This window comes from Streptomyces sp. LS-MS-L19, from assembly GCF_058382285.1.
Genome location: NZ_JBYCLL010000001.1, coordinates 5571246 through 6023237 on the forward strand (window position 1 = coordinate 5571246; position 451992 = coordinate 6023237).

418 protein-coding genes, 5 tRNA genes, 3 rRNA genes, 5 pseudogenes and 1 riboswitch (2 of these 432 running past the window's edge) are annotated in these 451992 nt (G+C 70.2%); of the genes and pseudogenes, 283 read left to right on the plus strand and 148 right to left on the minus strand.

Going from position 1 to position 451992, the window contains the following annotated elements; all coding sequences use genetic code 11:
* Together bagB and bagA are read right to left on the minus strand one after the other, a co-directional pair.
* Window positions 1-652, minus strand: the 5' end (the start) of a protein-coding gene (gene bagB, locus AC2XR2_RS24865; RefSeq protein WP_381302739.1) for an ATPase BagB. It extends 674 nt beyond the left edge of the window; the window shows 652 of its 1326 coding nt (coding positions 1-652); the start codon lies at window positions 650-652; its stop codon lies off the left edge, out of view.
* Window positions 649-1626 carry an ATPase BagA gene (gene bagA / locus AC2XR2_RS24870; protein ID WP_381302740.1) on the minus strand — a complete coding sequence of 326 codons (978 nt, stop codon included), beginning with the start codon at window positions 1624-1626 and terminating at the stop codon, window positions 649-651. The genes bagB and bagA overlap by 4 nt, the downstream gene beginning before the upstream one ends.
* Window positions 1627-1744: 118 nt before the next feature.
* Here bagA and sp36 point away from each other — a divergent pair, with 118 nt between their 5' ends.
* The 4 genes from sp36 to AC2XR2_RS24890 all read left to right on the plus strand — a co-directional run bounded on the left by sp36 (window position 1745) and on the right by AC2XR2_RS24890 (window position 4547).
* A complete protein-coding gene (gene sp36 / locus AC2XR2_RS24875) occupies window positions 1745-1903 on the plus strand; it encodes a Sp36 family protein (RefSeq protein WP_003967454.1) in 159 nt (52 codons plus the stop codon).
* Window positions 1900-2370, plus strand: a complete 471-nt coding sequence (locus tag AC2XR2_RS24880; RefSeq protein ID WP_330265361.1) for a RidA family protein — start codon at window positions 1900-1902, stop codon at window positions 2368-2370. Before sp36 ends, AC2XR2_RS24880 begins: the two co-directional genes overlap by 4 nt.
* Before the next feature lie 480 nt (window positions 2371-2850).
* Window positions 2851-3720, plus strand: a complete 870-nt coding sequence (locus AC2XR2_RS24885; RefSeq protein WP_491516348.1) for an NUDIX hydrolase — start codon at window positions 2851-2853, stop codon at window positions 3718-3720.
* A complete protein-coding gene (locus AC2XR2_RS24890; RefSeq protein ID WP_491516349.1) occupies window positions 3717-4547 on the plus strand; it encodes an MBL fold metallo-hydrolase in 831 nt (276 codons plus the stop codon). The genes AC2XR2_RS24885 and AC2XR2_RS24890 overlap by 4 nt, the downstream gene beginning before the upstream one ends.
* A gap of 241 nt (window positions 4548-4788) precedes the next feature.
* On the opposite strand, the gene AC2XR2_RS24895 is transcribed toward AC2XR2_RS24890, so the two are convergent.
* Together AC2XR2_RS24895 and AC2XR2_RS24900 are read right to left on the minus strand one after the other, a co-directional pair.
* A complete protein-coding gene (locus AC2XR2_RS24895; protein WP_491516350.1) occupies window positions 4789-5616 on the minus strand; it encodes a nucleotidyltransferase in 828 nt (275 codons plus the stop codon).
* A 366-nt stretch (window positions 5617-5982) separates the two neighbouring features.
* On the minus strand, window positions 5983-6657 hold the full coding sequence (locus AC2XR2_RS24900; RefSeq protein ID WP_015658871.1) for a Crp/Fnr family transcriptional regulator: 675 nt from the start codon (window positions 6655-6657) through the stop codon (window positions 5983-5985).
* Window positions 6658-6993: 336 nt separating this feature from the next.
* On the opposite strand from AC2XR2_RS24900, the gene nth reads away from it, so the two are divergent.
* From nth to AC2XR2_RS24915, 3 genes are all read left to right on the plus strand, one after another.
* Window positions 6994-7932, plus strand: a complete 939-nt coding sequence (gene nth, locus AC2XR2_RS24905; RefSeq protein WP_491516351.1) for an endonuclease III — start codon at window positions 6994-6996, stop codon at window positions 7930-7932.
* A gap of 112 nt (window positions 7933-8044) precedes the next feature.
* Window positions 8045-8734 (plus strand): NUDIX hydrolase, encoded by a 690-nt coding sequence (locus AC2XR2_RS24910; RefSeq protein ID WP_330265356.1) that lies wholly within the window; start codon window positions 8045-8047, stop codon window positions 8732-8734.
* 13 nt (window positions 8735-8747) lie between these two features.
* Window positions 8748-9947, plus strand: a complete 1200-nt coding sequence (locus AC2XR2_RS24915) for a MarP family serine protease (protein WP_491516352.1) — start codon at window positions 8748-8750, stop codon at window positions 9945-9947.
* Window positions 9948-9969: 22 nt separating this feature from the next.
* Here the strand turns inward: AC2XR2_RS24915 and AC2XR2_RS24920 are convergent, their stop codons facing one another.
* From AC2XR2_RS24920 to acs, 5 genes are all read right to left on the minus strand, one after another.
* Complete coding sequence (locus AC2XR2_RS24920) at window positions 9970-10155, minus strand: hypothetical protein (protein WP_330265354.1); 186 nt, start codon at window positions 10153-10155, stop codon at window positions 9970-9972.
* 127 nt (window positions 10156-10282) lie between these two features.
* Window positions 10283-11224, minus strand: coding sequence for an alpha/beta fold hydrolase (locus AC2XR2_RS24925; protein ID WP_123762206.1), 942 nt, complete (start codon window positions 11222-11224; stop codon window positions 10283-10285).
* Window positions 11221-11727: a phage holin family protein gene (locus AC2XR2_RS24930; RefSeq protein WP_123765102.1), complete on the minus strand. Its 507-nt coding sequence runs from the start codon at window positions 11725-11727 to the stop codon at window positions 11221-11223. The genes AC2XR2_RS24925 and AC2XR2_RS24930 overlap by 4 nt, the downstream gene beginning before the upstream one ends.
* A gap of 62 nt (window positions 11728-11789) precedes the next feature.
* Window positions 11790-13208 (minus strand): Na+/H+ antiporter NhaA, encoded by a 1419-nt coding sequence (gene nhaA / locus AC2XR2_RS24935; protein WP_491516353.1) that lies wholly within the window; start codon window positions 13206-13208, stop codon window positions 11790-11792.
* A 146-nt stretch (window positions 13209-13354) separates the two neighbouring features.
* Complete coding sequence (gene acs / locus AC2XR2_RS24940) at window positions 13355-15313, minus strand: acetate--CoA ligase (RefSeq protein ID WP_491516354.1); 1959 nt, start codon at window positions 15311-15313, stop codon at window positions 13355-13357.
* A 247-nt stretch (window positions 15314-15560) separates the two neighbouring features.
* On the opposite strand from acs, the gene AC2XR2_RS24945 reads away from it, so the two are divergent.
* Both AC2XR2_RS24945 and AC2XR2_RS24950 read left to right on the plus strand, forming a co-directional pair.
* Window positions 15561-16166, plus strand: a complete 606-nt coding sequence (locus AC2XR2_RS24945; protein ID WP_491518491.1) for an RNA polymerase sigma factor — start codon at window positions 15561-15563, stop codon at window positions 16164-16166.
* The gene (locus tag AC2XR2_RS24950; RefSeq protein ID WP_491516355.1) at window positions 16163-16732 is read left to right on the plus strand and encodes a hypothetical protein; all 570 of its coding nucleotides are present in this window, start codon (window positions 16163-16165) and stop codon (window positions 16730-16732) included. The genes AC2XR2_RS24945 and AC2XR2_RS24950 overlap by 4 nt, the downstream gene beginning before the upstream one ends.
* A 58-nt stretch (window positions 16733-16790) precedes the next feature.
* Here the strand turns inward: AC2XR2_RS24950 and AC2XR2_RS24955 are convergent, their stop codons facing one another.
* Complete coding sequence (locus AC2XR2_RS24955; RefSeq protein WP_491516356.1) at window positions 16791-19478, minus strand: bifunctional SulP family inorganic anion transporter/carbonic anhydrase; 2688 nt, start codon at window positions 19476-19478, stop codon at window positions 16791-16793.
* Window positions 19479-19775: 297 nt separating this feature from the next.
* On the opposite strand from AC2XR2_RS24955, the gene AC2XR2_RS24960 reads away from it, so the two are divergent.
* On the plus strand, window positions 19776-21053 hold the full coding sequence (locus AC2XR2_RS24960; protein ID WP_381302750.1) for a polysaccharide deacetylase family protein: 1278 nt from the start codon (window positions 19776-19778) through the stop codon (window positions 21051-21053).
* 16 nt (window positions 21054-21069) lie between these two features.
* On the opposite strand, the gene AC2XR2_RS24965 is transcribed toward AC2XR2_RS24960, so the two are convergent.
* Entirely contained in the window at window positions 21070-22050 is a 981-nt protein-coding gene (locus tag AC2XR2_RS24965; protein WP_491516357.1) for an ATP-binding protein, read from the minus strand.
* A gap of 101 nt (window positions 22051-22151) precedes the next feature.
* On the opposite strand from AC2XR2_RS24965, the gene AC2XR2_RS24970 reads away from it, so the two are divergent.
* Window positions 22152-22976, plus strand: a complete 825-nt coding sequence (locus tag AC2XR2_RS24970) for a Fic family protein (RefSeq protein WP_491516358.1) — start codon at window positions 22152-22154, stop codon at window positions 22974-22976.
* 366 nt (window positions 22977-23342) lie between these two features.
* Here the strand turns inward: AC2XR2_RS24970 and AC2XR2_RS24975 are convergent, their stop codons facing one another.
* Window positions 23343-24176: an HAD family hydrolase gene (locus AC2XR2_RS24975; RefSeq protein ID WP_330265346.1), complete on the minus strand. Its 834-nt coding sequence runs from the start codon at window positions 24174-24176 to the stop codon at window positions 23343-23345.
* Between the two features lie 618 nt (window positions 24177-24794).
* Here AC2XR2_RS24975 and ssd point away from each other — a divergent pair.
* From ssd to AC2XR2_RS25010, 7 genes are all read left to right on the plus strand, one after another.
* Window positions 24795-25898, plus strand: a complete 1104-nt coding sequence (ssd, locus tag AC2XR2_RS24980; RefSeq protein ID WP_381302753.1) for a septum site-determining protein Ssd — start codon at window positions 24795-24797, stop codon at window positions 25896-25898.
* A gap of 152 nt (window positions 25899-26050) precedes the next feature.
* Complete coding sequence (locus AC2XR2_RS24985) at window positions 26051-27226, plus strand: TadA family conjugal transfer-associated ATPase (protein WP_491518492.1); 1176 nt, start codon at window positions 26051-26053, stop codon at window positions 27224-27226.
* A 105-nt stretch (window positions 27227-27331) separates the two neighbouring features.
* On the plus strand, window positions 27332-28354 hold the full coding sequence (locus tag AC2XR2_RS24990; protein WP_491518493.1) for a type II secretion system F family protein: 1023 nt from the start codon (window positions 27332-27334) through the stop codon (window positions 28352-28354).
* Window positions 28351-29139, plus strand: coding sequence for a type II secretion system F family protein (locus AC2XR2_RS24995; RefSeq protein WP_381308574.1), 789 nt, complete (start codon window positions 28351-28353; stop codon window positions 29137-29139). Before AC2XR2_RS24990 ends, AC2XR2_RS24995 begins: the two co-directional genes overlap by 4 nt.
* A 95-nt stretch (window positions 29140-29234) precedes the next feature.
* Entirely contained in the window at window positions 29235-29474 is a 240-nt protein-coding gene (locus tag AC2XR2_RS25000) for a DUF4244 domain-containing protein (RefSeq protein WP_330265288.1), read from the plus strand.
* Window positions 29461-29826: a TadE family type IV pilus minor pilin gene (locus AC2XR2_RS25005; protein WP_330265287.1), complete on the plus strand. Its 366-nt coding sequence runs from the start codon at window positions 29461-29463 to the stop codon at window positions 29824-29826. The genes AC2XR2_RS25000 and AC2XR2_RS25005 overlap by 14 nt, the downstream gene beginning before the upstream one ends.
* 80 nt (window positions 29827-29906) lie before the next feature.
* Window positions 29907-30404, plus strand: a complete 498-nt coding sequence (locus AC2XR2_RS25010) for an Rv3654c family TadE-like protein (protein WP_491518494.1) — start codon at window positions 29907-29909, stop codon at window positions 30402-30404.
* A gap of 23 nt (window positions 30405-30427) precedes the next feature.
* Here AC2XR2_RS25010 and AC2XR2_RS25015 read toward each other — a convergent pair whose 3' ends face one another.
* On the minus strand, window positions 30428-33031 hold the full coding sequence (locus AC2XR2_RS25015) for a DEAD/DEAH box helicase (RefSeq protein WP_491516359.1): 2604 nt from the start codon (window positions 33029-33031) through the stop codon (window positions 30428-30430).
* An 80-nt stretch (window positions 33032-33111) separates the two neighbouring features.
* Between AC2XR2_RS25015 and bldG the strand changes: the two genes are divergently transcribed.
* The 13 genes from bldG to AC2XR2_RS25080 all read left to right on the plus strand — a co-directional run bounded on the left by bldG (window position 33112) and on the right by AC2XR2_RS25080 (window position 52942).
* Window positions 33112-33453, plus strand: a complete 342-nt coding sequence (bldG, locus tag AC2XR2_RS25020) for an anti-sigma factor antagonist BldG (RefSeq protein WP_006132569.1) — start codon at window positions 33112-33114, stop codon at window positions 33451-33453.
* Between the two features lie 119 nt (window positions 33454-33572).
* Window positions 33573-34010 carry an ATP-binding protein gene (locus tag AC2XR2_RS25025; RefSeq protein ID WP_330265285.1) on the plus strand — a complete coding sequence of 146 codons (438 nt, stop codon included), beginning with the start codon at window positions 33573-33575 and terminating at the stop codon, window positions 34008-34010.
* A 270-nt stretch (window positions 34011-34280) separates the two neighbouring features.
* On the plus strand, window positions 34281-36689 hold the full coding sequence (locus AC2XR2_RS25030; RefSeq protein ID WP_381309210.1) for a sodium-translocating pyrophosphatase: 2409 nt from the start codon (window positions 34281-34283) through the stop codon (window positions 36687-36689).
* Window positions 36690-36886: 197 nt separating this feature from the next.
* Entirely contained in the window at window positions 36887-37507 is a 621-nt protein-coding gene (locus AC2XR2_RS25035) for a small secreted protein (protein WP_381307954.1), read from the plus strand.
* A gap of 78 nt (window positions 37508-37585) precedes the next feature.
* Window positions 37586-39118, plus strand: coding sequence for a DUF7059 domain-containing protein (locus tag AC2XR2_RS25040; protein WP_491516360.1), 1533 nt, complete (start codon window positions 37586-37588; stop codon window positions 39116-39118).
* Window positions 39119-39385: 267 nt separating this feature from the next.
* Window positions 39386-41857, plus strand: coding sequence for a serine/threonine-protein kinase (locus AC2XR2_RS25045; RefSeq protein ID WP_491516361.1), 2472 nt, complete (start codon window positions 39386-39388; stop codon window positions 41855-41857).
* Window positions 41858-42144: 287 nt separating this feature from the next.
* Window positions 42145-42342: a hypothetical protein gene (locus AC2XR2_RS25050; protein ID WP_330265280.1), complete on the plus strand. Its 198-nt coding sequence runs from the start codon at window positions 42145-42147 to the stop codon at window positions 42340-42342.
* A 247-nt stretch (window positions 42343-42589) separates the two neighbouring features.
* Window positions 42590-45418 (plus strand): type I DNA topoisomerase, encoded by a 2829-nt coding sequence (gene topA, locus AC2XR2_RS25055; RefSeq protein ID WP_491516362.1) that lies wholly within the window; start codon window positions 42590-42592, stop codon window positions 45416-45418.
* Between the two features lie 152 nt (window positions 45419-45570).
* A complete protein-coding gene (gene tmk, locus AC2XR2_RS25060; RefSeq protein WP_491516363.1) occupies window positions 45571-48792 on the plus strand; it encodes a dTMP kinase in 3222 nt (1073 codons plus the stop codon).
* A gap of 128 nt (window positions 48793-48920) precedes the next feature.
* Complete coding sequence (locus AC2XR2_RS25065; RefSeq protein WP_491516364.1) at window positions 48921-50126, plus strand: DNA polymerase III subunit delta'; 1206 nt, start codon at window positions 48921-48923, stop codon at window positions 50124-50126.
* Window positions 50127-50197: 71 nt separating this feature from the next.
* Window positions 50198-51781 (plus strand): alpha/beta hydrolase, encoded by a 1584-nt coding sequence (locus AC2XR2_RS25070; RefSeq protein WP_491516365.1) that lies wholly within the window; start codon window positions 50198-50200, stop codon window positions 51779-51781.
* A gap of 107 nt (window positions 51782-51888) precedes the next feature.
* Window positions 51889-51962, plus strand: a tRNA-Thr gene (locus tag AC2XR2_RS25075).
* Between the two features lie 170 nt (window positions 51963-52132).
* The gene (locus AC2XR2_RS25080; RefSeq protein WP_491516366.1) at window positions 52133-52942 is read left to right on the plus strand and encodes a hypothetical protein; all 810 of its coding nucleotides are present in this window, start codon (window positions 52133-52135) and stop codon (window positions 52940-52942) included.
* A 101-nt stretch (window positions 52943-53043) separates the two neighbouring features.
* Here the strand turns inward: AC2XR2_RS25080 and AC2XR2_RS25085 are convergent, their stop codons facing one another.
* The gene (locus AC2XR2_RS25085) at window positions 53044-56175 is read right to left on the minus strand and encodes a family 78 glycoside hydrolase catalytic domain (protein ID WP_491516367.1); all 3132 of its coding nucleotides are present in this window, start codon (window positions 56173-56175) and stop codon (window positions 53044-53046) included.
* Window positions 56176-57191: 1016 nt separating this feature from the next.
* Between AC2XR2_RS25085 and AC2XR2_RS25090 the strand changes: the two genes are divergently transcribed.
* The 3 genes from AC2XR2_RS25090 (at window position 57192) to AC2XR2_RS25100 (ending at window position 62714) form a co-directional block, all read left to right on the plus strand.
* On the plus strand, window positions 57192-57494 hold the full coding sequence (locus tag AC2XR2_RS25090) for a DUF3052 domain-containing protein (protein WP_491516368.1): 303 nt from the start codon (window positions 57192-57194) through the stop codon (window positions 57492-57494).
* A 434-nt stretch (window positions 57495-57928) separates the two neighbouring features.
* Window positions 57929-58822, plus strand: a complete 894-nt coding sequence (locus AC2XR2_RS25095; protein WP_449352508.1) for a glycosyltransferase family 2 protein — start codon at window positions 57929-57931, stop codon at window positions 58820-58822.
* Window positions 58823-59195: 373 nt separating this feature from the next.
* Window positions 59196-62714: an AfsR/SARP family transcriptional regulator gene (locus AC2XR2_RS25100; protein WP_491516369.1), complete on the plus strand. Its 3519-nt coding sequence runs from the start codon at window positions 59196-59198 to the stop codon at window positions 62712-62714.
* On the opposite strand, the gene AC2XR2_RS25105 is transcribed toward AC2XR2_RS25100, so the two are convergent.
* The 3 genes from AC2XR2_RS25105 to AC2XR2_RS25115 form a co-directional block, all read right to left on the minus strand.
* Entirely contained in the window at window positions 62715-64406 is a 1692-nt protein-coding gene (locus tag AC2XR2_RS25105) for a bifunctional 3'-5' exonuclease/DNA polymerase (RefSeq protein ID WP_491516370.1), read from the minus strand.
* Between the two features lie 48 nt (window positions 64407-64454).
* Window positions 64455-65201, minus strand: coding sequence for a Clp protease N-terminal domain-containing protein (locus tag AC2XR2_RS25110; protein WP_381297944.1), 747 nt, complete (start codon window positions 65199-65201; stop codon window positions 64455-64457).
* 78 nt (window positions 65202-65279) lie between these two features.
* Window positions 65280-65906, minus strand: coding sequence for a LysE family translocator (locus AC2XR2_RS25115; protein WP_381297946.1), 627 nt, complete (start codon window positions 65904-65906; stop codon window positions 65280-65282).
* Window positions 65907-66059: 153 nt separating this feature from the next.
* Here AC2XR2_RS25115 and AC2XR2_RS25120 point away from each other — a divergent pair, with 153 nt between their 5' ends.
* Window positions 66060-67250 (plus strand): DUF2786 domain-containing protein, encoded by a 1191-nt coding sequence (locus tag AC2XR2_RS25120; RefSeq protein ID WP_491518495.1) that lies wholly within the window; start codon window positions 66060-66062, stop codon window positions 67248-67250.
* A 167-nt stretch (window positions 67251-67417) separates the two neighbouring features.
* On the opposite strand, the gene AC2XR2_RS25125 is transcribed toward AC2XR2_RS25120, so the two are convergent.
* The 4 genes from AC2XR2_RS25125 to rpmB all read right to left on the minus strand — a co-directional run bounded on the left by AC2XR2_RS25125 (window position 67418) and on the right by rpmB (window position 69259).
* On the minus strand, window positions 67418-67954 hold the full coding sequence (locus AC2XR2_RS25125) for a DUF4232 domain-containing protein (protein ID WP_491516371.1): 537 nt from the start codon (window positions 67952-67954) through the stop codon (window positions 67418-67420).
* A gap of 192 nt (window positions 67955-68146) precedes the next feature.
* Entirely contained in the window at window positions 68147-68653 is a 507-nt protein-coding gene (locus tag AC2XR2_RS25130) for a hypothetical protein (RefSeq protein WP_381297950.1), read from the minus strand.
* A gap of 64 nt (window positions 68654-68717) precedes the next feature.
* Complete coding sequence (rpsN, locus tag AC2XR2_RS25135) at window positions 68718-69023, minus strand: 30S ribosomal protein S14 (RefSeq protein ID WP_381297952.1); 306 nt, start codon at window positions 69021-69023, stop codon at window positions 68718-68720.
* Entirely contained in the window at window positions 69023-69259 is a 237-nt protein-coding gene (gene rpmB / locus AC2XR2_RS25140; RefSeq protein ID WP_123762250.1) for a 50S ribosomal protein L28, read from the minus strand. The genes rpsN and rpmB overlap by 1 nt, the downstream gene beginning before the upstream one ends.
* A 62-nt stretch (window positions 69260-69321) precedes the next feature.
* Between rpmB and rpmG (AC2XR2_RS25145) the strand changes: the two genes are divergently transcribed.
* The 5 genes from rpmG (AC2XR2_RS25145) (at window position 69322) to AC2XR2_RS25165 (ending at window position 71842) form a co-directional block, all read left to right on the plus strand.
* Window positions 69322-69486 carry a 50S ribosomal protein L33 gene (gene rpmG, locus AC2XR2_RS25145; RefSeq protein WP_015658813.1) on the plus strand — a complete coding sequence of 55 codons (165 nt, stop codon included), beginning with the start codon at window positions 69322-69324 and terminating at the stop codon, window positions 69484-69486.
* Window positions 69487-69489: 3 nt separating this feature from the next.
* Window positions 69490-69738: a type B 50S ribosomal protein L31 gene (locus tag AC2XR2_RS25150; RefSeq protein ID WP_123762251.1), complete on the plus strand. Its 249-nt coding sequence runs from the start codon at window positions 69490-69492 to the stop codon at window positions 69736-69738.
* Window positions 69738-71024, plus strand: a complete 1287-nt coding sequence (locus AC2XR2_RS25155; RefSeq protein WP_381297954.1) for a GTP-binding protein — start codon at window positions 69738-69740, stop codon at window positions 71022-71024. Before AC2XR2_RS25150 ends, AC2XR2_RS25155 begins: the two co-directional genes overlap by 1 nt.
* A 6-nt stretch (window positions 71025-71030) precedes the next feature.
* On the plus strand, window positions 71031-71273 hold the full coding sequence (rpsR, locus tag AC2XR2_RS25160) for a 30S ribosomal protein S18 (RefSeq protein WP_330265263.1): 243 nt from the start codon (window positions 71031-71033) through the stop codon (window positions 71271-71273).
* Window positions 71274-71599: 326 nt separating this feature from the next.
* Window positions 71600-71842, plus strand: coding sequence for a DUF397 domain-containing protein (locus AC2XR2_RS25165; RefSeq protein WP_020141037.1), 243 nt, complete (start codon window positions 71600-71602; stop codon window positions 71840-71842).
* A 100-nt stretch (window positions 71843-71942) separates the two neighbouring features.
* On the opposite strand, the gene AC2XR2_RS25170 is transcribed toward AC2XR2_RS25165, so the two are convergent.
* Window positions 71943-72440: an ATP-binding protein gene (locus AC2XR2_RS25170; RefSeq protein WP_381297956.1), complete on the minus strand. Its 498-nt coding sequence runs from the start codon at window positions 72438-72440 to the stop codon at window positions 71943-71945.
* Between the two features lie 363 nt (window positions 72441-72803).
* On the opposite strand from AC2XR2_RS25170, the gene AC2XR2_RS25175 reads away from it, so the two are divergent.
* From AC2XR2_RS25175 to AC2XR2_RS25200, 6 genes are all read left to right on the plus strand, one after another.
* Window positions 72804-73640, plus strand: coding sequence for a Sco1979 family transcriptional regulator (locus tag AC2XR2_RS25175; protein WP_491518496.1), 837 nt, complete (start codon window positions 72804-72806; stop codon window positions 73638-73640).
* Between the two features lie 112 nt (window positions 73641-73752).
* On the plus strand, window positions 73753-75213 hold the full coding sequence (locus AC2XR2_RS25180; protein ID WP_491516372.1) for an aldehyde dehydrogenase family protein: 1461 nt from the start codon (window positions 73753-73755) through the stop codon (window positions 75211-75213).
* A gap of 122 nt (window positions 75214-75335) precedes the next feature.
* Window positions 75336-75872 carry a DinB family protein gene (locus tag AC2XR2_RS25185; protein WP_381297958.1) on the plus strand — a complete coding sequence of 179 codons (537 nt, stop codon included), beginning with the start codon at window positions 75336-75338 and terminating at the stop codon, window positions 75870-75872.
* A gap of 18 nt (window positions 75873-75890) precedes the next feature.
* Window positions 75891-76532, plus strand: a complete 642-nt coding sequence (locus tag AC2XR2_RS25190; protein ID WP_381297960.1) for a PadR family transcriptional regulator — start codon at window positions 75891-75893, stop codon at window positions 76530-76532.
* Between the two features lie 83 nt (window positions 76533-76615).
* Entirely contained in the window at window positions 76616-77569 is a 954-nt protein-coding gene (locus AC2XR2_RS25195) for an ATP-binding cassette domain-containing protein (protein WP_491516373.1), read from the plus strand.
* Window positions 77566-78327 (plus strand): ABC transporter permease, encoded by a 762-nt coding sequence (locus tag AC2XR2_RS25200; protein ID WP_491516374.1) that lies wholly within the window; start codon window positions 77566-77568, stop codon window positions 78325-78327. Before AC2XR2_RS25195 ends, AC2XR2_RS25200 begins: the two co-directional genes overlap by 4 nt.
* Before the next feature lie 26 nt (window positions 78328-78353).
* Here the strand turns inward: AC2XR2_RS25200 and gad are convergent, their stop codons facing one another.
* Window positions 78354-79760: a glutamate decarboxylase gene (gene gad / locus AC2XR2_RS25205; protein WP_491516375.1), complete on the minus strand. Its 1407-nt coding sequence runs from the start codon at window positions 79758-79760 to the stop codon at window positions 78354-78356.
* Between the two features lie 30 nt (window positions 79761-79790).
* Window positions 79791-81074 (minus strand): ion channel protein, encoded by a 1284-nt coding sequence (locus AC2XR2_RS25210; protein WP_491516376.1) that lies wholly within the window; start codon window positions 81072-81074, stop codon window positions 79791-79793.
* A gap of 117 nt (window positions 81075-81191) precedes the next feature.
* Here AC2XR2_RS25210 and AC2XR2_RS25215 point away from each other — a divergent pair, with 117 nt between their 5' ends.
* Complete coding sequence (locus AC2XR2_RS25215) at window positions 81192-81953, plus strand: MerR family transcriptional regulator (protein WP_491516377.1); 762 nt, start codon at window positions 81192-81194, stop codon at window positions 81951-81953.
* A 16-nt stretch (window positions 81954-81969) separates the two neighbouring features.
* Here the strand turns inward: AC2XR2_RS25215 and AC2XR2_RS25220 are convergent, their stop codons facing one another.
* The gene (locus AC2XR2_RS25220; RefSeq protein WP_123762264.1) at window positions 81970-82335 is read right to left on the minus strand and encodes a YbjQ family protein; all 366 of its coding nucleotides are present in this window, start codon (window positions 82333-82335) and stop codon (window positions 81970-81972) included.
* A 130-nt stretch (window positions 82336-82465) separates the two neighbouring features.
* Here AC2XR2_RS25220 and AC2XR2_RS25225 point away from each other — a divergent pair, with 130 nt between their 5' ends.
* Complete coding sequence (locus AC2XR2_RS25225; protein WP_491516378.1) at window positions 82466-83383, plus strand: DedA family protein; 918 nt, start codon at window positions 82466-82468, stop codon at window positions 83381-83383.
* A gap of 8 nt (window positions 83384-83391) precedes the next feature.
* Here AC2XR2_RS25225 and AC2XR2_RS25230 read toward each other — a convergent pair whose 3' ends face one another.
* Together AC2XR2_RS25230 and AC2XR2_RS25235 are read right to left on the minus strand one after the other, a co-directional pair.
* Window positions 83392-85059 (minus strand): threonine/serine exporter family protein, encoded by a 1668-nt coding sequence (locus AC2XR2_RS25230; protein ID WP_491516379.1) that lies wholly within the window; start codon window positions 85057-85059, stop codon window positions 83392-83394.
* A 101-nt stretch (window positions 85060-85160) separates the two neighbouring features.
* Window positions 85161-85652 (minus strand): inorganic diphosphatase, encoded by a 492-nt coding sequence (locus AC2XR2_RS25235; protein ID WP_007383738.1) that lies wholly within the window; start codon window positions 85650-85652, stop codon window positions 85161-85163.
* 79 nt (window positions 85653-85731) lie between these two features.
* Here AC2XR2_RS25235 and dacB point away from each other — a divergent pair, with 79 nt between their 5' ends.
* The 6 genes from dacB (at window position 85732) to folE (ending at window position 93361) form a co-directional block, all read left to right on the plus strand.
* Entirely contained in the window at window positions 85732-87369 is a 1638-nt protein-coding gene (dacB, locus tag AC2XR2_RS25240; RefSeq protein ID WP_491516380.1) for a D-alanyl-D-alanine carboxypeptidase/D-alanyl-D-alanine endopeptidase, read from the plus strand.
* Between the two features lie 66 nt (window positions 87370-87435).
* Window positions 87436-88563, plus strand: a complete 1128-nt coding sequence (locus AC2XR2_RS25245) for a zinc-dependent metalloprotease (protein ID WP_330265249.1) — start codon at window positions 87436-87438, stop codon at window positions 88561-88563.
* 193 nt (window positions 88564-88756) lie between these two features.
* Window positions 88757-89800: a tRNA lysidine(34) synthetase TilS gene (gene tilS / locus AC2XR2_RS25250; protein WP_330265248.1), complete on the plus strand. Its 1044-nt coding sequence runs from the start codon at window positions 88757-88759 to the stop codon at window positions 89798-89800.
* A 52-nt stretch (window positions 89801-89852) separates the two neighbouring features.
* Complete coding sequence (hpt, locus tag AC2XR2_RS25255; protein WP_037717579.1) at window positions 89853-90413, plus strand: hypoxanthine phosphoribosyltransferase; 561 nt, start codon at window positions 89853-89855, stop codon at window positions 90411-90413.
* 184 nt (window positions 90414-90597) lie between these two features.
* The gene (gene ftsH, locus AC2XR2_RS25260; RefSeq protein WP_449352497.1) at window positions 90598-92631 is read left to right on the plus strand and encodes an ATP-dependent zinc metalloprotease FtsH; all 2034 of its coding nucleotides are present in this window, start codon (window positions 90598-90600) and stop codon (window positions 92629-92631) included.
* A gap of 124 nt (window positions 92632-92755) precedes the next feature.
* Window positions 92756-93361: a GTP cyclohydrolase I FolE gene (gene folE / locus AC2XR2_RS25265; RefSeq protein ID WP_330265246.1), complete on the plus strand. Its 606-nt coding sequence runs from the start codon at window positions 92756-92758 to the stop codon at window positions 93359-93361.
* A gap of 28 nt (window positions 93362-93389) precedes the next feature.
* On the opposite strand, the gene AC2XR2_RS25270 is transcribed toward folE, so the two are convergent.
* From AC2XR2_RS25270 to AC2XR2_RS25295, 6 genes are all read right to left on the minus strand, one after another.
* Window positions 93390-93875 (minus strand): DUF3180 domain-containing protein, encoded by a 486-nt coding sequence (locus tag AC2XR2_RS25270; protein WP_330265245.1) that lies wholly within the window; start codon window positions 93873-93875, stop codon window positions 93390-93392.
* Between the two features lie 57 nt (window positions 93876-93932).
* Window positions 93933-94544 carry a 2-amino-4-hydroxy-6-hydroxymethyldihydropteridine diphosphokinase gene (gene folK, locus AC2XR2_RS25275; protein WP_381297979.1) on the minus strand — a complete coding sequence of 204 codons (612 nt, stop codon included), beginning with the start codon at window positions 94542-94544 and terminating at the stop codon, window positions 93933-93935.
* Window positions 94541-94900, minus strand: a complete 360-nt coding sequence (folB, locus tag AC2XR2_RS25280; protein WP_381297981.1) for a dihydroneopterin aldolase — start codon at window positions 94898-94900, stop codon at window positions 94541-94543. Before folB ends, folK begins: the two co-directional genes overlap by 4 nt.
* 258 nt (window positions 94901-95158) lie before the next feature.
* Window positions 95159-95662: a nuclear transport factor 2 family protein gene (locus AC2XR2_RS25285; RefSeq protein ID WP_491516381.1), complete on the minus strand. Its 504-nt coding sequence runs from the start codon at window positions 95660-95662 to the stop codon at window positions 95159-95161.
* The gene (folP, locus tag AC2XR2_RS25290) at window positions 95659-96579 is read right to left on the minus strand and encodes a dihydropteroate synthase (RefSeq protein ID WP_491516382.1); all 921 of its coding nucleotides are present in this window, start codon (window positions 96577-96579) and stop codon (window positions 95659-95661) included. The genes AC2XR2_RS25285 and folP overlap by 4 nt, the downstream gene beginning before the upstream one ends.
* Before the next feature lie 110 nt (window positions 96580-96689).
* Window positions 96690-98501: a phosphatidylglycerol lysyltransferase domain-containing protein gene (locus tag AC2XR2_RS25295; RefSeq protein WP_491516383.1), complete on the minus strand. Its 1812-nt coding sequence runs from the start codon at window positions 98499-98501 to the stop codon at window positions 96690-96692.
* 173 nt (window positions 98502-98674) lie between these two features.
* On the opposite strand from AC2XR2_RS25295, the gene AC2XR2_RS25300 reads away from it, so the two are divergent.
* Together AC2XR2_RS25300 and AC2XR2_RS25305 are read left to right on the plus strand one after the other, a co-directional pair.
* On the plus strand, window positions 98675-99802 hold the full coding sequence (locus AC2XR2_RS25300; RefSeq protein WP_491516384.1) for an alpha/beta hydrolase: 1128 nt from the start codon (window positions 98675-98677) through the stop codon (window positions 99800-99802).
* A gap of 111 nt (window positions 99803-99913) precedes the next feature.
* The gene (locus AC2XR2_RS25305) at window positions 99914-101338 is read left to right on the plus strand and encodes a hypothetical protein (RefSeq protein WP_491516385.1); all 1425 of its coding nucleotides are present in this window, start codon (window positions 99914-99916) and stop codon (window positions 101336-101338) included.
* A 53-nt stretch (window positions 101339-101391) separates the two neighbouring features.
* Here the strand turns inward: AC2XR2_RS25305 and AC2XR2_RS25310 are convergent, their stop codons facing one another.
* Window positions 101392-102726: a PH domain-containing protein gene (locus tag AC2XR2_RS25310; RefSeq protein ID WP_381297991.1), complete on the minus strand. Its 1335-nt coding sequence runs from the start codon at window positions 102724-102726 to the stop codon at window positions 101392-101394.
* Window positions 102723-103226: a PH domain-containing protein gene (locus tag AC2XR2_RS25315; protein ID WP_330265237.1), complete on the minus strand. Its 504-nt coding sequence runs from the start codon at window positions 103224-103226 to the stop codon at window positions 102723-102725. The genes AC2XR2_RS25310 and AC2XR2_RS25315 overlap by 4 nt, the downstream gene beginning before the upstream one ends.
* 31 nt (window positions 103227-103257) lie before the next feature.
* Between AC2XR2_RS25315 and AC2XR2_RS25320 the strand changes: the two genes are divergently transcribed.
* The gene (locus AC2XR2_RS25320) at window positions 103258-104409 is read left to right on the plus strand and encodes an NADH-quinone oxidoreductase subunit D (protein ID WP_381297993.1); all 1152 of its coding nucleotides are present in this window, start codon (window positions 103258-103260) and stop codon (window positions 104407-104409) included.
* On the opposite strand, the gene AC2XR2_RS25325 is transcribed toward AC2XR2_RS25320, so the two are convergent.
* Window positions 104374-105420 carry an SAM-dependent methyltransferase gene (locus tag AC2XR2_RS25325; protein WP_491516386.1) on the minus strand — a complete coding sequence of 349 codons (1047 nt, stop codon included), beginning with the start codon at window positions 105418-105420 and terminating at the stop codon, window positions 104374-104376. The genes AC2XR2_RS25320 and AC2XR2_RS25325 overlap by 36 nt on opposite strands.
* A 118-nt stretch (window positions 105421-105538) precedes the next feature.
* On the opposite strand from AC2XR2_RS25325, the gene AC2XR2_RS25330 reads away from it, so the two are divergent.
* Together AC2XR2_RS25330 and AC2XR2_RS25335 are read left to right on the plus strand one after the other, a co-directional pair.
* Window positions 105539-106741 (plus strand): sensor histidine kinase, encoded by a 1203-nt coding sequence (locus tag AC2XR2_RS25330; RefSeq protein ID WP_381297997.1) that lies wholly within the window; start codon window positions 105539-105541, stop codon window positions 106739-106741.
* A 103-nt stretch (window positions 106742-106844) separates the two neighbouring features.
* Window positions 106845-107519 (plus strand): response regulator transcription factor, encoded by a 675-nt coding sequence (locus AC2XR2_RS25335; protein WP_123762283.1) that lies wholly within the window; start codon window positions 106845-106847, stop codon window positions 107517-107519.
* A 12-nt stretch (window positions 107520-107531) separates the two neighbouring features.
* Here the strand turns inward: AC2XR2_RS25335 and AC2XR2_RS25340 are convergent, their stop codons facing one another.
* Window positions 107532-108761, minus strand: coding sequence for a threonine aldolase family protein (locus AC2XR2_RS25340; RefSeq protein WP_381298000.1), 1230 nt, complete (start codon window positions 108759-108761; stop codon window positions 107532-107534).
* A gap of 172 nt (window positions 108762-108933) precedes the next feature.
* On the opposite strand from AC2XR2_RS25340, the gene AC2XR2_RS25345 reads away from it, so the two are divergent.
* From AC2XR2_RS25345 to AC2XR2_RS25390, 10 genes are all read left to right on the plus strand, one after another.
* Window positions 108934-109872, plus strand: coding sequence for a Rossmann-like and DUF2520 domain-containing protein (locus AC2XR2_RS25345; RefSeq protein WP_491516387.1), 939 nt, complete (start codon window positions 108934-108936; stop codon window positions 109870-109872).
* Window positions 109869-110873: a pantoate--beta-alanine ligase gene (gene panC / locus AC2XR2_RS25350; RefSeq protein WP_491516388.1), complete on the plus strand. Its 1005-nt coding sequence runs from the start codon at window positions 109869-109871 to the stop codon at window positions 110871-110873. Before AC2XR2_RS25345 ends, panC begins: the two co-directional genes overlap by 4 nt.
* A complete protein-coding gene (locus tag AC2XR2_RS25355) occupies window positions 110870-112585 on the plus strand; it encodes an L-aspartate oxidase (RefSeq protein ID WP_449352489.1) in 1716 nt (571 codons plus the stop codon). The genes panC and AC2XR2_RS25355 overlap by 4 nt, the downstream gene beginning before the upstream one ends.
* A gap of 5 nt (window positions 112586-112590) precedes the next feature.
* Window positions 112591-113574: a carboxylating nicotinate-nucleotide diphosphorylase gene (gene nadC, locus AC2XR2_RS25360; protein ID WP_381298007.1), complete on the plus strand. Its 984-nt coding sequence runs from the start codon at window positions 112591-112593 to the stop codon at window positions 113572-113574.
* Between the two features lie 5 nt (window positions 113575-113579).
* Window positions 113580-114377, plus strand: coding sequence for a type III pantothenate kinase (locus AC2XR2_RS25365; RefSeq protein ID WP_330265229.1), 798 nt, complete (start codon window positions 113580-113582; stop codon window positions 114375-114377).
* A gap of 160 nt (window positions 114378-114537) precedes the next feature.
* The gene (locus AC2XR2_RS25370; protein ID WP_491518497.1) at window positions 114538-115230 is read left to right on the plus strand and encodes a hypothetical protein; all 693 of its coding nucleotides are present in this window, start codon (window positions 114538-114540) and stop codon (window positions 115228-115230) included.
* Between the two features lie 81 nt (window positions 115231-115311).
* Complete coding sequence (locus AC2XR2_RS25375) at window positions 115312-115476, plus strand: hypothetical protein (RefSeq protein ID WP_330265228.1); 165 nt, start codon at window positions 115312-115314, stop codon at window positions 115474-115476.
* A gap of 149 nt (window positions 115477-115625) precedes the next feature.
* On the plus strand, window positions 115626-116018 hold the full coding sequence (locus AC2XR2_RS25380; RefSeq protein WP_123762293.1) for a BlaI/MecI/CopY family transcriptional regulator: 393 nt from the start codon (window positions 115626-115628) through the stop codon (window positions 116016-116018).
* Between the two features lie 9 nt (window positions 116019-116027).
* A complete protein-coding gene (locus AC2XR2_RS25385) occupies window positions 116028-116576 on the plus strand; it encodes an amino-acid N-acetyltransferase (protein WP_020122548.1) in 549 nt (182 codons plus the stop codon).
* A gap of 222 nt (window positions 116577-116798) precedes the next feature.
* Window positions 116799-117134 carry a histone-like nucleoid-structuring protein Lsr2 gene (locus AC2XR2_RS25390; protein WP_037717519.1) on the plus strand — a complete coding sequence of 112 codons (336 nt, stop codon included), beginning with the start codon at window positions 116799-116801 and terminating at the stop codon, window positions 117132-117134.
* Between the two features lie 35 nt (window positions 117135-117169).
* On the opposite strand, the gene AC2XR2_RS25395 is transcribed toward AC2XR2_RS25390, so the two are convergent.
* Complete coding sequence (locus AC2XR2_RS25395) at window positions 117170-118075, minus strand: SCO3374 family protein (RefSeq protein WP_491516389.1); 906 nt, start codon at window positions 118073-118075, stop codon at window positions 117170-117172.
* Between the two features lie 432 nt (window positions 118076-118507).
* Between AC2XR2_RS25395 and AC2XR2_RS25400 the strand changes: the two genes are divergently transcribed.
* Window positions 118508-121033 (plus strand): ATP-dependent Clp protease ATP-binding subunit, encoded by a 2526-nt coding sequence (locus tag AC2XR2_RS25400; protein WP_053851123.1) that lies wholly within the window; start codon window positions 118508-118510, stop codon window positions 121031-121033.
* 91 nt (window positions 121034-121124) lie between these two features.
* On the opposite strand, the gene AC2XR2_RS25405 is transcribed toward AC2XR2_RS25400, so the two are convergent.
* The gene (locus AC2XR2_RS25405) at window positions 121125-124157 is read right to left on the minus strand and encodes an NACHT domain-containing protein (RefSeq protein WP_491516390.1); all 3033 of its coding nucleotides are present in this window, start codon (window positions 124155-124157) and stop codon (window positions 121125-121127) included.
* Window positions 124158-124212: 55 nt separating this feature from the next.
* Window positions 124213-124860 carry an HAD family acid phosphatase gene (locus tag AC2XR2_RS25410; RefSeq protein WP_491516391.1) on the minus strand — a complete coding sequence of 216 codons (648 nt, stop codon included), beginning with the start codon at window positions 124858-124860 and terminating at the stop codon, window positions 124213-124215.
* 332 nt (window positions 124861-125192) lie between these two features.
* On the opposite strand from AC2XR2_RS25410, the gene AC2XR2_RS25415 reads away from it, so the two are divergent.
* A complete protein-coding gene (locus AC2XR2_RS25415; protein WP_330265224.1) occupies window positions 125193-125738 on the plus strand; it encodes a M23 family metallopeptidase in 546 nt (181 codons plus the stop codon).
* A 127-nt stretch (window positions 125739-125865) separates the two neighbouring features.
* Here AC2XR2_RS25415 and AC2XR2_RS25420 read toward each other — a convergent pair whose 3' ends face one another.
* Window positions 125866-126462 (minus strand): TetR/AcrR family transcriptional regulator, encoded by a 597-nt coding sequence (locus AC2XR2_RS25420; RefSeq protein WP_381298018.1) that lies wholly within the window; start codon window positions 126460-126462, stop codon window positions 125866-125868.
* 144 nt (window positions 126463-126606) lie between these two features.
* Here AC2XR2_RS25420 and AC2XR2_RS25425 point away from each other — a divergent pair, with 144 nt between their 5' ends.
* The 4 genes from AC2XR2_RS25425 (at window position 126607) to AC2XR2_RS25440 (ending at window position 130310) form a co-directional block, all read left to right on the plus strand.
* The gene (locus tag AC2XR2_RS25425; protein WP_381298020.1) at window positions 126607-128172 is read left to right on the plus strand and encodes an MDR family MFS transporter; all 1566 of its coding nucleotides are present in this window, start codon (window positions 126607-126609) and stop codon (window positions 128170-128172) included.
* Window positions 128173-128530: 358 nt separating this feature from the next.
* Window positions 128531-129040, plus strand: a complete 510-nt coding sequence (locus tag AC2XR2_RS25430; protein ID WP_491516392.1) for a helix-turn-helix transcriptional regulator — start codon at window positions 128531-128533, stop codon at window positions 129038-129040.
* Window positions 129037-129471: a VOC family protein gene (locus AC2XR2_RS25435; RefSeq protein WP_381298025.1), complete on the plus strand. Its 435-nt coding sequence runs from the start codon at window positions 129037-129039 to the stop codon at window positions 129469-129471. Before AC2XR2_RS25430 ends, AC2XR2_RS25435 begins: the two co-directional genes overlap by 4 nt.
* Window positions 129462-130310 carry a class I SAM-dependent methyltransferase gene (locus AC2XR2_RS25440; RefSeq protein WP_491518498.1) on the plus strand — a complete coding sequence of 283 codons (849 nt, stop codon included), beginning with the start codon at window positions 129462-129464 and terminating at the stop codon, window positions 130308-130310. Before AC2XR2_RS25435 ends, AC2XR2_RS25440 begins: the two co-directional genes overlap by 10 nt.
* A 40-nt stretch (window positions 130311-130350) precedes the next feature.
* Here AC2XR2_RS25440 and cseC read toward each other — a convergent pair whose 3' ends face one another.
* From cseC to AC2XR2_RS25465, 5 genes are all read right to left on the minus strand, one after another.
* Window positions 130351-131685, minus strand: a complete 1335-nt coding sequence (cseC, locus tag AC2XR2_RS25445) for a two-component system sensor histidine kinase CseC (RefSeq protein WP_449352484.1) — start codon at window positions 131683-131685, stop codon at window positions 130351-130353.
* A gap of 15 nt (window positions 131686-131700) precedes the next feature.
* On the minus strand, window positions 131701-132405 hold the full coding sequence (cseB, locus tag AC2XR2_RS25450; protein ID WP_330265218.1) for a two-component system response regulator CseB: 705 nt from the start codon (window positions 132403-132405) through the stop codon (window positions 131701-131703).
* An 82-nt stretch (window positions 132406-132487) separates the two neighbouring features.
* A complete protein-coding gene (locus AC2XR2_RS25455) occupies window positions 132488-133165 on the minus strand; it encodes a hypothetical protein (protein ID WP_381298031.1) in 678 nt (225 codons plus the stop codon).
* The gene (locus tag AC2XR2_RS25460) at window positions 133150-133692 is read right to left on the minus strand and encodes a SigE family RNA polymerase sigma factor (RefSeq protein WP_123762307.1); all 543 of its coding nucleotides are present in this window, start codon (window positions 133690-133692) and stop codon (window positions 133150-133152) included. The genes AC2XR2_RS25455 and AC2XR2_RS25460 overlap by 16 nt, the downstream gene beginning before the upstream one ends.
* A gap of 221 nt (window positions 133693-133913) precedes the next feature.
* The gene (locus AC2XR2_RS25465) at window positions 133914-134861 is read right to left on the minus strand and encodes an HhH-GPD family protein (RefSeq protein ID WP_381298033.1); all 948 of its coding nucleotides are present in this window, start codon (window positions 134859-134861) and stop codon (window positions 133914-133916) included.
* 347 nt (window positions 134862-135208) lie between these two features.
* On the opposite strand from AC2XR2_RS25465, the gene AC2XR2_RS25470 reads away from it, so the two are divergent.
* A complete protein-coding gene (locus tag AC2XR2_RS25470) occupies window positions 135209-136066 on the plus strand; it encodes a hypothetical protein (RefSeq protein WP_491516393.1) in 858 nt (285 codons plus the stop codon).
* A gap of 43 nt (window positions 136067-136109) precedes the next feature.
* Here AC2XR2_RS25470 and AC2XR2_RS25475 read toward each other — a convergent pair whose 3' ends face one another.
* The 3 genes from AC2XR2_RS25475 to radA form a co-directional block, all read right to left on the minus strand.
* Complete coding sequence (locus AC2XR2_RS25475) at window positions 136110-137609, minus strand: FG-GAP and VCBS repeat-containing protein (RefSeq protein WP_491516394.1); 1500 nt, start codon at window positions 137607-137609, stop codon at window positions 136110-136112.
* A gap of 180 nt (window positions 137610-137789) precedes the next feature.
* Entirely contained in the window at window positions 137790-138914 is a 1125-nt protein-coding gene (gene disA, locus AC2XR2_RS25480; RefSeq protein WP_028810200.1) for a DNA integrity scanning diadenylate cyclase DisA, read from the minus strand.
* Between the two features lie 81 nt (window positions 138915-138995).
* Window positions 138996-140405: a DNA repair protein RadA gene (gene radA, locus AC2XR2_RS25485; RefSeq protein WP_053853352.1), complete on the minus strand. Its 1410-nt coding sequence runs from the start codon at window positions 140403-140405 to the stop codon at window positions 138996-138998.
* 206 nt (window positions 140406-140611) lie between these two features.
* On the opposite strand from radA, the gene AC2XR2_RS25490 reads away from it, so the two are divergent.
* Window positions 140612-142300 carry a BACON domain-containing protein gene (locus tag AC2XR2_RS25490; RefSeq protein ID WP_491516395.1) on the plus strand — a complete coding sequence of 563 codons (1689 nt, stop codon included), beginning with the start codon at window positions 140612-140614 and terminating at the stop codon, window positions 142298-142300.
* A gap of 102 nt (window positions 142301-142402) precedes the next feature.
* On the opposite strand, the gene AC2XR2_RS25495 is transcribed toward AC2XR2_RS25490, so the two are convergent.
* Entirely contained in the window at window positions 142403-143302 is a 900-nt protein-coding gene (locus AC2XR2_RS25495) for a DUF3109 family protein (RefSeq protein WP_491516396.1), read from the minus strand.
* Window positions 143303-143373: 71 nt separating this feature from the next.
* On the opposite strand from AC2XR2_RS25495, the gene AC2XR2_RS25500 reads away from it, so the two are divergent.
* The 4 genes from AC2XR2_RS25500 to ilvD all read left to right on the plus strand — a co-directional run bounded on the left by AC2XR2_RS25500 (window position 143374) and on the right by ilvD (window position 147843).
* A complete protein-coding gene (locus AC2XR2_RS25500; RefSeq protein ID WP_381298044.1) occupies window positions 143374-144315 on the plus strand; it encodes a Ppx/GppA family phosphatase in 942 nt (313 codons plus the stop codon).
* Between the two features lie 140 nt (window positions 144316-144455).
* Window positions 144456-145280: a sugar phosphate isomerase/epimerase family protein gene (locus AC2XR2_RS25505; protein ID WP_330265210.1), complete on the plus strand. Its 825-nt coding sequence runs from the start codon at window positions 144456-144458 to the stop codon at window positions 145278-145280.
* Complete coding sequence (locus AC2XR2_RS25510) at window positions 145277-145888, plus strand: TetR/AcrR family transcriptional regulator (RefSeq protein WP_391198114.1); 612 nt, start codon at window positions 145277-145279, stop codon at window positions 145886-145888. Before AC2XR2_RS25505 ends, AC2XR2_RS25510 begins: the two co-directional genes overlap by 4 nt.
* A 101-nt stretch (window positions 145889-145989) precedes the next feature.
* Entirely contained in the window at window positions 145990-147843 is a 1854-nt protein-coding gene (gene ilvD / locus AC2XR2_RS25515; protein WP_030323812.1) for a dihydroxy-acid dehydratase, read from the plus strand.
* A gap of 53 nt (window positions 147844-147896) precedes the next feature.
* Here the strand turns inward: ilvD and AC2XR2_RS25520 are convergent, their stop codons facing one another.
* Window positions 147897-150074, minus strand: a complete 2178-nt coding sequence (locus AC2XR2_RS25520; protein WP_491516397.1) for a serine/threonine-protein kinase — start codon at window positions 150072-150074, stop codon at window positions 147897-147899.
* A gap of 182 nt (window positions 150075-150256) precedes the next feature.
* Here AC2XR2_RS25520 and AC2XR2_RS25525 point away from each other — a divergent pair, with 182 nt between their 5' ends.
* From AC2XR2_RS25525 to proC, 6 genes are all read left to right on the plus strand, one after another.
* On the plus strand, window positions 150257-150580 hold the full coding sequence (locus AC2XR2_RS25525; RefSeq protein ID WP_381298051.1) for an SH3 domain-containing protein: 324 nt from the start codon (window positions 150257-150259) through the stop codon (window positions 150578-150580).
* A 68-nt stretch (window positions 150581-150648) separates the two neighbouring features.
* Complete coding sequence (locus AC2XR2_RS25530) at window positions 150649-151158, plus strand: EamA/RhaT family transporter (RefSeq protein WP_491516398.1); 510 nt, start codon at window positions 150649-150651, stop codon at window positions 151156-151158.
* A 213-nt stretch (window positions 151159-151371) separates the two neighbouring features.
* On the plus strand, window positions 151372-152148 hold the full coding sequence (locus AC2XR2_RS25535) for a class I SAM-dependent methyltransferase (RefSeq protein WP_491516399.1): 777 nt from the start codon (window positions 151372-151374) through the stop codon (window positions 152146-152148).
* Between the two features lie 291 nt (window positions 152149-152439).
* Window positions 152440-153252, plus strand: coding sequence for an ABC transporter ATP-binding protein (locus tag AC2XR2_RS25540; protein WP_381298057.1), 813 nt, complete (start codon window positions 152440-152442; stop codon window positions 153250-153252).
* The gene (locus AC2XR2_RS25545) at window positions 153249-154040 is read left to right on the plus strand and encodes an ABC transporter permease (protein WP_491516400.1); all 792 of its coding nucleotides are present in this window, start codon (window positions 153249-153251) and stop codon (window positions 154038-154040) included. Before AC2XR2_RS25540 ends, AC2XR2_RS25545 begins: the two co-directional genes overlap by 4 nt.
* Window positions 154041-154132: 92 nt before the next feature.
* Window positions 154133-154945, plus strand: coding sequence for a pyrroline-5-carboxylate reductase (gene proC, locus AC2XR2_RS25550; protein ID WP_330265201.1), 813 nt, complete (start codon window positions 154133-154135; stop codon window positions 154943-154945).
* A 63-nt stretch (window positions 154946-155008) separates the two neighbouring features.
* Here the strand turns inward: proC and trpS are convergent, their stop codons facing one another.
* A complete protein-coding gene (trpS, locus tag AC2XR2_RS25555; RefSeq protein ID WP_491516401.1) occupies window positions 155009-156037 on the minus strand; it encodes a tryptophan--tRNA ligase in 1029 nt (342 codons plus the stop codon).
* Window positions 156038-156875: 838 nt separating this feature from the next.
* Here trpS and AC2XR2_RS25560 point away from each other — a divergent pair.
* The 12 genes from AC2XR2_RS25560 (at window position 156876) to AC2XR2_RS25615 (ending at window position 169862) form a co-directional block, all read left to right on the plus strand.
* A 16S ribosomal RNA gene (locus AC2XR2_RS25560) occupies window positions 156876-158401 on the plus strand.
* Between the two features lie 309 nt (window positions 158402-158710).
* Window positions 158711-161833: ribosomal RNA gene (locus AC2XR2_RS25565) — 23S ribosomal RNA — on the plus strand.
* A gap of 70 nt (window positions 161834-161903) precedes the next feature.
* Window positions 161904-162020: ribosomal RNA gene (gene rrf / locus AC2XR2_RS25570) — 5S ribosomal RNA — on the plus strand.
* The 16S, 23S and 5S rRNA genes sit together here, the layout of an rRNA operon.
* 72 nt (window positions 162021-162092) lie before the next feature.
* Entirely contained in the window at window positions 162093-162737 is a 645-nt protein-coding gene (locus AC2XR2_RS25575; RefSeq protein ID WP_491516402.1) for an HAD family hydrolase, read from the plus strand.
* Window positions 162738-162806: 69 nt separating this feature from the next.
* Window positions 162807-163490, plus strand: coding sequence for a VC0807 family protein (locus AC2XR2_RS25580; RefSeq protein ID WP_449352478.1), 684 nt, complete (start codon window positions 162807-162809; stop codon window positions 163488-163490).
* Between the two features lie 66 nt (window positions 163491-163556).
* Window positions 163557-164777 (plus strand): MFS transporter, encoded by a 1221-nt coding sequence (locus tag AC2XR2_RS25585; protein ID WP_381308960.1) that lies wholly within the window; start codon window positions 163557-163559, stop codon window positions 164775-164777.
* On the plus strand, window positions 164728-165900 hold the full coding sequence (locus AC2XR2_RS25590) for an acetoin utilization protein AcuC (protein WP_491516403.1): 1173 nt from the start codon (window positions 164728-164730) through the stop codon (window positions 165898-165900). The genes AC2XR2_RS25585 and AC2XR2_RS25590 overlap by 50 nt, the downstream gene beginning before the upstream one ends.
* A 170-nt stretch (window positions 165901-166070) precedes the next feature.
* Window positions 166071-166886, plus strand: a complete 816-nt coding sequence (locus tag AC2XR2_RS25595; protein WP_491516404.1) for a phosphatase — start codon at window positions 166071-166073, stop codon at window positions 166884-166886.
* Window positions 166887-167015: 129 nt separating this feature from the next.
* Entirely contained in the window at window positions 167016-167225 is a 210-nt protein-coding gene (locus tag AC2XR2_RS25600) for a helix-turn-helix domain-containing protein (RefSeq protein ID WP_016437488.1), read from the plus strand.
* A gap of 176 nt (window positions 167226-167401) precedes the next feature.
* On the plus strand, window positions 167402-167500 hold the full coding sequence (locus AC2XR2_RS25605; protein ID WP_003948845.1) for a 30S ribosomal protein bS22: 99 nt from the start codon (window positions 167402-167404) through the stop codon (window positions 167498-167500).
* A gap of 233 nt (window positions 167501-167733) precedes the next feature.
* Window positions 167734-168795 carry an NAD-dependent epimerase/dehydratase family protein gene (locus tag AC2XR2_RS25610; RefSeq protein WP_330265194.1) on the plus strand — a complete coding sequence of 354 codons (1062 nt, stop codon included), beginning with the start codon at window positions 167734-167736 and terminating at the stop codon, window positions 168793-168795.
* A gap of 14 nt (window positions 168796-168809) precedes the next feature.
* On the plus strand, window positions 168810-169862 hold the full coding sequence (locus tag AC2XR2_RS25615) for a lysophospholipid acyltransferase family protein (protein ID WP_330265193.1): 1053 nt from the start codon (window positions 168810-168812) through the stop codon (window positions 169860-169862).
* A gap of 69 nt (window positions 169863-169931) precedes the next feature.
* Here AC2XR2_RS25615 and AC2XR2_RS25620 read toward each other — a convergent pair whose 3' ends face one another.
* From AC2XR2_RS25620 to AC2XR2_RS25630, 3 genes are all read right to left on the minus strand, one after another.
* Window positions 169932-171149, minus strand: coding sequence for a DUF5667 domain-containing protein (locus tag AC2XR2_RS25620; protein WP_491516405.1), 1218 nt, complete (start codon window positions 171147-171149; stop codon window positions 169932-169934).
* Window positions 171150-171394: 245 nt separating this feature from the next.
* Window positions 171395-172168, minus strand: coding sequence for an ECF subfamily RNA polymerase sigma factor, BldN family (locus tag AC2XR2_RS25625; RefSeq protein ID WP_028809350.1), 774 nt, complete (start codon window positions 172166-172168; stop codon window positions 171395-171397).
* 315 nt (window positions 172169-172483) lie between these two features.
* The gene (locus tag AC2XR2_RS25630) at window positions 172484-173386 is read right to left on the minus strand and encodes an HAD family hydrolase (protein ID WP_330265191.1); all 903 of its coding nucleotides are present in this window, start codon (window positions 173384-173386) and stop codon (window positions 172484-172486) included.
* Between the two features lie 94 nt (window positions 173387-173480).
* Here AC2XR2_RS25630 and AC2XR2_RS25635 point away from each other — a divergent pair, with 94 nt between their 5' ends.
* The 7 genes from AC2XR2_RS25635 (at window position 173481) to AC2XR2_RS25665 (ending at window position 181310) form a co-directional block, all read left to right on the plus strand.
* Window positions 173481-173768: a glutaredoxin family protein gene (locus tag AC2XR2_RS25635; protein WP_491516406.1), complete on the plus strand. Its 288-nt coding sequence runs from the start codon at window positions 173481-173483 to the stop codon at window positions 173766-173768.
* 236 nt (window positions 173769-174004) lie between these two features.
* On the plus strand, window positions 174005-174793 hold the full coding sequence (locus AC2XR2_RS25640) for a redox-sensing transcriptional repressor Rex (protein ID WP_330265189.1): 789 nt from the start codon (window positions 174005-174007) through the stop codon (window positions 174791-174793).
* A complete protein-coding gene (locus AC2XR2_RS25645) occupies window positions 174790-176538 on the plus strand; it encodes a glutamyl-tRNA reductase (RefSeq protein WP_491516407.1) in 1749 nt (582 codons plus the stop codon). Before AC2XR2_RS25640 ends, AC2XR2_RS25645 begins: the two co-directional genes overlap by 4 nt.
* Complete coding sequence (gene hemC / locus AC2XR2_RS25650; protein WP_330265187.1) at window positions 176535-177494, plus strand: hydroxymethylbilane synthase; 960 nt, start codon at window positions 176535-176537, stop codon at window positions 177492-177494. The genes AC2XR2_RS25645 and hemC overlap by 4 nt, the downstream gene beginning before the upstream one ends.
* The gene (locus AC2XR2_RS25655) at window positions 177491-179197 is read left to right on the plus strand and encodes a bifunctional uroporphyrinogen-III C-methyltransferase/uroporphyrinogen-III synthase (RefSeq protein WP_381305306.1); all 1707 of its coding nucleotides are present in this window, start codon (window positions 177491-177493) and stop codon (window positions 179195-179197) included. Before hemC ends, AC2XR2_RS25655 begins: the two co-directional genes overlap by 4 nt.
* A gap of 470 nt (window positions 179198-179667) precedes the next feature.
* Window positions 179668-180660, plus strand: a complete 993-nt coding sequence (hemB, locus tag AC2XR2_RS25660; RefSeq protein ID WP_449352473.1) for a porphobilinogen synthase — start codon at window positions 179668-179670, stop codon at window positions 180658-180660.
* 293 nt (window positions 180661-180953) lie between these two features.
* Window positions 180954-181310, plus strand: coding sequence for a DUF805 domain-containing protein (locus tag AC2XR2_RS25665; RefSeq protein WP_381305311.1), 357 nt, complete (start codon window positions 180954-180956; stop codon window positions 181308-181310).
* Between the two features lie 28 nt (window positions 181311-181338).
* Here the strand turns inward: AC2XR2_RS25665 and AC2XR2_RS25670 are convergent, their stop codons facing one another.
* Window positions 181339-181515: a hypothetical protein gene (locus tag AC2XR2_RS25670; protein WP_381305314.1), complete on the minus strand. Its 177-nt coding sequence runs from the start codon at window positions 181513-181515 to the stop codon at window positions 181339-181341.
* Window positions 181516-181746: 231 nt separating this feature from the next.
* Between AC2XR2_RS25670 and AC2XR2_RS25675 the strand changes: the two genes are divergently transcribed.
* Both AC2XR2_RS25675 and AC2XR2_RS25680 read left to right on the plus strand, forming a co-directional pair.
* A complete protein-coding gene (locus AC2XR2_RS25675; protein ID WP_381305317.1) occupies window positions 181747-182649 on the plus strand; it encodes an SAM-dependent methyltransferase in 903 nt (300 codons plus the stop codon).
* Window positions 182650-182753: 104 nt separating this feature from the next.
* A complete protein-coding gene (locus tag AC2XR2_RS25680) occupies window positions 182754-183974 on the plus strand; it encodes an aminotransferase-like domain-containing protein (RefSeq protein ID WP_381305319.1) in 1221 nt (406 codons plus the stop codon).
* On the opposite strand, the gene AC2XR2_RS25685 is transcribed toward AC2XR2_RS25680, so the two are convergent.
* From AC2XR2_RS25685 to argS, 5 genes are all read right to left on the minus strand, one after another.
* A complete protein-coding gene (locus tag AC2XR2_RS25685) occupies window positions 183971-184474 on the minus strand; it encodes a hypothetical protein (protein ID WP_491516408.1) in 504 nt (167 codons plus the stop codon). The genes AC2XR2_RS25680 and AC2XR2_RS25685 overlap by 4 nt on opposite strands.
* On the minus strand, window positions 184471-185718 hold the full coding sequence (locus AC2XR2_RS25690) for a putative T7SS-secreted protein (protein WP_381305325.1): 1248 nt from the start codon (window positions 185716-185718) through the stop codon (window positions 184471-184473). Before AC2XR2_RS25690 ends, AC2XR2_RS25685 begins: the two co-directional genes overlap by 4 nt.
* A complete protein-coding gene (locus AC2XR2_RS25695) occupies window positions 185718-186044 on the minus strand; it encodes a hypothetical protein (protein ID WP_381305328.1) in 327 nt (108 codons plus the stop codon). Before AC2XR2_RS25695 ends, AC2XR2_RS25690 begins: the two co-directional genes overlap by 1 nt.
* 153 nt (window positions 186045-186197) lie before the next feature.
* Window positions 186198-186992 (minus strand): DUF4253 domain-containing protein, encoded by a 795-nt coding sequence (locus tag AC2XR2_RS25700; RefSeq protein ID WP_381305331.1) that lies wholly within the window; start codon window positions 186990-186992, stop codon window positions 186198-186200.
* A gap of 52 nt (window positions 186993-187044) precedes the next feature.
* Window positions 187045-188802, minus strand: coding sequence for an arginine--tRNA ligase (gene argS, locus AC2XR2_RS25705; protein WP_449352471.1), 1758 nt, complete (start codon window positions 188800-188802; stop codon window positions 187045-187047).
* A gap of 224 nt (window positions 188803-189026) precedes the next feature.
* Between argS and lysS the strand changes: the two genes are divergently transcribed.
* Window positions 189027-190772 carry a lysine--tRNA ligase gene (gene lysS, locus AC2XR2_RS25710; protein WP_491516409.1) on the plus strand — a complete coding sequence of 582 codons (1746 nt, stop codon included), beginning with the start codon at window positions 189027-189029 and terminating at the stop codon, window positions 190770-190772.
* A 77-nt stretch (window positions 190773-190849) separates the two neighbouring features.
* Here the strand turns inward: lysS and AC2XR2_RS25715 are convergent, their stop codons facing one another.
* The 3 genes from AC2XR2_RS25715 to AC2XR2_RS25725 all read right to left on the minus strand — a co-directional run bounded on the left by AC2XR2_RS25715 (window position 190850) and on the right by AC2XR2_RS25725 (window position 194065).
* Window positions 190850-192097 carry a DUF2637 domain-containing protein gene (locus AC2XR2_RS25715; RefSeq protein ID WP_381305340.1) on the minus strand — a complete coding sequence of 416 codons (1248 nt, stop codon included), beginning with the start codon at window positions 192095-192097 and terminating at the stop codon, window positions 190850-190852.
* Between the two features lie 104 nt (window positions 192098-192201).
* Window positions 192202-193107 carry a DUF3558 domain-containing protein gene (locus AC2XR2_RS25720; RefSeq protein ID WP_381305343.1) on the minus strand — a complete coding sequence of 302 codons (906 nt, stop codon included), beginning with the start codon at window positions 193105-193107 and terminating at the stop codon, window positions 192202-192204.
* A gap of 133 nt (window positions 193108-193240) precedes the next feature.
* Window positions 193241-194065: a DUF3558 domain-containing protein gene (locus AC2XR2_RS25725; RefSeq protein ID WP_449351553.1), complete on the minus strand. Its 825-nt coding sequence runs from the start codon at window positions 194063-194065 to the stop codon at window positions 193241-193243.
* Window positions 194066-194270: 205 nt separating this feature from the next.
* Here AC2XR2_RS25725 and AC2XR2_RS25730 point away from each other — a divergent pair, with 205 nt between their 5' ends.
* On the plus strand, window positions 194271-195464 hold the full coding sequence (locus AC2XR2_RS25730) for an RtcB family protein (RefSeq protein ID WP_381305349.1): 1194 nt from the start codon (window positions 194271-194273) through the stop codon (window positions 195462-195464).
* Window positions 195465-195512: 48 nt separating this feature from the next.
* On the opposite strand, the gene AC2XR2_RS25735 is transcribed toward AC2XR2_RS25730, so the two are convergent.
* From AC2XR2_RS25735 to AC2XR2_RS25745, 3 genes are all read right to left on the minus strand, one after another.
* Window positions 195513-196307 (minus strand): hypothetical protein, encoded by a 795-nt coding sequence (locus AC2XR2_RS25735; RefSeq protein ID WP_491516410.1) that lies wholly within the window; start codon window positions 196305-196307, stop codon window positions 195513-195515.
* Window positions 196308-196496: 189 nt separating this feature from the next.
* A complete protein-coding gene (locus tag AC2XR2_RS25740) occupies window positions 196497-196631 on the minus strand; it encodes a hypothetical protein (protein WP_258318921.1) in 135 nt (44 codons plus the stop codon).
* Window positions 196628-197392: an SDR family NAD(P)-dependent oxidoreductase gene (locus AC2XR2_RS25745; protein WP_491516411.1), complete on the minus strand. Its 765-nt coding sequence runs from the start codon at window positions 197390-197392 to the stop codon at window positions 196628-196630. Before AC2XR2_RS25745 ends, AC2XR2_RS25740 begins: the two co-directional genes overlap by 4 nt.
* Window positions 197393-197529: 137 nt before the next feature.
* Here AC2XR2_RS25745 and AC2XR2_RS25750 point away from each other — a divergent pair, with 137 nt between their 5' ends.
* A complete protein-coding gene (locus AC2XR2_RS25750; RefSeq protein ID WP_381305358.1) occupies window positions 197530-197964 on the plus strand; it encodes an ester cyclase in 435 nt (144 codons plus the stop codon).
* A 10-nt stretch (window positions 197965-197974) separates the two neighbouring features.
* On the opposite strand, the gene AC2XR2_RS25755 is transcribed toward AC2XR2_RS25750, so the two are convergent.
* Window positions 197975-198310 carry a YnfA family protein gene (locus AC2XR2_RS25755; RefSeq protein WP_330265166.1) on the minus strand — a complete coding sequence of 112 codons (336 nt, stop codon included), beginning with the start codon at window positions 198308-198310 and terminating at the stop codon, window positions 197975-197977.
* Window positions 198311-198440: 130 nt separating this feature from the next.
* Between AC2XR2_RS25755 and AC2XR2_RS25760 the strand changes: the two genes are divergently transcribed.
* Window positions 198441-198920 carry a hypothetical protein gene (locus tag AC2XR2_RS25760; protein WP_491516412.1) on the plus strand — a complete coding sequence of 160 codons (480 nt, stop codon included), beginning with the start codon at window positions 198441-198443 and terminating at the stop codon, window positions 198918-198920.
* 43 nt (window positions 198921-198963) lie between these two features.
* On the opposite strand, the gene AC2XR2_RS25765 is transcribed toward AC2XR2_RS25760, so the two are convergent.
* Entirely contained in the window at window positions 198964-199365 is a 402-nt protein-coding gene (locus AC2XR2_RS25765) for a winged helix-turn-helix transcriptional regulator (protein WP_330265164.1), read from the minus strand.
* A 123-nt stretch (window positions 199366-199488) separates the two neighbouring features.
* Here AC2XR2_RS25765 and AC2XR2_RS25770 point away from each other — a divergent pair, with 123 nt between their 5' ends.
* The 5 genes from AC2XR2_RS25770 (at window position 199489) to AC2XR2_RS25790 (ending at window position 204580) form a co-directional block, all read left to right on the plus strand.
* Window positions 199489-200373 carry an NADP-dependent oxidoreductase gene (locus AC2XR2_RS25770; protein ID WP_491516413.1) on the plus strand — a complete coding sequence of 295 codons (885 nt, stop codon included), beginning with the start codon at window positions 199489-199491 and terminating at the stop codon, window positions 200371-200373.
* A gap of 282 nt (window positions 200374-200655) precedes the next feature.
* Window positions 200656-201747, plus strand: a complete 1092-nt coding sequence (locus AC2XR2_RS25775) for an LLM class flavin-dependent oxidoreductase (RefSeq protein WP_330265162.1) — start codon at window positions 200656-200658, stop codon at window positions 201745-201747.
* The gene (locus AC2XR2_RS25780; RefSeq protein WP_381305367.1) at window positions 201744-202355 is read left to right on the plus strand and encodes an FMN reductase; all 612 of its coding nucleotides are present in this window, start codon (window positions 201744-201746) and stop codon (window positions 202353-202355) included. The genes AC2XR2_RS25775 and AC2XR2_RS25780 overlap by 4 nt, the downstream gene beginning before the upstream one ends.
* Before the next feature lie 74 nt (window positions 202356-202429).
* Window positions 202430-203155: a response regulator transcription factor gene (locus tag AC2XR2_RS25785; RefSeq protein WP_381305370.1), complete on the plus strand. Its 726-nt coding sequence runs from the start codon at window positions 202430-202432 to the stop codon at window positions 203153-203155.
* Entirely contained in the window at window positions 203156-204580 is a 1425-nt protein-coding gene (locus tag AC2XR2_RS25790; RefSeq protein WP_449352466.1) for a sensor histidine kinase, read from the plus strand.
* Window positions 204581-204656: 76 nt separating this feature from the next.
* On the opposite strand, the gene AC2XR2_RS25795 is transcribed toward AC2XR2_RS25790, so the two are convergent.
* From AC2XR2_RS25795 to AC2XR2_RS25810, 4 genes are all read right to left on the minus strand, one after another.
* Window positions 204657-206006 carry a histidine-type phosphatase gene (locus AC2XR2_RS25795; RefSeq protein WP_491516414.1) on the minus strand — a complete coding sequence of 450 codons (1350 nt, stop codon included), beginning with the start codon at window positions 206004-206006 and terminating at the stop codon, window positions 204657-204659.
* 190 nt (window positions 206007-206196) lie between these two features.
* Entirely contained in the window at window positions 206197-207057 is an 861-nt protein-coding gene (locus AC2XR2_RS25800) for a PaaX family transcriptional regulator (RefSeq protein WP_381305379.1), read from the minus strand.
* A gap of 52 nt (window positions 207058-207109) precedes the next feature.
* Window positions 207110-208483 carry an alpha/beta hydrolase family protein gene (locus AC2XR2_RS25805; RefSeq protein ID WP_491516415.1) on the minus strand — a complete coding sequence of 458 codons (1374 nt, stop codon included), beginning with the start codon at window positions 208481-208483 and terminating at the stop codon, window positions 207110-207112.
* On the minus strand, window positions 208480-209823 hold the full coding sequence (locus AC2XR2_RS25810) for an MFS transporter (RefSeq protein WP_491516416.1): 1344 nt from the start codon (window positions 209821-209823) through the stop codon (window positions 208480-208482). The genes AC2XR2_RS25805 and AC2XR2_RS25810 overlap by 4 nt, the downstream gene beginning before the upstream one ends.
* A 149-nt stretch (window positions 209824-209972) precedes the next feature.
* On the opposite strand from AC2XR2_RS25810, the gene AC2XR2_RS25815 reads away from it, so the two are divergent.
* The 3 genes from AC2XR2_RS25815 to AC2XR2_RS25825 all read left to right on the plus strand — a co-directional run bounded on the left by AC2XR2_RS25815 (window position 209973) and on the right by AC2XR2_RS25825 (window position 212275).
* Window positions 209973-210611 (plus strand): RNA polymerase sigma factor, encoded by a 639-nt coding sequence (locus AC2XR2_RS25815; RefSeq protein WP_381305385.1) that lies wholly within the window; start codon window positions 209973-209975, stop codon window positions 210609-210611.
* Window positions 210608-211657 (plus strand): CU044_5270 family protein, encoded by a 1050-nt coding sequence (locus AC2XR2_RS25820; protein WP_491516417.1) that lies wholly within the window; start codon window positions 210608-210610, stop codon window positions 211655-211657. The genes AC2XR2_RS25815 and AC2XR2_RS25820 overlap by 4 nt, the downstream gene beginning before the upstream one ends.
* Before the next feature lie 111 nt (window positions 211658-211768).
* Window positions 211769-212275 (plus strand): hypothetical protein, encoded by a 507-nt coding sequence (locus AC2XR2_RS25825; protein WP_491516418.1) that lies wholly within the window; start codon window positions 211769-211771, stop codon window positions 212273-212275.
* A gap of 102 nt (window positions 212276-212377) precedes the next feature.
* Here the strand turns inward: AC2XR2_RS25825 and AC2XR2_RS25830 are convergent, their stop codons facing one another.
* Window positions 212378-212794 (minus strand): winged helix-turn-helix transcriptional regulator, encoded by a 417-nt coding sequence (locus AC2XR2_RS25830; protein ID WP_381305393.1) that lies wholly within the window; start codon window positions 212792-212794, stop codon window positions 212378-212380.
* A gap of 87 nt (window positions 212795-212881) precedes the next feature.
* On the opposite strand from AC2XR2_RS25830, the gene AC2XR2_RS25835 reads away from it, so the two are divergent.
* Window positions 212882-213901 carry a zinc-dependent alcohol dehydrogenase family protein gene (locus tag AC2XR2_RS25835; protein WP_491516419.1) on the plus strand — a complete coding sequence of 340 codons (1020 nt, stop codon included), beginning with the start codon at window positions 212882-212884 and terminating at the stop codon, window positions 213899-213901.
* 231 nt (window positions 213902-214132) lie between these two features.
* Here AC2XR2_RS25835 and AC2XR2_RS25840 read toward each other — a convergent pair whose 3' ends face one another.
* From AC2XR2_RS25840 to AC2XR2_RS25855, 4 genes are all read right to left on the minus strand, one after another.
* Window positions 214133-215260, minus strand: coding sequence for a three-Cys-motif partner protein TcmP (locus tag AC2XR2_RS25840; RefSeq protein WP_491516420.1), 1128 nt, complete (start codon window positions 215258-215260; stop codon window positions 214133-214135).
* A gap of 99 nt (window positions 215261-215359) precedes the next feature.
* Window positions 215360-216115, minus strand: a complete 756-nt coding sequence (locus AC2XR2_RS25845) for a DUF5131 family protein (RefSeq protein WP_491516421.1) — start codon at window positions 216113-216115, stop codon at window positions 215360-215362.
* 401 nt (window positions 216116-216516) lie between these two features.
* Entirely contained in the window at window positions 216517-217224 is a 708-nt protein-coding gene (locus AC2XR2_RS25850) for a hypothetical protein (RefSeq protein ID WP_491516422.1), read from the minus strand.
* A 665-nt stretch (window positions 217225-217889) separates the two neighbouring features.
* Window positions 217890-219779, minus strand: coding sequence for an ATP-dependent nuclease (locus tag AC2XR2_RS25855; RefSeq protein ID WP_491516423.1), 1890 nt, complete (start codon window positions 219777-219779; stop codon window positions 217890-217892).
* A 525-nt stretch (window positions 219780-220304) separates the two neighbouring features.
* Between AC2XR2_RS25855 and AC2XR2_RS25860 the strand changes: the two genes are divergently transcribed.
* A complete protein-coding gene (locus tag AC2XR2_RS25860; protein ID WP_491516424.1) occupies window positions 220305-220520 on the plus strand; it encodes a KTSC domain-containing protein in 216 nt (71 codons plus the stop codon).
* 55 nt (window positions 220521-220575) lie between these two features.
* Here the strand turns inward: AC2XR2_RS25860 and AC2XR2_RS25865 are convergent.
* From AC2XR2_RS25865 to AC2XR2_RS25885, 5 genes and pseudogenes are all read right to left on the minus strand, one after another.
* A pseudogene (locus tag AC2XR2_RS25865) lies at window positions 220576-220959 on the minus strand (serine hydrolase domain-containing protein); the annotation flags it as partial.
* Between the two features lie 419 nt (window positions 220960-221378).
* Window positions 221379-222428, minus strand: coding sequence for a YaaC family protein (locus tag AC2XR2_RS25870; RefSeq protein ID WP_491516425.1), 1050 nt, complete (start codon window positions 222426-222428; stop codon window positions 221379-221381).
* Window positions 222429-222495: 67 nt separating this feature from the next.
* Window positions 222496-223308, minus strand: coding sequence for a hypothetical protein (locus AC2XR2_RS25875; protein ID WP_079306796.1), 813 nt, complete (start codon window positions 223306-223308; stop codon window positions 222496-222498).
* Window positions 223309-223532: 224 nt separating this feature from the next.
* On the minus strand, window positions 223533-224501 hold the full coding sequence (gene trxB / locus AC2XR2_RS25880; RefSeq protein ID WP_491518499.1) for a thioredoxin-disulfide reductase: 969 nt from the start codon (window positions 224499-224501) through the stop codon (window positions 223533-223535).
* A 41-nt stretch (window positions 224502-224542) separates the two neighbouring features.
* Window positions 224543-224962 (minus strand): arsenate reductase ArsC, encoded by a 420-nt coding sequence (locus AC2XR2_RS25885; RefSeq protein ID WP_491516426.1) that lies wholly within the window; start codon window positions 224960-224962, stop codon window positions 224543-224545.
* A 131-nt stretch (window positions 224963-225093) separates the two neighbouring features.
* Here AC2XR2_RS25885 and AC2XR2_RS25890 point away from each other — a divergent pair, with 131 nt between their 5' ends.
* From AC2XR2_RS25890 to AC2XR2_RS25900, 3 genes are read left to right on the plus strand one after another with little or no spacing between them, the layout of a single operon-like run.
* The gene (locus AC2XR2_RS25890; RefSeq protein WP_491516427.1) at window positions 225094-225408 is read left to right on the plus strand and encodes an ArsR/SmtB family transcription factor; all 315 of its coding nucleotides are present in this window, start codon (window positions 225094-225096) and stop codon (window positions 225406-225408) included.
* Between the two features lie 38 nt (window positions 225409-225446).
* The gene (locus AC2XR2_RS25895; protein ID WP_491516428.1) at window positions 225447-226235 is read left to right on the plus strand and encodes an aquaporin; all 789 of its coding nucleotides are present in this window, start codon (window positions 225447-225449) and stop codon (window positions 226233-226235) included.
* 58 nt (window positions 226236-226293) lie between these two features.
* Window positions 226294-227601, plus strand: a complete 1308-nt coding sequence (locus AC2XR2_RS25900; protein WP_491516429.1) for a hypothetical protein — start codon at window positions 226294-226296, stop codon at window positions 227599-227601.
* Window positions 227602-227709: 108 nt separating this feature from the next.
* On the opposite strand, the gene AC2XR2_RS25905 is transcribed toward AC2XR2_RS25900, so the two are convergent.
* Window positions 227710-228084, minus strand: a complete 375-nt coding sequence (locus AC2XR2_RS25905; protein ID WP_491516430.1) for an ArsR/SmtB family transcription factor — start codon at window positions 228082-228084, stop codon at window positions 227710-227712.
* 137 nt (window positions 228085-228221) lie between these two features.
* On the opposite strand from AC2XR2_RS25905, the gene AC2XR2_RS25910 reads away from it, so the two are divergent.
* Genes AC2XR2_RS25910 through AC2XR2_RS25920 form a run of 3 tightly spaced genes read left to right on the plus strand, consistent with a single transcriptional unit; the run spans window position 228222 to window position 231289 of the window.
* On the plus strand, window positions 228222-229589 hold the full coding sequence (locus AC2XR2_RS25910) for an FAD-dependent oxidoreductase (RefSeq protein WP_491516431.1): 1368 nt from the start codon (window positions 228222-228224) through the stop codon (window positions 229587-229589).
* Window positions 229590-229617: 28 nt separating this feature from the next.
* Window positions 229618-230082: an ArsI/CadI family heavy metal resistance metalloenzyme gene (locus tag AC2XR2_RS25915; protein WP_491516432.1), complete on the plus strand. Its 465-nt coding sequence runs from the start codon at window positions 229618-229620 to the stop codon at window positions 230080-230082.
* Between the two features lie 7 nt (window positions 230083-230089).
* Window positions 230090-231289: an MFS transporter gene (locus AC2XR2_RS25920; protein ID WP_491516433.1), complete on the plus strand. Its 1200-nt coding sequence runs from the start codon at window positions 230090-230092 to the stop codon at window positions 231287-231289.
* A 60-nt stretch (window positions 231290-231349) separates the two neighbouring features.
* Here AC2XR2_RS25920 and AC2XR2_RS25925 read toward each other — a convergent pair whose 3' ends face one another.
* Genes AC2XR2_RS25925 through AC2XR2_RS25940 form a run of 4 tightly spaced genes read right to left on the minus strand, consistent with a single transcriptional unit; the run spans window position 231350 to window position 233687 of the window.
* Window positions 231350-231700: an ASCH domain-containing protein gene (locus tag AC2XR2_RS25925; protein ID WP_491516434.1), complete on the minus strand. Its 351-nt coding sequence runs from the start codon at window positions 231698-231700 to the stop codon at window positions 231350-231352.
* The gene (locus AC2XR2_RS25930; protein WP_491516435.1) at window positions 231697-232818 is read right to left on the minus strand and encodes a hypothetical protein; all 1122 of its coding nucleotides are present in this window, start codon (window positions 232816-232818) and stop codon (window positions 231697-231699) included. The genes AC2XR2_RS25925 and AC2XR2_RS25930 overlap by 4 nt, the downstream gene beginning before the upstream one ends.
* Window positions 232819-232851: 33 nt before the next feature.
* Window positions 232852-233283 (minus strand): hypothetical protein, encoded by a 432-nt coding sequence (locus AC2XR2_RS25935; RefSeq protein ID WP_491516436.1) that lies wholly within the window; start codon window positions 233281-233283, stop codon window positions 232852-232854.
* The gene (locus tag AC2XR2_RS25940; RefSeq protein WP_491516437.1) at window positions 233283-233687 is read right to left on the minus strand and encodes a hypothetical protein; all 405 of its coding nucleotides are present in this window, start codon (window positions 233685-233687) and stop codon (window positions 233283-233285) included. Before AC2XR2_RS25940 ends, AC2XR2_RS25935 begins: the two co-directional genes overlap by 1 nt.
* A gap of 120 nt (window positions 233688-233807) precedes the next feature.
* On the opposite strand from AC2XR2_RS25940, the gene AC2XR2_RS25945 reads away from it, so the two are divergent.
* Genes AC2XR2_RS25945 through AC2XR2_RS25955 form a run of 3 tightly spaced genes read left to right on the plus strand, consistent with a single transcriptional unit; the run spans window position 233808 to window position 236294 of the window.
* Window positions 233808-234851, plus strand: a complete 1044-nt coding sequence (locus tag AC2XR2_RS25945; RefSeq protein WP_491516438.1) for a helix-turn-helix domain-containing protein — start codon at window positions 233808-233810, stop codon at window positions 234849-234851.
* On the plus strand, window positions 234848-235537 hold the full coding sequence (locus AC2XR2_RS25950) for a YdcF family protein (RefSeq protein ID WP_491516439.1): 690 nt from the start codon (window positions 234848-234850) through the stop codon (window positions 235535-235537). Before AC2XR2_RS25945 ends, AC2XR2_RS25950 begins: the two co-directional genes overlap by 4 nt.
* Window positions 235538-235553: 16 nt before the next feature.
* Entirely contained in the window at window positions 235554-236294 is a 741-nt protein-coding gene (locus tag AC2XR2_RS25955; RefSeq protein ID WP_491516440.1) for a WbqC family protein, read from the plus strand.
* Between the two features lie 64 nt (window positions 236295-236358).
* On the opposite strand, the gene AC2XR2_RS25960 is transcribed toward AC2XR2_RS25955, so the two are convergent.
* Window positions 236359-238071, minus strand: coding sequence for a relaxase/mobilization nuclease domain-containing protein (locus AC2XR2_RS25960; protein WP_491516441.1), 1713 nt, complete (start codon window positions 238069-238071; stop codon window positions 236359-236361).
* A 715-nt stretch (window positions 238072-238786) separates the two neighbouring features.
* On the opposite strand from AC2XR2_RS25960, the gene AC2XR2_RS25965 reads away from it, so the two are divergent.
* Window positions 238787-238972 (plus strand): transcriptional regulator, encoded by a 186-nt coding sequence (locus AC2XR2_RS25965; RefSeq protein WP_491516442.1) that lies wholly within the window; start codon window positions 238787-238789, stop codon window positions 238970-238972.
* A gap of 1 nt (window position 238973) precedes the next feature.
* Entirely contained in the window at window positions 238974-240323 is a 1350-nt protein-coding gene (locus AC2XR2_RS25970; protein WP_491518500.1) for a tyrosine-type recombinase/integrase, read from the plus strand.
* A 76-nt stretch (window positions 240324-240399) separates the two neighbouring features.
* Here the strand turns inward: AC2XR2_RS25970 and AC2XR2_RS25975 are convergent, their stop codons facing one another.
* Window positions 240400-241044, minus strand: coding sequence for a hypothetical protein (locus AC2XR2_RS25975; RefSeq protein WP_330265148.1), 645 nt, complete (start codon window positions 241042-241044; stop codon window positions 240400-240402).
* A gap of 303 nt (window positions 241045-241347) precedes the next feature.
* Here AC2XR2_RS25975 and hemL point away from each other — a divergent pair, with 303 nt between their 5' ends.
* The 8 genes from hemL to AC2XR2_RS26015 all read left to right on the plus strand — a co-directional run bounded on the left by hemL (window position 241348) and on the right by AC2XR2_RS26015 (window position 249488).
* Window positions 241348-242667, plus strand: coding sequence for a glutamate-1-semialdehyde 2,1-aminomutase (gene hemL, locus AC2XR2_RS25980; RefSeq protein WP_491516443.1), 1320 nt, complete (start codon window positions 241348-241350; stop codon window positions 242665-242667).
* A complete protein-coding gene (locus tag AC2XR2_RS25985) occupies window positions 242664-243353 on the plus strand; it encodes a histidine phosphatase family protein (RefSeq protein WP_381302911.1) in 690 nt (229 codons plus the stop codon). The genes hemL and AC2XR2_RS25985 overlap by 4 nt, the downstream gene beginning before the upstream one ends.
* A gap of 176 nt (window positions 243354-243529) precedes the next feature.
* Window positions 243530-244822: a polysaccharide deacetylase family protein gene (locus AC2XR2_RS25990; RefSeq protein ID WP_491516444.1), complete on the plus strand. Its 1293-nt coding sequence runs from the start codon at window positions 243530-243532 to the stop codon at window positions 244820-244822.
* A gap of 66 nt (window positions 244823-244888) precedes the next feature.
* Window positions 244889-245497 (plus strand): TlpA family protein disulfide reductase, encoded by a 609-nt coding sequence (locus AC2XR2_RS25995; protein WP_381302913.1) that lies wholly within the window; start codon window positions 244889-244891, stop codon window positions 245495-245497.
* Between the two features lies 1 nt (window position 245498).
* Entirely contained in the window at window positions 245499-246272 is a 774-nt protein-coding gene (locus AC2XR2_RS26000; protein WP_330265143.1) for a cytochrome c biogenesis CcdA family protein, read from the plus strand.
* 3 nt (window positions 246273-246275) lie between these two features.
* The gene (gene resB, locus AC2XR2_RS26005; protein ID WP_491516445.1) at window positions 246276-247961 is read left to right on the plus strand and encodes a cytochrome c biogenesis protein ResB; all 1686 of its coding nucleotides are present in this window, start codon (window positions 246276-246278) and stop codon (window positions 247959-247961) included.
* Window positions 247958-249064, plus strand: coding sequence for a c-type cytochrome biogenesis protein CcsB (gene ccsB, locus AC2XR2_RS26010; protein WP_491516446.1), 1107 nt, complete (start codon window positions 247958-247960; stop codon window positions 249062-249064). Before resB ends, ccsB begins: the two co-directional genes overlap by 4 nt.
* Before the next feature lie 25 nt (window positions 249065-249089).
* On the plus strand, window positions 249090-249488 hold the full coding sequence (locus tag AC2XR2_RS26015) for an SRPBCC family protein (RefSeq protein WP_491516447.1): 399 nt from the start codon (window positions 249090-249092) through the stop codon (window positions 249486-249488).
* On the opposite strand, the gene AC2XR2_RS26020 is transcribed toward AC2XR2_RS26015, so the two are convergent.
* Genes AC2XR2_RS26020 through AC2XR2_RS26030 form a run of 3 tightly spaced genes read right to left on the minus strand, consistent with a single transcriptional unit; the run spans window position 249485 to window position 253566 of the window.
* Window positions 249485-249865 (minus strand): hypothetical protein, encoded by a 381-nt coding sequence (locus tag AC2XR2_RS26020; protein ID WP_449352456.1) that lies wholly within the window; start codon window positions 249863-249865, stop codon window positions 249485-249487. The two genes, AC2XR2_RS26015 and AC2XR2_RS26020, sit on opposite strands and share 4 nt — an antisense overlap.
* Window positions 249866-249922: 57 nt before the next feature.
* Window positions 249923-251485, minus strand: a complete 1563-nt coding sequence (locus tag AC2XR2_RS26025) for a type 1 periplasmic-binding domain-containing protein (RefSeq protein WP_449352455.1) — start codon at window positions 251483-251485, stop codon at window positions 249923-249925.
* Window positions 251485-253566, minus strand: a complete 2082-nt coding sequence (locus AC2XR2_RS26030; protein ID WP_491518501.1) for a hypothetical protein — start codon at window positions 253564-253566, stop codon at window positions 251485-251487. Before AC2XR2_RS26030 ends, AC2XR2_RS26025 begins: the two co-directional genes overlap by 1 nt.
* Window positions 253567-253754: 188 nt before the next feature.
* Between AC2XR2_RS26030 and AC2XR2_RS26035 the strand changes: the two genes are divergently transcribed.
* Window positions 253755-254678 carry a transglutaminase-like domain-containing protein gene (locus tag AC2XR2_RS26035; protein WP_491516448.1) on the plus strand — a complete coding sequence of 308 codons (924 nt, stop codon included), beginning with the start codon at window positions 253755-253757 and terminating at the stop codon, window positions 254676-254678.
* Here AC2XR2_RS26035 and AC2XR2_RS26040 read toward each other — a convergent pair.
* Window positions 254675-255964 carry a PucR family transcriptional regulator gene (locus AC2XR2_RS26040; RefSeq protein ID WP_491516449.1) on the minus strand — a complete coding sequence of 430 codons (1290 nt, stop codon included), beginning with the start codon at window positions 255962-255964 and terminating at the stop codon, window positions 254675-254677. The two genes, AC2XR2_RS26035 and AC2XR2_RS26040, sit on opposite strands and share 4 nt — an antisense overlap.
* A 93-nt stretch (window positions 255965-256057) precedes the next feature.
* On the opposite strand from AC2XR2_RS26040, the gene AC2XR2_RS26045 reads away from it, so the two are divergent.
* The 3 genes from AC2XR2_RS26045 to AC2XR2_RS26055 all read left to right on the plus strand — a co-directional run bounded on the left by AC2XR2_RS26045 (window position 256058) and on the right by AC2XR2_RS26055 (window position 258373).
* On the plus strand, window positions 256058-256516 hold the full coding sequence (locus AC2XR2_RS26045) for a nucleoside deaminase (RefSeq protein ID WP_330265136.1): 459 nt from the start codon (window positions 256058-256060) through the stop codon (window positions 256514-256516).
* On the plus strand, window positions 256509-257483 hold the full coding sequence (locus tag AC2XR2_RS26050) for an isopenicillin N synthase family dioxygenase (protein WP_491516450.1): 975 nt from the start codon (window positions 256509-256511) through the stop codon (window positions 257481-257483). The genes AC2XR2_RS26045 and AC2XR2_RS26050 overlap by 8 nt, the downstream gene beginning before the upstream one ends.
* Window positions 257484-257563: 80 nt before the next feature.
* Window positions 257564-258373: a hypothetical protein gene (locus tag AC2XR2_RS26055; RefSeq protein WP_491516451.1), complete on the plus strand. Its 810-nt coding sequence runs from the start codon at window positions 257564-257566 to the stop codon at window positions 258371-258373.
* 4 nt (window positions 258374-258377) lie between these two features.
* On the opposite strand, the gene AC2XR2_RS26060 is transcribed toward AC2XR2_RS26055, so the two are convergent.
* Window positions 258378-259769, minus strand: a complete 1392-nt coding sequence (locus AC2XR2_RS26060; RefSeq protein WP_491516452.1) for a purine-cytosine permease family protein — start codon at window positions 259767-259769, stop codon at window positions 258378-258380.
* A gap of 81 nt (window positions 259770-259850) precedes the next feature.
* Window positions 259851-260240, minus strand: a complete 390-nt coding sequence (locus tag AC2XR2_RS26065) for a PLD nuclease N-terminal domain-containing protein (RefSeq protein ID WP_330265132.1) — start codon at window positions 260238-260240, stop codon at window positions 259851-259853.
* Between the two features lie 87 nt (window positions 260241-260327).
* Between AC2XR2_RS26065 and AC2XR2_RS26070 the strand changes: the two genes are divergently transcribed.
* The 3 genes from AC2XR2_RS26070 to mqnP are packed head-to-tail and all read left to right on the plus strand — an operon-like array spanning window position 260328 to window position 263160.
* Complete coding sequence (locus AC2XR2_RS26070; protein WP_381302925.1) at window positions 260328-261779, plus strand: menaquinone biosynthesis decarboxylase; 1452 nt, start codon at window positions 260328-260330, stop codon at window positions 261777-261779.
* Entirely contained in the window at window positions 261776-262246 is a 471-nt protein-coding gene (locus AC2XR2_RS26075) for a hypothetical protein (protein ID WP_381302926.1), read from the plus strand. Before AC2XR2_RS26070 ends, AC2XR2_RS26075 begins: the two co-directional genes overlap by 4 nt.
* Window positions 262243-263160: a menaquinone biosynthesis prenyltransferase MqnP gene (gene mqnP / locus AC2XR2_RS26080; RefSeq protein ID WP_491516453.1), complete on the plus strand. Its 918-nt coding sequence runs from the start codon at window positions 262243-262245 to the stop codon at window positions 263158-263160. Before AC2XR2_RS26075 ends, mqnP begins: the two co-directional genes overlap by 4 nt.
* Window positions 263161-263227: 67 nt before the next feature.
* Here the strand turns inward: mqnP and AC2XR2_RS26085 are convergent, their stop codons facing one another.
* On the minus strand, window positions 263228-263821 hold the full coding sequence (locus tag AC2XR2_RS26085; protein WP_491516454.1) for a rhomboid family intramembrane serine protease: 594 nt from the start codon (window positions 263819-263821) through the stop codon (window positions 263228-263230).
* A gap of 79 nt (window positions 263822-263900) precedes the next feature.
* Between AC2XR2_RS26085 and AC2XR2_RS26090 the strand changes: the two genes are divergently transcribed.
* The 7 genes from AC2XR2_RS26090 to AC2XR2_RS26120 all read left to right on the plus strand — a co-directional run bounded on the left by AC2XR2_RS26090 (window position 263901) and on the right by AC2XR2_RS26120 (window position 268730).
* Complete coding sequence (locus tag AC2XR2_RS26090) at window positions 263901-264581, plus strand: UbiX family flavin prenyltransferase (protein WP_491516455.1); 681 nt, start codon at window positions 263901-263903, stop codon at window positions 264579-264581.
* A 107-nt stretch (window positions 264582-264688) separates the two neighbouring features.
* A complete protein-coding gene (locus tag AC2XR2_RS26095) occupies window positions 264689-265144 on the plus strand; it encodes an Lrp/AsnC family transcriptional regulator (RefSeq protein WP_123762393.1) in 456 nt (151 codons plus the stop codon).
* 38 nt (window positions 265145-265182) lie between these two features.
* Complete coding sequence (gene mqnE / locus AC2XR2_RS26100) at window positions 265183-266346, plus strand: aminofutalosine synthase MqnE (RefSeq protein WP_123762394.1); 1164 nt, start codon at window positions 265183-265185, stop codon at window positions 266344-266346.
* 75 nt (window positions 266347-266421) lie between these two features.
* Window positions 266422-267069: a UdgX family uracil-DNA binding protein gene (locus AC2XR2_RS26105; protein WP_491516456.1), complete on the plus strand. Its 648-nt coding sequence runs from the start codon at window positions 266422-266424 to the stop codon at window positions 267067-267069.
* A 16-nt stretch (window positions 267070-267085) separates the two neighbouring features.
* On the plus strand, window positions 267086-267610 hold the full coding sequence (locus AC2XR2_RS26110) for a GNAT family N-acetyltransferase (protein WP_491516457.1): 525 nt from the start codon (window positions 267086-267088) through the stop codon (window positions 267608-267610).
* A 75-nt stretch (window positions 267611-267685) separates the two neighbouring features.
* A complete protein-coding gene (locus AC2XR2_RS26115; RefSeq protein ID WP_330265124.1) occupies window positions 267686-267997 on the plus strand; it encodes a DUF4229 domain-containing protein in 312 nt (103 codons plus the stop codon).
* Window positions 267998-268043: 46 nt separating this feature from the next.
* Window positions 268044-268730: a TetR/AcrR family transcriptional regulator gene (locus tag AC2XR2_RS26120; protein WP_381302932.1), complete on the plus strand. Its 687-nt coding sequence runs from the start codon at window positions 268044-268046 to the stop codon at window positions 268728-268730.
* Here the strand turns inward: AC2XR2_RS26120 and AC2XR2_RS26125 are convergent.
* Together AC2XR2_RS26125 and AC2XR2_RS26130 are read right to left on the minus strand one after the other, a co-directional pair.
* Entirely contained in the window at window positions 268715-269590 is an 876-nt protein-coding gene (locus AC2XR2_RS26125; RefSeq protein WP_381302933.1) for a MaoC family dehydratase, read from the minus strand. The genes AC2XR2_RS26120 and AC2XR2_RS26125 overlap by 16 nt on opposite strands.
* A 101-nt stretch (window positions 269591-269691) precedes the next feature.
* Window positions 269692-270996, minus strand: coding sequence for a 3-oxoacyl-ACP reductase (locus AC2XR2_RS26130; protein ID WP_491516458.1), 1305 nt, complete (start codon window positions 270994-270996; stop codon window positions 269692-269694).
* An 88-nt stretch (window positions 270997-271084) separates the two neighbouring features.
* Between AC2XR2_RS26130 and AC2XR2_RS26135 the strand changes: the two genes are divergently transcribed.
* The 4 genes from AC2XR2_RS26135 to AC2XR2_RS26150 all read left to right on the plus strand — a co-directional run bounded on the left by AC2XR2_RS26135 (window position 271085) and on the right by AC2XR2_RS26150 (window position 278395).
* The gene (locus tag AC2XR2_RS26135) at window positions 271085-272371 is read left to right on the plus strand and encodes an acetyl-CoA C-acetyltransferase (protein WP_491516459.1); all 1287 of its coding nucleotides are present in this window, start codon (window positions 271085-271087) and stop codon (window positions 272369-272371) included.
* Window positions 272372-272590: 219 nt separating this feature from the next.
* Window positions 272591-274507 (plus strand): AMP-dependent synthetase/ligase, encoded by a 1917-nt coding sequence (locus AC2XR2_RS26140; protein ID WP_381302936.1) that lies wholly within the window; start codon window positions 272591-272593, stop codon window positions 274505-274507.
* Window positions 274508-274650: 143 nt separating this feature from the next.
* Complete coding sequence (locus AC2XR2_RS26145; protein ID WP_491516460.1) at window positions 274651-276939, plus strand: MFS transporter; 2289 nt, start codon at window positions 274651-274653, stop codon at window positions 276937-276939.
* Between the two features lie 88 nt (window positions 276940-277027).
* Window positions 277028-278395, plus strand: a complete 1368-nt coding sequence (locus AC2XR2_RS26150; RefSeq protein WP_491516461.1) for an FG-GAP and VCBS repeat-containing protein — start codon at window positions 277028-277030, stop codon at window positions 278393-278395.
* Here the strand turns inward: AC2XR2_RS26150 and AC2XR2_RS26155 are convergent.
* Window positions 278367-278564 carry a DUF397 domain-containing protein gene (locus tag AC2XR2_RS26155; RefSeq protein WP_330265118.1) on the minus strand — a complete coding sequence of 66 codons (198 nt, stop codon included), beginning with the start codon at window positions 278562-278564 and terminating at the stop codon, window positions 278367-278369. The two genes, AC2XR2_RS26150 and AC2XR2_RS26155, sit on opposite strands and share 29 nt — an antisense overlap.
* The gene (locus tag AC2XR2_RS26160; RefSeq protein ID WP_391191799.1) at window positions 278561-279415 is read right to left on the minus strand and encodes a helix-turn-helix domain-containing protein; all 855 of its coding nucleotides are present in this window, start codon (window positions 279413-279415) and stop codon (window positions 278561-278563) included. Before AC2XR2_RS26160 ends, AC2XR2_RS26155 begins: the two co-directional genes overlap by 4 nt.
* Before the next feature lie 117 nt (window positions 279416-279532).
* Between AC2XR2_RS26160 and AC2XR2_RS26165 the strand changes: the two genes are divergently transcribed.
* Together AC2XR2_RS26165 and AC2XR2_RS26170 are read left to right on the plus strand one after the other, a co-directional pair.
* Window positions 279533-279952 carry an ATP-binding protein gene (locus AC2XR2_RS26165; protein WP_381302941.1) on the plus strand — a complete coding sequence of 140 codons (420 nt, stop codon included), beginning with the start codon at window positions 279533-279535 and terminating at the stop codon, window positions 279950-279952.
* Window positions 279953-279991: 39 nt separating this feature from the next.
* The gene (locus AC2XR2_RS26170) at window positions 279992-280624 is read left to right on the plus strand and encodes a hypothetical protein (RefSeq protein ID WP_491516462.1); all 633 of its coding nucleotides are present in this window, start codon (window positions 279992-279994) and stop codon (window positions 280622-280624) included.
* 19 nt (window positions 280625-280643) lie between these two features.
* Here AC2XR2_RS26170 and AC2XR2_RS26175 read toward each other — a convergent pair whose 3' ends face one another.
* From AC2XR2_RS26175 to AC2XR2_RS26190, 4 genes are all read right to left on the minus strand, one after another.
* Complete coding sequence (locus tag AC2XR2_RS26175) at window positions 280644-285173, minus strand: Tat pathway signal protein (RefSeq protein WP_491516463.1); 4530 nt, start codon at window positions 285171-285173, stop codon at window positions 280644-280646.
* Complete coding sequence (locus tag AC2XR2_RS26180) at window positions 285170-286159, minus strand: hypothetical protein (RefSeq protein WP_491516464.1); 990 nt, start codon at window positions 286157-286159, stop codon at window positions 285170-285172. The genes AC2XR2_RS26175 and AC2XR2_RS26180 overlap by 4 nt, the downstream gene beginning before the upstream one ends.
* A gap of 29 nt (window positions 286160-286188) precedes the next feature.
* Complete coding sequence (locus AC2XR2_RS26185; RefSeq protein ID WP_449352439.1) at window positions 286189-286701, minus strand: hypothetical protein; 513 nt, start codon at window positions 286699-286701, stop codon at window positions 286189-286191.
* A gap of 292 nt (window positions 286702-286993) precedes the next feature.
* Complete coding sequence (locus AC2XR2_RS26190) at window positions 286994-287896, minus strand: LysR family transcriptional regulator (protein ID WP_381302946.1); 903 nt, start codon at window positions 287894-287896, stop codon at window positions 286994-286996.
* A gap of 162 nt (window positions 287897-288058) precedes the next feature.
* Between AC2XR2_RS26190 and AC2XR2_RS26195 the strand changes: the two are divergent.
* Window positions 288059-288355 (plus strand): annotated as a pseudogene (locus AC2XR2_RS26195) (DUF6817 domain-containing protein); the annotation flags it as partial.
* A gap of 5 nt (window positions 288356-288360) precedes the next feature.
* On the opposite strand, the gene AC2XR2_RS26200 reads toward AC2XR2_RS26195, so the two are convergent.
* Both AC2XR2_RS26200 and AC2XR2_RS26205 read right to left on the minus strand, forming a co-directional pair.
* The gene (locus AC2XR2_RS26200; protein WP_449352438.1) at window positions 288361-288984 is read right to left on the minus strand and encodes a LysE family translocator; all 624 of its coding nucleotides are present in this window, start codon (window positions 288982-288984) and stop codon (window positions 288361-288363) included.
* A gap of 31 nt (window positions 288985-289015) precedes the next feature.
* Window positions 289016-289591, minus strand: a complete 576-nt coding sequence (locus tag AC2XR2_RS26205; RefSeq protein ID WP_491516465.1) for a CGNR zinc finger domain-containing protein — start codon at window positions 289589-289591, stop codon at window positions 289016-289018.
* 170 nt (window positions 289592-289761) lie between these two features.
* Between AC2XR2_RS26205 and kstD the strand changes: the two genes are divergently transcribed.
* Window positions 289762-291513 (plus strand): 3-oxosteroid 1-dehydrogenase, encoded by a 1752-nt coding sequence (gene kstD / locus AC2XR2_RS26210; RefSeq protein WP_491516466.1) that lies wholly within the window; start codon window positions 289762-289764, stop codon window positions 291511-291513.
* A 297-nt stretch (window positions 291514-291810) separates the two neighbouring features.
* A complete protein-coding gene (locus tag AC2XR2_RS26215) occupies window positions 291811-295662 on the plus strand; it encodes a helix-turn-helix domain-containing protein (protein ID WP_491518502.1) in 3852 nt (1283 codons plus the stop codon).
* Here the strand turns inward: AC2XR2_RS26215 and AC2XR2_RS26220 are convergent.
* Together AC2XR2_RS26220 and AC2XR2_RS26225 are read right to left on the minus strand one after the other, a co-directional pair.
* Entirely contained in the window at window positions 295659-296294 is a 636-nt protein-coding gene (locus AC2XR2_RS26220) for a class I SAM-dependent methyltransferase (protein WP_491516467.1), read from the minus strand. The two genes, AC2XR2_RS26215 and AC2XR2_RS26220, sit on opposite strands and share 4 nt — an antisense overlap.
* Before the next feature lie 147 nt (window positions 296295-296441).
* The gene (locus AC2XR2_RS26225; protein WP_003992177.1) at window positions 296442-296645 is read right to left on the minus strand and encodes a cold-shock protein; all 204 of its coding nucleotides are present in this window, start codon (window positions 296643-296645) and stop codon (window positions 296442-296444) included.
* A 285-nt stretch (window positions 296646-296930) separates the two neighbouring features.
* Here AC2XR2_RS26225 and AC2XR2_RS26230 point away from each other — a divergent pair, with 285 nt between their 5' ends.
* From AC2XR2_RS26230 to AC2XR2_RS26250, 5 genes are all read left to right on the plus strand, one after another.
* Complete coding sequence (locus tag AC2XR2_RS26230; protein WP_381302096.1) at window positions 296931-297779, plus strand: menaquinone biosynthetic enzyme MqnA/MqnD family protein; 849 nt, start codon at window positions 296931-296933, stop codon at window positions 297777-297779.
* Between the two features lie 31 nt (window positions 297780-297810).
* Window positions 297811-299691 carry a serine/threonine-protein kinase gene (locus tag AC2XR2_RS26235; RefSeq protein ID WP_491516468.1) on the plus strand — a complete coding sequence of 627 codons (1881 nt, stop codon included), beginning with the start codon at window positions 297811-297813 and terminating at the stop codon, window positions 299689-299691.
* Window positions 299688-300482: a prepilin peptidase gene (locus tag AC2XR2_RS26240; RefSeq protein ID WP_491516469.1), complete on the plus strand. Its 795-nt coding sequence runs from the start codon at window positions 299688-299690 to the stop codon at window positions 300480-300482. The genes AC2XR2_RS26235 and AC2XR2_RS26240 overlap by 4 nt, the downstream gene beginning before the upstream one ends.
* A gap of 71 nt (window positions 300483-300553) precedes the next feature.
* A complete protein-coding gene (gene mqnC, locus AC2XR2_RS26245) occupies window positions 300554-301753 on the plus strand; it encodes a cyclic dehypoxanthinyl futalosine synthase (RefSeq protein ID WP_491516470.1) in 1200 nt (399 codons plus the stop codon).
* Window positions 301754-301760: 7 nt separating this feature from the next.
* Complete coding sequence (locus tag AC2XR2_RS26250) at window positions 301761-302300, plus strand: amidohydrolase family protein (protein WP_491516471.1); 540 nt, start codon at window positions 301761-301763, stop codon at window positions 302298-302300.
* 82 nt (window positions 302301-302382) lie between these two features.
* Here AC2XR2_RS26250 and AC2XR2_RS26255 read toward each other — a convergent pair whose 3' ends face one another.
* Window positions 302383-303399 (minus strand): chitinase, encoded by a 1017-nt coding sequence (locus AC2XR2_RS26255; RefSeq protein ID WP_491516472.1) that lies wholly within the window; start codon window positions 303397-303399, stop codon window positions 302383-302385.
* 341 nt (window positions 303400-303740) lie between these two features.
* On the opposite strand from AC2XR2_RS26255, the gene AC2XR2_RS26260 reads away from it, so the two are divergent.
* Genes AC2XR2_RS26260 through AC2XR2_RS26275 form a run of 4 tightly spaced genes read left to right on the plus strand, consistent with a single transcriptional unit; the run spans window position 303741 to window position 308218 of the window.
* A complete protein-coding gene (locus AC2XR2_RS26260) occupies window positions 303741-304070 on the plus strand; it encodes a hypothetical protein (protein ID WP_381302101.1) in 330 nt (109 codons plus the stop codon).
* Window positions 304071-304087: 17 nt separating this feature from the next.
* The gene (locus AC2XR2_RS26265; RefSeq protein WP_491516473.1) at window positions 304088-306370 is read left to right on the plus strand and encodes a bifunctional polysaccharide deacetylase/glycosyltransferase family 2 protein; all 2283 of its coding nucleotides are present in this window, start codon (window positions 304088-304090) and stop codon (window positions 306368-306370) included.
* A 1-nt stretch (window position 306371) separates the two neighbouring features.
* Window positions 306372-307526 (plus strand): acyltransferase family protein, encoded by a 1155-nt coding sequence (locus AC2XR2_RS26270; protein WP_491516474.1) that lies wholly within the window; start codon window positions 306372-306374, stop codon window positions 307524-307526.
* Entirely contained in the window at window positions 307523-308218 is a 696-nt protein-coding gene (locus AC2XR2_RS26275) for a demethylmenaquinone methyltransferase (RefSeq protein ID WP_381302106.1), read from the plus strand. Before AC2XR2_RS26270 ends, AC2XR2_RS26275 begins: the two co-directional genes overlap by 4 nt.
* A 59-nt stretch (window positions 308219-308277) precedes the next feature.
* Here the strand turns inward: AC2XR2_RS26275 and AC2XR2_RS26280 are convergent, their stop codons facing one another.
* Both AC2XR2_RS26280 and AC2XR2_RS26285 read right to left on the minus strand, forming a co-directional pair.
* A complete protein-coding gene (locus AC2XR2_RS26280; RefSeq protein WP_449352426.1) occupies window positions 308278-308598 on the minus strand; it encodes a PASTA domain-containing protein in 321 nt (106 codons plus the stop codon).
* 110 nt (window positions 308599-308708) lie between these two features.
* Window positions 308709-309233 carry a GNAT family N-acetyltransferase gene (locus AC2XR2_RS26285; protein WP_491516475.1) on the minus strand — a complete coding sequence of 175 codons (525 nt, stop codon included), beginning with the start codon at window positions 309231-309233 and terminating at the stop codon, window positions 308709-308711.
* 98 nt (window positions 309234-309331) lie between these two features.
* On the opposite strand from AC2XR2_RS26285, the gene AC2XR2_RS26290 reads away from it, so the two are divergent.
* Entirely contained in the window at window positions 309332-310618 is a 1287-nt protein-coding gene (locus tag AC2XR2_RS26290; protein WP_020135943.1) for a geranylgeranyl reductase family protein, read from the plus strand.
* A 105-nt stretch (window positions 310619-310723) separates the two neighbouring features.
* Here the strand turns inward: AC2XR2_RS26290 and def are convergent, their stop codons facing one another.
* Both def and AC2XR2_RS26300 read right to left on the minus strand, forming a co-directional pair.
* Window positions 310724-311401, minus strand: coding sequence for a peptide deformylase (gene def / locus AC2XR2_RS26295; protein ID WP_381302110.1), 678 nt, complete (start codon window positions 311399-311401; stop codon window positions 310724-310726).
* A gap of 137 nt (window positions 311402-311538) precedes the next feature.
* Window positions 311539-312345: a C40 family peptidase gene (locus tag AC2XR2_RS26300; protein ID WP_381302111.1), complete on the minus strand. Its 807-nt coding sequence runs from the start codon at window positions 312343-312345 to the stop codon at window positions 311539-311541.
* A 734-nt stretch (window positions 312346-313079) separates the two neighbouring features.
* On the opposite strand from AC2XR2_RS26300, the gene AC2XR2_RS26305 reads away from it, so the two are divergent.
* The 14 genes from AC2XR2_RS26305 to nuoN are packed head-to-tail and all read left to right on the plus strand — an operon-like array spanning window position 313080 to window position 329149.
* Window positions 313080-313439: an NADH-quinone oxidoreductase subunit A gene (locus tag AC2XR2_RS26305; protein ID WP_007383963.1), complete on the plus strand. Its 360-nt coding sequence runs from the start codon at window positions 313080-313082 to the stop codon at window positions 313437-313439.
* Window positions 313440-313453: 14 nt separating this feature from the next.
* Entirely contained in the window at window positions 313454-314008 is a 555-nt protein-coding gene (locus tag AC2XR2_RS26310; RefSeq protein WP_003998928.1) for a NuoB/complex I 20 kDa subunit family protein, read from the plus strand.
* Window positions 314005-314760 (plus strand): NADH-quinone oxidoreductase subunit C, encoded by a 756-nt coding sequence (locus AC2XR2_RS26315; RefSeq protein ID WP_381302113.1) that lies wholly within the window; start codon window positions 314005-314007, stop codon window positions 314758-314760. The genes AC2XR2_RS26310 and AC2XR2_RS26315 overlap by 4 nt, the downstream gene beginning before the upstream one ends.
* On the plus strand, window positions 314757-316079 hold the full coding sequence (locus tag AC2XR2_RS26320) for an NADH-quinone oxidoreductase subunit D (RefSeq protein ID WP_062232799.1): 1323 nt from the start codon (window positions 314757-314759) through the stop codon (window positions 316077-316079). The genes AC2XR2_RS26315 and AC2XR2_RS26320 overlap by 4 nt, the downstream gene beginning before the upstream one ends.
* Window positions 316076-316957 (plus strand): NADH-quinone oxidoreductase subunit NuoE, encoded by an 882-nt coding sequence (nuoE, locus tag AC2XR2_RS26325; protein ID WP_330265090.1) that lies wholly within the window; start codon window positions 316076-316078, stop codon window positions 316955-316957. The genes AC2XR2_RS26320 and nuoE overlap by 4 nt, the downstream gene beginning before the upstream one ends.
* A complete protein-coding gene (gene nuoF / locus AC2XR2_RS26330; protein WP_123762430.1) occupies window positions 316957-318306 on the plus strand; it encodes an NADH-quinone oxidoreductase subunit NuoF in 1350 nt (449 codons plus the stop codon). Before nuoE ends, nuoF begins: the two co-directional genes overlap by 1 nt.
* Entirely contained in the window at window positions 318303-320807 is a 2505-nt protein-coding gene (locus tag AC2XR2_RS26335) for an NADH-quinone oxidoreductase subunit G (protein WP_381302115.1), read from the plus strand. Before nuoF ends, AC2XR2_RS26335 begins: the two co-directional genes overlap by 4 nt.
* Window positions 320804-322171, plus strand: coding sequence for an NADH-quinone oxidoreductase subunit NuoH (gene nuoH, locus AC2XR2_RS26340; protein WP_381302116.1), 1368 nt, complete (start codon window positions 320804-320806; stop codon window positions 322169-322171). Before AC2XR2_RS26335 ends, nuoH begins: the two co-directional genes overlap by 4 nt.
* The gene (gene nuoI, locus AC2XR2_RS26345) at window positions 322164-322805 is read left to right on the plus strand and encodes an NADH-quinone oxidoreductase subunit NuoI (RefSeq protein ID WP_037720707.1); all 642 of its coding nucleotides are present in this window, start codon (window positions 322164-322166) and stop codon (window positions 322803-322805) included. Before nuoH ends, nuoI begins: the two co-directional genes overlap by 8 nt.
* A complete protein-coding gene (locus tag AC2XR2_RS26350; protein WP_381302118.1) occupies window positions 322802-323644 on the plus strand; it encodes an NADH-quinone oxidoreductase subunit J in 843 nt (280 codons plus the stop codon). Before nuoI ends, AC2XR2_RS26350 begins: the two co-directional genes overlap by 4 nt.
* Window positions 323641-323940 carry an NADH-quinone oxidoreductase subunit NuoK gene (gene nuoK / locus AC2XR2_RS26355; RefSeq protein ID WP_003974374.1) on the plus strand — a complete coding sequence of 100 codons (300 nt, stop codon included), beginning with the start codon at window positions 323641-323643 and terminating at the stop codon, window positions 323938-323940. The genes AC2XR2_RS26350 and nuoK (AC2XR2_RS26355) overlap by 4 nt, the downstream gene beginning before the upstream one ends.
* A 15-nt stretch (window positions 323941-323955) precedes the next feature.
* Window positions 323956-325926 carry an NADH-quinone oxidoreductase subunit L gene (gene nuoL / locus AC2XR2_RS26360; RefSeq protein ID WP_491516476.1) on the plus strand — a complete coding sequence of 657 codons (1971 nt, stop codon included), beginning with the start codon at window positions 323956-323958 and terminating at the stop codon, window positions 325924-325926.
* Window positions 325927-325931: 5 nt separating this feature from the next.
* The gene (locus AC2XR2_RS26365; RefSeq protein ID WP_330265086.1) at window positions 325932-327503 is read left to right on the plus strand and encodes an NADH-quinone oxidoreductase subunit M; all 1572 of its coding nucleotides are present in this window, start codon (window positions 325932-325934) and stop codon (window positions 327501-327503) included.
* The gene (gene nuoN / locus AC2XR2_RS26370; RefSeq protein WP_449352421.1) at window positions 327500-329149 is read left to right on the plus strand and encodes an NADH-quinone oxidoreductase subunit NuoN; all 1650 of its coding nucleotides are present in this window, start codon (window positions 327500-327502) and stop codon (window positions 329147-329149) included. Before AC2XR2_RS26365 ends, nuoN begins: the two co-directional genes overlap by 4 nt.
* Window positions 329150-329213: 64 nt before the next feature.
* Here nuoN and AC2XR2_RS26375 read toward each other — a convergent pair whose 3' ends face one another.
* Window positions 329214-329771 carry a hypothetical protein gene (locus AC2XR2_RS26375; RefSeq protein WP_381302121.1) on the minus strand — a complete coding sequence of 186 codons (558 nt, stop codon included), beginning with the start codon at window positions 329769-329771 and terminating at the stop codon, window positions 329214-329216.
* Window positions 329772-330028: 257 nt separating this feature from the next.
* Between AC2XR2_RS26375 and recQ the strand changes: the two genes are divergently transcribed.
* The gene (gene recQ / locus AC2XR2_RS26380) at window positions 330029-332074 is read left to right on the plus strand and encodes a DNA helicase RecQ (protein ID WP_491518503.1); all 2046 of its coding nucleotides are present in this window, start codon (window positions 330029-330031) and stop codon (window positions 332072-332074) included.
* A gap of 108 nt (window positions 332075-332182) precedes the next feature.
* Here recQ and AC2XR2_RS26385 read toward each other — a convergent pair whose 3' ends face one another.
* From AC2XR2_RS26385 to fahA, 8 genes are all read right to left on the minus strand, one after another.
* Window positions 332183-335059, minus strand: a complete 2877-nt coding sequence (locus tag AC2XR2_RS26385; protein WP_491516477.1) for a fumarate reductase/succinate dehydrogenase flavoprotein subunit — start codon at window positions 335057-335059, stop codon at window positions 332183-332185.
* Between the two features lie 12 nt (window positions 335060-335071).
* Entirely contained in the window at window positions 335072-335896 is an 825-nt protein-coding gene (locus AC2XR2_RS26390; protein ID WP_449352413.1) for an ABC transporter ATP-binding protein, read from the minus strand.
* A complete protein-coding gene (locus tag AC2XR2_RS26395) occupies window positions 335880-336878 on the minus strand; it encodes an ABC transporter permease (protein ID WP_491518504.1) in 999 nt (332 codons plus the stop codon). Before AC2XR2_RS26395 ends, AC2XR2_RS26390 begins: the two co-directional genes overlap by 17 nt.
* A 278-nt stretch (window positions 336879-337156) precedes the next feature.
* The gene (locus AC2XR2_RS26400; protein WP_491516478.1) at window positions 337157-338494 is read right to left on the minus strand and encodes an ABC transporter substrate-binding protein; all 1338 of its coding nucleotides are present in this window, start codon (window positions 338492-338494) and stop codon (window positions 337157-337159) included.
* 14 nt (window positions 338495-338508) lie between these two features.
* Window positions 338509-338736, minus strand: a complete 228-nt coding sequence (locus AC2XR2_RS26405) for a 4Fe-4S dicluster domain-containing protein (RefSeq protein ID WP_123762442.1) — start codon at window positions 338734-338736, stop codon at window positions 338509-338511.
* Window positions 338737-338767: 31 nt separating this feature from the next.
* A complete protein-coding gene (locus tag AC2XR2_RS26410) occupies window positions 338768-339553 on the minus strand; it encodes a GntR family transcriptional regulator (protein ID WP_449352412.1) in 786 nt (261 codons plus the stop codon).
* A gap of 212 nt (window positions 339554-339765) precedes the next feature.
* A complete protein-coding gene (locus tag AC2XR2_RS26415; RefSeq protein ID WP_491516479.1) occupies window positions 339766-340707 on the minus strand; it encodes a M56 family metallopeptidase in 942 nt (313 codons plus the stop codon).
* 176 nt (window positions 340708-340883) lie between these two features.
* Window positions 340884-342101 (minus strand): fumarylacetoacetase, encoded by a 1218-nt coding sequence (gene fahA, locus AC2XR2_RS26420; RefSeq protein WP_381302129.1) that lies wholly within the window; start codon window positions 342099-342101, stop codon window positions 340884-340886.
* Between the two features lie 267 nt (window positions 342102-342368).
* On the opposite strand from fahA, the gene AC2XR2_RS26425 reads away from it, so the two are divergent.
* Together AC2XR2_RS26425 and AC2XR2_RS26430 are read left to right on the plus strand one after the other, a co-directional pair.
* Window positions 342369-343607 (plus strand): carboxylate--amine ligase, encoded by a 1239-nt coding sequence (locus tag AC2XR2_RS26425; RefSeq protein WP_491516480.1) that lies wholly within the window; start codon window positions 342369-342371, stop codon window positions 343605-343607.
* A gap of 50 nt (window positions 343608-343657) precedes the next feature.
* Window positions 343658-344860 carry an FAD-dependent oxidoreductase gene (locus AC2XR2_RS26430; RefSeq protein ID WP_381302131.1) on the plus strand — a complete coding sequence of 401 codons (1203 nt, stop codon included), beginning with the start codon at window positions 343658-343660 and terminating at the stop codon, window positions 344858-344860.
* 2 nt (window positions 344861-344862) lie between these two features.
* On the opposite strand, the gene AC2XR2_RS26435 is transcribed toward AC2XR2_RS26430, so the two are convergent.
* Both AC2XR2_RS26435 and AC2XR2_RS26440 read right to left on the minus strand, forming a co-directional pair.
* Entirely contained in the window at window positions 344863-345267 is a 405-nt protein-coding gene (locus AC2XR2_RS26435; protein ID WP_491516481.1) for a hypothetical protein, read from the minus strand.
* A 399-nt stretch (window positions 345268-345666) separates the two neighbouring features.
* The gene (locus AC2XR2_RS26440; RefSeq protein WP_491516482.1) at window positions 345667-346851 is read right to left on the minus strand and encodes a glycoside hydrolase family 53 protein; all 1185 of its coding nucleotides are present in this window, start codon (window positions 346849-346851) and stop codon (window positions 345667-345669) included.
* Window positions 346852-347219: 368 nt separating this feature from the next.
* Here AC2XR2_RS26440 and AC2XR2_RS26445 point away from each other — a divergent pair, with 368 nt between their 5' ends.
* The 5 genes from AC2XR2_RS26445 (at window position 347220) to AC2XR2_RS26465 (ending at window position 352435) form a co-directional block, all read left to right on the plus strand.
* The gene (locus AC2XR2_RS26445; protein WP_449352409.1) at window positions 347220-348557 is read left to right on the plus strand and encodes an ABC transporter substrate-binding protein; all 1338 of its coding nucleotides are present in this window, start codon (window positions 347220-347222) and stop codon (window positions 348555-348557) included.
* On the plus strand, window positions 348554-349549 hold the full coding sequence (locus tag AC2XR2_RS26450) for a carbohydrate ABC transporter permease (RefSeq protein ID WP_449352408.1): 996 nt from the start codon (window positions 348554-348556) through the stop codon (window positions 349547-349549). Before AC2XR2_RS26445 ends, AC2XR2_RS26450 begins: the two co-directional genes overlap by 4 nt.
* Entirely contained in the window at window positions 349546-350415 is an 870-nt protein-coding gene (locus tag AC2XR2_RS26455) for a carbohydrate ABC transporter permease (RefSeq protein ID WP_491516483.1), read from the plus strand. Before AC2XR2_RS26450 ends, AC2XR2_RS26455 begins: the two co-directional genes overlap by 4 nt.
* A gap of 30 nt (window positions 350416-350445) precedes the next feature.
* Entirely contained in the window at window positions 350446-351474 is a 1029-nt protein-coding gene (locus AC2XR2_RS26460) for a LacI family DNA-binding transcriptional regulator (RefSeq protein ID WP_330265066.1), read from the plus strand.
* A 148-nt stretch (window positions 351475-351622) separates the two neighbouring features.
* Window positions 351623-352435, plus strand: coding sequence for an HAD family hydrolase (locus tag AC2XR2_RS26465; protein WP_491516484.1), 813 nt, complete (start codon window positions 351623-351625; stop codon window positions 352433-352435).
* Window positions 352436-352438: 3 nt separating this feature from the next.
* Here AC2XR2_RS26465 and AC2XR2_RS26470 read toward each other — a convergent pair whose 3' ends face one another.
* Together AC2XR2_RS26470 and AC2XR2_RS26475 are read right to left on the minus strand one after the other, a co-directional pair.
* Window positions 352439-352921, minus strand: a complete 483-nt coding sequence (locus tag AC2XR2_RS26470) for a transglycosylase SLT domain-containing protein (protein ID WP_330265064.1) — start codon at window positions 352919-352921, stop codon at window positions 352439-352441.
* 4 nt (window positions 352922-352925) lie between these two features.
* Window positions 352926-353099, minus strand: a riboswitch (cyclic di-AMP (ydaO/yuaA leader).
* Between the two features lie 267 nt (window positions 353100-353366).
* Entirely contained in the window at window positions 353367-355385 is a 2019-nt protein-coding gene (locus AC2XR2_RS26475) for a CocE/NonD family hydrolase (protein WP_491518505.1), read from the minus strand.
* A 201-nt stretch (window positions 355386-355586) separates the two neighbouring features.
* Between AC2XR2_RS26475 and AC2XR2_RS26480 the strand changes: the two genes are divergently transcribed.
* The 4 genes from AC2XR2_RS26480 (at window position 355587) to AC2XR2_RS26495 (ending at window position 360026) form a co-directional block, all read left to right on the plus strand.
* Window positions 355587-356597 carry a polyprenyl synthetase family protein gene (locus AC2XR2_RS26480; protein ID WP_381302139.1) on the plus strand — a complete coding sequence of 337 codons (1011 nt, stop codon included), beginning with the start codon at window positions 355587-355589 and terminating at the stop codon, window positions 356595-356597.
* Window positions 356598-356837: 240 nt separating this feature from the next.
* On the plus strand, window positions 356838-358082 hold the full coding sequence (locus AC2XR2_RS26485) for a LolA family protein (RefSeq protein ID WP_491516485.1): 1245 nt from the start codon (window positions 356838-356840) through the stop codon (window positions 358080-358082).
* 32 nt (window positions 358083-358114) lie between these two features.
* A complete protein-coding gene (locus AC2XR2_RS26490; protein WP_491516486.1) occupies window positions 358115-359119 on the plus strand; it encodes an ABC transporter ATP-binding protein in 1005 nt (334 codons plus the stop codon).
* Window positions 359106-360026, plus strand: a complete 921-nt coding sequence (locus tag AC2XR2_RS26495; protein ID WP_449352405.1) for an ABC transporter permease — start codon at window positions 359106-359108, stop codon at window positions 360024-360026. Before AC2XR2_RS26490 ends, AC2XR2_RS26495 begins: the two co-directional genes overlap by 14 nt.
* On the opposite strand, the gene AC2XR2_RS26500 is transcribed toward AC2XR2_RS26495, so the two are convergent.
* Together AC2XR2_RS26500 and AC2XR2_RS26505 are read right to left on the minus strand one after the other, a co-directional pair.
* Window positions 360016-360606, minus strand: a complete 591-nt coding sequence (locus AC2XR2_RS26500) for a flavodoxin family protein (RefSeq protein WP_491516487.1) — start codon at window positions 360604-360606, stop codon at window positions 360016-360018. The two genes, AC2XR2_RS26495 and AC2XR2_RS26500, sit on opposite strands and share 11 nt — an antisense overlap.
* Window positions 360607-360774: 168 nt before the next feature.
* Window positions 360775-361275: a DUF6668 family protein gene (locus AC2XR2_RS26505; protein WP_491516488.1), complete on the minus strand. Its 501-nt coding sequence runs from the start codon at window positions 361273-361275 to the stop codon at window positions 360775-360777.
* Window positions 361276-361404: 129 nt separating this feature from the next.
* Between AC2XR2_RS26505 and AC2XR2_RS26510 the strand changes: the two genes are divergently transcribed.
* Window positions 361405-363135, plus strand: coding sequence for a hypothetical protein (locus AC2XR2_RS26510; RefSeq protein ID WP_491516489.1), 1731 nt, complete (start codon window positions 361405-361407; stop codon window positions 363133-363135).
* A 14-nt stretch (window positions 363136-363149) separates the two neighbouring features.
* Here AC2XR2_RS26510 and AC2XR2_RS26515 read toward each other — a convergent pair whose 3' ends face one another.
* Window positions 363150-364100 carry a M28 family metallopeptidase gene (locus AC2XR2_RS26515; RefSeq protein WP_491516490.1) on the minus strand — a complete coding sequence of 317 codons (951 nt, stop codon included), beginning with the start codon at window positions 364098-364100 and terminating at the stop codon, window positions 363150-363152.
* A 204-nt stretch (window positions 364101-364304) separates the two neighbouring features.
* Window positions 364305-364772, minus strand: coding sequence for a VOC family protein (locus AC2XR2_RS26520; protein ID WP_491516491.1), 468 nt, complete (start codon window positions 364770-364772; stop codon window positions 364305-364307).
* A 154-nt stretch (window positions 364773-364926) separates the two neighbouring features.
* Between AC2XR2_RS26520 and AC2XR2_RS26525 the strand changes: the two are divergent.
* Window positions 364927-366129 (plus strand): annotated as a pseudogene (locus tag AC2XR2_RS26525) (MFS transporter); the annotation flags it as partial.
* A gap of 32 nt (window positions 366130-366161) precedes the next feature.
* On the opposite strand, the gene rarD reads toward AC2XR2_RS26525, so the two are convergent.
* On the minus strand, window positions 366162-367166 hold the full coding sequence (gene rarD, locus AC2XR2_RS26530; protein ID WP_381302152.1) for an EamA family transporter RarD: 1005 nt from the start codon (window positions 367164-367166) through the stop codon (window positions 366162-366164).
* Between the two features lie 129 nt (window positions 367167-367295).
* Complete coding sequence (locus AC2XR2_RS26535) at window positions 367296-368150, minus strand: SDR family oxidoreductase (protein ID WP_391191732.1); 855 nt, start codon at window positions 368148-368150, stop codon at window positions 367296-367298.
* A 91-nt stretch (window positions 368151-368241) separates the two neighbouring features.
* Here AC2XR2_RS26535 and AC2XR2_RS26540 point away from each other — a divergent pair, with 91 nt between their 5' ends.
* On the plus strand, window positions 368242-368640 hold the full coding sequence (locus tag AC2XR2_RS26540; RefSeq protein ID WP_449352400.1) for a winged helix-turn-helix transcriptional regulator: 399 nt from the start codon (window positions 368242-368244) through the stop codon (window positions 368638-368640).
* Between the two features lie 86 nt (window positions 368641-368726).
* Here AC2XR2_RS26540 and AC2XR2_RS26545 read toward each other — a convergent pair whose 3' ends face one another.
* From AC2XR2_RS26545 to AC2XR2_RS26565, 5 genes are all read right to left on the minus strand, one after another.
* Entirely contained in the window at window positions 368727-369806 is a 1080-nt protein-coding gene (locus AC2XR2_RS26545) for a 2-oxoacid:ferredoxin oxidoreductase subunit beta (protein WP_491516492.1), read from the minus strand.
* Window positions 369799-371727 (minus strand): 2-oxoacid:acceptor oxidoreductase subunit alpha, encoded by a 1929-nt coding sequence (locus AC2XR2_RS26550; RefSeq protein ID WP_449352399.1) that lies wholly within the window; start codon window positions 371725-371727, stop codon window positions 369799-369801. The genes AC2XR2_RS26545 and AC2XR2_RS26550 overlap by 8 nt, the downstream gene beginning before the upstream one ends.
* Before the next feature lie 233 nt (window positions 371728-371960).
* Window positions 371961-372620 carry a LuxR C-terminal-related transcriptional regulator gene (locus tag AC2XR2_RS26555; RefSeq protein WP_381302165.1) on the minus strand — a complete coding sequence of 220 codons (660 nt, stop codon included), beginning with the start codon at window positions 372618-372620 and terminating at the stop codon, window positions 371961-371963.
* 356 nt (window positions 372621-372976) lie between these two features.
* Complete coding sequence (locus AC2XR2_RS26560; RefSeq protein WP_381307745.1) at window positions 372977-374320, minus strand: sensor histidine kinase; 1344 nt, start codon at window positions 374318-374320, stop codon at window positions 372977-372979.
* Between the two features lie 150 nt (window positions 374321-374470).
* The gene (locus AC2XR2_RS26565; RefSeq protein ID WP_330265047.1) at window positions 374471-375688 is read right to left on the minus strand and encodes a sensor histidine kinase; all 1218 of its coding nucleotides are present in this window, start codon (window positions 375686-375688) and stop codon (window positions 374471-374473) included.
* 204 nt (window positions 375689-375892) lie between these two features.
* Here AC2XR2_RS26565 and AC2XR2_RS26570 point away from each other — a divergent pair, with 204 nt between their 5' ends.
* The 14 genes and pseudogenes from AC2XR2_RS26570 (at window position 375893) to AC2XR2_RS26635 (ending at window position 390503) form a co-directional block, all read left to right on the plus strand.
* Window positions 375893-376315 (plus strand): NADH-quinone oxidoreductase subunit A, encoded by a 423-nt coding sequence (locus AC2XR2_RS26570; RefSeq protein ID WP_330265046.1) that lies wholly within the window; start codon window positions 375893-375895, stop codon window positions 376313-376315.
* Complete coding sequence (locus AC2XR2_RS26575) at window positions 376306-377028, plus strand: NADH-quinone oxidoreductase subunit B (protein WP_491516493.1); 723 nt, start codon at window positions 376306-376308, stop codon at window positions 377026-377028. The genes AC2XR2_RS26570 and AC2XR2_RS26575 overlap by 10 nt, the downstream gene beginning before the upstream one ends.
* Window positions 377025-378056: pseudogene (locus tag AC2XR2_RS26580) on the plus strand (NADH-quinone oxidoreductase subunit C); the annotation flags it as partial. The gene AC2XR2_RS26575 and the pseudogene AC2XR2_RS26580, both read left to right, overlap by 4 nt.
* An 806-nt stretch (window positions 378057-378862) precedes the next feature.
* Window positions 378863-379831 carry a complex I subunit 1/NuoH family protein gene (locus tag AC2XR2_RS26585; RefSeq protein WP_491516494.1) on the plus strand — a complete coding sequence of 323 codons (969 nt, stop codon included), beginning with the start codon at window positions 378863-378865 and terminating at the stop codon, window positions 379829-379831.
* Between the two features lie 2 nt (window positions 379832-379833).
* Window positions 379834-380592: a NuoI/complex I 23 kDa subunit family protein gene (locus AC2XR2_RS26590; protein ID WP_491516495.1), complete on the plus strand. Its 759-nt coding sequence runs from the start codon at window positions 379834-379836 to the stop codon at window positions 380590-380592.
* Window positions 380589-381323, plus strand: a pseudogene (locus AC2XR2_RS26595) (NADH-quinone oxidoreductase subunit J family protein); the annotation flags it as partial. The gene AC2XR2_RS26590 and the pseudogene AC2XR2_RS26595, both read left to right, overlap by 4 nt.
* A gap of 170 nt (window positions 381324-381493) precedes the next feature.
* Complete coding sequence (gene nuoK / locus AC2XR2_RS26600; RefSeq protein ID WP_381307757.1) at window positions 381494-381901, plus strand: NADH-quinone oxidoreductase subunit NuoK; 408 nt, start codon at window positions 381494-381496, stop codon at window positions 381899-381901.
* Window positions 381898-383892, plus strand: a complete 1995-nt coding sequence (locus AC2XR2_RS26605) for an NADH-quinone oxidoreductase subunit 5 family protein (RefSeq protein WP_491516496.1) — start codon at window positions 381898-381900, stop codon at window positions 383890-383892. Before nuoK (AC2XR2_RS26600) ends, AC2XR2_RS26605 begins: the two co-directional genes overlap by 4 nt.
* Before the next feature lie 6 nt (window positions 383893-383898).
* A complete protein-coding gene (locus AC2XR2_RS26610; RefSeq protein WP_491516497.1) occupies window positions 383899-385473 on the plus strand; it encodes an NADH-quinone oxidoreductase subunit M in 1575 nt (524 codons plus the stop codon).
* 77 nt (window positions 385474-385550) lie between these two features.
* Entirely contained in the window at window positions 385551-387053 is a 1503-nt protein-coding gene (locus AC2XR2_RS26615; RefSeq protein WP_491518506.1) for an NADH-quinone oxidoreductase subunit N, read from the plus strand.
* 269 nt (window positions 387054-387322) lie between these two features.
* Complete coding sequence (htpX, locus tag AC2XR2_RS26620; protein WP_330265037.1) at window positions 387323-388186, plus strand: zinc metalloprotease HtpX; 864 nt, start codon at window positions 387323-387325, stop codon at window positions 388184-388186.
* Window positions 388183-388575, plus strand: coding sequence for a YccF domain-containing protein (locus tag AC2XR2_RS26625; RefSeq protein ID WP_330265036.1), 393 nt, complete (start codon window positions 388183-388185; stop codon window positions 388573-388575). The genes htpX and AC2XR2_RS26625 overlap by 4 nt, the downstream gene beginning before the upstream one ends.
* Before the next feature lie 16 nt (window positions 388576-388591).
* On the plus strand, window positions 388592-389752 hold the full coding sequence (locus AC2XR2_RS26630; protein ID WP_491516498.1) for a barstar family protein: 1161 nt from the start codon (window positions 388592-388594) through the stop codon (window positions 389750-389752).
* A gap of 181 nt (window positions 389753-389933) precedes the next feature.
* Window positions 389934-390503: an SMI1/KNR4 family protein gene (locus AC2XR2_RS26635; RefSeq protein ID WP_491516499.1), complete on the plus strand. Its 570-nt coding sequence runs from the start codon at window positions 389934-389936 to the stop codon at window positions 390501-390503.
* A gap of 127 nt (window positions 390504-390630) precedes the next feature.
* On the opposite strand, the gene AC2XR2_RS26640 is transcribed toward AC2XR2_RS26635, so the two are convergent.
* Entirely contained in the window at window positions 390631-391884 is a 1254-nt protein-coding gene (locus tag AC2XR2_RS26640) for an APC family permease (RefSeq protein WP_491516500.1), read from the minus strand.
* A gap of 240 nt (window positions 391885-392124) precedes the next feature.
* Here AC2XR2_RS26640 and AC2XR2_RS26645 point away from each other — a divergent pair, with 240 nt between their 5' ends.
* Window positions 392125-392391 (plus strand): GlsB/YeaQ/YmgE family stress response membrane protein, encoded by a 267-nt coding sequence (locus tag AC2XR2_RS26645; RefSeq protein ID WP_330265032.1) that lies wholly within the window; start codon window positions 392125-392127, stop codon window positions 392389-392391.
* An 84-nt stretch (window positions 392392-392475) separates the two neighbouring features.
* Here AC2XR2_RS26645 and AC2XR2_RS26650 read toward each other — a convergent pair whose 3' ends face one another.
* Window positions 392476-392964 (minus strand): YajQ family cyclic di-GMP-binding protein, encoded by a 489-nt coding sequence (locus tag AC2XR2_RS26650; RefSeq protein ID WP_007384029.1) that lies wholly within the window; start codon window positions 392962-392964, stop codon window positions 392476-392478.
* 234 nt (window positions 392965-393198) lie between these two features.
* Here AC2XR2_RS26650 and AC2XR2_RS26655 point away from each other — a divergent pair.
* Window positions 393199-393280 (plus strand) — tRNA-Tyr (locus AC2XR2_RS26655).
* Between the two features lie 88 nt (window positions 393281-393368).
* Here the strand turns inward: AC2XR2_RS26655 and AC2XR2_RS26660 are convergent.
* On the minus strand, window positions 393369-393839 hold the full coding sequence (locus AC2XR2_RS26660; protein ID WP_491516501.1) for a hypothetical protein: 471 nt from the start codon (window positions 393837-393839) through the stop codon (window positions 393369-393371).
* A gap of 258 nt (window positions 393840-394097) precedes the next feature.
* Between AC2XR2_RS26660 and AC2XR2_RS26665 the strand changes: the two genes are divergently transcribed.
* On the plus strand, window positions 394098-394310 hold the full coding sequence (locus tag AC2XR2_RS26665; protein WP_330265030.1) for a hypothetical protein: 213 nt from the start codon (window positions 394098-394100) through the stop codon (window positions 394308-394310).
* Window positions 394311-394459: 149 nt separating this feature from the next.
* Here AC2XR2_RS26665 and AC2XR2_RS26670 read toward each other — a convergent pair whose 3' ends face one another.
* The 3 genes from AC2XR2_RS26670 to AC2XR2_RS26680 all read right to left on the minus strand — a co-directional run bounded on the left by AC2XR2_RS26670 (window position 394460) and on the right by AC2XR2_RS26680 (window position 396962).
* Window positions 394460-394825: a nuclear transport factor 2 family protein gene (locus tag AC2XR2_RS26670; protein WP_491516502.1), complete on the minus strand. Its 366-nt coding sequence runs from the start codon at window positions 394823-394825 to the stop codon at window positions 394460-394462.
* Window positions 394826-394842: 17 nt separating this feature from the next.
* A complete protein-coding gene (locus AC2XR2_RS26675) occupies window positions 394843-395499 on the minus strand; it encodes an NAD(P)H-binding protein (protein ID WP_330265028.1) in 657 nt (218 codons plus the stop codon).
* Window positions 395500-395690: 191 nt separating this feature from the next.
* Complete coding sequence (locus AC2XR2_RS26680; protein WP_330265027.1) at window positions 395691-396962, minus strand: amidohydrolase family protein; 1272 nt, start codon at window positions 396960-396962, stop codon at window positions 395691-395693.
* Between the two features lie 262 nt (window positions 396963-397224).
* On the opposite strand from AC2XR2_RS26680, the gene AC2XR2_RS26685 reads away from it, so the two are divergent.
* The 9 genes from AC2XR2_RS26685 (at window position 397225) to AC2XR2_RS26725 (ending at window position 403271) form a co-directional block, all read left to right on the plus strand.
* Window positions 397225-397297: transfer RNA gene (locus AC2XR2_RS26685), tRNA-Thr, on the plus strand.
* A gap of 46 nt (window positions 397298-397343) precedes the next feature.
* Window positions 397344-397416 (plus strand) — tRNA-Met (locus AC2XR2_RS26690).
* Window positions 397417-397505: 89 nt separating this feature from the next.
* A complete protein-coding gene (rpmG, locus tag AC2XR2_RS26695; protein ID WP_003948671.1) occupies window positions 397506-397670 on the plus strand; it encodes a 50S ribosomal protein L33 in 165 nt (54 codons plus the stop codon).
* 102 nt (window positions 397671-397772) lie between these two features.
* Entirely contained in the window at window positions 397773-398225 is a 453-nt protein-coding gene (locus AC2XR2_RS26700) for a MaoC family dehydratase N-terminal domain-containing protein (RefSeq protein ID WP_330265026.1), read from the plus strand.
* Window positions 398226-398233: 8 nt separating this feature from the next.
* Window positions 398234-398662: a MaoC family dehydratase gene (locus AC2XR2_RS26705; RefSeq protein ID WP_381307781.1), complete on the plus strand. Its 429-nt coding sequence runs from the start codon at window positions 398234-398236 to the stop codon at window positions 398660-398662.
* A gap of 111 nt (window positions 398663-398773) precedes the next feature.
* Window positions 398774-399343 carry a TetR/AcrR family transcriptional regulator gene (locus AC2XR2_RS26710; RefSeq protein ID WP_491516503.1) on the plus strand — a complete coding sequence of 190 codons (570 nt, stop codon included), beginning with the start codon at window positions 398774-398776 and terminating at the stop codon, window positions 399341-399343.
* Window positions 399344-399422: 79 nt separating this feature from the next.
* Window positions 399423-400880 (plus strand): MFS transporter, encoded by a 1458-nt coding sequence (locus tag AC2XR2_RS26715; protein WP_491516504.1) that lies wholly within the window; start codon window positions 399423-399425, stop codon window positions 400878-400880.
* A gap of 562 nt (window positions 400881-401442) precedes the next feature.
* Complete coding sequence (locus AC2XR2_RS26720; RefSeq protein WP_491516505.1) at window positions 401443-402498, plus strand: UDP-N-acetylmuramate dehydrogenase; 1056 nt, start codon at window positions 401443-401445, stop codon at window positions 402496-402498.
* Window positions 402499-402602: 104 nt separating this feature from the next.
* Window positions 402603-403271: a hypothetical protein gene (locus AC2XR2_RS26725; RefSeq protein WP_449352384.1), complete on the plus strand. Its 669-nt coding sequence runs from the start codon at window positions 402603-402605 to the stop codon at window positions 403269-403271.
* On the opposite strand, the gene AC2XR2_RS26730 is transcribed toward AC2XR2_RS26725, so the two are convergent.
* Together AC2XR2_RS26730 and AC2XR2_RS26735 are read right to left on the minus strand one after the other, a co-directional pair.
* Entirely contained in the window at window positions 403252-404292 is a 1041-nt protein-coding gene (locus AC2XR2_RS26730) for an adenosine deaminase (protein WP_381309022.1), read from the minus strand. The genes AC2XR2_RS26725 and AC2XR2_RS26730 overlap by 20 nt on opposite strands.
* Before the next feature lie 113 nt (window positions 404293-404405).
* Complete coding sequence (locus AC2XR2_RS26735) at window positions 404406-405632, minus strand: pyridoxal phosphate-dependent aminotransferase (RefSeq protein ID WP_449352383.1); 1227 nt, start codon at window positions 405630-405632, stop codon at window positions 404406-404408.
* A 248-nt stretch (window positions 405633-405880) separates the two neighbouring features.
* On the opposite strand from AC2XR2_RS26735, the gene AC2XR2_RS26740 reads away from it, so the two are divergent.
* The 16 genes from AC2XR2_RS26740 to tuf all read left to right on the plus strand — a co-directional run bounded on the left by AC2XR2_RS26740 (window position 405881) and on the right by tuf (window position 425480).
* Window positions 405881-405953, plus strand: a tRNA-Trp gene (locus AC2XR2_RS26740).
* 108 nt (window positions 405954-406061) lie between these two features.
* A complete protein-coding gene (gene secE / locus AC2XR2_RS26745) occupies window positions 406062-406349 on the plus strand; it encodes a preprotein translocase subunit SecE (RefSeq protein ID WP_123762496.1) in 288 nt (95 codons plus the stop codon).
* A gap of 80 nt (window positions 406350-406429) precedes the next feature.
* Window positions 406430-407290, plus strand: coding sequence for a transcription termination/antitermination protein NusG (nusG, locus tag AC2XR2_RS26750; RefSeq protein WP_330265019.1), 861 nt, complete (start codon window positions 406430-406432; stop codon window positions 407288-407290).
* 166 nt (window positions 407291-407456) lie between these two features.
* A complete protein-coding gene (gene rplK / locus AC2XR2_RS26755) occupies window positions 407457-407891 on the plus strand; it encodes a 50S ribosomal protein L11 (RefSeq protein WP_030317334.1) in 435 nt (144 codons plus the stop codon).
* Window positions 407892-407974: 83 nt separating this feature from the next.
* Complete coding sequence (gene rplA / locus AC2XR2_RS26760) at window positions 407975-408700, plus strand: 50S ribosomal protein L1 (RefSeq protein WP_053846804.1); 726 nt, start codon at window positions 407975-407977, stop codon at window positions 408698-408700.
* A 113-nt stretch (window positions 408701-408813) separates the two neighbouring features.
* Window positions 408814-409659, plus strand: coding sequence for an SCO4651 family lipoprotein (locus tag AC2XR2_RS26765; protein ID WP_381308402.1), 846 nt, complete (start codon window positions 408814-408816; stop codon window positions 409657-409659).
* Between the two features lie 90 nt (window positions 409660-409749).
* On the plus strand, window positions 409750-410601 hold the full coding sequence (locus AC2XR2_RS26770) for an SCO4651 family lipoprotein (protein ID WP_381308405.1): 852 nt from the start codon (window positions 409750-409752) through the stop codon (window positions 410599-410601).
* Window positions 410602-410889: 288 nt separating this feature from the next.
* Window positions 410890-411420 carry a 50S ribosomal protein L10 gene (gene rplJ / locus AC2XR2_RS26775; RefSeq protein WP_123762500.1) on the plus strand — a complete coding sequence of 177 codons (531 nt, stop codon included), beginning with the start codon at window positions 410890-410892 and terminating at the stop codon, window positions 411418-411420.
* A 115-nt stretch (window positions 411421-411535) separates the two neighbouring features.
* Window positions 411536-411925 carry a 50S ribosomal protein L7/L12 gene (rplL, locus tag AC2XR2_RS26780; protein WP_062023368.1) on the plus strand — a complete coding sequence of 130 codons (390 nt, stop codon included), beginning with the start codon at window positions 411536-411538 and terminating at the stop codon, window positions 411923-411925.
* A 558-nt stretch (window positions 411926-412483) separates the two neighbouring features.
* Window positions 412484-415969 carry a DNA-directed RNA polymerase subunit beta gene (rpoB, locus tag AC2XR2_RS26785; protein WP_491516506.1) on the plus strand — a complete coding sequence of 1162 codons (3486 nt, stop codon included), beginning with the start codon at window positions 412484-412486 and terminating at the stop codon, window positions 415967-415969.
* A 100-nt stretch (window positions 415970-416069) separates the two neighbouring features.
* A complete protein-coding gene (locus AC2XR2_RS26790) occupies window positions 416070-419969 on the plus strand; it encodes a DNA-directed RNA polymerase subunit beta' (RefSeq protein ID WP_381308408.1) in 3900 nt (1299 codons plus the stop codon).
* 356 nt (window positions 419970-420325) lie between these two features.
* Window positions 420326-420790: a DUF1707 and DUF4190 domain-containing protein gene (locus AC2XR2_RS26795; RefSeq protein ID WP_330269637.1), complete on the plus strand. Its 465-nt coding sequence runs from the start codon at window positions 420326-420328 to the stop codon at window positions 420788-420790.
* 331 nt (window positions 420791-421121) lie between these two features.
* Entirely contained in the window at window positions 421122-421493 is a 372-nt protein-coding gene (gene rpsL / locus AC2XR2_RS26800) for a 30S ribosomal protein S12 (protein ID WP_003948652.1), read from the plus strand.
* 2 nt (window positions 421494-421495) lie between these two features.
* The gene (gene rpsG / locus AC2XR2_RS26805; RefSeq protein WP_009330725.1) at window positions 421496-421966 is read left to right on the plus strand and encodes a 30S ribosomal protein S7; all 471 of its coding nucleotides are present in this window, start codon (window positions 421496-421498) and stop codon (window positions 421964-421966) included.
* 39 nt (window positions 421967-422005) lie between these two features.
* Window positions 422006-424132 (plus strand): elongation factor G, encoded by a 2127-nt coding sequence (fusA, locus tag AC2XR2_RS26810; RefSeq protein ID WP_330265015.1) that lies wholly within the window; start codon window positions 422006-422008, stop codon window positions 424130-424132.
* Between the two features lie 154 nt (window positions 424133-424286).
* Window positions 424287-425480, plus strand: coding sequence for an elongation factor Tu (gene tuf / locus AC2XR2_RS26815; protein ID WP_007384061.1), 1194 nt, complete (start codon window positions 424287-424289; stop codon window positions 425478-425480).
* Window positions 425481-425588: 108 nt separating this feature from the next.
* Here tuf and AC2XR2_RS26820 read toward each other — a convergent pair whose 3' ends face one another.
* Window positions 425589-425807, minus strand: a complete 219-nt coding sequence (locus AC2XR2_RS26820; RefSeq protein ID WP_381303482.1) for a hypothetical protein — start codon at window positions 425805-425807, stop codon at window positions 425589-425591.
* Between the two features lie 126 nt (window positions 425808-425933).
* On the opposite strand from AC2XR2_RS26820, the gene AC2XR2_RS26825 reads away from it, so the two are divergent.
* The 35 genes from AC2XR2_RS26825 to truA all read left to right on the plus strand — a co-directional run bounded on the left by AC2XR2_RS26825 (window position 425934) and on the right by truA (window position 447793).
* Complete coding sequence (locus AC2XR2_RS26825) at window positions 425934-427142, plus strand: acyltransferase family protein (RefSeq protein ID WP_491516507.1); 1209 nt, start codon at window positions 425934-425936, stop codon at window positions 427140-427142.
* Window positions 427143-427218: 76 nt separating this feature from the next.
* On the plus strand, window positions 427219-427572 hold the full coding sequence (locus AC2XR2_RS26830) for a hypothetical protein (RefSeq protein WP_491516508.1): 354 nt from the start codon (window positions 427219-427221) through the stop codon (window positions 427570-427572).
* A gap of 72 nt (window positions 427573-427644) precedes the next feature.
* A complete protein-coding gene (locus tag AC2XR2_RS26835; protein ID WP_449352379.1) occupies window positions 427645-428472 on the plus strand; it encodes a hypothetical protein in 828 nt (275 codons plus the stop codon).
* 432 nt (window positions 428473-428904) lie between these two features.
* A complete protein-coding gene (gene rpsJ, locus AC2XR2_RS26840; RefSeq protein WP_003948644.1) occupies window positions 428905-429213 on the plus strand; it encodes a 30S ribosomal protein S10 in 309 nt (102 codons plus the stop codon).
* A 17-nt stretch (window positions 429214-429230) separates the two neighbouring features.
* On the plus strand, window positions 429231-429875 hold the full coding sequence (rplC, locus tag AC2XR2_RS26845; protein ID WP_123762508.1) for a 50S ribosomal protein L3: 645 nt from the start codon (window positions 429231-429233) through the stop codon (window positions 429873-429875).
* Window positions 429876-429879: 4 nt separating this feature from the next.
* The gene (gene rplD, locus AC2XR2_RS26850) at window positions 429880-430536 is read left to right on the plus strand and encodes a 50S ribosomal protein L4 (protein WP_123762509.1); all 657 of its coding nucleotides are present in this window, start codon (window positions 429880-429882) and stop codon (window positions 430534-430536) included.
* Window positions 430536-430955 (plus strand): 50S ribosomal protein L23, encoded by a 420-nt coding sequence (rplW, locus tag AC2XR2_RS26855; protein ID WP_053846787.1) that lies wholly within the window; start codon window positions 430536-430538, stop codon window positions 430953-430955. The genes rplD and rplW overlap by 1 nt, the downstream gene beginning before the upstream one ends.
* A gap of 38 nt (window positions 430956-430993) precedes the next feature.
* Window positions 430994-431830, plus strand: coding sequence for a 50S ribosomal protein L2 (gene rplB, locus AC2XR2_RS26860; protein ID WP_030039757.1), 837 nt, complete (start codon window positions 430994-430996; stop codon window positions 431828-431830).
* 12 nt (window positions 431831-431842) lie between these two features.
* The gene (rpsS, locus tag AC2XR2_RS26865) at window positions 431843-432124 is read left to right on the plus strand and encodes a 30S ribosomal protein S19 (protein ID WP_007384069.1); all 282 of its coding nucleotides are present in this window, start codon (window positions 431843-431845) and stop codon (window positions 432122-432124) included.
* 44 nt (window positions 432125-432168) lie between these two features.
* Window positions 432169-432516, plus strand: a complete 348-nt coding sequence (rplV, locus tag AC2XR2_RS26870) for a 50S ribosomal protein L22 (protein ID WP_003974262.1) — start codon at window positions 432169-432171, stop codon at window positions 432514-432516.
* Window positions 432516-433340, plus strand: coding sequence for a 30S ribosomal protein S3 (gene rpsC, locus AC2XR2_RS26875; protein ID WP_062023386.1), 825 nt, complete (start codon window positions 432516-432518; stop codon window positions 433338-433340). The genes rplV and rpsC overlap by 1 nt, the downstream gene beginning before the upstream one ends.
* Before the next feature lie 5 nt (window positions 433341-433345).
* Window positions 433346-433765: a 50S ribosomal protein L16 gene (gene rplP, locus AC2XR2_RS26880; RefSeq protein ID WP_004927269.1), complete on the plus strand. Its 420-nt coding sequence runs from the start codon at window positions 433346-433348 to the stop codon at window positions 433763-433765.
* Entirely contained in the window at window positions 433765-433989 is a 225-nt protein-coding gene (rpmC, locus tag AC2XR2_RS26885) for a 50S ribosomal protein L29 (protein WP_010036720.1), read from the plus strand. Before rplP ends, rpmC begins: the two co-directional genes overlap by 1 nt.
* On the plus strand, window positions 433989-434276 hold the full coding sequence (gene rpsQ, locus AC2XR2_RS26890) for a 30S ribosomal protein S17 (protein WP_007384073.1): 288 nt from the start codon (window positions 433989-433991) through the stop codon (window positions 434274-434276). The genes rpmC and rpsQ overlap by 1 nt, the downstream gene beginning before the upstream one ends.
* Window positions 434277-434386: 110 nt before the next feature.
* On the plus strand, window positions 434387-434755 hold the full coding sequence (rplN, locus tag AC2XR2_RS26895) for a 50S ribosomal protein L14 (RefSeq protein WP_003998823.1): 369 nt from the start codon (window positions 434387-434389) through the stop codon (window positions 434753-434755).
* Between the two features lie 2 nt (window positions 434756-434757).
* Entirely contained in the window at window positions 434758-435081 is a 324-nt protein-coding gene (gene rplX, locus AC2XR2_RS26900; RefSeq protein ID WP_003992365.1) for a 50S ribosomal protein L24, read from the plus strand.
* A complete protein-coding gene (gene rplE, locus AC2XR2_RS26905; RefSeq protein ID WP_020135807.1) occupies window positions 435081-435638 on the plus strand; it encodes a 50S ribosomal protein L5 in 558 nt (185 codons plus the stop codon). The genes rplX and rplE overlap by 1 nt, the downstream gene beginning before the upstream one ends.
* A 5-nt stretch (window positions 435639-435643) precedes the next feature.
* Window positions 435644-435829 (plus strand): type Z 30S ribosomal protein S14, encoded by a 186-nt coding sequence (locus AC2XR2_RS26910; protein ID WP_003956452.1) that lies wholly within the window; start codon window positions 435644-435646, stop codon window positions 435827-435829.
* 210 nt (window positions 435830-436039) lie between these two features.
* Window positions 436040-436438 (plus strand): 30S ribosomal protein S8, encoded by a 399-nt coding sequence (gene rpsH, locus AC2XR2_RS26915; protein ID WP_007384075.1) that lies wholly within the window; start codon window positions 436040-436042, stop codon window positions 436436-436438.
* A 25-nt stretch (window positions 436439-436463) separates the two neighbouring features.
* Window positions 436464-437003: a 50S ribosomal protein L6 gene (gene rplF / locus AC2XR2_RS26920; protein WP_037719144.1), complete on the plus strand. Its 540-nt coding sequence runs from the start codon at window positions 436464-436466 to the stop codon at window positions 437001-437003.
* 3 nt (window positions 437004-437006) lie between these two features.
* Window positions 437007-437390 (plus strand): 50S ribosomal protein L18, encoded by a 384-nt coding sequence (gene rplR / locus AC2XR2_RS26925; protein ID WP_030317315.1) that lies wholly within the window; start codon window positions 437007-437009, stop codon window positions 437388-437390.
* Window positions 437391-437429: 39 nt separating this feature from the next.
* Window positions 437430-438035 (plus strand): 30S ribosomal protein S5, encoded by a 606-nt coding sequence (gene rpsE / locus AC2XR2_RS26930; protein WP_009190144.1) that lies wholly within the window; start codon window positions 437430-437432, stop codon window positions 438033-438035.
* 2 nt (window positions 438036-438037) lie between these two features.
* Complete coding sequence (gene rpmD, locus AC2XR2_RS26935) at window positions 438038-438220, plus strand: 50S ribosomal protein L30 (protein WP_003974250.1); 183 nt, start codon at window positions 438038-438040, stop codon at window positions 438218-438220.
* Between the two features lie 2 nt (window positions 438221-438222).
* On the plus strand, window positions 438223-438678 hold the full coding sequence (rplO, locus tag AC2XR2_RS26940) for a 50S ribosomal protein L15 (RefSeq protein WP_003974249.1): 456 nt from the start codon (window positions 438223-438225) through the stop codon (window positions 438676-438678).
* A gap of 176 nt (window positions 438679-438854) precedes the next feature.
* The gene (secY, locus tag AC2XR2_RS26945) at window positions 438855-440168 is read left to right on the plus strand and encodes a preprotein translocase subunit SecY (RefSeq protein ID WP_123762511.1); all 1314 of its coding nucleotides are present in this window, start codon (window positions 438855-438857) and stop codon (window positions 440166-440168) included.
* A complete protein-coding gene (locus tag AC2XR2_RS26950) occupies window positions 440168-440830 on the plus strand; it encodes an adenylate kinase (protein ID WP_330265010.1) in 663 nt (220 codons plus the stop codon). The genes secY and AC2XR2_RS26950 overlap by 1 nt, the downstream gene beginning before the upstream one ends.
* Window positions 440831-440971: 141 nt before the next feature.
* Window positions 440972-441808: a type I methionyl aminopeptidase gene (map, locus tag AC2XR2_RS26955; RefSeq protein ID WP_356455845.1), complete on the plus strand. Its 837-nt coding sequence runs from the start codon at window positions 440972-440974 to the stop codon at window positions 441806-441808.
* Between the two features lie 208 nt (window positions 441809-442016).
* Window positions 442017-442238: a translation initiation factor IF-1 gene (infA, locus tag AC2XR2_RS26960; RefSeq protein ID WP_003948620.1), complete on the plus strand. Its 222-nt coding sequence runs from the start codon at window positions 442017-442019 to the stop codon at window positions 442236-442238.
* Between the two features lie 29 nt (window positions 442239-442267).
* Complete coding sequence (gene rpmJ, locus AC2XR2_RS26965) at window positions 442268-442381, plus strand: 50S ribosomal protein L36 (protein WP_003998809.1); 114 nt, start codon at window positions 442268-442270, stop codon at window positions 442379-442381.
* A 193-nt stretch (window positions 442382-442574) separates the two neighbouring features.
* Complete coding sequence (gene rpsM, locus AC2XR2_RS26970; RefSeq protein WP_330265008.1) at window positions 442575-442955, plus strand: 30S ribosomal protein S13; 381 nt, start codon at window positions 442575-442577, stop codon at window positions 442953-442955.
* Between the two features lie 70 nt (window positions 442956-443025).
* Window positions 443026-443430 carry a 30S ribosomal protein S11 gene (rpsK, locus tag AC2XR2_RS26975; RefSeq protein ID WP_003956432.1) on the plus strand — a complete coding sequence of 135 codons (405 nt, stop codon included), beginning with the start codon at window positions 443026-443028 and terminating at the stop codon, window positions 443428-443430.
* Window positions 443431-443576: 146 nt separating this feature from the next.
* Window positions 443577-444599, plus strand: a complete 1023-nt coding sequence (locus AC2XR2_RS26980) for a DNA-directed RNA polymerase subunit alpha (RefSeq protein WP_003966937.1) — start codon at window positions 443577-443579, stop codon at window positions 444597-444599.
* Between the two features lie 173 nt (window positions 444600-444772).
* Entirely contained in the window at window positions 444773-445288 is a 516-nt protein-coding gene (gene rplQ / locus AC2XR2_RS26985) for a 50S ribosomal protein L17 (RefSeq protein WP_330265007.1), read from the plus strand.
* 160 nt (window positions 445289-445448) lie between these two features.
* Window positions 445449-446870: a hypothetical protein gene (locus tag AC2XR2_RS26990; RefSeq protein WP_491516509.1), complete on the plus strand. Its 1422-nt coding sequence runs from the start codon at window positions 445449-445451 to the stop codon at window positions 446868-446870.
* A gap of 65 nt (window positions 446871-446935) precedes the next feature.
* Window positions 446936-447793, plus strand: coding sequence for a tRNA pseudouridine(38-40) synthase TruA (gene truA / locus AC2XR2_RS26995; RefSeq protein WP_491516510.1), 858 nt, complete (start codon window positions 446936-446938; stop codon window positions 447791-447793).
* A 26-nt stretch (window positions 447794-447819) separates the two neighbouring features.
* Here the strand turns inward: truA and AC2XR2_RS27000 are convergent, their stop codons facing one another.
* On the minus strand, window positions 447820-449028 hold the full coding sequence (locus AC2XR2_RS27000) for a right-handed parallel beta-helix repeat-containing protein (RefSeq protein ID WP_491516511.1): 1209 nt from the start codon (window positions 449026-449028) through the stop codon (window positions 447820-447822).
* A 387-nt stretch (window positions 449029-449415) separates the two neighbouring features.
* Between AC2XR2_RS27000 and AC2XR2_RS27005 the strand changes: the two genes are divergently transcribed.
* The 3 genes in view from AC2XR2_RS27005 to AC2XR2_RS27015 are tightly spaced (each overlapping or abutting the next) and all read left to right on the plus strand, a layout consistent with a single transcriptional unit that may run on beyond the window.
* Entirely contained in the window at window positions 449416-450948 is a 1533-nt protein-coding gene (locus AC2XR2_RS27005; RefSeq protein WP_491518507.1) for a glycosyltransferase family 2 protein, read from the plus strand.
* Window positions 450945-451952, plus strand: a complete 1008-nt coding sequence (locus tag AC2XR2_RS27010) for a glycoside hydrolase family 26 protein (protein ID WP_491516512.1) — start codon at window positions 450945-450947, stop codon at window positions 451950-451952. The genes AC2XR2_RS27005 and AC2XR2_RS27010 overlap by 4 nt, the downstream gene beginning before the upstream one ends.
* On the plus strand, window positions 451949-451992 hold the beginning of the coding sequence (locus AC2XR2_RS27015) for a hypothetical protein (RefSeq protein WP_491516513.1). The gene runs 1633 nt beyond the window's last position; 44 of the gene's 1677 nt are visible here — the first part of the coding sequence; it begins with the start codon at window positions 451949-451951; its stop codon lies off the right edge, out of view. The genes AC2XR2_RS27010 and AC2XR2_RS27015 overlap by 4 nt, the downstream gene beginning before the upstream one ends.

Here is a 451992-nt window from a genome sequence, read left to right on the forward strand (position 1 = left end):
CGGTCATCATCGACATCCCCACGTTCAGGAACTTCATCCCCGCGCGGCCGCCGAGCTTGGCCGGGGCGGTCAGCAGCCGGATCAGCCGGCCGTCGAGGAAGGAGCCGAGCCGCTTCGGCGCGTCCAGGAAGTCGAGGGCGGAACGCGAGGGGGGCGTGTCGACGACGATCAGGTCCCACTCGTCCCGGGACCGCAACTGCCCCAGCTTCTCCATCGCCATGTACTCCTGCGTGCCCGCGAAGCCCGCCGAGAGCGACTGGTAGAAGGGGTTGCTCAGGATGGCGGCCGCCCGGTCGGCGTCCGCGTGCGCCTCGACGATCTCGTCGAAGGTGCGCTTCATGTCCAGCATCATCGCGTGGAGTTCGCCGTCGCCGTCCACGTCCTTCACGCGGCGCGGAGTGTTGTCCAGCGAGTCGATGCCCATGGACTGGGCCAGACGCCGGGCCGGGTCGATGGTGAGCACGACGACCTTGCGGCCCCGCTCGGCGGCGCGCAGCCCGAGGGCCGCGGCGGTCGTGGTCTTGCCGACACCGCCGGAACCGCAGCAGACCACGATGCGGGTCTTCGGGTCGTCGATCAGCGGGTCCAGGTCGAGGACGGGGGCGGGGGAGAGACGGTGGTGCCGGTCGTGCGCGTGGGCGTCCGGGCTCATGACATCCCCTGCTTCCGCAGCTCGGTGGCCAGTTCGTACAGTCCCGCCAGGTCCATGCCCTCGCTCAGCAGGGGCAGTTCGTGCAGGGGCAGACCGAGATCGCCCAGGACCGAGCGCTGTTCGTGTTCCAGCTCGTACCGCACGGCGTACTCCTCGGCCTGCTGGACCAGCGGGTCGACCAGCTTGTCGGCGTTGCCCCCGCGACGGGCGCCGCCGAGTCCGGCCGAGGACAGCGCCTTCGCCACGGCCGAACGCCGGGTGGTCCGTACGAGTTCCAGGTCGTCGCCGTCCAACACCTCCGGGCGCACCATGTTCACGATGATCCGGCCGACGGGGAGGCGGGCGGCCCTCAGTTCGGCGATGCCGTCCGCGGTCTCCTGGACCGGCATCTCCTCCAGGAGGGTCACCAGGTGCACGGCCGTCTCCTTGGACTTCAGCACCCGCATCACGGCCTGCGCCTGATTGTGTATCGGGCCGATCTTGGCGAGCCCCGCGACCTCGTCGTTGACGTTCAGGAAGCGGGTGATACGGCCGGTGGGGGGCGCGTCCATCACGACGTAGTCGTAGGCGAAGCGGCCGGACCTGTCCTTGCGGCGGACCGCCTCGCACGCCTTGCCGGTCAGCAGGACGTCCCTGAGGCCGGGGGCGATGGTGGTGGCGAAGTCGATCGCGCCGAGCTTCTTGAGGGCTCTGCCGGCGCCGCCCAGCTTGTAGAACATCTGGAGGTAGTCCAGAAGGGCCAGTTCGGGGTCTATGGCCAGTGCGTACACCTCCCCGCCTCCCGGAGCGACGGCGATCTTCCGCTCCTCGTAGGGCAGCGCCTCCGTTTCGAAGAGCTGCGCGATTCCCTGGCGACCCTCGACCTCGACGAGAAGCGTCCGCTTCCCCTCGGTGGCGAGGGCCAGCGCGAGGGCTGCGGCGACCGTGGTCTTTCCGGTCCCGCCCTTGCCGCTGACGACCTGGAGCCTGCTCACGTATTCGAGCGTAACCAGTCGGCGGCGAACCTAAGCAGGAGGCTGTGGACAACGCGGGGGTGGGCTGTGGAGGAGCGGGGCTGAGGGGCGGGTCGGAGCAGCGGCTAGAGTCGGCCGCATGACCAAGTGGGAATACGCAACTGTGCCGCTGCTCGTCCATGCCACGAAGCAGATTCTGGACACCTGGGGTGAGGACGGCTGGGAGCTCGTCCAGGTCGTGCCCGGGCCGAACAACCCCGAGCAGCTGGTGGCGTACCTGAAGCGGGAGAAGGCGTGAGCGGGGTCGTCGAGGCGCGGCTCGCGGAGCTGGGGCTGACGCTGCCGGCGGTCGTGCCGCCGCTGGCCGCGTATCAGCCCGCTGTGCGGTCCGGGGTGTACGTGTACACCTCCGGTCAGCTGCCGATGGTCGACGGGAAGCTTCCGGTCACCGGGAAGGTGGGGGCGGAGGTCACGGCCGAGGAGGCGAAGGCGCTGGCGCGGACGTGTGCGCTGAACGCGTTGGCGGCGGTGAAGTCGGTTGCCGGTGATCTGGATCTCGTCGCGCGTGTCGTGAAGGTCGTGGGGTTCGTGGCGTCGGCGTCGGACTTCACGGGGCAGCCGGGTGTCATCAACGGCGCGAGCGAGTTGCTGGGGGAGGTTCTCGGCGACAAGGGTGTGCATGCGCGGAGTGCGGTGGGGGTCGCGGTGCTGCCGCTGGACGCGCCGGTGGAGGTCGAGGTTCAGGTGGAGCTGGTCGGTCCGTAGTTTGTCTGCGGGTTCGGTGGGGGCGGGCGTTTTTGCGCAGTTCCCCGCGCCCCTGAGGGGCCTGCGGCGGCCCGTTGCGGTGTGGTGGGGGCGTGCGTAGCGCGTGCTGGTTCGTCTCGGGTCGGGGCCGGGGTGGGGGGTATCCGTCCTCGGTCCGGCGGCTCGGCCACCTACAAGGGGCCCTGTAACGGACGCCGGCCGCTGCGGGCGGACACCCCCCACCCCGTCCCCTTCACGCCGTCGGCGGCTTCAGGAGCGTCCACCGTCCCCACCGAGGGGCGCGGGGAACTGCGCGACCAGCCACGACGGACCCGCACCCGCCCGACAACCGAACCCGGCACCCCCGTAAGCGCCCGGCCCAAGCCCAGCGCAGCGGGGGCGCGGGGAACTGCGCGACCAGCCACGACGGACCCGCACCCGCCCCACAACCGGCCCCGGCACCCCCTCGAACATCCGCCCGGTAAGAGTTAGCCTCCGGCCATGGCAAACGGGCAGTGGTACCCAGCGGACTGGCCGGAGCGTATCCGTGCGCTCACGGACGGCGACCTCGTGCCGGTCGTGCCGAGACGCGCCGCGACCGTGATGCTGCTGAAGGACACGGCGACCGGGACCGTCGTGCACATGTTGCGCCGGCGGGCCTCGATGGCCTTCGCGGGGGGCGCGTACGCGTATCCCGGCGGTGGCGTCGACCCCCGGGACGACGAGCACCAGATCCACTGGGCGGGCCCCACGCGCGCGTGGTGGGCCGAGAGGCTCGGCGTGGACGAGACGGCGGCTCAGGCGATCGTGTGCGCGGCCGTGCGGGAGACGTACGAGGAGGCCGGGGTGCTGCTGGCCGGTCCGACGGCCGAGTCGGTGGTCGGGGACACCACGGGCGCGGAGTGGGAGGCCGACCGGGCCGCCCTCGTCGCCCGGGAGCTGTCCTTCGCCGAGTTCCTGGAGCGGCGGGGACTGGTGCTGAGGTCGGATCTGCTCGGGGGCTGGACCCGCTGGATCACCCCCGAGTTCGAGTCCCGCCGCTACGACACCTGGTTCTTCGTGGCCGCACTCCCCGAGGGCCAGCGCACGCGCAACGCCTCCACGGAGGCCGACCGCACGGTCTGGATCCGGCCCCAGGACGCGGCGGAGGGCTACGACAAGGGCGAGCTGCTGATGATGCCGCCCACCATCGCCACACTGCGGCAGATCGCCGCGTACGGCACCGCCGCCGACGCGCTCGCCGCGGCGCCCGAGCGTGACCTGACCCCCGTGCTCGCGCAGGCCCGGCTCGTGGACGGGCAGATCGTGCTCTCCTGGCCGGGGCACGACGAGTTCACCAAGCACATCCCGACCGGGGGAGCCTCCGTATGACCGACGCCGCAGCCCTTCCCGGCCAGCCGCGGGGCGGGGTCCTGTCGGGCCCCGCCACCGCGCGGGCCGTGAACGTCCTCGCGCCCAACGCCTCCGCGATGACCCTGGACGGCACCAACACCTGGATCCTGTCGGAGCCGGACTCGGACCTGGCGGTCGTGGTCGACCCCGGTCCGCTCGACGAGGGACATCTGCGGGCCGTCGTCGACACCGCCGGGGCCGCCGGGAAGCGCGTCGCCCTCACCCTGCTCACCCACGGCCACCCGGACCACGCGGAGGGCGCCGTCCGCTTCGCCGAGCTGACCGGCACCAGGGTGCGGGCCCTGGACCCGGCCCTGCGGCTGGGGGACGAGGGGCTCGGGGCCGGGGACGTGGTGCGCGTCGGCGGGCTGGAGCTCAGGATCGTACCGACGCCCGGGCACACCGCGGACTCGCTGTGCTTCCATCTCCCGGCCGATCAGGCGGTTCTGACCGGTGACACCGTCCTGGGGCGCGGTACGACCGTCGTGGCGCACCCCGACGGCCGCCTGGGCGACTATCTGGACTCCCTGCGCCGCCTGAGGTCCCTGACGGTCGACGACGGCGTCCACACCGTCCTGCCGGGCCACGGGCCGGTCCTGGAGGACGCCCAGGGTGCCGTCGAGTTCTATCTCGCGCACCGCGCCCACCGGCTCGCCCAGGTCGAGACGGCCGTGGAGAACGGACACCGGGCGCCCGGCGCCGTCGTAGAACACGTGTACGCGGATGTGGACCGCTCGCTGTGGCCGGCCGCCGAGCTGTCGGTGCGGGCGCAACTGGAGTACCTGGAGGAGCACGGGCTCATCTAGGGCCTCTCTGACCATTCCCGTCTGCCGCGCGACGCCCGGCACGCGCGCTCGCGGCGTTGCCGGAGCACCCACGTGACTCCTCCCTCACGCTCGAACCGGCTGCGCCGACTCGCGCGGGGGGACCCCCGTCGCGGGCGGCTCCGGCGCCTTGCGATCGCACGCACCGGACGCCGCGCGGCCCGCCCTGCGGGCGCACGACGGGAATGGTCAGACAGGCCCTAGGGCCCGTCGGTCCAAAGGGTCAGGGCCTCGGGGTCTTCGTGCCGTGCACGCGCGTGTACTCGTCGGCCAGCCAGGGGCCCAGATCGTCGACGTACGTCCGCAGTACGGCCGTGTCGGCGGTCGGGGCGTGGCCCAGGACGGCCGCCCGGCGTGCCTGGTCGGCCCGCTCCGGGTAGTACGCGGCGAAGATCTCGGCCATCTCGGCCAGGTCGCTCGTCCAGCCGTTCCAGCGGGGCATGACCAGGGTGAACGCGGTGCGGACCAGGTGGCGGGACATGAAGCGGACCAGGCGGCGCCGGGTGTCGTCGGAGTCCGCCGCCTCGACGCGTTCGCGCCAGCTGGGGAGCAGGAGGGCGAGGTCGCCGTTCGTCTCGCGGGCCAGGAGGGAGTCGGGGCGGTAGCGGGGCAGGTACTCCGCCAGGTCGTCGCCCAGCAGGGGCGTGCAGAGGCAGGCCACGAACCAGCCCAGATCGTGTCGCTCCAGGTCGCTCAGCAGCCGTGTCCGGCTGTACAGCAGCGTCCCTACGCCGTCGATCTGCCCGAACTCCCCGTCGAGCGCCTCCCCGAGCGCCCGTACGTCCTCCCGGTCCGCGTCGGTCGGCTCGTCCCGCAGCGCGAGCAGCAGGTCGAGGTCGCTGCGGCCCACGCGCGCGGTACCGCGCGGGATCGAGCCGTAGAGGTACGCACTGTGCAGCCTCGACCCGAACAGGCCGAGCACCCGGTCCCGCGCGGCCGCGACGACCGGGCGGAAGGGGTGCGGGACCCGTCCCAGGGATCCCTCGCGCTCGATGTAGCCCTGTGCGTCGAGTCCCTTTGAGGCGACAGGGGGAACGGTTTCGGCGGCCATGGGGCCACTGTGCCCGGGGGCGGGCCCGGGGACAGCTCATTTACGGCCCTGGGCGGGCCGTGTGGGGCCGAATGGGCCTCGGGGGCGTTCGGGGGCGGTGGGGTGGTCCGGATGCGCTGTGCGTGGGCTGAGAAGGCGCTGAGGCGGGTGGGAGGTGCTGCGGGAGCGGCCGGTGGCGGCCCATCCACCCGCTGGGGCTCCATCGACGGCCCCGGCGCCCGTCCGCACCCGCAGAGGCTCCTCTTCCGTACCCGCAGAGGCTCCTCTGCGGCCCCGGCACCCGTCCTCGCCAGTCCTCGCGCCCGGTGACACGACAAGGGCCCCGCCGTGCGGCAGGGCCCTTCGATGTCGTACGACGATCCGCGCTCAGCGTGAGCGCTTGGCGAGCCTCTCGACGTCCAGGAGGATCACCGCGCGGGCCTCCAGGCGCAGCCAGCCGCGCTGGGCGAAGTCGGCGAGGGCCTTGTTGACCGTCTCGCGGGAGGCGCCGACCAGCTGGGCCAGCTCCTCCTGCGTGAGGTCGTGGACGACGTGGATGCCCTCCTCGGACTGCACGCCGAAGCGGCGGGAGAGGTCGAGCAGGGCACGGGCCACGCGGCCGGGGACGTCCGAGAAGACCAGGTCGGACATCGCGTCGTTGGTGCGGCGCAGGCGGCGGGCGACGGCGCGCAGCAGGGCGGTGGCCACCTCGGGGCGGGCGTTCAGCCAGGGCTGGAGGTCGCCGTGGCCGAGGCCCAGCAGCTTGACCTCGGTCAGCGCGGTGGCGGTCGCCGTGCGCGGGCCCGGGTCGAACAGGGACAGTTCGCCGATGAGTTCGCCGGGGCCGACCACGGCGAGCATGTTCTCGCGGCCGTCCGGGGAGGTGCGGTGGAGCTTGACCTTGCCCTCGGTGACGACGTAGAGCCGGTCGCCCGGGTCGCCCTCGTGGAACAGGGAGTCGCCTCGCGCGAGGGTCACCTCACTCATGGAGGCGCGCAGTTCCGCGGACTGCTCGTCGTCGAGTGCCGCGAAGAGCGGGTTGCGCCGCAGAACGTCGTCCACGAGTTCTCTCCTTGTCGACCTGCTCAGGGGATCTTGTTCCCCCTTGGTACCAGGGGAACCCGGTGCCCATTTTGCCGGACGGTCCAAACAGTGTGATCTGTCACAAGGATGCCGCACACATGTCCCGGGGTAAGCGGCAGGGGTCCAATTGGGGGCCGGTCCTCGGGGTCCGGGGCGGATGTCAGTGCCGGGCCCTAGGCTGGCCGGGTGTCCAAAACGCCGGTGAGAGCACAGGCCGAGGGGGCTGGGCGGGTGGTTGCACGTCGAGATTCCGCTGTGGGCGAACAGGGCGCCGGGGGCGGAAAGAAAACGGCAAAAGCGGCAGGGAAGGCTCCGGTGGAGAAGAGGGCTTCGGCGAAGAAGGCGGCACCCGCCAAGAAGGCAGCCGCCGTCAAGAAGGCGGCTCCCGTGGCAAAGGCGACCGCCGCTCCCAAGAAGGCGGCGGCCTCGGTGAGGAAGGCGTCGGCCACGAAGACGGTCGTGCCGAAGCCGCCGAGGAACGAGTCGCACACCGCCCTCGTGCGCCGCGCCCGGCGTATCAACCGCGAGCTCGCGGAGGTGTTCCCGTACGCCCACCCCGAGTTGGACTTCGAGAACCCCTTCCAGCTGATCGTGGCCACCGTGCTGTCCGCGCAGACCACCGACCTGAGGGTCAATCAGACGACCCCGGCCCTCTTCGCGAAGTACCCCACCCCCGAGGACCTGGCGGCGGCGAACCCCGAGGAGGTCGAGGAGATCCTGCGGCCGACCGGGTTCTTCCGCGCCAAGACCAAGTCGGTGATAGGGCTTTCGAAGGCCCTCGTGGAGAACCACGCGGGTGAGGTCCCGGGGCGCCTCGAAGACCTCGTCAAGCTGCCGGGCGTGGGCCGCAAGACCGCCTTCGTGGTGCTCGGCAACGCTTTCGGGCGGCCCGGCATCACCGTGGACACGCACTTCCAGCGGCTGGTCAAGCGGTGGCAGTGGACCGCCGAGAGCGATCCCGACAAGATCGAGGCCGCCGTCGCCGCGCTCTTCCCCAAGAGCGACTGGACCGACCTGTCGCACCACGTCATCTGGCACGGCCGCCGCATCTGCCACGCCCGCAAGCCCGCCTGCGGCGCCTGCCCCATCGCCCCCCTCTGCCCGGCCTACGGCGAGGGCGAGACGGACCCGGACAAGGCGGCCAAGCTCCTCAAGTACGAGAAGGGCGGCTTCCCGGGCCAGCGCCTGAACCCCCCGCAGGCCTACCTGGACGCGGGCGGGAAGCCGGCGCCGCCCCTGGGAGCCGGCGGGTGAGGGGACGCGGGACGCGGCTGGGAGGAGAGGCGTGGCCCGGTGGCCGTGAACTCCGGCAGGAACGATCTAGGGCCCCTCGGGCGTTGAGCGGTGCAGGACGACGGGGGTGGCGATGACACGGGCGAGTCATACGGAGGGCGTGACGCTCAGCAAGGAGGGGCTGCCGGTCTGGCTGGACCCGGTGGTGCACGCGGTGGAGACGATCGAGCCGCTCCAGCTGAGCCGCTTCCTGCCACCGAAGAACGGCGCGGGCCGGCAGTCGGCCGTGCTGGTCCTGTTCGGCGAGGGCGAGCGCGGCCCCGAGCTGCTGCTCATGGAGCGGGCGAGTTCCCTCAGGTCGCATGCCGGGCAGCCGTCCTTCCCCGGCGGTGCCCTCGACCCGGAGGACGGCGACCCGCGGGGCGACGGCCCGCTCAGGGCCGCCCTGCGCGAGGCCGAGGAGGAGACCGGTCTCGACCCGCTCGGTGTCCAGCTCTTCGGCGTGCTGCCCAAGCTGTACATCCCGGTCAGCGGCTTCGTGGTGACCCCGGTGCTGGGCTGGTGGCGCGAGCCGAGCCCGGTAGGTGTCGTCGACCCGAACGAGACCGCCCGCGTCTTCACCGTCCCCGTGGCGGATCTCACGGATCCGGACAACCGTGCGACGACCGTCCACCCCAGCGGCCACCGAGGACCGGCATTCCTGGTCGAATCGGCCCTTGTCTGGGGGTTCACCGCCGGAATCATCGACCGGCTGCTGCACTTCGCGGGCTGGGAGCGCCCCTGGGACCGGGAGAAGCAGGTCCCGCTCGACTGGCGCGCATGACAGGGTGAACTCCGTGAACGTGCTGGACATCCTGTTGCTGGTCGCCGCCGTGTGGTTCGCGATCGTCGGCTATCGCCAGGGCTTCGTCGTCGGCATCCTGTCGGTGATCGGGTTCCTGGGCGGTGGTCTCGTCGCCGTCTACACCCTGCCCGTCATCTGGGACGCGGTGACCGACCACGCGGAGGTCGGCACCGTCGCCGCCGTGGTCGGAGTGGTCGTCGTCATCGTCTGCGCCTCCGTCGGCCAGGCCCTGACCACCCACATGGGCAACAAGCTGCGCCGATACATCACCTGGTCCCCGGCCCGCGCTCTGGACGCCACCGGCGGCGCCCTCGTCAACGTCCTCGCGATGCTCCTGGTCGCCTGGCTGATCGGCGCCACCCTCGCGCAGACCACGATGCCGACGGTCGGCAAGGAGGTCCGCGGCTCCAAGGTGCTGCTGGGCGTGCAGGAAGCCCTGCCCTCCGGCGCCGACACCTGGTTCAAGGACTTCACCTCCGTCCTCGCGCAGAACGGCTTCCCGCAGGTCTTCAGCCCGTTCTCCGACGAGCCGATCAAGGAGGTCCAGCCGCCCGACCCGAAGCTCGCCAACAGCGCGGTCGCCACCCGCTCCCAGCGTTCCATCGTCAAGGTCATGGGCACCGCGCAGAGCTGCGGCAAGGTCCTGGAGGGCACCGGCTTCGTCTTCGGCGACCGCCGCGTCATGACCAACGCGCACGTGGTGGGCGGGGTCGACGAACCCACCGTCCAGATAGGCGGCGAGGGCCGGAAGTACGACGCCACCGTCGTCCTCTACGACTGGCAGCGCGACATCGCCGTACTGGACGTACCCGATCTCAAGGCGCCCGCGCTGCAGTTCACGTCCGAGGACGCCGGCAGCGGGGACAACGCGATCGTCGCGGGCTTCCCGGAGAACGGCTCGTACGACGTGCGCGCCGCGCGGGTGCGCGGACGCATCGACGCCCACGGACCGGACATCTACCACCGCGGCACCGTCAGCCGCGATGTCTACTCCCTCTACGCGACCGTCCGCCAGGGCAACTCCGGCGGCCCGCTGCTCACCCCGGAGGGCAAGGTGTACGGCGTGGTCTTCGCGAAGTCGCTCGACGACCCCGACACCGGGTACGCGCTCACCGCGGACGAGATCCAGGAGGACATCGCCAAGGGGCGTACCGCGAACCAGCAGGTGGACAGCGACAGCTGCGCGCTCTGAGGGGTTCGCCGGAAGGGGCGCGTCAGCCTCGGGGGTGACGCAGGCGTACCGAGACCCAGCGGGCCCGGCGGCGCAGGATGCGCGGGATGCCCACCCTCAGGTCCGTGCCGCCCGCGAGTTGCGGGGCACCCCCCTGGTGGTGGGAGCTCAGGGCAGCGCCCGAGCGTCGATTGCGTGCTGCGTCACCGTAGTCGTGCGTCCAGCCCATACCCCGACGTGTGCCCCTGCCCCAAGGTCGATAACCTCCCCCACGCCCCCCAATTGGCCTATGCGCCGGGCAAGTGGCCGTTCGTAGGACAGGTGTTCAGATCCGGACACCGGGCGCGACGCTTCGGTCACCGATCGGGTTCGGGATCCTTCAGCCAATTGATCAGTTCGGTGGAGAAAGCGACCGGATCCTCTTCGTGCGGGAAGTGCCCGAGGCCGTCGAACAGCCGCCAGCGGTACGGCGCTTCGACGTACTCCCCGGAGCCCGCCGCGCTCCTGGTCCGCATCACCGGGTCGAGCGAGCCGTGCAGATGCAGGGTCGGCACGCGCACGGGCCGCTTCATGCGCCGGTTGAACTGGATGCCGTCGGGCCGCGCCATCGACCGCACCATCCAGCGGTACGGCTCGATCGAGCAGTGCGCCGTCGAGGGGATGCAGATCGCCTTGCGGTACGTCTCCACCGCCGCGTCGTCCGGCAGGCGCGGCCCGGACCAGTCCCGGATCAGCTCGGCGACCAGCGCGCCGTCGTCCGCCGTCAGCTGCCGCTCGGGGATCCAGGGCCGCTGGAACCCCCAGATGTAGGAGCCGGCCCGGGTCTGCCGGACGTCGGAGAGCATCGCGGAGCGCCAGCGCCGGGGATGCGGCATCGAGGAGACCGCGAGCCGCCGTACGAGCTTGGGGCGCATCGCGGCCGCCGTCCACGCCAGATAGCCGCCCAGGTCATGTCCGACCAGGGCGGCGTCCGGCTCGCCGAGCGAGCGGATCACACCGGTGACGTCGAGGGCCAGGTTGGCCGGGTCGTAGCCGCGCGGGGTGCGGTCGCTGCCGCCGACCCCGCGCAGGTCCATGGCCACGGCCCGGAAACCGGCGTCGGCGAGCGCCTCCAGCTGGTGCCGCCAGGTCCACCAGAACTGCGGGAACCCGTGCAGGAACATCACGAGCGGTCCGTCGCCCATCTCGGCGATGTGGAAGCGCGCGCCGTTGGCGGCCACGTCCCGGTGCGTCCAGGGACCGTCGGGCCGTACGAGAGAGGCGGGCTGCTGCGCCGGAGAGGCGGCGGGATCCGTCATGACGACGAGCGTGCCACAGCCTCGATGGCCTTCGTGTTTCGGACCCGCTCCTCGAGGACCTTGTTGTCGTTGTCGGGGCGCGGGTGCGGCTTGGCGTTCTGGAGGACGCCCGCCGTCTCCTTCATCGACGCGGCGACCTTCTGCGGGCCCTTGCCCTTCTGCGCCTTCTTCGCGAAGACCACGCCGACCAGCGCGAGGACCAGCGCGACGAGGACGTTGGCGGCGAAGGACAGCAGGAAGCAGACCGCGAGGTTCCAGTCGCTCCAGGTCCGGATGCCGTACGCCAGCGCGAAGTTCAGCATCGGCAGGGAGAACACCAGCACCGCGCCGGCCACGCTGAACATGCCGCCGCTCACGGCGCCACGCTTGACGTCCTGCTTCAGCTGCGCCTTCGCCAGCGCGATCTCGTCGTGCACCAGCGCGGACATCTCGGTCGTCGCCGAGGCGAACAGCTGGCCGATGCTGCGTTCGGCGCCGACCGGGCTGCCGTCGGGTGCGCTCATCGCGGTCTCCCTCTTCATCGGGACTCTTTTGTATGCCGTGTCTTTTGTACCGTCCCGTCAGATCATGCCCGACGGTCGTCGTCCTCGCCTGCCCCGCCCGTCACTTCGGCAAGCCGCTCGGCTCTCTTGAGCTCGGCGATCCGGCGGTGTTCGGCGGCCTTGCGCTCGTGGATGGCCGCCATGCGCAGGTGGTACGCCGGGTCGTCCTCCTCGTAGACGTCCGGGATGCCGTCGTGGTCCTCGTCGCGCTCCTCGGTCTCGTACAGCCGCCGGTACTTGGCGTTGCGCAGCTTCAGCAGCACGGTCGCCAGGGTGGCCGCGGTGAGCGAGCCGACGAGTACGGCGGCCTTGACCTCGTCGGTCATGGTGGCGTCGCCGTCGAAGGCGAGCTCCCCGATGAGCAGCGACACCGTGAACCCGATGCCGGCCAGGGTCGCCACCGCGAACACGTCGGCCCACTCGAGGTCGTCGCTGAGCGAGGCCCGGGTGAAGCGGGCCGTGAGCCAGGTCCCGCCGAAGATGCCGATCGCCTTGCCGAGGACCAGTCCGAGGACCACGCCCAGCGTCTCGGGCCGGGTGAACACATCCCCGAGCGCGCCGCCGGAGACGGAGACGCCCGCGCTGAAGAGGGCGAACAGGGGGACGGCCAGGCCCGCCGAGAGCGGTCGTACGAGATGCTCGATCCGCTCGCCCGGGGAGTGCTCCTCGTCATCGCGCCGCGTGCAGCGCAGCATCAGGCCCATCGCCACGCCCGCGATGGTGGCGTGCACCCCGCTGTTGTACATCAGCGCCCAGATCACCAGCGCGAGCGGGACGTAGACGTACCACCCGCGCACGCCCTTGCGCAACAGCACCCAGAAGACCGCGAGGCCCGCGGCCGCGCCGCCGAGCGCGGCGAAGTCGATGTCGGCGGTGAAGAAGACCGCGATGATCAGGATCGCGAAGAGGTCGTCGACGACGGCGAGGGTGAGCAGGAAGGCGCGCAGCGCGCTCGGCAGCCAGGTGCCGATGACGGCGAGCACGGCGAGCGCGAAGGCGATGTCCGTGGCGGTGGGCACGGCCCAGCCGGACAGGGAGCCGCCGCCGGTGAGGTTGGTGAGCGTGTAGACGAGCGCCGGTACGGCCATCCCGCACAGGGCGGCGACCACGGGCAGCGCGGCCGCCCTGGGGTCCTTGAGGTCACCGGCGACGAGTTCGCGCTTGAGTTCGATGCCGGCGACGAAGAAGAAGATCGCGAGCAGGCCGTCGGCGGCCCAGTGGGCGACGGACAGGTCGAGTCCGAGGGCGGCGGGGCCCAGGTGGTGATGGCTGACGCTCGCGTAGCTGTCGGCCAGCGCGGGGACGTTCGCCCAGATCAGCGCGGTGATCGCGGCGGCGAGCAGCAGGACACCGCCGACCGTCTCGGTGCGCAGCGCGTCCGCGACGAAGGTCCGCTCGGGGAGGGAGAGCCGTCCGAGGACCTTGCGAGTGGGCGCGGCCATGAGGGTGACCTCCGGTCGGTGGGCAGGGCGGGGCTGATCGCCGACCAGACTTCCCGGCACACCTTGAGGATCACGTTGTTTTGTTTAGCTTACCTAAAAGGGGTGCCCGGCGCGTTTCGGTGCCGGGCACCCCCTTCTGGAACGGGTCAGTCCTCGCTGGGCGCGGCCGGCAGCTTGGCCTGGATGAGGTCCATGACCGTGGAGTCCGTCAGCGTGGTGACGTCACCGAGCTGGCGGTTCTCGGCCACGTCCCGCAGCAGCCGGCGCATGATCTTGCCGGAGCGGGTCTTCGGCAGCTCCTGCACCGGCAGGATCCGCTTCGGCTTGGCGATCGGGCCGAGGGTGGCGCCGACGTGGTTGCGCAGCTCGGCGACGAGGCTCTCGTCCTCCGCGTTCGCGGTGCCGCGCAGGATCACGAAGGCGACGATGGCCTGCCCGGTCGTCTCGTCGGCGGCACCGACGACGGCGGCCTCGGCGACCGACGGGTGCGACACCAGCGCCGACTCCACCTCGGTGGTGGAGATGTTGTGGCCGGACACGAGCATGACGTCGTCCACGCGGCCGAGGAGCCAGATGTCGCCGTCGTCGTCCTTCTTCGCGCCGTCGCCGGCGAAGTACTTGCCCTCGAAGCGCGACCAGTACGTGTCCAGGAAGCGCTGGTCGTCACCCCAGATGGTGCGCAGCATCGACGGCCACGGCTCGGTGAGGACCAGGTAGCCGCCCCCGCCGTTCGGGACCTCGTTGGCCTCGTCGTCGACGACGGTCGCGGAGATGCCGGGCAGCGGGGTCTGCGCGGAGCCGGGCTTGGTCGCGGTGACACCGGGCAGCGGGGAGATCATCATGGCGCCGGTCTCGGTCTGCCACCAGGTGTCCACGATCGGCGTCCGGTCGGCGCCGATGTGCTTGCGGTACCAGATCCACGCCTCGGGGTTGATCGGCTCGCCCACCGACCCCAGCACCCGCAGGCTGCTGAGGTCGAACTTCGCGGGGATGTCGTCACCCCACTTCATGAAGGTGCGGATGGCGGTCGGGGCGGTGTAGAGGATCGTGACCCCGTACTTCTGGATGACCTCCCAGAAGCGGCCCTGGTGCGGGGTGTCGGGGGTGCCCTCGTACATGACCTGGGTGGCGCCGTTGGCGAGCGGGCCGTAGACGATGTACGAGTGCCCGGTGACCCAGCCGACGTCGGCGGTGCACCAGTAGACGTCGGTCTCCGGCTTGAGGTCGAAGACGGCGTGGTGGGTGTACGCGGCCTGGGTGAGGTAGCCGCCGGAGGTGTGCAGGATGCCCTTGGGCTTACCCGTGGTGCCGGACGTGTAGAGGATGAACAGCGGCTGCTCGGCGTGGAACGCCTCGGGCGTGTGCTCGGCCGGCTGCCGGTCCACGACCTCGTGCCACCACACGTCCCGGCTGTCGTCCCAGGCGACCTCCTGGCCGGTACGGCGCACCACGAGCACGTGCTCGACGTTGCCGGCCTTGGCGACCGCCTCGTCGACGGCGGGCTTGAGCGCGGACGGCTTGCCACGGCGGTAGCCGCCGTCGCTGGTGATGACCACGCGCGCGTCGGCGTCCTGGATCCGGGTCGCGAGCGCGTCCGCGGAGAAGCCGCCGAAGACCACGGAGTGCGCGGCGCCGATCCGGGCGCACGCGAGCATCGCGACCGCGGTCTCCGGGATCATCGGCATGTAGACGGCGACCCGGTCGCCCTTCTGGACCCCCAGCTCCAGCAGCGCGTTCGCCGCCTTGGAGACCTCGTCCTTGAGCTCGGCGTAGGTGATCGCGCGGCTGTCGCCGGGCTCGCCCTCGAAGTGGATGGCGACCCGGTCGCCGTGGCCCGCCTCGACATGCCGGTCGACGCAGTTGTACGCCACATTGAGCTCGCCGTCCTGGAACCACTTCGCGAACGGCGGGTTCGACCAGTCCAGCGTCTCGGTCGGCTCCTTGGCCCAGCTCAGTCGGCGTGCTTGCTCGGCCCAGAAACCGAGCCGGTCAGCCTTGGCCTGCTCATACGCCTCCGCTGTGACGTTGGCGTGTGCGGCCAGGTCGGCGGGGGGTGCGAACCTGCGCTCTTCCTTGAGCAGGTTGGCCAGGCTTTCGTTGCTCACGGCATCTGCCTTTCCCAGGGTGTCCGTTGTGTCCCAGGCCACAGCTCATCAGACCGGGGGTGCGATGACAAGGGCCGACCTGCAATTGGTTTAGACCTGTGGACCCATCGAGTCCGGCGGCCGGCCCATCCGTACCCACGGACGCCGACCAGGCAGAGTTCAGCACGTGTAACGCCTTTCACACCCCGGGCCAAGTACGGGTGAAGCGCCATCGACGCAGTACGTGAAGGGAGCCCGGGTGGATGGGATACAGGGGTTACGGGGTGGGCCGCGGGCGGCGGCCCGCGACCCCCAGCTCTTCGAGGAGTTCTACCGGCGCCATGTGGACGCGATGACGTCCTTCGTGGCCCGGCGGGTCGCGGACCCGCACACTGTGGCCGACCTGACCGCCGAGATCTTCCTCGCGGTCCTGGACTCGGCCCACACCTACCGCGCTTCCCGGGGCAGCGAACGGGCGTGGCTGTACGGCATCGCCCGCAATGTCGTCTCGGGGGAGCGCCGCCGGGTGGCCCGCGAGACGGACCGCGACCGGCGTATCTCCGGCCGGCGGCTGCTGGAGCCCGACGACATCGCCCGCCTGGAGGACAAGCTCGACGCGGAGAGCCCGGGCCGCCGCGCCCTCTCCGCTCTGGAACGGCTCCCCGCGGGGGAGAGAGCCGTCCTGGAACTCGTCGCGGTCGACGACCTCACGGTCGGCGAGGCCGCGACGGCGTTGGGGATCAGCCAGGTGGCGGCGCGTGTACGGCTGCACAGGGCGCGCAAGTCCCTGCGGGAGTCGGCGGAGTCACCGGGCGGGGAGCCGTTCGGCACCTCGCTCTCGTACGTCACGGAAGCAACCGGGGGAGAGGCATGACGACGAGGACGACCTTCGAGGACCGGCTGTTGGCGGAGTTGAAGGGGGAGATCGAGCGGCGGGAGTCCGCGCCGGTGCCGACCGTACGGCGGCGGGTGCTGACGGGGCGCAGGCTGACTCTCGTCATGGCGGCCTGCGTGGCCGTCGTGCTCGGGGTGGTGTCGGTGCCCGGCACTCCGGCGGGTTCCGCGGCATACGGGTTGGAGCGGCACGGCGACGGCAGCGTGACGCTCACCGCCAAGGACCAGGAGATCGACGTGGACGCCCAGCGTGAACTCGCGCGGAAGCTGGTCCCGAACGGTATCGCGACGGACGTGCAGATCCTCCGCCCCGGCTATGTCTGCGCGGGCGACACGGTGCTCTGGGGACAGAACGACCGGGGGGAGCGAGTGCCGCTCTTCGTCCAGCAATGGGGACGGAAGATCACCCTGCACCGGGGCAATGTGCTGGTCTTCGTGAACCGCAACGACAGGGACACGCCGTACCGGGTCTACGTCTTTCCGACCGAGGCCGACGTCAAGCCCTGTGTCCCGGTGAAGCCGACACCCGAACGGCTCCGGGCCTAGGCCTGTCCGGTGGTGTGCGGCTCTCTCCCGGCCCGGAGGAGCCGCACACCACCGAGGCTCACGCCGGCAGATCCGCCGCCGCGTGCACCTGGTCGAACAGCCCGTCCCCGTCCGTCCCGGTGAGCAGGTACGCCTGCGCCTCGCCCACGTGGAAGTACATCCCGTGCAGCTCCAACTCCCCTTGCCGCAGGGCCCGGGCGACCGAGTCATGGGCGCTGAGGTGCTCCAACTGCTGCACCACGTTGGTCAGACAGAGCTGCTCGACCGCGTCGGCGGGTGCCCGCCCGGCCAGCTTCGCCCAGGAGCGGCTGTCGTCGGCCATCCGCTCCAGGCTCGGCAGCCCGTGCCGCAGCCACCGCTTCAGCGGGGTGCGGGTGCCGCCCGGCTCGGAGTTGAGCAGCGCCTGCATGGCTCCGCAGCCGGAGTGTCCGCACACCGTGATGGACCGGACCTTCAGCACGTCCACCGCGTACTCGATCGCGGCGGCCACCGAGTCGTCCCCGCTCTCCTCGCCGGGCAGCGGCACGAGGTTGCCCACATTGCGCACCACGAAGAGGTCGCCCGGACCACTGGAGGTGATCATCGAGGTGACCAGCCGTGAGTCGGCGCAGGTGAGGAAGAGCTGGGTCGGCTGCTGACCCTCGCGCGCCAGCCGGGCCAGCTCGCCCCGCACGATCGGCGCGGTGTTGCGCTGGAACGCGCTGATGCCACGGGCCAGTTCATGCCCACCCGGGCCCGGAGAGCCTGGGAGGCCGGGCGATCCACCGGGTCCAACAGGTCCGCTGCGTCCGCCAAGTCCGTCAGGTGTGCCCGGGCCGGTGGGTGCGTCCGATCCGGCGGCGGGTCCGGCCGATCCGCTCGGTCCACGTGCCCCAGTCGATCCGCCTGCTCCGCTCGGTCCACCTGCTTCAGTCGATGCGTCTGCTGCGGTCGCTCCACCTGTCGGTGTCGTTCCACTTGCTCGACCCGGACCACCTGCTCCACCTGCTCCACCCCCTTCATCCGGCCCGCCCGTCTCGCCGGACGCCTCGGCGCCCGAGACGGCCGGCGTCAGCGCCGACCCCGCCGTCAGAGCAGCCGCAGCGTTGGGAAGCTCGCACTGGTGGTTGCGCCAGGCCGTCCAGGGGCGGCAGCGGCAGTCGGCGGCACCGGACGGCTCGGCGATCCGGGTGCCCGGGCTGCGCCCGGTCAGCTCGACGGAGCCGCCCTGCGCGGTGTGCGTCTTCTGCCAGTCCTGGAGCGACTCGAAGGCCGCGTGGTCCATGAACGATCCGTCCAACTCCACGACCGCCGTGGACCCCTGGGGGACCAGATGCAGGGCCCTGCTGAGCCGGGGCACCGCGAGGAACGTCAACTGGCCTCGGACATGTACGTGATGGACTCCTTCCCTTTCGTGGTGCGTGATGCGGGTGCGGGTGAGGCGGTGCAGGGAGACGCCGACGGCCATGGCGATCCCGAGGGTGACGCCCTCCAGGACGCCGAAGAGGACGACGCCGAGGGTGGTGACGGCGTAGACCAGCACTTCGCGGTGGCGGGTCACCGTACGAATGTGGTTCAGGGACACCATCTGGATGCCGACGGCCATCACCAGGGCGGCGAGCGAGGCCAGCGGGATGAACTCCAGGACGGGGACCATCAGCAGTGCGGCGATCACTACGAGAACGCCGTGCAGCATCGTGGAGTTCCGGCTGACGGCACCGGCTTGGACATTCGCCGAACTGCGCACCGCCACACCGGCGACGGGCAGTCCACCGAGCGTGCCAGAGACGATGTTGGCGGCGCCCTGTCCGAGCAGCTCGCGGTCCAGGTCGGAGCGGCCGACGCGGGCCCCCCGGCGGGCTCCCGGGCCGGCGGCGAGCAGGTCGGGGCGTCCGGCCACCAGCTTGTCCACGGCGACCGCGCCGAGCAGCGACTGCACGCTGCACACCAGCGTGGTGGTGAGCACGGCCGCCACCAGGCCGAGCGCGGGGCCCTCGGGCAGTCCGGCCAGGGCGTGACTGCTCCAGGACGGCAGATCGACCTTGGGCAGGGTCAGCCCGGTGAGGGAGGCGGCGGTGGTGGCCCCGGCGACCGCGACGAGCGCCGCCGGGATCCGGCGCAGCAGCTGACCGGCCCGGCCGGGGATGCGCGGCCAGAGGAAGAGCAGCGCCAGGGTCAGCGCGCTGACCGACACGGCTGCGGGCTGGACCCGCGCCAACTGGGCGGGCAGTCCGCGGAGGTTGTCGAGGACGGCGCTCTGCGGGGTGCCGCCCAGGACGATGTGCAGCTGGGCGACGGCGATGGTGACGCCGATGCCGGCGAGCATGCCGTGCACGATCGCGGGGCTGACGGCGAGCGCGGTGCGGGCCACGCGCAGGCAGCCGAGGCCGAGTTGGACCACGCCGGCCAGGACGGTGATGGCGCAGGTGGTCCGCCAGCCGTAGCGGTGGATGAGGTCGGCGGTGACCACGGTGAGTCCGGCGGCGGGGCCGCTGACCTGGAGCGGGCAGCCGCCGAGGCGGCCGGCCACGATCCCGCCGACGGCGGCGGCCACGAGACCGGCCTGGAGGGGCGCGCCGGTGGCGAGGGCGATGCCGAGGGACAGGGGCAGGGCGATCAGGAAGACCGCGATCGAGGCCGACACATCGGCGCCCGCGATGCGGAAGCGGCGGGGCGGGGTCGGCGGCGGGCTGTGCGGTGGATGGACGTGACTCGCGCGGTGCGAGTCGCTCGGGTCGGTGGCTCGGGTGGGTACGCAGGCTGACATTGTTCCCGTCTCCTCCGGGGCAGCGCGGTCGCGAACAGGTGGTCCCCCGTCGATGGCGGGGGGTCGGGTCGGCGGCCGTGGGTCACGGCGTGCAGCGGCGGGATGATCAACGCTCGGTAAATGGATCGTAATGCAGAGTAAAGGCCAGGCATAGACTTTCCGGGCAAATGGGTTAATGAATCACCTGCATGGGTGAAGTGGCAATTTCATCGGCTTGTCGTACTAATTCCTTCTCGGTCCCGTGCGAGCTTGGCGGCGCTGTCGTTGGCCCCGAGAGAAGGAAGAAGGTGGGCGGAAATGGCCGCCACCCAGAGGATTGCCGCGGGAGCCGTGGTCGCCGCGGTCTGCGCCGCCTCGCTCGCCGGTTGTGCGACCGGCACCGACAACTCCGAGGGAGGAGCCGCCGGACCGCTGAAGGCGAAGGCCGCCAAGGCGCCTCCCAAGAAGGTGTTCCGCCTGATCGGCGACGGCTCCACCGCCTACACCGGAGCCCAGCCGCACCTGCCCAGAGCCGAACGCCTCAAGCCCGGCGAGAAGCCCCCGCAGTTCGTGGTGTTCTCCTGGGACGGCGCCGGCGAGGACAGCCAGAAGCTGTTCTCCCACTTCCGTGAGGTCGCCAAGGAGAACCACGCGACCATGACGTACTTCCTCAGCGGCGTGTACATGCTGCCGGAGGACAAGCGCGCCGAGTACAGGCCGCCGCAGCACTCCCCGGGCCGCTCGGACATCGGCTTCAACGACGAACAGGGCATCGCCGACACCGTCAAGCAGCTGCGCCTCGCGTGGCTGGAGGGCAACGAGATCGGCACCCACTTCAACGGCCACTTCTGCGGCAAGGGCGGTGGCGTCGGCGAGTGGTCGGTGGCGGACTGGAAGGACGAGATCGCCCAGGCGAAGAAGTTCGTGAAGTCCTGGAAGACCAACACCGGGATGACGAAGGCCTCCCCGCTGCCCTTCGACTACGACAAGGAGCTCATCGGCGCCCGCACCCCCTGCCTGGAGGGCCAGAAGAACTTCATGACGGCCGCGGGCGAGCTCGGTTTCCGCTACGACACCAGCGGTGTCAACGAGCAGCTGTGGCCCCGGAAGAAGCAGGGCCTGTGGGACCTGTCGATGCAGCTCGTGCCCTTCCCCGGGCACTCCTACGAGCAGCTCACCATGGACTACAACTTCATGGTCAACCAGTCCGGCACCAGGACCCAGGGAGACCCCGCCAAGTACGCCTTCTGGGGCGACCAGATGCGCGACGGCCTGCTCAAGGGCTTCTACCGGGCCTACGACGGCAACCGGGCACCGCTGATCATCGGCAACCACTTCGAGTCCTGGAACGGCGGCACCTACATGCGCGCCGTCAAGGAGACCATCGAGCGGGTGTGCAACAAGCCCGACGTGCGCTGCGTCTCCTTCCGGCAGCTCGCGGACTGGCTGGACGCCCAGGACCCGAACACCCTGGAGAAGCTGCGCACCCTGAACGTCGGCGAGGCACCGAAGGAGGGCTGGCCTGCCTTCCTGGACGGCCGGCCGGCCCCGGCACCGAAGGGCGTACCCGGGGCCCCGGCGGCCAAGAAGCAGTAGGTGTCCGGCGGTTGTCTCAGACCGCCGCCACCGCGCTCTCGCCGAGCACGAACGAGGGGTCGACCTGCGCCGCCAGGTCGGCCCCGGTGCGCTCGTTGCCCCAGGACTCGGCGTTCTTCAGGTGGAAGTGCACCATCTGCCGGGTGTAGCGCTCCGGGTCGCGCAGGTCGTACGTCGCGTCGGCGGCCGTCCGCAGCCGCTGCAGGGCACGGCGGTTGACGTCCTCCAGAAGCGCGAACCGGGGCGGCCGGCCCTTCTCCAGCGCCCGCACCCAGTCGGAGTGCCCGACCGTCACCAGCAGGTCGCCCCCGACTTCGGCGCGGAGGAAGTCGAGATCGTCCTGGCCCTGCACCTTGTTGCCGACGACCTTCAGCGTGACGCCGTAGTCGCGGGCGTACTCCTTGTACTGGCGATAGACGGAGACCCCCTTACGGGTCGGTTCGGCGACGAGGAACGTGATGTCGAAGCGGGTGAACATGCCGGAGGCGAAGGAGTCGGAGCCCGCGGTCATGTCCACCACGACGTACTCGCCCCGCCCGTCCACCAGGTGGTTCAGGCACAGCTCCACCGCTCCGGTCTTGGAGTGGTAGCAGGCGACCCCCAGGTCGGCGTCGGTGAAGGGGCCGGTGACCATCAAACGGACGACGTCGCCGTCGAGTTCCACCGGCCGGGCGCACGCGTCGTAGACCGGGTTGTCCTCGCACACCCGCAGCAGCCGGGAGCCCTCGCCGGGTGGGGTGGTCTTGATCATCTCGGTGGCGGAGGTGATCCGCGGGTTGGCGCCGCGCAGGTACTCCTTGATCAACGGCAGCCGCTCGCCCAGGGCGGGCAGCGCGGCCGCCTCCGCCTCGTCCAGGCCGAGTGCCGGGCCCAGGTGCTGGTTGATGTCGGCGTCGACGGCGATCACCGGTGCTCCGGTGGCCGCGAGATGGCGGATGAACAGGGAGGACAGGGTGGTCTTGCCGCTGCCGCCCTTCCCGACGAAAGCAATTTTCATGTTCACGAAGAGTAGTCGTGTCATAGCTGTACGTGTCAGACGCGCGTGAAGAAGACCACTCCATCGTGGGGTGCGGGGCGGGGGTGCGTAATGTCGTACTCATGAGTACGACAGGCGCGACCGCCGACCCGCTCGCGGCCCTGGGCTCGCTGCCCGGCGTGGCCGATTCCGTGGAGTCCGTGCGCAAGTCCGTGGACCGGGTCTACGGGCACCGTGTCATGCGGCGCCGCAGCAACGAGATCACCTCCGAGGCGGCCCTGCGCGGCGCCCGCGGCTCGGCCGCGCTGTCCGGCGCGGACTGGGCCCTCGAAGAGGTGCGCAGGCGCTCGGACTTCGGTGTCGACGACGAGGCGCGGGTCATGGGCGCGGCCCTGCGGCTGACCTCAGAGGCCGGCCAACTGCTGTCCATCTGGCGGCAGTCGCCCCTGCGGGTGCTGGCCCGGCTGCACCTGGTGGCCGCGGCGAGCGACGAGGACGAGGTCGGGCGCCCACGTCAGGCCGGCGAGGACGTCCACGAGCCGCTCATCGAGCTGCCGCTGCCCGGCGCGGCCGAGGTCTCGGGTCGGCTCGAGGGGCTTTCCGAGCTGATCATCGCCGGCAGTGCCGCACCCGCCCTGGTCACGGCGGCCGTGGTACAGGGCGAGCTCCTCGCGCTGAGGCCCTTCGTCTCCCACAACGGCCTGGTCGCGCGGGCGGCCGCGCGGATCGTCCTGGTGGGCAGCGGCCTCGACCCGAAGTCGGTCTGCCCGGCGGAGGTCGGTCACGCCGAACTGGGCCGCGCGGCCTACCTGGCGGCGCTCGACGGATACGTCTCCGGCACCCCCGAGGGCATGGCCGCCTGGTTCGCCCACTGCGGCAACGCGATCGAACTGGGGGCGCGCGAGTCGACGGCGGTGTGCGAGGCGCTCCAGCGCGGGGCGGCGTAACCGTAGGCGTAGAAAAGGCCCTCTCGACAGAGGGCCCCTGAACAGGGTTGCGGCGGTACGAGGATTCGTACCGCCGCTGGCATGTTCACCGGGTTACCAAGCGTCCTCGATATGTTGCCCATCAGGTCGGGAACTTTGCCCGTCACCTGGTGCGGCTGGCCCGTAATCGACGGGTCGACGTCGCGTGGGTGCTCGGTGTCCATGCTCGGTCCGTGGGGCCAAATGCGTTATTAAGGTGATCCTCTCGGATGTCCTTGGTCTCGCGGGCCGTTAACCCCTTTGTACTCCTGGACCCGGGCAAGCGGAACCCCCGCCGACCGTTCTTTACTTTTATCCTCAAATAGGCGTCAAGTGTGCTGAATCGCCTCACGCCACCGTCGACCGGCGCCGGTTCGCGTACCAGACGAGGCCGGCGGTGGCCGCCGCAGCTCCTATCGCGGCGACCGCCACGAGCGCCGGACGGGGCGGTACGGCGAACCCGGGCAGCCGCTGCTTGAGCCGTACCGGGCGGTGGAAATCGAGAATCGGCCACCCGCGCGCGAGAGCCTCGCGGCGCAGGGTGCGGTCCGGGTTGACGGCGTGCGGACGGCCCACGGCCTCGAGCATCGGCAGGTCGGTCGCCGAGTCGCTGTAGGCGTAGCAGCGCTCCAGGTCGTACCCCTCGGACTCGGCCAGCTCCTTGATCGCCTCGGCTTTCGTCGGGCCGTACGCGTAGTACTCCACCTCGCCGGTGAAGCAGCCGTCCTCGCCGACGACCATGCGGGTGGCCACCACCCGGTCCGCGCCCAGGAGTTCGCCGATCGGTTCCACCACCTCGGCGCCCGACGTGGACACGATGACGACGTCGCGCCCGGCGGTGTGGTGCTCCTCGATGAGGGACGCGGCCTCGTCGTAGATGATCGGGTCGATCAGGTCATGGAGGGTTTCGGCCACGATCTCCTTGACGTGCTGGACGTTCCAGCCGCGCACGAGCGCGGAGAGGTACTCGCGGGTGCGCTCCATCTGGTCGTGGTCCATACCGCCGACGAGGAAGACGAACTGGGCATAGGCGGTCCGCAAGGCGGCCCTGCGGTTGATCAGGCCGCCTTGGTAGAACGACTTGCTGAACGTGAGGGTGCTCGACTTCGCAATGACCGTCTTGTCCAGGTCAAAGAAGGCAGCTGTGCGGGGCAAGGAGTGGTTTTCCACGACCCCGAGCATAGGCGCAGCCCATTCGGCGTAAGCTGGGGCGCGTGGGTTTGCCTGAGAAGCGTCTCGGGTACACCATGGAAGTCACGGATCGTTCGCGACCGTGCTAACCCGGCCCGGCTCCTCCCCCCCCGAGTCGGCCGTGGAGACGACCCCCACTCTCCCCCCCGGTGGGGGTCGTCGCATGTCCGGGGGCATTTTCTCTCTTCTGATCGCGGTCTGCGGCCGCTGCGAGGCGGTTTCGGCCGCCTCTTTCCCATGCCCATGATCCGTCACTGTACGTAGCGGCCGTGCTGCTCTGCGGAGGTCGCACAGGGGTACCGCGGGACTCACCGGTATGGGTGACGGCGATATTCACAACCGCTGAGTTGTCCACAGTTATCGACCAAGATCCACACGATTTCCGGGATCGCTGCACCGTGATTCCCACGCATCCCGCTCGGGCCGACTTCATGGCCGGTTCCGGTTAGTCGGGTGTGTTTGGCCGGTTCGTATCGGCCGCTCATATGGAGGCCGCTTGCCGGTTCTTCACATGTTTGGGAATCGCGGGGCCGAAGGGGCCGCGTGAGAGAGGCGACGCGCCGGCCGTTTCGGGGGCCTTCGGGCGTCGCAGCGAAGGGGGATGAGGACGTGGCCGCAGCCGTCACACACGATCCGCCGCCCGCCGCCGGAGGGCGGCAGGGGCAGCCGTTGATCGTCACGGAGGACGAGGACCTGCTGGACGACCTGCTGCGCCTGTGCGCGGCGGCCGGGGCGAAACCCGAGGTGCACCACGGGCTGCCGGAGCGCAGAGGCAGCTGGGAGGCCGCCCCGCTGGTCCTGGTCGGCGACGACGCCGCACGGCGCGTGCGCGGAGCCGCGCGCCGGCGCGGAGTGGTGCTCGTGGGCCGGGACCAGGACGACTCCGGGGTGTGGAAACGGGCCGTCGAGATCGGCGCCGACCACGTCCTGATGCTGCCGGACGGCGAGCAGTGGCTGGTCGACCGCATCGCCGACGTCGCCGAGGGCGTCGGCCGGCCGGCCCTCACCGTCGGCGTCATCGGCGGCCGGGGCGGGGCGGGCGCCTCCACGCTCGCGTGCGCCCTCGCCGTCACCTCCGCGCGTGAAGGCCTGCGCACCCTCCTCGTGGACGCGGATCCACTGGGCGGCGGACTCGACGTACTCCTCGGCGGCGAGAGCACCGAGGGGCTGCGCTGGCCCGCGTTCGCCGCCTCGCGCGGGCGGGTCGGGGGCGGCGCCCTGGAGGAGTCGCTGCCCCGGCTGCACTCGCTGCGGGTGCTGAGCTGGGACCGCGGCGACCGTATCGCCGTCCCGGCCCCGGCCGTCCGGGCGGTGCTCGCCGCGGCCCGGCGCCGGGGCGGCACGGTCGTCGTCGACCTGCCCCGCCGCCTCGACGACGGCGTGGCCGAGGCCCTCGCCCAGCTCGACCTCGGGATCCTCGTGGTCCCCGCCGAACTGCGCGCCCTCGCCGCGGCCGGCCGCGTGGCCGCCGCCGTGGGCATGGTCCTGCGCGACCTGAGGGTGGCGGTACGCGGCCCGTACGCCCCCGGCCTCGACGACCGCGAGGTGGCCCGGCTGCTGGGTCTGCCGCTGGTGGGCGAGGTGCCGGTGGAGTCGTCGCTGCAACGGCCGCACGGAGGTGAGGCGCCACCGGGCGCGGCGGCACGGGGGCCGCTCGCGCGGTTCTGCAAGGAGTTCTGGGAGCGGGCGCTGGCGGAGGCGGGGGTCGCGTGAGCGGGAACTTCGAGGGGGCGTGGGGGGATGGGCCGTCCGGCGGTGGGGCGGGGTGGGCCGGGGCGAGTTCTCAGGCTCAGGCCCGGGTTCGGTCATGGTCGCGCTCGCATGAGGTTGCTGTCGGATCTGTCGAGGCTGTTGGAACTCTTGGGATCAGTGAGGCTGTCGGGGCCGTCGGGCTGCTGGACGGGGTGCGGCAGTGGCTCGCTGAGAGCGGGGCCGAGCCGACGCCCGCGCGGGTGGCGCAGGCGCTGCGGGAGCAGGGGCGGGTCCTGGGCGATGCCGAAGTGCTGGGCGCAGCCGAGCGGTTGCGGTCCGAGCTGGTCGGCAGCGGCCCCCTGGAGCCGTTGCTCGCGGACCCGTCGGTGACCGACGTCCTGGTGTCCGCACCGGACCGGGTGTGGGTGGACCGGGGCGGCGAACTCGAACTGACCGCCATCACCTTCCCGGACGCGGCCGCCGTACGACGACTCGCGCAGCGGCTGGCCGCGGTGGCCGGGCGGCGCCTCGACGACGCCCGGCCCTGGGTGGACGCCAGGCTGCCCGACGGGACCCGGCTGCACGCGGTGCTGCCCCCGGTGGCCGTCGGCTGCGCCTGTCTGTCGCTTCGGGTGGTCCGGCCGCGCGCGTTCACGCTGGACGAGCTGGTCGCGGCCGGCACGGTGCCACCGGGCGGGGACGGGGTGCTGCGGGCGCTGCTCGACGCGCGGCTGTCCTTCCTCATCAGCGGCGGCACCGGGACGGGCAAGACGACCTTGCTGAGCGCGCTGCTGGGGCTCGTCGGGCCGGGCGAGCGAATCGTGCTCGCGGAGGACTCGGCGGAGCTCAGGCCGGACCATCCGCACGTCGTACGGCTGGAGACCAGACCCGCCAACCAGGAGGGCGCCGGACTCGTCACGCTCGAGGACCTGGTGCGGCAGGCGCTGCGGATGCGGCCCGACCGGCTGGTCGTGGGCGAGGTGCGCGGGCGTGAAGTGGTGGATCTGCTGGCCGCGTTGAACACGGGTCACGAGGGCGGCTGCGGGACCGTGCACGCGAACGCGGCGGCCGATGTCCCGGCCCGCCTGGAGGCGCTGGGGACGTCCGCCGGGCTCGATCGGGCCGCGCTGCACAGCCAGTTGGCGGCCGCGTTGTCGGTCGTACTGCATCTCGTGCGCGACCGGAGCGGGCGACGGCGGATCGCCGAGGTGCGGGTGCTGGAGCGGGACGCCTCGGGGTGGGTGCGGACGGTGCCGGCGCTGCGGTGGGGGGCGGAGGCGTTCGTGCACGAGCGGGGGTGGGAGCGGTTGCGGGGGCTGCTCGGGGGTGCGGTGGGGGAGGGCGGGTGACTGGGGCCATGGCGAAGGGTGCTGGGCGACTGGGTCGCTTTGGAGCGGCAGTGCCGTGTGGGAGACAGCTCGGTCGAGGAGAGGGGCGTGGGTGTGGTGAGCGGGATGGGTGAGATGTCGGTGGGGGCGGCTGTAGGGGGCCTTGGTCTGGCCGTGTGGCTGTGGGGCGGGCGGCGGTCCGGGCTGCGGCGGGCGCAGGCGCTGTTGGCGGGCGGTGGGGTGGTGGGGGTCGGGCCACCGGGCTGGCGGCACCTGGTCGGGGAACTGCGGCGGGTTCGCGGGCGGCTGGGGTTCGAGTGGGCGGCGGCGGTGGTCGGGCTGGTGCTTGCCGTGCTGGGGGCTTCGGTGCTGCCGGTCCTCGCGGGGGCGGCCGGGGTGCCGTTGCTGAGGCGGGTGCGGTTGGCCCGGGAGGCGCGTCGGGTGCGTGAGCGGCGGGCCGACGCGGTGATCGCGCTGTGCGCGGCGGTCGCCGGGGAGGTACGGGCGGGACGGCAGCCGGGGGAGGCGCTGGTGGTGGCGGTGCGGGACTTCGAGGGGGTCGGGATGAACGAGGGCAGGATGCACGGGGTCGGGGCGGCAGGGGTCATTGGGGTGGCCGGGGTCGGGGTGACTGGGGCCGGCGTGACCGAGGCCGGGGTGATCGGCTCGGGTGGGCTCGGGTCCGGGGGAGCAGGGCCTGGAGAGCCGGGCGGCGGCGGGCTCGGTGATGCGCAGGCCGTCGTGTTGGCGGCGGCCCGGTTCGGCGGGGATGTTCCCGGGGCGCTGGCTGCGGCGGCTCGGCGGCCGGGGGCCGAGGGGCTGCTGGGGCTTGCCGCCTGCTGGCGGGTGGCCGTGGATCAGGGGGCGGGGCTGGCGGCCGGGCTCGATCGGCTGGAAGGGGCGTTGCGGGCCGAGCGGGATCAACGGGCCGATCTGCGCGCTCAGTTGGCCGGGGCGCGGTCCACGGCGTGGATGCTCGCCGCGCTGCCGGTCCTGGGGCTGGGTCTCGGTGCCGCCCTCGGCGCCGATCCCCTGCGGGTCCTGCTGCACTCGGGGGCCGGACTGGGCTGTCTGGTGGTCGGGGGGCTGTTGGAGGGCCTCGGGATGTGGTGGGCGATGCGGATCGTGCGGGGAGCTGAGGCGGCGTGAGCGCGGAAGTTGTCCACAGGCTGGGGGTGGTCTTGGGGACTGCGGTGGTCGTCGCCTGGCTCTTCCGGTGGGGTGCCGCGGCCCGGCGTGCGCGGAGAGTGCGGCGGAGGTTGGGCGAACTGCTGGCGGCTGCGGAGGCCACGGCCGACGGTCCGCGGTTCGAGGGGCGGGAGTTCGCGCGGCGATGGCTGCCCGTGGCCGGCGCGGGGTGCGCCGGGTGGGTGCTGGTCGGTGGGGTCCCCGGTGTCGTGGTCGGGGCGGTCGTCGCGGCGGGACTGTGGCGGTGGCGGCGCCGGGAGGCGGCCGGCGGCGGTGCCCGGGAGGCCGACGTGCGCGAGGCGGAGCGGCAACTCCCGCTCGCCGCCGACCTGCTGGCCGCCTGCATCGCTGCCGGCGCCGGTCCGGTGATCGCGGCGCAGGCTGTCGGTGAGGCACTGGGCGGACCCGTCGGAGAGGGCCTCGCGCGCGGGGCTGCGGAAGTGCGGCTCGGCGGTGCGCCGGGCGAGGCGTGGCGGAGGCTCGCCTCGACTCCGGGAGCAGGACCGCTGGCACGGCTGCTGGCACGCGCCGATGTGACCGGGCTGCCCGCGGCGGCGCCGGTCGCCGGGCTCGCCGCCGACGCCCGCGCCGACTGGGGGCGCGCCGCGACGGCACGGGCCCGCAGGGCCGCCGTGCTGGTCACCGCGCCGGTGGGGCTGTGTTTCCTGCCCGCGTTCATCGCGGTCGGCGTCCTGCCGATCGTGATCGGGCTCGCGGGCGGAGTGCTGGGAGGAGGTGGGCGATGACGGACGGCGGCCGGTGAGCCGGCGAGGCAGGCAACAAGCAACAAGCAACAAGCAACAAGCAACAAGCAACAGGACTGAACCTCACGGGGGTTGAGATGTACAAGGCGGTACGGGCGCGGATGGGTGCCCTGATGTGCGGTGTGATGTGCCGGGCGCGATCGGTGTTCTCGGTGCGGTCGATGCGCCGGGACGCGGGGATGGTCACGTCCGAGTACGCGATGGGGATCGTCGCGGCGGTGGCCTTCGCGGTGGTGCTCTACAAGGTGGTGACGAGCGGGACCGTCAGCGCGGAGCTCCAGGCCATCGTGAAGCAGGCTCTCGATGCGAAGGCGTGAACGGGCGGCGGACCAGGGGTTCGTGACGGCGGAGTCGGCCATGGTGCTGCCGGTCCTGGTGATGTTCGCGATGGCGCTGGTGTGGGGGCTTCTCGTGGTGGCCGCACAGATCCAGTGCGTGGACGCGGCCAGGACCGGTGCCAGGGCGGCGGCCCGCCAGGACCCCGCCGACGCGGTCGTCCGGGTGGCCCGGGACACGGCACCCCGCGACGCGGAGGTCACGGTCGCCCGCGAGGGCGACCGGGTCCGCGTGGTCGTCGTGGCGAAGCCACCGGCATTGAGCGGTCTGCCGTTCGAGGTGCGGGAGGAGGCCGTGGCGTTGGCGGAGGAGACGGTGGAGGGAGGGGGATGAGGAGGGACTCGGCGAGCGCCCGGTTCGCGAGGGCCGGGGTCGTCTACGCCCGGGCGGCCGGCACGCGCTTCGCCAGGGCCATGGCCGCCTACGCCGGAACGGCCCGCATCCGGTTCGCGAGCGCCGGGATCGCTTACGGCCGGACGGTCCCCGTCCGCCGCGCTGCCGCTCGTATCGTCGGCGTCCACCTTGTCGCCGCGCGCTCGGACCGTGGTTCGGCGACCGTCTGGAGTGTCGGTGCCATCGCGGTGCTGTGCGTGGTGTTCGGGGGCGTGCTCGCCTTCGGGCAGGCGGTTGTCGTACGGCATCGTGCGGCCGGGGGTGCGGATCTCGCGGCGCTCGCCGCGGCGGACCACTGGGCCGACGGTCCCGGAGCGGCCTGTGCGCGGGCGGAGGAGGTGGCCCGGGCCCAGGGGACGCGGCTCGTGCGGTGCGGGATGGTCGGCGAGATCTCCGACGTGACGGCGGCGTCGGGTCGGGGGCCGTTCACGGCGGAGATCAGGGCACGGGCGGGGCCGGCGGTCCCGGTGCGGCTGCCTGTGCCGGAGCCCCCTCAGACCCTTGCTCCGAATCGCTGAGAGCGCCTTCTGACAACCCGCGACTAGTCCCGGGCAGCACCTTCCGACACCTGCGCCGAGTCGCTGGGAGCACCTTCCGGCACCTGCGCCGAGTCGCTGGGAGCGTCTTCCGGCACCTGCGCCGAGTCCCCGGGGACCGCCTCCGACACCCGCGCCGAGCCCCCGGGAAGCTCCTCCTCCCCCGGTGCCCCCCGCAACAGCACCGTGAGCAGCCGTACCGCCCCCCTCTTGTGCAGTGGGTCGTTGCCGTTGCCGCACTTGGGGGACTGGATGCAGGACGGGCAGCCGGCGTCGCATTCGCAGGCGGCGATGGCCTCGCGGGTGGCCGTGAGCCAGGACCGGGCCGTGTGGAAGGCGCGCTCCGCGAAGCCGGCGCCGCCCGGGTGGCCGTCGTAGACGAAGACCGTGGGGAGCAGCGTGTCGGGGTGGAGGGGGATCGACACGCCGCCGATGTCCCAGCGGTCGCAGGTCGCGAAGAGGGGGAGGAGGCCGATGGAGGCGTGTTCGGCGGCGTGCAGGGCGCCGCCGAGGATCTCCGGGTTGATCCGGGCCTCGTCGAGCTGGTCCTCGGTGACGGTCCACCAGACCGCGCGGGTGCGGAGCGTACGAGGAGGGAGGTCGAGTTTCGTCTCGCCGAGCACTTCACCGGTGATGAGGCGTCTGCGCAGGAAGGAGACCACTTGGTTGGTGACCTCGACGGAGCCGTAGCACAGGCGGCCGTCGCCCCAGGGGATCTCGACGTCGGTCTCCAGGACGGAGATGGCCGTCGTGTCGCGGGCCACCGTCGAATAGGAGGGGCTCGCCTCCTCGACCAGGGCGACCGAGTCCTCCAGGTCCAGGGAGCGAACCAGGTACGTGCGGCCCTGGTGGAGGTGGACCGCGCCCTCGTGGACGGTGGTGTGGGCGGCGCCCGCGTCGACCGTGCCCAGCAGACGGCCCGTGCCCGACTCGACGATCTGGACCGGCGTGCCGCCCTGGCCGCGGATGTCGGCCAGGTCGGCGGCCGACTCCCGGCGGGTCCAGTGCCAGGCCTTGGTGCGGCGGCGCAGGAGCCTCGCGGACTCCAGCTGCGGCAGCAGGTCCTCGCACGACGGCCCGAACAGCTCCAGGTCCTCGTCGACCAGGGGCAGTTCCGCCGCGGCCGCGCACAGGTGCGGGGCGAGGACGTACGGGTTGTCGGGGTCGAGGACCGTGGACTCCACCGGCTGGTCGAAGAGGGCCTCCGGGTGGTGGACGAGGAAGGTGTCCAGGGGGTCGTCGCGGGCCACCAGGACGGCGAGGGCGCCCTGGCCGGCCCGTCCGGCGCGGCCCGCCTGCTGCCACAGGGACGCGCGCGTGCCGGGGTAGCCGGAGATCAGTACGGCGTCCAGGCCCGAGACGTCGATGCCGAGTTCGAGGGCGGTCGTGGCGGCCAGGCCCAGCAACTCGCCCGAGTGGAGGGCCTGTTCCAGGGCGCGCCGCTCCTCCGGAAGGTAGCCGCCGCGATAGGCGGCGACCCGGCGGGCCAGGGAGCGGTCGACCTCGGCGAGCCGCTCCTGGGCGATCACGGAGATCAGCTCGGCGCCGCGCCGGGAGCGGACGAAGGCGACCGAGCGGACGCCCTGGACGGCGAGGTCCGTCAACAGATCAGCCGTCTCGGCGGTGGCCGTACGGCGGACCGGGGCGCCCTTCTCGCCCTGCATCTCCGTCAGGGGCGGTTCCCAGAGGGCGAAGACCAGTTCGCCGCGGGGTGAGGCGTCGTCGGCGACCTCGACCACCGGGAGGCCGGTCAGGCGGCGGGCGGCGACCGCGGGCTCGGCGGCGGTCGCGGAGGCCAGCAGGAAGACGGGGGAGGCGCCGTAGCGGGCGCAGAGGCGGCGCAGACGCCGCAGGACCTGGGCGACGTGGGAGCCGAAGACGCCCCGGTAGGTGTGGCACTCGTCGATGACGACGTACTTGAGGGCCTTCAGGAAGGAGGACCAGCGGGGGTGGGAGGGGAGTATCCCGCGGTGCAGCATGTCCGGGTTGGTCAGCACGTAGTTGGCGTACTGGCGGATCCACTCGCGTTCCTCGAACGGCGTGTCGCCGTCGTAGACCGCGGGGCGCACCGAATTGCCCAGCGGTTGTGAAAGTTCCTTCACCGAGCGGCACTGGTCCGCTGCCAGAGCCTTCGTGGGAGCCAGGTAGAGCGTGGTGGCGCCGCGGCCGTTCGGGGCCTCGGAGCCGTCCAGGAGGGTCGAGAGGACCGGCACGAGGTACGCCAGGGACTTGCCGGAGGCGGTTCCGGTCGCGACGACCACCGAGTCGCCGTCCAGGGCGTGCTCGGCGGCCTGTGCCTGGTGGGCCCAGGGGTGGTCGATGCCGCACGCCTGGACGGCCGCCACGACCTCCGAACGAATCCGGTCAGGCCAGACGGCATGGCGGCCCGCTCGCGGGGGCAAGTGCTCCGTATGAGTGATGCGCGCAGCCCGGCTCGGGCCGGCGGCGAGCCGGTCCAGGACCGTGCTCGGCGCAAGGCGGGAGCCGGGGTCCGTCGAGGGTCGATCGGATCGGAGATTCTTGGCCATCGGCACCGAGTGTGTCACTGGCGTGACGGACAATGGGACCAAGGCGTCGTGCACGCCTGCCGGTAAGTGATTGAATGCCATCGCGGCTGGCGAACCGTCCCGGGGGCTCTGCCGAGGTGTCCCGAGGGGCGACCGCTCGATAGCAAGGTGCTGGAGGATCCGTGGACCTGTCCCTGTCGACCGAGACCGTCGGCGATCGCACGATCGTCAGGGTCGGTGGCGAAATCGACGTATATACCGCGCCCAAGCTGCGCGAGCAGCTGGTCGAGCTGGTGAACGACGGCAGTTTCCACCTTGTCGTCGACATGGAGGGCGTGGACTTCCTCGACTCCACCGGGCTCGGCGTGCTGGTCGGCGGCCTGAAGCGTGTGCGTGCCCATGAGGGTTCGCTGCGCCTGGTCTGCAACCAGGAGCGCATTCTCAAGATCTTCCGTATCACCGGCCTCACCAAGGTGTTCCCGATCCACACCTCGGTCGAGGAAGCGGTGGCGGCGACCGACTGACCCGTTCCCGGGCCCGTGCCCGGGGCGGCGAAGGACGCCGACAGAAGCAAGAAGTAGGGGGTCCGGGCTTTCGGCGGCCCGGTCCCCCGACAGCACGCCCGTAGTTCCGAGGGGGATGCATGGCCACCGTTGAACTCCGCTTCAGCGCGCTGCCCGAGCACGTCAGGACCGCCCGACTGGTGGCGGCAGCGGTGGCGCGCAGGGCCGGAGTGGACGAGGCCGTCCTCGACGAGGTCAGGCTCGCCGTCGGCGAGGCCTGCACCCGTGCCGTCGGACTGCACCAGAGCGGCGGCATCACCGCGCCGGTCCAGGTGCTGCTGATCGAGGAGGAGAAGCAGTTCTCCATCGAGGTCGGCGACGAGGCGCCGCGTTCGGCCCCGGGCGACCGGGCTCCGGGTGCTCTGGGTGAGGACCCCGACGCGGAGACCGAGGAGGACGAGATGGGCCTCGCGGTCATCAGCGGCCTCGTCGACGACGTCGAGGTCACCGCAGGGGAGCACGGCGGACAGATCCGTATGACCTGGCCGACCACGCCGCCGGCCGCAGTGCTTCCCTGATTGCTCCATCTGTTCGACATGCGGAAGGGCCCCACCACCGGTGGGGCCCTTCCGCATGTCGGCGTGGGCTTTCTGTGCCTACAGTGGTCTGGTGCGATGCATTTCGTGAATTGCTTCACGATCTAGATATCCGCCGTGAATGCCTCCGGGGCATTACTGCTTTCAGGTTCCGTAAAGGCGAATTCCGTTTACCGCGCCCTGTTTTGATCAGAGCGGGGTACCTACAATCCGTCCACATCTTGAGCTCAGCCCAAGCGTCAAGGAGGACGAATGGCGGGGCTTTCTACCCCTGATCAGTTGGACCAGCCCACAACAACCCTCGCGGCCGCGGTGCTCACCGACGACAACCGGGTACTGATCGCGGTCATCGCGGTCGTCGCCCTGGCGGCGCTCGTGGTGGCGGGTGTCCTGGTGCGCCAGGTGCTCGCGGCCGGCGAGGGCACCGACAGCATGAAAAAGATCGCGGCGGCGGTCCAGGAAGGCGCGAACGCCTATCTGGCGCGTCAGCTGCGCACGCTCGGCGTATTCGCCGTCGTGGTGTTCTTCCTGCTCATGCTGCTGCCCGCGGACGACTGGAATCAGCGCGCAGGCCGATCCGTGTTCTTCTTGATCGGCGCCGCGTTCTCGGCTGCCACCGGCTATATCGGCATGTGGCTCGCCGTGCGCAGCAATGTGCGTGTGGCCGCGGCGGCACGAGAAGCCACTCCGGCGGAAGGCGAGCCGGAAAAGGATCTCACCGCCGTCTCCCACAAAGCCATGAAGATCGCATTCCGAACGGGCGGCGTCGTCGGCATGTTCACGGTGGGGCTCGGTCTGCTGGGCGCCTCCTGTGTGGTGCTGGTGTACGCGGCCGACGCGCCGAAGGTCCTGGAGGGCTTCGGTCTCGGCGCGGCGCTCATCGCGATGTTCATGAGGGTCGGCGGCGGCATCTTCACCAAGGCCGCCGACGTCGGCGCCGACCTGGTCGGCAAGGTCGAACAGGGCATTCCGGAGGACGATCCGCGCAATGCCGCGACCATCGCCGACAACGTGGGCGACAACGTCGGCGACTGCGCGGGCATGGCGGCCGACCTCTTCGAGTCGTACGCCGTGACCCTGGTCGCCGCGCTGATCCTCGGCAAGGCGGCCTTCGGCGACTCCGGACTCGCCTTCCCTCTGCTCGTCCCGGCGATCGGCGTGATCACCGCGATGATCGGCATCTTCGCGGTCGCCCCGCGCCGCTCCGACCGCAGCGGCATGTCCGCGATCAACCGCGGGTTCTTCATCTCCGCGGTGATCTCGCTCGTGCTGGTGGCGGTCGCCGTCTTCGTCTATCTGCCGGGGAAGTACTCCGACCTGGACGGCATCACCGACACCGCGATCTCCGGCAAGGACGGCGACCCGAGGATCCTCGCCCTGGTCGCCGTGGCCATCGGCATCCTGCTCGCCGCCGTCATCCAGCAGCTGACCGGCTACTTCACCGAGACCAACCGCCGCCCGGTCCAGGACATCGGCAAGACCTCGCTCACGGGGCCCGCCACCGTCGTCCTCGCCGGCATCTCTATCGGTCTCGAGTCGGCCGTCTACACCGCCCTGCTGATCGGTCTCGGGGTCTACGGCGCGTTCCTGCTCGGCGGTACGTCGATCATGCTCGCGCTGTTCGCGGTCGCGCTGGCCGGCACCGGCCTGCTCACCACGGTCGGCGTCATCGTCGCCATGGACACCTTCGGGCCGGTCTCCGACAACGCCCAGGGCATCGCCGAGATGTCCGGCGACGTCGAGGGCGCGGGCGCGCAGGTGCTCACCAACCTGGACGCCGTCGGCAACACCACCAAGGCCATCACCAAGGGCATCGCCATCGCCACCGCGGTCCTCGCGGCGTCGGCGCTCTTCGGGTCGTACCGTGACGCGATCACGACCGGCGCGCAGGACGTCGGCGAGAAGCTCAGCGGGGACGGCGCGCCGATGAGTCTGATGATGGACATCTCGCAGCCCAACAACCTCGTCGGCCTCATCGCCGGCGCGGCGGTCGTCTTCCTCTTCTCGGGGCTGGCGATCAACGCGGTGTCGCGGTCGGCGGGCTCCGTGGTCTACGAGGTGCGGCGGCAGTTCCGCGAGCACCCCGGGATCATGGACTACAGCGAGGAGCCGGAGTACGGCAAGGTCGTCGACATCTGCACCAGGGACGCCCTGCGCGAACTCGCCACGCCCGGACTGCTCGCCGTGACGGCGCCGATCTTCATCGGGTTCACCCTCGGGGTCGGTGCCCTCGGCGCGTTCCTCGCGGGTGCGATCGGGGCGGGCACGCTCATGGCGGTCTTCCTGGCGAACTCCGGCGGTGCGTGGGACAACGCCAAGAAGCTCGTCGAGGACGGCCACCACGGCGGCAAGGGCAGCGAGGCCCATGCCGCGACCGTGATCGGCGACACCGTCGGCGACCCCTTCAAGGACACCGCGGGACCCGCGATCAACCCGCTGCTCAAGGTCATGAACCTGGTGGCGCTGCTGATCGCGCCCGCGGTGATCAAGTTCAGTTACGGCGACGACAAGAGCATCGGCGTACGGATCTTCATCGCCGTGCTCGCGTTCCTCGTGATCGCCGGCGCGGTCTATGTCTCCAAGCGGCGCGGGATCGCCGTGGGTGACGAAGACAACGAGAAGAAGGCGGCCAAGTCGGCGGATCCCGCGGTGGTTTCGTAGATCCCTCGACGAGTCCCAGCTCAAGGGGTGGGCGGGCGGCGCGTGTTCATGCGCCGCCCGCCCGCCCCGTCGTGTGCGCGCCCCTCGGCCGTGAGGCTTCTCTCCCATGGGGCAAACAGCCGCAAAGAGTCATATTTGCGGCATTCGGCGTGTGGATCCGGTGCCCGTCCCGTGTAACGTCCGGTGGCCGAGAGGCCATGGAAGGGACCAATCCGGTGAACAAGAAGCTCGCGGCCGCACTGTCCGGCGGTGCGGTACTGGTACTGGCGCTGTCGGGATGCGGTGGTGGCGACAAGGACAACAAGGAACTCGACGCCTGGGCCAAGAAGGTCTGCGACCTGGTGCCGGCCCAGAACAAGAAGATCACGGCGGCCTACGACGCGATCACCAAGGCGGCCGAGGACACCGAGAGCACTCCGGCGGAGCTCCAGAAGGCCGACTCCCAGGCCTTCCAGGACCTGTCCGACGGCTACAAGGCGCGCGCCACGGTCATCCAGGACGCCGGCGCGCCTCCCGGTGCCGAGGACGGCGCCAAGAAGCTCCAGGACGCCGTCAAGCAGCTCACGGTCCTGTCCGGGGCCTACGCCGACATGAAGGCGCAGGTGGACAAGCTCGACACCAAGGACCAGGCGAAGTTCGCCACCGGTCTCAAGGACGTCTCCGCGGAGATGCAGAAGGTGGAGACGCAGCGCCAGACCGCGCTCAACGCGCTGAAGGAGCTGGAGTCCGGCGACACCAAGCAGGCGCTCGCCGACCAGTCGGGCTGCAAGCAGTCCCCGACGTCACCTGCGGCATCGGCGCCGGCTACGGACAGCTGAGCGCTGCCGCCGGACCTCCGGCGGGACAGGCGCGCGGGTGGGCCTGTAAGGGCGGCCCGGGCGGGCCACAATGGGGGCGTGAGTATCTCCGGTCTGCCCGCGCTGCCCGCCGCCCCCGCTGCCGCCTCCGGCGGTCCCGACGTCACCGCCCGGCTGCGGGACGCCCTGCTCGGGGCGTCCTTCACCGCTGACGGGCTGCTCGAACTGCTCGGGGCGCCCGCGTACGCGGCGCTCGCGCGCAGCGAGACCGTGCCCGCGCTCCGGGCGACCCGCGGCGACACCCCGCTGGAAGTACTCGTACGCCTGTTCCTCCTCCAGCAGCCGGTGCCCCACGCGCGCGTGGCCGGCGTTCTGCCCGTCGACGCGTGCCTGGAGAGCGGTTGGCTGGTGCGCGCCGGCGCCGACGAGCTGGCCGCGACGGTGGACGTACGGCCGTACGGCGGACCCGACGGCGAGGACTGGTTCATCGTGTCGGACCTGGGCTGTGCCGTCGGCGGCGCCGGTGGCATCGGGAGCCGCGAGGAGGGTGTCGTCCTGGGCGTCGGCGGCGCGTCCACGACCCTCGCCGGGATCACCGTCCGCAGCCCCGTCTCCTCCGCCCTCGACGTGGGCACCGGCTCCGGGATCCAGGCCCTGCACGCCGCACAGCACGCCACGCGCGTGACGGCGACCGATCTCAACCCGCGCGCACTGCACATCACCGCGCTCACGCTGGCGCTCTCCGGCGCCCCGGCCGCCGATCTGCGCGAGGGCTCGCTGTTCGAGCCGCTCAGGCAGGGGGAGACGTACGACCTCATCGTCTCGAACCCGCCCTTCGTGATCTCGCCGGGCGCCCGGCTGACGTACCGCGACGGCGGGATGGGCGGGGACGATCTGTGCCGCTCGGTCGTTCAGGGGGCGGGGGAGCTGCTGAACGAGGGCGGGTTCGCGCAGTTCCTCGCCAACTGGCAGCACGTGGCGGGGGAGGACTGGCAGGACAGGCTCAGGTCGTGGGTGCCGCGCGGGTGCGACGCGTGGATCGTGCAGCGCGAGGTGCAGGACGTCACGCAGTACGCCGAGCTGTGGCTCAGGGACGCCGGTGACCACCGCGGCGACCCGGCCGAGTACCAGGCGCTCTACGACGCCTGGCTCGACGAGTTCGAGGCGCGCAAGGTGAAGGCCGTCGGCTTCGGCTGGATCACCCTGCGCAGGACGGGCTCCGCCGTGCCCTCGATCACCGTGGAGGAATGGCCGCACCCGGTCGAACAGCCGCTCGGCGACACCGTCCGCGCGCACTTCGAGCGCCTCGACTACCTGCGCGCCCACGACGACGCGGCCCTGCTGGAGGCCCACTTCAGGCTCGTGCCCGAGATCGTCCAGGAGCAGGTCGGGCTGCCCGGCGCGGAGGACCCCGAGCACGTCGTGCTGCGCCAGCACCGCGGGATGCGCCGGGCCACCAAGGTGGACACGGTCGGCGCGGGCTTCGCCGGGGTGTGCGACGGCACGCTGAGCGCGGGCCGCATCCTCGACGCGATCGCCCAGCTCATGGGCGAGGACCCGGTCATGCTGCGCGACCGCACGCCCGCGCAGATCCGGGTGCTGGTGGAGCAGGGGTTCCTGGAGCCGGCGTGACCCGACGGGGCATGCTCACAGGGTTCCTGGAGCCGGCGTGACCCGGCGGGGCATGCTCACAGGGTTCCCGGAGCCCGCGTGAACCCGGCTGGACGTGCCCGCTGAGGCGTCCCCGCACCCCTGAGACTCCTGTGCCCGATCTGACGGGATTGGCCCCGAAAAGGCCTCCTGTCAGTGGGGCGTGCAAAGCTACCTTCGAGGGACAGAACTGACGCGTTCTCGGGGGAGGCGCGCTGTCTCTGGCTTCGGGTCTCGGGGGGAGGCGTGATGGCGGGGGAGACGCCGGATCACGGCGAGAACAGGATCATCAACGGCCGCTACCGGCTGTCGCGCACACTCGGCGCGGGCGGCATGGGCCGCGTCTGGCTGGCGTACGACCAGGAGCTGGCCTGCGAGGTCGCGATGAAGGAGATCGCGCTTCCGGACCTGCCGACGGACGAGAGCGAGACGGCCCAGCGCATCGCCCGCGCCCGCAGCGAGGCCCGGCACGCGGCGCGGCTGCGCGGCCATCCGCATGTGGCCACGGTGCACGACGTGGTGGTGCACGAAGGACTGCCCTGGATCGTCATGGAGTACGTGCCGGACGCGGTGGACCTCCAGGCGGTCGTACGGCGTTCCGGGCCGCTGTCGCCCGAGCAGGCGGCCCGGGTCGGTCTCGCCGTCCTCGACGCGCTCACCGCCGGGCACCGCGTCGGCATTCTGCACCGGGACGTGAAACCGGCCAACATCCTTCTGGCGCCGGACGCTTCGGGCGACCCCTACGCGCGCGTGCTGCTCACCGACTACGGCATCGCCCTCCAGCCCGAGTCCCGCGAACCCCGGCTCACCGCGACCGCCGGCATCCTCGGCACGCCGGGCTATCTGGCCCCGGAGCGCGCGCGGGGCGAGCCGCCGACCCCGGCCGCGGACCTGTTCTCCCTGGGCGCCACGCTGTACGCCGCCGTCGAGGGGCGCGGCCCCTTCGACCGGCATGGCGAATTCGCCACGCTGACAGCCCTGTTGGGCGAGGAGCCCACACCGCCCGTCCGGGCCGGCGACCTCACACCGGTGCTGCTGGGACTGCTGGTCAAGGACCCCGTGCGCAGGTTCTCGCCGGAGGCGGTGCGGCGCGGGCTGGAGGGGGTCGTGCAGGGGGCGGCAGGGGTGCGGGGTGCCGGGGGCGCGTTCGGCGGTTCGGTGGGGCCGGGGTACGGCTTCTCGGGGGGCGGGTTCGGGGCGGTGGCCGGGGCGTGGCGAGCGGGGGCTCCTCAGACGCCGGGTGCGTCGGGCACGCCGGGTGCGCCGAGTGCGCCGGGGATGCCGGGCACGCCGGGGGTGCCAGGGGCGGCTGGGACACCGGGGGCACCGCAGACGCCGCACACTCCGGCGGACGCGGCCCGGGGCGGGGCGGCCGACGCGAGCCCCGCCGGCGCAGGTCCGGCCGACGGTTCTGCCGACGCCGAGGGGGCGGGCACGCCCGGTTCGGCACCGGGTCCCGCATCGCCGTACAGCGCGTGGCCGCCCGCCGCGGGGCAGAGGCCGGAACCGGGCAATCCCTATGTGCAGGGGGCGGGTTCGCCGTATGCGGGAGGCGGGGCCCAGCCAGGACCGTACGGCGACGGCGGCAGTGTCCAGTCCTACGGGTCCGGACCTCCGCCGCCGTACGCGAGCGGATACGGCGCTCCCGGTACGCCGTACAACACCGGTGCTCCCGGCACCCCGAGTACTCCCGGCGGATACACCGTCGCCGGTGCGCAGACCGTCTTCGGCGGCCCCGGCTTCCCCGGTGGACCCGGTGGACCCGGTGGACCCGGCGACCGGACCCCCTTCTCCCCACCCTCATCCTCACCCCCACCACCCCGCCCCGCCGCCAAGAACCGCCTCGCGCTCCTCGCCCTGGTCGTCGGACTGGCGCTCGTCGTCGCCGGGGGCGCCTGGGCCGCCGTATCGCTGACCGGGGACGACGGCGGGAAGGACGCCGCGACCAAGTCCTCCCCGAGCGTGACTACGTCACAAAAGGCCTCACCCACCGGTCCCGTGCTGCCGTACGGCGAGGTCGTCGGGCTCGACCAGCCCCTGGAGGCCGGTGACTGCGTGCAGGCGGTGTGGTCGGGGGCGCCGTTCAGGTCGGCGCCGAACCTGGGGGTCGTGGACTGTGCGGACGACTGGCCGGACGGCCAGGTCGTGGCGGTCGACACGGCCACCGGTTTCGCCGACGCCAAGGCCCGCGGCGCCGAACGCTGCGCGAACCTCAGCCGGCCCGTCGTGGACGCGCTCCCCGACGCGGCCGGGTACGCGGTCCTGCCGACCGAGGAGGGATTCGCCACGGCGGGCCGGGGCACGGCGTGTCTCGTGCTCGGCCGCCATGCCGCGATAGGCGGTGAGGTGGGCCGCTTCCGGGACTTGGGCACGGACCTGTGGGTCGGTCAGATGAGCGTCGGCGACTGCTGGGTCTACCAACAGCTCGACGACGGCTACAAAGCACCGCTCACCGACTGCTCGAAACCCCACACCGACCAGGTGATCGGCACTGTCCAGGCCCCGGCCGAAATGACCTACAAGAAGGGGACCGACAACGCGACGAAGTTGTGCGGCAACAAATTCGAGTCGAGCTGGGCGCCCGGTCAGGAGCGACTCGTGTACGGGTGGGTGGCCGACGAGGACGACTGGAAGAAGGGATTCAACAAGATCGTGTGCACGGTGAGCCTGACCGACAACAAGAAGTCGAGCGGGAAGATACCCCCGCCCGGCGCGGTCTGAATCCGGTCGGTTTTCGGCTCCCGAGAGACCGGATCCGGGTCGCCGCCGGGCACGGACACGTGCGCACCCGGTCACACGCGTGTGGGATCCGGGTGAGAACCGGGCGAGAACCCGACGGGATCCGTGGGCGGCCGGGGCAGGACCCGGGCGCTCGATCGGGACCGGCCGGGGCAGTCCACGGCGGTGTCGGCCCGGCGTTCACCCGGGGTTCGCCTGGCCGCCGCCCGCGCGTGCAAGTCTCCATGGGAGCCGCACGCGCGGACGGGAGAAGAGGGGCACGGGGAGCCATGGAGAGCGAGTCGGCGATCTTCGCGGGATTGGTGTTCGCCCTGTTCGGAGGCGCGCTCCTGGTGTGGACCGCGGCTCGGGTGCGCCATCGCCGGCCCGTCGCCCTCGGTGTGAGTCCCGTCGCATCGGCGACCGTCGCGACCCTCGCCGCGCTCCTCGCGCTGGCCCTCGGCGTATGGTGCCTGACCCGCCTCTAGAACGACTCGGCGAGCGTCACGACCGGCCAATTGGGAGATCACCCTCCGGATGAGCCGGAAAAGGCCGGTGAGGACTCCGGGCGGCAGGAATGGCGGTAGTCGGGTTACCGTTCGAGTGGCCGTTGTGGGCTTTTCCCGTTTGACACGGGGGCGGGATGTACCGTCACACTCCGCAGCGTCAGCATGACCCGACCCCGGGAACCAAGGCCTGGGGATACCCCAGCGTCGACCGGAGAGAAGAGCGAAGTTGTCCCCGACCAGCGAGACCGCACAGGGCGGCCGCCGACTCGTCATCGTCGAGTCGCCTGCCAAGGCGAAGACGATCAAGGGCTATCTCGGGCCCGGATACGTCGTCGAGGCGAGCGTCGGGCACATCCGCGACCTCCCCAACGGCGCCGCGGAGGTGCCGGAGAAGTACACCGGCGAGGTGCGCCGGCTCGGCGTGGACGTCGAGCACGACTTCGAGCCCATCTATGTCGTCAACGCCGACAAGCGGGCCCAGGTCAAGAAGCTCAAGGACCTGCTGAAGGACTCCGACGAGCTCTTCCTCGCCACCGATGAGGACCGCGAGGGCGAGGCCATCGCGTGGCACCTCCAGGAGGTCCTCAAGCCCAAGGTCCCGGTCAAGCGGATGGTCTTCCACGAGATCACCAAGGCCGCGATCCAGGCCGCCGTCGCCAACCCGCGCGAGCTCAACCAGAGGCTGGTCGACGCCCAGGAGACCCGCCGCATCCTCGACCGCCTCTACGGCTACGAGGTCTCGCCGGTCCTGTGGAAGAAGGTCATGCCGCGCCTGTCGGCCGGCCGTGTCCAGTCGGTCGCGACCAGGCTCGTCGTCGAGCGGGAGCGCGAGCGCATCGCGTTCCGCTCCGCCGAGTACTGGGACCTGACGGGCACCTTCGCGACCGGTCGCGCCGGGGACCCGAGCGACCCGTCGTCGCTGGTCGCGCGCCTCCAGACCGTCGACGGCAGGCGGGTCGCGCAGGGCCGTGACTTCGACTCCCTGGGACAGCTCAAGAGCGCGAACACCCTCCACCTCGACGAGGCGAACGCCCGCGCGCTCGCCGCCGCCCTGGAGCAGACGCGGTTCGCCGTCCGCTCGGTCGAGTCCAAGCCGTACCGCCGCTCGCCGTACGCCCCGTTCCGTACGACGACCCTCCAGCAGGAGGCCTCGCGCAAGCTCGGCTTCGGCGCGAAGGCCACCATGCAGGTGGCGCAGAAGCTGTACGAGAACGGCTTCATCACGTACATGCGTACGGACTCCACGACCCTCAGCGACACGGCCATCGCCGCCGCCCGCGCCCAGGTCACCCAGCTCTACGGCGCCGACTACCTGCCGTCGAGCCCGCGGACGTACGCCGGGAAGGTCAAGAACGCCCAGGAGGCGCACGAGGCGATCCGCCCCTCGGGTGATCGTTTCCGCACCCCGGCCGAGACCGGTCTGACCGGCGACCAGTTCAAGCTCTACGAGCTGATCTGGAAGCGCACGGTCGCCTCGCAGATGAAGGACGCCACCGGCAACAGCGTCACGGTCAAGATCGGTGGCACCGCCGCCGACGGCCGGGACGTCGAGTTCAGCGCCTCCGGCAAGACGATCACCTTCCACGGCTTCCTGAAGGCCTACGTCGAGGGTGCCGACGACCCGAACGCGGAGCTGGACGACCGCGAGCGCCGGCTGCCCCAGGTCGCCGAGGGCGACGCCCTGAGCGCCGAGGAGATCACGGTCGACGGGCACGCCACCAAGCCCCCGGCCCGCTACACCGAGGCCAGCCTCGTCAAGGAGCTCGAAGAGCGCGAGATCGGCCGTCCGTCGACGTACGCCTCGATCATCGGCACGATCCTCGACCGCGGCTATGTCTTCAAGAAGGGCACCGCGCTCGTCCCGTCCTTCCTGTCCTTCGCCGTGGTCAACCTCCTGGAGAAGCACTTCGGGCGGCTCGTCGACTACGACTTCACGGCCCGCATGGAGGACGACCTCGACCGCATCGCGGCCGGCCAGGCGCAGTCCGTGCCGTGGCTGAAGCGCTTCTACTTCGGCGAGGGCACGGCAGCGGGCGGCGCGGCCGACGCGGGCAACGGCGACGGGGACCACCTCGGCGGCCTCAAGGAGCTCGTGACCGACCTGGGCGCGATCGACGCGCGCGAGGTGTCCTCGTTCCCGGTGGGCAACGACATCGTGCTCCGGGTCGGCCGCTACGGGCCGTACATCGAGCGCGGCGAGAAGGACTCCGAGAACCACCAGCGGGCCGACGTGCCCGAGGACCTGGCCCCGGACGAGCTGTCCGTCGAGCTCGCGGAGGAACTGCTCGCCAAGCCGAGCGGTGACTTCGAGCTCGGCGCCGACCCGGTGACGGGTCACCAGATCATCGCCCGCGACGGCCGCTACGGCCCGTACGTCACCGAGGTGCTCCCCGAGGGCACCCCGAAGACCGGCAAGAACGCCGTCAAGCCGCGTACGGCCTCGCTGTTCAAGTCGATGTCCCTGGACACGGTGACCCTCCAGGACGCGCTCAAGCTGATGTCGCTGCCGCGGGTCGTCGGCGCCGACGCGGAGGGTCAGGAGATCACCGCGCAGAACGGCCGCTACGGGCCGTATCTGAAGAAGGGCACGGACTCGCGCTCGCTCCAGACCGAGGAGCAGCTCTTCACGATCACCCTCGAAGAGGCCCTCCAGATCTACTCCCAGCCCAAGCAGCGCGGCCGGGCCGCCGCCAAGCCGCCGCTGAAGGAGCTGGGCACCGACCCGGTCAGCGAGAAGCCGGTCGTGGTCAAGGACGGCCGCTTCGGGCCGTACGTCACCGACGGGGAGACCAACGCGACCCTGCGCTCCGGCGACAGCGTCGAGACGATCACCCCCGAGCGCGGCTACGAACTGCTCGCCGAGAAGCGGGCCAAGGGCCCCGCCAAGAAGACGGCGAAGAAGGCGCCCGCGAAGAAGGCCCCGGCCAAGAAGGCGACGGCCGCCAAGAAGACCGCGGCGAAGAAGACGACCACGGCCGCGAAGAAGACGACGGCGAAGAAGACCACCGCGACCGCAAAGAAGGCGGCGGCTTCGAAGGCGGCGTCCGAGGACTGAGTTCTCGGTGGCGGCGTCGCAGGACTGAGTCCGGCGCTGTTCCTCCATCGAGGCTTCGCATTGCGAACGTCCCGGCATCACTTTGGTGTCGGGACGTGCGCACGTCAGGACGGGCCCTCCGGGCTGTCGGTGGCTCCCGATAGGCTGAACGCATGACCCGTGCGGAGCAGCCAACGGCCCCTGAACCGGCCCCCGACGACGCCCTGGTCGCGCACTCCCGCGAGCGCGCCGTCCGCGCCCTGCTGCGCAGGCCCCAGCTCAAACGCCTGTGGAGCGCCCAACTCGTGGGCGGTGTCGGCGACACCCTCGCGCTCCTGGTGCTGGTCCTGCTGGCCCTTCAGGCGGCGATCGCCGAGGGCTCGTTCGGCGGCGGCTACCGGGGCGTGGCGTTCGCAGTGGCGACCGTCTTCGGCACGCGCGTGCTGGCGACGCTGCTCTTCGGCGCGGTCCTGCTCGGCCCGTTGACCTCGCTCACCTCGCAGGAGGGGCCGCTCGACCGCCGCTGGACCATGGTCGGCGCGGACGGCCTCAGGGTGGCGCTGCTGATCGTCGCGCCCCTGTGGATCGACTGGACGCCGGAGAACGCGCTCCCGGTGCTCCTGGTGACCGCCTTCGTGACGGGTGTCGCCGAGCGCTTCTGGACCGTGTGCCGCGAGAGCGCGGCCCCCGCCCTGCTGCCGGCTCCGCCGCCCGAGGGGGCGACGGTACGGCCGCTGCCGGACCACCTGGACGCGCTGCGCCGCCTGTCGCTGCGGACGACCTTCGTGGTGATCCCGCTCGCCGCCGCCGCGCTCGTGGCCGCGGGCCTGCTCAACAACCTGCTGGGCTCCGGCATCGACTGGTTCGGCCAGCACCAGGCGGCCCTCGCCTCGTACGTCGCGGCCGGTCTGTTCGCCGCCTCCCTGTCGGTGCTGACCTTCCTGGAGCTGCCCGACACCCGCACCCCGCGCGCGCGTTCGCCGCTGGAGGGGCTGCGCCGGCCCAAGACCGGCACCGGTGTCGACAAGGGCCGTACCGGCGCGATCCCGCTGCTGGTACCGGCCTGCGCGGCCGTCGCCGGGGCGATCGCCGCCGCCGTGGCCGTCGCCGTGCTGCACGCCAAGGACATGGGCGGCGGTCCGGTCACGTACGGCCTGATGGTGGCGGCGCTGACCGGCGGAGTCGTCGTCGGTGTCCGTACGGCGCCCAGGGTGCTGGTCTCGCTCTCGCGGCGCCGGCTGCTCGCGCTGGCCATCGCCTTCACCGGCATCGCCCTGCTGGCCGCCGGGCTCGTCCCGGACCTCACCACCGTGCTGCTGATCGAGGTGCTGGCCGGCATCGGTGCCGGGGTGGCCGCCAACACCGGGCACACCCTGCTCGACCAGGAGACCGAGGAATACCGGCGGGCGCGCATCACCGAGCATCTGCACGCGGTCGTACGCGTGTGTGTGGCGCTCGGCGTGCTGGTCGCGCCCGTGGTCGCCGCGGCGATCGGACCGCACCGGCTGGAGAACGGCAAGTTCGTGTTCGCGCACGGCGGCGCCGCGTTCGTCCTGATGCTGGTCGGCGCACTGCTGCTGCCGGTGGCCGCGCTGGTGCTCGCCAAGGTCGACGACCGCTCCGGCGTACCGCTCCGCCACGACCTGCGGGACGCGCTGCTCGGCGGCGACGACCCGGAGACGGTGCCCGCCGGCACCGGTTTCTTCATCGCGCTGGAGGGCGGCGACGGGGCCGGGAAGTCCACCCAGGCCGAGGCGCTCGCCGAGTGGATCAGGGCCAAGGGCCACGAGGTCGTGGTCACGCGCGAGCCGGGGGCGACCCCGGTCGGCAAGCGGCTGCGGTCGATCCTGCTGGACGTGTCGAGCGCCGGACTGTCGCACCGCGCGGAGGCGCTGCTGTACGCGGCGGACCGCGCGGAGCACGTGGACACCGTGGTCCGGCCCGCGCTGGAGCGCGGCGCGGTCGTCATTTCCGACCGGTACATCGACTCCTCGGTGGCCTACCAGGGCGCCGGGCGCGACCTGTCCCCGACGGAGATCGCCCGCATCAACCGCTGGGCGACCAACGGCCTGGTGCCGCATCTGACCGTCCTGCTGGACGTCTCGCCCGAGATCGCCCGCGAGCGGTTCACCGAGGCGCCGGACCGGCTGGAGTCGGAGCCGGCGGAGTTCCACGCGCGCGTGCGGTCCGGATTCCTCACGCTGGCCGCGGCCGACCCCGGGCGGTACCTGGTCGTGGACGCGGGCCAGGAGCCCGAGGCCGTCACCACCGTCGTACGGCATCGCCTCGACCAGATGCTGCCGCTGTCCGAGCAGGAGATCCGGGAGCAGGAGGAGGCCCGCCGCAAGGCCGAGGAGGAGGCGCGGCGCAAGGCCGAGGAAGAGGCCGCTCGCAAGGCCGAGGAGGAGCGCCTGGAGCGTGAGCGCCAGGAGCAGCTCGCCCGGCTGAAGGCCGAGGAGGAGGAGCGCAAGCGCCGCGAGCTGGAGGAGGCCCAGCGGCGCGAGGCCGAGCGGCAGGCGGAGGAGGCCCGGCTGCGGGCCGAGGAAGCGCGCAAGCGGGCCGAGGAGGAGCGGGTGCGGCTCCTCGCCGAGGAGAAGGCCCGCGCCGAGGAGGAGGCCCGCCGCAAGGCCCGCGAGGAAGCCGCCCGCAAGCAGGCCGAGGAGGAGGCACGGCTGCGTGCCGAGGCCGAGGAGCGGCGGCTGGAGAAGCAGCGCAAGGCCGAGGAGGCCCTGCTGCGGGCCGAGGAGGCGCGGCGGCTCGCCGAGACCGCGACCGCGGCGGCGGAGGCGGGACCGAAGCAGCCCGCGACGCCTTCGGCGGGGCTGGACGCGGCGACCGTGCCCACGCCCGTGGTGACGCCGACGAACGCGTCGGGCGGCCCGGTGGACGAGACGGCGGTGCTGCCCCGGGTCTCCATGACGAAGGACGACGAGGAGTCCTCCGGGACGTCCGACGAGGCCTCCGACTCCGAGGTGACGGCCCAGCTTCCGCAGCCGCCGGTGCCTCCGGGTGCGGCGGACGAGACGGCCGTGCTGCCTCCGGTGTCCCCGGGTGCGGCGGACGAGACGGCGGTGTTGCCTGCTGTGCCTCCGGGTGCGGCGGACGAGACGGCCGTGCTGCCGCCGGTGCCTCCGGGTGCCGCCGATGAGACCGCGGTGCTGCCTCCGGTGCCGGGGGACGGGCCTTCGGATCGGGTGCCGCCGGGGTACTTCCGGGACGAGGAGCGCACGCGGGAGCTGCCGCAGCTCGACGAGAAGGGCACGCCTCGGCGGAGGCCCCGGTCGGACTGGGCCGAGGAGACGCCGCTGGACGATCTGCCGTCGCTGGCGGACGAGTTGCTCGGGCCGCATGACGAGGAGTACGGGGACGGGCGGGGGCGGCGTCGGGGACGGTAGCGGTCCGGTTTTCGGGTGCGACCAGCGGCCACCGGCCCGCGGCCGACGACCGATCGTGAACCCGTTGTCAGTGCTCACCCTCACAATGGACTCGACGCGCAAGGCATGACGAAAGGGCGGCGGGATCCATGACCGTGTGGGACGACCTGGTCGGGCAGGAGCGGGTGAGCGAGCAGCTCGCGGCCGCCGCGCGGGACGCCGACGCCCTGGTCACCGCCGCCGCCACCGACGCCCCGCCCCCCGAGGCGTCGAAGATGACCCATGCCTGGCTGTTCACCGGCCCGCCCGGAGCGGGCCGGAACCAGGCGGCGAGGGCCTTCGCGGCCGCGTTGCAGTGCGTCAGCCCCGACCGGGCGCTCGGCGGAGTACCGGGCTGCGGATTCTGCGACGGATGTCATACGGCACTCATCGGCACCCACGCCGACGTCACCTCCGTGGCCGCCGTCGGCACCCAGATCCTCGCGGACGACATGCGGGACACCGTGCGGAAGTCCTTCACCTCGCCGGCGAACGGCCGCTGGCAGATCATCCTCGTCGAGGACGCCGAGCGGCTGAACGAGAAGTCGGCCAACGCGGTCCTCAAGGCCGTGGAGGAGCCGGCCCCGCGCACGGTGTGGCTGCTGTGCGCCCCCTCCATCGAGGACGTCCTGCCGACGATCCGTTCCCGCTGCCGGCACCTGAACCTGTCCACCCCCTCCGTCGACGCCGTCGCCGACATGCTCGTGCGCAGGGAGGGCATCGAGCCCGCCGCGGCGATGGCCGCCGCCCGCGCCACCCAGGGCCATGTCGACCGGGCCCGCCGCCTCGCCACCGACCCGGCGGCCCGCGAGCGCCGTGCCGCCGTACTGAAGCTGCCCCTGCGCATCGACGACATCGGCGGCTGCCTCAGGGCGGCCCAGGAACTCGTGGACGCGGCGGCCGACGACGCCAAGCAGTTGGCCGAGGAGATGGACGGCAAGGAGACGGAGGAGCTGAAGGCGGCGATGGGTGCCGCGCAGGGCGGCCGGATGCCGCGCGGCACGGCGGGCGTGATGAAGGACCTGGAGGACAAGCAGAAGCGCCGCAGAACCCGCACGCAGCGCGACAGCCTCGACCTCGCGCTGACCGACCTCACCGCCTTCTACCGCGATGTCCTCGCCCTTCAGCTCGGCTCGAAGGTGGCGATCGCCAACGCGGACGCCGAGGACGCCCTGGAGCGGCTCGCCCGCGGCAGCTCACCGGAGAGCACCCTGCGCCGTATCGAGGCGATCGGCGCCTGCCGCGAGGCCCTCGACCGCAACGTGGCCCCGCTGCTCGCGGTGGAGGCGATGACGATGGCGCTCAGAGCGGGTTGACCGTGTCACTCGTACGAGGCTTTGTTCACACGGATTGCGATCAGTCAACTGCACAGAGTTACTCTCGCCTGATGCACACCAGGCGCAGCTCCCGCTCCCTCCGCACCGGCGGCATCCTGCTGGCCGCGGCCCTTCTCGCCTCCGCCTGCTCCGCCAGCGCCTCGACGAGTTCGGTCGGCTCGGCCACTGCGGCCGCCGACGGGACGCCGGCCGCGCTGCCGAAGGCGCCACCGGCCGCGCTCGCGTCGTACTACGGACAGAAGGTGCGCTGGCGCGGCTGCGGGGTCCCCGGCTTCGAGTGCGCCACGCTGAAGGCGCCGCTCGACTACGACAAGCCGGCCCAGGGGGACATCCGTCTCGCCGTCACCCGCAAGAAGGCCACCGGGCCGGGCAAGCGCCTCGGGTCGCTGTTCGTGAACCCGGGCGGACCGGGCGGCTCGGCGGTCGGCTACGTCCAGGCGTACGCCGGGATCGGCTACCCCGCAGCGGTCCGGGCCCGGTACGACATGGTCGCGATCGACCCGCGCGGAGTCGCCCGCAGCGAGCCCGTCGAATGTCTCGACGGACGGGACATGGACACGTACACCCAGACGGACACCACCCCCGACGACGCGCGCGAGACCACGGAACTCGTCGACGCCTACAAGGAGTTCGCGGAGGCGTGCGGCGCGCACGCGCCGGGGCTGCTGCGGCATGTGTCGACGGTCGAGACGGCCCGGGACATGGACGTCGTGCGGGCGGTGCTGGGCGACCGGAAGCTGAACTACGTGGGGGCGTCGTACGGGACGTTCCTCGGGGCGACGTACGCGGGACTGTTCCCCGGCCGTACGGGGCGGCTGGTGCTGGACGGTGCGATGGACCCCTCGCTGCCCGCGCGCCGGATGAACCTCGACCAGACGGCGGGGTTCGAGACGGCGTTCCAGTCGTTCGCGAAGGACTGTGTGCGGCAGCCGGACTGCCCGCTCGGCACGAAGGGCACGACGACCGCCGAGGTCGGCCGGAACCTCAAGGCCTTCTTCACGCGGCTGGACGCGCACCCGATCCCCACCGGCGACGCGGACGGCCGCAGGCTCGGCGAGGCCCTCGCCACGACCGGTGTGATCGCGGCGATGTACGACGAGAGCTCCTGGGCACAGCTGCGGGAGGCGCTGACCTCGGCGATCAAGGAGAAGGACGGCGCCGGCCTCCTGGTCCTGTCCGACAGCTACTACGAGCGGGACGCCGACGGTCGCTACAGCAACCTGATGTCCGCCAACGCGGCCGTGAACTGCCTCGACCTGCCGCCCGCCTACGACACTCCGGAGGAGGTCGAGAGGGCGCTGCCGTCCTTCGAGAAGGCGTCGCCGGTCTTCGGCGAGGGCCTCGCGTGGGCGTCGCTGAGCTGTGCGTACTGGCCGGTCGGGGCCACGGGCGAACCCCACCGCATCGAGGCGCGGGGCGCCGCCCCGATCGTGGTGGTCGGCACGACGCGCGACCCGGCCACGCCGTACCGCTGGGCCCGCGCCCTGGCCGCCCAGCTCACCTCGGCCCGCCTGCTCACCTACGAGGGCGACGGCCACACCGCGTACGGTCGCGGCAGCGCCTGCATCGACTCCACGATCAACGCGTACCTGCTCCGCGGCACCCCTCCGACGAACGGAAAGCGCTGCTCATGACCCCGCCGACGGGCGGTCCGGGGGCGCCCCGAGGGCTGGTGCGGAGCACCCCCGGAAACTGTGTAGACTTACCGACGTTGCTGATCGCACCATAGTGCGGACGGCGCGCCGCCTTAGCTCAGATGGCCAGAGCAACGCACTCGTAATGCGTAGGTCTCGGGTTCGAATCCCGAAGGCGGCTCTGTTGTGAAACCCCCAGGTCAGTGCTATGACCTGGGGTTTCTTGTTTCGGTACCCCTGGAATCCGGGCGAATCGGGTGCGGGCAATCTGTGCATCGCAATGCGCGGTCGGTCCCATGTCGGCGTGGAACGTAAGGTCGTACCTTGGCGAATCATCCAGCCTTCGGTGATGTGCTGACCCGGCTCCTGAAGCACCGCCGGACGGATCTCACATGGCTGTCCTCCACGTCTGGCGTCGCGGAGACCGAACTCCGTTCGCTGGTGTCGGGCACTCCGCCGCAGGCATCGCAGCTCGACGGTCTCGCCGCCGCGTTCCGTCTTCACGCCGCCGACCTCTGTGTGATCGCCGGAATCGCGGCGCCGGAACCCCTCACACCCCGGGATTCGGCTGCCGGGGCCGCGGTCGTGGGCCTGATCCGGATCACGATGGCACTGCCGTCGAACCAGAGGGCCCAGGTCAACCGGTTCGTGCAGCAGTTGCCGAGCGAACTCGAAGAACGGCCGTGCGTCACGCCGTTGATCTATGACCCGCACTCGTCGGGCCTTGGCGCGACGCTCGCCAACCTGCTCTGCACCAACCGGAATCTGCACTCCCTGACCGCCACGGCCAAGACGCTGGCCGTACTGACCGAAGGCCGCGTGTACCTGGCCGCCTCCACGATCAGCGGCATCGGACGGGGCCGCGTTCCTCTGACCGCGAACCTGGTGGCGGGCTTCGCGACCGCCCTCGGTATCCCGCGCGGTGACCTCGCCGCCATCACGGGGGTCGAACTCGCCGAGCCATCGCGGTCCGACGATCCGCTGCCGGCGGAAACGGCGGCGCTGCTGTGGAGTTGCCGACGCCTGACGGCGGTTCAGGTCGGGCGCGTGCGCGACGAAGCGGAGTCGATGCTCGTACCGGTGCCCGAGGGCGCCCCTGCCGAGGAGTGGAACCGGGTCCATCATCACCATGGGCGATGGTGGGGGGCGCCTAGGCGGTGAACGGCTGGCTCCGGCTCCGGCTCCAGCGTTTCCGTTCGCTCACACCGAGACCGCCCGGCCCCCGACCACCACACCTGACCCCGGCGCCCCCAGCACCCCCCTCAGGCCTCGCCCATGAACTCCCACTCCCCATGCGCCACCCGGAACACCACGAAGCCGGGTTCGGTTCGCAGGTGGCGCGCGCCCGCAGGTGCGGTGACCTGGGGCCCCTCCGCGCCCGGGACGTGGACGTCCGCCGTCGCGCCCACCGGGACCCGGACCGACAGGCGCAGGCGGTGGTCGACTCGGGTCCAGGAGACCGCGGCGGGGCCGCGTACCGTGCGGATGGAGGTGCGGGCCCAGTTCACCGCCGTACGGGCGTCGGGGCGGACGGTGAAGGTGCGGTAGCCGGCGTCGCCGGGGCGCAGGCCGGCCACGTTCTCGTAGAGCCACTGCGCGACCGTGCCCTGGAAGTAGTGGTCGCGGGAGCGGGAGTCGAGGGGCCACATCTCCCACATGGTGTCGGCGCCGTTCGCGTGCCAGTACCCCCAACTCGGGTACGTCCGCTGGGTGGCGATCGCGTGCGCCACATCGGGCCGGCCGTGCGCGCACAGCACCCGCAGCAGCACGCTGGTGCCCAGGGCCCCCGTGTTGAGGTGGTTGCCGCGCTCCTCGATGTCCCTCACCAGGCTGTCGAGGACGGAGGCGCGGGCTCCGGCGGGCACCAGTCCGAAGGCGAGCGGAATGGCGTTGGACGTCTGCCGGTAGTCCGGGTCCTTCGCCGTGCGGTAGTGGCCCTCGGGTGCGAGGAAGGCCGCGTTGAAGGCGGTGCGGAGGTCGTCCGCGGCCCGGCGGTAGCGGGCGGCCGTGGCGTCCTCGCCCAGCAGGTCGCCCAGTTCGGCGGTGTGCAGCAGGGCGCGGTGCAGGTACGCCGTCGCGGTCAGCCGTGTGTCCTCGGGCGGGTTGCCGCCGTAACCGGGCGGCAGGTAGTCGCCCAGTGCGGTGATCGCGAGGCCGTCCCGCAGCCGGGACAGCTCCCAGTCGAGGTAGCGCACCAGCGGGGCCCAGTGGTCCCGAGCGGCGCGCTCGTCGCCGTAGACGCGGTACAACTCGCGGGCCACGAAGGGGTACACGGTCGTCCACTCGGGGGACGGGCCGAGATCGCCGTAACCCCATCCGCCGCTCGGCACGATCACCGGGAGCTGGCCGGCGCCGGTCTGGCTGTCCGCCAGGTCGCCGAGCCACTTGGACAGGAAGCGGTGCACTCCGAAGGCGTACGTCATGACGGGCGCCCCGAGCTGGGCGTCGCCGGTCCAGCCGTTCTTCTCGTACATGGGCGTGTCGGTCGGGATGCCGTGCAGGTTGTTCAGGACCGTGCGGCGCATGGCTCCGTCCAGCCACTCGTAGAACGGCTCGGAGCAGGCGAAGGAGCTCACCTCCTCCACCCGGGTGTGCACGACGCGGCCGAGCACCTGGTCGGGGGTGGGGCGGGCGGGCAGTCCGCTGATCTGTACGTAGCGGAAGCCCTTGTAGGAGAAGGACGGTTCCCACAACTCCTCGGCGCCGCCCGCGCAGATGTACTCGTCCGTCTGGAAGCGGCCGGGGACATGGTCGGTCTGGGCGTGCACGCTGCCGTCGGGCTTCAGCTTCTCGCCGTGGGTCAGGCGTACGACGGTCCCCGCGGCGGCGCCCCGGACCGTCAGGCGCGTCCAGCCCGCCATAGTGCGGCCCATGTCGACGACGTAGACGCCGGGGGTGAGTTCGCTGATCGCGGTGGGGCGTACCGTCTCGACGATCTCGATCGGGTCGTGCGGCTGGGCGCGCAGCTTGCCGCGGGGCGCCGGTTGTACGCCGGGCGCGCGCCAGCCGGTGTCGTCGAAGCCGGGTTCGCTCCAGCCGGCTGGGGCTCGGCGGGCGTCGTAAGTCTCGCCCGCGTAGAGGGAGTTGGAGCGGGTCGGGCCCTCGGTCAGCCGCCAGTCGCCGTCCGAGACGACGGTGGTGCGGGAGCCGTCCGGGTGGTCGATCTCCAGCTGCGCGAGGAGGCGGGGTTCGCCGTGCCAGGGCGGGTTGTGCCAGTTCCAGACGTTGGGGGTGGTCATGCCGAAGAAGCCGCGGCCGAGGGTGACGCCCAGGGCGTTCTCACCGCGTCTCAGGAGGTCGGTCACGTCGTGGACGGCGTACAGCACGGTCTCGTCGTAGTCGGTGAAGCCGGGGTCGAGGACCTGGCGGCCGACGCGGCGGCCGTTGATCTCCGCCTCGTAGTAGGCGAGTCCGCTGATGTACAGCCGGGCCCGGGAGACCTTCCGGGGCACGGTGAAGGAGCGGCGGAGCAGGGGCGCGGGCTGTTCCGGTACGGCGACCGTCACGCCGTTGCCCCAGGGGCCCTGTCCGTACGGCGCGAGGAGGACCGCCTGCGCCCAGCCGGTGTCGTCGAAGTCCGGTTCCTGCCAGCCGGGTTGCTCGGTCTCGGCGGTGCGCCAGCCGGGGCCGGTGACCAGTTCGAGGGGCGGTCCGGCGGCCGTGTCGACGATCAGTCGCACCAGCAGGCCGGCCGGGTTGACCGAGGCTCCACCGCGGTTGGTGGCGAGGACGGCCAGGACGACCCCCGCACCATCGGACCGCACCTGCGCGGTGACGTCCGCCGTTCGGCCGGTGCGCCAACCGTCCGTCTGCTGCGGTGCGTTGAGGACCTGCTCACCGCCGACGTAGAGCGTGAAGTCGTCGTCCGCGGTGGCGACGACGGTGGCCCGCCGTACGTCCGTGCCGGCGGGCAGGGCCAGCCGTGCCCTGAACCACCGGGGCCCCTCGGGGGCGCCGGAGGTGGTGGCGCCCGGCGACCAGATCCATGCGGCGCCTTCGAAGGAGGGGGGCTGCTCCGGGGCGTCGGCGCCGATCCATCGAGCCCGCCAGTCGGTGGTCGACAACGTTGTCTCCCACCAGCGCGGTTCGCTCCAGCGGGAGGCGCGTCCGGAGGCGTCCCAGACGCGGACCCGCCAGTGGTAGCGGGTGCGGGGGAGGAGCGGTGCGGGGCCGCCGTAGGCGATGCCGACGGTGCGGTCGGAGGTGACCTTGCCGGAGTCCCAGGTCAGGGGGGCGTTCCAGCGGGGGCTGTCGCGGGTGTCCTTGCGGGACCTGTCGCGGGTCACCTGGATTTGGTACGCCGCCTGGCGGGCGCCGTGTCCGGGGGCCGCCAACTCCCAGGAGAGGCCGGGGCGTTCGATGTCGGTGCCGAGGAGTGTGGTGGCGTACTCCACGGTGGTTCGTGCGATGTGGAGGCCGGGGGTCTTCGGTGTGGGTGGTGCTTGTGGTGCTTGTGGTGCTTGCGATGTGTGCGGTGCCGCGGTTGCCGTCGGTGTGCTGGTGGTTGCCGCGATGATGCCGGTTCCGGCCGTTGCTGCGGTTGCGGCGGTGCGTCGCAGGAAGTTCCTGCGGTTCCATCTTTCACCCATGATCGCGTCCCTCGCTCGCTATTGAAACGATTCAGTCCGCATTCTCGGGTGATCCTATGGAGCTGTTGGAAGGAGTTACAAGGGGTGGGACGGGAATTGGGGTGACGGGGATCGGGGGTGTTTGCGGTTGGTCGGGTGGGGCGTTGGGGATCGGTCGGTCTCGCTCAACGGGCCCTGTGCGGCGGCGATTTACGGGTTACCTCCAATAACCGGCTGCCCGATTTGGTGGTCCGCCGCCCTGCGGCCGCCGTTCCTGCCTGGCTAGCGTCCCTGCATGAGGCGACGCAAGCGCATCGGAACGAGCCGCGGCACGTCCTTACGCCGCGTGCGGGACAGGGCGATTCAGCGGCGGGAGCAGGTCAGGGCCGGGGCCTGGCGCAGACGGTTCGGCCGGCGCGCGGAGCAGGCTCGGCCGTGGCTTCAGTTCTTGGCGGACGTTGCCACGCTTCTTGCGCGGTTGGTGCGGTAGGGGTGGGTGCCGGGTGCCGGGTGCCGGGTGCCGGGTGCCGGGTGCGGAGCTGTGCGACTGCCGTGTCTGGAGGGACATCCTCCGTGCGGGCCGTCAAGCTGGGGGGAGGGCGGGACAGGGCTGGCGGGGCGGCGCGTGGAGGTGGCACATGGTGGGAGCGGGGTCGGGTGTTGGGGCGGAGGCTGGGTCTGCGTCGGGCTCGGGGCCTGGGCGGGGCTCGGGGCCTGGGCGGGGCCCGGGGTCCGGGGCGGCGGGTGGTTACAGCGGTACGCCGCTCGCCAAGAAACTCGGTATCAAGGCGGGACACCGGGTACGGCTGTCCGGCGCGCCCGACGGGTGGGACATCCCGGGGTTGCCCGACGACTGTGACATCGCCGCCGGCGGTCCGCGCGGGGCGGATGTCGTGGTCGTTTTCCATCGCGAGTACGCGAGGCTCGCGGGCGAGGCGGCCGGGCTGGTCGAGGATCTCGCGGATCAGGCCGCGCTGTGGATCGCGTGGCCGCGGAGGGCGGCCGGGCATGTCAGCGACATCACGGAGAACGCGTTGCGGGAGGTCTTCCTGCCACTCGGAGTCGTGGACGTGAAGGTCGCGGCGCTGGGGGAGGACTGGTCGGGCCTGAAGTTCGTACGCCGGAGGGAGAACCGGCGGGGGTGAGGGGCGGGGCCAATTCGGTGCGGGTCGCTGTTGGTGGGTGGGGCCGGGGTGAGTTGTGGTTGCTGGGCTGATCCAACAAGGCGCCCCTGCTCCCTCACCTTCCGTTCCCGCTGACCCGCAGTCCCCCCGCCTGCTGCCACCTGACCCCCCCCCCGTCCCCGCTGCCCCGAACTACCTTCGCCCCCCGGCACCTCACCCCCCACCCCCGCTGCCCCGAACTACCCTCGCCCCCCCGGCACCTCACCCCCCACCCCCGCTGCCCCGAACTACCCTCGCCCCCCCGGCACCTCACCCCCCACCCCCGCTGCCCCGAACTACCCTCGCCCCCCGGCACGCCACGCCACACCACCCCACCCCTCACCCCCAACAAGTCCTTACCGTGAACGGCTAGCATCGCCGCGGTTGATGGCCGTCGGTTTGAGGGGACGTGGGACATGGACGAGCCGAGGGTCGCCGTCGCCGTGGTGACGATGGGGAACCGGCCCGACGAGGTCGACGCGTTGTTGCGGTCCGTGGCCAAGCAGGACCTCCCCCCGGCCCGGATCGTGGTCGTCGGCAACGGCTGCCGGCTGCCCGAGTTTGCCGAGCGGCTCTCCCTGCCCGGCGAGGTCACCACCCTCGACGTCGAGGAGAACCTCGGCTGCCCCGGAGGGCGCAACGTGGCGCTGGCCCGCCTGCGGGACTTCGGCGACATCGACGTGGTCGTGGAACTCGACGACGACGGCCTCCTTGTGGACGCCGATGTGCTGCGCCGCGTACAGGAGTTGTTCGCGGCCGACGAGCGCCTCGGCATCGTCGGCTTCCGCATCGCCGACGAGCACGGCGAGACCCAGCAGCGGCACGTCCCCCGCGTCGGCGCCTCCGACCCGCTGCGCGGCGGATACGTCACCGGCTTCCTCGGCGGCGGCCACGCCTTCCGCATGACCATGCTCGCCGAAACAGGTGACTGGCCCGCCGAGTTCTTCTTCGCCCACGAGGAGACCGACCTGGCCTGGCGGGCCGCCGACCGCGGCTGGCGCATCCTGTACGCGCCCGAACTCCTGCTCCAGCACCCCAAGACCTCACCGGCCCGGCACGCCATCTACTACCGCGTCAACGCCCGCAACCGCGTCTGGCTGGCCCGGCGCCGACTGCCCCTGCCGCTCATCCCGGTCCACCTCGCCGTGTGGACGGCGCTCACCGTGCTGCGGACGAGGTCGTCGAGCGGACTGCGCGCCTGGTTCGCCGGGTTCGTCGAGGGCGTACGCCAACCCGCCGGTGAACGGCGGCCGATGCGCTGGCGAACGGTGTGGCAGCTCACCCGCCTGGGCCGCCCGCCCATCATCTGAGACCACGTGAGACCACGTCCCGCAGAAAACGGGACGAGGACCCCGGTCGCTCACCTCCGCCGACCGGGGCCCTCTCGCGTCCCACGGATCCGGCCGCGACGGCGACACTCCCCCGAGTTGCGCGTCGTACGCGCGCGCCCTCGGGCCAGATCCGATGTAGTGATCACATCAGGTTGCGCCAACAAATCGCTAACATGTGGCCAACGCATCTACGTTTTGTTGTTCGCAGCCTGGCGTGAAGTCGACGGCGTCGATGGGGAACCGATGGTGTGGAAGCGCGGCGTGGTAGCGGATTCCGGCATCGGTCGGTGTCGGGTGGCTGGCGGGAAACCGTCGTGAAGAGGGCGGGTTTCCGCCAGAAGTGGGCGGCGTGATGGGGCGCGGATCGCAGTCGGGGCTGCGGTTCGGACTGCTCGGGCCGCCGATCCTGTACGACGGCCAGGACGGCGCCGGTGTGCGCGTGGTCGGCAGCCGCAAGCAGCGGATCCTGCTGGCCGCGCTGCTCCTCGAAGCCGGCCGGGTCGTCTCCACCAAGTCCCTCAAGGAGGCGCTGTGGGGGAGCACCCCGCCGGCCTCCGCCAAGGCGTCCCTGCACAACCACGTCTCCCGGCTGCGCCGGCTGCTCGACGATCCCGAGCGGCTCCAGGCGGTGGCCCCCGGCTACCTGCTGCGCGTCGCGCCCGGCGAACTCGACGTCCAGCTCTTCGAGAGTCACGTCGCCCGGGCCCGCGGTGCCCACGCCGACGGGAACTGGCCCGAGACCGTCCACGCCTGCGCGGCGGCCCTCGCACTGTGGCGCGGCGCGCCGCTCAGCGGAGTCCCCTCCGAACTCGCCGGCTACGCCCTCGTGCAGCGCCTGGAGGAGGCCCGGCTCCTCCTTCTGGAGTGGCGCTACGACGCCGAGCTCGCCCTCGCCCCCACCCGACCGGACGCCCTCGTCCCCGAGCTCTCCGCGCTCGCCGCCGAACACCCGCTCCGCGAGTCCTACCACCGCCAGCTGATGCTCGCCCTCCACCGCACCGGCCGCCAGGCCGAGGCCCTCGCCGTCCACCGCGACCTCCGCACCCGCCTCATCGAGGAACTCGGCGTGGAGCCGGGACCCGCGGTCCGCGCGGCCCATGTCGAGGTACTGCGCGGGGGAGCGGCGCTGCCGGGAACCGGACCCGTTCCCGGGTGGCCCGGCCGGCCTGGGGGAGGGGGCCCAGGTCACCTCGGCAGGGCCGACCTGGCGGACGGTCCCAAAGAAGTGCAGGGTGCTGACGCCGGCGACCGAGCCGACGGCACAAACGCGACGGGCGACGCGGACGATACAGACGCGGACGACACACACGCGGGCGACACACACGCGGACGATGCGACTGACGCGACCGCAGCAGACAGCGCGGAAGCAACAGGCCCCGCAGCAGAGGCCGTTGACATCGATCAGGCACGCCAGAGCGATCGGACGACCGCCCCCGCCGCCTTCCCACCAAGCGCTACGCGCGGAGACACGCCGCCCACCTCCACGCCCTCCAGGACTCCCAGGACTCCCAGGACTCCCAGGACCCCGTCACCGTCCCCCGACGCCGACCCTCCCCACGCCAAAGCCAACGCAGAAGCCAACGCAGAACCCGACGCCGCCCCCCTCCCCCTCCCCTTCCCCCGCCCCGCCCAACTCCCCCCACCCCCCGGCCACTTCACCGGCCGCCTCACCACCCGCCGCGACCTCCACAGCGCCCTCACCTCCGGCCCCGGCGCCGCCCTGGGCGTCATCAGCGGCATGGCCGGTGTCGGCAAGAGCGCGCTCGCGCTGCATGTCGCCCATGAACTGCGCGAACGCTTCCCCGACGGGCAGCTCTACGTCAATCTCCAGGGCGCGACCCCGGGAATGACCCCCCTCACCCCGGCCCAGGCCCTCACCGCCCTGCTCCGCGACCTCGGGGCCGACCCGCGCAGCATCCCCGAACACCCGGACGCGGCAGCCGCGTTGCTGCGGTCGCTGCTCGCACCGACCCGCACGCTCATGGTCCTCGACGACGCGGCGAGCGCCGCCCAGGTACGCCCCCTGCTCCCGGCAGGCCACGGCTGCGCGGTCATCGTCACCAGCCGTTCCCCCCTGACCGCCCTCGACGACGCCCACCGCTTCCCCCTCACCCCCCTCTCGGCCGAGGAGAGCGCGGAGTTGCTGCGCGCGGTATCGGGCAGAGACGGCCGCGACACCCCCGCCCGCGAAACCCCACCCACCGACGCCACCCCCACCCATGTCACCCCGACTCACCCCACTCCCACCCACGTCACCCCCACCCCCATCGACGCCACCCACCCCCTCATAGAACTCACCGGCCGCCTCCCCCTCGCCCTCCGCGTCGTCGCCGCCCGGCTCGCCGCGCGGCACGCGCTCACCCCCGATGTCCTCGCCGACCAACTCGCCGCCACCGAGGACCGGTTGCGGCACCTGGAGTACGACGACCTCTCCGTCCGCCGCTCCCTCGCCGTCGCCCATGACGCCCTCGCCGCCTCCGGACGGCGGTCGGACCGCGACGCCGCTCTCGCGCTGTGCCGCATCGGAGCCCTCGACCTGCCCACCTACGGCGTCCCCCTCGTCGCCCGGCTCCTCGGCACCGACGGCGGCGACGAGTCCCGTGCCGAGGACGCGCTCGACCGGCTCGTGGACGTGGCTCTCCTGGAGGAGACGGCGTACGGCCGCTACGCCCCGCACGGCCTGGTCCGCGACTTCGCGAGGGAACTCGCGGGCACCGGGCACGCGCCCGACATCGCCCGCACCACCCTGCGCTGGTACGCAGCCGTGGCCGAGCGCGCGCTGACCGCCCTCGTCGAACCCGGGCTCGACCTGGACGACCGCCGCCGTCCGACCGCCGCGCAACCTCCCGAGCACGCGGCGCACGTCCTCGCCATCGCGCCCTTCCCGTCCTCCGACAAGGCCTTCGCCTGGGCCGAGTCGGAGCTGGAGAACATCGTCGCCCTGGTCGAACGGCACCTGGACACCCCCGACGAACGCGCCGCCGCCCATGTCTCCACCCTGTTGCGGCTGCTCTCCCCCTTCCTCCAGCGCAGCGGCCGGGTCGCCGAGACCGAGTTCCTCGGCCGGGCCGCGCTCACGGTGGCGCGGCGGCTCGGTGACGAGGCGGCCGAGGCGTGCGCCCTGGGTGATCTGGCCGGCCTGCACTTCCTGACCGGCCGGCACGGCGACGCCCTGGACCTCAACGACCGGGCCCTCGCGCTCTGGCGGCGGCTCGGCGCGGACTCCTGGATCCGCCGCTGCCTCAACAACCGGGGCCTGCTGCTCGAAGGCCTCGGCCGGTACGCCGAGTCGGGTGAGGCGCTGCGCCAGAGCCTCGCCTACGCACGGCGGTTGAACGACCCCTTCGGCGAGGCCGTGACCCACAGCAACCTCGGCAACCTCCACGAGCACACCGACCCGCGCGCTGCCATCGAGCAGCACCGCCGCTCGCTCGCCATCGGGGAGCGGACCGGCAGTGTGGTCGTACGGCACTCCGCGCACTGCAACATCGGCTACGCCCACCTCACCCTCGGCGAACCGGCCGCCGCCCTGGCCCACTTCGAGGAGAGCCTGCGCATCCTCGGCAGCCCCGGCGACTGGCACGGCGAGTCGCAGAGCCGCCTCGGCCTGGTCCGCGCCCTGCGCCTGATCGGGCACGGTGAACGCGCCGCCGTCGAGTGCGCGGAACTGCTGCGCCGCGCCGACTACCGCGCCGACCGCTACACCGGTGCCCTCGCCCGCCACCAGTACGGACTCCTGCTGCGGGAGCGGGGCAGCACCGAGGAGGCGCACGCGCAGTGGCGGGCCGCTCTCGACGCGCTGGACGGCACGGACGAGCAGACGGTGCTCCAGGAACTCATCGCCCTCCTCGACGACTCGGGCTTACGCTGATCACTTCGCGTCCGCATAGCACTCCACCACCGCCGTCGTGAACGGGAACCGCACCGGCGTCTCCCCGAAGGTCAGCCGTCCGGCCAGCGCCGAGGCCTCCCGGATCGCCGCCACCACCGCCTCGGCCTCCTCCTCGGGACAGTGCACGATCACCTCGTCGTGCTGGAAGAAGACCAGCTCGGCCGCCATCCCCGCACAGGACTGCCGCAGCGCGGCGAGCAGCAGCAGGGCCCAGTCGGCGGCGCTGCCCTGCACCACGAAGTTCCGCGCGAACCGGCCACGCGCGCGGGTGTTCGTGGAGGCGTACCCGGGCACCCAGCCGTCCTCGCCGGAAGCGGGCTGCCCCGCCGGGTCGTCCTGGGGGATGCCGGCCTCCTCCGCGTCACCCGCCCCGGCCGCCGGCGGGCAGGTCCGACCCAGCCAGGTCCGCACCAGCCGGCCCTCCTCGCCCGCGCGGGCCGCTTCGTCGACGTACGCCACCGCCTTGGGGAAGCGGCGTCTGAGCGCGGCGAGGTTCTTCAGACCGTCGCCGGAGGTCTGGCCGTAGACCGCGCCGAGCACCGCGATCTTCGCCTGGTTGCGGTCGCCGGCGAAGGCCCGGTCGGAGACGGACTGGTACAGGTCGCTCTCCCGGCCCGCCACCTCCATCAGCCCGGGGTCACGGGAGATCGCCGCCAGCACCCGCGGCTCCATCTGGTCGGCGTCGGCGACGACGAGCCGCCAGCCGGGGTCGGCGACCACGGCCCGCCGGATCACCTTGGGGATCTGCAGGGCGCCCCCGCCATTGGTGACCCAACGGCCGGTGACCGTGCCGTGGGCCATGAACTCGGGGCGGAAGCGGCCGTCCCGCACCCAGTCCTGGAGCCAGGACCAGCCGTGCGCGACCCAGATGCGGTACAGCTTCTTGTACTCGACCAGCGGCTTCACGGCCGGATGGTCCAGGGACTCGATCTCCCAGCGGCGGGTGGACTTCACTTTGATGCCGGCCTGGGCGAACGCCTTGATGACGTCGGCCGGCAGATCGGGCCGCACCCGGCGCCCGAAGGCCTCGGACACCTCGTCGGCGAGTTCGGCGAGGCGCCGGGGCTCGCCGCCGCCCGCGTACCGCTCGCCGAGCAGTTCGTGCAGCACCCGGCGGTGGGTCTCGGCGCTCCACGGCAGGCCCGCGTGGTTCATCTCGGCGGCCACCAGCATCCCCGCCGACTCGGCGGCCGTCAGCAGCCGCATCCGGTCGGGGTGCGCGGTGGCGTCATGCCGGCGCTGCTGGTCGGCGTACACCTCGGCGAGGTCGGCCAGCGGGAGATGGACGCCCTGCGGTTCGAACAGGGGGGACTGGGAGCCCGGTTCGGCGGAGCGCAGGGGCGGGTCGGGGGGTACCGGGCCGCCGCGCAGCCGGGCCAGGGCGGCGGCCGCCGAGCGGGGCTCCCCGGACCGCCCCGCGTGGCCGAGCAGGAGGGTCTCGGCGTCCTCGATGTCGTAGCACCGCTCCACCCGCACCCCCGCGGCGAGCAGGCGCGGGTAGATCTCGGGGGTGGACCGCCACACCCAGCGCGCCACCTCCGGTCGCCGCCGTACGGCCTCGGCCGGATCCGCCTCCCGCAGCACCGGCCCGGCGGGCAGCCCGTCGGGGCCGAGGGGGGCGAGCTCCACGCCACCGTCCTCGGCCGGGGCGAGAACCCAGCGGTCGGTCATGGTTGCGAGTGTGGCAGGAGGGTCTGACAACGGACCTTTCGGACAGGCTCAGGCGCCCGTGTCCGTGCTGTCCCCGCGCTCCTGCGTGATCTTGGCGAGCGCGGCGGCGATGTTCTGCTCCGTCGCGGGCTTGGTGATGCCGAGACCCGACAGGATGCCCTCGCCGTTCTCGAACTCCAGCAGGGCGAGCAGGAGGTGTTCGGTGCCGACGTAGTTGTGGCCGAGGCGCAGGGCCTCACGGAAGGTGAGTTCCAGGACCTTCTTGGCGTCCGAGCCGTAGGGGACGAGCTGCGGCGGCTCCTCGGCGGCGGGCGGCAGCGCGGCGGAGGCGGCCTGGCGCACGCTGTCGAGGAGGACGTCCTGCGCCCTGATCGCCTGGGCGGCGAGTGCCTCGGGCTCGGCCAGCAGGCCCAGGATCAGGTGCTCGGGGCGGCCCTCGGCACTGCCGGCGGCGACGGCCTCGTTGTGGGCGGCCATCACCACGTGACGGGCTCGCGGGGTGTACCGGCCGAAGCCCTGGTCGGCGCTCAGGTCGGCGGACTCCTTCGGCACGAACCGCTTCTGCGCCGCCTGCCGGGTGACGCCCATGCTCCTGCCGATGTCCGTCCAGGAGGCGCCCGAACGCCGGGCCTGGTCCACGAAGTGGCCGATCAGGTGGTCGGCCACCTCCCCGAGGTGGTCCGCGGCGATCACCGCGTCCTGGAGCTGGTCGAGGGGCTCGACATGGACCTTCTTGATCGCCGAGATCAGGTCGTCGAGCCGTACGGATGACGTGATGGCGGGATTCGCTGTCATGGTGTCAACGTTAGGTTGACAGTCCATGGGTGTCAACCAGAGGTTGCGCTTACCTCGGGCGTCAACCAGAGGTCGCCCCTACTTCGGCGAGGCCACCAACCGCACCGCGAGCCCCGTGAACACCGACCCGCTGAAGATGTTCAGCCCCCGCGCCACCCGCCGACTGCGCCGCAGCAGCGCCGAGAGCTTCCCGGAGAGCAGTCCCGTCAGGCCGTCCACGACCACGCCCATGACGGTGATCGTGAGGCCGAGCACCAGGAACTGCCCCCACACATGGCCCTTCCCGGGCGCCACGAACTGGGGCAGGAACGCCACGTTGAAGAGGATCACCTTGGGGTTGAGCAGATTGGTGACGGCCCCCTGCCAGAAGGCCCGCCGCATCCCCGGCCCGGCCGGCGCCCCGCCCTCCCCGGGCACCGAACGGTCCCGGAACGCCCTCACCGCGAGGTACAGCAGATAGGCCGCGCCCGCCCAGCGCAGCACGTGGTACAGGGTCGGCAGGGACTGGAACAGCGCGGAGAGGCCGAGCGCGGCGGCGACCGTGTGCACGAACATCGCCGAGGCCACGCCCAGCGCCGCCATCACCCCCGCGGTGGGGCCGCCCCGGCCGCCCATCGCCACGATGAACATCATGTCGGGGCCGGGAGTGACACAGAGCGCGAAGGCGGCGACGAGAAAGGCCGCGTAGAGAGACATGTCCATCATGCCGTCATGCTTGGAGCGGCACGCGCGCGTGGGCGACCGATTTTCGGAGGGTGAGACGATCGCCCCGTGAGCAGCGGTTCGAGCAGCGGCAAGAGTGGCGGCAGGAGTGACGGTACGGGCGGCGGGGGCCGCGGCCGCACCAGGGGCGGGGGCATGGGCGGCAAGGGCGCAGGTGCGGGTGGCGACAAGGGCCGCAAGAGCACCGGCACCGGTGACGGCCCCGCCGCCGGCACCGTCGACCGCGCCTTCCAAACCGCCCTCTACTCCGACGACGACACCGCCCTGGACACCGGCGCCTCCCTCCTCGCGGCCGACCCCGGCGCGGACGCCGAACTGGCCCGGCGCGGCGCGGAGTTCGTGGCGCAGGCCTGGCGGCGCGGCTGGCAGCCCGCCGACGTCGTCCGCATGGTGCGGCGCGAACTGGACGAGCCTCACGTACGGCTCGCCACGGCCCTGATCCGCGCACAGGCCCCCGACGACCGCCCGCGCGGTCACCGCTGGGCCGCGCAGCTCGCCCAGCTGGAGGAGCCGGACCCGAACACCCCCCGCCCCGACCGCTTCCCGCACGCCACCGCCGTACTGGAGCTGTACCGCCTGCTGCTGCGGCTGCCCGCACTGGAACCGCTGGAGGAGCCCCGGCAGGGACACCAGGGCGACGGCCGGATGCTGGGCCGTATCCGCGCGCTGCTCGCCAAGGCGGAGGCGACCGGGTTTCCGGAGGAGGCGGAGGCGCTCACCGCCAAGGCGCAGGAGCTGATGGCCCGGCACAGTGTCGACGAGGCGCTGCTGGACGCGCGGGCGCCCGCCAAGGACGCGCCCGGGGCCTGCCGGATCGGGGTCGAGCCGCCGTACGAGCAGGCGAAGGCGGTGCTGCTGGACGCGGTGGCGACGGCCAACCACTGCCGGGCCGTGTGGAACGAACCGCTCGCCTTCTCCACGGTCGTGGGCTTCGAGTCGGACCTGGAGTCGGTCGAACTCCTCTACACCTCGCTGCTGGTGCAGGCGCAGTCCGCGATGGCCAGGGCGGAGGCGGCCCAGCGGGCGGGCGGTCGCAAGCGCACCAAGACCTTCCGGCAGTCCTTCCTCGCGGCCTACGCCCACCGCGTCGGCGACCGGCTGCGGGCCGCCGCCGAGACTCCGGTGACCGAGGACCTGCTGCCGGTCCTCGCCTCCCGCGAGGTCGCCGTCACCGACCGCATGGACCGCATGTTCCCGGAGACCACCACGACCCGCCTGCGCGGCGTCACCGACGAGGCAGGCTGGACCGAGGGCGCCCAAGCAGCCGACCGAGCCCGGGTCGACAACCACCCCCGCCTCAACCGCCGACCCAAGCCAGGAACCTGACCGCCCGGCCGCAGTTTCCACCCGAGCCCAGCCGCCACAGCGCCCCCGGCCCGTGGCTGGCCTCAGCCCTGGCCGGGCTGGCGTGCCGACCGGCCCGCCGCAGCCCCTCGGGCCGGCCTTGGCCCCCTGCCGGGATCTCAGCCCCCGGCTGTGCCTCCGCCCCGCCCTCAGTCCCCCGCCTGGGCGAAGGCGCTGACCGACGCGTTCAGGGCGTCCGCGGTGCCGTTCTTGCCCTGGACCGGGCCGTACGACCACTTGTAGCTCTTCCGGGTGCCGTCCCCCGGCAGGGCGATGTCCAGGGTCCGGACGTCCAGGCTCCCCGCGGCGCCCGGCTCGGCGCGCACGTACGTGATCGTGAAGCTCGCGGTGTCACCCTTGGCGAGGGTCAGTTTCTGGGGCTGCGCGGCCTTGTCCTCGGCGAGGCCGACCGTGCTGTGGGACGCCTTCAGGTCGACGGCCGGGAAGCCCTCCAGCGTGCACGGCGCGCTCTGGTTGGTCAGCGTGACGGGGATGTTGCCGGTGTCGCCGGCGGCGGGAGCCACGTTGGCGGGACCGACCTCCAGGTCGACCGTGCCGAACGCACAGGCCGAGCCGCTCTTCGGGCTCGCGCTCGCGCGGTCGGCGGAGCTGTCACCGCCGTCGTCGCAGGCGGTGAGCAGCAGAGCCGCGGCGAGAGCGGTGACGGCGAGAGGGGCGGCGCGCATGTGAAGTCCTCTGATGTGAGCGATCCGGTGTGAGCGATCCAGTGCATGGATCATCACGCACGACGGGACCCACCGGTTGCCCGCCCCCACCCACACCCTCGCCACGACCCGGGACCCGCCGTCGCTACGACGCGGGACCCGCCGTCGCTACGATCCGACGCCCGCCGTTGCTACGACCCGAGCCCCCCTCCGCTACGACCCGAGCCCCGCCGTCGGGAAATCGCTCGGCAGCTTTCCGCCCTCGGCCTTCATGAAGCTCTCCGTGCCGAGGGACCCCTGCCACCTCACCTTGAGCGCGGTCTTGCTCACGGACTCGACCGTACCCACGGCGCGGTCCTTGTTGCCGTCCGTGCACTTGAGGCGGATCGTTTCGGCGCCAGCCGTACCGCTGCACACCGATCCACCGGTGGCGAAGAGCGCGGCCTGGTCGCCGTTGACCACCAGCACCACGGCCTTGCCGTCGGCGGTCGTGAGCCAGCTGCCCGCGACCTTGCCGGACGCGGACGACGACGTACCGCCGGAGCCGCCGCCGTCACCGGAGGCCGACGCCGAGGGCGTGGGCGACGCGCTGGGCGAGGACTCGTCCTCCGAGTCCCCGCCTCCGCTGCACGCCGTCAGGACGAGCACGCCCACCAGCCCCGCGGCCGCGAACCCGGCCCGCCGGCGCGACACGGTGCGCGAGAAGTTCGCCGTAGTCACTGGAGGCTCCCAAGCTGTAGCGGCCGCACGGATCGCAGCAAGCTACCAGCCTCACCCGTGAGAGTTACCAGGACGATTTGCGGACACCTGGCAGATGTCCCGCGTGCGCGTGCTCCCGCAGCCCCACCCGGGACAGCCCGAAGGCCCGGAAGTAGCCGCGCGGACGGCCGTCCACCTGATCGCGGTTACGCACGCGCGTGGCGCTCGCGTCCCGCGGCTGGCGCCGCAGCTCCCGCTGCGCGGCGAGCCGTTCGGCGTCACTGGAGGACGGCCTGCGGATGACCTCCTTCAGCTCGGCCCGCCGCTCGGCGTACCGCGCCACGATCTCCTGGCGCTGCTCGTTCTTCGCGATCTTGCTCTTCTTCGCCATCAGACCTTCCCTCCCCGGGCCCGGATACGGGCGACGGCCGCCTCGACGCCGATCGTGTCGACGGTCCTGATCCCCTTCGCGCTCAGCCGCAGCCGCACGTACCGGCCCTCGCTGGGCAGCCAGTACCGCTTGGACTGGATGTTGGGGTCGAAGCGGCGTGAGGTGCGCCGGTGGGAGAACGAGATGTGGTTGCCGAAGCCGGGCCGGGCGCCGGTCAGCATGCAGTGGGCGGACAAGGGTGACGCACCTCTCTCGGGGCCGTGTCGTTAATGGAATTCATTTTCAGTAAGATACCAGCATGGCACGCAACGAACTCCGCCCCGTCATCAAGCTGCGGTCCACCGCCGGGACCGGCTTCACCTACGTCACCCGCAAGAACCGCCGCAACGACCCGGACCGCATGACCCTGCGGAAGTACGACCCGGTCGCCGGCCGTCACGTCGACTTCCGAGAGGAGCGCTGACCGATGCGCCAGGGAATCCACCCCGCCTACGGCCCCGTCGTCTTCCGTGACCGTGCCGCGAATTACGCCTTCCTGACCCGCTCGACGATGACGAGCGAGAAGACGATCGAGTGGGAGGACGGCCACACCTACCCGGTGGTGGACGTCGAGATCTCGAACGTCAGCCATCCCTTCTACACCGGCACCGCGCGCGTGCTGGACACCGCGGGGCGCGTCGAGCGCTTCGAGCGCCGGTACGGAAAGCAGGGCTGATGCTCTCCGTCGTGATCGTCGGCGGGCTGCACGCCGACGCCCGCAAGGCGGCCGTTGCGCGGCTCCTCGCCGACGTACCGGGCAGTGTCGTCCTCCACCACGACCTGGCGACGGCCGCGGCCGGCACCGTCGTACGGACGATCCGCGACGCCACCGGCATCCTGTCGGCCGGCGAGACACCCCTGGTCAACGACTGCGCCTGCTGTGCGCTGAGGGAGGACCTGGTCCCGGAGCTGCGGCGCCTCGACGCGGCCGGGACGCTCCGCCTCGCGGTCGTCGAACTGTGGGACTCCGTCGAGCCCAAGGCGATGGCCGAGGTGGTCGCGGCCGGCGGCCTCACCGTCACCGGCGTGATCACCGCGGTCGACCCGGCGCTCGTCCTGCCGTACCTCGGCAACGGCGACGACCTCGCCGACCGCGGCCTCGCCGCCGCGGCCACCGACCAGCGCACCGTCGCCGACACCTTCGCCCGCCAGCTGGAGTACGCCCCCGTCCTCGCCGTCCTCGACTCCCCGGAGGCCGACGAGGAGGACCACGAACTCCTCACCCAACTCCACCCGACGGCCCACCGGGTCCCGATCAGCGGTGACCGGCACTCCGGCCGGCCTGCGGACGGGCCCACCGGACACCCAGGAGAACACCCGGAGAGCCGGTTCACCGAGCACCCCGGAAACCGGCTCACCGAACTCCACGGACACCGGCCCCCCGACCCGGCCGCCACCCACCACCCCCTACGCCCGTCCGCGCACTCCGCCCTCGCCCGCGCCGCGCTCGCCGGCTTCGACGTGGAGTCCGCGGCCGCGGCCCAGCACCCGGCCTGTGCCCGGCTACCCGCCGAGGCCGACGCGCACGGGGTGGCCACGCTCGTATGGCATCGCTGCCGGCCGTTCCACCCCGAGCGGCTCTACGAGGCCCTGGAGGACATCACCTGCGCGGCCGCCCGCAGCCGGGGCCGGTTCTGGCTCGCCGACAAGCCGGACGTGCTGCTGCACTGGGACGCGGCCGGGGGAGCCCTGTGCGTGGAGAGCGTCGGCCCCTGGCTCGCCTCCCTCCCGGACGCGGCGTGGGACATGGTCCCGCCGGTGCGCCGGGCGGCCGCCGCCCTCGACTGGCACCCCGAGCACGGCGACTGCTGCCAGCACCTCGTCTTCACCTCGCCCGGACTCGACCGCGACGGACTCGAACGGCTCCTGGAGTCCTGCCTGTTGACCGACGCCGAGTACGCCGCGGGCCGCGACGCCTGGAAGCAACTCCCGCCCGCCTTCGACACCCTCCTGGAGGTCTGACCCCCCATGCCGCCCCGCAAGCTCGACCGCAAGCCCGCCAAGAACCGCCCCAACCCGCTGGACGTGGCCGGCATCACCTACATCGACTACAAGGACACCGATCTGCTGCGGAAGTTCATCTCCGACCGCGGCAAGATCCGCAGCCGCCGGGTCACCCGCGTGACGGCCCAGCAGCAGCGCCTGCTCGCCCGCGCGATCAAGAACGCCCGGGAGATGGCGCTGTTGCCGTACAGTTCCGGCTCACGCTGACCCCGTCGATCCACCTCACCCCCTGACGCCCCCGCCACCTCGTCTGCTCGTGCAGTGGCAGATGCAAGCCGACCGGACCGGGACGAGGAGGGTGGAACACCCGGGGCCCCGAATGCGTCTCTTCCTGTGCACGAGGCATGCGAAGCGGGCCCCGGGGCACCCGAGGGAACGTATTGAGGGCCCCACACGTCACATCTGTAACCGCAGGAACACCCCTCGTGCACGTGCATCTGCTCATGCATCTGCACGTGAACAGAGCTATGATCCGGACCAGTTGACCACTGCATCACTGGCCACATGGCCACCGCACCACCGGGGAGCGACCTGTGGACCTCGACGTGTACAACGGCATGGCGGCCACGCATCTCCGCGATGTGGCCTGGCAGAAGAGTCGGCACAGCAACTCGCAGGGTTCCTGCGTGGAGTTCGCGCGCCTGCCCGACGGCGGGGTGGCGGTCCGCAACTCCCGCTTCCCGGACGGTCCCGCGCTCGTCTACACGCGCGCGGAGATCGAGGCGATGCTCCTGGGCATCAAGGACGGCGAGTTCGACCACCTGATAGCGGGCTGATCCCCGGCCACCCGCGGGCGACCGGGGTGGCCGGGGGTGACCGGTCGGACGCGCGGCGTAACGCGCGTAGAACCGCGGCGTCGTAAAACGCCGCGGTGCGTCAGTCGGCCGCGCCCTGGGGTGCGGTCGCCGGCTGGAGGCGGAACAGCGCCCAGACCACCTTGCCGCCCAGCGTGCCCGACATCGGGTGCCACCCCCAGCTGTCGCTGAAGGAGTCGACGAGGAAGAGCCCGCGTCCCGACTCCGCGGAGAAGTCGTCGGAGTCGCGCGCCACCGGACTGTCCTGGCTGGGGTCGCGCACCGCGCACACCAGCCGCCCGGTCCAGCGCATCAGGTGCAGCCGCACCGGCGGGTTGTGCTCGCCCGCGCTCACACTGCCGGCTGGCATCGCGTGCCGCAGCGCGTTGGTGACGAGCTCGGAGACCACGAGGCAGACGTCGTCGAAGCGGTCGCCCAGCTCCCACTGGTCCAGCGTTCTGCGGGTGAACCTCCGTGCGTCACCGACCGCTTCGTAGCGGGCGGGAAGGGAGCAGGAGGCGGCGTCGGACACGGCCGCGGGATCCAGCGGCGGAAGGCCCTGCCGTAACGGCTCGAGCATGGTCGATCCATTCGTCCCCATGCGAGGCACTCCCGGGAATTCGCGGTCGTTGCGATGCAGCGGTTGCGCGGGACCATGGTTTCGGATGAGCGGTGCAGATGCAAGGTGCAGATGCACGTGCACGTGACCGAATTGGACCCTCCCGTACCGCTTGTTGGCCATTTTTTCCGCCATCTTCCCCCCTCTTTCTTGCCTCTTCCTCTCCTTCGTCTCCCTCTCGTCGCTCCGGTCCTGTGCAGAATCTTTGGCTTCTTGCCATATCTGTAATCGGACGAGTACTGCTCGGAGTGTTTTAGTGGCAGACTTCGGCCCCTGAAGACGTTGGGGAGGCTGGCGAACGTGAGCGCGGGAGAGCCCGGATCGGTGGTGCGGCGGATGCTGCTCGGCTCGCAACTCAGGCGGCTGCGTGAGGCACGGAACATCACGCGGGAAGCGGCGGGTTACTCGATCCGCGCGTCCGAGTCGAAGATCAGCCGGATGGAGTTGGGCCGGGTGAGCTTCAAGACGCGTGACGTGGAAGACCTGTTGACGCTGTACGGCATCACGGACGAACAGGAGCGCGCCTCGCTGCTGTCCCTCGCCCGCGAGGCCAACGTCGCGGGCTGGTGGCACAGTTACTCCGACGTCCTGCCGAGCTGGTTCCCCACCTATGTGGGCCTGGAGGGCGCGGCCTCCCTCATCCGCGTCTACGAGGTCCAGTTCATCCACGGGCTGTTGCAGACCGAGGCGTACGCACGTGCAGTCGTCCGGCGCGGGATGAAGGGCGCCAGCGAGGCGGACGTGGAGAAGCGGGTCGCGCTGCGCCTGGAGCGGCAGAAGCACCTCGCCGACCCCGGCGGGCCCGAGTTCCACGTGGTGCTGGACGAGGCGTCGCTGCGCCGGCCCTACGGCGACCGCCAGGTGATGCGCGGACAGCTCCAGCACCTCATCGACATCTCCGAACGCCCCAACGTGCGGCTCCAGGTCATGCCGTTCGGCTTCGGCGGCCACTCCGGCGAGAGCGGCGCGTTCACGATCCTCAGCTTCACCGAGTCCGACCTGACCGACGTGGTCTATCTGGAGCAGCTCACCAGCGCGCTCTACCTGGACAAGCGCGAGGACGTGGCGCAGTACGAGAAGGCGCTCAAGGAGCTCCAGCAGGACAGCCCGGGTCCGGACGAGAGCCGGGATCTTCTGCGGGGTCTCCTCCAGCTCTCCTAGGGTTCTCCCCAGAAGATTGCGCTGCGTGCCCAACTGGCGTGTCGCGCAAGTACGATGACGTGAGATCAGACCGTGACGTTGATCGTGTGTCTGCTAGTGATTTGGGGATCACATGTCGTCGTACTTCACCGACCTGGCCCAGCAGTACATCGACGGTGAGTGGCGCCCGGGTACCGGTTCCTGGGACATCATCGACTTCAACCCGTACGACAACGAGAAGTTGGCGTCGATCACCATAGCCACGGTCGACGAGGTCGACGAGGCGTACCAGGCCGCCGCCCGCGCGCAGAAGAAGTGGGCCGAGACCAACCCCTACGCCCGCCGCACGGTGTTCGAGACGGCGCTCCGGCTGATCGAGGAGCGCGAGGGGGAGATCGCCGAGGCGATCATCGCGGAGCTCGGCGGCACCCGCCTGAAGGCCGCCTTCGAGCTCCACCTCGCCAAGGAGTTCCTGCGCGAGGCGGTCAACCTGGCGCTGCGCCCCGAGGGCCGGATCATCCCCTCGCCGGTGGACGGCAAGGAGAACCGCGTCTACCGCGTCCCGGTCGGTGTGGTGGGCGTGATCAGCCCCTTCAACTTCCCCTTCCTGCTGTCGATCAAGTCGGTCGCCCCGGCGCTCGCGCTCGGCAACGCGGTCGTCCTCAAGCCGCACCAGAACACCCCGATCGTCGGCGGCGCCCTGGTCGCGAAGATCTTCGAGGACGCGGGCCTGCCCGGCGGTCTGCTCAACGTCGTGATCACCGACATCGCGGAGATCGGCGACGCCTTCCTGGAGCACCCGGTCCCCAAGGTCATCTCCTTCACGGGCTCGGACAAGGTCGGCCGCCACGTGGCCACCGTCTGCGCCGCGAACTTCAAGCGCTCGGTCCTCGAACTCGGCGGCAACAGCGCCCTGGTGGTCCTCGACGACGCCGACATCGACTACGCGGTCGACGCCGCCGTCTTCAGCCGCTACGTCCACCAGGGCCAGGTCTGCATGGCCGCCAACCGTGTCCTGGTCGACCGCTCTGTCGCCGAGGAGTTCACCGAGAAGTTCGTCGCCAAGGTCAGGGGCCTGAAGACCGGCGACCCGCGCGACCCCGAGACGGTCATCGGCCCGGTCATCAACTCCTCGCAGGCGGACGCCGTCTCGTCCGCCGTCGAGCAGGCGATCGCCGACGGCGCGACCGCCCTGGTGCACGGCACCGCCACGGACAACCTGGTCGAGCCCTCGGTCCTCACCGACCTCCCCGCGAACTCGCCCCTGCTCAAGCAGGAGCTCTTCGGCCCGGTCGCCCTCCTCGTCCCGTTCGACGGCGAGGAGGAGGCGGTGCGCCTGGTCAACGACACCCCGTACGGCCTCAGCGGTGCGGTCCACACCGCGAACATCGAGCGCGGTGTCGCCTTCGCCAAGCAGATCGACACCGGCATGTTCCACGTCAACGACGGCACCGTGCACGACGAGCCGATCGTCCCCTTCGGCGGCGAGAAGCACTCCGGCATCGGCCGTCTGAACGGCGACACCATGCTGGACTCCTTCACCACCACCAAGTGGATCTCGGTCCAGCACGGCCGGAGCCGCTTCCCGTTCTGATGTCCGACTGATTTCTCGTGCGCGCCGGGCCCTTGCGGACAGCACCTGTCCGCAAGGGCCCGTAGCTTCGTCGGTGTCGGGGGAACAGCCCCTCGGCTCCACGCAAGCGAAAGGCGGCGGCCATGGTCATGCACGTTCCCGCGGAGGAGTACGGCGACGAGCGCGGCGCGCTTCTGTCCTTCCTGGCGGAGCAGCGCGGCGGCATCCGGCGCGCGGTGCTCGGGCTGACCGACGAGCAGGCGTCCAGCAGGCCCAGCGCGAGCGAGCTCTCCCTGGCCGGGCTGGTCAAGCATGTCGCCGAGGTCGAGCAGAGCTGGATCGCCCGGGCCAGGGGCGAGGAGCCGGCCGTACAGCGGGAGCCGTCGAACTGGCACGAGTGTTTCGCGCTGGTCGGTGACGAGACCGTGGCGTCGCAGCTGGCGTACTGGGAGAAGGTCGCCGCCGAGACGGAGGCGTTCGCCCGGTCGGTGCCGAGCCTCGACGAGACCTTCGCGCTGCCGGACCAGCCCTGGTTCCCGCCGGGGGGCCGGGTCTCCGTGCGCTGGGTGCTCCTGCACCTGATCCGCGAGACGGCCCGGCACGCGGGCCACGCCGACATCATCCGGGAGTCCCTCGACGGGAAGACCGCGTTCGAGCTGGTGGCCCTCGCCCAAGGGTGAGGCCATAACCTGGACCGCATGTCAAGCATCCGTCTCCTCGTGCTGGGCGCGGTGCGCCAGCACGGGCGGGCCCATGGCTACCAGGTGCGCAACGACCTGGAGTACTGGGGCGCGCACGAGTGGTCCAACGCCAAGCCCGGCTCGATCTACCACGCCCTGAAGCAGATGGCGAAGCAGGGGCTGCTGCACGCGCACGAGATCGCACCCTCCACGGCCGGCGGCCCGCCGCGCACCGAGTACGAGATCACCGACCTGGGCACCGAGGAGTTCCTGCGGCTGGTGCGCGAGGCGCTGACCTCCTACGACCAGAAGATGGACATCAAGTCGGCGGCCATCGGCTTCATGGTCGACCTGCCGCGCGCCGAGGCGGTGGCCCTTCTCAAGGAGCGCGTCCGGCGCATCGACGAGTGGCGCTCCGCCGTCCTCGAGCACTACGTGCCCGAGGACGGTCCCGAACAGCTCGGTCACATCGGCGAGATCATGAACCTCTGGATCCACACGGCCGACGCCGAGGCCGAGTGGACCCAGGGGCTCATCGCCCGGATCGAGGGCGGGGCGTACACCTTCGCCGGGGAGGGCGAGCCGTTCGTCGGCGTCCTCGCCGAGGGCGAGGAGAACCCGTACGCGACGGGGGAGCGGCACCCCGAGGACGCCCACTAATCAAGTTTGACGAGTCCGAGCGCGGGCATTACTTTGGGGCTGTAGTCAAGTTTGACTACAGGCTGATTCCGGAGGGGAGCCCGATGACCGACGCGATCGTCGCGGAAGGCCTGCGCAAGCGCTACGGCGACAAGGACGCCCTGGACGGGCTCGATCTGCGGGTCGCGCCCGGCAGCGTCCACGGCGTGCTCGGCCCGAACGGAGCCGGCAAGACGACCCTGGTCCGTGTCCTGGCCACGCTGCTGCGGCCGGACGGGGGCCGCGCCGAGGTAGCAGGCCACGACGTGGTGCGCCAGGCCTACGAGGTACGGCTGCGCATCGGCCTGCTCGGCCAGCACGCGGCCCTCGACGAGGAGCTCGGCGGCCACCAGAACCTGGAGATGTTCGGCCGCCTCTACCACCTGGGCGCCCGCCACGCGCGCGTGCGTGCCGACGAGCTCCTGGAGCGCTTCGGGCTCGCCGACACCGGCCGCAAGCCGGTCCGCGCCTACAGCGGCGGCATGCGGCGCCGACTGGACCTCGCGGCCTCCCTGATCCGTGACCCGGAGGTGCTGTTCCTGGACGAACCCACCACCGGCCTCGACCCGCGCGGCCGCGCCGAGGTCTGGGCCGCGGTCCGCTCCCTGGCCGGCGGCGGCACGACGGTCCTGCTGACCACCCAGTACCTGGAGGAGGCCGACCAGCTCGCCGACCGCATCTCCCTCGTCGACGGCGGCCGGGTCGTCGCCGACGGCACCGCGGACGAGCTCAAGGCCCGCACAGGCGGCGACCGCATCGACGTCGTCCTGCGCGACGCCGGTCAACTGGGCGCTGCGGTCGCCCTGTTGCCGCTCGACGCGGCCACGGTCTCCGTCGACGCCGACCGCCGGCTGCTCAGCGCCCCGGTCACCGACCGGATGGCGGCGCTCTCCGGTGTCGTACGGGCTCTGGAGGCGGCCGGGATCGAGGCGGAGGACGTGGTGCTGCGCCGGCCCACGCTGGACGAGGTGTTCCTGCACCTCACCGGTGACGGGAACCGAGTGAAGGAGGCCGTGTGAGCACCTACGCGCTGACCGATTCCTGGACCCTGACCCGGCGCGAACTCGCCCACTGGGCACGGCAGCCGGTGCGGGTCGTCGTCGGGCTCGTCTTCCCGGTGATGCTGCTGGTGATGTTCGGCTACCTCGTCGGCGGCGGGCGGGGTGTGGAGGGGGACTATGTCGACTATCTGGTCCCCGGGATGCTCGCGCTGACCATGGCGTTCGGGCTGGAGGCGACCATGATCGCCGTCACCCAGGACCTCAACAAGGGCGTGATCGACCGCTTCCGGTCCATGCCGATGGCCAACGGGGCGGTCCTGGTGGGCCGTTCGGCCGCCGACATGCTCCAGTCCGCGTTGAGCCTGGCCGCGATGACCGGCGTCGGGTACGCGATCGGCTGGCGGACCCACGGCGGCGTCGGCGGACTCCTCGCAGCGGTGGGCCTGTTGCTGCTCTTCCGGTTCGCCATGCTGTGGATCGGCATCCACCTGGCCATGGTCGCGGGCAGGCCGGAGATGGTCCAGGCGGTGCAGATCCTGGTCTGGCCGGTCGGCTTCCTCTCCAACGCCTTCGCCACCCCCGACTCCATGCCCGGCTGGCTGGGCACGGCCGTCGAGTGGAACCCCCTGTCCCACACGGCGACAGCGGTACGCGACCTGGTGGGCGGCCCCGGCGGCGAACCGGGGCACGTGTGGGCGGCGATCGCATGGCCGCTGGCCCTCCTGGCGGTGTTCTTCCCTCTGGCCGTCAGGAGGTTCACGCGGCTGAGCCGTTAGGTCCCGGTGCGGACCTCGGGGCGTTCCTAGTGGTGGAAGCCCGTCGCCGCCCCCTTGTCCTGCGTGTACGGGTGCGGCTGGCGGCGGAGTTCGGGGAGCAGCTGGGTCAGGTCGTCCACGAACAGGTCGGCGAGGTCGGCCGAGAAGCCGTTGCGGCAGACGACCCTGAGCACGGACAGGTCCTCGCGGTTCGGCGGGAAGGTGTACGCGGGGACCAGCCAGCCGCGCTCGCGCAGCCGCCGGGACACGTCGAAGACGTCGTACGCCTCGACGTCCGGTGCCGTGGTGAAGGCGAACACGGGGAGTTCGTCGCCCCTGGTCAGCAGCCGGAAGTCGCCGAGCGCCGCCACGCGTTCGGCGACACTGCGGGCCACGTCCCGGGTGGACTGCTGCACGGCCCGGTACCCCTCGCGGCCCAGCCGGAGGAAGGTGTAGTACTGCGCGACCACCTGCGCGCCGGGCCGGGAGAAGTTGAGAGCGAAGGTCGGCATGTCGCCGCCCAGGTAGTTCACGCGGAAGACGAGCTCCTCGGGCAGGGCCTCCGCGTCCCGCCACAGCGCCCAGCCCACCCCGGGGTAGACCAGCCCGTACTTGTGACCGGAGGTGTTGATCGACGCCACGCGCGGCAGCCGGAAGTCCCACACCAGGTCCTCGTCGAGGAAGGGCGCGACCATGGCGCCGGACGCCCCGTCGACGTGCACGGGGACGTCCAGGCCGGTGCGGTCCTGGAGCTGGTCGAGTGCCGCGCAGAGGTCCGCGACCGGCTCGTAGGAGCCGTCGAAGGTGGAGCCGAGGATGCCGACGACCCCGATGGTGTTCTCGTCGCACAGCTCGGCCGCGGCCTGCGGGTCGAGGTGGAAGCGCTCGCCCTCCATGGGCACCAGCCGGGCCTCCACCTCCCAGAAGTTGCAGAACTTCTCCCAGCACACCTGGACGTTGACCCCCATGACCAGGTTCGGTCGCGCCCCCGGGTAGCGGTCGGCGTTGCGCCGGGCCCAGCGCCTCTTCAGCGCCATCCCCGCGAGCATGCACGCCTCGCTGGAGCCGGTCGTCGAACAGCCCACCGCGGCCGAGGGATCCGGCGCGTTCCACAGGTCGGCGAGCATCGCCACGCAGCGCCGCTCCAGCTCGGCGGTGCGCGGGTACTCGTCCTTGTCGATCATGTTCTTGTCGCGGCACTCCGCCATCAGGATCCCGGCCTGCGGTTCCATCCAGGTCGTGACGAAGGTGGCCAGGTTCAGGCGGGAGTTGCCGTCCAGCATCAGCTCGTCGCGGACCAGCTGGTGGGCGGTCGCCGGGGGCATCGGGGCGGTGGGGAGCCGGTGCTTGGGCGGGGCCTCGGTCATCCCGCCGACCGGATCGGCCACGCCGTAGAAGGGATTGACGGACATCGGGCGCTCGTCGGGCTTCTCGGGCCCTTGGTGCAGTGGCATGGGTGTGCCTCCTGTAGGGATCAACGTGGGTCAGCGGATGGGGGTTCCGTCCGCGCGCAACTGCATCTGCGGCCGCCCCGTCACCAGCAGCCAGGCCGTGAGGGAGCCGATGCACAGCAGCGCGAGGATCGCGGGTGAGGCCACCAGTACGGCGGCGGTGAACAGGCTCACCCAGGCCTGCCGGGTGACGGCGAGCAGCACGCCGAGCACCCCGGCCGCCACGCCGAGGGCGGGGTGCACGGAGTCCACGAGCGCGTGGGCGCACAGCCCGAAGGCGACGCCCACGAAGACGGCCGGGAAGATCCGCCCGCCCCGGAAGCCGCAGGAGGCGGCGACGAGCAGCGCGGCCAGCTTCACCACCGCCATGGTGGCGAACTCCCCGGCCGACCAGCCGTCCGGGTCCGCCGCGAGCTCACCGATCTCGTCCAGCCCCTTGAAGAGCGTCAGATGGCCCCCCACGGCCGCCAGCAGGCCCAGGACGAGCCCGCCGGCGGGCAGCGCCAGCATCGGGTGCCGCAGCCGCGCGAAGGCGCCGTGGACGTACGGGAGGGCGAGCACGGCCGCCATCCCGAGCAGCGCCGCCGCGGACGCGACCACCAGCATCGCCAGCAGGTCGCCCCAGCCGGGCTGATCGAAGGCGGGCAGATGCAGGTCGAAACTCGGTTCGGCCACCAGGGTGATCGTCAGCGCGCCGGCCGTGGCCGCCACCAACGGCCCGAACACGTTGTCCCACAGCGCGCCCCTGACCTGCCGCCCGGCCAGCGCCTCCGAGATCACCAGCGCCGCCGCCACCGGCGTCCCGAACAGCGCGCCGATCGTCCCCGCCTCCGCCAGCGCCGGCCACAGCCCGCGCGGCATCCGCGGGACCAGTCGGCACCCCGCCCAGAAGGCGAGCGCCACGTTCACCGCGATCAGCGGGTTCTCGGGGCCCAGGCTCGGGCCGCCCGCGAGCATCAGCGCGGTCGCGAGGACCAGCCCCGGCAGCACGGCGGGCGGCAGCACGGGGGCGTTCAGCCCCATGGTGGCCGGATCGGGCCCGGCGTGCCCGGGCATCTTCCACACCACCAGGCCCACGGCCACCCCCGTCGCCGTGAGCACGAGGAGCATCCACAGCACGGAGTACCGGCCCACGCCCAGCGCGTCCGGCAGGTTCCGCCACAGCACGTGCTCGAGCTGCTCCGCCGCCGCGCTCACCCCGACCAGCAGCAGACTCGCGGCCACGCCGACCAGCAGGGCGGGCAGGATCAACGGCAGCAGGGCGCGCGCCGGGGTCGCCGGGGCGGCGGCTGCCTGCTGCGCGGTGTCCTGGGCCACGGGGTCACGATAAGCGGACAAAACGGGCACGACATCTGGAGATGTCCCTGCCGGGCTTGCACCTCACGCGGCGTGAGGAGCCACCGTGGAACGCGTACCGAGAAGGGAGCGGACGAAGTGAGCTACTCCGTGGGACAGGTCGCGGGCTTCGCCGGCGTGACGGTGCGCACCCTGCACCACTACGACGACATCGGCCTGCTCGTGCCCGGCGAGCGCAGCCACGCGGGTCACCGGCGCTACGGCGACCAGGACCTCGACCGGTTGCAGCAGATCCTGTTCTACCGCGAGCTCGGCTTCCCGCTCGAGGAGGTCGCCGCCCTGCTCGACGACCCGGCCGCGGACCCGCGCGCGCACCTGCGCCGCCAGCACGAACTGCTGACCGCCCGGATCGAGAAGCTCCAGAAGATGGCGGCGGCCGTGGAACACGCCATGGAGGCACGCACGATGGGCATCAACCTGACCCCGGAGGAGAGGTTCGAGGTGTTCGGCGACAAGGATCCCGAGCAGTACGCCGAGGAGGCCGAACAGCGCTGGGGCGGCACCGAGGCGTACGCCGAGTCCCAGCGCCGCGCCGCGCGCTACACCAAGGACGACTGGACACGCATGCAGGCCGAGGTGGCCGACTGGGGCGAGCGCTACGACGCCCTGATGGCCGCCGGTGACCCCCCGACCTCGAAGGCGGCCATGGACATGGCCGAGGAGCACCGGCAGCACATCTGCGGCTGGTTCTACGACTGCCCGTACGAGACGCACCTCGGTCTGGCCGAGATGTACGTCTCGGACGAGCGCTTCAAGGCGTTCTACGACTCCATGCGCGAAGGCCTCGCCGAACACCTGAGGGACGCGATCAGGGCCAACGCGGCCCGGCACGCCTCCTAGAGGTCGTGACCCGGGTCTACTCCCGGGTCACGACCACGGCCGTGCCGTAGGCGCACACCTCCGTCCCCACGTCCGCCGCCTCCGTCACGTCGAACCGGAACGCGAGCACCGCGTTGGCGCCACGCGCGCGTGCCTGCTCGACGAGCCGCTCCATCGCCTGGTTGCGGGTCTGCACCAGCGTCTTCGTGAGCCCCCTGAGCTCACCGCCGATCATCGACTTCAGCCCCGCGCCGATCTGACTGCCGAGGTGCCGGGAGCGCACGGTCAACCCGAACACCTCGCCCAGCACCTCCTGGACCCGGTGGCCGGGAACGTCGTTGGTGGTCACCACGAGCACATCGGGCTGGGGCCCCTGGCCGCCGCCGTATTCGTCAATACCCATGGCTCACAGCTTTGTCCCGGACGGCGCACAGTGCATCCTGGGGTGCCCCATGGAACCTGGGTCCCGACGGCTGCGTTGATACTTTTGGGCAGCCAGCCCCGCCCGCCCCACCAGCAGGAGCCACAATCCCGTGACCATGCTCGCGCTCGGCCCCGAGTGGATCAGTCCCGACTATCTGATCAAGACGTTCAGCCTGCCAGGCATCCTGCTGATCGTCTTCGCCGAGTCGGGGCTCTTCGCGTTCCTGCCGGGCGACTCCCTGCTGTTCACGGCGGGTCTCTTCGTGGCCGAGGGGAACTTCATCAGCCAGCCGCTGTGGCTGGTGTGCACGCTCATCGTGGCGGCCGCGGTCCTCGGCGACCAGGTCGGCTACATGATCGGCAAGTTCTTCGGCCCGAGGCTCTTCAGCCGGCCCAACTCCAAGCTCTTCAAGCAGGAGAACCTGGACAAGGCCCACGAGTTCATGGAGAAGTTCGGCCCCAAGGCCATCGTCCTGGCCCGCTTCGTGCCGATCGTGCGGACCTTCGCCCCCATCGTGGCGGGCGCCGGCCGGATGAAGTACCGCACCTTCCTGACGTACAACATCATCGGCGGCGTGGCCTGGGGCACCGGCGTCACCCTGGCCGGCTACTGGCTGGGCCAGATCGACGTCATCAAGAAGAACGTCGAGGCCATCCTGGTCCTGATCGTCCTGGTCTCGGTGGTCCCGATCATCATCGAGTACCTGCGCGAGCGCGGGAAGAAGAAGCGGGCGGCGGCCCAGGCCCCGGCGGCCCCGGCCCAGCAGCAGTACCAGCCCCAGATGGACGACGCGACGACCCAGCTCCGCCGCATCCCGTCCCACGACCAGCAGCAGCCGCCCCAGCCCCCGCAGCAGCAGAACGGCTACGACCAGTACTACGGGCAGCAGCCGCAGCAACAGCAGCCGTACCACCAGCAGCCGCAGCAGCCGCAGCAGCCGTACGCCCAGCAGTACCCGCAGAACTACGGCAACGGGCAGCAGTACGGCGGGCAGAACCAGCAGGACCCCTACAACCAGGGCTACTGAAAGCCGGGTCAGAACCCCCGTGTCCTCTTCGCGGCCCTCCGCTTGCCCGCGGAACCCACCCGCAGGAACAGCCGCGAGATCTCCGAACCCAGGTTGACCCCGATCGCGATGGCCATGGCGAGCGCCGCCGCCTTCGACAGCGACACCAGCCCTTCGTCGACATGGTTCTGAGCGATCGACAGCAGCCCGAAGTACGTCGCCGAACCCGGTAGCAGCGGCCCGATCGCCGCGGTCGTGTACGGCAGCGCGGAGGCGAACCGGAACCGGGACAGCAGCTGCCCGAACAGCCCCACGAGCCCCGCGGCGACGGCCGTGGAGGCGACCGGGGAGAAATCGGCGGTGTAGTGCATCGCGCCGTACACACACCAGGCGACGCCACCGTTCAGCGTCACCGCGAGCACGGTGGATCGTTCCTGCTGGAGCAGGACGGCGAAGGTCAGCGACAGCAGCATCGACGCGGCGGTCTGCCACAGCGGCCGCGGATCCGTGGACAGCGCCTCGTCCGGGTTGAGATGCGCGCCCAGCTGCACACCGACGTAGAGCATCACCAACACGCCCACGACGATGCCCACGAAGAAGTACATGACCTCCAGCAGGCGGGCCGACGCCGTGATGTAGAACCCGGTCAGCCCGTCCTGCACGCCCGCCACCAGCGCCCGCCCGGGCAGCAGCGCGAACAGCCCACCGGTGATGACCGCGGACGCCTTCACGTCGACGTCGGCCAGGGTCAGGGCGATCCCGATCGCGGCCGGCGGCATCGCGGCGACCGTGAACTGGTAGAACTCCGGCAGCCCCCGCCCCGCGCACAGCCACGCCAGCCGGTCGCCGAGCATCGCGCCCAGCATGGCCGCGACGAACACCACCAGGTCACCACCGACGAGCACGGAGGCCGCGCCCGCGAGCAGCCCGCTCGCCGAGGTGAGCACCCAGGTCGGATACGGGTGCCGGTTGCGCCGGATCTCGGCGAGCCGCCGGTAGGCCTCCTCCAGCGTCATGGCCGCCTCGGGGTCGCTGAGGTCGTCCACGAGCCGGAAGACGGCCGCGAGGCGCGTGTAGTCGGTGCCGCGCCGCCGCACGGTCCTGGACGCCGTCACGGGGTCGTCCACGAGCGAGGGCTGGTACGAGATCGACAGCAGCGTGAAGGTGACGTTCGGCTCGCAGCGGTCCAGCCCGAACGACCGGCACACGGCGAACATCGCCGCCTCCACGTCCTCGGCGCCCTCACCGCCCGCGAGCAGCAGCTCCCCGATACGCAGCGTCAGGTCGAGCACGCGCGGTACGGCCGGACCGGACTCGTCGTCCGCCTTCGCGGCCGGCTCCGGCGCGGGCCGTTCGGCCACCGGCATCCGCAGCATCGTGCGCATCCGGTCCTGCCAGGGCACGTCCTTGGTGAGGCTGACCACGGGTATGCCGTTCGGCGGGGTGAACGCGGGCGGCGCGTCCTTCGCGCTGTAGGTGCGGGGCGTGCTGAACGCCGACCCCTCCGGCTCCACGGCCGGCGGCTGCGGGACGTCCAGCCCCTTGGGCAGCGCGAACTCGGAGGTGGTCTCCGGCTCGCCGCCGGCGGTTCTCGGCATCGCGAGCCCGTCGGGAAGGGCGAACTCGGACGTGATCTCGGAGTCGTAGGAACTCCTGGCCTCGTCCGACTGCGGCTTGCGGTGCTCCGCCTCCGTCACTCCGTAACGCTCCCTGAACGACACATTCCGTAAGCCTCAGTATGCGCGGGCACACCAACGGGCCGCACGCGTGCGCGTACGGCCCGTCCGTGACACAGGGCTCAGTGGCCGCCCTGGTCCTTGAAGCGCTTGTAGGACCGCTCGATCTCGGCCTCGGCGTCGACGCGGCCGACCCAGTCGGCGCCCTCGACGGACTTGCCGGGCTCCAGGTCCTTGTAGACCTCGAAGAAGTGCTGGATCTCCAGGCGGTCGAACTCGGAGACGTGGTGGATGTCGCGCAGGTGCTCGACGCGCGGGTCCGTCGCCGGGACGCACAGCAGCTTGTCGTCGCCGCCGGCCTCGTCCGTCATGCGGAACATGCCGATCGCACGGCACTTGATGAGGCAGCCCGGGAACGTCGGCTCGTCAAGAATGACCAGCGCGTCCAGCGGGTCGCCGTCCTCGCCGAGGGTGTTCTCGACGAAGCCGTAGTCGGTCGGGTAGGCGGTCGAGGTGAAGAGTCGACGGTCCAGGCGGATCCGACCGGTCTCGTGGTCCACCTCGTACTTGTTCCGCGAACCCTTCGGGATCTCGATCGTGACGTCGAACTCCACCGGTGGCTCCTCCATGATCAACACATAGTTCTGGTGGTTAAGTGTCCCTCACGCAGGTGTGTGATCGCGAAAGGGGCTGTTGGTCGTGCCTGAACCGAGGCTTTGGCGGACCGCGAGACCGCATGTGGTGCGGGCCGCGAACGCCGTACGACCGCGTCTGGCACGCGCCGCGGACGCCGTACGCCCAGGACTGACCCGGGCCGCGGGCGCCGTACGGCCGTCTCTCGCACGAACCGCCGCCGCCGTGAAGCCGCAGGTCACACGGCTTGCCCGGGTGTCCAGGCCGAAGACCGTCAAGACCTGGCAGTACACCGCGGGTGCCGCCGGCGCCGGTCTGGCGCTGGCCGCCACCGTCGCGACAGCCGCCGGTCCGTGGGACTCCTCGGGTCAGCGTACGGCCGAGCGGGACCGGGCGGTCGCACTGGAGCGACCGGGTGGCACAGATCACGAAGGCGGCTCCGGTACGGCCGCCGCCGGACCCCGGCCCGCCCCGAGCGCCCCGTCCGTGCTCGTCGGCCTGGGCGGCACGGGAGTGACCGTGAAGTCCGCGCCGACCGGCAAGGCCCTGGCCGGCGTCCTCGGCCCGCTCCTCGGCAACCCGGCCCTCGGCACCCGCCACACCGCCGCCGTCGTGGACGTGACCAGCGGCAAACGGCTCTACGGCACGGGCGCCGGCACCGCGCTGACCCCCGCCTCCACCACGAAGATCGCCACCGCCGTCGCCGCCCTGTCCGCCCTCGGCGCCGACCACCGCCTCACCACCCGCGCGGCCCTCGAACCCGACACCAAGGAACTCGTCCTGGTCGGCGGCGGCGACCCCACCCTCACCGCCCGCCCGGACGCCGGGGGCTGGGCGAGCCTGCGCGACCTGGCCGAGGACACCGCCGCGGCCCTCAAGAAGCGGAACATCACCAAGGTCACGCTCTCCTACGACAAGACCCTCTACGCGGGCCCCGAGATCCACCCGATCGGGGTCAACGACAACCTCGCCCCCGTCAGCGCCCTGATGGCGGACGAGGCCCGCACCGACGACACGAGCAGCGGACCGGCACCGCGCGCCACGGACCCGGCGACGGCCGCCACCCGCACCTTCGCGGCACTCCTCGCGGACCACGGCGTCACAACCACCTCCCCGGGCCCCTCCAAGGCCACCGGCCGCGCCGAGATCCTCGCCGAGGTCTCCTCACCGCCCCTGTCCGCCCTGGTCGAACGCATGCTGACCAACAGCGACAACGACATCGCCGAGGCCCTCGCCCGCCAGACCGCCCTGGCGGCCAAGCAGCGCGCCGACTTCGAGGGCGCAGGCAAGGCCATCCACGACCGGCTGAACACCCTCGGACTCCCGCTCGCCGGCGCCGACTTCCACGACGGCAGCGGACTCGACCGCACCGACCGGCTCACCGCGAACCTGCTGACCTCCCTCCTGGTGAAGGCGGGCGACCCGGCCCACCCCGAACTGCGCCCGGTCCTCACCGGCCTCCCCGTGGCGGGCTTCACCGGCACCCTGACCAGCCGTTACACCGACGGCGCGGCAGGCGTCGTACGGGCCAAGACGGGCACCCTGACCGGGGTCAACACCCTGGCCGGGACGGTCGTCGACCGGGACGGCCGGCTGCTCGCCTTCGCGTTCCTGACCTCGAACACCACCGACCCGGCGGCCGCGCAGAGCGCGCTCGACCGCACGGCCACCGCGCTCGCGGCCTGCGGCTGCGGCTGACCCGCCGCCCGTGCTGTGCGCCCGCGCGGCCTGCCCCAAGCGGTAACGCTCACGTACGGTTGACGCATGACGAGCATCGGTGGTGCCGAGATGGTCGACTGGAATCTCGCGGTGGCGACCGCGACCCGACTCGTACGGCCGGGCCCCGACGTGAGCCGTGACGAGGCCCGGGCCGTCGTCGCGGAACTGCGCCGGCACGCCAAGGCCTCGGAGGAACACGTCCGCGGCTTCACCCGGATGGCGACGGACGACATCCACGACACTCCCGTACTCGTCGTCGACCGCCCCGGCTGGGTGCGGGCCAACGTCGCCGGGTTCCGGGAGATCCTCAAACCGCTCCTGGAGAAGATGCAGGAACGACGCGGCAACAGCCCCGGCGGCGCGGTCCTCGGCGCCGTCGGCGGCAAGGTGACCGGCGTCGAACTCGGCATGCTGCTGTCGTTCCTGTCGTCCCGCGTCCTCGGCCAGTACGAGACCTTCGCCCCGGCCACCCGCGAACTCCCGGCCGGCGAGAACGGCGGCGGCAGGCTGCTCCTGGTCGCCCCGAACATCGTGCACGTGGAGCGCGAACTCGACGTCCAGCCCCACGACTTCCGCCTCTGGGTCTGCCTGCACGAGGAGACCCACCGCACCCAGTTCACCGCCGTGCCCTGGCTGCGCGACCACCTGGAGGGCGAAATCCAGTCGTTCCTGGGGGAGACCGAGGTCGACCCCATGACCGTCCTGGAACGCATCCGCGAGGCCGCCCAGTCCCTCGCCGGCGGACGGCCCGAGGGCGAGGAGGACGAGGACGGCGGGCGCTCCCTCGTGGAGATCGTGCAGACCCCCGCCCAGCGCGAGATCCTCGGCCGCCTCACCGCCGTGATGTCCCTCCTGGAGGGCCACGCCGACTTCGTCATGGACGGCGTCGGCCCGGCCGTCGTGCCGAGCGTCGCCGAGATCCGCGAGAAGTTCCAGCAGCGGCGGGCCAAGGGCGCCTCCCGCCTGGACATGGCGCTGCGCAAGCTCCTCGGCCTGGACGCCAAGCTCCGCCAGTACCGCGACGGCGAACGCTTCGTGCGGGCCGTCGTCGACCAGGTCGGCATGGACGGCTTCAACCGCGTGTGGACCTCGCCGAACACCCTCCCCACCAAGTCGGAGATCGCCAAACCGGCGGACTGGGTCGCGCGGGTGCACCGCAAAGCGGAGTCGTGAGCCACGCGCCCGGGAGGTGAGAGGAATCCGGCCGACGGCAGGCGAACGCCCCTTCAATCACCCGTCCGAGGGACCGTGAGCCATGGGTAGGCGTGCAATGCTCGGGGAACGGCCCGGTTCTGTCACCATCTACACACTCTGAGTGACCGAACCTCGGGCTCACCCCCCGAAAACTTCATGAAGGGAACCGGACATGGGTCCCCATCCTGCGGTCGCGGCGATACGCCTGGCGGTCCGCCGCGTCCTCCACGACCTCCTCAACGAACACCACACCTCCGCCGAGTACCCGGCGCAGGCCCCGCACCGGCGCCCGCCGTCGCCGCTCGTGCTCGTGGCCTGCTCCGGCGGGGCCGACTCCATGGCCCTCGCCTCCGCCCTCGCCTTCGAGGCCCCCAAACTCGGCATCCGCGCCGGCGGCGTCACCGTCGACCACGGCCTCCAGCCCGGCTCCGACCTGCGCGCCGAGGAAGTCGTCCTGCGCCTGCGCGAACTCGGCCTGGACCCCGTCGAGTCCACCGCCGTGAGCGTCGGCCGCGAAGGCGGACCCGAAGCCGCCGCCCGCGACGCCCGCTACGCCGCCCTCGACGCCGCCGCCGAACGCCACGGCGCCACCGCCGTCCTGCTCGGCCACACCCGCGACGACCAGGCCGAGACCGTCCTGCTCGGCCTCGCCCGCGGCTCCGGCATCCGCTCGCTGTCCGGCATGGCCGCCGTCTCCGGAGGCCCCGGGGCCGCCCGCCGCTACCGCCGCCCCTTCCTGGCACTCGACCGCCAGACCGCCCGCAAGGCCTGCATGGTCCAGTCCCTGCCCGTCTGGGACGACCCGCACAACGCCGACCCCGCCTACACCCGCTCCCGGCTGCGCCACGAGGGCCTGCCCGCCCTGGAGAAGGCGCTCGGCAAAGGAGTCGTCGAGGCACTCGCCCGCACCGCCCAGCTCTCCCGTGACGACGCCGACGCCCTCGACACCTGGGCCCGCCAGGCCGAGGCCTCCGTACGCGACGCCGCCGGCCTCCTGGAGTGCGCCAAGCTCTACGCCCTGCCGCCCGCCGTGCGCCGCCGCATCCTGCGCCAGGCTGCCATCGAGGCGGGCGCCCCGGCCGGCTCGCTCTTCGCCCGCCACATCGAGGAGATCGACCGGCTGATCACCGGCTGGCGCGGCCAGGGAGCCATCAATCTCCCGGGCAAAGTCGTCGCCCAGCGGCAGGGTGGCAGACTGGTGATTCGGCAAGGCTGAACCCTTGCTCCCCTCCGGGGGCGCTGGGCGGCCGCTGGGACGACCGAAAGTGATGCGGGTGGACGCGAAAGACATGGGTGCCGACCTCAAAGAGGTACTCATCACCAAGGAAGAGATCGACGCGAAGCTCGTGGAGCTCGCCGCGAAGATCGACGCGGAGTACGCGGGCAAGGACCTGCTGATCGTCGGCGTCCTCAAGGGCGCGGTGATGGTCATGGCGGACCTCGCCCGGGCGCTGTCCACCCCCGTCACCATGGACTGGATGGCCGTGTCCTCCTACGGCGCGGGCACCCAGTCCTCCGGCGTGGTGCGGATCCTCAAGGACCTCGACACCGACATCAAGGGACGGCACGTCCTGATCGTCGAGGACATCATCGACTCCGGCCTGACGCTGTCCTGGCTGCTGTCCAACCTCGGCTCCCGCGAGCCGGAGACGCTCAAGGTGTGCACCCTGCTGCGCAAGCCGGACGCCGCCAAGGTCGCCATCGACGTCGAATGGGTCGGCTTCGACATCCCCAACGAGTTCGTCGTCGGCTACGGTCTCGACTACGCCGAGAAGTACCGCAACCTCCCGTTCGTCGGTACGCTCGCGCCCCACGTCTACGGCGGCTGAGCCAGATGGCCCCAGCTCTCTAAGACGATCGGGAACCCCAGCGGGTTTCGCGCCGTTGGAGCATGCAGACGGTTCGTGAAGCCCTCCTGTGCGGCTTCGGCCCACAATGCTGGGGTACCGTCAGAAGAACTGTCTTATCAAACTCACTATGGCAGGAGGGACGGGGCGGCACCGCTCCGTATGGATGGACGTGAAGCGATACTTCCGTGGGCCGGTCATGTGGATCGTGCTGGCCGTCCTTGCCGTGGTCGTGTTGATGCAGGTCGTCGGCTCGTCCGGCGGCTACAAGACGGTGGACACCGGCCAGGTCGTCCAGGCGATCAATGACAACAAGGTCCAGCAGGCCAAACTGACCACCGGCGACGAGCAGACCGTCAAGGTCGAGCTCAAGGACGGCGAAAAGGTCGAGGGCAGCTCGAAGATCCAGGCGAGCTACATCGGCGACCAGGGCCGTGACCTCGCCAATGTGCTGCAGAACAAGTTCCAGGACAAGCAGATCCCCGACGGTTACACCGTCTCGCCGACGAAGCAGAACGCCTTCGTCGGGATCCTGCTCTCCTTGCTCCCCTTCGTCCTCATCGTGGTCGTCTTCCTGTTCCTGATGAACCAGATGCAGGGCGGCGGCTCCCGGGTCATGAACTTCGGGAAGTCCAAGGCGAAGCTCATCACCAAGGACACCCCGAAGACGACGTTCTCGGACGTCGCCGGCTCGGACGAGGCCGTCGAGGAGCTCCAGGAGATCAAGGAGTTCCTCCAGGAACCGGCGAAGTTCCAGGCGGTCGGGGCCAAGATCCCCAAGGGCGTACTGCTGTACGGCCCCCCCGGCACCGGCAAGACCCTGCTCGCGCGCGCCGTCGCGGGCGAGGCCGGTGTCCCCTTCTACTCGATCTCCGGTTCCGACTTCGTCGAGATGTTCGTCGGTGTCGGTGCCTCCCGAGTCCGTGACCTGTTCGAGCAGGCCAAGGCGAACGCCCCGGCGATCGTCTTCGTCGACGAGATCGACGCGGTCGGCCGCCACCGCGGCGCCGGCCTCGGCGGCGGTCACGACGAGCGTGAGCAGACCCTGAACCAGCTGCTCGTCGAGATGGACGGCTTCGACGTCAAGGGCGGCGTGATCCTCATCGCCGCGACGAACCGGCCCGACATCCTCGACCCGGCCCTTCTGCGCCCCGGCCGCTTCGACCGCCAGATCGCGGTCGACCGCCCGGACATGCAGGGCCGTCTGGAGATCCTCAAGGTCCACCAGAAGGGCAAGCCGGTCGCCCCGGACGTCGACCTCGCGGCCGTCGCCCGCCGTACGCCGGGCTTCACGGGTGCCGATCTGTCCAACGTCCTGAACGAGGCGGCGCTGCTGACCGCCCGCTCGGACCGCAAGCTGATCGACAACCACATGCTCGACGAGGCCATCGACCGCGTCGTGGCGGGCCCGCAGAAGCGGACCCGGATCATGTCGGACAAGGAGAAGAAGATCACCGCGTACCACGAGGGCGGACACGCCCTGGTCGCGGCGGCTTCCCCGAACTCCGACCCGGTCCACAAGATCACGATCCTCTCCAGAGGCCGTGCTCTGGGCTACACGATGGTCCTGCCGGACGAGGACAAGTACTCGACCACGCGCAACGAGATGCTCGACCAGCTCGCCTACATGCTGGGCGGCCGCGCTGCCGAGGAACTGGTCTTCCACGACCCGACCACCGGTGCCGCGAACGACATCGAGAAGGCCACCGCCACGGCCCGCGCGATGGTCACGCAGTACGGCATGACCGAGCGTCTCGGCGCCATCAAGTTCGGCGGCGACAACACCGAGCCGTTCCTCGGACGTGAGATGGCTCACCAGCGCGACTACTCGGAAGAGGTCGCCGCGCTGGTCGACGAAGAGGTCAAGAAGCTCATCGAGAACGCGCACAACGAGGCCTGGGAGATCCTGGTCGAGAACCGCGACGTCCTCGACAACCTGGTGCTCCAGCTCCTGGAGAAGGAGACGCTGGGCAAGGAGGAGATCGCCGAGATCTTCTCCGCCATCGTCAAGCGCCCGGCGCGACCGGCCTGGACCGGTTCCTCCCGGCGCACCCCCTCCACCCGTCCGCCGGTGCTCTCCCCCAAGGAGCTCGCACTGACGAACGGCGCCAACGGCGCGACCCCGGCGATCAGCACCGCCAAGGCCACCGCGTCGGAGCCGGCCACCGAGGCGGTCCCCGAGGACCGTCCGGAGAGCTGACCCGCTCACCCGTACCGCCCCGGTGAGCTCACCGGGCCCGGAATGGATGCCGCGCCCCCCAGGTTTTAGCCTGGGGGGCGCGGCGTTTTTCGGCCGTGAGGGACTTCTAGGAACGAGGCACCAGATGACCGACCCCGTGACGCTGGACGGCGAGGGCCCCATCGGCGAGTTCGACGAGAAGCGCGCCGAGAACGCCGTCCGCGAACTCCTGATCGCGGTCGGCGAGGACCCGGACCGCGAGGGCCTGCGGGAGACACCGGCTCGGGTGGCGCGGGCGTACAAGGAGATCTTCGCGGGCCTGTGGCAGACGCCCGAGGACGTGCTGACCACGACGTTCGACCTGGGGCACGACGAGATGGTGCTCGTGAAGGACATCGAGGTGTACTCGACCTGCGAGCACCATCTCGTGCCGTTCCGGGGGGTCGCCCACGTCGGGTACATCCCGTCCACCAGCGGCAAGATCACGGGACTGTCGAAGCTGGCCCGGCTCGTGGACGTCTACGCCCGTCGCCCGCAGGTGCAGGAACGGCTCACCACGCAGATAGCGGACTCCCTGATGGAGATCCTGGAGCCGCGCGGGGTGATCGTGGTCGTGGAGTGCGAGCACATGTGCATGTCGATGCGGGGGATCCGCAAGCCCGGGGCCAAGACGCTCACCTCGGCCGTCCGCGGTCAGCTGCGGGACGCGGCGACCCGCAACGAGGCGATGAGCCTCATCATGGCGCGCTGACCGGCCTGTCCCTTCCTGGCGGCGGATTTCACGCCGCCGACGGGGCCCCCGTGTTGCGGTCGTCGTCCTCGGGGAGCTTGCAGACGCGCTCCAGGAAGATGGCCGCCGCTATCACCGCGATGCCCGCGAGGACCGAGAAGCCGGCGTAGATGGCCTGGTCGCGGCGGGCGGGGATGTCGAGGGACTCCAGGAGGAAGACGCCGGTGCCGCCGTACATGCCGGAGACGAGGGCGGCGACCAGGGCGCTGGCCTGGCCGAAGACGACTGCGCGGGCCGCCATCAGAGGGTCGACGCCCTTCGCCTCGGGGGCGCGCTCGCGCTGGGCCTTCAGGCGGGCGCGGATGGACAGGGCCGTGGCCACGAGGACCACGGCGATCAGGGCGAGGACGATGGGCGCGGCCAGCGGGACGCTGGGCAGGGTCCCGACCGAGTTCCACAGGCGGGCGCCCGCCCAGGACAGGACTCCGGCGACGGCGAAGACGCCGGCCAGCAGCCTGATGCGCAGCTCTCTCACGGTGTTCCTTCAGCTCCCCCGTCGTCCCACGAAGTGTGGCCGTCTTGACCTTAACGGCTATTCGGGCAGCCGGAGTTCCAGGTCCTTGCGGGCTTCCACGCCGTCCCGGGTGACGGAGTCGAGGAGGGCCGCGACCGGGCCGCGGCCGGGCAGCTGGGCCTCGGGCTCCACGTCGTGCCAGGGGGCGAGGACGAAGGCGCGCTCGTGGGCGCGGGGGTGGGGCAGGGTGAGGACCGGGTCGTCGGAGACCACCTCGGCGTAGGCGACGATGTCGACGTCGAGGGTGCGCGGGCCCCAGCGCTCGTCCCGCACCCGGTTGAAGGCCTCCTCGACCGCGTGCGCCCGCTCCAGCAGGGAGGACGGGGGCAGCGTGGTCTTGAGGACGACGACCGCGTTGAAGTACGACGGCTGGCTGTCGGCGGCCACGCCCCACGGCTCGGTCTCGTAGACCGGGGAGACCGACTTCACGCGGACGCCGGGGGTGTCCTCCAGGGCGTCGATGGCGCCCTGGAGGGTCTCCAGGCGGTTGCCGAGGTTGGAGCCGAGGGAGATCACGGCGCGCTTGGGGTTGTGGAGGGTGGTGTCGGCGGCGTCCACCTGCTGCACGACCGAGGCGGGCACCGGCTGTACGGTCGGGTCGCTCGGACCCGCGGCGAAGGACGCGGTCATACTCGGCTCCGGGTGATGGTGACGGTCACGTCGTCGAAGGGCACGGTGATCGGTGCGTCGGGTTTGTGGACCCTGACCTCGACCTCCTCTACCCGCTGGTGCTTCAGACAGGCCTGGGCGATGCGCTCGGCGAGCGTCTCGATGAGGTTGACGGGCTCACCCTCGACGACGGCCACGACCTCCTCCGCCACGATGCCGTAGTGCACGGTCTTCGTCAGGTCGTCGTCGGCGGCGGCCGGCCGGGTGTCCAGTCCCAGGACGAGGTCCACGAGGAAGGTCTGGCCCTCCTCGCGCTCCTTGGGGAACACACCGTGGTGCCCGCGGGCCTTCAGGCCGCGCAGCGCGACACGATCCACGCGAATCACTCCTGCAATCGTCGGTACGGCCGGTCCGTGCCGTGTGCGGGCGGCACACCGGCCTCGGACGAATCTACCTGCGAGCACTGACAGGGCCGGGCCACGCGGGCGCGGGCCGGTACCGGGGTCAGGGGGCTGCAGCGGGTGTTTCCCCTGGGGAACCCGGCGGCTCACGGGTTGGTAGCCGCCCCTACCCAGGGGTTCGTGATTCCAACCACTTCTTGGTCCCCACGGGTGGGAGAAGGCGGGTCGGTGGGTTCAGGACGGGGTGTCGTCGTCCTCGTCCTCGTCGTTCTCGGCCAGGACGGGGGAGGCGTGGTGGGACCAGAGCTTCCAGCCGTCGGGGGTGCGGCGGAACACGTTGGTGGCGACGACCAGCTGGCCGACGAGCGGACCGAGTTCCTCGCCGCCCTCGGGTGCGGGGCCGCCGCTGAGGATGTTCTCGGTGCAGGTCACCAGGGCGGTGTCGCCGGTGACGGAGACATGCACGTCGGTGAGGAAGAACTGGATGTAGTCCGTGTTCGCCATGATCAGCGCGTACGACCTGAGGACCTCGCCGCGGCCGGTCAGCACGGGCCAGCCGGGGTGCACGCAGGAGACCACGCCGACATCGGCCGGGTCGTGGTACTCCTCGTCGACGCCCAGGTCGGCGGGGGTGAGCCAGAGCGAGGAGACCCCTTCGAAGTCGCCGCGCTCCAGTGCCTCGTAGAAGGCCGTGTTGGCGGCCTCCACCTGTTCCACCTCGGTGTGGGGGGCGCTCACCGGGCTCCTTCCGCGCTGTTGTCCGCGCTGCTCGCGCCCTCGGTACGCGCTCCCGCGGTGCGCGCTCCTTCCACGGCGCGGGCGACCCGCACCGCGTCCGCCGTCGCGCGGACCTCGTGCACGCGTACGGCCCACGCGCCGGCGTGCGCGGCGAGGGCGGAGACGGCGGCCGTGGCGGCGTCGCGCTCGCGTGCGGGCGGCGGGGCGCCCTGCGGTCCGGCGAGGACACGGCCGAGGAACCGTTTGCGGGAGGCGGCCACGAGGAGGGGGTGGCCGAGGCCGAGGAGGCGGTCGAGGTGGGAGAGGAGGACCAGGTCGTGCTCGGCGTCCTTGGAGAACCCGAGGCCCGGGTCGACGACCACGCGGTCCGGGGAGATGCCGCCCGTGAGGACGGCGTCCACGCGCGCGTGGAGTTCGTCGACGACCTCGGCGACGACGTCGGCGTAGACGCCCTTGACGTTGCCGCCCTCCAGGAAGCCGCGCCAGTGCATGACGACGAAGGGGGCGCCCGCGTCGGCGACCACCGGGATCATCGCGGGGTCGGCGAGACCACCGCTGACGTCGTTGACGAGGACCGCGCCCGCGGCGAGCGCCTCTTCGGCGACCCGGGCGCGCATGGTGTCCACCGAGACGGTGACGCCTTCGGCGGCGAGGCCGCGGACGACGGGGACGACGCGCCGGAGTTCCTCGGCCTCGTCGACGCGGGTGGCGCCGGGCCGGGTGGACTCGCCGCCGACGTCCACGAGGTCGGCGCCCTCCTCGACGAGGGTGAGGCCGTGCTTGACGGCGGCCGTCGTGTCGAACCAGCGGCCGCCGTCGGAGAAGGAGTCGGGGGTGACGTTCACGACCCCCATGACCGCGCAGCGGTCCCATTCCGGAAGGCCGGCGACGCGCCCGCGTCCGCTCTGCTTGCTCATGCGTTCAGCCTAGGCCCAGCGTGCGGCCGCGGGACCGCGCGGCCCGGACGGAAGCCCCCGGGCTGGAGGAGGGGTGGGGCTTCCGTCCGGGCCAGTCCCGGAGCGGCCGGTCACGCCGCTCTTACGTCCCGCTCCCCGACCGCGTGGGCACACACGCGTGCGGTGTGCGAGCGGCGGCGCAGGAAGCGCGGCAGGGGCAGGGCCAGGTTGACGAAGCCCTCCGCCTGCATGGCGGCGAAGCCGATGCGCGGGAGGTCGCCGGAGGCCCGGTAGACGACGAAGCGGGGCTCCCAGCGGGGCTGGAACTTCGCGTTGAACTTGTACAGGGACTCGATCTGGAACCAGCGGGACAGGAAGACGAGCAGTCCCCGCCAGGCGCGCAGCACCGGCCCGGCGCCGATCTTCTCGCCGCGGGCGAGGGCCGAGCGGAACATGGCGAAGTTCAGCGACACGCGCGTGATGCCGAACTTCGGGGCCGCCTGGAGGGCCGCGACGATGAGCAGTTCGTTCATGCCGGGGTCGGCCGAGCGGTCCCGTCGCATCAGGTCCAGGGAGGCGCCGTCGGTGCCCCAGGGCACGAAGTGCAGGATCGCCTTGAGGTCGCCGTAGGGGCCGGGCTGGTCGTCGGCCTTGTGGGCGGTGGCGATGAGGCAGTCGCCGTCGGAGAGGTCGCCGATGCGGCCCAGCGCCATCGAGAAGCCGCGCTCGGTGTCGGTGCCGCGCCAGTCGTCGGCGGCCTGCCGGATCCGCTCCAGCTCGGTCTCCCCGAGGTCACGGACGCGCCGCACCCGGGTCTCGTAACCGGCCCGCTCGATGCGCTTGACCATCTGGCGCACATTGCGCATCGCGCGGCCGGCGAGCGAGAAATCCGCGACGTCCACCACCGCCTCGTCGCCCAGTTCGAGGGCGTCGAGGCCGGTCTCGCGGGTCCAGACCTCGCCGCCGGTCTCCGAGCAGCCCATGACGGCGGGCGTCCAGGAGTGCGCCTTGGCCTCGTCCATGAAGCGCTCGATGGCGCCCGGCCAGGCCTCGACGTCCCCGATCGGGTCGCCGCTGGCGAGCATCACGCCGGAGACGACGCGGTAGGTGACGGCCGCCTTGCCGCTGGGGGAGAAGACGACGGCCTTGTCGCGGCGCAGCGCGAAGTGCCCGAGGGAGTCACGTCCGCCGTGCTTGGCCAGCAGGGCCCGCAGGCGGGACTCGTCCTCCTCGGTGAGGCGGGCGGCGGGGTGTTCGGGGCGGAAGGCGAGGTAGATCGTCGTGATGGCCGTGAGCAGGCCCAGGGCGCCCAGGGAGACGCCGACGGTCCACGAGGTGTCGCCCTGGTAGTCGACCGGGCCCTCGAAGCCGAACAGGCCGTACAGGACGTGCGTGATGCGGTCGGCCAGGCTCGGGTCGCCGACCATGCGGTTCGGGTGGACGCTGACGATGATCAGCCCGAGGACGAGGGAACCGGCGCCCATGAGGACGAAGTTGGCGAGCGCGCGCCACCTGCTGCGCGGGTCCGGCAGCGCCCTGAACTGGTCGCGGTGGCGCAGCAGCGGTGCGAGCAGGGCGAGCGAGATGGCCACCCCGACGAGCGAGTGGCGGTAGGTGAACTGCGCCAGCGCGCCCGCCGGCAGCAGGGCCACGGCCGCACGCCAGGCCCGGCGCTTGTGACGCCTGAGGCCGTGCGCGAGCAGCAGCAACAGCACACCGGTGCTGAGCGAGAGCGCGGCCGCGAACGGGCCGAGCGCGCCGGGCAGCACCTCGGCCAGGGTGTGCATACGGCTGTGCCGGAAGCGCGGGAAGACGCCGGCGGCGATGTCCAGAAGGCCTACGAGTGCGCAGGCTCTGGCGACGAGGACGGGGACGGCCTCGGGGCGCGGTCCGTGCAGTGCACGCCGCAGCCGTGTTGATCGGATCGGAACCCCGCCCGACATTTCCTCATCTGTCCTGACAGACATCGCATCCCGTGGTTCTGCGAGTGACTTTGGATCCGGAGCCCGATTCGGGCATCCGGCGACATTGCGCCCTCTAGGACGGTGTCTCGTGAGGAGAGGTTCACTCAGCTCCTCAAAGCCGTTTCAAAGGCCGAGGAAAGCGAAAGCAAGCAATGGGTCTCACGAGCAACAACACACTGGTGCCGGCGGCCTTGGCCACCGTGGCGCTGTTCGCCTGCACGGTGTGGCTGTGGCCACGGCTGGCCCGGAGGGGCTGGCGGTCCGTCAGCGGCCGTGTGGGGCTGCTGTTCGCGGTGCAGCTCTCGCTCTTCGTGTCGGTGGGACTCTTCGCCAACCAGACCTTCGGGTTCTACGCCTCCTGGGCCGACCTGTTCGGCCAGGAGACCGACCAGGGTGTGGTGGTCGACCACACCCCGGGCAACCGGTCGAGCGGTCCGCTGCGGGTGACCGAGATAGGCGGCGTGCCCGGCAGGAGCGGCTTTCGGCCGTCCTCGGTGGGGCAGGTCCAGAAGGTCGACATCGTGGGCCGTACGACGCACATCGCCTCGCCCGCGTACATCTATCTGCCGCCGGAGTATTTCCAGGAGCGCTATCGCGCGCGTACGTTCCCGGCGGCCGTGGTCCTCACCGGTTATCCGGGTACCGCGAGAGCGCTGGTGGACAAACTCCACTATCCGCGCACGGCTCTTCAACTCGTCAAGGACGGGCGTATGCGGCCGATGATCCTGGTGATGCTGCGGCCGACGGTGGCGCCTCCGCGCGACACCGAGTGCGTGGACGTCCCGGGCGGTCCGCAGACCGAGTCGTTCTTCGCCGAGGACCTGCCCCAGGCGGTGACGCAGCACTACCGGGTGACCGAGGGGCCGCGGAGCTGGGGGATCATCGGCGACTCCACGGGCGGCTACTGCGCGCTGAAGCTCGCCATGCACCACCCCGGGGTCTACGCGGCGGGGGCGGGCCTGTCCCCGTACTACAAGGCGCCCGTCGACCCCACGACGGGCGACCTGTTCCAGGGCGACAAGGCGCTGCGGAACCGCGCGAACCTGTGGTGGTGCCTCAAGCACCTGCCCGGGCCCGACACCTCACTGCTCGTCAGCAGCAGCAAGGAGGGCGAGGCGAACTACAAGGACACGTTGAAGTTCATAGAGCGGGTGAAGGCGAAGGAAACGACACGGATCTCGTCGATCATCCTCGAAAGCGGCGGGCACAACTTCAACACCTGGCGGCGGGAGATCCCGGCGACCTTGGAGTGGGTCAGCGGGCTGCTCGGTGATCGATGAAGCGAATTCGGCGGCGGTTCGGATTCCTGATGTCGGGTGAAGGTCGCGGTATGGCTGTGTTTTTACGGGGCGGGGCACCATGCTTCGCCTACGCGCGGTAAGTTTCTGGCCATGCCACGTGGACGTCACCGCCATTCCCCGCCTCTGCACAGGCTGCTGCCTCCGTCGGCGATCGCAGGCGTCTCCCTCGTCTGCGCCTTCGGCCCCTGGGTGTTCTCGCAGCAGGCCGTGCTCCGCGTGATAGCCGCGTTCGCCGCGGCGGTCGCGGTCGTGGGCGCGGCCGTCATGCGCCGTTGGGACGCGCAGGCGGGCAAACAGGTCGCCGACCTCACGCGCGCGCGTGCGAGCGACGAGTGGCGGCACGAGGAGCGGGTCGCCGAACTCGAGACCGACCTCGAGGAGTCGCGGGAGCTGCGCGCCAAGCTGGAGCAGCGGCTGCGGGCCAAGCGCGCGGAACTGGCCGGGCTGCGCAACGAACACGCGGCTCTGCTGCGGCGGTACGCCACGGCGGAGACCGAGCGGGCGAGCGCCCTGGAGGGCCGCCGGCTGCTGGAGATAGAGGCCGCGCCGGCGCGTGCGCTGCCGTCGGCGGAGCGGGCGGACGTCGAGGCCGTGGCGGTGGCTGTCGCGGTCGAGGACGGGGCCGGGACCGAGGCCGAGCCCGATGGCGGGGCCGGTGTCGAGGCGGAGAACTCCGAGCCCGAGCAGGAGCGTTCGGAGCGGCCCGCGGTCTTCTCGCCCGAGGGTTCCCGGCTGTGGCTGCGGGCCGACGCGGCGCTGAAGCGGCTCGACGCGGGCGCCGACGGGGACGGAGCCAGGGACGGCGACGGGGACTCCGGGACGCAGGCCGATGCCGAGGCGGAGACCGAGACGGGAGTCGCGTCGGAGACCGGCGCGGAGGCGAAGACCGAGCCCGAGGTGAAGGCCGGCGCGAAGACCAAGGCCGGGTCCCGGAGCGATGTCGGTGCCGACCCCAAGGGTGACACCAGGACTGACGCGAAGAGCGGCCCGACGGCCGAGCCCAAGAGCTCCCCGGCCGGGTCGGAGCCCGTGAACGCCGGTGCGCGCGCGGCGGACGCCGCCGGAACCGACGCGGAGGCCGCGCAGGAGGACGAGGCGCGGGGGAAGCCCGAGGCGGTCGACGGGCATGAGCGCGCGGCCGCCACCACCACGGCCGCGGCGGCCACCGCCACGGCCAGAGCCGCCCAGCCGCAGCAGCCCGCCGGGCACTTCATCGCGCCGACCGCCGTGGCGGTCGTGCCCACCGCGCCCGAGCGGCGCCCGCGGGTCGAGGGCGGGTTCGACTTCTTCGGCACGAAGTCGGGGGCCTCGCGCGACGCGCTGGAGGCCGTGCAGAACGAGGACCTCGCCGACGTCGTCGGCCAGGAGGCGCTCGCCCTGCACAAGGCCGAGTCGGAGGCGGAGTTCAAGCCGGCCGACGAGGAGTCCCGGGGCGTCGGCCAGGTCATCGACCTGACCGCCCACGACGAGACGGAACAGATCAACCTCCAGGGACTGCGCAGCGCGGTCTCCTGACGGACGTACGGCGGACCAACGACGGACGTCACAGACGCTCGCGAGGGGCACGGTCAGACCATCCACCGGTCGGGCCGTGCCCCTCTCCGTCCCGTCCGTGACCTCTCGGCCTGCGCCCGGAGCAGCTCCGCGGCCTCCTGAGCGTCCCTCAGACGGGCCGTGACGGTCTTGTTCGCTCCCGTGTCCACGTGCACGTCGGCGAGCCGCCACAGCCGCTTCCAGGGCCCCTGAGCGAGTCGTACGCTCTGGACCTTCGCGTGCGGGACGAGCGCCAGGCTCCGCCGCAGCAACCCCTGCCGGGAGGCGAACACCGCGTCGGTGACGGCGAGTCCGTGGCCGCGCCACCACACGGGCACACACCGCCCGGCCCGCCGCGGGGGCCGCGCGAGCGCCGACAGGGGCGGTACGACGACTCCGGGCAGCACACGCGCGACGACCGCCTCGGCGACCTCGCGCGGAGCGACCGGCACCAGCACCGAGTTGGACGACCCGGCCACGTCCAGCTCGACCCGCACCCAGCCGCGCCGCCGCCACAGCAGCGGCTCCACGATCCGCACGGTCTGCACCCGCCCCGGCGGCACCGTCTCATGGCTGCGGTCCAGGAGGCCGTGGTCGATCCGCAGCCCGTCCTGGGACTCGCCGACCGTCCAGTCGTACTCGCTGACGAACCGCCCCACACTGCTCGCGCCCGCCGCGCCGAGCAGCGGCACGGCGGTCGCCAGCACCGTCCACACGCTCTCGGTCGCCCACCACAGAAGGGGCGGTACGACGAGGGCGGCGAGCAGGCTCACCCAGGTGGCGCCGGTCAGCACCAGGGACAGCGCGAGGTCGCGCGGGGGCGTGCGCATCAGCTCGCGCGCCGGTGCCTCACCGACCTCGTGCGCGGTCTCGGGAGCGAACCCGGCGGCGCGCGCCAGCAGTTCCGCGCGCAGCGCCCGCGCCTCGCGCTCCCCGAGGAAGGCCAACTCGTCCTTCTTGTCGGTCCCGACGACATCGAGCCGGAGCTTCGCGACCCCCGCCACGCGCGCGAGGAGCGGCTGGGTGACGTCGATCGCCTGGATGCGCTCGAGCCGGATGTGCGCGGTGCGCCGGAACAACAGGCCGGTCCGGATGCGCAGTTCGCTGTCGGTGACCGCGAAGTGGGTGAACCACCAGGTGAGAAAGCCGTACAGAGCGGCGGCCGGCACCACGACGGCGAGCGCGATCAGCAGTGTGGTGGTCGTCAGCCGGGTCAGCTGGCGCTGCGCCTGGTCGGGGTCGTGCACCGCCCACCCGATGACCACGGCCACCGGCGCCCACGCCCGCCTGAGCGGCGTTATGGGATGCAGCCGCCGCTCGCTGACGGCCTCCTTCTCGTGTACGGCGTCGTCGACGCCCGGCGCCGTCACAGGCCCGCCGATCGGGCCTCGCCGAGTTCGGTGAGCCGGTCCCGCAGCCGTTCCGCCTCGGCCGGGTCCAGGCCCGGGATGGTCGCGTCGGTCGCCGCGGCCGCCGTGTGCAGCTGCACGCTGGCCAGCCCGAAGTGCCGCTCCACGGGCCCGGAGGTGACCTCCACCAGCTGCATGCGGCCGTACGGCACCACGGTCTCCTCGCGCCACAGCACGCCCCGGCTGATCAGCAGGTCGTCCGCGCGCTCGGCGTAGCGCCAGGAGCGCCAGTTGCGGCCGATCAGCACCCAGCCCCAGCCCATGAGGGCGAGCGGCAGCAGCGCGAAGGCCGCCCACGCCGGACCGCACAGCAGCCCCAGCAGCAGCCCGAGGGCCACGGCGAGCAGTCCCAGCCACACCACCAGCAACAGCCGCCGCATCCGCAGCAGCCCCGGCGGCAGCCCGGTCCACACCGGCTCCGCCCCCGCGACCTCTGTGTCCTGCCCGCTCCCCGTCTCCATGGGGCCAGCGTACGTAGGACAGACTGTGTCCATGACTCCTACGACGGAGACCACGGTCGGCATCGGCGGCGCCGCGGAGAGCACCGACATGGTGCTCAACATCGGACCGCAGCACCCGTCCACCCACGGCGTGCTGCGCCTGAGGCTGGTCCTGGACGGCGAGCGCATCGTGAGCGCGGAGCCGGTGATCGGCTACATGCACCGGGGCGCGGAGAAGCTGTTCGAGGCGCGCGACTACCGCCAGATCATCATGCTCGCCAACCGCCACGACTGGCTGTCGGCCTTCTCCAACGAGCTGGGCGTCGTCCTCGGCGTGGAGCGCATGCTCGGCATGGAGGTGCCCACGCGCGCGGTGTGGACGCGGACGCTGCTCGCCGAGCTCAACCGGGTGCTGAACCACCTGATGTTCCTGGGCTCGTACCCGCTGGAGCTGGGCGGCATCACCCCGGTCTTCTACGCGTTCCGGGAGCGGGAGGTCCTCCAGAACGTCATGGAGGAGGTCTCCGGCGGCCGCATGCACTACATGTTCAACCGGGTCGGCGGCCTCAAGGAGGACCTGCCGGCCGGCTGGGCCACGCGCGCGCGTGCCGCCGTCTCCGCCGTGCGCTCGCGCATGGACCGCTTCGACGACCTGGTGCTGGGCAACGAGATCTTCCGGGGCCGCACCCGGGACGTCGGTGTCCTCGCGCCGGAGACCGTGCACGCCTACGGCGTCAGCGGGCCCATCGCGCGTGCCTCGGGCGTCGACTTCGACCTGCGGCGCGACGAGCCCTACCTCGCCTACGGCGAACTCCAGGACACGCTGAAGGTGGTGACCCGGAAGGAGGGCGACTGCCTGGCCCGCTTCGAGGTCCTCCTGGAGCAGACCCACAACGCCCTCGACCTCGCCGACGCCTGCCTGGACCGGCTCGCGGACCTGCCGCCCGGGCCGATCAACCAGCGGCTCCCGAAGGTCCTGAAGGCGCCCGAGGGGCACACGTACGCGTGGACCGAGAACCCGCTCGGCATCAACGGCTACTACCTCGTCAGCAAGGGCGAGAAGACCCCGTACCGGCTGAAGCTGCGCTCGGCCTCCTACAACAACATCCAGGCGCTGGTCGAGCTGCTGCCGGGGACGCTGGTGGCCGACATGGTGGCGATCCTCGGGTCACTGTTCTTCGTGGTCGGGGACATCGACAAGTAGGGCGCCGCGGCCGGCGGACGAGTCCGGGATCCCCACCGGCTGGAGCAGCCAGCCGAAGTCGCCGAGCCCGCCCGCCGCGGTGAGCTCGGCGGCCTCCCCGGCGCGCGCGAGGGCGCGCACGTACTCGGCGGGGTGGGTGGAGGCGAGGGCGAGCGGGGGGCGTGCGCCCGCGATGCCGAGGGCGCGCAGCGCGTCCCGCTGGCGCAGAACGCGCCCGCCGGGCAGCGCGCACGCGTCCAGCGCCACATGGGCGGTCAGGTCGCACGACCCGTCCGGCACCGGCGGAGTCCCGCGGCCCTCGCGGAAGCCGGTGAGCGTCCCGAAAGGGGGCCGCGTACGGACTGTGTGCGCGTAGTCCACGGCGACCGCGAGGCCCCGCTCGACGGTCGCGACCGCCGACGCCCACGCCTGGTCCCGGGGCAGTCCGATCTCGGCCCGCAGCCCCTCCTCCGGCGGCAGCGGCCACCACCGGTCCAGCCAGTCGGCCTCCGCCCCGGCGACCGGTTCCCCGAGGCGCTCGCGACCGTCCCGTCGTACGAGAACCCGGCGCGGCACGCCCGAGGAGTCCGTCTCGGCGATCTCCACGGGCACGTTGTCCAGCCATTCGTTGGCGAACAGCAGCCCGGCGACGCCGCTCGGGGGCTCGGGCACCCACTCGATCCGGTGAGGGAGGTCCGCGGGGCGGTCGGCGACCTCGACGGCGTACACGCGTGTGCGGGCGCTCACCTCGGCGGGCAGGGCGGCGAGGACACCGGTGGCCAGCTCGCCCCGGCCCGCGGCCATGTCGACGAAGTCGAGCCGGGCGGGCCGGCCCAGGGCCTCGTCCACGCGGCACAACAGCCGCGCCACCGCGTCGGCGAACAACGGGGAGGCGTGCACGGACGTACGGAAGTGCCCGGCCGGCCCCTCCGGCCTGCGGTAGAAGCCGTCCGGGCCGTACAGGGCGGCCTCGGCGGCGGACCGCCAGCCGGTCCACTCGCCCGCCGGCCCGTCCCTCGTGTCATCGCTCACGCCGTCAGGCTAGGCGCCCAGGTGAACGCAGCCTCCACCTTGGGGAGTACGCGCGGGCGGTACGGATCGGTCCTCCGGTTGACCCCTGCACACTTCACGCTTCCCTACGCTGGGTTACGTGCAGCGCCTCTATGACTTCCTCCGCAGGCACCCGACAGGGGTCGACGTCTTCTGGGCCGTCTTCCTGTTCGGGATCTCGCTCGCGAGCGAAACCGCCCGTGGGGAGTCCCAGGGGACCGGGTCCCCGTTCGTGATCATCCCGGTCGTCCTGCTGCTGTGCCTGGTGATCGCGCTGCGCCGGCGGATGCCGGAGAAGATGCTGCTGCTGGCCATCGGGCTCGGGGTGGCGCAGCTCGTGCTGGACGTGGAGACCACGGCCGCCGACTTCGCCTTCCTGGTGATCGTCTACACGGTGGCCGCCACCGCCTCCCGCTGGGCCTCCCGGCTGGCTCTGACGGCGGGCCTGTGCGCGGCCCCCGTCGCGCAGCTGCGCTGGCCGAACGACAACACCAGCACCCTCGGCAATGTCGCCCTCATGATCTTCCAGACCGTGCCGTTCGCCCTGGCCTGGGTGCTCGGCGACTCGATCCGCACCCGCCGCGCGTACTTCGCGCAGCTGGAGGAGCGCAACGCCCGCCTGGAGAAGGAGCGCGAGGCGCAGGCCAAGGTCGCCGTCGCCGCCGAGCGCGCCCGGATCGCCCGCGAACTGCACGACGTCGTCGCGCACAACGTGTCCGTCATGGTCGTCCAGGCCGACGGCGCCGCCTATGTCCTCGACGCCGCGCCCGACCAGGCCAAGAAGGCCCTGGAGACCATCTCCTCCACCGGCCGCCAGGCGCTCGCCGAGATGCGCCGGCTGCTGGGCGTGCTGCGCACCGGCGAGCACCAGGAGGGCGGCGAGTACGTCCCGCAGCCCGACGTCGAGCAGATCGAGGACCTGGTCGAGCAGTGCCGAGGCTCCGGGCTCCCCGTCGACTTCAAGGTCGAGGGCACTCCGCGCCCGCTGCCCAGCGGCGTCGAGCTCACCGCGTACCGGATCGTGCAGGAGGCGCTCACCAACACGCGCAAGCACGGCGGCCCGAACGCGGGCGCGAGCGTGCGCCTGGTCTACTTCGACGACGGCCTCGGCCTGCTCGTCGAGGACGACGGCAAGGGCGCCCCGCACGAGCTGTACGAGGAGGGCGGCGCCGACGGAGCGGGCCACGGCCTGATCGGCATGCGCGAGCGGGTCGGCATGGTCGGGGGCACCCTGGACGCGGGCCCCCGCCCCGGCGGAGGATTCCGCATCAGTGCGCTGCTGCCGCTCAAACCGGCGCATTGACGCCGACGCACGCCCCCTGTTGACACCTGTCACGCCCCCTGTGGCGAGCACCCCGTAAGACCCCCGTGACACGCCGTTAGACCCGAAGAACGGAAGAGGACCGATGACGATCCGCGTGATGCTCGTCGACGACCAGGTGCTGCTGCGCACCGGGTTCCGGATGGTGCTCGCCGCCCAGCCGGACATGGAGGTCGTCGCGGAGGCGGGGGACGGGGTGGAGGCCCTCCAGGTGCTGCGCTCGACCGCCGTCGACGTCGTCCTGATGGACGTCCGCATGCCGAAGCTCGACGGCGTGGAGACGACCCGCCGCATCTGCTCGGAGCCCGATCCGCCGAAGGTGCTGATCCTGACCACCTTCGACCTCGACGAGTACGCCTTCTCCGGGCTGAAGGCGGGCGCCTCCGGGTTCATGCTCAAGGACGTGCCGCCCGGCGAACTGCTCACCGCGATCCGCTCGGTGCACAGCGGTGACGCCGTGGTCGCCCCGTCGACGACCCGGCGTCTGCTCGACCGGTTCGCGCCGATGCTGCCCACCACCGGCAAGCAGCCGCAGCACCAGGAGCTGGAGCGGCTCACCGACCGCGAGCGCGAGGTCATGGTGCTGGTCGCGCAGGGGCTGTCCAACGGCGAGATCGCCGCCCGGCTGGTGCTGTCCGAGGCCACGGTGAAGACGCACGTCGGCCGCATCCTGACCAAGCTGAGCCTCAGGGACCGGGTGCAGGTGGTGGTCCTCGCCTACGAGACGGGGCTGGTCCGGGCGGGCGGCGGGCAGGGCTGAGGCGGGGCGGGCTCAGGCGGTCGTGCTCCGGGCGCCGGCGCCCGGCAGCCGCGCGGCGAAGTCCGCGGCCGCCGTCCGTACGTCCGCCGCGGTCCACTCCAGGGCCGCGGCGCGGACGTAGACCTCGGTCATGGACAGGCCCGGCCCCTTCTCGTCCCAGGGGTTGATGAACAGGGCCGTCCCCGTCTCCTCCGACTGCCGGATCGCCGCCTCGGAGACCTCGTCGACGCCGTACGGCAGCCAGACCTGGAAGTCGAAGGTGTGCGGCACCTCGGGATGCACCCGGGCCCACGGCAACCCGGCCTCCGTGAACCCCTCGCGCAGTGCGGCGGCCACCACGCGCGCGTGGGTCACGTACTCGGGCAGCCGGGGCAGTTCCCGCTCCAGCCCCGCGAGGGCCGACAGGACGGTCGGGAACTGCTGGAAGACCGCGCCGCCGTACCGGTGCCGCCAGGTCTTCGCCTCCTCGATCAGGGTCCTCGGGCCGGCGAGCGCGGCCCCGCCGTAGGCCTGGAGGGACTTGTAGAACGACACGTAGACGCTGTCCGCGAGGTCCGCGATCTCGTCCAGGGGGCGGCCGAAGTGGACGGTGGTCTCCCACAGGCGGGCGCCGTCGAAGTGCACCACCGCGTCCCGCTCGCGCGCGGCCGCCACGACCTCGGTGAGCTCCTCCCAGGTGGGCAGCACGAAACCGGCGTCCCTCAGGGGCAGTTCCAGCATCAGCGCCCCGAAGGGCTCCTCGAAGCCGCGGATTTCGTCGGCGCTGGGCTGCCGGGGTTCGCTCGTCACATGGACCGGGCGCAGACCGGAGACCTCCCGGAAGGCGTTCCGCTCGTGTACCTCGGGATGGGCCAGGGCGTGCAGGGCGACGGTGGGGTTGCCGGAGCGGCCCGCCCAGCAGCGCAGTGCCACCTGCTGGGCCATCGTGCCGGTCGGGAAGAACGCGGCGGCCTCCTTGCCGAGGAGAGCCGCGACCCTCTCCTCCAGGGCCTCGACGATGCCGTTGCCGTAGAGGTCGGACGGTTCGTCCAGGTCGTGGAGCGCTTCGGCCCCGTCGAGCCGTGCGAGGCGCTCGCGCAGCGGGGCGAGCAGTTCGAGGCGCGCCAGTGTGCGCCCGGCCTTCCGGTACGCGTCGATGCGCCGTGCCCGGCGGCGCAACAGCCGTTCCTCCTCCGTGAGTTCCCGCTCCTGCGAGAGGTCCTCCGCTGCCTGCCCCGCGCTCTGCCGCGCTGTGTCACCCATGCCCGGATCATCTCCCGCGGCTCCGGCGGCGGGCACCGGATTTCCCCCGCTCCGCCGCCCGCGGCCACCCACAGCCTGTGGACAACCGAACGCCCCCGGGACCGATAGCGTTAACATGACGAGAAATCGTCCGGTACCCAGATGCGGACTGGAACGGGAAGGCCGCCGTCGAGTGAGTACAGCCCAACAGCCAGACAGCAAGGACCGCCCCGCGCGGCTCACCGTAGGCGTCGTCGGCGCCGGCCGTGTGGGTCCCGCGCTCGCCGCGTCCCTCCAGCTCGCCGGACACCGCCCGGTGGCCGTCTCCGGGGTCTCCGACGCCTCCCGGCGGCGCGCCGAGCTGATGCTCCCGGACGTTCCGCTCGTCGCCCCCGCGGACGTCCTCCAGCGTGCCGACCTGGTGCTGCTGACCGTCCCCGACGACACCCTGCCCGGACTCGTGGAGGGCCTGGCCGAGACCGGGGCCGTGCGGCCGGGCCAGCTGCTCGTGCACACCTCGGGGCGCTACGGCGCGAAAGTCCTGGACCCCGCCCTGCGCGTGGGCGCGCTGCCGCTGGCCCTGCACCCGGCGATGACCTTCACCGGCACCCCCGTGGACGTCCAGCGCCTCGCCGGCTGCTCCTTCGGCGTCACCGCGCCCGAGGAGCTGCGGCTGGCCGCCGAGGCCCTCGTCATCGAGATGGGCGGCGAGCCCGAGTGGATCGAGGAGGCGAAACGCCCGCTCTACCACGCGGCCCTCGCCCTCGGCGCCAACCACCTGGTCACCCTGGTCGCCCAGGCCATGGAACTGCTGCGCTCGGCCGGCGTCGAGGCCCCGGACCGGATGCTCGGCCCGCTGCTCGGCGCCGCTCTCGACAACGCCCTGCGCTCCGGTGACGCGGCCCTCACCGGCCCCGTCGCGCGCGGCGACGCCGGCACCGTGGCCGCGCACGTCACCGAGCTGCGCAAGCACGCCCCGCAGGCCGTCGCCGGCTATCTGGCGATGGCCCGCGCGACCGCCGACCGCGCGCTCGCCTACGGGCTGCTGAAGCCGGAGCTCGCCGAGGACCTGCTCGGGGTACTCGCCGGCCAGACCGACGGGACCCACGGCTCCGAGGGAGACGCCCGATGAGCATCACCCCGCTGCGCACCGCCGACGAACTGCACGCGCGCACGCGTGCGGGCCGCCGGGCCGTCGTGATGACCATGGGCGCCCTGCACGAGGGCCACGCCACCCTGATCCGCACCGCGCGCGAGATCGCCGGACCGGACGGCGAGGTCGTCGTCACCGTCTTCGTGAACCCCCTCCAGTTCGGTGCGGGAGAGGACCTCGACCGCTACCCGCGCACCCTGGACGCCGACCTCAAGATCGCCGAGGACGCCGGCGCGGACGCCGTCTTCGCGCCCTCGGTCGACGAGGTCTACCCGGGCGGCGAGCCCCAGGTGCGCATCAGCGCGGGCCCCATGGGGGAGCGCCTGGAGGGCGCCTCGCGCCCCGGCCACTTCGACGGCATGCTCACCGTCGTCGCCAAGCTGCTCCACCTCACCCGCCCCGACATCGCCCTCTACGGCCAGAAGGACGCCCAGCAGCTCGCTCTGATCCGCCGCATGGTGCGCGACCTGAACTTCGGCGTCGACATCGTCGGCGTGCCCACCGTCCGCGAGGACGACGGCCTGGCCATGTCCAGCCGCAACCGCTACCTCACCCCGCAGCAGCGGCGCACGGCGCTCGCGCTGTCCCGGGCGCTGTTCGCCGGCCGGGACCGGCACGCGGCGCAGGAGGCACTGCGCGCGCGGGCCCTCGAGGTACCCGCCACCCACGCGCGTGCCGAGGCCCTGAGCGCCCTCGGCGAATCCCGCGCGGCCGCCGACGCGCACGCGGTCGCGAAGGCCCTGCCGGGAGCCCCATCGGCGGTCCGCGCGGCCGCCCGGCTGATCCTGGACGACGCCGCCCGCCAGGACCCGCCGCTCGCCCTGGACTACCTCGCACTCGTCGACCCGTCCGACTTCAGCGAGATCGACGACGACTTCACCGGCGAGGCCGTCCTCGCCGTCGCAGCCCGGGTGGGGACGACCCGGCTGATCGACAACATCCCCCTGACCTTCGGGAATACCATCGGAGCCGCCTCGTGACCAGCACAGGCATACGACTGCACGCGCCCTCCCCGGGCTGGTCCATCGAAGCGGACGTCGTGGTCGTCGGCTCCGGCGTCGCCGGCCTCACCGCGGCCCTGCGCTGCGAGGCGGAGGGCCTGAGGACCGTGGTGGTCACCAAGGCCCGCCTCGACGACGGCTCCACCCGCTGGGCGCAGGGCGGCATCGCCGCGGCCCTCGGCGAGGGCGACACCCCCGAACAGCACCTGGACGACACCCTGGTCGCGGGCGCGGGCCTGTGCGACGAGGAGGCCGTCCGGATCCTCGTCACCGAGGGACCCGACGCCGTACGACGGCTGATCGCGACCGGCGCGCACTTCGACGAGTCCGAGGCCGGTGACCTGGAGCTCACCCGCGAGGGCGGCCACCACCGGCGCCGGATCGCCCACGCGGGCGGTGACGCGACCGGCGCGGAGATCTCCCGCGCGCTCGTCGAGGCGGTACGCGCGCGAGGCCTGCGCACGATCGAGAACGCGCTCGTGCTCGACCTGCTGACCGACGCCGAGGGCCGTACGGCCGGCGTCACCCTGCACGTCATGGGCGAGGGCCAGCACGACGGCGTGGGCGCCGTGCACGCCCCCGCGGTGGTCCTCGCGACCGGCGGCATGGGCCAGGTCTTCTCCGCGACCACCAACCCGTCCGTGTCGACCGGCGACGGCGTCGCGCTCGCCCTGCGCGCGGGCGCCGAGGTCAGCGATCTGGAGTTCGTGCAGTTCCACCCCACCGTGCTGTTCCTCGGCGCGGACGCGGAGGGCCAGCAGCCGCTCGTCTCCGAGGCCGTGCGCGGCGAGGGCGCCCACCTGGTCGACGCCGACGGGGTGCGCTTCATGGTCGGGCAGCACGAACTGGCCGAGCTCGCGCCCCGGGACATTGTCGCCAAGGGCATCACCCGCCGGATGCAGGAGCTGGACGCCGAGCACATGTTCCTCGACGCCCGGCACTTCGGCGCCGACATGTGGGAGCACCGCTTCCCGACGATCCTGGCCGCCTGCCGCGCCCACGGCATCGACCCGGTCACCGAGCCCATCCCGATCGCGCCGGCCGCCCACTACGCCTCCGGCGGCGTGCGCACCGACTCCCGGGGCCGCACCACCGTGCCGGGCCTGTACGCGTGCGGCGAGGTCGCCTGCACCGGCGTGCACGGCGCCAACCGGCTCGCCTCCAACTCGCTCCTGGAGGGCCTGGTCTACGCCGAGCGGATCGTGGCGGACATCGCGGCGGTCCAGAAGGCGAACGGCCTCCACGCGCGGGTGCCCGACCCCGTCGAGCAGCCCGAGCGGCCCGCGCACCCGCTGCTCGCGCCCGAGGCCCGGTTCGCGATCCAGCGGACCATGACCCGGGGCGCGGGCGTGCTGCGCTCGGCGGAGTCCCTGGCCGGCGCGGCGGACGCCCTGCACCAGCTGCACGCGGACGCCCGGGACGCCCTCGCCGAGAACGGCAAGACGGCCGAGCCCGGCGTCGACACCTGGGAGGCCACCAACCTCCTGTGCGTGGCCCGCGTCCTGGTCGCCGCCGCCCTGCGGCGCAAGGAGACCCGGGGCTGCCACTGGCGCGAGGACGAGCCCGACCGCGACGACTCGGCATGGCGCCGCCACATCGTCGTACGGCTGAATCCGGACCGGACCCTCGCCGTACACACCACCGATACCGCAGACTTCCCCCCGACCCGGCAGCACCCTCAGGAGCAGTGACACCAGTGAGCACCGACGACCTTCCCCTCGCCTCCTCCGGCGGCTGCGGCGACGGCTGTGCCTGCGGCGCCGACGGCGTCGGCGACGACGAGTACCTGGAGTGCGGGCTCGACCCCGCGCTCGCGCAGCTCCTGGCCGACGCCGGGCTCGACCCCGTCGAGGTCGAGGACATCGCCAATGTGGCCATCCAGGAGGACCTCGACCACGGCGTGGACGTGACGACCGTCGCGACCATCCCCGAGGACGCCGTCGCCACCGCCGACTTCGTGGCGCGTGAGGCGGGCGTCGTGGCCGGCCTCAGGGTCGCCGAGGCGGTCGTCTCGGTGGTCTGCGAGGACGAGTTCGAGGTCGAGCGGCACGTCGAGGACGGCGACCGGGTCGAGGCCGGGCAGAAACTGCTGTCGGTCACCACGCGCACCCGTGACCTGCTCACCGCCGAGCGCAGCGCCCTGAACCTGCTGTGCCGGCTCTCCGGCATCGCGACCGCCACGCGCGCGTGGGCGGACGCGCTGGACGGCACCAAGGCACGCGTGCGGGACACCCGCAAGACGACTCCGGGGCTCAGGTCCCTGGAGAAGTTCGCGGTGCGCTGCGGCGGCGGCGTCAACCACCGCATGTCGCTCTCAGACGCGGCCCTGGTCAAGGACAACCACGTGGTCGCCGCCGGTGGCGTCGCGCAGGCCTTCAAGGCCGTACGGGAGACCTTCCCGGACGTGCCGATCGAGGTCGAGGTCGACACCCTGCACCAGCTGCGGGAGGTCGTGGACGCGGGCGCCGACCTGATCCTGCTGGACAACTTCACGCCCGGGGAGTGCGAGGAGGCGGTCGCGCTCGTGCACGGGCGGGCCGCGCTGGAGGCCTCCGGGCGGCTGACGCTGGACAACGCGCGCGCGTACGCCGACACCGGCGTCGACTACCTCGCCGTCGGCGCGCTCACCCACTCCTCGCCGATCCTCGACATCGGCCTCGACCTGCGCGAGGCGGAGTAGCCGTCATGCTCCTCACCATCGACGTGGGCAACACGCACACCGTCCTCGGCCTGTTCGACGGCGAGGACATCGTCGAGCACTGGCGGATCTCCACGGACGCGCGCCGGACCGCCGACGAGCTGGCCGTCCTGCTCCAGGGCCTCATGGGCATGCACCCGCTCCTCGGGGACGAACTGGGCGACGGCATCGACGGGATCGCGATCTGCGCGACCGTGCCGTCGGTGCTGCACGAGCTGCGCGAGGTGACGCGCCGCTACTACGGCGACGTGCCGGCCGTACTGGTCGAGCCCGGGGTGAAGACGGGGGTGCCGGTGCTCACCGACAACCCCAAGGAGGTCGGCGCCGACCGGATCATCAACGCGGTGGCCGCCGTCGAGCTGTTCGGTGGACCGGCCATCGTCGTGGACTTCGGTACGGCCACCACCTTCGACGCGGTGTCCGCGCGCGGGGAGTACGTCGGCGGGGTCATCGCGCCCGGCATCGAGATCTCCGTCGAGGCGCTCGGGGTCCGCGGCGCGCAGCTGCGGAAGATCGAGGTGGCCCGGCCGCGGAGCGTGATCGGGAAGAACACCGTCGAGGCGATGCAGTCCGGGATCGTGTACGGGTTCGCCGGGCAGGTCGACGGGGTCGTGAGCCGGATGGCCCGGGAGCTCGCGGACGACCCCGAAGAGGTGACGGTGATCGCGACGGGCGGGCTGGCGCCGATGGTGCTGGGCGAGTCCTCGGTGATCGACGAGCACGAGCCGTGGCTGACGCTGGTCGGGCTGCGGCTGGTGTACGAGCGCAACGTCTCGCGGATGTGAGCGGCGGGGCGGCGCCTCCCAGGGTGCCTCTCGCCCCGACCAGGACGCACGGACCGGCATTGGGGTGGCCCGGTCGCGCCACACCCGCCCGCTATGACGAATTTGTCTGATTAGCGCGTACTGTCGCCGCATGCCCACGCCATACGGATCCCGCGGCGGCATGGCGTTCGGCGCGGAGGAGCTGCGTGTGCTCCGCCGCGCGCTCGCCCTCGCCCTTCACCCCGCCCCCGCCTCGGCCGAGGACATCAAGGACTGCCACCGCCTCGCCGAGTCCCTCGACGAGGCGGTGCGCGAGGGTGCCCGGCTGCGCGCCTTCCTGGTGGCCGACCTCGGCCGGTACCGCGCCGCGCTGCCCGGCACCGCGGCCGGCTATCTCACGCTCCTGGAGGAGGCGCTGGGCGCCGGCTACCGCCCCGGGCCCGACGATCTCGCCGCGCTCCGGGCGCTGCGCGGCAACCCGGTCGCCGCGGCGCTGCTGAGCCGCTGCCAGGTGCTGGCCGAACGGGACGTACGAGCCCGCCTCGCGGGCGCCATGGCCGCCCGGCGCGCCCAGGCGGCCCCCGTGGTCCCGGCCTCCCGTACGCGCCTCCTGGCGCTGCCTGGGGGTCTTTCCGGAGGTCTTTCCGGCGCTCCCACCGGGGTCGTCCGGGGCGGGCCGGCGGAGCAGGACGCCAAGGAGCCGCGACGCGAGCCCGGGAAGCAGCCGGCCAAGCCCCCGGTGAAGCCGGCCGAGAAACCCGCCCCCGCGGCCCCGAAGCCCTCCCGCCCCATCCCCACCCCGGGCGAGGTCTTCCCCCGCCGCAAACCGACCCCGCCTCCGGCGAACCCACCGCAGCAGCTGGCCGCGGGCTGAGCATCGGGGCGGGGTGCGCGTGGCGCCGTTTCCGGCGGACCCCGCCCGAGTTGTCCAACTGTCCGTGGCTACTCTGGACGCATGGACTATGTCGCCGCGCTCGTGCCCCCGGTCGTCATGGCCGTGTTCTTCGTCTTCCTGATCCGGGTGATCGTGAAGACCCAGGGCGGGGCCAACAAGGCCAAGGAGGACGCGGCCGTCGACGCCGCTCTCGCGCGCGCGGAGGCGACCAAGCAGGCCGACTGACCGACGGCGCCCCCATCGGCGTACGACTCTCCGAGCCACCGTGCTTTCGGAGTCGTACGCCCTTTTTGTTGCCGTTTGACGTCGAAAGAGCACGTCCGTCACGCCGAAAGCCGGATCTCCCACTATTGTGCTGAGCTGTGCCTCGCCCATTGGGAGAACTCGAAGACGCGGTCATGACGCGGGTGTGGAAGTGGAACCGCCCGGTCACCGTTCGGGAAGTCCTGGAAGACCTTCAGCAGGAACGGTCCATCGCGTACACCACCGTGATGACCGTTTTGGACAATCTCCATCAGAAGGGCTGGGTGCGTCGTGAGGCGGAAGGCCGGGCCTATCGATATGAGGCGGTCTCCACACGGGCCGCCTACGCCGCCGCACTGATGAACGACGCCTGGTCCCAGAGCGACAACCCCGCCGCCGCTCTCGTCGCCTTCTTCGGCATGATGAGCGAGGAACAGCGACAGGCACTCCAGGACGCCGTACGGATCGTCGGGGGACCGACCGTGGAGAACCCCGACTCGGCAACGCGGGACGGTGGGCGATAGCGTCCGCTCATGTCCGCGAAGAGTCCCTCCGCCGAGAACCCCGAAGTCACCGCAAAAGCCATCACCGTCCGCCGGGCCCGCACCAGCGATGTCGCCGGCATCCGTCGGCTCCTTGACTCCTACGTCCGCGACCGCATCCTGCTCGACAAAGCGACCGTGACGCTTTACGAGGACATCCAGGAGTTCTGGGTCGCCGAGCGCGACGACAACGCCGAGCTGGTCGGCTTCGGTGCCCTGCACGTGATGTGGGAAGACCTCGCGGAAGTGCGCACTCTCGCGGTGAAGCCGGGCCTGAAGGGCGCCGGGGTCGGGCATCAGTTGCTGGAGAAGTTGTTGCAGACGGCCCGCTGGCTCGGCGTTCGTCGCGTTTTCTGTCTCACCTTCGAAGTGGACTTCTTCGGCAAGCACGGCTTCGTCGAGATCGGTGAGACACCCGTTGACACCGATGTCTACGCGGAGCTACTGCGTTCCTATGACGAAGGCGTGGCGGAGTTCCTCGGTCTCGAACGAGTGAAACCCAACACCTTGGGCAACAGTCGGATGCTTCTGCATCTGTGATCGCCAAGGATTCCGGCGATCGGCCCTGCCCAGGTTCCCTATGTCCGAAACGCGCATGTTTCCGGACGGGGAGGTGCCTGTCGGTCTCTCCCAGGGGTTTGTGTTTTCTCAGCAAAAGCGGTTTGCTTTCCGACGTACTGCAGTACTGCATATAACAGGGGACGGCGAAACGGCGGACGCCGCAGACCCCCGGCCCTCAAGTATTGGATGAAAGGAAATCCGGTGGCACAGAAGGTTCAGGTCCTTCTTGTCGACGACATCGACGGCGGCGAGGCGGACGAGACCGTCACGTTCGCGTTGGACGGCAAGACGTACGAGATCGATCTCACGACCGCCAATGCGGACAAGCTCCGTGGCCTTCTCGACCCCTACGTGAAGGGTGGTCGTCGTACCGGAGGCCGTGCTTCGGGTGGGCGTGGAAAGGCGCGAGCCGCTTCCGGTGGCAGCCAGGACACCGCTCAGATCCGAGCCTGGGCAAAGGAGAACGGTTACGAGGTCAATGACCGCGGCCGTGTTCCGGCGAGCATTCGCGAGGCTTACGAGAAGGCCAACGCCTGATCGAAAGGTCTACGAAGGCCAGGGCCTGCGAAGGCTTACGGCCGCGCGCGCAGCCGCAGCCGGTGGCACTGAGTCGCCACCGTGTCCACGACGCGTACGAGATCGGGGGCGTTTCCCGCGCGCCCCAGCGCCGACATCGTCGGCAGCGAGGCCTCGACCTCGCACCCCGGCTCGGGGGGCCGCAGCCATACGGCGGCCCCCTGCAGGGCGCCCGGGCGGCCCAGGACGAGAGGCCGCACCCCGGCGCCGGGGGCACCACCGGGAAGCCCCGCAGCCATGAGCCACACCGGCTCGGCCCCTGCCGACTCGGGCCTCGACGCCGACAGCCGCTCGTCGGGCCCGCCGGGCCTCCCCATCGGCAACCGTCCGCCGGATCTGCCCGACCTCCTCGACGTCGGCGGCCGCTCGCCGGAATCGTCCTGACCCGGTGCCCGGTCCTGCCCCGCATCCGTAGGGATGCCGGTGTCCGGTCGGTGGTCGTCCCGGGGCCTCCCCGCCCAGCCGTCCTGCCCTCCGCCGAGCCCGGCCGGGGCCGTCCCCGGCGGCAGTGGTGCCTCCATGGAGTCGTCCGGGCCCAGCGCGTGCAGGTCGAGGGGGAGGGTGCCCCAGTCCAGCCACTCCAGGATTCCGGGCAGTTCGTCCGCGCTGCCCGCCGCGACCAGCAGCAGCATCCGGTCGCCCCGTACGGCCACCGGGGAACCGGCGGTCAGGTGGCGCAGGGCCGCGTGACCCGCGACGGCCGGGATGTCCAGCACATCGAAACGCCGGCCCACCCTCAGCCGTACAAGGGAACCCGGGGAATCCCCGGGCACCGTCGGCCAGCCCAGTTCGTTCTCGTACCAGCGGCGTACCGGATCGTCGCCGGAAGCGGTCGCGTCGGGCGGCCGTCGGGGAAGGGGGACCGTGGTGAGGTCCGAGGTGAGCGGGAGGTGGCCGACCATGCCAAGTGCAACCGTCCCGAAGGCCCCCGAGTTACGCTGGGTGCATCTGCGTGTGCGCAGAGTGTCCGTTTTGGGGGCGTGCGGGGGTGCGGGACGGCGCGAGGTTGTTCGCCCATAGCGGAGGGACGGGGGGCGTGCGGCATGGAGTGTCAGTCCCAGCGGGTAAGACATCCCTAGTGGGAGGGGGCGACACGCAGGAAAGGCCGTCTCACGTTCGCCATCGGCGTACTGGCGACTGGGGTAACTGCCTGGCCTGCGGGAACATCGTCTCGCACCATCGGGTTGGAGCAGATGTCGGCGTTAGCGGGGTCAGGAGGCCATCGACGGTGTCGGCAGTTGGAATGAGCGGTCCCCGCTTGCGGGACTAAGCTGCGGAAGGACAGGGAGGGGAAGTTCCCCCCACTGCCTGACCGCTCTGAGGAGCGATTAACGATGTTCGAGAGGTTCACCGACCGCGCGCGGCGGGTTGTCGTCCTGGCTCAGGAAGAAGCCCGGATGCTCAACCACAACTACATCGGCACCGAGCACATCCTCCTGGGCCTGATCCACGAGGGTGAGGGTGTCGCCGCCAAGGCCCTTGAGAGCCTCGGGATTTCGCTCGAGGCGGTCCGCCAGCAGGTGGAGGAGATCATCGGCCAGGGCCAGCAGGCCCCGTCCGGGCACATCCCCTTCACCCCCCGTGCCAAGAAGGTCCTGGAGCTGTCGCTCCGCGAGGCCCTTCAGCTGGGCCACAACTACATCGGCACGGAGCACATCCTGCTCGGCCTGATCCGCGAGGGCGAGGGCGTCGCCGCCCAGGTCCTCGTCAAGCTGGGCGCTGATCTCAACCGGGTGCGGCAGCAGGTCATCCAGCTGCTCTCCGGTTACCAGGGCAAGGAGACCGCCACCGCCGGCGGGCCTGCCGAGGGCACCCCCTCGACGTCCCTGGTCCTCGACCAGTTCGGCCGGAACCTCACCCAGGCCGCTCGTGAGTCCAAGCTCGACCCGGTCATCGGGCGCGAGAAGGAGATCGAGCGGGTCATGCAGGTGCTGTCCCGCCGTACCAAGAACAACCCGGTCCTGATCGGTGAGCCCGGCGTCGGCAAGACCGCCGTCGTCGAGGGCCTCGCCCAGGCCATCGTCAAGGGCGAGGTGCCCGAGACCCTCAAGGACAAGCACCTCTACACCCTGGACCTCGGCGCGCTGGTCGCCGGCTCCCGCTACCGCGGTGACTTCGAGGAGCGCCTGAAGAAGGTGCTCAAGGAGATCCGCACCCGCGGCGACATCATCCTGTTCATCGACGAGCTGCACACGCTGGTCGGTGCGGGTGCCGCCGAGGGCGCCATCGACGCGGCTTCGATCCTGAAGCCGATGCTGGCCCGCGGTGAGCTCCAGACCATCGGTGCGACCACGCTGGACGAGTACCGCAAGCACCTGGAGAAGGACGCGGCCCTCGAGCGCCGCTTCCAGCCCATCCAGGTCGCCGAGCCCTCGCTCCCGCACACGATCGAGATCCTCAAGGGTCTCCGTGACCGGTACGAGGCCCACCACCGGGTCTCCATCACCGACGAGGCCCTCGTCCAGGCCGCGACCCTGGCCGACCGGTACATCTCGGACCGCTTCCTGCCGGACAAGGCGATCGACCTGATCGACGAGGCCGGTTCCCGGATGCGCATCCGCCGGATGACCGCGCCGCCGGACCTCCGCGAGTTCGACGAGAAGATCGCCGGTGTCCGCCGGGACAAGGAGTCCGCGATCGACTCGCAGGACTTCGAGAAGGCCGCCTCCCTCCGCGACAAGGAGAAGCAGCTCCTGGCCGCCAAGGCCAAGCGGGAGAAGGAGTGGAAGGCCGGCGACATGGACGTCGTCGCCGAGGTCGACGGCGAGCTGATCGCCGAGGTCCTCGCGACCGCCACCGGCATCCCGGTCTTCAAGCTGACCGAGGAGGAGTCCTCGCGTCTGCTGCGCATGGAGGACGAGCTCCACAAGCGGGTCATCGGCCAGGTCGACGCCGTCAAGGCGCTGTCGAAGGCGATCCGTCGTACGCGTGCGGGCCTCAAGGACCCGAAGCGTCCCGGTGGTTCGTTCATCTTCGCCGGCCCGTCCGGTGTCGGTAAGACCGAGCTGTCCAAGGCGCTCGCCGAGTTCCTCTTCGGTGACGAGGACGCGCTGATCTCCCTCGACATGTCGGAGTTCAGCGAGAAGCACACGGTCTCGCGGCTCTTCGGTTCGCCCCCCGGCTACGTGGGCTACGAAGAGGGCGGCCAGCTGACCGAGAAGGTGCGGCGCAAGCCGTTCTCGGTGGTCCTCTTCGACGAGGTCGAGAAGGCCCACCCGGACATCTTCAACTCGCTGCTGCAGATCCTGGAGGACGGTCGCCTGACCGACTCCCAGGGCCGGGTCGTGGACTTCAAGAACACGGTCATCATCATGACGACCAACCTCGGCACCCGGGACATCTCCAAGGGCTTCAACCTGGGCTTCGCGGCCTCGGGTGACAAGAAGACCAACTACGAGCGCATGAAGAACAAGGTCTCGGACGAGCTCAAGCAGCACTTCCGGCCCGAGTTCCTCAACCGCGTCGACGACGTGGTCGTCTTCCCGCAGCTGACCCAGGACGACATCCTCAAGATCGTCGACCTGATGGTGGGCAAGGTCGACGAGCGCCTGAAGGACCGGGACATGGGCATCGAGCTCTCCCAGTCCGCCAAGGAGCTGCTGTCCAAGAAGGGTTACGACCCCGTCCTGGGCGCGCGGCCGCTGCGTCGCACGATCCAGCGCGAGGTCGAGGACACGCTGTCGGAGAAGATCCTCTTCGGCGAGCTGCGTCCCGGTCACATCGTGGTCGTGGACACGGAGGGCGAGGGCGAGACCCAGACCTTCACCTTCCGCGGCGAGGAGAAGTCGGCGCTGCCGGACGTCCCGCCGATCGAGCAGGCGGCCGGCGGTGCCGGGCCGAACCTGAGCAAGGAGGCGTAGCCCTTCGGGGAGACGTCGAGTGAGGGGCCGGTGCCTTCGGGTACCGGCCCCTTTCGCATGGCTGCGGCTGTCGCTTTTCGGGTGGCCGCGGCTATCGCTGGAGCAGTCTGACGTCCGTGCCCGGGAATCGGTCGGAGAAGCGGGACAGCGGGAAGTCGTGGCCCGGCATGTTCTGGAGCGCCACCGAGTGCAGTGTTGGCAGGCGGACAGCCAGCGCCGAGAGGTCCTCGGTGCCGAGGAGCCCCGTGACGCGCAGCACCTTGACGGCCGGCAGCTCCGGCATGTGGTCGATGGAGCGCGGCAGTTCGCGCAGGAGCCGTGCGTGCAGATGGAGTTGCTTGAGCCGGGGCAGTGCGGCCACCGACTGCCAGTCGGTCGCCGTCAGCTCCGTCGTCAGCGGCCCGAGGCTGAGGTCCACGAGCTCGGTCCAGTGCTCCAGACCGCGCAGCCCGGTCTGGTTGGTGGCGTGCCGGCCGAGGAACAGGTAGGTCAGGTGCGCGTCCACGGGCAGGACCTCGGTGAGGCTGCGGCCCGGGAGCTCCTGTTCCAGGGTGAGCCGTCGCAGGAAGCGCAGGGACGCGAGGCCGGTGAGGTCGGCGATCTGGCCGCAGATCAGCTCCGTGAGCGGGAGGTCGGCGAGCCGGTCCAGGCCCCGCGCCTGCGTGCACCGGGCCAGGAGCAGATTGCGCAGCGAGCCGAAGGGCAGCAGGGCGCCCAGGTCGGTGAGGCCGGAGTTGTCGCGCAGGTCGAGCAGGGTCACGTCCTCCGGGGCCCGGACCGCGGCAAGGATCTCCTCGACCGGGTGCTCGCCCTTGAAGGCCAGCCCGCTCCAGGGCTGCATCCCGGGCAGCGCCGCCCGCTGCTCGGCCGACTCGCAGGTGAGGTAGAGGCCGTGGCGGGGCAGATGGTCCAGCACCTCCGAGGCGTACTCGGCGGTGTCGAAGCGGCTCCAGGTGCCCGCGAGCTGTCGGCGCACCCCGAGGTCCGGGTGCTCGCGGAACCGCCGGAGCACCGCGAGGGCGCCCGCGGGCTCTTCCGCGGCGAGCAGCGAGGCGGTGATGGTGACGTCCCGGGCCTGCTCGGGCGACAAATCCCCCGGCCCCGGAAGCAGCTCCAGCACCAGGGGCCCCGCCTCCGCCAGCGCCCTCGCGTCCTCCTTCGAGGCCGGTGGGATCAGGGCGGCCGCCCGCTGCTCCACCTCCGTCCGCACCGCCGCGTCCAGCGCAGGCGCGTGCTCCAGGCAGGCCAGTGCCAGCAGGGTCAGCCGGGGTACGTCCCTGGCGAGCAGCTGCCGTAGCAGAGAGGCCCGTTCGCGGGGCCGGGCGTGGGCCACGGCCATCCGGATCACGTCCTCCCACTGGGTGTCGTCCGCGCGGCCGACGAGGACGTCCAGGTGGCCCTCCTCGACCGCGTAGCGGGCGCCCAGGTAGTCCTGGAAGGTGCGGTGCACGAAGTCCACGACTCCGTCGGCGGGTTGGCGGAGCAGGCCGCTGCGCAGGAGCAGTTCGCCGAGGACGGCGGGGGCCGGGCCGGTCAGGCCGATCGTGGGCAGACAGCGGTCCACGATCGCCTCGGCCGTCTCCAGCTCCATCTCGGTACGGCCGCTCAGCACCAGCGCGTAGGCCAGGCGCTGGAGCAGCTCCAGCTGGGTCTCCTCGGCCAGGTCCAGCTCCAGGCCCCGCTCCCGGTCGCGGCGCGCCAGCAGCATGGTGAGGGCGGCGTCGTACAACTCCTTGCGGCCCGTGGGGAGATAGCCCCGCCGCTCGCGGTGCAGGGCGCAGATCAGGCCGCACATCAGGGGGTTGGTGGCCAGGCGGGCCAGGTCGCGTTTGGTGCGCAGGGAGTCCAGCAGCGGGGCCTCGTACTCGGGGGCCTCGGCCGCGGTGTGCCAGCGGTGGACGAAAGTCGCCACGTCCGGGCGGCGCATCGGGGCCAGGGTCAGCTCGCCGAAGCCCTCGGCGGCCAGCCAGTCGGGGCGGACGGCGGTGGGCCGGGAGGTCAGGAGCCAGCGGTTGCCGGGGAAGGCGCGGATGAGGGACAGGAGCCAGTCGCGGGTGCGGTGGCGGTCGGCGGCGGGGATCTCGTCCAGGCCGTCCACGAGGATCAGGCCGCGGCCCGCCGTCAGGACCCGTTCCGTCCAGCCCTCCGGCGGGGTCAGGGGGCAGCTCACGGCGGTCAGGAAGTCGGCGGGGGCGGGGAGGGCCCCCGCGCGGATCAGGGTGCGCAGGGGGAGGACGTACGGCACTCCGCTGCCGTCCCTGGCCGCGGTGACCGCCAGCCACTGCACCAGGGTGGTCTTGCCGGAGCCCGCGTCGCCGCGCAGCAGGGCCCGGTCGTGGGCCAGCAGGGCTTCCTCGGCCGGGAGTTGGACGGTCAGCGCACCCCCGGGGAGTTCCTGGGCGAGGGGGCCCTCCTCCGCCGTGGTCGCCTCCAGGCTGAGGTAGGCCACTTCGAGGGGCCAGCGGTCGGGGGAGTCGCGCAGGTCGATGCCGTAGATGGTGATGTGGTTGTGGCGGTCGGCGACGTAGGGGAGATAGCGGCGTTCGAAGTTCCGGTCCGCCGCGCCGGGGCGGGGACTGCGGGCGATCAACTCGTCGATCTTCGCGATGAGTTCGGCCTGGGTGCGGGTCTGCTCCACGAGGGTGCGGGCTACGAAGGTCGACCGGCGGGTGAAGAACTCCAGGATCTGGAGGCAGGACCATTCGATCGCGTTGTCGAGGAAGTAGCAGGCGTCGGCGGAGAGTCCGGACGGCGGAGGTGCCTGCTGGCGCAGTTTCCTGGCGAGTTCGCGGTAGCCGAGGCGGACGGCCTGCACGTCGTCCATGTCCAGGTCGCCGAGGGCGAGCAGCTGGCGGGTGAGGGCGTCGACGACGGCGGCTTCCTCGTCGGCCGGGAAGGGCGGCTCGCCGGGGGAGTCGGTGGCCGCGCGGACCATGCCGTCGGCGAGGGCGCGGACCTCCTTCTCGCCGAGGGTGCGCTGCTCGCCCCGGAAGGAGACCAGGGCGGCAAGCCGGACCGGCTTGTCGACCAGGCCGGCGCCCGGGCCGTCGGGCCGGAAGAGTCTCCGGACCAGTTGACCGACCAGAGCGGACGCCAGCTTGCTGCCGAGTACCGCGGGCTCCATCCGCCACCCCCGTGTGTGCCTGTGAGCGGATGGAGCCTAACCGGGCGTCCTGAGGTCAGGACAACTGGCCGTCGTAGTCAGGGAGTTTGAAGGTCTTCTCGGCGTGGCCGCCCGACAGGTCGGTGGCGCTGTTGCCGATGTTCGCGATGATCGTGTAGCCCTTGTTCTCGATGTCGACGCGCTTGGCTGTCTTGTAGGTGGCGACGTCCTTGAAGAGGTCGATGAAGTTGCGGACGTAGAGGCCGCTGACCTGGTAGCCGACCTGCTTGAGGTTGTAGTCGGTCGCCGAGGCGATGCTGTCGGGGCGGGCGGTCACGAAGAACAGGGAAACGCCGTGTTCCTGGGCGTACTTGGCGACGTTCAGGACGGGCTGGTTGGCCGGCGAGGGGTAGCTGAAGCCGAAGTCCGTCTCGAGCGTGGTGTTGTCGATGTCGAAGACGATCGCCTGCTTCTCGCCGGGCTTGGTGGCGGCGATACGGGTCTTCAGATACGGCAGGGCCTGGTCCATCACGGCCTGGCAGTCGGCCTGCCAGGTGGTGTAGTCGACGTCCGCGGCGGCGGCGGCCGTGGCGGTGGTCGAGGCGGAGGTGCTCTGACTCGTGGCGGTCGTCGCGGCCTCGGCGGGCACGGCGAGGGCGACCAGGGCGGTCGCGGAGACGGCGCTGACAGCTGCGTGGCGCGCCCAAAGGCGTCTGCTGCTCATTCTCGTGGGGGTCCTCTCACGTCCGTATGCCGTTGTCTGGTGCATGTTCGGGGTCGAGGGTGGCGCGAGGGGAACCGTAGGGTTACTGGGGGGTAAGTAGCCAGAGATGCGCGTCACATTGAGGGGTGTTTAAAACGGCGCCGGCGGTGACATGACGCACAGGCGATTTGTCCGTTACTAGGGGGATTAGTGGAGAGCGGTGCGGTTGGGAGACGTATCTGTCGGTAATGTCGCGACTTATTACTACGAATCGTCGTAGATGGCTGGTTTTGGGGTGCGCGGGCCTGCGGGTTACCAATGCCTTTCCGTTTCCCCGACCCCCCGAGGTTCTGATGTTCCAGCGCGTCTCCCACCGCTCTTCCCGTACGTCCCTGCTCCGTGCCCGGGTTGCCGTCCTGGCCGCCTCCGTCGGTGCCACGGCCGTGCTCGGAGCCGGAGTCGCCTCGGCCGCGTCCCACCCCTCCTGGGTCGACCCGGTGAAGAAGTACAAGCTCAGCGCGAGCTATGCGCAGGCCGGCGCCATGTGGCAGTCCACCCACAGCGGGCAGGACTTCGCGGTGCCGAGCGGGACGAAGGTCGTCGCCGCGCACGGCGGGACCGTCGTCAAGGCGGGTCCGGGCGGCGCCGGTGACGGGTCCGCCTACGGCAACGCCATCGTGATCAAGCACGGCAACCGGACGTACTCGCAGTACGCCCACCTCTCGCGGATCAACGTCAAGGTCGGCCAGGTGGTGAAGACCGGCCAGCGCATCGCCCTGTCCGGCAACACCGGCAACTCCAGTGGCCCGCACCTGCACTTCGAGATCCGCACGACCGCGAACTACGGCTCGGCGATAGACCCGGTCAAGTTCCTGCGGGCCAAGGGCGTCAAGGTCTGAGGCACGGGGCTCAATCGGGGCGCCGGGCGCAAGTGGGCTTGCGCCGGGGGCAAGTGGGGCTCGGTGGAGTCGGGCTGATGGGGCCCCGCGTCCAGACCGGCCCCGCTGCCCAGCGTCCGCCCCGCGGCTACTCGCCCCTGCTGCCCCGGTGGGCCTGGGTGATCAGGTCCGTGGCTACCTCCAGGACCGCCTTGCGCTTGGCGTCCGGGTCGCCGTCGAGGTCGTGGAGGAGGAACATCCCGGCGTGCAGGGTGAAGATCGCGCTGACCGAACGGACCTGGTCGACCAGGTCCGCGTCCGGGTCGACGATGGTCTCGCGCAGCCCCTGCATACGCTCCTTGAAGGTCTCCCCGACGCGCAGTTCACGGACCGTCGCCTGGTTCTCCTGCATGAACCGGAACAGCGGCGTCGCCCCGGCCAGGGTGTCGCTGTAGCGCCGGATGATCTCCTGCTTGGTCTCCAGCGTGTGGGGCTGCTGCCGGCCCCACTCGATCAGGTCGAGGATCGGCTGCGTCAGGTCGTCGAAGATGCTGACGAGGATCTCTTCCTTGGTCTTGAAGTGGTAGTAGAGCGCCGCCTTGGTGACGTCCAGGCGCTCGGCGATCTCCCGTAGGGACGTCTTCTCGTAGCCCTGCTCCGCGAAGAGTTCGAGGGCCACGTCCTGGATGCGCTGACGTGTGTTACCGCGGCGCTGCTGCTTGGTGCCGTCCATGGTGCCGCCCATCCTCGTGCTCCCCGGCTTTCCAGAAAACTTACTTGACGCCCGGCTAGTTACGCGTCTACCTTCCCCAGTGTAGACAACTAGCCGGGCGGCAAGTAAGTGCCCCGGCGGGGGAAGTACCGCAGCACCTTCAGGGGAGTGGGAACGATGGCGGACACACAGACGGTCGAGACGGAACCGGACAAGCCACAGCGCAGCGTCCGGGTCGTACTGCTCGCCCTGATGATCACCATGATGCTCGCGATGCTCGACAACATGATCGTGGGTACCGCGATGCCGACGATCGTGGGCGAGCTCGGCGGTCTCGAGCACCTGTCCTGGGTGGTGACGGCCTACACCCTCGCGACGGCCGCCGCGACCCCGATCTGGGGCAAGCTCGGTGACATGTACGGCCGCAAGGCCACCTTCATGACCTCGATCGTGATCTTCCTGATCGGCTCCGCGCTCAGCGGCATGGCCCAGGACATGGGACAGCTGATCGGGTTCCGGGCCGTGCAGGGTCTCGGCGCCGGCGGTCTGATGGTCGGTGTCATGGCGATCATCGGTGACCTGATCCCGCCCCGGGAGCGGGGCAAGTACCAGGGCATGATGGCCGGCGTCATGGCGCTCGCGATGATCGGCGGCCCGCTCGTCGGCGGCACCATCACCGACAACTGGGGCTGGCGCTGGTCCTTCTACATCAACCTGCCGCTCGGCGTGGTGTCCCTCGGCCTCATCAGTGCCGTGCTGCACCTGCCGAAGAAGCGGGCCAAGGCGGGCATCGACTACCTCGGCGTGGTCCTGCTGACCGTCGGCATCACCTCCATCGTGCTCGTCACCACCTGGGGCGGTACCGAGTACGCCTGGACCTCCGCGCGGATCATGGAGCTGATCGGCATCGGCGTCGCCGCGCTCATCGGGTTCGTGTTCTGGCAGACCAAGGCGGCCGAGCCGATCGTGCCGCTGCACATCTTCCGCAGCCGCAACTTCACGCTGATGTCCCTCATCGGCTTCATCACCGGCTTCGTGATGTTCGGTGCGACCCTCTTCCTGCCGCTGTACCAGCAGTCGGTGCAGGGGGCCTCCGCGACCAACTCCGGGCTGCTGCTCCTGCCGATGCTGGGCGCGATGCTGGTGACCTCGATGGTCGCGGGCCGGGTCACCACCAACACCGGGCGGTACTACGTCTTCCCGGTCGTCGGCAGTGTCCTCATGGTCATCGGGCTGTACCTGCTGTCCACGATGGACACCGGGACCTCGCGGTTCACCTCCGGTGTGTTCATGGCCGTCGTCGGGTTCGGCATGGGCTGCCTGATGCAGATCACCATGCTGGTCGCGCAGAACAGCGTGGAGATGAAGGACATGGGCGTCGCGTCCTCCTCCACCACCCTGTTCCGTACGCTCGGCTCCTCCTTCGGTGTCGCCATCATGGGCGCGCTGTTCAACAACCGCGTCCAGGACGTCATGTCCGAGCGGGCCGGGGCGCTGGGCTCCAAGGTGACCGAGCAGTCCGCGCAGCTCGACGCGGCGAGCCTGGCGAAGCTGCCGGCGGCGGCGCGGGAGGCGTACCAGTACGCGGTCTCGGCCGGCACCCACTCGGCGTTCCTGCTCGGCTCGATCGTGGCCGTGGTCGCGCTGGTGGCGGCGGTGTTCGTCAAGGAGGTCCCGCTCAAGGGCGCGGGCCCGCAGAAGTCACCCGAGGACGCGGCACCGGCCCCGCTGGTCGAGGTCTGACCGGCACGGTCCGACCCTCTTGAACCGAAGGCCCCCGGCTGGTGTCCGCCCCGGGGGCCTTCACCATGCACAGGAGCGCCGGGGGCCTTCGCCATGCCTGGGCCCTTCGCCGGTTGGGGTCTGTGCCGCCCTCGCAGTGCCTGGGCCCTTCGCCGGTTGGGGTCTGTGCCGCCCTCGCAGTGCCTGGGCCCTTCGCCGGTTGGGGTCTGTGCCGCCCTCGCAGTGCCCGGGCCCTTCGCCGGTCGGGGCCCGCGCCACCCTCGCCGTGCCCGGGCCCTTCGCCATTCGGGGTCTGCGCCACTCCCGCCTCTCACCATGTCCAGGCCCGAAGTCAGTCCCCCGTGCCACCATCGGACCCATGGACAGGACCCGCCAGTTGCGGCTCGCCAAGGACGCCATGGATCGCGACTGGGCCGATCCGGACCTCGACCTGGACGCCGTCGCCGCGCACGCCGGGTACTCGCGGTACCACTTCCTCCGCGCCTTCAAGGAGTCGTACGGCGAGACACCCGGGCAGTACCTCACGCACCGCCGGATCGAGCGGGCCGAGGAGATGCTGCGAGGGGCCGACCTGAGCGTCACCGAGATCTGCCACCTGGTCGGCTTCAGCAGCCTCGGCACCTTCTCCGCCCGCTTCAAGACCCGCACCGGGCTCACCCCGAGCGAGTACCGCACCCAGCACGTGGGCCGCGGAGCCGCCCTCATCCCGGGCTGCTACGCCATGCTCTGGGCCGGCGGATTCCCGACGGCGAAGGCCACGGCGAAGCCCGCGCAGAGCACCGCAACATCGGAGAAGCGCCCCGGCCGCCCCGCTGCCTACGGTGAGGAACAGGACAGCGGAAGCGGACCGGAGGGAACAGAGTCATGATCCTGGGGCTGGGCATCACCACCGTGTGGACCTTCGACCAGCAGCGCACCAAGGCCTTCTTCACCGAGAAACTGGGCTTCGAGGTGCGCAGCGAGGTCTCCATGGGCGACATGAAGTGGGTCACCGTCGGGGCGAAGGGCCAGGAGGGCGTCGAGCTCGCCCTGATGCACCTGGACGGGCCGGGACTCGACCCCGAGTCCTCGGAGGCGCTGAAGAAGCTGGTCGGCAAGGGCGTGATGGGCGCGGGAGCGTTCCGCACCGACGACTGCCGCGCCGACTACGAGACGTTCCGCGCGCGCGGGGTCGAGTTCATCCAGGAGCCGCAGGAGCGGCCGTACGGCATCGAGGCGATCTTCCGCGACGACAACGGCAACTGGTTCTCGCTGACCCAGCGCCGCGAGGAGCTGGACTTCTCGAAGGACTGGGCGTGACGCAGGACGCGGCCGACCACACGGCCGTACGGGTCGCCCTCTGGCGGGCCCTGCACGTCCGCGCGGATCCGCCGCCGCATGTGCTGGAAGACGAGATAGGGCTGCGGATCGCCGACCCCCCGGACGACGGCTGGCGGGCGCGGCCGGACATGGACGTGGACGCCACCCGCCGTACCCGGGCGTCGATCGTGGCCCGGACCCGGTTCGTGGAGGACCTGGTCCTGGAGCGGGGTGTGGAGCAGTACGTCGTCCTCGGCGCCGGACTCGACACCTTCGCGCAGCGCCGGCCGGAGTTCGCCGAAGCCGCCGGGCTGCGGGTCTTCGAGGTCGACCGGCCCGGCCCGCAGGCCTGGAAGCGGCGGCGGCTGGAGGTGCTCGGGTTCGGCGTCCCCGAGTGGCTGCGGCTCGTGCCGGTCGACTTCGAGGCGGACTGGTGGGGGCGGCTGGCCGAGGCCGGGTTCGATCCCGGGCGGCCCGCGGTGGTGGCCTCCACGGGCGTCACCATGTACCTCACGCGGGAGGCGAACGCCGAGACCTTCCGCCTGGTCGCCGGGCTGGCTCCGGGGTCCGTGTTCGTCACGACCTTCATGCGGCCCATGGCGGACGTCGAACCGGAGCAGCGCCCGCAACTGGAGGCGGCGGTACGGGGAGCGCGGGCGGCCGGCACGCCGTTCCGCACCTTCTTCCGGCCACCGGAGATCCTCGCCCTGGCCCGCGATTCCGGCTTCCGCGAGGCCCGGCACGTGCCCGTGGAGGAACTGGACCGCCGGTACTTCGAGGGGCGCACGGACGGCGTACGACCGTCCAGGGGCGAGGAGTTGATGCTGGCCGGCACCTGAGGCCCCGGCGGGCGGCCGGAGGCCCACCGGGAGCGCGGGGCTACGGCAGCAGCGGGTAACTCCCCGTCGCCGTGGGCGCGTGCTCCGGCAGCCAGAGCACCGCCACCGCGCCCTCCGAGGGGACGCCCTCCGGCGCCCCGGCCGGCCGGACGTTGCGGAACGTCAGCCGCGCGCCCAGCACCCGCGCCTGCCCCGCCGCGATGGTCAGCCCCAGCCCGTGGCCGTGCCCCGCCCGGTCCGCGCTGCCCGTGCGGAAGCGGCTCGGGCCGTCGGCGAGGAGGTCCTCGGGGAAGCCGGGCCCGTGGTCGCGGACCCGGATGACGCGGCCCTCGACGGTGACCTGGATCGGCGGCTTGCCGTGCCGGGCGGCGTTGGCGAGGAGGTTGAACAGGACGCGCTCCAGGCGGCGCGGGTCGGTGGTGACCTCCGACTCGTGCACCACCCGGACCTCGATCTCCGGGTCCTTCACCGCCACCCGGCGGGCGACGAACTCGCCGAGCAGGATGTCCTGGAGTTCGGCCCGCTCGGAGGCGCCGTCCAGGCGGGCCACCTCCAGCACGTCCTCGACGAGGGTGCGCATGGCCTTCGCGCGGTCCAGGACCAGCTCGGTGGGCCGGCCGGGCGGCAGCAGTTCCGCCGCCGTGAGCAGCCCCGTCACCGGTGTCCGCAGCTCGTGCGCGATGTCCGCCGTGACCCGGCGCTCGGCCTCCAGCCGCTGCTGGAGCGCGTCCGCCATCGCGTCCACCGCGCTCGCGAGGTCGTCGGTCTCGTCCTGGACGACCCCGCCGATCGCGTCCCGGACCCGGACGTCCGTCTCGCCCTTGGCCATCTGGTTCGCGGCGGCCGCCGCCTTCCGCAGCCGCCGGGACAGCTGCCCGCCGATGAGCACGCCGAGCGCGCTGCCGCCGAGGACGACCGCGATGGAGCCGATCACCAGGGCCTGGTCGAGGTCGTTGAGGATGTCGGTGCTGCGGTCGGTGAACCCGGTGTGCAGGGACAGCACATGCCCGCCCTTGACCGGGACGGCGGCCCAGATGTCAGGACCCCGGTCGGACCGGTCGGAGACGAAGGTCGCCCGGCGGCCCTCCTCGACCTTCCGGCGCAGCGGGGGCGGCAGATGGCGGTCGTCGACGGCGATGCTGGGGAAGTTGGGCTTGCCGGTCAGCTCGTAGTTGCGCTGGGCGATCTGGATCCGCTCGTCGGCCAGGTCGCGGGCGTTGTCCAGCATCGAGACGCGCGCCGCGTTGTGCACGACCAGGCTGAGCGCGACCGCCACCAGCGCGCCGACCAGCGCGATGGCCGCGCTGAGCTTCCATCGCAGCCCCGTCCGCATCACCACGCGGTCGCTCACCGGGTTCCGAAGGATCCCCCGCATACCCCGGGCCCCCGCTCAGGCCTTCAACTTGTAGCCGAAGCCGCGGACCGTCTCGATCCGGTCCTGGCCGATCTTGGTCCGCAGCCGCTGCACATGGACGTCGACGACCCGGGTGTCACCGCCCCAGCCGTAGTCCCACACCCGCTCCAGGAGCTTGTCGCGGGACAGCACCGTGCCCGGCGCGGAGGAGAACTCCAGGAGCAGCCGCATCTCGGTCGGGGTGAGCGCCACCGGCTGCCCGCCCTTGCGGACCTCCATGCCCTCGGTGTCGACCTCCAGCTCGCCGAAGGTCAGCAGGCCCCCGGCATCGGGGCCGGCGCTGTCCTCCCCCCGGTCGGTACCGCCCGCGTGCCCGAAGCGGCGCAGCACCGCGCGGATCCGGGCGACCAGGACGGCGCCGTCGAAGGGCTTGGTCACGTAGTCGTCGGCGCCCGCCTCGAGGCCCAGCACCACGTCGATCGAGTCGGCCCGCGCCGACAGCATGATCACCGGCACGGTGGACTCGTCGCGGATACGGCGGCACAGGCTGACCCCGTCCAGGCCCGGGACCATGACGTCCAGCAGGGCGATGTCGGGGCGGTCGGCCCGGAAGGCCTCCAGGCCGGACAGTCCGTCGGGCATGGCGGTGACCGCGAAGCCGTCCCGCTCCAGGGCGAGCTGGGTGGCCTCGCGGATGACGTCGTCGTCCTCGACGAACAGCACGTGGGTCTGGTCTGCCATCCGGGTGCTCTCACTCTTCGGTGTCGTTGCGGTCACTGGGGGATCGTTCCGGGCGGCCCGATCGGTTCGCCGGACGCGCGACTCAGCTGTCGGGCGCCGGTGCCGGGTCCGTGCCCACGACTCCGCTGTAGTCGCTGTGCGTCTTGTACACCGTGGTGAACTTCCCCGCGACCCAGCGGTAGGTGACCACGTTCTCGCCGGACGGGGCCGACACCGGGTCGCCCTTCTCGTACACCTGCTTGGTCACCACGAGGTCGCCGCGGTCGATCTCGGCGTAGACCGGGGGCTCCTCGGCCTGGAAGACATTCTGGTACGAACCGTCCTGCTCGCGGTACACGTACGAGCCGACGCCGACCAGATCCGCGCAGGTCACGACGTTGACGACGACGTCGTCGGCGGAGCCGCCGGTGAGGTCGCCGTAGGAGAGGTCGACCGGGTACTCGTCGGCGACGCAGGGCTTCAGATCGCGCTTGACCGCCTCGGAGACCTTCGGGTCCGACTTGAGGAGGGCGACCGCGGAGGTGCGGTCCAGACGCGGTGAGGACACGAGGGACGGCGCGGCCGAGGACCGGGCGCCGGTCCCCGCGACCGCGTGCGCCGGGCCCTCGTCACGGGTGCCGGTGCCGCCGGTGGCGCAGGCGGAGACGAAAAGGGCGAGGGCGGCGAGCACGGCCACCGCCGTACTTGCCGCCTGGAGAATCCCCCGGACCGGAGCCGGGTCCGATCTGGGGGGCCCGGGTTCGGTCAGGCCGCCGCGCAACGCTCCCGCTCCTCACGCTCCAGCGCGCGTGCGTCCAGGTCGCGGGCCTCCAGCTCCTCGCGGAGCCGGGCGAGCGCCCGGTGCAGCGTGCTCTTGACCGTTCCGACCGACATGCCGAGGGCCGCGGCCGTCTCCTCCGTGGACATCTGCTCCCAGTGTCGCAGCACCACGACACTGCGCTGCTTGGGAGCGAGCACCTTCATGACGTCCATCAGCAGGGCGCGGTCCGCGTGCTGCTCGGTGGAGTCGTCGACCGAGGCGTCCGGGAGCTGCTCGGTCGGCACCTCCTCCAGCTTGCGCGCCCGCCACCACTCCGTGCGGGTGTTGATCATCACCCGGCGCAGATAGGCGTCCGCGAGCCGCTTGTCCTCGATGGTCTCCCAGCGGCCGTACGTCCGTACGAGCGCCGTCTGCAGCAGGTCCTGCGCGTCGACCGGGTCCGGGACCAGGCGGCGTGCGCTGCGCAGCAGCGCGTCCTGCCGGGTGCGGACGTACTCCTCGAACTCGAGCACCTCGCCCTGCGCCATGTCGACCGCCTCCTGCTTTCCCCGTGTGTCCCTCGTGGTCCGCGCCCGGTTCCGCCGGGCACGCAGATGAAGCTACGGAGCTGTTGTCACGGCGTTGTGCGAAGCAGCGCGCGGCTGGCACTCGGCTGTCCGTCGGTTGTGTAACGGAAGCCGAAAAGGGGTAAACCGGCGCGGTTGTTTGCGCCGGTTCAGGGGGATTCGCCGGTTGGTCCTCCGTAGGACTACGTCAACGGCAGCCGATACAAACCACCCGTGAGGGGCTCCACGAGCCCGTCGGCGACCAGTCCGTCCAGCGCCCGCGCCCGCTGTACCGGCTCGTGCCACACCCGGTCGAGGGCCGCCTGCGGGACGGGCGCGTGGGCCTCCCGCAGCACGGCGAGCAGCTTGCCGCGGACCTGGCGGTCGGTACCGGCGTACGTCTGTCCGCGCCGCGGCGGCCCGTCGTGCCCGGGCTTGCCCGCGAGCCGCCAGGCGCACTGTGCGGCGATCGGGCAGCGCTGACAGCTCTCGTTCCTGGCCGTGCACACGAGCGCGCCGAGCTCCATGGACGCGGCGGCCCACCGGGCGGCGGTGCTCTCGTCCTGCGGCAGCAGCGCGCGGGCGAGCCTGCGCTCGGCGGCGGTGGTCGCGTTCGGCGGGTACTGCACGCCGGTCACCGCGCGGGCGAACACCCGCCGCACATTGGTGTCCAGCACCGCGTGCCGCTGCCCGTACGCGAAGGAGGCGACGGCCGCGGCCGTGTACTCGCCGATGCCGGGCAGCGCGAGCAGCTGCGCGTGGTCCGTCGGTACGTCACCGCCGTGCCGTTCCGTTATGGCGACCGCGGCGCCGTGCAGCCGCAGCGCCCTGCGCGGATAGCCGAGCCGCCCCCAGGCGCGCACGGCCTCGCCGGGGGCCTCCTGGGCCAGGTCGGCGGGGCGGGGCCAGCGGGCCAGCCACTGCTCGTAGACGGGCAGCACCCGGCTCACCGGAGTCTGCTGCAGCATGAACTCGCTGACCATCACGCCCCAGGGGCCGGCCTCCGGGCGCCGCCAGGGCAGGTCCCGGGCGTGCTCGTCGAACCAGTCGATGACGGGGGCGTGCAGGTTCTCTCCGTGGGGGGTGCCGGCGGGAGGGGTGCCGGTGTCGTCGGCGGGGCGGCTGGGCGAGGGCTTCGTGGGCGCAGTCATGGCCTTCCGATCCTGCCATGCCGGAGCAGGCGGACGGGCGTTCTGCGGGGCCGGGTCGGACGAAACCGGCACCACCGGAAGCCGTGGCCAGAGGTGCAAGGGACACGATCGCGAACACGCCGTCCGTCCACGTCACGACGGCGGGCCGTCACCCGCCCGGGGGGACCTCGGCGGTCACGCACCGTAGGCAGGAGGTCCGTACGGTCACACTCCGCCGTCGAAACGTGTCACGCCTGGCTACTGGCGCCCCTGGAACGGCAGTTGCCGGAATGATGATCCGGAAAAGTTGTGGCGCCGGGCGGCGGGTGAGGGCGGCGAACCCACCGATCTCTCGTACAGTTTGCGCCGTGGGATCTCTGCGCAATCCGGTCGGGCCGCTTCCCTCCTCCATCTACTGGCGACGGAGGGCCGTCATGCTGTCCGTCCTCGCCGTGCTGGCGCTGCTGATCGCATGGATCGTCAGCTTCGGCGGCGGAGGCGACAAGAACGGCGCCGACGGGGGCAACGACAAGAATCCCTCCCCCTCGACGATCACCCCCGGACCGTCCGGCTCCGGGCCCGCGATCAGTCAAGCCCCGGGCGGCCGCGACGAGTCGACGACCGGCGGGGACACCTCCGGCGGCGGGGGAACGGGCGGCGGGGCAGGCGGCGGTGCCGGTGACGGCTCCGACGTGGGCGCCGGCGGTTCCGGCGGTGCGGGTGGCACCGGCATCGGCGGTTCCGGCGACGCGGGAGCTGCCGGAGGCGGCGCCGCGGGCTCCGGGGTGGGTCAGGGAGACACCCTCCCGGCCGGCTCCGCACTCCCCAACTGCACCGCGAGCGCATTGAAGTTGACCGTCCGCAGCCAGCGCAACGCCTACGACCCCGGCCAGACGCCCACCCTGCTGCTCACCGCCACGAACTCCTCCGGCAGTGACTGCAAGGTCGATCTCGGCCCGAAGAACGCGGTGCTGACGATCACTCAGGCCGACTCGGACGACACGTACTGGTCGTCCGCCGACTGCCCCAGGACGGCGGGGAACCTCGTCTTCCGGGCGCCCGCGGGCAGCAGCATCACCTACACCGTGAAGTGGGACCGCAAGCCGAGCGCCGCCCAGTGCGCGACGCCTCCGGCCGGTTCCGCGAGCGCGGGGACCTACCTGGTCGAGGTGAAGGCGCCCGGATACCCCACGGCTCAGGCCTCGTTCGTGCTGGAGAACGACTGAGACTCCCCGGCGATCCCGCGGGGGGTCTCCGTCACGGTCGGTCCTAGTCGGCGAAGAGCGCGCCGAACTGGGGGGTGCCCGAGGTGGAGACGCCCACCGCGGTCACGGACAGGGCCCGGGAGCCCGTCGTGCCGATCTTCGTGCCGGTGGAGGGCAGGTAGGTCACCGCTCCGTCGCCGCCGTCCTCGTACGACCCGATGACCAGGTCGGCCTTGCCGTCGCCGTTGACGTCGTCGAGCTTGACGTCGGCGCCGAACAGGTCGTTCTTCTCGGAGGTACCGGGGACGCCCGTGGTGTTCTGCTCGAAGGACTGGAGGCCGGTGGAGGTGTTGACGCCGCTCGCCGAGCCGTACAGGACGGTGACCATGCCGGCGTTGGCGACGCTGCCGAGGTCCTCGCTCGGGGTGGAGACGACCAGGTCCTGGTAGCCGTCGCCGTTCACGTCGCCCAGGTCCAGGTCCCAGCCGAAGCCGTCGCCCTTCTCCGAACTGCCGGGCACATTGCCGGTGTTCTGCGTGATGCCGGTGGTCGAGGCGGGGCCCGACGCGGAGCCGTAGGTGATGCTGACCTTGCCGCCGTTCGCCGCGTCCGGGATGGTCTGGCCGTCGTCGGTGGTGGCGTCCCAGTCGGCGCCGGTGACGATGTCGCCGTAACCGTCGCCGTTGATGTCGCCGATCCCGGTGACGATGCCCGGCTTGAGGGTCTTGACGCCGGCGACGCTCAGGCCGTTCGCGGTGCCGGGCACGTAGTAGTTGGTGTTCCAGCCGTTCTCCGTCTGCGTCTCGAAGCCGTCGACCACCAGGTCGGTGCGGCCGTCGCCGTTCACGTCGCCGGCGGTGAGGTGCTCCGGGCCGTACGGGAAATCGGCCGAACCGGGCGCGATCGGCGGCTTGACGGTGTACCGGCCGCCGGGCTGGCCGGTGGTGCTGCTGAAGCCGCCCTTGTAGACGTAGAGCGTCGCGGACGAACTGCCGACGGCCAGGTCGGCCTTGCCGTCGCCGTCGAAGTCGCCGGCGGCCAGGGCCAGGCCCCAGTTGTCGTGCGAGGAGACGGCCGGGTCCGGTACGTCGCTCGCCTTGCCGGTGAGGCCGCTCGCCGAGCCCCACAGGATCGCGAGGGCGCCGCCGTCGGTGTCGGTGCCGACCTTCTCGTACGGGGAGGCCACGGCGAGGTCGTCGTAGCCGTCACCGTTGAAGTCGGCGTACGCGGTCGCGCCGCCGAACAGGTCGCCGGTCTCGGCGCTGCCGGGCACGGTGCCGGAGTTCTGGCTGAGGACCGAGCGCTTGGCCGAGGTGATGCCGTTGCCCTTGCTGCCGTAGAGGGCGACGACCTGGCCGGCGTTGGCGTGGCCGCTGACGGAGGCGCCGGGGGCCGAGGCCACCTCGTCGCCGATGCCGTCGCCGTTGAAGTCGGCCTTCGCGACCTTGAACGAGTCGGCGGCGGTGGCCGTGGTCACCGAGACCGTGAGCAGACCGCCCGTCAGCGCGGCAGCGGCGGCCGTCGCGAGGGCGAGTCGCAGGCTCGGGTGGGTTATGCGGTGCATGCGGGGTTCTCCTGCGGCATGCGGGGGATGCCTGGCGGGCATCCGCGTCGATGGGGGGCGAACCATCCGTGTTTGCCGGGATGTGTCTTCCGGGACACGGGCAGTTGGCGAACAGGAGACGTCCGGTGGGGCCCGAGGGTTGTATGAGGTACCGGTGTTCTACAGCTTTTTGGCGGGGCTTTACACGTACCGCTCCAGGATCGAGCTCTCCGCGAGGCGCGACAGGCCCTCCCGGACGCTCCTCGCCCTGGCCTCGCCCACTCCGTCGACCGTCTGCAGGTCGTCCACGCTGGCCGCGAGGAGCTTCTGGAGGCCGCCGAAGTGCTCCACCAGGCGGTCGATGATCGCGCCGGGCAGGCGGGGGACCTTGGCCAGCAGGCGGAAGCCCCGCGGGGAGACCGCGGAGTCGAGGGACTCGGGGGAGCCGGTGTAGCCCAGGGCGCGGGCCACGGTGGTGAGTTCGAGAAGCTCCGCGTGGGACAGCACGTTCAGTTCGTACAGGGCCTCGTCGACCGTGCGGGAGCGCTTCGCGGTGGGCTCGGGGACGTAGTCCCGCACGACCAGCTCGCGCTCCGGCTCCACGCCCGCGATCAGCTCGTCGAGCTGGAGGGCCAGGAGGCGGCCGTCGGTGCCGAGTTCGACGACGTACTCGGCGATCTCGGTCGCGATACGGCGGACCATCTCCAGGCGCTGGGCCACCGCCGAGACGTCCCGGACCGTCACCAGGTCCTCGATCTCCAGCGCGGAGAGGGTGCCCGCGACCTCGTCCAGGCGCAGCTTGTAGCGCTCCAGGGTCGCCAGCGCCTGGTTCGCGCGGGACAGGATCGCCGCCGAGTCCTCCAGGACCCGGCGCTGGCCGTCGACGTACAGGGCGATCAGGCGCATCGACTGGGAGACCGAGACGACCGGGAAGCCGACCTGCTTGCTCACGCGGTCCGCGGTGCGGTGCCGGGTGCCGGTCTCCTCCGTCGGGATCGTGGCGTCGGGCACGAACTGCACGCCCGCCCGCAGGATCTTCGACAGGTCGGAGGAGAGCACGATGCCGCCGTCCAGCTTGCACAGCTCACGCAGGCGCGTGGCCGCGAACTCGACGTCCAGGACGAAGCCGCCCGTGCACATCGTCTCCACCGTCTTGTCGAAGCCCAGCACGATGAGCCCGCCGGTGTTGCCGCGCAGCACCCGCTCGAGGCCGTCGCGCAGGGCGGTGCCGGGGGCCACGGCGCTCAGGGAGGCGCGCATCAGGCCATCGGAACCGGCACTCCCACCGGACTTTCCGGGAGCTGCTGCCCGGTCGTTGGCTGCCACTGCTCTCCTCCGGTCGCGGGGTCTGGGGCGCTCCCGTGTCGCACATTCGGTTCGTACGGACGGGCGAGACCAGGGCAAAGTCTACCGGCGGTCCTCCGCGTCCCGTGGGGCCTCTCGCCGACGCGAGCGCGGAAGGACCCTCAGGGCGTCCCCTATGTCCGCGACTTCCAGGACCTTCATGCCGGCCGGGACCTTGCCCGGATCGCCCGGAACGAGCGCGTGCGTGAAGCCCAGACGGTGTGCCTCGGAGAGCCTGCGCTGCACGCCCGTGACCCGTCTGACCTCGCCCGCGAGGCCCACTTCGCCGATCGCGACGAGGTTCTTGGGCAGCGGGGTGTCACTGGCCGCGGACGCCAGGGCGAGGGCCACCGCCAGGTCGGCGGCGGGTTCCGAAAGCTTTACGCCACCCACAGTCGCGGAATAGATGTCCCGCTTGCCGAGCGCGCTGATCCGGCCGCGCTGCTCCAGGACGGCGAGCATCATCGAGACCCGGGAGGTCTCCAGGCCCGAGGTGGTGCGCCGGGGCGAGGGGATCTGCGAGTCGACGGTGAGCGCCTGCACTTCGGCCACCAGCGGGCGGCGGCCCTCCAGGGTGACGGTGAGACAGGTGCCGGGGACCGGTTCGTCACGACGTGTCAGGAAAAGTCCGCTCGGGTCAGCGAGGCCCGTGATGCCCTCGTCGTGCAGTTCGAAGCAGCCGACCTCGTCGGTGGCGCCGTAGCGGTTCTTGACGCCCCGTACGAGCCTGAGGCGCGCGTGCCGGTCGCCCTCGAAGCTCAGGACCACGTCCACGAGGTGTTCGAGGAGCCGCGGTCCGGCGATCGCGCCGTCCTTGGTGACATGGCCCACCAGGAGGGTGGACATCCCGCGCTCCTTGGACGCCCGGATCAGCGCCCCGGCCACCTCGCGCACCTGGGCCATGCCACCGGGGGCGCCGTCGATCTCGGGGGAGGCCACCGTCTGCACCGAGTCGAGGATCAGCAGCGACGGCTTCACCGCGTCCAGATGTCCGAGGACGGCGGACAGGTCGGTCTCGGCGGCGAGATACAGGTGGTCGTCGATCGCGCCGATCCGGTCGGCGCGCAGCCGGACCTGGCTCGCCGACTCCTCGCCGGTCACATAGAGGGTGCGGTGCTCGTCACTCGCCGACTTGGCCGCCACGTCCAGCAGCAGCGTGGACTTGCCGACGCCGGGCTCGCCCGCGAGGAGCACCACCGCGCCGGGCACGAGACCGCCGCCGAGCACCCGGTCCAGCTCGGGCACGCCGGTGGAGCGGGCGGTGGCCTGGCGGCCGTCGACCTGGCCGATGGGCACGGCGGAGGTGGTGACACGGCCGGGGGTCGTCGTACGCACCGCGGGCGCGCCGTACTCCTCGATCGTGCCCCAGGCCTGGCACTCGGGGCAGCGGCCGAGCCACTTGGCCGTCTGCCAGCCGCACTCGGTGCAGCGGTAGGACGGACGCTCCTTGGCGGACTTCGTACGGGTGGCCATGCACGAACCGTAACGGCCGCCACTGACAACACCTCGTCCGCCCGACCGCCGGCCCGCGCCTCGGAGCGGGAACCGGCCATGTCACGCCGGGAACGAGCCACGGAATCCGAGGTTCCTGTCCCCTATTGAGGGATCGTTTCACCCGTACGGAGTAAAAGTGCTCAAGGTGCAGGAAGGGGCCATCTTCCGCCCCCTACGGTCCACGGATGATGAGCAGCACTCCGGAGACCTCGACCCGCACCACCGGCGCGCACCGGGCGCAACGGGAGGAGCGCGACCGCGGTGCCGCGCGCACGCTGGCGCAGCGGCCGCCCGCGCGCTACGAGCCGTATCTGGACGGCCTGTTCACCTACTGCCTGTCGGTGCTGTGCGACCACGACGCGGCCACCGCCGCCCTCGGTGACGTCCTCGCGCTCGCCGAGAAGCGCGGCGGCCCGGACGCGGCCGGCGACCGCAGGGCCTGGCTGTACGCGCTGGCCCGCTGGGCGTGTCTGCGCAAGCTGGCCGAGGCCAAGCAGAAACGTCAGGCCACCCACGCGGCGGGGCGTCACGGCCCCTCCCACAAGGCCGCCGAACCCCCGGTCGCCGAGGCCGTCCTGGAGGAGCGGCGCCGTGAACTGGCCCAGCTGGCCTGGCCGGAGGCGGCCGGTACGACGCCCGAGCAGCGCGAGGCGCTCGAACTCGCCGTACGCCACCACCTCGCCGCCCACGAGGTCGCCGCCGTCCTCGGCATGGACCTCGCCGGCGCCCGCGAACTGCTGGCCTCCGCCGCCTGCGAGGTCGAGCGCACACGCGCGGCCCTCGCCGTCGTCGAGACCGGCGACTGCCCGGGCGTGGCCCGGCTCACCGGCGACAACCAGTTCGTGCTCAGCTCCGCCCTGCGCCGCGAACTCGTCCGCCATGTCGACGACTGCCCCCGCTGCCGCCGCAGCGCCGAGCGCGCGATTCCCGGCCGCTGGCCCGGCGCCATGACCACGCCCGCCGAACTGCCCGTGCTCGAAGCCCCGCGCGCGGCCCTGCACATGGCGGTCGCGCACCCTCCACGCGCGCGTGGGGCCGGCGTGCCCCGCTTCGACCGGCGCGGGTTCCCGATGGACCCCAAGGACCGCGCGGCCCGCCGCGACCGCCTCCGCGCGCGTGCCGTCACCACGACCGTCGTCGCGACCGTGGTCGCCGCGCCCGTGCTCGCGCTGTGGGCCGCGTACCGGGGAGGGCCCGGCGAAGGTGCCGACGGTCACTCCGCCACCGCCAGCGAGGCGCACGGCCCCGGCAGCCTGGACGGCGAGACCGCGAGCGGCGGCTACCAGAACGCCGGCAACGCGTCCGCGAAGCCCGGCCCCCGCTTCACCAAGGACGGCCGGCCCGACGTCTCCGTGGAGGTCGTCAGCGTCGCCGGGGCCGGCAGGAAGGGCGCCGGGCACCTGGAGGTGGCCGCGGGCAACAGCGGTGACACCACCCTGGTCACCCTCACCGCGACCGGTGCCGCCCCGGTCCGCTGGTCGGCCACCACCGGCGCCCCCTGGCTCTACCTCAGCCAGTCCTCGGGAACCCTGAAACCCGGCCAGTCGTTGACGATCAAGGTGTACGTCGACCATCTGCGCGAGCCGTCCGGCCCCTGGAGCGCACGCGTGGCGATCGCACCGGCCGGCGCGGTGGTCACCATCCAGGGCTACGGCACGGCACCGACCCCGTCCGGCCCCGGCAGGCCGACGCCGTCCCCGACCGCGCCGGGCCCCAGTCCCACGACCTCGGCCCCCTCGAATCCCACCCCCAGCGACCCGCCGTCCTCACCCCCGACGCCGGACCCGACGCCGACGGACCCGTCCCCCTCCGACCCGCCGAGCTCGACACCGTCGCCGACGCCGAGCGACGAACCGAGCGAGTCGTCGTCGTAGCCAATGGGGGAGGGGCGAGGAGGGCGGTGGCGCATCGCGGGGCGGCCGGGGCGCAGGATCGGACCCTGTGCCCCCGGCGCCCGCCCCGAGCTCGGTCGGCGCTCAGTCGGCCGGAGCCGGATCCGCCGGATGCGGTGCCAGCAACGGCAGCTGGGACGCCAGCCGCTCCTCGCACAGCTCCACGAGACGGTCGTAGCCCGCCTTGCCCATCAGTTCGATCAGCTCGGGGCGGTAGGACACGTACACCGGGTCGCCGGCGCCGTGGGCCGAGGTCGCCGAGGTGCACCACCAGTGCAGGTCGTGGCCGCCCGGGCCCCAGCCGCGCCGGTCGTACTCGCCGATCGACACCTGGAGCACCCGGGTGTCGTCGGGCCGGTCGATCCAGTCGTACGTCCGCCGCACCGGCAGCTGCCAGCAGACGTCCGGCTTGGTCTCCAGCGGCTCGCGGCCCTCCCGCAGCGCCAGGATGTGCAGCGAGCAGCCCTGGCCGCCCGCGAAGCCTGGCCGGTTCTGGAAGATGCACGAGCCCTGGAAGGGCCGGGTCTGGCGGTCGCCGTCCTCGTCCTCCGAGACCCAGCCGCCCCGCAGGCCCTCGTCGTGGTGCTGCCAGATGTCCGGAGTGAGTCGCGCCACATGCTCGGCGACCCGCTTCTCGTCGTCCTCGTCGGAGAAGTGGGCACCCAACGTGCAGCACCCGTCGTCCGCGCGTCCCGCCTGGATGCCCTGGCAGCCGCTGCCGAAGATGCAGTTCCAACGGGAGGTCAGCCATGTCAGATCGCACCGGAAGACCTGCTCGTCGTCCGCCGGATCCGGGAACTCCACCCACGCGCGCGCGAAGTCGAGCCCCTTCTCGTCGGCCGCCAGAGCCTGCCTGGCCTTCTTCGACAGCTTCGCCGGCTTCGACTGCCGCGTCGGCTTTACCGGCCTCACCGGCTTCACCGGCGAAGAACCGTCGGCAGATGTGGCCGCTTTGTCGTCCTTCACCTTTTTCGTCTTTGGCACGCGTCCAGGGTAAGTCGCCCGAGACCCCTCCGGAGACAGTCGAACACCCTGCTGGCAGTAGCGTTCCCTACATGAGACTCGGTGTCCTCGACGTGGGATCGAACACGGTGCACCTCCTGGTGGTGGACGCGCACCCCGGCGCACGCCCCCTTCCCGCGCACTCGCACAAGGCCGAACTGCGCCTTGCCCAACTCCTCGACGATGCCGGTGCGATCGGCCCCGAGGGCGTCGAGAAACTCGTCTCGGTCGTCAAGGACGCGCTCCAGGCCGCCGAGGACAAGGGCGTCGAGGACCTGCTCCCGTTCGCCACCTCCGCCGTCCGCGAGGCCAGCAACGCCGACGACGTCCTCGCGCGCGTGCGGGCCGAGACCGGCGTCGAGCTCCAGGTGCTCACCGGCGCCGAGGAGGCCCGCCTCACCTTCCTCGCCGCCCGCCGCTGGTTCGGCTGGTCGGCGGGCAAGCTCCTGGTCCTCGACATCGGCGGCGGCTCCCTGGAGATCGCCTACGGCATCGACGAGGAACCGGACGCGGCGGTCTCCCTCCCGCTCGGCGCGGGCCGCCTCACCGCGGGCTGGCTCCCCGGCGACCCCCCGGACCCGGACGCCATACGGGCCCTACGGCGGCACGTGCGCGCCCAGATCGCCCGTACGGTCGGCGAGTTCGCCCGCTTCGGCGCCCCCGACCACGTCGTCGCCACGTCCAAGACCTTCAAGCAGCTGGCCCGCCTGGCAGGCGCCGCCCGCTCCACGGAGGGCCTCTACGTCCAGCGCGAACTCAAGCGCGAGTCCCTGGAGGCCTGGGTCCCGAGACTGGCCGGCATGACGACGGAGCAACGTTCGGAGCTGCCGGGCGTCTCGGAGGGCAGGGCGAACCAGCTCCTGGCGGGAGCGCTGGTGGCCGAGGGCGCGATGGATCTTTTCGGAGTGGAAACGGTCGAAATCTGCCCCTGGGCTCTCAGGGAGGGCGTCATCCTGCGTCGACTTGACCACATGGGTTCAGTGGAGGGTTTGTAAGGGGCGCGGGGCTGTATCGATCTGCGGCTCCGCCGCGGGGCGCGACCAGCCCCCACGCACCTGAACTCGCCCCGTGGCAAACACCACAACGGCGAACAGGCGCCCCGTCCCACCCCGGCGGAAGCCGTAGGCTGACCGTCGTGGCAGAACCAGTCGTACGGATCCCGGATGCGAAGGTCGCCCTCTCGACGGCCTCCGTCTACCCGGAGTCGACGGCGACGGCCTTCGAGATCGCCGCACGCCTCGGCTACGACGGCGTCGAGGTCATGGTGTGGACCGACCCGGTCAGCCAGGACATCGAGGCCCTGCGCCGCCTCTCCGACTACCACGGGATCCCCATCCTCGCCGTGCACGCCCCCTGCCTGCTCATCACGCAGCGCGTGTGGTCCACCGACCCCTGGGTCAAGCTCCAGCGCGCCCAGGCGGCCGCCGAGAAGCTGGGCGCGAGCACGGTCGTCGTGCATCCGCCGTTCCGCTGGCAGCGCCAGTACGCCCGCGACTTCGTCAGCGGGATCTGGCGCATGGCGAACGAGACGGACGTACGGTTCGCCGTCGAGAACATGTACCCCTGGCGCTACCGCGACCGCGAGATGCTCGCCTACGCCCCCGACTGGGACGTCACCAAGGACGACTACCGGCACTTCACGATCGACCTCAGCCACGCGGCGACCTCCCGGGTCGACGCGCTGGAGATGGTCGACCGGATGGGGGACCGGCTCGGCCACGTCCACCTCGCCGACGGCAAGGGGTCCGCCAAGGACGAGCACCTGGTGCCGGGGCGCGGCGGCCAGCCCTGCGCCGAGCTGCTGGAACGCCTCGCGCTGAGCGGCTTCGACGGCCATGTCGTCATCGAGGTCAACACCCGGCGCGCGATGTCCGGCGCCGAACGTGAGGCCGACCTCGCCGAGGCCCTGGCCTTCACCCGCCTCCACCTGGCCTCCCCGGTGAAGGTGCCCCGGCCGTGAGCGACGTCACAGCCCGGAAGCGCGGCCGACCCCGTCGTACGGAATCCGACGCGGCCGGCACCCGCGACCGGATCCTGGTCGCGGCGCGCGAGGAGTTCTCCGAGCGGGGCTACGAGAAGACGTCCGTGCGCGGTATCGCCAAGGCCGCGGGGGTCGACTCGGCGCTGGTGCACCACTACTTCGGCACCAAGGAGCAGGTCTTCGAGGCCGCCGTGGAGGTCGCCGCGGCCCCGGCCCTGGGCGCGCGGGACGCTGTCGTCGAGGGTCCACTGGAGGACGTGGGGGAGCGGTTCACCCGCTTCATCTTCGGGGTCTGGGAGAACCCGGCGACGCGCATGCCGCTCCTGGCGGTCGTCCGCTCCGCCGTGAACAACGAGACCGCGGCCAATGTCTTCCGTCGGCTCGTCGCCACCCAGCTGCTGCGCCGCATCGCCGACCAGCTGGAGCTGCCGGACGCCGAGCTGCGGGCCGAGCTGGCGGCCGCACAACTGGTGGGTACGGCGATGCTGCGTTACGTGATCAAGGTGGAGCCGCTGGCGTCGGTGGACGTCGAGCAGATCATCGCGCGGGTGGCGCCGGTGGTGCAGAACCATCTGACCGGGCCCTGACTCCGAGACGGGCGTCCCGCATTCCGGACACCCTGTCCCGACCCCTGGATGACCGGCGTACGCTCGATAGCAGCCAGAACTGTCTGAAGGAGCGAGCGACGATGCCCGAGCTGAGGTCCCGCACAGTCACCCACGGCCGCAACATGGCGGGCGCCCGCGCCCTTATGCGCGCCTCCGGTGTACCCGGTGCGGACATCGGCCGCAAGCCGATCATCGCGGTCGCCAACAGCTTCACCGAGTTCGTGCCGGGCCACACCCACCTCCAGCCGGTCGGCCGGATCGTCTCCGAGGCGATCGTCGAGGCCGGTGGCATCCCGCGCGAGTTCAACACCATCGCGGTCGACGACGGCATCGCGATGGGCCACGGCGGCATGCTCTACTCCCTGCCCTCCCGCGACCTGATCGCGGACAGCGTGGAGTACATGGTCGAGGCCCACTGCGCCGACGCCCTGATCTGCATCTCCAACTGCGACAAGATCACCCCGGGCATGCTCAACGCGGCCCTGCGCCTGAACATCCCCACGGTGTTCGTCTCCGGCGGCCCGATGGAGTCCGGCCGGGCGACCCTCGTCGACGGCACGGTCCGCACCCTCGACCTGGTCGACGCGATCTCCGACGCCGTCAACGACAAGATCTCCGACGAGGACATCCTCCGCATCGAGGAGAACGCCTGCCCGACCTGCGGCAGCTGTTCCGGCATGTTCACCGCCAACTCGATGAACTGCCTGACCGAGGCCATCGGCCTCTCCCTGCCCGGCAACGGCTCGGTCCTCGCCACGCACACGGCCCGCAAGCAGCTGTACGTCGACGCGGCCAACACCGTCATGGACATCACCCGGCGCTACTACGAGCAGGACGACGAGACGGTCCTGCCGCGCAACGTCGCCACCTTCGCGGCGTTCGAGAACGCCATGGCGCTCGACATCGCCATGGGCGGCTCCACCAACACGATCCTGCACCTGCTGGCGGCGGCCCAGGAGGCGGGCGTCCCCTTCGGCCTGGAGGAGATCAACGAGGTCTCGCGCCGGGTCCCCTGCCTCGCCAAGGTCGCCCCGAACGTGGCGAAGAACCGCACGTACTACATGGAGGACGTGCACCGCGCGGGCGGCATCCCGGCCCTCCTCGGCGAACTGCACCGCGCCGGCCTGCTCAACGAGGACGTCCACTCGGTCCACAGCCCCTCCCTCGCGGACTGGCTGAAGACCTGGGACGTCCGCGGCGGCTCCCCCTCCCCGAAGGCCGTCGAGCTGTGGCACGCGGCCCCGGGCTGCGTCCGCTCCGCGGAGGCCTTCTCGCAGTCCGAGCGCTGGGAGGCGCTGGACGAGGACGCGGCCGAGGGCTGCATCCGCTCGGCCGAGCACGCCTACTCCAAGGACGGCGGCCTGGCGGTCCTCAAGGGCAACCTCGCGGTCGACGGCTGTGTCGTGAAGACGGCCGGCGTGGACGAGTCGATCTGGCGCTTCGAGGGCCCGGCGGTGGTCTGCGAGTCGCAGGAGGAGGCCGTCCAGAAGATCCTGCTGAAGGAGATCAAGGAGGGCGACGTCGTCGTCATCCGCTACGAGGGCCCCAAGGGCGGCCCCGGCATGCAGGAGATGCTCTACCCGACCTCGTACCTGAAGGGCCGCGGCCTCGGCAAGGCCTGCGCCCTGGTCACCGACGGCCGCTTCTCCGGCGGCACCTCCGGCCTGTCCATCGGCCACGCCTCCCCGGAGGCGGCCGCGGGCGGCACCATCGCCCTGGTCGAGGACGGCGACCGCATCCGCATCGACATCCCGGCCCGCACGATCGAGCTCCTGGTCGACGACGAGGAACTGGCCCGTCGCGACGCGGCCCTCGGTGGCGTCTACGCCCCGAAGAACCGCGAGCGCAAGGTCTCGGCGGCCCTGCGGGCGTACGCGGCGATGGCCACGAGCGCGGACAAGGGCGCGGTGCGGGACGTGTCGAAGCTGGGCTGAACACCTGAGTTCGGGGGCCGCCTCTTCGGGGGCGGCCCTTCGCGTTGCCCGGGCTACCAGGCAGAGGGGTCGCGGGTGTCCTCGGCGAACACGGTGCCGTCGGGGGCGGTGGCGTAGACGTGGCCGTCGGCGAGGACCGGCTTGGGCAGCGCGCCGGCGACCGTGCCGGTGTTCGAGCCGAGGCGTGCCGGGGTCTGCCCGACGAGGCGTCCCTCTGCCGCGTCGACGGCCAGCAGCCGTCCGTCGGCGGCGGTGAAGTACACATGGCGGGCGTCGGCCACGGGTACGGAGCCCCGGCTCACGGACGTCCCGAGCGTCCAGAGTCGCTTGCCCGAAGTCACGTCCACGGCATCCAGGGAGCCGTTCGTCGCCAGTACGTAGACCACGTTCCCTCGGACGGTGGCCTGCGCGTCGGAGCGGGCCACCGGGAGTTTCACCCGACGCGTCGACCCGGTCGCCGGGGTGTAGCGGACGACGGTGTCCGTGTCGCCGTACTCGTTGTCGAGGGAGAGGAAGAAGACCGACCCGTCGTGCACGCCCGCCAGGGTCAGGTTTCCGCTCAGCCGCTTGTCCCAGCGCACCGCTCCGGTCGTCGGGTCCACCGCGGTGACCCGGGTGCTCGACGAGTCGAGGGACAGACTCGTCGCGTACGCCAGCGGATCCCCGGCGAACGAGACGAAGGTCGGCATGGGCTGCCCGGGTATCCGCCGGCTCCACCCGGTGTCGCCCGTCGCGGCGTCCGCACCGGTGACCTTCCCGTCGAGGAGGGTCAGCAGGAGCATGCCGCCCGCGGTCCGCATGGCGTTGTGCGCGGGCAGGGGACGCTGCCAACGCACCTTGCCCGAGGCGGGATCGAGTGCCTCCAGACGCTGCCCTTCATCCACCATGGGCTGTACGAGACCGCCCTCGACGACCGGTGCCTTGCTCGGGCTCGACTCGGCGACGGAGCGCCGCCACAGCACCTTGCCGTCCGACGGATCCAGAGCGAAGACCGTGCCGGGCCGCGCGCAGAGCAACTGGCGTGTCCCGTACGAGCACTGCACCTCGCCCGTGCCCTTCGGTACCGGGTCGGCCGCCCAGCCGGCGAACGGGGGAGCCGAGGTCGGGGCGTCACCGCCGCTCTTCGCGACGGCGTCGCCGCTGTCGCCGAGCCACTGCACGGAGGCGAGGGCACCGGCCAGGACGAGCACGACCGCGGCGGCGGCGAGCAGGGCTCTTCGGAACGGACGTCTCCGGAGCCGAGACGTCGGCGTCCCGCGCTTCTGCCCCTGTTCCTTCTCCGGTTCCTTCCCTCGCGCCTTCCCCTGGTCCTTCTCGGGGTCTGTCTCCGGAGCTTTCTCCGGGTCCTGGTCCGGCAGGAGACCCGAGCGCTGCGCCGGTATGAACGCCTGCGTGTCGTACGAGGCCGCCACCGACCGCAGCTCCCGCATCAACTCGTCCGGAGTCGGCCGGTCCTCGGGCTCCTTGGACAGGCAGCGCACGATGAGCGGTGCGAGATTCGTCGGCACACCGGTCAGATCCGGCTCGTCGTGCACGACCTGGTAGGCGACGACATACGGACTGTCGGAGTCGAACGGCCCCCGCCCGGTCGCTGCGTGCACCATGACAGAGCCGAGCGCGAAGATGTCCGCGGCCGACCCGACCTCCCTCGGCCGCCGGAACTGCTCGGGCGCCATGAACGGCGGCGTTCCGATCAACTTCCCGGTCTCGGTGCGCAGTTCGCTGTCTTTCGGCCGAGAAATGCCGAAGTCGATGACCTTCGGACCGTCCTCGGCGAGCAGCACATTGCTGGGCTTGAGATCCCGGTGGACCACCCCGACCCGATGGATGTCCCGCAGCGCCTCGGCCAGCCCGGCCATCAGCCGCCGCAACTGGGCAGGTTCCAGCGGGCCGTTCCGCTTCACCTCGTCGGAGAGCGTCGGGCCGGGTATGAACAGCGTGGCCATCCAGGGCCGTTCGGCATCGGGATCGGCGTCGACGACGGACGCGGTGAACGCCCCGCTCACCTTCCGCGCCGCGGCCACCTCCTGCCGAAAACGCCCCCTGAACTCGGGATCCCTGGCGAACTCGGCATGGACGACCTTCACCGCGAGCTTCATCCCCGAGTGGCTGCGCGCGACATGCACGACACCCATCCCGCCGGACCCGAGGCATGACTCCAGCCGGTAGTGACCGGCGTACTCGGGAAGTTCCGCTTCCGCGCCCGCTCCGGTGTTGCCCTGTGGCGCCATGGAACCACCCCCGTGCTGATCGTCCGCGCGCGCGACGCACGGAGCCTAGTCGATGACTCGTACGGGACAGAGGCGGCTTGCTAGTCTCCGCGTGCGAGTTGCGTACATGTGTTTCATGGCGTGATTTAGGGGAATCAACGGGACCCCATGGCAGTCATGGGGACCAACGGGGGAGGAATCTCATGTCTGTTGACCGCGTGGAGGAGACCAGCGGCGTCCAGGCGACCGAGGCGGTGACGGCGGCTGCATCGGCGTCGGTTCGCTACTACTCGGTGGCACCCGGAGTCCGGCTCAACGTCCGCAGCGGCCCCGGCACCAGCTACAGCATCGTGCGGGTGCTGGCCGAGGGCTCCAAGGTGCCGATCTACTGCCAGACGCCGGGAACCTCGGTGACCGGCCCCTACGGCACCAGCAACATCTGGGACAACATCAGCAACAGCCAGTACGTCTCCGACGCCTATGTACTCACCGGCAGCGACGGCTACGTCGCCGACCGCTGCTCCTGAGTCTCCTGGCCGATCCCCGAAGGGAGCCCGCCCCTGTCCTGGACCCGCTCCGGAGCCATAATCGTCCCGTGAGCGACGAATCCGGCACCCAGGACATCCCCGCGGGCTCCCCCGAGGGCGGCCCCCGCCCCGAGCCGATCCGTTTCTTCGGCACGACCTGGGTGGAGCACGACAACGGCTACGCCCTCCGCCGCGCCGGCGCGGCCGCGGGCTCCCTCGCCGCCGCGGTCGCCGCCTGCCTGATCCTCCGCTTCGCCTACGAGGGCCTCCAGATCGCCGACACCGGCAGCTTCGTGACCGTCCTCGTGATCGCGATGTTCGCCATCTGCAGCACGCTGGCGTTCCGCAACACGTGGGACGGCTTCGGCAAGCGCCCCGACCCTGACCGCCAGGCATCCCTCCGCGGCCTCCTAGCCATCGGGTTCGTGGGCTCCCTCCTGGCCTACTTCCTCCGCTCCCTCACCGAGGCGCCGGGCGAGAAACTGCACCGTGAGGAGTACGAGGCGGCCCTCCGCCGGCACGAGAAGCGCGGCGCCCGCCGCACCGGCAACCCGTCGAAGAAGAAGCGCCCCCGCTGAGCAGGCAGCGACTGGAGCTGCACTGGCGTCGGGGTCCTTGAACTTGCCCGCCGGGGGAGTCGTACCGGCGTCGAGACTCCCGCCCCGGCGCGCGGGGAGCCGCACCGGCCTCGGAGATCCCGACCCTGCGGGCGAGCTCCACCCCAGCCGCCCTCCCCACGTCTCACCAAAAACTCACCCCCTCCCGACCCGCACCCCGGTCACCATGGCCTCATGACCGCCTCCTCCCACACCAGCCGAGCCCACTCCTTCAACGCCGCCGCGGCCCAGTACGCCGCCAACCGCCCCTCCTATCCGCCCGCCCTCTTCGACGCGATCGAGGAGCTCTCCGGCCGAGCCCTCGCCGGTTCCCGGGTCGCGGACGTCGGTGCCGGCACCGGGATAGCGACCGCGCTGCTGCACGCCCGGGGCGCCGAGGTCGTCGCGGTCGAACCCGGTGACGGCATGGCCGAGCAGTTCCGGCACCTCCACCCGGACCTGCCGATCGTCCGGGGCGACGGCAACGACCTCCCGCTCCTCACGGACTCCGTCGACTTCGTGACCTACGCCCAGTCCTGGCACTGGACCGACACCGCCCGAGCGGTCCCGGAAGCCGTGCGGGTACTGCGGCTGGGCGGAGCACTGGTGCTGTGGTGGAACACCTACGCCCTAGACGTCCCGTGGATCGCCGGCCAGGTCGGCCGGGTCGCCGAGCACTTCAGGGACTACGGCGCCAACCCGGCCGCCGAGGTGAACGGCGCCGCCTCCCGCTCCACCCTGGCCGACCCCAGCGGCCGACTGGACTTCGCCCACCGGGTGGTCCGCTGGAGCCGCCGCATACCCCTGGACACCCACCTCGCGAACATCGGCAGCCACTCGATCTTCCTGGTGGCCGGTGAGGAACACACGGGCGTCTTCCTCACCGAGGAGCGGCGCATCCTGCAGGAGGTCTTCCCGGACGGCACCGTCGAGGAGACCTACGACGTCGAACTACTGGTCGCCACCACCTGACCCCCCGCGCGGCGGCCCCCACCCTCCGGGTCCGCCGCGCACACCCGACCAACATCCCGGACCCAAGCTTCGGCAGGCCCGGAACGCGGCATGCCCCCACACCCGTACGTCGATTCCCGCCTCCCAGGACCGGCCCGGAACCACCACTCGAGCCTGAGCTGAACCAGCCCTGCGCCGACAGCACGCCCACGCCGCCCCACGCCCACGCCACCCACGCCCGCGCCACCCACGCCCGCGCTATCCCGTGCACCGCGCTTGACGGGCCCCAGTAGCGGGAGCATTATTCATCGCATGATGAATAAAGTGCCGGACCCACCCGGCCCCGGAGACACCGGCCCCACCGACAAGGCCGTCCACGCCCGCGACCTCACCGTCGTCCGAGGCCCCCGCACCGTCCTGCACGACCTCGCCTTCGACGTCCCTCGCGGCCAGATCACCGGCCTCCTCGGCCCCTCCGGCTGCGGCAAGTCCACCCTCATGCGCTCCATCGTCGGCACCCAGGCCAAGGTCACCGGCACCCTCGACGTCCTCGGCCGGCCCGCGGGCCACCCCACCCTCCGCACCCGCATCGGCTACGTCACCCAGGCCCCCTCCGTCTACGACGACCTCACCGTCCGCCAGAACCTCGACTACTTCGCCGCCATCCTCAACCCCGGCCGCGCCGCCGCCGACCGCCGCCGCTCCGACGTCACCCAAGCCATCACCGACGTCGACCTCACCACCCACGCCGACTCCCTCGCCGGCAACCTCTCCGGCGGCCAGCGCAGCCGCGTCTCCCTCGCCGTCGCCCTCCTCGGCACCCCCGAACTCCTCGTCCTCGACGAACCCACCGTCGGCCTCGACCCCGTCCTGCGCCGCGACCTCTGGGAGCTCTTCCACGACATCGCCGCCCGCCGCGGCGCCACCCTCCTCATCTCCTCCCACGTCATGGACGAGGCCGAGCGCTGCCACCGCCTCCTCCTCATGCGCCAGGGCGAGATCCTCGCCGACGACACCCCCGAGGCCCTCCGCACCCGCACCAACTCCGACACGGTCGAGGCCGCCTTCCTCCACCTGGTCGACCAGGCCGTCGAGGCAAGCCGCACCAAGGAGCCCACGCGATGACCACGACCACCACACCCACGTCCGGCCCCGCGCCCGCCCCCACCCGCGCCCTCAGCCTCCCCCGCACCACCGCCACCGCCGCCCGGGTCCTGCGCCAACTCCGCCACGACCCGCGCACCATCGCGATGCTGATCCTCATCCCCTGCGTGATGCTCCTTCTGCTGCGCTACGTCTTCGACGGCAGCCCCCGCACCTTCGACGGCATCGGCGCCTCCCTCCTCGGGATCTTCCCGCTGATCACGATGTTCCTGGTCACCTCCATCGCCACCCTGCGCGAACGTACCTCCGGCACCCTCGAACGCCTCCTCGCCATGCCCCTCGGCAAAGGCGACCTCATCGCCGGCTACGCCCTCGCCTTCGGCACCCTCGCGATCATCCAGTCCGCCCTCGCGACCGGCCTCGCCGTCTGGGCCCTCGGCCTCGACGTCATCGGCAGCCCCTGGCTCCTGCTGCTCGTCGCCCTGCTCGACGCGTTGCTCGGCACCGCCCTCGGCCTGTTCGTCTCGGCCTTCGCGGCCTCCGAGTTCCAGGCCGTCCAGTTCATGCCGGCCGTGATCTTCCCCCAGCTCCTCCTCTGCGGCCTGTTCACCCCGCGCGACAACATGCACCCCGTCCTGGAGGCCATCTCCGACGTCCTGCCCATGTCCTACGCCGTCGACGGCATGAACGAGGTCCTCAGGCACACCGACATGACGGCGACCTTCGTACGGGACGCGCTGATCGTGGCCGGCTGCGCCCTGCTGGTCCTGTGCCTGGGAGCAGCGACCCTGAGGCGCAGGACCGCCTAGGCCGACGGAGTGCCCGCCCGCAGGCCCCGGCCCACGTCCCGCCCACCGGACAGCCACCCTGTCCCTCTCGACCCGGTGCCAGACTGAACCGCATGAGCCAGAAAGTCGCAGTCCTCGGCACCGGCAAGATCGGCGAAGCCCTGCTCAGCGGAATGATCCGCGCCGGCTGGGCCCCGGCCGACCTCCTGGTCACCGCCCGCCGCCAGGAGCGGGCCGAAGAACTCCGCACCCGCTACGGAGTCACCCCGGTCACCAACCCGGAAGCCGCCAAGACCGCCGACACCCTGATCCTCACGGTCAAACCACAGGACATGGGCACCCTCCTCGACGAACTCGCCCCGCACGTCCCCGCCGACCGCCTGATCATCAGCGGCGCCGCCGGTATCCCCACCTCCTTCTTCGAGGAGCGCCTCGCCAACGGCACCCCGGTCGTCCGCGTCATGACCAACACCCCCGCCCTGGTCGACGAGGCCATGTCCGTCATCTCCGCCGGCACCCACGCCACCGCCGACCACCTCGCCCACACCGAGGAGATCTTCGGCGCCGTCGGCAAGACGCTCCGCGTCCCCGAGTCCCAGCAGGACGCCTGCACCGCCCTTTCCGGCTCCGGACCGGCGTACTTCTTCTACCTGGTCGAAGCCATGACGGACGCCGGCATCCTGCTCGGCCTGCCCCGCGACAAGGCCCACGACCTGATCGTCCAGTCCGCCATCGGCGCCGCGACGATGCTCCGCGACAGCGGCGAACACCCGGTGAAGCTCCGCGAGAACGTCACCTCCCCCGCGGGCACCACCATCAACGCCATCCGCGAACTCGAGAACCACGGCGTCCGAGCCGCCCTCATCGCCGCCCTCGAAGCCGCCCGCGACCGCAGCCGTCAGCTGGCCTCCGGCAACAACAGCTGACCGACCCCCTCACAGCCGCCCCTCCTGCACGGGGGCGGCACGCGGACACCGCCGACCGCCCGGCTACCGGGCCGCCACGCTCACCGAGATATCACTCGCCGCCGGCAGCAGCCCGATCGCGCGATAAGCGGAATCCACGGTCGGCCGCGCCATCGCCCGCGCCTTCTCCGCACCATCCCGCAGCACCCCCTCCACATAGCCAGGATCCGCGCACAACTCCTTGTGCCTCTCCTGCACGGGCCTCAAGACCTCCACCACGGCCTCGGCGGTGTCCTTCTTCAAGGCGCCGTACGACTCATATACACCGCTCAGCTCCGATGGGTTCCCACCCGTGCAGGACGCGAGGATCTCCAGCAGATTCGCCAGCCCCGGCCGTGCCTCCCGGTCGTACACCACGTCCCGTCCGCTGTCGGTCACGGCCCGCATGACCTTCCTCCGCACGACATCCGGCTCGTCGAGCAGATAGACGATGCCGGGCCCGGAGTCGTCGGACTTCCCCATCTTCGACAGCGGCTCCTGAAGGTTCATGACCCGCGCGCCCACCTTCGGCACGGTGGCCCGAGGCACCACGAACGTGTAGCCGTACCGCTGGTTGAACCGCACCGCCAGATCCCGCGTCAGCTCCACATGCTGAGCCTGGTCGTCCCCGACCGGCACCTCGTCGGCCCCGTACGCCAGGATGTCCGCCGCCATCAGCACGGGATACGTCAGCAGCGACAGCCGCACACTCCCACCCCGAGCCCGCTCCCGGGCTGCCTTCTCCTTGTACTGGATCATCCGCCGCATCTCGCCGTCCGTGGCCACGCACTCCAGCACGTACGACAGCCGCGCGTGCTCGTCGACATGGCTCTGGACGAACACGGTGCACAGCTCGGGATCCAGCCCCGCCGCGAGCAACAGCGTCGCCGCCTGCCTACTCAGCCGACGCACCCGCGCCGGATCATGGTCGACGGTGAGGGCGTGCAGGTCGACGATGCAGAACAGCGACTCCGCCTGGTGCTGATCGACCGTGGCCCACTGCCGCATGGCTCCCAGGTAGTTCCCCAGCGTCAGATGCCCCGTCGGCTTGACCCCGCTGAACACCCGCGTCATCTCTCCACCTCCTGGTCGAGACCGCCGTCCCCGGCCGGCCGACCCTCAGGAGCTCTGGAGGGAGAAACGAGAACGGCCGCCGAGGCGGCGGCCGTTGAGTGCATACGTGCTTACGGCCGCCGTCAGGCGGCCCACCACTGCTGGGTGCACGTACGCGTCGTCATGGCAGCCAGAGTACGCCTCCGGGCCCGGTTCCGTACCTGAGTTGACACTCCCCAGCCCGGTACGTAGTGTTCTCCGAGTTGTCCGACGTGAGCGCCGACTCCGGTCGGTCCCCGGACAGCCATTCCGCAAGTACCAGCCAACAAACGACGACAGTCGCTCTGTCTGCCGTCGCTGTATTGGCGTGCGTATTCGCGAAATGAGGAATCCGCGTTCGAAAGGGCGCAGGCCCCCGATTAGCTCGGGAGCCGGGAATCCGCTAAAGTCTCACTCGTCGGAACGGCCCAACAGCCGGGAAGACAAGCCCCGCTGACCGGGGATCAGGCCCGAAAGGATCTGATAGAGTCGGAATCGCCGGAAAGGGAAACGCGGAAGCGGGAACCTGGAAAGCACCGAGGAAATCGGAACCGGAAACGGTCTGATAGAGTCGGAAACGCAAGACCGAAGGGAAAAGCCCGGAGGAAAGCCCGAGAGGGTGAGTACAAAGGAAGCGTCCGTTCCTTGAGAACTCAACAGCGTGCCAAAAATCAACGCCAGATATGTTGATACCCCGTCTCTCTCACTTGTGGGAGGGCGAGGTTCCTTTGAAAAAACACAGCGAGGACGCTGTGAGCGATCGCCTTATTCCGGCGGTCGCTCCGCTCTCGTGATGTGTGCACCCGATTACGGGTAAACATTCACGGAGAGTTTGATCCTGGCTCAGGACGAACGCTGGCGGCGTGCTTAACACATGCAAGTCGAACGATGAACCACTTCGGTGGGGATTAGTGGCGAACGGGTGAGTAACACGTGGGCAATCTGCCCTTCACTCTGGGACAAGCCCTGGAAACGGGGTCTAATACCGGATACCACTGCCCAAGGCATCTTGGGTGGTTGAAAGCTCCGGCGGTGAAGGATGAGCCCGCGGCCTATCAGCTTGTTGGTGAGGTAACGGCTCACCAAGGCGACGACGGGTAGCCGGCCTGAGAGGGCGACCGGCCACACTGGGACTGAGACACGGCCCAGACTCCTACGGGAGGCAGCAGTGGGGAATATTGCACAATGGGCGCAAGCCTGATGCAGCGACGCCGCGTGAGGGATGACGGCCTTCGGGTTGTAAACCTCTTTCAGCAGGGAAGAAGCGCAAGTGACGGTACCTGCAGAAGAAGCGCCGGCTAACTACGTGCCAGCAGCCGCGGTAATACGTAGGGCGCAAGCGTTGTCCGGAATTATTGGGCGTAAAGAGCTCGTAGGCGGCTTGTCACGTCGGGTGTGAAAGCCCGGGGCTTAACCCCGGGTCTGCATTCGATACGGGCAGGCTAGAGTGTGGTAGGGGAGATCGGAATTCCTGGTGTAGCGGTGAAATGCGCAGATATCAGGAGGAACACCGGTGGCGAAGGCGGATCTCTGGGCCATTACTGACGCTGAGGAGCGAAAGCGTGGGGAGCGAACAGGATTAGATACCCTGGTAGTCCACGCCGTAAACGGTGGGAACTAGGTGTTGGCGACATTCCACGTCGTCGGTGCCGCAGCTAACGCATTAAGTTCCCCGCCTGGGGAGTACGGCCGCAAGGCTAAAACTCAAAGGAATTGACGGGGGCCCGCACAAGCAGCGGAGCATGTGGCTTAATTCGACGCAACGCGAAGAACCTTACCAAGGCTTGACATACACCGGAAACGGCCAGAGATGGTCGCCCCCTTGTGGTCGGTGTACAGGTGGTGCATGGCTGTCGTCAGCTCGTGTCGTGAGATGTTGGGTTAAGTCCCGCAACGAGCGCAACCCTTGTCCTGTGTTGCCAGCGTGCCCTTCGGGGTGACGGGGACTCACAGGAGACCGCCGGGGTCAACTCGGAGGAAGGTGGGGACGACGTCAAGTCATCATGCCCCTTATGTCTTGGGCTGCACACGTGCTACAATGGCAGGTACAATGAGCTGCGATACCGCGAGGTGGAGCGAATCTCAAAAAGCCTGTCTCAGTTCGGATTGGGGTCTGCAACTCGACCCCATGAAGTCGGAGTTGCTAGTAATCGCAGATCAGCATTGCTGCGGTGAATACGTTCCCGGGCCTTGTACACACCGCCCGTCACGTCACGAAAGTCGGTAACACCCGAAGCCGGTGGCCCAACCCCTTGTGGGAGGGAGCTGTCGAAGGTGGGACTGGCGATTGGGACGAAGTCGTAACAAGGTAGCCGTACCGGAAGGTGCGGCTGGATCACCTCCTTTCTAAGGAGCACTTCTTACCGGGTTCGCTCGGTCAGAGGCCAGTACATCAGCGAATGTCTGATGCTGGTTGCTCATGGGTGGAACGTTGATTATTCGGCACTTTCAGTCATCTCGGGCTGCCAGTACTGCTCTTCGGAGCGTGGAACGCTGATCACGAGTGGCGAGGGTGTCGGGCACGTTGTTGGGTGTCTGAGGGCACGGCCGTTTGGTCTGTCTTCGGATGCCGGCCCCAGTGAACTCGCCTTGTAGGGCGGGGTGATGGGTGGCTGGTCGTTGTTTGAGAACTGCACAGTGGACGCGAGCATCTGTGGCCAAGTTTTTAAGGGCGCACGGTGGATGCCTTGGCACCAGGAACCGATGAAGGACGTGGGAGGCCACGATAGTCCCCGGGGAGTCGTCAACCAGGCTTTGATCCGGGGGTTTCCGAATGGGGAAACCCGGCAGTCGTCATGGGCTGTCACCCTTGCCTGAACACATAGGGCAAGTGGAGGGAACGCGGGGAAGTGAAACATCTCAGTACCCGCAGGAAGAGAAAACAACCGTGATTCCGGGAGTAGTGGCGAGCGAAACCGGATGAGGCCAAACCGTATGCGTGTGAGACCCGGCAGGGGTTGCGCATGCGGGGTTGTGGGATCTCTCTTCCACGGTCTGCCGGCCGTGGGACGAGTCAGAAACCGTTGATGTAGGCGAAGGACATGCGAAAGGTCCGGCGTAGAGGGTAAGACCCCCGTAGTCGAAACGTCAGCGGCTCGTTTGAGAGACACCCAAGTAGCACGGGGCCCGAGAAATCCCGTGTGAATCTGGCGGGACCACCCGCTAAGCCTAAATATTCCCTGGTGACCGATAGCGGATAGTACCGTGAGGGAATGGTGAAAAGTACCGCGGGAGCGGAGTGAAATAGTACCTGAAACCGTGTGCCTACAAGCCGTGGGAGCGTCGGACATCAAGCTTGCTTGGTGTCTCGTGACTGCGTGCCTTTTGAAGAATGAGCCTGCGAGTTTGCGGTGTGTTGCGAGGTTAACCCGGGTGGGGTAGCCGTAGCGAAAGCGAGTCCGAATAGGGCGTTTCAGTAGCACGCTCAAGACCCGAAGCGGAGTGATCTAGCCATGGGCAGGTTGAAGCGGAGGTAAGACTTCGTGGAGGACCGAACCCACCAGGGTTGAAAACCTGGGGGATGACCTGTGGTTAGGGGTGAAAGGCCAATCAAACTCCGTGATAGCTGGTTCTCCCCGAAATGCATTTAGGTGCAGCGTCGTGTGTTTCTTGCCGGAGGTAGAGCACTGGATAGGCGATGGGCCCTACCGGGTTACTGACCTTAGCCAAACTCCGAATGCCGGTAAGTGAGAGCGCGGCAGTGAGACTGTGGGGGATAAGCTCCATGGTCGAGAGGGAAACAGCCCAGAGCATCGACTAAGGCCCCTAAGCGTACGCTAAGTGGGAAAGGATGTGGAGTCGCAGAGACAACCAGGAGGTTGGCTTAGAAGCAGCCACCCTTGAAAGAGTGCGTAATAGCTCACTGGTCTAGTGATTCCGCGCCGACAATGTAGCGGGGCTCAAGCGTACCGCCGAAGTCGTGTCATTGCAGCAATACTCCCAACGGAGGCTGTGATGGGTAGGGGAGCGTCGTGTGCCGGGTGAAGCTGCGCCGGAAGGCAGTGGTGGACGGTTCACGAGTGAGAATGCAGGCATGAGTAGCGATACACACGTGGGAAACGTGTGCGCCGATTGACTAAGGGTTCCTGGGTCAAGCTGATCTGCCCAGGGTAAGTCGGGACCTAAGGCGAGGCCGACAGGCGTAGTCGATGGATAACCGGTTGATATTCCGGTACCCGCTGTGAAGCGTCAAACATCGAACCAGGCGATGCTAAGTCCGTGAAGCCGCCCCGGAGCCTTCGGGCAAAGGGGAGTGGTGGAGCCGACGAACCAGACTTGCAGTAGGTGAGTGATGGGGTGACGCAGGAAGGTAGTCCATCCCGGGCGGTGGTTGTCCCGGGGTAAGGGTGTAGGCCGTGCGATAGGCAAATCCGTCGCACATGAGGCTGAGACCTGATGCCGAGCCGATTGTGGTGAAGTGGATGATCCTATGCTGTCGAGAAAAGCCTCTAGCGAGTTTCATGGCGGCCCGTACCCTAAACCGACTCAGGTGGTCAGGTAGAGAATACCGAGGCGTTCGGGTGAACTATGGTTAAGGAACTCGGCAAAATGCCCCCGTAACTTCGGGAGAAGGGGGGCCACACCTGGTGATCCAATTTACTTGGTGAGCTGGGGGTGGCCGCAGAGACCAGCGAGAAGCGACTGTTTACTAAAAACACAGGTCCGTGCGAAGCCGTAAGGCGATGTATACGGACTGACGCCTGCCCGGTGCTGGAACGTTAAGGGGACCGGTTAGTCACATTTCGGTGTGGCGAAGCTGAGAACTTAAGCGCCAGTAAACGGCGGTGGTAACTATAACCATCCTAAGGTAGCGAAATTCCTTGTCGGGTAAGTTCCGACCTGCACGAATGGCGTAACGACTTCTCGACTGTCTCAACCATAGGCCCGGTGAAATTGCACTACGAGTAAAGATGCTCGTTTCGCGCAGCAGGACGGAAAGACCCCGGGACCTTTACTACAGTTTGATATTGGTGTTCGGTTCGGCTTGTGTAGGATAGCTGGGAGACTTTGAAGCGGCCACGCCAGTGGTTGTGGAGTCGTCGTTGAAATACCAGTCTGGTCGTGCTGGATGTCTAACCTGGGTCCGTGATCCGGATCAGGGACAGTGTCTGATGGGTAGTTTAACTGGGGCGGTTGCCTCCTAAAGGGTAACGGAGGCGCCCAAAGGTTCCCTCAGCCTGGTTGGTAATCAGGTGTTGAGTGTAAGTGCACAAGGGAGCTTGACTGTGAGACCGACGGGTCGAGCAGGGACGAAAGTCGGGACTAGTGATCCGGCGGTGGCTTGTGGAAGCGCCGTCGCTCAACGGATAAAAGGTACCCCGGGGATAACAGGCTGATCTTCCCCAAGAGTCCATATCGACGGGATGGTTTGGCACCTCGATGTCGGCTCGTCGCATCCTGGGGCTGGAGTCGGTCCCAAGGGTTGGGCTGTTCGCCCATTAAAGCGGTACGCGAGCTGGGTTTAGAACGTCGTGAGACAGTTCGGTCCCTATCCGCTGTGCGCGTAGGAATATTGAGAAGGGCTGTCCCTAGTACGAGAGGACCGGGACGGACGAACCTCTGGTGTGCCAGTTGTTCTGCCAAGGGCATGGCTGGTTGGCTACGTTCGGGAGGGATAACCGCTGAAAGCATCTAAGCGGGAAGCCTGCTTCGAGATGAGTATTCCCACCCCCTTTGAGGGGTTAAGGCTCCCAGTAGACGACTGGGTTGATAGGCCGGATCTGGAAGGCGGGTAACCGCTGGAGGTGACCGGTACTAATAGGCCGAGGGCTTGTCCATATTTGCTCGCGTCCACTGTGTTAGTTCTGAGGCAACGACCGTGTGTTTTCCGGTCTGAGTTTCATAGTGTTTCGGTGGTCATAGCGTGAGGGAAACGCCCGGTTACATTCCGAACCCGGAAGCTAAGCCTTACAGCGCCGATGGTACTGCAGGGGGGACCCTGTGGGAGAGTAGGACACCGCCGAACAAACTTTGCGAAAACCCCCGTTCCTTTTGGAACGGGGGTTTTCTGCGTTCGGGGTCGTTTAGGGTCGAAGACATGCGCTATGACCTCGTCATCTTCGACAACGACGGTGTCCTCGTCGACAGCGAGCCGATCTCCAATCGGCATCTCGCCGCCTATCTGACGGAGCTCGGGCATCCGACCTCCTACGAGGACTCCATCCGGGACTACATGGGCTCCGCCATGCACCGAATCCATGAGCTCGTCCTGGAGCGGAGTGGGCAGCGGCTGCCGGAGGACTTCGACGACGTCTTCCATGCGCGGGTCTTCGCCGCGTTCGAGCGGGAGTTGAAGGCCGTGGCCGGCGTCACCGGCGTACTGGAGAAGCTGGCCGCGGACGGGGTGCCGTACTGTGTCGCGTCCTCCGGGAGTCATGGGCGGATCCGGGTGGGGCATCGGGCGGCCGGCCTTGACCGGTGGTTCGAGGACGCGCGGATCTTCAGCTCGGAGGACGTGGGGCGGGGCAAGCCGGCGCCGGATCTGTTTCTGTACGCCGCCGAGCGGATGGGGGTCGAGCCCGGGCGGTGTGTGGTGGTCGAGGACAGTCCGCTGGGCGTCCAGGCGGCCAATGCGGCCCGGATGGACGTGTACGGGTTCACCGCGATGACGCCCGCCGCGAAGCTCGCCGGGGCCACTCAACTGTTCTCCGACATGGGGGAGTTGCTCGACCTGCTCGTCTGACATTTGTCATGCCGAGCTCCGGACGATCGTTTCTACTGGCGCCCCCTTCCCGGACGAGAAGCTGAGGGCATGACGACGAAGACGAACTCGAAGCGCGCGAACCTGGCTCCCCTCATCGTGGACGTGGCTGTGCCGATCGGGGCGTACTACCTCCTCAAGGACGGGCTCGGTATGAGCACGCTGATGGCGCTGGGCCTCAGCAGTGTCGTGCCCGCGGTGCGGACCGTCTGGAGCGTGGTGAGGGAGCGGACGGTCAACGGTCTCGCGGCACTCATCCTCGTCGTCAACGTGGTGGGGCTGCTGCTGAGCTTCGTCGCCGGGGATCCGCGGCTGATGCTCGCCAAGGACAGCGGGGTCAGCAGTGTCGTCGGGATCGGTGTCCTGGTCTCCGTGGCGATGGGGAAGCCGCTGATGACCGCCGGCATGAAGCCCTGGCTGGTGAAGGGGATCGCCGAGCGGGAGGCCGCCTGGGCACGGCTCATGGAGAAGTCGGCGGACTTCCGGCGGGCCGAGCGGCGGTTCTCCGTGGTGTGGGGAGTCGTACTGCTGGCGGAGTGCGTGGGGCGGGTCGTGGGGGCGTACACGCTGCCGGTGGACACGATGGTGTGGCTCGGGTCCGTCGTCATGGTCGTGTCGATGGTGGTGGCCTTCCTGGTCAGCGGCGCGCTGGGCGCCGGGCCGATGGCACGGATGCTGATCGCCGAGACCAAGTCCTGCGCCCCCTCGAAGCCCGAGGTCGCCCTCGCCCGGTAAAGCTGAGGGAAATTCACCTTTGGCTGGATCTACCCACGAGTACGTTGGGGCCCTACGCTCGCCGCCATGACAGATGTGCTGCGGCGCGGTAGGGCCTCTTTGGCGTTCAGCTTCTTCGCGCAAGGTGTCGCCTTCGCCCTGCTGGTGACGCGGATCCCCGCCATCCAGGACCGGTACGGGGTCTCCGACGCCCTGCTGCCCGCCTTCCTGGCCGCCGTGCCGATCCTCGCCGGGGTCGGGAGTGTCTCGACCGAGCAGCTGGTGAAGCGGATCCGGCCGAGCCGGCTGCTGCGGTTCGCCCAGCCCGTCGTGCTCCTGGCGCTGATCGGGGTCGGGGCCGGGGACTCGATGGCCGAGCTGGGGGTCTCGCTCGCCGCGTTCGGGCTCGCCGTCGGCATGCTCGACGCGTCCATGAACATGCTCGGGGTGAGCCTCCAGCGGGCGTACGGGCGCAGCATCATGTTGAGTTTCCACGCGGTGTTCAGCCTCGGCGGGATCGTGGGCGCCTCGCTGGCCTGGGTCGGGGCGCACTGGCATCTCGCGCTCTTCGTGTCCTATCTGCCGGTCGTGGTGGTGCTGTTGCCGCTGTGCCTGCTGGGGAGCCGCTGGTACGTCGACGGCGAGGGGGCGGCCGTAGCGGAGGAGGCCGGGAAGGCGGAGGGCGGGGACGGGATCGTCTTCAAGCTGCTGCTGCCGCTGTGTCTGGTGATGACCTTCGCCTATATCGGGGACTCCACGGTCTCCAACTGGAGTGCGAAGTACCTGCAGGACGTGCTCGGGAGCAGTGAGCAGCTGGCGACCGTGCCGTACAACGTCTACATGGTGACGACCCTGGTCGGGCGGGCCATCGGGGACTTCGGGGTACGGCGGTTCGGTGCGGTGGCGGTCGTACGGCTGGGGGCGCTGGTGGCGGCCGGGGGGTTCGCGGTGGTGGCCGTGGCGCCTGGGGCCTGGGTGGGGATGCTCGGGTTCACGCTGCTCGGGGTGGGGTTGTGCGTGCTGGTGCCGCAGACCTTCGCCGCGGCCGGGCGGCTGTTCCCGGGGGCGTCGGACGCGGCGGTGGCGCGGCTCAATGTCTTCAACTACGTGGGGTTCCTGGTCGGTTCGGCGTTGGTGGGGGCCTTGGGGGACGCGTGGAGCTATCGCGGGGCCATGCTGGTGCCGATGGTGTTGGTGCTGGTGACGCTGGTGTACGCCAAGTCGTTCGGGGCTCAACCGGACCGATACGGTGGCGGGCATGAGCGGCCGCGCACAGCTGATGTGGGACGAGGCAGTAACGGGCTATGACTTCGGCCCGGACCATCCGATGGATCCGGTCCGGCTCGATCTGACCCGGCGACTGGTGGACGCCTTCGGGCTGGACCGGGACGTGGAGGTCGTGGCCGCGAAGGCGGCCGGCGAGTCGACGTTGCGGCTCGTGCACCGGGAGGACTACGTCGAGGCCGTGAAGGCGGCCTCCGTGGATCCGGACGCGGCGGACCAGTCGTACGGGCTGGGGACGATGGACGACCCGGCGTTCGAGCGGATGCACGAGGTGTCCGCGCTGATCGCGGGGCAGTCGGTGGGGGCCGCGGAGGCGGTGTGGCGGGGGGACGCGCTGCACGCGGTGAACTTCGCGGGCGGGCTGCATCATGCGATGCCGGGTGGGGCGTCGGGGTTCTGCATCTACAACGATGCCTCGCTGGCGATCGCGCGGCTGCTGGAGCTGGGGGCCCAGCGGGTCGCCTATGTGGATGTGGACGTGCATCACGGGGACGGGGTGCAGGCGGCGTTCTGGGAGGATCCCCGGGTTCTGACGATCTCCTTGCACGAGCATCCCCGGACGTTGTTCCCGCAGACCGGTTGGCCGGAGGAGACCGGGGCGGACTCGGCCGAGGGCAGCGCGGTGAATGTGGCGTTGCCGGCGGGGACGGGGGATGCCGGGTGGTTGCGGGCGTTTCATGCCGTGGTGCCGGAGCTGATCGCTGATTTCCAGCCGGATGTGCTGGTGACTCAGCATGGCGCCGATACGCATTTCGAGGATCCGCTGGCTCATCTCGCGGTGTCGTTGGACGCGCAGCGGGCGGTGCAGGTCGCCTGTCATGAGCTGGCGCACTCGTATGCCGGGGGGCGGTGGATCGCGCTGGGGGGTGGGGGGTACGCCGTGGTGGACGTCGTGCCTCGGTCGTGGACGCATCTGGTGGCCATCGCGGCGGGGCGGGCGATTGAGCCCGAGGCGATGATTCCTGAGGGGTGGCGGCAGGAGGTGTTCGCTCGGACTCGGCAGTTGGCGCCGGCGCGGATGACTGATGGGCGGTGGCCGGTGTCGTACGCGGAGTGGGATGCGGGGTACGACCCTGCGGATCGGCTGGATCAGGCGGTGCTGGCGACCAGGCGGTCGGTGTTTCCGTTGCGGGGGTTGTTGGCGTAGCGCACTGCGGGGTGCCGGGTTCGGTTGTGGGGCGGGTGCGGGTCGGTGGGGGCTGGTCGCGCAGTTCCCCGCGCCCCTAAAAACAGGTGGGTGCGGTCCCGTTACTCCGACTGTGCGGTGATTCTCCGTTCCCACCCCATTCCCCGTCCCCGTCCGCCACCATCACTCCCGTGTTGAGCACCAGCGCCCTCCGCGCTCACCTGCTGGCCGCTCGGCTCGCCGGGACCGTGGCCACCTCTCGGGAGGAGAGTCTGCGGAGTTATCGGTTGTTCGCGGCTCGGGATCCTCGGGTGTTGATCGGGATTGATCCCGAGTGGGCGTGGAGTGAGCGGGATTTGATCGGGCTCATGGCGGACAAGTGCGGGGTTTCCGGTGATCCGAGGTGTACAACTGGCCTAGATGTGATCGATCCTGAACGAACCCTCGCCGCGCTGGACGCCTTCGCGGAGCGGCTCGCGGCAGTTGCCCAGCGCAGCGGCCCTGTGCTGATCGGGACCGGCCATCCGCACCGACTGCTCGGGTTCTACGCCGCTCTCGCGGACGCCCTCTCGGCGGCGGGATGTACCGTCCTCAGCCCTGCGCATGGTCGCCGTGTCGACATAACGACCCGGTTCGGTCTACGTACGTACAACCTTGACTACGTACGAGGAGTCGCGCTCGTGCGGGCGCCGGACGCGAAGAGCTCCGGTGGTGAGCCGGGCGCACACACGCATTCGCCGCTCCCGGTTCGTACCGCCCTCGCGGCCGCGGCGGAGAGCGGCGGGCCGCTTCCCGAGCTGGTGATCGGGGATCACGGATGGGTCTGCGGAGCAGGTCAGCTGGGGTTTGAGGCCATTGGGCTGGCGGATACGGATGACCCCGCGCTCTTCGTGGGGGAGGCCGAGGGGGCCGTGTCCGTCGTCGTTCCACTTGATGACGCCGTGCGGTCTGATTACTACCGGCCGCTGACCCGCTACGTACTCAATCGAGCGTGTCTGTCACAGTAGGCCGCCGATGGGTGCACCTCTTCCCCACTTGCATCACCCGCCCCTACATTGGGGAGTGAGCACGCAGCGACGAAGAGTCACCGGAAGGGGAAGCCGGTGGCCGTCGAGTGCGGAAGGTTCAGGTGTGTCATGGCTGCTGAGCAGAGGCCTCTGAGCGAGGTTCAGTTCCTTACCGTGGCGGAGGTCGCCTCGGTGATGCGAGTGTCGAAGATGACCGTGTACCGCTTGGTGCACAGCGGTCATCTGCCCGCGATCAGGGTGGGGCGGTCCTTCCGCGTCCCCGAGAACGCGGTTCACGAGTACCTCCGCGAGAGTTACGTGGGGGTGGAGACGGCCTGACGGCGCGGTTCCGGGGAGGTCCATGGGGGCCTCAGGGCACTCGCGGACCCCCTGCCCGATCTCCCCGGTTCACCTCGATTACGACCTCAGCGCTCGGGCGGGTAGGCTAGCCCCTCGTAGGTCGTGTGGGCCCATGATGCCCAGCACCGAGTGATGAGAAGTGAGCGAGGGTAGTCGTGGGCTCTGTTATCAAGAAGCGGCGCAAGCGGATGGCTAAGAAGAAGCACCGCAAGCTGCTCAAGCGCACGCGCGTTCAGCGTCGCAACAAGAAGTAAGGCGACGCCGCGCAAGCAGCGTGTCTGTGGCCCCCCACCCAATGCCGGTGGGGGGCCACATGCGTGTCGGGAGTGTGGCGGTGGGCTGGATGTCGTCACCTCGCGCAGCGGGCGGTCATCACAGCGCAACATCGACCCGCTAAGTTGGCCGCACACGGGGAACGCGGCACAGGACCGGTGCCGTATCAGGGCGGCACCAGGGCCGGACCACGGCTGGAAGGAAGGCGCTGATCTTGGGAAAGGTCGTGCTCGTGACCGGGGTGGCCAGACAGCTGGGCGGCCGCTTCGTACGACGCATCCAGCGTGACCCGCAGGTCGACCGGGTGATCGCCGTGGACGCGGTCGCGCCCGAACACCATCTGGGCGGTGCCGACTTCATCCAGGCCGACATCAGGCAGCCCGGTATCGCCCGGGTGCTGGCCGAGACGGCCGCCGACACCGTCGTACACCTGGATGTGACGGCGATGGCGCTGGGCAGCGGGAGCCGGACCACGGTCAAGGAGACCAACGTCATCGGCACCATGCAGCTGCTCGGGGCGTGTCAGAAGTCGCCGAACGTGCAGCGGCTCGTGGTGAAGTCCAGTACGAACGTGTACGGCTCGGCGCCCCGGGATCCGGCCGTGTTCACGGAGACCACCCCGCCCAAGTCCCTGCCGTCCGGGGGCTTCGCCAAGGACGCGGTCGAGGTCGAGGGGTATGTGCGGGGGTTCGCGCGGCGGCGCCCGGACGTGGCCGTGTGCGTGCTCAGGTTCGCCAACATCCTGGGGCCGACGGCGGACACCCCGCTCGCCTCGTACTTCGCGCTGCCGGTGCTGCCGACCGTGCTCGGGTACGACCCCCGGCTTCAGTTCGTGCACGAGGACGACGTGATCGAGGTGCTCAGGATCGCCTCGCACGAGCCGGAGCGGGGCACGCTCAACAGCGGCACCTTCAACATCGCGGGCGACGGCGTGCTGTTGCTGTCGCAGTGTTCCCGGCGGCTCGGGCGGCCCACGGTGCCGCTGCTGCTGCCGGCCGTCACCTGGGCCGGGTCGCTGGTGCGTACGCTGGGGGTGACGGACTTCTCGCCCGAGCAGATCCGGCTGCTGACCCACGGCCGGGTCGTGTCGACGGTCCAGATGCGTGAGACGCTCGGATTCCGGCCGAAGTACACGACGGCGGAGACCTTCGCGGACTTCGCGCGCAGCCAGGGCCCCGGACTGCTGCCGCCGGAGGCCGTCGCGGGAGCCGTCGACCGGATCGCCGCGCTGCCCCTCGCGGGTGGCAGCCACCCACCGACGCAGAGCGCCAACTGAGGAGCGCATCAACGATGGCGGACGCCAAGGTCATTCCGTTCGACGACGACCGGTCCCGCGCGGGCGCCGTACAGCGGCCGCAGCGGCGCCGGAGCGCGGGGAGCCGGCGCAAGGGGCCCGAGCCCGCGCTGGTCCGTGAGGTCCAGCCCCTGCCCAGCAGGGCTTCCGCGCAGGATGATGTTCCTGTGACGCGTGAGGAAGAGCCGCCGCAGCAGGCGCACGACGAGGGCGGTCTGGAACGGCGGATCGCGGGGGGTCTCAACTTCCTGCGCCGGCGCCTCACCGGGGACTACGAGGTCGACGACTTCGGGTACGACGAGGAACTCACCGACCAGGTCCTGATGTCCCTGCTGCGGCCGGTGTACGAGAAGTACTTCCGGGTCGAGGTGAAGGGTGTCGAGAACATCCCGTCGGAGGGCGGGGCGCTGATCGTCGCCAACCACTCGGGCACGCTGCCGCTGGACGGGCTGATGATGCAGGTCGCCGTCCACGACCACCACCCGGCCGGCCGGCATCTACGGCTGCTCGCGGCGGACCTGGTGTTCATGCTGCCGGTGGTCAACGAACTCGCCCGCAAGCTCGGTCACACCCTGGCCTGCGCGGAGGACGCGGAACGCCTGCTCGGGCAGGGCGAGGTGGTCGGGGTGATGCCGGAGGGCTTCAAGGGCATCGGCAAGCCCTTCAGCGAGCGCTACAAGCTCCAGCGCTTCGGCCGGGGCGGTTTCGTCTCCACGGCCCTGCGCCAGCGCACCCCGATCATCCCGTGCTCGATCGTGGGCGCGGAGGAGATCTACCCGATGATCGGCAACGCGAAGACGTTGGCCCGCGTGCTGGGCTTCCCGTACTTCCCGCTGACCCCGACCTTCCCGTGGCTGGGCCCCCTGGGCGCGATCCCGCTGCCGACGAAGTGGACGATCCAGTTCGGCGAGCCGATCCCCACGGACGGCTATCCCCCGGAGGCGGCCGAGGACCCGATGCTGATGTTCAACCTCACGGACCAAGTGAGGGAACAGATCCAGCACACGCTCTACAAGCTGCTGGTGCAGCGCAGGTCGGTGTTCTTCTGAGGTTTTGTGCCGTACGACGATGGGGGCGCCCTTTGTGGAAAGGGCGCCCCCATCGTCATACGGGAAGAGCTAGTTCGCGTCCTCGCCGTTGAGGCCCAGGCCCGGCAGGAGGCCCGGGAGGAGCGGCGGGAGGGTGACGTCCGGGTCGGCCGAGGGGGACGGGGAGGTCGGGGTGGTGGTGTCGGTGGACTTCGGGGGGTCCAGGAGGCCGCCGGTGTTGCCGCCCAGGAGGCCGTCGTCGTGGCTGCCGGAGGGGGCCGCCTTGCTGGGGTTGCCGCCGCCGTTGTGCTCGGCGGAGCCGCCGGTGCCCGGGGGTGTGGAGCGGTCGGAGCCGGTCGAGGTGTCCGAGGATCCCGAGCCGGAGCCCTGGCGCTGACCGCCGCCCTTGCCGCCACCCTGGGCCGGGGCCTCGGGGAGCAGGGACTCGAGCGGGGCGACTTCTTGGTCTATGGCGTCGAAGACCGACGAGACCTGGTCGCTGACATCGCCGAGCTGCACGGGGAGCCGCTCGCGGAGCGCGCCCCAGGCCTCGCGGTGCGAGCGCGAGAAGCCGGCGAGGGCCTGGATGGGGCCCAGGGAGTTCGGGTCGCGCTCGTACGCCTCGTGCAGCAGCCGGTGGCCCTCGGAGGCGTCGTGCTGCATCCCGGACAGGGCGCGGCGGATCTCGCCCACGGACTCGTGGTCGAGGTGGCCGCCCCGGCCGCGCTCCATCAGCCGGCGGGCCTCGCTCAGCCGGGTGGAGGCCTGGTCGAGGTAGGCGACACCGCGCTCGTCGTCCCCGTCGGACAGGTAGTTGAGCTTGAAGTCCTCGATGCCGCGCTTGAGGCCGTACAGCGAGTCCCCGGGCAGCGCGTCCGAGCTGGCCGCGGCGACTCCGCCGAAGGCGCCGGCGGCCACTCCGACGCTCAGGCCGCCCGCGGCCAGGCCCTTGGTGAGCCGGGAACGCGGTCGCAGTTTGCCCAGCCCACTCGCCCGGTGCGCGCCCTTGGCCCGGTGGGAGCGCTGCTCGGGGACCGCGGGCTCGGGCCCGGCGCCCTCCAGCAGCATGGCCTCCATCGCGGCCACCAGCTGGGCCCGCTGCACGACCTTGACCTCGGGGTCCAGCTCGGGCCTGGGCAGCTCGCCGAGACACTCCGCGAGGGTCAGCAGGCGGTCCTGCCCGGTGTGTTCCGCGCCGGCCGGCGGGTGTCCTTCGGACTGCTCGGCCGCCGGGTCCCGGTCGGACTGCTCCTCCAGGGCCTGGGCGAAGGCGTTCGCCCGCCGGTGCGCCGATACGTTCGCGATCACTGGCGGCACCTCCTCTCGTCATGACGGTCGACTCCCCAGGGGGTCCTGAGGGTTGCACACCCTGACCACAAGCACTCGATCGGGTGATCGAAGTCGGCCAGGGAGTGACCACAGGGAGCCTGCATCCCGCACAACGAGCGGCGCGGCACTTGGGTTACGGACTGCGGATGATCGGATCGGGGAGTCAACGGACTTTCACCGAGAGCGAGTTGGCGATTACCGGGGGTGTGCTCGGGCGACCGCTCTCAGCGGGCGTCGTCCGGGAGCAGTCGGGCCAGGGTGCGCACGGCCCGGTACTGCAGGGTTTTGATGGCGCCCTCGTTCTTTCCCATGACCCGGGCGGTCTCGGCGACCGAGAGGCCCTGGAGGAAGCGGAGGGTCACGCACTCCTGCTGCTGCGGGTTGAGCCGGCGGACGGCGTCGAGCAGCGCGGCGTTGGAGAGGGACTCCAGGACGGAGTCCTCGGGTGAGCGCTCCACCTCGTTGGCGTCGAGCATCTCGCCGGTGGTGACCTCCAGGCGGAAGCGGCTCGACTTGAAGTGGTCGGCGACGAGGTTGCGCGCGATGGTGACGAGCCAGGCGCCGAAGTCGCGGCCCTGCCAGGTGAAGGTGCCGATCCTGCGCAGCGCGCGCAGGAACGTCTCGCTCGTCAGGTCCTCGGCGGTGGCCTTGCCTCCCACCCGGTAGTAGATGTACCGGTACACCGTGTCGCTGTACTGGTCGTACAGGCGGCCGAAGGCGTCGGCCTCGCCGGCCTGGGCGCGTTCGACCAGGTCCATCATGCGGGCGCTGTCGCTGTCCGCGGCCGGACGGCGGGCGGTGGCGGCACCGGTCGAACGCCCTCGTCTGCCGACGGCCGCGGAACCTTCGGCCAGTGCGTAGCACGGGCCGATCGGTGCCGTGGCTACGGCGAGGGCGGGGACGGCGTACGCGGTGGGGACGAAGCCGCGCAACAGGTCCTGGACCGTTGCGCGCAGCGTAGCCAGGCCCGAGGCGTCAACCCCGACGTGTGGGTACACGGGACTCCCAGAGGCAGAGCTTCCATCACGTGCAGTGCGGGACCGTTCACCCGTCGTAGCGACGGAAGGGGTACCGGATTGCGTCTGAGGAGAATAACGCTTAGTGCAGGCCCTGCTACACCCAGTTGCTCTATTCATCGATTACGTCGCTTCTGTAACCGATTGGTGCCCCATCAAGTACCGCAGAGTGACCGGTTGTTGATCGGAAACGGTCGCGTTCTGTCATGGAACGGGGCGTGTTGTGGCCGTGTGCAGCCAATGTCGCTGGACACGGCGTTACGCGGGCAAAACCCGTGGATTGGTGTGTTTGCCTGGTTACCGGCGGCGCTTGTGCAGCGCGATCGCCGCCGCCGTGCCGCCCGCCACCGCGCCCACTCCGGCCGCCGCCGGGATGCCGACCTTCGCGGCCTTCCTGCCGGTGCGGTAGTCGCGCAGGCGCCAGTCGAGTTGACGGGCGTGCTTGCGCAACTTGCTGTCCGGGTTGATCGCGTAGGGGTGGCCGACCAGGGAGAGCATCGGGATGTCGTTGTGGCTGTCGCTGTAGGCGGCGCAGCGGGACAGGTCCAGGCCCTCCGCCGCGGACAGGGCGCGGACCGCCTCCGCCTTCGCTGGGCCGTGCAGCGGTTCGCCGACCAGCTTGCCCGTGTAGACGCCGTCCACCGACTCCGCGACCGTGCCCAGGGCGCCGGTGAGGCCGAGCCGGCGCGCGATCACCTGGGCGATCTCCACCGGGGCCGCTGTGACGAGCCACACCTTCTGGCCGGCGTCCAGGTGGGCCTGGGCGAGGGCGCGGGTGCCCGGCCAGATGCGCTCGGCCATGTACTCGTCGTAGATCTCCTCGCCGATCGACTGGAGTTCGGCGACGCGGTGGCCCTTGACGATGGACAGGGCGGAGTCGCGGGCCTCCTGCATGTGCTCGGGGTCCTCGGAGCCGGCCAGCCGGAACCAGGCCTGCTGCCAGGCGAAGCGGGCGAGGTCGCGGGTCTCGAAGAACTTCCGTTTGTACAGGCCGCGGCCGAAGTGGAAGAGGGACGCACCTTGCATCACGGTGTTGTCCAGGTCGAAGAACGCGGCTGCCTTGTCGTCGCCGAGGACCGGGAACGCGGGTTCCTCTTCGGGCACCGACTTGCGCGCGGCCTCCGCCGAGGCCTCGCCTGCCAACACGCTCCGCGCCGTGGCGGAGCGCCTACGGGGAGTGAGCCATCCGAGAGCGGCCATGGCGTGAGCATAGCCAGTCTGTTCGGGGGTTCCGGAGTCGTGAGGTTTGGAGGGTGTGAACTCTCCGAGACTCCGCCGTTAATCAGGCGGGAGAATGGCCGGCATGAGTCCTATTTTCCGCCGCAGGCCGGCCCGGGCACCCGAGGACCGGGTCGTCACCCTGATCCGCAAGCCCGGCTGTCATCTGTGTGATGACGCACAGTCGGTGATCGAGAAGGTGTGTGGAGATCTCGGGGTTCCCTGGGAGCACAAGGACATCAGCGAGGATCCTCAACTCCACGACCAGTACTGGGAACAGATCCCCGTCGTGCTCGTCGACGGGGAGCAGCACACCTTCTGGCGGGTGGACGAGGATCGTCTGCGCAAGGCCCTGACCGACTAGTCCAACTGGTCCCGTTGGTCGCCTAGGATCGATGGTGACTTGGTCTTCGGGGGCGGGATTGATGAGGGAAGTGTGCGGTTTTGCCTCCGAGAGAGACGCGCGTGACCCCGGTCACGTTGGCCGGGCAAATCGGACACCATCTTTGTGCACGCGTTCACAAAGACATAGCCTGCATTCGACGGGGCGGTCCGGGGACGCATGACCGCCCACAGCCCCGCTCTACCCGCAGGAGCACCGTGGCAACTGGCCGAACTCACCGACCGGCGACCCGTAGCCGAGGGATTCCCGAGGCCACCGTCGCCCGGCTTCCGCTGTACCTACGAGCCCTGACCGCGCTGTCGGAGCGCTCGGTACCCACGGTCTCCTCCGAGGAACTGGCCGCGGCCGCGGGGGTCAACTCCGCGAAGCTGCGCAAGGACTTCTCTTACCTGGGTTCTTACGGAACGCGCGGTGTCGGCTACGACGTCGAGTATCTCGTCTACCAGATCTCCCGCGAACTCGGCCTGACCCAGGACTGGCCGGTTGTGATCGTCGGTATCGGCAATCTCGGCGCGGCTCTGGCCAACTACGGCGGCTTCGCGTCCCGTGGATTCCGGGTGGCCGCGCTGATCGACGCCGATCCGGCGATGGCCGGAAAGCCCGTCGCGGGCATCCCGGTGCAGCACTCGGACGACCTGGAAAAGATCATCGAGGACAACGGTGTGTCCATCGGTGTCATCGCGACCCCCGCCGGTGCCGCCCAGCCCGTCTGCGACCGGCTCGTGGCCGCCGGGGTCACCTCCATCCTCAACTTCGCGCCGACCGTGCTGTCCGTGCCGGACGGCGTCGACGTGCGCAAGGTCGACCTCTCCATCGAGCTGCAGATCCTCGCCTTCCACGAGCAGCGCAAGGCCGGCGAGGAGGCCGCCGGCTCCGACGGCGCCGGGCCGGTCACCGGGGCCGGCCGCGGTGCGTCCGCTGCCGCTTCCGCCTCCTCCGCCGACAAAGGGCCCGACGGGGACGTACCCGCCGTGATGCCGGCATGAGTCTCCTCGTCGTCGGACTGAGCCACCGCAGCGCACCGGTCAGCGTGCTGGAGCGGGCGGCGCTGCATGTCGATGCCCAGGTGAAGCTGCTCCAGGACACGGTCGCGGCGGAGCCGGCCGCGGAGGCGGCGGTGCTCGCCACCTGCAACCGGATCGAGCTGTACGCCGACGTGGACAAGTTCCACGCGGGCGTGGCCGAGCTGTCGACGCTGCTCGCCCAGCACAGCGGGGTGGGGCTCGACGAGCTCACTCCCTATCTGTACGTGCACTACGAGGACCGGGCCGTCCATCACCTCTTCTCCGTGGCCTGTGGGCTCGACTCCATGGTCGTAGGAGAGGGGCAGATCCTCGGGCAGATAAAGGACTCCCTCGCCCGGGCGCAGGAGCTGCACACCGCCGGGCGGTTGCTGAACGATCTCTTCCAGCAGGCGCTGCGGGTGGGCAAGCGGGCGCACTCCGAGACCGGGATCGACCGGGCCGGGCAGTCGCTGGTGACCTTCGGGCTGGAGCAGCTGGCTTCCGGTACGGCGGTGCCGGACTGGGCGGCGGGGAAGAAGGCGCTGGTCATCGGGGCCGGGTCGATGTCCTCGCTGGCGGCGGCGACGCTGGCGCGGGTGGGTGTTTCCGAGATCGTGGTCGCCAACCGGACCGCTGAGCGGGCTGAGCGGCTTGCGGAGATCCTCAATGACGCCGGGGACGTGGTTGCTCGTGCGGTACCGATGGATTCGGTGTCGGACGAGCTGACACGTGCCGATGTCGTGGTGTCCTGTACGGGGGCGACGGGGCTGGTGCTCACGGCTGAGGCTGTTGCTTCGGCTGTGCAGGGCGTTGACGCGGGCCGGGGGTGGGTCGCGCAACTCGGCGCTGACGAGGTGCCGCCCCGCTTTGGGTCGGGAGCCGCCCCAGGCGGCACATCTGCCCGCGGCTTGGCGGAACGGCAGACCGCAGGCTCTGCGGCTGAAGAAGACTGTCCCCTGGACCTTGCTCCCGTGCCCTCCACCGCCGGGTTCTCCGTGCTCGGGGAAGCCGCCGTGGCCGGGATGGCTGCCTCTGAGCTCGAGCAGCATGCCGCCTGGGTGGACAACGCGCCTCGGCCGCAGGGGTCCGTCACCGTCGTTGATCCGCGGCAGGAAGCCGACGCCATCGCCGCGCTCGCCGCTGCCGCCCAGGTGATCGGGCGGGTGCCCGAGCGGCGGCGGCCGGAGCCGGTGGCGGAGATTCCGCGGCCCGCTCCCTCGCTCTTCCTGCTCGACCTCGCCATGCCCCGGGACATCGACGCCGCCGTGCACCGGCTGGCCGGGGTGCGGCTCGTCGACATCGAGTCGCTGGCCGAGGCCTCGGCGGACGCTCCCATGGCGGCCGACGTCGACCAGGTGCGTCGTATCGTCGCCGACGAGGTCGCCGCGTTCGGGGCCGCACTGAGGGCCGCGCACATCACGCCCACCGTCGTGGCGCTGCGGACCATGGCCGCCGATGTCGTCGCCGGTGAGATCGCCCGGCTCGACGGGCGGCTGCCGGGGCTCGACGACAAGCAGCGCAGCGAGATCACCCAGACCGTGCGGCGCGTCGTCGACAAGCTGCTGCACGCGCCGACCGTACGGGTCAAGCAGCTCGCGGCCGAACCCGGCGGTGCCGGGTACGCGGACGCGCTGCGGACCCTGTTCGACCTCGACCCCGAGACGGTGGCCGCCGTCTCCCGCGCCGAGGACAGCACCACCGATGAGGAAGGCCGAGGGTCGGCATGAGTACCAAGGCGCTACGGCTCGGGACCAGGCGGAGCAAGCTCGCCATGGCCCAGTCCGGGCAGGTGGCGAAGGCCGTGAGCCAGGTGACCGGGCGGCCCGTCGAGCTCGTCGAGATCACCACGTACGGCGATGTGTCGCGGGAGGCGCTCGCGCAGATCGGCGGCACGGGCGTGTTCGTGACCGCGCTGCGCGAAGCCCTGCTCAAGGGCGAGGTCGACCTCGCGGTGCACTCGCTGAAGGACCTGCCGACCGGGCAGCCGGACGAGCTGGCCCTGGCCGCCGTACCGCTGCGCGAGGACCCGCGGGACGTCATCGTCGCCCGGGACGCCCTGAAGTTCACCGACCTGCCCCGGGGCGCGCGGATCGGTACCGGTTCGCCCCGGCGCATGGCCCAGCTGAACGCGTACGCCCGCGTGCACGGGCTTGATATCGAGACGGTTGCGATCCGGGGGAACATCGACACCCGGGTGCGGTTCGTGCGCGATGGTGAGCTGGATGCGGTGGTGCTGGCTGCGGCAGGGTTGCAGCGCATCGGCCGTATCGACGAAGTGACCGATTTCCTCTCGGTCGACACGGTTTTGCCCGCTCCCGGCCAGGGAGCACTCGCGATCGAGTGCACCGCGGACAACGCGGACCTGATCGCAGCGCTCGGCGAGCTCGACGACCCGTTCACTCGGGTCGCCGTGACCGCCGAACGGTCACTGCTCGCCGCCCTGGAGGCCGGCTGCTCCGCCCCTGTGGGCGCGCTGGCCGACCTGCTGGCCGACGGGCAGATTGTCAAGGAAATGCGCCTGCGGGGCGTCGTCGGCACCACCGACGGCTCGCGCATGGTGCAGTTGTCCACCACCGGTCCCGTGCCCGAGTCGCACGACCAGGCAATGGCGCTCGGCCGTGAACTCGCGGCCGGCATGCTTGCCCAGGGCGCGGCCGGTCTGATGGGGGAGCGAGCACAGTGAGCCCCACCACCCTTCCCGCCGGTCCTGAACACGGGCACGTCACCTTCCTCGGTGCCGGACCCGGAGATCCGGGACTGCTGACCCTGCGCGCCGTCGAGGCGCTCACGAACGCGGACGTCCTCGTCGCCGGGCACGAAGTGCTCGACGTCGTGCGCGTCCACGCTCGGTCGGGCGTCGCCGTCGTGGACACGGACACGGAGTCGTCCTCGGCTCCGGTTCCGGGCACGGGCGCGCCCCAACTGACAGTCGTTGACGGCACGTCAACAACCGCTCCTGTCCCCGCTGTACGGGATGCCGCACATCTTGTCATGGAGGCCGCGCGGGGCGGCAGGCGGGTCGTGCGTGCGGTGTCCGGGGACCCCGGGCTCGACGCGTACGCCGCCGAGGAGATGCTGGCCTGTGCCCGCGCGGGGGTGCCTTTCGAGGTCGTGCCCGGTGTGGCCGCGGCCGTCGGCGTGCCCGCGTACGCCGGTGTGCCGCTGCGCGACGCGCAGGGCGCCGACGTGCGGTTCGTCGACGCGCGCACGGCCTCCGACCGGTGCTGGACGGAGGTGGGGGCGTCCGACGGGACCGTGGTCGTGTCGACGACCCTGGACTCCGTCGGTGCCGCCGCCGGTGAGCTGGTCGCGGCCGGGCGCAAGCCCGACACCCCGATGACGGTCACCGTCGCCGGTACGACGACCCGGCAGCGGACCTGGACGGCGACCCTGGGCACCATCGCCCAGACGCTCAAGCAGGCCAAGGTGCTGCCCTCGCCCGAGGGCGGGCGGCCGGTGATAGCCGTGGTCGGTGAGCGGTCCGCCGCCGCCCAGCGCGACCAGCTGTCGTGGTTCGAGAGCAAGCCGCTGTTCGGCTGGAAGGTTCTCGTGCCGCGGACGAAGGAGCAGGCGGCGTCGCTCTCCGACCAGCTGCGGTCCTACGGGGCCGTGCCGCACGAGGTGCCGACGATCGCCGTCGAGCCGCCGCGGACGCCCCAGCAGATGGAGCGGGCGGTCAAGGGGCTCGTCACCGGGCGCTACGAGTGGATCGCCTTCACCTCGGTCAACGCCGTCAAGGCCGTCCGGGAGAAGTTCGAGGAGTACGGGCTCGACGCGCGTGCCTTCGCGGGGATCAAGGTCGCGGCGGTGGGGGAGCAGACCGCCAAGGCGCTCATCGCCTTCGGCGTGAAGCCCGACCTCGTGCCGAGCGGTGAGCAGTCGGCCGCGGGTCTCCTCGAGGACTGGCCGCCGTACGACCCGGTCTTCGACCCGATCGACCGGGTGTTCCTGCCCCGGGCCGACATCGCCACCGAGACGCTGGTCGCCGGGCTCATCGAGCTCGGGTGGGAGGTCGACGACGTCACCGCCTACCGGACCGTGCGGGCCTCGCCGCCGCCGGCGGAGACGCGGGAGGCGATCAAGGGCGGCGGCTTCGACGCCGTGCTCTTCACGTCGTCGTCCACCGTGCGGAACCTGGTCGGTATCGCCGGGAAGCCGCACAACGTGACGATCATCGCGTGTATCGGGCCGGCCACCGCGAAGACCGCCCAGGAGCACGGGCTGCGGGTCGACGTCATGGCGCCCGAGCCCTCCGTGCACAAGCTGACGGAGGCTCTCGCCGACTTCGGGTTGAAGCGGCGGGCGGCGGCGGTCGAGGCCGGGGATCCGGTGACGCGGCCGAGTGAGCGGCGGCCGGGGGCTCGTAGGCGGCGGTCTACGACCTGAGGGGCCTGTTCGATTCGGGTGCGGGTGCGGGCGCGGGTGCGGGTGCGGGTGTGTGGGGGCGGGCGTTTTTTGCGCCCACGCGGCGGAGCCGCATATCGACACAGTCCCGCGCCCCTGGATGCCTGCGGCGGCCCGTTGCGGTCCGGTGGGGGTGCGTGTAGCGCGTGCGGTCGGTTTGGGGTCGGGGCCGGGGTGGGGGTATCCGTCCTCGGTCCGGCGGCTCGGTCCATCGAAAAGGGGCCCGGTTCCGGACGCCGGCCGCTGCGGGCGGACACCCCCCACCCCGTCCCCTGCGCGCCGTCGGCGGCTTCAGGAGCGTTCACCGTCCCCACCCAGGGGCGCGGGGAACTGCGCGACCAGCCGCGACGGACTCGCAGCCGCCCCACTACCGCAACCGGCACCCCCATAGGCGCCCCAGGTCCGACGTGACGTCGGCAAAGGTGCTCGCGGGGCGGGCGTAGCTTAGGGGTATGACGACGTACGGATCCTTTCCCGGTGCGCGGCCGCGGCGGCTGCGGACCACTCCGGTGATGCGGCGCATGGTTGCCGAGACCCGGTTGCACCCGGCCGACTTCATCCTGCCCGCGTTCGTGCGGGAAGGGGTCAGTGAGCCGGTGCCGATCGAGGCGATGCCCGGGGTGGTGCAGCACACGCGGGACAGCCTGAAGAAGGCCGCGGCGGAGGCGGTGGCCGCCGGGGTGTCCGGGATCATGCTCTTCGGAGTGCCGGAGGAGTCGAAGAAGGACGCCCTGGGGACGCCGGGGACCGATCCTGACGGGATTCTCCAGGTCGCCATCCGGGACGTGCGGGCCGAGGTCGGTGACGAGCTGCTCGTGATGTCCGATCTGTGTCTCGACGAGACCACGGATCACGGGCACTGCGGGGTGCTGGACGCGGAGGGGCGGGTCGACAACGACGCGACTCTCGAGCGGTACGCCGAGATGGCTCAGGTCCAGGCCGACGCCGGGGCCCACGTGGTCGGGCCCAGCGGGATGATGGACGGTCAGATCGGGGTCGTACGGGACGCCCTTGACCAGATCGGGCGGGAGGACGTCGCCATCCTCGCCTATACGGCCAAGTACGCCTCCGCCTTCTACGGGCCGTTCCGGGAGGCCGTCGGGTCCTCGTTGAAGGGGGACCGCAAGACCTACCAGCAGGATCCCGCCAACGCGCGGGAGTCGTTGCGGGAGCTCGCTCTCGATCTGGAGGAGGGCGCCGACATGGTGATGGTCAAGCCGGCCGGGCCCTATCTCGACATCCTCGCGCGGGTCGCGGACGCCGTGGACGTGCCGGTCGCCGCCTATCAGATCTCCGGTGAGTACTCGATGATCGAGGCCGCCGCCGAGAAGGGCTGGATCGACCGGGACCGGGCGATCCTGGAGGCGCTGACCGGAATCAAGCGGGCCGGGGCGCGGAACATCCTCACCTACTGGGCGACCGAGGTGGCCCAGAAGCTGCGCTGACGAGGCCGCCGGACGGCGTGTCACGGCAACGGTTCGAGCTCGGTCCGGACACGGCTGGAGCTCGAACCGTCAACGTCCGGATAACAGGCCCCGGTTGGCCCGGTGAGGTTCTGGTGATCTGTCCGTAATTCGCACCCGGATGGGGTGGATTTGTCGGGCCGTGTCGGGCCTTCGATTTGATGGAGCGCTTACATCCGTTGAATTGACGAGTTCCCGACATCCTCCATATCTTCTGCGCCTGGCCTGATCCATTCGGAACGGTTCCGAACGGCGATCTCTGGGGGGACACCACCATGAGCTGGTTCATCGAAGTTCTCAAGAAGTACGCGGTCTTCAGCGGGCGTGCGCGCCGCAAGGAATACTGGATGTTCGCGCTGTTCGCGGGGATCATCTACGTCCTGTTCCTCGTCATCAGCCTCGCCACCAAGCAGTCGTGGCTCGTGTTCCTCCCTTACGTCGCGCTCCTGCTGCCCGGCCTGGCCGTCACCGTGCGCCGCCTGCACGACACGGGCCGCACCGGCTGGTGGTTCCTGTTCGGCTTCGTTCCGCTCGTCGGTGGCATCACCCTGTTCGTCTTCTCGGTGCTGGACAGCGAGCCGGGCGACAACAAGTACGGCCCCAACCCGAAGCTGGCCCCGGCGCACGTCTGAGCCGTAGCTCCCCTTCGAGGCCGCCCGGTCAGTGCCGGGCGGCCTTCTGGTTTTCCGCGGGGGCCACGGCGGCCGCCCCGGCCCTGGCCGGGCCCTCGTCCCGTACGCCCTGGCCGTCGTTGCACCCCGAGAGGGTGAGCAGCGCGAGGAGGGTCAGCAGGGCGGTGGCGGTGCGGGTGCGGGGGGTGTGGGGTCGGGTGGGCATGGGATCAGGTTGCGGGGCGGGTGGGGCGTACGCCAGCCTCGGCGGCGAATTCGGGACGTGCCGATCGGGGGAACGGGCCTGAGCTGCGGGGATGTTGTGTCCCGAGGCGTCGTCGTGGGATGCGGGACGGCCCGAGTCGGGCACCGGGCACCATCAACTGCCCCCGCGAGTTAGGTTCTTGACCATCGTGGTGGTTGTCCGTTGAAGGACCGACTCATAGGGGAGACGCCCATGTCCGGTGACGCGCTGAGCCAGGACCCGGCCGAGCTGGCCAAGAGGATCGACACCACCAAGGCACATCCGGCCCGCGTCTACGACGTCTTCCTCGGCGGCAAGGACAACTACCCCGCCGACCGCGAGGCGGCCGCCGCCGCGCTCGCCGCCAACCCCCGCGGCTACCTCGACGTACGCCACAACCGCGACTTCATGCGGCGGGCCGTGCAGCGGCTGGCCGAGCGGGACGGGATCCGGCAGTACCTCGACATCGGCACCGGGCTGCCCACCGGCGAGAACGTCCACCAGATCGCCCAGCGGATCCTGCCCGACGCGCGGGTCGTGTACGTCGACAACGACCCGGTGGTGCTGGCCCACGCGCGGGCGCTGCTCACCAGCGGGCCCGAGGGGCGTACCGACTACATCGACGCCGACTTCACGAGCCCCGCGCGGATCCTCGAACAGGCCGCCAAGACCCTCGACTTCGACCGGCCGATCGCGCTGTGCCTGGTCGCGATCCTGCACTTCGTCGAGGACGAGCAGGCCTATCCGATCGTGCGGGAGCTGGTCGAGGCGTTGCCGGCGGGGAGCCGGCTCGTGCTGAGCCACCTGACCGACGAGATGCACCCCGAGCCGACCCGCGCGGTCCAGCGGACGTACACCGAGCGCGGGTTCACCTTCGTGTTCCGGTCCAAGGCGGAGGTGGAGCGGTTCTTCACCGAGGTGCCGGGCCTGTCGCTGGACGAGCCCGGTGTGGTGCCCGCGCACCTGTGGCAGCCCGGTCCCGCGCCCGCGCCGCCCGCCATCGACGCGGAGGACTTCGAGGCGCTGGACGACATCGAGAAGATCCGCTACCGCGACATCAACGACGTCACCGACGACGACATCAACGTCTACGGGGCCACCGGCACCAAGGCGTGAGCGGGTGCCCGGCGTCCGTATCGCGGAAAGGTACTTGTAGGTGGCACTCGGTTCCTTAGGCTGCGCGGCAACCAGTCGTCGTCGCAGTCGAAGGAGCCGTGCCCATGACGGTGCCCACGTTCGCTTCCGTGCCGCCGCTCGCCGCCCGGGCCCGGGCGGTCGGCGGGTCGCCGGTACGGGACATCCTCGCCGTCACCGCCCGCCCCGAGGTGATCAACTTCGCGGGCGGGCTGCCGGCCCCGGAGCTGTTCGACGCCGAGGGGATCGCGGAGGCGTACCGCGCGGTGCTGGAGGAGATGCCCTCGCGGGCGCTCCAGTACGCGACCACCGAGGGGGAGCCCGTGCTGCGGGCGGCCCTCGCCGAGCGGATGTCGGTGCGCGGGCTGCCCACCGACCCCGACGACGTCCTCGTCACCACCGGCTCCCAGCAGGCGCTGTCGCTGCTCGCCACCGCGCTGATCGAGCCCGGGGACACGGTCCTCGTCGAGAGTCCCTGCTATCTGGCCGCCCTCCAGGCCTTCGGGTTCGCGGGCGCCCGGGTCGTCGCCGTGCCGGGGGACGAGGAAGGGCCCGATCCCGTGGCGCTGGAGGAGCTCGTCCTGCGGGAGCGGCCCAAGCTGCTCTACACCGTGCCCACCTTCCAGAACCCGACCGGCCGGACCATGTCCGCGCAGCGCCGGGCCGCCGTCGCGTCGGTGGCCGCGCGGTGCGGGCTGTGGATCGTCGAGGACGACCCGTACGGCGAACTCCGCTTCGAGGGCGAGCGGGTGCCGTGGATCGCCGCCCACGAGGACGCCCGCGACCGGGTCGTCCTGCTCGGCTCCTTCTCCAAGGTCATGGCACCCGGACTGCGGCTCGGCTGGCTGCGGGCGCCCGGCGAGCTGCGGCGGGCCTGCGCGGTCGCCAAGCAGGCCGCCGACCTGCACACCCCCACCGTCAACCAGCTCGCCGCGGCACGGTACCTGGCCGACCGGGACCTCGACGCCCATGTGCGGCACGTCGCGGGCGTCTACGGCGAGCGCCGGGACGCCATGCTCGCGGGTCTCGGCGAGGCCCTGCCCCCGGGATCGACCTGGACGCGCCCCGAGGGCGGCATGTTCCTCTGGGCGCGCCTTCCGTCGTCGTACGACACCACCGCGCTGCTGCCGCAGGTGGTGACCCGCGATGTGGCCTACGTGCCGGGGGCGCCCTTCTACGCCGGTGAGCCCGACCGGTCGACCCTGCGGCTGTGCTTCGTGACGCAGACGCCCCAGGAGATCGGGGAGGGGCTGCGGAGGCTGGGGGCGGGACTGCGGGGCGGCCCTGCCGGGGGTGGGACGCGCTAGCCGAAGGGTGAGACGGACGGGGAGGTCCAGAAGGTCACCGTCGGACCGTAGGAGCCGTCCTCCTCGTCGCTCACCTCGACGGTGATCTCCAGGTCGGGGTACCGGGCGGACAGGACGCCCTGCCAGCACTCCCCGAGGGCCAGGGCGAGTTGGGGCAGTTCCTCGCCGAGCTGATCGTCGTCCGTCAGGGGTGTGTTGCCGAAGGTGTCCCACAACTTGACCTGGTTGGTGACTGCTTCGACACGTTCCCTGTCGTCACCCAGCTTCGTGAACCAGTTGTCGACGTTCTCCTGGCCGAACCGCTCCTTGAGGAACACCCCGCCGCGGTACTCGACCGTCTCGGGGCAGAACAGCCAGGCCGCGGTTAGGACGAAGCGCAGGCCGCCCTCGAAGTCGAGGTAGTTGGCCGGGGTGAGGTCCTCGTTCTTCCAGTCGGTGCGCCAGCTGGTGAAGAACGCCGGCGGCCTCCGGTCGGACCACGACGGCTTGCTGCTGGTCACGGGATCTCCCACGGGAACGCGGCGCGTACTTCGTTCGACGGGCGCACGAAGACCTGGCCGGTCTTCGGGTTGGTGTTGCGCTCGTACTCTACGACGTGCGGGGTGTCCACCCCGCCGTGTGGACGGCCCTCCAGGTCCACCCGCTTCACCGCACGGCCTTCGGAGTCGTACGTCGTGTAGTTGGTGACTTTTCCGGTCTGCGGGTCCGTCTTGTAGAGGGTGCCGTCCTTCGGGCCGTTCTCCACCGGCAGGTTGTTTCCCGCGCGGCCGCCGGTGCCCTTGTACTGCTGGCCGTTCTTGATCAGATCGGAGGCGGGCTGCTGGGAGGAGCCCCCGGTCCCGGAGCCTTCGCTGTTCATCCGGAGAGGCTCGACCCGGGAGTCGCTCGTGGCGTGCTGGGCGAGGTCCACGGCGCCGGCGCCCGCCAGCCCGACACCCGTGGCGATCCCGGCGGCGGAGACCACGTTGAGGGGCACACCGGCGATGGCACCGACCCCGGTGGCGTCCAGCGCGACGCCGAGACCCTCACCACCGGCGCTGACACCGGCCAGGAGCATGCCGCCGAGCATCGCCGCGCTGTCGCCCGGATGCTGGACCATGGCGTTGCCGAAGGAGGCGAGGTCGTTGACGACGGTCTTGCCGCCGTCCACCAGCCCGTCGCCGACATCGCCGAGGACGTCGCCGACCTTGGACCAGAACCCCGGGCGCTCCGGGGCGGACTCGGTGGCCTTCCGCACCAGCGCGGCCGCGGTGTGCCCGGCGGTGTCCACATTGCCGCGAGCGGCGTCGAGATCCGCGCGGGCGCCGGCCCGGTCCGCTTCACCGGGATCGTTGAAGGGGATCTCGGTGGTGTCCCCCTTCCCGCGCGCCTCGGTGACCTGCCGGTCGTGGGCGTTCTTGGCGTTCGCGGTGGCCGCCTCGCCGCGCGCGTACCGCGATATGGCCTCGGCGGCGCGCTGCTGGGCCGCCCGCAGGGTGTGGAGGTAGTCGTACAGGGCGTTCGCCGCGGCGTGGAACTCGTTGCCGGCCTCGGTCCACCGGGCGGGCTGGCCGTGGAAGCGGTCCCGGAAGGCGTCGCCGGCCGGGCCCCGCCAGCCGTCCACGGTGTCGATCTTCGCCAGCCCTTCGCCCGCCTCGACGAGGACGTCGCCGTAGGCGAGCAGGGACTGCGCGGTCGTGGTCAGGGAATCCGGGTTGCCGGGGACGAGCGCGCGGGGATCCGAGGTCTCGCCGAGCTCGGCCATCAGGACGCCCCCGGGTCTGTTCCGGAGGGCGACTGAAGGATGCCCTCGGTGGAGAGCTGGATGTGTTCCTCGGCCGCTTCGTAGTTCTGGACGCAGCGGTTCAGCCGGTCGGAGACCTCGGAGCCGTCGGAGGCCAGGTGCGTGACGCCGATGTTCCACCGGTCGGTGAAGTCGACGACCGCGGAGGCCAGTTCGTCGTGCCCGAAGTCGCCCTTGGGAACGTCGATGTCGCTCACCTTCTTGGTGGCCATCGCGTCCAGCGTGGTGCTGATCCCGGTGGCGGCCTTGCGGAGCGCGCCGAGGTCCACGGAAAAGCCGTCCGGCATCCGAGCGCCCTCCCCCTGTTAAGGACCGCAAACGAGAAGGGAGTTTAGCGACGGATTCAGTAAGCCGGAGGCAGTGAGCGTGACTTGAGAGGGAATTTGCTCAGGGGAGACCTCGGGTTTGCCTTCCCTGCCCTGGGTGCCTCCTGAAACCGGTCAGTCCCACCAGAAGGACCAGACGCGCTGGTCCAGTACCTGGTGTGCGGCGTACTCGCGCAGGGTCTGGTGGTGGCCCTGGGTGATGTTGTCGGGGCAGAACGCGAAGTGCTCGGCGGCGACGGCCTCCGCGGCCTCCTGAGTGGTCGGCGGGGCGGCGACGGACACCGTCAGCTGGTCGAAGTCGAGGGCGATGACGCGTATGCCGAAGCGGTCCTCCCAGGAGCGCAGGACCGCGCACAGGCGCGCCACGTCGTTCTCGTGGTTCAGCGGGCCCGGCCAGCCGATCGCCGCCGGGATGTCCGCGCTGCGGCGGGCCGGGACCAGGGCCAGACGCGGGTCCTTGAACCACGAGCCCTCGTCGAGGAGCGCGTCCGCCGTCTCCGCGGCGCGTGTGTCGGGGTCGGCGGGGAGGGTGGAGGGGGCCTCGGCGAGACCCGGCCAGGATCCGTCGCCGGGGTCGGCGTACGACTCCCAGAAGTCCGCCAGGACCTCCTCCGCGTCGTGATCCCCGGGGTACGACATCTCCCCGGGCAGCAACTCCCACTCCCCGGGCCCGCCCTGGCTGCCGCCGACCTCTATCAGCACCGGCAGCAGACCGGCCCGCGCGGCACGCACACCGAGCGCGCTCCACGCCCCGGAGGACGCCGCGTACTCGGCATGCCACAGCAGCGGTTCGTGCCACGGCCCCTCGTCCGTCTCGTCGATCAGTCTCCCCAGAGGGAGTCCGAGTCCGAGCGAACGACCGCTCGGGTCTGCCGCGAGGGTGGGCAGCGGGTTGGGAAGAGTCGCCATGCCAGTGACTGTAGGGGGAGCCACTGACAATGGCCGACGGCCCACGGGACGGTCAGAGGCGCTCGGGGGTCCTGATGCCCAGCAGGGCCATGCCCTGGTGGAGGGTGCGGGCCGTGAGGTCGCTCAGGAACAGGCGGTTCTCCGCGACGTCCTTCGGCGGGGCCGGCTTGATCACCGGGCACTTGTCGTAGAACGACGTGAACAACGAGGCCAGCTGGTAGAGGTACGCGGCGAGCTTGTGCGGGGCGTACTCCTCCGCCGCCTCGAAGACCGTGCCGCCGAACGCGTCCAGGTGCAGGCCCAGCGCCCGCTCCGCGTCGGCCAGTTCGAGCTCCGGGTGCGCGGACGGCCGTACGTCTCCCGCCTTGCGCAGGATCGACTGGATACGGGCGTACGCGTACTGGAGGTACACGGACGTGTCGCCGTTCAGCGAGACCATCTGGTCCAGGTCGAACTTGTAGTCCCGGTTGGGGGACGTCGACAGGTCCGCGTACTTCACCGCGCCGATGCCGACCTGCGCCGCCCGCTCCTGGATCTCGTCCTCGGTGAGGTCCTGCGCCTTCTCCCGGACGACCTCGGCGGCCCGCTGCACCGCCTCGTCCAGCAGATCCTCCAGCTTCACCGTCTCGCCCTCACGGGTCTTGAACGGCTTGCCGTCCGCGCCGAGCACCGTGCCGTAGCCCATGTTGTGCGCGGTGACGTCGTCGCTCAGCCAGCCCGCCCGGCGGGCCGCCTCGAAGACCATCTTGAAGTGCAGGGACTGGCGGACGTCCACGACGTACAGGAGCGTGGTCGCCCGGAGGTCGACGACGCGGTTCCTGATCGCCGTCAGGTCGCTCGCCGCGTAGCCGAAGCCGCCGTCCGCCTTCTGCACGATCAGCGGGACCGGCTGGTCGTCCTTGCCGCGGATGTCGTCGAAGAAGACGACGAGCGCGCCCTCGGAGCGCACCGCGACGCCCATCTCCTCCAGGAGGCGGGCGGTCTCCGGCATGTTGTCGTTGTACGCCGACTCGCCGACGATCTCGTCGTCCCGGATCTCCATGTCGAGCTTCTCGAAGACCGAGTAGAAGTAGACCTTCGACTCGTCCACGAACCGCTGCCACAGGTCCAGGGTCTCCTTGTCGCCGGACTGGAGGGCGACGACCCTCTTCCGGGCCCGCTCCTTGAACTCCTCGTCCGCGTCGAAGACCGCCCGGGACGCCTTGTAGACCCGGTTCAGGTTCGACATGGCCTGCTCGCCGTCCTTGTCGGTCTCCGCGGACAGCTCGCCCGGGTTCTCGATCAGGTACTGGATGAGCATGCCGAACTGGGTGCCCCAGTCGCCGATGTGGTGCCGGCCGATCGTCCGCTCGCCGGTGAAGTCGAGCATGCCGCGCAGGGCGTCCCCGATCACCGCGGAGCGCAGGTGGCCGACGTGCATCTCCTTCGCCACGTTCGGCTGGGCGTAGTCGATCACCGTGACGCCGGGCTTGTCCTTGACGGGCACGCCGAGACGGTCGCCGTCCTCGTACCGCGCGGCGAGGTTCTCGGTGATCGCCCGGTCGGTGAGCGTCACGTTCAGGAAGCCGGGGCCGGAGACCTCGACGTCCTTGATCAGCTCGCCCGTGACGAGCTGTGCCACGACCTGCGTGGCCAGGTCCCGCGGGTTCGCCTTCGCCTTCTTGGCGAGGGCCAGGATGCCGTTCGCCTGGAAGTCGGCCCGGTCGCTGCGTCGGAGCAGGGGGTCCGCGTCGGCCTCCGGCAGGGTGGCGGAGATCGCGGAGGTGAGCTGCTGGTTGACGGCGTCGCTGAGGGACGTGACCGGGGCCATGGGAGTGGGTGCCGTTCTCCTCGGGGGATCAGATAGACACGGTCAGTATCCCATGGGGTGGGAAGCGGTTTTTTTGGCTGCGGGCCGGTGGGGGCTTGTCGCGCCCCGCGGCGGAGCCGCAAATCGATACAGCCCCGCGCCCCTGGAGAGAGGCGGCTTCGCCGCCATCTCTCCAGGGGTGGGAGAATGTGGAGGTCCATCAACGCCATTCAGTAAAAGAGGACGTGCCGATCGTGGGTCAGAGCGCTGAGACCACCGACTGGGTCTCCCGTTTCGCGGATGAGGTCATCGAGGAGTCGGAGCGTCGGGCCCCGGGCAAACCGGTCGTCGTCGCGTCCGGACTGTCCCCCTCGGGCCCCATCCACCTCGGGAACCTGCGCGAGGTCATGACCCCGCACCTCGTCGCCGACGAGATCCGGCGCCGGGGCCACCAGGTGCGCCACCTGATCTCCTGGGACGACTACGACCGCTACCGCAAGGTGCCCGCCGGGGTCGCCGGTGTCGACGAGACCTGGGCCGAGCACATCGGCAAGCCGCTGACCTCCGTGCCCGCGCCCAAGGGGTCCGCCCACCCGAACTGGGCCGAGCACTTCAAGGCCGCCATGGTCGAGGCGCTCGCCGAGCTCGGCGTCGAGTTCGACGGGATCAGCCAGACCGCGCAGTACACCTCCGGCGTCTACCGCGAGCAGATCCTGCACGCCATGGCCCACCGCGCGGACATCGACGCGATCCTCGACCAGTACCGGACCAAGAAGGCCCCCGCCGCCAAGAAGCAGCAGCAGAAGCCCGTCGACGAGGCCGAGGTCGAGGCCGCCGAGGGGTCCGGCGCGGCGAGCGAGGACGACGGGTCCAGCGGCTCCGCCGGGTACTTCCCGTACAAGCCCTACTGCGGCAACTGCGAGAAGGACCTCACCACGGTCACCTCCTACGACGACGCCACGACCGAGCTGTCGTACACCTGCAACGCCTGCGGTTTCTCCGAGACCGTCCGGCTGAACGAGTTCAACCGCGGCAAGCTGGTCTGGAAGGTCGACTGGCCGATGCGGTGGGCGTACGAGGGCGTCGTGTTCGAGCCCAGCGGTGTCGACCACTCCTCGCCCGGGTCCTCCTTCCAGGTCGGCGGGCAGATCGTCGGGATCTTCGGCGGACAGCAGCCCATCGGGCCGATGTACGCCTTCGTCGGCATCTCCGGCATGGCGAAGATGTCGTCGTCCAAGGGCGGGGTGCCCACCCCGGGCGACGCGCTGAAGATCATGGAGCCGCAGCTCCTGCGCTGGCTCTACGCCCGCCGCAGGCCCAACCAGTCCTTCAAGATCGCCTTCGACCAGGAGATCCAGCGGCTCTACGACGAGTGGGACAAGCTGGACGCCAAGGTCGCCGACGGCACCGCACTGCCGGCCGACATCGCCGCGCACTCCCGTGCGGTGCGGACGGCCGGCGGCGAGCTGCCGAAGACGGCGCGCGTGCTGCCGTACCGGACGCTCGCCTCGGTCGCCGACATCACCGCCGGCCACGAGGACCAGGCGCTGCGCATCCTCAGCGAGCTGGACCCCGACAACCCGCTCTCGGTGCTGGACGAGGCCCGGCCCCGGTACGACAAGGCCGAGGCCTGGATCAACACGCAGGTGCCCGCCGACCAGCGGACCATCGTGCGCAGCGAGCCCGACGCCGAGCTGCTGAAGTCCCTCGACGAGGCCTCCCAGCAGTCGCTGCGGCTGCTGCTCGACGGGCTGGCCTCGCACTGGTCGCTCGACGGGCTCACCCACCTCGTGTACGGCGTGCCCAAGGTGCAGGCCGGGTTCTCCGCGGACGCCACGCCCAAGGAGCTGCCGGCCGAGATCAAGACCGCTCAGCGGGCGTTCTTCGCCCTGCTGTACCAGCTCCTGGTGTCCCGCGACACCGGGCCCCGGCTGCCCACGCTGCTGCTGGCCGTCGGGCAGGAGCGGGTCCGGGCGCTGCTCGGGGAGTAGACGGTACGACGAGGGGGCCCTCCACAGCGGAGGGCCCCTTCTCATGTCCTTATGCGATCGTCCTTATGCGATCGTCCTTATGCGATGTGGTCTTCCTGGAGCTCCGCCGTGTGGCGGTTCGTGAAGCGGTTGACCATGCGCTCGGCGTCGCGCTGCGAGAGCACCACACCGTGCGTCGCCTCCACGTCACCCCTGAGCTGGCCGGGGGAGGGGTAGCTGCCGTCTATCGACTTCTTGAAGACCTGGTAGAAGTCGTCCTCCGTCGGTTCCGGGGAGCCGCCGCCCTCGCCCAGCTCGCGGGTGCGGCCGTTGGCCACCGGGACGGGGAAACTGCCGGTCTCCTCCATCGACGGCTCCTGCACGGGCTCCTCGTACTGGATCTGCTGGAGCTCGTACTGCTCGGCTTCCAACTGCTCCTCGTACCAGCGGTTGTACTGCTCCGCGGGGTCGTAGTCCGGGTTGTAGCCACCCTGGTACTCGACCTGCTTGGGGGTCTCGAACCACGGGCTCTGGTCCGGTTCCGGCTCGGGCTCCGGAGCGGCCTGCTGCGGGACGGGAGCCGCCACGGCGGGACGGCTGTCCGCGGCTACGACCGGCGCGGCGGCCGGGAGTTCGGCGTGCTCCGGAGCCGGAGGCAGCAGCACCGGCTCGATACCCGCCGCCGCCAGGCCCGCCGGGGCCGTCTCCGCCAGCGGGACGCCGTAGCGGGCCAGCCGCAGCGGCATCAGGGACTCCACCGGAGCCTTGCGGCGCCATGCCCGGCCGAAGCGGGAGTGGAGACGCGCCCGGTAGACGAGACGTTCCTGCTCCAGCTTGATGACCTGCTCGTAGGAACGCAGCTCCCACAGCTTCATACGGCGCCACAGCAGGAACGTCGGGACCGGGGACAGGAGCCACCGGGTCAGGCGGACCCCCTCCATGTGCTTGTCCGCCGTGATGTCGGCGATACGGCCCACCGCGTGCCGGGCCGCCTCCACCGCGACCACGAACAGCACCGGGATCACCGCGTGCATGCCCACGCCCAGCGGGTCCGGCCAGGCCGCCGCGCCGTTGAAGGCGATCGTGGCGGCCGTCAGCAGCCAGGCCGTCTGACGCAGGAGGGGGAAGGGGATACGGATCCACGTGAGGAGCAGATCCAGGGCCAGCAGGACACAGATGCCCGCGTCGATGCCGATCGGGAAGACGTAACTGAAGTTCCCGAAGCCCTTTTTGATGGCGAGCTCACGGACGGCCGCGTACGACCCCGCGAAACCGATGCCGGCGATGATCACGGCGCCGAACACGACCACGCCGATGAGCACGCGGTGCATTCGAGTCAACTGCATGGGCGCGGCCACCCGTACTCCCCTCCCTGTACGTGTTGTTGCGCGCAACAGAGTGGCACATGTGTGCTGCGCACGGGTGGCCGGTAGGGGCCGTCAGTACTGCTTCAGCTCGTCTTCGCGGCCGACTTGGACGGAGATGCCGACTTCGAGGCCGACTTCGACGGGGAAGCGGACGGGGACGCCGACTTCGACGGGGCCTTGGAAGGGTCCTTGGACGCCGAACCGGTCGGAGCCGGGTTCGCCGCTCCCTCGCCGTTCGCCGCCGACACCGCGGCCACCGTCTCCTTCGCCGCCCGCTCCGCCAGCTTGCCGAGGTCGTCCGCGCTCGGCGTCTTGTCGCCGGCCAGACCCGCGCCGTTGTAGTCGACGGTCACCACGACGTTCTCCACGCGCGTGACCACCGTCTGCTGCTTGAAGGCGCCTTCCTTCTTCTTCAGGTCGTAGCGCACCAGCGTCGCCGCGTCACCCGTCCCGCCCACCGCCTGCGACTTGGTGTTCTTCGCACCGGCCACCGACTGGGCGTCCTGGATCTGCTGCTCGTAGTACTTCGCCGCCTGCGCCTCACCCGTACCGCGCGAGGCGTCCGACTCGAAGCGCAGCAGCGACACGTTCAGCCAGCGGAACTGGGAGCCCTTCACCCCGTTGTTGTCGAGGCTGCTCCAGGAGCAACTGCCCCGCGTGCCCGCCTCCGACGTGCCCTTCTTGCCCTTCGAGGCCTCCGGGGCCAGCGCCTTCAAAGTCTTCTTCGACAGCGTCCCGCACGCGTCGGGAAGCGAGTTGTACGCCGCAGCCTGCACCGTGGGCGCCGCCGAAGCCGACGCCGAGGCACCGCTGTCCGCACCCTTGCCGCTGTTCGAACCGCCGCCGCTGCCGCTGTCACCGCCGGAGCCGGAGTCGGAGGAGCAGCCGGCGGCGATCAGCATCACCGGGACTGCGGCCGCGCAGACAAGGACGCGGTGAAGACGCTTCGCTCGCTGAACAACCTGGTCACGCTCTGCTCGTCGCTGCATGGTTCCTTCACTCATGACGCTTGTGGTTCCTGCCGTCGGATCGGGTCCGAGGGGCCACGGTACGCGGTGAGGATGCCGTGCGGTCCAGCTTCGAACGCTTCGTGCGCGTGCGTGAAAGGTGTGTGGAGAGCACTCAACCGGACAGCGACCCGTCCAGCTGAGAGGCCAGTTTCCGGGCGTTGTCCTGCATTTCCTTGCTGTCCGGAGTGGCGCCGATCGTCGTCGGCTGCTCCTCGTACTCGATCGTCACGATCACGTTGGACGTGCGGAACGCCACAGTCACCTTGCGCTGCTGGGCCGTCGAACCCGAGGTGCCCAACGCGTCGTCCAGGAACGCCTCGTCACCCAGATCCTCCAGCAGCCGGGGCTGGAGATCGGCCGGGGTGACGGAGGACGAACCGCTCGCAGAGGCGGACGCGGAACCGCTCGGCGTGGCCGACGGGGAGGCCGTGGGACCGGCGGCGGTGACGCTCTCCTCCACGTCCGAGGTGGCACTGGCGGTCGCCGCGGGCGGCAGATCCGCCTTCTCCTCGGCCTGCGCGAACAACTGCTGCGCCTGAGCGTCGTCGCTGACCGCGTTGTCGTACGACACCACCCGCTCGAAGTCGACCGAGAGGTACTCGGTGGCGTCCGCGGCCTCCACCTTCCAACGGCAGCCGACCTTGCGGTCCGTGTCGTAGGTGAGGGTGGCCTCGCCCTCGTAGGCCTTGGCGCGCTGGTCCTCGTCGGTGATCTGCTGGATACCGGGCAGCAGCGCGTCCAGGGTGTTCTGGCTGACCACGCCGCAGGCCTCGGGGAGCGTGCGGTACTTGCCGGGCTGGGCGACCGCGGAGGCGGTGCCCGCGTCGCCGGGGTTGGCGTCGTCCGTCGTGCCGTCGCCGCCCGAGCTGCCGGTGCAGCCGGCCAACAGCGCCGCGAGGAGGGCGGCGACGCCGGGTACGTAGGCCTTCCGCTGCACGGTGGGGCTCCTCTCGGAATGTCTCCGACTCGTGGGGATCTTCAGTGTCCCCGCAGGTTATTCGCTTGCCGCGCGGGGGCGTCCCCAGCAGACAATGTGTATCGCACGCACAGCCGCGAACGCCGGTCCGTCATCCCATTCGTCGACCTTGGCGCCGGTTTTGCGTTTTGAGACTTCTGTTTGTTTCCGGGGGAATGAGGACGATATGTCGTACGTGGAGATGCCGGGCGCCAAGGTCCCGATCCGTATGTGGACCGACCCGGCGACGGTCGAGGACGTGGCCCTGCAGCAGCTGCGCAACGTCGCGACCCTGCCGTGGATCAAGGGCCTGGCCGTCATGCCGGACGTCCACTACGGCAAGGGGGCGACGGTCGGGTCCGTCATCGCGATGCAGGGTGCGGTGTGCCCGGCGGCGGTGGGGGTGGACATCGGCTGCGGAATGTCGGCGGTGAAGACGTCCCTGACGGCGAACGACCTGCCGGGGGATCTGTCGCGGCTGCGGTCGAAGATCGAGCAGGCCATTCCGGTGGGGCGGGGGATGCATGACAGTCCTGTGGAGCCGGGGCGGTTCCATGGGTTGGCCACTGCTGGGTGGGATGACTTCTGGGGGCGGTTCGACGGGGTTGCGGATGCGGTGAAGTTCCGGGGGGAGCGGGCTGCGAAGCAGATGGGGACCCTTGGAGCGGGGAATCACTACATCGAGCTACTGTTCGATTCCGAGGGGAGTGTGTGGCTCACGCTGCACTCTGGATCCCGCAACATCGGCAAGGAACTCGCCGAGTTCCATATAGGCGTGGCTCAGAAGCTCCCGCACAATCAAGGTCTGGTCGACCGTGATCTCGCGGTGTTCATCGCGGACACCCCGCAGATGGCGGCCTACCGGAACGATCTGTTCTGGGCCCAGGAGTACGCGAAGTACAACCGCTCGATCATGATGGCGCTGCTCAAGGACGTAGTCCGCAAGGAGTTCAAGAAGGCGAAGCCGACCTTTCAGCCGGAGATCTCCTGCCATCACAATTATGTGGCGGAGGAGCGGTACGAGGGCATGGATCTGCTGGTCACCCGTAAGGGGGCGATCCGGGCGGGCTCCGGTGAGTACGGGATCATTCCCGGCTCGATGGGGACCAGCTCGTACATCGTGAAGGGCCTCGGCAACGAGAAGGCCTTCAACTCGGCGTCCCACGGCGCCGGTCGGCGCATGAGCCGCAACGCGGCCAAACGGCGGTTCTCGACACGGGACCTGGAGGAGCAGACGCGGGGCGTGGAGTGCCGCAAGGACTCCGGTGTCGTGGACGAGATTCCGGGCGCCTACAAGAACATCGATCAGGTGATGGAGCAGCAGCGCGATCTCGTCGAGGTCGTGGCGAAGCTGAAGCAGTTCGTCTGTGTGAAGGGCTAGTAACGGTGTTGGGCCCGGCGACCGTCCGCCGCGCCCAACGCACGATGCTCAGTCGGGCAGCGGCACTACGCCATGAAGGAGTTTCCATCGCCGGTTCTGACAAGGGCCGTTGGAGTAGCCGAGTTCCGCAGCGGCATGGGCGATGGTCGGAGCTGCGAGCAGGACTCGGTCCATTTCGGCAGTCCACTTGATGCGGGGAGGTCGGAATTTCATGCCCGCAGGGCGGACCCAAGCCGCAAGCGAATCGGCTGCGCTCTGCTTCCTGGCCAGCGACAGGCAGCCCGGGTAGTAGAGGTGGGCTACCAGTTGCTGAGCGTTCTCCGTCACGTAGAGGATGTTGTAGATGCCGTCTCGGGCGTTGCGCTTGAGAGTGCGCTCAGCCCCCGTGATGCTCTCGGCATAGGAACACAGGTATGCGCCAATGGCCGTGCTGTGTGTGGTGAGGGAGATGAAGGGCAGCCCTTGCTTGGTGAAGCCCACTGAACCGTCGGCGTCGATGAAACCTCGGAGATAGTCGTTGGGCGGGAACTCGACGCTCGGCGGGGCGATCGTCTTCGACTTGCGGCCGTATGGCAGACCGAGTTCGTTCAGCCTGGTTCTGGCTTCGAGGGAGCACAGGGTCCAGGTGGCCGAGGTGTGGACCTCGGCGAAGTTCGTGGACCGGGTGCGCTTTGTCATGCTGCTGTTGTATGGCGTCAGCTTCTGGAACCTATGCAGGAGATTGACATCCCGTGCGTTGAGCTCGACGGTCAACCGGCCCCGATGCCGGGACTGTTGAGACAGGTGTCCGTCCGCCTGCAAGAAGCCGAACATGTACGCGTACTCGGGGACCGTCAGGTCCATGAACCGGGGAGCGTTAGGCTCGCATTCAGCCACAGGGAAGCGCCTACTTCCATGTCGGTCAGGCCCTCGGTCGGGTTGCCGCCCTGCCGAGGGCCGTTCTGTTGATGTTGTGGCGTGAGCCTAGGTCGCCAGTTCAGGGGGTGTTCGGGTGATCGAAGAGGTTCATCCCTGTGGGTGACCGTGAGACGTTCACTTCGGTGCGTGCATCGCCGCGTAGATCATGACGAACGCCACGATGTGGATGCCGAAGAGGAAGTAGGCGAGCCACCACCACATGTGGCGTTCGTCGTGGGGGTCTTTTCTGTCCTTCTCGGGTCCGGTCACAGGTCGCGGTGGACCTTGGTGTTCGAGGCCTGGGCGCGGGGGCGGAGGACCAGGAGGTCTACGTTGACGTGGCTGGGGCGGGTTACCGTCCAGGTGATGGTCTCGGCCACGTCGTCGGCCGTGAGGGGTTCGGCGACGCCCTCGTAGACCTTGGACGCCTTTGTCTCGTCGCCGGCGAAGCGGGTCAGGGCGAACTCGTCGGTCTTGACCATGCCGGGGGCGATCTCGATCACGCGGATCGGCTTGCCCACGATCTCCAGGCGGAGGGTCTCCGCCAGCACGTGTTCGCCGTGCTTCGCGGCCACGTAACCCGCGCCGCCCTCGTACGTGCCGTGGCCGGCCGTCGAGGAGACGACCACGATCGTGCCGTCGCCGCTCGCCTCCAGCTTGGGGAGCAGGGCCTGGGTGACGTTCAGGGTGCCGATGACGTTCGTCTCGTACATCGTGCGCCAGTCGGCCGGGTCGCCGGTCGCGACCGGGTCGGCGCCGAGGGCTCCGCCGGCGTTGTTGACCAGGACGCCGATCGTCTTGAAGGCCGTCGCGAACTCGTCCACCGCGGCCCGGTCGGTCACGTCCAGCGGGTAGGCCGTGGCCTGGTGGCCGGCCGCGTTGATCTCCTCCGCGAGCGCCTCGACACGGTCCTTGCGGCGGGCGGTGAGGACGACGCGGTAGCCGGCCGCGGCGAGCTGCCGGGCCGTGGCGGCGCCGATTCCGCTGCTCGCACCGGTGACGACGGCGATGCGGGACGCTGCGCTGGGCATGGGGTGCTCCTCGGACGGGGGACGATCGGGCCTCGCCGGCCAGCATAGGCAGGCGCCCGGTGTCCCTCTCCGGCGGTCCGTATCGCGGGCCGGTGGGAAGATGAGGTGGGTGATCCTCTGAACCACGGAGGTGGATCATGGGAGAAGCGCGTGAGGTCATGGACCGGCTCACCGATGCGCTCACCACGCACCCGGACCTGAAGGTCATCGCCGAGCTGTACGCGGAGGACGCGGTCGCCGTCACCCCCGACGAGGGGGAGATCCACGGGCGCGAGGACATCGTCGAGTACTGGCGGCAGATGACGGAGGCGGTCCCGAACGCCCGGTTCGAGCCACTGCACTCCTACGAGGCCGGGGACACGGCCATCGACGAGGGCGTGTTCAGCGGGCGCAACACCGGGCCCATCCAGCTGCCGACCGGGGAGATGCTGCCCGCGACGCAGAAGGAGATCAGCATCCGGGGAGTCGACATCGCGACGGTCAGGGACGGTCGGATCACCGACTACCGGCTCTACTTCGACGAGATGGAGTTCCTCGGGCAGCTCGGACTGCTGCCCGACGAGACGCCGTGACGCGGGGGGCCTAGTCTCCTCGCGGCGCGTACATGATCACCGCCATGCCCGCGAGGCAGATCAGCGCGCCCGCGATGTCCCAGCGGTCGGGCCGGTAGCCGTCCGCGGCCATGCCCCACAGGATCGAGCCGGCCACGAAGATCCCGCCGTACGCGGCGAGGATGCGGCCGAAGTGGGCGTCGGGCTGGAAGGTGGCGACGAAGCCGTAGGCGCCGAGCGCGAGGACCCCTCCCGCGGTCCACATCCAGCCGCGGTGTTCCCGTACGCCCTGCCACACCAGCCAGGCGCCGCCGATCTCGAAGAGGGCGGCGACGACGAAGAGGGCGGCGGAGCGGGCTACGAGCATGCGGGTCAGCTTCGCATGCCGTGTGGCGGGCGGTGGTGTCACCTGATGGAGGGCGCCTGCCGTTCGCCGTTCGTGGGATACATCCATGCGACCACGGCGGTTCGGGCGGCGGCAGCGAGGAGTGGGTGGCATGCGGGTGCTTGCGGTGTGCGGTGCGGCGGTGGCGGCGGCGGTGCTGGTGGGTGGGGGTACGGCGGTCGGGGGTACGGCGGTCGCTGCCGGTGGGCCCGAGGCGGATCTGGCGTATCACGGGGTCGCGGCCCTGTCCGGCGGGCGGATGGACCTGCGGTTCACGCCGCGGAACCACGGGCCGGCTGCCGTACCGGACGCGACGGTGCGGTTGCGGTGGTCCGAGCCGCTGGTGGAACAGCAGGCGTTGCCCGACGGGTGTGCCCGGGAGGCGGAGCGGGTGGTGTTGTGCCGGGTGGGGGCGCTCGCGGCGGACGCGGTGGGGGAGCGGGTGGAGATGCGGGTGGGGTTGCGGGGGGTGCCGTCGGAGGTGCTGCTGGAGATCGACACGGTGTGGAACGGGGGGACGGTGGATCTGAACCGGGTCAATGACCGGCAGCGGGTGTTGGTGCTGGACAGTGGGGACGAGTACTACTTCTGACGGACGGGGTCCGCTTTCCCTCGGTGGGTCAGGTGAGCGTGTCTCACTCCGCTGAGGTGTCGTAGCGCTCCCTTGCCTCGTGGACCTCTTCGATGTGGGTTTCCGCCCAGGTCTTCACCGCTGTCAGGAGGGCCGCGAGGCTGCTGCCGAGGGGGGTGAGGGCGTAGTCGACCCTGACCGGAACCGACGGGGTGACCGTGCGGCTGAGGATGCCGTCCCGTTCCAGGGCGCGGAGGGTCTGGGTGAGCATCTTGGGGCTGACGCCGGCGATCTTGCGGCTGAGGTCGCTGTAGCGCATGGGGCCGTTGGAGAGGGCCGCGACGACGAGGCTGACCCACTTGTCGCTGAGGCGGTCCAGGAGCTGGTTGGTGGGGCAGCCCCGGATGAACGCGTCGTACTCCACACGTGCCTGTTCGCGCCGCTGGGCCGCCGTCGTGGTCGGCATGGCTCACCTCCGGGGGACAAACGCACTTCCAGGTAACTACTTACTGAAAGAGAGTAGCTCTTCCTAGGGTTGCTGTCAGCGGCGGAGAGGCCGGCGCTGACAGTGGTCAATGGAGTGATCGACATGCGTGCTGCTCTGGTGAGGACGTTCGGCGGGCCCGAGGCCGTGGAGGTCGTGGAGACCGCGGTGCCCGAGCCGGGGGCCCGGCAGATACGGATCAAGGTCGCCGGTGCCGCGCTGAACCCGGTGGACCTGGGGGTCCGGGGCGGGTTCTTCGGCGGGGACAAGGAGCTCGGGCTCGGCTGGGACGTCGCGGGGACCGTGGACGCGGTGGGGGCGGACGCTCCCTGGAGCGTGGGGGACCAGGTGGTGGCGCTGTACCACGGGCTGACGAAGGACCTGGGGACGCACGCCGAGTACGTGGTCGTCGACGCGGACGCGGTGGCCCAGGCGCCGGTCACGGTCGACGCGATCCACGCGGCGACGCTGCCGCTGAACGCGCTGACCGCCGTACAGGCCCTGGACATCCTGGAGTTGGCCGAGGGGCAGTCGCTGCTCGTCACGGGTGCGGCGGGTGCGGTCGGTGGCTTCGCGGTGCAACTCGCCGCACGGCGGGGGGTGTCGGTGACCGGGCTGGCCCGGGAGGGGGACGAGGAGTTCGTACGGTCCCTGGGGGCCGCGGAGTTCACGACCGCGCCGCGCGCCGGGGGCTATGACGCCGTACTGGACACGGCGGTGCTCGGGGAGGCGGCGCTGGAGTGGGTGCGGGACGGCGGTGCCTATGTGGGGGTGCGGCCGGGGGCGCATCCCGGGTCGGTGCGCGGGGTGCGGACGGCGTCCGTGTCGGTGGCGGCGGACGGGGCGCAGCTTGCCGAGCTGGTGGGGCTGGTGGACGAGGGGGTGCTGACGCTGCGGGTGGCCGAGACGTATGGGTTGGACTCGGTGGCCGAGGCTCATGCGCGGTTGGAGAAGGGTGGGGTGCGGGGGCGGCTTGTGCTGGTGCCGTGAGGCGTGGGGCGCCTAGGGGGGTGCCGGGTTCGGTTGTCGGGCGGGTGCGGGCCGGTGGGGGCTTGTCGCGCAGTTCCCCGCGCCCCTGGGGTGGGTGAGGGCGCGGTGTGTCGATAGGCGTGGGGGCTGGTCGCGCCCGCGCGGCGGTAGCCGCACATCCGACACAGCCCCGCGCCCCTTGAGTGGGGCCACTGAACGGTGCGGAATATGTGCGGGTGAGTCCTCGTTCTCCTGGGCGTGCGGTTATAGTTTAACCGTCAACTAACTGGAGGGTGAGCGAGCATGCAGTTCGGGATCTTCAGCGTCGGTGATGTCACGCCGGACCCGACCACCGGCCGTACGCCGACCGAGCGGGAGCGGATCAAGGCCATGGTCGCGATCGCGCTGAAGGCGGAGGAGGTCGGGCTCGACGTCTTCGCGACCGGGGAGCACCACAACCCGCCGTTCGTGCCGTCGTCGCCGACGACCATGCTCGGGTACATCGCGGCGCAGACGGAGAAGCTCATCCTCTCCACCTCCACCACCCTCATCACCACGAACGACCCGGTGAAGATCGCCGAGGACTTCGCGATGCTCCAGCACCTGGCCGACGGGCGCGTGGACCTGATGATGGGGCGCGGGAACACCGGGCCGGTCTACCCGTGGTTCGGGCAGGACATCCGGGAGGGCATCAACCTCGCCATCGAGAACTACGCCCTGCTGCGCCGGCTGTGGCGCGAGGACGTCGTGAACTGGGAGGGGAAGTTCCGCACCCCGCTCCAGGGGTTCACCTCCACGCCCCGGCCGCTCGACGGCGTCGCGCCCTTCGTGTGGCACGGCTCCATCCGGTCCCCCGAGATCGCCGAGCAGGCCGCCTACTACGGCGACGGGTTCTTCCACAACAACATCTTCTGGCCCGCCGACCACACCAAGCGGATGGTCGAGCTGTACCGCAGCCGGTACGCCCACTACGGGCACGGCACGGCGGAGCAGGCGATCGTCGGGCTCGGTGGGCAGGTGTTCATGCGGAAGAACTCCCAGGACGCGGTCCGCGAGTTCCGGCCCTACTTCGACGTCGCCCCGGTCTACGGCCACGGCCCCTCCCTGGAGGACTTCACCGAGCAGACCCCGCTGACCGTCGGCTCCCCGGAGCAGGTCATCGAGAAGACGCTGAAGTTCCGCGAGTACGCCGGCGACTACCAGCGCCAGCTGTTCCTCGTGGACCACGCCGGGCTGCCGCTGAAGACCGTCCTGGAGCAGCTCGACATGCTCGGCGAGGAGGTCGTACCGGTGCTGCGCAAGGAGTTCGCGGTGAACCGGCCGGCCGACGTCCCGGAGGCCCCCACCCACGCGTCCCTGCTGGCCGCCACGCAGAACAAGGAGGTCGTCGCATGAAGCTCGTCGTCGTGTCCGCGGGACTGAGCGTCCCCTCGTCCACCCGTCTGCTGGGAGACCGGCTCGCGGCGGCCGTGGGACGGACCGCCGAGGTGGACGTCCAGGTCGTGGAGCTGCGGGAGCTCGCCGTCGACATCGCGCACAACTTCACCAACGGCTTCGCGGGCCGGGCGCTGAGCGCCGCCCTCGACGCGGTGACCGGGGCGGACGGGCTGATCGTCGTCACGCCGGTGTTCTCGGCGTCGTACAGCGGACTCTTCAAGTCCTTCTTCGACGTGCTGGAGCCGGACGCGCTGGCCGGGAAGCCGGTGCTGATCGCCGCGACCGGCGGCACCGCCCGGCACTCGCTGGTCCTGGAGCACGCCCTGCGGCCGCTCTTCGCCTACCTGAAGGCCGTCGTCGTGCCGACCGGCGTGTACGCCGCCTCCGAGGACTGGGGCGCTGAAGGGCTGGACGGGCGGATCGAGCGGGCGGCCGGGGAGCTGGCCGGGCTGATGAGCGGGCTGTCGGCGGTCCGCGGGGCCACCGCCCGGCCCGCCACGGCGGACGGCTTCGAGGACGTCGTGCCCTTCGAGGAGCGGCTCGCCGCGTTGCGTCCGACGGGGTGAGAGGCCAGTAAGAAGGGCGCCGGGTGAGCTGCTCATCACGTCGTACGACTCGGCGGGCACGGCACACTGAGGGGGTGCCCCACAATGTGCTGCTCGCCGAAGACGACCGCGCCATCCGTCATGCCCTGGAGCGCGCCCTGATCCTGGAGGGCTACCAGGTCACCGCGGTCGCCGACGGCGTGGAGGCGCTGGCGCAGGCCCACAGGACGCCGCCGGACGTGCTCGTCCTCGACGTGATGATGCCCGGGATCGACGGGCTCCAGGTCTGCCGGGTGCTGCGCGCCGAGGGCGACCGCACCCCCATCCTCATGCTGACGGCGCTCGTGGAGACCCAGGACCGGATCGCCGGCCTGGACGCGGGCGCCGACGACTACGTGGTGAAGCCCTTCGACGTCGAGGAGGTCTTCGCCCGGCTGCGCGCCCTGCTGCGGCGGACCAGCCCCGACGGGATGGCCCCGGTCGGCGCCGCGCCCAAGGCCGTGGTGCCCGAGCTGCCCCAGGGGCGGATCGAGGCGGCCGGACTGCGCATGGACATCCAGGCGCGGCGGGCCTGGCGCGGGACCCGCGAGCTGGAGCTGACCCGCACCGAGTTCGAGCTGCTGGAGCTGCTCGTGCGCAACGCCGGGATCGTGCTCGACCACTCGACGATCTACGACCGCATCTGGGGCTACGACTTCGGTCCGGGCTCCAAGAACCTCGCCGTCTACGTCGGCTACCTGCGCCGCAAGCTCGACGAACCCGGCGCTCCGCAGCTGATCCACACGGTGCGCGGCGTGGGTTACGTGCTCCGGGAGGACTGAGTGGGGCGGCTGGCTCGGCTGTGGGCCCGGCCGCGGCCCCGGTTGCTGTCCCTGCGGACCACGTTCGTGGTGTCCTTCGCCGCGGTGACGGCCGCGGTGACCGTCCTCGTCGGCGTGCTGTCCTACAGCGCCGCCGCCCGTCTGGTGCGGGTGGACCAGGAGTCCGTGTTCGACCAGGTCGTGCAGGATCTGCGGGACGAGGTGAGCCAGCACCGGATGGCCCCGGAGGACTTCTCCTCCTCGGCGCCCGGGCACGACCTGGTGCGGCCCGCCCGGACGGACGTGCAGGTGCTCGGGCCCACCGGGGCGGTCGCCGACCCCGGGCGGCCGGGACTGCCGGTGACCTCCCGGGACCGGCGCATCGCGGGCGCGGACCTCGCCGGGCGGATGGTGCTGCACAAGGAGGTCTCGGTCGGCAGCGACGTGTACCGGATCGCCACCGTCTCCCTCGGCGGGAGCCGGGGGGCCGTGCAGGTCGCCCAGGAGTTCAGCGACACCGAGGATCTGCTGCGGGCGCTCCAGCAGCGGACGTTCCTGCTCATGGCCGCGGTGGTGATCGGGGCCGGGCTGTTCGGATGGTGGCTGGCCCGGCGGATCACCCGGCGGCTGGTGATCCTCACCTCCGCCGCGGAGGACGTGGCCCGCACCAGGCGGCTGGAGATCGAGGTGCCGGTCACCGGGTACGACGAGGTGGGACGCCTCGGGCGGGCCTTCGACCGGATGCTCGGGCGGCTCGCGCAGTCCGAGGAGGACCAGCGGCGGCTGGTGCAGGACGCGGGGCACGAGCTGCGGACGCCGCTCACCTCGCTGCGCACGAACATCTCGCTGCTGCGGCGGATCGACGAGCTGCCGCCCGCCACCCGGGAGGAACTCGTCGCCGACCTCACCCAGGAGGCGCGGGAGCTGACCGACCTGGTCAACGAGCTGGTCGACCTGGCGGCGGGGCAGTCGGACAACGAGCCGCCGCAGCGGGTGGATCTCGCGGACGTCGCCGAGGAGGTCGCCGGGGCGGCCCGGCGGCGGACCGGTCGGGAGATCCTGGTGCACGCGAGCGGTTCGACGGTGACGGACGGGCGGCCGGGCATGCTGCAACGGGCGGTGTCCAACCTGGTCGAGAACGCGGCCAAGTTCGACCGGGACGGCAGCGCCCCGATCGAGATCTCGGTGTCCGGGTTCACGCTCGGGGGGCCGGTGCGGGTGGAGGTGCTGGACCGGGGTCCGGGGATCGCGGACGCCGATCTCGTGCGGGTCTTCGACCGCTTCTACCGGGCCGCGGACGCCCGGTCGCTGCCGGGGTCGGGTCTTGGGCTGTCGATCGTGCGGGAAGTGGCCCTGTCGCACGGGGGAGCGCCGTTCGCGTTCCCCCGGGACGGGGGTGGGACCGTGATCGGGTTCACGGTCGGCGGGCATGCCTCCGGCGGTTGAGCGGTTGAGCGGGGGTTCGGTCGTGTGAAGGTGCGGGGTGGGTGGGGGCGGGCGTCTTGCGCAGTTCCCCGCGCCCCTAAAGGCGCCTGCCGAAGCAGCGTTCCAGTTCGTCGAGGTCGTAGAACGTGCTGCCCTTGGAGACCGGGCGGCAGCTCTGCCTGAAGGCTGTCTCCTTCTCGTTGTAGAGCATGCGGACCAGGTAGGTGGTGCCCTTGCGGTAGACGTCCCACTGGATGTTCGCGCCGAGGGGGGCGACCGAGGCGCCCCGCCACGGGTTGGTGGCGTACGTGTACGGCGCGGCGGTCGTGACGCCCTGGGTGCTGCCCGGCAGGCCCATCAGGGCGGCCAGCGGGATGATCTCCTCGGCGTGGGTGAAGCGGAGTTCGGCGCCCAGGTCGCTGGTGCCGGCGCGCTTGGCCTCGACCTGCCGGAAGAAGTCGTCGAGCAGGACGTCCGCCATCCTGTAGGTGATGTCGCTGTCCTGGAAGCCGGGGCCCTTCTCGTAGAAGTCCTCGGCGTCGCTGAGGTAGCCGAACCAGTCCGCGTCCCGCTTCGAGAGGAACCTCTCCAGGCCCCAGCCCCTGCCGCCCGGGCTCTCCTCGCGCATCGCGGGGGCGATCGCGTACAGGTTGTAGACCGCCTGGGCCGCGGCCACCTGGTCGTCGGCGGAGAGCGTGTCGACGAAGGACGTACGGAAGAGCTTGCTCAGTACGCTGCGGGCGGCGCCGTGGGTCCTCGGCTGGTCGGTGATGCTCTTCAGGGTGTCCGCGAGGCGCTGGTCGTCGGCGAGGTAGTCGCGGTACGCCTTGCCGCCGGCCGCCTTGTGGAAGTAGAGCAGGTCGACGTCCGTGCGGGTGGGTCCGATGAGCGGCTTGAGCGCCGGGTCCTTCTCGGCGAGGGTCCCGGCGTAGATGTTCGCGCTGTCCACGGCGCGGCCCTGGCCCGAGCTGACCACGTCGATCCTCTCGCCCTTCTTCGCGATCGTGGCGAAGAGGCCCGGCAGTCGGCGGGCGAGGCGGGTCGCGGTGTCCGCCAGCTCCTGCTTGCCGCGGCCGCTGAGGTCGCCGTAGCCGACACCGCTCATCGCGGCCTGGAGCGCCCGCACCTTCGGGCCGAACGCGCGGCCCTTCGCGGTGAGTCCGTTCGCGGCCCGCGCCTTCTCGACGAGGGCGAGGACCAGGTCGCCGTCCTCGCTGTCGGTCGCGGCGCGGGAGCCGTGCCGGGAGACGTTCTCCGTGAAGACGGGGACGAATCCGGCGGGGGCCTGCTGGTAGGTGCGGGGGTTCTGCCGGGGCTCGTAGGGAGCCTTCGTCCCGTAGCTGGTGCTGTCGCCGCGGTGCTCCGGCACGGCCTGGGCGGGGAGGGCGGCGGCGGTGAGGAGCACGGCGAGGCCGGCGGTGGCCAGGACTGGGATGACACGTCTCATGCGCGCATCGTTGGCGAGGGACGTGAACCGCGGGTGGCCACGGGGCGGCGACCCGGCTTCGGGCAGGGCCGGCCAGGGTCAAGAACCGCGCAGGTCAGAGAAGAGAGGGGGCGCCGTCTGCGGGTGCGGGTGCGGGTGCGTGGGGGCGGGCGTTTCGCGCAGTTCCCCGCGCCCCTGGAATGCCCAGCCGCTAGATCACCTGTTCCGGCACCCCGCGCAGTGGGGTCGTCTCCAGCGTCGTGCGGGCCGCCTTCAGGGCCGGGTGGGTCTGTTCCGCGACGGCGTGGAAGGTCTCCTGGGCGGTGCGCGCCGGCCAGGAGGGGGGCAGGTGGCGGGCGGGGAGGCGCGGGTCGGTGCGGATGGTCCACAGCCACTCGCTGACCAGGCGCAGGCGGGTGCCGATCGGGTCGTCGTCGGAGGCCTGGCCCAGCCGGTCGCTCCAGCGCTTGTCGAAGGTGACATAGCGGGCCGCGATGGACTCCAGGTCCCACGTGTCGCGGATCATCTGCTCGATGTCGGTCACCTCGGCGGCCCGCGCGTGGAAGATCTTGACGTGCGCGGTCAGGCCCAGCTCGGCGACCACCGCGGAGACGTCCACCTCGCCGGGGGCGATCCACAGGCCGCTGTACAGGGCGCCGAACCCGGACCAGGTCAGCCGGGAGCGCAGGTCGTGGCGCTGGCGCTTCCAGGAGTCGGGCAGCGAGAAGCCGAGCAGGGTCCAGGAGCCGTCCCAGTCGTCGTTGACCGCGCCCTGCTTCCAGATGCGGGTGCGGCCGTCGATCAGGACGCGGGTGGCCTGCGGGGTCAGTCCGAAGAACATCTTGCGGCCCTCGCGCTGCCGCTGGAGCAGACCCCGGTTCACCATGCGGGTCAGGGTGGAGCGCACCGCCTGTTCCCCGACGCCGACGCGGCCCAGGACGTCGATGATGCTGCCCGAGTAGACGCCCAGGTCGCCCTCCTCCAGGACGTGGTTGCCGAAGAAGGTGAGCATGAGCGACTGCGGGCGCGGCTGCGGTCCGTCCGCGGTGTCCTGGATGTCGTAGTCCTCCACGGGGGCAAGAGTACGACCGCCCGCCGACCGGGCGGCAGGCGGTCGTACGAGGTCATCGGCGGTCGGCGGGGTGGGCAAGGTCGTACGGGCGCAGGTAGGGGGTGGGGCGGTACGAGACGTAGCGGGTGGGGGTGGTGGGGTCGGCCGCGGTGGCGCGGGCGTTGAGGGACGCCGGGTCGGTGCCCTGCCAGCGGCCGGTGTCCAGGCGGTCCTCCAGGGTGTGGAGGGCGGCGAGTTGTTCGGCGGTGCTGAAGGTGCAGTGGCCGGCGTTGTCGACGTAGGCCTGGCGGAGCAGGGGAGTCGAACCGGCCGCCGTGACCGCCCGCTTCAGCGCGCTCTCCGTCTGGACCGGGACCAGGGGGTCGCCGACGGTGTGGATGGAGAGCTGGGGCTTGGCCAGCTCGCCGGTGAAGGAGCTCGTGCCGCTCATCCACGCCACGGCGTTGCGGTCCGCCTTGATGCGCGGGGCCCGGTTGAGGGCGGCGAGGTCCTTCTGCAGCGAGAGACCGGCCTTCTTGTACAGCTCGGTGACCTCCTTGCGGACGGAGGACTCGGCGAGCAGGCGGGTGTAGTCGACGCCGGTGTTCCAGGACATGTTGCCGCCCGCCCGGACCTCGGCCTCCTGGCGCCGGTTGAAGGCGGCGATCTTCAGCAGGCCCTTGACGGCGTCGTACTGGTTGGCCTGCTGGGCGTCCCAGTCGGTGGCGGCGGGGCGGGTCTGGGTGGGCGCGTTCCAGACCGGGATGTTGTGGAGGGCGGCGGCCAGGGCGATCCGGGCCCGGCCCTCGGCCGTCGACTGGGCGGAGTCGACCGTGGCGGTCAGGGTGTTCGCCGCGTCGGTGGCGGCCTGCTGGGTCGGCAGGTTCACCAGGGGGACGTCGGAGCCGAGGAGCGTCTTGAGGGCGAACGCCGGGTCGAGCGTGTTGTTCCAGTTGGCGACACCGCCCTGGACCAGGCCGCACATGGAGAGCGAGCCGTCGATCTCGTCCGGGGCGCGCTCGGCGATCGCGGTGGTGACCAGGCCGCCGTACGACCGTCCCCACGCGATGGTGCGCTCGGCCTGGCCGAAGCGGCCGGTGAAGGTCTTCAGGGTGGCCAGCTGGTCGGGGACCGCGTCGGTGACCGCCCAGCCGGTGCTGGCGTAGGAGGAGCCGATGAGGGCGTAACCCTGCTGGAGCAGAAGGGTCTTGGTGGCGGCGTCCGGGGCGTCCTGGGCGGGGTTGGCGGGGCCGCCGTTGTAGCCGTGGCTGAAGAGGAGGACGGTGCCGTTCCAGGTGGCGGGGACGTCCATCATGTACGTGGCGCCGGAGGGGAGTTGGCCGTCCACGTGGGTGGGGTCGGTGGTGGTCGCCGCCGTGGCGGCGGGTGCGGCGGTGAGGGTGAGCAGGAACGCTGCCGTGCAGGCGACGCGGGTGCTGTGCCTCATGCGGTGATCTCCTCCGTGTGGGGGGTGGTGGGGAGTTCGGGGGTGGGGTCCTCGCCGAGTGAGGTACGGCTGGTCTCGCGCACGAACCACACCGTCAGCGCGGTGATCAGCGAGCCGCCGCACAGCAGCAGGGCGACGGGGGTGCCGTTGCCGCTGCTCGCGACCAGGCTGCCGGCGATCATGGGGGAGAAGCCGGCGCCGACGAGGGTGGCGCCCTGGTAGCCGAGGGAGGCGCCGGTGTAGCGGACCCTGGTGCCGAACATCTCGCTGAACAGGGCGCCGAGCGGGCCGTACATCAGCGACTGGGAGATGCCGTGGCCGATGACGACGGCCAGGATCAGGGCGCCCGACGACTTGGCGTCGACCAGCGCGAGGACCGGGAAGGCGGTCGCGGCGGACAGGATCGCGCCGGTGAGGACGACCGGGCGGCGGCCGACCCGGTCGGAGAGCGCGGAGGCGCAGGGCAGGACGACCAGGGCGACCGCGGCGGAGACGGTGAGCGCGGTCAGCACCTGCGGGCGGGGATGGCCGATGCCGGTGGCGTACGAGATGAGGTAACTGGTCAGCAGGGACTGGGCGGTGAAGGCGCCGATGCCGACGCAGCAGGCCAGCAGGACGGGCTTCGGGCGGCGCAGGACGTCGAGGACGGGGAGCCTCGACTCGGCGCGGTCCTTCTTCACCTCGGCGAACAGCGGGCTCTCGACCACCTGGAGGCGGACGAACAGGCCGACGCCGAGCAGCAGCACGCTCAGCAGGAACGGCACCCGCCAACCCCAGGCCGCGAACTGGTCCTTGGGGAGTGTGGAGACCATCGCGACCACGGCGGCGGAGATCAGGGAGCCGAGCGGGGCTCCCATCTGCGTGAAGCTGGACCACAGTCCGCGGCGCTTCTCACCCGCGTGCTCCACGACCATCAGGGTCGCGCCGCCCCACTCACCGCCGATGGCGATGCCCTGGACCACGCGCAGGGTGATCAGCAGGACGGGCGCCCAGACGCCGATGGTGTCGTAGGTGGGCAGCAGGCCGATGAGGAAGCTGGCGCCGCCCATCAGGCCCATGGTGAGCAGCAGCATCTTCTTGCGGCCGAGGCGGTCGCCGAAGTGCCCGAAGACGATGCCGCCGATGGGGCGGGCCACGTATCCGGCGGCGAAGGTGCCGAACGCGGCGATCGTGCCCACGGCGGGGTCGGCGCCGGGGAAGAACAGTTCGCCGAAGACGAGCGCGGCGACGGTGCCGTAGACGAGGAAGTCGTAGAACTCGACGGCGGTGCCGAGCAGGCCGGAGAGGGCGACTCGGCGGAGTTGGCGGGTGCGGTCTGATGCGGTGGGGGACGGGGGCATCGCGCTCTCCCTTGAGCGGGGGAAGGACACCGCGAAATTAGGCCGTCTGGTGACCGTCGTCAAGAAAGTGCACAACATTGATAGGCTCGCGACAGGGGAGTGTGACGTGTGTCACTGGAACTCGCTGATCCTTCCGGGCAGTTGACTGCGTGACCACAGATATGCGAACCCGGATACGGGCCGGGGATCCGGACGCCTTCGCGGAGCTCTACGACGCGTGCGCCCGCTCGGTGTACAACCACGCCTTCCGGCTGACCGCCGACTGGTCCGTGGCCGAGGACGTCATGTCGGCCACCTTCATGGAGGCCTGGCGGCGCCGGGACTCCATCGAGGCCGAAGGCGGTTCGCTGCGGCCCTGGTTGCTCGGCATCGCCACCAACGTCTCCCGCTCCCACGGCCGCGGCAACCGCCGTTACCGGGCGGCGGCGAACGCGGCGGCCGCGGCCGGGATCGCGGAGGTGGCCGACCATGCCGAGGAGACCGCCGGGCGGGTGGACGACCGGCGCCGGATCGCCGCCACGCTGACCGCGCTCGCTTCCCTACGACGCCCCGAGCGCGAGGTGCTCGTGCTGTGTCTGTGGGAGGGGTTGGAGTACGCGGAGGCCGCCCGGGCCCTGGGGGTGCCGGTCGGGACCGTCCGCTCCCGGCTGTCCCGGGCGCGCGGCCGGCTGCGGAAGCTGGCGGAGGCCGAACTGGCCCGGAAAGGACGGGAACTCGGTCGGTCGAACCGGCAGACAACAGGTGATCGCGAGTACGTGATCCGGTCCGCACAGGAAGGAAACCGATGAACGCCAGCCCCTCCCAGCCGCACCCGGCCGAGTGGACGGAGACCCAGGGTCTGCTGCCCTCCGTGGAGCGGGATCTGCCGGCGGGCCGCCACCAGTTCCACAAGGAGCAGATGATGGTCCAGATCCGCGAAGACCTGCGTACGACCGCCCCGGTGCCCGCACGTCGGCCCAACCCGTTCCTGCGCCGGGCAGTGCTGCTGCCCGCGCTGGCCTGCGCCCTGGCCGGCGCGGTGGTGGGTGGTCTCGCCCTGACCGACGGCGGGGACGGGAACACCTCCCTGGCGACCGGCCCTGCGCTGACCACTCAGGTCGGTGCCGCCGACGCCAAGGGTGCCGCCCCGCTCCTCGACCACATCTCCCTGGCCGCCGCCGACACCTCCGAACCCGGAGTGCGCGAGGACCAGTTCGTCTACATCGCCTCGAAGGTCGCCAACACCTACCCGAAGACCGTCGGCGACAAGACCACGGTGGTCAGCGAGAAGCTGCACTCCCGCCAGGTCTGGCAGTCCCCCGACGGCCGGAACGGCTGGCTGATCGAGCCCGGCAACACGGGCAAGGACGGCATCACCCTGGCCGGACCGAACCCGTTCCGATCGGCCTACGACCGGCTGGTCACGCTGCCCACCGATCCCGCCGCCCTGCTGCGGAAGGTCTACCAGGAGTCGGACGCCGTCCGGGACCCCGAAGTCCCCCGTGACCAGGCCGCGTTCGTCGCCATCGGCGACATGCTGACCGAGAGCTACCCGCCCGCGAAGCTGACCGCCGCGCTCTACAAGGCCGCCGCCGACATCCCCGGGGTCGTCGCGGTGGACGACGCGGTCGACGCGGTCGGCCGCCACGGGGTCGCCGTCGCGCGGCTCGACGAGCAGAGCGGGCAGCGCACGGAGTGGATCTTCGACAAGAAGACGTACGCGTTCCTGGGGGAGCGCAGTGTGCAGGTCGAGCCGAGCGACACGTTCAAGAAGGGGACGGTGACCTTCACGGTCGCGATCACTCGGCGGGCGGTGGTGGACGAGATGAAGGAGGTGCCGGGGCAGGAGGGGTGAGGGTGCGCCGGTCGCTCCCCCGCGGGTGAACGCGCCTCGCGGTTCGCCCGTATCCCTGGGGGACCGTCTGTCCCCGAACGGGCCGCACCGCCCGGATACGGAGCAAGCGACGTGCCCCTCTCGCAGCCGCCGTCACGCACCGGCCGTACTCACGCTCCCGCCGCCGCCCGTCTGGCCCGACGGGCGGCCGTCGGGGCCGGGCTCGTCCTCATGCCGCTGACCGCGGCGTGCGGCGCCGGCGCGGACGACGCGGCCGGTGGGCGCAAGGCGTCGAAGAGCCCCGCGATCTCCGCGGTGCAGGCGGGGGTCGTGGCCCCCGCGAAGGTCGAGGTCATCGCGGGGCTGACGGGCTGCAAGGCCAAGATCCGCATCGAGGCGGACGAACTGCGCCAGGGCGTCTGCCACACCAAGGACGTCGACTACCTCGTCACCACGTTCCCCGAGGAGCGGTTCAAGGAGGCGTGGCTGGACTCCGCCTCCGCGTACCGGGCGGACTTCCTCGTGGGCTCCCGCTGGATCATCAGCGCGAAGATCGACGCCCTCAAGAAGTTCCGCGATCGCACCGGCGGCGACATCGTCAGCTACTCGGGGATGGGGCCGGGCAGCGGGTCGAGGTGAGGTGAGCGGGGGCCGGGTCGTACGGCCAAGGCCGCTACCGGCTCAGGGGATCGGTGGCCGAAGAGTCGATAGCGTGCGTGGCGTCCCGGGTGCTGATCGGGATCAGCCCGCCGCCCGCACTCCCCCGTCGCCGGAATCGCCCGCCGCGCGCACCCGGGCAGCAGCAGCGGTCTGCGCCGCCTCCTGGAAGTCGACGATGGCCCCGCCGTGGTCCCTCGCCCAGGTCGTCAGGACCTCGATGGGCTCGACGAGGGTCCGACCGAGATCGGTGAGGCTGTACTCCACCCGCCGCGCCGCTTCAGCATGGCGTTCGACCAGACCGTACTGCTGGAGCCGGCGCAGCGTCTGGGTGAGGACCTTGCGCGAGATGCCGCCTATGAGGTCGACGAGTTCACCGTGCCGGCGAGGCTGATGGCTGAGTCCGAAGAGCACGAGCACGGACCACTTGTCGGAGATGATCTCGACCGCCAGGCGTGTGGGGCAGTCGGCAAGGAAGGCTGATCCAGCCGCGTTCCGCATGACAATCGAAGGTACCAGGAGGTAACCGACGGCTCCGTAGCGTCTTCCGCGAGCAACGAAACCAGCACCGGAAGCGGAGGAGCCACCATGCCACGAGTCGTCGTGTTCGACGAGTTCGGCGGGCCGGATGTCATGCGCGTCGTCGAGGAGCCCGTCGTCGAGCCCGCGGTCGGCGAGGTACGGGTCAGGATCGAAGCGTTCGCCGTCAATCCGCTCGACCGGATGATGCGTTCCGGCACCTCGCCCACACCGGTCCCCCTGCCGCACGCTCGCCTGGGTGTCGAAGGAACCGGTGTCGTCGACGCACTGGGCCCCGAGGTCACCGGCCTGAAGATCGGCGATCCGGTCATCCTCACGGCCGTTCCGGACGCGAGCGCCAGGGGCAGCTACGCCGAATACACCACGATCCCCGCGAGCCAGGTCGTCGGCAGGCCGGCCGGGCTCGGACCCACGGAGGCGGCGGCGATCTGGGTCGCGTTCTCCACCGCCTACGGCGCGCTCGTTGAGAAGGCGGGGATGCGGCCCGGCGACCACGTCCTCATCACGGCCGCGTCCGGCGGTGTCGGCCGGGCGGCGATACAGATCGCCAACCAGATCGGTGCCGTGCCCATCGCCGTCACCCGGCACACCGCGAGGAGGGACGACCTGCTCGCCGCCGGCGCCGCGGCGGTCATCACCACCGACCGCACGGACGTCGTCGAAGCTGTCCGCCACCACACCGGCGGAACCGGCGCCGACATCGTCCTCGACGTGGTCATGGGCCCTGGCCAGCAGGACCTCCTGAAGGCGGCCCGCCCCGGCGGAACACTGGTTGCCGCGGGTTTCCTGGACCCCCGGCCCGCACCCTTTCCGACCGGCACGCCGCTCACGATCTTCAGTTACCGGAGCTTCGAGCACACCCTCGACCCGGTCGTCGTGAACCGCATGGCTGCCTTCCTGAACGCGGGTGTGCGCCTTGGTGTACTGCGGCCGGCCATCGACAAGGTGTTCGCCCTCGACGACGTCGTCGAGGCACACCGCCACCTCGAGAAGGGGCTGCACGCCGGACGGAAGATTGTCGTCACGACGGGAAGGGCGGGGTCCGAGAACCCCGCCCGCAGATCATGAGCCCCGGCTCAGCCCCGCCTCAGGGCCACACCAAGCAATACGGCTGATGCCCCGCCTCATGCAACCGATGGCTGAAGTCCTGCCACTCGTGCAGCGATTGGGGGCGGGAGGGTGCTGACCTGGGGTTTCGCAGGGAAGTGTGCGTTGACCTGGGGAAACTCCTCTCGGTAGTTCTCACGGGTCAACGCCGTTTCCCAGGCTCATGTGCCCTGGATGTGCCCTCGCGGTCTCTCACCAGAGGGCGCCCTGCTCGGCTGACGGACGGGTGGCGGGCGGTGTCGTCGCCAGGCTCACTCGCGTCTTGGCATTGATAGCACGAGGTTCTGTCGTCACAGCGCCCGCCTCACGCAGCTGCCGGACGGCCTCGATCACTTGGGCCGGCCGGTAGACGGTCTCCAAGAGGGTGTATCGCTTGAGCTCCGGGATGGTTCGCCCGTCGGGCGTTTCGGAGATGAAGTCGTGCAGGATCCGTCGCAGCGGAGCCGTATCCGGTTCGAATACGAGATCAAGCATCTGCTGTTGAGTGTCCCTGGGGTCGCGGTAGCGGACGCCATAGGAAGGGTCCACCTTCCACATGGCGTCCTTCATCTTCTCCAGCCCCAGCTCGTGCTGGGTGCCGAAGATCAGGTAGAGGACCCTGCCGCCCTCGTCGACCATCTCGAAGTACAGCGTGTGCGTGAAGCCGGCGTGGCGCAGCGTGTTCCGGTACTGCTCCCGCAGGAACGTGAACTTGCCTGAGGGCGGCTGCTGGAAGACGCCTTGCCACTCCTGGCTTCCGAAGGCTTCGTCGCCGAGCTGACGGTGGCCGTCGTGCTTCTCGGCGAACCGGGTGAGGAAGCTGGGCTCGAAGGTCACCATCACTTCAGTGCTGGGATGGCGCCCCAGCTCCTGGAGGAGCGAGAAGGGGATGTCGGGTCCGCCGAAGCTATCCAGCAGGACAAAGAGAGGCTTCCCCAATGCGCCGATGCCCCGCAGCTTCTGCAGGAGGGTCGGGTGGAAATCTCCGTGACGTATGTCGACCGCTATTCGTTTGGTGATGTCGTCCGTTTGCCTGGAGCGGACGAGCTCCATCTGGCGCTGTAACTCCTTGACGCGCCGGGCGTCCTCCTCCATGAGGATCACGCGCATACGTTTCGGGAACCTCTGTAGTGCCTCGGCGAAGACTTCGTAAGCGATGACTGGGGAGCCGGGCTCGCCCTGCTTGTAGACGCCGGCACCCGCGAAGCCTTCGGCGTAACTGATCACGTCGAGTCGTGACAACAGAATCGGCGCCCAGGCTTCCAAGTACCGCTTCAATAAGTCGTGTTTGGCCGCCGTGTGCGGATCGCGTTCCCACACGGCATCCTTCGGTACGGCCACGATCGCTCCCCCTACTCCCGTCGGCCCCGCTGGGGAGAGGGTCACACACCGTTGCCATATGCCACCAGAGTGCGTACGGCGTCAGCTGGACTTTGGCCGTTAATGAGCTGCGACAGGCAGTCGCGGTGGCATTTCGTCCCAGGTTGCTCCGTCGAGTTCGCGGCCCCCTGACTTAGGGCTGCGACCACCCCACTGCTTGAAGAAGAACGGCACTTCAGCGCGGTTGCAGGCGTCGCGGATGTCCACCAGCCACTCCTCCTCCACGGGCCGATGGTGGGGCCCGGACTCCCCGCCGGCAATAACCCAGCCGATGCCGTCCAGCTTCAGACCGGTAAGCGGACCGAGCAGCGGCTCACACGACAGGAAGCGCACGGCAGCGGGAACTTGTCGAAGGTCGTCGACACGATCCAGGTGCTCTGCGTCTTCGACGGAGACGCCCATCCACAGGTTGGAGGGCCAGTCGAGTTCGCCGGCCACACGTCGCAGCCTGCGGGCTCTCTTGGTCAGCAGCTGGTAGGTGTGCTGGGGAGTCTCGGCAATCACCTGGAAGACCTGCCGGACGAAGTCCAGGGGGACCTTGGCGTGGAAGAGGTCGCTCATGGAATTGACGAAGACCATCCGTGGGGCTTTCCACTGACGGGGGATGACCAGTGCATCAGGGTGAGGGGTGAGACCGAAGCCCGGGCCGGATGTCCTGGGATCCCCGTCCGTCTGGTACTTGGCAACACCCATGGCCTTGAGGCGCCTGGATAACGTCAAGGCGTAGCAGTTGTCACACCCGGGGGAGATCCGGTCGCATCCTGTGGTGGGATTCCAGGTCGCCTCGGTCCACTCGATTGTGCTGCGATCGCCCATGGGTCCCCTCCCGTAGCGGGTGGACACTGGTCATCAGCGCTTTCCCACCCGGCGCTTCGACTGCGCTGCCTAACGAGCGACGTGCCGAACTGACACGCGATCGCCCCCCATCCTTCACGTCGAACAGGTGTTCTGTGAAGGGGGTGTTGGGATCGAAGGTCGATGGGTGCCGTTCGTCTGAAGGAAAGGTCGGCCTGCGATTGCAGCCAGTCCGCTGCGAAACAACCGAAGCGTGAGGGTCGAGTTGTCGTTTGGCGTGAGGCTCTCTCCACGGGCGAACGTCGCTGGCGCGCGTGCCGTTCAGCATTGGGCTGCCACGACGGATCCTGTCGCCCTGTGACTGGCAGTCCCGCCCTCTAAGATCCGCCTCGACGCCATGAATGCTTGGCTAGGCGCATCGGCTACTCGGTGGGAGCAGCCTGAAGAGGGAAATCTGGCAGCCCTGTCCAGGACAGGGTCTCCCCAAGGTGGTTCGCCACGATGCTAGCCAGATGCTCGGCGCCTCCTCGGTAGGTTCGGGCACACGAGATAGCCCCATGCAAGGCAAGGGAGTGTTTCCCGCCCTTCATGGGACGTAGGACCGACGACGCGGGTACTACGTTGTTCTTCACCGGGCCGGGCCACACTTCGCTCCGCCAGCCACTGGCCATCCCGTGGGACAGACAATGGCGCACCTGCATCCACCCTTGGGCTGTGACCTTGGCCTGGTCCCAGGTCAAGGTGGCCGGCTTCCAGAAGGAGGCCCCAATCGCTGGCGGGGCCCACACGTCGACAGAGAAGCCCGTCTTGAGGCCCTTGGCCAAGGTCGGAAACTCCTTGACGATGAGCTTCTCGAACTCCTCGATATCAGGATTTGTCAGGTTCATCTTTCTGACGATCTGGGCGAAGCTCTGACCCTGGCCATAAAGAACCGTTGCGAAGAAATCCTCCGCAAAGCCCTCAAAAGCAGACAGGATCCCCAGGGTGATAGCCGGGGCAAGCGCCGCAGCGTTTCCTGCCCCACCGCGCTTTCGTGGATGAAGCGCCAGGAGCCGCGACGGGACAATCAACGACCGAGCGAATCGGTCAACGCTGGCCTGCAAGCTGGGAGCCAGAACTGCTGTTGCCACTGGGAGCCTCCTGGGGTTGATCCCTAAGAAGTCAGAGGATCCCATCAGGGGTGCTGCGCTGGTACGGGTTCGTCCCAGATGACGTGGCTGACACTGCACGCGGCGTTGCCGCCCAGTTCGTCCGCAGAGCATCGCTTCGGGCGGGCAGCTGACCGCCTCGTGTACAGAGTGAGGCCGTCCGAGCCGTGGCCCAGCCGCCTCGACTGGGCCGTTGGTGAAGAGGGAGAGCGCGCTGCCCCTCTACCAGTCCCATCTCGACGGATCCGACCGGCGAGCTGATGAGGCCGAGAGATAGTCCGGCCAGCAGGTCCAGGGATCGCATGCTGCCGCGGGGGCTGACCAGGGCAGGCAGTATGCAGAGGCCGGGAGTGCGGGGCGCCCGATTTGGCCGTCGAACGAGGGCTGATGTCAGTGGGTGGGGGAAGAATGGGGGGTAAGCGAGGGAGGGACGATGTCCATACCAGGCGATGGCTCTGACCTGCTCTTTCCTTCCCCCAGCGGATGCCGCTGGTGTGGAGTGGATGAGCGTGAGCACATGCAACGCTGGAAGCTGCCGGTTGGGTGGCATAAGTGGGAGGCGCCAACATTGGGGCAACGCAAGGAGCGGATGCTTGCTCGACGTCGTCGTACTGCCGGGCCCTTAGGGACAGGCTCGGCAGGCCCAACTACTCGGCTAGCTTCCTGACCTGTGCGAACACCTCTCGAAGCTGTTCTGGAACCTGCTGGGCATCCTTCAAGGTCAGGGAGAACCCGTACATCATGTCCGGTTTCCCTCCTGGGCCCGTGTCACTTCCTGTCTGCAGCATCTCTTCCACGGCTGCGCTGAACTTCTTCTCGGTTCGTAGCTTGGCGAAGTCTTCCGGCGCCCAAAGCCCATCGTTCCTGGGCCATACCTCGTTCGCGACAGTTGCCCAGAGATCGTCGCTGAACAATGCTTCGAGTTCAGGCACATCGTCGGTTCCGGCATCAGTGGTCTCGCCGATGAACTTCACGTAGTCGGCAACGTTCGGACCGAAGTGTTCGCGAAGTTTCTGCTCCTTGAAGATGCTCTTGGGGAGCGATCGGCTGTCAGCGTCAACAACAAGCAGGAAAGTGCGCCCGCGCTTGATCAGGTATCGAGCGAGGTGCAAGGCTCCCTCATTGTTGAAACAAGCCCAAAGGGCGACGCCAGCTGCCTGTAGGGAGAGCCCTTCGCACAGCCGGAAGAGGAGAGGGAAGGCGCGTTGCTCGGTATCGCCTTCTACCGCCAGGAAGCAACGCTCGTGTAGCAGGACCGAGTTGCGGAGCCCCAGCGCTGATGCGATCTTGCCGAGGTGTAGATCGATGGCCTCGCCGAGCTCATCCGCACCGATACGCTCGGCAACAGTGCCGAGGTTCTCCAACTTGAGGTGGACAACGTCGGAAATGTCGACGCCGTCGATCAGATTCATGGAGTGGGTGGCGACCATGACGCTAACGTGCGGAATGGCGGCTTGTTTGCGGATCAGCCCCATCACCTTGCGCTGGTGGTGGTAATCGAGGTGTGTATCCGGTTCGTCGTACACGACGATCGTTTGCACTGCCGGCGGCTCGACCTCGTTGTTGTCCTGCTTCCCGCGTGCCTCCGGGCCGCCTGCATCGGTTTCTTCATCCGCCAGGAGCTCACTGGTCCATTCCCACACGGCGAGTGACACTCGTCGGTTGCTGCCCAGACCCGAACGGTCCAAGCCAACCGACGCGCCCTTGACCCGGCTGATGCGCAGAGGGGCCCCGTTGAACCCACGCTGGAACGACACGTCGGGCTCGACGAACACCTCTGTGAGATCCGGACAGCGCTCTTTGATGTGATCACAAAGCGACTTGGCGTCGATGCGCAAGCGCTCCTTGACCTCATCCTCAACTGCCTGCAACTTTCCCTGCAGAGCGGCATCCGCCATGTGTGCCTGGAATTTTCCACTGAGCGCTGTCTTCACAGCATCATCGGGGCGGGCTGCCTTCCCGTCGAAAATCAGCACCCTGGGCATGCGTCGCTCTAGACCAGACGGCGTCGACAACCAGCCCTGATTTTCCGAGTGTTTACGGCCATAGTCCCGCAGGCACTTCTCGAAATCGGCCTTCTTGGGCTTGGCGTTGTTGGGCTTGACCTCGAACTCAGCTGCGAGTTGTTTCAGTTCGGGTAGCAAGTACTGGGTAAGGTCCGTCAAACGGTCGTCGTTCGGGAGGGAGCTCCAGACTTCCAAGGACGACTTCAGGTTGGCGTCAACCCTGCGTCTCAGGCGCACCTGCGAAGGCAGGTCGAACTCCTGTTGCTCCCAGTCGTCTAGAGTGAACTCGCCCACGACCACAGTTTCGGCACAGCGTGCGAAGGATTCCTTGCCTTCGGAGTCTGTGCTGCGAACGTAGCTGCGGTCATCGTCAACCATGTTGTAGGTGCCGACAAGGAGGCCGAGAGCGTCCAGCAGCGCGCTCTTGCCGTCGTCGTTGTGTCCAGCCAGGATGGTCGGCTTGCTTACCGGGATGTTGGAGACATCCTGGAGTGACCGAAAACCGTTTGCCGAAAAGTTCTTGAGATACACCGCTGGTCGATCGCTCCGCACCTTGTCCTGTCAACTGAGCTGACAGCGTCGGCAGACGCCAGCAACATGCACGGCAGCACCAAGCGTCTCGGGAACACCATCCTAGGACTCCCGTGGCCTCTCGTGTGGGCTCTGGTCCGATCCCGTTGGCTCGTCCTTCAGGCATGCGGTTCACGCCCGACTGCTCGAAGAGGGGCGCGCACCGGTGTCGCTGGCGGATCTGGTGAAGCTCAGTGGCTGGACCGAGTTGGAGGTGGCGCCCTGTTTGGCCTGGCTGACGAGTGGTGATGGGTGTTGGCTTCGGAGGCATCCGGTGTCTGTGACGCCGGCTCTTTCCGCGGAGTTCGTCCGTAGGCCGACTCCAGCCAAGGTGACTGATTCTGACAGAAGTTGACTGTTATTGCCTCTAACCGTTCGTATGCGCAGAGTGCTTGTCGGTGTGTCTTAGGGTGCTTGAGTGAGAGGCGCGCACCTAGGCGCGCCTTTCTCCATGATTACAGGCATCGAACATGAGGGTGAGCTCCCATGCGACGTATATCTGTCGTTTCCTCGAATCTGGCTTCTGTCGGCTATGAGTCGGGCTCTGGGACGCTCGAAGTACAGTTCCATAGCGGAGCGATCTATCAGTACGCGGGTGTGCCCGAGAGCGTGTACAGCGGGCTGATGGGCGCGGCCAGTAAGGGTGGATACCTCGACACCTTTGTGAAAAAGGCAGGCTATCCGGCGGTGAGAGTCTCCTGATGCACAGATACCCTATGGGCAACCCTTTCCGAGTTCCGAGTCGTGGCAACCGTGGTCAGGTGAAAGCCAGCGATCGGAATGCGTTGCGGATTCCGGTGAGGGGTTCGCGGTCCCGGGTGTAGAACAGTTTGTTGGTGAGTAGGACTGCCCACCGGTCTTTGCCAGGGGAGATCCAGACACCTGTGCCGGTGAAGCCGAAGTGGACCCAGATGTCGTGGGTGGCTGGTGCGGTGCCTGGGACTGGGTGCCAGAACAGGCCACGGAGCGGGCTGAGTTCGCCTGTGTGGATCCGCAGGGATTCCTTGATCCAGCCTGAGCCGAATCCGGGAGCCTCGCCGGACTTGACCGGCGCGAGCAGGTAGCGCAGGAACGTGGTTAGGTCGTCGAGGACGGAGAAGGCACCTGCGATGCCGCACACCCCGCAGAGCAGGCGGGCGGAGCCAGCGAGACGCGCACTCGCAAGGCAATCGACGATGCCTTTCACGGAAACGGAGACGGAAGCCGAGGCGGTAGACAACGGGGGCCCGCCCGCCGCCCAGGGCGCATCAGCGCCCCCAGCGAAACCAATGTGCCCTGGCCGCCTGACGGCCCCTCCTCGGCACCAAAAGGGCGAGGCCCGAAGACCCCGCCCGAAACCACCGAAACCCCAGGTCAGGGCCACACAAGGCAATAGGGCTGATGCCCCGCCTCATATAGCCGATGGCTGAAGTCCTGCCACTCATGCGAATGGGAGGGGCAGGGTGTTGACCTGGGGTTTCTCGATGAAATGTGCGTTGACCTGGGGAAACTCATCTCCGAAGTTCTCGCGGGTCAACGCCGTTTCCCAGGCTCATGTGCCCTGGATGTGCCCTGACGACCTCAGAAGGCCATCGGCTTGGAGAGCAGAATCGGCTGTTGGTCCAGTCCTTCAAGCACGAGATGGGGGATGACCTCAAGGGCGATGTCCATGGCGTACTCAAGAGCCGCTGCGCTGCTGGACTTGTCGACGTCTAGGGCCTCGGACCACTTACGGGGCTGATAGCGGGACAGCATCGAGAAGCTGTACAGGAGCAGCCACCAGGACATGAGGGGCGTCGGGGGCGCCTTGGTGGGCTCGAAGGACGGCCGAAGGGAGCGGTCGGCTATGAAGCGGTAGGCGGGAGCTCTCGCATCGAAAAAGGCGTCGATCTCTGCCTCCTCCATGGCCTGCTTGGGAGCTGGCCAGCAGAGCTCGATGGAGAACCGCCGCGAGCGGATCTTCCTGAAAGCCTCCTCCTCGCTGCCCCATATCTCGGCGCCTTGGAGGCCCGGGTACTTCGGGACGAAGGCCGCCAGCCAAGCTTTCCTGTCCCTCGGAGTGGGCATTTCCTCGTTCACGCAGGCGGACGCTCGCAAGTACTCGATGGAGGGAGCGGGGTTGCCCGACCACCTGTCGAGGTTGTTCTGGACAGACGGGTACCGGTCGGCGATGAAGTCGACCGCGGGGGTGTTGGCAGCCCCTTCAAGGGGCACCTCGGTGAGCTCGGGAATCGAGTTCCACAGAGCCCCGAGGCTGATCGCATCTGATGTTCGCTCGGAACCCGTGGCGTCGGACACCGCCTGGAAGGCGCCTTCCCCGTCGGGTCTGACACTTACGTTGGGGATGCTCGGCTCCATGTCGAGAATCTTCAGACCGTGTTTGTTGAACGTCCACGTGCCTGGTGCATGCGCGGCAGTCATCGCGAGCCCCGCTTGTACGAGGCCGTAGTAGAGGTTGATGGGACGAGTGGCTGCGGAGACGACCTTCGCCGCGCTCATCTGCTCCTCGAACTGCTGGAGCGCGGCGGCGAATGTCTTCCTCCTGGACGCCGAGTCCTTGAGCCTGGTCTTGTCCGTCAGGCTCGTACGGCGGTGCCGTAGCCCTACGCGAATGGCTGTCGTGCTGTCCATACCTTTGGCTTTCGTCTGTGTGGATTGGGCGTCCGGCGAGGGGGTGGTGGGATGCGGAAACACCGGTTCAACGGTGACAGGTGGCCCTCTCCTTGAAGAGGTCGAAGCCGCGCTGCATCATCGCGACCGCCCGGTCCGTCGCCCACCACAGGACCTGGGGGGAGCTCGTGATCTGCGCGAGGTTCACGCGGCCCTGGGTGTCGATGACGTTGCGCTCCAGGATGCTCAGGGTGCCGTAGACATCGCCGTGCGCCAGAGAACTGCAGCTGCTCCATACGATCTCGGCCTGATCGGCTCCCATTGCCGACTGCACGCCGGCTTCGCGGACGATGTCCTTGTAGTCCGGGGACCGCAGGGCCTTCTTGGCGTCACCGGGATCCGTGCCCGCGGCCACTACCAGGTCGGTCAGCTGTTGCTTCCGCTCCTCTGACGGTCGCCGTGGCTGCTGCTTCAGCAGCTCCAGCATGTGGTCGGAGTGGCGGTACTCGCCGGCTTGGAGGGAAAGGCGGCGCTGTACGCGAACGAGCCGGTTGGCCGGCGCGAGCAACCAGACTGCTCGGGCACTGTTCTCGAACGCTCCCCGCAGAAGCGAGTACTGCGCGTGCGTGTGCAGGGTGAGCGGGAGGTCGGTCCCCTGCTGCTCGCCGACGAGCGAGGAACGGTAGCAGTGCAGGTGGTCGACGGAGACGCTGAGGGCATTCCAGACGTTGTGCGACACCTGGTAGGGGTCGGTTTTGGCGTCGTCGCCTGCGAGGGCGCTGCCCGGTTGGACTTCCCAGCCCTTGGAGTTGGATTGGGTGAGGGCCTCGTACGACTTGGCACCTTCCAGCAGTGTCAGGATCTGCCTGAGGTACTGATCTTCATCTGGAGCGGTTGTCACGGATTGAGATTAGGCGCGAAGGTCGCCCAAGTGTGTGGCATTTACATACTTGTGTGCAATGTCAACTTCCTTAGGTGCAGGTTGTTTTGAGTGGCCACGGGGGCAGAGCTCCCTGAGGTCCGGCAGGGGCAAGTCGGAGTACCAGGGCCCGGGCAAGACCCGGCACGCATCCCCGCAGCCGACGGAGATGGCGTCGGCGGTGACGTGAACGAACTCGTGGGTGATCAGCCAGCGAGCGACTCTTCGCGCACGGCCAGGTCTTCGCCGTCCGCGAGGGCGGCGAGGTACCGCTCGGCGTCAAGCGCGGCCGCGCAGCCGCTGGCCGCAGCGGTGATGGCCTGGCGGTAGGTGTGGTCGACGACGTCGCCGGCGCCGAAGACGCCGGGGATGTTGGTATGGGTCGACGGCGAATGCACCTTCAGGTAGCCGGTGCTGTCCAACTCCAGCTGGCCCGTAAATAGTTCGGTGCGCGGGTTGTGGCCGATGGCGATGAACAGGCCGGTCACGTCGAGGTCGCGGGTCGTGCCGGTGAAGACGTCGCGCAGGACGACTCCGGCGAGCTTGCCGCCCGCTTCCTTGATCTCCGCGATCTCGCTGTCGAAGGCGAAGGAGATCTTGTCGTCGGCGAAGGCGCGGTTCTGCATGACCTGGGAAGCGCGCAGGGTGGAGCGGCGGTGGACGACGGTGACGGAGCGGGCGAAGCGGGTGAGGAAGGTGGCTTCCTCCATGGCGGTGTCGCCGCCCCCGACGACCACGATGTCGCGGTCGCGGAAGAAGAAGCCGTCGCAGGTGGCGCACCAGGACACACCGCGGCCGGACAGCTCGTCCTCGCGCGGCAGGCCGAGCTTGCGGTAGCCGGAGCCGGTCGCCACGATCACCGTCTTCGCGCGGTGCACGGTGCCCGACGTGTCCGTGACGGTCTTGATGTCGCCGATCAGGTCGACCTCGACGATGTCGTCGTCGACCATCTCGGCACCGAAGCGCATCACCTGGGCCCGCATGTTCTCCATCAGAACCGGGCCGTCGACGCCCTCGGGGAAGCCGGGGAAGTTCTCGACCTCGGTGGTCGTGGTCAGCGCACCGCCGACGAAGATCGCGCCGCCGAACACGAGAGGCTTGAGCTCGGCGCGGGCGGTGTAGAGGGCGGCGGTGTATCCGGCGGGGTCGGAGCCGATGACGATGACGTCGCGTATGCCGTCGCTATCGGGTCTGTCGGTTCAGTCGGTCACGGGGGTCACGCCTCCTGCTTGGCGTCGATCTCGGCGATCAGGGCCTCGATGCGCGTCTTGATCTCGTCCCGGATGGGGCGGACGGCCTCGACGCCCTTGCCCGCCGGGTCTTCCAGGGCCCAGTCGAGGTACTTCTTGCCGGGGAAGATCGGGCAGGCGTCGCCGCAGCCCATGGTGATGACGTAGTCGGATGCCTGGACGGCCTCGGTGGTGAGGACCTTGGGCTTCTGGTCGGCGATGTCGACGCCGACCTCCTTCATGGCCTCGACCGCGGAGGGGTTGACCTGGTCGCCCGGGATCGAGCCGGCGGAGCGGACCTCGATCCGGTCGCCCGCGAGGTGGCTGAGGAATCCGGCGGCCATCTGCGAACGCCCGGCATTGTGGACGCAGACGAACAGGACGGAGGCGAGCGGGCTGGAGGACATCGGCTCTTCCTTCGGGAGTGGATCAAGAGGGTTGTGCGGGAGTCGGTTTCCAGCTCTCGGCAGGGAGGCTGGCGTTCGGTGAGATCAGCCCAAGCTGGTATCAGCCTGGAGTGATGTGAAAGTATCAGCCCATGCTGACGTCAGTCGACACTGATCTGATGCGGGTTCTCTCTGACCCGCTCCGCCTCCAGATCGTCACCTTGCTGGCCGAGGAGACGCTCTGCACCACGCACCTGATCGAGGAGACGGGGGCCAAGCAGACCAACCTCTCCAACCATCTGAAGGTGCTGCGCGAGGCGGGGGTCGTGGAGACGGAGCCATGCGGCCGGTTCACCTACTACCGGCTCAAGCCCGACGTCATCGCCTCGCTCGCCGGCCAGTTCGCCGACCTCGCGGAGACCGCGCGCGCCACCGCCGAGAACAACGTCAAGCGGTCCTGCCCCTGATCACCCCGCCTGCCGGCGCCCCGCACCGAGGAGTCCACTTGACCGCCACCGAGGCCACCGAGCACGAAGGAACCGGGCAGTCCGCCATAGCCCCGGCCGCTGAGCCTCAGCCCGCCCCGGGCGCCACCCCGCCCCAGGCCCCTCCGCTGCTCGCCAAGGCCGCCGCCGAACTGGTCGGCACCGCGGTACTCGTCGCGGTCGTGGTCGGCTCCGGCATCCAGGCCACCGAGCTAACCAAGGACGTCGGCCTCCAGCTCCTGGCCAACTCCACGGCCACAGTCTTCGGCCTCGGCGTCCTGATTCTTCTGCTCGGCCCGGTCTCCGGCGCGCACTTCAACCCCGCCGTCACGCTCGCCGAGTGGTGGACCGCTCGCCGAGGCGGCGCCGGCGTCACCGTGTGGGAAGCGGCCGCCTACGTCCCCGCACAGATCGTCGGCGCGATTCTGGGCGCCGTCCTGGCCGACGCGATGTTCGGCGAGCCGCTGGTCAAGTGGTCCACGCACGAGCGGTCAGCCGGGCACCTGTTGCTCGGCGAGGTCGTCGCGACGGCCGGGCTGATCCTGCTGATCTTCGGCCTGGCCCGCACCGACCGGCTCCGTTTCGCCCCCGTGGCCGTCGCCTCCTACATCGGCGCCGCCTACTGGTTCACCTCGTCGACGTGCTTCGCCAACCCGGCGGTGACCATCGGCCGCGCCTTCACCGACACCTTCGCCGGCATCGCGCCGGGGTCGGTGGCGGGGTTCATCGGCATGCAGCTCGTCGGCGCGGTGCTCGGGCTGGCGTTGGTGGCCCTCATCTTCCAGTTCGGGCGGGAGACTGCCGAGTGACACCTACCGCCAGAAAAGGGCGGGCGTTGGTGGCCGGGCGGTGCGTCTAATAGGGGGCGTGACCGATCAGGCTTCTCCCGCGTTGTGGCGGTTCATCCAGGACGGCGCCCCCGACGCGTTCACGCTCATCGTCGAAACCGCGAACGGGCAGTACGTGCGGCGCATACGTCCGGCGCTGCCCCTGCCGTCCGACGTGGAGCACGGCCCGGGTGCCGAGGCGGCGGCCCACACCGCCGCCGCCACCTGGGGGCTGTCCGACTTCGTCTTCCAGTCCGCCTACGCCAGCAAGGGCTCCGGGCAGCGCGAACTCGGCGACCGGCTGCTGCTGGCCGGCGGACGCGGCGCGGTGATCCAGGTCAAGGCGCGCACGATCCAGCCCAAGGAAGCGGACAGCGAGGTGGCCTGGATCAAGAAGGTGGCGGCCAAGGCCGTACGCCAGGCCAAGGGCACCGTGCGCCAGTTGCGCATGCTGCCCGCCGACATGACCAACAGCCGCGAGCGCACGCTGACCGTCGACGGCAACGCCTACGAGTGGATCGGAGTGTTCCTGCTGGACCACGAGCAGGTACCCGAGGGCACGATCTGTTCGCTGGAGCCGATCGGCATCCCCACGATCGCTCTGACACGGCGGGACTGGGACTTCCTCTTCGACCAGCTGCGCTCTACCACCGCCGTCCTGGACTACCTCTTCCGCGCTGCCGTCGAGCCTCCCGTAGCCTTGGGCGAAGAGCCCGTGCGGTACTACGAGTTCGCCGCGGCCGACGCCGAGGCACCCCCCGGCCCCCTTAACCCGGATGTCGCCGGACTCGGTGGGACCCACTTCTCCACCCCATTGCTCCCGCAGGCCCCAGTGGGGTCGGATCATGCTCACCGGGTTATGCGAATCATCATGGAGGACGTCGCCACCAGCGCCATCCGATCGCAGATGAGTGAGCCCAACCGGCAGCTCCTCCTCTCCGACCTGGACAAGCTGCCGGTCGGAGCGCGCGCTGAGTGGGGACAACTGCTGCTGGACATGCTGGCCGACGTGCGTGAGGTACCCGCTGACGAATGCAAGTGGCGCTGGCGCCGTTCCATCGACCCGTCCGGCACCCGCCAGCTCATCTTCGGATGCGCCACGCGCTTCGGTCCCGAGGTGGAAGCCGCCTTCCAGTCGTACGTACTGCTACGCCACCACCAGCTCCACCAGCAGACCGGCCTGGCCGAACAGAGCTCCACCCTCGGTGTGCTGCTCACCCCGCGCACCGACGGCCGCCGACCGTGGGACACCACCCTGCTGCGCACTGAGGGCGACAACGGCCTGAGCCCCGAGGAGGTGGAGCGGTACACCCAGCTCTGGAATCCGCAGCCCGCCGAAGCCGCCTAACGCGGTCGTGAGCCTTCAGCGGGTGGTGCGACTGCGGCACCCGATGAGTCCGGCCATGGGCTCATCGGGCCGACCCCGACGGTGGGTTCCCTCGGCTGCCGGTCGCCTTCAGGCTGCGGTCGGCGTGATCGTCAGCAGCTTGCCCATCGCGGCCAGCACGGACGGCTCGACGCGGTAGTAGACCCAGGTGCCGCGCCGCTCTGAGGTGAGCAGGCCGGCCTCCTTGAGCTTCTTCAGGTGGTGGGAGACGGTCGGCTGGGAGACGCCGACGTCGGAGATGTCGCACACGCACGCCTCGCCGCCCTCGTGCGAGGCGACCGATGTGAACAGCCGCAGCCGCACCGGGTCACCGAGCGCCTTGAACATCCGCGCGGCCGTCTCGGCCTCCTCCGCGGAGAACGGCCGCTCGGTCAGCGGCGGGCAGCACGGCGCCACGGCGTCGGACTGGGGCTCGATCAGCGGCAGCACCTTGGTGTTCGACATGCATCTATGTTGACACATGTCGAATCAGGAAGCTGGACCCCTGCGGATTCGATGAATGTCTATGTTGACGCTTGTCGATACAGGTGTCATCCTGGCGGCGCATGACATCGACAAACGTCGAAACAAAGGGGAATCTCGTGAGCACGCCCACCACCGACCAGCTGCCCGTCGTAGTCATCGGCGCCGGCCCCATCGGCCTGGCTGCCGCAGCACACCTGGTCGAGCGCGACCTCGACCCGCTGGTCCTGGAAGCCGGCCCGTCCGCCGGCACGGCGGTGCGCGACTGGGCGCACGTCCGCCTCTTCTCCCCGTGGGCCGAGGTCACCGACCCGGCCGCCGAGAAGCTCCTCGCCCCCACCGGCTGGGTCCGCCCCGACGGCGCCACCTACCCCACCGGCGGCGACTGGGCCGAGCAGTACCTCCAGCCGCTCGCCGACGTCCTCGCCGACAAGGTCCGCTACGGCGCCACGGTCACCGGCGTCGCCCGCGCCGGCCGCGACCGGATCGTCGACGCCGACCGCGACGAGCAGCCCTTCACCGTGCACATCGAGCTCGCCGACGGCCGCGAGGAGCGGATCACCGCCCGCGCCGTCATCGACGCCTCGGGCACCTGGTCCATCCCGAGCCCCATCGGTGCCGACGGCCTGCCCGCCCTGGGCGAGAAGACTGGGGCGGACCGCATCTCCTACCGCGTCCCCGATCTCAGGGACCCGGCCGTCCGCGCCCGTTACGCGGGCAAGCGCACCGCCGTCATCGGCTCCGGCGCCTCCGCCTTCACCGCCCTCGCCTACCTCGCCGACCTGGCAAAGGAGGAGCCGGGCACGCACGCGGCCTGGGTTCTTCGCCGCGGGATCGGGGCGAGCACCTTCGGCGGCGGCGAGGCCGACCAGCTTCCCGCTCGCGGCGCCCTGGGCCTGCGGGCCAAGGCCGCCGTCGAGGACGGCCACGCCAGCGCGGTCACGGGCTTCCGTACACAGGCTGTGGAGCGCGACGGCGACCGGCTCGTCCTGGTCGCCGAGGACGGCCGCCGCCTGGACCCGGTCGACGAGGTGATCGTGCTGACCGGCTTCCGCCCCGACCTGTCCTTCCTCTCTGAAGTCCGGCTCGGCCTCGACGAGCGCCTCCAGGCGCCGACCGCGCTCGCCCCGCTCATCGACCCGAACGTCCACTCCTGCGGCACCGTCTACCCGCACGGCGTGGGCGAGCTCTCCCACCCGGAGCAGGGCGTCTACCTGGTCGGCATGAAGTCCTACGGCCGCGCCCCAACGTTCCTCGCGATGACCGGCTACGAGCAGGTCCGCTCCATCACCGCCGCCCTCGCCGGCGACCAGGAAGCCGCCGAACGCGTCGAACTGACCCTGCCCGAGACCGGCGTGTGCGGCGGCGCCGGCCTGTACGACGACCCAGATGCCTCTCAGGCCAGTGACGGCGGCGGTTGCTGCGCCGCCCCGGCCACGCTCCAGATCGGCGTCGGCGCCCCCGCAAGCACGACCGGCGGCTGCTGATCCCCGCACCCACACAAGGAGGTTCACCATGTCCCGCGTACAACTCGCGCTCCGTGTCCCCGACCTGAACGCCTCCATCGCCTTCTACAGCAAGCTCTTCGGCACCGAGCCCGCCAAACTCCGCGACGGCTACGCCAACTTCGCCATCTCCGAGCCCCCGCTCAAGCTCGTCCTGATCGAAGGCACGGCGGACGAGGCAACCCGCCTGGACCACCTCGGCGTCGAGGTCGAATCGACAGAGACCGTGCATGCCGCCACCGCCCGTCTGAGCGAGGCCGGCCTGGCTATCACCGAGGAGAACGACACGACCTGTTGTTACGCCCTCCAGGACAAGGTGTGGGTCCACGGCCCCGGCCAGGAGCCCTGGGAGGTGTATGTCGTCAAGGCCGACGCCGACACCCTCGCCAAGCAGCTGGGCAGCACCTGTTGCACCGACACGACCACGACCGCCGCCGAGACCAAGGAACCCACAGCCGCGGGCGGCTGCTGCTGATCCGCCGATGACCCACCTCCGCACCAGCGGGGCCGCGACCGGCACGGGGGACCGGTCGCGGCCCCGCGCCGCCCTGCCCGCACTGTGCGCCACCCAGATCACCAGCTGGGGAATCGTCTACTACGCCTTCCCCGTCCTCAACCCACAGATCACCGCCGCCACCGGCTGGTCGACGACCGCCACCACCGCCGCCTTCTCGGGGGCCCTGCTGGTCTCCGCCGTCGTCGGCATCCCCGTCGGCCGCATCCTCGACCGCCGAGGCCCACGCGCCGTGATGACCACCGGCTCCGCCCTGGGCGTCGCCGCGATGCTGGCCATCGCCTACTCACCCAACCTCGTGGCCTTCACCGCCGGTTGGCTGCTGGCCGGGGTGGCCATGGCCACCACCTTCTACCAGCCCGCCTTCGCCGCCCTCACCCGCTGGTGGGGGACGGACCGGGTCCGCGCCCTCACGATCGTCACCCTGGCCGGCGGACTGGCCTCCACCGCCTTCGCGCCGCTGACCGCCACGCTCGCCGAGCACCTGAGCTGGCGCGAGACGTACGCCGTCCTCGCGGCGATCCTGGCCCTCGTGACCATCCCCGCTCATGCTCTCGCGCTACGAGGACCGTGGCCATCTGCGCCGGCGCCAACGCCCCAACGGGACACCAACACCGGCGCCGCGGCCCGCAGCCGACCGTTGCTGATGCTCGCCGCCGCGCTGACACTGAACAGCTTCGCGATGTACGCCGTCGTCATCGCCCTCGTTCCCCTGCTGCTGGCACGCGGAGCCAGCCCTACCACCGCCGCCTGGGTTCTCGGGTTGGGCGGCGCGGGACAGACCCTCGGTCGGACTCTCTATGCGAGCCTTGCCCGCCGCACCGGCGTCATCACCCGCACCGTCGCCCTGATCGCTCTCGGAGGGGCCACGACCGGCGCGTTCGCGATTGTCTCAGGCCCTGTCCCCCTCCTCGTGGGCATCGCGATCGGGGCCGGCATGGTGCGGGGTAACCTCACCCTCCTCCAAGCCACCGCCGTCACCGATCGATGGGGCACCACCCACTACGGCCGCCTCTCCGGACTCCTGGCTGCGCCGGCCACCATCGCCTCCGCCCTGGCACCCTTTGCGGGAGCCGTGCTGGCCGGGCCGCTCGGCGGATATCCCGGTCTGTTCGCCGTACTCGCGCTGGTCTCCGCCGTGGCGGCCCTTCTCGCGCTGGGTAGTTGACAGCCGCTGTCACCGGAGGAGCTGGCGCGCGTCCTCGGCGTGATGCCCAAGAACCGAGGGCTAGGGCAGAGCGATCTCGATGGCGAGGGCGCCCAGGGCTTCCTTCTCGGGTGGGTAGATGGCGCGGATGTTGGCGAGTTGCTGGTCGTGAGTGGCGGTCGGATTGACGTTGGCCGGTCCCTCACCGTGGAGCAGGGCCTCGAAGTCGGTGTACTCGGTGACCCGAACGACCTTGACCTCGCAGGTCTCGTCGGTGCCCTTGATGCGGAAGCGGATGGTCTCGCCTGCGGCGAGGTCGGCGAGGTGCGAATACTTCACGCGCACCTCGACGGTCTTGGTGCCGGCGGCGACTAGATCGAAGTACTGGCGGTAGAGGTTGAGTTCGCGAACGCGGGCGGTGGTGTCGGTCATGGGGCGGGAACGCTCCTGGGTGCTGGTGCGGTGATCAGGCGGCTGATCTCGGCTCCGGAGTACGAGCGGAAGAAGTGGCGGGGGTCGGACAGCATCGTCTCGGTCATGGCCAGCAGCTGGTCGGCGTACTCGGTGATGCTGCCGGGCCATTTCCGGGTGTCGAGCATCCAGTCCGCCGCGCCCGTCGGCAAGGTGGCGCGGCCCTCGCGGATCAGGGACTTGGAGAGTTTGGCGCCGGTGTCGGTGACGACCTGGGGGCAGAAGAGCCGGGCGGGGAGCTGGGCGCGGGTGAGGCCAACGGCCTGGAGGGCCTCGTCGATGAGGAGGGAGCCGAAGACCCAGTCGCCGCCCTTGACCATGACGTGCAGGGTGCCGCCCTCGCGTGGGCCGGTCAGGGCGAGTTCCTTGACGAGGTTGCGGTACAAGGTGGCCAGGTCGAGGTAGGCGCCGGCGGTGGGCGTGATGGTGGCCTGGTAGGGGCCGTGGTGGAGGCAGACCGCGGCGACGGTGGCGGTGTCGCGGTCGGTGAGGTGTGCACGCGTCCGCTCGGCGTGCTTCTCGGCCCAGCCGCAGCCGGGCTGGGGGCAGGGGATGCGGAGGTGCGGGGTGCCGGTGGAGGGGGCGAGCCACCAGCGGGCGGCGTCGAGGCGGGGCAGGAGCCGCAGCCAGGTGCGGCGGAAGTGCTCGCCGGCTTGCTGCTGGGTGTAGGTCTCGACGTGGTACGGGATGCCCAGGCGTCGGGAGAGGGCGGTGAACAGGGGCTGGTAGAGGGCGCCGATGAGGTCGGTCAGGGCCTGTTCGTCGGCGGCCTGGGCGTAGGCGCGTTGGTAGCGGTGGCCGCTGACCGGGTCCGTGGCCTGCTGGTACGGGGCGTTGTCGAGGGCGCTGAAGAGGACCTCGGTGCGGATGCCGAAGCGGTCGCACAGGCGGGCGGCCATCGCGAAGGCCAGGGACTGCACGAGGGAGGTGCCGATGTGCGGGGCGCCGTTGATCTGGGTGCCGACGACCAGGACGATCCGCGCGGGCGGGGTGGCCAGGATGCGTGGGGTCAGGACGTCTTCCGCGTGCAGGAGGGCGTTGGCGAGGACTGTGTTGGGTGAGACGGGGTGGGTCGTCACGGGTGTCCCCTTGGGCTCGGGTCGGAAGGCGGTCTAGAGGCGGGCGTCGGATGGTGCTTCGTGGCAGACGGCCGTGACGTACGAGTACTGGAGCGCGGTGCGCAGGTCGTCGGGGTCGGTGAGGGTGTCGTCGTCGGGGAGCTCGCACCAGCCGCCGAACCAGTCGTCCATCGATTCCAGGCCGGGTGCCACGAGCCATGAGTTGCTGGAGAGATGTCGTACGGGCAGGTCGTCCCAGCCGGTGTCGGCTGTGCCGGTCTGGATGGCGTAGTAGAGGCGTTCGTTGGGACCGTCGTAGAGCACTGGCCCGATCGGGGCGCCAAGGGCGCGAAGATGGGCAAGGGCCAGGAATCCGGTCTCCGCGGGCATTCGTACGAGATCCCAGTCGTCGCCGACCCGCAGCAGGCGCAGTCCGGGAATGTCGCCGAGCATGGGGGCGCGGCGCAGCGCGCTGCGCACGGACATCAGATGCCTCCCTGGTGCTGGAGGCGGACGGAAGGCGCGTCGCTTGCCGTCGGCCTGGTGGAACGGACCGTGATCAGGCGGGCGCCTGTTGCCGCTATCCGCCGCTTGCGCTCGGCCGCGATGGGCCTGGGGCCGAGGTGGCCAAGCGCCGGGATCACAGTGCCGTAGGTGTCGGGGAGGTCGAGGGCGTCGAGGAGCCCGACGAATGCGGGGGAGCGGATGGCGACGGCCGGCTCGCGGTCGGTGAAGACACCGCACAACGTCAGCTCGTGCCGACGGCAGTACTCAGCGAGGCAGCCGGTGAGCGCGGCGAGTCGGTTCGCGCCGCCGGTGGTGTAGCGCAGGTAGCCGAAGACGAGCGGGCCGGTGACCGGGCGGCGTTCGGTGATGGGTTCGTCGTCCATGACTAAGAGCGTCGACTGTCGCGAACGGCCTCGAAATGACCTGCTGTTGTACTTCCGTTGCACTTCCCGCCCCACATCGTCACGGAGAGTGCTTCCATACGTGACGGAGGGAGGTCAGCCGTGATCAACGTGCAGCAATGGAGCGGTCGGGAGGCGAGCGCCCTGCGTGCCGCGCTGCGCATGAGCACCCGCACCTTCGCCGACCACCTCGGCGTAGCCCTGCGCACAGTGGCCAAGTGGGAGAGCCTGGGCGCCGAGACGCAGCCGCGGCCCGATACCCAGGCCATCCTCGACACCGCGTTGGCCCGTGCCGATTCCGCCGCCCACGCCCGCTTCGAAGCGCTGCTGTTCCCGGAGCGGAAGAGCGCGCGGCCGGCGGATTACGAGACGTGGACGGAGGACATCGAGCGGGCTGTGGTCTGCGTGAGCCGCCAGAACTTCCCCTTCGCCTCGACGCTGCTCAACCGCTGGCTGGGGCGCCATGACCCGCGGGATCTCGACGACAAGGGCCTGTACTTGTACGGGCGTTCTCTGGTGCTACTGGGCGATGTGCAACGTGACCAAGGGGCGATCCTCGGCCCTCTGTCCGCCCGCCAGTCCTATCTGACCGCCCGTGGCATGTTCTCCGAGCTCGACATCCCGCGCCGGGTGGCCCAGATCGAACTGTCCCTCGCCGTGGTGCAGGAGATGTCCGGTCAGCTGGAGGTCTCCGCCCGCCGGTACGAGCAGCTTGCGCGGGACGAGCGCCTGAGCCGACGGGACCGGGCACGGGCCCGCTTGTGGGTGGGGACGGCGCTGAGCAAGGAGGGCGACAACGACTACGCCACCGAGGTCATGGCGGCGGCAACCTGCGAGTTCGAGGAACTCGGCGAGCCGGAGGACTGGTCCGTGGCGCACCAGAAGCTGGCCCTGGCCCACCGCGGCGCGGGCCACCTGGACCAGGCGCTGCACTACATCGATATCGCGCGCACCACCGGCACGGTCGACTCCCCGATGCAGCGAGTGCGGTTGGACACCGCCTACGGACACATCCTTCTGTCGGATGCGGCGACCCGCAATGATGGGCTGTCCGTCCTCGACCAGGCTGCACAGGTGGCCCAGCAGTTCGGGCTGAGCCACCAGCTGCGCAGCATCGAGGACATCCGAAAGGGCCAGCAAGGATGAGCCAGGGAGTGCCAGTGCCGCAGCACCAGCAGCGCCAGATCACCGACGAGCAGTTCCACGACGCGACGCTGATCTGGAACTACCACCAGATGGGCCACGAGCTGCGGCCCTGTTCGGCGGCGATCGGCCTGGGCAGCCACGACCTGGGCGTGGCGACCGCAGCCGCCGACCTCTACCGCGCCGGGCTGTTCCCAGTCGTGGTGTTCAGCGGCGGCAACAGCCCCACCACTCGAGCCCGCTTCCCGCGCGGCGAGGCTGTGCACTATCGCGAGCACGCCCTGGGCCTGGGCGTGCCGGACGAGGCGATCCTGGTCGAGCCGAAGGCCGCCAATACCGGCCAGAACATCACGCTCTCGCGGGAGCTGCTGGCCGAGGCCGGCGTCGCAGTCGACTCGCTGCTGCTGATCTCCAAGCCGTACATGGAGCGCCGCTCGTACGCGACGTGCCGCAAGTTGTGGCCCGAGGCCGAGGTTGTCTGCGCCTCCGAGCCACTGGAGCTGGACGACTACATCAAGTCCATCGGCGACGAGAAGCTCGTCGTCGACATGCTCGTCGGCGACCTGCAACGGGTGATCGAGTACCCGAAGCTCGGCTTCGCCGTCGAGCAGGACGTACCGGGGGATGTGCATGACGCCTACGAGCGCCTTCTGCGGGCCGGCTTCGACAGCCGCCTCATCAGCACCTGACCTGCCACAAGGCGGGATGTGCGCGATCCACCAGCCGAACCTCTTCCCAAGGTTGTCCACGCTGGCCAAGCTGTACGCCGCCGACCGGTGGATCGTCCTGGACGACGTCCAGTTCGCCCGGCGCGACTACCAGCATCGCGCCCGTCTCGCCGATCTGGACGAGCCCGTACGCCAGCAGTGGCTCACGCTCCCCACACATCTCCCCCAGGGGCGCTCGACGTTGATCAGTCAGGCACGGCTCGTTGACCCCCAGCGCTCGCGCCGGACGGTCCAGCTGCTCGTGCGCCAGTACTACGGCCGAAGCCCTCATTGGAAAGCCGTGTCCGATGTCCTCGACGCGGTCTTGGACACGCTCGACACCTCGGACCGCGTGGCCGACCTCGCGAGAACATCGACGGTTGCCCTGCTCACGGTCCTGGGATGGTCAGGGGACGTGCGGGACAGCAGTGAGATCCCGACCCGCCCAGGTCGCTCCCAGCGCCTGGCGGATCTCGCCGCAGCCACCGGCAGCACCCGCTATCTGTGCGGCACCGGCGGTCTGCGGTACCTCGACGCCGATCCCTTCGATGCGCACGGCATTCCCGTCCTGCCCTTCCACATGCCTGTGGATGACCTGCTCTGGCAGTGGGCCCGTCGTGTCAGCAGTCTTTGGGCTCTGAGCGCGATTGGTCCCGATGAGCTCGCGAACCAAGTGGCTGCCCAACGAGAAGCTCACCTTCGGAACGGGCTGCGCGCTCGTGCCCAGTGGTTCCGGTGATCGCCCACCGAACGCTTGCCCCCCTGCCTTGGCCTTGGCAGAGGGACTCGGCGTGTGTGCGGAATCATCGCGCCCTGCGAGGTTGATCGCCTCGGCCCGTGGAAGGCCGGGCAGTGCGACCGTTGCCCGGGACCGCGGTGGTGGCGCGTTCGGGCATCGCGGTGGCGTCAGCGGGCAGGTTGGCCATGCGGCGCAGCCGCCACACCAGCACGTCGGTGACCGAGTCCGCGGTCGTAAGCTCCCGCCGTCCAGCCGCTTCGGCCAGGAGCCCGGCCGGGTCGTGACCGGTGGCCTCGACATCGGCGAGCGTGGCGGCCAGCGCAAACCAGCCCGGCTCGGCCAGAGCCCGTTCCGCCAGCTCCGGCACTGCCTGGCGGAGGTAGGCGGCCTGTCTCTGGCGCAGCGGTTGGGGCAGGTGTCGGCCCCGTTGGTACAGCGCGCCCAACGGGATGTCGGCGGCGGCCCGGTAGGCGGCGCGCAGATGCTCGGCGGCCTCTTGGGCGGCAGCCGCTTGCTGGCCGTGGTTCTTCTTGGCGTGCCAGTGAGCAGCGGCGGTGACGAGGAAGAACAGCATGTCGATGGCCATGGCGGTGGTGGCGCCGTCTTCGCCGCGGCCGAGGGCGGGACCGCTGCGGACTAGCTCGCGGGCGGCCTGGCGCAGGGCGCGGTCGTGCCCGCGTTCGGCCTGCACGTGGGAGCGGGTCGCACGCTCGAACACGAAGGCTGCCTCGCGCAGTTGCTTGCGGGTGTGGGCGGCGGAGGTCTTGGCGAGCGCGTCCAACACCTCCCCGGCCGCCGCGATGTGCGCGGCCACCTGAGCGTCCTCATCGTGGTCGATGACCAGCACCGCCTGCCACGTAGCCGTGGCTGCCTGCCGCCGTGCCGTCGCAGCTCCGCTGGGAGCTTCGACGGAAGGTGTGCCGGTGTCCTGCCCTGGCGTGCCGCTGGAGAAGCGCTTGCGGACGCGGGGCAGGGAGAGATCGGGGGAGAGGGTGGAGCCCGCGTAGAACACGGGCTCCTTGTCGCCGTTGCGGTCGTCGGGGAGGGCCACCGTGTAGCCGAGCAGGTCGCCGGAGGGCGCGACGCGCTTACGGATCAGCAGGCCGGCGGAGGCCATCCGGTCGAAGAACTCCTCCTCGCTCATGGCTCCCGCCACCGCCCGCCGTACGGTCTCCCGCAGCTTCTCGCGCGCCGACTGCTCGCGCCCCTCACGCTCGGCCTTGTGACGCTCGGCGCTGGTCGGCCGCTTCGCGGCGGTCCCGTCCCCGGCCGGGATGCGGCGCAGGTTGTAGTCGGCTTCGATGCGGCGGCATTCGGCCTGGGCGCGGCGGGCCTCGTTGTGCAGGCGGGGTCGGCGGCCGTCGTCGCGTACGAGGGTGGCGATGATGTGGATGTGGTCGTCGGCGTGGCGGACGGCGGCCCACCGGCAGGCGGCTTCGTCGCCGTCGGGAGCGATGCCGGTGGCGGCGACCGTGCGGCGGGCGATGGCCGCCCAGTCCTCGTCGGACAGGATCGGGTCCTCCGGCGCGGCCCGCACGGACAGGTGCCATACGTGCTTCTCGGGGCGCTTGCTGGCGGGTAGCGCGGTGACGGGCTGGTCGAGCAGGTGCTGGAGCTGTTCGTAGGTGGCCTTCGGGTGGCGGCCGGGGTCGGGGGTGAGTGGGTCGAAGGCGGCCACCAGGTGCGGGTCGATGTGCTCCTCTTTGGTACCGGGGCCGTAGAGGTAGCGGATCAGGCCGATGGTCTCGCTGCCGCGGTCGTGGATGCTGGGGATCACTCAGGGGCACCGCCGTCGCGGTGGGCGAGCAGGGCATCGGCGGCGTCCTCCATGCGGCGGGCCGCGCCTGGCAGCCTCGGCGGTGGCAGGGACGTTGGTGTTACGGGGAGAGGTATTCGGCACAGGGCTCCTTTTCGGTCTTGGTCATCGGGCCTGGACAACACAGCCACACCGTGGCGAGAAAAGTCCAGAGTTGGTTCTAAAACTCTCCAGCACTTCTCTGTGTGCCCGATGATTCCAAAACAGTAAGGGCGGATCCCCGGTTGCCGAAATCGCTCTCACGGAAGCCGATTTTTCTGCGGAGAAGCGACCGGCGGAGGGGTCGGAATCCGGTACCTCGGCAGCTCAGAGCTGCCTCCTGGTCGTCGTGAGCGACTCGGCCAATCCGCCGGGCATCACACCCTGTACCCGCTCAAATCGCCCATCTCTGGGATGCGGAGGGAAAGTAGCACGGCCCTCCCAGTGGAAGGCGCACGATGTACCGGAATTCGATGAGATGAACACCACTTCGCTCCGGAACGACTTTTGGAGAGTTTAAGAACTAACTCTTGCCATAACGCCCGGCTGCAAGTTACAGCTATCTGTCATGGCATCCCGACCTGTCGAAATAGGCCCCGCCGGCCTCCACTCCGCCCGCGCTATCGAGTGCATACGCCTCACGCGCGGCCTGACCCAGCACCAGCTCGCCGCCCGCTGCACCGCAATGGGGCGCCCGATGACCAACACCGCCCTCAGCCGCACCGAGCGCGCCCGTCGCCGCTGCGACATCGACGACCTCGTCACGATCGCCGCGGCACTTGGCATCGCGCCGGTGGCCTTGCTGCCGCTGTGGGTCACTCACGGTCCCGTGTCCCACTCCGGCGGGTCCCTCGACTACCTCCAGGGGGGCCTCCTTGGCTGACGTGTACGACCGCTGGCACAAGTCCCACCCAAAGCCCGCCGAGACCGAGTGCGGCGACCACAAGAGCCGTACGAAGCGGATGGTCCCCACCGCCGACCACGGCATCGGCAAGCGCTGGCAGGTCCGCTACCGCGACCTGGACGGCCAACAGCGCAAGGAGAACTTCGACACGAAGGCCGCGGCCGACAATCGCGCCGCCGAAGTCGATGTCGAGATCCGGCGCGGTTCCTACGTCGTCCCCGCCGAGACGAAGCAGACGCTCGGGGCCTACGCGCAGAAGTGGCTCGACGCGAACTCCGTCGGCCCGACGACTGCGCTGCGCTACGAGGCGACCGTTCGCAACCACATCGTCGGGCACCTCGGCCGACGCGAGCTTCGGTCCCTCAACCAGCCCTCGATCATCCAGGGTTGGATCCGCACGCTCCAGGACAGCGGCCTGGAGGTGTCCACGATCGAGGGCATCTTCGACATCCTTTCCAGCATCCTCGGCTCGGCCGTGGAGGACGGGCTGCTGCCGAAGAACCCCTGCAAGGCGAAGTCGGTCAAGCTTCCGACCGCGACCAAGAAGAAGCTCATTCCTTGGCCGCTGGAGCGCGTCCGCGCGGTCATCGCCGGACTCCCGAAGTGCTTCCAGGCCGGCGGCAAGCTCGCCTTCGGGTGCGGCTTGCGTCAGGGCGAGGTGTTCGGCTTCGCAGTCGAGGACATCGACTTCAAGGGCGGCTGGATCCACGTCAACCGCCAGGTGCGGCTCGTCGGCACGAAGCCCGTCTTCGCCCTCCCCAAGGGCAACAAGATCCGGTCGGTGCCCCTACCGGCCCAGCTTGCCGCCGCCCTCAAGGCCCACATGAAGGAGTTCCCGCCGGTCGAGGTCACCCTGCCCTGGGCCAAGCCGGACGGTGAGCCGAAGACCTTCCGCCTCCTCTTCGTCGACGCGAAGGAGCGGGCGTACAACCGCAGCGTCTTCAACATGGGCGACTGGAAGCGCGCCCTGGCCGCCGCCGGCGTGATCCCTCCCCGAGAGCGGGGCGCGCGCTACCTCCAGGCGGCCCCCGAGGACGGCATGCACGCCCTCCGGCACGCCTACGCCTCCGTGCTCCTGGACGCAGGGGAGAGCATCAAGGCGCTCTCCGAGTACCTCGGGCACTCGGACCCGGGCTTCACGCTGCGGACGTACACGCACCTGCTGCCGTCCAGCGAGACACGAACGCGCAAGGCGATCGACGACGCCTTCACGGAAACGGAACCGGGAGCCGAGGCGGAAGCGGAAGACGACGGCGGCCCGGCCGCCACCCAGGGCACATCAGCACCCCCAGCAAAACCAATGTGCCCTCAATGTGCCCTGGCCGCCTGACGGCCCCTCCCGGCACCAAAAAGGGCGAGGCCCGAAGACCCCGCCCGATCCGCAAGAAACCCCAGCTCAGAGCCGATCAGGGCCACACCAGACAGTACGGCTGATGCCCCGCTTCATGGAGCCGATGGCTGAAGTCCTGCCACTCGTGCAGCAGTTGGTACACGTTGAACGCGTCCCGGGGGCCGCCGCGGTCCGGGACCGTGGACCAGATGAAGGCCGCCGCGCCCACCGCTTCCTCGCCTATGCCGCGCAGCGGGTCCACGACCGTCATGGGGAGCTTGACCACCGCGTAGTCCGGGTGCAGGACGACCAGTTCGAGCGGGGGGACCTTGTGCAAGGGGACGCCCTCTATGCCGGTGAGGACCATCGCCGCCATGGTCTCCGGCTTGATCTTGGTGAACATGCCGTTCATGCCGAGCTCGTCGCCGCCGAGTTCCTCGGGGCGCATCGAGATCGGCACGCGGGCCGCGGTCGCGCCGTCGGGCGCGCCGAAGTACTTGTACGTCACCCCCACCCGACCACCATTCCTGCTTCCCGCCCTCAACGGATCGATACGACGTTCGATACGTCGCTCGGCACGATCCGACTCACCCGGCGTCACGGCGCCATGTCCCTGACGCGTCTCGCCGGCTTCCTCCGCCTCGCGCCGGTGCTTCCCCCGCCGGGCACGTCGAGGACCCAGGTCATCAGTCCCCTCGCCCAGTCCGCCACCGCGATGCATATCTCCACCCGACTGCTTTTCTAGGACGCGCAGGCCCCGCCGCGCAACCCGATCATCGTGTCAGTGACCTCCCCCACGGCCGCCCGCCGAAACGTGCGTTGAAACACCTGTCCGCAGGATCTTCGCAGCCCCTGAACAACCGGCTGCGCGCCATCGTCCCCGTGAGCTGTGTGTATCTGCATCCAGTTTCGCAGATCGCGGGGAGCCGGGAGCTTTCGAGGGCTGGCCTACCCTGAGGTAGTCACCGGCAACGGAGTCCGAGAAAGCCGAACAAACCGGAGAAGGTCGGAGTAGCCGCAAGTTATGAGTGAATTGCCCTATTCGTACGACGCGCCTGTCTCGCAGGCCCTGTTCGACCGCGCGTCGGCCGTCACGCCCGGCGGCGTGAACTCCCCGGTCCGCGCCTTCCGCGCCGTCGGCGGCACCCCCCGCTTCATGGTGTCCGGCACCGGCCCGTACCTGACGGACGCCGACGGGCGCGAGTACGTCGACCTCGTCTGCTCCTGGGGCCCCATGATCCTCGGGCACTCGCACCCCGAGGTGATCGCCGCCGTTCAGGAGGCGGTGTCCAGGGGCACCTCCTTCGGCACCCCCGGTGAGGGCGAGGTCGCGCTCGCCGAGGAGATCGTGGCCCGGGTCGAGCCCGTCGACCAGGTGCGCCTCGTCTCCAGCGGCACCGAGGCCACCATGTCCGCGATCCGCCTCGCCCGCGGCTTCACCCGGCGCACCAAGGTCATCAAGTTCGCCGGCTGCTACCACGGCCACGTCGACTCGCTCCTCGCCGCCGCGGGCAGCGGTGTCGCCACCTTCGCGCTCCCCGACACCCCGGGCGTCACCGGTGCCCAGGCCGGCGACACGATCGTGCTGCCGTACAACGATCTCGAGGCCGTTCACGAGGCCTTCCACCGGCACCCCGGCGAGATCGCCTGTGTGATCACCGAGGCCTCGCCCGGCAACATGGGCGTCGTGCCGCCGCTGCCCGGCTTCAACCAGGGCCTCAAGGACGCCTGCGCGCAGAACGGCGCCCTCTACATCTCCGACGAGGTCATGACCGGGTTCCGGACCAGCCGCGCCGGCTGGTACGGCATCGACGGGGTCAAGCCCGACCTCATGACCTTCGGCAAGGTCATGGGCGGTGGCTTCCCCGCCGCCGCGTTCGGCGGTCGCGCCGACGTCATGGCGCACCTCGCGCCCGCCGGGCCCGTCTACCAGGCCGGCACCCTCTCCGGTAACCCCGTCGCCACCGCCGCCGGCCTCGCCCAGCTGCGGCTCCTCGACGACGCGGCCTACGACAAGGTCGACGCCGTGTCGCGGCAGATCCGGTCCCTGGTCTCCGAGGCGCTCGGCAAGGAGGGCGTCGCCCACACCCTCCAGAACGCCTCCAACATGTTCTCGGTGTTCTTCACCGACCGGCCGGTGCGCGACTACGAGGACGCCAGGGCGCAGGAGTCCTTCCGGTTCACCGCGTTCTTCCACTCCCTTCTGGAGAACGGCGTCTACCTGCCGCCGTCCTCCTTCGAGTCCTGGTTCGTGTCCACGGCCCACGACGACCAGGCGGTTCAGCGGATCGCCGACGCCCTCCCGGCGGCGGCCCGAGCGGCGGCGGAGGCCACGGCAGCATGAGCACCCCCACTAACAGCGACATCACCGTCGTCCACCTCATGCGGCACGGCGAGGTCGCCAACCCCGACGGGGTCCTCTACGGCCGTCTCGCGGGCTACCACCTCTCCGAGCTCGGACGCCAGATGGCCGACCGGGTCGCCGAGCACCTCGCCGGCCGGGACATCACCTACGTCTGCGCCTCCCCGCTGGAGCGGGCGCAGGAGACCGCCACGCCGATCGCCAAGGCGCACGGACTCGACATCGGGACCGACGAGCGGCTCATCGAGGCCGAGAACGTCTTCCAGGGCAAGACCTTCGGGGTCGGGGACGGCGCGCTGAAGAACCCCGACAACTGGAAGCACCTCGTCAACCCCTTCAAGCCGTCGTGGGGGGAGCCGTACGTCGACCAGGTCGTCCGGATGAAGGGCGCGCTGGACGCCGCGCGGGACCGGGCGCGGGGGCACGAGGCGGTTCTCGTCAGCCACCAGTTGCCGATCTGGATCGTGCGGTCGTGGGTCGAGAAGCGGCGGCTGTGGCACGACCCGCGCAAGCGGCAGTGCACGCTGGCTTCGCTGACGTCCTTCACGTACCGGGGTGACCGGATCGTGTCCGTGGGGTACAGCGAGCCTGCGATCGATCTCGTGCCGGTTCATCTGCGGGCGGGCGCCAAGCCGGTGAAGGGCAAGAGCAAGGCGTTCGGGGCGTAGCCGGTTCGTGGGGAACTGCTGCGCCGTCGTGGCTGGTCGCGCAGTTCCCCGCGCCCCTTCAGGGGCGGACCAGCTCGCCCCTTCTGTTACGCAACCCGGAAAAACCCCTGGAACCTCCCCGCTCGTCGCCTCCTCTGACTGGGTGACCACCAGAGAACGTGACGAATCGGGGAAGCATGCCCACTCTCAGTCGAAGGGGAGCAATAGGTCTCGGGGCGGGCGCCGTGGCCGCCGTAGGGCTCTCGGGGTGCGGGACCCTCACCGGGTCGGACGGATCGGACGGGGTGACCCACGCCCCCGGGTCCACGCCCGGCAAGAAGCCGGTCACCGTCCGCCCCATCGGTGACGGCTCCACCTCCTTCACCGGCAAGCAGCCCCACCAGCCCGCCAGGCCCGTGCCGTTGGAGCCCGGGCAGGCCCCGCCGCAGTTCGTGATCTTCTCCTGGGACGGGGCCGGCGAGGTCGGCAACGGGCTCTTCCCGCGCTTCCTCGACCTGGCCAGGAAGCACGACGCGCACATGACCTTCTTCCTCTCCGGGCTGTATCTGCTGCCCGAGTCGAAGAAGCGGCTCTACGACCCCCCGAACAACCCCCGCGGCGCCTCCGACATCGGCTACCTCACCGACGAGCACGTCAAGGCGACCCTGGCCAACGTCCGGCGGGCGTGGCTGGAGGGGCACGAGATCGGCACCCACTTCAACGGTCACTTCTGCGGCGGCTACGGCAGCGTCGCCCGCTGGACGCCGGCGCAGTGGCGCTCGGAGATCCAGCAGGCGAAAGCTTTCGTCAAGGAGTGGCGCACCAACACCGGCTGGACCGACCTGCCCGCCCTGCCGTTCGACTACGACAAGGAACTCGTCGGCGGCCGCACCCCCTGCCTCCTCGGCCAGGACAACCTGCTGCCCACCGCCCGCGCACTGGGCTGGCGCTACGACGCCTCCTCGCCCGGCGGCCGCCAGGTCTGGCCCGTGAAGACGAACGGGATATGGGACCTGCCGCTTCAGGCGATACCTTTCCCCGGCCGCGGCTTCGAGGTCCTGTCCATGGACTACAACATGCTCGCCAACCAGTCGATCAACTCGACCAACGCGCCCGCCCACAACTACCCGGCGTGGCGCGAGCAGTCCGCCGGGGCCTACATCGCCGGCTTCCAGCGGGCCTACGAGACCAACCGCGCCCCCTTCTTCGTCGGCAACCACTTCGAGCAGTGGAACGGCGGCATCTACATGGACGCCGTCGAACAGGCCTTCACGCACATCGCACGGGAGAAGGAGAAGGGCGCGGACATCCGCATGGTCTCCTTCCGGCAGTTCGTCGACTGGATGGACGTACAGAAGCCGGAGGTGCTCGCGCGGCTGCGGACGCTCGACGTCGGGCAGCAGCCGACCGGTGGCTGGAACGGCTTCCTCAAGGACTCCTCGACGCCCTCCGGGAAACCGTCCTCGACAGCCTCCTCAAACGCTGCCTGAAATGCGGGTTTCCGCCCGCAAGGGGGGTGCGCAAGATCCCCGGAACGGGCATGCGAAACTTTTCACATGAGTGCCGCCAGCCGTAGCCGCTCCCGGGTCCGTGCCAGCCTGCTCGCCGCGGGTGCCGCGGCCGCAGCGCTGATCCTGTCCGCCTGCAGTTCGGGCGGCACCTCGGGCGGAGGCGGCGACACCAACTTCATCATGGGCGCCGACGGCATCTCCACCGCCGAGCAGGGCGACCGGGGCAGTGCCCCCGACCTCTCCGGCAAGACCGTCGACGGGGGCCGGCTCGACGTCGCCGACTACAAGGGCAAGATCGTCGTCCTGAACATCTGGGGCTCCTGGTGCGCCCCCTGCCGGGCCGAGGCCCCCAACCTGGAGGCGGTCTCCAAGGCGCTCAAGGGCCGGGGCGTGCAGTTCGTCGGCATCAACACCCGCGACACCAGCGTCCAGAACGCCCGCGCCTTCGAGAAGGACATGGGCATCACCTTCCCCAGCCTGTACGACCCCACGGGCAAGCTGATGCTCCGCTTCCAGAAGGGCACCCTCAACCCGCAGGCCGTGCCCTCCACGCTCGTCATCGACCGGGACGGCAAGATCGCCGCCCGCTCGCTGGCCGCGCTCAGCGAGAGCAAGCTGCGCAAGATGATCGACCCGGTCCTCGCGGAGAAGTGACGTGAGCGCAGTCGTCACGCTCGCCGCCGACACCGGATACAACGGCACCGTCCTCAACGGCGCGTTGCTGCTCGCCCTGCCCATCGCGGTCCTCGGCGGCCTGGTCTCCTTCTTCTCGCCGTGTGTCCTGCCGCTGGTCCCCGGCTATCTGTCGTACGTCACCGGAGTCACCGGCACCGACCTGGCCGAGGCCCGGCGCGGCCGCATGGTCGCCGGCGCCTCGCTGTTCGTGCTCGGCTTCACCGTGGTGTTCGTCTCCAGCGGGGCGCTGTTCGGCTACTTCGGGCAGACGCTCCAGGAGAACCAGGGCGTGCTGTCCAAGGTGCTGGGTGTGCTCATGATCCTCATGGGTGTCTTCTTCATGGGCTTGATGCCCTGGATGACCCAGCGGGAGTTCCGCTTCCACAACAAGCCCGCCATGGGCCTGGTCGGCGCCCCGCTGCTGGGCGCGCTGTTCGGGATCGGCTGGACCCCCTGCATCGGCCCGACCCTCGCCTCGGTGATCGCCCTGTCCTCCCAGCAGGGCAGCGCCGGCCGCGGTGCCATACTGACCGTCGCCTACTGCCTCGGCCTCGGCCTGCCCTTCGTGCTCGCCGCGGTCGCCTTCCGCAAGGCGCTCGGCGCCTTCGGCTGGGTCAAGCGCCACTACGTCTGGGTCATGCGCATCGGCGGCACCATGATGATCGTGACCGGACTGCTGCTGCTGACCGGTGCGTGGGACCGCATCGTGCAGGACCTCCAGTCCTGGTCCGCCGGCTTCACTGTGGGGATCTGATCCATGAGCAAGACCACACCCGACACTCCCGCCACGGACCAGGACCTCGGCGCGGCCGGCTCCCAGCTGTCCACCGCGCCCGTCGAGGGGCCGCCGAACCTGCCCTCCCTGGGCGTCATCGGCTGGGCCCGCTGGTTCTGGCGCCAGCTCACCTCCATGCGGGTCGCGCTGCTGCTGCTCCTGCTGGTGGCGCTCGGCGCGATCCCCGGCTCGCTGATCCCGCAGACCGGGACCGACGCGACCAAGGTCGCCGACTTCGTCAAGAACAACCCCACCCTCGGGGACGTCTACGACAAGCTCGGCCTCTTCCACGTCTACAGCTCGGTGTGGTTCTCCGCGATCTACATCCTGCTGTTCGTCTCCCTCATCGGCTGCATCGTGCCCCGCACCTGGCAGTTCGTCGGGCAGCTGCGCAGCCGGCCGCCGGGTGCCCCGAAGCGGCTGACCCGGCTGCCCGCCTACACCACCTGGCGCACCGAGGCCGAGCCCGAGCAGGTCCGCGAGGCCGCGCTCGCCCTGCTGAAGAAGAAGCGCTTCCGCGCCCACCTCGCCGGGGACAACGTGGCGGGCGAGAAGGGCTACCTCCGCGAGGTCGGCAACCTCGCCTTCCACATCGCGCTCATCGTGATGCTGACCGCCTTCGCCTGGGGCCAGCTCTTCAAGTCCGAGGGCAACAAGCTGGTCGTCGAGGGCGACGGGTTCTCCAACACCCTCCTCTCCTACGACGACTTCAAGTCCGGGAACCTCTTCGACACCGACGACCTGGTGCCGTTCAGTTTCACGCTGAACAAGTTCACCGGCACCTACGAGACCAGCGGCCCCAACAAGGGCACCCCGCGCCTCTACCAAGCGGCCATCACCTACAGCAAGGGCGCCTACGGCAAGGACCACAAGACCCTCGTCAAGGTCAACGAGCCGCTGGAGATCGACGACGCGAAGGTCTATCTCACGGCCCACGGCTACGCCCCCCTGATCACGGTCCGGGACGGCAAGGGCAACGTGGTCTTCCGCGACGCGGTCGCGATGCTGCCGCTCGACTCCAACGTCACCTCCACCGGCGTGATCAAGGTCCTCGACGGCTACCGGAACGCCAAGGGCGTCTCCGAGCAGCTCGGCATCTCGGCGTTCTTCATCCCGACCTACACCCAGGGCAGCGAGACGGCGTCCACCTTCCCGGCGCTGAACAACCCGGTGCTCAACCTCACGCCGTACCACGGTGACCTCGGTGTCAACTCGGGCATCCCGCAGAGCGTGTACCAGCTCGACAAGTCGCACGTGAAGGACTTCAAGGACGCCAAGGGCCAGGAGCTCAGGGAGAACCTGAGGCCCGGCGAGACCATGAAGCTTCCCGGCGGCGCCGGTTCGATCACCTACGACGGCACCAAGCAGTGGGCGAACTTCCAGGTCGTCCAGCAGCCCGCCAGCGGCTGGGCCCTCGCCGGCGCCCTCACCGCGATCTTCGGCCTCGCCGCGTCCCTGTTCATCCAGCGCCGCCGGGTGTGGGTGCGGGCGGTGCGCGGCGAAGACGGCGTGACGGTCGTGGAAATGGCCGGCCTGGGCCGCAGCGAGTCCGCGAAGGTGCCGGAGGAGCTGGGCGAGCTGGCAGGAATCCTGTACGACCACACCCCGAGCACCGAGCAATCCACCCCCGAACCCCAAGTAACACCCTCCGAAGGGGCTGAGAAGTGACTCTCGCCGCCGCAACCGAGTTGGCCACCGCCACCAACGAACACCTCGCCAACATCAGCAACACGCTGATCTACTCGTCGATGGCCGTCTACACCCTGGCCTTCTTCGCGTACATCGCCGAGTGGCTCTTCGGCAGTCGCAGCAAGGTCGGCCGCACCGCCGCCGCGCTCACCGCCGACGCCAAGAAGACCGAGGCCAAGAAGGCGCCGGCCGTCACCGTGAACCAGGGCGGCAGCACCGCCGTACTGGAGCGGCCGCAGGTCGTGGTGCGGTCCGCGAGCGGTTCGCGGGACGTGCCCGACGGGCCCGGGGCGCACGGCGGGGACGAGCAGGGCGACCTCTACGGGCGTATCGCCATCTCCCTCACGGTGCTGGCCTTCCTCGTCGAGCTCGCCGGGGTCGTGGCCCGCGCGGCCTCGGTGGAGCGGGCCCCCTGGGGCAACATGTACGAGTTCAACATCACCTTCTCCACGGTGGCCGTCGCCGTGTACCTGGGGCTGCTGGCCCTGAAGAAGAACGTGCGCTGGCTCGGGCTGTTCCTGGTCACCACGGTCCTCCTCGATCTCGGCCTCGCCGTCACTGTCTTGTACACCGCCAGCGACCAGTTGGTTCCCGCCCTCCACTCGTACTGGCTGTACATCCACGTCTCCACCGCGATCTTCTGCGGCGCGGTGTTCTACGTCGGCGCGGTCGCCACGATCCTGTACCTCTTCAAGGACAGCTACGAGAACAAGATCGCTACCGGCGGCACCCCGGGCCGGTTCGCGAACTCCGTCCTGGACCGGCTGCCGGCCTCCGCGAGCCTCGACAAGTTCGCCTACCGCGTCAACGCGGCCGTCTTCCCGCTGTGGACGTTCACGATCATCGCGGGCGCGATCTGGGCGGGCGACGCGTGGGGCCGCTACTGGGGCTGGGACCCCAAGGAGACCTGGTCGTTCATCACCTGGGTCGCCTACGCCTGCTACCTGCACGCCCGCGCCACCGCCGGCTGGAAGGGCCGCAAGGCCGCCTACCTCGCGATGGTCGCCTTCGGCTGCTGGCTGTTCAACTACTACGGCGTCAACATCTTCGTCTCCGGCAAGCACTCGTACGCGGGCGTCTGAATCCCCGCTCGGCGACACTGGTGGCATGACCGGATCCGTCGAACAGGGCACGAGTCAGACCCACGGAAGCAGCCGCGTCCTGCACTTCCTGGTGCGGCTGCCGGTCCCCATGGAGGGGGCCTGGCCCGCGGTGGGCAGTGCGGAGGGGCTCGCGCGCTGGTGGACCGGCGTGCGGGTGCTGGAGCCGCGGCTCGGGGGCGCCGTGGTGCTGCCGGGGCTGGGGGAGGGCCAGGTCACGGCGTGGGACGTGGACCGGGTCGCCGAGTACACGCTGGAGCGGGGCGACCGGATCAGGTTCCACCTGGAGCGGGACGGGGACCGGGGAGCCGTCCTGCGCTTCACGCACGAGTACGAGGGGCCGGAAGGGACCGGGCCCGCCTGGCGGGCCCGGTTCGAGCGGTTGCTGGAGGCCCTGGACGCCTAGAAGTGCACCTCCGCGCAGGCCCGCCCGCGTGACTGGAGTCCACCGCTCGTGTGCTCCCAGCCCTCCGCGCACAGCACCGCGCCGTTGGGCAGGTCACGGTGGACCGGCACGGTGAACTTCTGGTGGTACCCCCAGAACTGGGTCGCGCTGTTGGTGTCGATGCCCCCGCCCCAGATGTGGAAGTGCCCGGTGAAGTCGCCGTTCCAGGTGGTCGCCGCGGCGATGGTCTCGACGCGCAGTCCGACGCCGTCGACCATGATGCAGGTGCGCTGGTTGCAGCCGTTCGCCCCGGCGGAGGCGGCCGGCGCCCCCGCGATCGTCATCGCCAGCGCGCACACCGCGCCGAGGGCCAGGCGGGAGAAAGTCTTGCCGTTCATGAGCAGGATCCTGGCAGTCACGGTGGGTGACCGGCGAGTACGACGCGCTACCACGCGCTACGACGGCGGCAGGCACTCCTTCGCCGGCGGCTTGCCCTCCGGCCACGCGATCCGCACGAAGCGGGCCGTGCCCTGCGGGGTCAGTTCCACGATCGGTACGGCCTTGTCGTACGGGTTGCCGTGGTTGTCGAGGCAGATCCAGCCGCTCGCGCCGTCGACCCGCTGCTGGGTGCCCTTGATGAGCCGCCACTCGTTGCGGACCTCTTCGAGGGTCGGGATGTCCTTGGTGCCCTTGGCGAACCGGATGCCCTGGTACGTCAGCCGCATCGCGTCGTAGGCGATGATCAGCTGGCCGTCCTCCAGGTCGACGTCGCCGATCGGGCCGACCTTGTCGCCCTGGCCCGCTGTCACCAGTTCCTGGAGGATCTTCGCGTCCGCCGTCGAACCCCCGGTGGCGGGAGGGGACTTGATCCAGGCGTCCGGGTGGGCGAGGGCGGTGTAGCGGACGGTGAGGTTGCGGTTCAGGGCGTCCCGGTTCAGGTCCTTGTCGCCGGTGAGGTAGGACGCCTCGTCGCCGGTGAGCAGGGTGAACCTCCGCTTCTGGCAGCCGCGTTCGCCGAGGGCGTTGATGAACTGGCGCAGCTGGGTGTGGCGTCCGGCGAACAGGATGGTGTCGGTGCCGGCGTCCGTGTCGCAGACCAGGTGGGTGATCTGCTCGAAGTCGTTGGCGGTGGAGCCCTCCTGGCTGCGGTCGTCGGGCGGGTTGAACGACCAGGGCGCGTACGGCGAGCCCTTGAGCAGCTTCTCGAAGGAGCGCTGGAGGGTCAGCGAGTAGGGGTCGCCGTTCTCCGGGTCGTCCGCCTTCTGGTCGTGGACCAGGACCGCCTTGTCGGCCGCGACCTGGGCGAAGGAGGTGAGCGCGCGGGCCTCGTCGGTGTTGGTCGGGGAGACCCGGGCGAGGCCGGGGAAGGGGTCCTTGCCGTTCTGGCCGTTGGCGAGGTTGTCGGCGGTGATGGAGGTGCCGATCACGGCGATGCCGCGGGCGGTGAGCGCCGCGACGGCCCGCTTGTTGTTGGCGGTGCTCAGCCCGACCCCCGCGACCGCCCGCAGCTTGTCCCTGCCGTCGGTCATGCCCGCCAGCTGGTCGACGGTGTGCTCCCAGTGGGCGCCGGTGGCGCCGGGGTTGGCGAGCACCAGCCGGATCGCGGGGACGGTCCCGTTGGACTGGTGGTTGGCCTGGTACTGCGCGAGATACGCGCCCTGGAGCTCGTGCAGGACGTCCCCGAGGTTGTCGGCGTCGGTCGCGGTGAAGGGCTCGAGGAGCGCGACGGTGACGTAGGGGCCCTTGACGGACCTGTTCTCGCGGTCGATCGCCTTGACCACCGGCCCGAGCGGGGCCCGGCCCCAGTCGTAGGCGGTCGCCGAGACGCCCACGCACTCGTCGCTGCCCTCGGGTCTGACGACCCCGGCGGCGCAGGAGCGGTCGTCCTGGGCGAGTCTCCAGCCCCCGATCCCCAGGCCGCCGAGCACCACGAGGGTCAGCAGCAGGGCGAGGTACCGCCGCAGCGGGATCTCCCAGACGCCCTCGCGCAGCCATGTTCCGAAGCCTCGGCCGGCCATCACGCCTCCCCCTCGCCGTCGTCGTCCTCGTCGCCGTCCGGGACCCGGAGAGGGCGTCCCGCGAGCGCGTCCTCGGGCCAGTCCCGGGAGGCCCGCCACAGCAGGGCGTTGCCGGCCGGACGCAGGTTGGACAGCTGCTCCAGCTCGAAGCGCAGCCGGTCGCACACCTTCGCGTCGGGCAGCGCGAGCGGGTCGGTCAACTGCCACACGGCGTGCAGCAGCCGTCGTATCCGCAGATGCAGTACGGCGCCCCTCTCGTCCAGGGAGCCCGGCACCTGTTGGGCGGCGTCCGTGTGGCCGAGCGCGACGGCCGCGCGCCGGTCGTCGCGGGCGTCGAAGTCGTGGCCCTCGGCGTCGTGCGCGTGGAAGTAGGGCGCGGAGGCGATGAACCGCAGGGTGCGCAGCCAGCTGCGGGTGTCCAGGGTGGTGAAGGTGTCGCGCAGGTGGGCGACGGCCGGTTCGGCCGCTCCCAGGGCGAGTTGATGGTGCAGGTGGTAGCGGTCGGTGGGGTCGTAGCGCCGGATCAGCGTCTCGTGGGCCTCGCGCCACCGCCCGTGGTCGGCGGACCGGTGGTGCAGCCGGAGCAGCAGCAGGGTCCGCACGAAGGGGTCGCCGACGAACCGGCCCGGCACCTCCGGCAGCCCCTCCTGGACCAGCCGGGTCTGCAGGGCCCGTACGTCCGCCGGGCCGAAGTCGTCGGGCAGGAGCGCCTCGGCGAGCGCGGTGGCGGATTCGTGGTCGTGGGCGGCGGCCAGCACCGTCAGCTCCTCCAGCCGGTCGGTGGGCACGAGCCGGTCGAGGAGTTCGACGTAGGTGGGCCTGCTGTCGCGGTCCTCGTGCAGCCGTACGTCGGCGGTGAGCAGCTCGCCGAGGGAGGTCGTGCCGTGCTGTGCGGCGGCCTCGGCGAGCAGCACGATGCCCAGCGGGTTGCCGCCGGTCAGCCGGTGGACGGCGTGCGGGAGCCGGGGCGGCACCTGGTGCTCGTCGACGATGTGCAGGGTGTCGTCGGCGGTCAGCGGCGGCAGGGAGACCAGCAGGGCCCGGGAGGAGGGGGACGCGGGGTCGGGCGTCCAGCCGGTGCGCCGGGCGACTTCGGGGAGGGTGTGCCGTACGGCGTTGCGCAGGGCGGGGCGGCCGGTGCCGCGCAGGGCGGTGATGAAGACGACCTGGTCGGCGATGCCCTCGGAGCGGTCGCGCAGGACGGGGTCGGTGAGACCGGGGCCGGGTGCGCGGTGCGCGTTGTCGACGAGGACGAGGGGGCGGCCCAGGCGCCGCATGCGTGGCAGCACTCCGGTGTAGGCGTCGGTGAGGTCGGTGAGCAGGGCGCGGACCAGATGGCGCTCGGCGTGCTCGCGGGAGGTGCCGCCGGCCCTGAAGTGCCCGGACAGCAGCATCAGTCCGCGCCGGGCGTTGCGGCTCGCGTTGGGGTAGTCCCGCCACCAGGTCGCCGCCCGCTGCTGACGGCGGTGCACGAAGCTGTCCGAGATGGACTCCAGGGTCGCCTCGATGGCGGACTGGAGCAGCGGGCCGGTCCCGGTGGCGGCCGCGGCGACGTTGGCGGCGACCCGCCCGGCCCAGCGCCCGGCGAACCCGGCGATCCAGGACCCGCTCTCGTTCAGCAGCAGGATCCGCTCCACCTCGCGCCGGATGCGCTCCGAGTCGGCGTCCCGCCAGCCGCCGGCGGCGACGGCCACCAGGCCCGACATCAGTCGCGGGAAGGTGATCCGGCCCGCGCCGGTCACCGGCTCGGCGAGCTGTTCGGCGATCACCAGCAGGACCTGCGACACCGGCGACCAGGCGTCGGTGTCCCGGCCCGCGGGCGGTGCCGCGAACTCGGCGGCCTCGCAGTCGATCAGGGCGACCGGGGTGTGCCCCTTGTAGGCGTCCCGCAACTCGCCGAGCAGCGCGCTCTTGCCCAGCCCGCGGGCGCCGGTCAGCATGACGAACGGGAGCTCCTGCGGATGCTCCCAGGCAGTGGCCCGGTGCTGGTGCGGCCGCAGCCCCACGAGTCGTGGTGCGAGCCCCGCCGGATCGGTGTCGAACAGCGCCCCGCGCCCGTGCAGCTGTCTGTGCACCCGCATTCCCCCCATGCGCGCTGTGTATCAACCCCAGGGTAAGGAGGGGGAGTTGGTTCGGACTAGATCGCGTGATGTCCGTTGGGTTACGAAAGTGTCGACACGGGACGGTTCCGGAGTCGTCGTCTCCTGGACATTCGGCGGCGAATTTTGACACGGTGGGGTGCGCCGACCCGTATTCGAACACGTGGTCGATGACGCCCTTCGGGAGGCCCGCCGTGTCCCTCTCCTTCTACGCCACGCAGAGTGTGTTCTCCGACCCCGGGCACATGGCGCCGCTGTACGCCGAGTTGCCGCGCGACCCCGCTGAACTGGCCCGGATCGTCAGGGACGTGATGATCCATCGCGTCGAGGGCGAACTCTTCGGGCACACCCATCCGACCGACCGGCTCCACGACGACGCGGAGTCCCGGTACATCGACGACGTCCTGCGGATCCTCGCCGAACGAAACGACGCGCCGCTGACCGTGCGGCGGGAACCGGGCGACCGGTTCGTCGGGGTCTGCCGTGACTTCACGCTGCTGCACGTGTCGTTGCTGCGGCACGCCGGTGTCCCGGCGCGGCTGCGGTCCGGGTTCGCCGACTACTTCGGCACCGACGGCTTCCACGGCGACCACGTGGTCACCGAGTACTGGACCGAGGACCTGGGCTGGCTGCTCGCCGACGCGCAGCTGGCCGACCCCGCGATCACCGCGCACTGGCCCGTGGACTTCGATCCCATGGACGTGCCCCGGTCGCGGTTCCTCGTCGCCGGGGAGGCCTGGCGGGTCATTCGCGAGGACGGGGCGGACGAGACGGAGTTCGGGTTGCACCGGCCCGAGGCCGGACCGCTCTTCGGGGAGCGGTTCGTGGCGGGGAACGTCCGGCTCGATCTCGCCGCGCTGAACAAGGTGGAGACGTTGCTGTGGGACGTGTGGGGTGCGGACGACGGGGAGCCGGGGACGCCGTTGCCGCCGAGCGTCCGTGAGCTGTACGACCGGGTGGCGCCCGTGGTGAGCGGGGAGGTGTCGTTCGAGGCCGTGCGGAAGGTGTTCGCGGAGGAGGACGGGGTGCGGACGCCGTCTGTGGTGACGTGTTATGCGCCGTTCAACGGGACGAGTCCGGTGACGTTGCGCTAGGCGGTTCGCCGGTAGGTCGAGTGGGGGAGCGTCGTGGCTGGTCGCGCAGTTCCCCGCGCCCCTGAGGGGCGCTGCACGACTCGGTGTGCACACGTTGCTGTCAGCAGCTCTCCCAGTAGGTCGGGGTCGTCTATGTCGAGGCCCAACAACGACTCGATGCGCTCCAGGCGTTGGTACAGGGACTGGCGGCCTATGTGGAGCCGGGCGGCCGTTCGGGTCGGGGAGCAGCCGTTCCGCAGATAGGTCTCCAGGGTGCGCACGAGATCGCTCGGGTGGGCGGCCTCCCAGGACAGCAGGGCGCCCAGGGTGCCCTGGACCAGGGCCGACAGGCGCTCTCTGTTGGCGTCCACGCCGCCCCTCGTCAGCTCCCGCTCCAGGGCCAGTGCCCTCGACGAGGTCACCAACGGGCCGTCGGGAGCCGCCGGTTCCGCCGCCGGGACCGTCAGTGCCAGTTCCAGGGTCGACCGCGCCGTCCGCAGCGTGTCGCTCCAGCGCAGCCAGCCGCCGTCGCCGGTCACGGCGTGGCCCACGGCCACCGTGAGGCCGGCGTCGGCCACCGTGCGGAAGGTCTCCTGGACCGCCTTCACCGGGTCGCCCGCGCGGCCGCCCGGCAGGGACAGCAGTGCCAGGACGTCCCCGGGGAACGCGGCCCGCAGCACCCCCGCCCCGCCCAGCAGCCGTACCGCGCGGTCGACCGTGCCCACGTCCCGGGTGCCGTGCAGCGACACCCCGATCAGCCGGGCCCCCGGGCCCGGGTGGAACCCGGCCAGCGCCGCCCGCGCCTCCACCTCCGGCTGGTTCAGCGCCGCCCGGTCGGCGAGGTCGGCCAGCAGGGCCGCCGTGTGGTCGTCGCCCCACGGCCGTACGACCGCACGGCCCGACAGGCCGCGGGCCACGATCGCCCGGTTGGCGGCCTCCGTGATCCGGACGAAGGGCACGACCCGGTGCAGGGCCAGCAGCGGCAGCTCGCGGCGGCGCGCCTCGTCCACGACCTCCTCCGGCATGGCGGGCAGGGACCGGCCGACCTCCACCGCGAGTCCGGCGGCGCCCCGGGCGGCCAGCTCGCGGACGTAGCGGCGGCGGGTCTCCTCGTCGGGGTCGGACAGGCCGAAACCGTTGGTGAGCAGCAGCTCGCCGCCGTCCAGGAAGTTCGCGCCCTCGTAGACCTCGCTGGAGTGCACCCAGCGGACCGGGCGGTCCAGGGCGGTGTGTCCGGCGAGCAGCTCGGGCTCGGAGGCGCGGACCGGGTCGAGGGCGAGGATCTCGCGGAGGGTGAGTGCGGGCATGGGCGCCTCCCGACAGTTCGTCCGGATGTGGGCTGCCGGGAGAGTACTTTCCGCACGTTGCCCTCGTGTTTCGGCCACAGGAGAGTGAAGGACATGGACCCCATGGATCAGGCACAGGCCCGCGAGTGGCTCGCCACCGCCGTCGCGGAGGCCCGCGCCGGGCTCGCCGAGGGGGGCATCCCCATCGGGGCCGCGCTCTACGGCGCCGACGGCACCCTCCTCGGGCGCGGCCACAACCGGCGCGTCCAGGACGACGACCCCTCCATGCACGCGGAGACGGCCGCCTTCCGGGCGGCGGGACGGCAGCGGTCGTATCGCGGTACGACGATGGTGACCACCCTCTCGCCCTGCTGGTACTGCTCAGGACTGGTCCGGCAGTTCGGGATCGGGCGGGTCGTCGTCGGGGAGGCCACCACCTTCCACGGCGGGCACGACTGGCTGGCCGAGCACGGCGTGGAGATCGTCCTCGTGGACGACCCCGAGTGCGTCCGGCTGATGCGCGACTTCATCGACAACAATCCGGCACTGTGGAACGAGGACATCGGTGACTGACACCTCCCGGCCCCGTATTCCGACCATCGACCTCGGGCCCTGGCTGTCCGGCGACCCCGACGCCCGCGCCGGCATCGCCCGCACCCTCGACGAGGCCCTCCAGACCGCCGGGTTCTTCCTGGTCACCGGGCACGGCGTGGACCCCGCCCTGCGCTCGCGGATCCGGGAGGCCGCGCGGACCTTCTTCCGGATGCCCGTGGAGACCAAGAAGGCGTACGAGGCGAAGGTGGGCGGCCGCGGCTGGCTCGGGCCCGGCGCCGAGGCCAACGGCTACTCCGAGGGCACCGAGACCCCGCCCGACCTCAAGGAGTCACTGACCTTCGCCACCCACGAGCCCTTCGAGGACCCGGCCGTCAACGCGGAGTGGTACGCGCCGAACGTCTGGCCGGACGAGGTCCCGGCCCTGCGCGAGCTGTGCGAGGAGTACCTGGAGCGGATGGGCGAGCTGGAGAAGCGACTGCTGTCCCTCCTCGGCGAGGCCCTCGGGCTCCAACCCGACTTCTTCTCCCGGCACATGGACCATCCGACGTACGGCTTCAACATCAACTGGTACCCGGGCACCGAGGTGATCGGGGAGCCTGAGCCGGGGCAGTTCCGCATCGGCCCGCACACCGACTTCGGCACGGTCACCATCCTCGACCGGCAGGCCGGCAAGGGCGGGCTCCAGGTCTTCACGGACGAGGGCGGCTGGGAGGACGCCCCCTTCGACCCCGACGCGTTCACCATCAACATCGGGGACCTGATGGCCCGTTGGACCGGTGACCGCTGGCGCTCCGGGCGCCACCGGGTCCTGCCGCCGCCGGCGGACGCGCCCGCCGAGGAGCTGATGTCGCTGGTCTACTTCGGCGAGTGCACCCCCGGCACGATCGTCGAGTCCGTCCCGGCACCGGTCGGCCGGGTGGCCCACGAACCCGTCGACTCCCACGTGTACTTGAGGGCCAAGCTGGACTCGATCACGGTCGACTGAGGCCCCTCGCAAGCCTCCCGGCCACGGTGGATACAGTGCGACGGCCGTCTTCCGGGGCGGCCGTCGAAGCTGGGGGAGACATGAGGAAACGTGCCGTCGGGCGGGGTCTGCTGTACGTGGCGATCGCCCTGGTCGCCGGGGCCGCGGGCGTGGGGGGCACCCTGCTCCGACAGCGGCTCACCGAGCCCGACACGACGGCCGTCGACGCCCAGGCCGCCGCCCTCGCCCAGGATCTGCGCCAGGACCTGAACGCCGGTTTCCACTCGGCGGGCGGCGGCACCTACGGCGGCCCGTTCACCGAGGGCACGCTCGTCGCGCAGACCGAGGAGCACGGCGGGGTGCTGCTCGGCGTCCGGTCCGCGGGCCTGACGCACACGGCGGAGGTCATGCTCGGGCTGGTGCCGCCCACCGGGGCGACCGTGGACGCCGACGCCTATCCCGTCCGCTGCTACCGCATCGCCTTCGCGCTCGGCCCGGGCAGCGTGCGGCGGACCGCGGTCACCTGCCCGGCCGGCCGGACCGACGGCGCACCCGGCAGCCTCGCCGCACAGATGGGCGGACTGCTCGCCCGGCAGCCCGCCAACCCCTACCGCGCGATGTCGGCCGCCGGCTACGCCCACACCCCCCGGGGCGCCACGGAGTTCCTGAAGGGCCGCAAGCTGGTCTCCGCCAAGGACACCGTGACCGACGTGGCGGGCCGGGCGGCGGGCGACGACGTGTACGCCGTCGCCCTGCGCGTCAACGGGGTCTGCCACTACCTGCGGATGTCCTCCGACGCCGACCTGGTCCCGCTGTGGACCGCCCCGGCCGACGAACAGCGGGCCTGTGACGCCCGACAGGCGGTCACCGCCTCCGGCGTGTACGGGAGCGACCCGGCGAAGGAGGGGTGAGCCGTCACGCCGCCGGTGAGCGCCTGCGCAGCGCCGCGTACAGCACCGCGCTCACCACGAAGCCCACCACCGGGGTGATGTCCCCTAACGACGGCCAGTGCTCCGGTACGTAGCCGACGTAGTCCTCCTGGTTGGAGAAGAGCGGGACCGACACCGCCACGCCGAGCAACAGGGCCGCGAGGCCCGGCCAGTTGGCGAAGGTGCGGTCGGTCAGGCGGCCGGACAGGAACTCGTCCGACCCCTGCGGGCGCAGCAGCCGCTCGACCAGGACCACGCCGAGCCAGGGCGCCACCCAGTACGCGATCACCAGCAGGAACGCCTCGTAGGCCGCCCCCGCGTCGGAGAGCGACGCCCACGCCGCCGCCGTACCGGCGACCCCGGACACCACGACGAGGACGCTGCGGCTCAGCCAGGCCGGGAGGTTCAGGCCGAAGGAGGCGATGGAGATGGCGCCGGAGTACACGTTGAGGGCGTTCGCCGAGACCGCGCCCAGGATGATCGCGATCAGCACCAGGTCGCCGAGCCAGCCCGGGAGATGGCCGGTGAAAGCCGCTGTCGGGGTGGCGTCCTTCGGGGACACGATCGTCGCCGAGGCCGCGCCGATCACGGCGACCACGGACACGGACAGGAACAGGCCGAGCGCCGGGTAGAGGACGGTCCTGGCCTTGTTCGCCGTACGGGGGAGGTAGCGGGAGTAGTCCGAGGCGTACGGGTTCCAGCCCGCCGCGTAGCCCCAGGCCGCGCTGAACGCGAGCAGGAAGCCGCCGACGCCGCCGCCCGTACCGCCCCCGCCGAGGTGGGCGTCCTTGAAGGTCCACACCCCGGCCAGCAGGAAGATCACCGCGAGGGCGGGGAAGGCGTACTTCTCGAAGACGTGCACGAAGTTGTGGCCGATGAAGCCGATGAGGATCTCGGCGGCCACGACCAGGAGCAACGACGGCAGCGGTCGCAGCCCGGTCAGGGTGTTCAGCGCGAAGGCGGCGCTCACGCTGTTCACCGCGAACCAGCCGACGCCCGCCACCAGGCCGTTGGCCGCGGCGGGCAGGATGTTGCCGAAGTAGCCGAAGGAGAGCCGGCCCACCACCATCTGCGGCACCCCGAAGCGGGGCCCGTCCAGGGACAGCACGCCCTGGGTGAGCGCGCCCAGCGCGGTGCCGAGCACGATGGCGGCCGTCGCCTGCCAGAAGCTCAGGCCGAAGAAGAGGACCGCGATCACACCGATGAAGACGGTCGCGAACTCGATGTTCGGGGAGGCCCAGGTCCACAGCAGCTGGAGCGGGCCGCCGTGGCGTTCGGACTCGGGGATGGGTTCCGAGCCGGCCGACTCGACGGCGATGACCTTGTCACCGTAGGCGGGGGCGAGGGTGCCGGCGGAGTCGGCGGGAGCTGTCGTCATGCGAGGTAAGTGTCCGGCTCCCGGCCGCCTCCGCCCAGGGGCGAGATGTCCGCTTCGGGGGGCTCGGCGGCGTACAGCTTGTCAGTCGCCCTTCGGCTCCTCGCCGGCCTCCCGGCGCCTGAGCTCCTCCTCGCGGCGGCGCAGGTCGGCCTCCCAGTCCTTCAGCAGGGCCTCGTCGTTCTTCCGCTCCGCCTTGAGGGAGTTCAGGAACTCGGGGTTGTCGTCGGGGGCGACGTACTCCATGCGGTGGTTGCGGTGCCACTCGGAGGGGGTGCGGCCGCCGGCCGGCGGGGTGCGCAGCTTGCCCGCGGCGAGCCAGGCGATCGGGCCGACGATCCAGAACAGCAGGATGATGAAGACCCAGGCGATCTTGGGCAGGTGCTTGGCCTCGTCCTCGGGGGTGTTGAGGCAGTCGATGAACGCGTAGATCGTCAGCGCCAGCGGGATCAGGTACATCAGCAGCCGGAACATGTGCTCTTGGCCCCCAGGGAAGGTTGTGTGGAGCCTGTGACAGGCCCCTGACGGGGTCAGGGTAGCGGCTCGGGGATACTTGTCCCCATGGCTTACGACGATCTTCGCTCCCTGCTCAGGGCACTGGAACGCGAGGGAGACCTCAAGCGGATCAAGGCCGAGGTCGACCCGTATCTGGAGGTCGGGGAGATCGTCGACCGGGTGCAGAAGGCGGGCGGGCCCGCGCTGCTCTTCGAGAACGTCCGCGGCTCCGCGATGCCCCTCGCCATGAACGTCTTCGGGACCGACCGCCGGCTGCTGAAGGCCCTGGGCCTGAAGTCGTACGGCGACATCTCCGACAAGATCGGCGGGCTGCTGCGGCCCGAGCTGCCGCAGGGCTTCGTGGGGGTGCGGGAGGCCTTCGGGAAGCTCGGCGCGATGACCCACGTGCCGCCGAAGAAGGTCAAGGAGGCACCGGTCCAGGAGGTCGTCCTCACCGGGGACGACGTCGACCTCGACCAGCTCCCGGCCCTGTTCACCTGGCCGCAGGACGGCGGCTCCTTCTTCAACCTCGGGCTCACCCACACCAAGGACCCCGAGACCGGGATCCGCAACCTCGGGCTCTACCGGCTCCAGCGCCACGACAAGCGCACCATCGGCATGCACTGGCAGATCCACAAGGACAGCCGCAACCACTACCAGGTCGCGGCGAGGAGGGGGGAGCGGCTCCCGGTCGCGATCGCCTTCGGCTGCCCGCCCGCGGTGACGTACGCCTCCACGGCCCCGCTCCCCGGCGACATCGACGAGTACCTCTTCGCCGGGTTCATCGCGGGCAAGCGGATCGAGATGGTGGACTGCAGGACGGTCCCGCTCCAGGTGCCGGCGCAGGCCGAAGTGGTCATCGAGGGCTGGCTGGAACCGGGGGAGATGCTGCCGGAGGGTCCCTTCGGCGACCACACCGGCTTCTACACCCCGCAGGAGCCCTTCCCCGCACTGAAGATCGACTGCGTGACGATGCGGAAGCGGCCGCTGCTCCAGTCGATCGTGGTGGGCCGCCCGCCGACGGAGGACGGGCCGCTGGGCCGCGCGACGGAGCGTTTCTTCCTGCCGCTGCTGAAGATCATCGTGCCGGACATCGTGGACTACCACCTGCCCGAGGCGGGCGGCTTCCACAACTGCGCGATCGTCTCGATCGACAAGAAGTACCCGAAGCACGCGCAGAAGGTGATGCACGCGGTCTGGGGGGCACACATGATGTCGCTGACCAAGCTGATCGTGGTCGTCGACGCGGACTGTGACGTGCACGACCTGCACGAGGTCGCCTGGCGGGCGCTGGGCAACACCGACTACGCCCGTGACCTCTCGGTCGTCGAGGGACCGGTCGATCACCTCGACCACGCCTCCTACCAGCAGTTCTGGGGCGGCAAGGCGGGCATCGACGCGACGAGGAAGTGGCCCGAGGAGGGCTACACCCGGGACGGCGGCTGGCCCGAGATGGTCCTGTCCGACCCGGAGACGGCGGCGAAGGTCGACCGCCGGTGGAAGGAGTACGGTCTGTGAGCCCCATCCCCGTGGGCGGCCCGGCCCTGTTCATCGGCACTGACACCGACTACGTGGCGCTCGTGCGGCCCGCGCTGGACCCGGCGGACCCGGGCGTCCGGCAGGCCGCCGAGCAGGCGGGCGTCACACCGGAGGAGCTGGCCGGCCCCGGCGACACCTGGGCGGTCCTCTACGAGCGCGGCGGCGACGGCGACGGCTTCGAGCTGCCCGGTGTGCGCGACGCGGAACCCGCCGACTTCGCGGAGCGGCTGCGCGCGGAACTCACCGCGGGGTCCGGCCCGTTCACGGTCGACGGCGGAGCCGCGCTGCGGCTGGACGCCCGTCCGGCCGACGCGGGCGGATACGCCTTCACGGCGCACATCACCCTGCCCGACGACTCCGGGACACCGCTGACCGTGGAGACGGGCCCGCTGCCCGCCGCCGCACTCCTGACCGACCTCGACGCCTTCCTCGGGAGCCTCGCATGATGACCACCGCCGACGGGGTCGTGGGCCCGGCGCCGCAGCCGACCGGGAAGGTGAAGGGCTTCCTGCGCCTCGTGATGATCGAGCACTCGGTCTTCGCGCTGCCCTTCGCCTACATCGCCGCGCTGACCGCGATGTACGAGTGGGACAAGAACATCCACTGGGGGCGGCTGCTCCTGGTGACGATCTGCATGGTCGGGCTGCGCACCTTCGCGATGGCCGTCAACCGGATCATCGACCGGGAGATCGACGCGCGGAACCCCCGGACCGCCCAGCGCGAGCTGGTCACCGGGGCGATGTCGGTGAAGCACGCCTGGACCGGGGCGCTGGTCGCGGTCGTGGTCTTCCTCGGCTCGGCGGCGCTGCTCAACCCGCTGTGCCTGGCCCTCGCTCCCGTCGCGGTGATCCCGATGGTGGTCTACCCGTACGGCAAGCGGTTCACGAACTTCCCGCAGGCCATCCTCGGGCTCGCCCAGGCGATGGGGCCGGTCGGCGGCTGGCTCGCCGTCACCGGGTCCTGGTCCTGGGACGCGGTGATCCTCGGTCTCGCGGTCGGCATCTGGATCGGCGGGTTCGACCTGATCTACGCCTGCCAGGACGTGGAGACCGACCGGGAGATCGGCGTCATGTCGGTGCCGGCCCGGTTCGGCATCCCGGCGGCGATCTGGGGGGCGCGGGTCTGCCACGTCCTGACGATGTCCCTGCTCGTCTGGTACGCCGTCGCCACGGACGCGGGCGGGTTCTTCTGGGTGGGGCTGATGATCGTCGCGGGCGCGTTCGTGTACGAGCACTCGATCGTGCGACCGCATGATCTTTCCCGGCTGAACCGGGCGTTCTTCAGCGTCAACGGGTTCATCGGGATCGCCTTGTTCGTGTGTGCGCTGCTGGATCTGCTGGTGCGGGGGTTGACGGTCTGAGCCCGGGACCGCCGGTCCGTTGCGGGCTGCGGACCGGTGGGGGCTGGTCGCGCAGTTCCCCGCGCCCCTAGGTGGGTACAGGTCCCCGGCGTTTGAAGGCGAACGCTGTTGCCACCCCTGCCAGCAGTCCCAGCAGGTGGCCCTGCCAGCTGACCCCCGACTGTGTGGGGGCCAGGCCCACCAGGATCGACGTGCCCCAGACCGCCGCGACCAGGAGGCCCACCAGGACACCCAGGGGGCGGCGCTCCACGAAGCCGGTCACCACCAGGTAGCCGAAGAGGCCGAAGATCAGGCCGGACGCGCCCGCCGTGTTGGTGTGGGCCGGGGCTATGAGCCAGACGCCGAGGCCGTCGGCCACGATGATCGCCGCGCAGACCATCGCGAAGCGCCGGATGCCGCCGAGGGCCGCGAGGAACCCCATCACCAGCAGCGGGACGCTGTTCGCCGCCACGTGGGCGAAGCCGAAGTGGATGAACGCGGCCGGTACGACGTCGACCAACTCGAACGAGGTGCGCGGGGTGATGCCGAAGCCGTCGAGGGCGTGGCCGCTCGCCACGTCCACCACTTCCAGCAGCCACAGCAGCGCGACCCAGCCCAGCATCAGCTTGGCCGCGGCCTTCGCCCGATCGCCGCGCGACCACTCGAGTTCCGTGCCCGTCATGACAGCCCCTTCCCCCTCAGAAGAACGCCCGGCCCCCTTGACCGGTTCCCACCCTGCGTCGCCGGATAGGCTCGGGGGTGTGAACCCAGTCAAGCCAGGAAAGACACGGCGTACGCCTTGGATCGTAGGGGTGTCCGGCGCCTCCGGCACCCCGTATGCCGCGTCCGTGCTGCGCGCGCTCCTCACCGCCGGGGAGAGCGTCGACCTGGTGGTCTCCCGGGCCTCCCGGCTCACCCTGCTCGACGAGACGGGCATCTCCTTCCGGGACGCGCACTGGCGCGAGGACCTGCGGGAATGGCTGGCCCGCGGGGCCGACGGCAAGCCAGCGGGCTTCGACGCCGACCTCGACGCGGTGCGGTACTGGAACGCGGGGGACCTGGCCGCCGGGCCGTCCTCGGGGTCGTATGCCACGAAGGGGATGCTCATCGTGCCGGCCTCCACGGCCTGTGTCGCGGGCGTCGCCCTCGGTCTGTCGAAGGATCTGCTCCAGCGCGCGGCGAGCGTCACACTGAAGGAGCGCCGGCCGCTGGTCGTGGCGGTACGGGAGACCCCCTTGAACGGGCAGACCCTCCGGCACCTGGTCACGCTGGACGACGCCGGCGCGAGCGTGGTCCCGGCCTCGCCGGGCTTCTACGCGGGCGCCACCCACATCCAGGACCTGGTGGACTTCGTCGCCGGGCGGGTGCTGGACGCGGCGGGCGTCGAGCACGGCCTGTACCGGCGCTGGCAGGGCGAGCTGGGCGCCGGCAGCGCCGACTGACGGGGCAGGGGCACGGGAGCGCGGAAACACGGGGGCGCAGGGGCGCAGGGCAAGTCGCAGTACCTCTCAGCACGTTCAGGAACTTTTCAGCGGAAGGCATCGATCGCATGGACGCGGTGGACAGGCAGCTCATCCAGGCCCTGAGGGAGAACGGCCGGGCCTCCTACGCGGAGCTGGGGCGCCTCGTCGGTCTGTCGGGACCCAGCGTCACGGACCGCATCAACCGGCTGGAGGCGGCCGGGGTCATCACCGGTTACCGCGCCACCGTCGACGCCGCCTCGCTCGGCCTCGGCGTGATCGCGCTGATCGGCATCTCGCTGTCCGACGCGGCCGACCACGAGGACGTGGCGCGGCGCCTTCGGGACCTCAGCGAGATCGAGGACTGCTGGTTCATCGCGGGCGACGACTCGTACATGCTCAAGGTGCGGGCGTCGGACGTGGACGGCCTGGAGAAGACGATCCGGCGGCTGTCCGGGACCAAGGGCGTCTCCCGCACCCGTACCACGATCGTGCTCTCCACGAAGTGGGAGAACCGGGTCGGAGAGCTGCCCGAAGAGGCGTAGACGTACGGTGGGACAGGTCTTCGAGGAAAGGTGTGGTCATGGACGTCGGGCTCAAGCGCGAGCTGGAGGAGAAGGTCAGGGCCGGTGAGCGCCTGACCCGTGAGGACGGCATCGCGCTGTACGAGTCGGACGACCTGGCATGGCTGGGCGGACTCGCGCACGAGGTGCGGACGCGGAAGAACGGCGATGTCGTCCACTTCAACGTCAACCGGCACCTCAACATGACCAACGTGTGCACGGCGTCCTGCGCCTACTGCTCCTTCCAGCGCAAGCCGGGGGAGAAGGACGCCTACACGATGCGCATCGAGGAGGCGGTGAAGCTCGCCAAGGCGATGGAGGGCGAGAACCTCACCGAGCTCCACATCGTCAACGGCCTGCACCCGAACCTGCCGTGGCGCTACTACCCGCGGTCGCTGCGGGAGTTGAAGGCGGCGCTGCCGGACGTCTCCCTGAAGGCGTTCACCGCGACCGAGATCCATCACTTCGAGACGATCAGCGGGCTGAGCGCGAGCGAGATCCTCGACGAGCTCATCGACGCCGGTCTCGAGTCGTTGACCGGCGGTGGCGCCGAGATCTTCGACTGGGAGGTCCGGCAGCACATCGTGGACCACAGGACCCACTGGGAGGACTGGTCCCGGATCCACCGGCTGGCGCACGAGAAGGGTCTGAAGACCCCGAGCACCATGCTGTACGGCCACATCGAGGAGCCGCGGCACCGGGTGGACCACGTCCTCCGTCTGCGTGAACTCCAGGACGAGACCGGCGGTTTCCAGGTCTTCATCCCGCTGCGCTACCAGCACGACTTCGTGGACGTGAAGGACGGCAAGGTCCGCAACAGGCTGCAGGCCCGTACCCGGATGGCGACCGGTGCCGAGGCGCTGAAGACCTTCGCGGTCTCCCGGCTGCTGTTCGACAACGTCCCGCACGTCAAGGTCTTCTGGGTCATGCACGGCGTCCAGACCGCGCAGCTGGCGTTGCAGCACGGCGCGGACGACATGGACGGGTCGGTCGTCGAGTACAAGATCACCCACGACGCGGACAACTACGGGACGCCGAACAAGCTGACCCGTGAGGATCTGCTGGACCTGATCCGGGACGCGGGGTTCCGGCCGGTGGAGCGGAACACTCGGTACGAGGTGATCCGGGAGTACGACGGGCCTGACGCGGGGCGTCGGGAGTCTCCTCAGCCGATGCGGGTCTGATTTTCGGCTGCGGGTGCGTGGGGGGCGGGCGTTGTGCGCGGTTCCCCGCGCCCCTGGGGTGGGTACTCGGACCGTATGCCCCAGAATGCGCCGGAAGATGCCTTCACCGCGGAACCCTTCGTTCCGTCCCGTGGCGGGCTGGACGCCTTCCGCCGCGCCGCCGCCGGCTGCCGTGGCTGTCCTCTCCACCGGGACGCCACCCAGACCGTCTTCGGCACGGGAAACCCCCACGCGCGGGTGATGCTCGTGGGGGAGCAGCCCGGGGATCAGGAGGACCGGCAGGGGAAGCCGTTCGTCGGGCCGGCCGGGAAGCTGCTGGACCGGGCGCTCGCGGAGGCCGGGATCGATCCCGCGCAGGCCTACGTCACCAACGCGGTGAAGCACTTCAAGTTCACGCAGGCCGAGCCCCGGAAGCGGCGGATCCACAAGGCGCCGAGCCTGCGGGAGATGACGGCCTGCGGGCCCTGGCTCGCCAAGGAGCTGGAGTTCGTCGAACCGGAGCTGATCGTCGTCCTCGGGGCCACCGCCGGCAAGGCGCTGCTCGGCTCCTCGTTCCGCGTCACGCAGGTGCGGGGCACCGTGCTGGAGGAGGAGATCCACGGGCGGCGGGAGCGGCTGGTGCCGACCGTGCATCCGTCGGCCGTGCTGCGCGCCGAGGACCGGGAGGCCGCGTACCGGGGACTGGTGGCGGACCTGGAGGTCGCGGCCCACGCGATGGCGTAAGGGTTACGATGCTCACGTGTCCCTTACGTTTACTCTCGACCCGGCCGTCACTCCCGCCCTCCGGGACGGCATTCTCGACCTGTGGACGGACGTCAGCAACGCGGGCGGTGCCGTGGGGTTCGTCGCGCCCGTGGAGCGCGAGGCCATCCGTCCCGAGCTGGTGCGGCACTTCGTGGCGATGGCCGAGGGCCGCACCCGGCTGCTCGTGGGGCAGGACGCCGAGGGCCGGGTGGCCGCCGTCGCGTTCCTCGCCTTCAACACCCACCGGCTGATGACCCACTGGCTGTGGCTGTACACCGTCATGGTGCATCCGCGTCACCAGGGCAGGGGCTACGGCCGGGACCTGCTCGGCGCCGCCGCGGACGCGGCCCGCGGCATCGACGGCATCGAGGCGATACGGCTGACCTGCCGCGGCGGCCTCGGTCTGGAGCGCTTCTACGGCTCCTGCGGTTACAAGGAGGTCGGCCGCGTACCCGGCGCGATCCGGGTCGCACCCGGGGACGACCGCGACGACGTGATCATGCTGCTGCCGCTGACCTGACCCCCGTCGAAGATCGGGTGCCCGGCGTGCTTCACTGGACGGTGCCCCGTTTTTGAACCGGAAGAGTGGATTGACATGCTCCGCTACACGCTGATGCGCCTCGGGATCTTCGTGGGCTGCCTCGTGGTCGTCTGGGGCCTCGTCTACGCCGGCCTCGCCCCGCGCGGCCTCGGCTCCTCCAACGGCATGTGGATCGTCCTGCTCTCCCTGCTGATCTCGGCCCCCATCAGCTTCGTCGTCCTGCGCAAGGAGCGTGACCGCGCCTCCGTCCAGGTCGCCCAGCGGGTCGACCGCATGAAGGCCAACCTGGACGCCAACCGCAGCCAGGAGGACGAGACGGTCGAAGAGGCCGGTCGCACCCAGGGCCAGGCCCCGCAGACCTCCTGAGCGCAACGCCCCCGCCGCCGCGGCAACATGACCGTACGCTTTGGGCATGGGTGTCGTGAAGAGCAAGCGGATGCCGCGCGCGGTGCGGGAGCAGCAGATGCTGGACGCCGCTGTGGAGATCTTCGGGCAGCGTGGGTACATGGCCGCCTCGATGGACGAGATCGCCGAACTCGCCGGGGTGTCCAAGCCGTTGGTCTATCTGTACCTGAACTCCAAGGAAGACCTCTTCACCGCGTGCATCCGCCGGGAGGCGGCCGCGCTCACCGAGGCCGTGCGGACGGGCGTGCGGACCGAACTGCCCGTCGACCGGCAGCTGTGGGACGGACTGCTGGCCTTCTTCACGCACACCTCGCAGCACCCGCACGGCTGGTCCGTGCTGCACCTCCAGGCCCGGATCCACGGTGAGGCGTTCGTCGCCGAGGTCACCGCGATGCGCGAGGAGATCGTCGCGTTCGTGACCCAGCTGATCGTGGTCGCGGCCCGCGAGGCACACCGCGACCCCGATCTGCCCGAGCGCGAGGTCGCCGGGCTCGCCGAGGCCCTCGTCGGTGCCGCCGAGTCCCTGGCCGCCTGGGCCAACGCGACCCCGGGGGTGACGGCACGGCAGTCGGCGGCGACCCTCATGAACTTCGCCTGGGCCGGCCTCGGGAACCTCATGGAGAACCGGCCCTGGATCCCCGAGGCCGTCCCCGCCGTCCCCGCCGAGGGCGCGCCGCTTCAGGTCAGCGGGTAGACGCCCCCGCTCACGTGCACGCGGTCGGCGCCGCACAGCTCGAACCGTTCACCGTTCGCCGCGTACGTCACCGTGCCCGGCAGCAGCACCGGGGCCCTGAACTCCGCCCGGACCAGCACCGCCTGGGGTGTGCCGTGGGCCGCCAGGCAGCGGGCCGCCGTCCACATGCCGTGCGCGATCGCCCTCTTGAAGCCGAAGAGGCGGGCCGTGAACGGGTACAGGTGGATCGGGTTGCGGTCGCCGGACGCGGCGGCGTAACGCCGTCCGATGTCCCCGGCCAGCCGCCACTCGTCGACGCCGGGAAGCGGCTCGTGCGCCTCCCGCCCGGACTCCCGCCCAGGCCCCTGCCCGGACTCCCGCTCGGGCTCCCGTTCCGGGCCCGCCCCCGTGGTGCGGTGCCGTGCCAGATACGTGCTCACCGACTCCCATACGACGTCCTCGCCCACCCGCAGCTCGGTGACCACCGCGGCCTCCGTACCGCGCCGGTGCGGGGCCAACCCGTCGATGCGCACGGAGAGTTCGTACGTCCCGGTTGCCGCCAGTTCCCGGTACCGGGTGATCTCGATCGACGTGTGCACCAGCCCGAGCAGCGGCAGCGGGAAGTCCGGCCCGCTCATCAGGCTCATCGCGAGCGGAAAGCCCAGCACATGCGGATACGTCACCGGCAGCGCGTCCTCCCCGGTCGGGAACCCGCACACCCGCTCGTACGCGGCCAGCCGCGCGAGATCGACCCGCAGCCCGGGCAGCACGAGCCGCGTCCGCGGGAAGTCCGCGCCGGCCGAGGGCCGCTTGAAGGGGGACCGCAGGGCACCGGCGGCGAGGAGCGGCACGAGGGAGGGCGACTGCGTGAGCACCCGCACCGGGCCCGCCAAGTGGGCGGCGGGAGCCGCGGGTTGCTCCGGGTCCCGCGAGGGCGCGCTCTCGGGGCACCTGTCCCCGGGGGCCGAACCGTGGCTCTCCACTACGCCCCCAGCAGACTCTGGCCGCACACCCGCACGACCTGCCCGTTCACCGCGCCGGACGCCGGGTGCGCCAGCCAGGCCGTGGTCTCGGCCACGTCGGACGGGAGGCCGCCCTGGGCGAGGGAGTTCATGCGCCGTCCGGCCTCCCGGATGAACAGCGGGACCGCCGCCGTCATCCTGGTCTCGATGAACCCGGGCGCCACCGCGTTCACCGTGACCCCGTGCCCGGCCAGCGCCCGGGGTGCCAGCGAACGCACCAGACCGGCCACGCCCGCCTTGCTCGCGCCGTAGTTCGTCTGCCCGGCGTTCCCCGCGAGCCCCGCGATGGAGGCGGTGGCGACGATCCGCCCGCCCGGCCGCAGCGTCCCCGCCTCCAGCAGCGCGTCCGTCGTGCGCAGCACACTCGCCAGGTTGACGTCGAGCACCGAACTCCAGCGCTCGGCAGGCATGTTGACCAGCCGCCGGTCCCGGGTGATCCCCGCGTTGTGGACCAGCACGTCCAGCCCGTCGGGCACCGCCTCGGCGATCCGTACGCCCGCGTCGGCGGCCGTGATGTCGAGCGCGAGCGCCCGTCCCCCGAGCCGCGCGGCCAGCTGCTCGGCGTCCGCCCGCGCCCCCGGCACATCGAGTACGACCACCCGCGCCCCGTCCCTCGCCAGCGTCTCGGCGACCGCCGCGCCGATGCCCCGCGCACCGCCGGTCACCAGGGCCGTCCGCCGGGCGAGCGGGAGGGACCAGTCGACCTCGGTGTCCTGAGGGGTCTCGCCGACCTCGATCACCTGGCCGCTGACGTAGGCGGACCTGGGGGAGAGCAGGAACCGCAGGGTCGACTCGGCGGCGGCCGCGTCGGTCAGCCGTACCAGATTGACCGTTCTGCCACCGCCGATCTCCTTGCCGAGCGAGCGCGTGAAGCCCTCCAACGCCTGCTGGACGGCGGCCTGGTGGTGGTCGACACCGGAGAGCGGCGACCCCAGGACGACGACCCGTCCGCTGGTGGCGACCGACCGCACGACCGGGTGCAGGGCCGCGTGGACCTCCGCCAGGTCATCGACGTCCCGCACGCCGGTGGCGTCCAGGAGGACCCCGGCGGGCGCCTCCGCGGACGAGACGAAGCCCAGCGCGGGAGAGAGGGAGTCCAGTCCGGACAGCTGGGACTTCCCCGCCGTCAGGAGCAGCGCCCCGCCCTCGAAGCCTTCCGACCCCGCCGACCACCGCCGCAGCCGCGCCGGCTGCGGGAGGCCGAGCCTGCGGGTGAGGAACCGGCCCGGCGCGGTACCGGTGAAGCTCAGATAGCGGTCGGCCATGTCCATCTCCCGGGTCGGTCGCAGATTCCTTACTCTGGAGTAAGGTTACCGCAGGTAAGTCAATCTCAGAGGTGAGGAGCTGGTGGAGATGAGCCCCTTGAAGCCGCCGGTCGCCCGGCGCGTCGCGGTCGTCGCGGGCGCCCGCCTGCCCTTCGCCCGCTCCGACGGCCCCTACGCCACCGCCTCGAACCAGGAGATGCTCACCGCGGCCCTCGACGCCCTCGTGGAGCGGCAGGGGCTCGAAGGGCCGGGCGCCGTGGGCGAGTTCGTCGCCGGTGCCGTCCTCAAGCACAGCCGGGACTTCAACCTCGCCCGCGAGACCGTGCTCGGCTCGAAGCTGGACCCGCGCACTCCGGCGTACGACATCCAGCAGGCCTGCGGGACCGGTCTCCAGGCCGTCATCGCCGCCGCCAACAAGATCGCGCTGGGGCAGACGGAGTCCGCGATCGCGGGCGGCGCGGACACCGCGAGCGACGCGCCGCTCGGCGTCAACGACGAGCTGCGCCGCATCCTGCTGGAGGCGCGGCGGGCGAAGTCGGCCGGTGCCCGGCTGAAGGCGCTCGCGCGCATCCGGCCGGCCCATCTGGTCCCCGACATCCCGCGCAACGCCGAGCCCCGCACCGGGCTCTCGATGGGCGAGCACGCCGCCGTGACCGCCGCCGCGTGGGGAGTGACCCGGCAGGACCAGGACGAGCTGGCGGCGACGAGCCACCAGCGGCTGGCGGCGGCGTACGAGCGGGGGTTCTTCCGGGAGTTGGTGGTCCCCTTCCGGGGCCTGGCCCGCGACCAGAACCTCCGCCCGGACTCGACACCCGGGAAACTCGCCGCACTGAAGCCGGTGTTCGGCCTCAAGGGACCCGACCCGACCATGACCGCCGGGAACTCCACCCCGCTCACGGACGGCGCCGCGGTCGTCCTGCTGGCCTCCGAGGAGTGGGCCGAGGCGCGCGGCCTGGAGGTGCAGGCCTACCTCACCGCGTACGAGACGGCGGCCGTGGACTTCGTGCGGGGCGATGTCGCGCAGGGTGAGGACGGTCTGCTGATGGCCCCCGCCCACGCCGTCCCCCGCATGCTGGAGCGGGCCGGTCTCGGTCTCGACGACTTCGACCTGGTCGAGATCCACGAGGCCTTCGCCTCCCAGGTCCTCGCGACCCTCGCGGCCTGGGAGAAGCGGGGGCTGGGCCCGGTGGACCGGACCCGCCTCAACGTCGCCGGGTCCTCGCTCGCCACCGGTCACCCCTTCGCCGCGACCGGCGCCCGGATCGTGGCCACCCTCGCCAGGCTGCTGGCCGAGCGGGAGGGGCCCGGCCGCGGGCTGATCTCGGTGTGCGCGGCGGGCGGACAGGGCGTGACGGCGATTCTGGAGCGACCGTAGGAGGGGAGAAGTGACAACCTCTCACTTTGCGGTCGAGGTTGCACAGTCCCGGCTCCGGACCATCAACGAACCCGCACAGGCTCACCACTTGAGCCACTTAGGATCACCGTCCTAACCCCCGGTAACCCTTCCAGGCGCACTCGCGGGTGAACGCCCCGGTACGTCCCCTGCGTACCTCATGCAGGAGCGGTATCGAGCTGCACGTCCCAGGAGCTGACCATGTCCCTCTCGTACGTGTCCGGCCACGACTACGACGGCGCCCCGGTGCTCGTGGAACCCGAGATCGTGCGGCTGGACGGTGAGGTCCGCGAGGTGTCGGTGCCGCCGCTGGTCCCGCCGCTGACCCACGGCTCGCTGGCCGACCTGCCCTTCGACAACGCCGAGACGGCTCCGGAGCAGCGGGTGATGAGCCGCCGTACCGAGGACGGCCGGTGGGTCGACCTGACGGCGGCGGAGTTCGCGCAGCAGGTGCTGGCCCTGGCCAAGGGCCTGATCTCCGAGGGCCTGATGCCGGGCGACCGGGTCGCGATCATGGCCCGTACGACGTACGAGTGGACGCTCCTCGACTTCGCCGCCTGGGCCGCCGGTCTGGTCACGGTCCCCGTCTACCCGACCTCCTCGGTCTTCCAGACCCGGTTCATCCTCCAGGACTCCGGCGCGGTCGCCCTGGTGACCGAGACCGCCGCACAGGCCGCCGCCCTCGGCCCGGAGCTGAGCCGCCTGCCGGACCTGCGGCACATGTGGATCATGGAGAAGGGGCATGTGGAGCGGCTGGCCGAGCTCGGCCAGGCCGTCCCGGACCAGGAGATCGGCGTACGGCGCGGCATGCTGGGCCCGGCCACGGTCGCCACCGTCGTCTACACCTCCGGCACCACCGGCCGTCCCAAGGGCTGTGTGCTCAGCCACGGCAACTTCCTCACCGAGGTCGACAACGCGATCGAGCTGCTCTACCCGGTCTTCAAGTCGAAGTCGGACGACACCGACCTGGCGACCCTGCTCTTCCTGCCCATCTCGCACGTCTTCGGCCGGATGGTCGCCGTCGCCTGCGTCCGCGCCCGGGTCCGCCTCGGGCACGCGCCGAGCCTCCAGGCCGAGGACCTGCTGGCCGACCTGGCCAGCTTCAGACCGACCTTCCTCCTCGTGATCCCGTACATGCTGGAGAAGGTCTTCAACAACGCCCGCGCCAAGGCGGAGAGCGGCGGCCGGGTCACCGTCTTCGACCGCGCGACCAATGTCGCCGTCCGCTACGGCGAGGCGATGGAGTCCCGTCACGCGGGCACCGGCTCCGGCCCCGGCGCGGCCCTGAAGGCGGCCCGCACCTTCTACGACCCGCTGGTGTACCGCCGTATCCGCAACGCCATGGGCGGCCGGATCCGGCACATCATCTCCGGCGGCTCCCCGCTCGGCCGCCGCCTCGCCGCGTTCTACGCGGGCGCGGGCATGGAGATCTACGAGGGCTACGGCCTGACCGAGTCGACCGGGGCCGCGACCTGCACCCCGCCCCTCAAGCCCCGCCTCGGCACGGTCGGCTGGCCCATCCCCGGCACCCGGATCCGGATCGCGGCCGACGGCGAGATCCTGCTGCACGGCGGCCAGGTGTTCCGCGGCTACTGGGACCCCTACGGCGAGGGAGTGGCCCCCGCCTCCGCCGACGGCTGGTTCCCGACCGGCGACATCGGACAGCTCGACGACGAGGGCTATCTGACGATCACCGGCCGCAAGAAGGAGATCCTGATCACCGCGGGCGGCAAGAACGTCGCCCCGGCCCCGCTGGAGAACTGGCTGCGCTCCCACCCGCTGATCTCCCAGTGCATGGTCCTCGGCGACCGGCGCCCCTACATCTCGGCGCTGATCAGCCTGGACATGGACGGCGTCAACCACTGGCGCCAGATGAACGGCAAGCACCCCGTCCCCGCCGAACTCCTGGTCAACGACGAGGAGTTGCGGGCCATCCTGCAACGGGCCGTGGACGAGGCGAACAAGCTCGTCTCGCGCCCGGAGTCCATCCGCCGCTTCACCGTCCTGCCCACCGACTTCACGGAGGCGGGGGGCCATCTGACGCCGTCGATGAAGCTGCGCCGGGAGGCGGTCATGCGGGACTTCGCCACGGAGATCGAAGGGCTGTACGAGCGCTGAGCACCCGATAGGGGCGGGTAGGTGCAGACCTTATGAAGACGTTTGCGATGTGCTGCAAGTGTGACCTAGGTTAGGTGTACGAAACGGTTTCGGACTGTGCCGTTGGTCCGAGCGAATCCGAGCCCCATGAGGGGAGCACCATCGTGGAAGCCATTCCGGCAGCCACCGCCCAGGCCGTGCCGTCCGGCCCCACCCCCGCCCCGTCGAAGCACCGGTGGTGGGCGCTGGCCGTGATCGGCCTCGCCCAGCTCATGGTCGTGCTCGACGCGACGATCGTGAACATCGCGCTGCCGTCCGCCCAGCAGGACCTGGGCTTCGACAACAACGGCCGGCAGTGGATCGTCACCGCCTACTCCCTGGCCTTCGGCAGCCTGCTGCTGCTCGGCGGCCGGCTCGCCGACCTCTTCGGCCGCAAGACCACCTTCGTCATCGGCATCGTCGGCTTCGCCGCGGCCTCCGCGGTCGGCGGCGCGGCCAACGGCTTCACCATGCTGGTCGTCGCCCGCGCGGTGCAGGGCCTCTTCGGCGCCCTGCTCGCCCCGGCCGCCCTGTCCCTGCTGACCACGACGTTCACCGAACCCAAGGAACGCGCCCGGGCGTTCGGCATCTTCGGAGCCATCGCCGGCTCCGGCGCCGCCGTCGGCCTGGTCCTCGGCGGCCTGCTCACCGAGTACCTCGACTGGCGCTGGACGCTGTACGTCAACGACGTCATCGCGGTCCTCGCGCTGGTCGGCGCGGTCGTCTTCATCGGCCGCTCCGTGCCGGCCGAGCGGCCCCGGCTCGACATCCCCGGCGTGATCCTGGTCTCCGGCGGTCTGTTCGGCATCGTCTACGGCTTCGCCAACGCGGAGACGCACGACTGGGACAACTGGATGACCTGGGGCTTCCTCGCCGCGGGCGGGGTCCTGCTGGTCGCGTTCTTCCTCTGGCAGGCCCGCGCCAAGCACCCCGTGCTGCCGCTGCGCGTCCTCGCCGACCGCGACCGCGCCGCCGCCCTGTCGACCATCCTCATCTCGTCCGCCGGGATGTTCGGCGTCTTCCTCTTCCTCACCTACTACCTCCAGTCGACGCTGGGCTACTCGCCGGTCAAGAACGGCGTGGCCTTCCTGCCGATGGTGGGCGCGCTGATGGTGATGGCGCAGCTGTCCACCAACCTGCTGGTGCCGAGGATCGGCCCCAAGACCGTCGTCCCCGTCGGCATGCTGGTGGCCGCGGGCGGCATGGTCTGGCTGACCCGCCTCGGCCTCGACAGCGGCTACGCGGCCCACGTACTGCCGCCGCTCCTGCTGCTCGGCGCCGGTCTCGGCATGTCGATGCCCGCCGCGATGAGCTACGCGACCCTCGGGGTGGCCGCCAACGACCAGGGCGTGGCCTCGGCCGCCCTCAACACCACGCAGCAGGTGGGCGGTTCGATCAGCACCGCGCTGCTGAACACCCTGGCCGCCACCGCCGCCACGAACTACGCCGCGGACCACCTGTCCGACCCGCTGGTCAGGGCGAACGCGGCCCTGCACAGCTACGAGGTCGCGTACTGGTGGTCGGCGGCCTTCTTCGCCGTCGGCGTGATCATCACGGTGCTCCTGTTCCGGGCGAAGAAGAAGGAGACGGCGCCGGTCGAGCACTCCGAGACCCCCACCCCGCCCGCCGTTCCCACCCCGGTACCGGCGTCGGCGTCGGCGTCCGCCGCGGTACGCGGTCTGGTGCGCGACGGCACGGGTGTCCCCGTACCCCGCACCGCGCTCACCCTCCTGGACGCCTCGGGCCGCCAACTGGCCCGCGCCACCTCCCGCGAGGACGGCAGCTACGCCCTGGACACCGCCGAGCGCGGCGGCCTGGTCCTGGTCGGCTCGGCCCCCGGCTACCAGCCCCAGGTGGTCACCCTGTCCGTGAACGGCACGCCGGTCTCCCACGACCTGGTGTTCCTGCCCAGCCCCGGCGGCCTGGCCGGTACGGTGCTCGGCGCGGGCGGCGAGGGCCTGCCCGGCGCGCTGGTGGTGGCCACGGACCAGCGCGGCGACGTGACGGCCTCCACCACGTCCGGCCCCGACGGCGCCTACCGCCTCGGCGACCTCCTGCCGGGCGACCACACCCTCAGCGTCAGCGCCCCCGGCCACCGTCCGACGGCGGTCCCGGTCACCGTCGCCGCGGAGAGCACCTGCGACATCCAACTGACCGTCGCGGCAACCCTGCGGGGCACCGTGCACACCCCGGACGGCCGCGCCCTGGACGACGCCAGGGTCACCCTGCTCGACGCCGCCGGCAATGTCGTCGGCACCCGCACCACCAGCGTCGACGGCAGCTACGCCTTCACCGACCTGGCCGGCGACCAGTACACGGTGATCGCCAGCGGCTACCCGCCGGTGGCCACCCAGGTCACGGTGAACGGCAGCACCGAGGGCGTCGACGTCCTGCTGGGCCACAAGGAGGCGTAGCACGTACGACGGTGACGGGGCGCCCTACAACCATGCCCCGTCACCGTGAGTCTTCTCCCTGCCTGACTCAGAACTCGGCAGGAGACCCATGTTCACCGCAAGCACCTTCCGCCTGGCGCTGGCCACCTCCGTGGCCCTGACCGGCGGGCTGCTCACCCTCTCCGTGAGCGCCGCGCACGCGGCCACCCCGGCGAAGTACGCCGACGACTTCAACGGGGACGGCTACCGCGACTACGCCGTCGCCGGCCTCGGTGGTGAGGTCACCGTGACGTACGGGACGGCCACCGGCGTCGGTACGACCACGAAGACGTTCACCCAGTCCAGCGCGGGCATCCCGGGAACCGCCGGGGACGCGGGCGGCTACGGGGACGCGTTCGGCGAGGACGTCGCCACCGCCGACCTCAACCGCGACGGATACGCCGACCTCGCCGTCGCCGACTTCACCGAGAAGGTGAGCGGCAAGGTGAGCTCCGGCGCGGTCACCATCCTGTGGGGCCGGAAGACCGGCCTCACCGGCACCGACGCCACCCGCCTCAAGGTCACCGCCCGCTCCGACCAGGGCTTCGGGAAGGCGATCGAAGCCGGTGACTTCAACGGCGACGGCAAGACCGACCTGGCCGTGGCGGACGGCTTCCGGTCCGTCTACGTGTACCGCGGCGGCTTCGCCAAGTCCGGTACGACGGGCAAGGTCACCAGGCACACCCTCGACGCCACCTTCGAGAACACCGGCCTGGTCGCCGGCAAGGTCACCAAGGACAAGGCGACCGACCTCTACGTCCTGGGCCAGGGCTACCACAGCGACAAGATGACCCAGGACGCGTGGTTCCTGCGGGGCGGCACCACCGTCAGGTCCGGCAAGGTCACGGTCGTCAACGGCTCGGCCCCCGACTACAGCCCCGCCGGTGTCGTCGCCGACTTCGACAAGGACGGCTACGGCGACCTCGCGGTCAGCGACACCCAGTACAACAACCGGGCGGGCTCGGTGGTCGTCTGGCGCGGCGGCGGCACCGGCCCGACGACGAAGTACCGTCTCACGCAGTCCACTTCGGGCGTCACCACGGCCGCCACGGCCCGCGACTACTTCGGCTCCGACCTCTCGGCCGGGGACACCAACGGCGACGGCTACCCGGACCTGGCGGTCGGCGTGCCCTACGAGAAGGTCGGCACGGTCAAGGAAGCGGGCGGCGTCCACGTCCTGCGCGGCGGGAAGTCCGGCCTGACCGGCAAGAACTCCCAGTGGTTCTCGCGCGCGACGGCGGGCGTCCCCGGGAACCCCGGCCAGTACGAGAACTTCGGCTCCCTCGTGCGCCTGCGCGACCTCGACCGCGACGGCGACCAGGACCTGCTGGTGTCGAGCAACTACTACGCCCCGGGCGTGCTGCTTCCCGGCACGGGTTCCGGCATCACGGCTACCGGAGCGCGGGAACTCAACGTGGTGGCCGCGTTCCCGCAGTAAGCGAGAGGAAGGCCGACCAGGCCGTGGGGGAGAGGGTGAGGTGAGGGCCGGTGGGGTGCTTGGAGTCGCGGAGGTGGATGGTGTCGGGGGTGACGGCGAGTTCCAGGCATTCGCCGCCCTCGCCGCCGCTGTAGCTGGACTTGAACCAGGCGAGCTGCTCGGTGTTCATAGCTCCTCCAGCTTCTGCTCGATCAACTTCCGGGACTCCGACGGGGGGAGTGCCATCGCTCGCATGATCCCATAGCGGTCTGCGATCTTCCTGACCTCTTCGGAGTCGGTGACCAGCCGCGGGTACCCCTGCACCTCCGTGTAGGCCACCTGCCCATGGCCCTTGGGCGTCAGCAGGTTGAACGCGCCGTCCATGTTGGGGTGTTCGTCGAGTGCGGACGGCATGACCTGGATCTCGATGTTCCGCCTGCCTCCGACTCTCAGGAGGTGTCGAAGCTGGTCCGCGTGCACACGCCGTCCGCCGATCGGCCTGTCCAGCACGATCTCTTCGAGGACGTAGCTCACCATCGGTGACGGCCAACGCTCGAAGACCAGCTGGCGGGAGAGCCGGTCCGTGACGCGCTTCTCGATCGTCTCCTCGTCCAGAAGCGGGCGCCGCTTGGAGAACACCGCTCGCGCGTAGTCCTCGGTCTGCAACAAGCCCGGCACCCCGTGGTTGGCGTAGAAGTGCAGCTCGACCGCCTCGGCCTCCAGCCCCGCATAACTCCGGTACCACTCCGGATGTCGGGTCCGAGCCCGCGTCATCGCCTCCTCGACCTCGGGGACGACCTCCTTCAACAGGCCACCCGCGTCGAGGAGTTCGTCCGCCTTGAGCAGGACCTCCGGTCGGAGTGTCCGTACGCCCCGCTCCATCGCCGAGACCGCGTCGGGGCCGTAGCCCACCAGCTCCCCGAACTCCTTCTGCGTGAGCCCCTTCCGCTCGCGCAGCAGCTTGACCATCTTGCCCAGGGCGACGAACAGCCCCGCCGTACCGTCCGCCTCCGCAGGCGTCTCCGGCCTCCGCTCGACCACCGGCCTCACCCCTCCCACCCGACAACCCGTACACCGGACACTCCGTACCCGTACAACTACCCAGCGTCGCCGGGTCGCCCCTGGTCAGCGTAGAGACAACCCAGCACGCTCAGTCACGTGAACGCCGAAATCTCCACCCCCACCGACGAACTGACCCAGCGTCTGAGCGCCACTCCACGGGGCGCCCGCCTGGCCCGCAGGCTCACCGCCACCCAGCTCACGCAGTGGGGTCATCCCCACGGCACCGAGGTGAACGACACCGCACAACACCTCGTCGCCGAGCTCGCCGCCAACGCGGTCACCCACGGCCGCGTCCCCGGAAGGGACTTCGAGCTGCGCCTCCGGCTCCTCCCGGGGAACACGCTGCGTATCGAGGTGAGCGATCCGCGAGGCGACCGCCGGCTCAGGTTCGTCCGTGCGGCGGACGGCGAACACGGGCGCGGCCTGATCCTCGTCACCCTCCTCGCGGACACCTGGGGCGTCAGCGAACGGGACGTCGGCAAGACGGTGTGGGCCGAGCTGGGGCTGGGCGGGTGATCCGGCGGCGCTCAGTATTCTTCTGGCCGGAGGTCGACGATGAACGACAGTCTGCGGTGGTTCGGAGAGCACTGCTACGACCCGCCCACGGGCCACCCGGGAATGCGGGGCGGCGTAGCGCTGACGGCGGTGCGCGGGCTTCCCGTGGCGGAACTCCTCAGGCGTCTGAGCGCCAGGGAGGACGAGATCACGGCGCCCGTCCGGTACCGGGATTTCCGCTTCACCGCCGACACTTCCTCGGCACGGCCCTGTATGTACGGGACCTCGGGGGAGTGGAGCTATGTCCTGGAGGGCTCGGGTTCCGCCACCTGGTACGAGCGCTGGTTCAACGACGATTCCGCCGTGAAGCCGCTCCCCGGGGAGGAGATGGTCTGCCTCAACCCGAACATCGCGGTCCAGCCCTGCTGGCTCGCCTACGCTCCCGGCGCGGACGGCAAGGTCTGGTTCACCGAGTTCGGCGACAGCCCCCTGAACAGCCGGAAAGTGGACACGACCGGAAAGGTGGCGGCCCTGGACGCGGCCCTGCGAGCCACCGGCGCGGTGAACCGAGGGCCGGGTGTTCCCGCCGCCGTGTGGCAGGCCGTGGGCGACTGCCTGGGCATTCGCGTCCCACGGGTGGACGTCGAGGAGGGCAATCTCCCGATCGCCCTCCTCGAAGACCCTTACGCCTGAACCGCTCTTCCCCGACGGGCTAGTCCGTCGTCATGGTGCACTGGATGAAATTCCCGGTCCGCGGGGCGCACGTCCCGAGGATCGCGGTGTCCAGCCAGTAGGCGTCCTTCTTCATCAGCCGCATCTTCTTGGCGAAGCCCGCCGAGAAGGCCGCCATGGACCCCTGGTTCTGCACTCCGGAGATGGCGGAGCGCCCGCACACCTCGTTGAAGCTGGGCACGGTTCCAGGAAGATTCCGCAGGTGGATCGTGCCGCTGTCCATCTGCGCGTAAGTCTGCACGCACTCGGAGCCGGAGGACACGGGATTGAGGCCGCCCAGCTCGGCCGGCATGCCCCCGCTGTTGTAGGTGGCGTTGAAGGAGAACTCGTCGCAGTTGGGGTCGTCGTCGGCGCTGTTCATCGCCTCCGGGTCGTAGTTCGTCCGCGCCCACCCGCTCTCGTCGCAGATCTCGTCCCTGTTGTCCCCGTCCCGTCCTCCGGGGAGGTAGTACAGCGGGGTGTCGGCCGACTCCAGGCCGGGAGAGGTGGGCATCTCGTGCTGGATGAGCCACGCGTGGGCCGCGGCCTGGGGGTACTTGGCCGCGTTGAAGGTGTAGGTGGGTGCGTAGTTGGGCACGACGCAGCCCGCCGAGGCGGTGCCGGTGAGGGTGTCGCAGCGGATCACGTCGAAGCCGCTGGAGCCTCCCAGACTCCACTGGTAGCCGACGGTCTGGATGGTCTCGTCGTCCACGGGGTCGGCGATTCCGTTGATCTGCACGTCGGGCGTGAACTCGTAGGTCTGCCCCGCGGTGGAGTTGTCCCAGGTGTAACCGGACGTGATGTAGGCGGTGTGCGTGTCGCCCGCGGTCCAACTGGGCTGTCCCCTCCAGGCGGACGGGTCGGCCTCGACCGGTGTGCAGGGAGAGTCGCACAGGTGCTCGTAGATGCCGAGCTGGATCTGGGCGAAGTCGACCGGGATGGAGACCGGCTTGACCGTGAAATGCTCCTCGAAGCTGTTGACGCCGTCGAGTTCGATCAGCCGCTGGAAGATGAAGTACGCGGTGGCCTTGATCTCGCCGTCCTTGCGGTAGTACACGGGTACTTCGCGGTTCTCGCAGACCAGGGTGCGGGTGGCGCGGGCGACCAGATCGTCGTCGTCGCACCAGTCGGCGATGCCCGCGGCGCCGCCCGGGTCGTCGGCCGCGGTCAGCTTCGGCGCGACACCGGTGTCCCGTGCGCTCTTCCCGCTCCCGGCGGCCTTCGGGATCTTGTACGGCTTCTTCAGGGGCCGTCCGAAGCAGACCTGGCCGCCGTCCTTGACGGGCCCGCAGGACTCCTTGACCGTCTGCGGAGCGGCGACGGAGGCGCCGGTCTCCTCGTCGACGACCAGCGGCTTGGTCACCTGGTCGGTCACCGGCTGGTCGGCCTGGTCCGGGTTGGGGCTGTCGGTGTCCACGGGCGGCAGCGCGAGGTCGACCGCGTGGTCCTTCGGGATGCCGTAGTCACCGGGGACGAAGGCCACCGCGTCCCACGCGATGTCGTCGTCGCCGGACCCCGTGTACGTGGAGTTGGAGAGCCTGACCTCGGGGGCGGCGTCGTTGAAGCGGAACGCGCCCAGGTAGACCCACTGGTTGTTGTGGGCGTCCTGGCTGATCTTCACCTTGGCGGTGCCCAGGGCGCTGGGTATCTCGTAGAGCGCGTCCTTGACCTGGGCGCCGGTGTCGGGGATGTGGGCGTAGATCGCGGCCTGTCCCTGGTCGACGGCCCCGTTCAGCTTCCAGTCGCCGAGGACGGTCATCCGTCCGCCGTCACCGCCGAGGTGGTCGGTGTCACGGCTGTGCGCGTACCAGAAGTGCCCCTGGTAGCCGCCGCCGATCTGGTGCAGGTCGGCCTTGGCGTCGTACTGGCCGAGACCCGGACCGGTGGCGTTGGGGTCGGCGTAGAAGGTGAACCGGAACGAGCCGTCGGTGGTGGTCGTACCGCAGGCGCCCCAGGTGTTGACCCCCGCGGGATCGGAGTCGACCACCTTCGCGCCGGAGGGCGCCCCGGAGCAGACCGGGGTGCCGTACTGGAGACGGGTGCCGCGTCCGGGCTCGCTGACCAGGGTCTGGTACTTGATGTTCTCGAAGCCGCAGGTCGTCGCGCAGTCGGCCTTCCAGGTGGCGTTGGAGGCGTTCCACCAGTACGGGGTGTAGCAGGCGGCGTCGGAGCAGACGGGCGGGTTGCCCGCGTCGCAGTTGTTCTTCGTGTTGCAGAACGTGTCCAGGGGCGGCGAGACGTGCGCCCGGTTGTAGGTCGCGCTGCCCAGGACGGTGTAGAGCCCGTTCGTGCCGTTCCAGTAGGCGGGGCGGAAGCCGGCCGAGGAGAAGCCGGACTCGCCGGGCCAGTCCTGGCGGCCCGAGGTGGCGTAGGAGTGGCCGGTGTCGATGGACCAGGCGGCCCAGCCCATCACCTTCTCCTCGTACGGCCAGTTCTGCGGATGGGCGGCGTCCTTGGCGGCCAGGGGGTCCATGTCGGTGTTCATGAAGCTCAGCCGGGAGGCCGGGTAGACCGGGTTGGCGGGGTTGTTGTACCAGCCCAGGCCCCAGTTGCCGTTGGTGCCCGCGTCGGCCTGCGTGTTGAAGCCGAGGTTGTAGTTCCACACGGCGGCGAACCAGTTCTCGGGCTTCGCCGGGTCGTCGTTGTTCACGGTGATCGTCTGGCCGGACTCGTGCACCTCGTTCCACTTGTCGGCGAGGATGTACAGCGAGGCGGCGATGTTGGTGGCGTAGTCGACGGCGATCGCACGCTGTGTGCTGACCGGCAGGGACGTCTCGCCCGCCTTCTCGTACCCGGCCTTGCGCATGCCGTCGGTGACCTGGCCGACGCCGTAGCCGCAGTCGGACTTGTCCCAGTGGATCGTCCAGTAGTCGGCGAGCGTGCCGCCGGTCTGATGGCCGTAGTAGCCGTCCACGGCCGCGAGCGGGCTGCCCGTCTGGCCCGGGATGGCGCCGGACTCGGCCTGCCACAGGTTGGACTCCTGGGCGAGGATGCCCAGTTCGACCTGGGCGGGGATGCGGCCGCCGGTGTTCAGGGTGGGGGCGGGGAACATGCCCTGCGGGTCGATGGTGGAGAGCCCGGTCTGGGAGCGCCAGCCGCCCTGGGTGAGGTAGCCGGAGCGCAGGTCGCCGCGGACGGCCATGTCCACGGCCCACTCGACCTGGTTGGGGGTCGGCTGGAGGGCCTGGGTGGCGGTGTCGTTGCGGGGGACGGAGCACCAGGCGTCGGTGTCGACCGGGTCGTGCGCCCTGGCGTCGTCGTCGGCCGCGGTCAGCGTGCTCGTCGTCGACAGCTGCGGCTTCGGGGATCCGGTCAGCGCCGGGGACGTCCTGCCGCCCGCGGTGCTGCCGGGCGCGGCGGCCGTCTGCGTCGTGCGTCTGCCGGTGGCCGGAACCGAGCCGGTGACGGTCAGGGCATGGCTGGTGGCGTCCGGCCCCGGCTCGGCCGCCGGTTCCTTGGTCGCGGTGCCGGAGAACCCGCGGCCGGCGTTCTCGATGTTGGCAACGCCCGCCTGCACAGCCGGGGAGACGACCGGGTCGACGGCCAGACGTCCACGGGTGGAGAGATCCGCGTCGGGCGAGACGTTCACCTGCTTGATGCCGGTGGCCGCGAAGCTCTTGCCGGGGCTGGCCTTCCCCGTGAGGTAGACCGTGCCGTCCGTGCCCTGGCGCAGGTTCATCGCGACGAGCTTCCCGCTCGCCACGGTCGTCTTCCTGCCGTGTGCGTAGGTCTGCACGTCGGCGTCGGCGTCGCCGGTGCGGTCGAGGTAGGTGACCGTGCCGGAGCCGGTCACGCGGATGGCGTAGGGGGCGTGCCGGGTGGCGGTGAGCTCGGTGGTCCTGCCCTTGCGGTCGACGTGGACGAGCCGGTTCCCGGCGGCCGCGACCACCCCGTCCCCGGTGGGCACGGCGGAGGTGATCTCGCCCTTCGCCGTGGTGTCGGCGACGGTGGCGCCCTTGGTGTCCACCGTGACCAGGCGCGTCTCGGCGTCCCGGAGCGCGGTGAAGGCGGCGGTGTGGGTGGCCGGGTTGCAGGTCGGGTCGAAGTAGGCGAGGGAGGCGGTGAACGGCAGCTTGGTGACGCTGCCGTCGTCGAGGTTCACGATCGCCGTGAACGCGCCGCCCATCATCAGGTCCGGCTTGTTGGTGAAGGTGCGGGGAGCGTAGACGACGGCCGCGTGGTGGTCGTCCATGACGCAGCTGTTGCCGATCCAGGTGTCGGCCGGAAGCTGCGGCTCACTGAGCACCGTGACCGTCTTCCACACGTAGGCGTTCCTGCTGTCCGCGACGAGCAGATGCAGCCCGTCGCTGTCGGCGGCGCTCGTGACCGCCCGGTCGCCGGAGGTCTTCCAGCCCTTGCCGAGGGTGGTGTCCGGTGCCTTGACGGCCCCCTTCGGCGCGGGCGCGGGGGTGGGTGCGGTCCTGGGGGCGGCGGGTGTCGCGGTGGCGGGCTGGACCTGTATCAGCCCCGCCAGCGCGGCGGTGGCGGCGAGAATCGTCAGCGCTCTTCGTCGGTCACGAGGGGAGGTCACTGTGCGTCCCTCTTCTGTACGTCGGTGACCGTGACGCGGGCAGCGCCGAGCCGCGTACGCAGGGCGTCGAGTGCGCTCCGGTGGTCCGTGATCTGCTGTTCCTGGATCTTCGAGTCCGCGGCGAACCAGATCTTGACGAGGTCGGTGCTCTGCTTGCAGTCGATGTCGGCGACCGCGACGGCGATCTCCTCCTTGGAGGGGCTGCCGTCGGTGTGGGTGACGATGTCCCCGGCGTGGTACGGGGTGTCGACCGTGTAGCCCTTGCCCTTCATGCACGTCGACCAGGCGGCGAGGGCGTTCTGCACGGCGGGTGTCCGCTGGGACCGGGTGAGGCTCTCCCCGTCGAGCTGCGAGACCAGGGAGAAGTCCATGTCCCGGGTGCCGAGTCGGTCGTCCGCCCAGCCGGCGCAGCCGTCCTTGTGGATCGCCTTGCCCTGGAAGGTGGAGGGGGCCTGTGCGGGGGCCGGGTCGGCGGGGCTGCGGCGGATGCTCGTGCGGCCGGTGAGGACCTCGACCTGGTCCTTCGTCAGCTGGGGCATCCTGGTGCCCTCCTGGTGCTGGATGGCGTCGGGCAGGCCGTAGCCGTACTTCTCCGCCTGGGCCCGGTCGGTGATGCCGTAGCGGCGGGGCATGTTGGAGTCGTCCGCGCTGGGCGGCGGGGTCTGTCCGGCGGGCGGGAAGGTGACGTGCAGGCCGTAGTCGGCCAGGCACTGGGTCTCCAGGTGCCGCTCGGCGTCGTCGAGGGCGACGGTGTCCTGGTAGGTCTCCATGTAGGCCTCCAGGGGCAGCGAGAGTCCCTTGGCGAGACCTGAGGTGGGGGTGGCCTCGGGCCAGTTGCTCCTGTCCACGCTGGAGGAGGACTCGGCGACCGGTCCCGTCCGCGGCTCGTGGGCCGTGGAGCGGGGGTGGGCGGCGGAACAGGAGGTGACAAGGGCTGCGGTGGCGGCGGCGACGGCCATCGCCACGGCTGTCCTGCGGACGGTCATCTGACACGTACCTTTCGGCCGGATGGAATTCAGGCGAAGTGCTGCGAGGCCTCGTTGTTCTTCAGCGTGGAATCGAGGTCGTACCAAACGCAGTCGGCGTACGCGTCACGGTGCGGGATGTACTGGGAATGCCCGCCGTAACCGGAGTTGAAATAGACCCGGTAGTTGTTCACCTCGGAGCAGTTCTGCATGGAGCCCGCGTTGTTCTTGACGTACTGCCCGGAACCGCTGCCGTTGCCGTTGAAGACGTACCGGTAGGTCTCCAGGGTCGAGCCCTGGTACTCACTGGTGCCGTCGTAGTCGTAGACATCGCCCCAGAACTCGGCCCAGCTCGTGATGTAGCTGCCGCCGGAGAGCGAGAGCGCCTTCGAGTTGTACATCTCCCAGAGCTCGGGCTCGTTGGAGCAACTGACCCAGGGAACATCGCAGTTGGAGGTCACCTTGAAGGTGCCGGCGTGAGCGGGCACCGCGGTGGCCAGCAGGGCCGCGGTGGCGGCGAGCACGGTCGCGGAGGCCTTCACGCGCATACGTACGTGCTTCATCGTTTTCTCTCCCCCAGCCCGGCGTGCGCCGCCTGTGGAGGCGCTGTGATCGCGGGCGACGCAGAACGTAACAGGGGGGAGGGGCGTGTCCATGACGGATTCCGGGCGACCGCCAAGGCGTATTCGTCGAATGCCCAAGAGAATTCAAAGTATGGTGGGCGGGCCGCCGGAACAGGCCGGCCCCGATCGCGCCTTTTGCGTGCTTCCGCCTGGATGGGTGTGACGGTGAATCAGGTGCTCGGGTTCCGTCGCCCGCTCCATGATTTTCCCAAGGCATTGCAGAAAAAGCGGATCATTCGTACGGAACCGCGTTACGGCAGGACTCCGCCACCGTGTCCGCGAACGCGCGTGCCGACGGTGACAGCGCGTCCCAGCGGCGGACCGCCCAGCCGACGGAGAGCGGGCGCAGCGCGGGGAGGGGGATCAGCCGCAGGTCGCCCCGGCCCGGTGCGTCCAGGCCCGGCAGGGAGGGCACCACGGCCCGGCCCAGGCCCAGTTCGGCGAGCAGCAGGGCCGTGTCCCAGTCCGCCACGCTGGTGTCGAAGGTGAACCGCACCCCCAACTCCGCGCAGGCCGCGTCGAGATGGGCGGCCGAGGTGGAGTTCGGGGGCAGCCGGATCAGGCGCAGGCCCTGGAGTTCGGCCGCCTCCACGGACGGCCGCGCGGCCAGCGGGTCGTCGTCGCGCACCGCCAGCACCCACGGCAGTTCCCGCACCGGTCGCTGCTCGATGCCCCGCACCGGCGCCCCGAGCGTGATCCACGCCAGGTCGAGACTGCTGTCGGCCAGCGCGTCGAAACAGCCCCGGCTGGAGCTCTCGGTCCTGAACTCCAGGCTCACGCCGGGGTGTCGGCGCCGGAAGGCGACGACCGCGTCGGACATGAAGTGCCGCACGGTCGTGGCGCCGGTCGCCACCCGCACCGACCCGCTCTCCCCGTCGGCCAGCTCCCGCAGCCGCCGCAGGGCCAGGTCGAGACCGGCGATGCCCTCCGTCGCGGCGGCCTCCAGCACCCGCCCCGCCCGCGTCGGTACGACCCCGCGCGGCTGCCGCTCCAGCAGACCGACCCCGGTCTCCCGTTCCAGCCGCTTCACGTGCTGGCTCACCGCGGACTGCGTGCACCCCAGTTCCCGGGCCACCGCACTGAGACTCCCGGCCCGGCACACCGCCACGAAGACACGCAGGTCGTCAAGGGTCATGACCCCCAAGCTAACACTTGGGTCAACCGACAAATACCAAGGATTGACTGGGCAGTTGACCCCGTACGACGATCTCCTCAGGGCCCGGGCGGCAACCCGCTCCCACCCGGGAGGAGCGGGTGCCGACCCAACCACCGCCTATCATCGAGGAGTTCGGTACCCGTGCCGACGACCGCCACCGAAGAAGCCGGAGCCCTGCTGCTGCGGCTCGCCGCCGACCGCGTCCCCCACCCCGGCGGCCCCCTCCTCGCCCACCTCGACCGCGTCCATGCGCAACTCGCCCACGGGGGCGCTCGCCCGGCCCTTCGCCTCGCCGGCCTCTGCCACGCCTGCTACGGCACGGACGGCTTCCCCACCGCCCTGCTCCCGCTCGACCGGCGCACCGAACCCGCCTCCGTGATCGGCCCGGACGCCGAGGCGGTCGTGCACTTCTACGCGAGCCGCGACCGCGGGGCCACGAACTCTCAGGCCAGCAGGATCTCGCCCGTGATGGCTCCGGCCAGCACCACGTAGACCGTGCACGCGATGTAGTTCAGTACGGCCGTCGCCTTGGTCGAGCCGGTGAGGCGTGCCTGGAAGAATCCGGCCATGACTCCGATGCATCCGTAGAGGATCACCTCCATCAGGATGTTGATCGCGCCCAGGAGCGCCATCTGGAATCCCGGGTTCTCCGCGTCTCCGATGAACTGCGGGAGCACCGCGAGGAAGAAGAGAATGATCTTCGGGTTGGTGATGCTGACGAGGATGCCTCGCAGGTACCAGCGGCCGGCCCGGACACCGCCGTGCCCGCTGATCGCCCGGCGGGCGTGCCGCATCGTCACGTAGGCCAGCCACAGGAGATACACCGCACCCAGGATCCGGACCGTGTCCAGTACCGACGGGTGCGACCGGGCTATCTCTCCCATACCGGCGACCACGGCGGCGGCGTAGACGCTCATGCCGGTCGCGATGCCGAGGATGGCTTTCACCGCGGCTCTGCGACCGCCTTCGAGGCCCACCGCGAGCATGTAGGCCATGTCGGGCCCAGGAGGGCCGAGGAAGAGCAGGATCACCGCCATGTAGCCCGGCAGCACCGTCGGATCCAGCATCGTCGGCGACCTCCTGCCCGGATGGAACCGTCTAAGGTGGTTCCACCGTACGGCTCTTCTTGCCGGCGCGGAAGCGGGCCTTCTTCTCGCGGTTCCCGCACGTGTTCATGTCACACCACCTGCGGGTGTGGCCGCGGCTGGTGTCGAGGAACGCGGCTCGGCACGTCGGCGACGCGCACAGCGAGATCTTTCCCTCGCGCTCTCCCGCGAGGAGGCTGATCGCGTCGGCGGCGATCACGCTGAGCGCGTCCTCCGGGGAGGCGGAAGCCAGCCGCCACTCCCGGCCGCCCTCCGGCGTCAGGACCGCCGAGGCCCGACCCTGGGTGCTGCATTCGTTGATGACCCGGACCGCTGAAGAGGGCGGCGGATTCTGGTTCGCGAGGGCGGTGGCAGCCGCGTGGATCGATTCCCGCAGCTCCCTGGCGCGATCGAGCTGGGCCTGGTCGCAGGAGTCGACCGCGAGTCCGTTGTCCGCCAGCCAGTCCGCGAGCCGGGCCGGCACGGGAATGCGCTCCAGCGTCTCGCCGTAACGCTCCGAAAGAGTCCCCGTGAAGCGGGTCGCCAGCACCTTTCCGGTACGGAACTCGGGGAAATGCGCCACCGCCATGAGACCGCCCTCAGCCGTTTTCCTCCGGGCTCGCAAGCATAGGAGAACCCGCCCAGGTGGTTCCGCACGGCTCGGGTTCCCCGCACCCTCCACGCCCCTTGACTTCTCAAGACCCCCGCGCGACGTTCCGGACCTCTTCGTCCGTACCAACCGCAGGGGGGACCCCGACCATGAGCGTGACCCGAAGACATCTGCTGGCCTCCGGTGCCGGTCTGGCCGTCGCCGCCGGGGTGCACCAGGGCGCGAGCGCCGCCGACCTGCCGACGGCGGGGACCTGGGACGTCGTCGTCATCGGGTCCGGGGCCGCCGGGATGACGGCCGCGCTCACCGCCGCCAAGCAGGGACTGAGCACCGTGGTGCTGGAGAAGGCGCCCACCTTCGGCGGGTCCGCCGCCCGCTCCGGCGCCGGGATCTGGATCCCCAACAACCCGGTCATCCTGGCCGCGAGCGTCCCCGACACCCCGGCCAAGGCGGCCGCCTACCTCGCCGCCGTCGTGGGCCCGGACGTGCCCGCCGCCCGGCAGCAGGCCTTCCTCACCCAGGGGCCCGCCATGATCTCCTTCGTCATGGCCAACAGCCCGCTGCGGTTCCGCTGGATGGAGGGGTACAGCGACTACTACCCCGAGCTCCCGGGCGGCCTCCCGAACGGCCGCTCCATCGAGCCCGACCAGCTCGACGGCAACATCCTCGGCGCCGAACTCGCCCACCTGAACCCGCCGTACCTCGCAGTCCCCGCGGGACTCGTCGTGTTCAGCGCCGACTACAAGTGGCTCGCCCTGTCCGCCGTCAGCGTCAAGGGCGCCGCCGTGGCCGCCGAGTGCCTGGCGCGCGGCACGAAGGCGGCCCTGCTCGGGCAGACCCCGCTCACCATGGGCCAGTCCCTGGCGGCCGGCCTCCGGAAGGGCCTCCTGGACGCGGGCGTGCCCGTCCGCCTGAACACCCCCCTCACCGAGCTGTACGTCGAGAACGGCACCGTCGCCGGAGCGGTCACCCCCGCCGGCCTCCACCGCGCCCGCCGCGGCGTGATCGTCGGCTCCGGCGGCTTCGAGCACAACGCGGCGATGCGGGCCCAGTACCAGCGGCAGCCCATCGGCACCGCGTGGACCGTAGGCGCGAAGGAGAACACGGGGGACGGCATCCGGGCCGGACAGCGGCTCGGCGCCGATGTCGCCCTCATGGACGACGCCTGGTGGGGACCGGCGATCCCGCTGCCCGACGAGCCGTACTTCTGCCTCGCCGAACGCACCCTCCCCGGCGGCCTCATCGTCAACGCGGCCGGACGCCGGTACGTCAACGAGGCCGCCCCCTACAGCGATGTCGTCCACACCATGTACGAGCGCAACCCGACCGACCCGGACATCCCGTCCTGGCTGATCGTCGACCAGAACTACCGCAACCGGTACCTCTTCAAGGACATCGCGCCGACCTTCGTCCTCCCGGACGACTGGTACAGCTCGGGCGCCGCGCACAAGGCCTGGACGGTCGACGCCCTGGCCGGCTCCATCGGCGTCCCGGCCGCCGCCCTCCGCGCCACCGTCGACCGCTTCAACTCCCTGGCGCTCAAGGGCGACGACACGGACTTCGGACGCGGTGACAGCGCCTACGACCACTACTACACGGACCCGTCGGTCCTCCCCAACTCCTGCCTCGCGCCCCTGTGGCTGCCCCCGTACTACGCCTTCCGGATCGTCCCCGGCGACCTCGGCACCAAGGGCGGCCTGCGCACCGACGCCCGCGCCCGCGTGCTGCGGCCGGACGGCTCGGTGATCCCGGGGCTGTACGCGGCGGGGAACGCGAGCGCGGCGGTCATGGGCCACAGTTACGCGGGCGCGGGCTCCACGATCGGTCCGGCGATGACGTTCGGGTACATCGCGGCCCGGGACATCGCGGGAGTTCTCGTCCAGGACGGCCGGACGTTGTGACCGCGCCCGCGGAACCGTCCTAGCGTCCCTTCCACCGCCGGACCGCCCCGAGGAGCTGGGTGAGCACCTGGAAAGCCGCGTTGCGGCGGGCGGGCTTTCGTGACCAGACAGCCGGAAGGACCACCCCGCAATAGAGCGCGGTGAAGACCACGACCGCAAGTACGAAGGGGAGATGAAAGGACGGGGACGGCATGTGACTTCCTCCGACGGAGACGCTGAACTGCTGACACGACGAGGTTCGTCCCCCCGGCCTGTTCTGCCGACCGATGCCAAATGTTGCCGAACTCCCGGCAGCAGATGCAGGTCAGGCCGTACGCTTCGGGGGCTTCCGCCGCACCGCGTCGAAGTCGAAGGAGTGGGGAGTTGGCCGCACCACCGGCGGGTCCCGTCGCGGACTTCTGCGGGGAGCTGCGACGGCTCGTGCGCACGTGCCGTGTGCCGCAGACCGAGATCGCCGCCGCGCTCGGACTGAGCGAGGGTACGGTCTCGGGCCTGCTCGCCGGGCGACGACGGACCGCCCCGGATTGGGAAGTGGTCCGTCGGATCCTCAATCTCTGCGCCCGATCGAAGGGAGCCGGAGCACCCCGGGGCGTGACTCTGGATGAGCACTGGTGGCGGGTGCGGCACGCGGAACTGGAGCGGGTGGTCGAGACGGCTCAGATCTCGGCGCTCCTCCAGGCGCGGGCATCCGCTCCCGCTTCCGAGCCCTTGACACGGAGGTCTGGGACCGGCGACTGGGCGGATTCGGGCCATCATGGCGGCGACCGGGCGAGCTGGAGCCTCGAAGCCGACGACTGGGCGGACTTGGGTCTCCAGGCAGCGATGTACCTGCTGGTGGAGGGCACACCGAAACTGCACCCCCGTGTGGAGGCACTGCTGGAGTCGCCGACCGCGGCCTCGGACTCCTTCCCGGTCCTCGATGAGCTGCTGGCGGACTTTCCCCGACGCGTGCGCGCCGTACACGGCGTCAGCCGAGGGGCCCTCCTCCAAGCCGCGCGAACAGTGCTGATCGCCAAGGCGGTACTGCTGCACGGAGCCGTTCATGAGGAAGCGTTGGACCTGATCCAAGATTTGGCGCACGACGGTTACCGCGCCCATCTGTACGCGTGGGTGGACGGAAGCGGTGACGCCCCTCCTCTTGTGTCGAGCCCCAGGTACACCATGACCGGCGAGGCGACACGAAGACTCAATCGTCTTTACAAGGAGTCGGCCGCGCCCCTGGCCGCGTCCTGCCTCGAGTTCGCCTTGGCGGCCGGACTACCCAGCGCCGCCCTGAGCGACCGGCTGGGTGGCCGGTCGAGCACCGGGCTGGCGGGACTCGGCGCTCTGCTGGCGGAGTGCGCGGGCCAGGCCCCGGGCCACGCCGCCGGTCGCGCCCTCCTCCGCTCGCCGATCGCCTCACTCGGTTCGTCCGGACTCCGTATCCCCCTCCTCGGGGAGGCGTACATCAGCCCCCGGTTCCGGCTGACCGGACCGGGTCTGGTCGCCGATGCCGCCATCGCGTCGGACAAATGGTGGGCGAACAGGCCGTGCCATGACGGATTCGAGCGCCTTCTGGCGGCCCACCTGCTCAGCATCTCCGCCCTGCTGACCCCTCTGCTGGTTCTCGGGCACCCGGGCGCAGGCAAGTCACTGTTCACGAAACTGCTGACGGCCCGGCTGCCGACAGGGGAGTTCCGTCCCCTGCGCGTGGAGCTTCGGCACACACCCGCCGAGGCGGATGTACAGAGTCAGCTGGAACACGCTCTGCGACAGGCCACCGGGCGGTCGACGCCCTGGCCGGACTGGTCGGAGGAGCAGCCGGGGGTCGTGCCGGTCGTCCTGCTGGACGGATTCGACGAACTGCTCCAGGCAGGCGCCCAGCGGCTCGACTCCGCACGGCAGTGGAACTACCTGTACGAGGTCGAGGAGTTCCAGCGGCGCGAAGCGAAACTCGGCCGCCCTCTCGTCGTGATCGTGACCAGTCGGACTGTCGTGGCCGACCGCGCCGCTGTCCCCGACGACAGCCAGGTCCTGCGTATCGAACCGTTCGGGGCGGCTGAGATCGACCGCTGGCTGACCATCTGGAACTCCACGAACGCCCCCTACTTGGAACAGCAGGGCCTGCGCCCATTGTCCCCGGCCGACCTCCGGCCCCATCACGACCTCGCCGCCCAGCCCCTTCTGCTGCTGATGCTCACCCTGTACGACGCTGTCGACAACGCGCTCCAGCGGCTTGGCGACGAGAGCATCAGCCGTACACAGCTCTATGACCGGCTGCTCACGGAGTTCGTCCGCCGGCAGGTGGACAAGGAGGGCTCACTGCCCCAGCACGAGCAAACCGTCGCCATTGGCCGGGAACTCCACCGCCTCTCGGTGATCGCTCTCGGCATGTTTCACCGCGGTGCCCAGGCCATCGTCGGCGAAGAGGCGGATCGGGACTTGCGAGCCCTGGCCGATCCTGCGGAACAGGGGGAACCGACCGGCGCGGGGCTTGTGTTCGGGCGCTTCTTCTTCGTCCACGAGGCTCAGGCCGTGGTCAGCGAAGCACGTCTGCGCAGCTACGAGTTCATGCACGCGACATTCGGTGAGCATCTGGCGGCACGGCTGATCGAGCGGGCCCTTCGCCGGCTGTCGGACTCCGCGGCGACGGCGGGGGGCACGATGGCGCCGGACGACGGCGAGCTCTATGCGCTGCTGTCCTTCACCCCGCTCACCGACCGAGCCCAACTCGTTGAGAACCTTTGGGGCATGCTCGCGGCCTGGCCTGAGGACCGGGCCGGGCAGCGACTCCGGGATCTGCTCGTGCAACTGTTCCAGGGGGCCGCGTGGGACCCCGGGCAGCGCACCGGACCGCGATACGTTCCGGTTCGCGCGACTCGGGCCCATCGAGACGCGGTGTACGAGGTCAACCTGCTCCTGATCGCGGTCGTGGCCGAGGGCGAGGTGTACGCCTCGGAGTTCCTGGGGGCAGAGGAACTGGGCGACACCTGGCGCCGGCGCACGATGATGTGGCGCTCACAGCTGTCCGAGGAGTCGTGGCGACTCCTCTCGTCCACACTCCACCCCGAACGCTGCTGGCGACCGAGTCCCACAGGCCGGATACCGGACGTGAAGATCAACACGATTCGGACACTGTCGCTCGACCACGATCTAGGCTGGATGCTCGGCCAGGTCGATGAGCCGCACCACGGCGCGAGCGGGCCGGCGCTCATCTCAGCGGCGGACCCGGCGGCGGAAGTGTTCACCCAGCTCACGTTTCTGGGCGATACCCATGCCGAGCTGGTGTTGCACGCGGTCTACCCGATGCTGCGCCGGATGCCGCACGCACTGGTGATGTACCGGTCCGACCACGAGGGACGTCGGCGCTCGGCGGCACAGTCGCTCGTCGCCTTGCTCGCGGGACAGGCACGGGACCGCACCACGACGGCGCTGCCAGATCTGTACACGCAATGCGTGAATGCCGTCCCCTTGCTGCCGTCGGGTGAGGCGGACGCGTACCTGGAGGCCGTGTGCCGTCGCCTGGTCGACGACATCCCCCTCCTGTCGGACCCCGACCTGCTGCACGTACTCAGCGGACTGCGCGAGTGCGTGGGCGAACTTGGCACCGGTCTCACCGGCGGGCTGCAACAGGCGCTCCTCGACTGTGTGTACACCGCTGTGGGGCGGGTCGACCGGGACCTGACTCTCACGCTCGCCGACCTCCAGAAGGGAATCGACCTACGCGACCTGCAGGGCGAAAGGGACACCGCGCTGCTCACACTGCTGCACCTGGCCAGAAGCGGCCGCTCCAGCAGTACGTGGCGGTGGTCTGCGCTTCCTCGCGGGCGCGAGGCCGCAGAGGAGATGGACGACCTCCTCGCGGAAGTGGACCTCTCCTTCTTCGCCGGCCGCCACCCCGCCGCCGTCATCGCCCTCCTGCGCATCGCCGCCGAGCTGGGTCTGACCGACTGGCTCGCGATCCGTGCCCCAGAACTCCTAGCCGCCCTCCCCACCTCGGCCTTCGGCCTCCTGCGGCCCTCCGACCTCGGCTATTTACGCCCAGCCCTGCGCACAGAGGCGTACGAGTCGGAGTTCGCCGAGGTGGAGAGAGTCTGGGGCCGAGAGCCCGAAGCGGAACGACACCAGGGCTCCGGGCCGCACAGGCTCGATCCGCGTTCGACGCTCTAGTCGCGGCGGGCGATCAGAGCCGCCTGCCGGGTCGACTCATTGGGGGCGGGTTCGCGCACCGTCCGGGACACAGGCGCGAACCCGGCCGAGGCCAGCAGCTCGCTCACGGCCTCCGGCTGCCGCCGCAGGAAGTCCAGCGTCACCTGGTGCCCCCAAGGGTTCTCGTGCCGGCGGGGCTCGTCGCCGATCTGGAACGCGAGGAGCAGATGCCCGCCGGGGGCGAGGACACGGTGGAACTCGGCGAAGAGGCGGGGGAGCGCGTCCACGGGGGTGTGGATGGAGGAGTACCAGGACACCACCCCCGCGAGCGAGGCGTCCGGCAGATCCAGCTCCAGCATCGAGCCCTGCTCGAACCGCAGCTCCGGGTTCTCACGGCGCGCGATTGCGAGCATCGACTCGGACAGGTCGAGGCCGAAGACGTCCAGGCCGAGGGAGGCGAGGTGCGCCGTGATCCTGCCGGGGCCGCATCCCAGGTCGGCCACGGCCTTGCCCGCGCCGACGAGCCCGGCGAATCCGGTGAGGAGGGCCCGGTCGAGCGGCTTGGCCAGCTCGTCGGGGAAGCGCTCGGCGTAGTCCTCGGCGATGGCGTCGTAGAAGGTGCGGGTGGCGGTCACGAAGTCGGTGTCGGTCATGGCCGGGGACCCTAGCGGCCCCCACTGACACCCAGCCGCCGCCCGCCCGGGGAAAGGCAGGAGCCCCGCTGCCGTGCGGCGCGGGGCTCCTTGGGTACTGCTTTCAGGTCCGGATCAGAGGCTGGAGTGCCTCGGAGTCGGGATCGCTCAGACGGGGGTGACGTTCTCCGCCTGCGGGCCCTTCGGGCCCTGCGTCACGTCGAAGGAGACCTGCTGGTTCTCCTCCAGCGAACGGAAGCCGCTCGCGTTGATCGCGGAGTAGTGGACGAAGACGTCGGGGCCGCCGCCCTCCTGGGCGATGAAGCCAAAGCCCTTTTCGGCGTTGAACCACTTCACGGTTCCGGTAGCCATAAGCCCTCCTTGGGCCCAAAAGGGTTGCCCTGCTCCAGAACCTGCAAGTGTGAAAACAGTGCCGCACAACTGCATTCTTCTGAAAACGACTAGAGCCCGCGGTTACATGCTCCGCAGGCTCTGTACTGCAAGGGAAACCAAACTGCAACTTGCGGCGAGCCTAGCACGCGGGCAGCCGAAAGCAACAGAGGCCAAGATCACGTCACCCAGATGTTTGAAGATCGCGGAGACGTTGACCTCGGGGCCGAAGTTCGAAGCGTACCCCAAGGGGTCTAGTGTCGCGATGTGGACAATTCTCGCACCCGGCCGCGCGTCGGCCACATCCAGTTCCTGAACTGCCTGCCCCTGTACTGGGGGCTCGCGAGGACGGGCACGCTCCTCGACTTCGAGCTCACGAAGGACACCCCGGAGAAGCTCAGCGAGAAGCTGGTGCAGGGAGACCTCGACATCGGGCCCATCACCCTCGTCGAGTTCCTCAAGAACGCGGACGACCTGGTCGCCTTCCCCGACATCGCCGTCGGCTGCGACGGCCCGGTCATGTCCTGCGTCATCGTCTCGCAGGTCCCGCTGGACGAACTGGACGGTGCCAGGGTGGCCCTCGGGTCCACCTCGCGCACCTCGGTCCGGCTCGCCCAGCTCCTCCTCGCCGAGCGCTACGGCGTCCGGCCCGACTACTACACCTGCCCGCCCGACCTCAGCCTGATGATGCAGGAGGCGGAGGCCGCCGTACTCATCGGCGACGCGGCGCTGCGGGCCAACCTCCTCGACGGGCCGAAGTACGGCCTCGAGGTGCACGACCTCGGCTCGCTCTGGAAGGAGTGGACCGGGCTGCCGTTCGTCTTCGCCGTCTGGGCCGCCCGCCGCGACTACCTGGAGCGCGAGCCCGTCATCACCCGCAAGGTCCACGAGGCCTTCCTCGCCTCCCGCAACCTCTCCCTGGAGGAGGTCGGCAAGGTCGCGGAACAGGCGGCCCGCTGGGAGGCCTTCGACGAGGAGGTCCTGGAGAAGTACTTCACGACCCTGGACTTCCGCTTCGGCGGCCCGCAGTTGGCCGCGGTCACGGAGTTCGCGCGAAGGGTGGGACCCACGACGGGTTTCCCCGGGGACGTGAAGGTGGAACTGCTTCAGCCCTAACCTGCATCCACACCTTATGGGGGAGGCCGGTATGCAGCCGCTGGGAGTCGACGAGCCCACCGCCGTGGGTCCCTACCGGCTGCTCGGCCGACTGGGGTCCGGCGGCATGGGCCGGGTCTACCTCGGCCGCAGCGCCGGGGGCCGCACCGTCGCGGTGAAGATCGTGCACCCGCACTTCGCGCTCGACGAGGAGTTCCGCGCCCGCTTCCGGCGCGAGGTCGACGCGGCGCGCAGGGTGGGCGGAGCGTGGACGGCCCCCGTGCTGGACGCCGATCCGGAGGCCGCCGTCCCTTGGGTCGCCACGGGGTACGCGGCGGGCCCCTCGCTGGCCACGGCGGTCACGGACGGGGGGCCGCTGCCCGAGCACTCCGTACGGGTGCTGGGGGCGGGGCTCGCCGAGGCGCTGGCGGCCGTGCACGAACTGGGGCTCGTCCACCGGGACGTGAAGCCCTCCAACGTCCTGCTCACCGTCGACGGCCCGCTCCTCATCGACTTCGGCATCGCACGCGCCACGGACGGCACGGCGTCACTGACGTCCACGGGGGTCTCGATCGGGTCCCCCGGCTACATGGCGCCCGAACAGATCCTGAGCAAGGGGGTGTCGGGCGCGGCGGACGTCTTCTCGCTGGGCGCGGTGCTGGCGTACGCGGCCACGGGGGCACCGCCCTTCCCCGGGGACTCCTCGGCCTCCCTCCTCTACAAGGTCGTCCACGAGCAGCCCGAACTCGGCTCGCTGAGCGGTGAGCTGCGGGACGTCGTGGAGGCGTGTCTCGCCAAGTCGCCCCAGGACCGGCCGGCTCCGGGGGAGCTGGCCCGGCGGCTGGCCCCCGAGGGGGCGGCCCGGCTGGTGGCGGCGGGGTGGCTGCCGGGGGCGCTGGTGGAGCAGGTGGGGCGAAGTGCCGTACAGCTCTTGAATCTCGAGGCGGCGGGGGAGCGCACAGGGGAGCAGCCGTCCGGGCCGGTGGGCTTCACCAGTCCTTCGGTGGGGGGCGGGCCGGCGGGCACGGTGGGCGCGTTCGGGCCGCCGCCGGTGATGCCGGTCGTGTCCGCGGGGGCGCCTCCGGCCGCCGCGGCCGGGCCTCCGGCGTACCCGGTCACCCCGCCGACTCCGCTGGGCACGCCCACGGGCACTCCCGGCCTCTCCGGCACCTCTGGCCCCTCTGGCCCCTCTGGTCCGTATGTGCCCGAGCCGCGGGACGCGGTGCCGGGGGAGACGGTGGTGCCCGCCGACAAGAGACCCGGCCGGCTCTCCGTCTCCGTCGCCGCCACCGCCACGCCCGGGGAGGGCGGGCGAGGCCGCCGCATGAGCTGCACCGTCGCCCTCGCCGTCGCCGGGGCGCTGGCCGCGGTGACCGTGGGCTCGGTGTTCGTGTTCGACCTGCTGCCCGGGCGGGGCGACGACGACTCGGCGAGCTCCTCCCCGCCCGGCAGCGACGCGTACTCCTCGGCGCCGACGTCCGCACCGTCGGCGTCCTCGTCCGCCTCAACCTCGGTCTCCCCGTCGCCGTCGAGGGAGCCGTCGAGCGCGCCGTCGAGCGAGTCGTCGGGTGGACCGGCCGCCGTCCCCGCTCGTTTTCTCGGCACCTGGGAGGGCGAGGGCACGGGGCTCGGCGGGAGCCTGCCGATGGGGACCTTCCGGATCACCGTCAAGGAGGTCGGCGTGGGCGGGGAGGTGGGACGCCTGCGGCAGACCGACGCGGTCGGTGCGGTCTGCACGGACGTCCTCACGCTGAAGAAGGTCACCGACACCGAACTCGTCACCACGGCGGTCGGAGCCAAGGACAACCACGCCGGCTGCAACCCCGCCGCCCACACGGTCCGCCTCACCACCGTGGGCGACGACCTGAAGTACACCTCGGAGAGCGCGGCCGAGGGCTACCCCGAGGCGCGGATGTCGAAGGTCGAGGAGTGACCGCGCTGCTCATCGCCGTCGCCGCGCTGTGGGGAGCGGTGACGGGCGCCCTGCTGCCGCGCGCCGCCTACCGCTTCTCCGTGCCCAGCGAGGAACCCTGGCGCCGCACCTGCCCCGCCGGGCACCCGCTGGGCGGATGGCTCGGCCGCGCGAACTGCCGTACCTGCGGCGGGGGGCAGTCGTACGGCCCCGGCGGGCCCCTTCTCGCCAAGTCGTACCGCCCTGGTGTGGCCCCTCTCGCCAAGTCGTACCGCCCCGGCGGGCTCCTCCTCCCCACCGTCACCGCCCTCGTCTGCGCCGGCCTCGCCGCCGCCACCGGCACCCGTCCCGAGCTCGCCGTCTGGCTGCTGCTCGCCCCCGTGGGTGTCCTGCTGGCCGCCGTCGACCTGCGGGTACGACGGCTGCCCGACCCGCTCACCCTCCCGCTCGCGGCCGCCGCGCTCGCCCTGCTGGGGCTGGTCTCGCTGGTGCCCGAGCACGCCGGGAGCTGGCCGCACGCCCTGTACGGCGCCCTCGCGCTCGGCGCCGGCTACTGGCTGCTGTGGCGGATCAACCCCGGCGGCATGGGCTTCGGCGACGTGAAGCTGGCGATCGGCGCGGGGGCGGTCCTCGGGTGGTACGGCTGGGACACCGTGCTCCTCGGCACCTTCGCCGGGTTCCTGCTCGGCGCGCTGTGGGGCGGTGTCCTGGTCCTCGCGGGGAGGGCGGGCCGCAAAACGGCGATCCCGTTCGGGCCGTTCCTGATCGCGGGGGCGTACGCGGGGCTGCTGATCGGCGCGTACACGGCCTGAGGTCGGGCCTGTCACAGGGCTGGCGTAGGCTGGCTTGGTCCGTCCGAACCCTTGACGAAAGGCACGCCCCGGTGACCGAGAAGGCCGACCTTCAGTCCGTCCTCGACCGTGCCGCCGAGGGTGGGCGGATCACTCCGGAGGAGGCGCTCGACCTCTACCGCGACGCCCCGCTGCACGCGCTGGGCTCCGCGGCGGACGCGGTGCGCCGCAGGCGGTACGCGGCCACCGAGCACATCGCCACGTACATCATCGAGCGGAACATCAACTACACGAACGTCTGCGTGACGGCGTGCAAGTTCTGCGCGTTCTACGCCCCGCCCACCGCCAAGGACAAGGGCTGGACCCGCGACCTGGACGACATCCTGCGCCGGTGCGCGGAGACCGTCGAGCTCGGCGGCACCCAGATCATGTTCCAGGGCGGCCACCACCCGGACTACGGCGTCGAGTACTACGAGAAGCACTTCGCGGCCATCAAGAAGGAGTTCCCGCAGCTGGTCATCCACTCCCTCGGTGCCTCCGAGGTCGAGCACATGGCCAGGATCTCCAAGGTGAGCGTCGAGGAGGCGATCCAGCGGATCCACACCGCCGGCCTCGACTCCTTCGCCGGCGCGGGCGCCGAGCTGCTGCCCGAGCGCCCCCGCAAGGCCATCGCGCCGCTCAAGGAGTCCGGCGAGCGCTGGCTGGAGATCATGGAGACCGCGCACCGGCTGGGCGTGGAGTCCACCTCCACCATGCTGATGGGCACCGGCGAGACCAACGCCGAGCGCATCGAGCACCTGCGGATGATCCGTGACGTCCAGGACCGCACGGGCGGCTTCCGCGCCTTCATCCCGTACCTGTACCAGCCGATGAACAACCACCTGAAGGGCCGCACCCAGGCCACGATCTTCGAGTACCTGCGGATGATCGCGATCTCCCGGCTCTTCATGGACAACATCGCCCACATCCAGGGCTCCTGGCTCACCACCGGCCAGGACGCGGGCCAGCTGACGCTGCACTACGGCGCGGACGACCTCGGCTCGGTCATGCTGGAGGAGAACGTCGTCTCGGCGGCCGGTGCCAAGCACCGCTCCAACCTCCAGGAAATGATCGACATGATCCGCACGGCGGGCCGGGTCCCGGCCCAGCGCTCGACGACGTACGAACACCTCGTGGTCCACGACGACCCGGCCGACGACCCGGTCGACGCGCGCGTCCAGTCCCACATCTCCTCGACGGCCATCGAGGGCGGCACGGCCCACCCCGAGCTGAAGATCCTCGCGTCCAACTAGGCACGCGGTGCTGACGATCCACACCGCCGACGTCCTGACCCCGGGCGGCGACAGCCCTTCGCTGCCCGGCGGGGCGGTACTGGTCGAGGGGCGGCAGATCACGGCCGTAGCGCTGTACGACGACCTGGTCGCCGCACACCCGTCCGCAAGGGTCCGCCGCTGGCCGGGAGTTCTCACCCCGGGCCTGGTCGAACCGCACGGCCCGGAGCTGCTGGAGCGGGCCTACCACCCGGACCCGCGCGAGGATTTGGGCGACGAACCCCTCACGGGCGAGGCGCTGTCGGCCCTGACCATGACGGACGCACGGTGGGGCGCGAGCGCGAGGCGGGGAGTGCAGCGGCTGCTGGCGAAGGGGACGGTGGCGGTGGTGGGCCCGTTGCGACGCCCCACGGTGATCGACGCGGTGCACAGGTCGGGTCTGGCGATCGAGCCGGGTCCCACGGAGTCGCTGTTGCTCCCGGGCGCGGACGCGACCTTCGCGGTTTTCGACGCAACGGAATGTGTGGCCACGGTGATCAGGGGCCGCCTGCTGCACAGGCGCAGGTGAGTACCTGAGGGGCGCGGGGCTGTATCGATATGCGGCTCCGCCGCGTGGGCGCGACCAGCCCCCAAAGAGCCGCACCCGAAACTCAACCCCCCAACGCCTCCCCGAACGCCCCCGAACTCTGAGAAACCCCGCTGCAATCGGTCAACGCGTCATCCTCATCGGCGTCCCCCTCCTGGCACTGCTGATCCCGGAACGCCGACCACATCGACACCCAAGCCACCTCCTTCGACTCGGCAAAAGCCCGCACCTGCGCCGCGTCGGACAACGTGAACGTCTCCCCGTCCACATCATTCGTCCCGATCATCGAAGTCAGCGCCAAGGCCCGCCACGCAGTGGCGTCAGTGGTCCCGAACACCTCCTTCAACTGACTCTGCGCCGCCTTCGCCGAAGTGACCGCGTAATCCCCCATGTCCCCGTCGTACGACTCCCCGTAGTTCATCGTCATGATGTTGACGGTCGACACCTGAACGGACTTGTCGTTCGCCGACTCCAGCAGCGCCACGCTGTCGTCGTCGAGCCCCGACGGCATGACGGGCAGCGTGAAGGAGACGGCGAGACCACTGCGCTCCTTCTGGAGCAACGCGATCGCCTCGGACCGCAGCTCCACCGAGTCGGAGTCCGTCAGCGCGTCCCCCTCGACGTCGAAGTCGGCGAGGGAGGACCCGGCCGCGTCCAGCGCCTCCCCGTAGGCCGCGGCCAGCTTCGCCGCACTGGAGCAGGTCTCGGCCAGCTCCTTCCCGGACGCCCCGCCGAAGGAGACCCGCACCTTCGCCCCGTCCTCCTTCAGCGCACTGATCCGGGACTTCACGGCGGAGTCGCCGACCGCCGCCGTACCGTTCCAGGACGGCGCGCAGTCACTCCCGTCGGCGATCACGAACGCGAGGTTGTACACGGACGGCGAGCCCGCGGAGTCGTTCCCGGACGCCTCGGTCGCGCTGACGTAGGGGGCGTAGGCAGTGCCGGGTGACGTGTCGGACGAGGCCTGGGGGGACGCCGTGCGCGTCGCTTCCGGCGCGGGGCCGGCCTCGGCGGAACACCCCGTGGTGGCCAGGGCGAACAGACAGGTGAGCCCGGCGGCCGGCCTCAGGAAACCCCGCATTCTTCATGCACCCGCTCTCGTGATGTTCGTCTCAGGCTCGAAACAAAGGGTTATTCGAAAGGAGAACGTCTCATACGAAGCCGGTGTTCAAAACGGCTGTCGACGCACAGGGAATCCATGGGTCGCACCGCGTGAACGGGGTCAATCGGGCGAACTGATCCGGGCATTCGGCTCACTTCCGGCCATGGCGGCCCGCGCAGGCGTTCGTGGAATCTCTCAGGGAAAAGACAGGTTAAGGCGTTTCTCATATGCGCCTCACAAGAAGACCCGAATCGGTCACATAAAGACTCCTTAACGTCTGGGGAATGCATTCCGAGCCTGCCATCGAAAACCGTGCGGACATGCGCGGTCGCCGCCGCAAACGCGGTAGTAACGGGTCCGCCGACGGTCCCGTGTTCGTTGACAACTCCGGACGCCGCTCCAAGATGCTGCGCCGGATCGGTCTTCTCCTCGGCGTCCTGTGCCTCGGCTACGCCGTGGTGCTCGGCCTGGCCTTCATGGGCATCGGCGTCTCCAGCACGTCGCTGCTGCCCTTCGCGGGCGGCGGACCGCGCGGTTCCTCGAACTCCGGCCCCGGTGGCTTCCAGCCGCAGGGCGGCCTCGGCACCCCGCCGGTCCGGCCCACCGGTACCCCGCCCACCGCCCCGACCGCCTCCGCGGCCGCCAACTGACCCGAACGGCCCACCACATGACCACGACGACGCCCTCCCGCGGACGCCGGCGTGCCCCCACCCGCATGGAGCGGGCGGCGGGCAAGGCCGCGGCGTTGCAGAAACCGCGGGTCATCCTCGCCCTGCTGCTCCTGCTCGGCCTGACCAGCGTGATGCTGCTCGACGGTTATCTGCGCGCCGAGGTCGGCGGCGACGAGCGGGTGCGCGACGGTGCCAGCTCCAGCAAGGTCCCCGACAAGATCCTCGACGGCGGCCCGATCGTCAGCTTCCGGGGCGGCCAGGCCACCACCACCTCCGTCCCCGCCAGGACGATCGCGCTCACCTTCGACGACGGCCCGAACCCGACGTACACGCCCCAGGTCCTGAAGATCCTGGAGAAGTACGACGTCCCGGCCACCTTCTTCGTGGTCGGCTCGATGGTCTCGCGCTACCCCGGGATCGTGAAGGACATGGTCGACCAGGGCAATGAGGTGGGCATCCACACCTTCACCCACGTCGACCTCTCCTACCAGAGCGACGCCCGTATCCGGCGCGAGATGACCCAGACCCAGCTCGCCCTCGCGGGCGCGGCGGGCATCACCACCACGCTGTTCCGGGCGCCGTACTCCTCGGAGACGGACGCGATCGACAACTACAGCTGGCCGGTCTACGAGAAGCTCGGCGAGGAGGGCTACACCAGCGTCTTCGTCGACACCGACAGCGACGACTGGAAGAAGCCCGGCGTCTCGAAGATCGTCCAGTGGGCCACCCCGTCCGGGACCTCGGGCGCCTCCGTGCTGATGCACGACGCCGGTGGCGACCGCGAGCAGACGATCGCGGCGCTGCCGAAGTACATCGAGAAGATGCGGGCGAAGGGCTACACCTTCACCACCATCAGCGGGGTCGTCGAGGCACAGAACACGGGCGCGCGGTTCCTGGGCGGCGACCAGAACGGCGACCGGGCCGGCACTGAGGCCGGCGCTGAGGCCGGCACCCAGACCGGCACCCGCCGTCTCCAGGCCGCCCATCGCGAGGCCGCCGGCACCACCCTCTACGAGGGCAAGGCGCTCGTCGCGGCCGTCGCCGTCGCTGAGTACACGGTGCCCACGCTGTCGGTCGGGCTGGTGATCGTCGGCGTCGCGGTCATGGGCCGGTTCGGGATGATGCTGATCCTCGCGCGCCGCCACCACCGACAGCGCAACCGGCGCCGCTTCAGCTGGGGACCCACGGTCACCCGGCCGGTGACGGTGATCGTCCCGGCGTACAACGAGAAGGAGTGCATCGCCAACACCCTGGAGTCGCTGGCGAGGAGCACCCACCCGATCGAGGTGATCGTGGTCGACGACGGCTCCTCGGACGGCACCTCCGAGATCGCCCGCGAGGCCGCGCACCGACTGGGCATGACGAACGTGCGGGTCATCCGCCAGGAGAACGCGGGCAAGCCGGCCGCCCTCAACAACGGCGTCCGCAGCGCCAGTCACGACATCGTCGTGATGATGGACGGCGACACCGTCTTCGAGCCGGACACCGTGCGGCAGCTGGTGCAGCCCTTCGCGAACGAGGAGGTCGGCGCGGTCGCCGGCAACGCCAAGGTCGGCAACCGGAACACGGTCATCGGGGCCTGGCAGCACATCGAGTACGTGATGGGCTTCAACCTCGACCGCCGCATGTACGACCTGCTGCGCTGCATGCCGACGATCCCGGGCGCGATCGGCGCGTTCCGCCGCGAGGCGGTGCTCCAGGTCGGCGGGATGAGCGAGGACACCCTCGCCGAGGACACCGACATCACCATCGCCATGCACCGCGCGGGCTGGCGGGTCGTCTACCAGGAGCACGCCCGCGCGTGGACCGAGGCGCCGGGTTCCCTGAAGCAGCTGTGGTCGCAGCGCTACCGGTGGTCGTACGGCACCATGCAGGCCCTGTGGAAGCACCGGAAGTCCCTCACCGACAAGGGGCCCTCGGGCCGCTTCGGCCGGGTCGGGATGCCGCTGGTGGTGATCTTCCAGATCGTCACGCCGGTCTTCGCCCCGCTGATCGACGTGTTCACCGCCTACTCGATGATCTTCGTCGACTTCCGGGCGGCGCTGTACGCGTGGCTCGCGGTCCTCGGCATCCAGCTGGTGTGCGCCGCGTACGCCTTCCGCCTCGACAAGGAGAAGTACCGCTACCTGCTGATGATGCCGCTCCAGCAGCTGGCCTACCGGCAGATGATGTACCTCGTCCTCATCCACTCCTGCATCACCGCCCTCACCGGCGGCCGGCTGCGCTGGCAGAAGCTGAAGCGCACCGGTGAGGTCGGGACGCCGGCGGGGGTGGGCTGAGGTGGGTTCGCACAGAAGAGGAGACGTCCGAACGGCTCCGCCCGCCGGTACGGCCCCGCTGCCGCAGGTCGAGGTGTCCCCGCCCCGGCCCGAGACGCCCGGCCGCGACCGCTACTTCGACACCCTGCGGGCCGTCGCCCTGATCCGGGTCGTCACCTATCACACCTTCGGGTGGGCCTGGGCCGGCATGGTCTTCCCGTCCATGGGGATCATGTTCGGCCTCGCCGGCACCCTCATGGCCAGGTCGCTGGAGAGACCGGCGCTCACGGTGGTCAGGAGCAGGATGCGACGCCTGCTCCCGCCGTTCTGGTTCTGGGGCGTCTTCGTCGTCCTCGCGATGCTGGTCCACGACTGGATGCCGGGCTGGCAGCTCGTCTTCTGGGTCGTACCGCTGGGGGACCCGCCGGGCAACGCGTGGGGCGAGCAGGCCTGGGAGATCCTCTGGTACCTGCGCACCTACCTGTGGTTCGTCCTGCTGTCCCCGGCGCTGCTGCGGGTGTTCCGGCTCGCCCCGGTGCCGGTCCTGCTGCTGTCCCTCGCCCCGATCGTGGTCTTCCACTTCCTGTGGGAGCCGCCGGACAACCGCCTCGGCGGCGCCCTGACCGACCTCGCGACCTTCCTGTTCTGCTGGCTCCTCGGCTTCGCCCACCGGGACGGTGTCCTGGAGCGGCTGAAGCCGTTCGCCGTCGTCGTGCTCTCGCTCGCCGCGATCGGGTTCGGCGGCTGGTACGCCGTCACCCACCAGGCCGAGACGGGGTCGTACGACCTCGACGACATCCCCCTCGCCCAGGCCTTCTGGTCCGCCGGGTACGTGATGCCGCTGATGTGGGCCAAGGCGTACTTCGGGATCGACTTCGCCTGGCTGACCCGCTTCCGCCGCACCGACCGTCTCGTCACCGTCTTCAACTCCCGCGCGGTGACGATCTACCTGTGGCACGAGATCGCGCTGGTCCTGGCGGTGCCGCTGATCGACCGGTTCTGGGACGTGCCCGCCTTCGAGAAGTGGCTGCCGCTGGAGAGCCAGTGGTTCATGTTCGGTGTCGGGTGGGTGCTGATCGCGGTGTTCGTCCTGGTGTGCGGCTGGGTGGAGGACGTGGCCGGGAAGAAGAAGCCGCAGCTCCTTCCGGGAGGGCGGCCTGCAAGAATGGGTCCGTGACCCGCGCTTCCCTGAACAAGCAGCCGCACGAAGTCGCCTCGATGTTCGACGACGTGGCGGAACGGTACGACCTGACCAACGACGTGCTCTCGCTCGGCCAGGACCGGGCGTGGCGCAAGGAGGTCGCCAAGGCGGTCGACGCCCGTCCGGCGCAGAAGGTCCTGGACCTGGCGGCGGGCACGGCCACCTCCTCGCTGCCCTTCGCGCGGACGGGCGCGTACGTCGTCCCCTGCGACTTCTCCCTCGGCATGCTCAGGGTCGGCAAGAAGAACCACCCCTGGCTGCCGCTCACGGCCGGCGACGCGACGAGGCTGCCCTTCAAGGACGACACCTTCGACGCCGTCACCATCTCCTTCGGGCTGCGCAACGTCCAGGACACCGATGCCGCCCTGCGCGAGATGTACCGGGTGACCAGGCCCGGCGGCCGGGTCGTGATCTGCGAGTTCTCGCACCCCACCTGGGCGCCCTTCCGCACGGTCTACACCGAGTACCTGATGCGCGCCCTGCCGCCGGTGGCCCGCGCGGTCTCCTCCAACCCCGACGCCTACGTCTACCTCGCCGAGTCCATCCGCGCCTGGCCCGACCAGCCGGCCCTGGCGGAACGCCTCCAGAAGGCGGGCTGGTCGAAGGTGGCGTGGCGCAACCTCACGGGTGGGATCGTGGCCCTGCACCGGGGCGTCAAGGAGAGCTGACCGGCTTCCTTCGGCGCGAGGGCGTCGAGGAGTGCCGACCCGCCTTCTCCAGGGCGCCCTCAGCCGAGTCCCGTCGTACAGCGGACGTGGTACGGGTCGCCCGGTTCGTCCAGTTCGCGCTGGAGGCCGCCGCTCGGGGGCCTCGGGACGCGGGGCTCGTGGACGCCTCCGCCGCCCTCTCCGGGACCGAGGTCGAACCAGACGTACACCATCGACTCCCGCGGCACCTCGGCACCGGGCTGCGGGTACTGACGTACGACATAGTCGACGACGGCCTGATGGAAGTCCTTGCGGTCCGGCGCATTGATGAACAGGCCCTGCGCCTGGGCCGTCTCACGCGCGTCCACTGCCATGAGTCCGACCAGACGCGGTACGCGCACTTCGGGTGTTTTGGGTGTTATGCGCACAGATGTCACCCCCAGCGGTACTGGAAGGGTAACTCCGCCCCGGCGGCAGCCGGAAGTGCCGGGTTTCGTTCTGTAGCAGACGGCTACGCTGGGTGACCGTCCCGGAGGGAGAGCCGGAAGCAGAGGGCCTCTTCCGGGAGCTGCGGGTGCGGAAACGTCTCCGCGAGGTCCATACCGAGGCGCTTGGTGACCGCGATCGACCGTTCGTTGCCGGGTCTGACCATCGCCACCACGTCGGTGACGCCCGCCGCCCGGAGCCGCTCCAGCGTCATCCGCGCGGCCACGGTGGCGTACCCCTTGCCCCAGAACTCCCGCCCGAGCCGCCAGCCGATCTCGATCTCACCGGTCGGCCCCCAGTCCCGCGGCCAGGGCTGCGCGCCGGTGAAACCGATGACCCGGCCGCTCTCGTCGACCATGGTCCACAGGCAGAAACCCAGCTCGGCGTCGTGCCGCCGCTGGCGCGCGGTGAGCTCCTCGTAGACGGACAGCTCCGCGGACTTGCCGCCGTGGAACTCCATGACGTCCGGGTCGTCGAAGACCCGGTGCCAGGCGACGGCGTCCTCGTCGGTGGGGACACGGAGCCGTACTACGGGCAGAGCTCGGTTCACTGGGGCAGCCCTTCAGCCGGGTGATCAATTCTGCTGAATAGACTGCCCATGTCCAGTGCCGGTCGGCACGCAGATTTCGAACTTGGGGAGATCCCGCCGTGACCGAGCCCCTGTCCGAGAACACCGCCGATGTCATCGTCGTCGGCGCGGGGCCGGCCGGCTCCACCACCGCGTACCACCTCGCCAAGGCCGGACTCGACGTACTCCTGCTGGAGAAGACCGAGTTCCCGCGCGAGAAGGTCTGCGGCGACGGTCTGACCCCGCGTGCCGTCAAACAGCTCGTCGCCATGGGCATCGACGTCTCCGAGGAGGCGGGCTGGCTGCGGAACAAGGGCCTCAGGATCATCGGCGGCGGGGTCCGCCTCCAGCTCGACTGGCCGGATCTCGCCTCCTTCCCCGACTACGGCCTCGTCCGCAAGCGCGACGACTTCGACGAGCAGCTCGCCCGTCAGGCCCAGAAGGCCGGGGCACGGCTGTACGAGCGCTGCAACGTCGGCGCCCCCATCACCGACGAGCGCACGGGCCGGATCACGGGCGTGCACGCGAAACTCGGCGAGGAGAAGCGCGAAGTCACCTTCCACGCGCCCCTGGTGGTGGCCGCCGACGGCAACTCCACCCGGCTCTCCCTGGCGATGGGCCTGCACCGCCGCGAGGACCGCCCGATGGGCGTCGCCGTACGGACGTACTTCGAGAGCCCCCGCCACGAGGACGACTACCTGGAGTCCTGGCTGGAGCTGTGGGACCGGCGCGGGCCCGGCGAGGACCGGCTGCTGCCCGGCTACGGCTGGATCTTCGGCATGGGCGACGGCACGTCCAACGTCGGCCTCGGCGTCCTGAACACCTCCGACTCCTTCAAGGAGCTCGACTGGCGCGAGGTGCTGAAGGCCTGGTGCGCCTCCATGCCGGAGGACTGGGGCTACACCCCGGAGAACATGACCGGGCCGATCCGCGGTGCCGCGCTCCCCATGGCCTTCAACCGCCAGCCCCACTACACGCGCGGCCTGTTGCTCGTCGGCGACGCCGGCGGCCTGGTGAACCCCTTCAACGGCGAGGGCATCGCCTACGCCATGGAGTCCGGCCAGATCGCCGCCGACGTCATCGTCCAGGCGCACGCCCGGTCCACGCCCGCGGGCCGCGAGATGGCGCTCCAGCGCTACCCGCGCGTCCTGAAGGACACCTACGGCGGCTACTACACGCTGGGCCGCGCCTTCGTGAAGCTCATCGGCAACCCGAAGGTCATGAAGATCGCGGCCCAGCGCGGCCTGACCCACCCGGTGCTCATGAAGTTCACCCTGAAGATGCTCGCCAACCTCACCGACCCCACGGGCGGCGACGCGATGGACCGGATCATCAACGGGCTGAGCAAGGTGGCGCCGAAGGCGTGACGCGGGGCCCGCGCCGGGGGCATCGTGGAGGCATGGACGCAGGAGTCGCGTTACCGCTCTTCGTCATCCTCATCACGGTGTCGGTGTGGGCCCTGATCCACTCACTCAGGCGCTGAACGTGCCCCGACCGCCGCGAGGGGCTCCGGGCCGGCCCTGACCGCCTCGCAGCGCCTCGACGTTGGCCGCCCGGCGGGCGAACACCTCGTCCCGCCGGTCCGCCACCTGCCCGAGCGCCTGCCTGCGCTCCCGCCGGGACAGCCGGTCGAGATACACGTGCCCGTTCACATGGTCGGTCTCGTGCGCCAGACACCGGGCGAAGTACCCGGTCCCCTCGATCACGAGCGCCGCACCGTCCTTGTCGAACCCCCGCACCACGGCCCGGTCCGGCCGCGGCACGTCCATCACGGCGCCCGGCACCGACAGGCACCCCTCGCCGTCGTCGAGCAGCCTGCGCCCGGTCGGGTCGAGCGGGTCGAGGACCGGGTTGACGATGTGCCCGACATGTCGGACACCGTCGTCGTCGGGGCAGTCGTACACGAACAGCCGCAGGTCGACGTCGACTTGGTTGGCGGCGAGCCCGGCCCCGTCCGCGACGTACATCGTGAGGAACATGTCGTCGATCAGCGCGGCGAGGTCGGGTCCGAACTCGGTCACGTCCCGGCAGGGCTTGTGCAGGATCTCCTCTCCGACCTCGGTGATGCGCCGGACCTTCCCGCGCCGGGCCTCGGGTGCGAGCGGCGGATACGAGTCGGCGGGCCTGCCTTGTACGAACACACTGGGCATGGTGATGTCTCCTGTCCCGTGGGGGTGGTGCGGATGTGGACTGCAGATGTGGACTGCCGAACCCATCCAACCCCGGACAGGAAACGGAAAGGGCCGCAACCCCCGAGCGGCTGCGGCCCTTCCAAGTCGTCCCGGTGTCAGAGCACCCGCACCGCGCCGGTCGGCGGGTCGTAGGACAGCGGCTTCTCGGCGACCCCCGTCGAGGGGTTCTGCGCGCCGACGAACATGCCGTCACCGACGTACACCGCCACGTGGTACGCGCTGCCCGCGCTGCCCCAGTACAGGATGTCGCCCGGCTGCAGGTTGCTCAGCGAGACCTGGGTGCCGGCCGTCGACTGGTCCTGCGAGACGCGCGGCAGGTCGATGCCCACCTGCTTGAAGGCGGTCTGGACGAGACCGGAGCAGTCCCAGGAGCTGGGGCCGGTGCCGCCGGAGACGTACGCGTCACCGATCTGCGCCTTCACGAAGGCGATGACCGCGGCGGCCGAACCGGTCGCCGTGGACGAGCTCGTGGAGACACTGGCGCCCGCCGAGGCGGACAGGGTGGCCCGCTCGGTGCTGCGGGACGCGGCCTCCTCCGCGGCGGCCCTGCGGGCCTCCTCGGCCTTCTTCTTGGCCTCAGCCTTCTTCTTGGCCTCAGCGAGGTCCGCCTTGGCCTGCTTGGCGGCGCTCGCCGCGGCCGCGTCACGCTCGGCCTGCAGCTGGAAGTTGGCGGCCGCCTGCTGCATGGCGTCGGCGGACTCGGCCACCTGGCTGCCCAGGTCGGCCGAGAGGGTGGGCAGTTCGAGGGTCTGCGTCGTCGACTCGGCGGCGAACGCCGAAGCCGACGCGCCCGCCGCTGCCATGCTGAGGACGCCACCGGCGACTCCGGCACGCACGGCGATCGAAGTCGTCGCGCTGCGGCGGGGTTTCCGGTGGCTGCGTATGTGAGCGGTGTGGGACATGGGAACAACTGGTATCAGGGGCTCCTCCATACCTTCAAGAAACGTGTGCTGCGCCACAGTTGTTCAATCGGCGGCCCGAATCCCTGGTGTGCGGCTCTTTATTGACGCCGTAACGGACATTGCGGGCGCACGCGATCATGCCTGTGATCATGGGCTTTCGTTGTTACGCCCGAATTGACCCGCATCTAGCATCCGTTGCGGCCGTTGGCCAAGCCCCCTTCTTATCCGCCTCTCATGGATGTGGCAGAGGTCACGCAACGGTTACGGGGAGGGCTGCGTCCGGACACGGCGGCCGCTCGTGAATGTGTGCACGCGTCCACATCCGTCCTCGCGGCTCCCTCTGATGTGTGAACGCGGTCCTCTATCAAGCGCTCACGTCCAGCACCAATTTGCATGCAGCGGAACTCTCTTGATATGGAGACGCCTCTCCCGACCTGCGCCGACTAGCGAGAATGTCACCTCTGGTGATCACTCGGGCGCTTCTCGTATGAAGATCACCGCTGATCCGCCTTCATGATCGTTCGTCAGGTGGTGGAGATCACAAAGCTTGTGCAATACCCCGTGTCGCAGATCACAGACCGGCGGGCATAGGATGCGGGTCAGTTGGGCTTGTGACCTGCTTCACATGTTCGCGATCTTCGTCGGGACGGACGGAGGTCAGAGGGACGTATGAGTCGGGTGTGAGTCCGATGCCATCGCCAGCAGTCAGTGCCGACTGAGAGGAGCGAGGAGCGGTGAACGCCTATGCGCCCATCCTCGTACTGGGAGCCCTCGGGGCAGGCTTTGCGATCTTCTCCGTGGTCATGGCCACGCTGATCGGTCCGAAGCGGTACAACCGGGCCAAGCTCGAGGCCTACGAGTGCGGCATCGAGCCGACCCCCACGCCGGCCGGCGGCGGGCGCTTCCCCATCAAGTACTACCTGACGGCGATGCTCTTCATCGTCTTCGACATCGAGATCGTCTTCCTCTACCCCTGGGCCGTCACCTTCGACGCCCTGGGTGTTTTCGGGCTCGTGGAGATGCTGCTCTTCGTGCTCACCGTCTTCGTCGCGTACGCGTACGTATGGCGGCGCGGCGGCCTGGAATGGGACTGAGGGGCCTTTAACTCATGGGACTCGAAGAAAAGCTGCCGAGCGGTTTCCTGCTGACCACCGTTGAGCAGGCCGCGGGCTGGGTGCGCAAGGCGTCCGTCTTCCCGGCCACCTTCGGACTGGCCTGCTGTGCCATCGAGATGATGACCACGGGAGCCGGACGCTACGACCTGGCCCGCTTCGGCATGGAGGTCTTCCGCGGCTCACCCCGCCAGGCCGACCTCATGATCGTCGCCGGCCGGGTCAGCCAGAAGATGGCGCCGGTGCTCCGGCAGGTCTACGACCAGATGCCGAACCCCAAGTGGGTCATCTCCATGGGGGTCTGCGCCTCCTCGGGCGGCATGTTCAACAACTACGCGATCGTGCAGGGCGTCGACCACATCGTGCCGGTCGACATCTACCTGCCCGGCTGCCCGCCACGGCCCGAGATGCTGATGGACGCGATCCTCAAGCTCCACCAGAAGATCCAGACCTCCAAGCTCGGCGTGAACGCCGAGGAGGCGGCCCGCGAGGCGGAGGAGGCGGCGCTCAAGGCCCTGCCCACGATCGAGATGAAGGGGCTGCTGCGGTGAGCGACGCGAACGGTGTCAACGGGGGGTCGAACGGGGTGAACCCCGAGAAGGACCTCGGCGCCTCCAACCTCCCCGGCCAGCGCGGCGAGGGCGGCGAGGAGATCCGCGTCCAGCGCGGCATGTTCGGCGCCAACAACGGCGGCGACACCTCCGGCTACGGCGGCCTGGTCCGCTCGATCAGGCTCCCGGGAGCGGCCGCCCGCCCCTACGGCGGCTGGTTCGACGAGGTCGCCGACGAACTGGAGGGCGCCCTGGAGGAGCAGGGACTGCTCCCGGACAACGCCATTGAGAAGACGGTCGTCGACCGCGGCGAGCTCACCTTCCACATCGAGCGCGAGCACCTGCTGCGCGTCGCACAGACCCTGCGCGACGACCCGGCCCTGCGCTTCGAGCTGTGCACCGGCGTCAGCGGGGTCCACTACCTCCACGACAAGGGCCGCGAGCTGCACGCCGTCTACCACCTGCGCTCGATCACCCACAACCGGCTGATCCGCCTGGAGGTCAGCGCCCCCGACGCCGACCCGCACATCCCGTCGCTGGTCCCGGTGTATCCGACCAACGACTGGCACGAGCGCGAGACCTACGACTTCTTCGGGATCGTCTTCGACGGTCACCCGGCCCTGACGCGGATCATGATGCCGGACGACTGGCAGGGCCACCCGCAGCGCAAGGACTACCCCCTCGGCGGCATCCCCGTCGAGTACAAGGGCGCCCAGATCCCGGCTCCGGACCAGCGGAGGTCGTACTCGTGAGCACTTCCCACGCCTCTCCTCGTGAGACCACCGAAGGCACCGTCTACACGGTCACCGGCGGCGACTGGGACGAGATCGTCCAGGCCGCGGCCCGCGCCGACGACGAGCGCATCGTCCTCAACATGGGCCCCCAGCACCCCTCCACCCACGGAGTGCTCCGGCTGATCCTGGAGATCGACGGCGAGACGGTCACCGAGGCCCGCTGCGGCATCGGCTACCTGCACACCGGCATCGAGAAGAACCTCGAGTTCCGCACGTGGACGCAGGGCACCACGTTCGTGACGCGCATGGACTACCTGACGTCCTTCTTCAACGAGACCGCCTACTGTCTCGCCGTCGAGAAGCTCCTCGGCATCGAGGACCAGATCCCCGACCGGGCCGAGATCATCCGCGTGCTCCTGATGGAGCTGAACCGGCTCTCCTCGCACCTGGTGTGCATCGCCACCGGCGGCATGGAACTGGGCGCCACCACGATCATGATCTACGGATTCCGTGATCGTGAAATGATTCTCGACATCTACGAGCTCATCACGGGCCTGCGGATGAACCACGCGTACATCCGCCCCGGCGGACTCGCGCAGGACCTGCCGCCCGGCGCGGTGGACCACATCCGCGAGTTCGTGAAGAAGATGAAGAAGAACCTCCCGGAGTACGACAAGCTCGCCACCGGGAACCCCATCTTCAAGGCCCGTATGCAGGACGTCGGCTACCTGGACCTCGCCGGCTGCATGGCCCTCGGCGCCACCGGCCCCATCCTGCGCTCCACCGGCCTGCCGCACGACCTGCGCAAGGCCCAGCCCTACAGCGGCTACGAGACCTACGACTTCGACATCCCGACCGCCGACACCTGCGACTCCTACGGGCGCTTCCTGATCCGCCTGGAGGAGATGCGCCAGTCGCTCAGGATCGTCGAGCAGTGCCTGGACCGGCTCCAGCCGGGACCGGTCATGGTCGCCGACAAGAAGATCGCCTGGCCCGCCCAGCTCGCCCTGGGACCCGACGGGCTCGGCAACTCCCTCGACCACATCAAGAAGATCATGGGCACCTCCATGGAGGCCCTGATCCACCACTTCAAGCTGGTCACCGAGGGCTTCCGGGTACCGCCGGGACAGGCGTACGCGGCCGTCGAGTCGCCCAAGGGCGAACTCGGGGTGCACGCCGTGTCCGACGGCGGCACCCGCCCCTTCCGGGTCCACTTCCGCGACCCGTCCTTCACCAACCTTCAGGCCATGGCGGCGATGTGCGAGGGCGGCCAGGTCGCCGACGTCATCGTCGCCGTCGCGTCCATCGACCCCGTGATGGGAGGCGTCGACCGGTGACCACGAGTTCTTCCGAGCGGGGCGTCAGTCTGGGCATGCCCGAACTGCCCGCACCCGCTTACCCGGACGACGTCCGAGCCCGGCTGGAGGCGGACGCGCGCGAGATCATCGCCCGCTACCCGGACTCCCGCTCGGCCCTGCTGCCGTTGCTGCACCTCGTGCAGTCGGAGGAGGGCCATGTCACGCGCACCGGGATGCAGTTCTGCGCGGACGTGCTGGAGCTGACCACGGCCGAGGTCACCGCGGTCGCCACCTTCTACACCATGTACCGGCGCCGGCCGTCCGGCGACTACCAGGTGGGGGTCTGCACCAACACCCTCTGCGCGGTGATGGGCGGCGACGCGATCTTCGCCGAGCTCCAGGAGCACCTGGGCGTCGGCAACGGCGAGACCACCGACGACGGCAAGGTCACCCTGGAGCACATCGAGTGCAACGCGGCCTGCGACTTCGCGCCGGTGGTGATGGTCAACTGGGAGTTCTTCGACAACCAGACCCCGGCGAGCGCGAAGCGCATGGTCGACGACCTGCGCGCGGGGCGTCCGGTCGAGCCCACGCGCGGGGCGCCGCTGTGCACGTTCAAGGAGACCGCGCGGATCCTCGCCGGCTTCCCCGACGAGCGGGCCGGAGCGGTGGAGGCGACCGGCGGAGCGGGACCCGCGTCGCTGGTGGGCCTCCGCCTGGCCAGGGGAGAGGCCGCACCCGCGCGCGTGGTCCATCCGCGCGAAGGAGCATCGCAGGACCGCGACGGTTCGCCGCAGGACCGGGGCGTCCATGAGCCGTCCCCGACGGAGCACCTGAGCTCACACGACGCGCCACAGGACACGTCGGCCTCCGACCCGGCCCACCCGGCCGGGCCCGCCGCCGAGGAGGGGGAGTGATGACCTTGGCACCCGAACTCAAGAACAACAGCCCCGAGAAGCTGCTCGCACCCGTGCTGTCGGCCTTCTGGGACGAGGACAAGTCCTGGACGCTGGACGTCTACAAGAGGCACGAGGGGTACGAGGGGCTCCGCAAGGCGCTCGCGATGTCACCGGACGACCTGATCGCGTACGTCAAGGACTCCGGTCTGCGCGGTCGCGGCGGCGCGGGATTCCCCACCGGGATGAAGTGGCAGTTCATTCCGCAGGGAGACGGAAAGCCGCACTATCTAGTTGTCAACGCCGACGAGTCGGAGCCCGGGACCTGCAAGGACATCCCGCTCCTCTTCGCGAACCCGCACAGCCTCATCGAGGGCATGATCATCGCGTGTTACGCCATCAGGTCTTCGCATGCCTTCATCTATCTGCGGGGTGAAGTCGTCCCCGTGCTGCGGCGGTTGCACTCGGCCGTGAGCGAGGCCTACGCGGCCGGCTACCTCGGACAGAACATCCTGGGCAGCGGCCTCGATCTCGACATCACCGTGCACGCGGGCGCGGGCGCGTACATCTGCGGTGAGGAGACCGCACTGCTCGACTCGCTCGAAGGCCGCCGTGGTCAACCGCGGCTCCGTCCCCCTTTCCCTGCGGTCGCGGGCCTCTACGCCTGCCCGACTGTTGTGAACAACGTGGAGTCGATCGCGTCGGTTCCCGCGATCCTCCAAAGGGGGAAGGACTGGTTCAGGTCGATGGGCAGCGAGAAGTCCCCGGGCTTCACGCTGTACTCGCTCAGCGGCCATGTCGCGAGCCCCGGCCAGTACGAGGCCCCGCTCGGCATCACGCTCCGCCAGCTGCTGGAGATGAGCGGCGGCATGCGGCCCGGGCACCGGCTGAAGTTCTGGACGCCGGGCGGTTCTTCGACCCCGATGTTCACCGACGAGCACCTCGACGTCCCCCTCGACTACGAGGGCGTCGGCGCCGCCGGATCCATGCTCGGTACCAAGGCGCTCCAGTGCTTCGACGAGACGACCTGCGTGGTCCGCGCCGTCACCCGCTGGACCGAGTTCTACGCCCACGAGTCCTGCGGCAAGTGCACTCCCTGCCGTGAAGGGACGTACTGGCTCGTGCAGTTGCTGCGCGACATCGAGGCCGGCAAGGGCGTCATGTCCGACCTCGACAAGCTCAACGACATCGCCGACAACATCAACGGCAAGTCGTTCTGCGCCCTCGGCGACGGCGCCGCCTCGCCGATCTTCTCCTCGCTGAAGTACTTCCGCGAGGAGTACGAGCAGCACATCACGGGCCGCGGCTGCCCCTTCGACCCGGCCAAGTCCACGGTCTGGGCCGACTCCCGCACGGAGGTGAACGCATGACGGTGACCACGAGCGCTCCCTCCGGCGGGGGAGAGGCGGCGGTCCCGCCGGAGGATCTCGTCTCGCTGACGATCGACGGCGCCGAGATCAGCGTGCCCAAGGGCACCCTGGTCATCCGCGCCGCCGAACAGCTCGGCATCGAGATCCCCCGGTTCTGCGACCACCCCCTGCTCGACCCGGCCGGCGCCTGCCGCCAGTGCATCGTGGAGGTCGAGGGCCAGCGCAAGCCGATGGCGTCCTGCACCATCACCTGCACCGACGGCATGGTGGTGAAGACGCACCTGACCTCGCCGGTCGCCGAGAAGGCCCAGCACGGTGTGATGGAGCTCCTCCTCATCAACCACCCGCTGGACTGCCCGGTCTGCGACAAGGGCGGCGAGTGCCCCCTCCAGAACCAGGCCATGTCCCACGGCCAGGCGGAGTCCCGCTTCGAGGGCAAGAAGCGGACCTACGAGAAGCCCGTCCCGATCTCCACCCAGGTGCTCCTCGACCGCGAGCGGTGCGTGCTGTGCGCCCGCTGCACCCGCTTCTCCAACCAGGTCGCGGGCGACCCCATGATCGAACTGATCGAGCGGGGCGCGCTCCAGCAGGTCGGCACCGGCGAGGGCGACCCCTTCGAGTCGTACTTCTCCGGCAACACCATCCAGATCTGCCCGGTCGGCGCCCTCACTTCGGCGGCGTACCGGTTCCGCTCCCGCCCCTTCGACCTGGTGTCCTCCCCGAGCGTGTGCGAGCACTGCTCCGGCGGCTGCGCCACCCGCACCGACCACCGGCGCGGCAAGGTCATGCGCAAGCTCGCGGCCAACGACCCCGAGGTCAACGAGGAGTGGATCTGCGACAAGGGGCGCTTCGCGTTCCGGTACGCGCAGCAGCGCGACCGCCTGGAGCACCCGCTGATCCGCAACCCCGAGGGTGAGCTGGTGCCGGCCTCCTGGCCGGAGGCGCTCCAGATCGCGGCCCAGGGCCTGCTCGCCTCGCGCGGCCGGGCCGGAGTCCTCACCGGCGGCCGCCTCACCATCGAGGACGCCTACGCGTACAGCAAGTTCGCGCGCGTGGCGCTCGACACCAACGACATCGACTTCCGCGCGCGCGTGCACAGCAGCGAGGAGGCCGACTTCCTGGCCGCGCGGGTCGCGGGCCGCGGCCGTGACCTCGACGGTACGGGCGTCACGTACACCGCGCTGGAGAAGGCCCCGGCGGTCCTGCTGGTCGGGTTCGAGGCCGAGGAGGAGGCGCCCGGCGTCTTCCTGAGGCTGCGCAAGGCCTGGCGCAAGCACGGCCAGAAGGTCTTCTCCCTCGCCACCCACACCACCCGCGGCCTGGAGAAGGCAGGCGGCACCCTGCTGCCCGCCGCCCCCGGCACCGAGACCGAGTGGCTGGACGCGCTGGCCGGCGGAGTGGGTCTGGACGACGACGGCAGCAGGGCCGCCGAGGCGCTGCGTGCCGCGGGCGCGGTGATCGTCGTCGGCGAACGCCTCGCCGCCGTGGAGGGCGGACTGACCGCCGCCGTACGGGCCGCCTCCGCGACCGGCGCCCAGCTGGTGTGGATCCCAAGGCGGGCCGGGGAGCGCGGTGCCGTCGAGGCGGGCGCGCTGCCCTCGCTGCTGCCGGGCGGCCGTCCGGCCACCGACCCGCGCGCGCGTGAGGAGGTCGCCTCCGTCTGGGGCGTGGCCGAACTCCCGCACCGCTACGGCCGGGACACCGGGCAGATCGTCGAGGCCGCGATGTCCGGCGAACTCCAGGCGCTGGTCGTCGCCGGCGTCGAGGTCGCCGACCTGCCCGACCCGGCACGCGCGCGTGAGGCGCTCCAGGAGGTCGGGTTCGTGGTGTCGCTGGAGCTGCGGCCCGGCGAGGTCACCGAGCACGCGGACGTCGTCCTGCCGGTGGCCGCCGTCGCCGAGAAGGCCGGCACCTTCCTCAACTGGGAAGGCAGGGTCCGCTTCTTCGAGGCCGCGCTCAAGCCCGACCAGATGACCCGCCGCCTCGCGCCCACCGACGCGCGCGTGCTCCAGATGCTGGCCGACGCCATGGACGTACACCTGGGCCTGCCGGATCTGCGCACCACCCGCGCGGAGATCGACCGGCTCGGCCCGTGGGACGGCCCGCGCGGCACCGAACCCCGGGAGACGGCGGCCCAGTTGCCGCGTCCGGCCGCCGGAGAGGCCGTCCTGGCCGGGCACCGGCTGCTGCTGGACCAGGGCCTGCTCCAGCAGGGCGACGAGGCGCTCGCCGGGACCCGGCACGCGGCACACGCGCGTGTGTCGGCCGCGACGGCCGCCGAGGCGGGCGTCAAGGAAGGGGACCTCCTCGCCGTGACCGGCCCCGCCGGAGTCGTCGCACTGCCGCTCCAGGTCACCGAGATGCCCGACCGGGTGGTCTGGCTCCCGCTGAACTCCACCGGCGGCGGTGTCGCCTCCGACGCCGGGGTCCTGCCCGGTTCCCTCGTCCGCATCGGCCCGGCCACCCCCGCCGCCGAAGCCCCCAAGGAGGTGGAGGCATGAGCCCGTACTCCGCCGCGGAAGACCTCTCGATGTTCGGCACCGACCCCTGGTGGCTCGTCGTCATCAAGGCCGTCTTCTGCTTCGCCTTCCTGATGGTGACCGTGCTGTTCTCCATCGTGTGGGAGCGCAAGGTCGTCGCCTGGATGCAGCTGCGCATCGGGCCCAACCGGCACGGCCCCTGGGGCATGCTCCAGTCGCTCGCCGACGGCATCAAGCTGATGCTGAAGGAAGACGTCATCGTCAAGCGCGCGGACAAGGTCGTCTACGTCCTCGCACCGATCGTCGCGGCCATCCCGGCCTTCATGGCGATCGCGGTGATCCCCTTCGGCCCGTCCGGCAACGAGATCTCGATCTTCGGTCACCGCACCGCGATGCAGCTCACCGACCTCCCGATCGCGATGCTCTACATCCTCGCGGTCGCCTCGGTCGGCATCTACGGCATCGTCCTCGCGGGCTGGAGCTCCGGGTCGACGTACCCGCTCCTGGGCGGTCTGCGCTCCTGCGCCCAGATGATCTCCTACGAGATCGCCATGGGCGCCGCGTTCGCCTCGGTGTTCCTCTACTCCGGGTCGATGTCGACCTCGGCGATCGTCGAGGCCCAGCAGGACCGCTGGTACATCATCCTGCTGCCGGTCTCCTTCATCATCTACGTCATCACCATGGTCGGCGAGACCAACCGCGCCCCCTTCGACATGCCGGAGTCCGAGGGCGACCTCGTGGGCGGCTTCAACACCGAGTACTCCTCGATCAAGTTCGCGATGTTCATGCTCGCCGAGTACGTGAACATGGTGACGGTCTCGGCCGTGACGACCACGCTCTTCCTCGGCGGCTGGCGGGCCCCCTGGCCCATCTCCACCTTCTGGGAGGGCGCCAACCACGGCTGGTGGCCGCTGCTCTGGTTCGTGATCAAGGTGCAGCTGCTGCTGTTCTTCTTCATCTGGCTGCGCGGCACGCTCCCCCGCGTCCGCTACGACCAGCTGATGAAGCTCGGCTGGAAGGTCCTCATCCCGGTCTCCGTGGTCTGGCTGATGCTCGTCGCGACCGTGCGGACCCTGCGCAACGAGAACTACGACTTCGCCGACATCGCCCTCTACGTGGGCGGCGCGGTCCTGGTCCTGCTGCTGCTCTCGTTCGTCGCCGACATGTTCCGCGAGAAGTCGAAGGCGGCCGCCGCAACCACCGCGGAACCGGTCGGCTTCGACCCGATGGCCGGTGGATTCCCCGTACCGCCGCTGCCCGGACAGGAGGTGGCGCCGGTGCCCAGGCGCCGCCCCCACCGGGAGCGGGAGCTGATTGTCAGTGGTGGGTCCGATACTCAGAGTGACGGCGGATCTACGGATGGAAAGGAGGCGTCCGATGGCTGAGGAACCCAAGGAGACCAAGCCCGGTTTCATGAACCCCGTCGCCGGCTTCGGCGTGACCTTCAAGGCCATGTTCAAGAAGCGGCTGACCGAGCAGTACCCGGAGCAGCAGAAGACCACCGCTCCCCGGTTCCACGGACGGCACCAGCTCAACCGCCATCCGGACGGCCTGGAGAAGTGCGTCGGCTGCGAGCTGTGCGCCTGGGCCTGCCCCGCCGACGCCATCTACGTGGAGGGCGCCGACAACACCGACGAGGAGCGCTACTCGCCCGGCGAGCGGTACGGCCGCGTCTACCAGATCAACTACGCCCGCTGCATCCTGTGCGGGCTGTGCATCGAGGCGTGCCCCACGCGCGCGCTGACGATGACCAACGAGTTCGAGCTGGCCGACTCCAGCCGCGCCAACCTCATCTTCACCAAGGAGCAGCTGCTCGCCGGTCTCGAAGAGGGCATGGTCGACTCGCCGCACGCCATCTACCCGGGCACCGACGAGCAGGACTACTACCGGGGCCTGGTCACCGAGGCCGCGCCCGGCACGGTCCAGCAGGTCGCCGTCTCCAAGGGCGAGGTGGTCCAGGAGGCCGACTCCACCTTCGGTGCGGACGAACCGGCGTCGGAGAAGGTGATCGGCCGATGACCGCGCCCCTCCAGCTCGCCGCCTCCACCACCTCCACCGGCGAGGCCTTCCAGTTCTGGGTCCTCGGCACCGTCGCCGTGATCGGCGCCCTGTGCACCGTCTTCATGAAGAAGGCCGTGCACAGCGCGCTCTGTCTCGCCGGCACCATGATCATCCTGGCGGTGTTCTACCTCGCCAACGGCGCCTACTTCCTCGGCGTCGTGCAGATCGTCGTCTACACCGGCGCGATCATGATGCTGTTCCTGTTCGTCGTCATGCTCGTCGGCGTGACCGCCGCGGACTCCCTGAAGGAGACCATCAGGGGCCAGCGCTGGCTGGCCCTGCTGTGCGGACTCGGCTTCGGCATCCTGCTGTTCGCCGGCATCGGCAACGCCTCCCTCAACCAGTTCAACGGCCTCGGCCAGGCCAACTCCGGTGGCAACGTGGAGGGACTGGCGACCCTCATCTTCACCAAGTACGTCTTCGCCTTCGAGATCACCGGCGCCCTGCTGATCACGGCCGCCGTCGGCGCCATGGTGCTCACCCACCGCGAGCGCACCGAGCGGGCCCTGACCCAGCGCGAGATGGCCGAGAAGCGGGTGCGCGAGGGCAAGCACGTCCCGCCGCTGCCCGCCCCCGGCGTCTACGCCCGGCACAACGCGGTGGACATCGCGGGCCTGCTGCCCGACGGCACCCCCTCCGAGCTCACGGTCAGCAAGACCCTGCGCGACCGCGGCCAGATCCGTGACGTGTCCGCCGAGGCGCTGAACGACCTCAAGGCGCTGGAGCAGCGCGCGGAGGAACGCCTGGAGCGGACCGAGATCGAACCGGCCACCTTCAAGAGGGAGGCGTCGAAGTGAACCCGGTCAACTACCTCTACCTCGCCGCCCTGTTGTTCACGATCGGCGCCACCGGCGTCCTGATCAGGCGCAACGCGATCGTCGTGTTCATGTGCATCGAGCTCATGCTCAACGCCTGCAACCTCGCGTTCGTCGCCTTCTCCCGGATGCACGGCAATCTCGACGGCCAGATCATCGCCTTCTTCACGATGGTCGTCGCCGCCGCGGAGGTCGTGGTCGGGCTCGCGATCATCGTGTCGCTGTTCCGTTCCCGCCACTCGGCCTCGGTCGACGACGCCAGCCTGATGAAGCTGTAAGGGGCGCTGGACCGTATGAATGCTGAGAACCTGATCGCGCTGCTCATCGCGGCGCCCCTGCTCGGAGCGGCGGTCCTGCTGACCGGCGGCCGGCGGCTGGACGCCGTCGGCCACTGGATCGGCACCCTGCTCGCCGGCGCCTCCTTCGTCTTCGGCGCCATCCTCTTCGCCGACCTCCTCGGCAAGGACTCCGAACACCGCACGCTCACCCAGCACCTGTGGACCTGGATCCCGGTCGAGGGCTTCCAGGCGGACGTCGCCTTCCGCCTCGACCAGCTGTCCATGACGTTCGTGCTGCTGATCACCGGCGTCGGCTCGCTCATCCACCTGTACTCGATCGGGTACATGGAGCACGACGAGCGGCGCCGCCGCTTCTTCGGCTATCTGAACCTGTTCCTCGCGGCGATGCTCCTGCTCGTCCTCGCCGACAACTACCTGCTGCTGTACGTCGGCTGGGAGGGCGTCGGTCTCGCCTCCTACCTGCTGATCGGCTTCTGGCAGCACAAGCCCAGCGCGGCCACCGCGGCGAAGAAGGCCTTCCTGGTCAACCGCGTCGGCGACATGGGCCTGTCGATCGCGATCATGCTGATGTTCACGACGTTCGGCACCTTCGCCTTCGGCCCGGTCCTCGGCAGCCACGAGGAGCCCGGACTCGTCACCGGTGCCTCCGAGGCCACGCTCACCGGCATCGCCCTGATGCTGCTGCTCGCCGCCTGCGGCAAGTCCGCCCAGGTGCCGCTGCAGTCCTGGCTCGGGGACGCGATGGAGGGCCCGACCCCGGTCTCGGCCCTCATCCACGCCGCGACCATGGTGACCGCGGGCGTCTACCTGATCGTCCGCTCCGCCAACATCTTCAACCTCGCCCCGGACGCCCAGCTGGTCGTCACCATCGTCGGCGCGGTCACGCTCCTGTTCGGTGCGATCGTCGGTTGCGCGAAGGACGACATCAAGAAGGCCCTCGCCGGCTCGACGATGTCGCAGATCGGCTACATGGTCCTCGCCGCGGGCCTCGGCCCCATCGGCTACGTCTTCGCGATCATGCACCTGGTGACGCACGGCTTCTTCAAGGCCGGGCTCTTCCTCGGCGCCGGTTCGGTCATGCACGGCATGAACGACGAGGTCGACATGCGCAAGTACGGCGGCCTCCGCAAGTACATGCCGGTCACCTTCGTGACGTTCGGCCTCGGCTACCTCGCCATCATCGGCTTCCCGGGCCTGTCCGGCTTCTTCTCCAAGGACAAGATCATCGAGGCGGCGTTCGCCAAGGGCGGCACCGAGGGCTGGATCCTCGGCGCCTGTGCCCTGCTGGGCGCGGCCATCACCGCCTTCTACATGACGCGCGTGATGCTGATGACGTTCTTCGGGGAGGAGCGCTGGCGTCGGACCGAGACGCCGTCCCCGGCCGAGCCGAGTGTCGAGCCGGCCGCGGAGACCCACGGCGAGCACGCGGAGCCCCACCCGCACGAGTCGCCCAGGTCCATGACGATCCCCATGATCGTGCTGGCCTTCGGATCGGTCTTCGCGGGCGGCTTCTTCAGCATCGGCGACCGCTTCCTGCACTGGCTGGAGCCCGTCACCGGACACAGCCACGGAGACGCCCCGATCAGCGCGGCCACCGTCACGGCGGCCACGGTGACCGTGATGGTCATCGGCGTCGCGATCGCCTGGCTCCAGTACGGCAGGCGCCCGGTCCCGGTCGTCGCCCCGCGCGGATCGCTGCTCACCCGGGCTGCCCGGCGCGACCTGCTCCAGGACGACTTCAACCACGTGGTCCTGGTCCGCGGCGGGGAGCACCTGACGCGGTCCCTGGTCTACGTCGACCACACCCTGGTCGACGGAGTCGTCAACGGCACGGCGGCCTCGGTCGGCGGCCTCTCCGGGCGAATGCGCAAGCTCCAGAACGGCTTCGCGCGGTCGTACGCGGTCTCGATGTTCGGCGGCGCGGCGATCCTCGTCGCCGCGACCCTGCTGATGAGGGCGGTCTGATACCGATGTCGTTTCCCCTGCTGACAGCGACGGCGGTGCTCCCGGCGGTCGGGGCCATCGCCACGGCAGCCGTACCGGCCGCGCGGCGCACCGCCGCCAAGTGGCTGGCGCTGCTCGTCTCGCTCGCCACCCTCGCCCTCGCGATCACCGTCCTGGTCCGCTTCGACCCGGACGGCGCCCGCTACCAGCTCACCGAATCGCACGCCTGGATCGCGGACTTCGGGGTCCGCTACGAACTGGGCGTGGACGGCATCGCGGTGGCGCTGATCGCGCTGACCGCGCTGCTGATCCCGTTCATCGTCCTGGCGGGCTGGCACGACGCCGACCCGCTGGAGACCGGAAGCAGGCGGTGGCGGCCGACGCAGGGCTTCTTCGCCCTGATCCTGGCCGTCGAGGCGATGGTGATCATCTCCTTCGAGGCCACCGACGTCTTCCTCTTCTACATCTTCTTCGAAGCCATGCTGATCCCGATGTACTTCCTCATCGGCGGCTTCGGGGACCGGGCCCACGCCGGCTCGGACGAGAACGCGGCGGCCCAACGGTCGTACGCCGCCGTGAAGTTCCTGCTCTACAACCTGGTCGGCGGTCTGATCATGCTGGCCGCGGTGATCGGCCTCTACGTGGTCGCCGGGAACTTCAGCCTCCAGGAGATCGCCGAAGCGCGGGCCAACGGCTCGCTCGACATGGCGACCAACACCGAACGCTGGCTGTTCCTCGGGTTCTTCTTCGCCTTCGCGGTGAAGGCGCCCCTGTGGCCGCTGCACACCTGGCTGCCCAACGCGATGGGGGAGGCCACCGCCCCGGTCGCCGTCCTCATCACCGCGGTCGTCGACAAGGTGGGCACCTTCGCGATGCTCCGCTTCTGCCTCCAGCTCTTCCCGGAGGCGTCGAAGTGGGCCACGCCCGCGATCCTCGTCCTCGCGGTGATCAGCATCATCTACGGGGCGCTGCTCGCCGTAGGACAGCGGGACATCAAGCGCCTGGTGGCGTACGCGTCGATCTCGCACTTCGGCTTCATCATCATGGGCATCTTCGCGATGACCAGCCAGGGCCAGTCCGGCGCCACGCTCTACATGGTCAACCACGGGATCTCGACGGCCGCGCTGATGCTGGTGGCCGGCTTCCTGATCTCGCGGCGCGGCTCGCGGCTCATCGCCGACTACGGCGGTGTCCAGAAGGTCGCCCCGGTGCTCGCCGGCACCTTCCTGATCGGTGGCCTCGCGACCCTGTCACTGCCCGGGCTCGCGCCCTTCGTCAGTGAGTTCCTGGTCCTGGTCGGCACCTTCGCGCGCTACCCGGTGATCGGCATCATCGCCACCTTCGGCATCGTGCTCGCCGCGCTCTACACCCTCGTCCTCTACCAGCGGACGATGACGGGCCCGGTGAAGCCGGAGGTCTCCGCGATGCCCGACCTGCGGATGCGTGAGCTCGTGGTGGTCGCCCCGCTGGTCGTGCTGCTGATCTTCCTGGGCGTCTACCCGAAGCCCGTCACGGACATCGTGAACCCGGCGGTGAAGTCGACCATGTCCGACGTACACAAGAAGGACCCCAAGCCCGAGGTGGAGGCGGCCAAGTGAGCGCAGTAGCCGTCCACAGCCTGTGGACAACCGCGGCCGACCCGATCTCGAAGATCGACGCGCCGAAGATCGAATACGGGCAATTGTCGCCCACCCTGATCGTCGTGGGCGCGGCGATCATCGGGGTGCTGGTCGAGGCCTTCGTCCCGCGCAAGTCCCGTTACTACGCCCAGCTGTTCGTCTCCGTCGTAGCGCTGTGCGCCGCCTTCGCGGCGGTCGTCGCGCTCGCCGCCGACGGGTACGCCACCACCAAGGCGGGCATCGCGGCCATGGGCGCGATCGCCGTCGACGGACCGGCCCTGTTCCTCCAGGGCACGATCCTGCTCGCGGGCCTGGTCGGCCTGTTCACCTTCGCCGAGCGAAGGCTCGACCCCGAGACGCACGGCAACAGGGTCGACTCGTTCGCAGCCCAGGCCGCCTCGGTACCGGGCAGCGACAGCGAGAAGGCCGCCGTGAAGGCCGGGTTCACCACCACCGAGGTGTTCCCGCTGCTGCTCTTCGCCATCGCCGGCATGCTGATCTTCCCGGCCGCCAACGACCTGCTGACGCTGTTCGTGGCCCTGGAGGTCTTCTCGCTCCCGCTGTACCTGCTCTGCGCCCTGGCCCGCCGCAAGCGGCTCATGTCGCAGGAGGCCGCGGTCAAGTACTTCCTGCTCGGCGCGTTCGCCTCCGCGTTCACCCTGTTCGGCATCGCGCTGCTCTACGGCTACGCGGGCTCGGTGTCGTACGGCACCATCGCGCGGGTCGTCGACGGCACCATCAGCACCGTGGACCCGGCGCTCGCCGACACCATGGGCAACGACGCGCTGCTGCTGATCGGCGCCGCGATGATCGTCATGGGCCTGCTGTTCAAGGTCGGCGCGGTGCCGTTCCACATGTGGACCCCGGACGTCTACCAGGGCGCCCCCACCCCCGTCACCGGCTTCATGGCCGCGGCGACCAAGGTGGCCGCCTTCGGCGCGCTGCTCAGGATCCTGTACGTCGTCCTGCCGGGCCTGCGCTGGGACTGGCGGCCGGTCATGTGGGCCGTCGCGATCGTCACCATGCTCGGCGGTGCCATCGTCGCGATCACCCAGACCGACATCAAGCGGCTGCTGGCGTACTCGTCCATCGCGCACGCCGGGTTCATCCTCGCCGGTGTCATCGCGACCACCCCGGACGGGGTCTCGTCGGTCCTCTTCTACCTGGCCGCGTACTCGTTCGTGACGATCGGCGCGTTCGCCGTGGTCACGCTCGTCCGGGACGCGGGCGGAGAGGCCACGCACCTGTCCAAGTGGGCGGGCCTGGGACGCCGTTCACCGCTGGTGGCCGCCGTGTTCGCGGTGTTCCTGCTGGCCTTCGCCGGTATCCCGCTGACCTCCGGGTTCGCCGGGAAGTTCGCCGTGTTCAAGGCGGCGGCCGAGGGCGGGGCGGCACCGCTCGTCGTCGTCGGTGTGATCTCCTCGGCGATCGCCGCGTTCTTCTACATCCGCGTGATCGTGCTGATGTTCTTCAGCGAGCCGCGCCCGGAGGGACCGACGGTCGCCGTGCCGTCGCCGCTCACCATGACCGCGATCGCCGTCGGCGTGGCGGTCACGCTGGTGCTCGGTGTGGCCCCGCAGTACTTCCTCGACCTGGCCAACCAGGCGGGAGTGTTCGTGCGCTGACCGGCGGCGTCCCACACAAAGGGGCCCTGCTCCCACCAAGGGAGCAGGGCCCCTTTGTGCGCGCTCAGGTGACCAACTCGGTCCAGTCGATGTCGGCGAGCCAGCCGGGCTCGGGAGGCGTGCTCGGGGCCGACGCGGGAGCACACGTCACGTCGGGGTGCGTGGGGTTGAAGAGCCCGCTGGGGTTCGTCCGGTAGATCCAGGCGCGCAGGGTGTAGCTGGAGCCCACCCCGGGCACATCGGCCGGGCCCTGGAACTCCTGGCCGAACAGCGTCGGCCTGGTGACCCCGGACCCCGCCGGCACGATCCACTCCACACCCACGAGCCGGCGTCCGTTCGGGCCGTTGTCGTAGAGGAGCGCCGCGGGCTCCTCGGGTTCGGTCTCCCCGACGTTGTCCGTGTTGACATAGCGGTAGCCCACACCGGGCACGCAGGCCATGGGCGTGAAGCCGTCGGCGACGGCGAGCGGCGCGTAACCGTACTCACCGGTGGCCGTGTACGTGTCGGTCAGGTCCGCCCAGACCATCGGGTCCGGGTCGGCGGCCTGGGCGGGCACGGCGGACAGCGAGAAGGCCGCCGCCGCCACAAGGGTCAGGGCTGCCTTCAGGGGCCGAGGGGCCATGGGGTTCTCCTTGAGGCGCGTGAGAGTTCGGGACGGGGGACACGCACACGCGGGGCACGCCGTCGGTCGGGAGGCACGAGCCTCGCCGGCCCGCCCCAGCAGCATGTCCTCGCCTCGAACGAGTGCGCCATGTGACAGCGGCCGATCGAATGACCACGGGACGACACCGGGCGGACCTGTGGATAACTCCGGGGCTGTCGGTGCGGAGCCCTATCGTGGAGGCAGTGGTCGAAGGACGACGTACGGGGGACGGGACTATGGGCGCGATGGGCGGGATCAGCGAGATGCCAGGGATCACCGGGACACCGGCCGGCAGCGACAGCGAGGCACTGGCCACGCTCCACCGGGTCTTCGGATACGACGCCTTCCGCGGCGAACAGAAAGAGATCATCGAGCATGTGGTGGCCGGCGGGGACGCCGTCGTCCTCATGCCGACCGGCGGCGGCAAGTCGCTGTGCTACCAGATCCCGTCCCTGGTCCGGCCCGGCACGGGCATCGTCGTCTCCCCGCTCATCGCGCTGATGCAGGACCAGGTCGACGCGCTCAGGGCGCTCGGCGTGCGCGCCGGGTTCATGAACTCCACGCAGGACTTCGACGAGCGACGCGTAGTCGAGGCGGAGTTCCTCGCCGGAGAGCTCGACCTGCTGTACCTGGCACCGGAGCGGCTGCGCCTCGACGCCACGCAGGACCTCCTCTCCCGCGGCAAGATCGCCGTCTTCGCCATCGACGAGGCGCACTGCGTCTCCCAGTGGGGCCACGACTTCCGGCCCGACTACCTGACCCTGTCGGTGCTCGGCGAGCGCTGGCCCGACGTCCCGAGGATCGCCCTCACCGCGACCGCCACGCGTGCCACGCACGAGGAGATCACCCAGCGACTGCACATGCCGGCCGCCCGGCACTTCGTGGCCAGCTTCGACCGGCCCAACATCCAGTACCGGATCGTGCCGAAGGCCGACCCCAAGAAACAGCTGCTGGCCTTCCTGCGCGCGGAGCACGCGGGCGACGCCGGCATCGTGTACTGCCTCTCCCGCAAGTCGGTGGAGGCCACGGCCGAATTCCTCTCCCACAACGGCATCGAGGCCGTGCCGTACCACGCCGGCCTCGACGCGGGCACCCGCGCCGCCCACCAGTCCCGCTTCCTGCGCGAGGACGGCCTGGTGGTGGTCGCGACCATCGCCTTCGGCATGGGCATCGACAAGCCCGACGTCCGATTCGTGGCCCACCTCGACCTGCCCAAGTCGGTCGAGGGCTACTACCAGGAGACCGGCCGCGCAGGCCGCGACGGCCTCGCCTCCACGGCCTGGATGGCCTACGGCCTCAACGACGTCATACAGCAGCGCAAGCTCATCCAGTCCGGCGAGGGCGACGAGGCGTTCCGGCGCCGCGCCGCCGCCCACCTCGACTCCATGCTGGCGCTGTGCGAGACCTCCCAGTGCCGGCGCGGACAGCTCCTCAACTACTTCGGCCAGGAACCCGACCCGACGGGCTGCGGCAACTGCGACACCTGCCTGACCCCGCCCGAGACCTGGGACGGCACGGTCGCCGCCCAAAAGGTGCTCTCCACCGTGGTACGGCTCCAGCGGGAGCGGGGACAGAAGTTCGGCGCGGTCCAGATCATCGACATCCTGCTCGGCAAGCGCACCGCCAAGGTCATCCAGTTCGACCACGACCAGCTGTCCGTGTTCGGCATCGGCGAGGAACTCACCGAGGGCGAATGGCGGGGCGTCGTCCGGCAGTTGCTGGCCCAGGGACTGCTCGCGGTCGAGGGGGACTACGGCACGCTGGTGCTGACCGAGGCCAGCGGCACCGTGCTGCGGCGCGAGCGGGAGGTGCCGCTGCGCAAGGAGCCCAAGAAGCCGGCGACGGCCAAGTCGAGCTCCTCGTCCGGACGGGGCAGGGCCAAGGCCGCGGTGGCCGAGCTGCCCGAGGCGCTGGTGCCGGCCTTCGAGGCGCTGCGGGCCTGGCGGGCCGAACAGGCACGGGAGCAGGGCGTCCCGGCGTACGTCATCTTCCACGACGCCACGCTCAGAGAGATCGTGACGGTGTGGCCCACCTCGGTGCAGCAGCTCGGCGGGATCGGCGGGGTCGGCGAGAAGAAGCTCGCGACCTACGGGGAGGGCGTGATCGGGGTGCTCGCGGGGCTGGCCGACGGCGGGGCGGCGGCCGCTGGGGCGGCAGGCGGTGGGGCGGCCGACGCCGGGCTCGCTTCCCAGGCACCGGGCCGGGTCGGCGACCCGGATCCCGGCGCGGATCACTGGCCCGAGATGGACGCGGATCCGGAACCCGAGGACGACTGGATATAGCCGCCGCCGGGCTCCGGCGCGGGGTGAGGCGTGCGGGGGTGAGGACTGCGGGGCGAGGAGTGAGGGGCGCGCGGGGCGCAGCGGCTGTGCCGCACCCCGCACGTCACCTCACAGGGCTCGCGCCGCGTACGCCCTGACGTCCGCGTCCGAGTCCGTCGTGGCCGTGGCCAGGGCCGCGCGGGCGTCCTCGGTCGCCGTGTGCCGGGTCAGGGCGAGGACGGCTGCCTTGCGGACGTCGGCGTTCGGGTCGGCGAGGGCCTTGGCGAGCGCGGGGACGGCCACCTCCGGGTCGGCGGCGGACAGTGCCGTCGCGGCACCCGACCGGACCTGCCACGCGGAGGCCGACAGGGCGGTGACGGCCCGGGCGGCGAGGGGCGCGGGGCAGCCGGTGGTGGCCAGCGCACCGTAGGCGGCGCCCCGGACCAGGGCGTCGGGGTCCTCGGTGAGGTCGGCCAGCGCATCGCGGACCGCGTCCAGCGGGCGCTGCGCCCACACCGTGGCCAGCGCCTTGGCGATCGCCACACGGACCTCGCGGGACGGGTCGGCAGTGGCGGCGCGAGCCAGTTCGGTGGCGGCGTCCACCGAGACCAGGGCGCGGACGGCCTCGATGCGGACGGGGATGTCCGCGTCGGACAGCGAGCCGGTGAACAGCTCGGCGTCACCGAGGCGCAGGGCACGCAGGACGTCGAGGGAGGCCGCGCGGACCAGGGGGTCCGGTTCGGACAGGGCGGCGGCGAGGCCGTCGCGCAGGGCGGGCTCGGCCGGGAGCGTCTCGACGAGCTCGCGCAGTGAGGCGGCCGCGGCGGCGCGGACCTCGGGCGCGGGGTCGCGCAGTGCCCCGGCGAGGGCGGGGCCGGTGCCCGGCGGCAGGGTCTCGGTCAGCACGGCGACCGCCTCGCGCCGGACGGCGGGTGCCGGGTCGGTCAAGTAGGGCCGCAGTGCTTCGAGTTCGGGCTCCTCCTCGGCGAGGGCGACGAGTTCGAGGAGTCGGGCGGAGGAGTTCTCGGGGGTGGGGTGGGGAGGGGGAGGGGGGAGGGGCCCCCTCCCCGAACCCGAAGCCGGCGCCGAATCCGAACCCGGATCTGAGCCCGCGCCCAATCCCGATTCCGAACCCGACACCGACTCCGGTGCCCCGATCTCGCCAGCCGCCACCGCCACCGCTCCCGCCCCAGCCACCGCAACCGGCGCCCGATCCCGCGCCCCAGCCGTGGCCACCTCCTCCGCATGCACCTCGCCGATGTGTCGGGAGGGGCCGCCGACCGGGGTGAACTCGTCGATCGGGACCAGGTAGGGGGCCACGGGACGGGCCGTGAACTCCATCGCGCCGGAGGGGGATTTGTGCAGGTCGAGGTGGTGGAACCAGGAGGTGTCGTCGCGGTGGGGGTGGTCGAGACGGTCGTGGTAGAGGCCCCAGCGGGACTCCGTGCGGGCCAGGGAGGCGCGCGCGGCCATCTCCGCGCAGTCGCGGATGAAGGAGACCTCGGCGCAGCGCATCAGCTCGTGCGGGGTGCGGGCGCCCATCGCGGCGATGTCGTCCCGCATCCGCTCGAAGGACTCCAAGGCCAGGGACAGTCGTGCGCCGGACTTCGGCGGGGCCACGTAGTCGTTCACGAAGCGGCGCAGCTTGTACTCGACCTGGGGCTGCGGCGGGCCGTCCGGGTTGCGCAGCGGGCGGTAGATCAGTTCGTGGGCGTCGCGGAGTTGGTCGGACGGCAACTCCCCCTCGTACGGGGTGTACTGGGAGGCGTCGGCGCCCGCGAGGTCGCCGAAGACGAACGCGCCGATCATGTAGTTGTGCGGGACGCAGGCCAGGTCGCCGGCGGCGTACAGGCGGGGGACGGTCGTGCGGGCGTGGTCGTCCACCCGGACGCCCGAGGCCGAGTGGCCGCCGCACAGGCCGATCTCGGAGATGTGCATCTCGATGTCATGGGTGCGGTAGTCGTGACCCCGGCCGGAGTGGAAGGTGCCGCGCGTGGGCCGCTCCGTCGAGTGCAGGATCGACTCCAGGGAGGAGATCGACTCCTCGGGGAGGTGGCTCAGCTTCAGGTACACCGGGCCGCGGTCGGAGGCGACCTCCGCGGCGAACTCGGCCATCATCTGGCCGGACCAGTAGTCGGAGTCGACGAAGCGTTCGCCGTGCCGGTTGACCTGGTAGCCGCCGAAGGGGTTGGCGACGTAGGCGCAGGCGGGGCCGTTGTAGTCCTTGATCAGCGGGTTGATCTGGAAGCACTCGATGCCGGTGAGTTCGGCGCCCGCGTGGTAGGCCATGGCGTAGCCGTCGCCGGCGTTGGTCGGGTTCTCGTAGGTGCCGTAGAGGTAGCCGGAGGCGGGCAGGCCCAGGCGGCCGCAGGCGCCGGTCGCGAGGATGACCGCGCCCGCGCGGACCGTCACGAAGGCACCCGTCCGGGTGTTGAAGCCGACCGCGCCCACGGCCCGCCCTTCGGCGGTGAGGACCCGTACCGGCATCACCCGGTTCTCGATGCGGATCTTCTCGCGCATCTCGCGCCGCCGCAGCTGCCGGTAGAGGACCTTCTTGACGTCCTTGCCCTCCGGCATCGGCAGCACGTAGGAGCCGGAGCGGTGGACCTGGCGGACGGCGTAGTCGCCGTGTTCGTCCTTCTCGAACTTCACGCCGTACGACTCGAGGCGCTGCACCATGCCGAAGCCGCGGGTGGCGGTCTGGCGGACGGTGGACTGGTCGACGATGCCGTCGTTGGCGCGGGTGATCTCGGCGACGTAGTCGTCGGGTTCGGCGCGGCCGGGGATGACCGCGTTGTTGACGCCGTCCATGCCCATGGCGAGGGCGCCGGAGTGCCGGACGTGGGCCTTCTCCAGGAGCAGGACGTTGGCGCCGTGTTCGGCGGCGGTCAGGGCGGCCATGGTGCCGGCGGTGCCGCCGCCGATGACGAGGACGTCGCAGCGGATCTCCTCGGCGTCGGTCAGGGCGGGGATCTCGAGCGGCGGGTTCAAGGAGGGCGTGGTCACCGGGGGGGCCTTTCAGGTACCGAGCGAGGTTCCGAGCGAGGAGAGGACGTCGCGCCGCAGCGCCAGGCGCGCGGGATCGTCGTGCGCCGACCGGTCGCGGGGGCGCGGGACATCGCGTACGGCGATCAGCCGGCCGCCGCCGAGGAGGGCCACGCGGTCCCCGAGGAACAGGGCCTCGTCCACGTCGTGGGTGACGAAGACGACCGTGGCGCCGGTGCCCTGGAGCACCTCGACCAGCAGGTCCTGCATGCCGGCGCGGGTCTGGGCGTCGAGGGCGCCGAAGGGCTCGTCCATGAGGACGGCGCGGGGCGCTCCGGCGAGGGCCCTGGCCAGCTGGGCGCGTTGGCGTTGCCCGCCGGAGACGCGGTGCGGGAGGTGCCCGGAGTGTGCGGCGAGGCCGACGCGCTCCAGCCAGTCCTCCGCCTGGGCCCGGCGTGCCGCGCGCGGCAGTCTCTTGATGGCCAGGGGCAGTTCGATGTTGGCGCGCAGGGTGCGCCAGGGCAGGAGGGCGTCCTCCTGGAAGATCAGGGCGCGGTCGGCGGCGGGGCCGGTCAGTGGCCGCCCGTCCTGGCCGGCCTGGCCGGCGAGCGGCGGCAGCAGGCCGGCCAGCGTGCGCAGCAGGGTCGACTTGCCGCACCCGGAGGGTCCGACGAGGGTGAGGATCTCGCCGGGGGCCACGTCGAGGTCCACCCCGTCGAGCACGGGCGCGCCGGGGCGGCCGAGCCCGGCGCCGGTGAGGGTGAGGCGGGTGCCGCGGGTGGGTGCGGGGGCCGGAGCGGCTTCGGTGGCCCGGGGCTCCGTGACGGCCGGCGCGGTGGTGTCAGACGAGGTGCCCATCACGTGCCTCCTCGCTATTCTCGGCGTTCTCGCTTTTCGCGGACTTCGCGGACTTCGCGGACTTCGCGGACTTCGCGGACTTCGCGGTGTTCTCGCTCTTCGACGCGGGCGCGGGCGACTCCGGGGCTCCTGCGGTGACCTCGGTGACCTCGGTGACCGCGGTGACCGCGGTGACCGCGGTGCGGACGTTCCTCGGCCGGCCTCCGGCGTCGTACGACGTCCTCGGCAGCCAGCGCGTCAGGCGGCGGCCGAGGAGTTCCACGGCGGTGGAGGTGAGCCAGCCGAGGACGCCGATGGTGACCATGCCGACGAAGACGCCCGCGTAGTTGACGACGGTGTAGTCCTGCCAGGTGCGGTAGCCGACGCCGTACTGGCCGGAGATCATCTCCGCGCTGATCACACAGATCCACGAGACGCCGATGCCGACGGACAGGCCGCCGAAGATGCCGGGCAGGGCGCCGGGCAGGACGACCGAGGCGAGGATCCGCCACCGGCCGCCGCCCATCGTCAGCACGGCCTCCTCCCACACGGGGGTGAGCGCGCGGACCGCGTGCCGGGTGGAGACCAGGACCGGGAAGAAGGCGGCGGTGCAGGTGATGAAGACGATGCCCTGCTCGTTGGAGGGGAAGAGGAGGATCGCGACCGGGACGAGGGCGATCGCGGGGATCGGCCGGATCACCTCCAGGACCGGTCCGAGCAGGTCCTCGGCGAGGCGGGAGCGGGCCACGAGCACGCCTGTGGCCACGCCGAGCACCGCGGCGAGCAGGAAGCCGGTGAGGATGCGGGTGAGGCTGTCGGTGAGGTCCGTCCAGTAGTCAGGGCCGGACACCCGGTCGGCGAAGGCGCGGGCCACGTCGGTGACCGTGGGGAACTGCGAGAAGCGCAGCCACAGGTCGATGTCGAGGCTGGTCAGCAGCTGCCACACCCCGAGGGCGGCGGCGAGCGAGACCGCCCTCAGCGCGTACCGGCCGGCTCTCGGCAGCGACCGGCGGGCGACCGGACGCCCGCCCCCGGACCGTCGCCCGCCCAGCGAGGGACGACCGTCCAGTGACCGTCGACTGCCCAGCGAGGGATCCCTGCCCTCGGACCGTCGCGCGCCCAGCGAGGGATCCCTGCCCTCGGACCGTCGCGCGCCCAGCGAGGGATCCCCGCCCTCGGACCCTCGCCCGCCCAGCGAGGGACCCCCGCCCTCGGACCCTCGCCCGCCCAGCGAGGGACCCCCGCCCGCGGACCCTCGCCCACCCAGCCACCCACGCCCGCTCACGACGCCTGCTCCAGTGCCTCGGCGTACGTGACGATCCGGGCGCCGCCGTGCGCGGAGACGTAGGCCCGCGCGGTCTCCGGGGCGACGAAGGGCAGCACCTGGTCGCCGTCGGCGACCCAGACCGCCTTGTCGGCGAACCAGAGGGTGCCGGTGGTGGCGTCGGGTACATAGGCGGCGCGGATGCCGTCCTTGTGTGCCGACACGTACGTCAGCAGTTCCGCCGGCGTCGTGAAGCTCCGGGTCTCGGAGGCGCCCTTGGGCCAGACCTCGCTCGCGGAGGCGGCGGGCGCGGCGGCGAGGCGCTTGGTGTAGTCGGCGCCGAGGGCCTTCTTGACGTGCTGGTCGTCGACGAAGGAGTCCACGTCGATGTCGCCGGTGAGCTTGGCGGCCTTCAGGACCGAGACGTCCTGCTTCAGCGCGGAGATGAGCTGGGGCTTGACGGCCGGGTCGAAGGTGGAGATGCCGTGGGCGCCGTTGTAGAGGTAGACGACCTCGGCGGGCAGGCCGGTGGCCTTGGCGACCGACTCGGCGGCGGCGACCGGGTGGTCGTTGAGGTAGTCCGTGGCCTCGGCCTGGGCCTTCAGGAACGCCTCCAGGACCGCCGGGCGCTGCTTGGCGAAGTCCTCGCGGGCGGTGACGCCGTGGAAGGTGGGGAGGTTCAACTCGGCACCGTCGTACAGCGCCTTGGCCTTGTCCTGGTAGGCGAGCAGGCCGGGCCAGGCGACGAACTGCGACAGCGCGTCCGTGCTGCCCGCCGACAGGGCCGAAGCACCGACCGCGGGCTGCTGGTTGAGCTTCTCGATGCCCTTGTCGGGGTCGATGCCGGCCCGCTGGAGGGCGCGTACGAGGGTGCCGTCGGCGGCGGAGCCGACGCTGGTGGAGACCTTCTTGCCCTTCAGGTCGCCGAGGGAGGCCAGCTTCGAGTCCGGGGCGGTGACGATCGTGTTGAGGCCGCCGCGGAGGTTGTAGCCGGTGACCGAGACGAGGTGGGTCGGCTTGCCGAGCTGCTTGCCGCGGGCCGCGTTGATGAGGAGCGGGAAGTCGCCCATCGAACCGATGTCGATCTTCCCGGCGGTCATCTGGGCGGTGATCGGGGCGCCGGTGGCGTAGTCCTGCCAGTCGACCTTGTAGGTCTTGCCGTCGTGCAGCGCGTTGAGCTCCTTCTCGAAGTAGCCGAGGGAGCGCAGCAGGGTGCCGGCGGTGACGGTGTTGATGGTCTTCGACTGGTAGCCGACGGTGACGGTCACGGTGGAGCTGTCACCGGCCTGGGCGCTGCCGCAGGCCGTCAGCGGCGCCAGCAGCAGGAAGGTGGCGACGGCTGGTTTGATCTTCATGGGAGTGGGACCTCTCACCGGAGCAGATAGGGCATGTTGACCGTGACGGCTCCGGTGGGACAGCGGGCCGCGCACGGGCCGCAGTACCAGCACTCGTCGACGTGCATGTAGGCCTTGCCGCTGCTGGTGTCGATGGCGAGGGAGTCCAGCGGGCACATGTCCACGCAGAGCGTGCAGCCGTCGATGCACTTCGACTCGTCGATGGTCACGGGCACGTCGGCCCGCTGGGGCGCCAAAGCCATGGCTGTCTCCAGGAAACGGCTCGGAAAGAGGTCAGAGGGAGCGGTGCAGCAGCCCGCTCATGGTGATGCGGTCGCCGCGGAAGCGGATGAACTCCAGGTCGACGGGGCGGCCGTCGGCGAGGTGTGTGAGGCGTTCCAGCATCAGGACGGCCGCGCCGCGCGGGGCTTCCAGTACGGCGGCGGAGTGGGCGTCCGCGTTGACCGCCTCCAGGGTGATCTCGGCGTGGCCGAGGCCCTGGCCGGTGATCGTCTCCAGGAGGCGGAAGACGTCGGTGTTCTCCAGATCGGCGCCGAGCAGGGCGGTGCCGATGTCGAGGGGGATGTAGGTGAGGTCCAGGGAGAGGGGCAGGCCGTTGAGCCGGCGCAGGCGCTCGATGTAGAGGACGTCGGTGCCGGGGTCGACCTTCAGGCGCTGGGCCACCGGGTGCGGGGCGGGGGCGGGGCCCATGGTGCGGACCTCGTTGGTGACCGTGCCGTGTTCGCGGAGGGTTTCCGCGAGGCCCATCAGACGGTCCAGGCCGTGGGGGTACTTCTGGCCGACGACGACGGTGCCGACGCCGGGGTGGCGTGCGACCAGGCCTTCCGCGCGGAGCAGGTCCAGGGCTTGGCGGACCGTGTTGCGGGAGGCGCCGTAGTCGGTGGCGAGGACGGTCTCGTGGGGGAGGGTGCCGCTCTCGAATCCACCGGTGAGGATCTGGTGGCGCAGCAGATCGGCGAGCTGCCGCGCCTGGTCCGCACGCAGCCGGCGCCGGGCCCGGGCGGCGACGGTGGTCGCACCCTGCCCTGCGTGGTCCCGGACACGGTCGGTGGATGGCATGGCTGGAACCATACCGAGGAGGTAGGAAAACCTGTGTTGCCGATTTGTTGCGCCACCTGACGGGGCGACGGGTACCCGCCTGACCTGCGGTGACGACCGCTGTGGGGCGAGAAGTGCCACCTGCACAGGGAATCAGGCGTGCGGGGGACTTACTCAGGGGCGCGGGGAACTGCGCGACCAGCCCCCACCGGCCCGCAGTCGACGAACAACCCTTACGCCAGCGCAGACAACCCAGGCCCAAACACAATCAGCAACGGCAACAACGGCACCAGCGCAGCCGTCGCAGACGTCAGCGCCCGCTGCCGCCGCAGCAACCGCGGCGGCGGCTCCAGCAACCGGTCCACCCGCTCACCCAGCAACCGCCGACTCGACGCACACGACAGCACCCCCCGATGCTGGTTCAAGGAAATCAGCGCGAGCGCCGTCGTCTGATGCCCGCACCGCCGCGACGCCGTGTCGTCCGCCGCCAGCTCCACCAACCGGTGCGTCTGGTCGCAGAAGTGGGCGAACAGCGGCACCCGGGGAAACCCCGTGGCCAGCGCCGTCGACAGATGCAGCAGCCAGTCGTGGCGGGCCCGCGCGTGCCCCCGCTCATGCGTGAGCACGGCGTCCAGCTGATGGTCGGTGAGCCGGTGCAGCGCCCCCGTCGTGACGATCAGCTGCGGCGGACTCCCCGGCATCCACCACGCGTCCGGGTACTCGTCCTCCAGGACCAGCAGCGGCCCGCGCTCCAGCGTCCCGAGCCCCGGCGGCAGATCCGGTGCCCGCTCCCGCAGCTGCGCCCGCGCGGCGCCCCGGCGGCGCCGGGTCTCGACCAGCTCGCGGGCCAGCATGGCCGTCGTCCAGGCCGCCCCGGCCGCCAGCAGCAGGGTCGAGGCGACCGCCCAGACCGGCGCCGCCGACAGGTCGTACGCGGCGGTCACGGCGGGCGGTGCGGGGGCGAACACATGGTCGCGGACCGTGTGGAAGACCGCCGCCGCGCCGAGGACCAGCGCCGTGAGACAGCACAGCAGCACAGTCGCGACCAGGCACTGCCACACCCACAGGCCGACCACCGGTTCCCGTTCGGGCCACGCGGCCCGGGTGAGCGCGCGCGGCACCGGCACGGCGGCCGCCAGGGCGACGGTGCTCAACAGGAGCAGGCAGAGTGTCATGCCACGGGCTCCGGATCCTGATCGGAGACAGGGGAGGGTGGGGCGGGGTGACGAGGTGCTGCGGGGCGGCCGCTGCGCGTCCCACGCGGGCCCCCCGCCGCCAAGTATGCCGTGCGTGGGCCTCCTACGGCAGGACTCGAACAGTCCCGGCCGCCTCTTTCCGGCACGCCCTCACCTCACGCGCCCCCTGACACCACCCGCCCCACCACGTCCCCCAGCCCCACCCGGACCCCGCCCGGACCGGGCGCCCACGCCGACAGCGTCACCACGTCCCCGTCCTCCAGGAACGTCCGCTTGCCGTCCGGGAGTTCCAGGGCGTCCCGCCCGTTCCAGGTCAGCTCCAGCAGGGAGCCCCGCTGGTCCGGCGAGGGCCCGCTCACCGTGCCGGAGCCGTACAGGTCGCCGGTGCGCAGCGACGCCCCGTTCACCGTCATGTGCGCCAGCTGCTGGGCCGCCGTCCAGTACATGGTGGAGAACGGCGGCCGGGACACCTCGTGTCCGTTGATCGCGACGGACATCCGCAGGTCGTAACCGCCCGGCTCCACGTCCGGGGCCGTGTCGTCCAGGTACGGCAGGAGCGCGTGCGTGCGCTCCGGGGGTGTCACCCGTGCCTCCTCCAGCGCGTCCAGCGGGGTGATCCACGCGGACACCGAGGTGGCGAAGGACTTGCCGAGGAACGGTCCGAGGGGGACGTACTCCCAGGCCTGGACGTCCCGCGCCGACCAGTCGTTGAGCAGGCACAGTCCGAAGACGTGCTCGCGGAAGTCTCCGAGCCCGACCGGCCGGCCCAGCTCGGACGGCACGCCGACCACGAAGCCGACCTCCGCCTCGATGTCGAGCCGCACCGACGGTCCGAAGACGGGAGCCGCGTCGGCGGGAGCCTTCCGCTGACCCGACGGCCGTACGACATCCGTGCCCGACACCACCACCGTGCCCGAGCGGCCGTGGTAACCGATCGGCAGGTGCTTCCAGTTGGGGGTCAGTGCCTCGCCGTCCGGGCGGAAGATCTGCCCGACGTTGCGGGCGTGGTTCTCGGAGGCGTAGAAGTCGACGTAGTCCGCGACCTCGAAGGGCAGATGCAGCTCGACCGAGGGCAGCGGGTGGAGGAAGTCCGTGATCGCCTCCTGGTGCGCGGGCACCGTCACCCACGCCGTCAGCGCCCGGCGCACGTCCGACCAGGCGGTGCGGCCGGCCGCGAGCAGCGGGCCCAGGGTGGGCCGGGCCAGCAGGTCGGCGTACGGGGAGCCGAGCGCGCCTGCCGCCGCTCCCGCGTCCAGGACGTGGTCGCCGAGCCGTACGCCGACGGTCCGTGGGGAGGACGCGGTGGAGAAGACGCCGTAAGGGAGGTTGTGCGGGCCGAAGGGGTCGCCCTCGGGGACATCGAAGGGGGGCATGGGGTGCTGCCTCACTTTCGAGCATGTTGTGCGGTCTCGGGCATGCCGTGCGCTGCCGGTGGTCGCGCCACACGTTACGGCCGAGGCGCCCTCGGCGGGAGTGTCTAAAGGGTTAGCAATGTGACCAAAGAGTTGGCAATGTCCCGTTAAGGGATAGTCGGAGTGGACCATTCCGGCTTAGCGTCCTTTGCGAGACACGGACGGGATGGGTGGGGTCGCGTCCGTTGGGGGACGCGTGGGGGGACCGTGGCCAGGAGTGCGAGCAGTGTGCCGTTCGAGGCCGACCAAGACGTACCGGCCCTGATCGTCAAGTTCGGCGACTACCCGCTGCACCACGGCGGCGTGGGCGCGATCCGCAGCCTGGGCCGCCTCGGCGTGCCCATGTACGCCGTCACCGAGGACCGTTGGACCCCCGCGGCCGCCTCCCGGTACCTCACCCGCGCCTTCGTCTGGCCGACGACCGGCACCGAGGACCCGGGCCGCCTCATCGAGGGACTGATCCGGATCGGGCGCCGCATCGGCCGCCCCGCCGTCCTGATCCCGACCGACGAGGAGGCCGCGGTCCTGATCGCCGAGCACCGCCGGGACCTCTACGGCCGCTTCCTGTTCCCGAGCGTGGAGCCCGGCCTGCCCCGCCGGCTGGCCAGCAAACAGGGCCTGCACGAACTGTGCGTGGAGCACGGCATCGCGAGTCCCGAGGCCGCCTTCCCGCAGTCGTACGACGACGTCGTGGCCTTCGCCGAGAAGGCCCGCTTCCCGGTGGTGGCCAAGAACCGCGAGGCGTTCGTACGGCGCACCCGGCCCGCGGTGGGCGGCACCACCCGCATCGCCACCCGTGAAGGGCTGCTCGCCCTCGCCCGTGACTGGGGCGAGCGGCCCGGGGTGATCCTCCAGGAGTACCTGCCCCGGGAGGACGCCGAGGACTGGATCGTGCACGCCTACTTCGACGCCAACTCCACCCCGCTGGCCCTGTTCACCGGCGTCAAGGTGCGCTCCTGGCCGCCGCACGCGGGCATGACGGCCAACGCCTACGTCGTCGACAACCCGGAACTCGCGGACCTCGCCGCGCGTTTCGTCAAGCAGATCGGCTACAGCGGCATCATCGACCTCGACCTGCGCTTCGACCGGCGCGACGGCCAGTACAAACTGCTCGACTTCAACCCCCGCATGGGCGCCCAGTTCCGGCTCTTCGAGAGCGAGTCGGGGGTGGACGTCGTCCGCGCCATGCACCTGGACCTGACCGGGCGGGCCGTTCCGGAGGGGGAACAGCGGGCCGGCCACCGCTATGTCGTGGAGAACATCGACCTGCCCGCCCTGCTCGCCTACCGCCGCAGCGGCTATACGACCCCGCACGCGCCGAAGCGGCCCAGCGGGACCGAGCTGGCCTGGTTCGCGGGTGACGACCCGCTGCCGTTCCTCACCATGCTCGGGCGGTTCGTGCGGCCCGGGGCCAAGCACCTCTACCAGCTGTGGCGGACCAACCACCGCGGCGGCTCGACCAGTTGAACAGCGGCACCACCACGAAGTGACGACGTGACGTCCTGGGGAGGGACTTCGTGATCCATCCGGTAGCAGTCATCGGCGCCGGGCCGTTCGGCCTGTCCACCGCGGCCCATCTGCGGGCGCGCGGCATACCCGTGCGCGTCTTCGGCGACCCCATGGTCAGCTGGCGCGACCACATGCCCGCGGGCATGCTCCTCAAGTCCACCCCGGCCGCCTCCAACCTCGACGCGCCCCAGCCCGGACACACCCTCGTCGACTACTGCGACGCGGCGGGCATCCGGCGGCTGGTGACGGACGAGGACATCGTCCCGGTGGAGACCTTCATCGCCTACGGCCAGTGGTTCCAGCAGAAGCTGGTGCCCGAGCTGGAGCAGGTGCGGGTGGTGTCCGTGGACCGCAGCGAACAGGGCGGCTTCCAGCTCAAGCTCGACTCCGGCGAGTCCTTCACCGCGCGCGCTGTCGTCGTCGCCACCGGCCTGTCCGGGCTCTCCCACCTGCCCCCGGAACTGGCCGCCGCCGCGCCCGACGGCCCCGCCCCCACCGCCCCGGTCTCGCACAGCTCCCAGCACCACGACCTCACCCGCTACTCCGGCAAGGAGCTGATCGTCGTCGGGGCGGGTCAGTCCGCGCTGGAGACGGCCGCGCTCGCGGCGGAGGCCGGGGCGCAGGTCAGGGTGGTCGCCCGCGGACACGGCCGCGTGGCCTTCGGCGCACCTCCGTGGCAGCAGCCGAGGCTGCGCCCCGAGTCGCCCTTCGGCCGCGCCTGGTCGCTGTGGGCCCTGACCTACTACCCGCATCCCTACCGCCGGCTCCCGGCGAGCACCCGCCACTACCTGGTGCGCCGGGTCCTCGGCCCGCTCGGCGCGTGGTGGCTGCGGGACCGTTTCGAGGGCAAGGTGCAGGTCAGCGAGGTGGACCGGATCGTCACCGCGGAGGTGTCCGAGGGGCATCCGGTCCTGGAGGTGCTCGGCCACACCGGCCGCAGGGACCGGCTGTCGGCCGACCACGTCATCGCGGCCACCGGCTACCGCGTCGACATCGCCGCGATGGACTTCCTCGGCCACGAACTGCGCACCGCGCTGGCGGTCAGCCGCGGCACCCCGAGGCTCGGCGCGGGCTATGTCTCCTCCGTGCCCGGCCTCTACTTCACCGGCCTGCCCGCGGCGGCCTCCTACGGTCCGGTGATGCGTTTCGTGTGCGGCACGGAGTTCGCCTCACCGAGGCTGGCGCGGCACCTGGCGGCGGCCCACGGCTGACGTCAGGACGTGCAGAGGTCCTTCAGCCGGTCGGCGGCCGCGTCGATCTTTCCGGTGTCCGGGTTCGTGTCCCCGTCGAGGACGGACCTGTTGTAGTCCTCGACGGCCTGGTCGAGGTCCTTGACGGCCTTGTCGACCTCGCTGTCGTCCGAGTCGGCCCGGACCTTGTTGATCGCGTCGACGTTCCTGTCGATCGTGGCGATGGACTCCTCGGTCCTCGACGGGTCCTTCACCGCGTCCCAGCCGGCCTCGTGGATCGCCTTCATGCTGTCCGCGATCGTGTCGGCGTTGGACACGCAGTCCAGGGAGTTGTCCACGTCGTCGGGGTCGCAGCCGGTGACGAGGACGGCGGTGAGGGCGACGGCGGTCAGGGCGGTGACGACGGTGAGGCTGGGGCGACGGCGCATGGGCCGACCTTTCTCGGGGCGGGATTCGGTGCCCCCAACCATTCCGCCGCCCGGCCGCCGTCACGAGGGAGCTGCCTGGCCTGTGCGGGGTGTAGGTGTCTACACCCCGCGGGTCCTGCGGCCGAGGTCCGCCAGCCGGTGACATCCCGCGTCGTGATGCAGCGGATCAGGCGTCATACGTTCCGGCTCGGCTGCACCACCGGGCGGGACACCCCCCTGTCAGACGCTGCGGGCGAGGTCCGCTGAACCCTGCGGCCGGGGCGCGCCGGACCCCGCGGCCCGAAACGCCCGCCACACCGCACAGCCCGGGCCCACCCCGAAACGCCCGCCACACCGCACAACCCGGGCTCACCCCAAAGCGCCCGCCACCCCCCACAAGCCCGGCCCACCCCAAAGCGTCTACGACCGGTACCGCCCCAGCGTCCGCAGCCCCGGGAGCTCCCTGTCCTGGAAGTCGAACAGGGCCAGGTTCTCCCACGCGTTGCCCGAGGACGGGTCCGTGGGGTCCCAGCCGCTGCCCGCGCGGTAGGTCCACAGGCCCTCCCAGTAGCAGTAGCCGAGGCCCTGTCCGCCGGGGACGCCGGCGGCGAGGTCGGCGACCGTGCGCAGCCACGCGGCCTGGCCCGCGGGCGTGGCCGGGTAGCCCTCGGTCAGCTGGGAGGGGTCGTTCATGATGTCGTTGACGGCGTCCTCGCTCTCCAGCGTGAACGGGTACGCCGTCTCGGCGATCACACACGGCTTGCCGTAACGCGCCGTGATGTCGGCCATGTTGGCGGCCGCGTTCTCGATCGGGCCGTGCCAGAACGGGTAGTACGAGAGCCCGATGACGTCGAAGTCGACGCCGTACGACACCACGTTGTCGAACCACCAGCGGTACAGCCCGTTGTCGCCGCCGTTCGCCAGGTGCAGGATCGTGCGGACGCGCGGGGTGGTGTCGCGGGCCGCGCTCAGACCGGCCTTGAGGAAGGCGGTCATGGTGTCGAAGTGCTCCCAGTTGCCCTCGGGCCAGATCAGCCCGCCGTTCAACTCGTTGCCGATCTGCACGAGTTGGGCCGGAGTGCCCTGCCTCCGCAAGGCGCCCAGCACATCGGCCGTGTGGTCGTACACCGCCCGGGACAGACCCGCCACGTCCAGCCCCGCCCACGCCGCCGGCTTGGTCTGGTGCGCCGGGTCGGCCCAGCTGTCGGAGTAGTGGAAGTCGATCCAGATGCCGACACCGGCCCGCTTGAGACGGCGGGCGAGCGGCAGGACGTGCGCCTTGCTGTTGTAGCCGTCGGCCGGGTTCACCCACACCTTGAGGCGGGCGTGGGTGACACCGGCCCGCGCGATCAGCCGGACCGGGTCCTCACAGCGGCCGTCGGCCGTCCGGTACACCGCTCCGTGGTCCTCGTTCTTCGGCAGCGAGGAGATGTCCACGCCCCGGATCTCCAGGCGCCGGGCACCGGACGAACCGGCGGCACCGGCAACCCCGGCGGCACCGACAACCCCGGCGGAGCCAGGTGCGGCCACGGCCTGAGCCGCCCCCAGCACCGGAGCGGCCAGCGCGGCGGCACCGGCTGCGGTGAGGACACTGCGTCTGCGCATGTCAAAGGGTCCTTTCACGGACGGTCACACGGATGGTCACGGCGACACCGCCGCGGCGGTGAGCCCCGCGGCCGGAGGAGCGCCGGGAACGGGGCGAGGGGAGCCGGCGGAAACACCGTACGACCGAGAAAACCCTCATTTTCTGTGATCGTGCACAGCTCCCCTCGCCCCTGTCATCGGCGGGCAACAAGTAGGTAACCCCACGCCCCCGCCATTGACAAGGGGCTGAAACAATTCTCTACTGTGCACGATCACAGAGCCGCGCGGCCCTCGCGCACAGCCTCACGGACCCGTCCGCAGAACCTCCCCCCACGGCGGTTGCCGCGTACGCGGAAGGTCCGGGACCGGCTGGTTCCAAGTCAGGGGAGATGAAGATGTCGATCAACCGCCGCCAGATCAGCAGGCGCAGCATCCTTGCCGGGGCCGCAGCCCTCGGCCTCACCGGCACCCTCGCCGCCTGCGGCGGTTCCGACGACGACTCCGGCGGCAGCGACAGCGGGCCGGTCAAGCTGACCTACTGGTCGTGGGCTCCGAACATGGAGAAGGTCGCCGCGATCTGGAACAAGAAGAACCCGGACATCACGGTCACCGTGTCCAAGCAGGCCAGCGGCCAGGAGATCCTCTCCAAGCTGATCACCGCGAAGAAGGCCGGCAACGCCCCCGACCTCATCCAGGTCGAGTACCAGTCGCTGCCCACCCTGGTCTCCAACGACGTGCTGGCCGACATCTCCAAGTACGCCGGTGACACCAAGTCCCAGTTCGCCGAGGGCCTTTGGGGCATGGTCACGCTCGGCACGGACGCGCTCTACGCGATCCCGCAGGACTCCGGGCCGCTGATGTTCTACTACCGCGAGGACCTCTTCAAGAAGCACGGCCTGAGCGTCCCGAAGACCTGGACGGAGTTCGCCGAGACCGCCCGCGCCGCCAGGAAGGCCGTCCCGGACGCCTACCTGACCACCTTCTCCGCCAACGACCCCGGTCTGTTCGCGGGCCTCTCCCAGCAGGCCGGCGGCAAGTGGTGGACCGTCGACTCGGGCGGCAAGTGGACCGTCGGCATCGACGACGCGGCCACCCGGCAGGTCGCCGAGTTCTGGGGCGGCCTGGTCCAGGAGGGCGTCATCGACAACCAGCCGATGTACACCCCGGCCTGGAACAACGCCCTCAACAAGGGCACCCACCTCGCATGGGTCTCGGCCGTGTGGGCGCCCGGTGTGCTGGTCTCCTCCGCGCCCGACACCAAGGGCAAGTGGCGCATGGCCCCGCTGCCGCAATGGAAGTCCGGCGAGAACGTCACCGGCAGCTGGGGCGGCTCCTCCACCGGTGTCTCCACCGACTCCAAGCACGCCGAGGCCGCCGCCAAGTTCGCCACCTGGCTGAACACCGACCCGGAGGCGCTGGCCGCCCTGGTCAAGGAGGTCGCCATCTACCCGGCGGCCACGAAGGGCCAGTCCGGTGACGTCCTGACCACGCCGGAGTTCTTCTCGAACCAGGCGGACTTCTACACCACGGCCGGCGAGATCGCCGCCACCACGGCCGCCGCTGCCTGGGGCCCCAACGTCAACACCGCCTACACCACCTTCCAGGACGCCTTCGGCAAGGCCACCAAGGCGAAGAAGGAAGCCCAGTTCGACTCCGCCCTCGCCACCGTGCAGTCGAAGACCTTCGCCGACATGAAGAAGCAGGGCTTCGAGGTGACCGAGGCATGACCAGCGCTCCGCTCAAGGGCGCCGACCTCACCGAGGTCGCGCCCTTGGCGGACGGCACCGGCACCGCCCAGTCCGTCCGCCCCAGCCGCCCCCGCCGCCGTGGCCGCAGCGCACCGTACTGGTTCCTGGTGCCCACCCTCACCCTCTTCGCCGCCTTCACCGTGGTGCCCATCGGGTACGCGATCTGGCTGAGCCTGCACAAGGTCCAGGTCAAGGGCATCGGCCTCGGCAAGGGCGCCCGGCAGCAGGTCTGGAACGGCCTCGGCAACTACACCGACGTCCTCAAGGACTCCGAGTTCGGCCACAGCGTCCTGCGCGCCTTCGGCTACGGCCTCATCGTCATCCCGACCATGCTGGGCCTCGCGCTGCTGTTCGCGCTGATGCTGGACACCCCGAAGGCCCGCAGCGCGCCCTTCGCCCGGCTGATGATCTTCCTGCCGTACGCGGTGCCGGGCATCATCGCCGCCCTGATGTGGGGCTTCCTGTACCTGCCGGACGTCAGCCCCTTCTACTACCTGCTCGACAAGTTCGGCCTCCCGCAGCCCGACCTGTTCGACGGCGGCAACCTCTACCTCTCCTTCGCGAACATCGCGGTCTGGGGCGGCACCGGCTTCAACATGATCGTCATCTACACCGCCCTGCGGGCCATCCCGCCGGACATCTACGAGGCGGCCAGGATCGACGGCGCCACCGACCTGAAGATCGCCCTGAGGATCAAGATCCCGATCGTGATGCCCTCCCTGGTGCTCACCTTCTTCTTCTCGGTGATCGCCACCCTCCAGGTCTTCACCGAGCCGATGGCCCTCAAGCCGCTCACCAACGGCCTGCCCAGCTCGTGGAGCCCCCTGATGGCCATCTACGACAAGGCCTTCCTCCAGTCCGACATCTACGGAGCCTCCGCCACCGCGGTCGTCCTGGCCCTGGCCACGTTCGTCCTCTCCTTCACCCTGCTGCGCATCTCCGACCGCTACACCCGGGAGGACCGGGCATGACCCCGCTCACCCTCACCGCCGACCCGACCGCGAAGACGCGCCGCACCGCCTGGGTGCCCACGCTCGTGCTGCTCCTCGGCGCGCTGTACTGCCCGATCCCCATCGCCTGGGTGGTCATCGCGGCGACCAAGGACCGCTCGGAGCTCTTCTCCACCTTCACCTTCGCCCCCGGCTCCGGCTTCCTCCAGAACCTGAGCGACCTGACCGCCTACCGGGACGGCATCTTCTGGAGGTGGATGGCCAACTCGGCCTTCTACGCCGGTCTCGGCGCCCTGCTCTCGGCCGCGGTCTCCGCCGCCGGCGGCTACGCGCTCGGCCGGTTCGCGTTCCGGGGCCGCGAGGCCGTCTTCAAGATGATCCTGGCCGGCGTCCTGGTCCCGTCGATCGTGCTCGCCGTACCGCAGTACCTGCTGCTGTCGAAGCTCGGCATGGCCGACTCCTACTGGTCGATGCTGCTGCCGTCGATCCTCTCGCCGTACGGCGTCTACCTGGTCCGCATCTACGCGGCCGCGTCGGTGCCCGCCGAGCTGATGGAGGCGGCCCGCATGGACGGCGCGAGCGAGTGGCGGATCTTCTCGCGGATCGCCGTACCGATGATGATGCCGGGCCTGATCACGGTGTTCCTCTTCCAGTTCGTCGGCATCTGGAACAACTTCCTGCTGCCCTTCGTCATGCTCGCCGACGACGAGAAGTTCCCGATCACCCTCGGCCTCTACACGCTGCTCGCCCAGGGCGCCTCGCAGCCGGCCCTCTACACCCTGGTCATCACCGGCTGTCTGCTCGCGATCCTGCCGCTGATCGGGCTCTTCCTGGTGATCCAGCGGTTCTGGTCCCTGGACCTGCTGAGCGGCTCGGTCAAGGCCTGAGACCCCGGCCCACTTCCACGAACGAGGAACATGACCACCAGTGCGAACGGGCGCCGCAGGCCCCCCACCATCCACGACGTCGCCCGGGAGGCGGGCGTGTCGCGGGGCACCGTCTCCCGTTTCCTGAACGGCGGCCACTACGTCTCGCCCGCCGCCGGGCGGGCCGTGGAGTCCGCCATCAGGAAGACCGGGTACGTGGTCAACCGGCATGCCCGCAGCCTCAGTACGGGCCGGTCGGACTCGGTGGCGTTCCTGCTGACGGAACCGCAGGAGAAGTTCTTCGAGGACCCCAACTTCAACGTCCTGCTGCGGGGTTGCACCGAGCGGCTCGCCCAGCACGACATCCCGCTGCTGCTGATGCTCGCCGAGAGCGACGACGACCGGCGCCGGCTGACCCGGTACATCACCTCGGGCCACGTCGACGGGGTGCTGCTGCTGTCCAACCACAGCGGTGACCCGGTCGCGGCCGAACTCCACGACGCGGGGATCCCGTTGGTGGTGTGCGGCAAGCCGATCGGGCTCGGCTCCAAGGTGAGTTACGTGGCCGCCGCCGACCGGGAGGGCGCGCAGGACATGGTCCGGCATCTCCTCGAAGGGGGCCGGCGGCGCGTCGGCATGGTCACCGGGCCGCTGGACATGCCGGGCGGCCCGGACCGGCTGGCCGGCTACCGGGACGTGCTCGCCGAAGCGGGTCTGCCCTACGACCCGGCGCTCGTGGTGGAGGGCGACTTCCGGCGCAGCGGTGGCGAACGCGCGGCCCGGCGCCTGCTGTCCCAGGCCCCCGACATGGACGCCGTCTTCGTCGCCTCCGACCTCATGGCCCTCGGCGTCGTCAACGTCCTTCAGCAGTCCGGGCGTTCGGTCCCCGATGACATCGCTGTCGGCGGCTTCGACGACTCACCCGCGGCCACCGCCATCGCCCCGGCCCTCACCACCATGCGCCAGCCCTTCGACCGCATCAGCGCCGAGATGGTCCGCATGCTCCTGGCCCAGATCGCCGGCGAGGACACGGCAGGGGTCATCCTCCCGACCGAACTGGTGGTGCGGGACTCGGCGTAGCGCCGAAGAAGGGGAGCAGGGGAGTGGCCGTCCGGCCCCACCCGCCCCTCCACGCCCCCGGAACCGGAACTGCCGTCAACAGATGTGAAAGCAGCAGCCGTCCGGTTCGCGTCGAGTCGGAGGGGCCAACCATCCGTATTCTCTGATCATGGCCGCCTCCCCCGCATATTCACTCATCGCCACCGACCTGGACGGCACGCTGCTCCGCGCCGACGACACCCTCTCCGACCGGTCGTTGGCCGTGCTCGCGAGGGTGGCGGCGCGCGGGGCCCAGCACCTCGTCGTGACAGGACGGCCGGCGCCCAGAGTGCGGCCGCTCCTCGACGACCTCGGCAGCACGGGGCTCGCGGTGTGCGGGCAGGGCGCGCAGGTGTACGACGCCGGCGCGGACCGTCTGCTGTGGTCGGTGACCCTGGACCGGGAGCTGGCCGAGACCGCGCTCGGGAAGATCGAGGCCGAGGTCGGGCAGGTGTACGCGGCGGTGGACCAGGACGGTGTCGACGGGCTGACCCTCATCGAGCCGGGCTACCTGATGCCCCATCCGACCCTGCCCGCGGTGCGGGTCGGCCGCCGCGACGACCTGTGGTGCGAGCCGATCAGCAAGGTGCTGCTGCGCCACCCGTACCTGTCCGACGACGAGTTGGCGGTCACGGCGCGCTCGGTGGTCGGCTCGCTGGCCACGGTCACCATGTCGGGCCCGGGGACCGTCGAACTCCAGCCATGCGGCATCACCAAGGCGACCGGTCTCGCGCTGGCCGCCGAACACCTGGGCCTGGGGCCCGAGGTGACGATCGCCTTCGGGGACATGCCCAACGACATCCCCATGTTCGACTGGGCGGCCCACGGCGTCGCGATGGCCAACGCCCACCCCGAACTCAAGGCCGTGGCCGACGAGGTGACCTCGTCGAACGAGGACGACGGCATCGCCGTCGTCCTCGAAAGACTGTTCAGTGAGGCGTAGTTCCTAGTACGCGCCCCACACGTTGTCGATGGACCCGTACCGCTGGGCCGCGTAGTTGCAGGCCGCGGTGATGTTCGCGACCGGGTCGTACGGGTCCCACGAGGTGTTGGCCACGTGGTAGGCGTTGAAGGTCGGGTCGATCACCTGGAGCAGGCCCTTGGAGGGCGTGCCGGCGGCCGCGTTGGAGTCCCACAGGTTGATGGCGTAGGGGTTGCCGGAGGACTCGCGGATGACGTTGCGGTAGATGCCGTCGTAGGAGCCGGGGATGCCGTGCTCGGCCATGACGGCGAGGGAGGCGCGGATCCAGCCGTCGAGGTTGTTGGCGTAGCCGAGGGTGGTCGCGGTCTGCACGGCCGGGGTGGCCGCGGACGCGGTGGTCGCGCCGATGAGGGGGAGCGCGAGTACGGCGACTCCGGTGCCGGCGATGGCGAGCTTGCGGACGAGACGGCTCGTGCGGGGAGCGCGGTGCTGAGCGGCAGCAGGCATGGCGAATTCCTCTCCGTCGCCTGCGAGGTGAGCTGTCGGGTTCGGGCGGGGAGTTGCCCGGCCATGCCCGTAAAAGGCATGACTTCACCCCAAGCCGTACCGGTATGTCCGAAGACGCCCGGTCCGGCGGCTTACCTGGGTCCCCCGCTCCTGCCGTGGTTCTCGGTGGGTGTACGGGCGGCGGCAGGATTCGGCGTCCGCCCGACAGGCCGGGAACGTATGCGAGAGCACATGTCCGGAACAAGTGGCGAATTCACATGCCGTGCCTATTGACCTTGGTCGGGGGCATTTGGGGCACTTGATCCTTTGCGGTCGCAAGCCTCAACTGGCGCGCCGAAAAAGGCGGATTGATGGATTCCGGATATCCGTCGGACCGTCAGCCCGAGTGAGTCACATCACGCCTGTGCGCAAGACGCGCAAAACGGGCAAGAGGCTCAACTCATAGTCAACTGGCCGTCCGTGGGATCCGCTTCTCCCACGTCCGGTGGAAGACCACCTCGCCGCCGTCGGTGCAGATCACCTCGTTCGAGGTGAAGAAGTCCGTCCCGTCGCAGCTGATCTCCGAGCGGGTGCGCACGGTGGTGTCCCAGGCGAGTTCGGGGCGGTGCAGCCGGATCGACCAGTCCGAGCGGGTGCGGGCGGACAGCGGGTCCTGCTCGTCGATCGTGTACGTCTCCAGCGCGTCCTCGGTGAACTCCAGCCCGTCGGGGTGCACGTGCGTGCCGCCGTAGCGGGGATCGACCTCCAGACGCCACTCGCCCTTGGCCACGTCACGCACGACCAGGCGCTCGGGGCGCGGCTCGTCCAGGGTGGCCGGGCTCCATCCGTCCGCGGCCACGCCGCGGGTGTCCCCCGGCGGCGCGGGCTTCTCCGGCTCCTCGAACGTGATGTCCGGGGACGCCTCACGCGCGCGGACCGGCAGTTCGAGGAAGCTGCCCGCGGGGTCCACGGTGAAGCCCGCCCGCGACTCGGGCTGCGGCCAGATCCACGGCCAGTACGCCGAGGACACGGCGAGCCGGATCCGGTGCCCGGGCGGGAAGGCGTGCCCGACGCCGTTCAGCTCGAAGGTCACCTCCTGCGTGGCCCCCGGCTCCCAGGGCACCACCCGGTCCCGGCCGAGGCGCGCCGACAGGTTGAGCACCCCGCGCGTGACGAGTGTCGAGGAGCCGTCCGGGGCGACATCGCACAGCCGCGCGACGACCTGCCCGCGCGACACCTCCGAGGTCACCCTGAGCCGCACCCGCGGCCGTCCCAGCACCCACGTCTCCTCGCCCACCGCGAACTCGAAGCAGGCCGAGCGGGCGTCCTCCTCCCGCTGGTCCGGCGGCAGATCGGCGTCGTTCCCGAACGGGACGAACCGGCCGGCGTCCACCCCCGTGTGCTGCGGCGAACGGACCAGCACGGCGGGGCCCTGGAGGCCGTACGACACCGTCGTGACGTGGGGGGAGGGCCAGGCGGGCTCGCCGACCCAGCGGCCGGGCAGGGTGCCGTAGACCGTCGCCGGGGGGTGGGAGTCGCTGACGTAGGAACGCAGCAGCGGTTCCCGCATGACGCCGGTGTCGACGCCCTTGAGGTGCTGGTCCCACCAGCGCAGGGTCTCCTGGAGGAAGCCGATCGCCGGGCCGGGCGGCAGGCCGCGGTCCGGGTACTGGTGGGACCAGGGGCCGATGATCCCCCGGACCCGGTCGGCGGGCAGGTGCTCGACGAGCCGGAGGACCGTGTCGCGGTACGGGTCGTGCCAGCCGCCCACCGCGAGGACGGCCGCGTCGATCGCGCCGTAGTCCTCGCGGACGCTGCCGTGCCGCCAGTAGGCGTCCCGGGTCTGGTGCCCGAGCCAGGTGTGGAGCACCGGCTCCACGGCCTCCAGGCGCTTCAGCCACATGTCCCGCCAGGCGTCGCCGACATGGAGCGGGTCCGGCGGCCGGCACACGTGGGCGAGCATCGTCGCCGCCCACGCGTGCGTGTCCACCGCGAGGACGGAACCTCCGCTGTAGTGCACGTCGTTGTCGTAGCGGTCGTCGGTGGCGCAGACGGTGACGACCGCCCTGAGCGGCTCGGGCGCGAGGGCCGCGATCCGCAGGGAGGTGAAGCCGCCCCAGGAGAGGCCGAACATGCCGACCCCGCCGTCGCACCACGGCTGCGCTGCCAGCCAGTGGACGACCTCGACCCCGTCGGCGAGCTCGGTCGCCGAGTACGCGTCGCCCGGCACGCCCTCGCTGTCGCCGTGCCCGCGCACGTCCACCCGCACGGAGGCGTAGCCGTGGCCCGCGTACCACGGGTGGCGCTGCCGGTCGTGGGGCGCGGTCCGGTCGGCGAGGCGGTACGGCAGGTATTCGAGGATCGCGGGTACCGGTTCGGGAGTGAGCGGCCGCCACACACGCGCGTACAGCCGCGTCCCGTCGGACAGCGGGATGCGGACGTCCTCGTGGGTCGTCTCGTGGGGGAAGGACGTACGGATGTGCATCATTTCCCTATAAGGAGATAGATGTCCGTTCTTTTCAGGTGATCAAAAACATACCGGTCGTGATCCGATACCGCCTGGCATGGACGGGGCGGGCGCTATCGGTGATCCAAAGGTGACCGGATACGCTGACTCGAGTGATGGCAGCGACCTATCGACATTCCGCATAACCGCCAGAAGACACCAGCAGACAGGAGACCCCTCGTGACCGTCGTCGGGCCGTTCGGGCTGAGCGTGCGGGACCAGGCTCTGGAAGCCGATGTCCAGGCCGGAATGACGGCTGTCGAGGAGGGACTGCTCGAGGCCACCAAGAGCGAGGTCCCCTTCATCACGGAGGCCGCCCAGCACCTGGTGCGGGCGGGCGGAAAGCGGTTCCGGCCGCTGCTCGTGATGCTCGCCGCCCAGTTCGGCGACCCGTATGCGCCGGGCGTGGTCCCGTCGGCCGTGGTGGTGGAGCTGACCCACCTCGCGACGCTGTACCACGACGACGTCATGGACGAGGCCGCCGTGCGCCGCGGGGTCGACAGCGCCAACACCCGCTGGGGCAACTCGGTGGCCGTCCTGACCGGCGACTTCCTGTTCGCCCGCGCCTCGCACATCCTCGCCGACCTCGGCCCCGAGGCGGTCCGGGTGCAGGCGGAGGCGTTCGAACGCCTGGTCACCGGCCAGATCCTGGAGACCGCGGGCCCGATGGACGGCCGCGACCCGGTCGAGCACTACCTGGACGTACTCGGCGGCAAGACCGGCTCGCTGGTCGCCGTCTCGTGCCGCTTCGGGGCCATGATGTCCGGCGCCGACGAGACGGTCGTGGACGTCCTGACCCAGTACGGCGAGCGCCTCGGCGTGGCCTTCCAGCTCGCGGACGACGTCCTGGACATCGCCTCCGACTCCCACGAGTCCGGCAAGACCCCCGGCACCGACCTGCGCGAGGGCATCCCCACCATGCCGGTGCTGCGGCTGCGCGAGCGGGCCGCCCGGCTCGGGCTCGCCGAGGACATCGCCCTGTGCGAGCTCCTGGACTCCGACCTCACCGACGACGCCCGGCACGCCGAGGCGCTGGCCGCGCTGCGCGGCCACCCCGCCCTCGAACAGGCCCGCCGGGACACCGTGCGGTACGCCCAGGACGCGCGCGCGGCGCTGGCCCCGCTGCGGGAGTGCGACGCGAAGGCGGCCCTGATGGAGCTGTGCGACGCCGTGGTGCACCGCGCGGGCTGAGGCCCCTGGCATGACGAGGACCGGCACCGCCCCCTACGGGTCGTAGGGGGCGTTGGCATGTCGTGTCATACCCCAGGTGTACACGGAGTTGGCTCCGTGGGCTGACGCATGCTCATGGCCGATTTGGTCAGATGGACACCACGGAAAACACCACTCCTCACCGATTCGGGTGAGAATGGCGGCTACGGGGTGGACGTAGGGGAGTTGACAGCCGCCGCCGACGACGGAGGTAAGGCACACATGGCACCGAACGCATCCGACGACAGCGCTACCGCCGCGGACGCCGACGAACTGCGCGCGGCGCGCCGGCGCAAGGCCGCGCGCTACGTCGTGCCGGCCACGGTGGTGGGAGTCGCGGCGGCGACCATCGGGCTCGTCCCGGCGCTCGCCGACTCCGGCGACCCCGACCTGCCGAAGATCAGCGCACAGGAACTCATCGAGAAGATCGCCGCGTCGGACGTCCAGCAGCTGTCCGGCACCGTGAAGATCACCACCGACCTCGGCCTGCCGGACCTCGGCGGCCTGGAGAACTCGCTCGGCTCCGCCGGCCCCTCCGGCTCGGGCGACGGCTCGTCCGCCGACCCGTCGAGCAAGCTCACCGAGCTCGCCTCCGGCACGCACACCCTGCGGGTCGCGGCCGACGGCGAGGACAAGCAGAAGGTCTCCCTCCTGGAGGACGCGGCCGAGTACAGCCTCATCCACAACGGCAAGGACGTCTGGGGCTACGACAGCAAGTCCAACTCGGTCTTCCACACCACCGCCTCCGAGCGCGACGGGAAGCAGAAGGAAGAGCTGCCGGCCACCCCCAAGGACCTCGCCGAGGACGCCCTCAAGGCCGCCGACAAGACCACGTCGGTGACGGTCCAGGGCACCGCCCAGGTCGCGGGCCGGGACGCCTACCGCCTGGTCATCAAGCCCAAGGACGAGGGCACGACCGTCGGCCAGATCACGGTGGCGGTGGACGCGAAGACGGGCCTGCCGCTGAAGTTCACCCTCACCCCGGCGAGCGGCGGCGCCGCCGTCGTGGACGCGGGCTTCACCCAGGTCAGCTTCGCCAAGCCGGCCGCCTCCACCTTCGACTTCACCCCGCCCAAGGGCGCCAAGGTCGAGGAGAAGGACCAGGACGCCTCGAAGGCACCGGGGCACGCCGAGGAGTTCGGCAAGGACTTCGGCAAGGAGTCCGACAAGGGCGCCGCCGGCGAGCTCGGCAAGGGCGGCCCCGAGGGGCTCAATGTCATCGGGGACGGCTGGGACTCCATAGCCACCTTCGACACCGGCGGCCAGGGCGTCCCGTCCGGCTCCGAGGTCGGCGGTGACGTCGGCGGCTTCCTGGACTCGCTCGGCGACAAGGTCTCCGGCAAGTTCGGCGAGGGCACCGTCTTCAAGACCCGCCTGATCAACGCCCTGATCACGGACGACGGCAAGGTCTACGTCGGCGCGGTCACGAAGGACGCGCTGGTGAAGGCGGCGGACGCCGGCAAGTAAGACCCCACGGGCACGACGAATCGAGGGAGCCGATGGACCAGCCGTCCGCCACGGAACCGGATCCGGAGGGATCGGGTGACAGCGCAGGCGGTGGCGTGGGCGCGGAGGACAGCGTCATCCACACCCACGCCCTCACCAAGCGCTACCGCGGCGGACAGCTCGCCGTGGACGGCCTCGACCTGACCGTCCCCGCGGGCAGCGTCTTCGGCTTCCTCGGCCCCAACGGCTCCGGCAAGACCACCACCATCCGCATGCTGATGGGCCTGATCGAACCCACCTCCGGTTCGGCGCGCGTGCTGGGCCACCCCATGCCGCGCGCCTCCCGGAACGTCCTGCCCCACGTGGGCGCCCTCATCGAGGGCCCGGCCCTCTACGGCTTCCTCTCCGGCCGCGACAACCTCGTCCGCTACGACGCCGCCGACCCCACCGCCGACCCGCGCACCCGGCCCACCCGGGTGGCGGCGGCCCTGGACCGGGTGGGCCTCGCGGCCGCCGCGGGCAAGAAGGCGAAGGCGTACTCGCTGGGCATGAAACAGCGACTGGGCCTGGCGGCGGCTCTGCTCCAGCCCCGTCGCCTCCTGGTCCTGGACGAACCCACCAACGGCCTCGACCCCCAGGGCATGCGGGAGATCCGCTCCCTGGTGCGCGAACTGGCCTCCGACGGCACCACGGTCTTCCTCTCCTCCCACCTCCTGGACGAGATCGAACAGGTCTGCACCCACGTGGCGGTGATGGCCCAGGGCCGCCTGATCACCCAGGGCCCGGTGGAGGACCTGGCGGCGGGGGCGAGGGGACGCCTGGTGGTGACGACTCCGGACACGGTGGACGCGGCGCGCGTGCTGAAGGAACGAGGTCTGTCGGACGTGACAGTGGCCGAGGAGAGGGTGACCTGCGATCCCCCGGACCATGAACTCGCCGACATCAACGCGGCGTTGGTGACAGCCGGCGTGCGGGTGCGGGGCTTCGCGGTGGCACGCCCCTCCCTGGAGGACGCCTTCGTGGCCCTGACGGGGGAGGGCTTCGATGTCGCAGGCTGAGTTGGGTGCCCCTCAGGGGCGCGGGGAACTGCGCGACAAGCCACAGACGACCCGCAGCCGCCGAACGACCTTCTACGGCACCCTCTTCCGCAACGAGCTCCACACCACGTTCCGCCGCTGGCGCACCCTCGCCCTGCTGGCCGTACTCGCAGCCGTCCCGATCCTCGTGGGCATAGCGGTCAAGATCGAGACCGGCGACGACTCCTCGGCGGGCCCCGGAGGGGGTGGCGGCGGCGGACCGGCCTTCATCTCCCAGATCACCAACAACGGCCTGTTCCTGGTGTTCACCGCCCTCGCGGCGACCCTCCCCTTCTTCCTCCCGATGGCCATCGGGGTCATCGCGGGCGACGCGATCGCGGGCGAGGCCAACGCGGGCACCCTGCGCTACCTTCTGGTCGCCCCCGCGGGCCGTACCCGCCTGCTCCTCACCAAGTACGCGACGGTGATGACGTTCTGCCTGGTCGCCACCCTCGTGGTCGCGCTCTCGGCGCTGGCGGTGGGCGCCGTCCTCTTCCCGCTGGGCGACCTGACCACGATCTCCGGCACCCGGATCACCTTCGCGGAGGGGCTGGGCAGAGCTCTGCTGATCGCCCTGGTGGTGGCCGCGTCACTGATCGGCGTGGCGGCCCTGGGCCTGTTCATCTCGACGCTCACGAACAGCGGCATCGCGGCCATGGCCACGACCGTCGGCCTGCTGATCACGGTCCAGATCCTCGACCAGATCCCCCAGCTCCACGCCCTCCAGCCGTACTTCTTCTCCCACTACTGGCTGTCCTTCGCCGACCTCATGAGAGAACCGGTCTACTGGGACGACCTGGTGAAGAACTTGGGCCTTCAGGCGCTGTACGCGGCGGTGTTCGGCTCGGCGGCGTGGGCGAGGTTCCTGGCGAAGGACATCACGGCGTGAGCTGCTCGTAGGGGAACCGCGCGAGTGCGGCCTCCTGCTCGAAGAACGTCTTCGCGCGGGTGAGGGCGTCGGTGTCCTTCAGGACGTCACCGCGCTTGCTGCCGTTGCCGAGCAGCACCCCGCCGAAGCGCATCCCCATGTACGCGGCCGAGTTGTTCAGGGTGCCGACGAGCGGGTCGGCGACCTCGGCCTCCTCGTGGGCGAGCGCGGTGACACCCCACAGCGTGCGTCCCGCCATGGTCGCCTTGAACTCGACACCCGGGGTGCGCAGCCAGCCCGACCAGTAGTCGAGGTAGCGCTTGACGTGCGCGGAGACCGAGTACCAGTAGAGGGGCGAGACGATCACGATGTCGGTCGCGGCGAGCGTCGCGTCGAAGAGCAGTGCGGTGTGGCCGATCGTCGGGCGCACGTGGTCCGTGTCGTGCCGGAGGTCCTCGAAGTCGGGCAGTGGATGCGCCGCGAGGTCGATCCACTGCTGCTCGACGTCCGAGGGCAGTTGTTCGGCGGCCCGGCGGGCCAGCAGTTCGGAGTTGCCCTCGCTGCGGCTGCTGCCGAGCACGAACAGGAAGCGGCGCGTCATGGAGATCTCCCGGAGGGACGGCGTATGGCGTGCGTACGGTAATTACTCGCATGTGCATTATATGCGTGCGCATCCACTTGTCCAGGGTGGGGTGGGGGAGCGGAGGAGGGGGTTCAGGGCGGGGTCGGGGTGGGCGGGGTGGGTCGGTCGGGCCGGGGGCGGGACGCGTCAGCGGGTGTTGGTGGTGGCCCGGACGAGCCGGACCAGGGCGTCGGTGCCGCGCGGTGGTTTGCCGCTCAGGTCGCCGAGGCGCCAGTCGGAGACCCAGGGCACCCGGTACACGTCGACCGCCGACTCGATCTCCTTGATCCGGTCGGCGAGGGGCCGGGGGAGTCGCCCGGGGGCGTCCGCGACGAGCACGACGGCGTCGAGGTCGAGGCCCGGGGGGTGCTCCCCGTGCCGGAAGCCCTCCAGGGCACGGCGGACGGCGAGCAGACCGGTGGCGTGCGTGCGGGCGACGAGCAGGACGGAGGCCGGAGCGCCGGGGCCCGGCCAGTCCCGTCCGCTGTCGTGACCGCCGTAGACGGTGGCCAGGGTGGAGACGCCGGCGCCACCATGGGTACCGACCCACGAGAACCGCCTCCCGGCCGGGGGCACCGGCCCGCGGATCCAGATCTCCGGCCCCTGTCGCTGCACGTTCTCCGCCTCTCGCCGTCCGTCGGTGCGCATGCCCGCGCCCCGGCCCTGTCATCCCACCCGTCCCGCAGCTCCTGGAACAGGCCTGTGACATCACGGTGACGTGAGGACCGGGGGCGAGCGGAGAGACTCGACAGTACGTGCACGACCGTGAGGGATGAGATGTCTCGACTCAGCCGCGACAAGAAGCGGGAACAGCAGTGGGGGACGACCCCGATCGACGTCCGCGTCCCGCAGACGGGCGAGTGCGCGACGGTGGCCGGAACGACGGTCACGGCGCCTGCCGGTGAGGAACTCCACCAGGCCGTCCTGACCCACCTCCACCACCTCGCCCGCACCTCGGGCCACCCCGTCCACGCCACGATCCACGACGCCCGCATCGGCTGGGTGGTCCCTCTGGAGATCGCCACGGACGGCGCCAGCCGCTTCACCGCGGACCCGGTGAGGATCCCTTCGCGCGCGGAGCCGGTCCACGACGCCCCGGAGGCCTTCGAGGCCCCGAGCGGCCCGGTCCTCCTCCCGACGACCCACCGGGTGTTCCCGACCCCAGCCGACACCCCCGACAACGAGCCGCACACCCCGCCTTCGACTCCCACCGAACCCCCGGCCCAGGTGCCGCCTTCCGCGCCGCCTGGGGCTGCTGCTGGGTCCTCGGCCAAGGTGTCGCCTTCCGCGCCGCCTGCGGCTGCTGCTGGGTCCTCGGTCCAGCTGTCGCCTTCCGCTCCGCCTGGGGCTGCTGCCGGGTCCTCGGTCCAGCTGTCGCCTTCCGCGCCGCCTGCGACTCCGACCGGGTCCTCGGTCCAGGCCGCGCCTTCCGCTCCGCCTGCGGCTGCTGCCGGGCCCTCGACCCTGGCCGTGCCTCCCGCTCCGTCCGCGCTCGTGGCTCCCACCGGGTCCCCAGCCCAGTCGGGGCCCTCCACCCCGAGCCCGGACCACATCTCGGCTCCGGTTCGGCCCGCGGATTCCACCCCGCCCCCGGCCTCCACCCCGCCGCAGGACTCGCCCCCACCCCCCGGCACCGCCGTACCCCCCACAGGCACGTTCGGCCCGCCCCCCGTCATGGACGCACGCCCCGCAGCCGCCGCCGAGGCGCTCCCCACGACCCACTCCGCCTACACCCCGAGGCCCCTGCCTCCGACCCCCCTCACCTCACCCCCCACCGACACCCCGCAACACCCCCTCCCCCCAACGGACTTCGCCGCCACCCCCCTGCCCCCCACCGGCACATCACCGACCCCCCTCCCCTCAACCAACCTCCCCACCCCACCCCAACCCCTCCCCGCCCCCGGCACCACCCCCACCCCCCGTCCCGCACCCGCCCCCCTCCTCACCCCCGCCCAACTCCTCGACGACCCCGAGCCCAAGCCCGCCCCCGTGCGGGGGTTCGACGCCGTGGCCGAGGCCGTGATGGGGGAGGGCCTCGTCGTCGAGGACACGGCTGTGCTCGGGGAGGGCGTGGAGCGGATCAGTGAGGCCGTGCGGGAGGGGCGGACGGAGGTTGCCGCGGAGTTGGCGCAGGAGGTGATCGCCGAGGCGGCGCAGACCCTCGGCGCCGAGCACCCCGACGTGCTGCGGGTGCGTGAACTCGCCGCCTACATCGCCTACTTGGCCGGTGAGCCGATGCAGGCCGCGGACATCTCCCTCGACCTCGCCGGCATCCAGCACCGCGCCGGCGACGCCGAGTCGGCCTACGGCAACCTGCAGAGCGCGGCCACCGCGTGGAAGGCCGTACGGGATCCGTCCCGGGGCCTGGCCCTCGGCGGCGACCTGATCGCCCTGTGGACGGAGATGGCCGCCGGGGAAGGCCCGGCGGCCGACGAACCGGAGAAGCTGGAGTCGGCCCGCTCCCGCATGCTCCGCCTCGCGGAACGCGCACGGAACGCCAACTCCTAGCTCAGGGAGCCGTGTTACTGCGACAGCCCCCACACCGCGTACGCCACCGCGTCACTGTTGCGGTTCAACGCCGTGTCGTTGATGTTGGCCGTCGTGTCGCACGACGAGTGGTAGCAGCGGTCGAAGGCCAGCCCCGACGTCCCGCCCCACTTGGCCGCCTGCGCCGCCGTCTTGACGTAGTCCGCCCCGCTGAACAGCCCGCCCACCGGCACGCCCGCGTTCTTGAACGGCGCGTGGTCGGAGCGGCCGTCGCCCTCGGTCTCGATCTCGGTCGGGACGCCGAGGCCGGCGTAGTACTCCTTGAAGGTCTTCTCGATGGCCGGGTCGTCGTCGTAGACGAAGTAACCCGGGTTCGGCGAGCCGATCATGTCGAAGTTGAGGTAGCCGCTGATCTTCGAACGGTTCGCCGTCGACAGGCTGTTGACGTAGTACCGGGATCCGACCAGGCCCAGCTCCTCCGCCCCCCACCACGCGAACCGCAGGTGCTTGGTGGGGTGGAAGCCCGCCCGGGACACCGCCAGCGCGGTCTCCAGGACGGCCGCCGAACCAGAGCCGTTGTCGTTGATGCCCGCGCCCGCCGTCACGCTGTCGAGGTGCGAGCCCGACATGATCACCTGGTTGGTGTCGCCGCCCGGCCAGTCGGCGATCAGGTTGTAGCCGGTGCGGCCGGAGGACGTGAACTGCTGGATGGTCGTGGTGAATCCGGCGGCGTCCAGCTTGGCCTTCACGTAGTCGAGCGAGGCTCTGTAGCCGGCCCGGCCGTGCGCGCGGTTGCCGCCGTTGGCGGTGGCGATGGACTGGAGCTGGGTCAGATGCGCTTTCACGTTGGCCACCGGGATGTCCGGGGCCGCGGCCACCGCGGTTGTTCCCGCGGGGGCCGCGCCGGCTATGGATCCGCCGGCCAGGAGGGAGACGGCGACGACGACGGCGGTGGCCGTGACGCGCCCGGGAACCGAGAGCTTCATGTGGGGGGCTCCGAATTCCATGGGAGTCCCTGAAGTCACAGGAACTCCACAGCGAATGGTGCCTGGATCGTGAAGCTGAGGTTGACTCACCGTCAAGAGCGCAATCCGGTCAGGGGAGTTCGTACACCGGCTCACCCGACCCGGACGCGAACACGGACCCGGACGCGAGCACAGGCCCGGACGCGAGCACGGACCTGAACGCGATCAGTGGACGCAGAACTCGTTCCCCTCCGGATCAGCCATCACCACCCACGCCCCCGACGGTTCGCTCACCTCGCGCAGCACGCTCGCCCCGAGTCCCGTCAGCCTCTCCACCTCGGCCGCGCGCCTGCCCTCCCCGGGGTGCAGGTCGAGGTGGAGCCGGTTCTTGACGGTCTTCGGCTCCGGCACGCGCTGGAAGAGCAGCCGCCGCCCCAGACCGGTACCGCTGTCCTTGTCGTACGGGTCGTCCGGATGCCGTACGGCGACCAGGTCCCGGAAGGCCAGCCGGGCGGGGTACTCGACGGTCGCCTCGCGCGGCAGCGCGCCGAGCTCCAGCAGCCGCTGGATCAGGGCGTCGTTGTCCTCGGTCTCGTAGTGCAGGGCGGCGGCCCAGAAGTCGGCCTGGGCGTGCGGGTCACCGGCGTCGACGACGAGTTTCCAGTGCAGGGGTGCGGGTGTGGTCTGCGTCATGGAGTCACTTATAGCGACGAATCAGGCCACGGGCTGTCCTAAACGGTCCGGTCGGGGATCGATCCGCCGTACCTGACAGCCCTTCCGGGTGTCCCATGGAAGGAGAGGGAACCGACCCTCGGCCGAGCAACCCCTACCGACGGAGAGTGTGGTCATGGGCGCACGCGCCTGGGCGCTGCTGCTCGTCCTCTGCGGAACGATCTTCCTGGAGGGCGCCGACATCGCGATGATGGCCGTCGCCATCCCCTCGATCCGCTCCGACCTGGGCCTCGCGACCGACACCGCGGCCTGGGTGATGAGCGCCTACGTGCTCGGCTACGCCGGCTTCACCCTGCTCGGCGGCCGCGCCGCCGACCTGCTCGGACGCCGCCGGATGTTCCTGCTCTGGCTGGCCGTCTTCCTCGTCTTCTCGGGCCTCGGCGGCCTCGCCACCGAGGGCTGGATGCTGGTCGTCGCCCGCTTCGTCACCGGCGTGGCCGCCGCCTTCATGACACCGGCGGCCCTGTCCCTGATCACCACGTCGTACGAGGAGGGCCAGCAGCGCAACAAGGCCCTGCTGGTGTACGCCGGCACCGCGGCCGGCGGTTTCTCCCTCGGCCTGGTGATCGGCGGCCTGCTGACCGCGCTCGGCTGGCGCTGGGTCTTCTTCGCGCCGGTGCTCATGGCCGGCGCCCTGCTGATCGCCGCCTTCCGGCTCATCCCGCGCCGGCCCGCCCCGCCCCCGACCGGACACGGCTTCGACCTGCTCGGCGCCCTGACCGCCGCCGGCGCCATGCTGCTGGCCGCCTACGCCGTCGTACGCCTGGAACACGGTCTGGACGCGTGGTGGTCGACGGCGGCGTCCGCCCTCGCGGCGCTGCTGCTCGGGGTCCTGTTCGTGGTCGTGGAACGCCGGTCCGCGCACCCGCTGGTGCGGCTCGGGATCCTGCGCAGAGGTCCCGTCGTACGGGCGGACCTCGGGGCGCTGCTGTTCGTCGGGGCCTTCTTCGGCTTCCAGTTCGTGGTGACGCTCTATCTCCAGGAACTGCGCGGCTGGTCCTCGGTGCGGACCGCGATCGCCCTGGTGGTCATGGGCTGCGACGCGGTGCTGGCCCCCACCCTCACCCCGCGGCTCGTCGCCCGTTTCGGCAACGTCCGGGTGATCGTCGGCGGCTTCCTGCTGGCGGTGCTCGCCTACGGCCTCTTCCTGCCCGTCGGCATGGACTGGCCGTACCTCGCGATGTTCCCGACGCTGTTCCTCGCGGGCACCGCCTTTGCGCTGGCGTACGGACCGCTGACGATCGCGGCGACGGACGGGGTCGCCGAGTCCGAGCAGGGCCTGGCGAGCGGCCTCCTGCACACGGCGACCCAGTTCGGCTCGGCGATCGGGATCGCCGCGGTGACGGCGGTCTACGGCCTCGCGGCGGGCGAGTCCAGCGGCTCCGGACCCGAGGCCAGGCTCTCCGCCTTCCGTACGGCACTGACCGTGCCCGTCGTCATGGTCGTCCTGGGCCTGCTGATCTCCCTCCTGAGTGTCCGCGCGGTGCGCAGGGCGTCCCAGGTGAGCAGCGACAGCGCCAGCCAGACCAGTGCGAACCCGGCCCACCGCTCGGGCGGCATCTCCTCGTGGAAGTAGAGGACGCCGAGCAGGAACTGGAAGACCGGGGCCAGGTACTGAAGCAGCCCCAGCGTGGACAGCGGCACGCGGATCGCGGCGGCGCCGAAGCAGACCAGGGGGAGCGCGGTGACGATGCCGGTCGAGGCGAGCAGCGCCGCGTGCCCCGGGCCCTCGGCGGTGAAGCTGAGGCCGCCCCGGGAGCTCAGCCACAGCAGGTAACCGAGGGCGGGCAGGAACTGGATCGCGGTCTCGGCGGCCAGTGACTCCACGCCGCCGAGGTTGACCTTCTTCTTGACCAGGCCGTAGGTGGCGAAGGAGAAGGCGAGCGTGAGGGAGATCCACGGCGGCCGCCCGTACCCGATGGTCAGGACCAGCACCGCGGCGGCGCCGACCCCGACCGCCACCCACTGCACGCGCCGCAGCCGCTCCTTCAGCAGCAGCACGCCCATGGCGATGGTGACGAGGGGGTTGATGAAGTACCCGAGCGAGGCCTCGACGACATGGCCGGAGTTCACGGCCCAGATGTAGACGCCCCAGTTCACGGTGATGACGGCGGCGGCCACGGTGATCAGCACCAGCCTGCGGGGCTGCCGCAGCAGCTCCCCGGCCCAGGCCCAGCGCCGTACGAAGACCAGCGCGACGGCGACGAAGACGAGGGACCACACCATCCGGTGGGCGAGGATCTCGGCGGCTCCGGCGGGCTTGAGCAGCGGCCAGAACAGCGGCACGAGGCCCCACATCCCGTACGCGGCGAAGCCGTTCAGCAGACCTATGTGCCGCTCGCCTCTCGACTTCACGGACCCTCCTCCTCGCACGTCGCCGCCTGCTCGACGGTAACGCCGAGCACCCCCGCCTGTCATGCCCGTATCGCTATACGGTCATGACAGGCGGGGGTGGGGCGCCCAGGGGCTGCCGGGGGAGTGAGGTCAGCCCTTGAGCGCGACCGCGATGGACTCGGCGATCGGGGTGGTGGGACGGCCGGCCAGGCGGGACAGGTCACCGGAGGAGACGACCAGCTCGCCCTTCTCGATGGAGGCGTCGACACCGGCGAGGGTCGCGGCGAGCGGCCCGGGCAGCCCGGCGCCGGTCAGGATCCCGGTGTAGGCCTCGACGGAGACGGCGTTGTAGGCGATCTCCTTGCCGGTCTGCTTGCTCAGCTCGGCCGCGTACTCGGCGAAGCTCCAGGCCTCGTCGCCGCCGAGCTCGTACGTCGAGTTCTCGTGCCCCTCGCCGGTCAGCACGGCGACCGCGGCGGCCGCGTAGTCGGCGCGCGAGGCGGAGGAGACGCGGCCGTCACCGGCGGCCTGGACGACGGCGTTGTACTCAAGGACGGGGGCGAGGTTCTCGGTGTAGTTCTCGTTGTACCAGCCGTTGCGCAGCAGCGAGTAGGGCAGGCCGGAGGCGAGCAGCGCCTCCTCGGTGGCCCGGTGGTCGTCGGCGAGCGCGGCGGTCAGGGACCCGGGGGCGCTGGTGTACGCCAGCAGCGCCACGCCCGCGGCCTTGGCGGCGTCGATGACGACCTGGTGCTGGGCGGGGCGGCCCTTCTCGAACTCGTTGCCGGAGATCAGCAGCACCTTGTCGCCGGCCGCGAAGACGCTGTCGAAGGTCTCGGGGCTGTTGTAGTCGGCGACGGCTATCCTCACGCCCTTCTCCGCGAAGTCGGCGGCCTTCTCCGGGGTGCGGACGACGGCGGTGATCTGCTCGGCCGGGACCTTCTCGAGCAGCTGCTGAACGACGTGGCGGCCGAGGTGTCCGGTGGCTCCGGTGACGACGATGCTCATGATGTGCGATCTCCTAGTGGGGTGCGTTGGCACTAACCCTAGGGGAGGCGCTAACTCTGCGAAAGTACCCACTTTGAAGTAAGGTACTGGCATGTCGGTAAGTACGGAGAAGATCCTCTCGGCGGCGGCGGCCACCCAGGGTGAGGCGATGTGCCCCCACCGCCTGGTCCTGGAACACGTGACGAGCCGCTGGGGCGTCCTGGTCCTGATGCAACTCCTGGACCGCCCGTACCGCTTCAGCGAACTCCGCAGGGCGATCGGCCGGGTCAGCGAGAAGATGCTGACGCAGACGCTCCAGACCCTGGAACGGGACGGCCTCGTCCACCGAGACGCCCAGCCGGTCATCCCCCCGAGGGTCGACTACTCCCTCACCCCCCTGGGCCGCGAGGCAGCGGAACAGGTACGGGCTCTGGCGGAGTGGACCTCCCGCCGGATGGAGGCGGTACTGGAGGCACGGGAGAGATACGACACGGAGAAGAAGCAGGCCTGAGCGGCCCTCTAGCACCGGCGGCCCGGACAGGTGAACGACCGGGGCCCGGATGCCGAGTCGCATCCGGGCCCCGTGCGTGCGGTGGGTCAGCCCACCACCGTCCAGGTGTCCCCGCCGGCCAGCAGCGCCCCCAGGTCCCCCTTGCCGTTCTGTTCGATCGCCGCGTCCAGTTGGTCCGACATCTGGGTGTCGTAGACCGGGCGGTTCACCGAGCGGAAGACGCCGATCGGGGTGTGGTGGAGGGTGTCCGGGTCGGCCAGGCGGGACAGGGCGAAGGCGGTCGTCGGGGACGCGGAGTGCGCGTCGTGGACCAGGATCTCCGCCTCGTTCGCCGGCGTCACCGGCACCACCTTCAGGTCACCGGTCGCCGCGTCCCGGACCACGCCCTTGGACAGGTCCGCGCCGAAGCGGATCGGCTGCCCGTGCTCCAGGCGGATCACCGCCTCCTCGGCCTGCTGCTTGTCCTTGAGGGCCTCGAAGGCGCCGTCGTTGAAGATGTTGCAGTTCTGGTAGATCTCGATGAGGGCCGTACCCGGGTGGGCGGCCGCCTCCCGCAGCACCGACGTGAGGTGCTTGCGGTCCGAGTCCACCGTCCGCGCCACGAAGGACGCCTCCGCGCCGATCGCCAGCGACACCGGGTTGAAGGGCGCGTCCAGCGACCCCATCGGCGTCGACTTCGTGATCTTGCCGACCTCGGAGGTGGGGGAGTACTGCCCCTTCGTGAGGCCGTAGATCCGGTTGTTGAACAGCAGGATCTTCAGGTTCACGTTCCGCCGCAGGGCGTGGATCAGGTGGTTCCCGCCGATCGAGAGGGCATCACCGTCACCCGTCACCACCCACACGCTCAGGTCCCGGCGCGAGGCCGCGAGCCCCGTCGCGATCGCCGGCGCCCGCCCGTGGATCGAGTGCATGCCGTACGTGTTCATGTAGTACGGGAAACGGGACGAGCAGCCGATGCCCGAGACGAAGACGATGTTCTCCTTGGCCAGCCCGAGCTCCGGCATGAAGCCCTGGACCGCCGCGAGGATCGCGTAGTCACCGCAGCCGGGGCACCAGCGGACTTCCTGGTCGCTCTTGAAGTCCTTCATGCTCTGGCGCGCCTCGGCCTTGGGGACGAGCGAGAGTGCCTCGATCGTGCCCGCGCCTTCCGTGGACGTCTCAGCCATCGATGGCCTCCTTGAGAGCCGTGGCGAGCTGTTCGGCCTTGAACGGCATGCCGTTGACCTGGTTGTAGCTGTGCGCGTCGACCAGGTACTTCGCCCGCACCAGCGTGGCGAGCTGCCCGAGGTTCATCTCGGGGATCACGACCTTGTCGTACGCCTTCAGCACCGCGCCCAGGTTGCGCGGGAAGGGGTTGAGGTGGCGCAGATGGGCCTGCGCGATCGACTCGCCGGCCGTCCGCAGCCGTCGTACCGCCGCCGTGATGGGCCCGTACGTCGACCCCCAGCCCAGCACCAGCGTGCGCGCCTCGTGCGGATCGTCGACTTCCAGATCCGGTACGTCGATCCCGTCGATCTTGGCCTGCCGGGTCCGGACCATGAAGTCGTGGTTGGCCGGGGCGTAGGAGATGTTTCCGGTCCCGTCCTCCTTCTCGATGCCGCCGATGCGGTGTTCGAGGCCGGGTGTGCCGGGCACCGCCCAGGGACGGGCGAGGGTCTGCGGATCGCGCTTGTAGGGCCAGAAGACCTCGGTGCCGTCGTCCAGCGTGTGGTTCGGGCCCTGCGCGAACTGCACGGTGAGGTCCGGGAGTTCGTCCAGCTCGGGGATGCGCCAGGGCTCGGAGCCGTTGGCCAGGTAGCCGTCCGAGAGCAGCATCACCGGCGTGCGGTAGGTCAGCGCGATCCGGGCCGCCTCCAGCGCCGCGTCGAAGCAGTCGGCCGGGGTGCAGGGCGCGACGATCGGCACCGGCGCCTCGCCGTTGCGCCCGAACATCGCCTGGAGCAGGTCCGCCTGCTCGGTCTTGGTCGGCAGACCGGTGGACGGCCCGCCTCTCTGGATGTCGATCACGAGCAGCGGCAGCTCAAGGGAGACCGCGAGACCGATCGTCTCGGATTTCAGCGCCACCCCCGGACCGGAGGTGGTGGTGACGGCCAGCGAACCGCCGAAGGCCGCGCCCAGGGCCGCGCCGATGCCCGCGATCTCGTCCTCGGCCTGGAAGGTCCGTACACCGAAGTTCTTGTGCTTGCTCAGCTCGTGCAGGATGTCCGAGGCCGGGGTGATCGGGTACGAGCCCAGGAACAGCGGCAGGTCCGCCTGGCGGGACGCGGCGACCAGTCCGTAGGACAGCGCGAGGTTCCCGGAGATGTTGCGGTAGGTGCCGACCGGGAAGGCCTTGGTGGCCGGCGCGATCTCGTAGGAGACGGCGAAGTCCTCGGTGGTCTCGCCGAAGTTCCAGCCCGCCCGGTAGGCCGCCAGGTTCGCCTCGGCGATCTCCGGCTTCTTCGCGAACTTGGTCCGCAGGAACTTCTCCGTGCCCTCGGTGGGCCGGTGGTACATCCACGACAAGAGGCCGAGCGCGAACATGTTCTTGCTGCGCTCGGCCTCTTTGCGACTGAGGTCGAAATCCTTGAGGGCCTCGACGGTCAGCGTGGTCAGGGGGACCGGGTGAAGGCTGTACCCGTCGAGTGACCCATCCTCCAGCGGCGAGGCCGCGTACCCCACCTTCTGCATCGCCCGTTTGGTGAACTCGTCCGTGTTGACGATGATCTCCGCGCCCCGGGGCAGGTCGGCGATGTTCGCCTTCAGGGCGGCGGGGTTCATGGCCACGAGCACGTTCGGCGCGTCCCCGGGCGTGAGGATGTCGTGGTCGGCGAAGTGGAGCTGGAAGGAGGAGACCCCCGGCAGGGTTCCGGCAGGGGCCCGGATCTCGGCGGGGAAGTTGGGAAGGGTGGACAGGTCGTTGCCGAAGGACGCCGTCTCCGAGGTGAAACGGTCCCCGGTGAGTTGCATACCGTCACCGGAGTCACCCGCGAAACGAATGATCACCCGGTCGAGACGGCGGACATCCTTCACGCCCGGCTCTTTGCGCTGCTCTCCCACGACGGCTTCGTCGGCCTGCTCCGCTGGGCTGCTGACCTGACTGGTCACTGAACTGGACCTCCCTCGAGGCGGCTGTTCGGGAGCGGCCTTCCCGCAGGCCTTCCCAGGATCAACCCTACGACCGCAGGGTTCGCCTTCCCTCGGCCATTCGCATGATGGACATGGTTCTGAGACGGTTTGCCGCCCTGACTTGTCACCATTTGCACGCCCCCCGGCGCTTTCCTTGAAGACGCTCCCTCGGTTCCCGCGGTTCTCCCGTTTTCTGACACGGTGTCAGATGTTCATGAGTTCAGATAGGTGAGCACGGCCAGCACCCGCCGGTGGTCCCCGTCGCTCGGCGACAGCCCCAGCTTCAGGAAGATGTTGCTGACGTGCTTCTCCACGGCCCCGTCGCTGACCACCAGCTGCCGCGCGATCGCCGAGTTGGTCCGACCCTCGGCCATCAGCCCGAGCACCTCCCGCTCCCGGGGGGTGAGGCCCGCGAGCACGTCCTGCTTACGGCTGCGTCCCAGCAGCTGAGCGACCACCTCCGGGTCCAGAGCGGTACCGCCCCCGGCCACCCGCACCACCGCGTCCACGAACTCACGCACCTCCGCGACCCGGTCCTTGAGCAGGTACCCCACCCCGCGGCTGGACCCGGCCAGCAGCTCGGTGGCGTACCGCTCCTCCACGTACTGCGACAGTACGAGTACCCCGAGTCCGGGATGTGTCTTGCGCAGTTGTACGGCGGCTCGCACACCTTCGTCGGTGTGCGTCGGCGGCATCCGCACATCGGCCACGACGACGTCGGGCAGCTCGCCCTGGGCGTCCAGCTCACCGATGGTCTTGACCAGCGCGTCCCCGTCTCCCACACCGGCCACGACGTCGTGCCCGCGGTCGGTCAGCAACCGGGTCAGGCCCTCCCTCAGCAGCACCGAATCCTCGGCGATGACCACCCGCACCCTGTCCTCCACGACCTCGGCCCCCCAGCCCACTCCATGCCACCCACTGAACAAGTCCAGCATTCCAGCATTCGGATGCGGAGGGGCGGGGGCAACGGGATTAGGGGGCGGCAGATACGAACAAAGGCGCGAGAACAGGGGGTCACGGCTGGAACCCGGCCACATTCCAGCCCGTCCGGCGCTTGAGGACGAGGCCCCTTCAGGGCCGACGGGGGTCTGGGGGCGGAGCCCCCAGGGGCGGCGGTCCGGGGCGGGGTCGAAGGGGCAGCGCCCCTGGTGGGGGTCCCCCCTCTGGGGGAGGGACGGGTAAGGGCGGCGGGGGCGAACCCCCCCACCGCCCCGTCACACGGAACCCGTCACAACCGATCCCCCCGCCAAGGCAACTCCGCCGTCACCCGAGTGGGCCCCCCGACCGGCGAATCCACCACCAGAATCCCGTCGACCGCGTCCAACCGCTCCGCAAGCCCCGCAAGCCCCGACCCGGAGGACACATCGGCCCCACCCACCCCGTTGTCCACGACCTGCAACAACAGCCGGTCCTCGACCCGCCACACATCCACCGCAGCCCACGTCGCCCGGGAATGCTTGCTGATGTTCTGCAACAGCTCCGACACCGTGAAGTACGCGATCCCCTCGATCGCCGGCGCCGGCCGCGACGGCAGATCCACCTCCACCTGCACCGGCACCGTGCAACGCGAGGCCACCGAGGACAGAGCCGCGTCCAGCCCCCGGTCCGTCAGCACCGCCGGATGAATCCCCCGCGCCAGATCCCGCAGCTCCTGCAGCGCCGTCTTCACCTCACCGTGCGCCTCGTCCACCATCCGCGCCGCCGCCGCCGGATCCTCCGTGAGCTTCTCCTTCGCCAGCCCCAGATCCATCGCCAGCGCCACCAGCCGGGCCTGCGCCCCGTCGTGCAGATCCCGCTCGATCCGCCGCAGATCCGCCGCGGCCGTGTCCACCACGACCCCCCGGTCCGACTCCAGCTCCACCACCCGCGCCGACAGCCGGGTCGGCCCCAGCAGCCCGTGCACCATCACCCGGTCCACCGTCGTCAGCGCCCGCACGATCCACGGCGTCGCCAGCGTGAACAACAGCCCCACCAGCGCGGTCACCCCGATCTCGAACGGGTTGTCCAGGTAGATGTGGTGGGTCTCGTCGCCGTAGAGCTGAAGCCCGTCCTGACCGACGTACGCCGGGAAGACCCAGAACCACAGCGGATACGTCAGCAGCGCCCAGCCGTACACCCAGAAGTTCACCGCGACGACGAACGAGAACACCGCCCACGGCAGGTGCAGCACCGAGTACAGCAGCGTCCGCCACGACGTCCCGCTCTTCAGCACCGCCCCGATCCACGCCATGAACCCGGACCCCCGCGCCCTGAGCGGCTCCGGGTCCGCGACCTCCAGGTCCAGCAGCCCCCGCGCCCGCGCCCGCTCCAGCGCCCCGAGCCCACGGCACCCGGCGAGTCCCGCCGCGAAGACCGGGATGCCGAGGAAGGTCACCAGCAGACCCGCGCCCAGCGAGACCATCGTGACGGCGTACGTGAACATCACGATGCTGATCGGCAGGCTCAGCAGCACATAGCCGAGCTCCCGCCAGGTCCGCCCCTCGAACGGCGCCCGCAGCCCCGCCGGCACCCGATGCCGCCGCACTTCCCCGGGGAACCCGAGCCCACTGTCGTACCCGTAGTCCGTGGCCATCGACGTCGTCCTTCTTCCTCGTCCCGCCCTGCGGTGCCCTACCGGCTGTCCCACCGGTTGTCGTACCTCCACCCTGCTGCGCCGCAGCTCAACGGACCATGGAGGCCGTCGGCGTCTTGGAAGGGGGGTTTTCCCCACCCTTCCCCGCTGCTACGGCCTTTCCGAGGCCCGGTCCCGCCACGGCAGCTCCGCCGTGACGACCGTCGGCCCGCCCGGCGGCGAGTCGATGACGAACAGCCCGTCGACCGCGTCGAGCCGCTCCGCGAGCCCGCGCATACCGGTGCCCCCGTCCAGCCGGGCACCGCCGCGGCCGTCGTCCCACACCTGGATGAGCAGCCGGTCCTCCGCCCGCCACACGTCGACCGACGCCGACCGCGCCCCACTGTGCTTGCTGATGTTCTGCAGCAGCTCCGAGACGGTGAAGTAGGCGATCCCCTCGATCGCCTGGACCGGCCGCGAGTCGAGGTCGGCGGTCACCTTCACCGGCACCGTGCAGCGCGAGGCGACCGAGGAGAGGGCGGCGTCGAGCCCGCGGTCGGTCAGCACGGCGGGATGAATCCCCCGCGCCAGATCCCGCAGCTCCTGGAGCGCCAGCTTCACCTCGCCGTGCGCCTCCGCGACCATCGCCTGCGCGTACTCGGGGTCCTCCAGGAGCTTCTCCTTCGCGAGGCCGAGCCCCATGGCCAGGTTGACCAGCCGGGCCTGCGCCCCGTCGTGCAGATCGCGCTCGATCCGCCGTAGATCGGCGGCGGCCGTGTCGACCACGACCCCCCGGTCGGACTCCAGTTCGGCGATACGGCGTTCCAGCTCGTCGGAGGGCGACAGCAGCCCCCGCACCATCGCCCGGTCCACGTTGGCCAGACCCCGCGCGATGAACGGCAGCACCGGCCACAGCACGAACAACGACGTCAACGTGACGGTGAAGGTCAGCACCCCCCACGGCAGCCGGATGAAGTCGTACAGCACCGTCCGCCAGCCCACGGGGTCCTTCACCCCCATCCACAGCTGGGCGAAGAACCCGTTGGCACCGTTCTTGGCACGCCACGGCAGCCGGCTCGGCTCGTCCACCCGCACACCCAGCAGCGCCCGGGCCCGCGCCCGCTCCAGCTTGCCCAGCTGCCGCGCGCCCAGCAGACCGGCCGCGAGCAGCGGGAAACCGATCACCGTCACGGTCAGCCAGAAACCGGTGAACAGCACCGTCACGACGTAGACGAATCCGAAGACCGACACCGGAAGGTTCGCCAGGAGGTGCGCGATCTCCTTCCAGGTGTGCGCGTCATAGGCGAGACGGGCCGGTGGCAGCCGGCTGCCCTCGCCGCTTCCTGCGGCGGTCACGGCACGGCTCGGGGAGGAGTGGCGTTCGGTCATATGGGCTAGCGTGCCGCGCGCGCGGGCCCTGCGCCATGAGGCGGACCGCCGCGCCGTGCTGGGGAAAACCCCACCCCCGTTCCTTTACGGGGTGACGGGCTGCTTACCGTGCCTTTACGAGGGCCTAGACTCCCGTGCGTACAGATCGTCGAACAGCGGTGTTCAGCAGCTCACAGGGCAGCTCACAGGGAGCGAGGGGCGGACGTGCCGGAACCGACCGTCGTCGGTGCAAGCGCCGTCGATCCGACTGTCGTCGCGGCGGACTACTTCCAGTCGTACTCGGTCGTCGGACTGCTCGCCGTCGTCGGCGTGCTGTTCGTCGCGGTCGCCTTCGGCGCCGGACGCCTGCTGCGACCCGTGGTCCCCACCCCCGAGAAACTCCTGACGTACGAGTGCGGAGTCGACCCCGTCGGCGAGGGCTGGGCCCACACCCAGGTCCGCTACTACGTCTACGCCTTCCTCTACGTCATCTTCGCCGTCGACTCGATCTTCCTGTTCCCCTGGGCGACGGTCTTCGCGGCGCCCGGCTACGGCGCCACGACCCTCGTCGAGATGTTCATCTTCCTGGGCTTCCTCGCCGTAGGGCTGTTGTACGCGTACAAGAAGGGTGTCCTGGCATGGACGTGACCCCCGGCGCCGACCTCGCTGCCACGGAACCCGTTCTGCTCCCGGAGCCGAAGCGGCTGGGCGCGCTCGCCCGTCTCGCCCCCGAGCCGATGAAGGTGGTCCTCAACTGGGGCCGCCGGTACTCCCTCTGGGTCTTCAACTTCGGCCTCGCCTGCTGCGCGATCGAGTTCATCGCCGCGTCGATGGCCCGCCACGACTTCATCCGCCTCGGCGTCATCCCCTTCGCGCCGGGCCCCCGCCAGGCCGACCTGATGGTCGTCTCCGGCACGGTCACGGACAAGATGGCACCGGCCGTGAAGCGTCTGTACGAACAGATGCCCGAGCCCAAGTACGTCATCTCCTTCGGCGCGTGCAGCAACTGCGGCGGCCCCTACTGGGACTCCTACTCGGTCACGAAGGGCGTCGACCAGATCATCCCGGTGGACGTCTACGTCCCGGGCTGCCCGCCGCGCCCCGAAGCCCTGCTCCAGGGCATCCTGAAGCTCCAGGAGAAGATCGCCAGGGAGTCGCTGGGGGAGCGGTACGGGGTGACGTCCGCGACGGCCGGGACGTCCGGGACGGCCGGGGGCCGCGCGTCGGTGGCGGCGCTGCAGAGCGGGTTGGTGCAGGGACCGGACCCGGCGACCGGACCTGTTTCCGGCACTGAGCCTGCAACTGGTTCTGGTTCTGGTTCCGGTTCTGGGTCTGGTTCTGTTGAGGGGGGTGCGCGGTGACGGCCGTCGGCTGGCTGCCCGCCCCCGCTGCGGAACTGTTCGGCCCGGAGGCCACCGCGGAGGAGTCCTACGAGGTCCTCACGGTGGACGTCCCGCCTGCGTCCTGGCTCACCGCACTGGCTGTCGCCCGCGACGAGCTGGGCTGCACCTACTTCGACTGGCTGAGCGCGGTCGACGAACCCGGCACCGGCTTCCGCGTGGCGGCCCACGTGGCAGCCCTCTCCCCGGTACGACGCCTGCTGCTGCGCACAACCGTCCCCCACGAGACCCCGGTCCTCCCCACCGCCGTCGACATCTACGCGGGCGCCGCCTGGCACGAACGCGAGACCCACGAGATGTTCGGCGTCACCTTCGAGGGCCACCCCTCCCTCGACCACCTCCTGCTCCCGGAGACCTTCGAGGGCCACCCCCTGCGCAAGGACTTCGTCCTGGCCGCCCGGGTCGCCAAGGCCTGGCCCGGCGCGAAGGAACCGGGCGAGTCCGAACACGGCGGCCCCAAGCGCCGCCAGATGCTCCCCCCAGGAGTCCCCGACCCCAACGACTGGGGCCCCCAAAAGGGCCAACTCCCCCCCACCCCAACCCGCCCCACCCGCACACCCCGCCCTTCCTCCGACCGGCCTGTGCGTCGGGGGCGGTCGGCGTCGGAGGGGTCTGCGAGTCAGGCGGAGACGCCGGGGGCCGGTGGCGGTGCCGGTGCCGGTGCAGGTGGAGGTGCCGGGGCGGGGGCTGCGGGTGCGGTTCCGCGTCGGGCTCGGTCGGCGGCGGAGGGGTCGGCCAGTCAGGTGGAGACGTCGAGGACCGGTGCCGGGGCCGGGGCGGGGGCTGCAGGTGCGGCTCCGCGTCGGGCTCGGTCGGCGGCGGAAGGTTCGGCGAGTCAGGCGGAGGGGGTCGGGACGCCGGGTACGGCAGCCGAGGGGTCGGCGAGTCAGGCCGAGGCGGCGCCCGGTGCGGGCGGGGCTGCGGGCGCTGGGAGGCGTCGCGCGAGGTCGGCGGCCGAGGGTTCCGTGAGTCAGACCGAGGCCGGGGCTGGGGCGACGGAGGCGGGGGCCGATGCTCCGGGTGCCTCGCCCGTAGACGCGCCCCGACGCACCCGTACCGCTGCGCAAGGCTCGGCCGGCCAGACGGCACCGGGAGCCGACCGCACGGGCGACGGTCCCGCAGCCCAGGCCGACGGGACGCCCGAGTCCACTGCTCCGGTAACCGGCTCACCAGAGTCCACTGCTCCGGCAACCGGCTCGCCCGAGTCCGCTGCCCGGGCAACTGGCTCGCCCGAGTCCTCGTCCACGACCCCGGCGACGGGCTCGCCCGGGGCAGACGCCCCCACTTCACCGCGCCCGGCAGGAAGCGGCGCCGCTCCGGCCGGGCCGCGTCGGGCTCGCAGTGCCTCAGGCGGTTCCGCGAGCCAGCGCGCCACGACGCCCTCCGAACCGTCGCCCGACGACACGAGCTCCACCCCCGCACGCCCCAAACCCACCACCCCCCGCAGCCCGGACGCCCCGTGGCACCACGCCCGCCCCGCCTTCGACGACCCGGCACCGGAACGCCCCCGCGCCCCCCAGGACGCGGAATCCTCCCAGAGCCCGGAACCGCCCAAGGCCCCCGAAAAGCCCTCGGCGTCCGACGAGCCCACCCCTGAGGCCACCGCACCGACCCGCGAACCGGCCGCATCAGAACCCCAGGACACCGCCCCGACCCCCGAGGATCCGACCGCCGACGGTCCAACCCCTGACGACCCAGCCGCTGACAGCGACGACTCGAACCGGAACGACCCGCCGAGCCCAGACACCTCAACCCTCCACCCTCGCACCCCCGACAACCCGCCAGGAGGCCCGCAGTGAACGACGCTCTCGACGTCGCCGTGCGACTCCTGATCGTCTTCGTCGTCTTCCTCACCTTCCCCTTGATCATCGGCCAGACCGAGCACAAGGTGATGGCCCACATGCAGGGCCGCCTGGGCCCCATGTACGCCGGCGGCTTCCACGGCTGGGCCCAACTCGTCGCGGACGGCGTCAAGTTCGCCCAGAAGGAAGACGTCGTACCGGCGGGCGCGGACCGCCGTATCTTCCAACTCGCCCCCGCCGTCGCCCTCCTGCCCTACCTCCTCGTCCTCCTCGCCATTCCGATCGGCCCCGGAGAGGGCGCCGTGGGCGAGGTCGTCGACGCGGGCGTGTTCTTCGTGCTCGCCGTCATGGGCGTGGGCGTCCTCGGCTCCCTCATGGCCGGCTGGGCCTCCGCCAACAAGTTCTCCCTCCTCGGCGGCCTCCGCACCGCCGCACAGCTCCTCGCCTACGAACTCCCGATGCTGCTCACCGCCGCCTCGGTGGCGATGGCGGCCGGCACGGTCTCCCTCCCCGGCATCCTCGACGCCTTCGAATGGTGGTGGCTCCCCTGGCAGATCGTCGGCGCGATCGTCTTCTTCGTCGCTGGCCTCGCCGAACTCCAGCGCCCTCCCTTCGACATGCCCGTCGCCGACTCGGAGATCATCTTCGGTGCCTACACCGAGTACACCGGCCTCCGCTTCGCCCTGTTCCTCCTCGCCGAGTACGCCGGAATCGTCGTCCTGTGCGGCCTCACCACCGTCCTCTTCCTGGGCGGCTGGCACGGCCCCTGGGGCGCCGACGGTCTCGGCTGGATCTGGACCCTCCTCAAGACAGCCCTGCTCGCCTTCGTCGTCATCTGGCTCCGCGTGACCTACCCCCGCCTGCGCGAGGACCAGCTCCAGAAGCTCTCCTGGACCCTCCTCGTCCCCCTCTCCCTCGCCCAGATCGCCCTCACCGGCATCGTCAAGGTGGTGATCCAGTAGCTATGGCCCCGATTCCCGGCAGCGGCCTCGCCAAGGGCCTGGCCGTCACCCTGCGCACGATGACGAAGAAGACCGTCACCGAGCAGTACCCCGACACCCAGCCCGATCTCCCGCCCCGCACCCGCGGAGTGATCGGCCTGTTCGAGGAGAACTGCACGGTCTGCATGCTGTGCGCCCGCGAGTGCCCCGACTGGTGCATCTACATCGACTCCCACAAGGAGACGGTCCCCGCCGCGACCCCCGGTGGCCGCGAACGCAGCCGCAACGTCCTCGACCGCTTCGCCATCGACTTCTCCCTCTGCATGTACTGCGGTATCTGCATCGAGGTGTGTCCTTTCGACGCCCTGTTCTGGTCCCCGGAGTTCGAGTACGCCGAGACCGACATCCGCGACCTCACCCACGAGCGGGACAAGCTCCGCGAGTGGATGTGGACCGTCCCGGCCCCGCCCGCCCTCGACCCCGGCGCGGAGGAACCGAAGGAGATCGCCGCCGCCCGCAAAACCGCCGAGAAACTGGCGACGACCCAGCCCAAGCCGACAGACCCGCCCGAACCCACCACCGAGTCGGCCAGGAACGGCGAGCCGAACACCCCGTCATCCACAGCGAAGTCCGAGCCGCCTGTCGCACGGAACGCCGGACCAGCCACACCTGGCCCCGAGCCGACGGGCCCCGCCGGACCGAAGCCCGAGCCGGCCGAACCGACCCACCTGCCGACCGAGCCGCCCACCGGGCCGACCGCCCCCGAGGGAGACGCCCCGTGACCCTCGCCGTAGCCACCGCGACGGCGGCGCACCCCACGCTCACCACAGTCGCCGCCGAATCCCACGGTTTCCTCTCCCCGACCGGCGTCGAGGTCGCCTTCCTGCTCGTCGGTCTGGTCACCTTCGGCGCCGCCCTCGTCACCGTCACCACCAAGCAGCTGGTGCACGCCGCCCTGTGGCTGGTGGTGGCCCTCGGCGGCCTCGCCGTCGAATACCTCCTGCTCACCGCCGAGTTCATCGCCTGGGTGCAGGTCCTCATCTATGTCGGCTCCGTCGTAGTCCTCCTTCTGTTCGGTCTGATGCTCACGAGGGCCCCCATCGGCCGGTCCCCGGACGCCGACTCCGGCAATCGCTGGGCCGCCCTCGCGGTGGCCGTCGCCGCGGTCGCGGCCCTGGTCTGGGTGGTCGTGGACGCCTTCCGCACCACCTGGATCGACCTGGACGGCCCCGCCGCCGGCTCCACCGAGGCCACCGGTGCCAGCCTCTTCCAGAACTGGGTCCTCCCCTTCGAGGCCCTCTCCGTCCTGCTCCTCGCGGCCCTGGTCGGCGCGATCGTCCTGTCCCGCAAGGCGAAGGCGGAGTCGAGCTCTCCCCCTGTGAACTCCCGAGCCGCGACCGGTAGTTCCCCATCCGCCCCCAATTCCCGTATTCACCCGATAGGGCGAAATGGGTCACCCACGGGAACCGAGCCGGTCAAGGGAACGGGGACGGCCGAGGCAGCCAGGCCGACGGGAAGCAAGCGGACTGGGGCGGTGCCAGCCGGGACAGAGTCGACCGGAGGAAAGCCAGCCGGCCTCGAGTCGACTGGAGGAAAGCCAGCCGGCACCGAGTCCACTGGCCCCGCGTCCACCACAACCGCGTCCCCCGAAACCGAGCCCGCCGACCAGGAAGGTGCCCGCTGATGCACCTCGCCTATCCCGCCGTGCTCTCCGCCCTCCTCTTCTGCACCGGTCTCTACGGGGTCCTCGCCCGCCGCAACGCCATCCTCGTCCTGATGTCGGTCGAGCTGATGCTCAACGCCGTCAACCTGAACCTGGTCGCCTTCGACGTCTGGCTGAGCAGGGCCGCCGAGGAGACCCTGCACTCCGGCCAGGCCCTGACCCTGTTCACCATCGCCATCGCCGCGGCCGAGATCGGCATCGGCCTCGCGATCGTCCTCGCCGTCCACCGCAACCGCGGCACCGCCGACATCGACAAGCTCCGCGACACCGCCGAGGGCCACGGCCCCGACGACTCCGACGACGACGCCCACACCGCCGAACAGACCGCGGAGACCGGGCGGACCGGGAAGGCTGAGGCCACCGCGTGACCACGACCACCCTCGCCGTCCTCGTCCCCCTCCTCCCCTTCCTGGGCGCCGCGGCCGGCCTGCTCCTGGGCCGCACCGCCCCCGGCTTCGTCCGCCCCCTCGCTGTCGTCCCGACGCTCGCCGCCCTCGCGCTCGCCGCGGTGGTCGCCGTACGTCAGGGCGGCGACCAGACGGTGAACGCGGCCATCGAACTCACCCCGACCGGCTCGGTCCCGATCGAACTCGCCCTGCACATCGACGGCTTCGCCGCCCTCGTCGCCGTCCTGGTCGCCTTCGTCGCCACCTGCGTGCAGATCTACTCGACGGGCTATCTGCGCGACGACCCGCGCTACCCCTCCTACGCCGCTCTCGTCTCCCTGTTCACCTCCGCGATGCTGCTCGTCGTCTACTCCGGCGACCTGATCGTGCTGCTGGTCGGCTGGGAGATCATGGGCATCTGCTCGTACTTCCTGGTCGGCCACTACTGGGAGACCCCGGAGGCCCGCGCCGCCTCCCTCAAGGCCTTCCTGGTGACCAAACTCGGTGACGTCCCCTTCCTGATCGGCCTGTTCGCGCTGGCCACCGACGCGGGGTCCTTCCGGATCACGAAAATCCTCGACGCCGTCGCGCACGGCGGACTCGACCACCCGACCCTGATCGCCCTGCTCCTCCTCGCGGGCGTGGCGGGCAAGTCGGCGCAGTTCCCGCTGCACACCTGGCTCCCCGACGCGATGGCGGGCCCCACGCCCGTCTCCGCGCTCATCCACGCCGCCACGATGGTCGCCGCCGGTGTCTACTTCATCGCCCGTCTCCTCCCGGTCTTCGAGGCCTCCCAGGCCGCGATGGTCGTCCTGGCCGTCATGGCCGCCGTCACGATGCTCGGCTCCGGTCTCGCCGCCCTCGCGCAGGACGACATCAAGCGCGTCCTCGCCTACTCGACGATCGGTCAGCTCGGCTACATGACCGGCGCCCTCTCCGTCGCCGACCGCGGCGCCGCCGTCTTCCACCTCCTGTCCCACGGCGCCTTCAAGGCGCTGCTGTTCCTCGCGGCCGGCGTGATCATCCACGCGGCCGGCACCAACTCACTGGCCGCCATGTCCCGTATGAAGGACCTGCGCGCCCGTATCCCCGACGCCTTCTGGACGATGACCGTGGCGCTCCTCGCGCTCGCCGCGATCCCGCCCTTCAGCGGCTTCTTCTCCAAGGAGTCCGTCCTCGGCGCCGCCGAGCACGTCGCCACCGGCCACACCGAGCACGCCCCCGGCGCCGCCGGCTGGATCACCCTGGTCGCCGGCCTCCTCACGGCCCTGCTCACCGCCGCGTACGCGACCCGCCTGTGGCTGCTGGCCTTCAACGGGCGAGGCGCCGAGGCCCCCGACCACGGCCGGCAGCCGCTGACGATGACCGTCGTGCTGTGGGTGCTCGCGGCCCCCTCCCTCGCCCTCGGCGCGTTCGCCTACCGCGTGCTGCCCGACTGGTTCGACGGACGCGACCTCACTCCGACCCTCACCACCTCCGTCCTCGGCACGGGCGTGGCCCTGATCGGCGGCCTGGTCACCTACGCCGCCTGGCGCCACACCGGCGCGGTCGCGGCCCGGGTCCCCCTGGGCGCGGTCGCCGCCCACCCCGAGGGCGACGCCGGACTGGTCGAGGCCGAGGCCATCGCCACCCACGAGCCCGCCTACGGAGACGTCGCCTACGCGCCCGACCCCGCCGACCCCGGACGGCTGCTGCTCGGCCCCTTGCACCGCCACGCGGCCGTCGGCTTCCACCTGGACGCCCTGTACACGGCCGTCTTCGTCCGCCCGGTCCAGGCCGGAGCCGCCCTGGTGCGGTTCCTGGACCGGGAGGTCGTCGAGACCTACGTACGCGGCGCGGGCGCGCTGCCCCGCTGGCTCGGCGTCGCCGTACGGCGAGCGCAGACCGGCAATCTCCAGACCTATGTGAGCGCGCTGCTCGCCGGCACCGTCGTCCTCGCGGTCGCCGTCGTCCTCGTCGCCACGGGAGCGTGAGCAGGCGTGATCGATATCAACGAGTCCGTGATGCAGTTCCTTCTGGCATTGATCGTGGCCGGACCGCTCCTCGGCGCCGTCACGGCCCTGCTGCCCGCCCCGCCCGGTCTGAAGGGGAAGTCGCCCGAGCAGGCAGTGCTGCGGCACGGCGTGACCGTCACCGGCGTGATCCTCATCGCCGCGATCGTCCTCGCGCTCGGCTTCGACCACGACCATCCGTCGAAGATGCAGGCCACGACCGACATCAGCTGGATCCCCGCACTCGACGTGCGCATCCACCTCGGCATCGACGGCATCTCCCTCCCCCTTCTGGTCCTGACCGCGCTGCTGACCTTCCTCTGCGCGCTCTACTCGTACTTCAAGATGCCGTCGGGCCCCTCCCCGAAGGCCTTCGTCGCGCTGCTGCTCGTCCTCGAGTCTGGCACCCTCGCGACCTTCGCCGTCCTCGATCTGCTGCTGTTCTTCCTGGCGTTCGAGATGGTGCTCATCCCGATGTACTTCCTCATCGCCCGCTGGGGCGGCGAGGACCGTCAGGCCGCCGCCTGGCGCTTCATCCTCTACACGCTGCTCGGCTCGGTCGTCATGCTGCTCGGCCTGCTCCTGATCGGGATCAAGGCGGGCACATTCGACATGGTGGCACTCGCCACTGACAACGGCCGGTCGCTGACCGCATCCGTGCAGGTCATCGCGGTTCTGGCGATCGGGATCGGGCTCGCGGTCAAGACCCCGATGTGGCCGTTGCACAGCTGGCTGCCCGACGCCCACACCGCCGCCCCGACCGTCGGCTCGGTCCTGCTGGCCGGCGTCCTGCTGAAGATGGGTACGTACGGGTTCGTCCGGATTCTGCTGCCGATCGCGCCCGACGGCTTCCGCAACTTCGCGCCCTACCTCGCCGCCTTCGCCGTCGTCGGGATCATCTACGGATCCCTGGCCTGCCTCGCCCTCGCCAAGCGGGGCGCGAAGGGCGACCTCAAGCGCCTCATCGCCTACTCCTCCGTCGGGCACATGGGCTTCGTCCTCCTCGGCATCGCCACCATGACCCCGACCGGCGTGAACGGCGCCCTGTTCGCCAACATCGCCCACGGACTCATCACCGGCCTGCTGTTCTTCCTGGTCGGCGCGCTGAAGGACCGTACGGGCACCACCGACCTGGACACCCTCGCCGAGGAGACCGGTGCCGCCCTGTACGGCAAGGCCCCCCGCCTCGGCGGCCTGCTGGCCTTCGGCGCCGTCGCCTCGCTCGGGCTGCCGGGTCTCGCCGGATTCTGGGGCGAGATGCTGGCCCTGTTCGGCGCCTTCAAACCCGCCGAGGACCTGAGCCGCCCCGCCTTCCTCACCTTCATGGCGATCGGCGCGTTCGGCACCCTCCTGACGGCCGCGTACATGCTCGTCGTCGTCCGCCGCGTCTGCATGGGCGCCGTACCTCAGGACGCCCCGCAACTGGCCGACGTCCACACGTACGAGTTCGCCGCCTGGACGCCGCTCGTCGCCCTCACCGTCGTAGCGGGCCTGTGGCCGAAGGCCCTCCTGGGCCTGACCGACCCGGCCGTGCAGCAGCTCCTCGCAGGAGGCAACCGATGAGCACCCTGGCCGCCGTGGCCCAGCCGTTGGCCTCAACGGCCCATCCACTGGCCTCTACGGCCGAGCCGCCGACCACGATGGCCGCGAACCTCGTCCAGTCGGTCGACTGGCTCGCCATCGCGCCACCCACCATCGCGGCGGTCGTCGGACTCGTCGTCCTGGTCGCCGACCTGTTCGTCGGCGACCAGAAGAAGGTCCTGCTCGGCTGGCTGTCGGTCGCGGGCCTCGCCGCCTCCGCACTCCTGTTGCTGCCCCTCCTGGACGGCGACCGCAGCACCTTCTGCCTGACCGGCGACACACGCGTGTGCAGCTATACGGCGGACCGCTTCACGCTCGTCATCCAGTTCCTCGTGCTGGGCGGCGCCCTCCTGGCGGCCCTCCTGTCCGTCACCACCCTGAAGGACGCCGACAAAAAGCTCCCCGAAGGCGAGTACTGGTTCCTGCTGCTCTCCTCCGCGGCCGGCGCCGCCCTCCTGCCCGCCTCCCGCGACCTGGCGACCCTGATCGTCGCCCTGGAGGTCGCCTCCCTGCCCGCCTTCGCGCTCGTCGGCATCCGGCACGGAGACAGGAAGTCCTCCGAAGCGGCCCTGAAGTTCTTCCTGTCCTCGGTCACCGCGACCGCGGTCAGCCTCATGGGCATCAGCTTCGTGTACGCCTCCACGGGCACCCTGTACCTCACCCAGGTCGCCGACCGCATCCAGCACGTCGACGGGCAGCTCCACACCCTCGCCCAGACCGGTGTTGTCCTCACCCTCGTCGGCTTCGCTTTCAAAACGGCCGCGGTGCCCTTCCATTTCTGGGTGCCCGACACCTATGTGGGCGCGCCCCTCCCGATCGCCGCCTACTTGTCGGTCGTCGGCAAGGCGGTCGGCTTCTCCGGGCTGATCCTCATCACCGTCGTCGCCCTGCCCTCCTACGCCGACGTCTGGGGCCCGGCGCTCGCCGCGCTGGCCGCCCTCACCATGACCGTCGGCAACCTCGGAGCCCTCCGACAGCAGGCCACACGCGCGTACAGCGCCGTACGACTGCTCGCCTGGTCCTCGGTCGGCCAGGCCGGCTACCTCCTCGTCCCGATCGCCGCGGCCGCGTACTCCGACGACGCCGAACGGTCAGTGGGGTCCACCGTCGCCTACGCCCTCATGTACGCCGCCGTGAACCTCGGTGCGTTCGCGGTAGCCGCACTGGTGGGCCGTACGCGGACCGCGAACCGCATCACCGACTACCGCGGCCTCTACGCGACCAACCCGATCGCAGCTCTCCTCCTGGCGTTCTTCCTGCTCTGCCTGGCCGGCCTGCCACCGGGCATCATCGGCCTGTTCGCCAAGGTCACCGTCTTCTCTGCGGCCGTCGACGCGGGACTGGGCTGGCTCGCCGTGGTCATGGCCGTCAACGTCGTGATCGCGCTGTTCTACTACCTGCAGTGGACGACCCTGCTGTTCCGGGCCCCCGAGGGCGAGCCCACGGCCCACCGCGTGCCCGCCTCCTTGACCGCAGCGCTCGCCCTGACCGGCGTCCTCGGTCTCGCCCTCTCCGGCGCACCTCAGTTGGTGCTGCGCTTCACCGACACGGGCCTCTTCTGAATCCGGCCCTCCTGCAGTCCACTCTTCTGAATCCGCCCTTCTGAAGCCGGCCGTCGTCCCTCCCGTGCCCGAGCCCGAACCGGCGACCTGAGCCGTCACCCGGACGGCCCACCTGGGCCTCCGCGCCCACCAGGGAACTCGTGGCCCTCGTCTGGCGTTGAGCAGAACGGGAGGGTCCACTGGACGTGACATCACGGACCGGTGGCTCGGAAGACATCGGAGACCAGCAAGCAAAGGGTTCCCCTGCTGCACCACTTGGAGGGCGTACCGTGCACCGCCGGCACAACGGGCTCAGGACCGCAGTCCTCCTCGGGGGACTGTCCGCACTCATCATCCTCATCGGCAGCTTCTTCGGCCGCATGGGGCTGGTCGTGGCCGTCCTGATCGCGCTGGGCACCAACGCGTACGCGTACTGGAACAGCGACAAGCTGGCTCTACGCGCGATGCGCGCCCGCCCGGTGAGCGAGTTCGAGGCGCCGGCCCTGTACCGCATGGTCCGCGAGCTTTCCACCCAGGCCCGCCAGCCCATGCCGCGCCTGTACATCTCACCGACCGAGGCACCCAACGCCTTCGCGACCGGCCGCAACCCGCGCAACGCCGCCGTGTGCTGCACCGACGGCATCCTGCGCATGCTGGACGAGCGCGAACTGCGCGGTGTCATCGGCCATGAGCTCAGCCATGTCTACAACCGAGACATCCTGATCTCGTCGGTCGCCGGCGCCCTCGCCTCCGTGATCATGTTCCTGGTCAACTTCGCCTGGCTGATCCCGATCGGCCGCTCCGACGACGATGACGGCCCGGGCCTCCTCGGCATGCTGCTGATCATGCTCCTCGGACCGCTGGCGGCCAGCCTGATCCAGATGGCCATCAGCCGCTCCAGGGAGTACGAGGCGGACGCGTCGGGCGCCCAGCTCACCGGCGACCCCCTCGCGCTCGCCAGCGCCCTGCGCAAGCTCGAAATGGGCACCAAGCAGCTGCCGTTGCCCCCGGAGCCGCGCATCGAGACCGCGAGCCACATGATGATCGCGAACCCGTTCCGCCCTGGCCAGGGACTGTCCAAGATGTTCTCGACGCACCCGCCGATGGCGGAGCGCATCGCCCGGCTCGAGAAGATGGCAGGTCGCCCCCAGTGAAAACCATCCTGAACGTCATTTGGCTCGTCCTGAGCGGCTTCTGGCTGTTCCTCGCATACCTGGCCGCGGGCGTGCTGCTCTGCATCACGATCATCGGCATCCCGTTCGGGATAGCCGCCTTCCGCATCGGCGTCTACGCCCTGTGGCCCTTCGGGTACACCACGATCGAGCGCCGGGACGCGGGCGCCCCCTCCTGCGTGGGCAACGTCCTGTGGCTGGTCCTCGCCGGATGGTGGCTGGCCCTGGGTCACATCGCCACCGGCCTCGTCCTCTGCCTGACGATCATCGGCATCCCGTTCGGCATCGCCAACTTCAAACTGATCCCCGTGTCCCTGTTCCCACTGGGCCGCGAGATCGTCCCTTCGGACGAGCCGTTCGCGACCCGCTGACGGGCGGGCCGGGGGAGTGGGGGCACCGAAGTACGTCCTGCTGTCGTACGACCGTGAGGCCGAGTTCGAGGGCGAGGAGGGCTACGAGGAGATCTGGGCCCTGTGCGAGGACGTCGCCGGCCTCTTCGCCGACCCGCCGCCTCCGGCCCGGGAGACGTACGAACTCCTGGGCTGCGCTCCCGAGGGCGCCCTTCGCAGGGCCCTCGCACACGCGCGCGCCACGGGCTCAGCACCCCTCGGCGAGCTGACCCTGGGGATCCTGGACAAGACCGGCGCGGCGGTCGGCGAGTGGTACCTGGAAGACGTCCGGGTGCTCGGCGACCGCTCCTCCGACCGCGACCTGACCCTCCGGGATGTCACGATCGAGGGCACCGAGCCCGAGAACACCCCGTACGACGACCCCACGTGCCCGCCCATGTCCCCGGGCTACCGGCTGGCGGGCCCGGAAGGCGCACCGTACGGAACGTGCCGCGCCCTGGCCCGGACGCACGAGCCGCCGGATGACCCCATGGAACCCCCGGCACGTCTGCTCGGCTGCACCCCGCGCGGCGCCCTGAAGGCCGCGTTGGACTCCGGGGAGGAGGACCTCGGCCATGCCAAGCTCCTGCGCGTCGACTCCTCCGGGCGCGCTGTGCAAGCCGCCGCCGAGGGCGAGTTGCGTGCCTGGATCCCCTCCGCTCGCGGACCCGGCACGGTCGACCTCACCCTGGACCTGTGGTCGGAACGGCCACCGCTCGCGGCACCGGAAGTGTGGGAGCAGTGGGACGAGGGCCGACCCGCCACCCCCAACCGCTGGGCGCGATGCGGTACCGAAGGCCGCCGTTTCTGGCTGAGGACGGCTCTCGACAACCATGAGCACGGCCGCCCGGACCGGCCGCCGGGCACCACCTACCACCTCGACGGCCGTCACATCACCGACCTGCCCGGCTTCTTCTGCGCCCTGGGCGAGACGGTCAACGGCCCCGGTGGTTACTTCGGCTGGGGCCTGGACGCCCTGAACGACTGTCTGCGAGGCCACTGGGGTGCGGCCCCGCCCTTCACCCTGGTCTGGCACGACTCCGAAGTCGCCCGCCGCTGTCTGGGCGTCACCCCGCACGCCGTCCGCCGACCGCCCGCGTTCGAGGAGCTCCTCGCCTTCCTCTCCGAGAGCGATCGGGTCGACGTCCGCCTCGCCTGAGCTGAGCCGCGGCCGAGCTGAGGCCGGCTGTGGTTGAGCCGAAGCCGAAGCCGAAGCCGAAGCCGAAGTCGGGGCCGGAGACGAAGCTGAAGACGAGGCCGAAGCCGCCCGAAGTTATCCACAGGCTGATGGTTGTCCACAGGCCTGCCCGACTGTCAGTGCCGCCCTGCATCATGAATGCATGACCGAGAGCGAGCAGTTGCTGGCACGGGTGGCGGACAAGGCCCGCAGCACCCGGCCATGGGGCTGGACTTCCCTCCCCGAACCGGTGGACGCGGCCACCCTCACCCGCGCCGAGGCCGCACTGGGCTTCCGCCTGCCCCCACTGCTCGCAGACCTCTACCTGCACGTAGGAGACGGCGGATTCGGCCCGGAGTACGGCCTGTTGCCCCTGCTCGACAGCCCTCCGGCCGGCGAGCCCGCAGCCGTCGTGCAGTACCTCGCCAACCGCAAGAGCGGCCGCAAGGACCCCGACTGGCCCTGGCCCGAAGGCGTCCTGCCGATATCCCACTGGGGCTGTGCGATGTACGCGTGCGTCGACTGCCACAGCCCGGTAGCCACCGTGCTGCTGTTCGAGCCCAATGGCGGTGACTGCGACCATTCCTGGTTCGTGGACAGCGTCACCCTCGCCGACTGGCTGCGAGCGTGGGTCGACGGCACGGGCTGGTACGAGGAGATGAACGAGGAGCTGGAGATGGCCCCGTGGGGGGAGTTCCGAATACGTGCGGCCCAGTCGGTCCAGGCGTTCTGACGCAGCGGACCCCGCAAGGGGTGGCGTGTACGTGTCTCGGGCGGCCTCAGCCGTAGGTCGCGCGGACCACCGCAGCTGACCTGCCCGGCGCACTGACCCGCACCGCCCTCACCGCACATCGCTCCCCTTACCGTGCCCCCCGCTCGCGTACGCCCTTCCGTACGCCGTACGCCACCGCCCCGACCCCCAGCACACCCGCCCCCACGACCACCGAAACCGCCGGCAGCGCGAACGCCAGCACCCCGCAACCGAGCAGACCCACCACCGGCACCACCCGCGCCGCCGGTCCCGAACGAAACGTCCAGGCCGACGCGTTGGCCACCGCGTAGTACGCCAGCACACCGAAGGAGGAGAACCCGATCGCGTCCCGCACGTCCACCGTCGCGGCGAGGACCGCGACCACCGCGCCCACGGCAGCCTCGGCCCGGTGAGGTACCTGGAAACGGGGGTGGACGGCGGACAGCACGCGGGGCAGATGCCCGTCCCGGGCCATGGCCAGCGTCGTCCGTGAGACGCCCAGGATCAGGGCGAGCAGCGAGCCGAGCGCGGCCACGGCGGCGCCGACCCGCACCACCGGCACGAGTCCCGGCACTCCGGCCGCCCGCACCGCCTCGGCCAGCGGCGCGTCCGCACGCCCCAGAGCATCGGCACCCAGCACGGAAAGGACAGCCACCGCCACCGCCGCGTACACGACCAGCGTGATGCCCAGGGCCAGGGGGATCGCGCGGGGGATGGTGCGCGCGGGATCCCGTACCTCCTCGCCGAGGGTCGCGATGCGGGCGTACCCCGCGAACGCGAAGAACAGCAGACCGGCCGCCTGCAGCACCCCGCCCGGGCCGCCGGAAGGCCCCACGTCCAGCCGCCCGGCGTCGGACGCGCCCGACCCCAGACACACGACCACGACGGAAGCGAGGACAGCGAGGACCACGGCCACGATCGCCCGGGTCAGCCAGGCGGACTTCTGGATGCCGCCGTAGTTCACCGCGGTCAGCGCCACCACGGCCGCGACGGCCACGGCATGGGCCTGCCCCGGCCAGACGTACGCCCCCACCGTCAAAGCCATCGCCGCACAGGAGGCCGTCTTCCCGACCACGAACGACCAGCCCGCGAGATAACCCCAGAACGGACCGAGCCGCTCCCGCCCGTACACGTACGTGCCGCCGGAGGCCGGGTACAGGGCGGCCAGCCGGGCCGAGGACGTGGCGTTGCAGTAGGCGACCACGGCGGCGATGGCGAGTCCGAGCAGCAGCCCGGACCCGGCAGCGTGTGCGGCCGGCCCCAGGGCGGCGAAGATCCCCGCCCCGATCATCGAACCGAGCCCGATGACGACGGCGTCGGCCACTCCCAGCGTGCGCCGCAGCTCGGCACCGGAATGAGTCATGAGCGGCACCCTACTGATCGGGTGCAACCGCGGAGTGCGGCCCTGACGTCCTCTTCGGCAACAGGACGCGAACACCCGCTCGACGAACACCGCATCGCGGGCCGCCCAGGCCAGGATGTGTTGGCAGGCCGCACGAGTACGCCGTACGACCCATGCGCACGAGGAACCGCACAGCCGGCCGGGACGAAGATCACAGCCCCCGGACAGTGCGGGCACAGCGCGGAAGGGCAGGTTCAGGGCATGAGCATCATCGGCTGGATCATCCTCGGGCTGTTGGCCGGAGCCATCGCCAAGTTCCTGCTGCCGGGCCGCGACCCGGGCGGCTTCATCGGGACGACCCTCATCGGCGTCGCGGGCGCGTTCATCGGCGGCTGGATATCGGCCCGTTGGCTGGACCATCCGATCAGCAAGAGCTTCTACGACGGGGCCACCTGGGCAGCCGCGATCGGCGGTTCGCTCGTGCTCCTGATCGCCTACCGTCTCCTGTTCGGCAACTCGCGCGACTGACATCCCCGAACCGCAGCCAGCAGGCGAGAAGGGTGGGCACCGGCCAGGTGCCCACCCTTCCTCGTGAAGCCGTGGATCAGCGGCTCACCGGTAGTTCACGAACTGGATCGCGAAGTCGAAGTCCTTGCCCTTCAGCAGGGCGATGACGGACTGAAGGTCGTCGCGGCTCTTCGAGCTGACCCGCAGCTCGTCGCCCTGTACCTGGGCCTTCACGCCCTTCGGACCCTCGTCACGGATGATCTTCGCGACCTTCTTCGCGTTGTCCTGGGAGATGCCCTCCTCGATCGACGCGAAGATCTTGTACTCCTTGCCGGAGAGCTGCGGCTCGCCCGCGTCGAGCGCCTTCAGCGAGATCCCGCGCTTGATCAGCTTGGACTGGAAGACGTCGAGGACGGCATTGACCCGGTCCTCGGAGTTCGCCTCCATCAGGATCTTGTCGCCGGACCACGAGATCGAGGCACCCACGCCCTTGAAGTCGTAGCGCTGGGAGATCTCCTTGGCGGCCTGGTTGAGGGCGTTGTCGACCTCCTGCCGCTCGACCTTCGAGACGATGTCGAAACTGGAGTCGGCCATGTCCTGTGGCTCCTTGTATCGGGGTGCGTTCGGCGTATGTACGGATGCGTATCGGCGTACGTGGGGGCGGGCGCCGAGCCCGGCGTGGACCCGGGCCGCATCCGCCCAAGCCTAGTCACCCCACGCCCCGCGGGCGCAGATCAATCGGGTGGCGAAGCACCCCTTGGCATCGGGTATTGTTTACGTCGTTGCCACGGAGCACCGCCGAAAGACGGTTCGAAGGGCAGCAACCCCGGCGGTGTGCCCGAGCGGCCAAAGGGAGCAGACTGTAAATCTGCCGGCTCAGCCTTCCCAGGTTCGAATCCTGGCGCCGCCACGCTGAGAAAAGAGACCCCCTCCGAACTGCGGGAACGCAGGGCGGAGGGGGTCTCTTCAGGTCCTGGGAGATGGGTCGGGGCGGTGGGTCAGGACACGTGTTCGTGTTCTTCGCGCAGGGCCGAGCGCATGTAGTGGAGGCGCTCCATGGTGCGGCGGCGCATCCACAGGATCCAGTAGCAGAAACCGGCCGTGCCGAGTGCGAAGACGAGCGGGAAGAGCACGGAACCGGTGGCCACACCGAGGGCGAGCAGCGCGGCCGCGATCAGGCCCATGAAACCCAGCCAGTACGGCAGCCAGCGACCACCGCGTTCGAGGCGCTCCAGCTGGTCGTCCACCAGCCTTCGCATGGCCGCCCGTTTCTCGGGATCGTCCGGCACTTCGCGATGCCGGATCCCGCGGCCGAGTTCGGCGAGTCCGCGTGAGTCGGTGCCTGTCGCCTTGCGGGCCCTGCGGCGCTGTACGGCCATGAACGCCACCGTGACGACCGTGTAGAGCGCCCCTCGGATCACCCACAGGACGGGGTCCCGGTCCCAGCGGATCAGAGCTGTGACACCCACGCACACAACGAAGAGCAAGACCGCCTGTGCGGTCAGACTGCGGTCGAGCCAGCGCTTTAAGGAGCGCACGGCACGTACCTCCTCGGAATCGACGGATACCGCTGTCGTTTCCGAATACCCCTTCGAGAGCGGCCTATTGGGGGTGAGGAAGGGGGAGGGGGCGGGCGACAGCGCCGGCCGAGGCTACGGCCACTCCGATCGGCCACCACCCACCCCTCAAGACGCACGGTTCCCGCCCGTCCGGGGCACACTGACCGCATGTCCAGTCGTCGCAGGCTCTGTCCCGAATGCCGTCGCGAGATCGCGGTCGTCGCCGGTCGCTTCGCCCGGCACGATCCGCCCGGAGCGCGCGAAAGAGGTCAGCTGGTCTCCTGCCCGGGATCCCGCAGACAGGCGGAACTCGGAGCGGCACAACCGTCGTTGGACGGGTACACGGTCCCGACCGTCCCCGGCCAACTCCCGCTCTTCTGACCTGCCGGGCGACCTACGACCCCTGTCCGGCCGGGCGACCTTCGATCCTGCACGCCGGGCGGCCTACGCTCCCCGCCCGGCTCCTGGCCCCATGCCCATGCCCCCATGCCCCTGGCCCCCTGGCCCCACGCCCCAGCGAGCCCAAGGCCCTACGCCCCCGCCCGCACCTCCATCCGCCCCACCAACCCGTCCGCCCCGAACCAGTACACGTGCTCGACCGTCTCCCCGGCCCACCGTTCGCCCGACGGCTCCCGCACCCCGAGCCGTACGGTCGCCACCGTCACCTCGGCGGATCCGCCCGGTCCGAGCCCCTCCAGTCGTACGAGAGGAGTGCCCGTCGCGAACTGCCGTGCCCAGTACGCCCGTACCGCCTCACGGCCGTGCAGCCGGCCACCGTCCAGCATGTTCGGCCAGTCCACGTCGGGGGCCAGGCAGTGTGGAAGGAACGTGTCCCGCTCGTCCGTCGCGAAGACCTCGTACATCCGCCGCAGCAGCGCCTCCCGCGCGGCCGGCACGCCCTCCGCGGCCACCCTCAGTTGCCCGCCACCGACTTGACCGCCACCGACACCGGCGTGGAACCGCTGATCAGCTCCAGCGTCAGCCCGGCGGTCGCGGGTGTGTCCAGCAACTCCGCGAGTACGGCGGCCACGTCGTCGCGCGGGACCGGACCCCGCCCGGTGTGCGCCTCCAGCCGTACGAGGCCGGTGCCGGCGTCGTCCGTGAGCGCGCCGGGACGCAACACCGTGCAGTCCAGGGCGTCCAGGCCGCTCACATAGGCGTCCGCCTCGCCCTTGGCGCGCAGGTACACGTCGAAGATGCCGTCGCCCTCGTGCCCCGGGTCCGCTCCCATGGACGAGACGATCACATAGCGCCGTACGCCCGCCCGGACCGCCGCGTCCGCGAACAGCACCGCCGCCGCCTTGTCCACCGTGTCCTTGCGGGCCGCGCCGCTGCCCGGGCCCGCGCCCGCCGCGAAGACCGCCGCGTCGGCGCCCCGCAGACAGTCCGCGACCTCCTCGACCGAGGCCGATTCCAGGTCCAGTACGACCGGTTCGGCGCCGGCGTCCCGAAGGTCGTCGCCCTGTTCGGCGCGGCGGATGATCCCCGCGACCTCGTCCCCGCGCGCGGCGAGCAGCCGCTCCAGCCGCAGCGCGATCTGACCATGTCCACCAGCGATGACAATGCGCATGCCTTCGACCGTACGCCCCAACAGCCGCATCCGCCTGTGCCGTCCGGCGGCAACGGCCCGCTCCGGACCACTGCGGCCAACCGGTCATGCACCACCCGGGCCCCCTCAAACAGCCGCCCCCGGCCCACACCCCCTCGCCTCCAGCACCCAGCCGCCGCGCCGCCCCCGCACCCCAGACACCTGCTCCGCCCCTACGACACCTCCCCCCGCCCCTGCCGAGGCAACCCCAACTCCGAGCTCGCGGAGTTGCAGTACTCGCGTACCGCGCTGGTCCGTGCCACCACGCGCCCCCCGTGCACCACGATCCGGCTGTACGCCAGGGAGAGTGCGCCGGCCAGGCGGTCGCCGCGCACCGCGAGCAGCTCGGCCGGGAAGCCCGCCTCCACGCGTACCTCGGGGAGCCCGAGGACGGCTCGCGCGGAGCCGCTCACCGTGTCGTAGGCGTCCTCGGGCCGCAGGCCGTACCGGGAGGCGAGCAGATACGCGGCCTCCAGGGGATCACCGCGCCCCACCGGATTCGAGACGTCCCGCAGCGCACCGCTCCCGGCCGCCACCCGGACCCCGGCCGCGCGCAGCAGCCGTACCGGAGCCGTGTCCCGTCCGTCGACGCCCCCGCAGCCGCCCTGCGGCAGGCACACCACCGCCACCCCGGCCGCCGCGAGCTGGTCGGCGGTCCGGGAGACCACCTCGGCGGGCAGCCGGTCGAGGCCCGCGCAGGGGCCGAGGGTCACGCCGGGGCGCAGTCCGCCGGCCATCGCGGCGAGGCGGGCGAGGCGGGCCGGGTCGGCGGCGTCGGTGTGCAGGTCCACGGGGCAGCCGTACTCCGAGGCCACCTCCAGGACCGCCTCCGCGTAACCCGTCGGATCGGGGTCGAGGTCCGGGCAGCCGCCCACCACCGAGGCGCCCATCTTCAGCGCGTCCCGCAGTATCGCGAGCCCCTCGGCCCCGGCGGCCCCGGTCAGCACCCGCGGCATCGCCACCGCCGTCAGCTCGGTGAGCCCGCGCAGCGAACGCCGTGCCTGGAGTACGGCGGCCAGCGCGCCGAGACCCTGGACGTCCCCCACGCGCACGTGTGCCCTGAGCGCGGTCGCGCCGTGCCCGAGCTGGAGGAGGGCGGCCTCGGTGGCCCGGCGCTGGACGTCGTGGGGGTCGTAGGAGAGCGGTCCCTCGACGTCGGCCGACAGCGCGGTGTCGGCGTGGGCGTGCGGCTCGGCCGGGGCCGGCAGCAAGAGGTAGCCGGCGAGGTCCACGCGTGCTCCACGCGCGCGTGGACCGCCCACGGCCAGGCTTCCGGCCGTACCGACCGCCTCGATGCGCCCGCCGCCAAGCCGTACGTCCACGGTCCGGCCGTCGGTGAGCCGCGCCCCGCACAACAGGAGGCCGGCCCCGTCCGGGCCGCCCGAGGACGAGGCACCCGACCAGGACGACGAGGAGTGGTGCGGCTGCGGCTGGCTGTCGGGCATCGCGCTCCAGGGGCTCGGGCTGCGCTGCCCGGAGCCGCCGAGCCGCCGGAACCGCGCAAGGGACGCAAGATCACGCAGAGTGAGTCGAGCCTAGGGTGGCCGCGCCGCCGTCACAGGGAGGAGCGCAATAGTCGTACCGGTGTGGTCCGCCGTACGGGAGAGGCTCCTGAGGGCTTCGGGAAGGCCGTGGATCAAGGCACCCGGGGCGCCACGAAACGGATTTGGGTGAACGGCTGCGGACCGTGTAATGTCTTCATCGCTCGCCCCAATAGCTCAGTCGGCAGAGCGTCTCCATGGTAAGGAGAAGGTCTACGGTTCGATTCCGTATTGGGGCTCTGGTGTGTGAGGTTCCCGTCGCGAGGCGGGAGCGGATCGCATCGTAGCGGTGTAGCTCAGTCGGTAGAGCAAGCGGCTCATAATCGCTGTGTCACCGGTTCAAGTCCGGTCACCGCTACTGACAGTAGCCGATTGCGGGGTCGGTCCTTCGATCGGCTACTCTTCTATGCGTTAAACCATCCCATCCGTTCGTCAAGGAGCACTCACGTGGCTGCCACCGACGTCCGCCCGAAGATCACGCTGGCCTGCGTGGAGTGCAAGGAGCGGAACTACATCACCAAGAAGAACCGGCGTAACAACCCGGACCGACTGGAGATGAAGAAGCACTGCCCGCGTTGCAACGCGCACACCGCGCACCGCGAAACGCGATAAATCAGGCTCGTACACGAGGCCGTCCCCGAGAGATCGGGGGCGGCCTCGCGTCGTTGAGGGACCCCGTACCGGCCAGTAGAGCAACCAGGAGGTGCCGAGCCCATGGCGCTCGACCAGTCCTTCGTGGGGCGGAGCTACCCGCCCACCGACCCCTATGAGGTGGGCCGGGAGAAGATCCGTGAGTTCGCCGAGGCGGTGGGGGACACCAACCCCGCGTACACGGACCCGGAAGCGGCCAAGGCGCTCGGCCACCCCGATGTGATCGCCCCGCCGACCTTCGTCTTCTCCATCACCTTCAGGGCGGCAGGCCAGGTGGTCCAGGACCCGCAGCTCGGCCTGGACTACAGCCGGGTGGTGCACGGCGACCAGAAGTTCGCCTACGTCCGCCCCGTGCGCGCCGGCGACCGGCTGACGGTCACCTCCACCATCGAGGCCATCAAGTCCCTGGCCGGCAACGACATCCTGGACATCCGCGGTGAGGTCCACGACGAGGCCGGCGAGCACGTCGTGACCGCCTGGACCAAGCTGGTCGCCCGCGCGGCCGAGGGGGCGTGACGAAGAACATGACGGCGAAGATCGCATACGGCGACGTCGAGGTCGGCACCGAGCTGCCCGCCCGGACCTTTCCCGTGACCCGCGCCACCCTCGTCCAGTACGCGGGCGCCTCCGGGGACTTCAACCCCATCCACTGGAACGAGAAGTTCGCCAAGGAGGTGGGCCTCCCGGACGTCATCGCGCACGGCATGTTCACCATGGCCGAGGCGATCCGCGTGGTGACCGACTGGACCGGCGACCCGGGTGCGGTCGTCGAGTACGGCGTCCGCTTCACCAAGCCCGTCGTCGTCCCGAACGACGACCAGGGCGCCACGATCGAGGTCAGCGCCAAGGTCGCCGCCAAGCTCGACGACAACACGGTCCGTGTGGACCTCACGGCGACCAGCGCCGGGCAGAAGGTCCTGGGGATGTCGCGAGCGGTCGTACGACTGGCCTGATGACCGTCTATAAGGGCCGATGTAAGGGGTGTCCTCCATGGTGGGGCGCCCCTTACATCCTCCGGCGATCCGCCCCTTGCGAAGTTAGTGATTGAGTACTAACTTACTTGCATGGCCAGGATGAGTGCAGAGGAGCGGCGCGAGAGCGTCATCCGCGCGGCGACGACCGAGTTCGCGCGCGGCGGCTACTACGGGACGTCGACCGAGGCCATCGCCAAGCGGGTCGGGGTGTCGCAGCCGTATCTCTTCCGGCTCTTCCCGGGCAAGAAGGCGATCTTCCTCGCGGCTGCGGAGGCCTGCGTGGAGGACACCATCCGTATCTTCCGGGAGGCCTCCGAAGGGCTGGAGGGCGAAGAGGCCCTGCACGCCATGGCGGACGCGTACACCAAGGTCATCGCGGTGCGGCCCGAGCTGCTGACGATGCAGATGCAGATGTACGCCGCGGTGGGCGCCGCCGAGCAGGAGGGCGACCACGAGTTCGGCGAGGCGGTGCGGGCCGGCTGGATGCGGCTGTGGGACACCGTCCACCTGCCGCTCGGCGCCGACGTCGGCGAGACGACGACCTTCCTGGCGTACGGAATGCTCATCAACTGCCTGGTGGCGATGGGCTTCCCGCCCCAGCACCGGGTCTGGGAGGGCCTCTACCCGTCGGCCCGGGTCAAGGGCCGACTGGAGCACTGAGCACCGGCAAGGCGTCATCGGCGCCTTTTCATGATCGAGAAACTTAGTAATCAATAACTAATCAAACGCTGGGGGAGCGATGCCACAGCAAGCGCAAGCCACACCGCCCGTACGCCGCGGGGGAGCCCTCTGGGCCCTCGTCATCACCAGCGTCGCCGGATTCATGGCGGCCCTCGACAACCTCGTCGTCACCACCGCCCTGCCCTCCATCCGCGAGGACCTCGGCGGAGCGCTGCACGACCTCGAATGGACCGTCAGCGCCTACACGCTCACCTTCGCCGTCCTGCTGATGACCGGCGCGGCGCTCGGCGACCGCTTCGGCCGCCGCCGGCTCTTCCTGACCGGCCTCACGATCTTCACCGGCGCCTCGGCCGCCGCGGCCCTGGCCCCCGGCATCGACTCCCTCATCGCCGCCCGCGCGGTCCAGGGCGTCGGCGCGGCGATCATGATGCCCCTCACGCTCACCCTCCTCACCGCGGCCGTCCCCGCCGCGAGGCGTGGAATGGCGTACGGCATCTGGGGCGCCGTCAACGGACTCGCGGTCGCCTCCGGACCGCTGATCGGCGGAAGCCTCACCGAGCACATCTCCTGGCAGTGGATCTTCTGGCTGAACGTCCCGCTCGGCGTCGCCCTGCTGCCGCTCGCCCGCCTCCGCCTCGCCGAGTCCCACGGCACCGGCGCGCGCCTCGACATCCCCGGCACGCTGCTCGCCAGCGGCGGTCTCTTCGGTGTCGTCTACGGCCTGGTCCGCGGCCCGTCCGACGGCTGGACCGACTCGCTGGTCCTGCTCGCCCTGTTCGCGGGCGGCGCGCTGCTCGCGGCCTTCGTCCTCTACAGCACGCGGGCCAAGAACCCCATGCTCCCCATGCGGCTGTTCCGCTCCCGGGCCTTCTCCGGCATCAACGCGGCCAGCCTTCTCATGTTCCTCGGCATGTTCGGCTCGATCTTCCTGCTCAGCCAGTACATGCAGGGCGTCCTCGGCTACTCGCCCACCGAGGCGGGGCTGCGGATGCTGCCGTGGACCGGCATGCCGATGCTCGTCGCGCCGATCGCCGGGATCCTCTCCGACCGTGTCGGTGGGCGTCCGGTCGTCGCCACGGGGCTGTTCTTCCAGGCGGCGGGTCTCGCGTACATGGCGTCCGTGGTCACCGTCGACGCGTCGTACGGCTCGCAGCTTCCGGGCCTGATCCTCAGCGGCATCGGCATGGCACTGTTCTTCGCCCCCGCGTCCAACCTGGTCATGTCGAGCGTGCGGCCGTCGGAGCAGGGCATTGCCTCCGGGGCGAACAATGCGCTGCGGGAGGTTGGTGGGGCGCTGGGGATCGCCGTGATGGCGTCGATCTTCTCGGCGCAGGGTGGTTACGAGAGCGGACAGTCCTTCGTGGACGGCTTGCAGCCGGCGCTGGTCACTGGAGCGGGGGTGGTGGCGGTGGCCGGGGTTGCGGCGCTGCTGATTCCTTCGCGGAAGCGGGTTGAGGGGGACGGGGTGCGGGGGGCTTCTGAGGGGGCTCGGGAGCTGGAGGTCGTGGCGGGTTGATCTTGTGACTCGGCGGTCCCGTCCGGGGGAGGCGGGGCCGTTTCGGGTGCCTACGGGGGTGGCGGGTTTCTGTTGCAGGGCGGCTGCGGGTGCGTCGTGGTCGGTCGCGCAGTTCCTCGCGCCCCCGCTGTGCTGGGCTTGGGCTGGGCGCCTACGGGGGTGCCGGGTCCGGTGATCGGGCGGGTGCGGGTGCGTTGTGGCTGGTCGCGCAGTTCCCCGCGCCCCTAAGGAGTTGCATTGACCTGCGCCACGACCGGGCCGTCAGCCGCCCGCGTCCGCCCCCACGGGCCGTTGGCCGCTGACGGTGTGAAGGGGACGGGGTGGGGGGTGTCCGCCCGCAGCGGCCGGCGTCAAGAACCGAGGACATCTCGAGGGACCGAGCCGCCGGACCGAGGACGGATACCCCCCACCCCGGCACCGACCCACCCACCGGACCGGACGCGCTACGCACGGCCCCACCGGACAGCAAGAGGCCGCCGCAGGCCCCTCAGGGGCGCGGGGAACTGCGCAAAACGCCCGCCCCACCCACCCGCACAAGAACCCCCGCCGTACCCTGTACCGCGTGCAGGAACGACACGACGCCCCCCTCGCCCCCCTCACCACCTTCCGTCTGGGCGGCCCCGCCACCCGCCTCGTCACCGCGACGACCGACGCCGAGGTGATCGACGTCGTCCGCGAGGCCGACCGCACCCGCACCCCCCTCCTCGTCATCGGCGGTGGGTCCAACCTCGTCATCGGGGACAAGGGATTCGAGGGCACCGCACTCGTCGTCGCCACCAAGGGCCTGCACCTCACCGGCACCCACCTCGAACTCGCCGCCGGCGAAGTATGGACCGACGCCGTCGCAGGCGCCGTCGACGCCGGGCTCGCCGGTATCGAGTGCCTCGCCGGCATCCCGGGCTCCGCCGGCGCGACCCCCATCCAGAACGTCGGCGCCTACGGCCAGGAAGTGTCCTCCACCATCACCGAGGTCATCGCCTACGACCGCCACACCGGCGAAACCGTCACCCTCAGCAACGACGACTGCGCCTTCTCCTACCGCCACAGCCGCTTCAAGCAGGACCCCACCCGCTACGTCGTCCTCCGCGCCCACTTCGAGCTGGAAGACGCAGACGGCCTCTCCGCGCCCGTCAAGTACGCCGAGACCGCCCGCACCCTCGGCGTCAAACCCGGCGACCGCGTCCCCCTCGCCCAGGCCCGCGAGACCGTGCTGAAGCTGCGTGCGGGCAAGGGCATGGTCCTGGACCCCGACGACCACGACACCTGGTCGGCCGGCTCCTTCTTCACCAACCCGATCCTCACGGACGCCCAGTTCGCCGAGTTCCACGCGCGCGTGAAGCAGCACCTCGGCGAGGACGCCGAACCCCCCGCCTTCCCCGCGGGCGACGGCCACACCAAGACCTCCGCGGCCTGGCTGATCGACAAGGCCGGCTTCACCAAGGGCTACGGCACCGGCCCCGCCCGCATCTCCACGAAGCACACCCTTGCCCTCACCAACCGGGGCGACGCCACCACCGAGGACCTCCTCGCCCTGGCCCGGGAGGTCGTGGCAGGCGTACGGGACACCTTCGGGATCACCCTGGTCAACGAGCCCGTGACGGTGGGCGTCAGCCTGTAAGGGAAGGGAAGGGAAGGGAAGGGAAGGGAAGGGCGAGGCGGAAACCCGGTTGTCGGTACCGCCCCCGACGACCACCCTGGACGCATGACGCCCAGGACCCCCGCATGCGGCTGAACCTCACCGAGTTCAGACCCCGCACCGGCCCCCGTGAACACCGGGTCGTCCAGCCCCGCCACACCCTGCGCCACACCTCGCTGACCGCCCCGGAACCCATCGGACTGCTCCTCGGCGACCACGACGGACTGAACCGGCTCGCGGGCCTGTTCTCCTTCGCCGCCTACTCACGCCACACCGTCGTCCACGTCCCGCTGCGGGACGGAATCCCGCCGGACGAGGGCTGGGGCGAGCGCGTCGACCTGGTCCTCGCGCACCACTCGTACGGGCTGCGCCCCAGCAAGTGGCCCGAGCTGCGGCGCGCGCTCAAGGCCGGCGCTCCCGTGACCGTACGCACGGACGAGGCACGTACCCAGAGAGACGCGAACGCTCTCCTACGACGACGAACGCGCGCCGACCACCGGGACGAACTGCGGCACGCCACGCACGCGCGTACCTTCTTCCTCTTCGGCAGCCGGGACACCTTCGCCGAGACGGCCGTGGGCTTCGCGTACGCGGCGGGCTGGGGACCGCGCCAGAAGCGTGTCGCCGAAGGCCACTCGGCCCTGATGACCGGAATCTGGCTGAAGGACGGCCTGGGTGGCGGGCACCCCTACGAGGTCCTCGTCTCCTTCAAGCCCTATCCGCCCTACGCCCACTTCAAGCGGCCGGGTGACTGAGCCAGTCGTCCACCCCCGACAGCAGCTTGGCCTTCACGTCCTCCGGTGCCGCCGAAGCCCGTACCGACTGCCGGGCCAGCTCCGCGAGTTCCGTGTCCGTGAAGCCGTGATACTGCCGGGCGATCTCGTACTGCGCGGCCAGCCGGGACCCGAAGAGGAGCGGGTCGTCCGCGCCCAGCGCCATCGGCACCCCGGCCTCGAACAGCTTGCGCAGCGGCACGTCCTCCGGCTTCTCGTAGACCCCGAGGGCCACGTTCGACGCCGGGCACACCTCGCACGTCACCTGACGGTCCGCCAGCCGCTTCAGCAGCCGCGGGTCGTCGGCCGCGCGGACCCCGTGCCCGATCCGGTTCGCGTCCAGGTCGTCGAGACAGTCCCGTACCGACGACGGTCCGGCCAGCTCGCCGCCGTGCGGCGCGGACAGCAGCCCGCCCTCGCGCGCGATGTGGAACGCCCGGTCGAAGTCCCGCGCCATTCCCCGGCGTTCGTCGTTCGAGAGTCCGAAGCCGACCACGCCCTTGTCCGCGTACCGCACCGCGAGCCGGGCCAGCGTGCGCGCGTCCAGCGGGTGCTTCATCCGGTTCGCGGCCACCAGCACCCGCATCCCGAGCCCGGTCTCCCGCGAGGTCGTCTCCACCGCGTCCAGGATGATCTCCAGCGCCGGGATCAGCCCGCCGAGCCGGGGCGCGTACGACGTCGGGTCGACCTGGATCTCCAGCCACCCGGACCCGTCGCGCACGTCCTCCTCCGCGGCCTCCCGCACCAGCCGCCGGATGTCCTCGGGCTCCCTGAGACACGAGCGGGCGGCGTCGTACAACCGCTGGAACCGGAACCAGCCCCGCTCGTCCGTGGCCCGCAGCCTCGGCGGCTCCCCGCTGGTCAGCGCGTCGACCAGCGCCTCGGGCAGTCGTACCCCGTACTTGTCGGCCAGTTCCAGAACCGTCCCCGGGCGCATCGAGCCGGTGAAGTGCAGGTGCAGATGGGCTTTCGGCAGCTCAGAGACATCACGTACACGCTCCATCCCAGGATCCTGCCGTACGCCACTGCCGTCCCGGTACCACTTTCCCCTTTAGTGGTCTTGCTCGCACAAAAAAGCACCCCCTCACGTGAGGGGGTGCTTCCGGTACGGCGACCTCAGTCCCGCGCCTCCGCCAGCAGCTTCTGGATCCGGCTGACGCCCTCGACGAGATCCTCGTCACCCAGCGCGTACGACAGCCGCAGGTAGCCCGGCGTACCGAAGGCCTCGCCCGGGACGACCGCGACCTCGGACTCCTCCAGGATCAGCGCGGCCAGCTCGACGGTGTCCTGCGGGCGCTTGCCGCGGATCTCCTTGCCGAGCAGCTCCTTGACCGACGGGTAGGCGTAGAAGGCGCCCTCTGGCTCCGGGCAGAGCACGCCGTCGATCTCGTTGAGCATCCGGACGATCGTCTTGCGACGGCGGTCGAAGGCCGTGCGCATCTCCGCCACCGCGTCGAGGTTCCCGGAGACCGCGGCGAGGGCCGCGACCTGGGCGACGTTCGACACGTTGGACGTGGCGTGCGACTGGAGGTTGGTCGCGGCCTTGACGACGTCCTTCGGGCCGATGATCCAGCCCACCCGCCAGCCCGTCATGGCGTACGTCTTCGCGACACCGTTGACCACGATGGTCTTGTCGGCGAGCTCGGGCACGACCACCGGCAGGGAGTGGAACTCGGCGTCGCCGTAGACCAGGTGCTCGTAGATCTCGTCGGTCAGGACCCACAGGCCCTTCTCGAGCGCCCAGCGGCCGATCTCCTCGATCTGTTCGCGGCTGTAGACCGCGCCGGTCGGGTTGGAGGGGGAGACGAACAGGACGACCTTGGTGTTCTCGGTGCGGGCCGCCTCCAGCTGCTCGACGGAGACCCGGTAGCCGGTCGTCTCGTCGGCGACCACCTCCACCGGGACACCGCCGGCCAGCCGGATCGACTCCGGGTAGGTCGTCCAGTACGGCGCCGGGACGATGACCTCGTCGCCCGGGTCGAGGATCGCGGCGAATGCCTCGTAGATCGCCTGCTTGCCGCCGTTGGTCACCAGGATCTGGGACGCGTCGACCTCGTAGCCGGAGTCGCGCAGCGTCTTCGCGGCGATCGCGGACTTCAGCTCGGGGAGGCCGCCGGCCGGCGTGTAGCGGTGGTACTTCGGGTTCGAGCAGGCCTCGACGGCGGCCTGGACGATGTAGTCCGGGGTCGGGAAGTCCGGCTCACCGGCGCCGAAGCCGATCACCGGACGCCCGGCGGCCTTGAGGGCCTTGGCCTTGGCGTCCACGGCGAGGGTGGCGGACTCGGAGATCGCGCCGACTCGGGCGGAGACCCGGCGCTCGGTGGGAGGGGTTGCAGCGCTCATGGGGCCCATCGTTCCAGACCGGAAACTCCCCCGGCACACGGGTTTCACAGACTGAACAACGGTTGAACAACCGTCCGGATTCGCACCGCACGCTGGGCGATCTTCCTTCCCCAAGGCCCCTACGGGCGCTTTCTGTTCGACGGGGGGCCGCGGACCACGTACACTCTCACCTCGTTGGCCTTCAGCAGCCGCCCCGTCAGGTGCACACCGAGCACCCGGTCGGATGCGGTACGTTGGGGGGCACACAAAGGGTCGTAGCTCAATTGGTAGAGCACCGGTCTCCAAAACCGGCGGTTGGGGGTTCAAGTCCCTCCGGCCCTGCTACACACCTCCCCGCCAGGATGTGTGCGCATGTACGTACAGCAATGCACCGCCGTGCGGCTCCGACCGGGCGCGGCACGGCCACGACCCGGGAACAGGTGAGGACGAATGGCGGACGCCGTGGGCTCCATCGATACGCCTGGCGCCCAGGATGAAGTGCCGGAGACCCAGAAGAAGACCCGCAAGGGCGGCAAGCGTGCCAAGAAGGGCCCGCTGAAGCGTCTGGCGACCTTCTACCGGCAGATCGTCGCAGAACTCCGCAAGGTCGTCTGGCCGACGCGGAACCAGCTGACGACGTACACGACCGTGGTGATCGTCTTCGTTCTCGTCATGATCGGTCTGGTGACCGTGATTGACTATGGACTCAACCACGCCGCCAAGTACGTATTCGGCTGAGCACAGAGCGAAGGGCGCCGAGGTTACCGGCGCCCCTTTTCGCATGTTCCACCCCTTGTATCCAGGAAGAAGCAGCCACCGTGTCTGACCAGAACCTGAACGACGCCATCGAGCCCGACGAGTCTGTCGACGACGAGCTCGACATCGTCGAGGGCGCGGACGAGGACCTGGACGAGGTCGAGGCTGCCGACGCCGAGGCGGGCGAGCCCGCGGAGGAAGCCGCTCTCCACACCGAGGACGAGTTCGGGGACGAGTCCGGCGGCGACGTCGAGGCCGTCGAGGACGAGGACGCCGAAGAGGTCGAGGAAGAGCCCGCCGAGCCGGTCGACCCCGTCGCCGCCCTGCGCGAGGAGCTGCGGACCCTGCCCGGCGAGTGGTACGTCATCCACACCTACGCCGGTTACGAGAACCGCGTGAAGACCAACCTCGAGCAGCGTGCCGTCTCGCTGAACGTCGAGGACTACATCTTCCAGGCCGAGGTGCCGCAGGAAGAGGTCGTCCAGATCAAGAACGGCGACCGCAAGACGATCCGTCAGAACAAGCTCCCCGGCTATGTGCTGGTGCGCATGGACCTGACGAACGAGTCCTGGGGCGTCGTCCGCAACACCCCCGGCGTGACCGGCTTCGTGGGTAACGCCTACGACCCGTACCCGCTGACCCTGGACGAGATCGTCAAGATGCTCGCCCCGGAGGCCGAGGAGAAGGCCGCCCGCGAGGCCGCCGAGGCCGAGGGCAAGCCGGCTCCGGCCCGCAAGGTCGAGGTCCAGGTCCTGGACTTCGAGGTCGGCGACTCGGTCACCGTCACCGACGGCCCCTTCGCCACCCTGCAGGCCACGATCAACGAGATCAACGCCGACTCCAAGAAGGTCAAGGGCCTGGTGGAGATCTTCGGCCGCGAGACCCCGGTCGAGCTGTCCTTCGACCAGATCCAGAAGAACTAGTTCTTCGCAGAAGGCTTCCGACCAGGTCAGGCGGGCTGCTCCTTAGCTCTCCTGACCTGCTCGGTTTTTGGCCGCGCATCTATACCCGCTATCGTTGTGCGGTATGCCTGCGTTCGGGTGGTCCCCGTTCACAGGCAGGACCCGAATCGAAAGGACCCGGAGAGCTATGCCTCCCAAGAAGAAGAAGGTCACGGGGCTCATCAAGCTCCAGATCCAGGCCGGTGCCGCCAACCCGGCTCCGCCGGTCGGCCCCGCGCTGGGTCAGCACGGCGTCAACATCATGGAGTTCTGCAAGGCGTACAACGCCGCGACCGAGTCGCAGCGTGGCTGGGTGATCCCGGTGGAGATCACGGTCTACGAGGACCGCTCCTTCACCTTCATCACCAAGACGCCGCCGGCCGCGAAGATGATCCTCAAGGCCGCGGGCATCGAGAAGGGCTCCGGCGAGCCGCACAAGACCAAGGTCGCCAAGATCACCGAGGCGCAGGTCCGCGAGATCGCCACCACCAAGCTCCCCGACCTCAACGCCAACGACCTGGACGCCGCGGCGAAGATCATCGCCGGCACCGCGCGTTCCATGGGCGTCACGGTCGAGGGCTGAGCCCCAACCCCCCGTACATCAAGCAGAAGTGGCAGGGCCGGCTCGGCCCGTACCACGACTCCTAAGAACACACAGGAGCAGTTGTGAGCAAGCGCAGCAAGGCCCTTCGCGCTGCGGACGAGAAGATCGACCGGGAGAAGCTGTACGCCCCGCTCGAGGCCGTCCGTCTCGCCAAGGAGACCTCCACGACCAAGTTCGACGGCACCGTCGAGGTCGCCTTCCGTCTGGGTGTCGACCCGCGCAAGGCCGACCAGATGGTCCGTGGCACCGTGAACCTCCCGCACGGCACCGGTAAGACCGCCCGGGTCCTGGTCTTCGCGACCGGTGACCGTGCCGAGGCCGCTCGTGCCGCGGGCGCCGACATCGTCGGCGCCGACGAGCTGATCGACGAGGTGTCGAAGGGCCGTCTGGACTTCGACGCCGTCGTCGCCACCCCGGACCTCATGGGCAAGGTCGGCCGCCTCGGCCGCGTGCTCGGTCCCCGTGGTCTCATGCCGAACCCCAAGACCGGCACCGTGACCCCGGACGTGACGAAGGCTGTCACGGACATCAAGGGCGGCAAGATCGAGTTCCGCGTCGACAAGCACTCGAACCTGCACTTCATCATCGGCAAGACGTCGTTCGACGACACCAAGCTGGTGGAGAACTACGGCGCGGCCCTGGAGGAGATCCTCCGGCTGAAGCCGTCCGCCGCCAAGGGCCGGTACATCAAGAAGGCCGCCATCAGCACCACGATGGGCCCCGGCATCCCGGTCGACTCCAACCGCACCCGCAACCTCCTCGTCGAGGAGGACCCGGCCGCGGTCTGAGACACCGGCAGGTTCACGGGCCCCGCACCTTTCGAGGTGCGGGGCCCGTTCCCATGTGCGGGGCCAGTGCTCTGAGTTAGCGTGCGAGCAGGGCACTTGTACCGGGGGGACGAATGAAGAGGACGACGGCGACGGTCCGGCTCGCGGCGGTCGCCGCGCTGACGGGACTGGCCGCCTGCACCTCCTCCGGCTCACCCGACAGGCCGGAAGCCACGCACACCGCCTCGGCCCCCGCCGCCCTCCCGGCCCTGCGCACCGCCGAGCGCTCCACCCAGCAGGCCGGGACGGCCCGGGTGCGGTCCACCACGGTGATGGGCAGCCAGCTGTCCCTCACCGCCGACGGCCTCCTCGCCTGGCGCGACGGCCTCTCCGGCACCCTCACGCTGCACTACACCGGCGGCACCGCGGCCGAGACGATGCGCGGCCTCGGCGTCACGTCCATGGAGGCCCGCTACCTCTCCGACGCCTACTACGCGCGCCTGGGCGACGCCTTCGCCGCGAAGACGGGCGGCAGGCACTGGCTCAAGTACGCCTACGAGGACCTGAGGAGCCTCGGCGGCGGCGCCGACCTCGCCGACCAGATGCGCTCCACCACCCCCGACCAGTCGGTGCGGCTGCTGCTGGACTCCGAGGACGTGCGCGAGGTCGGCGCGGAGACCGTGGACGGCCGGGCCACCCGGCACTACTCCGGCACCGTGGCGGTCGGCGACGTCACGGACGCCGGGCTCCAGCGGCGCCTGAGGGACGCGGGCGTCACCGGCGAGAGCGTCGACATCTGGATCGACGAGAAGAACCTCCTGGTCAAGAAGGTCGAGAAGACCAGCACCGCCAACGGCAAGGTCACCCAGACCGCCCACTACAGCGACTACGGCGTCGAGGTCGCCGTACACCGGCCGCCGGCCGCGGACACCCAGGACTTCACGTCCCTCCTGTCACAGTCAGGCACCAACCCCTCCTGAGTCACGGGGAATTCAGCGACCCCTGTCACCCCTCTCGGATAAGCTCGCGGTCTTGCTGTGAATCGACCATGTGTTCCTTGGGGGGAATCAATGGCTACTTCTGTACGACGTTCCGCGCGCTGTCGGACCATCGGCGTCGGCCTCGCCGCCGTGGCCCTGGCCTCGGGTGCGGTGAGCTGTGGCAAGGGGGGCGAGGACTCGCCGGAGATGACTCCCGCGGCCGCCGTCGCCAAGGCGGCGAAGAACACGGAGGAGATCACCTCCTTCCGCTACCGCATGAAGGGCGAGATGCCCGAGCAGGGCAAGGTCGTGGCCGAGGCCTCCATGCGGACCAAGCCCGACCTCGCGATGAGCATGAAGATGACCGCGGACGGAGAGGGCTCCGCGGAGATCCGGCTCGTCGACAAGGCCATGTACATCGGGGGCAACCCCGAGCTGGCCAAGGAGATGGACGGCAAGAAGTGGATGAAGTTCGACCTGTCCGCGCTCGGCAAGGACGGTGGCCTCGGCGCCACCGCGCCCGGCGCCGGCCAGGCCGACCAGAACCCGGCCTCCATGTCCTCCTTCCTCAACGGTGCCAAGGACGTGAAGAAGGTCGGCACCGAGACGATCGACGGGGTCAAGACCACCCACTACGCGGGTGACGTCACGCTGGCCGAGCTGAAGGCCTCCTTCAAGGACGCCGACAAGTCGGTCCGTGAGCAGCGCGAGAAGAGCACCGAGCAGCTCGAGAAGCTGGGCCTGGACAAGTTCACGATGGACATGTGGGTCGACGGCGAGGAGCACGCCAAGCAGTTCCGTATGCAGGGCGACGCCACCAAGGGCAAGTTCGACATGACCTTCACCTTCCTCGACTACAACAAGCCCGTCACCGTCGAGGCGCCGCCCGCCGGCGAGACCGCCGACCTGGCCGAGATGATGAAGGAGCTCCAGAGCAGCTGAGCGTCGTAGGACCGGATTTGCTTGACAGGGATCCGGTCACGTACGCTCCTACAGAAGCCAAAGACCGCTGGTCGTTGCCGTGTCCTCGCAAGGGGGTGCGGTGGCCGAAGGATCCGCTGAGAATCGCGGACGACCCGCGCAGGTGACTGTGGAAGTTGCTCCTGGATTCCGCTGCCGCAAGGTGGCGTGTTCCGGTCGAGCTACGCCCCGTGCGCCTGCGCCGGGGCGTTTCGTCTTGTTCAGCCCCTTCTGAGCGGTCCTCATCACCCGGAAGGAGGCCGACGCTCTATGGCAAGGCCCGACAAGGCTGCCGCGGTAGCCGAGCTGACGGAGCAGTTCCGCAGCTCGAACGCCGCCGTGCTGACCGAGTACCGGGGTCTCACCGTGGCGCAGCTCAAGAACCTGCGCCGTTCGCTCGGTGAGAACGCCCAGTACGCCGTGGTGAAGAACACGCTGACCAAGATTGCGGCCAACGAGGCCGGGATCACGACGCTCGACGACCTGTTCAACGGTCCGACGGCGGTCGCCTTCGTCACCGGTGACCCGGTGGAGTCGGCGAAGGGTCTTCGTGACTTCGCCAAGGACAACCCGAACCTCGTCATCAAGGGCGGTGTCCTTGACGGCAAGGCGCTGTCCGCCGACGAGATCAAGAAGCTTGCGGACCTCGAGTCCCGCGAGGTTCTGCTCGCCAAGCTGGCGGGTGCCTTCAAGGGCAAGCAGACTCAGGCTGCTCAGGTCTTCCAGGCGCTCCCGTCGAAGCTCGTCCGCACCGTGGACGCGCTTCGCGCCAAGCAGGACGAGCAGGGCGGTGCCGAGTAACTCGGCTCGCGCATTGATCCACGCCGCCTGAGGCGCGGGTCGTAGCGGGCCGTAAGTACGCCCGCCGTTTCGATACATCCGGCACCTGCCGAAATTAGTGGAAGGATCGCCCCTCATGGCGAAGCTCAGCCAGGAAGACCTGCTCGCGCAGTTCGAGGAGATGACCCTCATCGAGCTCTCCGAGTTCGTGAAGGCCTTCGAGGAGAAGTTCGACGTCACCGCCGCCGCGGCCGTCGCCGTGGCCGCCCCGGCCGCCGGCGGTGCCGCCGGTGGTGCCGAGGCCGCTGAGGAGCAGGACGAGTTCGACGTCATCCTCACCGGTGCCGGCGACAAGAAGATCCAGGTCATCAAGGTCGTGCGTGAGCTGACCTCCCTGGGTCTGAAGGAGGCCAAGGACCTCGTGGACGGCGCCCCGAAGCCCGTTCTCGAGAAGGTCGCCAAGGAGGCCGCCGAGAAGGCCGCCGAGTCCCTCAAGGGCGCCGGCGCCTCGGTCGAGGTCAAGTAACACCTCACAGGTCCCCGCGGACCTGTAACGCGTAAGCACCGAAGAGCGATCATCCATCCGGGTGGTCGCTCTTCGGCGTTCCTGGAGGCGCGGTCACGGTTGCCTTGCCCCTCCGTGAGCGGGGGGTATGGTGATCTTCGTCGTGTCTCCCGAAACCCCGGGTTCGGGCAGGGAGGCCTTGACGAACCGCACGCAGCGCGCAATTCTCAGGACGCGTCGCCAGAACGGTCCGAATCCGAGGCATGGATCGGCGACGAAGAGGGCAGTATCAACGTGCGTTGAGGGCACCATGCCGAGGACGTTGAGGGCAGCGAGAGTTTTTGAAGACCGGGCAGAAAAGCAGGGCTGGACATCAGTGCGCCAACTGGCTACACTGACCCTTTGCGCTGCCTGTTAGCTGTCCCCTGCCCGTCACCAGGGGTCTGCCCTCGCCTCAGCATCGACGACCGGACCACCTCCGACCTGGCCTTTTGGTCAAATCGGAGAGACCTGTCTCTGTGTCCTGGGTGAGGGCCCGGGGAGCGCGTAGTGAGTCCGAGCCCTCGGAAGGACCCCCTCTTGGCCGCCTCGCGCACTGCCTCGACCGCGAATACGAACAACGGCGCCAGCACCGCCCCGCTGCGCATCTCTTTTGCAAAGATCAAGGAGCCCCTCGAGGTTCCCAACCTGCTCGCGCTGCAGACCGAGAGCTTTGACTGGCTGCTCGGGAACACCGCCTGGCAGAGTCGGGTCGAGGCGGCTCTGGAGTCCGGTCAGGACGTCCCCACCAAGTCCGGTCTGGAGGAGATCTTCGAGGAGATCTCCCCGATCGAGGACTTCTCCGGGTCGATGTCGCTGACGTTCCGCGACCACCGTTTCGAACCGCCGAAGAACAGCATCGACGAGTGCAAGGAGCGCGACTTCACGTACGCCGCCCCGCTCTTCGTGACGGCCGAGTTCACCAACAACGAGACCGGAGAGATCAAGTCCCAGACGGTCTTCATGGGCGACTTCCCGCTCATGACCAACAAGGGCACCTTCGTCATCAACGGCACCGAGCGTGTCGTGGTGTCGCAGCTGGTCCGTTCGCCCGGTGTCTACTTCGACTCCTCCATCGACAAGACGTCCGACAAGGACATCTTCTCCGCCAAGATCATCCCGTCCCGGGGTGCCTGGCTGGAGATGGAGATCGACAAGCGTGACATGGTCGGTGTCCGCATCGACCGCAAGCGCAAGCAGTCCGTCACCGTCCTCCTGAAGGCTCTCGGCTGGACCACCGAGCAGATCCTCGAGGAGTTCGGCGAGTACGAGTCGATGCGCGCCACCCTGGAGAAGGACCACACCCAGGGCCAGGACGACGCACTGCTCGACATTTACCGCAAGCTGCGTCCGGGCGAGCCCCCCACGCGTGAGGCCGCGCAGACGCTGCTCGAGAACCTCTACTTCAACCCCAAGCGCTACGACCTGGCCAAGGTCGGCCGCTACAAGGTCAACAAGAAGCTGGGTGCGGACGCTCCGCTGGACGCGGGCATCCTGACCGTCGAGGACATCATCTCGACGATCAAGTACCTGGTGAAGCTGCACGCGGGCGAGACCGAGACCACCGGTGACAGCGGCACCTCGATCGTCGTCGAGACCGACGACATCGACCACTTCGGCAACCGTCGTCTGCGCAGCGTCGGCGAGCTCATCCAGAACCAGGTCCGTACGGGTCTGGCTCGTATGGAGCGCGTCGTCCGCGAGCGCATGACCACCCAGGACGTCGAGGCGATCACGCCGCAGACCCTGATCAACATCCGGCCGGTCGTCGCCTCCATCAAGGAGTTCTTCGGCACCAGCCAGCTGTCGCAGTTCATGGACCAGAACAACCCGCTGTCGGGTCTCACCCACAAGCGCCGTCTGTCGGCTCTTGGCCCGGGTGGTCTCTCCCGTGAGCGGGCCGGCTTCGAGGTCCGTGACGTGCACCCCTCGCACTACGGCCGCATGTGCCCGATCGAGACCCCTGAAGGCCCGAACATCGGTCTGATCGGCTCGCTCGCCTCCTACGGCCGCGTCAACGCGTTCGGTTTCGTGGAGACGCCGTACCGCAAGGTCGTCGACGGTCAGGTCACCGACGAGGTGGACTACCTGACGGCCGACGAGGAGGACCGCTTCGTCATCGCGCAGGCCAACGCCACGCTCAACGACGACATGCGGTTCGAGGAGGCCCGGGTCCTGGTCCGCCGTCGTGGCGGCGAGGTCGACTACGTCCCCGGTGACGACGTCGACTACATGGACGTCTCGCCGCGCCAGATGGTGTCGGTCGCGACCGCCATGATCCCGTTCCTCGAGCACGACGACGCCAACCGTGCCCTCATGGGCGCGAACATGATGCGTCAGGCCGTGCCCCTCATCAAGAGCGAGTCCCCGCTCGTCGGCACCGGCATGGAGTACCGCTCCGCCGTCGACGCCGGCGACGTGGTCAAGGCCGAGAAGGACGGTGTGGTCCAGGAGGTCTCCGCGGACTACATCACCACCGCCAACGACGACGGCACGTACATCACGTACCGCCTGGCCAAGTTCTCCCGGTCCAACCAGGGCACCTCGGTCAACCAGAAGGTCATCGTCAACGAGGGCGACCGGATCATCACGGGCCAGGTGCTCGCCGACGGTCCCGCCACCCAGAACGGCGAGATGGCGCTCGGCAAGAACCTGCTGGTCGCGTTCATGCCGTGGGAGGGTCACAACTACGAGGACGCGATCATCCTGTCGCAGCGCCTCGTGCAGGACGACGTCCTCTCCTCGATCCACATCGAGGAGCACGAGGTCGACGCCCGTGACACCAAGCTCGGCCCGGAGGAGATCACCCGGGACATCCCGAACGTCTCCGAGGAGGTCCTCGCCGACCTCGACGAGCGCGGCATCATCCGCATCGGTGCCGAGGTCATCGCCGGTGACATCCTCGTCGGCAAGGTCACGCCCAAGGGTGAGACCGAGCTGACGCCGGAGGAGCGCCTGCTGCGCGCGATCTTCGGTGAGAAGGCCCGTGAGGTCCGTGACACCTCGCTGAAGGTGCCGCACGGCGAGACCGGCAAGGTCATCGGCGTCCGCGTCTTCGACCGCGAGGAGGGCGACGAGCTTCCCCCCGGTGTGAACCAGCTGGTGCGCGTGTACGTGGCGCAGAAGCGCAAGATCACCGACGGTGACAAGCTCGCCGGCCGTCACGGCAACAAGGGCGTCATCTCCAAGATCCTGCCGATCGAGGACATGCCGTTCCTGGAGGACGGCACCCCGGTCGACATCATCCTCAACCCGCTCGGTGTCCCGTCCCGAATGAACCCGGGACAGGTCCTGGAGATCCACCTCGGCTGGCTCGCCAGCCGCGGCTGGGACGTCTCCGGCCTCGCCGAGGACTGGGCGCAGCGCCTCCAGGTGATCGGCGCCGACTCCGTCGCCCCCGGCACCAACGTCGCGACCCCGGTCTTCGACGGTGCCCGCGAGGACGAGCTGGCCGGTCTGCTCCAGCACACCATCCCGAACCGGGACGGCGAGCGCATGGTGCAGCCGACCGGTAAGGCGAGGCTGTTCGACGGCCGCTCCGGTGAGCCGTTCCCGGACCCGATCTCGATCGGGTACATGTACATCCTCAAGCTGCACCACCTGGTCGACGACAAGCTGCACGCCCGCTCGACCGGTCCGTACTCGATGATCACCCAGCAGCCGCTGGGTGGTAAGGCCCAGTTCGGTGGCCAGCGCTTCGGTGAGATGGAGGTGTGGGCGCTGGAGGCTTACGGCGCCGCGTACGCCCTCCAGGAGCTGCTGACCATCAAGTCCGACGACGTGACCGGCCGCGTGAAGGTCTACGAGGCCATCGTCAAGGGCGAGAACATCCCCGAGCCCGGCATCCCCGAGTCCTTCAAGGTGCTCATCAAGGAGATGCAGTCCCTGTGCCTCAACGTGGAGGTGCTGTCCTCGGACGGCATGTCCATCGAGATGCGCGACACCGACGAGGACGTCTTCCGCGCTGCGGAAGAGCTCGGCATCGACCTGTCCCGGCGCGAGCCGAGCAGCGTCGAAGAGGTCTGACGGGAGTCCGGCCGGAGGACCTGGTGAGGATCCTCCGGCCGGCCCCAGGACCCCCGTATCAGACCCCGTGACTTACAACCCTGAGAGGGATTGACGCATAGTGCTCGACGTCAACTTCTTCGACGAGCTCCGGATCGGCCTGGCCACCGCTGACGACATCCGTCAGTGGAGCCACGGCGAGGTCAAGAAGCCCGAGACCATCAACTACCGCACCCTCAAGCCCGAAAAGGACGGACTCTTCTGCGAGAAGATCTTCGGTCCGACCCGGGACTGGGAGTGCTACTGCGGCAAGTACAAGCGCGTCCGCTTCAAGGGCATCATCTGTGAGCGCTGCGGCGTCGAGGTCACTCGCGCCAAGGTGCGCCGTGAGCGGATGGGCCACATCGAGCTGGCCGCTCCCGTCACCCACATCTGGTACTTCAAGGGCGTTCCGTCGCGGCTGGGCTACCTGCTCGACCTGGCCCCGAAGGACCTCGAGAAGGTCATCTACTTCGCCGCGTACATGATCACGTACGTCGACGAGGAGCGCCGTACCCGCGACCTGCCCTCCCTGGAGGCGCACGTCTCCGTGGAGCGCCAGCAGGTCGAGAACCGCCGGGACGCCGACCTGGAGGCCCGCGCCAAGAAGCTCGAGTCGGACCTGGCCGAGCTGGAGGCCGAGGGTGCCAAGGCCGACGTGCGCCGCAAGGTGCGCGAGGGTGCCGAGCGCGAGATGAAGCAGCTGCGCGACCGTGCGCAGCGCGAGATCGACCGTCTCGACGAGGTGTGGACCCGCTTCAAGAACCTCAAGGTCCAGGACCTCGAGGGTGACGAGTTGCTCTACCGCGAGCTGCGGGACCGCTTCGGTACCTACTTCGACGGTTCGATGGGTGCCGCGGCGCTGCAGAAGCGCCTGGAGTCCTTCGACCTTGACGAGGAGGCCGAGAAGCTCCGCGAGATCATCCGTACCGGCAAGGGCCAGAAGAAGACCCGTGCGCTCAAGCGCCTCAAGGTCGTCTCCGCGTTCCTGCAGACCAGCAACAGCCCCAAGGGCATGGTGCTCGACTGCGTGCCGGTCATCCCGCCGGACCTTCGCCCGATGGTGCAGCTGGATGGTGGCCGCTTCGCGACCTCCGACCTGAACGACCTGTACCGCCGTGTGATCAACCGGAACAACCGCCTGAAGCGCCTTCTCGACCTCGGTGCGCCCGAGATCATCGTGAACAACGAGAAGCGCATGCTCCAGGAGGCCGTGGACGCGCTGTTCGACAACGGCCGTCGTGGCCGTCCGGTCACCGGTCCCGGTAACCGCCCGCTCAAGTCCCTCAGCGACATGCTGAAGGGCAAGCAGGGTCGATTCCGTCAGAACCTGCTCGGCAAGCGTGTGGACTACTCCGCGCGTTCCGTGATCGTCGTCGGTCCGCAGCTCAAGCTGCACCAGTGCGGTCTGCCGAAGGCGATGGCGCTGGAGCTCTTCAAGCCGTTCGTGATGAAGCGCCTGGTCGACCTGAACCACGCGCAGAACATCAAGAGCGCCAAGCGCATGGTGGAGCGCGGCCGCACGGTCGTGTACGACGTCCTCGAAGAGGTCATCGCCGAGCACCCGGTGCTGCTGAACCGTGCTCCCACCCTGCACCGACTCGGCATCCAGGCCTTCGAGCCGCAGCTGGTCGAGGGCAAGGCCATCCAGATCCACCCGCTCGTCTGCACCGCGTTCAACGCGGACTTCGACGGCGACCAGATGGCCGTGCACCTGCCGCTGTCCGCGGAGGCGCAGGCCGAGGCCCGCATCCTGATGCTGTCCTCGAACAACATCCTCAAGCCCGCCGACGGCCGTCCGGTGACGATGCCGACCCAGGACATGGTCCTCGGTCTGTTCTTCCTCACCACCGACGGCGAGCTGCGTGACACCAAGGGCGAGGGCCGCGCGTTCGGCTCCACGGCCGAGGCGATCATGGCGTTCGACGCCGGTGAGCTGGCGCTCCAGTCGCCGATCGACATCCGCTTCCCGGTGGGCACCATCCCGCCGCGTGGCTGGACGCCGCCGGTGGCCGAGGAGGGCGAGCCGGAGTACCAGACGGGCGACAGCTTCCGGCTGCGCACGACCCTGGGCCGCGCGCTCTTCAACGAGCTGCTGCCCGAGGACTACCCGTTCGTCGACTACTCGGTGGGCAAGAAGCAGCTCTCCGAGATCGTCAACGACCTGGCCGAGCGCTACCCCAAGGTCATCGTGGCGGCGACGCTCGACAACCTGAAGGCGGCCGGCTTCTACTGGGCGACCCGTTCCGGTGTCACCGTGGCCATCTCCGACGTCGTCGTTCCCGAGGCGAAGAAGGAGATCGTCAAGGGCTACGAGGCGCAGGACGAGAAGGTCCAGAAGCAGTACGAGCGCGGTCTGATCACCAAGGAAGAGCGCACTCAGGAGCTCATCGCGATCTGGACCAAGGCGACCAACGAGGTCGCCGAGGCGATGAACGAGAACTTCCCCAAGACGAACCCCATCTTCATGATGGTTGACTCGGGTGCCCGAGGAAACATGATGCAGATGCGGCAGATCGCCGGTATGCGTGGTCTGGTGTCGAACGCCAAGAACGAGACGATCCCGCGTCCCATCAAGGCGTCCTTCCGTGAGGGCCTGTCCGTGCTGGAGTACTTCATCTCCACGCACGGTGCCCGTAAGGGTCTGGCCGACACCGCCCTGCGTACCGCCGACTCGGGTTACCTGACCCGTCGTCTGGTGGACGTCTCGCAGGACGTCATCATCCGCGAGGAGGACTGCGGCACCGACCGCGGCCTCAAGCTCCAGATCGCGGAGGTCGGCGCGGACGGCGTGCTGCGCAAGGCGGACGACGTCGAGACGTCCGTGTACGCGCGCTGCCTCGCCGAGGAGATCGTCGTCGACGGCAAGGTGCTGGCCCCGGCCGGTACCGACCTGGGCGACGTGCTCATCGACGAGCTGGTCCGCCACGGTGTCTCCACGGTCAAGACCCGCTCGGTCCTGACCTGCGAGTCCGCCGTCGGCACCTGCGCCATGTGCTACGGCCGCTCGCTGGCCACCGGCAAGCTGGTCGACATCGGTGAGGCGGTCGGCATCATCGCCGCCCAGTCCATCGGTGAGCCCGGTACCCAGCTGACGATGCGTACCTTCCACACCGGTGGTGTGGCCGGTGACGACATCACCCAGGGTCTGCCGCGTGTCGTCGAGCTCTTCGAGGCCCGTACCCCGAAGGGTGTCGCCCCGATCTCCGAGGCCCAGGGCCGCGTGCGGATCGAGGAGACCGAGAAGACCAAGAAGATCGTCATCACGCCGGACGACGGCAGCGACGAGACGGCGTTCCCGATCTCGAAGCGCGCCCGACTCCTGGTCAGCGAGGGCGAGCACGTCGAGGTGGGCCAGAAGCTCACCGTGGGTGCCACCAACCCGCACGACGTGCTGCGCATCCTGGGCCAGCGTGCCGTCCAGGTCCACCTGGTCGGCGAGGTCCAGAAGGTCTACAACTCGCAGGGTGTGTCGATCCACGACAAGCACATCGAGATCATCATCCGGCAGATGCTGCGCCGCGTGACGATCATCGAGTCCGGCGACGCCGAGCTGCTGCCCGGTGAGCTGGTCGAGCGCTCGAAGTTCGAGACCGAGAACCGTCGTGTGGTCCAGGAGGGCGGTCACCCGGCCTCCGGTCGTCCGCAGCTGATGGGTATCACCAAGGCCTCGCTGGCGACGGAATCCTGGCTGTCGGCCGCCTCCTTCCAGGAGACGACCCGAGTCCTGACGGACGCGGCGATCAACGCCAAGTCCGACAGCCTCATCGGCCTCAAGGAGAACGTCATCATCGGTAAGCTCATCCCGGCCGGTACGGGTCTGTCCCGCTACCGCAACATCCGGGTGGAGCCGACCGAGGAGGCCAAGGCCGCGATGTACTCGGCCGTCGGCTACGACGACATCGACTACTCGCCGTTCGGCACGGGCTCCGGCCAGGCCGTTCCGCTGGAGGACTACGACTACGGTCCGTACAACCAGTAAGCGGGTTGCTTGGCGAAGGGCGGTCATCCTTTGGGGTGGCCGCCCTTCGGCGTGGACGGGGTGGTCTCGGCGGAACCTGTCCCGATATCGGAGCGTTGGAGCATCATGGAGGCATTCGACCTCTCAGGGGGTGCTCCGTGTCGCAACCGTCGTGGCAACCGTGGGACAGGGACCAGTGGCCGTCAGAGCCGGGCAGGGAGGCTCCGGCGGACGCTCCGGTCGCCGGGCCCTGGACCGGCGCGGGCGCCCCTGTCGCGCGCCCCTGGCCCGGGTACGCGGCTCCTCAGCCCGGTGGCTCCCACCCAGGCCGGCATCCCGGCGCCCCGCACCCCGCCCAGCACCCCGGCGCCTCCGCCATGCTCGCCTCGCACGCCGACCGGGAGCGGGCCGTCGACGTGTTGCGGGCCGGGTACGGGGAGGGGCGGCTGGAGAAGGGGGAGTTCGACAAGCGGGTGGAGCGGGCGTACGGGGCGCGGACCGTGGGGGAGCTGGCGCTGCTCGTGGCCGATCTGCCGCTCGGGCCCGTGCCGCAGCCGGCGCCCTACACCGCCGTACCGCGGACGTTCCTGCCCGCACCGCGGCCGCGGGCCAACGGGAAGGCGGTCGGAGCCGCGGTGTGCGGGCTGCTGTGCGTGCCGACCTTCGGGTTCACCGGGATTCCCGCGGTGATCCTCGGACACGCGGCGCGCGCGGAGATGGAGAGGACGGGGGAGAGCGGCGACGGGTTCGCGCTGACCGGGCTGGTGTTCGGCTGGCTGTCCATCGCCGCGTGGTCGGTGCTGCTGACCCTGATGGTCGCGGTGGGACTCGCCTCCGGGTGAGGGTGCCGGGCTGTGCTCCCACGTGTGCGGAATGTGAAATCGAAGATCGTCCACGGCGTAGGGGCTTGACACACGCTGCATAACGATGCGGCCCGACCCCATTTGTTTTGACCGCAGCGAATGAGCTAGGTACGCTCAGACCTTGTGCCTGGGGTGTGCCCTGGCTCTCGTGCGTGCCTTGAACCGCACTAGGGGAGCCGCAAGCGGCCACCGTAATCTGTGCTCTTTTCGCCTTGCGGCGGGAGTCCGCCGGATTCGACACACCCGACCGCGTGGGTCGGCGACGTTCCAGGTTAGCTGTACCCATCGGCACACAGAAACCGGAGAAGTAGTGCCTACGATCCAGCAGCTGGTCCGTAAGGGCCGGCAGGACAAGGTCGAGAAGAACAAGACGCCCGCACTCGAGGGTTCCCCTCAGCGTCGTGGCGTCTGCACGCGTGTGTTCACGACCACCCCGAAGAAGCCGAACTCGGCCCTGCGTAAGGTCGCGCGTGTGCGTCTGACCAGCGGGATCGAGGTCACCGCTTACATTCCGGGTGAGGGACACAACCTGCAGGAGCACTCCATCGTGCTCGTGCGCGGCGGCCGTGTGAAGGACCTGCCGGGTGTTCGCTACAAGATCATCCGCGGCTCGCTCGACACCCAGGGTGTCAAGAACCGCAAGCAGGCCCGCAGCCGCTACGGCGCCAAGAAGGAGAAGTAAGAATGCCTCGTAAGGGCCCCGCCCCGAAGCGCCCGGTCATCATCGACCCGGTCTACGGTTCTCCTCTGGTGACCTCCCTGATCAACAAGGTGCTGCTGAACGGCAAGCGCTCGACTGCCGAGCGGATCGTTTACGGCGCCATGGAGGGCCTGCGCGACAAGACCGGCAACGACCCGGTCATCACGCTCAAGCGCGCTCTCGAGAACATCAAGCCGACCCTCGAGGTCAAGTCCCGCCGTGTCGGTGGCGCCACCTACCAGGTGCCGGTCGAGGTCAAGCCCGGCCGCGCCAACACCCTGGCGCTGCGCTGGCTGGTCGGTTACTCCCGCGCCCGTCGCGAGAAGACCATGACCGAGCGTCTGCTCAACGAGCTTCTCGACGCTTCGAACGGCCTCGGTGCGGCCGTCAAGAAGCGCGAGGACACGCACAAGATGGCCGAGTCCAACAAGGCCTTCGCGCACTACCGCTGGTAGTCGCAGACCCCATCGAGACCGAGAGAAGACTGAAGCCTTATGGCTACCACTTCGCTTGACCTGGCCAGGGTCCGCAACATCGGGATCATGGCCCACATCGACGCGGGCAAGACGACCACCACCGAGCGGATCCTGTTCTACACCGGCGTTTCGTACAAGATCGGTGAGGTCCACGACGGCGCCGCCACCATGGACTGGATGGAGCAGGAGCAGGAGCGTGGCATCACGATCACCTCTGCTGCCACCACCTGTCACTGGCCGCTTGAGGGTGTCGACCACACCATCAACATCATCGACACCCCGGGTCACGTGGACTTCACCGTCGAGGTGGAGCGTTCGCTCCGCGTTCTCGACGGTGCCGTGACCGTGTTCGACGGCGTTGCCGGCGTGGAGCCGCAGTCCGAGACGGTGTGGCGTCAGGCCGACCGTTACGGCGTGCCCCGCATCTGCTTCGTCAACAAGCTGGACCGTACCGGCGCCGAGTTCCACCGCTGCGTGGACATGATCTCGGACCGCCTGGGCGCCCAGCCGCTCGTCATGCAGCTGCCGATCGGCGCCGAGGCCGACTTCAAGGGTGTCGTCGACCTCGTCACCATGAAGGCGCTCGTGTGGTCCGCCGAGGCGGCCAAGGGCGAGATGTACGACACCGTCGACATCCCGGCCACGCACACCGAGGCTGCCGAGGAGTACCGCGGCAAGCTCATCGAGGCCGTCGCGGAGAACGACGAAGAGATCATGGAGCTGTACCTGGAGGGCGAGGAGCCCACCGTGGAGCAGCTGTACGCCGCGATCCGTCGCATCACCATCGCGTCCGGCAAGTCCAAGGACACCACGGTCACCCCGGTGTTCTGTGGCACCGCGTTCAAGAACAAGGGCGTCCAGCCCCTGCTCGACGCGGTCGTGCGCTACCTGCCGACCCCGCTCGACGTCGAGGCCATCGAGGGCCACGACGTCAAGGACCCCGAGGTCGTCGTCAAGCGCAAGCCGTCCGACGAGGAGCCGCTGTCCGCGCTGGCGTTCAAGATCATGAGCGACCCGCACCTCGGCAAGCTCACCTTCGTCCGGATCTACTCCGGTCGCCTGGAGTCCGGCACCGCGGTGCTGAACTCCGTCAAGGGCAAGAAGGAGCGCATCGGCAAGATCTACCGCATGCACGCGAACAAGCGTGAGGAGATCGAGTCGGTGGGCGCCGGCGACATCGTCGCCGTCATGGGCCTGAAGCAGACCACCACCGGTGAGACGCTGTCCGACGACAAGCAGCCGGTGATCCTGGAGTCCATGGACTTCCCGGCGCCGGTCATCCAGGTCGCCATCGAGCCCAAGTCCAAGGGTGACCAGGAGAAGCTGGGTGTCGCCATCCAGCGTCTCGCGGAGGAGGACCCCTCCTTCCAGGTCCACTCGGACGAGGAGACCGGCCAGACCATCATCGGTGGTATGGGCGAGCTGCACCTCGAGGTGCTGGTCGACCGTATGCGCCGTGAGTTCAAGGTCGAGGCCAACGTCGGCAAGCCGCAGGTCGCGTACCGCGAGACGATCCGCAAGGCCGTCGAGCGCGTCGACTACACGCACAAGAAGCAGACTGGTGGTACCGGCCAGTTCGCCAAGGTGCAGATCGCGATCGAGCCGATCGAGGGCGGCGACGCCTCGTACGAGTTCGTGAACAAGGTGACCGGTGGCCGTATCCCGAAGGAGTACATCCCTTCGGTGGACGCCGGTGCGCAGGAGGCCATGCAGTTCGGCATCCTCGCCGGGTACGAGATGACGGGCGTCCGCGTCACGCTTCTCGACGGTGCCTACCACGAGGTCGACTCCTCCGAGCTCGCGTTCAAGATCGCCGGCTCGCAGGCCTTCAAGGAGGCCGCGCGCAAGGCGAGCCCTGTGCTCCTTGAGCCGATGATGGCCGTCGAGGTCACCACGCCCGAGGACTACATGGGTGAGGTCATCGGCGACATCAACTCCCGCCGTGGTCAGATCCAGGCCATGGAGGAGCGGGCCGGTGCCCGCGTCGTGAAGGGCCTCGTGCCCCTCTCGGAGATGTTCGGCTACGTCGGAGACCTCCGCAGCAAGACGTCGGGTCGCGCGAGCTACTCGATGCAGTTCGACTCCTACGCCGAGGTTCCGCGGAACGTCGCCGAGGAGATCATCGCGAAGGCCAAGGGCGAGTAACGCACCGCGTTCGCACGCTTTAGGCTTGACTCCGGAGCCCGGAGGGGCATTCACCCGCGTTTGTGGGGGAGTGCCCCCGGGCCGAGGCTTTCCAGCAAAGATCACCTGGCGCCGATGAAGCAAGGCGTTCAGAACCACTCCACAGGAGGACCCCGTGGCGAAGGCGAAGTTCGAGCGGACTAAGCCCCACGTCAACATCGGCACCATCGGTCACATCGACCACGGTAAGACGACCCTCACGGCCGCCATTACCAAGGTGCTGCACGACGCGTACCCGGACCTGAACGAGGCCTCGGCCTTCGACCAGATCGACAAGGCTCCCGAGGAGCGCCAGCGCGGTATCACCATCTCCATCGCGCACGTCGAGTACCAGACCGAGACGCGTCACTACGCCCACGTCGACTGCCCCGGTCACGCGGACTACATCAAGAACATGATCACGGGTGCGGCGCAGATGGACGGCGCCATCCTCGTGGTCGCCGCCACCGACGGCCCGATGCCGCAGACCAAGGAGCACGTGCTCCTGGCCCGCCAGGTCGGCGTTCCGTACATCGTCGTCGCCCTGAACAAGGCCGACATGGTGGACGACGAGGAGATCCTGGAGCTCGTCGAGCTCGAGGTGCGTGAGCTCCTCTCCGAGTACGAGTTCCCGGGCGACGACGTCCCCGTCGTCAAGGTCTCGGCGCTCAAGGCTCTCGAGGGCGACAAGGAGTGGGGCCAGTCGGTCCTGGACCTGATGGCCGCCGTCGACGAGGCGATCCCGCAGCCCGAGCGTGACGTCGACAAGCCGTTCCTGATGCCGATCGAGGACGTCTTCACGATCACCGGTCGTGGCACCGTCGTCACCGGTCGTATCGAGCGTGGTGTCCTCAAGGTCAACGAGACCGTCGACATCATCGGCATCAAGACCGAGAAGACCACCACCACGGTCACCGGCATCGAGATGTTCCGCAAGCTGCTCGACGAGGGCCAGGCCGGTGAGAACGTCGGTCTGCTGCTCCGTGGCATCAAGCGCGAGGACGTCGAGCGCGGCCAGGTCATCATCAAGCCGGGTTCGGTCACGCCACACACCCAGTTCGAGGCCCAGGCCTACATCCTGTCCAAGGACGAGGGTGGCCGCCACACGCCGTTCTTCAACAACTACCGTCCGCAGTTCTACTTCCGTACGACGGACGTGACCGGCGTCGTGACCCTCCCCGAGGGCACCGAGATGGTCATGCCGGGTGACAACACCGAGATGAAGGTGGAGCTCATCCAGCCCGTCGCCATGGAAGAGGGCCTGAAGTTCGCCATCCGTGAGGGTGGCCGGACGGTCGGCGCCGGCCAGGTCACCAAGATCACCGCCTGATCTTGTTCTGACCCGGTAGGTCTCCGAGACCCGTAGGTCTCTGGACTTGTAGGTCTCTGAAGGGGCCCGTACGACTTCGGTCGTACGGGCCCCTTCGCCTGTCCGGCCTCAGATGCGGGCGCGGATCTGCCGGACGGGGTGCCCGAGGACCTCCCCGATCGCGCTGGCGTCCAGCGAGGTCGCCGCCCCGCAGCCCGGGCCGCCGCTCTTCGTCAGGTTCTCGCCGCAGTCGACGACGGTGACCGTGTCGTACCAGTCGGCGTCGATCTCGGTGTCAAGTGAAGCCTCGGGGAACTCTGTGAAGCGGGTGGACGAGCGTTGCGGCAACTCCCCGGGCCCGGTGGGAGAAATGTTCCTGTCTGGTCGCTGTGGGGTGGTTGTGAGGGTCGTAGCCTGAGGCGTCCGGTGGCCGCTCCGGCCCGGACTTCCCCGAGAGGACGGACGGACCCGCAGGTGTCGACGCAGGATGCGGAGCGCGGAACGTCGATACCCCGACGGCTCGTCGGCGGACTGCAACAGCCGCTTCCGCCCCTCGCCGCGCCCACCGCGTCCACCGCGCCGGTCCAGCCCGCCCGCGCCGCCGTCGTACGCGACCGCGTCGGCCGTCGGCTCTACGCCATCGACGGCATCCGGCTCCTGGCCGCGCTCATGGTCGCCGTGCACCACTACGCCGGCACCCACCGCGTCGACCAGCCCGGCAACCGCATCTGGGACCGCCCGGTGTCCGACATCATGCCGACGGTCTTCCGGTTCGCCTCCTACGGCTGGATCGGCGTCGAGATCTTCTTCGTGATCAGCGGCTTCGTGATCTGCATGTCGTGCTGGGGCCGGACCCCGAGGCAGTTCTTCACCTCGCGGGTGATCCGGCTGTACCCCGCGTACTGGTTCGCCGTCGCGTTCACCACCGCCGTACTGACGCTGCTGCCCGGTGTCTGGGACCGCCTGCGCCTGCGGGACGTACTCCTCAACATCACGATGCTCCAGTCCGGTTCGGGCGTCATGAACGTCGACGGCGTCTACTGGACCCTGTGGTCCGAGCTCCGCTTCTACCTCCTCTTCCTGGTGGTCGTGTGGAGCGGCCTGACCTACCGCAAGGTCGTCGTCTTCTGCTGTGTGTGGGGCGCCGCGGCGATGCTGGCCCCGATCTCGAAGCTCCCGCTGCTGGAACTGGTCGCGAACCCCGAGGGCGCCTGGTACTTCATCGCGGGCCTCGCCCTGTACCTCATGCACCGCTTCGGCCAGGACCTGCTGCTGTGGGGCATCCTCGCGATGGCCTGGCTGATGGGCCAGCGCGAACTGGGCATCCGGATCGACGAGGTCGAGCATGTGTCGGGGTGGCGGGGGAGTGTGCTGATCTTCACGGTCTTCCTGCTGGCCATGGTGGCCATCGCCCTCGGCGCCACGGACCGGATCCGCTGGAAGTGGCTGGTGACGGCGGGCGCGCTGACGTATCCGCTGTACCTGACGCACTACGCGGCCGGTACGACGGTCATCAACCGCCTGCGCGACACCATGGACGCCCGCCTGCTGGTCGTCTCCGTCATCGCCGGGTTCCTGCTGCTGAGCTGGCTGGTGCACCGGTACGTGGAGCGGCCGGTGGCGCGGCTGCTGAAGCGGGGGCTGGACACGTCGTTCGCGCGGTTGCGGAACGCGGGCGCCTGAACGTCCGTACGGCGACCGTGCTTTCTGAGTACGAACGCTCATGCGGCCGCGTGCGCCCGCGCGCTGTGATGGACCCATGCCGGACCTCACGCTCGACGACGACCGCGCGACCGGTGCCTGGGTCGCCCCGCTGATCTCGACGCTCCTGACGCTGCCCGCCTGTGTGCTCGCCTATGTCTTCGGCGGGCTCTCCGTGATGGCGTGCGACTCCTGCGCCGCCCCCGAGGCCGACCGCTTCGCATCGAGCTTCGGCATCGCCTTCCCGGTGCTGCTCGGGGGCCTGGGCCTCGCCCTGTTCCTCCTGGCCGCCGGCTGGGCCCTGCCGTGGGAACGCCGTAACACGGCCCGCCGGGTGGGACTGGCGCTGGCGGCACCGGTGATGGTGCCGGTGGTGTATGTCGTGTTCGCGGTGCTGGTGGAGTGGCCGTAACCCATGTGAGAGTCATGTTCAGGTCATGGGATAGTCTGCCCGCTTCTTTCCCGCACCACGAAAGAGGTGGTAATGACCACTGGCAGACGTACGGCCACCGGGGTCGCGCTCGTGGGGGCGCTGGCCCTCACCCTCCTGAACGCCCCGGCGGCCCAGGCCCAGGACACCGGGATCAAGGTGACCGACATCGTGATCAACAAGGGCAAGCCGATCGTCGTCGGTACCTCGAAGCCGGTCGAACCGTCCATCAGCTTCACGATCACCCTGCCGTCCGGGTACAGCACGAGCGACCCGTTCCGCTACGACGCGTACCCCTTCATCTACCGGGGTGTCCTGAAGCACGCGACCAGCACCGGGGACAACTTCATCGGTCCGGGCGGTTACACCTGCTACGAGCAGAGCGACAAGGTGGCCGAGTGCGAGGGGTCCCTCTACATCGACCCCCACCCGAGCCAGGAGCACGTCGACTCCAACAGTGACGCCACCACCTGGAAGACCGCGGTGGCCCTGCGTCTGTTCAGGGCCAACGGCAGCCTCCTGGCCGAGGAGTACGAGACCCGGTCCCTCACCGTCCGGCTCAAGCGGGCGGCGAAGGTCACCGTGAACGCCTCGCCGGAGCCGGTCGTCAAGGGCAAGAAGATCACCGTCACCGGCAAGCTCACCCGGGCGGACTGGGCGACCAAGAAGTACGGCGGCTACGGCGGCCGTTCGGTCAGCCTCCAGTTCCGCGAGACGGGCACCAGCTCCTTCGTCACCGTCAAGAAGGTCACGACGAGCAGCACCGGCGCCCTGAAGACCACGGTCACCGCCTCGAAGGACGGGACGTGGCGGTGGGCGTACGGGGGGAACGACACGACGGGGGCCACGACGAGCGGCGGGGATCACGTGGACGTGCGCTGACGCGCCCCTCACGGGGAGCTGAGCGGCTCCGCGGCGGGCCGGAGACAGGACCTGTGTTTGACCTGCGTCACTCTCGGGGTAAGGTCTCCGGCTCGATTGGCCACGCCCGTGCCCCGTATGGCAGACTAGCGGGGTTGCTCGGTCGAGTGTTGATGCTGCGCGCCTCCCGCCGGGGGGACCGGAAGCGAGTCCCACAGTACTCGTCGCCCTAACTGCCGTAAGGCAGCGCTGGGGCGGACGTACGGGAATCTTCCGGGAAGTGTGGTGCGGCACTGGCCAGGCACCCGGTGAACCTCTTTCCCAAGGCAAGGGATGTTCGAACAAGGGACATCTGTGTCAGCGGGAGGGCGACACGCCCGACCGCGTGGGTCGGAGGAAGTCAAAGGACACCGGGTTCCAGAGCTGTAGAAGAGACAGGACTACTGAGTAGCCATGGCGGGACAGAAGATCCGCATCCGGCTCAAGGCCTACGACCACGAGGTCATCGACTCCTCGGCGAAGAAGATCGTCGAGACGGTGACCCGCACTGGTGCGTCGGTCGCGGGCCCGGTGCCGCTGCCCACTGAGAAGAACGTGTACTGCGTCATCAAGTCGCCGCACAAGTACAAGGACTCGCGCGAGCACTTCGAGATGCGCACGCACAAGCGCCTGATCGACATCCTCGACCCGACCCCCAAGACCGTTGACTCTCTGATGCGACTCGACCTCCCGGCCGGTGTCGACATCGAGATCAAGCTCTGAGGCCGGTGATCTGAACGATGGCTAAGCAGATCAAGGGCATCCTGGGCGAGAAGCTCGGCATGACGCAGGTGTGGGACGAGAACAACCGTGTTGTTCCGGTCACCGTCGTCAAGGCCGGCCCCAATGTCGTGACCCAGGTCCGTACGAACGACGTCGACGGCTACGAGTCCGTCCAGATCGCGTTCGGCGAGATCGACCCCCGCAAGGTGAACAAGCCCCTCAAGGGCCACTTCGCCAAGGCCGACGTCACGCCCCGTCGCCACCTCGTCGAGATCCGGACGGCCGATGCCGCCGAGTACACGCTCGGTCAGGAAATCACCGCCGAGGTCTTCGAGGCCGGCATCAAGGTCGACGTGACCGGCAAGAGCAAGGGCAAGGGCTTCGCCGGTGTCATGAAGCGTCACAACTTCAAGGGCCTCGGCGCCGGTCACGGCACCCAGCGCAAGCACCGCTCGCCCGGTTCCATCGGTGGCTGCGCCACCCCGGGCCGCGTGTTCAAGGGCCTCCGCATGGCGGGTCGTATGGGCAACGAGCGGGTCACCACCCAGAACCTGACCGTTCACGCCGTTGACGCGGAGAAGGGCCTGCTGCTCATCAAGGGCGCGGTTCCTGGTCCGAACGGCGGCCTCGTCCTGGTCCGCACCGCGGCCAAGGGGGCCTGAGGATATGAGCACCATTGACATTCTGTCGCCCTCCGGCGACACCGCCGGGACCGTCGAGCTCCCGGCCGAGATCTTCGACGTCGAGAAGGTCAGCATCCCGCTGATCCACCAGGTCGTCGTCGCGCAGCTGGCCGCTGCCCGCCAGGGCACGCACAAGACCAAGACGCGTGGCGAGGTCCGTGGTGGCGGCAAGAAGCCGTACCGCCAGAAGGGCACCGGCCGCGCCCGCCAGGGTTCGACCCGTGCGCCGCAGTTCGCCGGCGGTGGCGTCGTCCACGGCCCCGTGCCGCGTGACTACTCGCAGCGGACCCCGAAGAAGATGAAGGCCGCGGCCCTGCGCCACGCCCTCACCGACCGGGCCCGTCACAACCGCATCCACGTCGTCTCCGGCGTGGTCGAGGGCGCGACCCCCTCCACGAAGGCCGCCAAGTCGCTGTTCGGCAAGATCTCGGAGCGCAAGAACCTGCTCCTGGTCGTCGACCGTGCCGACGAGGCCTCGTGGCTGTCCGCCCGCAACCTGCCCCAGGTCCACATCCTGGAGCCGGGCCAGCTGAACACGTACGACGTTCTCGTCTCGGACGACGTGGTCTTCACCCAGGCCGCCTTCGAGTCCTTCGTGTCCGGCCCGAAGGCCACCGACACCGAAGGGAGCGAGGCCTGATGGCTACGCGTCACCCGAGCATCGCCTCCAAGGCTGCGAAGGCCGCCAAGGCCGCGCGCGTCGCCAAGGCGCGCCGCCACGCCGCCGAGGGCAAGAACACCGTCGTCACGCCGGCGAGCAAGGCCTTCACGGACCCCCGTGACGTCCTGCTGAAGCCGGTCGTGTCCGAGAAGAGCTACGCGCTTCTCGACGAGGGCAAGTACACGTTCATCGTGGCCCCCGGCGCCAACAAGACCCAGATCAAGCAGGCCGTCCAGGCGGTCTTCTCGGTCAAGGTCACCGGGGTCAACACGATCAACCGCCAGGGCAAGCGCAAGCGGACCCGCACCGGCTTCGGCAAGCGTGCCGACAGCAAGCGCGCGATCGTGACCCTTGCCGAGGGCGACCGTATCGACATCTTCGGCGGTCCGACCGCGTAAGCGGGTCGGATCGTCCGATATCGGACGAGGACTGAGAAATGGGAATCCGCAAGTACAAGCCGACTACGCCGGGCCGTCGCGGCTCCAGCGTCGCCGACTTCGTCGAGGTCACGCGGTCCACGCCGGAGAAGTCGCTGGTCCGCCCCCTGCACAGCAAGGGCGGCCGTAACAACGCCGGTCGTGTGACCGTTCGCCACCAGGGTGGCGGACACAAGCGCGCCTACCGTGTCATCGACTTCCGTCGCCATGACAAGGACGGCGTGCCGGCGAAGGTCGCGCACATCGAGTACGACCCCAACCGCACCGCGCGCATCGCGCTGCTGCACTACGCGGACGGCGAGAAGCGCTACATCCTCGCCCCGCGCAACCTGCAGCAGGGTGACCGCGTCGAGAACGGTCCCGGGGCCGACATCAAGCCGGGCAACAACCTGGCGCTCCGCAACATCCCGGTCGGTACCACGATCCACGCGATCGAGATCCGTCCCGGTGGCGGCGCCAAGTTCGCCCGCTCCGCCGGTGCCTCGGTGCAGCTGCTCGCGAAGGAGGGCACGATGGCCCACCTTCGTATGCCGTCCGGCGAGATCCGCCTGGTCGACCAGCGCTGCCGCGCCACGGTCGGCGAGGTCGGCAACGCCGAGCAGAGCAACATCAACTGGGGCAAGGCCGGCCGCAAGCGCTGGCTGGGCGTCCGCCCGACCGTTCGCGGTGTGGCGATGAACCCGGTTGACCACCCGCACGGTGGTGGTGAGGGCAAGACCTCCGGTGGTCGCCACCCGGTCAGCCCCTGGGGTCAGAAGGAGGGTCGTACTCGTTCGCCGAAGAAGGCTTCGAACAAGTACATCGTCCGCCGCCGCAAGACGAACAAGAAGCGCTAGGAGCGGGTTTAGATGCCGCGCAGTCTCAAGAAGGGGCCCTTCGTCGACGACCACCTGATCAAGAAGGTGGACGCCCAGAACGAAGCCGGTTCCAAGAACGTCATCAAGACCTGGTCCCGTCGCTCGATGATCGTCCCGGCCATGCTCGGCCACACGATCGCGGTGCACAACGGCAAGACCCACATCCCGGTGTTCGTCACCGAGTCGATGGTCGGCCACAAGCTCGGCGAGTTCTCGCCGACGCGCACCTTCCGGGGTCACGTCAAGGACGACCGGAAGTCGAAGCGCCGCTAAACGCGGATCGCATTCAGACACGTAAGTAACTGAGAGGGACAACCATGGAAGCCAGGGCCCAGGCGCGGTACATCCGCGTTACGCCCATGAAGGCCCGCCGCGTGGTGGACCTTATCCGTGGCATGGACGCCACGGAGGCTCAGGCGGTCCTGCGATTCGCTCCGCAGGCCGCCTCAGTGCCCGTCGGCAAGGTGCTCGACAGCGCCATCGCCAACGCCGCGCACAACTACGACCACACCGACGCCGACAGCCTCTTCATCTCCGAGGCGTACGTCGACGAGGGCCCGACCCTGAAGCGGTTCCGGCCGCGCGCCCAGGGCCGTGCCTACCGGATCCGCAAGCGGACCAGCCACATCACCGTGGTCGTCAGCAGCAAGGAAGGAACCCGGTAATGGGCCAGAAGGTTAACCCGCATGGGTTCCGGCTCGGTGTCACCACGGACTTCAAGTCCCGGTGGTACGCCGACAAGCTGTACAAGGACTACGTCAAGGAAGACGTCGCCATCCGTCGGATGATGACGTCCGGCATGGAGCGCGCCGGCATCTCGAAGGTGGAGATCGAGCGCACCCGTGACCGTGTGCGTGTGGACATCCACACCGCTCGTCCGGGCATCGTCATCGGCCGCCGTGGCGCCGAGGCCGACCGCATCCGCGGTGACCTCGAGAAGCTCACGGGCAAGCAGGTCCAGCTGAACATCCTCGAGGTCAAGAACCCCGAGACCGACGCTCAGCTGGTTGCCCAGGCCGTCGCCGAGCAGCTCTCCTCCCGCGTCTCCTTCCGCCGCGCCATGCGTAAGAGCATGCAGTCGGCGATGAAGGCCGGCGCCAAGGGCATCAAGATCCAGTGCGGTGGCCGCCTCGGTGGCGCCGAGATGTCCCGCTCGGAGTTCTACCGCGAGGGCCGTGTGCCCCTGCACACGCTCCGCGCGAACGTGGACTACGGCTTCTTCGAGGCCAAGACGACCTTCGGCCGCATCGGTGTGAAGGTCTGGATCTACAAGGGCGACGTCAAGAACATCGCCGAGGTCCGCGCCGAGAACGCTGCCGCCCGTGCGGGTAACCGCCCGGCTCGCGGTGGCGGTGCCGACCGCCCGGCCCGTGGTGGCCGTGGTGGCGAGCGGCGCGGTCGCAAGCCGCAGCAGGCTGCCGGCGCCGAGGCCCCCAAGGCCGAGGCCCCCGCCGCCGCTCCGGCTGAGAGCACCGGAACGGAGGCCTGACCGACATGCTGATCCCCCGTAGGGTCAAGCACCGCAAGCAGCACCACCCGAAGCGCCGTGGTCAGGCCAAGGGCGGTACGACGGTCGCGTTCGGCGAGTACGGCATTCAGGCCCTCACGCCGGCGTACGTGACCAACCGCCAGATCGAGGCGGCCCGTATCGCGATGACCCGCCACATCAAGCGTGGCGGCAAGGTCTGGATCAACATCTACCCGGACCGCCCGCTCACGAAGAAGCCTGCCGAGACCCGCATGGGTTCCGGTAAGGGTTCTCCCGAGTGGTGGATCGCGAACGTGCACCCGGGCCGGGTCATGTTCGAGCTGTCCTACCCCAACGAGAAGATCGCCCGTGAGGCTCTGACTCGCGCAGCCCACAAGCTGCCGATGAAGTGCCGGATCGTCAAGCGCGAGGCAGGTGAAGCGTGATGTCGGCCGGTACCAAGGCGTCCGAGCTGCGCGAGCTGGGCAACGAGGAGCTGCTGAACAAGCTCCGCGAGGCCAAGGAAGAGCTGTTCAACCTCCGCTTCCAGGCGGCGACCGGTCAGCTCGAGAACCACGGTCGGCTCAAGGCCGTCCGTAAGGACATCGCGCGGATCTACACCCTGATGCGTGAGCGCGAGCTGGGCATCGAGACGGTGGAGAGCGCCTGATGAGTGAGAGCAACGTGACTGAGCAGACTGCAGAGGCCCGCGGCTTCCGCAAGACCCGTGAGGGTCTCGTCGTCAGCGACAAGATGGACAAGACCGTCGTCGTCGCCGTCGAGGACCGCGTCAAGCACGCGCTGTACGGCAAGGTCATCCGCCGTACCAACAAGCTCAAGGCGCACGACGAGCAGAACGCTGCCGGCGTCGGCGACCGGGTCCTCCTCGCGGAGACCCGCCCGCTGTCGGCGACCAAGCGCTGGCGCGTCGTCGAGATCCTCGAGAAGGCCAAGTAATTTCCTGCGGGGATCATCCCGCAGGTCAGTTCCGCCAGGCTCGGCAGGGGCTCAACTCCCGTAAGGGATAAGGCCCCTGCCGGGAACCGGCAGACAAACAGGAGATAGACGTGATCCAGCAGGAGTCGCGACTGCGTGTCGCCGACAACACTGGTGCGAAGGAGATCCTTTGCATCCGTGTGCTCGGTGGCTCCGGTCGCCGCTACGCGGGCATCGGTGACGTCATCGTCGCCACCGTCAAGGACGCGATCCCCGGTGGCAACGTGAAGAAGGGTGACGTCGTCAAGGCGGTCATCGTTCGCACCGTCAAGGAGCGCCGCCGTCCGGACGGCTCGTACATCCGCTTCGACGAGAACGCCGCCGTCATTCTGAAGAACGACGGCGACCCTCGCGGCACCCGCATCTTCGGCCCGGTCGGGCGTGAGCTGCGCGAGAAGAAGTTCATGAAGATCATCTCGCTGGCTCCGGAGGTGCTGTAAGCATGAAGATCAAGAAGGGCGACCTGGTCCAGGTCATCACCGGTAAGGACAAGGGCAAGCAGGGCAAGGTCATCGCGGCCTTCCCCCGCGAGGACCGCGTCCTGGTCGAGGGTGTCAACCGGGTCAAGAAGCACACCAAGGCCGGCCCCACCGCTCGCGGTTCGCAGGCCGGTGGCATCGTCACGACCGAGGCCCCGATCCACGTCTCCAACGTCCAGCTGGTCGTGGAGAAGGACGGCAACAAGGTCGTCACGCGTGTCGGTTACCGCTTCGACGACGAGGGCAACAAGATCCGCGTTGCCAAGCGGACGGGTGAGGACATCTGATGGCTACCACCACGACTCCGCGTCTCAAGACGAAGTACCGCGAGGAGATCGCGGGCAAGCTGCGTGACGAGTTCAAGTACGAGAACGTCATGCAGATCCCCGGCCTCGTCAAGATCGTGGTCAACATGGGTGTGGGCGACGCCGCCCGCGACTCCAAGCTGATCGAGGGCGCCATCCGCGACCTCACCACGATCACCGGTCAGAAGCCGGCCGTCACCAAGGCCCGCAAGTCCATCGCGCAGTTCAAGCTGCGTGAGGGCCAGCCGATCGGTGCCCACGTCACGCTCCGTGGCGACCGCATGTGGGAGTTCCTGGACCGCACCCTGTCGCTCGCGCTGCCGCGCATCCGCGACTTCCGTGGTCTGTCCCCCAAGCAGTTCGACGGCCGTGGCAACTACACCTTCGGTCTCACCGAGCAGGTCATGTTCCACGAGATCGACCAGGACAAGATCGACCGTACCCGGGGCATGGACATCACCGTGGTGACCACGGCGACCAACGACGCTGAGGGCCGCGCGCTCCTTCGTCACCTCGGCTTCCCCTTCAAGGAGGCGTGAGCGAGATGGCGAAGAAGGCTCTGATTGCCAAGGCTGCTCGCAAGCCCAAGTTCGGTGTGCGTGCGTACACCCGCTGCCAGCGCTGCGGCCGTCCGCACTCCGTGTACCGCAAGTTCGGCCTGTGCCGCGTGTGCCTTCGTGAGATGGCTCACCGTGGCGAGCTGCCGGGCGTGACCAAGAGCTCCTGGTAATCCCCTAGTTGGGGTTACCTGAAGCTCTCGGTAAGCAAAGGGTTTGGTCAGGGGCCCACCCCTCCATGGCTTAGGCTAGGAGGGTTGGGCGCCCTGACGCCCGTACGACTTACTACGCCGTAGGTCCACCGCACCGCACCCGCCTCGTCTCGGATCGAGGAGAGGGATGGGCACCTGGAAACCCCGGCGAGAGAGGCCGAAGGCCAATTCATGACCATGACTGATCCGATCGCAGACATGCTTACGCGTCTGCGGAACGCGAACTCGGCATACCACGACTCCGTGACGATGCCGGCGTCCAAGATCAAGTCGCACATCGCGGAGATCCTCCAGCAGGAGGGCTTCATCACGGGCTGGAAGGTCGAGGACGCCGAGGTCGGCAAGAACCTCGTCCTCGAGCTGAAGTTCGGCCCGAACCGTGAGCGCTCCATCGCGGGCATCAAGCGGATCTCCAAGCCCGGTCTCCGGGTGTACGCGAAGTCCACCAACCTGCCCAAGGTCCTCGGTGGCCTCGGCGTGGCGATCATCTCCACGTCGCACGGTCTCCTGACCGACAAGCAGGCCGGCAAGAAGGGCGTAGGCGGAGAAGTTCTCGCCTACGTCTGGTAGCGGAAAGGAATCGGAGGAAACAGCTATGTCGCGTATTGGCAAGCTCCCCATCACGGTTCCCGCCGGCGTGGACGTCACCATCGACGGCCGTACGGTCTCGGTCAAGGGCCCCAAGGGCGAACTGACCCACACCGTCGCTGCGCCGATCGACATCGCCAAGGGTGAGGACGGCGTTCTCAACGTCACCCGCCCCAACGACGAGCGTCAGAACAAGGCCCTGCACGGCCTGTCCCGCACGCTGGTGGCGAACATGATCACCGGCGTGACCCAGGGTTACGTGAAGAAGCTCGAGATCAGCGGTGTCGGTTACCGCGTGCAGGCCAAGGGTTCGAACCTCGAGTTCGCTCTCGGCTACAGCCACCCGATCACCGTCGAGGCCCCCGAGGGCATCACCTTCAAGGTGGAGGCCCCCACCCGGTTCTCGGTCGAGGGCATCGACAAGCAGAAGGTCGGCGAGGTTGCGGCCAACATCCGCAAGCTGCGCAAGCCCGACCCGTACAAGGCCAAGGGTGTCAAGTACGAGGGCGAAGTCATCCGCCGCAAGGTCGGAAAGGCGGGTAAGTAAGCCATGGCATACGGACAGAAGATCCTGAAGGGCGACGCCTACAAGCGCGCCGCGATCAAGCGCCGTCACATCCGGATCCGCAAGCGGATCTCCGGTACGGCGGAGCGTCCCCGTCTGGTCGTTACCCGCTCCAACCGCCACATCGTGGCCCAGGTGATCGACGACATCAAGGGTCACACCCTGGCGTCGGCGTCCACCCTGGACACCACGGTGCGTGGTGGCGAGGGCGACAAGTCGGCGCAGGCCAAGCAGGTCGGTGCCCTGGTCGCTGAGCGCGCCAAGGCCGCCGGTGTCGAGGCTGTCGTGTTCGACCGTGGTGGCAACCAGTACGCCGGGCGCATCGCCGCCCTGGCGGACGCCGCCCGCGAAGCCGGCTTGAAGTTCTGAGCCGTTCGTAGCTAGCGGAAAAAGAGAGAGGTAATTCCAATGGCTGGACCCCAGCGCCGCGGTGGCGGTGCCGGTGGCGGCGAGCGGCGGGACCGGAAGGGCCGTGACGGCGGCGCTGCTGCCGCCGAGAAGACCGCGTACGTTGAGCGCGTTGTCGCGATCAACCGCGTCGCCAAGGTTGTGAAGGGTGGTCGTCGCTTCAGCTTCACCGCGCTGGTCGTGGTGGGCGACGGTGACGGCACCGTGGGTGTCGGTTACGGCAAGGCCAAGGAGGTGCCGGCCGCCATCGCCAAGGGCGTTGAGGAGGCCAAGAAGCACTTCTTCAAGGTCCCCCGTATCCAGGGCACCATCCCGCACCCCATCCAGGGTGAGAAGGCTGCCGGCGTCGTGCTCCTGAAGCCCGCGTCGCCCGGTACCGGTGTGATCGCCGGTGGTCCGGTGCGTGCCGTGCTCGAGTGCGCCGGTATCCACGACGTGCTGTCGAAGTCGCTCGGCTCCGACAACGCGATCAACATCGTGCACGCGACCGTGGAGGCCCTGAAGGGTCTGCAGCGTCCCGAGGAGATCGCGGCCCGCCGTGGTCTGCCGCTCGAGGACGTCGCTCCCGCGGCTCTTCTCCGTGCGCGTGCCGGGGCGGGTGCGTAATCATGGCGCAGCTCAAGATTACGCAGGTCAAGTCCTACATCGGCAGCAAGCAGAACCACCGTGACACCCTGCGCTCCCTTGGTCTCAAGGGCATCAACACGCAGGTCGTCAAGGAGGACCGCCCCGAGTTCCGCGGCATGGTGCACACCGTCCGCCACCTCGTGACGGTCGAGGAGGTCGACTGATCATGGCGGAGAACAACCCGCTCAAGATCCACAACCTCCGTCCCGCCCCGGGCGCCAAGACCGCCAAGACCCGTGTGGGTCGTGGTGAGGCGTCGAAGGGTAAGACGGCCGGTCGTGGTACCAAGGGCACGAAGGCCCGCTACCAGGTTCCGGAGCGCTTCGAGGGTGGGCAGATGCCCCTCCACATGCGTCTCCCGAAGCTGAAGGGCTTCAAGAACCCGTTCAAGACCGAGTTCCAGGTCGTGAACCTCGACAAGCTGGCCGCGCTCTACCCCGAGGGTGGCGAGGTCACCGTCGAGGGTCTGGTGGCCAAGGGTGCCGTTCGCAAGAACAGCCTCGTCAAGGTCCTCGGCCAGGGCGAGATCTCCGTGGCGCTGCAGGTGACGGTCGACGCCGTCTCCGGCTCCGCCAAGGAGAAGATCACCGCCGCCGGCGGCACGGTCACCGAGCTCGTCTGAGCGCGATGACGTAAAGCAGTACCCACCGGGGATACCTCACAACGGGGTATCCCCGGTTGGTCGTTCCACGGCGGGCCGTGTCGCCGGTAAGGTGGCCTGCACTGCTTTCCCACATATTCGTCGAACCTCAAGACCGTCACCCTTGACGCAGTAGCGCGGGGGTCGCAGGAGGCACCGTGCTCACCGCGTTCGCCCGGGCGTTCAGGACGCCCGACCTGCGCAAGAAGCTGCTCTTCACGCTCGCCATCATCGTGGTGTACCGCGTGGGTACCCACATTCCGATCCCTGGCGTGGACTACAAGTCCGTCCAGGAGTGCGTGGACCAGGCGTCCGGAAACCAGGGACTCTTCGGTCTGGTCAACATGTTCAGCGGCGGCGCACTGCTGCAGATCACGGTCTTCGCGCTCGGCATCATGCCGTACATCACGGCGAGCATCATTCTCCAGCTGCTCACCGTGGTCATCCCGCGCCTGGAAGCCCTCAAGAAGGAGGGCCAGGCCGGTACGGCGAAGATCACGCAGTACACCCGTTACCTGACGGTGGCGCTCGCCATCCTGCAGGGCACCGGCCTGGTCGCCACCGCCCGCAGCGGCGCGCTCTTCTCCGGCTGCACCGTCGCGTCGAGCATCGTCCCGGACCGCGCGATCTTCACCACGATCGTCATGGTCATCACGATGACCGCCGGTACGGCCGTCGTCATGTGGCTCGGTGAGCTCATCACCGACCGCGGCATCGGCAACGGCATGTCGATCCTGATGTTCATCTCGATCGCCGCCACCTTCCCGTCCGCGCTGTGGGCCATCAAGAAGTCGGGCACCCTGGCCGACGGCTGGATCGAGTTCGGCACCGTCATCCTCGTCGGCCTGGTCATGGTCGGCCTGGTGGTCTTCGTCGAGCAGGCCCAGCGCCGTATCCCCGTGCAGTACGCGAAGCGCATGATCGGCCGCCGGTCCTACGGCGGTACGTCGACGTACATCCCGCTGAAGGTCAACCAGGCCGGTGTGATTCCCGTCATCTTCGCGTCGTCGCTGCTCTACATCCCGGCTCTGATCGCGCAGTTCTCGAGCGGCAACTCGGGCTGGAAGACCTGGATCGAGGCCAACCTCGTCAAGGGCGACCACCCGATCTACATCACCCTTTACTTCCTGCTCATCGTGTTCTTCGCGTTCTTCTACGTGGCGATCTCCTTCAACCCCGAGGAAGTCGCCGACAACATGAAGAAGTATGGTGGCTTCATCCCGGGCATCCGGGCTGGCCGACCGACCGCTGAGTACCTCAGCTACGTACTCAACCGGATCACCTGGCCGGGTTCGCTGTACTTGGGTCTGATCGCTCTTGTGCCAACGATGGCGTTGGTCGGCTTCGGGGCAAGCCAGAACTTCCCGTTCGGCGGGACCAGCATCCTGATCATCGTGGGTGTCGGTCTCGAGACGGTGAAGCAGATCGAGAGCCAGCTCCAGCAGCGCAATTACGAAGGGTTCCTCCGCTGATGCGTATCGTCCTCGTCGGGCCGCCGGGTGCCGGCAAGGGAACGCAGGCCGCGTTCCTCGCCTCGAACCTGTCGATCCCGCACATCTCCACGGGCGACCTGTTCCGCGCCAACATCAGCCAGCAGACGGACCTCGGCAAGCTCGCGAAGTCCTACATGGACGCGGGCAACCTGGTTCCGGACGAGGTCACCATCGGGATGGCCAAGGACCGCATGGAGCAGCCGGACGCCGAGAACGGCTTCCTGCTCGACGGCTTCCCGCGCAACGTCTCGCAGGCCGAGTCGCTCGACGAGATGCTGCAGACCGAGGGCATGAAGCTGGACGCGGTGCTGGACCTCGAGGTCCCCGAGGAGGAGGTCGTCAAGCGCATCGCCGGCCGCCGCATCTGCCGCAACGACTCGGCGCACGTCTTCCACGTCTCGTACAAGGCGCCCAAGCAGGACGGCGTCTGCGACGTCTGCGGCGGCGAGCTGTACCAGCGCGACGACGACTCCGAGGACACGGTCCGCAAGCGGCTGGAGGTCTACCACACCCAGACCGAGCCGATCATCGACTACTACAAGGCCCAGGGCCTGGTGGTCACGATCTCGGCGCTCGGCAAGGTGGAGGACGTCACCGGCCGCGCGATGGAGGCCCTCAAGCGCGAGGACCACGCCGCGTAGCGGTTCTTCCCGTACTTCCCGTACGACAGCCGCGGTTCCCCTCCGGGGGGCCGCGGCTGCTGCGTGGGTGCACGTATCGTTGAAGGCGCCCGTCCCCTTACCCGCCCCCCGTTTTCCCGGTCCGAGAAAGGCCCCCGCAGCATGGTGCAGATCAAGAACCCCGAGCAGATCGCCAAGATGCGTGAGGCGGGGCTGGTCGTCGCCGCCATCCACGCGGCGACCCGCGAGGCCGCCGTGCCCGGGGCCACGACCAGGGATCTCGACCAGGTCGCGCGCAAGGTCCTCGCGGAGCACAACGCCAAGCCGAACTTCCTGGGGTACGGCGGCTTCCCGGCGACGATCTGCACGTCCGTGAACGAGGTCGTCGTCCACGGCATCCCGTCCGACGAGGTCGTCCTCAAGGACGGCGACATCATCTCCATCGACTGCGGCGCGATCATCGACGGCTGGCACGGGGACGCGGCATACACCGCCTTCGTCGGCTCGGGTCACGCCCCGGAGCTGATCGAGCTCTCCCGGGTGACCGAGGAGTCCATGTGGGCTGGCATCGCGGCGATGAAGCAGGGGAACCGGCTGGTCGACGTCTCCCGGGCCATCGAGACGTACATCCGGCGGCAGCCGAAGCCCGGCGGCGGACGGTACGGGATCATCGAGGACTACGGCGGCCACGGCATCGGCACCGAGATGCACATGGATCCGCACCTGCTGAACTACGTGGACCGGCGGCGAGGGAAGGGACCGAAGCTGGTGCCGGGGTTCTGCCTCGCGATCGAGCCGATGGTGTCCTTGGGGACCCCGAAGACGGAGGTCCTGTCGGACGACTGGACGGTCATCACGACGGACGGGACGTGGTCTTCGCACTGGGAGCACTCGGTTGCGTTGACGGAGGACGGGCCCCTTGTGCTCACGGCTCCCGACGGGGGTAAGGCGAAGCTTGCGGAGCATGGGGTTGTGGCGGCTCCGGATCCGTTGGCTTAGGTCTGGTGCCGGCTGCGGGCCGCGTGTGGCTGGTCGCGCAGTTCCCCGCGCCCCTTTGGGGCGCTTAATGATCTCTGGGTTGGGGCATGAATCCTCGATTCGTCTTTCTGGTAGTGCTGACGTAGACTGACTCGTCGACTCTCGTGTGCCCGCATGTCTTCATGCGTTGGCGGGAGTCGATCAAGGTAGTCGATTCGAAGGGCGAAGCGTGGCCAAGAAGCAAGGTGCCATCGAGATCGAGGGCACTGTCGTCGAGTCTCTTCCGAACGCCATGTTCAAGGTCGAGCTCCAGAACGGCCACCAGGTCCTGGCACACATCAGCGGCAAGATGCGGATGCACTACATCCGTATCCTCCCTGACGACCGGGTCGTGGTGGAGCTGTCTCCGTACGACCTGACCCGTGGCCGGATCGTCTACCGGTACAAGTAGATCCCTCTGACTCGGAGAACCTCAGTCCCATGAAGGTCAAGCCGAGCGTCAAGAAGATCTGCGACAAGTGCAGGGTGATCCGCCGTCACGGTCGGGTCATGGTCATCTGCGAGAACCCGCGCCACAAGCAGCGCCAGGGTTAATCGCAACAGGCCTCACCTTCTGCTTCCGCAGAGATTCGCGCGACGCGAGCTGAATATGTAAATACGCGGAACCCGGGCGGCCAGTGCACGCCTGACACCCTCGGTTCGGAGGCCGAGGACCCGATTCGTACCTGGTACGGCGGTCGGGAGCCGGTTCTGCGTCAGACCTCCGAAGATCAACTGGAGCCATTGAATGGCACGCGTTTCCGGTGTTGACATCCCGCGCGAAAAGCGCGTGGAGGTCGCCCTGACCTACGTGTTCGGCATCGGCCGGACTCTTTCGCAGAAGACGCTGGCGGAGACGGGCATCGACCCGAACACCCGTGTTCGTGACCTGAGCGAAGAGCAGCTCGTCGCGATCCGCGAGTACGTCGACAACAACATCAAGACCGAGGGTGACCTCCGTCGCGAGATCCAGGCCGACATCCGCCGCAAGGTCGAGATCGGCTGCTACCAGGGTCTGCGCCACCGCCGTGGTCTGCCCGTCCGTGGTCAGCGCACCAGCACGAACGCCCGCACCCGCAAGGGCCCGCGTCGCGCCATCGCCGGCAAGAAGAAGCCGGGCAAGAAGTAGTCCTCAGCGGACAACGCTTCATCAGCGGTCTTCGCTGTAGGACCGACCACCTCCCCGTAGGAGTTTGTAGATGCCCCCCAAGGGTCGTCAGGGCGCTGCCAAGAAGGTGCGCCGCAAGGAAAAGAAGAACGTCGCTCACGGCCACGCGCACATCAAGAGCACGTTCAACAACACGATCGTCTCCATCACGGACCCGTCCGGCAACGTGATCTCCTGGGCCTCCGCCGGCCACGTCGGCTTCAAGGGCTCCCGGAAGTCCACGCCGTTCGCCGCGCAGATGGCCGCCGAGTCGGCTGCCCGTCGCGCGCAGGAGCACGGCATGCGCAAGGTCGACGTGTTCGTGAAGGGCCCGGGTTCCGGTCGTGAGACCGCGATCCGCTCGCTCCAGGCCACGGGCCTCGAGGTCGGCTCCATCCAGGACGTCACCCCGACCCCGCACAACGGCTGCCGTCCGCCGAAGCGTCGTCGCGTCTGACGCGCAGGCTGCTTCGCGCAGGCTCGGTTCCGGGCGGTACGGCTCATAAGAGTCGTGCCGCCCGTACCCTTGACGTAACACCATCAGGCTCCGCCTGGTGACCTCAGGGCATCAAATAGTGGGTGCCCCTGAACTGAAGGATTCACATGCTGATCGCTCAGCGTCCCTCGTTGACCGAAGAGGTCGTCGACGAGTTCCGCTCCCGGTTCGTGATCGAGCCGCTGGAGCCGGGCTTCGGCTACACCCTCGGCAACTCCCTCCGCCGCACCCTCCTGTCGTCGATCCCCGGCGCTGCTGTCACCAGCATCCGCATCGACGGCGTCCTGCACGAGTTCACCACCGTGCCGGGCGTCAAGGAGGACGTCACCGACCTGATCCTCAACATCAAGCAGCTGGTCGTCTCCTCGGAGCACGACGAGCCGGTCGTGATGTACCTGCGCAAGCAGGGCCCGGGTCTGGTCACCGCCGCCGACATCGCGCCCCCCGCCGGTGTCGAGGTGCACAACCCCGACCTGGTCCTCGCCACGCTCAACGGCAAGGGCAAGCTGGAGATGGAGCTGACGGTCGAGCGTGGCCGCGGTTACGTCTCCGCCGTGCAGAACAAGCAGGTGGGCCAGGAGATCGGCCGTATCCCGGTCGACTCCATCTACAGCCCCGTGCTCAAGGTCACGTACAAGGTCGAGGCGACCCGTGTCGAGCAGCGCACCGACTTCGACAAGCTGATCGTCGACGTCGAGACCAAGCAGGCGATGCGTCCGCGTGACGCGATGGCCTCCGCCGGTAAGACGCTGGTCGAGCTGTTCGGTCTGGCCCGCGAGCTCAACATCGACGCCGAGGGCATCGACATGGGCCCGTCCCCGACGGACGCGGCGCTGGCTGCCGACCTCGCGCTCCCGATCGAGGAGCTCGAGCTGACGGTCCGCTCCTACAACTGCCTCAAGCGCGAGGGCATCCACTCCGTGGGTGAGCTCGTGGCTCGTTCCGAGGCCGACCTGCTCGACATCCGCAACTTCGGTGCGAAGTCGATCGACGAGGTCAAGGCGAAGCTGGCCGGCATGGGCCTGGCCCTGAAGGACAGCCCGCCCGGATTCGACCCGACCGCCGCCGCGGACGCCTTCGGTGCCGACGACGACGCGGACGCCGGGTTTGTCGAGACCGAGCAGTACTAAGAGCTCGGGCCGACAGGTCCGTACTCGGGTGCGGGTGCGCTGTGGCTTGTCGCGCAGTTCCCCGCGCCCCTTCCAGGCCCCTTCGGGGGCCTGGATCTCTGACAGGCGACCGTCTGCTCAGATACTGACTCCGGTACCTAGTACGGCCGGGGCAGACACCTAGGAGAAACACCATGCCGAAGCCCACCAAGGGTGCCCGTCTGGGCGGCAGTGCCGCGCACGAGAAGCTGCTCCTCGCGAACCTCGCGAAGAGCCTCTTCGAGCACGGCCGTATCACCACCACCGAGGCGAAGGCGCGCAAGCTGCGTCCGTACGCCGAGCGTCTGATCACCAAGGGCAAGAAGGGCGACCTTCACAACCGCCGTCAGGTGCTCCAGGTGATCACGGACAAGAGCGTCGTCCACACGCTCTTCACCGAGATCGGCCCGCGCTACGAGAACCGTCCGGGTGGCTACACCCGGATCACCAAGATCGGTAACCGTCGTGGCGACAACGCGCCCATGGCTGTCATCGAGCTGGTCGAGGCGCTGACGGTCGCGCAGGAGGCCACCGGCGAGGCCGAGGCCGCCACCAAGCGTGCCGCCAAGGACGCCGAGACCGCTCCGGTCGCCGAGGAGACCAAGGTCGACACGACCAAGGCCGACGAGGCCGACGCCGAGGCTCCGGCCGAGGAGTCGAAGGACGCGTAAGCGTTCTGCGCCCCCAGGGTGATCGCGGGCCCGTTCCTTTCGAGGAGCGGGCCCGTTCGCGTTGTGGCGCAAAGGCAGTGCAACCTCACAGCTGACTCACAGGTCATGCATACGGCGTCGCCGGTCCGGTGCGCCTGGTGTCCGAGTCACGGGGGGTTCCATGACCACTCTCGCCGCCGTGCGGCGTACCGTAACCGCTCTCGCGCTGGCCGCCCTGGCCGCCGGCGCGCTCGCCGGTCCTGCCCACGCCCAGGAGGAGCCGCTGCCGGTCTCCGTGACCGGGACCGACAGCGTGAACCTCTCGCTGCACCCCGAGCCCGGGGAGCCCGGTGAGCCGGGTGAGCCGCAGATCGAGCTCGGGCTCCGGGCGCCGGGCGAGCCGGTGCCGGACGAGAACGGGGTCGTCTATCCGATCCACCAGGGCGAGTACACGGTCACCGTGGACGCGAGCTCCCTGGCCGGGGTCGCCTCCGTGAACTTCTCCCGGCTCGGTGGCTGGCAGGGCTGCTCCGTCGACGGGCTGGTCGCCACCTGCCGCGGCTACGAGATCTACGCCGGCGCGGACTACAACGACCTGGGCGGCATCAGACTCGACGTCACCGACGAGAGCGCCGCGGGCGATGTCGGCACCATCGAGGTCACGGCCGTCGGCGAGGGCCTGGCCTTCACCGGGCACACCGTGGACGTGCTGGTCGGCGGCCCCGAGCTGCAGATGAAGCAGCTGGCCGAGCCCGAGGGCTTCACGGCAGGGGACACCTTCCAGACACCGCTGAGCTTCCGCAACGTCGGCGGGCTGGGCGGCAAGGGCGTGGTGCTGCGGGTCTCCGGCACCCGGGGCATCTCCCTGCCCAGCACCTTCGGCAACTGCTGGTACGACCCGCGTGACCCGGACGACCTGCGCGGGTGGTCCTCGGCCCTGTGCGTCTTCGACAGCGAGTTCGCCGGAGGGGCGACCTACGGGCTGAGCACGCCCTTCCCGGTCGGGACGGCCGGCTTCGCCCTCTACGACGTGCTCTCCTACTCCTTCAGCGCGGTGCCCGCCGACCAGGTGGCGGACCTGCTGGCCGAGGGCGACTACCGGGCGGGAACCGGCCCCGAGCTGGGGCTGGTGCGGCTGCCGGACGCCGATCCGGCCGGCTACACCCGGTACGCGGAGCTGGACTTCCCGACGAAGAACACCTTCGACCTCGATCTGAGCGGTGAGCGGCTGCGGGCCCGCAAGGGCCAGACGGTGTCCCTGGACGTCGGCTTCGCCAACCACGGTCCCGCGTGGCTGGCCATGATCCGCTCCGGCGGCGAGCCGATCTCGTTCTGGGTGGACCTTCCCCCGGGGACCACGGTCACCACGGCCCCCCAAAGCTGCCGGGCCGCCGACTGGGAGGGCGCCGAGGGCGACTACCTGTGCTCGGTCGGCACCCCGATCCTGGAGGACGCCTCGCGCACCTTCACCTTCGGGCTCCGCGTGGACCAGGTGATCAGGAACGCCACCGGCCGGGCGTTCTTCGCGTACACGATGCCGAATGAGGGCAATCCGGCGAACGACTCCGGCGAGATCGTGCTGAACCCGAGGGGTTGGCACTGACGGGTCCTGGTGAACGGGCCCGCCCTCGGGGCGGGCCCGTGTCGCGTTCCTGAGAGGATCCAGGGGTGAGCGACGAAGTACAGCCCGGTGACGTCCGTGTCCGCCTCGACCTGTCCTACGACGGAGCCGAGTTCTCCGGATGGGCCAAGCAGGCCGGGGGACGGCGGACCGTGCAGGGGGAGATCGAGGACGCGCTGCGGACCGTGACACGGTCCAAGGACGTGACGTACGAGCTGACCGTGGCCGGACGGACCGATGCCGGGGTGCACGCCCGGGGGCAGGTGGCCCACGTGGACCTGCCCGAGGCGTTGTGGCAGGAGCACCGGGAGAAGCTGCTGAAGCGGCTGGCGGGACGGTTGCCGAAGGACGTGCGGGTGTGGGCCCTGCGGGAGGCTCCGGCGGGGTTCAACGCACGGTTCTCCGCGATCTGGAGGCGGTACGCCTATCGCGTCACCGACAACCCCGGCGGCGTCGACCCGCTGCTGCGGGGGCACGTCCTGTGGCACGACTGGCCGCTCGACGTGGACGCCATGAACGAGGCGGCGGGCCGGCTGCTCGGCGAGCACGACTTCGCCGCGTACTGCAAGCGGCGGGAGGGCGCGACGACCATCCGCACGCTCCAGGAACTGAGCCTCGTGCGGGGCGACGACGGGATCATCACCGCCACCGTGCGGGCCGACGCCTTCTGCCACAACATGGTGCGCTCGCTGATCGGCGCGCTGCTGTTCGTGGGGGACGGGCACCGGGGCCCCGACTGGCCCGGCAAGGTGCTGGCCGCCGGTGTCAGGGACTCGGCCGTCCATGTCGTACGACCGCACGGGCTGACGCTTGAGGAGGTCGGGTACCCGGCGGACGAGCTGCTCGCGGCGCGGAACAAGGAGGCGCGGAACCGGCGGACGCTGCCGGGAGCGGGCTGCTGCTGACCGGCCGCTCCCGGCAGGACGTCTCGTCAGCCGGTGCCCACGAGGGTTCCCTTGACGAACTTCGTGTTGCCGGTGCCGTTCTGCCAGGGGGAGGTGACTCCTTGCAGGTGGCCCGAGTTGACCACGACGTAGGCGGAGTTGTCGGCCCGGACGCCGTACTGGGGGCTCGCCACGCCCGTTCCGTCGTCGTCCTTGCCCGTGAGGGCCACGAGTCCGTCGGCGATGACCTTGCACTGGGAGCTCGCGACGGCCAGTCCGGCGTAGCCGCCGCCACCGGTGCCGTTGTTCTTGCCGTCCCGGGTGAGCTGGGTGGCCGACAGCATGAGGACTCCGGTGGTGTCCGTCGCGTGGACGTACATGCCGTTCCAGCCGTTGCGGTCGGTGGAACACGCGACCATCCTGATCACTCCGGGTACGGACTCGATGTCGAACCCGTGCAGCTTCGACCACTCCGCCCGGCAGCTGGTGAAGGAGGAGTTGCCCGCGCCCGACATCCACCAGCCGCAGCCGCCGACGCCCAGGACGTACACGTCGTGGAAGACGGAGTCGGTGGAGTTGTTCAGCACGATGCCGTGGGAGCCGGTCCACAGCACGGAGACACGGTCGTAGTGCAGGCAGAACGGGGCCTGGGGGCCGCCGGTGGCGTTGAAGTTGTACCAGGTGTTGATACCGATGCCGGTGACGGAGCGGACGTGGACGTCCCTCAGCTGCAGGTGCTGGATCTGCCCGGTGGCGCGGATGCCGTCGATCTCCGCGCCCGAGCGGGGCAGGGCGGAGCCGTCGATGGTCAGGGAGAAGACGCGCTGCGCGTTGGCCGGTCGGGAGTAGCCCCCCAGCTGCTGGTCCAGGACCTCGACGACGGCGTTTCCGGTGAACGACGGCAGGGGGCGGATGCCGGCCACCGGGTTCTCGGCGTTCGGCTGGGCCTCACCGCCGGCGTGCGAGCCCTGGAGGGTGACGTACGGGCCTATCCGCAGGGGAGCGCTCGTGCGGTACACCCCCGCCGGGAGGACGGTGATGTTTCCGGGCCCGCAGGCGTCCAGTGCCGCCTGGATCGCCGCGGTGTCGTCGGTGGTGCCGTCTCCCTGGGCGCCGTGATCCTTGACGTTCACCCATCCCGCGTCGGCGGCCAGGGCGGTGGCGTCGCCGGTGGAGACCGCGGTGGCGGAGACGGCTATTCCGCTCACTGCGAGGGCCGATCTGAGGACGGAACGGCGTGAGTTCGAACTGGTCATTGTGCCCCCCTGGGCTGCTCGGTGATCGGCAGCCAGTATTCACGCCGTAAAAGTGTGACGAGGAGCGCACAACTAAGGCCATGTGCCCTGTACGTCCAGGTGGGAAACCTGCTCGTTACCCAGGCTTTCAACAAAAACAACGGAGATAAACGGACTTATCGGACGTAAGTCTCTGTCTTTCCCTTACGGCATTCACATCTCTCGGATAACCTTCCCCATCTAGCCCCTTTGTTCGAAAGGGGCTCTTTGGGGCGGGGAACACGCGGGCCGGAGGCCCGGAGGGTAGGAATGTCATCCATTGACTCTGCCCGCATGTCCGGAGAGGCCGGTGCCGGGGGGCGCCGGTCCGCCCGGCACGGAGGGAAGCGTGGCGCCGAACCGGCGCCCATGGGCCTGCTGCCCGCGCCTCCCTCGCATGCGGAGAAGTACTCGTATGTCAAACGGCGCCTGTGGGTGCTGACGCTCGCCTCGATCGTCAGCTTCGGGTGCCTGACCGTCAGCCAAGTGGCGCTGGCCAAGGCCAGCCCGCTGATGTGGATCTTCGCGCCGCCGCTGTTCTTCACGGTCGTCTACTACCTGGTGTCGCTGCGGGTGAACGGCTTCACGCGCGACTTCGACTTCGAGTACCACCAGCAGCTCGTCCGTGGCTGGCGACCCCAGGTCTATCCCACCGTCGACGTCTTCCTGCCGGTGTGCGGCGAGCCCATCGAGGTGCTGCACAACACCTGGACCCACGTCCGGCAGCTGGCCGACCGGTATCCCGGCCGATGCGTGCCCTTCGTCCTCGACGACGGCGCGAGCCCCGAGCTGGCCGCGATGGCCCGGGACTTCGGCTTCCGCTACGGCACCCGGGAGAACCGCGGCTGGTTCAAGAAGGCGGGCAACCTGCACTTCGGGTTCGGGCAGTCCGACGGCAAGTACGTCCTCATCCTCGACGCCGACTTCACGCCGCGCTCCGACCTCCTGGAGGAGCTGCTGCCGTACATGGAGGCCGACGAGCGCATCGGGATCGTGCAGTCCCCGCAGTACTTCCGCGTGCTGGACTCGCAGAACTGGATCGAGCGCGGGGCCGGCGCGGTGCAGGAGCTGTTCTACCGGTCCGTGCAGGTGTCCCGGCAGAACAGTGACGGCGCCATCTGCGTCGGCTCCTGCGCCATCTATCGCCGGGCCGCGCTGGAGACCAACGGCGGTACGACCCTCATCGAGCACTCCGAGGACGTGCACACCGGCTTCGACCTGCGCGGGCTCGGCTGGGACCTGAAGTACGTGCCGGTCGCGCTGTCCACGGGGGTGTGCCCGGACACCGCCGGGGCGTTCTTCAACCAGCAGTACCGCTGGTGCTCCGGCTCGATGTCGCTGCTCGGCAGCAAGAAGTTCTGGGACGCGCCGATCCGGTTCTCCAGCCGGCTCTGCTACATGTCCGGGTTCTTCTACTACATCCACACGGCGCTGTTCACCTTCTTCGCGCCCCTCGTGCCCATCATGCTGCTGGTCACCAGCCCCGAGATGCTCCAGGTCAAGCACCTGGTCTGGGTGCTGCCCAGCATCGCCTACACCACCCTCGTCTTCCCGATGTGGCACAAGGCGCCGTACCGGCTGGAGGCCTGGTCGGCACGGATGATGTACGGCTGGGCGCATGTCTTCGCCATCTGGGACATCCTGCGCAAGCAGCGCATGGGCTGGCAGCCCACCGGTTCCAAGGGCGCGAAGAAGAACAAGACCCGCCGGTTCTGGCTGGGGCTGTGGATCTGGAGCGGCGGTACCGCCGTGGTCTGGGTCGGTACCGCCGTGTACCGGCTGTTCACCGGCTACCCCCCGGACTTCGCCCTCGTCCTGTCCTCCGGGCTGTTCTACGCGCTGGTCGTCGCGCGGGCGCTCATCCAGCCCAAGGAACACCACTCGGCAGGTGATCCCGCATGATCCGCAAGACCGTCCTCCCGCTGTGCGTGGCGCTGATGTCCCTGGCGGGGGTCTCCGGCTGCGGTCTGCTCGGCGGTGACGACCCCGCCGCCCGGGCCGCGAAGGAGCCGGACGCCAGCTCCGCCTCGAAGGCTCCCGACGCGGAGCCGCCGTACGACGTGAAACCGCTGCTCCACCCCGACAAGGACTTCTTCGGAGTGGCCCTGAACGGCGCGCCCAGCTCGCTGAAGCCGGTGGACACCTTCGCGAAGACCGTCGGCAAGAAGCCCAACCTGGTCGGTTCGTACTCGTCGTGGGGCGACGGCTTCAACGCCGGGGGCGCCCAGAACGTGTTCGGCGACGGCGGCCTGATGTACGTGTCGTGGGAGCCGTTCAAGCCCGGCCTCGACAAGATCGCCGACGGTTCGCAGGACGCGTACATCAAGAAGTACGCGGACAGTGTGCGCAAGACGAACGTGCCCGTGGCGATCAGCTTCGGCCACGAGATGAACGGCGGGTGGTACCCGTGGGGCACCAAGGACACCACCCCCGAGACCTTCGTGAAGGCGTGGCGGCACATCCACGACGTCTTCCAGGAGGTCGGCGCCACCAACGTCATCTGGGTGTGGAGCCCGAACGTCGTCAACCCGGTCCCGTCCGTGAAGCTGAAGCCCTACTGGCCCGGTGACGCCTACGTCGACTGGGTCGGCATCGTCGGCTACTGGACGCAGACCGGAGCGCACACCTTCGCCACCCTGTACGGCCCGACGCGCAGCCAGATCGACGCGTTCACCGACAAGCCGGTGCTGATCAGCGAGACCTCCTCGGAGCCCGGGGAGCGGCGGCGCGCCGATGTGCGCGCGCTGCTCGCGGGGGTGAAGGAGGACAAGGACGTCATCGGCTTCCTCTGGTTCAACATCCCCAAGAGGGCCGACTGGCGCATCCAGAGCAGCCCCCTCGCGCTGGCCGAGTTCAAGCGCCTGATCGCGGACGACGACTTCGGATTCGAGGTGCCGCGTTCATGACGACGCAGCAACAGGACGGCGGCTGGTCGGAACCCGGCCC

Coding starts and splice junctions, on each gene's coding strand:
- AC2XR2_RS26025 (WP_449352455.1), bottom strand. CDS start 251,485: ATGGCCGGCCGAGGCTTCGGAACATGGCTGCGCGAGGGCGTCTGGGAG.
- folE (WP_330265246.1), top strand. CDS start 92,756: ATGACCGACCCCGTGACGCTGGACGGCGAGGGCCCCATCGGCGAGTTC.
- AC2XR2_RS26150 (WP_491516461.1), top strand. CDS start 277,028: ATGTTCACCGCAAGCACCTTCCGCCTGGCGCTGGCCACCTCCGTGGCC.
- AC2XR2_RS25835 (WP_491516419.1), top strand. CDS start 212,882: ATGCCACGAGTCGTCGTGTTCGACGAGTTCGGCGGGCCGGATGTCATG.
- AC2XR2_RS25400 (WP_053851123.1), top strand. CDS start 118,508: ATGTTCGAGAGGTTCACCGACCGCGCGCGGCGGGTTGTCGTCCTGGCT.
- AC2XR2_RS26710 (WP_491516503.1), top strand. CDS start 398,774: ATGGCCAGGATGAGTGCAGAGGAGCGGCGCGAGAGCGTCATCCGCGCG.
- AC2XR2_RS26510 (WP_491516489.1), top strand. CDS start 361,405: ATGTCTCGACTCAGCCGCGACAAGAAGCGGGAACAGCAGTGGGGGACG.
- AC2XR2_RS25490 (WP_491516395.1), top strand. CDS start 140,612: ATGATGAGCAGCACTCCGGAGACCTCGACCCGCACCACCGGCGCGCAC.
- AC2XR2_RS26680 (WP_330265027.1), bottom strand. CDS start 396,962: ATGCCCGACAGCCAGCCGCAGCCGCACCACTCCTCGTCGTCCTGGTCG.
- AC2XR2_RS24895 (WP_491516350.1), bottom strand. CDS start 5,616: ATGGCCGCCGAAACCGTTCCCCCTGTCGCCTCAAAGGGACTCGACGCA.
- recQ (WP_491518503.1), top strand. CDS start 330,029: ATGGGCGCGATGGGCGGGATCAGCGAGATGCCAGGGATCACCGGGACA.
- AC2XR2_RS25775 (WP_330265162.1), top strand. CDS start 200,656: ATGCAGTTCGGGATCTTCAGCGTCGGTGATGTCACGCCGGACCCGACC.
- rplQ (WP_330265007.1), top strand. CDS start 444,773: ATGCCGAAGCCCACCAAGGGTGCCCGTCTGGGCGGCAGTGCCGCGCAC.
- AC2XR2_RS25065 (WP_491516364.1), top strand. CDS start 48,921: ATGACCGTGTGGGACGACCTGGTCGGGCAGGAGCGGGTGAGCGAGCAG.
- rpsE (WP_009190144.1), top strand. CDS start 437,430: ATGGCTGGACCCCAGCGCCGCGGTGGCGGTGCCGGTGGCGGCGAGCGG.
- rplJ (WP_123762500.1), top strand. CDS start 410,890: ATGGCAAGGCCCGACAAGGCTGCCGCGGTAGCCGAGCTGACGGAGCAG.
- AC2XR2_RS26450 (WP_449352408.1), top strand. CDS start 348,554: ATGACCAGCGCTCCGCTCAAGGGCGCCGACCTCACCGAGGTCGCGCCC.
- AC2XR2_RS25425 (WP_381298020.1), top strand. CDS start 126,607: ATGGCGGACACACAGACGGTCGAGACGGAACCGGACAAGCCACAGCGC.
- AC2XR2_RS25500 (WP_381298044.1), top strand. CDS start 143,374: ATGAGACTCGGTGTCCTCGACGTGGGATCGAACACGGTGCACCTCCTG.
- AC2XR2_RS26225 (WP_003992177.1), bottom strand. CDS start 296,645: ATGGCTACCGGAACCGTGAAGTGGTTCAACGCCGAAAAGGGCTTTGGC.
- AC2XR2_RS24960 (WP_381302750.1), top strand. CDS start 19,776: ATGGCCGCCACCCAGAGGATTGCCGCGGGAGCCGTGGTCGCCGCGGTC.
- AC2XR2_RS26675 (WP_330265028.1), bottom strand. CDS start 395,499: ATGCGCATTGTCATCGCTGGTGGACATGGTCAGATCGCGCTGCGGCTG.
- AC2XR2_RS25430 (WP_491516392.1), top strand. CDS start 128,531: ATGGACAGGACCCGCCAGTTGCGGCTCGCCAAGGACGCCATGGATCGC.
- tmk (WP_491516363.1), top strand. CDS start 45,571: ATGACCCGTGCGGAGCAGCCAACGGCCCCTGAACCGGCCCCCGACGAC.
- AC2XR2_RS25680 (WP_381305319.1), top strand. CDS start 182,754: ATGACGGTGCCCACGTTCGCTTCCGTGCCGCCGCTCGCCGCCCGGGCC.
- AC2XR2_RS25300 (WP_491516384.1), top strand. CDS start 98,675: ATGGGTCTCACGAGCAACAACACACTGGTGCCGGCGGCCTTGGCCACC.
- AC2XR2_RS24965 (WP_491516357.1), bottom strand. CDS start 22,050: ATGAAAATTGCTTTCGTCGGGAAGGGCGGCAGCGGCAAGACCACCCTG.
- trpS (WP_491516401.1), bottom strand. CDS start 156,037: ATGACGCGGGTGTTCAGCGGGGTCAAGCCGACGGGGCATCTGACGCTG.
- AC2XR2_RS27000 (WP_491516511.1), bottom strand. CDS start 449,028: ATGACCAGTTCGAACTCACGCCGTTCCGTCCTCAGATCGGCCCTCGCA.
- AC2XR2_RS26615 (WP_491518506.1), top strand. CDS start 385,551: ATGGCCGCGAACCTCGTCCAGTCGGTCGACTGGCTCGCCATCGCGCCA.
- folP (WP_491516382.1), bottom strand. CDS start 96,579: ATGAGCAAGCAGAGCGGACGCGGGCGCGTCGCCGGCCTTCCGGAATGG.
- AC2XR2_RS24955 (WP_491516356.1), bottom strand. CDS start 19,478: ATGTCAGCCTGCGTACCCACCCGAGCCACCGACCCGAGCGACTCGCAC.
- AC2XR2_RS25245 (WP_330265249.1), top strand. CDS start 87,436: ATGACGAGCATCGGTGGTGCCGAGATGGTCGACTGGAATCTCGCGGTG.
- nuoF (WP_123762430.1), top strand. CDS start 316,957: ATGACCTTGGCACCCGAACTCAAGAACAACAGCCCCGAGAAGCTGCTC.
- AC2XR2_RS25715 (WP_381305340.1), bottom strand. CDS start 192,097: ATGCAGTTGACTCGAATGCACCGCGTGCTCATCGGCGTGGTCGTGTTC.
- AC2XR2_RS25860 (WP_491516424.1), top strand. CDS start 220,305: ATGCGACGTATATCTGTCGTTTCCTCGAATCTGGCTTCTGTCGGCTAT.
- AC2XR2_RS26070 (WP_381302925.1), top strand. CDS start 260,328: ATGGCTTACGACGATCTTCGCTCCCTGCTCAGGGCACTGGAACGCGAG.
- AC2XR2_RS25170 (WP_381297956.1), bottom strand. CDS start 72,440: ATGCTCGAGCCGTTACGGCAGGGCCTTCCGCCGCTGGATCCCGCGGCC.
- hemB (WP_449352473.1), top strand. CDS start 179,668: ATGACGACGTACGGATCCTTTCCCGGTGCGCGGCCGCGGCGGCTGCGG.
- AC2XR2_RS24930 (WP_123765102.1), bottom strand. CDS start 11,727: ATGAGCGCACCCGACGGCAGCCCGGTCGGCGCCGAACGCAGCATCGGC.
- hpt (WP_037717579.1), top strand. CDS start 89,853: ATGCGGGTGGACGCGAAAGACATGGGTGCCGACCTCAAAGAGGTACTC.
- AC2XR2_RS26035 (WP_491516448.1), top strand. CDS start 253,755: ATGACGCCCTTCGGGAGGCCCGCCGTGTCCCTCTCCTTCTACGCCACG.
- cseC (WP_449352484.1), bottom strand. CDS start 131,685: ATGCGGGGGATCCTTCGGAACCCGGTGAGCGACCGCGTGGTGATGCGG.
- AC2XR2_RS26265 (WP_491516473.1), top strand. CDS start 304,088: ATGACCACGACGACGCCCTCCCGCGGACGCCGGCGTGCCCCCACCCGC.
- AC2XR2_RS25155 (WP_381297954.1), top strand. CDS start 69,738: ATGCTCTCCGTCGTGATCGTCGGCGGGCTGCACGCCGACGCCCGCAAG.
- AC2XR2_RS26260 (WP_381302101.1), top strand. CDS start 303,741: ATGCGCGGTCGCCGCCGCAAACGCGGTAGTAACGGGTCCGCCGACGGT.
- AC2XR2_RS26500 (WP_491516487.1), bottom strand. CDS start 360,606: ATGACGCGCCGCTTCCTGTTCGTGCTCGGCAGCAGCCGCAGCGAGGGC.
- AC2XR2_RS26505 (WP_491516488.1), bottom strand. CDS start 361,275: ATGCGCACCGACGGACGGCGAGAGGCGGAGAACGTGCAGCGACAGGGG.
- rpsC (WP_062023386.1), top strand. CDS start 432,516: ATGGGCCAGAAGGTTAACCCGCATGGGTTCCGGCTCGGTGTCACCACG.
- AC2XR2_RS26705 (WP_381307781.1), top strand. CDS start 398,234: ATGACGGCGAAGATCGCATACGGCGACGTCGAGGTCGGCACCGAGCTG.
- AC2XR2_RS26770 (WP_381308405.1), top strand. CDS start 409,750: ATGGCTACTTCTGTACGACGTTCCGCGCGCTGTCGGACCATCGGCGTC.
- AC2XR2_RS26735 (WP_449352383.1), bottom strand. CDS start 405,632: ATGAGCGCTGCAACCCCTCCCACCGAGCGCCGGGTCTCCGCCCGAGTC.
- AC2XR2_RS26130 (WP_491516458.1), bottom strand. CDS start 270,996: ATGGCCGACCGCTATCTGAGCTTCACCGGTACCGCGCCGGGCCGGTTC.
- rpsM (WP_330265008.1), top strand. CDS start 442,575: ATGGCACGCGTTTCCGGTGTTGACATCCCGCGCGAAAAGCGCGTGGAG.
- AC2XR2_RS25575 (WP_491516402.1), top strand. CDS start 162,093: ATGCGCTATGACCTCGTCATCTTCGACAACGACGGTGTCCTCGTCGAC.
- AC2XR2_RS26730 (WP_381309022.1), bottom strand. CDS start 404,292: ATGGAGCGTGTACGTGATGTCTCTGAGCTGCCGAAAGCCCATCTGCAC.
- AC2XR2_RS26030 (WP_491518501.1), bottom strand. CDS start 253,566: ATGCGGGTGCACAGACAGCTGCACGGGCGCGGGGCGCTGTTCGACACC.
- AC2XR2_RS25045 (WP_491516361.1), top strand. CDS start 39,386: ATGGCGGGGGAGACGCCGGATCACGGCGAGAACAGGATCATCAACGGC.
- AC2XR2_RS26765 (WP_381308402.1), top strand. CDS start 408,814: ATGAAGAGGACGACGGCGACGGTCCGGCTCGCGGCGGTCGCCGCGCTG.
- rpmD (WP_003974250.1), top strand. CDS start 438,038: ATGGCGCAGCTCAAGATTACGCAGGTCAAGTCCTACATCGGCAGCAAG.
- AC2XR2_RS25780 (WP_381305367.1), top strand. CDS start 201,744: ATGAAGCTCGTCGTCGTGTCCGCGGGACTGAGCGTCCCCTCGTCCACC.
- rplX (WP_003992365.1), top strand. CDS start 434,758: ATGAAGATCAAGAAGGGCGACCTGGTCCAGGTCATCACCGGTAAGGAC.
- AC2XR2_RS25460 (WP_123762307.1), bottom strand. CDS start 133,692: ATGGCGCAGGGCGAGGTGCTCGAGTTCGAGGAGTACGTCCGCACCCGG.
- AC2XR2_RS26650 (WP_007384029.1), bottom strand. CDS start 392,964: ATGGCCGACTCCAGTTTCGACATCGTCTCGAAGGTCGAGCGGCAGGAG.
- AC2XR2_RS25810 (WP_491516416.1), bottom strand. CDS start 209,823: ATGCCCCCGTCCCCCACCGCATCAGACCGCACCCGCCAACTCCGCCGA.
- AC2XR2_RS25700 (WP_381305331.1), bottom strand. CDS start 186,992: ATGGCGACTCTTCCCAACCCGCTGCCCACCCTCGCGGCAGACCCGAGC.
- AC2XR2_RS26635 (WP_491516499.1), top strand. CDS start 389,934: ATGACCGAGAGCGAGCAGTTGCTGGCACGGGTGGCGGACAAGGCCCGC.
- AC2XR2_RS26255 (WP_491516472.1), bottom strand. CDS start 303,399: ATGCGGGGTTTCCTGAGGCCGGCCGCCGGGCTCACCTGTCTGTTCGCC.
- AC2XR2_RS25795 (WP_491516414.1), bottom strand. CDS start 206,006: ATGAGACGTGTCATCCCAGTCCTGGCCACCGCCGGCCTCGCCGTGCTC.
- mqnP (WP_491516453.1), top strand. CDS start 262,243: ATGATGACCACCGCCGACGGGGTCGTGGGCCCGGCGCCGCAGCCGACC.
- AC2XR2_RS26590 (WP_491516495.1), top strand. CDS start 379,834: ATGGCCCCGATTCCCGGCAGCGGCCTCGCCAAGGGCCTGGCCGTCACC.
- AC2XR2_RS26445 (WP_449352409.1), top strand. CDS start 347,220: ATGAAGATGTCGATCAACCGCCGCCAGATCAGCAGGCGCAGCATCCTT.
- AC2XR2_RS25920 (WP_491516433.1), top strand. CDS start 230,090: ATGACCCACCTCCGCACCAGCGGGGCCGCGACCGGCACGGGGGACCGG.
- AC2XR2_RS25955 (WP_491516440.1), top strand. CDS start 235,554: ATGTGCGCGATCCACCAGCCGAACCTCTTCCCAAGGTTGTCCACGCTG.
- AC2XR2_RS26300 (WP_381302111.1), bottom strand. CDS start 312,345: ATGTCCCACACCGCTCACATACGCAGCCACCGGAAACCCCGCCGCAGC.
- AC2XR2_RS25730 (WP_381305349.1), top strand. CDS start 194,271: ATGTCGTACGTGGAGATGCCGGGCGCCAAGGTCCCGATCCGTATGTGG.
- AC2XR2_RS26535 (WP_391191732.1), bottom strand. CDS start 368,150: ATGAGCATCGTCGTCACCGGAGCCACCGGACACCTCGGCCGCCACGTC.
- AC2XR2_RS26495 (WP_449352405.1), top strand. CDS start 359,106: ATGTCGCAGGCTGAGTTGGGTGCCCCTCAGGGGCGCGGGGAACTGCGC.
- rpsJ (WP_003948644.1), top strand. CDS start 428,905: ATGGCGGGACAGAAGATCCGCATCCGGCTCAAGGCCTACGACCACGAG.
- AC2XR2_RS25690 (WP_381305325.1), bottom strand. CDS start 185,718: ATGGCCGAGCTCGGCGAGACCTCGGATCCCCGCGCGCTCGTCCCCGGC.
- AC2XR2_RS26015 (WP_491516447.1), top strand. CDS start 249,090: ATGACCGGATCCGTCGAACAGGGCACGAGTCAGACCCACGGAAGCAGC.
- AC2XR2_RS26045 (WP_330265136.1), top strand. CDS start 256,058: ATGGACCCCATGGATCAGGCACAGGCCCGCGAGTGGCTCGCCACCGCC.
- proC (WP_330265201.1), top strand. CDS start 154,133: ATGAGCCAGAAAGTCGCAGTCCTCGGCACCGGCAAGATCGGCGAAGCC.
- AC2XR2_RS25375 (WP_330265228.1), top strand. CDS start 115,312: ATGGACTATGTCGCCGCGCTCGTGCCCCCGGTCGTCATGGCCGTGTTC.
- AC2XR2_RS26440 (WP_491516482.1), bottom strand. CDS start 346,851: ATGCGCAGACGCAGTGTCCTCACCGCAGCCGGTGCCGCCGCGCTGGCC.
- AC2XR2_RS26400 (WP_491516478.1), bottom strand. CDS start 338,494: ATGAAGATCAAACCAGCCGTCGCCACCTTCCTGCTGCTGGCGCCGCTG.
- AC2XR2_RS25050 (WP_330265280.1), top strand. CDS start 42,145: ATGGAGAGCGAGTCGGCGATCTTCGCGGGATTGGTGTTCGCCCTGTTC.
- AC2XR2_RS25335 (WP_123762283.1), top strand. CDS start 106,845: ATGACGATCCGCGTGATGCTCGTCGACGACCAGGTGCTGCTGCGCACC.
- AC2XR2_RS25030 (WP_381309210.1), top strand. CDS start 34,281: ATGGCGGGGCTTTCTACCCCTGATCAGTTGGACCAGCCCACAACAACC.
- AC2XR2_RS25190 (WP_381297960.1), top strand. CDS start 75,891: ATGTCAAGCATCCGTCTCCTCGTGCTGGGCGCGGTGCGCCAGCACGGG.
- rplC (WP_123762508.1), top strand. CDS start 429,231: ATGGCTAAGCAGATCAAGGGCATCCTGGGCGAGAAGCTCGGCATGACG.
- sp36 (WP_003967454.1), top strand. CDS start 1,745: ATGACCAAGTGGGAATACGCAACTGTGCCGCTGCTCGTCCATGCCACG.
- rpmJ (WP_003998809.1), top strand. CDS start 442,268: ATGAAGGTCAAGCCGAGCGTCAAGAAGATCTGCGACAAGTGCAGGGTG.
- rpmG (WP_015658813.1), top strand. CDS start 69,322: ATGGCACGCAACGAACTCCGCCCCGTCATCAAGCTGCGGTCCACCGCC.
- rplD (WP_123762509.1), top strand. CDS start 429,880: ATGAGCACCATTGACATTCTGTCGCCCTCCGGCGACACCGCCGGGACC.
- AC2XR2_RS25465 (WP_381298033.1), bottom strand. CDS start 134,861: ATGACTGCGCCCACGAAGCCCTCGCCCAGCCGCCCCGCCGACGACACC.
- AC2XR2_RS25870 (WP_491516425.1), bottom strand. CDS start 222,428: ATGGACAGCACGACAGCCATTCGCGTAGGGCTACGGCACCGCCGTACG.
- AC2XR2_RS25105 (WP_491516370.1), bottom strand. CDS start 64,406: ATGACCGACCGCTGGGTTCTCGCCCCGGCCGAGGACGGTGGCGTGGAG.
- AC2XR2_RS25535 (WP_491516399.1), top strand. CDS start 151,372: ATGACCGCCTCCTCCCACACCAGCCGAGCCCACTCCTTCAACGCCGCC.
- nuoH (WP_381302116.1), top strand. CDS start 320,804: ATGAGCCCGTACTCCGCCGCGGAAGACCTCTCGATGTTCGGCACCGAC.
- AC2XR2_RS26520 (WP_491516491.1), bottom strand. CDS start 364,772: ATGACGCAGACCACACCCGCACCCCTGCACTGGAAACTCGTCGTCGAC.
- gad (WP_491516375.1), bottom strand. CDS start 79,760: ATGCCACTGCACCAAGGGCCCGAGAAGCCCGACGAGCGCCCGATGTCC.
- AC2XR2_RS25770 (WP_491516413.1), top strand. CDS start 199,489: ATGCGTGCTGCTCTGGTGAGGACGTTCGGCGGGCCCGAGGCCGTGGAG.
- AC2XR2_RS26700 (WP_330265026.1), top strand. CDS start 397,773: ATGGCGCTCGACCAGTCCTTCGTGGGGCGGAGCTACCCGCCCACCGAC.
- rpsH (WP_007384075.1), top strand. CDS start 436,040: ATGACCATGACTGATCCGATCGCAGACATGCTTACGCGTCTGCGGAAC.
- AC2XR2_RS25985 (WP_381302911.1), top strand. CDS start 242,664: ATGAGCACCCCCACTAACAGCGACATCACCGTCGTCCACCTCATGCGG.
- AC2XR2_RS26120 (WP_381302932.1), top strand. CDS start 268,044: ATGGGTGTCGTGAAGAGCAAGCGGATGCCGCGCGCGGTGCGGGAGCAG.
- AC2XR2_RS26835 (WP_449352379.1), top strand. CDS start 427,645: ATGACCACTGGCAGACGTACGGCCACCGGGGTCGCGCTCGTGGGGGCG.
- AC2XR2_RS26215 (WP_491518502.1), top strand. CDS start 291,811: ATGCAGGTCAGGCCGTACGCTTCGGGGGCTTCCGCCGCACCGCGTCGA.
- AC2XR2_RS25395 (WP_491516389.1), bottom strand. CDS start 118,075: ATGGTCGGCCACCTCCCGCTCACCTCGGACCTCACCACGGTCCCCCTT.
- rpsK (WP_003956432.1), top strand. CDS start 443,026: ATGCCCCCCAAGGGTCGTCAGGGCGCTGCCAAGAAGGTGCGCCGCAAG.
- AC2XR2_RS25185 (WP_381297958.1), top strand. CDS start 75,336: ATGGTCATGCACGTTCCCGCGGAGGAGTACGGCGACGAGCGCGGCGCG.
- AC2XR2_RS26575 (WP_491516493.1), top strand. CDS start 376,306: ATGGACGTGACCCCCGGCGCCGACCTCGCTGCCACGGAACCCGTTCTG.
- rplO (WP_003974249.1), top strand. CDS start 438,223: ATGGCGGAGAACAACCCGCTCAAGATCCACAACCTCCGTCCCGCCCCG.
- AC2XR2_RS26155 (WP_330265118.1), bottom strand. CDS start 278,564: ATGAACACCGAGCAGCTCGCCTGGTTCAAGTCCAGCTACAGCGGCGGC.
- AC2XR2_RS25365 (WP_330265229.1), top strand. CDS start 113,580: ATGCTCCTCACCATCGACGTGGGCAACACGCACACCGTCCTCGGCCTG.
- AC2XR2_RS25760 (WP_491516412.1), top strand. CDS start 198,441: ATGCGGGTGCTTGCGGTGTGCGGTGCGGCGGTGGCGGCGGCGGTGCTG.
- AC2XR2_RS26105 (WP_491516456.1), top strand. CDS start 266,422: ATGCCCCAGAATGCGCCGGAAGATGCCTTCACCGCGGAACCCTTCGTT.
- AC2XR2_RS24950 (WP_491516355.1), top strand. CDS start 16,163: ATGACGACGAGGACGACCTTCGAGGACCGGCTGTTGGCGGAGTTGAAG.
- AC2XR2_RS25645 (WP_491516407.1), top strand. CDS start 174,790: ATGAGTCTCCTCGTCGTCGGACTGAGCCACCGCAGCGCACCGGTCAGC.
- AC2XR2_RS25385 (WP_020122548.1), top strand. CDS start 116,028: ATGTCCGCGAAGAGTCCCTCCGCCGAGAACCCCGAAGTCACCGCAAAA.
- AC2XR2_RS24920 (WP_330265354.1), bottom strand. CDS start 10,155: ATGGGCTGGACGCACGACTACGGTGACGCAGCACGCAATCGACGCTCG.
- AC2XR2_RS26565 (WP_330265047.1), bottom strand. CDS start 375,688: ATGACCGAACGCCACTCCTCCCCGAGCCGTGCCGTGACCGCCGCAGGA.
- rplP (WP_004927269.1), top strand. CDS start 433,346: ATGCTGATCCCCCGTAGGGTCAAGCACCGCAAGCAGCACCACCCGAAG.
- AC2XR2_RS25675 (WP_381305317.1), top strand. CDS start 181,747: ATGTCCGGTGACGCGCTGAGCCAGGACCCGGCCGAGCTGGCCAAGAGG.
- AC2XR2_RS26715 (WP_491516504.1), top strand. CDS start 399,423: ATGCCACAGCAAGCGCAAGCCACACCGCCCGTACGCCGCGGGGGAGCC.
- AC2XR2_RS25520 (WP_491516397.1), bottom strand. CDS start 150,074: ATGGCGCCACAGGGCAACACCGGAGCGGGCGCGGAAGCGGAACTTCCC.
- AC2XR2_RS25150 (WP_123762251.1), top strand. CDS start 69,490: ATGCGCCAGGGAATCCACCCCGCCTACGGCCCCGTCGTCTTCCGTGAC.
- cseB (WP_330265218.1), bottom strand. CDS start 132,405: ATGGCAGACCAGACCCACGTGCTGTTCGTCGAGGACGACGACGTCATC.
- AC2XR2_RS26135 (WP_491516459.1), top strand. CDS start 271,085: ATGAGCCCCTTGAAGCCGCCGGTCGCCCGGCGCGTCGCGGTCGTCGCG.
- AC2XR2_RS25720 (WP_381305343.1), bottom strand. CDS start 193,107: ATGCAGCGACGAGCAGAGCGTGACCAGGTTGTTCAGCGAGCGAAGCGT.
- AC2XR2_RS25025 (WP_330265285.1), top strand. CDS start 33,573: ATGGCCACCGTTGAACTCCGCTTCAGCGCGCTGCCCGAGCACGTCAGG.
- AC2XR2_RS26310 (WP_003998928.1), top strand. CDS start 313,454: ATGGGACTCGAAGAAAAGCTGCCGAGCGGTTTCCTGCTGACCACCGTT.
- AC2XR2_RS26560 (WP_381307745.1), bottom strand. CDS start 374,320: ATGGCCACGGACTACGGGTACGACAGTGGGCTCGGGTTCCCCGGGGAA.
- mqnE (WP_123762394.1), top strand. CDS start 265,183: ATGGACGTCGGGCTCAAGCGCGAGCTGGAGGAGAAGGTCAGGGCCGGT.
- AC2XR2_RS25665 (WP_381305311.1), top strand. CDS start 180,954: ATGAGCTGGTTCATCGAAGTTCTCAAGAAGTACGCGGTCTTCAGCGGG.
- rplK (WP_030317334.1), top strand. CDS start 407,457: ATGCCTCCCAAGAAGAAGAAGGTCACGGGGCTCATCAAGCTCCAGATC.
- AC2XR2_RS24890 (WP_491516349.1), top strand. CDS start 3,717: ATGACCGACGCCGCAGCCCTTCCCGGCCAGCCGCGGGGCGGGGTCCTG.
- AC2XR2_RS26470 (WP_330265064.1), bottom strand. CDS start 352,921: ATGCCTGCTGCCGCTCAGCACCGCGCTCCCCGCACGAGCCGTCTCGTC.
- AC2XR2_RS25095 (WP_449352508.1), top strand. CDS start 57,929: ATGGACGAGCCGAGGGTCGCCGTCGCCGTGGTGACGATGGGGAACCGG.
- AC2XR2_RS25630 (WP_330265191.1), bottom strand. CDS start 173,386: ATGGCCGCTCTCGGATGGCTCACTCCCCGTAGGCGCTCCGCCACGGCG.
- nuoL (WP_491516476.1), top strand. CDS start 323,956: ATGAATGCTGAGAACCTGATCGCGCTGCTCATCGCGGCGCCCCTGCTC.
- AC2XR2_RS26980 (WP_003966937.1), top strand. CDS start 443,577: ATGCTGATCGCTCAGCGTCCCTCGTTGACCGAAGAGGTCGTCGACGAG.
- tilS (WP_330265248.1), top strand. CDS start 88,757: ATGGGTCCCCATCCTGCGGTCGCGGCGATACGCCTGGCGGTCCGCCGC.
- AC2XR2_RS25695 (WP_381305328.1), bottom strand. CDS start 186,044: ATGCCGGACGGCTTTTCCGTGGACCTCGGCGCGCTCCGCAAGGCCGCC.
- AC2XR2_RS25115 (WP_381297946.1), bottom strand. CDS start 65,906: ATGATGGACATGTCTCTCTACGCGGCCTTTCTCGTCGCCGCCTTCGCG.
- AC2XR2_RS25305 (WP_491516385.1), top strand. CDS start 99,914: ATGCCACGTGGACGTCACCGCCATTCCCCGCCTCTGCACAGGCTGCTG.
- rplR (WP_030317315.1), top strand. CDS start 437,007: ATGGCATACGGACAGAAGATCCTGAAGGGCGACGCCTACAAGCGCGCC.
- AC2XR2_RS25220 (WP_123762264.1), bottom strand. CDS start 82,335: ATGGGTATTGACGAATACGGCGGCGGCCAGGGGCCCCAGCCCGATGTG.
- ilvD (WP_030323812.1), top strand. CDS start 145,990: ATGCCCGAGCTGAGGTCCCGCACAGTCACCCACGGCCGCAACATGGCG.
- AC2XR2_RS24910 (WP_330265356.1), top strand. CDS start 8,045: ATGACACGGGCGAGTCATACGGAGGGCGTGACGCTCAGCAAGGAGGGG.
- AC2XR2_RS25935 (WP_491516436.1), bottom strand. CDS start 233,283: ATGTCCGTGCGCAGCGCGCTGCGCCGCGCCCCCATGCTCGGCGACATT.
- def (WP_381302110.1), bottom strand. CDS start 311,401: ATGCCCAGTGTGTTCGTACAAGGCAGGCCCGCCGACTCGTATCCGCCG.
- AC2XR2_RS25100 (WP_491516369.1), top strand. CDS start 59,196: ATGGGGCGCGGATCGCAGTCGGGGCTGCGGTTCGGACTGCTCGGGCCG.
- AC2XR2_RS25905 (WP_491516430.1), bottom strand. CDS start 228,084: ATGTCGAACACCAAGGTGCTGCCGCTGATCGAGCCCCAGTCCGACGCC.
- AC2XR2_RS25580 (WP_449352478.1), top strand. CDS start 162,807: ATGACGACGAAGACGAACTCGAAGCGCGCGAACCTGGCTCCCCTCATC.
- AC2XR2_RS25545 (WP_491516400.1), top strand. CDS start 153,249: ATGACCACGACCACCACACCCACGTCCGGCCCCGCGCCCGCCCCCACC.
- AC2XR2_RS25405 (WP_491516390.1), bottom strand. CDS start 124,157: ATGGAGCCCGCGGTACTCGGCAGCAAGCTGGCGTCCGCTCTGGTCGGT.
- AC2XR2_RS25125 (WP_491516371.1), bottom strand. CDS start 67,954: ATGCGCGCCGCCCCTCTCGCCGTCACCGCTCTCGCCGCGGCTCTGCTG.
- AC2XR2_RS25525 (WP_381298051.1), top strand. CDS start 150,257: ATGTCTGTTGACCGCGTGGAGGAGACCAGCGGCGTCCAGGCGACCGAG.
- AC2XR2_RS25010 (WP_491518494.1), top strand. CDS start 29,907: ATGGCCGCCTACGCCGGAACGGCCCGCATCCGGTTCGCGAGCGCCGGG.
- AC2XR2_RS25885 (WP_491516426.1), bottom strand. CDS start 224,962: ATGTCCTCCAGCCCGCTCGCCTCCGTCCTGTTCGTCTGCGTCCACAAT.
- panC (WP_491516388.1), top strand. CDS start 109,869: ATGAGCATCACCCCGCTGCGCACCGCCGACGAACTGCACGCGCGCACG.
- AC2XR2_RS26415 (WP_491516479.1), bottom strand. CDS start 340,707: ATGACACTCTGCCTGCTCCTGTTGAGCACCGTCGCCCTGGCGGCCGCC.
- AC2XR2_RS24990 (WP_491518493.1), top strand. CDS start 27,332: ATGGGTGAGATGTCGGTGGGGGCGGCTGTAGGGGGCCTTGGTCTGGCC.
- hemC (WP_330265187.1), top strand. CDS start 176,535: ATGAGTACCAAGGCGCTACGGCTCGGGACCAGGCGGAGCAAGCTCGCC.
- AC2XR2_RS26950 (WP_330265010.1), top strand. CDS start 440,168: ATGCGTATCGTCCTCGTCGGGCCGCCGGGTGCCGGCAAGGGAACGCAG.
- AC2XR2_RS25805 (WP_491516415.1), bottom strand. CDS start 208,483: ATGAGGCACAGCACCCGCGTCGCCTGCACGGCAGCGTTCCTGCTCACC.
- nuoI (WP_037720707.1), top strand. CDS start 322,164: ATGGCTGAGGAACCCAAGGAGACCAAGCCCGGTTTCATGAACCCCGTC.
- AC2XR2_RS25635 (WP_491516406.1), top strand. CDS start 173,481: ATGGCCGGCATGAGTCCTATTTTCCGCCGCAGGCCGGCCCGGGCACCC.
- rplB (WP_030039757.1), top strand. CDS start 430,994: ATGGGAATCCGCAAGTACAAGCCGACTACGCCGGGCCGTCGCGGCTCC.
- AC2XR2_RS26180 (WP_491516464.1), bottom strand. CDS start 286,159: ATGACCGTCCGCAGGACAGCCGTGGCGATGGCCGTCGCCGCCGCCACC.
- AC2XR2_RS27010 (WP_491516512.1), top strand. CDS start 450,945: ATGATCCGCAAGACCGTCCTCCCGCTGTGCGTGGCGCTGATGTCCCTG.
- AC2XR2_RS26405 (WP_123762442.1), bottom strand. CDS start 338,736: ATGGCTTTGGCGCCCCAGCGGGCCGACGTGCCCGTGACCATCGACGAG.
- nhaA (WP_491516353.1), bottom strand. CDS start 13,208: ATGGCCGCGCCCACTCGCAAGGTCCTCGGACGGCTCTCCCTCCCCGAG.
- AC2XR2_RS25890 (WP_491516427.1), top strand. CDS start 225,094: ATGCTGACGTCAGTCGACACTGATCTGATGCGGGTTCTCTCTGACCCG.
- AC2XR2_RS25410 (WP_491516391.1), bottom strand. CDS start 124,860: ATGAGCAGCAGACGCCTTTGGGCGCGCCACGCAGCTGTCAGCGCCGTC.
- AC2XR2_RS26515 (WP_491516490.1), bottom strand. CDS start 364,100: ATGAAGCTCTCGGTTCCCGGGCGCGTCACGGCCACCGCCGTCGTCGTC.
- AC2XR2_RS25110 (WP_381297944.1), bottom strand. CDS start 65,201: ATGACAGCGAATCCCGCCATCACGTCATCCGTACGGCTCGACGACCTG.
- AC2XR2_RS26095 (WP_123762393.1), top strand. CDS start 264,689: ATGGACGCGGTGGACAGGCAGCTCATCCAGGCCCTGAGGGAGAACGGC.
- AC2XR2_RS25915 (WP_491516432.1), top strand. CDS start 229,618: ATGTCCCGCGTACAACTCGCGCTCCGTGTCCCCGACCTGAACGCCTCC.
- ftsH (WP_449352497.1), top strand. CDS start 90,598: ATGGACGTGAAGCGATACTTCCGTGGGCCGGTCATGTGGATCGTGCTG.
- AC2XR2_RS26055 (WP_491516451.1), top strand. CDS start 257,564: ATGAGGAAACGTGCCGTCGGGCGGGGTCTGCTGTACGTGGCGATCGCC.
- AC2XR2_RS25320 (WP_381297993.1), top strand. CDS start 103,258: ATGACTCCTACGACGGAGACCACGGTCGGCATCGGCGGCGCCGCGGAG.
- AC2XR2_RS26910 (WP_003956452.1), top strand. CDS start 435,644: ATGGCGAAGAAGGCTCTGATTGCCAAGGCTGCTCGCAAGCCCAAGTTC.
- AC2XR2_RS26060 (WP_491516452.1), bottom strand. CDS start 259,769: ATGACGACAGCTCCCGCCGACTCCGCCGGCACCCTCGCCCCCGCCTAC.
- AC2XR2_RS26490 (WP_491516486.1), top strand. CDS start 358,115: ATGGACCAGCCGTCCGCCACGGAACCGGATCCGGAGGGATCGGGTGAC.
- map (WP_356455845.1), top strand. CDS start 440,972: ATGGTGCAGATCAAGAACCCCGAGCAGATCGCCAAGATGCGTGAGGCG.
- AC2XR2_RS27005 (WP_491518507.1), top strand. CDS start 449,416: ATGGGCCTGCTGCCCGCGCCTCCCTCGCATGCGGAGAAGTACTCGTAT.
- AC2XR2_RS26065 (WP_330265132.1), bottom strand. CDS start 260,240: ATGTTCCGGCTGCTGATGTACCTGATCCCGCTGGCGCTGACGATCTAC.
- AC2XR2_RS24975 (WP_330265346.1), bottom strand. CDS start 24,176: ATGCTCGGGGTCGTGGAAAACCACTCCTTGCCCCGCACAGCTGCCTTC.
- rpsG (WP_009330725.1), top strand. CDS start 421,496: ATGCCTCGTAAGGGCCCCGCCCCGAAGCGCCCGGTCATCATCGACCCG.
- AC2XR2_RS26190 (WP_381302946.1), bottom strand. CDS start 287,896: ATGACCCTTGACGACCTGCGTGTCTTCGTGGCGGTGTGCCGGGCCGGG.
- rpsS (WP_007384069.1), top strand. CDS start 431,843: ATGCCGCGCAGTCTCAAGAAGGGGCCCTTCGTCGACGACCACCTGATC.
- AC2XR2_RS26540 (WP_449352400.1), top strand. CDS start 368,242: ATGTCGGTAAGTACGGAGAAGATCCTCTCGGCGGCGGCGGCCACCCAG.
- AC2XR2_RS25830 (WP_381305393.1), bottom strand. CDS start 212,794: ATGCGGAACGCGGCTGGATCAGCCTTCCTTGCCGACTGCCCCACACGC.
- AC2XR2_RS26455 (WP_491516483.1), top strand. CDS start 349,546: ATGACCCCGCTCACCCTCACCGCCGACCCGACCGCGAAGACGCGCCGC.
- AC2XR2_RS24970 (WP_491516358.1), top strand. CDS start 22,152: ATGAGTACGACAGGCGCGACCGCCGACCCGCTCGCGGCCCTGGGCTCG.
- AC2XR2_RS25615 (WP_330265193.1), top strand. CDS start 168,810: ATGGCGGACGCCAAGGTCATTCCGTTCGACGACGACCGGTCCCGCGCG.
- rplF (WP_037719144.1), top strand. CDS start 436,464: ATGTCGCGTATTGGCAAGCTCCCCATCACGGTTCCCGCCGGCGTGGAC.
- AC2XR2_RS25435 (WP_381298025.1), top strand. CDS start 129,037: ATGATCCTGGGGCTGGGCATCACCACCGTGTGGACCTTCGACCAGCAG.
- fahA (WP_381302129.1), bottom strand. CDS start 342,101: ATGCCCCCCTTCGATGTCCCCGAGGGCGACCCCTTCGGCCCGCACAAC.
- resB (WP_491516445.1), top strand. CDS start 246,276: ATGAGCAAGACCACACCCGACACTCCCGCCACGGACCAGGACCTCGGC.
- AC2XR2_RS25990 (WP_491516444.1), top strand. CDS start 243,530: ATGCCCACTCTCAGTCGAAGGGGAGCAATAGGTCTCGGGGCGGGCGCC.
- AC2XR2_RS25750 (WP_381305358.1), top strand. CDS start 197,530: ATGGGAGAAGCGCGTGAGGTCATGGACCGGCTCACCGATGCGCTCACC.
- AC2XR2_RS26410 (WP_449352412.1), bottom strand. CDS start 339,553: ATGCCATCCACCGACCGTGTCCGGGACCACGCAGGGCAGGGTGCGACC.
- AC2XR2_RS25005 (WP_330265287.1), top strand. CDS start 29,461: ATGCGAAGGCGTGAACGGGCGGCGGACCAGGGGTTCGTGACGGCGGAG.
- AC2XR2_RS26465 (WP_491516484.1), top strand. CDS start 351,623: ATGGCCGCCTCCCCCGCATATTCACTCATCGCCACCGACCTGGACGGC.
- AC2XR2_RS26085 (WP_491516454.1), bottom strand. CDS start 263,821: ATGACGGGCACGGAACTCGAGTGGTCGCGCGGCGATCGGGCGAAGGCC.
- rplV (WP_003974262.1), top strand. CDS start 432,169: ATGGAAGCCAGGGCCCAGGCGCGGTACATCCGCGTTACGCCCATGAAG.
- AC2XR2_RS25975 (WP_330265148.1), bottom strand. CDS start 241,044: ATGCATCGCGGTGGCGGACTGGGCGAGGGGACTGATGACCTGGGTCCT.
- AC2XR2_RS25735 (WP_491516410.1), bottom strand. CDS start 196,307: ATGGACCTGACGGTCCCCGAGTACGCGTACATGTTCGGCTTCTTGCAG.
- AC2XR2_RS25035 (WP_381307954.1), top strand. CDS start 36,887: ATGGAAGGGACCAATCCGGTGAACAAGAAGCTCGCGGCCGCACTGTCC.
- rplW (WP_053846787.1), top strand. CDS start 430,536: ATGGCTACGCGTCACCCGAGCATCGCCTCCAAGGCTGCGAAGGCCGCC.
- AC2XR2_RS26185 (WP_449352439.1), bottom strand. CDS start 286,701: ATGAAGCACGTACGTATGCGCGTGAAGGCCTCCGCGACCGTGCTCGCC.
- AC2XR2_RS25315 (WP_330265237.1), bottom strand. CDS start 103,226: ATGGAGACGGGGAGCGGGCAGGACACAGAGGTCGCGGGGGCGGAGCCG.
- AC2XR2_RS24925 (WP_123762206.1), bottom strand. CDS start 11,224: ATGACGGATCCCGCCGCCTCTCCGGCGCAGCAGCCCGCCTCTCTCGTA.
- AC2XR2_RS25600 (WP_016437488.1), top strand. CDS start 167,016: ATGGCTGCTGAGCAGAGGCCTCTGAGCGAGGTTCAGTTCCTTACCGTG.
- rpsQ (WP_007384073.1), top strand. CDS start 433,989: ATGAGTGAGAGCAACGTGACTGAGCAGACTGCAGAGGCCCGCGGCTTC.
- rpsR (WP_330265263.1), top strand. CDS start 71,031: ATGCCGCCCCGCAAGCTCGACCGCAAGCCCGCCAAGAACCGCCCCAAC.
- AC2XR2_RS26475 (WP_491518505.1), bottom strand. CDS start 355,385: ATGCACATCCGTACGTCCTTCCCCCACGAGACGACCCACGAGGACGTC.
- argS (WP_449352471.1), bottom strand. CDS start 188,802: ATGGCCCCGGTCACGTCCCTCAGCGACGCCGTCAACCAGCAGCTCACC.
- AC2XR2_RS25995 (WP_381302913.1), top strand. CDS start 244,889: ATGAGTGCCGCCAGCCGTAGCCGCTCCCGGGTCCGTGCCAGCCTGCTC.
- AC2XR2_RS25820 (WP_491516417.1), top strand. CDS start 210,608: ATGAACGCCAGCCCCTCCCAGCCGCACCCGGCCGAGTGGACGGAGACC.
- AC2XR2_RS26235 (WP_491516468.1), top strand. CDS start 297,811: ATGCAGCCGCTGGGAGTCGACGAGCCCACCGCCGTGGGTCCCTACCGG.
- AC2XR2_RS26640 (WP_491516500.1), bottom strand. CDS start 391,884: ATGACTCATTCCGGTGCCGAGCTGCGGCGCACGCTGGGAGTGGCCGAC.
- AC2XR2_RS26170 (WP_491516462.1), top strand. CDS start 279,992: ATGAACGACAGTCTGCGGTGGTTCGGAGAGCACTGCTACGACCCGCCC.
- AC2XR2_RS25540 (WP_381298057.1), top strand. CDS start 152,440: ATGATGAATAAAGTGCCGGACCCACCCGGCCCCGGAGACACCGGCCCC.
- AC2XR2_RS25965 (WP_491516442.1), top strand. CDS start 238,787: ATGACCAACACCGCCCTCAGCCGCACCGAGCGCGCCCGTCGCCGCTGC.
- AC2XR2_RS26460 (WP_330265066.1), top strand. CDS start 350,446: ATGACCACCAGTGCGAACGGGCGCCGCAGGCCCCCCACCATCCACGAC.
- AC2XR2_RS26020 (WP_449352456.1), bottom strand. CDS start 249,865: ATGAACGGCAAGACTTTCTCCCGCCTGGCCCTCGGCGCGGTGTGCGCG.
- AC2XR2_RS25120 (WP_491518495.1), top strand. CDS start 66,060: ATGGGCGGCAAGGGCGCAGGTGCGGGTGGCGACAAGGGCCGCAAGAGC.
- AC2XR2_RS25590 (WP_491516403.1), top strand. CDS start 164,728: ATGAGCGGCCGCGCACAGCTGATGTGGGACGAGGCAGTAACGGGCTAT.
- rplE (WP_020135807.1), top strand. CDS start 435,081: ATGGCTACCACCACGACTCCGCGTCTCAAGACGAAGTACCGCGAGGAG.
- AC2XR2_RS25925 (WP_491516434.1), bottom strand. CDS start 231,700: ATGACCGACACCACCGCCCGCGTTCGCGAACTCAACCTCTACCGCCAG.
- AC2XR2_RS25845 (WP_491516421.1), bottom strand. CDS start 216,115: ATGGGCGATCGCAGCACAATCGAGTGGACCGAGGCGACCTGGAATCCC.
- AC2XR2_RS26365 (WP_330265086.1), top strand. CDS start 325,932: ATGTCGTTTCCCCTGCTGACAGCGACGGCGGTGCTCCCGGCGGTCGGG.
- AC2XR2_RS25420 (WP_381298018.1), bottom strand. CDS start 126,462: ATGGGCGGCACCATGGACGGCACCAAGCAGCAGCGCCGCGGTAACACA.
- AC2XR2_RS26375 (WP_381302121.1), bottom strand. CDS start 329,771: ATGGCCCCTCGGCCCCTGAAGGCAGCCCTGACCCTTGTGGCGGCGGCG.
- AC2XR2_RS25070 (WP_491516365.1), top strand. CDS start 50,198: ATGCACACCAGGCGCAGCTCCCGCTCCCTCCGCACCGGCGGCATCCTG.
- AC2XR2_RS26200 (WP_449352438.1), bottom strand. CDS start 288,984: ATGCTGGATCCGACGGTGCTGCCGGGCTACATGGCGGTGATCCTGCTC.
- secE (WP_123762496.1), top strand. CDS start 406,062: ATGGCGGACGCCGTGGGCTCCATCGATACGCCTGGCGCCCAGGATGAA.
- radA (WP_053853352.1), bottom strand. CDS start 140,405: ATGGCCACCCGTACGAAGTCCGCCAAGGAGCGTCCGTCCTACCGCTGC.
- AC2XR2_RS26990 (WP_491516509.1), top strand. CDS start 445,449: ATGACCACTCTCGCCGCCGTGCGGCGTACCGTAACCGCTCTCGCGCTG.
- kstD (WP_491516466.1), top strand. CDS start 289,762: ATGAGCGTGACCCGAAGACATCTGCTGGCCTCCGGTGCCGGTCTGGCC.
- AC2XR2_RS25370 (WP_491518497.1), top strand. CDS start 114,538: ATGGCGTTCGGCGCGGAGGAGCTGCGTGTGCTCCGCCGCGCGCTCGCC.
- AC2XR2_RS25340 (WP_381298000.1), bottom strand. CDS start 108,761: ATGGGTGACACAGCGCGGCAGAGCGCGGGGCAGGCAGCGGAGGACCTC.
- AC2XR2_RS26485 (WP_491516485.1), top strand. CDS start 356,838: ATGGCACCGAACGCATCCGACGACAGCGCTACCGCCGCGGACGCCGAC.
- AC2XR2_RS26350 (WP_381302118.1), top strand. CDS start 322,802: ATGACCGCGCCCCTCCAGCTCGCCGCCTCCACCACCTCCACCGGCGAG.
- nuoK (WP_381307757.1), top strand. CDS start 381,494: ATGCACCTCGCCTATCCCGCCGTGCTCTCCGCCCTCCTCTTCTGCACC.
- AC2XR2_RS26830 (WP_491516508.1), top strand. CDS start 427,219: ATGCCGGACCTCACGCTCGACGACGACCGCGCGACCGGTGCCTGGGTC.
- AC2XR2_RS26435 (WP_491516481.1), bottom strand. CDS start 345,267: ATGCGCCGTCGCCCCAGCCTCACCGTCGTCACCGCCCTGACCGCCGTC.
- folK (WP_381297979.1), bottom strand. CDS start 94,544: ATGACCGCGTCCTTCGCCGCGGGTCCGAGCGACCCGACCGTACAGCCG.
- AC2XR2_RS26140 (WP_381302936.1), top strand. CDS start 272,591: ATGTCCCTCTCGTACGTGTCCGGCCACGACTACGACGGCGCCCCGGTG.
- AC2XR2_RS25195 (WP_491516373.1), top strand. CDS start 76,616: ATGACCGACGCGATCGTCGCGGAAGGCCTGCGCAAGCGCTACGGCGAC.
- AC2XR2_RS25585 (WP_381308960.1), top strand. CDS start 163,557: ATGACAGATGTGCTGCGGCGCGGTAGGGCCTCTTTGGCGTTCAGCTTC.
- AC2XR2_RS26390 (WP_449352413.1), bottom strand. CDS start 335,896: ATGGGCACCTCGTCTGACACCACCGCGCCGGCCGTCACGGAGCCCCGG.
- AC2XR2_RS26725 (WP_449352384.1), top strand. CDS start 402,603: ATGCGGCTGAACCTCACCGAGTTCAGACCCCGCACCGGCCCCCGTGAA.
- rpmC (WP_010036720.1), top strand. CDS start 433,765: ATGTCGGCCGGTACCAAGGCGTCCGAGCTGCGCGAGCTGGGCAACGAG.
- AC2XR2_RS25415 (WP_330265224.1), top strand. CDS start 125,193: ATGTTCCAGCGCGTCTCCCACCGCTCTTCCCGTACGTCCCTGCTCCGT.
- AC2XR2_RS25670 (WP_381305314.1), bottom strand. CDS start 181,515: ATGCCCACCCGACCCCACACCCCCCGCACCCGCACCGCCACCGCCCTG.
- AC2XR2_RS26040 (WP_491516449.1), bottom strand. CDS start 255,964: ATGCCCGCACTCACCCTCCGCGAGATCCTCGCCCTCGACCCGGTCCGC.
- AC2XR2_RS25295 (WP_491516383.1), bottom strand. CDS start 98,501: ATGTCGGGCGGGGTTCCGATCCGATCAACACGGCTGCGGCGTGCACTG.
- AC2XR2_RS25755 (WP_330265166.1), bottom strand. CDS start 198,310: ATGCTCGTAGCCCGCTCCGCCGCCCTCTTCGTCGTCGCCGCCCTCTTC.
- rpsN (WP_381297952.1), bottom strand. CDS start 69,023: ATGGCGAAGAAGAGCAAGATCGCGAAGAACGAGCAGCGCCAGGAGATC.
- AC2XR2_RS26220 (WP_491516467.1), bottom strand. CDS start 296,294: ATGACCGACACCGACTTCGTGACCGCCACCCGCACCTTCTACGACGCC.
- AC2XR2_RS26665 (WP_330265030.1), top strand. CDS start 394,098: ATGTCCAGTCGTCGCAGGCTCTGTCCCGAATGCCGTCGCGAGATCGCG.
- AC2XR2_RS26795 (WP_330269637.1), top strand. CDS start 420,326: ATGCTCGCCTCGCACGCCGACCGGGAGCGGGCCGTCGACGTGTTGCGG.
- AC2XR2_RS25180 (WP_491516372.1), top strand. CDS start 73,753: ATGTCGTCGTACTTCACCGACCTGGCCCAGCAGTACATCGACGGTGAG.
- hemL (WP_491516443.1), top strand. CDS start 241,348: ATGAGTGAATTGCCCTATTCGTACGACGCGCCTGTCTCGCAGGCCCTG.
- rplL (WP_062023368.1), top strand. CDS start 411,536: ATGGCGAAGCTCAGCCAGGAAGACCTGCTCGCGCAGTTCGAGGAGATG.
- AC2XR2_RS25475 (WP_491516394.1), bottom strand. CDS start 137,609: ATGCACCGCATAACCCACCCGAGCCTGCGACTCGCCCTCGCGACGGCC.
- AC2XR2_RS25950 (WP_491516439.1), top strand. CDS start 234,848: ATGAGCCAGGGAGTGCCAGTGCCGCAGCACCAGCAGCGCCAGATCACC.
- AC2XR2_RS25000 (WP_330265288.1), top strand. CDS start 29,235: ATGTACAAGGCGGTACGGGCGCGGATGGGTGCCCTGATGTGCGGTGTG.
- AC2XR2_RS25940 (WP_491516437.1), bottom strand. CDS start 233,687: ATGGACGACGAACCCATCACCGAACGCCGCCCGGTCACCGGCCCGCTC.
- AC2XR2_RS25745 (WP_491516411.1), bottom strand. CDS start 197,392: ATGCCCAGCGCAGCGTCCCGCATCGCCGTCGTCACCGGTGCGAGCAGC.
- fusA (WP_330265015.1), top strand. CDS start 422,006: ATGGCTACCACTTCGCTTGACCTGGCCAGGGTCCGCAACATCGGGATC.
- AC2XR2_RS26545 (WP_491516492.1), bottom strand. CDS start 369,806: ATGGCTGAGACGTCCACGGAAGGCGCGGGCACGATCGAGGCACTCTCG.
- AC2XR2_RS26335 (WP_381302115.1), top strand. CDS start 318,303: ATGACGGTGACCACGAGCGCTCCCTCCGGCGGGGGAGAGGCGGCGGTC.
- AC2XR2_RS26115 (WP_330265124.1), top strand. CDS start 267,686: ATGCTCCGCTACACGCTGATGCGCCTCGGGATCTTCGTGGGCTGCCTC.
- AC2XR2_RS25015 (WP_491516359.1), bottom strand. CDS start 33,031: ATGGCATTCAATCACTTACCGGCAGGCGTGCACGACGCCTTGGTCCCA.
- AC2XR2_RS26645 (WP_330265032.1), top strand. CDS start 392,125: ATGAGCATCATCGGCTGGATCATCCTCGGGCTGTTGGCCGGAGCCATC.
- AC2XR2_RS26205 (WP_491516465.1), bottom strand. CDS start 289,591: ATGGCGGTGGCGCATTTCCCCGAGTTCCGTACCGGAAAGGTGCTGGCG.
- AC2XR2_RS25765 (WP_330265164.1), bottom strand. CDS start 199,365: ATGCCGACCACGACGGCGGCCCAGCGGCGCGAACAGGCACGTGTGGAG.
- AC2XR2_RS24885 (WP_491516348.1), top strand. CDS start 2,851: ATGGCAAACGGGCAGTGGTACCCAGCGGACTGGCCGGAGCGTATCCGT.